This is a genomic window from Vibrio sp. MEBiC08052, assembly GCF_001506075.1.
Taxonomy (GTDB): Bacteria; Pseudomonadota; Gammaproteobacteria; order Enterobacterales; family Vibrionaceae; genus Vibrio.
Map to the genome: position 1 here is coordinate 2,907,645 of NZ_KQ947475.1, position 461,373 is coordinate 3,369,017.

Below are 461,373 nucleotides of genomic sequence, written 5' to 3' on the forward strand. Positions count from 1 at the left end.
TTTTACCGGGGCAGGTAACAGAAGTTTGCTGAGACTGGCGGATAAACGTGTGTCGATTAACTTTGTGTTACCGTCAGATGCATTTTATACAGAGAAATCTCATTTGAATCATGACTTGAATAGTCTGATTGCAGCCATTCAAGCGAATAGCTCGGATGCGTTTCAACAAAATAAGGTTTCATTTGATTATCATCACATGGTGTTGAACTTTGGTTCATATGGCTATTTTAAAGTCGGAGAGTATGCGGTTTCACCTCGGTTTGAAACCGCGATCACGTCAACATTGAATCCATTATTTGATGTCTTGTCGCGATATCCGGAACAGATTAAATCTCTGGAAGTGATTGGTTTATCCAGTCAGGAATGGAAGGGATCAAAAGACGATTTGGATGCGTACAAGTATAATTATGATCTGTCCGTGAAAAGAGCGTTAGCCGTGTCTAATGTCTTATTTGAGAGCGAGATGTTACAGCCATACGGGCAGTGGTTGAGTGATAAACTGGTGATTCGGGGTGAGTTATCTCAACAAGATGGGCGAGATAAAAAATCAGACCGGAGAGTTATCATCAAACTGAACCTGAAACAGTAATCCTATGTCAAGAAAAACCCCGGAGTCAGCTTCTGATTCCGGGGTTTTTGATTGAATCAACCCCGCTTATTTTTTACGGGTATATTCGGCAATAATATACATCGACTGACCGTTTGCTTTTCCTGAAATCAGCTTAGGATCGTCGCTCAGGCTGATGCCACGAACGACCGTACCTTGCTTAATGACTTGAGAAGAACCTTTGATCGGCAAGTCTTTAATAATTGTGACGTCGTCACCTTTCTTCAGCTCAACACCGTTCACGTCACGGGGTTTCTCAGCATCATCATCCATGCCGATCATTGCCCAGTTGGCAACCTCTTCTTCCAGATACATCATATCCAGCAGATCGTGAGCCCAAGTTTCAGACTCTGATAAACGCTTCAGTTGACGCCACGCCACGACTTGAACCGCTGGCGTTTGATTCCACATACTGTCGTTCAGACAACGCCAGTGGTTCGAATCGGCCGTTTCCGGATTCTCAATTTGACTCTTACAGGTTTCACAGAGCATCACTGCATGATCGACTGTAATGAGTGTATGAGGTGCAACAACAAATGGTTGAAGCTGAGCGGTAGATGAACAAAGTTCACATTTTGATTCACAACGTTCAAGCAGCGCTGATTCTGTTGCCATATGATTGGACTCCTGTAAAAAGAATAAGGGCGTATTATCCACTTCGTGGCAACAATTTAAAGTTTTTTATCCACCAAGACGACGTTTTAGCAACAATGAACGAGCAGGTTAGACTGCATAAAACGAGGATCAAGGCTTACACATATAAATCAAGATTTATAAATATGAATATAGCTTGCTGGCGTCGGCTACGCTTGTCATGATATTTTCTGAGCGGAGTCTTTCGGCTCTCTCACCTCTATTTGATTTGTTAAAGGTAGATTATGCGTATCTGGAAAAGACCGATTGATATTGATTTATTGAATCAAACTTCAGTGAACACCATGATGGAACACCTGAATATTGTCTATACGGAAGTAACCGATTCAACGATGTCGGCAACGATGCCGGTTTGTCATTTCACCCATCAGCCATTGGGGATGTTGCATGGCGGGGCTTCGGTTGTGCTTGCGGAAACATTAGGCTCCGTTGCTGCGAACTGCTGTGTTGATGAAGATGCTTATTGTGTCGGGTTGGATATTAATGCCAATCATATCCGAGCGGTTAGAAGCGGAACGGTCACGGGGGTTGCTCAACCAATGCATATCGGTGTATCGACGCAAGTATGGCAGATCAATATTCATGATGAGCGGGATCGATTAGTGTGTACCAGCCGTCTCACCATTGCCGTTAAAAAGAAAAAATAGCAATAATATGCGGACTAAGTTTGCAGAAAAGGGAAAAATAGGAAATTATAGAGCGATGAATAATCTCATCAATTTCCCCCTTTATCTTTATGAGTAGTCCAAGGTTACGTGTCCAGTTTGAAACCTTATTCGAACACTTTGAAGGTCAAAATACGGAAGTTCGTCTGGAAGATGTGACGGATATACTGTTTTGTACGCGCCGTAATGCCCGAATTGTCTTGAATAAGATGGAAGAAGAGGGCTGGATCGAATGGCATCCTGCTGCCGGCCGGGGCAAATTATCACAGCTGATTTTTAAACGCAGCCGGAGTGATGTGAGTGAAAATCTGGCCAGACGATACCTTGAAGAAGGAAAATTCGGGCAAGCGTTCTCCGTTCTGGATCAAAATGCCGATAAGCTCACCCAAGTCATCCAAAGTTATCTTGGCGTGCAGCACCAGCAGGGACGTCAAGTTGTTCGCCTGCCTTACTATCGTCCGTTATCGATGCTGAATCCTCGCAAGCCGATGCGGCGCTCCGAACAACATATTGCCCGGCAAGTTTTTAGTGGTCTCACAACCTTAGATGAAAATGAAACGCTTCAGCCCGATTTGGCGCATAGCTGGCAGAGTCTGTCTGCAGAGCATTGGCGGTTTTATCTACGTCCCGGTGTCCGGTTCCACAATGGCCAGTTGTTGACGTCAGAATTGGTGGTTGACAGCCTTCGTGAACTACAGCATTTCAGATTGTTCCATCATATTGAGGATGTCATATCACCCGGAGATTGGGTGATTGATATTCATCTGAATAAACCTGATTTGCATCTGCCGGTTTTACTGGCTGAAACGTGTGCAAGAATTGTGAGTCCCAGTGTTCAGCAAGAGCATGAGTTTGATGTCATGCCGATTGGTACAGGGCCATTCAAAGTTGTAATTAATGATGATAAGAGGCTGATTTTACAAGCATTTGATAGTTATTTCGGTTATCGTCCGTTGTTAGACCAAATTGAAGTCTGTGTCATTGATGAGGCAGACTCTTCTTTGGTTTTTCCAACCTTGAATACCCCCCTTAAAGTGAGACGCGGTGCATCCCGGGAAGATGTTGATTTGGATCCGGGATGTATTTATCTACAATTGAACCGCAGAGACGGAATTGCCTGTGATAATGAATGGGCTGAATATCTGAGTAGTAAATTGAGTGCACTGAATCTGTTTAGTCTCTTTCCTGAAGAAACGGTTGTGGCGTGGGGCATGTTACCGGCTCACGGGTTGAAACCGGGGTGGTATCATCATCGTCCCAATCGTCAAATGATTATCCCCGCGATAACGCGTCCGGTCCGGATTGCTTATCATGCGAAACATCCGATGTTTCCTCATTTGATAGAGGCAATTCAGACTTTATTGACGCAAGATGGTATTCAGGTTGAATTAATTACTTATGAACATGCTGTCGATGTGACACAAGAGATTGATATCTGGATAAAAGCTATGGGTATATCAAACCATCGTGACGATGCATTGGCGGGGTGGCTTTTGGATTACTCCGATGTCAATGAAACAAGTCAGCCGGAAGATTTTGCCGGTTGGCAACAGTTGATTGATCACTGGCGGACTGAACCCGATCAACCGTTCCCGGCAAGAGAAATCGGGAAGTCTTTGATTGAGAAACATCAAATTGTGCCGCTATTTCACAGTTGGCTTGGTGTCAGTCATGACCAGTGTGGTGCGTTGCAGAACGCTAAATGTAATGCGTTGGGATGGTTTGACTTTTGTCGGGTCTGGGTTAAGCCGGAACTGGATTGAGAGTCATCCTTCATTTTGTGGATGAGTTTTTTACTGTTGCTTGGTGCATCAGCGCAGAAATGATATGCAATCAGTTAATATGTTGCCATTCATCGCGCTGTTTTTTGTATACTACTTGAGTGGCGGGATCATTCGACATGGATCAATGTGAACCTGAGTCGCGGTTCATTATGGTTAGCAAACATAGCTTCCAGCGAACCGAACATAGTTTTGAACAAACATAATTTTGAACGAGCATGATTTTGAATGAATATGGTGTTTAAGAAAATAGCTTAAGGATACTGATTTTGCATAGTCCTATTACATTAGAAGCGCTTTACATTCTCGATGCGATCGAACGACGTGGCAGTTTTGCTGCGGCTGCACATGAGATGAACCGCGCACCAAGTTCCCTGAGTTATCAGATTCAAAAACTGGAGCAGGATCTCGATATCATCATTTTTGACCGCTCCGGTCATAAGGCCAGTTTTACGGATGCCGGACGGCTACTTCTGGATCATGGGCGATTAATCCTCTCTGAAACCGACAAGCTGGTCAATGATGCGACAGTTTTGGCCAACGGCTGGGAGCTGGATGTGACGCTGGCTTATGATGGAATCATTCCGGTGGATAATTTCTTTCCACTGGTGGAAGCGCTCGGAAATGTGAGTAAAACCAGAGTCCGGCTTCAGGAGGAAATTTTGGCGGGATGTTGGGAGTCGCTGGCAACGGATCGAGCCGATCTCTTGATTTGTCCTCGCCTTGAAACGATGCCTCATGATGTCAAAGTTGAATCATTGGGATCAATGTCTATGGTGTGGGTTGCCGCGACCGGACATTATGTTCATAAACGTAGCGGTGCTTTTGACGAAAGTGCGCGACAGAAGTATCGGATTGTTGCGATTGCCGATACCGCGAGAGAGCAACCGCCACTCAGCGTAAATATTCTTCAAAAACAGCCGCGGCTGACCGTGACAAACTTTGCTGCTAAGTGTCAGGCGCTTACATCCGGACTTGGGATAGGAACACTACCACAACAGGTGGCACAACCTCTGATTGATGCAGGCAAACTGCAAATCATTCATGGTACGGAAAAGAAAGATGCTGAGTTAGTGCTGGCTTGGCGCCGGAATAAAATGGGTGAAGCCAAATCTTGGTGTATTCAGTATTTGAAAAAGCACTGGAATTTATACTCAATTGAATGAGTCATTTGAACATCGAGAAAGTGAAAAGAGACAGAGTCGCGGATAACCGTGACTCTGTTTTCGTTTGATGGTTATCATTCAGGCTCTTGTGATAATAGCAGCTGCATTTCGGCCGTCCCATCTTCGAAATGTACTTCTACCTGAAATCCGAGTTTCTGAGCCAGTGATAACATCCCTTGGTTACTTGGCATCGTGATGCCTGATATTTGTTGCGTTCCCTTGTGGGTACAATAGTCGATAATCTTCCTCATCAGAATTCGCCCTAATCCCAGACCTTTTAAGTCGGAGCGGATTAAAATCGCAAATTCTGCATTACTGTTGTCCGGTGTGATTAATGCACGGGAGACACCGATAATCTCGTGGTGAGGGGACGAACGAACTGCAACAAAAGCCATTTCCCGGTCATAATCGATCTGAGTCATGTTCGCTAAAGCTTCATGATTAAATTCGCCGACTTCTGTAAAAAAGCGTTTATACAGATCTTCTTTGGAGACTTTATGGATGAAGTCCGCGTGATCGGGTTCATCTTCCGGCAAAATGGGACGAACCAAAATTGACTCCTGATTTTTCATGACCACCTGTTGTTCCAACTCCGACGGATAGGGACGGATGGCTAATCGCTGTTGCGCATCACCGTGATAAGGTTTGAGATGTAAATCGGCATCCAGAATCGTAAATTGATGACCATTGACCAGCAGGGGATGAATATCTAATTCATGCACTTCAGGACACGCCACTATTAATTGTGAAAGCCTCACTAAAAACTGAGAAAGCCCTGCAATATCAATGGGTACAGGCAGTTTTTGCAGACGGATTTTATTGTTTTTGATCGCTTGGAGAATTAAATCTCTCGCTAATGTCATGTTCAACGGTGGCAGGGCGGCTTCGGCATCCGTTGCTTCTTGCCATTCGGATCCGCCTTGGCCCAGCAGAATCACCGGGCCGAAGGTGTCATCATGCTTGACTTTAATCCGCAATTCTTCACCGCCGGCGAGTTTCGCCATCGCTTGAACGACTAAACCATGAATCAACGCTGCCGGATAAGACAGACTCACTCGATCAAGGATCGCCTGTGAGGCACTTTCGACTTCGTGACGATTTCTGAGATTGAGCATGACGCCTTGTACATCAGATTTATGAGCGATATCCGGGGAGCGTAATTTTACCGCCACCGGGTAACCGATGGTTTCGGCAATATGGACGGCTTCACTACTATCTTGGGCCATCCAAGTGGGTAACACATCAAACTCAAAACAGGTCAACAAGTCACCGATTTGATGGGTATCGAGTAATATGGCTTGCTGGTTTGCAAGATGAAGATGCTCTTGAATCCACTGTTGAGCTTTGTGAATTTTTTCCGGTGGAAGAAAATCTGCTGTGGTTGGTGTTTCCATCAATTGCTTTTGATTACGCTTATATTCAACCATGTGCATAAATGCAATCACTGCGCTTTCCGGGGTACGGTAAGTGGGAATTCCGGCCTGATAGAAGCGTTGCCGGGCTGCTTTGGCGGTGAGTTCACCCGACCAGTTGGTCAAAATGTTAAACTGGCGACTGCGTGGGTGTTGATTTAAGGCATCAATCACTGCCTGAGCCGTCTGTTCTGACTCAGCAACGGCTGAAGGACAATGCATCACTAAAATGGCATCGGCAACATCTGAATCCAACACGGCATTGAGTGCGGATACATAGCGTTGATGCCCTGCATCCCCCACAAGATCGATAGGGTTGGCGTGTGACCAACTTGGCGGCAGGCTTTGATCGAGTTTGTGCATGATGTCATCATTCAGTCGCGCTAACTTGCCACCACGTTCGAGTAAAGTATCAATGGCCATAATCGCCGGACCGCCGCCATTGGTGATAATTGCCAGCCGTTCACCACGGAGTGGGAGTGGGTGGGTTAAGGTTTCCACTGCGGCAAACAGTTCATGTGTGTTATGAACACGCAACATACCGCTTCGACGAATGGCAGAATCATAAATAATATCGAGGGTATCGATACCACCGGTATGTGCTTTGGCCGCCTTTCTTCCTTCCTGTGTTCTTCCGCCTTTTAAGACCAGAATTCTTCGGTTCCGTGAAGCGGCCCGGGCCGCAGAGATAAACCGTCTGGCATTCCGAATTGTATCGATATAGAGCAAAATGGCATCGGTGTGACGATCGGTACTGAGATGATCGAGCAGATCATTGAAATCGATATCTGATGCATTGCCCAGAGAAATAAAGGCAGAAAAGCCAATCTGTTTTTCATTGGCCCAGTCCAGAATGGTTGTACATACTGCTGCTGACTGAGAAATAAAGGCAATATTCCCTTTTAAGGCGGGCACTGGGGAAAAAGAGGCATTAAATGATATCCAAGGGAGAATGATCCCCAAGCTATTTGGACCAACAATACGCATGTTCGCTGCTTTTGCGATAGCGTGACACTGTTGTTGAATCTGATGATCTTCTGGATCATTGGTATACATATCCGAAGATAAGACCACCACGTAAGCGACTTTTTTCTCGGCAAGCTGGTGGAAAAGCGAAATATTTCTTGAAGCGTGCGTACATAAAACTGCGATATCCGGTATGATAGGCAGTGAGTCGATTGTTTTGTAAGCCAGCACGCCACACACAGAGGTATAACGAGGGGTGACCGGCATGACCGTACCATCAAAGTTACCACTGAGCAGGTTCTTCATCACCACATGACCTGCGCGTAGTGGCCGATTGGAGGCACCAATGACGGCAACCGATCTGGGCTTTAAAAAATGAGACAGGTTGTTCATTTTTATTTCTCACATCAGCAAGGATATCCGTCTGATTATACAATTGGATTGATGAAAGCAGGGATATGGAAAGCAAAACTTGGATATTCGCTTAAAATTGTTTAATACTTTGTGTTTTATATCACATGTTATTCATTTGAATTTATTACCTAAACTTGATTCTAGACTCGGCTATGGGCATGATTGATACACTCTTTATGAAAGGCACGAAAACTATGGAAAAAAAAGTCATTCTCGGTTTGTCTACGTTACTGTTGGCGGCATGCTCTTCTGGTACTTATGTAACGGACGTAACAACTGAAAGCTACCAGGAAGAATATCCCACGGCCAAAATACAACAGCCGGTGGTTTCTCAGCAGGGAACAACTGCTGAAGGTGTGACAGAAATGAATGTCGTTCGGACGACAGAGCAGCCGGCAACATCTCAAAAGATGTCTCAACCGAGTCAGACTGCTGTGACGATTACTCCGCCGACGGCAAAACAAGTGGCAATGAATCCACGTTTTGGTTACACCATTCAGGTGGTTGCGGTTGGTAGTCAAAGCAAAGTGGATCGATTTTCTAGCAAGCTCCCTAAAGATGGGCAGCCTATCTGGGAAAACTACAAAGTTGTGAATGGGACGAAGTGGTATACCATCTTATACGGTGATTTTGCAACGCGAGCTAAAGCGCGTCAGGCCATTCAGATGCTACCGGCTGAGTTTCGTCAACTCAAACCTTTCGTAAAAAGTATTGACGCAATTAAAAACTCAGAATATCCGACTTTAAACAAGCTGAATTAAGTAAAAAAAGGGCCTCGGGCCCTTTTTTGTGTAGATAGTGAACGGTTAGCAGCCGAGAGAAAAATAAGGCTACAACTTTATCGGGAATTATCTATGATAGGGGCGGTTTAAACTGAAAGGAAGTGTGGAAGAATAATGGACCGTATCAATATATTATTACTTTGTGGTGGTGGTTCATCAGAGCATGAAGTGTCATTGGTTTCTGCGAATTATGTTCAGGAACAGCTCCAAACCAATCCTCACTTTCACGTTGAACGTATTGAAATGAAACGTGACGGCTGGTTTTCCGAAGACGGCCATCTGGCATATTTGGATACTAATACAGCAACGCTGAATACTGATGTCAGTTGTCAGAACATTGATTTTGTGGTGCCATGCATCCATGGCTACCCCGGAGAGACCGGCGATATTCAGTCAATGCTTGAATTAGCAGCCATTCCATATTTGGGATGTGGTCCTGAGGCGAGTTCAAATAGCTTTAACAAAATAACATCAAAGCTTTGGTACGATGCGTTAGGTGTTCCGAATACCCCTTATTTATTCTTGTCTGAATTCACAGAGCAGACGATGGCACAATGCGAAGAAGCATTCCACCGTTGGGGGGCTTTATTTGTGAAAGCTGCTCGTCAAGGTTCTTCTGTTGGATGTTACAAGATCACTGATTTGTCACAATTGCGTCAATCAATTACCTCAGCATTTCAGTTTTCTGAACAGGTTCTCGTTGAAAAAGCGGTGAAACCGCGAGAGTTAGAAGTTGCGGCTTATGAAATCGGGGGAGATCTGCATATTTCGGCACCAGGTGAGGTCATTGCACCGGCTGATGCTTTCTACACCTATGAAGAGAAATATAGCCAAACCAGCCACTCTTATACCAAGGTAGAGGCTGAAGGTCTCACCGCAGAACAGCTTACCTCAATTCGTGAATACAGTGAAAAAGTGTTTCGTCATATGAAACTTCGACATCTGGCCCGCGTTGATTTTTTCTTAACGCCGGACGGAGAGGTTTATTTGAACGAAGTGAATACATTCCCGGGAATGACGCCAATCTCGATGTTCCCTAAAATGTTAGAAAACAATGGCCATACCATGGCAGATTTTTTAACGGATTGTATTGAACGGTCATTGGAAAAAGTCACGACTTCCAAGGCTTAAACGATTTAAATCGTTGTATTTCAATTTCAGCCTGATGATGCTTTCCAACATACTGAGAAGGCATCACGGGGCTTTGCCAGCGACCAAAAGACTGAATCTCCTTGATTTTCATTCCTTGTTGATAGAGCTCTTGTGTGGCTCCGATGCGAGTCGATTGACCTGAAAATTTAAGATGGGCAATCCCAAGTCGTTCTCCGGCACCTCTTAAAATTCGATGGATCGATGAGTCATTCAGTTTTTCAATTCCGATATTTTGGTGACGATCGATCGAACGGAAGACATAAGGTGAAGATTGGATATCAATCAGATGATACCACCGATGAATCGCTTCCGAAGCCGGTGGAGATAGTTGATAATCATTACCTCTGAGTTCAACCCGTACCTCGGATTCTGAGTGAAAGGTGAGTTGTTCAACTTGGAGTTCTCTGAGCTCCGCTCGTTTCAAAATGCACTCAAACATCAGATGATAAATAGCGAGATCTCGAATATCTTTGGCATCTTTAGAGGTCGAAAGTCGTGTATCGAGTTGCTCAAGATGTTCTCGACCTAACGCATCTGCCTGACTATTATCGCCTTTTTTCTCTGTTCTTAAAAACATCAGAAGTAAACGGACCTGATGATTCGTGATTGGATCCGGATAACCAAGCAATTTATGCAGCACTGTCATAGTGACGCTGTAACGACGTAGGGTTGAAAACTTCCTAATCCGTGATTCCTTTTCGAGAAAAAGACGAATCATATCCGGAGATGCCGGATAAGGAACAACATGCTGATTCTGACAAAATTCTACAAACAGATTCCAGTCTTTCGTCATAGCTAGTAGGGAACTGCTTGAATATTGATATTGCGTCAGTTCATCAAGTTGTTCTTTATGAATGAAAGCACAAAGTTGCTTTGTATAATCTTCAATTATTGTCTTTTTTGTGATTAGTATTGGTTTTTTTAACATTCTAATGCACTATAACTAGGTTATTAGCCCTAAATATACTTGATCATGTGCCGATTACAATTAATATTAAATGAAAATACATAAAAGAGCTGAGTAGACATATGGCTGTTGCAACATACCGAGGATTTACCCTCAAATCTGCCGGTCAATCCAGTGATGTCTGGCAAGTAAAAATCAAGAATCATGTTCTTTCCGGTAATAAAGCAGCTGTAAAGAAAAGTATTGATTGGTGGTGTGATACCGCCTCGATTATCGATCCCAAAGAATTTTCAAATATCGAAGTCAAAAGAGAGCATCCGACCGCGACACAAGAGCAGTTTGCCGGTTTTACTCTGAAAAATGATACAGGTGAATCGAATGATTGGTACTGTATATTCAATGGACGACTCATCAAAGGTTCTAAGCTCGCGATTGAAAAACATATTGAAAAGACAATTCTAGAACTCCGTCAGGCGAAAGCAGCAGCAAAGAAGTAGTTAAAATATGACATTAGTATATTCCACAGAAGTTGGACGAATTAAATCTGAAGAATCACAACCTCAGCGACCGAAAGGCGATGGTATTGTAAGAATACAAAGACAAACCAAAGGACGAAAAGGGAAAGGGGTCTGTGTTATCACCGGTCTTGACCTTGAAGATGCTGCGCTAAAACTCTTGGCAGCAGAGTTAAAGAAACATTGTGGCTGTGGTGGTGCAGTAAAAGACGGCCATGTTGAGATCCAAGGTGATGACCGCGAGAAAATCAAGACCTTTCTGGAAAAGAAAGGTCATACCGTTAAACTTGCCGGTGGTTAATTTCAGATAAATTCAATAAAAAGGCCCTAGTGACAATGTCACAATGGGGCCTTTTTATCCTTCTACAACAAAAATATTTATATTTCCTTTGCTTAGTTAAGGCCTCCTTATTTCTCTTGTTGTACAAAAAATATCTAGCTATTTCATATCCATAGAATTTATTCGCGATTAATGATTCAAATCAGTGTTTCACTGCCTATGTAAGCATATTGTATGTCTAATCACATTTTTATATGCAAACTATAGGAGATAAGTATGAGTGTCATGAGATTTTCTGTACCCAGAGACATTATCTATGGAGAAGGGGCACTGGCTGAATTGGCAACGTTAAAAGGTCAAAAAGCTGCAATTGTGACTGGGGGAAGCTCGATGAAAAAATTTGGCTTTTTGGAACAATGCCAAGATTATCTGTCACAAGCTGGGATTCAGAGTATTATCATTGATGGTGTTGAACCGAACCCATCAGTTAAAACAGTCTGGCGTGGTGCTGAAGCAATGATTAACTTTGAACCGGACTGGATCGTGGCAATCGGAGGCGGTTCGGCCCTTGATGCAGCCAAAGTCATGTGGTGCTTCTATGAACATCCACACTTAAAATTCGAAGATATTATTGAGGTCGGCTCTATGCCGGCATTACGCCAAAAAGCGAAATTCATCGCGATTCCGTCAACCAGCGGTACGGCTTCTGAAATCACCGCGTTTTCTGTTATTACTGACACTGATAACCATATCAAGTATCCCATCGTTGCAGCTGACATGGTGCCGGATATTGCGATTCTTGATCCTAAATTACCGGAAACAATGCCAGCGCATATTACGGCTAATACCGGGATGGATGTCTTGACGCATGCCGCAGAGGCGCTTGTTTCAATTGCTGCGACATCATTTACGGATCCATATTCAATTGAAGCAATCAAACTGGTGATTGATAACATTGAAACCGCATACAAAGAGCCTGGCAATAAAGAGGCCCGTTATAACATGCATAATGCATCAGCACTTGCTGGTATGGCATTTACCAATGCTTCATTAGGACTGGTTCATTCACTCGCTCACAAAATTGGTGGTGAGTTTGGGGTGACACATGGTCTGTCGAACGCCATTCTGCTGCCATATATTATTGATTTCAACAGACAGTACACCACCAAATATCAGTTGGCTGAAGGTATTCTCGGTATTGACAATCTGGCACAAACAGTCAGAGAACTGAACAAAGCATTGAATATTCCATCCTGTTTTAAAGATTGTGATGAGGTAGATTTCAGCGAAGAGAAATTCATCCGTGTACTGGAAAGAATGAGTGAACGGGCCTACGGTGACCCATGCACATTGACCAACCCAGGCAAACCAACCGTTGAAGATGTGAAAAATCTATACTGTAAGAGCTATTACGGAGAGTAATTTCCATAAACGAGCGCGGTAACTAACCGCGCTCAATTAGGGGATGGGAAGCATTAACGCATTGAATCGACTCGATTATTGTATTTAACATAACGTATATAATGCGTACTTACATGATTGTTTGATTTATCTGACAATGGTAAGCTCAAACTCGAAGCCAACACTTACAGACTCATCGACTATGCCAAAACATGATCAGTTTGTACAAAAGGACTTAAATTTAAAATGATACCTAAAATCCAAACTACAAATCTTATATTACTTCCACCAACAGCTAACTGCTTTGATTTATATGAGCAGTTTTATACCAATGAAGATGCTTCGAAGATGTATGGAGGCCCCATCAGCAAAACCCAAGCTTGGTCGAGGCTTCAATTAGATCTTGGCTCATGGCATCTGCAAGGATTTGGTGTTTGGGTTATTCAGTTACGTTCAAATGATCAGTTAGTCGGTACATGTGGATTTTGGCAAGGATTCGGATGGCCAATGGAGCTCACTTGGTGGATACTTCCCGAATATAGAGGACAAGGGATTGCATCAGAAGCCTCTAAAGCAGCAATAAAATATGCATATACTCATTTTAAGTGGGATCATGTTGAAACCTATATGCATGATGACAATGCAGCGGCTCGTGCTCTGACAGAGAAAATCGGCGGGCAGAAAGACAGACGAATCGACTTCCCTGATGGGCTGACTCGGGATATTTATCGTTTCCCTAAATAAACCGTGGATTCCCCTACCTTTGTTGTAATGCTGATCAATTAGCACTGAAATCTAAAAACAAATTGCAGATCTGCAATTTGACCTAATTCGATATGCTGAAATTCTTTTGGTGCTCAAAAACTTTTATATACATATGTTGAAAATCAGCTGACCTGCAGAGCTGAATGTCTCCAACATAATGAAACTCAGGACAATTAGGTTTACCAACTTAGAACCTCCTTCTGTCCTCTGCTTTCTGTTCAGAACACTTTCCAAAACCTGCCGTCCTCACAAGACATGAAAAATATTTTTTACAGATAAATTGTCTCGTTTGTTGTTATCACATCTGTGGCGTTGTTTATCTGTTATTAAATAATTTAGTTATAGTGCATCAGGATATATTCCTTGAGTGATACTGTCACTCAGCAGAAGCATTCACTAACAAGAGATCCCAAAAGATCTTTTCTCTTTGGGAAGATACACTTTGAGTCAAGCAATATTCTGTGTCAGCATAGAATGCTGTAGTAACTTAATGAATAATATACATTTTGATTAGGAATCATCACAAGTGCTACAGAGAATGAAAAAACGATCAACTTATTTTTCATCAAAAAATAATTAAGTGGTGTGAGTAATTACTACGCGCTATGATGTTGGTATATAAGATTTGATTTAGATTTCAGAAAAGAAAAAGCCCCCTCTTTCAGAGAGAGCTTAGATATGTGTACTTAAGAGGGAAAATCGGCGCGTTAGTATGTGGATAAGAAGTTCACATAGGCACCTTTTGCATGTGCATTGGTATAGCTTACTGCGGCATCAAGTTCAAATAATCCAAGTAGAGAAAGTCCTATCCCCGCAGTGTATATCCCATCGGAATTACTATAAGCCAGATTCTTTTTATAACCGGCTCGCAATTTTAGCTGACGCAGAATATCAATCTCTCCACCAACACGAAGCATCTGGGTATTATCATTGAAGTTGGTATAGCGCTCTTCCTCATTCAAATCATAATCGACGCTAATCGAGGCATAATCACCTATAAGCCCGACACCGACTGTATACAGTGGTCTGAGTTGGTAACTATATTGCAAATCAGCCTTGCCAGAAATACTGGAAGCAACTCGTTGAGTTGTGATATCACGAGAAACCAGATTGGTAGCCGCGAATCCGACTCTTACTGGCCCATAGAACCACAGAAAACCGGCATCTAGGTTAAATACCGTTTCTCCGGTACTGTTTGCATCAATATCGCTGAGATCGTAATTCTTCAAACTGGCTTCATATACATAGGTATACACTCGTTGAAGTTTGGGAGACACACCGACTGAGATATGTTGCCCTAGAAATGTTTGATATTTTGCCAGAGAAAGTCCGACTTCTGTGACCGCAACAGAAACCGCATCGATCGTACTATTCTGTGCATTATCAAGCGTTGAGGAACCGGTTGTCGCGATTGATGGCGTCACATAAGTCTCGGCATAGGCTTTACCAAACAAATTCATCGAAAGATATTGATTGGGAATCCCTATTGCAATCGCACCACCAATATCAGCTTTGAGTTCGCCGCCATTGAGCGCATCTAGCTGACTCTGAAGCTCAGCTTCTCGTGATGAATCACCACCTTCCACATCCTTGATTAAATCACCGATATTATCAATGGTATTGGAAATATCATCAGGATCATTGTAGGTTAGTCCAAAGCTAGGAAGTAGCATTCCCGCATCATCATTTTTGCGATAAATGGCGACAATAGCAGGGTTATAGAAAGGTGCGGTGAGATAATTAGCTGAAACAACCCCTGTACCTCCCATCGCATCCCCTCGAGCCTCAACAGCGTAGGAGGCTGCCATACTCCCGGGTGAAACCACAAGAAGTGAAGGAATCAAGTATTTTAGTTTTATATCCATATGCGCTATAAACCGAATAAAATTTAATGTTTATAACGACAGATTGTTATATATCTTTAGCTATTCCTCTAGTGAAACATCATATGTTTTACTAATAACTTGAGATTGCTCAATAGTAATTGGTCCTTGCCACCGCTGATGATTCATCGATACCGCCAGAACATATCGTCCCGGTTCTAATGTGTTGGGGGGTAACTCGCTCGGATAATTAGATTCATAGGTCTGTTTCCAAACTTCTGAATATTTCCCACTATGATAGCTATACGCTGAAACTCTCATTTTGGGTAATGGACAGTAACGATTCGGAATCGCTGTTTTTTCGACACGCCATTGCTCTTTTGAGCGCCAATGAATCGTGTGATAAGTCTTCGGATTATCAAGAATGACCCAGGAACTCCATGACTCACCATTTTTTCGAGAGACAATCAATCGATACAGCCCCATAGGCAGACGATTATTCAGGTTATAACGTTTTACGTAAGTTAGCTCATTGGTGACATTGTCACTTCCTACCTGAGAAAAAGAACTATCGAGTGAAATTGAATGATCAATCCAGCGAGTGAACGAAATCTCTTCTATTTGTGACGTTGTCACTATGTCAACCAATAATTGAAATGCATCCCGCCCCGGGCTCTGAATCTCAACTCTTCGTACTGCAAGAGACTTAATCCAATCAGGAAAAGGGGCACGCTCGAGACTCTTTCCACAATCTGCGCTTAAAGATTGGAGTAGCAAATCATTCAAATGACTGCTGAGGTGATTGCTTTCAGCGCTCTGCCATACCTCAACTAAAGAGCTAAACATTTTAGGCAGATCGTCTTCCAGCAGATGTTCATGGGCTTGAGTTAATGGTGTATTGCGTTCAAACCAATTCGCGGAAACAGAATAGCTGGGAGTACATATCAGCACTCCCAGTAAGAAACAACTCTTTTTTCTCATCTTCAGGCTTTCATTTTATAGCCAACACCCCGTAACGTTTCAATTTCTAGTCCGGGAAGTTTTTGTCTTAATTGCAGAACATGTGTATCAACTGTTCTTGTTGTTGGGAAGTGATTGTAGCCCCATACATGATCCAATAATTCATCTCTGGTAAATACTCTTCCTAAGTTACTTGCCAGAAATAGCAGTAAATCAAACTCTGTACGGGTCAACGTAATTAATTCACCTTTGTAATGCACTTCCCGTGTGGCTTTATCAATAGTTAGTTCTGGTGTGACTACTTTTGTGTCATCCTGCTGCCCATCAGGCGCTCGAAGTTGCGCTCTCACCCTGGCGAATAACTCAGCTTCAGCAAATGGTTTAGTTAGATAATCATTCGCACCAGAATCAAGTCCTGCGACTTTATCTTTCACCGTAACCAGTGCCGTCAACAAAATGACCGGAACATCTTTCAGATTTTTCCAATCAACGAGGTGTTCAACTGAGTCACCATCAGGAAGTTGCCGATCTAAAATGACTAAATCTGCCTGCTCCCAATATTGTCTTACTTCTGAAATTTTCTCCGCATGTAAACAGTTATATCCGGCTTGTTCTAGACTAACTAATAATCCATCAGCCAAGTTTTTATCATCTTCAACAAGAAGCAATGTCTGTTTCACAAGGTATCTCCAAAATAAATGTTGTTGGTGGCCCGACTAGAGACATCTTGCCTCCCATTCTTCCAACCATTGATTCTACTATTGTTAAACCTAGGCCTAAGCCACTTTTACTGACAAAGGGCTTACGTAGCTGACGCCAGTCTTTCTGTATCAGCATACCCTGATCGATTACCTTGAACGTAACCATATGACTTGACGTCGTTACATCCAACTGCACGGGGGCAATACCATATTTAATGGCATTTCTTAGCAAATTATCAATACAAGTTCCCAACCAGTAGACATTTAATTTCGCTGCAATATCCTGATTGATTGAGAAATGAATAGATGATTCGAATTCTTCCTCTAATTTATACTCTAACCACTCAGCAACAGATGGAACCCAATCCACAGCTAAAGGTTTAGTATCGGACTGTAAATAATCTTTACTGGCCTCTGCCAACTGCCTCAGACGACGGGAATCTTCACATAATCGTCGAAATTCATCATAGACACTTTCAGGAAGATGCTCAAACTCTCGTCTGAACCCTTCAACAGTCAATGAAAGACTGGCGATCGGTGTCCGTAACTCATGTGTCAATATCTGTAAAATAAGCATACGGCTTCTCATCTCAAGCCGCTTCGTATTCCAACGATAGACAAACCAACTAATCACTAATAAAACGTTAAAAGCAACAAGGCCGACGAGGATATAACGCAAAATATCCGATTGGTCTTCCTCCTCCCAACACAAGTTACCGCGTCGAACGAAACAAGTTGAATCCTCAGTATTGACATAACTGAAGACTAATCCCGCCTGTTCGGCATTATTCTTCCAAACATGATCAGCAAAAACATAATACTGATCACCTTTTCTCAACCAAAGCTCATTTTGCTCACTGAACATTGAGTCACCTGATATTAATGAGGTGACCGACTCACTATCCATCCGCTGCAAACGCCCTAATAAAGTATCTTTTGGGGCTTTAGGACGTTCCTGAATATGCATGTAAACTTTGAGTTCATCATAGAGCTCAGGGTGTTTTTTCACATATCGTGCAGCATACGTTCCCCCACCCGGATGAATCAAAGCGCTCCTGGCAAACCAACGCAACGGGAGATTCGTCCCTTTACACATCGCTCGAGTAAAAACCAGCGGTTCCGTCGTTAAGGGGCTCAAAGGTAAGTTTCCGGTACACTGTTTCGCTAAAGCGTAAAGCTGCTGGATATCTTTCAAAGGATATTGAAATGTCTGAGGCAGCATGGATTCGGGTGTAATTAGTCTTGTGGCATACTCAGCTTCTATTTTTCTCAAATCATATGAAACAAGTGCTTCATCATATCTAAACAAAGAAATAAAATGATCGATTCTTGCCGGCAAAGAGTCTGCGTATGCATATGGAATGATAGACATGAACAACAACATGAATCGTTTTAATATCATCTTTTTATGTGACTCTATATTCTCAGGCAAGTTTCATAATCCGGCCAACATTATGACAAAAATAGTTATCTACGTGTTATGTTGATGTCAATAATGTGTCCCTTAAATAAATAAAGCCAGCATTATTGCTGGCTTATACTACAAAGTTTTCTCTTATTTTTTAAGCAGGGATCAGTCCAGATGTTCCAGAATGTGCAGACATGACGCTTTTGCATCCCCAAATAACATCTGAGTATTCTCTTTAAAGAAAAGTGGATTCTGAACACCAGCGTATCCGGTATTCATTGAACGCTTAAAGACGATGACATCTTTGGCATTCCAAACTTCCAAAACGGGCATACCCGCAATTGGACTATTCGGATCCTCGAGTGCAGCCGGGTTGACCGTATCATTCGCACCAATGACCAGCACCGTATCCGTGTCACTGAAATCATCGTTGATTTCGTCCATTTCCAATACAATTTCATATGGAACTTTAGCTTCAGCCAACAGCACATTCATATGACCGGGTAAACGCCCCGCGACTGGATGGATACCGAAACGAACTTCGATCCCTTTGGCTCTAAGTTTTTCGGTAATTTCAGAAACCGGATACTGAGCCTGCGCAACTGCCATACCATATCCCGGTGTAATCACCACAGACTTCGAGTTTTTAAGCATGTCTGCGACATCTTCAGCCATGATCTCACGATGTTCGCCTTGCTCGCCGTCGTCACTAATCACAACTTCTTGACCGAATCCGCCGGCAATCACGCTGACAAAAGAGCGATTCATCGCTTTACACATGATATAGGACAGAATCGCTCCCGAAGAACCGACAAGTGCACCAGTCACAATCAATAGGTCATTCGCCAGCATGAATCCTGCAGCTGCAGCTGCCCATCCTGAATATGAGTTCAGCATGGAAACAACAACCGGCATATCTGCGCCACCGATAGACGCGACCAAATGATAGCCAAAAACAAAAGCAATCAGAGTCATCAAAATCAGTGCGAAATAGCTCCCGTCAACATTGACAAAGTAGATCAGCAATAGTGTAGAAACAATGACTGCCGCCAAATTCCACTTATGTTTGTGTGGAATATTCAACGGTGAAGATTTAAACACACCATGTAGTTTGCCAAACGCAACGATCGAACCGGTAAATGTAACCCCCCCAATAAAAACCCCCACAAAAACTTCAACCAAATGGATGACATGTTCAGCATGTGTTACGGTTTCCGGAGCTTCGATAAAGCTATTATAGCCAACCAATACAGCGGCCATACCGACAAAACTATGGAGGATCGCAACCAACTGGGGCATCTGTGTCATTTCGACTTTCTTCGCAAAATGGATACCGATCGTACCTCCAATCGCCATTGCAATAATAATCCAGGCAATCCCCGATGTATCAGGCGCAAAAATGGTCGCCAATAAGGCAATCGCCATCCCGGTCATACCGTAGTAGTTACCAGCCCTCGCCGATTCCTGTTTCGACAAACCAGCCAGACTCATCACAAAAAATAAAGCAGCAACGATGTACGCCGCTTGTACTAATCCTGCAGACATTCGCTACTCCTTGTTATTTTTTACGGAACATTTCAAGCATACGCTTCGTGACGGTAAAACCACCGAAGATATTGATACTTGCGATCAACACAGCAATAAACGATAAAAACGTAACAAAACCATTGCCCTGACCAATTTGCAATAAACAGCCGATAACAATAATCCCTGAAATTGCATTAGTAACAGACATTAAAGGCGTATGTAGTGCATGCGTCACATTCCAAACGACGTAATAACCAACCACACAGGCAAGAACAAAAACCGTAAAATGGCTGAGAAAGGCCGCAGGTGCAACAGAGGCAACCCAAGCGAATGCACCAACACCGACAACGAGTCCCAATGCCTTTTTCATCGGGGATACAGCTTTTTCTTCTGCTTTCTGGAGCGATTTCACCGGCTGAGGTTTAGCTTGTGGTTGTGCTGAAACCTGAATAGGCGGTGCCGGCCAAGTCACTTCACCTTCCTTAATTACGGTCACACCACGCTGAACAACATCCTCAAAATCGATGTAAATTTCACCATCTTTTTCTTTGCACAATAACTTCAACAAGTTAACCAGATTGGTGGCATACAGCTGAGAAGACTGCGTCGGTAAACGTCCGACCATGTCAGTGTATCCGATGATCTTCACACCATTCTTAGTAGTAACCACTTGATCAGCCACTGTATATTCACAGTTTCCGCCATTTGCAGCCGCGAGATCAACAATCACACTGCCCGCTTTCATACTGTCAACCATTGCTTTGGTAATCAGTTTTGGCGCAGGCTTTCCGGGAATCAATGCGGTCGTAATAATGATATCGACATCTTTTGCCTGATCTGCGTAAAGTTCAGCCGCTTTACGATTAAAATCATCAGACATCTCTTTGGCATAACCGTCACCAGCACCAGAATTTTCCTGAAAGTCAACGGAAAGAAATTCCGCTCCCATCGACTGAACCTGCTCTTTTACTTCAGGACGCACATCAAAAGCCCGGACAATAGCCCCCAAACTGCCAGCAGCACCAATCGCGGCTAATCCAGCTACACCGGCCCCGGCAACAAAAACTTTAGCCGGTGGTACCTTACCGGCTGCCGTGATTTGTCCAGTAAAAAAGCGTCCGAATTCATGTGCCGCTTCAACGACAGCCCGATATCCGGCAATATTTGCCATCGATGACAAAGCATCAAGAGCCTGCGCCCGAGAAATACGCGGCACGGAATCCATGGCAAGCACATTGATTTTTTTACCGGACAAGGTTTCAAGTAACTCTGGATTTTGTGCTGGCCAGATAAAACTGATCAGTGTTGCCCCTTCTTTGATCAACTCTATTTCTTCGACAGTCGGCGCATTGACTTTCAAAATAATATCCGCACGCCATACATCTTCATTGGATACAACCCGAGCTCCAGCAGCTTCGAAACTCTGGTTGTCAAAACTCGCTTTTTCTCCGGCATCGGTTTCAATAAGAATATCAAAACCTAACTTTAGCAGCTGCCCTACCGAAGTCGGTGAAGCTGCAACTCGCGTTTCACCCGCAAGTCGTTCTTTAGGCACACCAATTTGCATAGTTATTCCCTTATAATTGGCACAGTAAATATGTTTAATCTAACAGCTTACTTATCGATTCAAGCAGCTGGCAACTAAGTACAACTACTTGCGTTTCTTTATAACACGTTGTTTCAACGGTATTGGTCCAACATCTGCCATGACCATCAACCATACTAACGACAATGTCCAGTGAATTGAATATCATGGTAAAAATTAATCATCACAAAAAAAGAAACCACAAGCTTATCGACTTGTGGTTTCTTTCATCATGACTTTAATCAATTTGAGCTACACTCAACTAAAGATCTTTTCTCCCATCTGATCAATAAACATCTTTGCCTTATTGACCATGAGCTCATCAGCACTACTGCGACTGGACAAAACATCCGATCGAATAAAGCGATGTTCTTTGATTTCACCATTTATTTCTCGGGTAATCCGTCCGGCAACCCGATACTGACCATGTTCAGCAATCGCTTCAGGCAAAATAGCAAAATTTTTGTAATAAACAGGCTCAATAGGTGTTGATTCTTGCTGACGTTGGCCAAACAGCCGAGATAAAAATCCCACTTACTTCTCCTTTTGATATTCTGTTTGATGACTAATAATCGGGTTTTCATACCATTCCAACTCAAGGTCATCATCATAACGAGCCGTTGCAACAACAACGGGAACTTCCCGAAATTCAGGATTCTGACGACGGTCATTCTGGATCATTGTCTCTCCGGCTTCAACGGCATCTTTTGCAAATTGTTTCAACTTCACTAAACGAGTTTCCGGAAGCGTGGATAAAAAATCAATATCATGGCGAATATATACAGGACGCAGTTGACTCAATGCTAAACAAGCCAGATCAGCCAGTTGTTCATGATCATAGCGAGCTTTAAAATCATCTGAACTCAAAATTTGACCGACTAAAGTTTCCATATAATTATGGACATCAACACTGATATGCATATTTATTCTCCAGTAACTGTCAGTATCCAAATGGATATAATCTTCACGATATCAGGATTCAATATCATAAACATAGTATCAGATAATCAACCTGACATATTTTTATACATGCCGATGATAACTATGTAAGCCAAATGACGTAAATATTCCGTATTTTTAGTTTCTTGGTATTCTTATCTCTGTCTCATTTAATGCATCCGGTCACACATACATTACCTAAAGTTCAAGAAAAGAGTAATAAAAACGACAAAATGGTGTATTTTTTACTAAAAATCACGTAGAGTGCGATCAATCGTTTGACGAATCAACCATCTATGTTTTCAATGTCGGTCAGTTCTCTCTGGTTCCGCTCTTTACTTCCTATTCTGTTCATTGTGACTATCCATATCGGGATGGGCCATGAAATATTCACGCAACTATCCAATTCTAATGTACTACTTAACTTGCCTTATGTTTTACTTTTCACGGCATTAGCAGTTGCGCAAATATTCAAACAAAGTCGTATGGGGATGCTAGCTGTCGCTCAAATACTGGCTTATGTTGTTATTCAACTCTGTTTGCAAACGCCTTTAATCAGTGGTTCAACTCTCTTAGAGTTATCTTTACTGGCTTTGCTCTTTCCAATTAGTTGCGTCATATGTTACGCATTCCATGATTCAGATCTTTTCACCAAAGAATTCCTATACTATCTGTTGATTCAAGGTCTATTCTTTGCATGGTCACTGTTGATTCTGGATTATTTTAACCAAGGTGACTTCCCGGAGCTCTTTACACAACTGTTGTTATCAGTGCCCCAGGTATCACGATTACCGTTTATTCTGATCTTGTACCTGATTGTGTTAAGTGGCATAACCATGTTGCTGCTATTGAGAAAGAATCGTAAACTTGACGCAGTTGTTTATACATCGGTTCTCTTAATTTCAGATGTTTTTGTTTCTTTTCATCTTCCTCACATCTCCAGCATACTATTTTCTATCTCTGGTATTTTCTTAGTGCTATATGTCATTGCAGCCGGACATGAGCTGGCGTTTAACGACCGCCTCACCCACCTTCCCGGCCGTGCAGCGCTCGACCATACTATGAAGTCTCTGGGACGACATTTCACCATCGCCATGATTGATGTTGATCACTTCAAACAGTTCAACGATAACTACGGGCATGATACGGGTGATGAGGTATTAAAACTGGTAGCAAGCAAATTACGCCAAGTCAAAGGTAAAGCGAAAGCTTATCGCTATGGCGGTGAGGAATTTACCATTATCTTTAAAGGCAAAAGCTCAGAAGAAGCATTTGATTATCTTGAATCTTTACGCCAAGACATCCAAGAGTACGATATGTATCTTCGGAATACAGACAAGCGTCCTAAAAATGATAAAGTAGGACGCCTGAAACGCCAAAAAGATCAATCCAACGGTGTCGTGAATATCACGGTTAGCATCGGTGTCAGCGACAGTCGGTCAAGCCGAAATCCTCAAGAAGTCATTAAATCCGCAGACCAAGCTCTCTATAAAGCGAAAAAGTCCGGACGAAACCGAGTGACAGTTTAAACATGCTCCCCAATATATAACAGCTATCAACAACTCGTATCTAAGAGAAGATGAAAAACATAGATATAAGATTGTTTAAATCATTCATATCAGCACTTTCTCATAATTTATTTATGACCGGAAATACACTTATCTATTTTGTCATTCACGACTGGTTTTAGAGCGATGCTACCATTTTCATTTAAGTGGTCACCATTCCAGAACATTTTAGTTGGCAATGTGTAATCGTATAAATTGATATAACAATCTGCACCTAACTGTTTCATATCATTAGTAAACATTTTCAAGTCAGGCACATCGTATTTTGATAGGTAATTATCGAGATAATTGAGATAAAGAGCATGCAATGGCATAATGATCAGAATTACCACATGATTTTTCTGTTGCTTTAATAAGCGAATCATTTCCTTCAATTGATTTTTGCTGTCTTTATAGTAACTTGAATCTGGTTCCTTCCCCTGAAAATGAGACATTCTGAACCAATCCCCGCCTCTACGACTATGTATTCCAGAAGATACTTTTCGCCCATTCGGTAAAAAATAATCACGATTAGAGGTGTTCTTGAATATGGATAATGGTGTCTTTACTAATTTATCCTCAAAAAAATTGATTATGTCTAGTGGCTTACTAATATATAAAAATTCATTGTCATCAGCTATAATATTCAGTGATTTATATAATTCTACTGGAGTTATGTTAATAATAAAATATTTAGTATTTTTAAATTTATTTAATCCTACATTGATTTGTTTCATTCGTCGTTTAAGATCGGCCCCGTCTTCATTAAGATAATATACGTTATCTTTATTCATCTGGATTTTATAAGCATGAGAATTACCAATAATGAGCCACTCAATATCTTTAGGATCCGTAATTCTTTTAAATGAATCATCAGACGTTATGACATAAACAAGATATATAATAATCAAACTAAACATAAACGCTGACATGATTTTCATATTTCTAAAATTGCGCATAATAGAACTGTCCATCTACTTTTCTGAAAAACAACGTAAATGCCACAAAAATCAGACATAATATTATAACAAATGAAGGATAACGGTTTATCGTCCCCCGAATCAATGAAAAAGACTTATAATCAAAAAATAGCATAATTGAAACAGATAATATCCATAAGACAATATATAACCAGTTAAAAGATGTGGGAATCAAATTATTTGGTAGAAATCCATTAAATAAAAAACCTATAAATGCATAATAAAAAATTTGACTTCCCCATAGGAAATTATTATGTCTTTTAATTTTATTTTGAAAGAAAAAATAAATAAAATTGAACGCACCGAATAGAATAAAATTAAACCCCAACCCATGCCATAAAGCCAAAGATGCAGTTGCAACACCTATATTAGTATAAGCCCAAAATTTATTATATATTTTTATTTTAATGAAATCCATACACCATTGATAAATAGTTATATTCCATCTTCTAAAAAACTGAGATATATTTTTACTAAAAAAAGGTGATTTAAAACTAATTGGCATTTTAAATCCTGAAAGTCCGGCAACACCAATCCCCATTAATGACCATGAGAGGAAATCAGAATACATGTATGCCCACCAATATATAGAATTAAACACACTATCATCGTTAGAGTATATGTAATGTGTTACATGGGTAATATATGTTTTGTAAAATAACCCGACTGAAAATATTATATGATATAAAGCTAAAGATTTGATGTTCATATTTTTATTTCTTACAAACCCTGAAGGTTTGACGACAGGGCCACAATACATCTGAGGAAAAAAGCTCAATCTACTCACGATTGTATATAGTGACATATCTTCTTTAAGATAATAACAAACCTGAAACAGTACAAAACTCAACCCAAGAAAGTTCTCTCTAATATCTATCGATAAAAAAGTATTCTTAAATGAAATTAAAAACAAAAAAGTCAGAGCTAATATAAACTCTCGATTCTGAAAAAAACGATTACATTGGTTGATAAAAATAGCTAAAAATACAATAAGCATAAAGGTCGCGGGATAAAATATACATGACATTAAAACACCGCTAAGAATGACAACATCTTTAGAGTTAGTTATGGCAGAAATAAAATACATCAAAATTAATATAGTAACCAAACCAGCTCCTTACCCATTATCATTACCGATTAAACACTCAATTATATGTACCCGACTCACACATAACTCATAAAAATCCCAAGTCGATTCACCTTGTTTTGAGAATAAACGCAGGCTACACCTAAGTCATCATCGAAGGCAAAATATTATTCATCTATAACGAGATGAACGTGAGCAGTCTATGGTGATAAATATCATCACAGGCACACAATGAAAGTTACCTCTTCATCACTCTTTCAGTTTTTATAGACACTTATGTTAAGTTTATTATAAATAGCATATGATAACTTGCTGTTTTTTACATAATTTCCTATATTAAAAAGTAAAGATGCTGTACACAACTCTTAAGCACTATCCATTTTAACGATGTCACTACGTAATAATTTTTTAGACAGGGGCGTCACTTGAGAAAAAATAAACACAAAATAATTAATAATGACAGAAATAACCTGAAATTGACGTCTAATCAAGACTTTGGCTTTGTGCTCTCTATCATAATTCTGGTTTTATCCGGCTATCTCAACGCTTATGAAATAGGTCATTTTAGTACACTACTGGCATTTTTAGGAGGCAGTATTGCATTTGTAGCGACGATCCAACCTGAGCGCTTGAACTGGCTCAATTCCTTATGGACTTTCATCGGACTCCTACTAGGAAAAGTCACTCAGACCATAACGCTCGGACTTATTTTCTATCTATTATTTTTACCTATTGGGCTGGTCATGCGTCTATGTGGCAAGGATGAATTAAAATTAAAACAGACTGAATCCCACACTTTCTGGCGGCACCGACAGCAACAGAACCTTCCCCTTGAAGACACATTTAAAAATCAATTCTAATCACTGGATTTCATATGGATCATCTGAAAGAACTTTTAATTTTTCTAAAAGTGCGTAAAAAACTGTGGCTTGCCCCGGTGATCATTGTCATGTTTCTCCTGTGCGGACTATTCTTTTTAGTTCAGGGGACAGTCGTTGCACCATTGATTTATACCTTATTCTAGGAGAAATAATGTACATCTTGGGGATCTCTGCATTCTATCATGATAGTGCCGCCTGTCTGATTCTCAACGGTGAAATCATTGCAGCTGCGCAAGAGGAAAGATTCACCCGGAAAAAACATGACGACAGTTTTCCTGTCAATGCGGTTCAATATTGTGTTACAGAAGCAAACATTACAGCTTCTGAGATTGATTATGTTGTTTTTTATGAAAAACCGTTGATTAAATTTGAGAGACTCCTAGAGACATATCTGGCATTTGTTCCTCATGGTTTCAGCAGCTTCCGTTTAGCGATGTCATTGTGGATGGAGGGAAAACTATTCCAAAAGTCACTTCTCATTGATGGACTATGCCACGCATTTGAATCTCGTATTAATTGGAAAGAAAAACTCCGATTCTCAGAGCATCACCTATCTCATGCTGCAAGTGCTTTTTTTCCTTCACCATTTGAACGGGCAGCAGTATTAACACTCGATGGTGTTGGTGAGTGGACGACAACATCTTTGGCTATCGGTCATGGGAATCAATTAAACATCATAAAAGAGATGCACTTCCCTCACTCTCTTGGGCTGCTTTATTCATCGTTTACTTATTATCTCGGTTTTAAAGTCAATTCCGGTGAATACAAAATGATGGGATTAGCCCCCTATGGAATGCCTAAATATACTCGCCTTATCAAAGAAAAATTGATCACGATTGGCGAGGATGGCAGCTTTCATCTGGATATGCGCTATTTTAACTATTGCTCTGGGTTGACCATGACAAATAAGCGCTTTCATGACCTTTTCGGAGGACTTCCACGAAGACCGGAATCGACAATTACCCAGCGAGAAATGGATATTGCTGCATCGATTCAAAAAGTCACAGAAGAAGTCATTACCAAATTAGCCCGCTCTATTGCCCAGGAAACAGGTGAGCGAAACTTATGCCTCGCTGGAGGTGTAGCACTAAATAGTGTCGCTAATGGCTTGATTTTGAGAGAAAAAATATTTGATAATATATGGATCCAACCCGCTTCAGGAGATGCAGGGGGCGCTTTGGGCGCGGCACTTGCGTATTGGCATATTCATCATCAAGGGGAACGCCGTTGCACCTCGGCACTGCATGACCATATGCAAGGTAGCTATTTAGGACCGGCTTATTCAGATCATGTGATAGAACAAACGTTGAATAAACATGGGGCGAGATACGATAAACTGACGACAGACGAATTGATCAATAAAGTCGCGCTCCTGTTAAGGGAAGGAAAAGTCATCGGATGGATGCAAGGGCGAATGGAATTCGGTCCCAGAGCACTTGGTGCAAGAAGTATCCTTGCCGACCCGAGAGCCCCAGCTATGCAGAAAAAACTGAATCTTAAAATTAAATTCAGAGAAAGTTTCAGACCATTCGCCCCCAGTGTTTTAAGGGAACATATGGCAGACTGGTTCATGCATGATATTGATAGCCCATATATGTTATTGGTCGATCATATAAATACTGACAAACAGTATAAGGCTAACGATAGTGAAGCGACGGGGATAAAAAAACTACATTTTTCCAGATCTGTCATTCCTGCAGTAACACATGTGGATTATTCAGCTCGTATACAGACCGTCCATCACAACACCAACCCTAAGTATTACGCATTAATTAAGCGTTTCTACGAATTAACAGATTGTCCGGTTATCGTAAATACTTCATTCAATATTCGTGGCGAGCCAATTGTATGTACACCAGAAGATGCTTTCCGATGTTTCATGGGGACAGAGATGGATATTTTGGCCATCGGAAATTATCTGCTGATAAAAGATGAGCAAGATATATCACTGAGAAACGACTATGTGGGCCAGTATGAGCTGGATTAAGCTGATATCAATCAACCTCTTCGTCCTTATTGTTCTGCTCTTACTTTTGGAAGGAGGCGCTCGACTTGCATGGACATTGAAAACCTGTATGGCAGGAATGTGTGATTATAGTCGGTTAAATCACCTAGCAGTACGAGAACTGCCTGAAGATGTGAAAATTGATTTTCTCGAAACAAATCAACAGCTAGGTTATATACCGACACCGGGATTCAATCGAATCATCAACTTCCGTCATTGGCCTCAAGTCAAAGTTTCAATTAATGAAGATGGTTATAGAAATAATGACAATAACGGTATTAACACTCATTCCATTCTCGCAGTCGGAGATTCTTTTACATTTGGCGATCAAGTATCGAACCATAATACTTGGCCATCATATCTTGAACGAAGTTTAAACAAAGGCATAACAAACGCAGGCGTATCGGGCTATGGTGCTGCTCAAGCCGTCAAACGTGCAGAAATAATATTAAAATCAAATCACTATGATACTGTGATTTTATCTGTTTTATTGAGTGATGACTTCCACAGAGATCAACTGGATTACTTTTCCGGTTTCCCCCGCCCAGCAGTTATCATCAACCACGGTATTGTTGAGTGGGCACCGTTATCATCACTGGATGCACAAGGAAGTAAATGGAATCCGGTCCCATTGTCTCCCTCTCTCACGTTCCTCAAATACGCTTGGCGCTACTCGATCATTGCCGCAACCCTTATAGACAGAATATCTGCCATAAAAAATATATCCATTGACTGGACCGGCCGCCGTTTAACGCGAAAACATCCCGACTCAGCAACAATTGATGCAATCATCAATTTCACATTCGAAAAGCTATCACTTTTACCTGTTGCTGAAAAATATGTTCTATTTCAATATTCACAAGGTGATCTCTTCAATCCTAAAATTGAAAAAATTCGTCATATGGCGACAAACGCAGCACGACGTCGGCATATAAACATTTTAGACAGTTTTGATTATTTGAAAGCGGCTACCGAAGTATCTTCAAGCCCCATATGGGATAGGCATCATACGGTCTACGGTAATCAACTTGTCTGTCAGTTTGTAGCATCCAACATAAAGTCGAAATAACTCACCTAGCGAGCAAGAAGCAAGAAGCAAGAAGCAAGAAGCAAGAAGCAAGAAGCAAGAAGCAAGAAGCAAGAAGCAAGAAGCAAGAAGCAAGAAGCAAGAAGCAAGAAGCAAGAAGCAAGAAGCAAGAAGTTGGAGCGGGCAGCGGGAATCGAACCCGCATCATCAGCTTGGAAGGCTGAGGTAATAGCCATTATACGATGCCCGCGCATCGAGATGACGGTGTTAATATGCCACAATCGACGAAAAAGAAAAGGGCTATTTACAAAAAATCAGTTTGATTGCACACTTCATAATCAAATTAATTTCAATTGGTTATCATACAACCAACCATTCGTGATCCAACTTATATCCCACATCAATAATCAATCCATCACATATTGGTATACATTGGACCACCACCACCTTCCGGAGGTGTCCAGGTTATATTTTGAGCCGGGTCTTTGATGTCACATGCCTTACAATGGAGGCAGTTCTGTGCATCAATGACAAACCGTTTTTCCTCATTTTCTTCCACAATGTTATAAACACCGGCAGGACAATACCTTTGTGCCGGCTCACCATACACCGCAAAATTTTCTGCCAAGGGAATTTGTGGATCCCGTAATCGAAGATGACAGGGCTGGTCATGCTCATGAGAGACTTTGGCGATATAGACAGAAGAAGACCGATCAAAACTCAACTTTTGATCCGGTTTGGCGTAGTTGATCGGCTGGCATTGACTCACCGGTAGTAATTGAGCGTGATCGGCTTGATTATCTCGAATGTGCCACGGCAGACGACCACGGAATATATTCTGATCGATAGAATTAAATAATCCGCCGCCTAAAGGACCAAATTGATGCATCGCTGCACTGCTATTTCTCGCCGCATACAGCTCTTCATGTAACCAAGAATGTTGCAGATTATCGGTAAATGACGTTAAATCAGCGCCTTGAATCTCCTGCAAAAGTGCGGGATAAACCGTTTCCGCTGCCAACATCCCAGATTTCATAGCGGTATGAATCCCTTTCAGTTTCGCACCATTCAACACACCCGCTTCACAGCCAATCAATAGACCTCCGGGAAAAGTCATCTTAGGCAATGCATGATATCCCCCTTTGGTTAAGGTTCTGGCACCGTATGATAACCGTTGCCCACCGCGGAGATACCGGGCAATCTCAGGATGATGTTTCATCCGCTGAAATTCATCAAACGGGCTCAAGTAAGCGTTCTTGTAATTCAAGTCAACCACCAGACCGACAGCAACCTGACAATCATCAATAAAATAGAGAAAGCCACCGCCATTCGCCTGACGATCCAAAGGCCAGCCAAAGTGATGGATCACCTGCCCCAATTGATGACGTTCAGGTTCAATCTGCCAAACTTCTTTTAATCCTAAGCTAAAATGCTGTGTATCAGCATCCCGATCCAGTGTATAACGCTCAAGCAGTTGTTTACCAAGATGTCCCCGACTTCCTTCCGCGAATAACGTATATTTACCGCGTAACTCGATCCCGGGCATGTGTTGAGATTTGGGCTCTCCCCGGGCATTTAATCCCACATCCCCCGTGATTACCCCACAAACTTCATTCCGTTCGTTGACGAGCAACTCAGATGCGGTAAACCCGGTGAAAATTTCCACACCAAGTTGTTCAGCCTGACTGGCTAACCACTGACAGAATTTTCCTTGCCGAATCAGATAACTCCCCTGATGATGCATATTCCGGGGCACAAAAAGGTTGGGAATGTGCCAAGACTTATGTTCATCTCTGAGATAAAGTAGTGCTTCCTGCTTTACTTGGGTGATAAGTGGCACATCTTGCTGTTGCCAGTCGGGAAAAAGCTCATCCAAGGCGCGGCTTTCCATAATTGCCCCTGATAAAGCATGAGCCCCGATGTCAGCCCCTTTTTCAATCAGACAAACGTTCAGTTCGTGATTTTCCGCTTGTGCCAGTTGCATCAGACGACAGGCTGCAGATAAACCGGCGGGCCCGCCACCAACAATCACAACATCAAATTCCAGAACTTCTCTCATTGATTTCCCTTACTTCTCATATGATGAATTATTGTGGCCGGCCCAAGTCCCTTACTCCATTTTTTCAATCAGTTCAGGCAGCACATCCATACAGTCTGCAACAAGCACATAATCCGAGGACTGAAATATCGGCGCATCTGCATCATTGTTGATTGCCACAATCGTTTTGGCATCTTTAACACCAGAGGTATGCTGAATCGCACCGGATATACCGACAGCAATATACAAATCCGGCGCGATCACTTTCCCGGTCTGCCCAATTTGTAGATCATTGGCGGTGAACCCGGCATCTACTGCTGCACGTGTTCCTCCGATCGCAGCACCAAGCTTATCGCCCAGAGTCTCCAACAACGCGAAATTGTGTTCATTGCCCAACCCGCGACCCCCACCAATCACAATACGTGCCGATGACAATTCCGGACGAGACGATTCAATCTGCTGATGGCTGATTACTTGTGAAAGTTGAACGTCCTCTGTGACCGGAACTTGAACAACGGTAGCAGCACCGCCCATATCAGCACTTGCAGGGAAAGCGGTTGTTCTTATGGTCATCATTTTGATCGGATCAACCGATTGGATCGTGGCGATCGCACTCCCCGAATAAATCGGTTTGCGAAAAATGTCGTCACTCTCGATATCAATCACTTCCGAGATGAAAGAAACATCCAGCAATGCAGCAGCTCTGGGTAAAAAGTTTTTGGAAAATGACGTCGCAGCAGCGACGATATGGGTATAGTCTCTCCCGATACCTGCAATGAGATTGGCAATATTTTCAGCAGATGCCCCAGCATCAGCAACGAGAACCGTCGCTACATTCCCCAACTGAGCCGCTTGCTCAACCACCGACTCACAATGACGACCAACAATGAGTAAATGGATGTCATCACCGATTTGTTTGCCAGCCCCGACCGCATGGAAGGTCGCATCACCTAATTTGAGATGATCGTGCTCTGCAATAATCAAAATAGTCATCAGATTACCCTCGCCTCATGTTTCAATTTACTCACCAGCTCATCCACATTTTCGACGCGAATACCCGCTCGTTGACCGCTCAGCGATGCAACATTAATCAGACGGGTTCGCCGATGCATCGCAACATTCAAGCTCTCTGCGGCAATCGATTCTATGGGTTTTCTGCGGGCTTTCATGACATTAGGAAGCGAAGCGTGACGGGGTTTATTTAACGGTAAGTCAGCAGTCAACACTGCTGGAAGCGTGAGCCGGATAACCTGTTGGCCATGATCGACCTCTCGCGTGACAAGGGCTGAATCGGGTTTAAACTCAATCTTTGAAGCAAATGTGCCCTGAGCAATGCCGAGCAGACCAGCCAACATCTGACCGGTTTGATTATTGTCACTATCCACCGACTGTTTACCGGTAAATACCACTTGCGGCTGCTCTTTCTCGACTATTTTGGCTAATAGCTTCGCAATAATCAGCGGCTCCAAATGATCTTCCGACTCGATATGAATCGCGCGATCTGCCCCCAGAGCGAGAGCCGTTCTCAGTTGTTCCTGACATGGCAGCGTTCCGACAGAAACAGCAACGATTTCTGATATCACCCCAGCTTCTTTATGCTGTATTGCTTCTTCTAATGCAATTTCGCAATAGGGATTCAACACCATTTTGGCATCTGATAAATCAACGTCACGTTGATCACTTAGCACACGAACCGCCAACGACGGATCCGCGACTCGTTTGATTGCTACTAATGCTTTCATATACCTAGCCTTATTCGTGAACTGACTTGCTCAGAGTCCTAATTTTCTGGCGATAATGCCTCTCTGAATATCATTCGATCCGGAGAAAATTCTTGAAGGAACGGCATCCAGTAATAACTGCATGATTCCCATTTCTTTTTCGATTGCGGAACCGCCAAACGTCTGAATGGCATCCAACCCACACTGCACAGCGGATTCAGAGATAACCAATTTGCTCATTGCAATTTCTAACTCGCTATCTTTACCTTGGTCATAAAGCCAGCCTGCGCGGTACAGCAGTAAACGCGATGTGTCCAGATTGATCTTCATATCAACGATCCGGTTGGATACCGATTGGTTTTGAGCAATCGCCCGACCAAATTGTTTGCGTTCCTGCGCATGAAGAATCACTCTTTCAAGCATTCGCTCCATCGCACCTACGTAATACGCGAACAAGCATCCTTTTTCCCAAATCATCGAATCATAGAACATCGCGCCTCCGGCACCTTCACCGCCGACACGATGAGATTCAGGGACGAAAACATTCTGTAAGTAAACTTCTGACCACAAGCAAGTTCCTAAGCCATCTTTGGCATGGTGACTCCCGACAATCAGTCCTTCAGCATCTTTCGGTACCAAAAAGGCACTCACGCCTAAGAATCCCATTGCCGGATTAGTTTTTGCGTATACCAAGAAGTAGTCCGCGACAGGTGCATTCGAGATAAAGCATTTTTTTCCATTTAAACAATAACCATCCGGTACACGTTCCGCGGTCGATTTCATCCCATAAATATCAGAGCCGGCTTCAGGTTCGGTCGCGGCGTTTGCCATAATGCAAGAGCCGTCAATCAGTCTCGGCAGATAGGTTTGTTTGAGGGTTTCACTGGCAAAACTACTGAAAGGAACCACACAGGCAAATAAGTGAGCAGAAAGCGAGAACGCCAGCCCTAAATCACTACAGCCTTTACCCAAAGCTTCGACCATGAGCATGGTTTCCAGTGTTGATAAACCACTCCCCCCATCCGCTTCCGCAATAGGGAGGCTTGCATAGCCAAACTGTGCGGCTTCCTCCCATAACTGACGATCAAAAGCGTGATTAGCCATACGTTCAGCTGCACCAGGTTCTAAAACATCCGATGCAAAACGGAGTGCTGTATCATAAAGCTCTATTTGTTGCTTTGTTAACTCAAAGTTCATGCTTATATCCTTATTCGGAATGAATTACCAAAACGGTGAGGACAACATCCATTAAAATAAGTGCAGCACGATAAAATTACATTTATACTGTCTAAATGTAATTTCAGCTTATGAGATTATTTCTTATTTTCATCAGAGATTGATAGGTAATATTCATCAATCATTTAATTATAAAAACCTAACCTGTCCGTCGATATGTCGGTTTAAACCTGCACTTTATTATTAAATATCAGGAAGTGTCTGAATTTAAATTATTAATATGGTAATCATCATAAACACACATTTTTCGATATAGCTAGTCATACCTGTCATATGTTCAGCGTGGCGCACATATTTAGTTATATTTTTAATATATAAATATCAATAGCAATCGTACAATTTATAAATCTTAGTATTTAAATTAGTGTTTTTATTCTATATCAGGTGCAGATAACAATTAATGAACAATTCCGTTTCAAATAATTTAAATCTATAGACTGTATAATATTTTCATGAAGAAACAATGACACTTATCGAAAAATATATGAGCGTGTTAAAATAAGAGCCGCCCTTAAAAATACATCGGCGACTCATTTTTAGAATTGTATAATTCGTTACCTTATTGCTCCGCAACTATCCGCTAAGTGAGCCGTTCCAACTTGACTAATATCGCTGTTTCAGGGTCCAGAATCGGCAATGTAATCCCGACTTCCCGGCACCAAGAACCAGAGACCTCACACCCCGAAAACGTCCATTGCGGCTGAGTATGAACAATATTTTCATAAAATGATGGTTTATCCAGAATAGAGAGCCGGTATGTCGCCTGCTCATCTAAACCGGGAATTCTTAAATTGCCGCTCAAGGCATGGGTCGGCATTGCCAATTGTGCAATCAGCACAACCGCCTCAGACTGATCTGCAGCAACCACCGCTTGAGCCTGATGCGCTTCATCATCCGTCGGAATTCGCCAGTTGGTTCCGGAATGGAGCAAAGGTCGTAAAGATTGATGAAGTGCCACATAACGTGCAAAATTTTCTTTCTCAGTCACCTCTTCTTTCACAGGGTCAAGCTCGATACCCATATGACCGAACAGCGCAGTCAACCCACGAAATTCAATACTGTGACGCCGACGCGTACTGTGACAATGACCGGTCCCGATATGGCTACCCATCACTTCAGGTGGGAAAAAGTAGCTCATACCACGCTGAATTCGTTGCCGCTCCAATGCATCATTATTATCGGACGGCCAGAATCGATCCATACGTTTGAGGATTTCATAATCAATGCGTCCCCCACCGGAAGCACAAGATTCGATGCTCACATGAGGAAATTGCGCCCGTAACTGATCCACCAACGCATAAAATCGCTCAGTCTGCCGAACGCCCGATGCCCTTCCCTGATGTCCGGGTTGAACAATTTCGCGATTCATATCCCATTTAATATAAGCAATATTATATTGACTCAAAAAATAACACAGCCTTTGATATAAATAATTAAATGCATCGCTATTTTGTAAATCAATCGCGTACTGATTCCTTCCCGTCGGCTGCTCATACCCCTCTACCGCCAATAACCAATCGGGATGAGTTCGGTAAAGCTCAGAATTTTTATTGATCATCTCCGGTTCAAACCAAAGGCCAAATTCCATTCCCAACTGATTGACATGCTCGATAATCGGTTCAAGACCATCGGGATATTTATTTTCATCTAAAAACCAGTCTCCCAATGCAGCTGTATCATCATTGCGTGCCCTGAACCAACCATCATCAATAATAAAACGCTCGACGCCTAATTTTGCGGCCTGAGTTGCCATTGACATAATATATTCAGGCTCATGATTAAAATAGATGCCTTCCCATGTATTGAGATGAACAGGCCGAGGTTTTGCAATAAAATCAGGTGAATATATTGAATGACGGACATAGGCGTGGAACTGTTGACTCATCCCATTTAATCCTTGATCACTGTAACTCGCATACAACCATGGCGTCGTCAGACTTTCTCCCTCTTCCAGCGTCACTTCACCCGGTAAATAGATCACTTCAGCCTGCATATAGCGCCGGCCATCCGCTTTCACATCGACACGGAGCCGATGATTACCGCTCCATGCAAAGTGAAATCCCCAGACATCGCCATGCAATTCATCAAAATGCGGTGAACCGGCAACCAGTGCCGGATAGTGCTCATGAGAGGTTCGCCCGCGCCGATTTTCTTGCTGGTAACCGCCTTGAAGCAATGGCTGGCGCTCCGTCTGAAACTCTTTCACCCAACGTCCGTAGAATGTCATCAGCTCTTTCGCTCTCGCGGGTAATGGCAATGTATTGGCAAAACGATTGACCTGATACGTGCCAGACTTGATATTCGTTAGTTGATGGCGAGTTTTCACCACATCATGTTCATCGAGATGGATTTCCGTGCTCAGACGCAAGCCTGCCAACGGGTCCTCACTTTCAAGATGCAGTGTCTGTCCTTTTAATGCTTTCTCTCCTCCCTGCGACGTCTGTCCCTGTAAAAAATTCTCTTTTAACGTCTGTCCTTTCTGCACTTTTTTCAGGGTAAAAACCGGAGACCAGTCTTGACCATTGCGATGTCCTTCGAGACCAGGACTACTGAACACCCCTCGCCCCAATTCAGGTGACAGGGTCATCGCAACATCCGTATCCAGACGGCCATAAGGGATAGGACGATACAAAGACGAGCGGCAACGCTCGATATCACCGCTCACCTTATTTCCCCAATACAGTATTTCTGCAAACTCTCCCAACTCAATCATTAACTGAGTCTGCTTGCCGGTTAATTCAATCAGTTCTCGCTCTTTCATCACTAATCACTCTTTCGTTTTGTTAGCGCGGTGTGTTGTCACATCAGGCAAATCATCGTTGTGAACAAATTAATGAACTCTGGCATGGTCAGCAAATCATGTTCAGCGCATATATCACAAAATCTTACTTTTCCGGATAATATGACAAAATTATCAAACCATATGATGGACTTTAATCACTCGGAAATCATAATATATCTTGATGATATTACTTACAGTACAAACGCATCTGGTGTGTTGAATCCACGATGTCATCACCCCTTACTTTTAAGCACTCGGGGATGGCCTGTTTATGCAGATAAAGATGTTCATACAGATAGAAATGTTCTTACAGATACGGAGATAACAACATGGATGAACCATTCATCCACTTACCGGACAATCACAATACTCCGGCAGATCCTGATCATCATGGCCCATTGCTTGACGGTGAAGCAGAATTAAGTTTTGAGCTGCGTCAGCCCTTTTATATGAAGGAATATCACTGGCACCAGCAAATCGAAGTGAATATTGTTTATCAGGGGGCATTGGCGTATACGTTCAATCATACCAATGTATTGATAGAAAGCGGTCAAATGGCTGTGTTCTGGGCTGTCACTCCGCACCGGGTTAAGCAAACCAGTGATAATGCACTCATGGGAATTATCAATATTCCTCTCAACATGTTTTTAAGCTGGCCACTACCTCAGGAATTTGTGCAACAGGTCATGAATGGCGGTGTAATTTCTGCTTGTCATACTGACGTCGTCAGTTTTGCAGAGAACCAACGCTGGATGGGGGCGTATCGGGAAGGGCATGCGGTTCGTAATCAAATTGTTCAAGAAGAGATCTTCTTAATGCTGCGCCGGCTTTGCTCCTATGACTATCATGTTGAAATGTTTAATTTCATGCGGGAGACCCCATTCCGTCATGCCAATTACACCGGCTATAAAAATGTTCAGTTAATGCTTGATTATATTGCAAATAACCACAACAAGGATATTAAGGTTGAAGATATCGCGTCTCATGTAAAACTCCATCCCAAATATGCCATGAGTCTATTTAAAAATATGCTCAGTGTTTCCATCAAACAATACTTAATTATTATGCGTATCAATCATGCCAAAGTGTTACTCGGCAATACCCGTCACCCGATTAAAAATATTGCGACCCATAGTGGTTTTAAACATCCTAGCTCATTTTTTGCAGCATTCAGAAACCATACCGGAATGACTCCACAAGCATTTCGAGAGCAAAGTCAGCAACAAACTGTATTGTAATTGATTCAGGTAAATACTCGGGCTTTGAAGCGTAACAGGCCAAAAAATGCCCATCACATAGGAATAGATCAATCAGGGAAAATGAGAAAAACTGGAGCGGGCAGCGGGAATCGAACCCGCATCATCAGCTTGGAAGGCTGAGGTAATAGCCATTATACGATGCCCGCATATCGGCTTGAGGTCGATAAGATGCCATAACTGAAAAAAAAGAAAAGCGCTTTTTATCTAAAACCCGTTTGTTTGTACACTTCATCAGCAAATCAATATCAATCGGTTAGCGAATAACCATAATAATAGTAATTTTAATATCGACCACTGGTCGGACTGCAAAAGTTTCCGCACCGCGATCATTTGACTACAATAACACTGAGTACCATAGTGATATACACCATCATCGATAGGAGGAGGTGCAATATGAACATTCGCGATCGTATTGAATCACTTGAGCAGCAGATCTATGTTGCTTGCTCCGAAGGTGATTACCAAACCGTTAATCATCTGGAACAACAATTAGAACATTTGCAGGGCATCGTAGAACATTCAATGAATGATGAAGGCCCATATACACTGGAAGGCAAAGACTTCTTAGATGATGACTGGCGGTAATCACAGAAGGATCGACTTTGGCACGATATGCCCGAATAGCTCATGCTGTTTGGGCATATTTATATGCACGCCACTCGGGTTATGACAATGCCACAGACTTGATCTGTGCCCACACAGACATACCGGACGATAACCCCAACTCAGATGCTGATCTCATCGTAATCTTTGCCAGCAAACGATGATGACTGGACAACGCCAGTACCACAACCACCTGCCCTTGCTGCGCTTTGCGATGGTCAATATCGACAATCACAGCCGGCAGGCGATTGAGCATTGTGGTTTGTTCCGGCTCATACAGCGCAATACTGACATCAGAAGCCAACACCCGACAACGGTATAACTGGTCTTGCTCTCCAATATGTCCGGGCGCCCAAATAGTGACACCGTCACTATCAAGTTGTGTCACCCGATCCGGATGATGGGCAACAACCCGGGTATCAAAAATACTGCCCAACTCCTCACCAAACATGTCCTGATGGCAAGGATCGGACATCACAACTTCAGCTTGAGCACTGACGACAACCCGTCCGTTTTGGAACAACACGACATGATCGGCTAAACGAGCCAGTTCCCTAACCGAATGTGTCACATAAATCACCGGAATGGACAGCTCCTGATGAATTTTTTCCAAATACGGTAGGATCTCAGATTTCAGTTTGACATCCAGCGCAGATAACGGCTCATCCATCAATAACAATTTAGGACAGGTCAGCAACGCCCGCGCAATCGCAATACGCTGTTTTTCTCCCCCTGAGAGTTGATGAACCGAGCGATCCAACAAATGACTCACACCGATAAAGCGACAGATACTGTCAACGGAGATCCGCCGTTTACTGGCCGGAATCCGCCGGTAACCGTATTCCAGATTCTGCTGAACGGATAAATGCGGAAATAATCCGGCTTCCTGAAACACATAACCAATGTCACGCCGATATGTCGGGAGAAAGACCCCTTGCTCAGAACACTGCCACACCTCATCACCGACCTGCAATTTGCCGCGTTCAGGATTTTCCAATCCGGCAATCGCTCGCAGACATGTGGTTTTTCCAGAACCGGAAGGCCCAAATAACACTGTAATACCAGAAGCGGGTAACGTTAAATCAACCGCTAAAGAGAAGTCAGGATAAGTAATGGCGAATGTCGCATGAATAGTGCTCAAAAACTTACCTCTCCGAATAACGATAGCGATGATTCAACCAATACATCACTAACAAGGCAATAAAAGAAAAGGCAACCAGACTGCCGGCAAGTAAATGCGCTTTACCGAATTCAAGCGCTTCAACGTAGTTGTATATCTCAACCGACATGACCCGAGTTTTGCCGGGAATATTACCACCAATCATCAAGACAACCCCGAACTCGCCCAGTGAGTGACAAAAACCCATAATGGCTGCCGAAAAAATGCCCGGCCAAGCCAACGGCAGAATCACAGAGCAGAAACGATCCCACGGAGAGGCTCTGAGCGTTGCCGCAACTTCAATTGGTAATTTACCAATCGCGAGAAAAGCATTTTTCAAAGGTTGTAAGACGAATGGAAAAGAATGGATCGTACAAGCAACCGCAATCCCGGTAAAAGAAAAGGGTAATTGCCCAAGATGGAGCTGCTGCAATAACTGACCAATCATGCCTTGAGGCGAAAAGACAAGTAACAGATAAAAACCCAGCACCGTCGGTGGTAACACCATTGGCAGGGAACAAATTGCCTCAATAACGCCTTTATAGCGACATTTAGAAACACACAGCCACCACGCCACCGGAATCCCAAGCACCAACAAACTGAAAGTAACGACCCCGGCTAGTTTTAAGGTGGTCAGCACAACAACGCTGTCAATTTCCATCCATCTACCTTTATGCTCACTTACCGATATCCATAACTCTGGATGATGCGCTGTGCGCTGTCCGTCTTCAGATAATTCAGAAATGCCTGCGCGGCCTCATTGGTCTGTCCGGCTGGTAACACCACCGCATCTTGCCGGATTGGAGCATAGTCTTCACGCGGGACTTCCCAGTAAGAGCCGGATTGATACTGATGGTTCTGATAAACCTGAGATTTCGCCACAAACCCCAGCTCTGCATTTCCGGTGACAACAAACTGGAATGTGGGATTTAATCCTTTACCCTGCACGATTTTGTCCTGAATTTTCGTATACAGACCCATTTTTTCAAGCACCTGTTGCGCAGCAAGTCCATATGGTGCCAATTGAGGATTTGCCATCGCGAGATGCGTATATTCCCCGCGCAGTAAACGCTCTTTCACCGCAATGTTCGGCTGTGCCGACCATAAAACTAACGTGCCGCGCGCATATGTAAATTGATCACGTGCCTGCCGATCTTGGACCAGTTTGGTCGGGCGGGCAGTATCGGCTGCAAAAAACAGATCAAACGGTGCCCCCTGTGTGATCTGAACATATAACTGCCCGGTCGCACCGGTTGAAATTTCGATATGATGTGGAAACTGTGATTCAAAATCCTGACTCAGTGCTATCATTGGCCGGTAAAAATTATTCGCAACCGCAAATAAGGCGTCTGCTGACCAACAAGACGTACTTAATAACAATCCACTCATCAACATGATAAAACGAACGTTCATACTTATATCCCTAGTCGATAGATGACGATGACTCAACCTATTGAATATTCATCAATCGCATCAGAATATACCCAAGTCACCCTAAGATGAAGTTCCAACAGAAATTATTCAGACAATCATTCCCCAGGCGGTATCAGCAATGTACCGCAACAGCCAAGAGATGAGCAAAAATAATGGATTGAAAAATCTAGGAAATATAGAGGGAAAATAAGAGAAGAGCCCTGATACTCAAACCACGTCTGATATATCCAAGCTTCCGATACGCTTATCATATTTGATCTCATACATTGATTTGTCAGCATGAGATAGGAGCCCTTGTTTATTTGACGCATCATCCGGAAAACAACTCATCCCGATACTGACACCAACAGAAATTTGTATGTCGTTCACCGCAATCGGTTGAGAAATCTCTTCTGACAACCGCTGGATTCTGGCCTCGATACAACCGACATTTTCCAGTAAATCCAAACAAATCACAAACTCATCGCCACCAATGCGCCCGGCAAAATCAGGGGCTTGGATGTGATGATGAATACGTTCGCCAATGCTGCGGATCAATTCATCGCCAATTTCGTGCCCGTAATTATCATTCACCTGTTTAAATTTATCCAAATCTAAAAACAAGACCACCACTTTCATTCCAGAACGACTCGCTTTGAGTAAAGCTCGTTCCAAATGCTCCTCAAAAGCCCGCCGATTCAACAATCCGGTCAGATAGTCATGTTCAGACAAGAAAAGCAACCGCTCTTTTTGCGCTTTTAACTCCTCGGTTTGTCGATGAACTTCCGTTTGCAAATCATCCCGGGACACCATTGTTTTTCTCAGTGCACTTTTCATCTGGTGGAACAATTCCGCCAGCGCAACAAATTCAGAGTCTAAATGGTTTGTCTCGATCTGACTGCTCAATTTGCCTTGCGAGAGTTCATGAAAACCATGTTTCAGAGCCTTAAAGCCAGACTGGAAATGTCGATAAATTTGCAAAGCGAACCCCCAGACAAACGCAGAAAAAATCAACAAATTCGAGGCAGCCAGTATCAGCGTAATCTGTTGATTCTCACGACTTTGATTCAGTTTTTTCCGTTGCAAATCGAGCAGATCTTCCGTCATATTCTGTACCAGCATATTATACCGGGCATGAAGTAAATCCCGGCCTGACATCTTCCCTTCCATTTTCATGACAGACTGACCAAATTTTGTTTCCTGGGCGATTAAGATCGATAAATTTTCATTCATTCGGATCATATTTCTCGTATGACGGTCTGAATAAGCAAACTGATCTAACTTCTCCGATAGCCGTTGCTGTGCGACAGAAACCTGTTTCAACATATCGGTGTCTTCATATTGTAAGAATCCCCACAACTGACTACGCAAAGAATCAATACTCAACTGAATCTGCATAATGGACTCTAAATTATTCCGGGTCTGGGCTTGTTCTTTGGCTAAACTCCAGAGCGAAAATATAATTAGTCCAAACAGGAGTAAAGTCGTAATTAATAGCAGCAGTAGTTTTCGAGAAATTGAACGGATCATGGTAAGACACTCGGTTGGTCCCGTAACCGTTCCAACATATCTGACGCAAACATCTTACGGTAATCCGGCAATGAACCATTCACGATACCGGTATCAATAGCCCAACGAGCCTGCAACTGTAGATTAGACAACAATGCATTACCTAACGAAAGCCGGAAGACATAGTCTTTCCAAGTGCTTTCCAGCTGAGTTTCCTTGATGGAAAGTGCTTTGCCGACAAGGCTCCGGGACGATTCAGGATGTTGATGCATCCAATCGATAGTATCTGCCAGAGCTTGCAACAAACGTTGGTGGGTCTCTTGTTTTTGAATATAAGACGAGCGCATCATCAAAAGATTAAATGAGAGTTGATACACACCACTCAGACTTAAATCAACCAGAGGCTCGGTTGATTGTAACGCTGCCTGATAACCATATGGTTCCCATACAGATATCGCGTCAACCTGCTCCTCAAATAGCGCAATGGTAAGCAATTGCGGCTTTAAATAAATTTTTTTAATCTGATCATTGGTAAGGTTATGAACCAGTAATAATGCATCCAGATAAAATTCTGAAGCACTCGCTTCAACCACACCCACAGTTTTACCAATCAAGTCATTCACTTGACGAACACCGGTACGTTGTAATGACAACAGTTTCAAGTCATTATCAGACTGCACAAAACTGCTCAGAACCATAAAGTCTTTGCGTCTGAAACTCTCAAACATCACCACAGACTCTGAAGCCGTGGCGTAGTCCACCGTGCCTGAAAATAGTTCACGAATACAAGCGACACCGCCATAACAAGGAACAAACACCACATCTAACCCATATTTGGCAAATATACCTAATTGTTTTGCAACCAGAAATGGTGAAGACAACGGTGTCTGAGAAACAGCAATACGAATATGCTCTTTAGAATTTTGCATCAACATTGCTTGTTCTTTATGTACCCAAAATAAAAACATAGAAAAACCGACGACCAGTATGATCAGTAATTCGACCCACCTGAGAAAAGTAAAACGAGTGATCATCTATCCATTATCCATATTCCTCCACACCTATATTAATGTTCAGGAACAGCACATGATGCTTGCAATTTATCCCGACTTAACCTGAAACTGAGACATCAAATGACGTAAATCAGATGCCTGTATCGATAGATCTTCACTAGCTCGTTTTGTTTCATCCGTGCTCATCAGCACAGCTTGCCCAGAGTCTCTAATATGCACCATACTCCGGCTGATCTGCTCTGCCGCAACCGATTGTTGTTCACTAGCAGTCGCAATCTGAACATTAGCTTCATTCAATTCGATGAGCGACTGATCAATAAGATTCATTTGTTGCCTGATATCCTGAATCAATATTGAAGACTGCCCAATTTGCTCACTGCTGACCTGAATGGCATTGACTGCCGAATCAGTGTTATCCACCAATGATTCAATTAACGAGTCGATTTCTTGAGTCGCTTCCTGACTGCGTGCTGCCAGAACTCGGACTTCATCGGCAACGACAGCGAAACCCCGCCCTTGCTCACCCGCTCTTGCGGCTTCAATCGACGCATTCAAAGCCAGTAAGTTTGTCTGTTCTGCAATGGCATTCACGACAGACACAAAATTCTGAATTTTCGTCGTACCTGATTGTAAGTTGGTGATCAGTGCCTGTGAGTTCTCAGCGCTTTTCACTAAATTCTCCGCAAGGTTGTTGGTATCTTCAATCATCCGGCAGCCATCTTTCACACAGATTTCAGCTCGCTGACTGGATGTGGAAGCTTCTTCGGCATTGGCTGCAACTTGCGTGATTGTCGCGGCCATTTCAGTCATGGCACTCGCAACCTGCTCTGTATTCTGCTGCTGTTCTTCAACCGATTGTCGATTACTACTGGCAACTGTTGCCAACTCAACTACCGAGGTCGCAATTGAATAGCTACTATTCATCACTGATGACACAATATTGCCCAATGAGTTCGACATCGTCTGCATCGCACCTAATAATCGCCCGACTTCGTCATGACGATCCACTTGAACATCAAGATCAAAATTCCCTTGAGCCATCTGCTCAGCAATCGTACAGGCATAAGACAAAGAATGAACTAATTGACGACTGATAAACAACCCAATCAGCAAACCGACCGATAACGCGATAATCACCAATAAAATCATCCCCCATATTGCCTGTTGTTCTTCGAGCTCCGTTTGCATAAGCGATGATTCGGTGAGTTTTTCAACTTCGGCTAAAAGTGCGCCAAGTTCCTGATTCTGAGCTGTTTGCTGCACTTCCAATTGCTGCGCTTTTTCAGATAATGTCTGACTGTTTTGGTGTTCGACAACGGCCTGAAGGATCTCTGTGGCGGAGTCTTCATAGCGCTGGTGATGGGCAATTACAGCGTCTAAATGCTGCAATAATCGTCGCTCTTTCTCAAATATTTCATTCTCATGATCTTGCAACATTCCTTTAAGATTGGACTGTGCTTGCTGAACTTCCTGCTCAAACGTCTGTGAAACAAGGCTAAACTTTTGTTGTAGGCGTTTTAACTCTTCCGCATTAATATCCACAGTAAAATCCGCAGCCTGCAATGCTTTCTCAACAATCAACGCACTCTGTAGCTGTTTCACAGTGGCATCACTGACGAGTTGAATCAAAGGTATGTGTTCATGAGCAATCCCTTTGACCTCTTCAGCAACTCGGCTCATCTTAAATAGGCTGAAAGAAGAAAGAATAATGGTCAGTATTAGCATCGTACCAACAAGAAAGACCATTTTGACAGTGATAGACTGATTCTTTATCCATTGCATAATAAAACCCGGCCAACTGTAAATGTTTATAATATTCATCAGTCAGACGCATTCATACACATGCTGCACAATCACGTCCCAACTAACTCATTTAATTTAAGTGTATAGGGCTACTGCGTAATTGCTCAGATTTTTTTGGCAATACACGACAAAACAGACCTGCATATATGCTTAATGCCTGAAAAAACAATAGTTAATCTCACTAAAAATATAAAAACGATCTTATAAGAACGATGCCGACTCAGCCAAGGGTTCACTCCGAATTCCAAGCCCCCGTAAAACCATATCGACGACGAATTGCGTGGCATCATCAAACTCTTGATCATTGAGGGCGCGCTTTTTAATCAAAAGAATTTCCGTATCACAATCAGCATAAAATTGAGTCGTTCCCCAAATCATAAATAACAGATACAGCGGTTCAATGGGTCGAATTAAACCACGCTCAATCCAAATTTGGATAATTGTGGCTGTTTTCTCCGTCCACTTCACCATCGGTAATTGCATGGCGTTCTGGATATGTTGTGCGCCATTGATCAACTCCAACGCAAAAATTTTTGACTCTTTCGGATGGGTGCGGCTATAACGCATTTTCCCGCGGATATAGCGTTCAATCACTTGATCTGGCGGTTGCTCTAAGGCAGCTTCGGAGAACCCTTGATTCCAGAGGTTAAGGATATCTTCCAACACGGCCAAATACAGCCCTTTTTTAGAACGGAAGTAGTAAAGAATATTCGCCTTCGGCAAATTAACCCGATCAGCAATAGCCTGAACGGATGTGCCCTTATAACCATGTTTGACAAATTCATCCGCAGCAGCCTGAAGAATCAGTGCTTCATTGCGCTGACGAATCGCACCTGTCTGAGCTTTACGCGAAGAAATTTGTTTCATATGAAGCAGAGTCCCTTATCGAGGTATTGATTGAGTTCATTCCTTATTCCCTATCCCCTCCATTGCTGTCAAGTTTTTCTCTAATTTTTGTAATTACAGGGACAGACACTTTTTGTGCTTTTTGTGACTAGCTGTAGTTGCGGGGACAGGCGTCGGTAGTTCTTTTGAATTACAGGGACAGACGCTTTAGTTGCGAGGACAGACAGCACATTAATATCACAACTCCCTTTTCAATCCTCTCCCAAGTTCGATGCGGATCAATTAAAATCACCCCAATATTTCATCTGGATATGATCCACACATTGATAATACAATCAGCTTCAGTTGAACAGTTGGTCAGATTTTTGCATTACGCCAGCTGATATGTTGCAGGGAATGAATTGAATATGACAAAAATACCGCTCTTGGAACTCTGGAATGTCAGTAAGTTTTTTCCGGGGGTTGTGGCAAATGATCAGGTGAATTTGAAACTTCATGCAGGCGAAATTCTAGCCTTGTTGGGTGAAAATGGTGCTGGAAAATCTACCCTTGTCAAAATGATATATGGTGTCACACGCCCCAGCCAAGGATCGATCTTATGGGATAATCATGAAGTTGAAATCCATTCCCCTAATCAAGCCAGAGCAATGGGAATTGGCATGGTTTTCCAACATTTTTCAGTGTTTGAAACACTGACTGTGTTGGAAAATATCGAACTGGGTCTCGATCGAGAATTCCTCCAAAAAATTGACAACCTGAAACAGAAAGTACTGGAAATCAGCCAGCGTTACGATCTGCAAGTTGATCCGGATCGCTATGTGCATCATCTCAGTATCGGAGAGCGTCAACGATTGGAGATATTACGCTGCCTCATTCAGGATATTCGCTTATTGATTCTTGATGAGCCAACATCAGTTCTGACGCCTCAGGAAGTTGCCGGATTATTTCGTGTGCTGCGCAAGCTGACCAGTGAAGGTTGTAGTATTTTATTTATCAGCCACAAACTCAAAGAAGTCACGGCACTGTGTGATCGGGCTGTGATCCTGCGTGGTGGAAAAGTCACTGGAGAGTGTATTCCTGCGCAAGAAACCCCGAATTCAATTGCTCGCATGATGGTTGGCAGTGATGCCGAACTCTCAGAAAGCTATCCAAAATCGTTGGGGGGACAGACGCTTTTACAGACGAATGCGCTGACTTTATCACCAACCCACCCGTTTGGTTGTGGCCTGACGAATGTCAACCTGTCGATGCAAAGTGGCGAGATTCTCGGCATTGCGGGTGTGGCTGGGAATGGTCAGGAAGATCTGTTGGAGGCGTTAAGCGGAGAAGATCACCGTACGCCGAAAGAGAGTATTTTCTTTCATGGTCAACCTGTCGGACATTTAGATGCAGGCGCCAGACGCGCCCTTGGTATGGCGTATGTACCGACCAACCGTTTAGGCCAGGGAGCCGTACCGGATATGACACTGGAAGAAAATACCTTACTCACACATACTGCGGAACTCACCCGTTTCGGCTTTATTCAACAAAAGATGATGCAAACCCTCGCCCGCAAACTCATCCGGGATAATCAGGTTAAATGTCGCAATGAACGAGCTCAGGCCAAGAGCCTTTCCGGCGGTAATCTACAGAAATTTATTATTGGCCGTGAAGTGAATCAACAACCAACTATTTTGATTTGCGCCCACCCGACTTGGGGTGTTGATATCGGTGCAGCCAGTGCTATTCATCGTCAACTGATCGCTTTAAGAGATGCAGGGACTGCTATTATCGTCATCTCGGAAGATATCGATGAGCTGTTCGTCATTAGTGATCGTCTTGCTGCCATTTATGAGGGGCAAGTGTCTCCCATCGTCAAAACCAGTGAAACCAATATCGAACAAATCGGGCAGTGGATTGCCGGTGGCTTTTTAAAGGATGAGGAGCTCTCTCATGCTTAAAGTTCAACCGCGCATCGAAAGTTCACGCATGATGGCATGGTTTTCTCCGCTCATTGCCATTTCACTGACATTACTGATTTCCAGCCTGATGTTATTCTGGCTGCATGTCAGCCCCGTCAAAGCTTTCAACGTGTTCTTACTGCAACCTTTCAGCGACAGTTACAATCTCGGTGAGCTGATGGTGAAAGCGACGCCTTTACTGCTTTGTGCCGTCGGTCTGGCAATCTGCTATCGGGCCAATATCTGGAATATTGGTGCAGAGGGACAACTGTTAATCGGTGCCGTCGCCAGCAGTGCTGTAGCCGTTCATGCCAGTGAAGATGCCGGTGCGACAATGTTAGTGCTCGTTTTATTGACTGGTATTATCGCGGGCATGTGCTGGGCTGCAATCCCCACATTACTTAACCGTTTGTTTCATACTAATATTATTCTGACCACTATCATGCTCAACTATATTGGCCTGTATGTTCTGCTTTGGGCCGTTCATGGACCACTGAGCGATCCGGATGGTTTTGGCTTCCCTGAATCGATTATGTTCCCTGATGGTGTGACGTTACCCCTCTTGTTTGAAAGTGGACGCGCATCGGTCAGTATTATTGCTGCAATGCTGATTGCTTTCATCACCGCAATCGTTCTGTTCAAAACATTGCCTGGATTTAAAATCCGCGTCTTCGGTGAAGATACTTCCGCGGCACAGTATGCCGGATTTAACCGGCATAAAATTGTCTGGGGCGTCATGCTATTTGCCGGTGCATTAGCCGGATTCGCCGGCGCGGCTGAAGTAACGGGGCCGATTGGGCAGTTGATCCCTTCGGTCTCTCCCGGATATGGCTATGCCGCGATTATTGTCGCTTATCTGGGCAGACTGCATCCGGTCGGTATTATTGTGTCATCTTTCTTCATGGGCGCCTTATACATGGGTAGCGATCTCGCTCAAATCGAGTTAGGTCTGCCGACCGCAGTAACCGGTCTCTTTCAGGGCATTCTGTTGTTCTCTCTGCTCGCGTGCGATTTCCTGATTCATTATCAAATTAAAGTTCGCAGAAAAAGACCAACGACTACAGTGCCTGTCCCTGCAATGGCATCGGCTTTAGCGCTCAATGAGATAGATGCCTCTCACATCAGCCACCAGAAAAATGACAACGGAGCGGCGTAATGGACATACTTTTCATCCAGCAAATATTGATTGCTGCCTTAAAAACAGGAACCCCATTACTGCTCATTGCATTGGGAGAGCTGGTCTGTGAAAAATCAGGCGTCCTGAATCTCGGTCAGGAAGGGATGATGCTCATGGGGGCCATGGCGGGGTTTGCCGGTGCCTATTTCAGTGGGAGTCTCGCCTTGGGACTACTCATTGCAATGTTTGCCGGCACCATAATGGCCCTGTTGTTTGCCATACTGACTCAAACCCTGAATACCAATCAGGTCGCTACTGGTTTAGCCTTGACGATTTTCGGTACCGGGCTGAGCGCATTTCTCGGTAGTCAATTGGTGGGGAATACGATTGAAGGATTTCAGGAGCTAGCCATTCCCGGACTCAGCCAGATCCCCTTTATCGGCCCGATCCTATTTCAACACGATTTATTGGTCTACCTCAGTTTTCTCATTGTCGGTCTGACTTGGTGGGTCATGCACCGGACGCGCTTAGGCCTGACAATTCGTGCCGTGGGAGAAAATCCACATGCTGCGAATGCACTGGGGATTCATGTCATTCGTCTTCGCTATGGTGTCATCGCATTTGGAGGTGCAATGGCCGGACTTGCCGGTGCTTACATGTCATTGGCTTACACCCCGATGTGGATGGAAAATATGACCGCAGGCCGAGGGTGGATCGCGCTCGCACTGGTCGTTTTTGCGTCTTGGCGAATCGGCTACCTAATGCTCGGAGCCTACTTGTTTGGGTGCAGTTCAATCATGCATTTAGTGATGCAGGGATTGGGCATTGATATTTCGCCCAATTTATTAGCGATGATTCCCTATCTGGCGACAGTGATTGTCATGGTTCTGATTAGTTCTGATGCGTTACGCCAAAAATTGGCGACCCCAATGAGTCTGGGAAAACCATTTGATCCAAAACTACATTCATAGCAGATGGTCCCGCTATCCAAACATCCCATCATGGTGCATTAACCGCACCATAATGGTGATTATCAGCACAAATTTTCCACCATGAGTCCGCATGTGAATTCATTGTTGAGCAATTTTAAACAGTTCCATCGATAGTCGAACTAAATTAAACCATACTGGGATTTGATTTTGTCAAAATACAACCATGTGGTCAGTTTTTTGCAAGTCTGTCTTTTATCAACGGCTTGGCAACATCGTGTTTAATAAAAACAGCGCCTCACCGTTAAAGTCTATACCCAATTAATAATCACAAAAATCAATGAAATGGAGTATTTCATGAAAATAAATCAGTGGTTGTCCGTCACGGCCTTGTCGCTGTCAGCGTTGTTTTCCACTTCTACACTTGCCAAAGAACCACTTAAAGTCGGTTTTGTTTATGTTGGCCCGGTTGGTGACCATGGTTGGAGTTATGAACACGATCAGGCTCGCCAAGAAATGGAAGCCCACTTCGGCGGTCAGGTCAAAACAACATTTGTTGAAAATGTTTCCGAAGGCGCTGATGCGGAGCGCGTCATTACTCAATTGGCAAAAGCGGGCAATGACATTATTTTCACCACCTCTTTTGGATTTATGAATCCAACGCTCAAAGTTGCCAAACGTTTTCCTAAAGTTGTGTTTGAACATGCCACCGGCTATAAGCGCAGCAAAAATGTGGGCACTTATGCTCTGCGCACTTATGAAAGCCGTTATGTCTCTGGTGTCGCTGCGGGGATGACGACCAAATCGAATGTGATCGGCTATATTGCAACCTTCCCGATTCCAGAAGTGATTCGAGATATCAACGCTGTTTATCTCGGAGCAAAAAGCGTCAATCCGGACGTGAAAATTAAAATTGTCTGGGTCAACACTTGGTACGATCCCGGCAAAGAATCGGATGCAGCAAATGCACTGATCGATCAAGGTGTTGACGTTCTGTTGCAACATACGGATAGTCCCGCACCATTGATTGCCGCAGAGAAACGGGGTGTAATGGGGATTGGACAGTCATCAGACATGCAGCACTTTGCACCCAAGTCACACATGTTCTCAGTGAGAGATTATTGGGCACCTTATTACATTAAAACCGTTCAAGAAGTGATGGACGGAACGTGGAAGTCTACGGATTACTGGGGAGGACTTAAAGATGATGTCATTCATATTACCTCCATCAATCAGTCCTTACCGGCTGACGTCAAGACAGCAATCCAAAACACTCAGGACAAAATCAAATCCGGTGCGATTGTCCCGTTTGCCGGTCCGTTAAAAGACAATCAGGGTCATCTGAAAGTTGCAGTAGGAAGCGCAGCGTCAGATAAAGAGCTGGTCGGTATGCATTGGTATGTTGAAGGAATTGACGCCAGCATTCCAAAATAATGTCTTCACTCACTTCGTTCTCTACACGGGTACGAAGTGAGTTTTTTTTCGACATAATTTGACCAGATGGACAGCTTTTTTCAGGGAAGAAAAACTATGCTCGAAGTGATGATCAACAACCAAATCGTCAGTATTCCTTCGATATCAGCCGATATGATGCTACTGACTTATCTCAGAGAACACCGTGCATTAAAAGGGACGAAAGAAGGCTGTGCCAGTGGTGACTGTGGTGCATGTACCGTGGTGATGGTTGACCAAGATGAGCACTATGCACTGCGTTACCGTCAGATCAATGCATGTATTACCCCGTTACATGCTGTACACGGAAAACAGATCATAACGGTGGAGTCCCTTAAACAGGGGGAACAACTTCACCCGGTTCAGCAAGCTGTCATCAACCGGCATGGCAGTCAGTGCGGGTTCTGTACCCCCGGCTTTGTGATGTCGCTCTACGCGCTCTCGAAACAGAAAAACCGACCAGAGAATCCCGCAGATTTTCTAGCCGGCAACCTATGCCGCTGCACCGGATATGGGCCGCTCATTGAAGCCGCCCATGATATCGTTCAAACCGACATCACCGATCCCCTTGATGCTCATCGACAAACAGTTCAACACTGGTTCGCTCAGGTACCACCGCTCCAGTCCGAGCACTATTTTATGCCGGAGACTCGTCAGGAATTAGCCAAGCTACGTCAAACTCATCCAACAGCAAAATTAATCGCCGGCGGGACCGATCTCTCTTTGGAAGTGACGCAACGTTATCACTCTCTCCCCTTGTTGATCGATGTATCCAAAGTCGATGATCTGCTCACCATCACGGAAACCGGCGATAGTTGGCGGTTGGGGGCTGCGGTCCCGATGTATCGTGTCCATCAATTTATGCAACAACACTTCCCATCAACCGATGAAATTATTGAACGCTTAGGGAGTATTACCATCCGCCATCGTGCTACGTTGGGCGGTAGTCTGGGTCATGCTTCGCCTATCGGCGATATTGCTCCTTTACTGATCAGCTTAAATGGTCAGATTGAAGTAGATAATGGCAAACAGCGCATCCGATATGCTCCCGAAGATTATATTACCGGTTATCGTCAAACCCGGTTGCAAAATGATGAATGGATCAGTGCAATCTATCTCCCCAAAATAAAGGAACAGCAGCGACATGCAATCTATAAAGTCAGCAAGCGTTATGAAGACGATATTGCCACCGTTGTCCTCGCCTTAAATTTCACGTTTGATGATCAGCGACATATCAGCCACTGCATTATCGCGGCCGGGGGCGTTGCGGAAAAATCTGTTCGCCTGACAGCTCTGGAAACTCCATTTATCGGTCAACCCTTGACCCAGTCGCTGATCCGCCATGTTCAGGCACTGGTTCCTCAGGTGATCCATCCACTGAGTGATATTCGAGGTTCAGCCCAATACCGGATTCATCTGGTACAAAACCTGCTTCAACGTTATTTCTTTGACAATCAGAGTATTGTAGTCCGGCAGGAACAAACCGGACATCAATATCCACCGATTAAAACGAGGTTGACTTATCATGCGTAAACTTATCAGTCAGCCCTATACGGCACAACCGACTCACTCTCAGCATCGATCAAATGTAGTCGGTCACTCCTTACCGCATGAAAGCGCTAAAAAGCAGGTCTCCGGAGAGGCTCTGTTTGTTGATGATTATCCGGAACCGCACGGATGCTTACATGGGGCATTAATCACCAGTACCATTGCCAAAGGCACCATCAAGCACCTCGATCTCTCTGAAGTACAGCGGTCTCCGGGAGTTATTCGCGTCATTACCCATCACGATATTCCGGGACATAATGAAATTGGCACCATCCATAAAGGCGATCCGCTCCTGTGTCAGAATGACATCCGTTATTTTTGCCAACCCATTGCCTTTGTTGTCGCGGAAAGCCACCAACTCGCCTGTCAGGCTGCACAGAAAGCATTGATTGAATATGAAGAAACCAAAGAGCCAGTGATCTCGTATCAACAAGCATCGCAACAGGCGCATTTACTCCCGTCCCACCAGATGGGAGCCTACCAAGGACAGACGTTTTTAGCGGAAGGGACTGACCGGGACTTACCAAGGACAGACGTTTCAGCTTACCAAGGACAGACACTTTTAGTGGCTAATCCTGTGAACATCCGTGGTACGCTGGCCGTGGGCGGACAGGAGCATTTTTATCTGGAGGGCCAAATCAGTCTTGCCGAAGTGACGGAAGATGGTGGTATTTTTATCCGGGCATCAACTCAACATCCGACCGAGGTACAAAATCTGATTGCAGAAGTGCTGAACATTCCTTTCAATCACGTCACGGTTGATATGCGCCGCATGGGGGGTGGGTTCGGTGGTAAAGAAACGCAAGCCGCAGCATGGGCTTGCCTTGCCAGTCTGGGCGCAAAACTCACCCAGAAAGCCGTTAAATTCAGGCTCCCGCGTGCAATCGACATGTCAACGACTGGTAAGCGCCATCCCTTTTTTAATCGTTATGAACTAACGACCACTGACGATGGAGAAATTCTGGCTGCGACTATCGAAGTCAATGGATTATGCGGTCATTCAGCCGACTTGTCTGACGCAATTGTTGACCGCGCCATGTTCCATGCCGACAACGCTTATTTTCTTGGTCAGGCCTGCATCATCGGCAATCGTCTCAAAACAGATACTGTTTCACATACCGCATTTCGAGGGTTTGGTGGACCACAAGGGATGATCATAATTGAAAAAGCTATTCAGGACTTGGCAATCACATTGCAGCAGGATCCGTTCGATCTTCGCCTAAAAAATCTTTATCGCCCGGGCAAATCCGTCACACCTTATGGGATGGAAGTCGAGCAAACCGCTGAACTTCATGATGTACTCACTCGCCTGGAAATCTCCTGTGATTATCGCCAGCGACGTCAGGACATCCACGCATGGAACCGGCATCATCCGGTACTCAAAAAAGGGTTAGCCCTGACTCCAGTTAAATTTGGGATTTCTTTCACAGCAACGCACCTCAATCAAGCTGGCGCACTCATCCATATTTATACCGATGGAACGGTACAGGTTTCACATGGTGGTACCGAAATGGGCCAAGGACTACATACCAAAATTCAACAAATCGTGGCCCAGACATTCGGCATCCCAGCCGACTGGATCTTAGTGACATCGACGAGAACCGATAAAGTACCGAATACCTCACCAACCGCAGCTTCTTCTGGTGCTGACCTCAATGGTATGGCTGCGCATAACGCAGCTATGACCCTGAAAGAGCGGCTGCTTGACTTTGCGGTAAACCACAACGAGTGTCTGTCCTCGCAACAACAAATGGCTCACGAGCGTCTGTCCTCACAATCCCATCCACCTGAAGTTAAAGATGGCATCCTCTATCTTGATGGTACAGAAGTCGAATGGGTGACCTTAATTCAGCAGGCTTATTTAAATCGTGTGTCCCTTTCTGCAACAGGCTATTACAGTACACCTAAAATTGGTTATGACCGTTCGCAAGCCTGCGGACGTCCTTTTTTCTATTTTGCCATCGGTGCTTCCTGCTCGGAGGTGATGATCGATATGCTCACCGGAGAGATGACGGTTGAGCGAGTGGATATTCTGCATGATGTTGGCAGTAGCTTGAATCCAGCCATTGATATCGGACAGATTGAGGGAGGATACATTCAGGGATTAGGCTGGCTGACGACGGAAGAACTGGTCTGGAATGATCGTGGACATCTTCTTAGCCATAGTCCGATGAATTATAAAATTCCAAGTATCTGTGACTATCCGAAACAGATGAATATTGAACTTTACGACGTCCCCAATCCAGAACATAGTATTTACCGTTCGAAAGCTGTCGGTGAACCCCCTTTTATGCACGCAATCAGCACTTGGTGTGCGATTTATGATGCCATTGCTGCAATTTCTGAACATCAGTGCATTCCCGATCTTGATACCCCTGCCACAGGGGAAAGAATACTCACGGCTTGCCAGCAACAATATCAATGGCTGGCACACCAAACGCAGACAACCGCGGTTTACAGTGAAGCAGATAGCGAGGGATAAAGGATGGCTGTTCAATCATCTGTTCATACATTGATCAGCACTTCGATGCATTGGTTGGACGCTTGTCACATGTTACAGCAGCAAGGCTACGACTACTGTCTGGCGACCATTGTTGCAGCCGTCGGATCAGTGCCACGCGCTTGTGGGGCTAAAATGGTGATCACGACACAAGGACAGTATGACTCTCTCGGGGGAGGTAACCTGGAACGGCAAGTGATAGAGACGGCCAGAACCGAGCTGCAACGTCGTTGTCAGCATCCCAATCAAGACCCCACAGTGTCGATCGAGCGATATAGTCTAACCGCTGATCTGCAACAGTGTTGTGGTGGAGCAGTTCAGGTTTTGTTTGAATATTTCAACACGCAACAACCTCATGTCGCTATTTTTGGTGCGGGCCACATTGGTCAAGCGCTCGCTCCCATTATTAATAAGTTACAATGTCACGCAACAGTTTTCGATTCTCGCCCGGACTGGTTGGCGCCACTGAATGAACAAGGAATGTCAACGCAATGTTTTGACTCCACTGAAACAGTAATCTCATCGTTACTCCCTCACACGCATCTGGTGATCATGACACACGACCATCGTTTAGATTATGACTTAACCCGACTGGCACTGGAAAGACAGTGTTTTCCATACATTGGCCTCATCGGGTCTGAAGGTAAAAAACAACGTTTCATCTATCGGCTCAAAGAACAGTTAAGCCAGCCTGAGCTGATCTCTCAGTTAACTTGCCCAATCGGGCATCCCGACATCAAAGGTAAACGACCAATGCAGGTGGCGCTCTCCATTGCGGCGCAGCTGAATATGCTGTTTGAACAACAAGACGTGCCAGTTCAGCGCCCAATAGACATTGCAACAACGGTGACCGATTCAGTCCCCAAAAAGCAACAACATCTCTGGCAACAAGCCAATACGTTACTTAAAGAGGTATCCAAACCACCCTATGAATAAACATAAGGAAAGAGATGAACGCTGCAACTCGAACGATTCAGTTAACTCAGCCCCAATTGGCTCAAATCTGTACCAGTACCTCGTGGCAGCAGCTCATGCTCGCTCATATTATGCCGAGCCCTGACTACGCAACATTGTGTCAAAGAGCCGATGCAGCATTTGCGCAACTTTCAGAATCCGACTGGCTGGAAGCGTTTGCCGGTCATCCGATGATTGGCGACCTTGACACATTACAAAAGAAATATAGTCAGGGAAAACATCTCAGTGAACAAGAACAGGGTAAAGTCAAACTGGCATCGAAAGCTGTACTGCACGATCTTTTGTATTACAATCAGGCCTATCTGAAAAAGTTCGGCTTTATTTTTATCATTTGTGCAAGCCAACAATCGGCAGAACAGGTCTTGGAACAGATAAAGGCAAGAATCAAAAATAATCGCAGCGATGAATTGATGAATGCGGCCATAGAGCAACAAAAAATTAGTCGCCTGCGCATGGAGTCTTATCAATGAGTACATTAAGTTGTCATATTCTCGATACCAGCTCCGGTACGCCTGCAGCCAATGTACCCGTCACACTTTATCGTTATCAGACTGGTGAACCGCTTGCATCGGCAACAACCGATGCCGACGGTCGTATCCGTTTTGCAGATATCACTTTATCATCCAATCACTATATGCTCTCATTTGATGTGGCATCTTATTGTGAAAATGCCTTCGGTCAGGCATTTTTCCCCAGAATCGATGTGCATTTTCATGTGACGGAACAAAAGCATTACCATATGCCATTACTTCTCTCGCCCTACGCCTATTCAACCTATCGTGGAAGTTAAGAGTAAAGTATGCAGAAAACATTTCACCGGGGAGAGATTTTACATTTCCCTACAAGGACACACAGTCCTGAACACGATTACCAGTATCTGAACGATGGTATTCTCGTTATCGAACAAGGAAAAATCATTGATTTACTCGATGCCGATGTTTTTTTTCAGCACCACTCTATTGCCCCGGAGCAGATAGAAACACATTCGGGATTACTGATTCCGGGCATGATTGACAGTCATGTTCACTATCCTCAAATGGAAATGATCGCCAGCTACGGCCGGCAACTGTTGGAATGGCTCAATGACTATACATTTCCAGTCGAAACAAAGTATGCAGACTCATCCTATGCAGCCCTGCAAGCAGATGCTTTTATAAAGCAACTGTTTGCTCACGGCACAACAACCGCCAGTGTTTTTGCCACCGTTCATCCGCAATCCGTCGATGCTTTCTTTACCGCAGCGGCAACTTATCAGGCCAGAATGATCTGTGGCAAAGTCTTGATGGATCGGCATAGTCCCGAAAATCTACGTGATACTGCTGATTCAGGCTATCGTGAGAGTAAAGATTTGCTGGAAAGATGGCATCATCAGGAACGGGCATTGTACGCGATTACGCCCCGATTTGCGCCGACAAGCACACCAGAACAACTGGCGTTAGCAGGACAGTTGGCCCAAGAGTACCCAGATGCTTTCATTCAGACACACTTAAGCGAAAACACAGATGAAATTAACTGGGTCAAAAGTCTGTTCCCGGATTCACAAGATTACTTAGATGTTTATGAACGGTATGGATTAGTGCGCGACAGGGCATTGTTCGGTCACGGGATTCACCTTGAGCCAAGAGAGTACCAAGCATTGGCCAGCAACCATAGCAGCGTGATTTTCTGCCCGACATCAAACCTCTTCATCGGCAGTGGGTTATTCCCCTATTTTACCGTGAAAGAGCATGGGATACCGGTTGCCATTGCCAGTGATGTCGGGGGCGGTACCAGTCTCAATCTACTGGTGAATCAGGCCGAGGCTTACAAGATTCTGCAATTACAGCATCAAAACCTCAATCCTTTTGAATCGTTATATCTATGTACACAAGGGGCTGCTGTTGCAATGCAGTTAGATCACCAAATTGGTAATTTAAATCCCGGCACAGAAGCTGACTTCATTGAACTCGATGTCAATGGCACACCGATGCTCAAACAACGCATGACACAAGCAAAAACATTGGAAGAAAAATTATTTGCTTTAATTATGCTGGCAGATGAACGAGTTATCCGTCAGACCTATGTGAACGGACAACGGGTTTATTGTCGCTCATGAACGACGCAAGATTTTGGGACACATATTGATGTCCCGAGATCTTTCAAAGATAACCGACAAATCAATAAGTTACCCTCGATGACATTGAATGTTATCTGGTAAATTTCTGGCTTTTAACGATAAATGTTGTTGATCCAAGCGGACAATATCCAGAGTCCCGCCGGCATGTTTAGGAATATACTGTTTAAGATTGAGCATTGCTTCCCACTCAGGATGTGTGAGGTTCTCAACCTTCAGCTCATTCGCCTCAAGGATAAGCTTATCTCCTGCCACTTTCCAACTTCCATTTCCAGCAACAGAATATGACACTTCAATCGGCTGCCCCGGTAAACGGGCAATCAGTGTTCCTTTGGTTACATATTTATGGGACGCAAGATAATGTTCCTGAGTGGTTAGATTTAACTGATACAAAGGCTGACGAAGAGAAGCAGTGCAATCCCACTTTCCCCGCAATAAAGACACATTTTCAACGGCTTGAGCTGCTACCGAAAATCCACTGAATAAACAGCAGCATAGCAAATAAAAATAACGCATCACAATTTTCACTTCATCTGAACAAGTTACCGAATCATAACTAATTTTCAGCTGAAAGTGTCAGAGTCAGGTTGAAACTGTTACAAGGACAGACGCTGTTGTGGTTAGAACTGTTACAAGGACAGACACTTTTGTGTTTCAGAAACAATCAAATGATTAACAGGAGACGATAGCAGAGGAAATTCTTCAATTTGTCACTTGTAATTCAGTCAAGAACCATGCATCTTTAGTCAAATTAAATATTTGATAAAAAAGGATAATATAAGTGAATATATCCAAGGCACTATCATTCACCAGCATGATTTTATTAAGTGGTTCTGCAATGGCATCGGTTACGATTGATCTCCCTGAATCAGTTGATGTTCTGGTTGCCAATGGTGGTAAAGCAGATATATCAAGTGGTGGTTTTTTTAGTTCACAAAGAAAACTACAACTGGAAGATGGACTACAACAGATTGTCTTTCGTTATGAGCCTTTTTTTCAAGAAGGTAAAGACAATATCGGTGTAGAAAGTGATGTAACTGTTGCTGTATTTAATGCGGCAGATGCAGAACTGACACTTCGAGTTCCCCAATATAGAAGTTCGCGCGAAGCTCGGGAAAATATCAGTAGTATGCAATGGTCACTCACTAATCGAGACGGACAAAAAATCCCAGTTACGCAGGATAAACTACTCAAAGACGGCATCCAATTCGGACGCAACTATTATACCGAGATGTCCGTTTACAATCAGTCTGACAAAGTGGCATCCGTTCCTGAATATGCCCCACAATCTGGTCTATCGAGCAAAACGATTCCAGCTCGTTCGCTCAAATCTTCTCAAACCAAAGCTTCAGCATCGACAGCGGAGACAATGTTGCATTATTGGTATGAACAAGCTGATGAGCAAGCTCGGGCTCGCTTTAAACAATTTATCAACCAGCAATAATCTTCTCACAACTCATAGTTGATCGTTCAGTTCGGTATCGAATACATTTACCTATCAGTGAAGTGCCACCGTCTCTGTATCAGAATGGTGGCACTTCACCAATGTTTAGATAACTACCAAACAAATCTTTTAATCCATCAATTCGCTTACCATTGTCCGATATCACGATGTTAGCAAACAATTTTATTTGCTATGCAACACTCATTTGTTTTCCGCGACTCAACAACTCAAATGTGAAGTCACTTCAAGTCTCACAGTCGCTATTCTCCGATGATGATCACTAAACTGGTATAAAAGATAACGTTATGGCAAGGTACTTATCATAAAAACAAGCCATGCTATAAAAACAAACCATAAAAATTGCTAAGTAGATAGATTGATTATAAGGATAAGCAACATGAAACCGATAGCATCCGCAGTCGCTTTATGCCTACTGATTGGCATAGCGGGTTGTCAGAGTACACCACATCAAACATCATCGGATAATCCAACCGACGAACAAACCCAGTCTTATGCACTATTTACTCATATCCAAGCCACTTATCAGCAATGGGATAAAACGCTCACGGATGTTGAACCTTTCAAAATCTACTCCGAATCTCATTACAGAAAACTACAAGATGCATGGAAAGATGCTCAAACGTTATATCAGGAGATTCAAGCAGATCCATCAAGATCCACCAAAAGTGTGTCGATTTTTTCTAGCCAAACTTATGCAGACAAATTCAACCAGTATATTGATACCATCGAGCAGCAGTTAAACCAACTTCAAGTCTTCAAAGAAAAAGCTGATCATTTTCTTGCCGATGCAATTGCTGAAATGGATTATTTAACCAAGATCGATGCACAACACTATGATACCAGAGAATATCAACACGTGAATGGGATGTATCATGATCTATTTGAATATGTTGCTGAAGATAAACTAGAAAAAGCGCAGACAAAACAGGTGGTGTTTCTGAATACCTCTCGGAGCCTTGAAGTCAAGATCATGCGCCTCAAATATGTCCAGCCATTACAGAAAAAACTCACGCTATTAAAACAGGAAGATTTTAACGAGGTGGCTCCCATCACCTTTGCTAAAGCTAGTCATCAAATCCAATTGGTCGAGGCAACCGTTCAGTCCAATCCTAGAGATATTGAAACCATAGAAAAAGCAGCACAACTTGGCCAGTTTGAAATCGCTCATTTAGAACAAGTCACACACATGGTGAAACAATTACGCAGTATTGAAAATGGCCAATTCGAACCAATTGTTCTTGAGATCGAAAACAAATTACTGGCTATTTCACAAGCGATCAATAATTCAGACTACCGAGATCAAGTGCTAAGAGAACAAACGAATCGTATTTTGGAGAGTGTCGCAGCTCTTCAACAGTTGGCGCAAACACAACAAGAAAGTTGGCAGGAAAAAAATACAGCACAACAGCAAAATAACCAGAAGCTACAAACAGCACTCACAGAAGCCTATCAGCAGCAACAAACCCTACAAGAACAATTGCTTCAAGAACAGACGCATGTGAAAAATCTAGAAACGCTGGTTTCTCTGTTAAAATCACAGCAATCGTCATCCACAATTACCCCTCTGCCAGAAGAGCAAAACAAATTGAGAGAAGCGGATAAAATGCCGCCAACCCTACAGCAAAAAGATCCAAAAAATTCAGAGACGCAGTGAACCCAAGCACAACTCATTCATATTGAATGATTTTTGAGTACAGGGATGACAGATTTGTCATCCCTGTTTTTTCTAAGGACAGACATTTTAATACCTTTTCTAGGGACAGACATATTAGACCCTGTAAGTATGTCATACTTTATTGACATCAAATTACATCGAAAAAACGGATATAACTCGTATCATGAGAATCATCGTCTTTCTCCTTTCTTTTCAATTCGCCATACTTTCCGCACAATTGATCAACACGGTTTATTCCTATGACCATCGCCAGAACAAAGTTGGTTTCTCCTGATATCACAGCCTACTACCACTGCGTGTCACGTTGTGTCCGACGTGCCTTCTTGTGCGGTGAAGACCAACTGACTGGACAGTCCTACGAACACCGACGTTACTGGGTTGAGCAACGTATTCTGGCTTTAGCCCAAGTATTCTGTATTGACATCTGCGCCTATGCGGTGATGAGTAATCATTATCATCTGGTGGTTCATATTAATCGGAACAAAGCAGAACAGTTATCGAACAAAGAAGTTATCGAGCGTTGGGGAAAGGAGCATCAATTACCACAACTGATTCTGAAATATCTAAAAAATCAGACCTCCGCTTCTGAAATGCAGGCCTGTCGAAAAATCATCCATCTCTGGCGAGAACGGCTCTATTCTCTAAGCTGGCTGATGAAAGAACTCAACTTCAGTATTGCTAAACAAGCGAATCAGGAAGATCAGTGTCGCGGACATTTCTGGGAGGGTCGATTTAAATCTCAGGCTTTACTGGATGAGAAAGCGCTGCTGGCAGCAATGGCCTATACTGATTTAAATCCGGTTCGAGCTGGTATAGCTAAAACACCAGAGACTTCAGAGTTTACATCGATCAAGAGACGACTCGATTCGCTAAATGCTATTCAAGCCCCACGATCAAGGCTCTTTCCATTTGTAGGTGAATCTTCTCAGAAAAAATCGGATGGCATTCCATTTCGTCTGATTGATTATATTGAGTGGGTTGATTGGATTGGACGACAGGTTCGGGAAGGAAAGCCAGGCTATATTGACAACAAACAACCGACCATTCTCATCCGATTATCTGTCAGTCACACCGATAGCTTCGACTTATGTACTCGGCTAGAACGCAAACGGTGTTTATGGGTTGGTTCATCGAAACAACTTCAAGTCGTGAAACACCGATTGAATAGACAGCGTTTACATGGATTATCCGTCTAAATAACGATCCAAATATCCTTCAAAATTGCACCTAATAACTCCTGAAAACTGCACCAAGCTAAGTTACAAAGACCTATACACCATTTAGCATTCTCCTATCATCTAGCACCCCAATCCATATCAGAAGATGGCTCAACTCATCACTCATTGAGAAACGATGCTGTAGGCTTGGAATGTGTGTCCTCGTAACAAAAGTGTGTGTCCTCATAATCTTGCCACTTGTGACTTACCAACGCTTGTGGCAGATTAACCATTCAAATATGTCTGAGATACACGTTGTTTATCCACTTTACTTATCATGGTCTCCCATCCTTTATGAAAAAGCTTTCAAAACAATGGTTGTTATTCGGTATTATTTTACTCTTGGTTCTTTCAGGTGGTCTCACTTACTGTGGCTACAGCCGGAGCCACAGCCGGTTTACGCAACACAAACCGTGAAAAGAGGCCACATTGAAAATAATGTCCTTGCGAATGGGATGTTACAAGCTTCCAAATTAGTCAGTGTCGGTGCACAGGCCTCCGGTCAGATTGTGAATTTACCTGTCAAGCTCGGTGAGCAGGTCAAAAAAGGGCAGCTCATTGCACAAATCGATAGCTTGACACAACAAAATAGTCTCAAAGAATCCCTCGCCTCTCTTGCTAGTTTGAAAGCACAGTATCGTGCGAAACAAGCGCAAATCCGCCAAGCGCGACTGGCCTATGACCGTCAAAAAGCGATGCTGGCAGACAATGCCAGTTCCAAAGCCGATTATGAATTAGCCGAGTCGAATCTTGCTGTCTATCAAGCAGAACTGGATCAACTGAGCGCCGGTATTGAGCAAGCTGAAATCAATGTTGATTCAGCCAAAGTTGATCTCGGTTATACGACAATTTCAGCACCAATGGACGGCACGGTTGTTTATAGCGCAGTAGAAGTTGGCCAAACCGTGAATGCCAACCAGACAACCCCTACTATCGTTGAATTGGCAAACCTAAACCAGATGACAGTGAAAGCAGAAATATCCGAAGCAGATGTCATACATGTTCATTCAGGCCAACCGGTCTACTTTACCATTCTGGGTCAGCCAAACCATCGTTATCACGCGACTTTACGTGCTATTGAACCCGGTCCAACAGTGATGGACGGGGACGATAGCGATATGACATCAAATGACTCAGAAGCGATTTATTATAATGGTTTGTTTGATATCGATAATCCGGATGGTGTGTTACGTATCGGTATGACGGCCCAAGTGACGATCATCCTCACTCAATCTGACGACGCATTAATTATTCCCTCTCAGATCTTACGCCCCAATGACCATGATCTAAACGGTTATCAAGTTCCGGTGTTGGTGAAAGGTCAAGTCGAATTTCGTGATGTCACGATTGGCATTAACAATAAAGTCCGGGCTGAAGTTCTCAGTGGACTGAACGAAGGCGATCAAGTGATTCTCAGTTTACCCAGTGGTGACTCGTATACACCTCGTCGTTTCCGTCGTTCGATGGGGATGTAATACATGAAGGATGCATTACTTCATTTGTCTGGTGTATCACGCACTTTTCCTGCCGGAGAACAGACGCTGACCGTTTTGAAAGACATCAATCTCACGATTGAACACGGAGAAATGGTCGCAATTGTCGGTGCCTCCGGTTCGGGAAAATCGACACTGATGAATATTCTTGGTTGTCTTGATAAACCCTCACAAGGCAATTATCTCATCAATGGACAAGATACCTCGACAATGCGTGGTGACGATCTGGCTCAACTCCGTCGGGAATATTTTGGGTTTATCTTCCAACGCTATCATTTGTTGGGTGATTTAACCGCAGTCGATAATGTTGAAGTCCCTTCCGTTTACGCAGGAAAAGCACGCAAGAGTCGTCGAGAACGAGCGAGTCAACTGCTGACACGTCTTGGATTAGGCGAGCGTTTAGATCACAAACCCAGTCAGCTCAGTGGTGGACAGCAACAACGGGTCAGTGTCGCCCGGGCACTGATAAATGGTGGTGATGTCATCTTAGCGGACGAGCCCACCGGGGCTTTGGATAGTCACAGTGGTGAAGAGATGCTCAAGCTGCTGCAAGAACTGCATCAGGATGGCCACACGATCATCATCGTGACACATGATATGCACGTTGCCCAATTCGCAGATCGCATCATTGAAATTAAAGACGGTGAAATCATCCGTGATCAACAGCATCACAAGCAACGGCACTATGTGCACCGAGAAAATCAAGCCCCGCAACCACAGCGTTGGTTCAACGGGGATCGTTATATCGAAGCCTTTAAAATGGCTCTACTGGCCATGTCGAGCCATCGTCTCCGCACCTTTTTAACCATGCTGGGAATTATTATCGGCATTGCATCTGTGGTGTCAGTCGTTGCTTTAGGTACCGGATCACGACAAGCCATTTTGAAAAACATCAGTTCAATGGGAACCAATACCATTGATATACGACCGGGAAGCGGATTTGGTGATCGGCGGGCAGATCGAATCCGGACACTGAGTGCCGGTGATGGCGATGCACTGAAAATGCTGCCTTTTGTCGATAGCGTGACGCCATCGATCAGCAGTAGTGTCACCATTCGTTATACCAACAAAGCCGTAACAGCAAGTATTGAAGGGGTCGGGCCGGAGTATTTCCGTGTCAGAGGTTATGAGATTGAGACAGGGCAATACTGGGATAGCCACAGTGTTGAATCATTAGCGCAGGAAGCCGTAATTGATCACAATACCAAACAGGAACTGTTTCCGCAGAGCAATCCAATCGGCCAAGTCATTTTTCTCAATACATTGCCCGTCCGAATTATTGGTGTCACCCAACCGAGAGAAAGTGCATTCGGCAATAATGATTCACTGAAAGTCTGGGTTCCCTATACCACCGTCTCCGGTCGAATGCTCGGTCGTCCCCACTTGGATCGGCTCACGGTTAGAATCAACGATTCCGCGCCCAGTCAGGCTGCCGAGCAAGCGATCATTGCTCTCCTGAAAATGCGCCACGGTACGCAGGACTTCTTTACGATTAACACGGATACTATCCGCCAAAGTATTGAAAGAACAACTGCAACCATGACTCTGCTTATTTCGGCAATTGCCGTTATCTCACTTATTGTCGGCGGTATCGGTGTCATGAATATTATGTTGGTTTCCGTCACGGAAAGAACCCGGGAAATCGGTGTACGCATGGCGGTCGGGGCAAGACAAAGTGATATCTTACGCCAGTTTCTGATTGAAGCCGTGTTAGTTTGCCTCTGTGGTGGTGTGTTAGGAATTTTACTCGCCTTCCTGATTGGTGTCATATTTTCGTATAGTGGCAGCAATTTTCAGATGATTTATTCCACAACATCCATTATCACCGCATTTCTCTGCTCGACACTCATCGGGGTGCTGTTCGGATTTCTGCCTGCACGTAATGCAGCCCGTCTGGACCCCATCGAGGCACTGGCAAGGGATTAATAACCAATGAATGCAATCATGCTCAAACCAGTGTTTAACATTGCTATATCTACCCTACTGCTGTCGGGTTGTAGCATGCTAACCCACACCAAATTCACACCGCCACAGATAGACATTCCGGCAGCATGGCAGACACAACCGGTGAACGAACAGGTCAGCCTTAACCCATGGTGGGAACGATTTAACGATCCGATGCTCAACCAACTCATTCAACAGATGCTACGCATCAATAATGATCTGGCATTGGCAACCCTCACACTGCAAAAAGCACGTCTGGAAGCAGGCCTGAGTGAAACCGACCAATATCCTGAATTGTCATCCACACTGGCAACATCACATTCAAAACGGTTGGATTCCGGCAGCAATAGTAAAAGTTACTCAGCCAACCTCTCTGTCAGTTATGAATTGGATCTATGGGGACGTGTCGCTTCATCCGTCAATGCAGCCCAATGGACTGCGATTGCCAGTGCCGCAGACAGGGAAAGTACCGCACAAAGCCTCGCCTCAACGACGGCTTCGCTCTATTGGCAAATTGGTTACCTAAAAGAGCGTGTCGCATTGAGTCACAAAAGTATTGCTTACGCTAAACAAATTCTGGCGCTGGCACAACACCAATACCAAAGTGGTGCGGTTTCTGAATTGGATGTTCTGGAAGCCAAACGCAGTTTAGCCGGACAACAAGCCGCTCATAGTGATTTGCTGCAATCCTTGACCGAAGCAGAAAACGCGCTGGCCATCCTCTTCAATCAACCCCCAAGGGAAAGTCAGTTACAGATTCAGTCGCTCCCCCAAGGGCCGATTCCTGAAGTCGCCGCTGGTGTACCGGCGGATCTGTTGGTCAGACGGCCAGATGTCAAAGCCGCACTTTATGAACTGAAATCAGCGCTGGCAACCCAAGATGCCACCGTAGCAGGATATTTACCAACCCTGACGCTGACCGGCTCTGTTGGTGACTCTTCCTCGCAATTGCGCGATCTGCTGACCGATCCGCTCGGAACACTGGGTGCAGAATTTATCCTGCCTTTTTTACAATGGGATAAAATGTCACTGAACCGAAAAATCGCTCAGACCAATTATCAAACGGCGCTGGTGAACTATCGTCAGACTCTCTATACCGCAATGAAAGATGTTGATAATGCACTCTCAGCCAAACAGCACTATCAATATCAGAAGCTCAGACTCAAAGAACAGTATGATGCAGCAACAGCAGCAGAACAGATTTATGCCAGTCAATACCATCATGGTGCCGTGAGTATCCGAGACTGGCTGGACGCACAAGAAACCCAGCGTAGTGCGCAGGAGGCATTACTGGAAAATCGCTACAACCAGTATCAAATTCAGGCCACGGTATATCAGGCTCTGGGAGGAAGTGATATTGCACCGCCACTTACGGCACGCAATCCTTAAGTTCGCCTGTACAAGATCACAAAAGGCCGGGATAAACCGGCCATTTTATAGACACATAACTGATTCAGCCCCGAACTCAAAAATCAGATGGCTGATATTTCAGATACCGCCCACTCACCCAAGCAACTTCATTGCGGAACTGAATCATCGCCCAACCTTGTGAAAACCGATAAACATAAATGTTCTCACCATACGCCAACTGGCCGACCGGGCGGCCATCCAGTAAATTAGCGCCACGCACATTCAACCGTTTTGCAGTCACCACATAGTGGCCGGCCCCCCGGTGAAGTGTTTCCCGGCTCGGTTTTTGCGCGGATAACTTAGATTTAGCCTGAAGCTGCTGATGAGCACTTTTCTGAACATGATGACATGCCTGTCCCTTCAGACAGCTATTGGCTTGAGCAGTGAATGTGAAAGACAACCCCAAGCAGAACAGTGTTATTATTTTCATACGTTTTTTCATCATTTTTTCATACGTTTTATATACGACCTTGCGGTATTGTCCAACTGAAACATATCGCATTGACGCATATTCTATACACAACTGATTTCAAGATACAGTTATCGCATAACAATGGCTCATTCCAATTCAGCATATGAATGATTTAACTGACAATCAACCATGCGTTTTGCCTGAACGGCAAAATCGCCAGAGAGGCGTGATTGAGCTCAGGAACGATGAAAACCGCTATGATGTTGTGTTTCAGGCGCTACACTTTAAAACGATGAATGATCTGGTTGGCCCCCCCCCGCCATAACAGTGCCGGGTCATATTGCGCCTGTTCAAACTTGCCATCGATCAATACATCGATCATCTCGACGATAGCACGCTGTTGCTCTGATAAGTCATCCAATGTATATCCGGTCCACATCCAGATATCCTTACCGGGACACTCATCTTTAACCCTTTTCACGAGTTGATAAATAGCAGTTAAATTGGCGGGGTGAAGCGGGTCTCCCCCCGACAGCGACAGGCCACGCCGATAAATCCGAGTATCCTGTAAATCGGCAATAATCTGATCTTCCAACGCTTGCGTAAATGGGTGACCAGAATCAGGAGACCATGTGCATTGGTTATAACAGCCTCGGCATTGATGCTCGCACCCTGAAACAAACAGGGTGCAACGCGTGCCTTCGCCATTGACCACATCAATCTGATGGTATTGATGATAATTCATAGTAATTACAGATGTTTCACTCGTCGTTTGACTTCTTCTTGCTTACCGAAATTAAACGGACGCGCATCAGGGCTGCCTAAATAACCGCATACCCGACGAATCACAGACACTTTAGCCGGATCGTGGTTACCACATTTCGGACAAACAAAGCCTTTACTGGTACAGGAAAATTCTCCGGTATAGCCGCACTCATAACATTCATCGATCGGAGTATTGGTACCGTAGTAAGGCACCCGGCTATAGCTGTAATCCCAGACGTTCTCCAGCGCTTCAACGTTACGCTGCATATTCGGGAACTCGCCGTAACAGATAAAACCACCACTCGAAATCGCCGGATACGGCATCTCAAAGTCAATCTTGTCGTATGGATTCACTTTTTTCTCAACGTCGAGGTGGAAACTGTTAGTGTAGTAGCCCTTATCCGTCACACCGTCGATCACACCAAACTCTTTGGCATCAATCCGGCAGAAACGATTACACAAGTTTTCACTCGGTGTACCGTACAGGCTGAACCCATAACCAGTCTCTTCCGCCCAGCGGTTGGTAGCCGCTTTGAGATAACCGATAATTTTTATCGCTTCATCCCGGAGTCTTTGATGATCATAAACATGCTGTTGATCACCAAAAAGTGCGTTGATCGTTTCATGTACCCCGATATAGCCCAGTGAAATCGATGCCCGACCGTTTTTAAAGATATGGGCAATCGGCTCATCCGCTTTGAGCCTGACGCCACAAGCCCCTTCCATATACAGAATCGGTGCAACCCGCGCGCGGACTTTCTCTAAACGACTAATGCGGGTCTCCAGTGCCCGACGCGCCAGTAACAGACGTTCATCGAGCAGTTGGTAGAAATGGGTTAAATCCCCTTTGGCCTGTAATGCAATTCGCGGCAGGTTCAGACTCACAACCCCGAGGTTATTCCGGCCGTCATGAATCAATTCGCCATGCTCTTCATAGGTACTGAGGAAACTCCGGCAACCCATCGGGGTTTTAAAGGAACCGGTCACTTCAACCACGCGATCATAGTTAAGAATATCCGGATACATCCGCTTGGTCGCACAATCGAGCGCCAGTTGCTTGATATCATAATTGGGATCACCGGCTTGATGGTTTAAGCCGTCTTTAATTGCAAAAACAAGTTTCGGAAACACTGCGGTTTTATGATTTTTACCTAAACCGGCAATCCGGTTTTTCAAAATAGAGATTTGAATCAGCCGCGACGCCCAACTGGTACCCAGACCAAAACCGAATGTCACAAAAGGTGTCTGTCCGTTGGCAGTGTGTAGCGTATTGACCTCATATTCCAGTGACTGGAATGCGTCGTAACACTCTTTTTCAGTCCGCGCCATTGCAAATGATTCGGGATCGTGAATGTCCCATTCGTGGGCAATATCGAGATGTTTGTGATAGCTCGCCAGCACGTAAGGTTCCAAGATTTCATCGATGCGGTTAATAGTTGTACCGCCATAAATATGGCTGGCAACCTGAGCAATAATCTGAGCGGTTACGGCTGTTGCTGTCGAGATCGATTTCGGGGTATCAATTTCTGCATTGCCCATTTTAAAGCCATGCGTCAACATCCCTTTCAAATCAATCAACATACAGTTGAACATCGGGAAGAAAGGCGCGTAGTCCAAGTCATGATAGTGAATATCACCAGTTTCGTGTGCCTGCACGATATCACGGGGCAGAATGCGAGTCTTGGCGTAGTGTTTCGCGACAATCCCGGCCAGCAAGTCACGCTGAGTCGGAATCACTTTGCCATCTTTATTGGCATTTTCATTCAGTAAGTCAGCATTGCTTTCATTGATCAAACCTTCGATTTCTCGTGTCAGCGCACTCTGTCTCTCTCGGGCAATATCACGATCATGACGATATTCGATATAAGAACGAGCCAGTGATTTGTAGGGCCCCTGCATCAATTCGTTCTCGACCAGCGTTTGAATTTCTGCAATATGAACTTCTTTGTAATCCTTGAGCTTCAACTCAACAGCCAGCGCAACATTTAAAGCATAGATGGCCAGTTCTTGATCAGCATGTTCGGCTGCGGCTTCAACCGCAGCCTGAATTCTGTCGCGATGAAACGCGGCCCTTGAGCCATCGCGTTTGATTACAATCGGTTTCACTTTTTCTCCTTACCCCTCATCGTTCACTTTAGATGAAACACATGATATAGGGTTTCATATCGATACATCAACACTACATATTGTAGTGCATTTAACGAAAAGCCCCCTACGCATGTATTGATCAAGATCAACAAAGCACAGCGAATGGATAAGATAAACACGATTATTATCAGCAGATCTCATTTATGAAAGAACATCACTGAAAAGCGAAATTTTTTCACCACCAGGGTGGATTTTTCACGCCAAACGGTTTTTCATCACCGCAAAATACAACACCGGAATCACGATCAATGTCAGTAGCGTGGACACAAAAACCCCGAAAATCAAACTAATCGCAAGCCCGTTAAAGATTGGATCATCCAAGATAAACAGAGAGCCAATCATCGCTGCCAGCGCTGTCAACAAAATCGGTTTTGTCCGGACTCTGACAGAATTAATCACGGCTTCGGAAAATGCCATCCCCTGAGCATGCTCCTGACGGATAAAATCCACCAGTAAGATAGAATTACGCACAATGATCCCGGCTAACGCAATCATGCCAATCATTGAGGTCGCGGTGAATTGTGCATGCAGGAGTGCATGCCCCGGCATCACACCAATCATCGTCAGTGGAATCGGAGACATGATAATCAGCGGTGTCAGATAAGATTTAAAATGCGCCACAACCAACAGATAGATCAAGATCATACCGACAGCATAGGCAATCCCCATATCTCGAAAAGTTTCGTAGGTAATTTTCCACTCACCATCCCACAATACCGCAACCTGACTGAGGCCCGAGGGTTGATGGATATAGTTCTGCTCAACCGGAAACGGCAGTGTTTTCATCCTGCCGGCAATCTCAAACATGCCATAGAGCGGGCTGTCAGTGCGACCGGACATATCGCCGACCACCATCACCATCGGGACCAAATTCTTATGCATGATATAATCATCTGCCGCGATCTGACGTACCCGAACCAAATCAGACAGCGGATATGCAATCCCGTCCTGACTGGTGACTCGCATCTCAAGCAGTTGTGACAGATGCGCTTTATCCCCTTCAGTTGCCTGAAGCTGAATCGGAACCGGGTACTTACTATAATCGGTATGCAAATAACTGACAGGTTTACCACCAATTGCGGTCGCCAGCGTCTGTACAATCGAGGCATAAGACACTTGAACCAGAGCCGCTTTACGACGATCAATCATCACCTGCCACTGTTGATGCGGTTCCGGCAGATAAATATCCACATCGACAATATCGGCACTGGTTTGGAATAAGTGACGAATCTGTCTCGCGGCTTCCGAGCGTACCGCAGCCGTCGGCCCATAGACTTCAGCTAAAATCGGAGACCAGACCGGCGGGCCCGGAGGCACTTCGACCACTTTCACTTTCCCGCCAAAAGCGCTGGCAACAGCCACCAGCTTGGGCCGGAGTTCACCGGCAATCTGATGGCTGTCTTTATCCCGCGCGCCCTTGGGCAATAAATTGACCTGAATATCCCCCTGATAAGAGCCAGAGCGGGTAAAATAATGCCGGACCAGACCATTAAAGTTCATCGGTGCCGCAGTCCCGGCATAAATTTGATAGTCATGAACTTCAGGTGACTGATCGAGCACGGCCGCCATGTCGAATAACACCCGCTGCGTGCGTTCCAACGATGTGTCATCCGGCATATCCAGTATCACCTGAAATTCAGATTTATTATCAAACGGCAACATTTTCAGAATCACGGCCTGATAAACAGGGAGCAATAGTGAACCGATAATCAGCATCACGATCCCGCCACCGAGTAACCAACGATTCCGCCGCTGACGGGGCGATAACACAAAAGGAGCCATGATTCGCTGCACAAGTACCTGATTCGGTTCTTTTGTCTGGTCATGAGACCGATTGCGCAATAATTTTACCGCTAACCAAGGAGTTAAAACAAAAGCGACAGCCAGCGAGATAAACATCCCCATCGATGCATTGATCGGAATCGGGCTCATGTACGGCCCCATTAATCCGGTGACAAATGCCATCGGTAATAGTGCCGCGATCACGGTAAAGGTCGCCAGAATCGTCGGCCCCCCGACCTCATCGACGGCATGAGGCAGCGAAAACTGCTGACCCTTTAATGCCATATGTCGATGAATGTTTTCCACCACCACAATGGCATCATCGACCAAAATACCGATGGAAAATATCAATGCAAACAGAGAGACGCGGTTGATGGTAAACCCCCATGCCCATGATGCAAACAGAGTCATCATCAGGGTGATCATCACCGCGATGCCAACCACAATGGCTTCTCGCCATCCCATGGTGATCAGCACAAGGATGACCACCGCACCGGTGGCAAACATCAGTTTGCCGATCAAAGTATGACTCTTCTCTGCAGCCGTGTTGCCGTAGTTGCGCGTCACATCGACTTTCACATCCGCGGGGATCAACTGATTCCCAAGTACCTGCAATCGCGCTTCAACATCCCGGGCAACCGCCACCGCATTTTCTCCGGATTTTTTAGCGATTGCGATTGTAACGGCGGGTAGCAAAGTGGATTTATCACTGGTCCAAACATGCTGAGTCGGGGTATTGGCACCTAAGTTCACAGTTGCAATATCACTGAGGTAGACAGGAGCCTGATTATGCATACCAACCAAAAGTTGTCTGACATCCGCCACGCGATGGAGAAATTGCCCGACTCGGACCGGAATCGCTTGATTATGATCCGTGACGATCAACTGCGAAGAATGGACGTTTGCGGACTGAAATACCTGATTCAGTTGATCAATGGTGATACCAAAACTATTCATCCGCACCGGATCAAGCCGGACATCAACAATCATGTCATGTCCCCCGACGGTATAAATATCCCGGGTTCCGTCAATGGTTTTCAGCGCTGTTTCGAGACCATGTGCCACTTCCGTCAGTTGTTGTTGCGTCATCTGACCGTCGGGATTACTGAGGGTAAGGCTGACAATCGGCACGTCTTCAATGCCTCGCGGTTTGATCACCGGCTCACCGACCCCGACACCGCTCGGCATCCAGTCTTTATTCGAATACAGTTTATTATAGGTTCGCACCACTGCATCATTGCGCGAAACACCCACTTTAAAAATCGCAACAATCAGGGCACCGTCCGGCTGTGAAAAAGAATAGATATTATCAATGCCCTGAATCTCGGAGATAATTTGCTCTGCCGGGTTGGTGACCAAATGTTCGACTTCTGCCGGAGAAGCACCGGGAAAAGGGATATAGATGTCGGCAAAAGTCACATCAATTTGTGGTTCTTCCTCTTTCGGAGTCACCAGCACGGCAAACACGCCCATGAGTAAACCGACCAATGCTAACAGGGGGGTTATGGCCGAGTGTTGAAACAGTGCGGCAACACGCCCGGAAATGCCCAGTTTTTTTTCCATTATGCGCTCCTCTTACTGTGCATCGATTGGAAAAGCATGGGTCACAATCTGATCCCCGATTTCCAGTCCGGATAAAATTTCAACCGAGTCACCATAGTCCTGCCCGAGCCGGACCGGATTCAGTCGCTGTGCGTTTCCCTCATCCTTCACACGAAACACGGCACTAAGCTCTCCTCGTCTGATCACCGCAGTTTTCGGCACCAGCACAACCTGCCTGTCCCCGGTATGGAATGACGCTTTCACCCACATCCCGGGCGCAAGTTCAGCGTCGCTCGTCTCCGGTAATCTTAAGCGAATCGTAAACGTATGAGATTGCGGATCAGCATAACGAAATAACGTATATTGGCTTGGTTGCAGTACACGTCCATCCGGCAATTCAATCGAAAACTGTTGCGCCTGTGTCACCAAAGCACGATATCGCTGCGGCATTTGAAATTCGACCCGCAACGGTGACATCCCATAACCACTCAATAATGGCATTCCGGGCGTGACCGTTTCTCCCAACTCAACATGACGCTGGGTAACAATCCCGGCATAAGGCGCTTTAATACTGGTATAGCCTAATGCATCTTTTGCCTGCACCACCGCAGCCTTGGCAGCTTGAACAGCAGCAAATGTGGTTCGGGCACGCGCTTCCGCACTATCGAGTTGCCCTTGAGAAACTGCCCCTCGTGAAATTAACTGTCGAAAACGTTTCACCTGTGTCTGAGCTTCGTTATTCTGAGCAACGGCCTGATTCAGTTGCGCCATCGCAGCATCGTAAGATGCGGTTTGTTGGGTTGCACTGATTTCAAGTAACACATCACCTTGTTGTACGACATCATTCACATCCACGGCCATACCGACGACGCGTCCGGAAGTTTGAGCCGCTACCGTACCTTGATTGACAGGCTGCACAATCCCATCGAATGTGACTTGCTCCGGTATCGTTTCACGCGTGACTGTTAGTGTCTGTCCCGCTAGTCGTTCCTTTGTCTGTCCCGCTAACAACTCTCCTGCCTGCGCCTCTAAAACCGTCTGTCCCGCTAAGACCATCACCAGACCCAAGGCCAGTTGCCGTATGTGCTGCTTCATCAGATTCCCCTCCTTTGGCGAACCTCTTGTTGTTTTCATTGATGATATGCCTGATTGAAGTTCACCGTATCAATCACTCACTGCATAAATACAAAACGCATTGCTTTCCACAACAAAATTGTTTTTCACAAAATTGCTTTTCACCCAACCAATCACGACTTCCCACTTTGTGATTCTGGTTCTTCACAAAACAACATCTGCAAATTGACGATGATCTGTGCGGCCCGACTATCAGTCAGTGAATAAAACACCTGCTGTGAGGACTTGCGGCACTCGACCAAATGATGTTTACGTAGCACCGTCAAATGCTGAGAGAGTGCAGACTGACTCAAGGTTGAGTTTTGTTGGAGTTGTCCGACCCCGACCTCTCCCTGTATCAATTGGCACAAAACCATCAGTCGCTCAGGGTGTGCCATCATTTTCAAAAAATCAGCCGCCTCCTGAGCATGGGCTTTGATACGCTCAACCTCAGTGACTTGGTTAAGATCATGGTTGACTTGCATGAACACTCCACGAAAAAAGATTTCTATGATTTATTATATTAGATAAAACTTATTTAGAAATACAAATATTAGACCATATTAAATTAGACTTCACTAATTTTTAGTTCTATAGTCTCTTCTATAGATCGATAGTCTCTTTTAGGTTGATAGTCACTTTTAGAGCGACCATCACAATAAATCCCCACAAGGAGTATGTCATGACCATTGAAAATGGCGTTCGAATCATCGCGGGCAGCATGGTACTGCTTTCCGTTATTTTGACTTATTTTGTCCATCCCTATTTTGTCTGGTTGACTGTTTTTGTCGGGCTCAACCTCATTCAAAGCGCATTGACCGGTATCTGTCCGGCAGTGTTCATTCTCAAAAAGCTCGGATTGAAAGCGTAGTCTCAGTCTCAAACGTGAAAAGGCTTACTTATGACAAAAATTGTAATTATCGGTGGTGTTGCCGGCGGTGCTTCGGCAGCCGCCCGGGCACGCCGTCTCAGTGAAACAGCACAAATCGTCATATTCGAACGCGGTCCGTTTATCTCTTTTGCCAATTGTGGATTGCCCTATCATATCGGTGGTGACATCAAAGAGCGCGGTAATCTTCTGTTGCAAACGCCAGAGAGCTTTCTGGCTCGCTTTAATGTTGATGTTCGTGTCATGAATGAAGTGCTCCGCATTAACCGCGCAGAGAAAACTATTACGGTGCGTCATCTGCCAGACCAAAGTGAATACACCGAAAGCTATGACTTCTTACTTCTAAGCCCGGGAGCGAGTCCGATTGTTCCGCCCATTCCGGGGTTAGATAACCCATTGACGCATTCACTACGCAATATTCCAGATATGGATAAAATTATCCAAACCATTAATACCAACCAAGTTGATCACGCTACTGTTGTGGGTGGTGGCTTTATCGGGTTGGAAATGATGGAAGCCTTTCACCAGCTTGGGATTAAAACCACGCTGTTAGAAATGGCTGACCAAGTGATGACGCCTGTAGACCGTGAAATGGCTGGTTTCGCTCACGCAGAGATTCGCGCTAAAGGCATCGACTTACGTTTAGGTACGGCATTGAAATCGGTTGAATTCAAACCAACGACCTCACTGGCGAGCATGGATTCTGGTCAGGCAGAGCACCAACATGTAAATGGTGAACTCGAACTGACACTGAGCAATGGTGACACGCTCACCACCGATATCCTCATCATGGCGATTGGTGTTCGCCCTGAGATTAAACTGGCTTCAGAAGCCGGTCTGCAAATTGGTGAATTTGGTGGTATTTATACCAATGAGTACATGCAAACCAGCGATCCATCTATTTACGCGGTGGGTGATGCCATCGAAGAAAAAGACTTCGTTACCGGCAAACAGACATTGGTTCCTTTAGCTGGCCCGGCAAACCGTCAAGGCCGTATGGCTGCTGATAACATGCTGGGTCGCAGCGAAACTTACCAAGGTACGCAAGGTACTGCAATTTGTAAGATCTTCGACTTGGCAGTGGCTTCAACCGGTAAGAACGAGAAGCAGCTGAAACGTGAAGGCGTTGAGTACCAAAAAGTGTATGTCCACACGGCAAGTCACGCCAGCTACTACCCGGGAGCTGAAGTGGTTTCGTTCAAAATGCTGTTCGATCCTAAATCAGGCAAGATTTTCGGTGCGCAAGCGGTGGGTAAAGATGGCATCGATAAACGTATTGATGTGATGGCGGTGGCTCAGCGTGCCGGAATGACAGTTGAACAACTACAACACCTTGAGCTGACTTACGCGCCGCCATACGGAAGTGCGAAGGATGTGATTAACCAAGCGGCATTTGTGGCAACCAACCTCATCAAAGGCGATTCAACCGCGATTCACTTTGACGAGATTGATAGCCTGACAGAAGACCAACTGCTGCTAGATGTTCGTAACCCGGGTGAACTACAAAACGGTTACCTACCCGGTGCAGTCAACATCCCGGTTGACCAGCTTCGTCAACGTATGGATGAACTACCAAAAGACAAAGAGATTGTGATCTACTGTCAGGTAGGCCTACGCGGAAACGTGGCGTACCGTCAGCTAGTGAATAACGGTTATAAAGCACGTAACCTACTTGGAGGTTACCGTACTTACCTGTTTGCTAAAGCGTAACCTATAACTGAGTTTGGAAAACTAGATATAGACCAACACATATGTGTTGGTCTTTTTATATAGAGAAGATGGATAAATGACGCAAACGCTGCACCATGTATTTTTTTGCACAGATGACAATGTATTACGTGCTCGATTTCACCGTTGATCTTTCTCCAGCTTGAGCAATGCCAGCGTTTTCACGCTGGCTTTTTCACATTTTTACATTGGCTTTGGATTAGTGTTGTTCAAGACCGTTGCCACACCCCTATTTCACAGATAGCTTGCAACAAGACCAGCGCCCTCTTTCGCTTTACAAACGTAAATCGATTCCTTGAGGCCGGTTTCTTGTTCATATCGGGCTTCAACCGTCGCTTTGACGCTTTCAACCAATGTCGATGGTATCAGTGTAACGATACAGCCACCAAAACCACCGCCGGTCATACGCACACCGCCCTCGTCGCCAATAACCTCTTTTACCATCTCGACTAAGGTGTCGATCTCTTTCACGGTGATTTCGAAATCATCACGCATTGAAGCATGTGATTCAGCCATTAACTGCCCCATGCGTCGCATATCATTGGCGCGCAGCGCTTTTGCGGCTTCCAGCGTCCGTTCATTTTCAGTGATGACGTGACGGGCACGTTTCGCGACCACTTCATCAAGTTCTGAGCGTCGGTCATTCAGCTGCTCAATATTCACATCGCGCAGGGCTTTGACACCCAAGATACGTGCTGCGGTTTCACATTGCTCGCGACGTGTGTTGTATTCACTGTCCACTAAGCCGCGTTTTTTGTTGGAGTTAATGATCAGCACGGCCATGTCTTCCGGCATCGATACCGCCTCTGTTTCCAGACTACGGCAGTCCAATAACATGGCGTGGTTTTCATGCCCTTGCGCGGAAATCATTTGATCCATAATGCCGCAGTTGCAACCGACAAATTCGTTCTCCGCTTGCTGACCATTTAATGCAATTTCAGCTTGACTGATGTCCAGATTGAATAGCGCTTTAAACGTTTGTCCGATGACCACTTCAAGCGCCGCAGACGAGCTTAAACCCGCACCTTGCGGCACATTACCGCTGACAGCCATATCCACACCACCGAGCGGATAACCGCGGGCAAGCAAGCACTTCACCACGCCCCGAATATAGTTCGCCCACATTTTGTCTGGTTGGAAAGTGATTTCCCGACTGATATCGAACTCATCCACTGCATTGTCATAATCAACGGAGACGACACGAACCCGGTTATCATTGCGCTTTGCCGCAGCAACCACGGTTTGGTAGTTAATCGCACACGGCAAGACAAAACCGTCATTGTAGTCAGTGTGTTCACCAATCAAATTCACACGACCGGGGGCTTGGATAATATGGCTTGGTGCATAGCCCAACACGTGTTCAAAATACTTTTTCACATTTTGGATACAATCAGACATAGGGATGCTCTCTTAAAAATAAAAATCAGTGTCGGGATAACGCGTTGCGGCTCACTTTTTAGCAGTACAGTCGCACTATCCCGTTCTTGTTGATCAAGCGAATGTGTTATCAACTGAATATGTTATCGACCGAATACGTGTTCTCAGCCGAATATGAAGGCTCACTGCTCTTCTTTGTAGTGCACATCGCTCAGATTACGCAGACGCTGCGCCGCTTGTTCTGCGGTGAGATCGCGTTGTGTCTCTGCCAGCATTTCGTAACCCACCATGAATTTACGAACCGTCGCACTGCGTAGCAGCGGCGGATAGAACACCGCATGTAATTGCCAGTGTTCGATACTCTCTTCCTCTGCATCCGCTTCGGTAAAGAACGGCGCATAGTGCCACCCCATACTGTATGGGAAAGAGCATTGAAATAGGTTGTCGTAACGGCTGGTCAGTTTTTTAATTGCGACGGCGAGATCATCCCGTTGTGCCTCACTCAGTTCACTCATACGGCGAATATGTGTTTTCGGCAGCAGCATGGTTTCAAACGGCCATGCCGCCCAATAAGGCACCAAAGCAAGCCAGTGTTCTGTTTCAACGACAATGCGCGAGCCGTCTTTGAGCTCAGCTTGCACATAATCCACCAACAACTGCCTGCCATGCGCTTGGTAATACGCTTTTTGGTGATGATCTTTGCGTTCGATTTCGTTCGGTAAGAAGCTGTTCGCCCATATTTGCCCATGCGGATGCGGTTGAGAGCAGCCCATACTTTCGCCTTTGTTCTCAAACACTTGCACCCAAACGTAATCTTTACCCAGCGCTTCGATCTGCTCATTCCATGTGTCAATCACACTGCGGATTTGCTCCACCGCCAGCTCCGGCAAGGTTTTGCTGTGGTCTGGTGAAAAGCAGATCACGCGACTCAAACCGCGTACCCTTTGGGTTTTAAACAGTGGATGGTCTGACGCCGGCGCATCGGGTGAATCGACCATGAGTGCGGCAAAATCATTATTGAACACGTATGTGCCTTGGTAATCCGGGTTGACATCGCCAGAGACACGCTTGTTTGTCGGGCAAAGGAAACACGTCTCATCGTAGCTTGATAATTGCTTAATCGCAGGTTGCTCATCTGCGCCACTCCAGGGACGTTTGGCGCGATGGGGTGAAACTAAAATCCATTGACCCGTGAGTGGGTTGTAACGACGGTGTGGGTGATCCACAGGGTTAAATTCGACGTTCGGCATCTTATTTACTCAACTGTTAAAATTTTTTCTTTGCATTCCCCAATCCAATTGGGGGGCAGCCGGACAACAAGGTCATAAGGCAACACGCTTTCCCGTTGCCATCCCTATCAATAATTGATGTCGTTGGCATGAGAAAACGCTGCGGCTTCAATTACACCGTGGAATAGCCTTGTGGGTTATTGATTTGCCAGTTCCAGGTATCGGCCGCCATCTCTTCCACGCTGCGTGTTGCTTTCCAGCCAAGGTCACGTTCCGCTTTTTCGGTGCTTGCCCAGCATTCGGCGATATCGCCCGGACGACGCGGACATAGCTCGTAAAGCACCGGATGACCGCAAGCCTTACTGAAGGCTTCCACCATTTCAAGCACACTCGATCCTTTGCCTGTCCCGAGGTTATAAATGTGTAATCCTGACTGTTCACCCAAGGCTTTGAGCGCTGCAATATGGCCGTCGGCTAAATCCATGACATGAATATAGTCGCGGACACCCGTTCCGTCCGGGGTTGGATAATCGTGACCGAATACCGACAGTTTCTCTCGGCGACCAACCGCAACTTGAGCAATAAATGGCATCAGGTTATTGGGGACGCCTTGTGGATCTTCTCCCATCGTGCCGGACGGATGCGCCCCGACCGGATTAAAGTAGCGTAGCAAAGTCATACTCCAATCTCCTTCAGCGAGGAATAAGTCGCTCAGACACTGTTCCACCATGTATTTACTGCGCCCGTAAGGATTCGTGGTTGCACCGGTTGGCGATTCTTCAGTCATCGGCACCATGTCAGGATCGCCATACACAGTTGCAGAAGAACTGAACACCAGACTTTTCACACCCGCTTTACGCATACAACGCGCCAGCACCAATGAACCATTGACATTGTTGTCATAATATTCCAACGGTTTAGCAACGGACTCGCCGACCGCCTTGAGGCCGGCAAAGTGAATCACAGCCTGGATATCATGGTTGGCGAAGACCGAATCTAAAAAGGCGTCATCGCGAACGTCACCTTGATAAAACAATGGTTGTTTGCCCGTGAGCGCTTCAATTCTGCTTAACACTTCGATTTTAGCGTTACACAAATTATCGATAATAACGGGGGTCATACCCGCTTCAATGAGTCGGACACATGTATGGCTACCGATATATCCCATTCCGCCTGTAACCAGAACGTTCATTGTTGATTCTCCATAACTAATTTCAGATTATTTCGTTTTGTATTTAAACTTTGAAAATCGCCACGTCTTTCGTTAATGCTGAGGAAACTCGGCTAATATCACCATGAACACTCACGATAGCATTTGCACTATGGGTAATTTCATCGCTCAGAGCGTTGGACCGTTCAATCTCCGAGTTCAGCTTCTTCATCATTGCGCACTGAGTATCTGACGCTTTAGAGACACATGAATTAATGGTATTTATTTCACTAACAGCCTTTTCAACCAATTGAATTTGTTCAATAACTTCCAATGTACTAGTTCGGCTTAACTCGCTGCTCTTCCGAACCTGGGACATTTGTCCGACAATTTGATCCGACGAGTTGGAAAACTGAATAAGAAACTGGTCAATTTCAATGGTGCTGCTTCGAGTTTTCGACGCGAGTGCCCGAACTTCTTCAGCAACAACAGCAAACCCCTTGCCTGACTCACCGGCTCGCGCAGCCTCAATAGAAGCATTTAGCGCTAACAAATCCGTTTGATCGGCAATTTTCTGAATTGAACTAAGAATGCTACTGATCCCCTGCGAGACTGTCCCCATAACACCGATTGATGAAGATATTTTCGCTGTATTCTCATCTAGAGTGATCACGGTATTTTCAGCAACAACGCCTTTATCTGCCGCTTTGCTGACCTGATGACTGACCTCTTCAGCAAGCGCCATTGCCTGATGGGTTTGCTGTTGGATATCCAGTGATGACTGTCGAATATCATTGATAGCTTGCGACAAACTTTCACTCTGCTTGTTATAACTAGCGACAGTGGAAACATTTCGTCCAATTTGCACATCAAGCTCTTCTCTGGCTTCATTCAACGCTCGGTTCGAACCAGAAATGTTTTTAAACAAAGCCTGTAAATTATCTATAAAGCTATTCACTGACTTAGAGATATCACCTATTTCATCTTGGCGATTAAGATTAATTCTTTGGGTTAAGTCAGCATCACTACCAGACAAACTTTCCACTAATCTCTTTAACTTTGATAACGGATTTAATTGAACATTAAGGATAATCAAACTAATCACCAACATGATAAATGCACAGAGTGACATATACTTGGTAATATCCTGATTTATATTATCTATAATTTTATTGATATAACCATGATCAATATACGAGCGCAAATACCAGTTGGAACCAACGACAGTAATCGTATCCACTTGCTTTAACGCTAAATTCAACTTTCCGGTTGAATAAATATAATTTCCCTGCTCATCCAATAGTTCAAAATAAACACCGGGTACACTATACCGCTCAATTAATTCACCAATTAACCCTAGATTGATAGTAAAAAAGTCCACTACGCCATTCTTCTTTTTCGAAATAATCACTTTTGCCTGACCACTTTCCGAAAAAATTTGCGTTATTTTGATACCATCGACATGGTCACGAGCCAAGTTAATATAGTATTGAGACTGCGCTTTATCCAAGCTGCCTTTATCACTTAATGCGGTCTTATTAATGAGCTTAACAACTTGTTCATAACCGAGTTTTTGCTTAGTATCACGAATACCAATCACACCGAAATCAAGGCTTTCTATCACTGATATATCGCGTTCAAGCGACTGCCTAATTTCACTGCTAATTAAATTTACATTACTCGCCATACGACCATCGTAAGTTTTATTAATATAGTCGCCAATAACAAATTTAACGCTAAAATAAGCTGTAATGATGGTGATTATTAATGACATCCCAAACAATATAATAATCTTATTTTTTAACGACAGAGATTTCATGCATAAGTCCAGATAAAAAGCTCTTGAAAGAAAAATATAGACATATTCACCATCCCTTCCGGCTAATATGATTCACCTCAAAAGCAAATGGCAAAAGATTCCCATGTATAGGCCAGAATGGAATCACACTGGCCTAACAAGGATTAACTCACAATATCAATCAATTACCACCAAGCTTCGATTTGCACACCATAGTTGAATGTGTTGTTACGCTTGTGGTTGTCAAAAGAATTGCTTTCATTGTCTTTCAAATAAGTCACGAAGAAGCGAATTTCCGGACGAGCGAAGAAAGACTCACCGGCTGAGATAGCATGGGCGAGCGTGAGTTTTGTACCGCCGGACTTCTCTTCAGCGCCTGAATCCTTGGTTTTGTCTTGGTCAAAGTAGCCGACTTCTAACATGGTTTTGTTGTATGGTGACCAAATGTAGGTCGGGCGCGCGACAAATGAGACCATGGTTTCCTTATCCAGCCCGTCGCCATGATCTTTGGCATTGCCGTAAGTGAAAACATGATTGATCACGACGTTGTCGCTTAAGTTCAAATCACCGGTACTGATCAAACGGAAGCCTTTGGCATCACTGACATCACCACTCCAGATGTCATACCATCCCCCGCCTTGCGAGATTGCATTTTGTGCCAGCCCTTTGTCCATATACTGAAAAACAAACTTGTTATATCCCAATGAAAATTTTTGACTCAGTTCAGCGGTTAACATCAAACCGTTATCGAAGTTTTTAGCCAAGTCGTCTTGTTTATCGGTTGGATTGACAATAGCATAGTCAACACCGAACTCAGTCCACGAACCTTCCCACGGGCTGAATCCCGCGTAACGTAAATCTAAGAAATAAGTGTTGAGATCACCGTGGCTGGTCTTCTTACCGCTTCCGTCCCACGTCGCCAACTCATTGTCGGCCCGGATAACTGCGGCTGACATCGCACCGGTATTAAACTTGATATTTTCAACCCCCGCACCGTAACCGGAAACATTCCAGTATTTGGTATCGATAATATGAATATCATGGCGTTGATAAAAACGTTTACCGGCCCAAATCACCGCATCAGGTAAAGATGGAATATAGCCCTTCGCCTGAATATTTAACTGTTTAATTCCAAAGTTGGCACTGTCATCTTTACTATTTTCAGACTCAAGATTCCCGTTGGATGACATTTCAATCATACTTTGAAAATACATTGATCGGCCGTCTGCATTAAATAACTCTTGACCTAAGCCAATTTCTGAATAAGTGTCAAACTCATTCCCTAAACGGCCTAATTTCGTTTTGTTAAACTCATCACCGCTTTTCGTGCCGCCGCCGTCAGCACTTGCTCCCAAACCGGCACGGACATAACCATTAAAATCGACCGCAAAAGCTTGAGTGGCAGATAAAGCGCCTAAAATAGCGACTGTCAATATTGCTTTTTTCATCTTCATTTCCTTTTGTATTATTTTTGAGTTATTGGCCGGGTAAATATCGCCATTGCATTAGTTCAGGCAATACTTACCCGTGAGATGAATTTCATCTCATGTTTAAATGTTGTGATTCATTACCGCCTAAATTATTAGGCGGAATAGTTATTTATTATTTTTTATCACAATGACTTGATATGGTTGAACAGTAATATTTTCCTGAACGTCATCTCCTGTATTGACATTGATCCATTTCCCGTGCGGGACTTTCACATCTCGCTGCTCATTCATAAAATTCATCATAAATAAGTAGCGAGACTGTTCATCTTCACGAGTTGTCACTGACACACCGTAAGGGACATTTTCAATGGGTTTGCGAATACCGTGTAAATAAGCCAGCGCGGTATAGAATAATGCGTTGAATTCTGTCTCTGTGCGTGCCGCGATGTAGTAAGCACACCCTTTACCGATTTGGTTCTTGGTGATGACCGGGCAACCGGCAAAGAGATCCTCTCGGTAATAAGCCAGCGCTTGTGCCGTTTCCAAATGAATATGTTCCATTAAGTGCTTGGCTTTAAATTCACCACTGAAACCAAGACCGGAATGAGTTTCCACGGCAAACCAGACGTGTTCATGGTCATAGAGTGAGTCAATCTCTTCAGCCCAAATCCCCAGTGTGCGGCGCAGCGGGCTCCCTTCTCCACCGGGGAAACCGCCGAGGAAGCACAGATCATGCTCATCAACAATGCCACTCCAATACGTTGCGACCAGTGTACCGCCCTGCTCAACGAACGCTTCCAACCGCTGTGCGACACCCGGTTTAATCAGGTACAGCATCGGCGCGACAACGACCTTGTAAGGTGAAAAGTCACAGAGCTGCTCGATAATGTCGCAGCTAATCCCCTGCTGCCAAAAACCGCGGTAATGATCACACACAGTTTGTTCATAGTGCATGCCTTCATTGCGAGGACCTGAAGCATCATCGATTGCCCAACGGTTTTCCCAGTCAAAAATAATCGCGACTTCGGCCTGCGTACCCGTTCCCGCCACAGCATTAATCTGTTGCAGATACTCGCCGACGGCGGTCACTTCCCGGCTGGTTCGCGTATTCGCATGACCAACATGGTCAATCACCGCGCCATGAAACTTCTCCACCGAACCGCGGCTTTTGCGCCACTGGAAGTACTGCACAGAATCAGAGCCATGTGCCACTGCTTGTAAGGAAGAAAGCAGGTGAACACCATCTTTTTTGAGTTTCGTGATGGGCTGCCAGTTGGTTTGGCTTGGGGTCGATTCCATCAGTAAAAACGGCTGGTTTTTCAGGGTACGCATCAAGTCATGGTACATCCCGGTATAACACGCGAGCGCCACTTCATCGCTGTCACGGTGCCACAGCGGATAGCTGTCCCAAGACACAACATCAATTGACTTCGCCAACTCCCAATAGTTGTAGTCGTAAAAGTACTCCATCAAGTTTGCTGTCGTCGGCAGATCGGGATTGATCGATTTCAGCGGTGCAATTTCATGCGCACAGAAGTTCGCGACGCGATCGGTACAGAAACGTTTCCAATCCAGCTTCAGCGCGTGGATGGAGTTCTCCCCAATCGGAGATGGCGATTCAATTTGTTCCCAACTGGTATAAGTGTGGCTCCAGAATGTGCTCCACCACAGCTTATTCAGATTATCCAGAGAACCGTATTTGTTCTTCAGCCACTCACGAAACTCTGCCTGACAGTAATGACAGTGACAATCGCCACCATATTCATTGGAGACATGCCAGCCAATTACCGCCGGGTGTTGGCTGTAACGTTCAGCCAGTTTGGTGTTGATGATTGTCACCTTCTCGCGGTAATTCGGCGAGCTGTAACAATGGTTATGCCGTTCTCCGTGCAGCTGTTTCACCCGTGCGCTGTTGACTCGCAGTACATCCGGGTATCGTGCAGACAGCCACGCCGGGCGAGCTCCACTTGGCGTCGCCAGAAACACCGAAATCCCATTGTCTGCCAGGTTATTAAGAACGTTATCCAGCCATTCAAACTGAAACTGACCTTCCACCGGCTCAAGGGTAGACCAGCTAAATATCCCGACAGACATCACGTTACATTGCATCTGCTTCATCAGTTCAATATCTTTGGCAAGAACATCCGGCCGATCTAACCATTGTTCAGGGTTGTAATCTGCGCCGTGAAGTAAGCCTTTTATCTTGGGAATGATGTGTTTTTTATGATTCATTATTGACCTTTAAATACTTTCAATGACGGTAAGGCATTGCCTTTAAAATCAAACAGCGCCTGGTTTTCCCATGAGCTACCCATGTCCCCTTTGTCGCCACTATAGTTCATGCCGGCTTTCGTTGACCAAGTGGCACCATCGATCGGTAACCATGCCGGCTCCCAGTAATAGATTCCCAAGCCTTGTTGATCGGGTAGTTCATTCAGCAGTGTCATGATGTCCGCCAGATATTGCGCCTGACCAGCGACTGAAACGCTGTACCCCTCAATAGGGCCTGCCTCGGAATAGCTGTTACTGAGTGAGTCACCATTTTTCGTGGTAAACGGGAAAGCAGTTTCCACCAAGACGATTGGCTTGTGATAACGACGGATCACATCGTTCATATTGGCTTTGACTTTATCGATCGGGCCATGCCACCACGGGTAGTAAGACATGCCAATCACATCAAAATCGACACCGCGCTTGGTGATTTCATCAAACCACCAGCGGAACAGACCGTTGTCACCCGCTTCAGCAAGGTGCAACATGATTTTGATATCTTTACCGCTGTCATTGTCATGCACCGCCCGAATGCCAGCTTTTAAGAGACGTGACAGACGATCGAACTCCTTGCCATCTTGCCCCCAACTCTTACCATCCGGCCAGAGCATCCCACTGTTCAGTTCGTTCCCGACCTGAACCATATCCGGAACGACACCGGCAGATTTGAGAGCTTTCATCACGTGTGCGGTGTAGTTGTAGACTTTCTGGGTGAGGTTCTCAAATGTCAGTTGCTGCCACGCTTTTGGCTTTTGTTGTTTCTTCGGATCCGCCCAAAAATCGCTGTAATGGATATCAAGCAGGAATGACATGCCATTCTGTTGTGCGCGCTGACCAAGCTCAATGGCCCGCGCTAATGTACTATTACCGCCACCAAACACTTCACCACTGGCCGACATCGGATCGACCCACAAACGGGCACGGATAGAATTGACCCCATTCTCTTTTAATATTTTGACCAGATCTTTTTCATGACCATTTTGGTAATATTTCCCGCCTAACTTTTCTATTTCCGGCAACATGGAAATATCCATCCCACGGATAAAATCGGTTCTGAGCTGTGGCGAGGTTATAACAACATTACCTGAGTCAGTATTTATCTCTGCACCACGATGATTCGATGAATGGACGGACTGACAGCCAGACAAAGCCACTGCCGCACTCATCAGTGCAACCTTAAATTTTCGATTCATATCTTTCTCTCTCGTATTAGCCCTTGGTACTTTAGCCCTTGGTACTGCCGGCGGTTAAGCCAGATACAAAGTATTTTTGTAGGGACAGATAAAGCAGTGCGACAGGTATTGAAATCAGCACAGCACCTGCTGCATATGTGGTATAACTTGCACCCATTTTTTCCACGACCAAATTATATAAGCCGATAGGCAAGGTATAATTTTCAGGCGTTCTTAAAATCGTTGTCGCGAGAATAAAATCCCCTAATGGTCCCGTGAAAGAAAATAATGCGACGACGGCAATAATTGGTTTTGAAATGGGTAATATAATTTCCAGAAAAATACGAATATGACTGGCACCATCCATTTTGGCCGATTCATCCAAATCCCTCGGTATCGCGTCCAGATAGCCTTTCATTAAATAAGTGTTCATCGGGATCATCCCTCCGACATAAACCAGTACTAATGCAAGGTGGCTATTAATCAGGCCCAACATCTGTGCCAGTACAAAGATCGCAATTAAAGCCGAGAATTGCGGGATCATCTGCAACAGCAGAAACAACATCAGACCATTTTTTCTGCCCTTAAAGCGAAATCGCGAGAAAGCATAGGAGGTGCATGACACACAGATCAGCGTCAGTACCATGGTCAAAAAGCTGATTTTCAAACTATTCCAGAACCAAGTCAGATAGGCGACTTTGTCATTGGCAAACAAAATTGCATAGTGACTTAGAGTCGGATTATCCGGGAAAATAGATTCCCCCATGATACTGTTGCCCGGATAGAATGATGCGCCAACCGTCCAGACTAATGGGTAAATAATGATCACCGCTACCAACAGGATCAGACCGTAACTCAATGTCAGTCGAATGCGATTGCTACGTTTAATACTCATGGTTTCATACTCATCATCTGGTTATCTCGCCTCTTCTTTGAATGACTTGGTCATCCGGAATTGCCAAAGGGCAATGCCCACCACGAAAATCGACAGCAATAAGGTAATTGCAGATGCAATGCCGTATTGCGATGAAGACATCGTCAGTTTGTAGATCCATGACACTAAAATGTCCGTGCCGCCCGCGTTACTGCCAATGACAGCGGGACCACCATTGTTAAACAGATAAATAATATTGAAGTTGTTGAAGTTAAATGTGTATTGAGTAATCAAAATTGGCGCGATTGAGTAAAGTACCAACGGTAGCGTGATGGTTCTTAACTGTTGAAACTTGCTTGCACCGTCCATCGTCGCCGCTTCATACAGATCATTTGGAATCGCTTGTAGAACTCCGGTTGTCATGGCAAATACAAACGGGAAACCGAGCCAGGTTTGAATCATGATCAGCGCAACCTTGGTCCAGAACGGGTCTGTCAGCCAAGCTTTCGGTTCAATACCAAAGCAGTCGAGAATCACGTTGTTAATCACACCAAAACTGTCGTTAAACATCCCGGTAAAAATAAGGATGGTGACAAAACCGGGTACCGCCCAAGGCAGAATAAAGATAGTCCGGATCAATGGCTTAAATTTCAGGTCTTTCTGGTTGACCAAAATCGCCAACAGCACGCCGACAGTACATTGCAATGTGGATGCAACTAACGTCCAGACGACCGTCCACTGCAATACATCGATAAAGGTGTTGCGCCACAAGTTAATTTGGAAAATGTTAAAGAAGTTCTTTAACCCAACCCAGTCAACCAGTTTTGCCGGTGGTGAGTTGTATAAGTTGTAGTTGGTAAAGCCAATGGCGAAACCAAAGATAATCGGAAACACCACCACAAACACCAAGAGGATAAAACCGGGACTTATCATCAGATAAGGAAAGCCGGCATTGATTACATTGCGGTACTGAACGCGTAATGAGTTCAGCGGGCGACCTTCATCAAACAATTGACCGTTTTTGTATGCATCATGAATACTCAGTGCATAAACCACTAAACCAAATACAACCACAAGCGAGGCGATAATCCCTTCTGCAAGCAGGAAAACCGAGTTGTCTTCAGGCAGGTTTTCGCCCAGTGTGACAAGCCCCCACATTCCGTGAGAAATAAAATCACTGGTTACGGCATAAAAACTCGTGAGCAAGATAAAAAACATCATGCCTTTTACAAACTGTCGGTTATAGAACTGGCCAAAGCCAGGTATGAACGCCAGTAAGGAGGCCGTCAATCGGTGGGATCGATAGCGTCCCGAGTCATGCTTAAAATGTTCACTCATGTCAGGTATCACTTACAAACTCCGTTTCGAAAAACATCTGGAGAAAATTTCTGGCATCTGTCAGCTCAAATCAAAAACAGGTATTAGAGTCAACAACTGCTTTTGCCAGAAAATATCTTTAAATTATTGGCCCATCATGGCGTGGTTCGCTTCGATTTGCATATGGATGCTTTCTACCGCAGAGTCGAGTGCACTTTTCGCATCTTGTTTATTGGTCGCAATCAATTGCAGTGCGCTGTTCGCCGGCCCCCATACTTCATTCATTTCCGGAATGGAAGGCATAGACGTAGCGTGCATGGATTGCATCGCAACTGCACTGGCACCCGGATCATTTTTGATCACCGGATCGTTCACCAGTTTTTTCACCGCCGGTACTTCACCCGTCAGCTCAAAGCGGTGCTTGGCATTATCATAGTTATTGACGAACGTAATAAACTCTTGCGCTAATGGTTTGTTTTTCGAGAAAGTGGAAATGCTATAACTCTTCACCCCCATAAATGAACCCATTTGCTTACCGGATGGCAATTTTGGCAGAGGTGCGACACCGTAATTGATTCCCGCTTCTTTATACGGCTGCAGCGCCCAAGGACCGGTTTGAACAATCGCTGCTTTGCCCGACGTAAATAGTGAATCAATCGCATTCAGGCCGTTATTACCAATAATACCGGTTGGAAATACTTTAGAGGTGTAGAACTTTTGAATAAATTTCGCGCCTTCTATCGCCCCGGGAGTGTTGAGTAATATTTTATCAGGGTCGTAAGAGCCGTCGGCTTTTTTACCGAAAACGTCACCACCCATACCATTTAAAATGCCATAGGTGTAATAAAGCTCATCCCATTTTGCCAGCAAACCGTATTTATTTTCCTCACGAAACTTCTTCGATAATTCAAATATTTCATCCAACGTTTCAGGAAGTTCAGAAATAAGATCTTTGTTGTAAACCATAAATACGGTTTCAACCGATTTTGGTAAGCCATAGAGGACACCGTTGTAAGTCAATGCATCAATCGAAGATTGACTAAATGTGTCGATAACCGATTTATCGACCTGAACCGGAGCAAGTAAACCTTGGATAACCGCCCCACCAATCTGATCATGAGGAATTAAGACCACGTCGGGACCGGTGCCCGCCGGGCCGTCCATACGCAGAGATTCAATCTGACCGCCGTATGGCATTTCAAGCACTTTCACTTTTACATCGTGCTGTTTTTCAAATGCTGCAACCGCGTCTTCATTACCAAAAGACTTTTGAATATCTTCCCAGACTAATAAGGATTGCTGCGCCAACACCATTGGTGAACAAAGTAGAGCAGTCACTGCAAGCGCAGCTATTTTTTTACTAAATTTATTATTATCCATAAAATTTCACGCCTTCGTTTTTGGTAAAAAATAAAATTTATGGTGCAAATATGCTCTCTTGTGTTATTTTTTCCATACAAGCAATTCATTCGCGTGATATAAGTCACTTTAGCAAGTGGTTATTGTGATAAAACAAGCAATTAAAAATAAAATTTACTAAATAAAAGACGAATTAGATCACACACTTTTTATTTATTATCATTAATGAGGAACTTAAAATGTCTTCGATTCAATTATCCAATGTCGTAAAACGTTTTGACGATACCCAAACCATTCACAACGTAAACTTGTCGATAGAAGAAGGTGAATTTGTCGTGTTTGTCGGTCCTTCAGGCTGTGGAAAATCGACGCTGTTGCGCATGATTGCCGGTCTGGAAGAGATCAGTGACGGGGCTATCTCGATTGCAGGAAATGTCGTCAACGACACGCCGCCATCAGAACGAGGCGTCGCAATGGTATTCCAATCATATGCGCTCTACCCGCATATGACGGTTGCTGAAAATATGGGGTACTCGTTAAAAGTCAACAAAGTGCCAAAAGAACAGCTTGATAAAAAAGTGCGCTTGGTCAGCAAAGCATTGCAGTTGGAACAGTTGCTCGATCGTAAGCCCGCCCAACTTTCAGGGGGGCAGCGTCAGCGCGTTGCCATCGGCCGGGCAATCGTCAGAGATCCGCAAGTCTTTTTGTTTGATGAGCCGCTATCAAACCTTGATGCAGAACTACGGGTAGACATGCGTCTGCATATTGCAAAGTTACACCAAGAGCTCAAGTCAACCATGGTTTACGTCACGCACGATCAAGTCGAAGCCATGACACTTGCTGATAAAATCGTCGTGCTTCGTGATGGAAAAGTTGAGCAAGTGGGGTCACCAATGGATCTGTACCATCACCCGATTAACAGATTTGTTGCCGGATTTATCGGCTCGCCTAAAATGAACTTTCTTCCTTGTACCGTTGAAAGCTGGGATGAAAGCAGCTTAACCGTGAGTCTCAATGTTGGCCGTTCAATCACCCTACCGATAAAAACAGCGCAAATTGAAACCGGTAAAGAGCTCACATTAGGGATCAGGCCTGAACATCTCACGACAAATCCGGATATCATCACGCTGGCATTCCAGTGTGAAGTAGTCGAGAGACTGGGTGGCATGACGTACATCTTTGGCCAATGTGGCGGTGTGGATGACTTCAAGTACCTTCACCATGGGGATACACAAATACAGCCGGGTGAGTCAATTTCGTTATTTACATCACCTTCCCATTTACACATTTTTGAACCCGATGGAAACGTCATTCAATTTGATTCTGTACAATCAACGCATTAACGCCTTCGTGCCAAAGTGCATTCAGAATACGCTTTGGCATGATAGGATCGTTCGATAAAAATAATATAGGGTAATCTTTTGGCTACACTTAAAGACATTGCACAAAGAGCTAACATTTCTACTTCCACTATTTCGCGCTTTCTTAACGAAGACCCGACTTTATCTGTCAGTGAAGATAAAAAGCGGGCTATTTTAGAGGCCGTAGAGTCACTGGGTTATCAATCCCCTAAACGGAGTAAAAAACAGTTTGTTCATCATGAAGTCACCAAAACGAATGAGCCGGTTGGCGCACGTAATGTTGTGATGTTGAACTTTTTAACCCCCACACAAGAAATCGACGATCCGTATTTCACATCTATTCGTGCCGGTATTCAAAATCGTTGCTTAGAAAAAGGCATTGATTTAAAAACACTCCATTTAGATCAAGTCGATACCAATCTAAAGCTGATCGAAAATGCCCCGACCCTCATTGCGGTCGGACATTTCTCCAAACAGGTTGTCGATACTTTGTATCAAGCGAACAAAAATATTATTTTTGTTGATTCTAACCCCTTGGGTAGCAAAACAGATGCCGTCTTAATAGACAGGTTAGCGTTATCCAATGAAGTCATGCAGAATATATTAAACAACCGCTGCAAACGTCCTGCTTTTATCGGCAACAATGAGGAACGCTTGCATGTTTTCCGTAAAGTGACCAAAGAAAACGGCTTGTATCACGAGGCATTATGTAAAGTCAGTAAAGAATATTGCATCGAATCCGGATACCAAGCGATGAAAGAAATGCTACAACTCGATGAACTTCCCGATGTGGTTTACGCTGCGACAGATATGGTCGCCGTCGGTGTTTATCGCGCGATTTATGAGTGTGGGTTAACCATTCCGGGAGACATACAAGTCATCGGAACCAATGATATTTCGTCAGCCCGACACATGAGTCCAAGCCTGACCACCATGAGACTGTTTCCATTTGAAATGGGAGAAGTAGCAATCGATATGTTCATTGAAAAAATAGCAGGCAGAAAGTATAAAAAAACAGTTTTATTCGGTCACGAATTTATATGGCGGGACAGTTTTAAAATTAAATAGATTCGAGTTGGTGTCGATTTTAAATAACACGATAGAGAACGAATGGATGCCGTTAATTTTACAAGGATCATCTTCACAATTATCTCAGTAAATTTACTGAGATAATTTACCCACAATCACAACCCCATAAATATTTGATTAAAATAGCTCATGATAGATTTATAAATCACATTAATATTAAGATTCGTTGCTATTCTATTCCTGACGTCATAAATGTGACGATAACGTGAATAAATAACAATGGTGAAATGATGAACAATACCTTGAAAATACTCGCTATCTTCGGCTCACTTGCCACATCGAGCTATTCTCATGCCTTGATTAAAGGTGCAGATATTAGTTGGATAACGCAAATGGAAGATAGTGGCTACGAGTTCTATAACGATTGGGGCTATCGACAAGATGTTCTTTCAATATTACGCGACCATGGCATGAACGCTATCCGTTTACGGGTTTGGGTTAACCCCAGCGATGGGTATTACAATTCACTTGAAGACGTGATCACTAAAGCCAAATGGGCGAAGGCCGCCAATATGGACGTGATGATTGATTTCCACTATAGCGATACGTGGGCAGATCCGGGCAATCAATGGAAACCTGCTGCATGGGCACAACTCAGCTTTGATGATTTAATGGCGAAAGTCTGGTCTTACACCCACGACTCACTCAATACGCTAAAAGCGGCCGGTATTACGCCGAAATGGATTCAAGTCGGAAATGAAACCAATAACGGCATGCTATGGAATGACGGCATGGCATCAAGCAACATGCGTAATTATGCATGGTTGTTTAATAGCGGACGCAACGCTGCGAAAGAAGTCTTCCCCAATGCAAAAGTCATTGTTCACTTAGCGAATTGCCATGACAACGCCAATTTTCGCTGGATACTGGATGGCTTACAGGCTAATAGTGCTTGGTGGGATGTGATTGGCGCATCGTCTTACCCTAAAAATGCAACGGGCATGAGTTGGCAAGAAGCAAACCGCCGCTGTCTCAATAATCTTAATGATATGGTCAAGCGCTACGGGACTGAAGTGATGATCACGGAAATCGGTGTGCCTTGGGATGATCCTGAATCGAAAACGATTGTTGCAGACATGATCCACAAAGTCCGGCAAGTCAATCAAAATAAAGGGATTGGGATTTTCTACTGGGAGCCACAGGCATATAGTTGGCAAGGCTATACCTTGGGTGCGTGGAATCCAGATACGCGCCGTCCTACTCAGGCTCTGGATGCTTTCCTTGAATAACTCACAGCGGATTATTTTCCAAGCCTCGCTATGATTAGAGGGCATCATCAAAAGAACCAACATAGTCAGGGTTTGAATTAATAATTGTTTCTATAAAGTAATAAATACTGACTGCGCAGTGACCCGGCCTAAGATAGGTTGACAGTTTTTAGGCCAGCTCCGGTAGCTGGCCTTTTCTATTATGCACCTGATTCGGTGCACAAAAGTGCCTGTCCCTGTAAAGACAAACAGGAACGTCTGTCCCCGTAATCAATCACGTAATCAAAGCATCTTCGTAAACAACCCTGTCCCCGCAAGAATAGATTCTTCCTATTGAATGAATAGCTACAAGTGATTTTATTTTGTGTCGCGGTAGTGCGAATATATTTTCCGAAGGCAAGATATTGCAAAGCTAACCAACTGAAAGGAAAGTAAAAGATTATGATCAATACAAAAATCAAACCATTTAGTGCAACCGCTTATAAAAACGGTGAATTTGTTGAAGTCACAGAAAAAAGTGTCGAAGGCAAATGGGCAGTATTTTTCTTCTATCCAGCAGATTTTACATTTGTTTGCCCGACGGAATTAGGTGATCTTGCCGATCATTATGCTGAACTTCAAGAGCGTGGCGTTGAAGTATTCTCCGTTTCAACTGACACACACTTCACTCACAAAGCATGGCACGACAGCTCTGACACCATCGGCAAAATCCAATATTACATGGTTGGCGACCAGACCGGTAACATCACTAACAACTTCGGTGTGATGCGTGAAGGTCAGGGTCTTGCAGACCGCGCAACATTCCTTATCGATCCTGAAGGTGTCATTCAGGCAATGGAAATCACTGCTGAAGGCATTGGCCGTGATGCTGAAGATCTAATGAGAAAAGTAAAAGCAGCTCAATATGTTGCAGCTCACCCAGGTGAAGTTTGCCCGGCAAAATGGAAAGAAGGTGAAGAAACACTGGCACCTTCACTAGATCTTGTCGGCAAAATCTAAGGATTTTCTGATTTGAGAGCGGGCTGGATGTACCAAACGACCAACGCATCCGGCTTGCTCTCCCCATCTTCCAATTATCTAGAGTGGTCACTCTCTTTATCTAAAGACGTTTTTATCTAAAGACAAGGTGTAATCAAACATGCTAGACCAAGCGATCAAACAACAATTAAAACAGTATCTCACAAACTTAAAAGAAGATGTCCGCTTAGTGGTCAGTCTAGATGAAAGTAAAGCATCTCAAGAAATTCTTTCTCTGGCTGAAGAAATCGCAACATTAAGCGACCATGTCTCGGTGGTTCATGATAATGCAGCCAGTGAGCGTAAACCGGTTATGGCAGTGACCAATCCGGAAAAAGGCACACAATTGCGTTTTGCCGGGGTGCCGATGGGACACGAGTTCACCTCATTAGTTTTAGCGCTGCTCCACTCAGGCGGCCATCCGATGAAACTCGAAGACGAAACCATCGCGCAGATTGCCAACCTACATAAAAAACTGGATGTGGAGATCTTTATTTCGCTCTCGTGCCAGAACTGCCCTGATGTCGTTCAGGCTTTCAACATGATGGCAGCGATCAATCCGGACATCCGAGTCACCATGATTGATGGTGCCCTGTTCCAAGATGAAGTCAAACAACGTGATATTCTGGCGGTGCCAAGTGTGTTCGTAAATGGCGAATTATTCGGGCAAGGTCGGATGTCACTGGCAGAAATTTTGACCAAACTTGATGATGGTGCCGCCGAAAGAGCAGCCGCCAGTCTGAATGAAAAAGATCCATACGATGTTTTGGTCGTTGGTGGCGGACCGGCCGGTGGTGCAGCAGCAGTTTATGCAGCCCGTAAAGGCATCCGGACCGGAATCGTTGCCAAACGCCTCGGTGGTCAAGTCATGGATACGATGGCGATAGAAAACTTCATCTCGGTCAAAAGAACCGAAGGGCCTAAACTGGCAGCCGATCTGGGTGAACATCTGAAAGAATATGATGTAGATGTCATTACCGATCAGCAAGCAGACCGACTGATGGGCGCTGCCTATACCGAAGATGGTTATATTCACGTCAATCTTGAAAGCGGTGCAACACTCAAGAGTAAAAGTGTCATTCTCAGCCCGGGTGCACGCTGGAGAGAAATGAATGTCCCCGGAGAACATGAATACCGTAATAGAGGTGTTGCTTACTGCCCACACTGTGACGGCCCCCTGTTTAAAGGCAAGAAAACAGCGGTTATCGGCGGCGGCAACTCCGGTATTGAAGCTGCCATTGATTTGGCCGGGATCGTCGAACACGTTACGGTCCTTGAATTTGCCGATGTGCTGCGTGCAGACCAGGTGCTGATTGATAAAGCAAACTCTCTGCCGAATATTAATATCATCACCATGGCACAGACGACCGAAGTCATCGGGGATGGTAAACGGGTCACCGGTATTAAATATAAAGATCGCCATACCGATGAGGTTCATACCCTACTGTTGTCCGGCATTTTTGTGCAGATTGGCTTAGTTCCCAATACCGAGTGGTTGAAAGATTCAGATGTGACACTTTCACCAAGAGGCGAAATCGAAATCGGTAGTCGGGGCGATACCAGTATGTCGGGTGTATTTGCTGCCGGAGATGCGACGACTGTCCCTTATAAACAGATCATTATCGCCATGGGCGAAGGAGCGAAAGCTAGTTTAGGTGCATTCGATTACCTGATTCGTCATCAGGGCTGATATCCGTCAGCGAGTGTCGCGTTCATAACCGACAGTCACTCACAACCGTTATTCCTCATAACATAACGCAAAACGGGCGCTGAAAATCAGTGCCCGTTTTTCATGGTTACCTCAAACAGCTCCTTCTGTTGTCTGTCCCCTCAACTCCCTCACTAGTGTCTGTCCCTTTAATTTTTCCCTTCAATTGTCTGTCCTTCCAATGATTCCAATACAGACCGAAAAATATGCCAGTTATGCCTTTTGTGCCTGAATTGTCTATAGTTGCGTATAAATAAGTCATATACTGCATAAGGAAAGTTCAACCATGCTTAGATATCTCTTGATAGTATTTGTGATGATTGGTGCTATCAGTTGCAGTGGTGGAGACTGGCGTACTGCAAGCCGAGAGCCCGCAGGCATCGCGCCAAAACCGGAGCAAGAAAAAGATGCAGTGATTGAAGTATATGCCGCAGATGCATTCGGCTGGCGCGGCTGGTTTGCCGTGCACACCTGGATTGCCCTGAAACCGAAAAATGCTCCTGAATATACGGTTTACGAGGTGATCGGCTGGCGACTCAAGCAAGGACGCCCGGTTCTGACTCAGTATCAGACCAAGCACCCGGATCGCTACTGGTATGGTTCCAAACCAGAAAAAGTGTTGTCACTCCAAGGCGCGAAAGCGAGTCAATTGATTCCTGAAATTACGGCAGCTATTAAATATTATCCGTGGGCAGATGAATACAACCTCTTCCCGGGGCCAAACAGTAATACATTTCCGGCATGGGTTGGCTTACAGGTACCGGCACTGGGATTGAAAATGCCTTTCCGAGCCATCGGTAGCGGCTACGCAAATTAGCCGGATTCCGGTCACCTGCAGATTTTTGCCCGGTATTCTCGTTGATGTGTTCGACGCTTGATGAACACAGTTGACAGAGCATCCATATGCTCATCGGTCCTATTCACACTTGTGCACACTGTTGAAATGAAATAGCATACGTAAAAACAGAATAATAGTGTGATTATTGTCTATTTCATGAATAATTTCAGATAGATATTATCACGTTGGTGAATTATCCAGTGAATTGATAGATTTGGTTTCGTTCATTTCAATTAAAAATCATCACCGATACTCATCTCAAAATACAACCAAAATACAAGCATACCTTGATTGATTCCGTCATACTGAATCATTGAAAGTAATGAGAAGTGCATCAGGACGATCACACTGTTTATGAGCTGGATATCAAAAGCTCTGATGATCAGAAATCGGTTATCAGAAACAATGGAGAGTCATCATGGTGAATATTATGATCGATGGATCAACTTACACAGTCGATCCGAATCAAACACTGCTTAGTGCGGCAAGAACCTGTGGGATTCCCCTGCCTTCACTCTGTGATACCGATAATGCCGGCGGTATTCATCAACATTGTGAACTTTGTGAAGTTGACATTCGCGGTACAGGTATCGTCCCCGCTTGTCAGGAAATGCCCGTCGAAGGTATGGTGATCACCACAACATCCAGTCACCTCTCGGAACGCAGAAAAAAACATCTTCAGGACATCCTTTCTCAACCGAATATCATCTGTAGTGAACCACCCTGTCAAACTGCCTGCCCTGCCCATGTCGATATTCAGCAATATTTGGCACTCATAGCACAGGGGCACTATCAGCAAGCGATTGCCGTTATCAAGAAAACGCTACCAATGCCGCTGTCGATTGGTCGGGTATGCCCTGCTTTCTGTGAATCCGGATGTCAGCGCAAACAATTGGATGAACCACTGGCAATCCGTCAGTTAAAACGCCATGCAGCCGATCATGATCTGGCTGCGTTTCAGTCTTATCTGCCGGAAAAAAAAGCAGAAAAACATAAAAAAGTGGCGATTGTCGGGGCCGGACCGGGAGGACTCAGTTGTGGCTATTTCCTCACCAATGAAGGTTATGATGTCACCATACTGGAGGCCATGCCCCAAGCGGGTGGATGGCTTCGCTATGGCATTCCCGAATACCGGCTGCCCAAAGCAATTCTTGACCAGGAAATTGAATTGATGTGTCGTCATGGCATGACCATTAAGACCAATCAGCGACTCGGCAAGGATTTCCGGCTCTCGGCACTGAGCGACAGTTATGATGCAGTTTGTCTGGCAATCGGTGCATCGCAAGCCAGCGGTATGGCATACCCCGGCAGTGATCTCGACGGCTGCTATCTCGGTGTCGATTTCCTGAAAGATCACATGCTTGATCAACAATGCACCGTCGGTCAGAACGTGGCGGTTATCGGTGGCGGCAATACCGCCATTGACTGTGCCCGAACCGCGCTACGTCTCGGGGCACAGGCCACGATCATTTACCGTCGCTCTCGAGAAGAGATGCCGGCAGAAGATTATGAAATCGAAGAAGCAGAACATGAAGGGGTCCAATTTTATTTTCTGACCAACCCCGTCGAGAATATCGCTGATCAAAATAGCCGGGTCTGTCAGATCAAACTAGAAAAGATGGCCTTAGGCGAACCAGACGCCTCCGGGCGCAGACGCCCTCAACCGACGGGTGAGTTCATCACGGAATCCTTTGATACCGTGATTTCAGCGATTTCACAGCAAACGGATGTCAGTTTCCTCGCTGATGACAATATCACGCTCCCGCTCAACCGGTATCAGACCATTGATGTGAATGAAGACAATATGTTCTCCGGCTCACGCAATATTTTTGCCATCGGCGATTTTCGCCGGGGTCCGGCAACGGCTGTCGAAGCTGTTGCCGATGGCCGTAAAGCGGCATACGGCATTGACAGTTTTCTTGGTGGCGATATGGAAAAACTGTATACCGAATCCTTCCGGGAAAGAAATGTCACCAGAAGTCATCTGATCCGGCCGGAACATCTTGAAAAACTCAAAGGCGAACTCCGCTCAATCGTTCATGGTGAAACACAAGAACAACTTGATCAGGCACTGACACAGGCAATGCAGCACATCCTGAGAGCTAAAATGCCGGAACTGACATTAGCAGAACGCCGGCATAACTTTAAAGAAGTCGAAACAGGCTTCACGGATCAGGTTGCGATGAACGAAGCCCGTCGCTGTTTAAGCTGTGGTTGTCCGGATGGGAATGACTGTAAACTCCGCCACTATGCGACGGATTATCATGTCGATAAGTCTGTACTGCCACATTCAGATTGTGCTTAAGTTATAAAAGTTCTTCGGTGAACCAATAGCACTTCAGTGAACAAAATAGCACAGGGGCAGATATATCTGCCCCTGTTTGGTTTTAATGAATGAACATCGCTCGGGGTCATTTAATGACGATCATTGATGAATAAAGGTTCACTTTGCGTCGGAATCAACACCACAGCGACAGCTTTTGACGTCGGTGTATCGCTCCAGTCCCCTTTACTTTCCAGAGGGATCAACGCATTAGCTTCGGGGAAGTAGGCGGCAACATTCCCCTGAGGGATTTGATAAGGCACGACCTTAAAATGATAAATTTTCCGCTGGACATCATCGGTCCAGATCGTTTCGACATCAACTCGCTCTTCCGGCTTTAAACCCAGTAACTCAATGTCTTTCGGATTCATGAAAATAACCTGACGCTCTCCCCGAATCCCCCGGTAACGATCATCATACCCATAAACCGTGGTATTGTACTGATCGTGTGAACGCATCGTCTGAAGCATAAAAACCGGCTTATCCGTCATACTCTGCGGATCAAACGATAATATATGTTCCGGTAGCTCATTTGCAGCCATCACCGCTTTCCCCGACGCAGTTTTCCAGTTCAGCTCTCTGGCACTATTCCCCAAGTAAAACCCACCCGGTATATCGAGGCGTTGATTGAAGTTTTCAAAACCGGGAATGGTTTGCTCAATCAAATCACGGATACGATCATAGTTATCCGCCAGAGATTGCCAGTCGATCGGGTTATCCGCCCCAAGTGTCGCTTTAGCGATACCAACCACAATCGCCACTTCAGAATGAATCGACTCCTCACTCATATCGACCCGTCCCGATGAAGCATGAACCATTGAGAATGAATCCTCGACCGTGACCCGCTGTTCACCACTGGCCTGCATATCAATATCGGTACGCCCCAGACATGGCAAAATCAACGACGCTTTACCCGGATTGACATGACTCCGGTTCAGCTTCGTCGCAATATGGACAGTCAGTTCACATTGACGCATCGCTTCTGCTACCCGGGCCGTATCCGGTGCTGCCGCAACCAGATTTCCTCCCAAACCGATAAAGACTTTACTGTCACCACGCGCCATTGCTTGTAATGCATGATGGACATTATGACCGTGCGCTTGCGGCGGACGGAATCCGAATACTTTTTCGATATTATTGAGCAACGCTTGTGACGGGTGGTCATTGATACCCACCGTTCGATCGCCCTGCACATTCGAATGACCACGGATGGGACACAATCCCGCTCCCGGTTTGCCAATTTGGCCGAACAACAATTGTAAATTGACAAGCTCTTCGATGATTGCAACCGAGTGTTTGTGCTGTGTAATACCCATCGCCCAAGTCACAATCCGTCTTTCCGCATGAAGATAAATATCGGCCACCTGCACGATTTCATCCTGAGTCAGGCCTGATTGCTGAGTAATAGCCGACCAAGAGGTTGCTTCAACCTGTTCGAGGTATACGGATAGTCCCTCTGTATGCTGTTCTATAAACGCTAAATCAAACACCGACTCGCCCCGTTGTACCGCTGCCTGATGATATCCCAGCAGCACTTTAACGATGCCGCGGACGGCAGCCATATCGCCCCCCAGTTTCGGCATGAAATAGTGGCTGGTTGTCGGTGTCGAACTGTTACTGATCATTTCAAATGAGTGTTGCGGATTGGTAAAGCGCTCCAACCCTCGCTCTTTCAGATTGTTGAAAGCAACAACTTTGGCGCCGCGCCGATAGGCATCACTCAATGTTTCGAGCATCCGGGGATGGTTGGTGCCCGGGTTTTGTCCGAATAAGAAAATCGCATCCGCATGTTCAAAGTCATCGATGGTGATCGTGCCTTTGCCGATACCAATACTTTTTCCCAGCGCATAACTGGTTGCTTCATGACACATATTGGAACAATCAGGGAAATTATTGGTGCCGAAGCGACGGACAAATAACTGATAAACAAAAGCGGCCTCATTGCTGGCCCGTCCAGAAGTATAAAATTCAGCCTGATTGGGGTCATCAAGCAAATTCAGGTAACTGGCAATCATCTCGTAGGCATCTTCCCAACGGATCGGCTCGTAGTGATCCGTTTCCGGGTTATAACTCATCGGCTCATTGAGACGCCCCTGATATTCGAGAAAATAATCCGTCTGCTTATTCAACCAGTCTACAGAATATTGCGCAAAAAATTCCCTCCCGACCCGGCGAGAAGTCGCTTCCCAGTTCACGGCTTTCGCGCCGTTTTCACAAAAACGAAAACGTCCCGGAACACCTTTCTCTCCCCAGGCACACCCCGGACAGTCAAAACCGTGATTTTGATTTGTACGCAATAAGTTGGATATATTTTTCGCTACATTCTCACTTTTAAACAAATGCTGAGTCGTCGCCTTTAAAGCTCCCCACCCACCGGCAGAACCTGAATATTTTTTATAACTCATTTGCTTCTCTTCTTATTCTTGATGTTCAGAAAACATCCGCCAATGCAATGCCCATCATACGAATAATGTATTCGTATCGGGTCACTCAATCAGGCATCTTTCTCCTCACGCCAGCCCCTAACACCAGCAGTTAAACTAGATAGAAACATGCATATACATTTTCTTATAACGGCCCAACGAATACGCACAAAAAACGTCCAAATGATACCCCGCTCAAAAGCTTCCAAATGACTAAAAATGCCAGATGTCATCTTAGTTTCACCGAAAACGATGCGGGTATTTGTTAGGAAGCTGAACTGATGTGAAAAGAAAGAAACCTGATTTGAATGCATCAAAAATACTCCCTAGCAATGACTAGGGTCAATAAACAGCGGTTCATCACCACAGTCACCCGAATACTCGTTTTGCTATATTCAATGCTATTTATTGAATATTGACTGATATTTTATGTGATTTAACAGCAAGGTTACTGATAAAGCCAAAATTAAAATCATATTTTTCATTAATGAAACATTTTGCTTAACATTGGAATGTATGGTTGTTTTTAATTCATAAATAATATACATATATATGCATATTATTTTATTGGCGGGTGTAAAATTCGGATGACCGAACCTTATATTCGTGTCATTTTAACTTACATGCGTGACGCAAACATTGTCGGTATTTGGTTGTGTTCAATTGATAATTCGTATGGCCATGAAATTATTGGTCAATCTACATAATTTTATGGTTCTACCCCACAACTGAGTGATTTTTTGATATATTAGTCGTTTAAATTTTACGAAATGAATGATGAAAAAACTTATATCTGAATGCCTGTATTTTTTGAGTTCATATTTTGGGCCAATCTTTAAAATTTTCGGGCCATTTGTACTGATAACCACCTTCCTTGGTCCTTGGCTTAAGGCATCATTCAGTTCATCCAATGATATCTGGGTCTACTTTTTATATCTTGCTCTGTTTAGTTTCTTACAAACTTATCTTATGGCACGATTTATCAAATTCATGGCTTTTATAGCCTCAGGGAAGCAAACCGAACGATCAGTTTCGTGGAAAACTTGGTTCAGGTTATTCGTTGTATATCTCATTTACGGTATAGCAATAATGTTAGGCTTTATCGCTCTAATCATTCCCGGGATATACATTGCTGCCCGATATGCATTTGCAGACTTTGAAACTGTCTTAAATAATAGGTCTCCGATTTCTGCTTTAAATGAAAGTTGGCAGGATACCAAAGATATTGTCGGAAAGTTGATGATTGTTACCGCCTTGATGAGTGGAATTCAAGTGTTGCTTGGATACGGATTCGGTTATATCGGAACACTTTCCCCGACACTGAAAATACTGACAACGCTCTTAAATGATCTACTTTCTCCATGCACAATTATATTTATGTCTATCGTATATTTCAGGCTTTACGTTACAAACTCCGACTCGAATAATGAAACAAAACCCAGTTGATGAAACCATGGTTTTATAACGAAGATCTATTCTCAATGCTTTGTCAGTCCCCGACTAAATCAGCAATGACTCAAAACGGTCTATAGAACACTTTCGCCTATCATAGATGCATATGACTATTTCAGAACATATGTAATAACCGACCGCAAGTGCATGACATTCTCCGCATTTTTGTCGCTTACTAATAATATTTAGTTGATAAGTCAGACGACTATCGCCATTTTATTCCGTACATCTGGCGAGAAGTCTCGCGAACATTGTCCATAAATAAATATAATTAGGCCATGGATGTTTTATCAAGATCACTTACAAACTGTCTCCCTTCCAAACAATGATTCTGTCGAACCATCGGCAATCGTTGACTCACTGGTCGCTGAGCACGAATATACGCACGAAAGAGGAAGCCGAAATCAAAACAGCTCAGGTGACACTCGCATACCAAGAAAAGTCAATACAATTTGTTGGCATATTGAACGAAATACTATACAAAGCATTTTAGAAGATGTAGCACGTACAACACATTTAATTGGCGTTGGGGTGAACAACGCTTAACGTTTTTGTACTGCAGTCGGCACCTTTAACATGTTAAGCTGTAAGGGAAGTTATGTATAAAAAATTAAGCATTATTTTATTGTCCGCACTGATTACTGCATGTTCCGGCGGAACAATTGGTGGCTTGTTACCTGCACCCAAAATCGTGCATGGAAAACTGGAGGGCTTAACCTATACCTCACCGCAAGGCGACTTAACCATCACAGCCCCCGTCACAGAAGATCATGGAGAATGGACCTACACGCAAGTGAAAGAACATTCTGAAAATACCCCTGATCGAAAAGATACTTTCGTTGGATTTAAAACGCCTTACGATAGCCATTTTTACTCTGCTGAAGTGGTAAGCTATAAACATGACCAAGCGCTCACTGACAAGCAGTTTTTGCAAGTCAAAGAGCACAACTTAAATCGCATCATAAGCGCGACAGAAGAGCGTTGGGGAAGCAAAGTTGAGCAACTCAATGAAACCAGTATTCATTGTGCAAACAATCAATCCTTCACCTATACAATATTGAAACAGAAAGTCACATCCTACGAGCTTAATTTCGTAAAATACTATTTAGTTTCTCAATCGTATCGAGGGAATAGCACTGCGATTGTGACAAGCGAACTGAATTTCGATTTAAGAAACACACGTCTCCCCGAAGACGATATAAAAAACGCAAAGTATGCAAAGCATCGAGAATTTACATGTTCTTTAGAATACGGTGCCTCTGCTATCTAAAACGTCACAAAAGGATGCCGCTTGCACTGATTCATAAAGCGGCAACTTTCTTTCTCTCCGAATAGATAAAGCTCTCATCAAAACCGAGTTCGTGCTAGAATCGCGCGTTTTGTTCATTCAGCCGCATCAAAATCACCGGAGGTCACTATGTCATTCGCGAAACTCGGACTCAGCACACCCCTGCTTCAAGCGGTTAGTGAGCTTGGTTATCATCAACCGACGACGATTCAGAGTCAGGCCATACCTGTGATTCTACAGGAACATGATCTCATTGCTGCGGCACAAACCGGCACCGGTAAAACAGCTGGATTTGTCCTCCCGATATTGAACAAACTCGCTCAAGGACAAACTCAGCGTAAAAAACGTATTCGGGCTTTAATCTTAGTCCCCACTCGTGAGCTGGCAATGCAGGTCGCGGAGAAAATCACCCAATATGGCCGATATCTCCCCCTGACATCTCTCGCAATTTATGGCGGCGTTGATGAAAAACCACAGAAACAACACCTGATTGAAGGCGTTGATGTGCTGGTGGCAACCCCGGGAAGACTACTTGATCTGTACCATCAACGGGCGGTTTACTTCGAAGAAGTCGAAGTTTTAGTCCTTGATGAAGCAGACCGAATGCTGGATATGGGATTTATCGATGATCTGAATAAAATTCTTGATCGACTGCCAGAAGATATCCAACACCTATTATTTTCAGCGACGTTATCACACAAGGTTCGTGATCTCGCAAAGACAGCGGTCCATAATCCGCACGAAATTACCATTGCCGCAAATCAGGCTTCCAAACCCAATATCGAACAGTGGCTGATCACCGTTGATAAAGACAGAAAATCAGCCCTGCTCGCTCATCTGATTCAAGAGAATCAATGGGATCAAACACTCATCTTTATTGAAACCAAACATGGTGCCGCCAAACTGGTGGCTCAGCTGGAGAAACGAGGCATTCAGGCCGAAGCCTTTCATAGCGGTCGTAGTCAGGCCATCCGGGCCAAATTGCTGGAAGATTTTAAAAACGGCCAAATCAAATATATGGTGGCAACGGGCGTGGCTGCCCGAGGCATCGATATTGATTCACTACCACGTGTCATCAATTACGATCTGCCTTTCCCTGCGGATGAATATGTTCACCGCATCGGCCGGACCGGAAGAGCCAATGCATCCGGCGAAGCGATTTCTTTCGTTTCTAAAGACAATTTTAAAAATTTGTGCATGATTGAAAGCCGTCTCGGTCACTTAATCGAGCGTAGAGACGTTGCCGGATTCGAACCGAAAAAACCGGTTCCGATCTCTATTCTGAACTATGTGCCCAAACATAAACGCACGCATCCTTAAACAGTTCAATTGATATGCGGTTTGAAGTATCAACAGACCGTACCATTAACCATCAGTTACCCAGTTTCAACTTATATGAGGAATGCCCTTGTGAGCCAGTTACCTTTTTCTTCTCTGCCTTTATCTCCGGAACTGTTGCAGAGCCTTGATGCTCTTGGCTATACACACATGACTCCGATTCAAGCGCAAAGTCTGCCTTTTCTGCTTCAGGGAAAAGATATTATCGGACAGGGGAAAACCGGCTCGGGTAAAACCGCAGCATTTGGCCTCGGTTTGTTACATAATCTGAATGTGAAACGCTTTCGGGTACAATCACTGGTCCTGTGTCCAACCCGCGAGCTGGCAGATCAAGTTGCTAATGAGATCCGTTCACTGGCAAAAACCGTGCACAACATTAAAGTGTTAACTCTCTGCGGTGGTATGCCGATGGGACCACAAATCGGTTCTCTCGTTCACGGCGCGCATATTTTGGTTGGTACACCGGGGCGCATTCTTGATCATTTGCAGAAAGGTCGAATCGACTTATCAGAATTAAATACGTTGGTCTTGGATGAAGCGGACCGCATGCTGGAGATGGGCTTTCAAGACGCGCTGGATGCCATTATTGACCACGTTCCGTCTCAACGACAAACACTGCTGTTCAGTGCAACGTTTCCGGCACAGATTCAGTCGATTGCACAGCGGATTATGCAGGCCCCGGAGTGGATCAAAGTCGAATCTACCCATGATAATACCTCCATTCACCAGGCATTTTATCAAGTCGGTGGTGATGAATCTCGCTTACTGGCACTGAAAAAACTGCTCCTTGCTCATCAACCGGAATCAACAGTTATTTTCTGTAATACCAAACGTGAGGTTCAAGAGGTAGCCGATGCCCTCTACCATGATGGCTTCAGTGTTATTGATTTACATGGCGATCTGGAACAGCGGGAACGAAATCAATCGTTAGTCCAATTTGCCAATAAAAGTGTGTCGATTCTCATCGCAACCGATGTCGCGGCCCGAGGTCTGGATGTTGAACAACTCGATATGGTGATTAACTACCGCCTGTCACGCGATCCAGAAGTCCATGTTCACCGCATCGGCCGGACTGGCAGAGCGGGCAGCAAAGGCATGGCATGTAGTTTATTCAGCGCCAATGAAGGTATTCGGGTTGCTCAAATCGACGAATACATGAACACACCGATTGATCCGGTTGCGCTACCGGCTGACGACGTACTCAACCGCTCACCATTTCAGCCCCAGATGGTCACCATTGAAATCTCCGGAGGCAAGAAACAAAAAGTCCGTGCCGGCGATATTCTCGGAGCCCTCACCGGTCAGCAAGGCATCGAAGGAAAACAAGTCGGAAAAATTAATCTATTCGATATGCGAGCTTATGTGGCAATACACAAAAATGTCGGTAAAAAAGCAGTGAAAAAGCTAGAAAGTGGCAAAATTAAAGGACGGTCTTTCAGAGCACGAATCATCAAGTAATATTTATCTGATAGATTCATATTAATCAATTTATTATTCTTCTGAAATAATGTTAATGCAGATATCCCGGTATTGGATTGATACCGGGATATTAAGTAACTCATGATCTAATTAACATTTGTACAAAAAGGTTTGCAACTCAGATCATTCGGAAATTTGAAATTCAATGATGTGGCACATATGTCCAGCCGGTGTATCGACCCCTACAGTAACAACTTTGACGGTTTTCTTCGCCACATATGCTGCCATTAATGCGGACATCATACCTTTACTACCGGGATCATTTTCATTGATATATGACCAAGACGGATTTTTGGGACCATTGTGGCAATGCCACGCACCGGGGTTATTTGATATAACCCGAAAGTGAAAATTTGTCGGACCTGACATAAAAATAGAACTAATTTTAAATGCTGCCGGATATTCCGCTGCCTGAAGTGAACCACTCAGAGCAATTCCCATCACAATTAAACTTCGAAAAAAGTTTTTCATTGATATTCCTACACAGTGTCAAAAATAATGATCACTCCTGAACGATTAAATAAATTTTCTGGAGTTATCGTGAAGTCTGAAATTGTATCAGTCTAGTCAAATGTTTCAATAATTCTGATATTTATATTGAGCAATTAAACGTATTCTTATCACTTCGATAAAGTGTCTGTCCTTATAACGATAACTTTGTTGGACATAGCAAACGCTTTATGAGTAAAGTAATTGAACAAAAGCCTAACCAATGCCCGACCAATTTACTAAGTTATTTATGGTATACTACAAAACTTCCCACCGTAAAATTACGTTAGGCAAGCCCAGCAGATAATCAAATAAAAAAATTCAGAGGTATTTATGAAAACGTCCAACCCACGACTAACACTGCGTGTGATTGAAAAGAGTGATTACGATGAGCTCGCTGAGCTCATGGATCTCGTCTTTCCTGATGTAGGTGGGGCATGGCCAAAAATGACTATCATGGATCTGATTCGTCAGTTTCCAGATGGGCAGATTTGTATTGAAGACAACGGAAAAATTGTTGCCGCAGCGCTAACGATCAAAGTTGATTACAACCGTTACTCACTGCCCCATGTTTACACAGACATTGTTGACGAAAACGACATCATTCAACATAACCCACATGGCGATGCGATGTATGGTCTCGATGTTTTCGTTCATCCTGACTATCGTGGTATGCGTTTAGGTCGCCGTTTATATCATGCGCGCAAAGAGCTTTGTCAAAGTGAAAACCTTAAAGCAATTCTGGCAGGTGGCAGGATTACGGGATATCACAAACTCTCCGATGAACTAAAAGTCGCAGAATATATTGAGCAGGTTAAACGTAAAACCATTCACGATCCGATCCTCTCCTTCCAGCTCGCCAATGACTTTGATGTCAAGCGGATTATGCGCCACTATCTGCCGGAAGATGATAAGTCTCAGGGATACGCGACACTCCTTGAGTGGGATAACTTTTTCTATGAAGCAGATCAATCATCAATCCATGAGCTTGATAAAACCCTCGTCCGTATTGGCATCGTACAGTGGCAAATGCGTCAGGTTACAAGTCTGGAAGACTTACTTGAACAGTCTGAGTTTTTTATTCGCTCTCTATCAAACTATAAGGCCGACTTTGCGCTCTTCCCTGAGTTTTTCAATGCACCGCTCATGGGTCTTCAGCAAGACCAAACATCCGTCGAAGCGATTCGCTACCTTGCATCCTTTAGTGGAGCGATTAAACAGCGCTTTTCTGAGCTTGCCATCACATACAACATCAATATTATCGCTGGTAGTATGCCCGAAGATCGGGATGGTAAGCTGTATAATGTCTCTTATCTGCTTCATCGTGATGGTATGATTGATGAACAATTGAAGATTCACATCACACCACATGAACAACGCGACTGGGTCATTGACGGTGGTAACGAAATCGGGGTATTCGAAACCGATGCGGGACGTGTTGGTATCTTGATTTGTTACGATAGCGAGTTCCCGGAACTTGGACGAATGATGGCAGAAAAGGATGTGCAAATCATGTTTGTTCCGTTCTGGACTGACACAAAAAATGGCTATCAACGCGTCCGTCTCTGTTCACAAGCCAGAGCAATTGAAAATGAATGTTATGTCGCGATTGGTGGCAGCGTCGGTAACTTGCCACGTGTGGATAATGTGGATATTCAATACGCACAATCTGCGGTATTTTCACCATCCGATATTTTCTTCCCGCACGATGCCACGATTGCGGAAGCGAGCCCGAACACAGAGATGATCATTTTTGCCGATGTTGATTTAGATAAATTGAAGCAGTTAAATACCGAAGGCTCTGTGACTAACTTACGTCACCGCCGTCTCGATGTTTACGGTGGTTTTACACAACCGAAATCAAGCAAATAGTCAAAGGAAAGGAGGATAACCCTCCTTTTTTCTTATCGGCTTAAAGACTAATTATCCCCGTGCATACGGGGAACACCCAACTCCAAAAATTACGAACCGGGTAAGGAGCGGTTCATCCCCGTGCATACGGGGAACACTTACGAATATAATTTTTGAATATCTCCGATTGCGGTTCATCCCCGTGCATACGGGGAACACCCAACGACGCCGCGGGCGCGTTGTCTGTAGCGCGGTTCATCCCCGTGCATACGGGGAACACCTAGTTAAGCCCCGCGCGAACCGTTGCGGAGACGGTTCATCCCCGTGCATACGGGGAACACTCTCGGGGGGTGTTTAGGCTTAGGCTTGTCACCGGTTCATCCCCGTGCATACGGGGAACACTTCTACCAATCTCGATAGAATCTCTAATCGCGCGGTTCATCCCCGTGCATACGGGGAACACATACGACATAGAAGGCGATGCAATCCGAATGCCGGTTCATCCCCGTGCATACGGGGAACACGATCTATATAAATCATTGCGCCTGATTTCGGCCGGTTCATCCCCGTGCATACGGGGAACACGCTTATTCGTAATTATATGTATTGTTGGGTTGCGGTTCATCCCCGTGCATACGGGGAACACTGGTATTGAGAAACGTTCAGAGTCTTTATTTTCGGTTCATCCCCGTGCATACGGGGAACACTGCCGCGTCACTAAGTGCAAGAGCAAGTTTCTCGGTTCATCCCCGTGCATACGGGGAACACGATTGCGAACCAAGTCATCTGAGCGAGCGTTGCGGTTCATCCCCGTGCATACGGGGAACACGCTCTAAAGCTGGCGTCCATCCAATGAATGTCCGGTTCATCCCCGTGCATACGGGGAACACATACAAAAACGCTGGTACGGTAATTCCGATCATGGTTCATCCCCGTGCATACGGGGAACACGCGACAAGGCGGAAAAAGAAGGTAACAAAGCACGGTTCATCCCCGTGCATACGGGGAACACAGAATATACCCCCGACCGTTCTATGCTCCGACCGGTTCATCCCCGTGCATACGGGGAACACCTTTAATGCGGTACCAGAAACCGAATCCGACACGGTTCATCCCCGTGCATACGGGGAACACTGGAATATGTTTACCAAGGCCAACAACCATCACGGTTCATCCCCGTGCATACGGGGAACACGAATTCTTCATCCCATTGTGTAACCGCTTGAATGGTTCATCCCCGTGCATACGGGGAACACGCGTTCTTTATGGCCTACCAGAAAACGCCACTCGGTTCATCCCCGTGCATACGGGGAACACCGAATAATAACGGCGAAAACTGCCTTAACTATCGGTTCATCCCCGTGCATACGGGGAACACACCATCCTCATCACCTCCCCGGCTATCGTTCCCGGTTCATCCCCGTGCATACGGGGAACACCCATAAATTCCAAACCGAATGCGTGCCTCCCGCGGTTCATCCCCGTGCATACGGGGAACACCGAGACAGACCCGTTTAAAAAGGGGCGAATCCCGGTTCATCCCCGTGCATACGGGGAACACGTTTTTGCTACAGATAAAAAAGGTTTGCGTACCGGTTCATCCCCGTGCATACGGGGAACACCTCGCGAAGCGTTAGCTAAAACCCTCTGAACCCGGTTCATCCCCGTGCATACGGGGAACACTCTAATTGTAGACATCTGATTTATATAAATAAATTTACATGTTAACAATCTACCAACATTTTTACCTATTTTTGACGCTTAGCGATCTGACCGAAAATCATCAAACAATCTGGTGTCCGGTGAGCTGCCAAAGTGCCTGTCCTTGTCTTTATAGCGACTTACATATCACTCTCGATAGGCTTAAATTTCACCAGCCTCAACCCCTCAAAATCAATCGGCTCCCGGCGGTTTTCGCCATACGTCTGAAAATCAAAACCAGATTCAGTATTGGTGGCCCACGCCATGACCACATTGCCGGTTTCCGCCAGTTGCGTCACTTGCTCCCAAATCATCTCTCGAACTCGTCGCGAGACCTCTCCGACATACACCCCAGCGCGTACTTCTAATAACCAGACGGCTAACCGGCCACGTAAACGGGGTGGTACGGCCTCTGTGACAACGACCAACATACTCACAATTATTTGCTCCTGTGTCCGACATCACCGTAAGATTCAGGCTCAGGAATCGCGGGGGGTTGTGCATCTTCCGGCGGCAGCGGTGGCTCGATTTCTCCGGCAGCTAATACCTCTTCAATCAGAGGAATCAATTTTTTAAGGGTCTGATTTTTTCGAAAGGCTTCCCGACACTCCTGACGTACTTTTCTGTCGGGTTCAAGCGGCCGATACGACGCAACCCTGAACGCGACAGGAACCACGGTATCAAATTTGATAATGTCAGCGATATCATACACAAACGATAACGGTTTACCGGTATGTAAGAAACCAATCGCCGGGGCATACCCGGCCGCCAAAATTGCAGCTTCAGTCACCCCATACAAACAAGCCGTTGCCGCACTAATACATTGATTGGTGATATCCCCTTTTTGCCAGTCTTTGGGGTCGTACCGCCGCCCCTGCCAGTCAACCCCGTACTGTTTGGCAAGTATTTCGTAGGTTTTACGTACCCGCGCCCCTTCAATCCCCCGCAACTGATCGACACTCCGGCGCTCTGGCGCAGGCTCTTTAAAGCGAAGCTCGAACATCTTGCGCACAACTTTTAAACGGAGCGTTTCATCCAGCGCTAACTTGGCCTGATAAAGCAGACGATCCGATCGCGCCCCACCCGGCTGCCCCACAGAATAAAGACGAACACCCGCTTCACCGACCCAAATCAGTAATGTGCCTGTGGTTGAGGCCAGCTTCACCGCGGCATGACTAATCCGCGTACCGGGTTCGAGCAGAATGCAAGCCAGCGACCCGACCGGAATGTGCATCCGTTCGCCATTGACTTCATCAATGACGACAAACGCCCCGTCACGCACATCGATTCGCCCCATCGCGACAAAAATCATTGAATTCCGTTCTTTCATCGGGATCGGTTTTAGGGGAATGAATGACATTAGATCCTCCTGATCAACATCAGGCCACATCCCATCGCTTTGGCTCTGCCAAAACCCTCTGCATATTGACTTAAGAAGCGCTCAGGATCGGTGACAGTCAAAATCCCCTGCACATCAACGCTCGAAAACCGAACATGATGTTTATGCTGTTCCCGACGATTTTTCTTATAGCTGCCATGCTGGGTATAACTCTGGATATCAGGCTGAGTATCCAGTTTGATTCCCCATCGGCTTAAGCGAGACTCATGACCGAGCCACTGATGCACGGCGTCATCCATATGTTGTTGCAACACATGCGGCTGTAATTGTTCATCCCGAAGCTGATGTTTGGTATGCATCACCACATCATGACGCTGCTGGCGGCCATCTTTGGTGATACAAACCGTCGGGTTGACCCGTAATTGGTAAGCCAGTTTCTGCCCGGCATGAAGCTGTGGTGCAAAGACTTTGCTCTCGGCCCGACAGTGACGGCTATATGGATCGGGCTGGGTTTTCGAAAGCGTATAAAAGAGCGGTAATTGATGCGCATCGACCTCTTGGCGATAGATAAACTGACGTTTCTCATCGCGATGAAAAAGTTCACGCCACAACAGTTGATGAGAGGCGTATGCGTCATTTTGGTCAAGCTCAAGCAGAACCTTGGCTAAATTAGCCGAGGGGCTCAGCGTGACTTTTGATAAATACAATTGCATGTTTTATACCCTCTCATTTGCCGGATCTGATGATCCGCTGTCTTTCTTCGCACTAGATTGCGCGACAGAGAGTTGATACATCGTGCGTGACTGAAACTGCCAACGGTTCCTATTTTCCGGTTCATCCCAAGGGAAAGTCGTGACAACCGACTCTGAATCTTCGGGTTCAATCGCTTGAGGATCGTTCTCCCAAAAGTAGGTCACCCACCCATTGTGGCGTAGCAAAAAGTCATCAGCCTTTTGACTCCGGGTAAACATGTGAAATTCAGTGTCTAAAGCAGATCGAAGAGAACTGTCAGCCACAATTTGTGGTGATAACGGCGCAGCAGGCGGGCAAGATTTACGGCCTAAATAGAGCGGAAACACGGGTGTTTTCAGGGCGGAATGAAGCTCTGCTAATGTATAACCCGGCTCAGGCGTCAAAGTCACCGCAATCGTCCACATCCCGTCACATCGATAATCCCGGCTGGAAAGTATCGTATTGAGGTGTGATTCAGCCAGTTCGCTCTTGCGTGTCCGGTGCGTAAACTTCCGATCCGCCGACGGCACTTGAGTGGTGTGATAATCACGAATCAGCGTACCGGGAACAAGTTGCTTCACAGCGATTTCAACACTCTGCTGTAACGCTTGCAGTTGCGTTTCATTATCCCGCCGAATTCCTAATGCAGCCCCCAACAAACCTAAAATCGCGGAACGGGACGGGGCAACGGCTGTTTGTCGATCCCCGCCGACGGCTGGTAATCCCCAGCTCGCCATTGGGCCATAAAGACGAAATACGAGATAAGATCTCATTCTCCCTCCTTATTCAGCGACAAATTGCTGCAATTGTGTCAGAGAACCTTCCCCGGTAAATGCATTGATCCGATAACGACTGTCGGCACAGTCACCGTAAATGGCGTCGAAATTCTCCGCTTGTTTTTCCAGCGCTTTGACGGCAGCTTCCCCCATATCGATATCCACAACCGGCTTGAGGAAAGCGACAGAAAGCGAACGCGGTTGCTGAGCACCTTTCTCTGCCAGCACAAAACTCGCATAAGCGCGTGAGCCGAAACTGTTCTGCTTCCCGCTGGGTGATACCTTGACAACCGCTTCAGTCAGCGCCTGAATCGCCTGATTCGCCAGCGCTTCATCGCCCTGTAAACTGTCGATCAGTTGTGTTTTGTTAATACAGATGTAGCTATAGAACAGCGCAGCCGCAAAACCGGCCTCTCCGATATGTGCTGAACCAGCATCGGTTTTGCCATCGTTGAGATCGTCAACGGCTGTAAAATAGTCATCTTCGACTGTCACCGAATGGACACTAATCGCGTGGGCGACCTGACAGGCGGCTTCGACGTTAAATTCAGGAGAAGACGCTAACATCCGGCCAAATAGTGCAATATCCACGCTCGTCTGTTTGTTCTTGAGCGCCTTAAGTTCTTCAGCGCTGGGGCCACGATCTTCTGCCGCCAGTACCGCAACCAACGAAAGTGCAGCATCTTGTTCTGCCGGACTGATATGGGCCAACTGTTCAATTTCAAGTGAGTCTTTTTTTAATTTGCCGTATTGACCGGCCATTTCTGCCGCCCATTTTTGTGCCGATTTTTCTTTGACGCCAGCCTGTGTGAGTGCCTCAAATAAGCTCAGACCAAATCGTTTGGTCCGAATGCCTAAATGCCCGGCCATCGCTGCTTCAAACAGATCAGAGGTTCGCCAATGGCGTTTTAAACTTTGAGAGCTCACCCGAAGGCGCTCTGTCCCACCCATGACAGCTGTTTTAGGTCGGCCTAAATCGTCACGGTTCAGGTTTGAGGGGGCATAAGATGTAAGTAGGTGAAGCTGAATAAACTGACTCATTGTTAGGTATCCTTCATTCATCAATAGGTTCGCAGCACGGTGTCGTGCACAGCATTAAATGTCGTACGAAGCATTAAAAAGTGATATGGCCGTCGGTTCACATCTGTTTTTAGTGTCCGGCAGCCCGGTAGTAGTCCATGGCCCATTGCACAGCAATACGTTTATCTGCTTTGTGAGGACGCATGCTGTCATGTTCCTGAAACCATTGTTCAATGTCTTGAGCCAGCGCTAATGGCGAGACTTTACCTTTGACCTGTTGCAGGATGCGACGTAACCGACGCAGAAACTCATCTGGCGTTTTGGCCGCTTGCAGTTGCGCAAAACGCATTTCACTGACCGCTGATTTATCATTGTCCCCTTTTTTCCCCGCTGCACGGGCAAATGAGGTTTCAGATTCAGCCGTAATGTAAACCAATGCCGCGGCAATGGTGGCCCAGCATTCGATATCTTGTGGCTTGGCTTGCCCGGTGAACGCTTCGGGGAGCGCCATCCATAACAGCCGGAACCCTTCCGTCATCATGGCACTATCAACCGAATCACACCGTTTTAAACGAGCTTTCGCGCCACTAGGGGCCGGATAAATATCTGTTTTTTTCAGTTCATCTTTCGATAACACCATGCTTTGCCACCAGCGCTGTAAGGTATACCTGACCGCACTATGATGACGGATGGAGAAAGATGTAGGCTTACTCTGTTCCATTACACCGCATCCTGTATTGTTGTCATTCGATAATCATTGATAAACTGCCGGACTGGATTTTTATCTTTGCTGCTATAGAGCCAGCCTTGTAATGCCCGACGTGCTTTAATTCGTTTTGCCATATCGCGCTGGTTGACAAGTTCAGCCGACAGGGCATATTCATCGAACAGTGCCAGACAAAGGCGCTGGAGCTGTTCAAGCCACCGCTGTGCTTGTTCGGGGGCGAGTTGATCACCGTGTTGAGCCTGAGCAACCATCTGTTCAACCGCAATAAAAAAGCTCGTTTCGCTCCGTTGCCAGAAGGCCAGATCAATAAAAGAGGTATCCCCTTTGATGTCTCCGGGCCGCTCGAACCACGCCTGTTTGATTTGCGTCCGGGTATGCCATAACGCCTCGTTGGCAAGCTTTTGTAAGCGTTGCACCTCACTGACAATCTCGTCTTGTATGGTGTGTTCCACCTCGAATAAAGGCAGAGCGACTGAATACCAGCCCCGGGCTTTCATGTTATCCATGTCATAACCGAACACCCACAAACGGGGCAGCTCGTTCAGTTTTGCTTTTAATGCGATTGACTGATAATGCTTCACAACCGAAGCACATCTGACGCCCAGATTCGGGCTATCGAACGTCAGCACATCCCAGATTTTATAGTTGATCCCGCCGGGCTGCCCTTTTATAGACAGGTGTTCTTCATCCGGTTTTTTCGGATCCCATTTATAAGGTGTGAGCGGATGTTCCCAGTTGCCGCTGTAATTACCGCCATAGTTTTTAGTCCGGTACTGGCTGACTGATAATGTGGTTTCTCTGCCACTAATCTGGCATTGGCACACCGTCTGATCGACCAGTAAGCGGATGCGACGCGGCATAGCCCAAAACATATGTAAGGGATGCACATCTTTCTGATAAATTTCGCTATTCTTTTTCTGGCTTTCCCGTGTGGGAGCAAGCCAAGGGAAAAGACGACCATCATGAAAATCAGGATCATCGTAGCGCCACATCTCCCGATTGATCACATTCAGCCATAACTTCTGCCATAAAGAATAGTCACTGTTTGCGGGTAAAACTAACGTTGTCAGCGGCCCGCCACCACGAAGACCGACACGATGCCCGACACCACCGGCAGGGGCATTAATCTGCATGGTAAAGAGGGCCAGAGCGGCCATTTCCAATGACATTACGTCACCAATCCCGCGTTTAATAAAATGGTCGGTGTTATGCCGGATACCATTCGCCCCCGGCGCTTCAATCAACAGCGCGGAAACGGGCGTCGGCTTCTGGTCATCCAACGGGTCAAGGTCTTGCATAAATAACGGCCCGTCACCAAGCAGATCAAAGGCATGAGCCATCGGTTCAAACACTGCCTGTAACTGAGTAACGGACGGTGATTGCCGAAAGCGCTCACGCCATTCAGCGGCATCTTGGGGGGCAAAAGCCGTTTGGAGCACCCCAATCGTAAATTGGTAAGCAGCGCCCTGAAAATCAGCGCGCGGGAGGGCAAAGTCCACAACATCCGGATCACCAATGCTGGTCAGCGCTAATACTTTCTCGGTACCATCCCGCATGCGGAATGGCAACCAAGGTTGTTGTAACAAGTTCATCACATCTCCTGTTTTTGCTGCATACAAAAACCTGCTGTTTCATCATAAGCAAATCGAGAGTCCATCTCTGGCATCCAGAGTTGCAAGTATTTGGCTGCCGGGTACGCCCGGTGTACGGATTGGATCTGCTCTTCACTAAGCATTGCTAAATGGTCAGCAAATTTTTTCTTGCCGACTTTGACCGTACTCAAAGCCACAGCAAATTGCATATCATCAACCCAAGGAACCAACTGATCATCTTCGGTTCGTTTGAGTAAAAGCACACTTACCGTTTCAACATCACTGTAACGGGTACCGATTTCCTGATGATCTTCTGTCCAGTATTTTGAGCTATTCGTATGGTAACCATACCGGAAGTCAATCAACTGAGACCAAGCTTGATTTGCTTTGGCACACTCATCCCCCATCAGTGCTTCTTCTTGACTTTGCAGGCTGATGGGAATGCAGTCTGTTGCGGTATCACCATAGACCGCTTCAATTAACTGCCGCGCCTGTTCCGGCATTCGAATCGCTTCAAGCTGGCGTAAAATACGTTGAGCAAGCCATAAACGCCCCGGTGAACGGTAAACAAATTCCGTGTTGCGGAAATTTTGACTCAACCAATCCTTCGCCGGCTCCTCTTCCCACACCGGTGCATGAACATATAAAACCGGTGCCGGGCGTTGATCACTCACCTTGGGTGTATGGCATCCGGTCGCATCACGGGTGTGACGGTGTAACCGACCGGCACGTTGGATCAGATCATCAATCGGACATAAATCAGAAATCATCACATCGGCATCGGCGTCTAGACTTTCCTGAAAGACTTGAGTCGCAATCAAGACCTTACCTTGCCGGTCTGTTCCGGTGCTTTTCTTACCAAACCACTGTAAAACTTGCGTCTCTATTCGCCGCCGATCATCGAGAATAAAACGACTATGGAATAACAAACAGTCTTCTGGTTTTGCCAGTTGAGCGCTGAGCAGCCGATAGGCCGCCAATGCGTCATCCACTGAATTTCTCACCCAGACGACACATTGCCCCTGTGCCACAGCCGCAACAATTCGTTCCACACATGCTTGCTCATGATGAATAAAATCAACCTGAACCGCCCGGCTGACATCCGCACGACTGGCTAAAGCCTGCTCTCGGATCGGTGTCGAGCTGCCATAGCTCAGTTGGGTGGCTAACGGGAAGTGGGTTTGTGTGAGAAGTAAGCGTGGCTCTGACTCAGTGTTCAGCCAAATATCAGTCAAACGCTGACGCTGTTTCAGCGAGAGTGTTGCTGTGAGTAAAATAGCTGACCCGCCTTGATGTAAATGGAGTCTGAGTAACGCTTCAAGCAACTCAAACATGTAGTCATCTGCCGTATGTATTTCATCAAAAATAAGCACTTTTCGATGCAACCCTAATAAACGTAACGACTGGTGACGACGTGGTAATACCGCTAATAATGCCTGATCGATGGTTCCTACACCGACGGGCGCTAATAATGCTTTTTTACGCGAATCGGCTAACCACTGATTACATTGTGCTGTCGCACTGCGATCCGTCTGCGCATAATTCATATCCCTCGGCCCGGATTCCATTGTCGCTTGTTGAAACCGTTCATTCATCTCCCGGGCGGCATGAGCCAGAACGATACTGGGTATATTCTCTTGCTCAGCAACAAACATCTGCTGGTAGTGGTCTGCAATTCGGTCAAACATCGCATTTGAGGTTGCCATCGTCGGCAGACCGAAATAAAAACCGTCAGCGACATTTGCGGCCATCAGACGGTGTGTCAGTGTTAAAGCCGCTTCTGTTTTCCCCGAACCGGTCACATCTTCTAACACAAACAACTGCGGGGCATCATCGAGCGGAACCTCTTCAGCCCATTGTTGCAGTGGTGTCGGTTGAAAATGAAAGTGAGCCTCTACAGACTGAAATGGTGCCGGACGACTCGATTGTGCTAAACCGAACGCTTGGATTGCTCTGACGGCAACATTCTGCGCCCTACGCCAATAATCACAAAGTGCTTCGGGTTGACTTCGATAGTGAAAATACGCCTGATTTGAACCAACCCAGTCAGCCAGCACAGCAATACCGGCCAATTGCCAACTCACCTGCGCCAGACGGCTGGCCCATACTTTGTCAGTGAGCTTTTCTAACGGTATATCCGGCTGGATTAAGTGATAAACATCATGAACAAACTGCCCGGCAGCATCGAGATTATGTGGTTCGGTAAACTTTCTCATGGTTACCATCGCTGCACTTTCAACCGGCTGACCATGATGACCGAAGACACAGTCGAGCATTATCATCAAGGTTTGATCAATACGATCTTGTTCATTTTCAGAATATGATGCGAATGCAGGAAGCTCTGCATAGAAAGGATCTTTCAATGTTTCCCAAAAGAATAACCCCAATCGGTCATGTCGGTATTCGCTGCCATCGTATGTGCGGCGACAATGTGGTAACCATGAACTGTCGGGTGGCCGATGTAACGCCTGAAAAGCGGAGGCAAATTTGCCTAAATCATGTAGTGTCAGTGCAAAAATAAACCAACGATTGAGCTGACTTGGTGAAATGTCCAGAAATGCGGCTAACTCACAGGTGAGTGGTTTTTCAGGATGTAATAGTTGTTGCCCGACAGCCGCCACATCAAGACTATGATAAGGCAAAAGATGGTAGCCATCCCCATGATATGTCAGTGCTTGATTCGCCTTGCCCCAGTACAAGAAGTAAGCAGGTTCTTCCATGAGAGGTTGATTCCAGTCATCAATTGAATGTCATCAAAAATAGCACACCTCCTGTTCTAAATACGGGAAAAATTACAGACCAAGAAGAAGTTCAAGCTTATTCACACAATTAATAACAATACAATCAATAATCATATTTATCAGCGCTCAATCACCCGTGAATTATCCCCGTATAAACGGGGAACGTATAGTGTAACTGGCAACACCCCAGATTTTGATTCGGTTCATCCCCGTGTGTACGGGGAACAGGGTACGCTCAAGATTTAGCTTTGCCAATGTTTCATTTCATTCAGACAAGACGCTGATACTTCTGAATTCGAGAAACGTATTGTGAGAACTAAAGTGTCTGTCCTTATAACTGATAAATCCCAATGAATATAAAACTTTTCTCATATAGTATTCATGTTTCAATGACTCACTAAAAAGGATCACCATGAGAAAAATAATACAGGCGTCGATGTCACTACTACTTGGCTTGGGAATATTGTCGAATACATATGCTGCACAAGTCGAAGTACATGACCCGGTAATGGCTCGCGAAAACGGTATTTACTATGTATTCAGTACCGGACCGGGTATCACCATGTACTCATCCACAGACAAAGTTCACTGGAAATATGCCGACCGTGTATTCAGCGGTGAACCTGTGTGGGCAAGGTCGGTCGCCCCGGAATTTAATGGTCATCTCTGGGCACCAGAAATCTACAAGAAAAATGGCAAGTTCTATCTTTACTACTCGGTATCAGCATTCGGCAAAAACACATCAGCCATCGGTGTCACCGTGAACAACACACTCAACCCAGATTCACCCGATTATCACTGGCAAGATCAGGGAATCGTGCTCCAATCGGTTCCGGATCGCGATAACTGGAATGCAATTGACCCTGCCATTGTCGAAGATGACAACGGCAATACTTGGATGAGTTTTGGCTCATTCTGGAGTGGCCTGAAACTGATCAAACTCAATTCAGATCTGAAAACCCTCGCGCAACCACAAACGTGGTTCGATATCGCTTCCCGTCCCGGCGTCACCGATAATCCGGTCGAAGCACCCTTTATCTTTAAAAAGGATGGCTACTACTATTTGTTCACCTCATTTGATTTTTGCTGCCGCGGGGTGAACAGCACTTATAAAGTGATGGTCGGACGAAGTCAGAATGTACAAGGGCCTTATTACGATAAGCATGGTGTCTCCATGTTAAACGGGGGCGGCTCTCCGGTTCTTGAAGGCAATCAGGACTGGGCAGCACTTGGCCATAATTCGATCTATACCTTTGATCATCAGGATTACATGGTATTCCACGCCTATGAAACTGCAGATAACGGCGTACAAAAGCTGCGTATTCTAAAAGTTAACTGGAAAAACGGCTGGCCAATGGTCAATCCTGACGATCTCAATACCAATACAACCGAACTGGTTGAATAATCCCGCTCCGGCATGGGACAGGCAGGTTCAGGTCAGGCGATGTCTGTTCTGAACCTACTGTTTTTCTGACTATTTATAATGGAATGCTCAAGTTTCAACGCTCGAACGCTTGAAGTGTCTGTCCTCGTAAGACTTTAAGATTTATTGCCAATACAGATCCTGTATTTTAAACCAACCGCCTTCACATCCATTAATTGTCACTGTAAGTTTTTGCCCTGCGGTCTTTGCTGCCAGAATAACCGACTTAAATGCGCCATCTGCATTAGACACACCAGCCCAACCATTACTACTGGCACATTGACCGGAACGCACTGCATTGGGATAACCTTCATGTAATAGCAAGGCAATCGACCCTGAAGGACTAACATAAACTTTACTCACAGTCCCCGTATCTTGAGAATAATTTGCGGCATTCACAGAAATGCTCAAAAACAGAGAGCCAATCATTAGAATTTTCTTATACATGTAACATGCGTCCTTATCATTAAATATAAAACTGTATGGATAATGAGATCGTTATCCATAATATCACTCTTGCTAAAAACTAACTGTACTGAAGTGTCTGTCCTTACAAAAATATCTGCCCAAAAATAAGACGCTAATCGCCCCAATTTGCTCAGAATACTGACAACTGTCTCATTCTGCATACAGAATGAATTGACAAGAAAAAACTTCCTTTTAGCATGGAGGTTTTAACCCGATGAGTGCCTTTTATGTCTGATACGACACAACCTCAAGAACCTCAGGTTCAGCTTGACGAACTTTCTCCTGAATTGCGTCAGGTCATTTTATTTGATGATGTTCCTCAGGAAATGTTTACGATGATTGCTTCGATCCATGAAGTATCGGAAGAAACCGTTAGAGAGGCATGGAATAGTCTGCCGGCTAGTGCGCAGAATATTTTAGATAATTTTGAACAGTTTCATGCGCTGATATCTGTGAGTCAGGCTTTTGCCGGCATTGAAACGATGGAAGGGATTGCAGGGATAGACTTGCCGGCTTCAATGGATGACCAAGCCAAAGAAGATTATCGGGCACAGATGCTGGATCAAGTGTTGTTCCAATGTGTGAAAGATATGGTTAAACAACTGAAAAAAGCGCGTCGGGATCCAATTCTGAAACGTGAATTTATCGAAGTATTCAAATCAAATTAAATCGTCGATTTAACGACTTTGGCAAAACGGCAGGTCATCGCATAATGTTGCCCTGCCGTCGCTGATCGAGCTTTTATTCACAAACAAAAACCTGAGAATCAACTAACGGTAGCCGGTTGATTTCTGGTTCTGCAAAATAAAAACCTTGCATAAATCGGATTCCTGCACGCTTTAACCAGAGCATTTCTTCTTTCGATTCAATCCCTTCCGCTATCACATCAATGCTCAGTTCATTCATCATATTCAACGAGTGCTTCAAAATACACTGACGAACCGGATCTTGATGGATGCACCGAATCAGAGACATATCTAGCTTGACGATGTCAGTTTGCAGATCAGCAAGTAACCCCAGTCCCGAGTATCCGGAGCCAAAATCATCAATCGCCGTTTTAAAGCCTAAATTCTGATAGGTTCGGATAATTTCAAGCATCCCGGTAATATCTTCAATTGCCTCAACTTCAGTAAATTCAAAAATGATATTTTCGGTCGGAAATTTAAATCGCTCCGCAACTTCCAGCGTTGCTTGTAAACACCGCTCAGGATGCAAGATTGCATTCGGTAGAAAATTAATACTCAAAAGTAGATCCAAACCAAGACGTGACGCATTTTCGATCGCCCTAACCCGACACATTTGGTCAAATGCGTAGCGGCTGTCTTTTTTTACCGAAGCAATGACTGTATCGGCATCTTCATCATTCTGGCCTCGTACCAGCGCTTCATAGCCAACTATTACATTTTCCTGACAATCTACTATCGGTTGAAATGCCGTTAAAAAGTGTCCCATACGTTCTTCACGATGAGATGAACAGTAGTGCAGCAGATGTTCTGAGGACTTTGTTTTCATCAATTATCGCCCGCGTCAAAAAATATTCTCACTTTAACCCTAACCTGCTCTTATCGCTTACACAAGTCCCTTTATTCATACGGAAGAATTAACTATCTGATAAGTATGATATATGCATGTATTTTATGATCAATCTGATTACCTGTTTCATAAGAATGTGATTTGAATGTTACCAAATCGTCAGTATATTGACGAGGTAGCATATCAATTGGCGATAAAATCAAAAATAAATCCCTAATGCCTAAACATAAAGGATGATTAAATCGGATGCTAATAACTAATTTATATTTTTGATATTATTCAAAAAGTAACGATTCCAAGCATCTTTCTATGCTGTTATCCTATCGCCCATCTAATTCTTTTCAACGGTTTTGCGTTTGGGTGATACATGACTTTAAAATGCAATGAGATGAAGTGATAATCATTTTATATTGAATATATAATTTTTTATTTATAACCATACTTCCACTCATAAGCTTCTATAATTATTTATATCAGTGACAATAGTGAGTAACTGATCTATTTGCAACATTTTTTAATCCATGATTATTAAGGATTTTTCTCATGTTCATGAGCCGACAGTTAAAATCTGATTTACAAAAAACACAACAACAATTACATACATTGCAAGGTACGACAACATCGATTGAAAAACATGTTGCCGTAGTTGAATTCGATATTGATGGCAAATTGATAAATATCAATGACATTTTTTTGAACACGTTAGGCTACAAACGAGAAGAAGTTATTGGCAAACATCATTCCATGCTCTGTTTCGATAATTACAGTCGCAGCCAAGAATATACTCAGTTCTGGAAAAATCTAACTGCCGGCCAGTCACAACAAGGTACATTCAGACGAAAGAGTAAAAGTGGGCAGAATATCTGGCTAGAGGCAACCTACTTTCCGATCGTCATTGACAATAAAGTGGTCCGGATTATGAAAATTGCCAATGATGTCACGGATAAATATGAGCTGAATCAGTCTAGAGAAAGTATTCTGGACGCATTGAACCGCTCGCTGGCAATTATTGAGTTTGAGCCTGACGGACATATTATCAGCGCGAATAAGAATTTTATGCAGACAATGGGGTATTCCCAAGAGCAACTGAAAGGCAAACATCACCGAATTTTCTGTGATGAGGCTTTTATCTGCAATAATCCGAATTTCTGGCAAGAACTGGGACGAGGCCAGTTTAAATCCGGTAAGTTTCTCCGGATTTCAAGTCATGGAGAACATATCTGGCTGGAGGCGACTTACAACCCGATTATTAATGCCGATGGTAAAGTGACGAAAGTCATTAAGTTTGCATCTGATATTACTCAGCAAGAAAAACGTAATATTGCGATTGCCGAATCCACCGATTTAGCCTTCAGTACAGCCGTGGAGACATCTCAAATCGCAAGACAAGGTGCAGATCAACTTGAAGAAGCCGTCGAAGTCTCTAAGAAAATCACCAGTCAGGTGCAGGAAACCTCAGAAAAGATTCAATCACTGAATGATAAATCCAAAAGTATTGAAGAGATTGTCGATACAATTCGGGGCATTGCCGAACAGACCAACCTTTTAGCACTGAACGCTGCAATTGAAGCGGCTCGTGCCGGTGAACAGGGACGTGGATTTGCTGTGGTTGCCGATGAAGTCCGCAAACTCGCGTCTCGGACGGCTCAGTCCACGGAAGAAATCGCCAAAGTCGTCAGTGAGACCCATCAACTGATGCTTTCGGCAACGACCGCCATGTCTGAAGTCAATCATATTGCCGGTGAAGGTATGGATAAAATATCTCAGGTGGCAACCGTAATTGATGAAATTTATCTGGGTGCAGAGAATATTTCCCGCTCTGTCAGTGAGTTAAACGAAAAGCTTTAAACCAGCAACACCGCCAAACACTCCAACAATGTTCACTGTCACCTCGTACAACGAGGTGACTCACTTCCGGACAGCAATGCATCGCTTCGACATATCTCGCTCATCAATTCAATATTTTCGAATAGGTTAAGCGAATATTCCTACTTCTTTATTTTGGTCTGCATCACTAGAATATTTTTCTGTTTACAGTTCACATGTTTCCAACTAAACAAGGAATTTATTATGTCTCATGTTCTTGCTCTGAAATCCAGTATTCTTGGTGAATATTCTCAATCCAGTAAACTGCTTGATGCGTATCTGGAAAAATTCAGCGGCGCACAAGTGACGCTCCGTGATCTAGCGGCTAGCCCACTCCCTGTACTCGATTTCTCGGTTGCCACAGCACTGCGTGCCGCTGAAGACCTGAGTGATGAACAACAAGCCGTTGTCAATCTCTCTGACCAACTGATTGCTGAAATTAAAGCGGCTGATACTATTGTGATTGCCGCACCGATGTATAACTTCACTATCCCGACTCAGTTGAAAAACTGGTTCGATTTGATTGCACGTGCCGGTGTCACTTTCCAATATACAGAAACCGGTGTTCAAGGCTTGCTTGAAAACAAAAAAGTTGTGGTAATCACCACACGTGGCGGTATTCACCAAGGTAGTGCGACTGACAACGTCACACCATACCTCAAAACAATTCTGGGCTTCCTCGGCCTGACTGATGTTGAGTTTGCTTATGCTGAAGCACTGAACATGGGTGAAGAGTCTGCAGCGCAAGGCATTGCAACTGCAAAAGACCAATTGAGTGCGATTGCGGTTTAATGTTCCGAGCCGTCAATTGTTGAGCAAAAAACAGCGCTAACGGCGCTGTTTTTTTCATTCATGTCCGAGATGAAATAACGTCCCCACTCCGACTGACTGGGCTAGTTTGATCAATATTTTGCTAAAAAATCCGTAACTACAGCATGTCAATAATACCATCAGGATAAAATGGCAGACTACCGTTCAAAATATCATCCTCATCAAACCAACGAACAATAAATTGCTCTCCGTTTACCTCAATTCCGGGAATTTGTTCCCGCTGATAAAACGATTTATCTTTTAATTCCGCCTCGTAGACAAACACAATTTCATGTCCGGCTGTACCACTGAATGTAAAAATATTTTCGCTGATCCCCAATAACCTGAGATTATCGATTTCTGCACCGATCTCTTCGAAGGTTTCTCTGCGAGCTGCATCTGTAGACTTCTCACCAAATTCAATCCCACCACCGACTGGAATTACATATTTTTCATCTTTAATCGGGTCATACCCTTCAGCTAACAGAATACGACGCTGATGACGAAATAGGCAGACCGCTTTAGCTCGGATATGTGGCATAAAAGACTCTCATTTCAAATCACGGCAAATATCTGTCAAATCCTATTCAATCCATCAAATATAATCAATGTTTGAACAACAGACTCAACTTCTGATACAGAGACACCTTAAGCATACAGACAGTATATTTCTCATGAACCGTTTTGGTTCATTTGCTCATTTCGCTTATGGGCTAACTTGTCCTGATACATGTTTTTATCAGCCTCTGACAATATATCATTGACAACAAGGTCTTCTGATTGACCTTGAAAACAATAATATCCGATACTTAAAGAAATCGGTATTTCATGGTTACGCCAGTGTAAAGGATTAGACGCGAAGAAAAGGTGTATTTTGCGGATCATCTGTTCAATATCTTCTGGTTTAGTGGTGCGCTGTAGCATCACAACGAATTCATCACCACCAATTCGAGAAATGAAATCAGATGATCTTAAACATTGGGTTAATGACGATGCGGTATGCTTCAAGACTTCATCACCGGCCTCATGCCCTAATGAATCGTTAATTTTTTTGAACCGATTTAAATCAATATTCAACACCGCTAATTCAATTGTGACTCCGTTTCTTAATTTGATTCTTTCAAACTCATTGAATAGATAACGTCGGTTGGGAAGTTTAGTCAGCTCATCATGCAATGAAAGCTGATGCACACGTAAATAGTTGTTAATCAAAGATAAAATAAGAAAATAACCCACCAATGATGTGATAGCACCAAGCGTATAAAATAGCACCTCAAAGCGATAAATATGTTCGATATCATGGACGTTTTTATATTTGGCAAATAAGGTCCAATTACTATTGGGCAGAGATATTGGATAACTGATGTCAAATGTACTTAAAACCCTTTCATCTCCTTCAATTAACTTGTTCGTTGCACCATTATAGTTATGTGAAACCAGCGCGATGTCTACATCCTTAAGCTGGTGAAGATTAGACAAGTCAATCAGCTTATCATAATTGATCACGACGCTGAGACCGCCCCAATATTTTGTGTTATATGGTACATCCGTAAATATCGGATACCTCGCAATCAGTGCAATACCACCCTGCACCAGTTCGAGTGGACCAGCAATAAAAACCTTTTGAGTCTCTCTGGCAATTTGAACTGTTTTATACTGTTGAGGGATGGTACGAAAATTCAACCCAATCGCTTTTTCATTCCCTTTTAAAGGATAAACATGGGATATAATGTCATTAGGAGCCAGTCCGATGTTTTTCACCAGATCGGCTTTCGATAAAAATTGCTCGGATACATACTTCCAATTGTCCATTGCAAATTGAGGATCTAAAGCAACAACGGAAGCGAAGCTATCTGCAAGATATGTATCACGAAAGATATTCGCTTCGATACTATACCGAACTAACGCGAGTTCGTGCTGTATTACCTCTTTGACTTGTTGACTTTGTTTGTCAACAAACCGATCCGTTATCATCTTCACAGTCATAAAAGAGAATAAAACATATCCGATCGTCAATAGACAAAACATCCATGGATTGAATTGATACGTTTTGATAATTTCATACTCCCAATACCAGACATAAACTAAAAACCACCTTTATAATCATATACTAAATATATAAGATCTGTCGGTATTTTAGCCAAGATATAGCTTGGTCTTTCCAATTTCGGAATTGATGTTCTAAAAATGACAACCACCAACTGCCTAATGAAGTCGGTGGTTTAAGACAGGAAATAAAAAATCACTGAAAAAGTTGGCGATTAAGCCGGCAAATACAAGCTATGTCGTGATCTTAAATTTTCCTACTTGAGCAGTCAGATTCTCTGACATCTCATTTAAGTGCTGCGCTTGTATAGCACCTTCCTCGGAGTCCTCACTTAGACGGTCAGAAATAACCTTGATGGACTCAGTGTTGGCGTTGATCTCTTTACTAACGACCGCTTGTTCTTCTGCTGCGGTGGCGATCTGTGCCGCCATATTATTGATAGCCTCTGTAGATTCTTTGATTTCTTTGAAGCTCGCTGCGGCATTACTGGTATCCTCAACGCTTTGGATAGCCAAATTGTGACACTGATTCATTACCTCAACAGCCTCCGAGGTCGTTCCTTGAAGCTTACTGATCATTTGGCTTATTTCTTCTGTTGACGTTCGAGTCCTTTCTGAGAGTGAACGAACTTCATCAGCAACGACGGCAAAACCGCGGCCCTGTTCCCCGGCACGGGCGGCTTCTATGGCTGCGTTAAGCGCCAGCAGGTTAGTCTGTTCGGCGATATCTTTAATTGACGAGACTATCGTCGTAATCTGTTCCCCTTGCTGGCTAAGGTCTTCAATTACCTCACTTGCACTTTTAACCTCTTCAGAAAGCTTATTAATGGACTCCTCACTCTTTTGTGAAAGCTGGTTGCCTCTGTTGCTGACTTCGACCATATCTGTAGCGCTTTGAGAGGTCTCTTCGGCGATGTTAGCGATCTCACTTGTCGTGGTCGCCATTTCCGTCATAGCGGTTGCAACCATTGTGATTTCATTCTGTTGGTTAGCAATACTTGACTGTCTTTCACTTGAAGATCGAGCGCTGACTTCTGACTGATTGAGTACTTCATGTGATATCTGATTCACTGTTGAGATAATACCGTGCAGCTTTTCGACAAACAGATTAAAACTTCTTGCCAGATCGCCTACTTCGTCGTTGGTCTTAGCATCAATACGTACAGTTAAGTCACCTTCATCCTTAGCGATGTCGTTTAGCGCTGCAGATACCGAAAGCAGGTCTGAAAGCATATAACGTAGAGCCCCCCCCAGAATGATGATTGACAATGCAAACATAATAACAGCGGTTATGATTTGGTACGTCAGTTGCTCTTGCACCGGCTCAAGTAGCACTTTCTTTTGACTCATTAGTACCAGATACCAGTCAGTACCCTTCACGCTAGATACAGTCGATAGGTACTGAACACCGTTTACTTTAACATCTAGCAAGCTAATTTTATCGGCATGGCGAATCAGCTCATTCACCGTGATATCACGTGTAAGCTCAGTAAAGGGCTTATTCCCCAGCTCCGGGTTTGGGTGCGCGATTATAGTTCCAGTTGAAGAGAGCAAGAAGGCTTTTCCGTCACCCGGGACCTTAATTGAGAGAATATCATCCTTGATCTTATCAAGAGGCAGAGTCGCCATCGCTACACCAGTGTTCTTCCCATCAACTACAACTTTCTTTGAAACGGTGGTGATAAGCATACCGCTTGATGCACCAACGTAAGGTTCACTGAGGTACACTTCTGAGCTATTGATGGCATTTTTATACCAAGGCCGAATTTTAGGATCGTAACCGGCCTTGGTGTTTAACCCCTTTGCCCGGTAGGTATCACCCGCAACAGTGCCATACAGAACCGAGCCAAAGCCACCCGCCATATTGATTGTCTTAATCTCGCTGGTGATTTTCTCTGTGGTATCCGTTCGGTTTAAAGCATCAGCAAATGCAGAGACCATGTTCTTCTTCTCATTAATCCATTCGCTTATTGTTCGAGAACTGCTTTCGCCATATAGCATATTCGAAGACGTGATGCTATTGAGTATTTGCGTCCGAATAGAATAGGCAGAGAGGCTTGCCTGTACAAACGCAAGGGCAGCAACAATTAAGCCGCCAATAATGAGCAGTTTTTTGGTGAGAGTCATGATGAGTAAACTCCTTCTATTAACATCTTTGACACCTAAGTATAGTCGTTTAATGATCTTGAACACTATTTAAGGATGGTAAGGTCACCGCTAAAGAAAGTGATGTTCCATAACAAAACAACACTGCTCATCGGGACGGGTCATCGGGTATTACATTGGTCGATTCAGACTTGTTATGGTATACGGGCTTTAAAAGCTTTCAAGTATCCTCAATTGATATGTAAGTGCCTCTCGCTTGAATGTAATGCGCAAATAGATAGGATCAAAAATAAATCTATTTTATGTTATGGAAATGTAATTAAGATCACTAACGGGGATGGGACAATGGAGACTATTTCCGATTTCATGATTTTCATAGCATCCAACCAAAAGCGCCCCAACCGGAGCGCTTCAAAATCAATATTTGATTATTCCCAATCAAGGATCACTTTCCCGGAAGCCCCGCTACGCATGACGTCAAAGCCTTGCTGGAAGTCATCAATCTTGTAATGATGCGTGATAATCGGGGTCAGATCGAGGCCGGATTGAATCAGGCTCGCCATCTTGTACCAGGTTTCGAACATTTCCCGGCCGTAAATACCCTTGATCACCAAGCCTTTAAAAATCACCTGATTCCAATCGATAGCCATATCCGATGGTGGGATGCCCAATAGTGCAATTCGTCCACCGTGGTTCATTGTTTTCAACATAGTCTGAAATGCCGCCGGAACACCGGACATTTCTAAACCGACATCAAATCCTTCTGTCATGCCCAGTTCTGCCATGACATCACTCAGACGTTCTTCGGCAACGTTGACGGCACGTGTCACACCCATTTTCTCAGCCAATTGCAAACGATATGGATTCACATCAGTAATCACCACATGACGCGCACCGACATGCTTCGCAACCGCCGCGGCCATAATACCAATCGGCCCGGCACCGGTAATCAGCACATCTTCGCCGACCATATCAAACGAAAGCGCAGTATGGACAGCGTTACCGAATGGATCAAAAATCGCAGCCAAATCATCGGAGATACCGTCCGGTATCTTAAATGCGTTGTAAGCCGGAATGACCAGATACTCGGCAAATGCACCAGTCCGGTTAACACCGACGCCAATGGTATTGCGACATAGATGTGTTCTGCCACCACGACAGTTACGGCAATGGCCACAGGTAATGTGCCCTTCACCGGAAACCCGATCACCAATAGAGAAACCACGGACTTCCTGCCCGATGCCTACAACTTCACCAACATATTCATGGCCGACCACCATCGGAACCGGTATCGTTTTTTGCGACCATTCATCCCAGTTATAAATATGGACATCCGTGCCACAAATTGCAGTCTTCTTAATCTTGATCAGCAGATCATTATGTCCCATCACTGGCATCTCGACCGAGGTCATCCAGATACCCTGCTCTGGTTCTAGCTTTGATAATGCTTTAATTTTCATATGACTATCTCTGTCACAATTACCGACTGTCACAACTGTCTCTACGACCATCATGATTACACTTGTGCGAACAGAAGAACATCACCATGTACTGTTCACATCTCTTGATCATTCAACAATTAATCTGCGATGATACCCATCTCTCGGCCAACCTGAATAAATACATCAATAGCCCTGTCCAACTGCGCTTTTGAATGCGCCGCAGACATTTGAGTGCGGATCCGCGCCTGCCCCTTCGGCACGACAGGGTAAGAGAATCCAACCACATAGATACCCTGTGCTAAAGCTCGCTCAGCAAACTCAGCCGCTACTTTGGCATCTCCCAACATGATGGGAATAATGGCATGATCTGCACCAGCCAGCGTAAAGCCGGCGTCACTCATGCGCTGACGGAAATGGACTGCGTTCTCCCACAAATGTGTTCTCAGCTCGCTGCTTTCAGCCAGTAAATCCAGCACCCGGATCGATGCAGCAACAATGGCAGGGGCAACGGAGTTAGAGAACAGATAAGGGCGAGAACGCTGACGCAGCCAATCAATGACTTCTTTTTTACCGGCAGTGTAACCACCGGAGGCCCCGCCCATCGCTTTACCTAATGTGCCGGTAATCAGATCCACCCGATCAATCACCTGATGATATTCATGAGTTCCGCGGCCATTTTCACCCATGAAACCAACCGCATGAGAGTCATCCACCATCACCAAAGCATCATATTTATCTGCCAGATCACAGATAGCCGGAAGATTAGCCACCACCCCATCCATAGAAAAAACGCCATCCGTGACAATCATTTTATGTCGTGCACCCGCTTGATCAGCGGCAATCAACTGCTGCTCCAGCTCCGCCATATTGTTATTGCTATAACGAAAACGCATGGCCTTACACAGCCGGACACCATCTATAATCGATGCATGATTGAGCGCGTCGGAAATGATTGCATCTTCTTTATCCAACAATGTTTCAAACAATCCGGCATTGGCATCGAAACATGAGGTATACAGAATGGTATCTTCCTTTCCCAGAAAGGCAGAAAGCTTCTGCTCCAGCGTTTTATGGATATCTTGCGTGCCGCAAATAAACCGAACCGAAGCCATCCCGAACCCATGGCTATCCATCCCGTCCTTTGCAGCTTTAATCAGCTCCGGATGGTCAGCCAGCCCCAGATAGTTATTGGCACAAAAATTCAGGACTTCATCACCGGTATTGATATGAACAGCGGCTTGCTGTGCAGAGGTTATGATACGCTCCGACTTATACAGACCTTCTTCTTTGATGGACTCAATCTGATATTGAATGTGTGCGTAGAATGCAGAAGACATAATGATTCCCTTGATATTTTTAGTTCACTATCGTTGATGATGCTGCAATATTTACAGTGTAAAGACACGTTATTGATCAGTGTAATCGATGTGGTGAAAAGCGATTATCCCTTATGTGGGAAAATCATTGTTGAATTTAATTCACAAATAGAGCGTATTCTTATTCGTTCGACTCGCCCATGTTTTTTATGCCATTCAACAACTCTATTTTTGCAATCAATATCACAGAATGAGATGAACGGCACAGTTTCACCGAGATCTCATTGATCTTAATTTCCTTCAGAATCTATCATTGGAACCGGTTTCAAAATTACAATTTTATCAAATTCTGGAGGCGTTAAATGAATCCGAAATTTCCGGAGAATTTTCTATGGGGAGGCGCTGTTGCCGCTCACCAACTTGAAGGTGGCTGGGACAAAGATGGTAAAGGGATGAGCATTATCGATGTGGTGACCGCTGGTGCCTATGGCAAGCAACGCAAGATCACCGACGGTATTCAGCCTGATGAGTTTTACCCGAACCATGAAGCAATCGATTTTCACAGCCGTTATAAAGAAGACATCAAACTCTTTGCCGAGATGGGATTCAAATGTTTCAGAACCAGTATCGCCTGGACGCGTATTTTCCCGACCGGCGAAGAAACGACACCGTGTGAAGCCGGATTGCAGTTCTACGATGATATGTTCGATGAACTACTGAAATACAATATTGAACCGGTCATCACCCTCAGCCATTTCGAAATGCCCTATCATCTTGCCCGGAAGTATGATGGCTGGATGAGCCGGGAACTCATTGATCTGTTTGTCAAATATGCGATGACAGTGATTGAGCGTTATCAGCACAAAGTGAAATATTGGATGACATTCAATGAAATCAATAACCAGAAGAATGTTGCTCTTGATATCTTTGGCTGGACCTGTTCAGGCGTCAAGTTCACGCAGAAAGAAAAACCTGAAGAAGCAATGTATCAAGCGGCTCACCACCAATTTGTTGCCAGTGCCAAAGTGGTTGCTCAGGCCCATGCTCTGAATCCGGCACTGAAAATCGGTTGTATGGTGGCGATGGTGCCATTCTATCCATATTCCTCCCATCCGGACGATGTGATGCTGGCGCAAGTCGCCATGCGGGATCGCTTTATTTTCGCGGATGTGATGGCCAAAGGCCACTATCCGACTTACGCACGGAAAGAGTGGGAAGAGAAAGGTTATACCATTGAAATGGCTGAAGGCGATGAGGCGATTCTGAAAGCCGGGGCGGTCGACTATATCGGTTTTAGCTACTACATGTCCAATACGGTCAACTCCCAGGCAACAGAAAGTAATCAGGAAGAGTTGGTTGATGGAAGTCGTAAACACGCGGTCCGTAATCCGTTCTTAAAAGCCAGTGACTGGGGATGGCAAATTGATCCTGTCGGGCTACGGTATAGTCTGACAGCACTCTATGAGCGTTACGAAAAACCGCTGTTTATTGTTGAAAATGGTCTGGGTGCCGTCGATAAAGTCGAAGCAAACGGTGAAATCCACGATGATTATCGGATCGACTATCTGCGCGCCCATATTCAGGAAATGGCGAAAGCCATCCATATTGATGGTGTCGAACTGATGGGTTATACCCCTTGGGGATGTATTGATCTGGTCTCCTTCACCACCGGAGAAATGAAAAAACGCTACGGCTTCATTTATGTTGATAAGCATGACGACAATACCGGTACGCTGCAACGTTCACCGAAAAAGTCATTTTATTGGTATAAAAATGTGATTACATCTCACGGTTCAGAACTTTAATCGAACAGAAGAAATTTTATGTCAATATTCTGATCAACGATCATCGCGTCTTTGATATTCAAGGACGCGATACATTTTCAACCTGAGTTCTCCTCTTATCATCGATATCCGTTCATCCCTTCAAATGACCGGGGCTGTCCGCATAATGATCAGAAACCACTGCTCAGCTCAGTTGTGCCCGTTCGTTTGTCCGCTCCATCCCAGTTGAGAGATTGGTTGAACGTCACCCTCCTATCGGCAACGACAAGACCAGTACAAAAAATATATGAGATTCCTTCAATAAAACATCATTGCATTGAATCATTAGACCACTCTATTGAACGTTATTGATTAGCATGTGCAGACGTGCCGATTCAGCGTCTCGTTATCATCATTAATATAAAACGAGCCTTTTTCTGAGCTCTTGAGATATGTTGATTTTTGATTGGCAATCAAAATAAAGCACTGACATTTCCTGAATGATAAAAACAAGTTGCCTCAACAAGGAATATCACCATGAATCAATCTACACACCACGGAAGTGAGGTTACTTTCGGACCTTACGAACTCTTAGTTTCAGCCACCGATTTGGATAGTTACATTACTTATGTCAACGATGAGTTTTGTAAAGTGTCTGGCTTTAGTGCGGCAGAGTTGATTGGTAAACCGCATAATATGGTGCGTCACCCCGACATGCCTAAAGCCGCGTTTAAAGATATGTGGACCCAGTTGCAACAAGGACGGAGCTGGCACGGGATGGTCAAGAATCGTTGTAAAGACGGCCGCTTTTATTGGGTCGATGCATTTGTGACGCCACTGTATGAAGGCGATAAAATTATCGGTTATCAGTCTGTCAGACGCTGCCCCCGACGTGAACATATTCAAGCGGCTGAGACTCTCTACACCCAGATCAAACACGGAAAACGCTCTTTTTCACTCCGAGAGAACCACACCGTTAAGCGATTGTTCTCCATAATCTCCGCTTTGGGACTAATCATAAGTGCATTTGCTGTCTCAGGCATGTTTGCAGCGATGATGCTATTACTTTTCATCCTGACATTTCTCTATCTGTATTATGATGAGCTGGTCAAACTCCCCAAATATCTTAAACAGCGACAGTCAGTGATGGACAGTCCGTCACGCATGATTTTCGGTGGGTCGGGACTCATTGGTAAACTCAGTTATGACATCCAATTTCAAGATGCCAAAATAAAAACAATTCTCGGCAGAAGTGCTGATAACGGTGCTTATTTGATCGCCTTATCACAACAAATGAAAAATATCAGCCGGCACTCTCTCAATAGTATTGAAGCCGAGACAAATGAACTGACTCATCTGGCAACAGCAGCCACTCAGGTCACGAATACCATCCATGACGTGAACACAAATCTCAATTCGACCCATGATTATGTTCAGCAAGTGAAAAACGAATGTAGTCAGGCTGTGCAAACGCTTCACGCCAACGGGCTTTCTTTAGACAACCTGCATCAAGGCATTGGAGAAGCCGCAGAAACACTGCGTAAGCTCACCGAAGATACCAATAATATTTCAAAAGTGATGGAAGAAATTCAGGGGGTTGCAGATCAAACCAACCTATTGGCACTTAACGCAGCGATTGAAGCGGCAAGAGCCGGCGAACAAGGCAGAGGATTTGCCGTCGTCGCCGGTGAAGTTCGTAATCTTGCCGGCAGAACGCAAAATGCGACGTTGAGTATTCAGCAATCCGTCGCTGATTTACAAACATCGATGCATAGCTGGCAGAAAACGATGTTAATAAATCAGGAAACGGCGGATCATTGCCATCAAGAATCACAAACCGTGCAGCAAATGATGAATGCCGTACAAGAACAGATATCCATACTCGAAGAAAAATCAGCTCAGATTGCGGTTGCGATGGAAGAGCAAGGTACTGTGATTGCCGATATGACGTTGAATATGAATGATGCACAACAGCACGCAGTCGAGAACTATAAACTAGTTACACAAGTCAGTGAATATGCAACACAAACCGATGAACAAGCGATTGCTATCGCCCAACTGAGCAGTACCTTTCGCTAAATGAGTCAACCTGTTGCTAAAAAAGCGGTCTGCTAAGAGATTAGACCTTATTTCAGCAGTAAAAGTATTTCAGCGGTAAACAACGGGCTTACGGGACAAGTCTCAAAAAAAAGAGGGAAGCGCAAGCGCCTCCCTCTTTTCATTCAGCATGACAGATTTATACTTCGGTTGGACGTCGGCTGTGACCGCGTTCACCACGATGAGCACCGCGATGATCTCCACCACGGTTGCGATCAAAACGGCGTTCACCTTCACGGCGACCATTTTCACGGAAACCACGTCCTTCGCCACGGCTGTCACGGTTCGGACGACCACCCTCACGACGGGCACGAGACTCACGGAAGTCATCAAAGTCACACACCACGGCACCGACATCTTTCTGACGAATCCGTAGTTTACGCAACTTACGAGTCACATCAGAAGACATACTTTTCGGCAATTGAACAAAGGTGTGTCCTTGTGCCAGTTTAATTGCACCAATTGAGTTTTTACCTAAGCCGAGTTCGTTTGCCAATGCACCGACGATATCTTTAACCTGCACACCTTGTTCACGACCAACTTGTAATTGGTAAGTATCCCAATCCTGAGTTCCCTGACCATAGCTCCGACGACCATCACTACCACCATTACCACCGTCACGACGATCACGACGACGTGATTTTTCACGCTCAATCTCAGCAACCATCGGGTCTTCACCGACGTAGAATAATGGACGTTTACCTTGTTGACGCTTCAGTAACATCGCCGCCAGTGTCGTGGTATCGATGTCCAAAGAATCTCTGAGGCTTTCAATCAGCGCGGAAAATTTTTCCAATGCTTTATGTTCTTTTTCAGTTTCAAGTTCTTGGCTAAGTTGAACCAAGCGTGCCTGAGCAACTTTATCACGATGCGGTAACTGAATTTCTTCCATAGAAGAACGCGTTACTCGTTCAATCGTACGCAACATGCGGATTTGATTAGTACGAACCAACAGGATCGCTTTTCCTTTCCGCCCGGCACGACCAGTACGACCGATACGGTGAATGTAAGATTCTACGTCAAATGGAATATCGTAGTTGAATACATGCGTAATGCGAGGCACATCCAGTCCACGCGCAACAACATCAGTTGCAACCAAAATATCAGTCACACCATTTTTGATATGCTCAACCGTTCTTTCACGTAAAGACTGGGGTATATCGCCATGCAGCGCTGTTGCTTTGAAGCCGCGAGAAGAAAGCCAGTCTGCCAAACGCTCGGTATCTTGACGAGTGCGTACGAAAACAATCGATGCATCCGTTTCTTCCGTCTCAAGCAGGCGAACCATTGCTTCATCTTTTTCGACACCTTTCACAACCCAGAATTGCTGTTCTACTTTTGCAACGGTCTGGTTTGCACCTGCTACATCAACCCGAGCCGGATTGCGCAGGAAACGGTCCACGATGTCTTTAACCATTGGTGGCATTGTTGCTGAGAACAAGACGCGCTGAGCACTTTCAGGGGACTGTTCCATAATCCAAGTCACATCATCAACAAAACCCATTTTCAGCATTTCATCAGCTTCGTCGAGAATAAAGGTGTGACACTCATCCAAATGGAGACGATCACGGGTAATCAGATCTTTTACCCGGCCCGGTGTGCCGACAATGATATGAGCACCGGCTCTCAGGGCGCGCATCTGATCAACAATCGATGCACCACCATAAATTTCTAACACTTTCAGGCCGGCAATATTTTGACCTAAAGTTTTGATTTCTGCTGCAACCTGAATAGCCAGTTCACGCGTCGGTGCCATCACAATGGCCTGAGGCTTATGCTGATTCATAATCAGTTTATTGAGCAGAGGTAGAGAGAATGCTGCAGTTTTTCCGGTACCGGTTTGTGCTTTACCTAAAGCATCACGACCTTCCAACAAAAATGGAATTGCAGCAGCCTGAATGGGTGTAGGAGAAACGAAGCCCATATTGTCCAGAGCGGAGAGGATTTCGTTTTTGAGCGCTAATTCGTTGAATTGAATCACATTATCTTGCATGGGGTTCCCACTAATTTAGATGAATAACAAGGCCCCATGCGCTTTACCATTTCTAATCCAGTCAAGGATAGATTCCTTTCCGTGCGGTATTAACTAAAGTCCGCTTTAAAGCGACGAGGGACATAACAAAGGAGGCGGATTATTCCTTAAATGCATAAAAAAATCTAGAAAAAATTGAAATTCATCACATATTTTTCTCAATGCGAACAAAAACCTCCTTTTAATTCCGCTACATAACATATTGTTATTGTTTTTTACACCCCTGACCTCAGGTTCAATGTTGCATAATATCTGTCGTGTCACGTTACCAAATGATGCCTGAATGCTTGCAAGACACAATAATGTCTACTGATACGCATTCTCTCCAAAACCGATGACAGCGCGCTACAATCAGCAGGTATGCTCATAATGGAGTCGTATACTTTCCCCCAATTACCGAGTACCATGTGGGGGTATTATAATATTTACGGATATTTCGCAGATATTCGATGCCATCTACTGGAGAATACTTCGCGAAATTGGGGAGAGTGCCCTCTCCTGAGCCAAAAGATGAAAGGTTAAAATAATATCTGATGTTTCAAGACAACCCATTACTTGCCCAGTTAAAACAACAGATTCAGGAGAATCTGCCGAAAAAAGAAGGGACCATTAAAGCAACTGATAAAGGTTTCGGCTTTTTAGAAATCGACAGTAACAACAGTGTCTTTATCCCACCTCCCTACATGAAAAAATCAATGCATGGCGATAAAGTGATTGCAATTATCCGCACTGAAAACGAACGTGAAGTTGCCGAACCACAAGAATTACTCGAACCCGCCCTTTCTCGCTTTATCGGTCGTGTCAAACTGCACAAAGGCAAGCTCAATGTTGCACCGGACCATCCGCAACTGAAAAAACAACCGCTGAAAGCCAAAGTCAGAAAAGGACTGGATCCAAATACGATTGCGGAAAATGATTGGGTGGTTGCACAACTCACGCGTCACCCACTCAAAGGTGACAACGGGTTCTTCGTTGAAATTACCCATAAAATTACCGATGCTGACGACAAGATCGCACCTTGGTGGGTCACACTGGCTCAAAACGATTTGCCGAATCAGGAACCGGAAGGGATCGATAACTGGGAACAGAAAGATGACCCGGCATTGACCCGCATTGATTTAACCGATGTTCCATTTGTCACGATTGATGGCGCATCGACCCAAGACATGGACGACGCATTGTATGCTAAGCGCACTGAGTCCGGTGATTTTGAGTTAACCATTGCTATTGCAGATCCAACCGCTTACATCACGCCTGATGATCGGATGGACAAAGTAGCCCGTGAACGTGGCTTTACGATTTACCTGCCGGGACGCAATATTCCAATGCTCCCGCGAGAGCTCGCTGACAACTTATGTTCACTGCGGGAAGGTGAAATACGCCCTGCCCTGTGTTGTACAGTCACTGTGGCTCAGGACGGTACCCTGCAAGATGATATCCGTTTTTTCTCAGCTCAGATTCAGTCTCATGCACGTCTGGTTTACGATCATGTCTCAGACTGGCTGGAATTCGGTGAGTCGAACAATTGGACACCTTCAGATGAAATTGCCCAGGTCGTCCGAGATCTATATGCCTTTTCTCAAGCTCGTATCTCATGGCGGGAAACACACGCAGTGGTGTTCCCCGACAGACCGGACTATCGCTTTGAACTCAGTGAAGATAACGATGTGATTGCCATTCATGCCGATACGCGCCGCAGTGCCAATCGTCTGGTTGAAGAAGCAATGGTAACGGCGAACGTCTGTGCCGGTAAAGTACTCCAACAGCAGTTCGGGACGGGTGTATTTAATGTCCACGACGGTTTTAAAACGGAACGGATTGCTGATGTTATTGCGCTGATTACCGAACATGGCATGAGTGATCACAACGATGAAACAGTTAAAACGCTGGCAGGTTTTTCCGCATTACGTCGTTGGCTCGCCACTCAAGACACTAGTTATTTGGATAACCGTATTCGTAAATTCCAAAGCTATAGTGAAATCAGCAATCAGCCGGCACCACATTTTGCCATGGGGCTGGATGTCTATGCGACGTGGACATCCCCGATCCGTAAATATGGCGATATGATCAATCACCGCTTACTGAAGTCTTATATTATGGGTAAACCACCAGTGCAATTACCGGATGAACTGGTTGGTGAAGAGCTGGCGATTCACCGGAAACATCATAAGATTGCTGAAAGAAGTGTCGGTGACTGGCTTTATGCCCGCACCTTGGCTGAAGAACCGCAGAAGCAAACCCGCTATCATGCGGAAATCTTTGATATAAACCGTGCCGGGATGCGAATCAGGTTACTTGAAAATGGTGCCACGGCATTTGTTCCTGCCCCGCTGATCATGGATAACAAAGAACGTATCGAATGCCATGCAGAGCAAGGTTATATCTACATCGATAAAGCATTGGTGTATAAACTGGGAGATACGCTTGAAGTCACACTCAATGAAGTGAATCAAGAAAACCGGAACATCATTGCCAAACCGACTGCGGTTTTTGCTGAGCCACCTCAAAACGACGTGTCAGAATCAGCTTGATCCTGAGTTGCGTGCTTACGGCTGCGATTGAAGTAGTCGTAAGCAGCGTCAAGTGACACATGGCTCAACATCTGTTTTGCATAAAAAAGGTATTCATCTGAATACCTTTTTTATTTGCGTCAATCGAAATATGGTAGCGATTTTTCATCTTGGCAGCCGATTCATCTGGCTCTGTTTCAAAAACCGCCGATGTACAAACAAATTAAGACCAAAATAAGGATTTTGGGTCTTTCTCAACTTCACGGATTAATGCGGTTAAATCTTCACTTCGGCCCAAGAAAGGGTATGGCATCCAAGCGTTTTCATCATCCGGCACATAGAGTGCCCACACTCGTGCTTGCTGATCCCACTGAATCTTTGCCACTGGCGTAGAATAATCATAGTGACTGGAATCAAGCTTATAATGGTGTTTGAGAAATTTAACACCATCCACAATCGGCTCAAAGCATGATTTACCAATACCAACCGGCAATCCCTGATTGCGATTTTGGCATAATAGTTCAGCTCGGTGTTCGACCTGACGTTGTAATAGGTTAACGACCGTCATCTATATCTCAATAAGCCTCTGAATCAACTAAGATAAGCAACCATGACATACTTTTTATTCCGGTTGCATTGATCTCACGATGTACTGAGTATAAACCATTCCCCCCTTCAGGACGATACACAAAGCTGAATTCTGCCCCCTGCCACGTCAAGAAACCGTTTCAGCCCGTATCACTTGTCAAAATACCTGACCAACCTTTTTCACTGCCGCTGCTTTCTCGATGCCCAAGCTGGATCAACGCACTCAAGGGCGTGTTAAACCTCGTATTTGCCTCCGATTCAGCAACAGACAGTCACAAAAGTGTCATCAAAATCTCATAGTATCGTGGCTTTATTAGATAACGTGGAGTGGATTATGTTGCGGGTTGTTATCGGCCTATTTCTCAGTGTATGGGTCATGTCATCGCAGGTTGTTGCCAAAGAAATCAATGTGTCAGGGTCAACCTCAGTCGCGCGAATTATGGATGTTCTTGCTGAAGACTACAATAAAGCGCATCCGGAAAACTTTGTTGCTGTGCAGGGAGTAGGCTCAACCGCAGGAATTACCTTATTGAAAAAAGGTGTTGCCGATATTGCAATGAGCTCCCGCTATCTGACCGAAGGTGAGCTGGAAGAAAACCTAGAAATACAGCTTATTGCATATGATGGGTTGGCAGTTGTCGTGAATCTCGCCAATCCGATCAAGAATCTGACCCGAGACCAACTCTACAAAATTTATAAAGGTCAGATTACTAACTGGAAAGCGTTGGGTGGAAGTGATCAAAGAATTGCGGTTGTAACACGAGAAGCATCATCGGGATCCAGATTTAGTTTTGAAAGTCTGTTGGGATTAACCCGGGTCGTCAACAATCGTCTGGTTTCCGATATCAATCCAAGTAACCTGGTTGTCAATAGTAACAGTATGGTCAAAACATTAGTCAATCATAATCCGCGGGCCATTGGCTTCATTTCGACCGGCTCTGTTGATCAGTCAATTAAGGCCGTTCCATTTGAAGGTGTGATCGCTTCGACGAAAACAATTTCTGATGGTTCATATCAGCTTTCGAGACCATTTTTAGTCGTTGATTATTCAGATAAAGCTAGTCAGGAAACCCGAGATTTTATCAAATATCTCCAATCGGATCGGGCTCGGGAACTAATTCACAGCTATGGATATATTCCATCGATTAAATAGGTCTTTTGGCATCTCATCAAAAAGGACTGGCTCCGCCAGTCCTTTTCTTATTCCAAAGCACAGCATCATCATTAAACGATAGGTTGCTCCTGCGGAGGTAAATCCTGCTGACGCAGTTTTTCGTTTTTCAGAGTACGATGAAGTAACTGACTGTATAGCGGTTCTCCGCCGAACAACTGAGCAAAGATAACCGCACCCAATACGGTAATGATGAGCGGTAGAATCAAATAATAGTTATTGGTCATCTCAATCACCAATAAAATACCGGTAATCGGGGCCCGAACCGTTGCAGCAAACAATGCGCCCATCCCCGCAATCGCAAACATCCCCGGTTCGAATGCCAGTTCAGGCAGGAAACTATGTGAAATCAGACCAAATGCATAACCAAACAACGTCCCTAAAGCCAGCATGGGTGCAAAAATACCACCGGGTGCACCAGAACCAAAACAGAGCATTGTAGTTAAGATACGTCCCAAAAATAATAGCATCAACAAACTCGCAGTGTATCCGCCATTGGTAATCACAGGAATAAGCGCGATACCGCCACCGGTTAGATCAGGAAGATACAGCAACAGGATGCCAAAACACCCACCAAGAAACGACCCAATTAATAAATAACGCTTGCGATCATTGCGGTGGATTTTGACAAAGATATCCTGAAAAAACGTCACCAGACGATTGAAGAACACCCCGAAGATCCCAAATAGAATACCCAGTAGTAAAAAAAGCCATAATGACCGGATTTCTGGCGCCTGATACTGAGGCATGGAAATCACCGCTGCCTGACCGTTAATCATCCGAAATACAATGTTGGCGAAAACAGAGGAAATGATCACTGCTTTAATCGAAATCAGCGTGTAACGAAACTGGGGGCGCATTTCTTCAACCACAAACATGATCCCGGCCAGTGGTGCGTTAAATGCCGCCGATAACCCACCGGCAGCACCGGCAGCCAACAACGAATGTCGGGCATCATCATTTTTAACCCGGAACAGACTTGAGATCATGCGTCCGATCGCTCCTCCCATTTGAACCGTCGGGCCTTCACGTCCTAACACCATTCCGGAACCCAGCGCACCGAGCCCACCAAAGAATTTGACCGGTAGCACCCGCCACCAACGGACTTGTCGCATTCCATCCATTGCCCCTTCAATTTCAGGAATCCCGGAACCTGCGGCTTCCGGCGCAAAACGGTGAACCAGAAAGTAACCGATGAAAGCCAGACTCGCACTGATCAGAAAGGCCGCAAGCCAAAGCGGTAATAGATTACCGATTTCACTGATTAGCCAGCTAGTCCGTGTTTCTGAAACGAAGTGAATGCCCAACTCAAAATAGGTCCCGACCAAGCCGGATAAGAGCCCGACAAGAATAGAAAGCAGCAAAACAGAGACCGGAGTCTTATCTTTTGAGAGAAACTGATTAATGGCGTCTTTAGGAACTTTAGCTAACAGGGAAGGTTTGAATCTCTCTTTAGATCTCATTGAGTTAAGGCCTCACAAATGAAAGTATCAGTATCAACGAGCGTGAATTATACGCATCCTTATCATCTTCTATAGTTGCAATAATGCAATGTTGTATTTCATATTTATACTCAGATCACTTTCCAAATGCGATTTTATGAGCAAATTGAAAGAATTCCGATATCTGATGATAACCACAGTTGCAGGTGAAAAACAAATCTGTGAACCACATAAAAAAACGGTACAACAAATGATCATCACACTTGAAATACCAACATATCGAGCCATAATCAAAGTGTAAGGCAATTGAAATAATCTTAACCGGAGGAACGATTCAGTCTTACGTACAATTTGGAGCAAGGAATAAAAATCCTAAGACCATTCCCGCCATTAGCTGGTTCACACAACCAGATCGCAAGCTCACGATATGAGTCGCGGGAAATAAAGGCGCGCTTTTATAAGTGCGCCTTTTACATTTTATCCACTCGTAGAATCTTTGTATACTAACACACTGCATCCTGAACGTTCTTCAATTTGGAGTTGAAGTTATGACTCAACGAATTCCTGCCAATATCATCACCGGATTTCTGGGAACTGGCAAAACCACGGCTATTCTGAATCTACTTAAACATAAACCTGCCGATCAAAACTGGGCGGTTTTAGTCAATGAATTTGGTGAAATTGGCATTGATGGCACCCTCTTATCTCAACAAAGTGCCTTGGTGAAAGAAGTCCCCGGCGGTTGTATGTGTTGTACTGCCGGTGTGCCGATGTCTGTTGGGATTACGGCACTGCTTCGGCAAAAGCCGGATCGGCTGCTGATTGAGCCCACAGGGCTGGGACACCCCCGGGAAATTGTCTCAACGCTCACCTCAGCCCAATATCAGCCCTATCTGGATTTAAAAACCACAATTGCGCTGGTCGATCCGCGTAATCTCAGCAATCGCAAATATACGACTCACCAAAACTTCAACGACCAGTTAGCCAGTGCTGATGTCATCATCGGCAATAAAGTCGATCAGTGTCATAGCAGTGATATCGACACATTCAATGACTGGCTCACCAACCAACAACCGGCCAAAATTTTTCACAAACTGACCCGATTCGGCGATATACCATTGGAAGTTTTGGATCTCCCGCGTCGGGAAGAACCACAACAGGTATCGCTTCAATCCTCTCATGAGCATCAGCATGGCCACGCTGAGCCAATCTTTCAGTTAGCACCGGGTGAGCAGTACCTGAGAAAAGAAAATCAGGGTGAGGGCTACTACAGCTGTGGCTGGGTGTTCGGGGCTGAGTTCCATTTTCCTTTTGATGCATTGTTTTCACTATTCAGTGAGCTAACAGCGGAACGGATCAAAGCTGTTATCAATACAGACCGTGGCTGCTATGCATTCAATGTTAACCATCGCGTTGTCTCTGTACATGAGATATCACTGGATGGATTTGAGTCAAAAATAGAGGTGATCGATTCCCAGTTGATGCCTTGGGATGAGCTGGAACAGATTCTACTTGAACTGGGACAACTGACTGAAAAATGATGTGTAACATGAGGGAATAATCGCTATTTTTCGCCCATCAACACAGATAAAACCATAATGACAGCGAAACGCTGTCATTACTTTGGGCTGAATTGCTGTTACAGGTGGATTGATTAACGTTTATTCCGTAAATAGCGTTTACGCCGTTCCTCTTTATGCTTTGTCTTCTCCGCCGCTTTTCTTGTGGCTTCCAGTTCAGCATCAATCAGTTCCTGATGAATCATCTCCGGCCGCTCCAGCGTAATTGCCCCAATCGTACCGGCTCGCAGTTCATGCAACAGAATCTCTGACGCTTTGTGCAAATCAATCCGCCCTCCAGCCCGTAACGCACCACGTTTACGGCCAATCGCTTCCATCCATTCGAGATCCGATTGTGGATCTTCATCAATCTGATAACGCGCTTTCAATAAATCCGGATATACCTGAGCCAGATATTCAACGGTGTAAAACGCGACTTCATCATATTCCATCGCAGTGTCTTTCACTGCTCCGGTCGCAGCAAGGCGGAAGCCAGAATGGGGATTCTCAACTTTGGGCCAGAGAATTCCCGGGGTATCTGATAAAACAATCCCATTTTGCAGATTAATCCGTTGCTGGCGACGTGTGACAGCAGGCTGATTTCCTGTCTGAGCAATCGTCCGTCCGGCCAAGGTATTAATAATCGTTGATTTGCCAACATTGGGAATCCCCATGATCATCGTGCGAATATTCTTGCCGATCTCTTCCCGATGGGGTGCCAGTTTACGACACAGTTCCATAATCTGATTGACTTCCTGAGTATTCTGGGTCGTAATCGCCAATGCTTTTACGCCTTTCTCTTGCTCAAGGTGTTCAATCCAGAGTGCCGTTGTAACAGGATCCGCCAGATCGCGTTTATTCAACACTTTCACACAAGGTTTATCACCCCGAAGTTCGGCTATCATGGGATTTTCGCTACTAAATGGAATACGGGCATCCAGCACTTCAATAATGACATCAATCTGGGGAATGACTTCTTCGATTTCCTTACGTGCTTTGTGCATGTGTCCCGGAAACCATTGGATTGTATTGTTAACCATTTGAAACGAACCTTTCACCGATATCCGTTTGTTCTGTTGCCCCTGAACTGATGCTTTTTGATACATTCAGGGCGTGACAAACGGACGGATTTGATAAAATGATAGTATTCTAACATGCTCAGTGTGAAATGGGGGATTGTTATTGCATCTGACCATGGCGGACAATACTGACTCAGCCTGCTCCGGAGAAAATCGCAACACTGTGGCTCACGAATAACGACCATTTAGGATCAAAACAGTACAGATAAAAAAGTGCCGCCTAAAGGTAAGGACGGCACAAGAGGTATAGCTATCATTGAGATAGGCTATTTTTTTGCAGATTGGAGATCTTCTGCCACATTTACAGATGAATCATGCTCTGCTGGCGGAACAGGCAAAACCTGACGAACATACTCTCCCGGAGCATCATTGAGGACAGGATAACTATCACTGCCGACAGCAAACGGTTCAATTTTTTCCTTCGCACAGAAGCCACACAGCCATTCATTCCAGTGAGTCCACCATGAGCCTTCTTGACGTTGCGCATTTGCCAGCCACTCATCGGCATTTTCTTCCAGCGCGTCATTCAGCCAGAAACCATATTTCTTTTTATCCGGATGATTGATAATACCGGCAATATGCCCGGATTCGCCTAAAACGAACGTTTTATTACCACCGGTTTTCATCGCACCGTCATAGGTACCTTGCCACAGCGCAATATGATCTTCTTTGGTTGAAATGAAATAGCTCGGAATCTTAATCTTATCCAGATCGATCCAAACACCACCGACTTTCACGCCTTTATCCTGAATCAGTTTGTTCTCCAGATAGAGATCTCTGAGCAAGAAGTTGTGGCACGTGGCTGTCACATTAGTGCTGTCACTATTCCAGTACAACAGGTCAAAATCGACCGGACTTGAACCTTTCAGATAGTTATCGACATAGTAGTTCCAATAGAGATTATTCTCCCGCAATAGGCTGAATGTCACACTCAGTGAACGGCCATCCATATAACCACGAGATAAATTTTGCATCTCAATCGCACTAATCACAGGATCATTGATATACGCACCCACTTCACCCGGCTGTGAGAAGTCCAGCAAAGTGGTAAAGAAAGATGCAGATTTAATCCGTTTTTTCATGCGTTTCGCAGCATAATAAGCAATCGTAGTTGCCAGCAAAGTACCGCCAATACAATAACCTGCTGCATTGATCTGTTCCTGCCCGGTAATCTCTTCCACGACAGAAACAGCTTTCACAACGCCATCGATAACATAGCTTTCATACCCCAATTCGGCCTGTTCTCTGCCCGGATTTCGCCAAGACATCATAAAGACACTATGGCCTTGTTCCAGCAGCCAACGAACCATGGAGTTTTTTTCGCGGAGATCGAGAATGTAGTATTTATTAATAAATGGCGGCACAATCAGCAACGGTGTGCTGTAGACTTGTTCAGTCATCGGTGTGTACTGAATCAGTTCAAACAACTCGTTTCTGAAGACGACTTTACCCGGTGTTGTTGCAACATTTTGACCGACCCGGAATGCATTGTTATTGGTCATCCGAATTTTCAAAATATCGGCACTGGAGGCAACATCCTCTTTCAGTGCTTCCATACCATCAACCAAATTCTGTCCGTTAGACTCAAGTGTCAACTTCAATAATTCTGGGTTTGTCGCGATAAAGTTGCTGGGTGACATCGCATTGATTGTCTGACGTGAAAAGAAGCGTAAGCGTTCTTTCGCTTTGTCATCCAAGCCTTCAATAGCATCAATTGTGTCAAGGTATGTTTTGCCAAACAATAAATAGGATTGCATGATAAAGTTGTACATGGTGTCATCTCTCCATGACTCATCCGCAAAGCGCTTATCACCATGCTCAACTTCAATCAGCAACTCTTTATTACCGGCAAGGGCAACATTTTGCCAAATTTCCAACTGCTTTTGCCACCACGCCATCTGAAGATCGAGTAGTGCAGCCGGTTGGTTGGCAGCCCTTTCAAAAAGTTTTGCAGTATCCTCAAAATTCACTTCCTGCATCGCTTTATTCAAGGGCGAACGAAAGACTTCCTGTTGTGTTTCAAAATCAGTCCACCATTTTTGATTGGTTTCCTGAATTTTCATCAGGTAGTCTGAGAAGAAGTGTTGAATCATAACCTACTCCCTAGTTCAGAAAAAAGCCGCCCGCAAAGGCGGCCAAAAGACACGGAGTTACGCAGGAGTGACTGTTGAAATGTTTTCTGAAGTTAATTTCTCAACATCATCTTTAAACTCTTTGGCAATCGCCTGAAGCTTATTACTGTCATCAACCATTTGTTGTGACAGTTTAGATAGCGCACCCATTTGCTGAGTGTTGAAAGCAGTTAAAGAAGCGACGTCTTTCACATCGCTCGCTGCTTTCATCTGAGCAAGACCAATATCACTGTAGGTTTTCATTGAGTTCAACTGAAGCTGAGTTAATACTTCAACGTTTTTAGTCAGTAATTTGTTGAATTTAAAATAAGGTTCTAATGTTTTTTCTGTTTGATCAGTAAATGATTTAAAGAAGTCCGTATACATATTTTCATCTCCAATTGTGGGTCAAATCTTCATTTTTATTTAGCCAACGGCCTTCACTATGACAGCGGTTCCCATTCCTCCGCCGATACATAATGATGCCACCCCATACTGGTCACCTCTCCGCTTCAATTCGTGGATGAGCGTCACCAATATACGGTTTCCAGATGCACCAAGTGGATGACCAAGCGCGATCGCTCCACCGTTTACATTCGCTTTTTGAAGAATTGCTTCTTCAGAAACTGCGTGTTCTCTTGACAAGCCTTTGACAACGCCCAATGCCTGAGCCGCAAATGCTTCATTCAATTCCAGCAGATCCATTTCATCTAGTGTTTTACCCGCTCGTTTGAGCGCTTTCGCTACCGCAGGAACCGGCCCGAGTCCCATCACTTTCGGATCGACCCCAGCCTGTGCATAGCCGATGATCTCAACCAGCGGTGTTAAGCCATATTGCTTGACTGCGCTTTCAGAAGCGACAATCACTGCACTGGCACCATCATTCAAACCGGACGCATTCCCAGCGGTCACCGTGCCATCTTTGATAAAGGCTGGACGCAGGCGAGCTAAACGTTCGATTGATGTGTCCGCTTTAGGATACTCATCGGTGTCGAACATGACGCTATCTCGCTTAATTTTCACTTCAACAGGTACAATTTCATCAACAAATTTTCCGGCTTTGATCGCTGCAACGGCTTTCTGTTGACTACTCAATGCCAACTGATCTTGTGCTTCCCGGGAGATATTATATTCTCCGGCAATATTTTCTGCGGTACGCCCCATGTGGTATTGGTTGAATATATCGGTCAATCCGTCACGAATTAACAAATCAACCAAAGTCATGTCTCCCATTTTATGACCATCACGGATACTGCCTGATAAGGCATAAGGAATTTGAGACATCACCTCAACACCGGCAGCAACCACGACTTGAGCATCACCACTACGAATGTGACTGACACCTTCCATCACCGCTTTCATCCCACTCCCACAAACCATATTGATGTTATAAGCGGGTGTAGTTTCAGGAATACCGGCAAATAGTGATGCCTGACGGCCGACACTCATCCCCTGCCCGGCACCAATAACATTCCCCATGATCACTTCATCAATCGCTTCGGGAGAGAGTGATGCAGCACTTAATACGCCTTGAATAACAATGGCACCCAGGTGTCCGGCATCCACATCTTTCAGACTGCCACCAAACGAACCGACAGGCGTGCGCTTTGCCGCAACAATAAATACTTTTTCCATGATTTTGCTCCCCGATTAGCTCATGTATAGTCCGCCGTTGACAGACAATGTGGCACCAGTGATATAGGCAGCGCCATCACTCACTAAAAAGCTGACTGTCTGGGCGATTTCTTCGGGTTTGGCAAGACGTTTCATTGGAACTTGTCCAACGATAGATTCGAGGACTTCAGGCTTCATTTCTTCCACCATGGGCGTAGCTGTATATCCGGGTGCGACGACATTGACTGTCACACCAAAGCGAGCACCTTCGGCCGCTAAAGCTTTGCTAAAACCAATCATGCCAGCTTTCGCGGCAGAATAGTTTGTTTGACCAAACTGGCCTTTCAGGCCATTAACTGACGAAATATTAATCACGCGACCATAGCCTTTATCGCACATCGCACCGAATAAAGGTTGAGTCACATTGAACACACTGTTTAAATTTGTATCAATGACATCCTTCCAGTTTTGGGCGGTCATTTTTTTAAATACACCATCTCGTGTGATACCTGCATTGTTAATGACCACATCGACACTTCCTTCCTCCTCAAGGAGCAACGACAGTCGTTCTGCACACTGCGCTGTATCGGTTACATCTAACTCAAGCAGACGAACCTGATCTTCAGTAAATCCTTTTTCATTAAACCAATCGATAGCACACTGATATGCCCCAGTATAATATGTTGCGACAACACGGAATCCTTCCGCGACGAGTTGACTAGAAATAGCAGAACCAATACCGCCCTTTGAGCCGGTAATCAAAGCGATTCTTTTCATTCAAGACTCCATCCTAAAATAATCAATTCAATATGTTTTATAATGAAAGGTGTCAAAAGAGGAATGGACACCAACCGACGAATGTTAAAATAATGTAACAACCTCAAAGACTTTGAAATCAAATAAAATTATTTTCTTCACTATTTAAGCTAATATAAGCTTCCGAGTTTTCAAATAAATGGGAGAATAAATTTACCAACAATGATGAATATCACAAAAATAGTTATTTTTATTTTATATGTTTAATAATAAAATTTAAGTGATTGATTTATTGAGGAATTTTTAAAGTGGGTTTTGTGAGCTCGATGGGGTTTTACTGTGCAATCAACAGGTTAAACATAAAAAAAGTAATAATTAACAAAATTAAATCATCATGAATATAAATTATTTTTCGTTTTTTATTTCAAAAATAATTATTCATATCGCTATAAATAAAATCTAATTTATTTTCATTTAATATTCTATTTACTAATAAAATATTTCACCACTATCAGCATCGAAATAAATTTTATCGATTGATTTTAGACCGCCACAATAAATAAAATAGACGTGGCGTTCTTGGTAACGAACAGAACGAACCCAACCTTTTAGCTCATCAAAATCTTCCGGCGCACACATTTTTTCATCAATTAACTGGCCAGTGATTTGAATAAATTTTTCTTTATAAATCAGTAAATCATCTGATTTGTTAATATAACTCATCAGAATCTCTTCTTTTTCCTCTTTGGAAATGATGGGAGCCTGTTCACTCAATTGATCCATCGCGACCCATTCTGCGATTTCCGGCCCCCCTTGCTGATAAACAAAATATCTGGAAATTCTTCCCCAACCTTGCTTTTGCTCCAGAACTGTAACTGGATCCCCTTTGTACAAATATCGGACAGGAAAGGACTCCGGATCGGGTGCATTTCTGATCGCCAATTTGTGTTCATTCACATAGAAATGTGTATTAACTTTTACCGCAGTCATTTCATCAGGCTGCGCTGTTGAAGCGTTCGCCAATACCGGTTTCTTTTTCTTTTTGGCCGAGCCTTGCTCTGTAGCATCTTGGCCCGGCTTCATATAAAACAGATAGTACCCCGCCCCGGCACCACCGACGCCCAGCAGTAAGATCAAAATCATCAATACTTTTTTCATATAATCAGAGCCTCTTTGTATATACTTTGTTATCGGCAACAGCGTGATTCACTTAAATAATCAGTACCGATTGTAGCGTATAAAAACGGGTGTAAAAACCACATGCCTTCACGTTGTGAGTTGCACCAAAATTGCTCATTCAGACCCATTCTATGCACCAACTCATATCATCTGAAATCATCGATGTGTCTGAATCACTGAACATAGAAGCACTTACTTGTTGGCTTAAAACTTGTACTGCTCACTACAATTGAAGTGAATTGCACATATATAGGGAGATAATAAAGATGCAAGAAACACTGACAGTTGTGCTTGCTGGTGGAATCGGCTCACGTCTTTCCCCGTTAACGGATCACCGGGCAAAACCGGCGGTTCCTTTTGGCGGTAAATATCGAATTATTGATTTTACCCTCACCAACTGCCTGCATTCCGGTTTAAGACGGATTCTGGTATTAACTCAATATAAATCTCACTCTCTGCAGAAACATCTCCGGGATGGATGGTCCATATTCAATCCAGAACTGGGAGAGTACATTACTGCAGTACCGCCTCAGATGAGAAAAGGTGGCAAATGGTATGAAGGGACTGCTGATGCCATTTTTCATAATCTGTGGCTGCTTTCGAGAAGCGATGCGAAGTATGTCGTGGTTCTATCCGGTGACCATATTTACAAGATGGACTATGCGGCAATGTTAGAAGAACATATTGCCAATCAGGCAAAACTCACTATTGCTTGTATGGATGTACCCCGGAATGAGGCGAGTTTATTTGGGGTTATCTGTACCGATGACAACGCTAAAATTACGGGATTTATTGAAAAGCCGCTCGATCCGCCGGCAATGCTCACGCAACCTGAGCGTAGTCTCGTGTCGATGGGCGTCTATATTTTCAATATGGATGTCCTGCAAGAAGCATTAGTTGATGATTCTGAGCGAGAACACTCGAGTCATGATTTCGGTAAAGATGTTATTCCCGAACTGATTAAAACCAATGCTGTATTCGCTTATAACTTCTATGGTGACAAAGGGCGGGTTGCCAAGGACTGCTACTGGCGAGACGTCGGTACGATCGACTCCTATTACCAAGCCAACATGGATCTGCTGGAGCCAATCCCACCAATGAATATTTACCAGAAAGATTGGGCTATCCGCACTTATGAACCTCAGTATCCACCCGCCCGGACCGTTTCATCGGCAACCGGAAATGAAGGTATCTTTATCAATTCCATGATCGCCAACGGTGTCGTCAATTCAGGTGGGTCCGTACAACACTCTATTATCTCTTCCAATGTTCGGATCGATGACAGTACCACCATTGTAGATAGTATTATTTTCGATGATGTCGAAGTCGGAGAAGGATGCCAGTTGGTCAATTGCATCATCGATAAGCATGTCCGTATCCCCCCTTACACTCAAATCGGGGTTAATACCGTTCAGGACAAAAAACGCTTTCATGTGTCAGAAAAGGGCATCGTTGTGGTTCCGGAAAGCTATCACTTCACCAACTGACCCACTCTCAAAACTCTAAGCATAAAAAAACCGTATTTCGAAAGAAATACGGTCAAACGTTCAACCATATACTCTCTCAAAGGGAACATCATTAGGGGGTAATCTTTAAGAGAACACTGATTAATGTGGATGATTATGGAATATTTTTACTCGGGGAAAAACAGTAAAAATCTTGCCCGTTCAATTCCCCTTTTACAATGTACTGGTTTTATTCCGTTTTCTTAAAAGAGCAGAAATCACACCTCAATTATCAATAAAAATAATTGATTTATATAGAATATTTCGTATATAAGATGATCTAACGTTATGATTTCAAGACTGACCTTCGACGAAAGTCATCCATGAGCATGGAGCAAAATCAATGCAAACGATTCAACGCAGATTATCGGAAAAGAAACATATTGCCCTTGTGGCGCACGATCACCGCAAGGCTGACCTACTCGCATGGACCAAGCAAAACCAAGCACAGCTTGCCAATCATACACTTTACGCGACGGGTACAACGGGTCACCTTCTGCATCAAGAGACAGGCCTTGACATCATTCAAATGATTAGTGGCCCGATGGGCGGAGATCAGCAGATTGGTGCTTTAATTTCTGAATGTAAGATCGACGTTCTTGTGTTTTTTTGGGATCCGCTCAACGCCGTTCCGCATGATCCAGACGTCAAAGCACTTTTGCGCATTGCCAGTGTCTGGAATATTCCGATGGCACTCAATCGTGCCACGGCCGATTTCATTTTTTCATCCGAGTTGATAGCACAGAGTACAGATATCGAGATCCCTGACTATCAGTCCTATATCAATGCCCGGAAAATGCCATAAGAAGCTGAATTTATAATTTAGAAACCGCGTATGGCCCGTCAATCAGCTCTTTGACAAAGGTGGAACCGCCTGCATTGTAGGCGATCCAGACTTTTTCTCTTGCCCGGGTCATCGCAACATAAAATAAACGACGTTCTTCTGCATTCGGGAAAGTCTCATCTGATAGAGTCAATACATCATCCAAATGCAAAGTTTTCGTTTTGGTCGGAAACTGCCCTTCATCCACATTCACAATGATGACAAAATCGGCTTCTTTACCCTTACTGGCATGACATGTCATGAACTGAATATCGAGCTGACGATATTGCTTCTGCCATGCTGTCAGCAATTCGGGTTTGTGATAGTGATTTCTGCCGAGAATTAATAGTGATTTGACTTCATTTTTAGCTGCACTCTTGCGATTCAGTTGCTCGATAACCTTCTCGATCCGTGATTGAGGAAGTAATGCCACTGCATTGTTTTTCTGTATTTTCAGACTATTGAGCGTTTTCGGTATCTGCTGCGGATTAGCCTGCACAAAAGCATTTGCGACCTCTGCCAGTCGGTTGTTAAACCGATATGTGGTATCCAGATGTGTCACTGTCGAGGCAGGAAAACGCTGCTTGAAGCCCGTGGTTAGATCGACATCGGAACCGGCAAACTGATAAATCGATTGCCAATCATCGCCGACGGCAAAGAGGTTGCCACTTGATGAATTTTGTTGGCAAAGTGCTTCTAATAACGCAAGACGTGGTGGCGAAATATCTTGATATTCATCGACCATAATAAACGCCCAACGGGATTGATACTTTTTCTTTCTGACATAAGCCGTCGCCCGGCTGATCATCAGATTAAAGTCCAGTTGCCCCTGCGTCTTCAGCATATCATTCCAAGCCTGATAGCATGGCCAACAGAGGGCAAGTTCACTGTTCAGGCGCGGGTAATCTTCACGCTCGACAATTCTTTGCTGAATCTCTTTTTTACTAAAGCCCAACAGCGACAGTTGTTCAACCTGCTGTGTCAACCAAGAAATCAATTTAGGATTTTCGACATGACTCCCCAGCTCTTCATCCCCTTTGATATAAGCAATCGGCCATTGATTTAAATGTTTCTGCCAGCGTTTAAAATTGGTCGGAGTCATCCAGTGTTTTTTGAGCCAGTCGGTCATCCAAGCTTCTTTAAGCTTGGCTTCGCCGACAATCGGAGACAGTTGCACATTCTGCCCTTCAACTTCCTGAATAATCCGTAACCCAAGCTGATGAAACGTATTGACTGTCACATGCGTCGCTGCCGGCCCGACTCGGTCTTTTAAGCGCTGTTCCATCTCCGATGCAGCGTCTTTACCGAATGACAGCAACAGGATCTGGTCGCCCGTAGCCAACCCACTTTCAATCAAATAGGCAACCCGGGCAGACAGCACGCTGGTTTTGCCCGAACCGGCACCGGCTAATACCAGATTATAATCATCGTTTAAAAGCACAGCGGACTGCTGTGACAGATTTAGCGGGGATGATTCAAGCGTCTTAAATAACGTATCCCAACGCTCGCGCTCTGCCTCAACCCATGCTTCATTACGCTGTGACAGCATCACTGATGGTTGATGGTACCATGTACCAATTTCTGAAATCAGCCCCGGTACTCGCTGCTCAATTTCATCAAGAGACATCCCCAATGTTGTCAAACCACGGCTCACCTGACGGTGCCACTCTCTGATCTTGGAATGAGCAAGAAACACAGGTTCATTCAGGTATTGATTTAGCGCCTGCTGCCAAGCCGGTAAATAAATAGAAAGCTGAGCACACTGTAATTGATGCCATTGGCGATAAGCAGCGACTGCTTGGTCAGCGAATTTCCGGCACTGGGGCCAAGGTAACCCCCGGATTAACCAACTATAACGTTGACCATCATGCACATGGGCAAAAAACTCAAGTTCTCCCCACACAATCCCGCGCCGGACACGGACTGAACCATCCCAGACTGCAAATGGAATTCTTTCTTCTGCGACACTAGAGCGGACAATGAGTTTCTCGCCATCAATTGCGACTTGGTAAAACTCATCATTCATAAAATATTTTGCAGTATTACTAGCTTTCAGCTGCATCAGTTATGCTCATTGACTTGGGGTTCAACGTATAAATTCAGTTACACGCGTAAGAATATCTGAAGTATGTCCTCCGTGCAGTCTAAATCCTGTCCAAAGGTAACGAGGGTCTATTTATATATAAAATAGTCATTTATCTCAACGCTTCTGGGGCATCATAGCAACATCATTGTTTAACTGACATTCCCAGCGATAACAAATATCACAACTAGGCAGGTACTTCCGTCAACAGCTTGTCATTTCCCGCTTGGAAATTACGCCATATTTTGATGTCGGTTACTGAAAAGACAGACAAAAGTTCAATACGTTACAGTCCAATTCTGATATCATTCACGATAGTGACGCAACATGAATGAAATGGTTGAAATCCTGTGAAATTCCTCAGTCAGATTCGTGGTTATTGGGCGAATAAAACGTTCCATTATTCTGTCTTAATTTTAATTGCACTGTTAGGTGTAGTAGTGCCGACTTGGCACTATCAACTATCAACTTGGATCACCCCGCTGATTCTGGGGATTATTGCGGCAGCACTGACAGAACAAGATGACAGCATTACCGGCAGACTTAAGACGATCGGTCTGGCTCTGATCTGTTTTGCCATTGCAACATTTTCGATTGAAATTCTGTTTCATCATCCCGTTTTATTCGCTATCGGTCTGTCTATCTCCACATTTGGTTTCATTATGCTTGGTGCGATCAGCTCTCGTTATGCCAGCATTGCATTCGGCTCACTGTTGATAGCCGTATATACCATGATTGGTGAACACCAAAGTCCCGGATTCTGGTTTCAACCGACGTTACTGCTGGCCGGTGCGTTATGGTATTTCCTCATCTCAATCGTATGGCTGGTTCTATTTCCGAACCGTCCGGTACAACATAATCTCGCGGTCGTCTTTCTCAATCTGGCGGATTATTTTGCGCTGAAAAGCGAACTGTTTCACCCTGTCTCTCAGGTACAGATCCAGTCCTATCGGATCCGTGAAGCCAACTTCAACGCACTGATTGTCACAGCACTGAATCAATGTAAGGCGACCTTACTTTCCTATAGCAAGAAAGGCCAGATTCATACGACCAGTCATCATTTTTTGAACACTTACTTTCTCGCGCAGGATATTCATGAGCGTATCAGTTCAACACATTCGCGATATCAGGAGCTTGCGGAACATTTCGGGCGCAGTGATATTCTTTTTCGTTTCCGACATCTGTTAGAAACTCAGGCTCAAGCGTGTCGGGAAGTCGCAACAAGCATCAAAGAAAACCGTGAATATCAACACCCGAACGCATCCGCTCTGGCACTGGATGAACTGCACCTCTCGATGCAGTATTTGCACACACATTCCCGACCTGAGTGGAAATCGTTATTTGCCCAGCTCAATTATCTGTTTAACAACCTGTCAACCATCGAAAAGCAGCTATGTAATATCAGTCATCCAGAAAGCCACCAGTATGATGAAATCCAACTTTCAGATACCAACCCTTATGGTTTGAAAAGTATGTGGCAGCGAGTCTGGAATAACATGAACCGGGACTCACTATTGTTTCGTCATGCCATCCGTATGTCCGTGACATTCACGACCGGCTATGCCATTTTGCAAACGCTCGATCTGGAACTGGGATACTGGATACTCCTCACGACACTGTTTGTCTGTCAGCCCAATTTCTCCTCGACCCGGCAAAGAATTAAGCTCCGCGTTATCGGAACGATTTCCGGGTTATTTATCGGTGTTTTACTGCTCACTTTGTTCCCCTCACAAGCAAGCCAAGTCACCATGATCGTTATTTCTGGGGTGATGTTTTTTGCATTCCGGAACAATAATTACGGCTACGCAACCGGATTTATCACTGTCTTGGTACTATTTTGCTTTAATCAGATGGGTGCCGGATATGCAGTGGTTCTGCCTCGTTTACTCGATACACTCATTGGTTGTGGTCTTGCAGTGCTTGCGGTGTCTTTCATTCTACCGGACTGGCACGCGAAAAGGCTTCACCGAGTCATGGCTGAAGCAATTCGGAGTAACAAAAATTATCTGGATCAGATGATGGTTCAATACCGTATCGGCAAGAAAGATAGCTTGAGTTACCGCGTCGCCAGAAGAGAAGCGCATGATCAGGATGCTGCTCTCGCCACAGCAATCAATAATATGTTGTCTGAACCGGACAAATACAGAAAAGCAGAAGAAGACTGCTTCCGTTTTTTGACCTTAAATCATGCATTGCTCAGTTATATTTCAACCATCGGAGCACACCGGACACAACTGGGGGACGAATCAGTTCTTCATTTGGTGCTTAACGGGCACCGTGTCATTCACCAACATCTACAGCAAATCCACGAACAACTGGAGCATCATCAAAACAGCGACGATATCAATCTGATCGAAGATACCGGATTAGAAAAGCAACTGGCAGAATGGCATGAGGAAGATAAAGGCTCAGTCCGTTTGGTACTGCAACAACTGCACCTGATTCACCGGATTCTTCCCGAATTCCACTCACTGACCAACAAACTGCTTGCCAGAGTCGAACAGAAGTAACGCCGAGACAACAGCCCGATGCCTTGTCCTCGGTCTAAACAAGGCCTAAAGATTGCTGATTGAGAGACCTCAGCCAAATTCGGTTTGCATAACCGTTTATATCAAGCACGCCAAAACTGACGCCTCGTTGCAAAAATAAACTATTCTGTGCAGCATTCTTGCTTTTATCTGACATTACACGGACAAAAGTATCCGTCGAAAAACTTAGACTCTAAAACTGATCCGTACAATAAACATACAAAATCAGAACATCGTGGCCTTACTTAATAAAGTGATGGAGAAATGGAGCATAACGATGCAAGCACAAATCAGTCATAGTCATCATTATTTCCCGGTATCCGAACCGAATTTGTCAAGCTGCCAGTTTGAATCATTGAAAGCGCAGCTCAAGCGGTTAACGCCAGCACAGTTACGTAGCCTTCAGAGCGAAATCGATGCAAACTTAACTCCGGAAAGTTCTTCGCTTCTGACTCACGAAGAGTTGGATGTGCTCGCCAGCCTGTTTTAAGGGGCTGTCTGACATGCGCCAGTTTACTTACACTTATCGCGCTCAAGAAAAACACGCTCAAGAAAAAAATGTACCTGAGTCATATTTTGGCTATAATATAACCACGACCAAGGGAGTTTTTATGTCTGTATCTGCACTTCAGTCCGGTTACCAAATGATCGATCATGCGACTCAAATGACCAATGAGGCAAGTCGTGATCTTAACCGTGTGGCGCAACATCGCTCCGATGAACAAATACAGCAAGAACCACGTATGGTCGATTCTTCACCCGCTCCCCAGCAAAATACCATTCGTCAACAAAAAGAAATTGCCGACAAAAATCCGGATCAAACCCAAGTTGACGCCTTAATGAAACTCAATCAAGCAACACAATATAACCGTGTTGGCGCCAACGTGATTCAGCGTGAACAGGACATGATCGGCTCTTTACTCAATATTCAAGTCTGATTGCCACACTGATAGTCATATAAATAAAATAACGATAGAGCAAAATACCTGTTTATTCCGATAGTTCCGGCCACAGCAATGCCAGATCAAGATGCGTTTCAATTGCATCAGCAACCCGATTAAGAGCATCTTCTTTCCGCTGTACGTGATCAAGCGTTTGGAGCTCTCCGCTACCGGCCCATTGACACAAACATTGCATCACTTCTGTCTGATCAAAAATACCATGCAGATAAGTTCCAAACACCTGATTCGCCTGATCCACCAAACCATCTTCCCGACCATCCTGTAACTGAATCACTGACCGGTCATGATTGCCGTTCCGCCGATGTGAATGTCCGGCGTGAATTTCATAACCTTGTACCCGGACATCGTCTCCATCAAGGCAGAGTGAACCTTGCACATTCGTTAGCTGTTTTTGCGCCATCAGTTCAGTATCAATATCAAGTAGTCCGAGCCCCTGACTCACTCCCGGCTCCCCTTCAATCCCTAGCGGATCACGCACTGTCTGACCGAGCATTTGGTATCCGCCACAAATACCGATGACTTTACCGCCATAGCGCAGATGCTGCATGATATCTTGATCCCACCCTTGCGCGTTCAAAAACGCAAGATCAGCACGGGTTGATTTACTACCGGGCAAGATAATCAGATCAGCATGGCGGAGTCTTTCTCCTTTTCTGACATAACGAAACGAGATTTCCGGATGATGGCGCAAGGCATCAAAATCGGTATGGTTACTGATACGAGAAAATACCGGTACCACCACTTTCAGCTTCTCATCCCCTTCACGGACTTCGGTCGCAACAATTGCATCTTCAGCTTCAATATCCAATCCATGTAAATAAGGCAATACACCAATAACCGGCTTCTGAGTTTTCTGTTCCAGCCAGTCAAGACCTGACTGAAGTAAACGAATATCCCCGCGAAACCGATTGATCACAAAACCAATAACTCGTGCCTGTTCAGACTCGGAAAGTAACGCCAGCGTGCCATACAAATGCGCAAAAACACCGCCACGATCAATATCTGCCACAATAATCACCGGCACATCCGCCGCTTCAGCGAACCCCATATTGGCAATATCATTTTCACGCAAATTAATTTCGGCCGGGCTGCCCGCCCCCTCAATCATGATACTGTCGTATGTTTCACTGAGATTCTGGAAGGAATCCATCACCACATGCAGCGCTGTTTTCTTATAATCATGGTAACAGTCCGCTTCCATATTGGTAATCGCTTTGCCCTGCAGAATAATCTGAGCCCCAGTATCGGAATTTGGTTTGAGCAGCACCGGGTTCATGTGCACTGAGGGTTCAATTCCTGCTGCAAAAGCCTGAACCGCCTGAGCACGACCAATTTCACCCCCATCAGATGTCACGGCACTATTCAATGCCATATTCTGAGGCTTAAAAGGCGCAACCCGAATTCCCCGACGATAAAGAACCCGACACAGCCCGGCGACAAGGACACTTTTCCCGGCATCAGACGTAGTTCCCTGAACCATCAGTGCATTTAACGAAGATTTCATAATCGAGCGGCTCCATCGGAAAAAATAAGCAACTGCCACCATCAGAATTTTGGAATTCACTCAAAGAATCATCACCGACTGATAGGTAACACTTGAATATCTGTCCTAATCGTTTAAATTAAAAATCAATATATTATACTTCTCTATATACAAAGGGAATCAAACCGATAGGACGTTTTATGCTAAGACAGGCTTTCAGTTTAACCATTACAGGCCTTGCTTTTATCTTTGCACCGCTGGCAGCCCATGCTGCAAATTTTAATTACAACTATCTTGAAGTCCGAGTCGGCGGTGGGCCGGAATCTATCGGCTCTGAATTCAGTATGAGTGTCGTGGACAACTTTCATGTGCTCGCTCATGCCGACACCCAGATGGATAACGATTGGGATCTTGCGGGGGGCATTGGTTTTAACGGGCCAGTGACACAGTTTGCTGATGCATTTGGTGCCATCCTGTTACATCAAATCAAACGCCCTCGGGACGAAGGTGGCAAGTCCGATACCTTGGGAGAAATCAACATCGGTGCCCGGTTGTGGATTGGTGATAAACTAGAAGTTTATAGCAAATTGGGTAAGCTTGATAAACGTTCTGTCGTCAGCTTCGGTGCCCGCTTCCACTCAACCGATCAACTCTCTTTAAATATGGGATTTGATAATAACGGGCTTTGGGGACCGCGAACTGTGCTTGGGGTTCGCTACGAGTATTAATCACTGTTTACCGGTTTCTTTCTCCGGAAACCGGTCATCAATACACACCATCAAGTCACTGCTCCCTCTCAGATGATGAACCACTAATGAGACTGAAGCACGCCCGACGTCAGTGGTGTCCAATAATTATCTCTGAAATGAACCAGTGCCTGATATAAATTCTCTTCTCGAATCGGTTTGACCAGTATATATTCTGCTCCTGCATGTAAGAAATCATTCTTGGTTTTTTCAGTATCGTCAGCAGTACATGCATAAATTGGTGTGTCCAGTCTTAGTTGATGTTTCACAAAATCGGTGACTTCAACCCCATCCATACCCGGTAACTGGTTATCCATCAAAATTAAATCAAAGCCAATTTTTTTCAGTGTTTCAACAGCAACCGTTCCATCATCAACCCATGTCACCCGCAAACCAAAACGATCACAAAATGCCTTCGCAATATAAGCATTAGTTTTATTGTCTTCAACTAATAGTACGTGAGGAGGTTGCTCAAATAGTTGACCAGAGACCCCCTGTTCAACCGTTTCTTGCGTTTGTTTAACATGGTATTGCTCAACCTCAATCGGAATCGTGAACTCAAAGCAGCTTCCCTTGCCGACCTGAGACGAGACCGACACGGTCCCCCCCATGAGTTCCACCAAATTCTTCACAATCGATAGCCCTAAACCACTCCCGCCAAATTCGCGGCTCGATGTCGTTCCGCCTTGAATAAAGGGTTCAAAGATCAACGAAAGATCATCATGTCCAATGCCAATACCGGTATCGGAGATAGAGACATGAAACATCGCGCCATCTTCTGAATGGTTTAAATTGATCAGGACACAAATCTCACCCTCACGGGTAAATTTAATCGCGTTGTTCAGCAAATTAAAGATGATTTGATTCAAACGAATTTGATCAATGATAACGATGGTCTCTTCCTGAATATTGGTCATAACATCCAGCTCAAGTTCCTTTTCCTGACATAACGGCTGATAAATCCGTTCAATGACTCGAACCGTCTCAATCAAGTGGAAATGAACCGGATTCAATTTGAACTTATTCTGTTCAATTTTGGAAAAGTCAAGAATATCATTCAAAACGGCAAGCAGATGCTCGCTACATAAACTGAGTACACCGACCTGTTCACGCTGCTTTTCATCCGTCACACTCTCTTTCAACAGCTGTGATACCCCCAGAATCCCATTTAAAGGTGTTCTGACCTCATGACTCATCCGAGCCAGAAAATCAGCTCTGGCACCGGCAGCTCTTTCGGCTTCACTCCGCGCCAAATGGCTTTGTTTCTCAGCTTCAGCGATGGTAGTGACATCCTGCCCTTGAGTCAGAACAGACTCGACACGCCCTTCGGTCACAATCGGGGAAATCGTCCAACGGAATATTTGACCTTCAAACTCAGTCGCGACTTCTTTCAGCGTTTCGCCACTAGACGCCTTTTTGATGCTAGGAATTAACCTTTCTTTCAATTCATAGAAGGTAGAAATCTGACTCTCTTTGGAAAACTGTTTCACCGCGGCTGGATTCATCCGTAGTAAACGGCCATCAGCCCCCCATAAAATGGTTGGTGCAATAGAAAAGTTGAACAAATTCTCAAATTGCTTTTCTTGTTCAGATAAGCGCTTAAAAGTATGTTCAAGAGCTCGTCCGAATAGGTCGAATTCTTCGATCTTGGAACCATGGAAAACCGGTTCGCCCCCACGATCAACAATTGAGCGACTAAACTGCACCAGTTTTTCAATCTCAGCCCGAATTCGCTTATGTAACCACCGCCACAAAATGAAAGAGAACAACGCTGTCGCAACAAGAATAAATACGACACCGTAATAAAAGTTACGCTTCAGTTTGACAACATTCTGATTATCCTGAACGGCATACATCATCAGTTGTGTCGGATTGTCATCAACATTCAGTTCGGTGGTGTTGACCGTATAAGACTCAAGTCGATCAGAATGTTGGGGGTAAACAAGAACATCTTGTTCTGAGTAGGACTCTTCTCCATTGAGGGTCGTTGAAAGCACATTGGATCCGATCGCCAGAATCAAATTCTGCGAATTACTGCGAGAGCGAATCTGTTCGATAAGATTGTAATTATTATTAATCACAAACATGACGTACAAGTAACCGATCAGTTCACCAGAATTACTCACAAGTGGTGTTCTTCTTGCAAAAGCATAAACTGTCTCCAGCAAAGACGGTATTTTCACCAACATCCATGTATTGTTCACGGTCATCCGGTGTGACACCGATTCTAATTCATTCGGCACAATGCCATAGAACTGAGCATTCCCATCATCCCACAGCATATGATTCAACCCGGCAATAAAACGGACATCCGGTGTATTATCCGAGTCAAGCTGGTCGACGAAACGAAAATATTGATCGATATACTGCGACTTCCCAGAGCTTACCGCATGTAATAAATCAGCATTTGTCGCGCTTCCATCCTGATGAATTTTGAGCAAAGAGAGGCGGAAGTTGACCATGCCCTGAACTAATCCTGAGGTTTGATTTGCCGTTCGCTGTACTTCCTGAGCGATCAACTGACTACTGATCTGATAGTTCTGAAACAGGACACTAAAGGTCAGAATGACAATGATAATTGTAATCGCCCGAGTAAAGTAGGTTGCTATCTTCTGTTTCTGGCTTATGGGGCTCGGTCTGACGTTCATAAAACATGGTCTCTTTCTTTATCTATCACTTTCGGCCGGATCAATGTCGATCAGAATACCGGAATGCACGTTGTTTCAACGATTCAACTCTCTCGGGTTTATCCGCACTGGAAACCACCTCAAAGTCCCCGGAATAAACCGTTGGTACCTTTTTACCTTCAAGATCCCACTTGATTGCTTCAGCCATTGCGATCCCAGTGTCATCATTCATCCGCATAACCGTGACATTCAAATCATGATGATGCAAAGCCTCCAGTTCAGCAGAACCGCCACCCCAACCATTGATAAGAACATCCTCTCTGCCTAGTTCTTTCAAGGCTTTGACTGCGCCGAGAGCGACATCGGTTGAACAGGCATATAATAATTTAATCTCCGGATGCGCCCTCATATTCTCAAGCGTGATTTTATAAGCACTTTCCTGATTGGCCTGAGTATAAAATGATGACACGAGTGGATATTCAGTCATCGCTTGAATAAACGTATCGCCTCGTGCTTCGCTCACATAACCTTGTGAAAAATACAGCACGGAATAAAGTGAATGAGGTTTCAATGTCTTCTTAAAATAGTCCACCAACAAACTGGTTCCTATTTCATGGTCAAAACCGATATACATCCACGGTTGTCGATGTGCCCAGTCTTTCACAGGTGTGGTCACATTCTGTAGAATCAATTTGGTTTCCCTGCCTCTTAACACATGCTCAATAAATTTTTTGTGTCTGGTGGTATCGAGCGTAAAAATCAAATAGTCGGATTTATTCTTTAATGCTTCCATCAAAGAAAGACTTTGCTGGCGGATATCCAAATTTGGTCGAGTAAACACCTGATGTATTTCATACTTGACACCCAACTCATTCAAGCGCAACTCAAAGGCCCGGATGTTACGACTCCAATAATCCGACACTTGCTGCCCGGGATAAATCACTGATATCTTTACCGGATGTTCCTGAGCCGTCTGTAATGGCTTCGGTTCAAGCCGAACCGCATTCGCCAAAGAGAGTGTCAGCTGTTTTTGTTCGGGGTTTAAATCAAGAAATTCGTTGTAATGCCAATAGCCACTCAACGCATATGCCGCTGAATGATAAATAAGAAAGCAAGCACTTAAAATAACTCCAAAAAATCTCATTATCGTCTTCTCATTGATTGAATATGTTCAACATAAACAAAAGAAAGAGCGCTCGTATGATGCGCTCTGTGATGAATCAAAAAGTAAAGGCAAGATTTGCCGAACCACCCAATTGATGCTCTCCGGCATAACTCCCGGCAATATCAAGGCTAACGGCGTCTCCGGGGCTGATTCCCAAACCCAAGGTAATTGCATTATCCACTGTATTTTCTATGTCGATTTCATATCCAGCCCTGAGCTGCCCCCAACCCCAGGCATTCCCTTCAATACCAAACCGGATAAACTGTGTATCATCATTTTTACCGGTAAAACGTTCTTGCTTTGTCATATCGACATCAACGGCTGCACTCAAGACCTCTCCGACATAGCCAGCCGATACAGTGACTTGAGTGTCCAATTGATAATGATTCTGACCATCAAAGGTCTCAATTGAATGATTGAACAAGTCTTTGACACTGACACCGAGTCGATAAGCATCTTTAAGCCAAACTGCGCCTATATCCAGATTCAATGTGTTTTTTTTGACTTCACTCTTATCGTAATCATCCCAGTCAAAGTTCTTCACTGATGCAATTTGTTTATAGGTTCTCATCCACTGATATTTAGGCGTAATGCCGAAAGAGAATTTCTGTTGTAATATTTCATATTTCTTAGCAAAAGCGACCCCGAGTTCGGTATAGCCAAAAGCGAGCAAATCAACACTGGATGCTTCATAACGGCTCTGAACAGCAGCGGCCGAACTACCTGTATTCGCTGCAATCTTCGGCTCAGCAAACAATTCAACATACCCTCGGGCATAAACATTCAAAGCAAGCGTTTGATGAGGGATTGCCATAGCAACACCGATACCGCCCGATGCATTTAATGGGGCATTATCAGAGAGGTCATCCAAATAACCGTTCATTTTTGCCACGGTTTCAGCATCAGCACTCCCACCCGTGGATTCAAACCGACGAATATCGTCTTGCAGATCATCGACAATTGAAATGGTGTCATCTTCGTCCCGAACATTAAGGTTGACTGACGGGAGCAATAATCCGAAATCATCATGATCACGGTACACTGCAGTTAGCGCAGGGTTATAGAAAGGTGCTAACAGAAAATCGGCAGTCGTCACACCGGTATTTCCCATGCCGTTACCTCGGGCATCGGCAACCCATGATGCTGCCTCAACAGGAGCCGCAAAAGAACATATCACTACAATCAATCGATAATTCTTCATTTAATACCCACCTTATCTCATAAGTGATCAATCTAAGATTAGTACAAAATGAACGTTCTACAGATAGTTATGCACCTGAGTGATCAAAAATTTGCGACGGTAATAAATTTTTGAGCACTATTTTTTCTTTGCGGATTTTGGAAAAACGTTTGACCTTCGCTTCCATACGCAATGCTTCACGATGTGTGCCGACCGGATGGCTCCAGACCAGTACCAGAGGGGATTTGCCCCGTAATGCCTTCGCTCCCTGACCACACTGGTGCTGCTGAAAGCGTCGTGCAATATCGGTTGTAATACCGCAGTAAAGCGCATTTTGGGGCGTTCTGATCAAATAGATCCACCATTGAGAGGTTTGTTGCTCGGTCATCGGATATTATTCACGGGAAGAAAGCAGCTCATCCACTTGTGCGCGTAACCACTGAACTTCCTGCTTTAATGCCTCCACTTCTTGTTCGAGTGCGTCAAGTCGCTCTGGCTGTACTGACGCTTCCGCTGCCGACTCTGCAATATCTTCACTTGCATCATAAGGTGTAAACGTTTGGCGATAACGAATTTCTCTTTTTCCCGGCTCCCGCGGCAATCTGGCCACTAATTCTCTTTCAATCAACGTTTCCAAAACCTGTTCCGTGGTCTTCATGTCCGGCAAAACACATAAACGATTGGTTCGGGTCCGCAATTCTCCCGGGGTTTGCGGACCACGTAGCAACAAACAACATACGATTCCCAGCTCTTGTTCTGTCAGTTGCAAATCGCCGAACTCCGTATTGCAAAAGCGATGTTGATATTTGCTGGTCCTGCTGTTAAAACCGCTTTCATCACTGACGAACCGACGAGAGATTAAACCTTCGACAGTTTCAAGCACTTGAGATTCAGATAAATTCATCACTGGCTCTCGGTTGCTTTTCTGATTGCAGGCAGTGACCAGACTATTGAGGCTCAGCGGATAGTAATCCGGTGTGGTAATCGATTTTTCAATTAAACTGCCGATAATCCGCGCCTCATGCGCACTAAGCTCATACTTCATCATGATTTCCTTCATGCTCCATTCAATTGAATCCGGTATACACAATATTCAACATCATTAATGTTCGACAACAAAAGTACATTTCACAATATGACCATACTCATCCAGAACAAAAATTCGTGAACGATTCAATTCGATGTCCGTGAAACTACACGATTTTCTTGCTGTGATATAGCCAGTTCTGAGTTTATCCTGACGTGGGTTTTCGAGCGGTTCCTCAAAAATAGGAACAATAATCTCTGATGATAATGACATGACTTTTGATGAGTGATAATAGGAATGTCATTATCATATAGTGACTGACTGAGAAAATAAATCATGTTCAAACGATGAATCGCGTTTCCAGCACCACCATTCGCTGATCGCCAGAAAATTCAGCTGACAAAGCCACTTTTGATTGATCTCAGGGCTGTTCCCAAGGCGATGGATATGATTTAATTCTGGTAGACCCATTTAATAAGACAATAGGAAAGGAACCGATGAGCAGCGTATTTGAAATTGTCTCGCTAGCACGCCGTAAAAATAAACTAAAACGGGAGTTGATCGATAACGAGAAAAAAGTTCGGGATAACCGTAAACGTGTTGACCTGCTTGAGAACCTGCTAGATTACATCAAACCTGAAATGACACACGATGAGTTTATTGCCATCGTTAAAAACATGAAAGCAGACTATGAAGATCGGGTTGATGACCATATCATCAAGAGTGCTGAAATCTCAAAAGAGCGCCGGGAAATGAGCCGTCGCATTAAAGAGTTAACTGAACAAGATAAACTTCAGACTCAGGGTAAAAAATAATCCCCACAGTACCGTGATTGATACAGATAAACCCACAGCGATGTGGGTTTTTTACGTTTCCATATTGTTCTCAGCGACATAACAGCACATTCTACCCCATCAGAAGAACGCCTTTCTCTCGTCATAATTCCCTAATATTTTTATGTTTTTATTGATCTGATTTCAAGCTAGACTCAATGGAAGCCCTCATATCAATAAAAGGAAAATATCATGATCGAACAAGGTCAGAAACTCCCTGCAGCAACGTTAGGTCAACTGACAACAGATGGCATGGTCAATCATCAGGTTCAAGAACTCTTTGCCGGTAAGAAAGCGGTTTTATTTGCTGTTCCCGGTGCATTTACCCCAACCTGCTCCGAAGCTCACCTACCCGGCTATGTTGTGCTGGCCGACCAGTTAAAAGCCAAAGGCATTGATATTATTGCGTGTGTTGCCGTGAATGATGCATTTGTGATGAAAGCATGGGGTGAAGCGCAGAATGCTTCAGAAATTATGATGCTGGCTGATGGCGATGCCAGTTTCACCAAAGCACTCGGTCTGGAAATGGATACCGAACAATTCGGTGGTATTCGCTCTCAACGTTATGCCATGATCATTGAAGATGGTGTGGTCAAACAGTTAAATGTTGAACCTCCGAAATCATTTGAAGTCAGCAACGCTGAAACCATTCTTGCCAGTTTATAAATCACATTGGCAGAGATCAGAAAACGGAAACCTCAGGTTTCCGTTTTTTGGTTCATTAAGATAAACACGTTGCACAGCAAACATAAGCATCATGCCTTCAGTGTCGGTAATACCGGACTACCTTTTAAACGATGATACTCAGACAAAGCCACTTTGTCTGCCAACGTGTCAACGTGTGCTTCAGACAAGTCACACCAAAAAACTTCCTCGGCTTCGAAAGAGGAAATACTGCCATCCCAACAACTGACCACATAATAATGCAGCAGTTGTAATTCTGTTGTCGGGTGATAGAGCGAACAAAGATAATGATAACTTTTCGGGATAACACCGAGCTCTTCCTGAATTTCACGAAACAGGGTTTCTTTTTGCGACTCACCCAATTCAATATGACCACCGGGAATAGCAACAATATCAGGATCACACGTTTTATCTTTCGCACGCTTTTCAAGCAGAACCTGAGCATCATCAACCAATAAAAAAGACACACATTCATGCACTTTCATCATTTTATTCCTCCTCCGGAGCCATATTTACAAACACCGGCGTAACATCATGATTGACCGATTCCTATCATCCAGCATACACCGATGTAAACCAACAGTGCTAACATCGATACCAGATACATCAGCCGAATCGTGCGCTGGATATCATCTCGTTCAATCAGACGGTTATTATCGCCAATCCAAGGCTTTTCTACCCGCTGGCCGAAATAATCATTTGCTCCACCGAGCCGTATCCCCAACGCACCGGCAACAGCAGCTTCCGACCACGCACAATTCGGGCTTTTATGCTGATAACGATCCCTCCAACCGATCAGGAATGCACCACACGCATCGTAACGCAGTAACAAAGCCGCCAAAGCAAACAGTAGCCAGCTCATACGCGCGGGTAACCAGTTTGCCAGATCGTCCATTTTGGCCGAGACATAGCCTAACGCCCGGTATTTTTCGTTGCGATACCCCACCATCGAATCCAACGTATTGACCGCTTTATACGCCATCGCCAACGGTACACCACCGAGAAACAGATAGAACATCGGTGCAATCACACCGTCAACCGTATTTTCCGCCACGGTTTCGACCACGGCTCGGGAAATCTGAGTATCATCGAGGTTGCGGGTATCCCGTCCGACAATGTAAGACAATTGTCGGCGGCTCTCTTCAATATCGCCTTGCTCCTGTGCCCGATAAACCAAATTGGCACAATCCGCCAGACACCGTCCCGCCAATGTGGTGTAAGCCAGCCACACGGTAACAACCACGCCCAGCCAAGGATGAATCGTCCCGGCAGCTTGTAACACCAGCCAAGTGACACCCCAGCTCAACGCCACAATGACGATCCATAATACGCCGCCTCCTACATAAAGCCCCCATTCATGATGACTCATACGACGGATCATCTGTTCCATTCGGGAAATTGCAGTGCCAATCCAGCGGATCGGATGCGGCCAATGAGGCGGGTCACCGAGGATTAAGTCAAGAATAAAAGCACAGCTATAGATTAACAGACTCATTGGCGCATTCTTCCCCGGCGAAACCAATGCAACAATAAATCAGGATTCTGACCGAAGTGGACATGGAAATAACTCGCGAGGGTATTATTAACTTGATAGCCGCCTTGCCAGCGCTGCAACACCTGACCATCCCGCTCTTTGGTGCAGGTGAAGACCGGGGCAAGGTCTGTCGTAAACTCGGAATAGTGAAACTCATGCCCCCGAATCACCTCATCTTGTGAGGCAATCAGCACATCTTGGTTCGCAGAAACCTGACAATAACCGAAACGCTTCAGGGAAGTCGTCATCGTACTATACCCCGGGAAAATGCCGCACATCGGATACTGCTCTCCGGCTTGATCAATCAAACTTTCGCCCAAATACATCAGCCCGCCACACTCGGCATAAATCGCAATCCCTTGCTCATGAGCACGTTTTAGTGCTTGCAGCATCGGTTGGTTAACTGACAACCGTTCGGCATACAATTCCGGAAAACCGCCACCGATATAAATCAGATCGGCGTCTGGCAACGCCTGATCCTGCAAAGGGCTGAAACGGACAATCCGTACACCGCTTGCCGCCAATAGATCAAGGTTATCCTGATAATAGAAATTAAAGGCTTCGTCATAAGCCATGGCTAAGGTCAGCCCGTCACCTTGCCCCTTTAATGTCAAAGCCAGTGTGTCATCGGTCACCGGTGCCGGGGGCAACGCCGAAACCTGAAGCAGTAAATCCAGATCAAGATGCTGTTCAATCTGATCCGCCAGTTGATCCCAGGCATCATCATAAGCAGCCTGTTCATGCGCGGTGACCAATCCAAGATGACGAGACGGCAATTCAATCGCTTTGAGGTTGGGTAAACGCCCGAGCACAGGGATGCCGGTATAACGTTCAATTGCGGTTTTCAGTAAGTCGAAGTGACCGTCCGAATTAACCTGATTGACGATCACGCCGGCAATATTCAGGGTCGGGTCAAACTGCTGAAATCCCAGCACCGTTGCCGCTGCCGACGTCGAGACCGCTTTGCCGTCAATCACCAGAATGACCGGACAAGCCAGTTGTTTTGCCATCCCGGCACTACTGCAATAGTATGGGTCAGTGCCATAACCGTCGAATAACCCCATCACACCTTCAATGATGGCAACATCAACCTGAGCCACGCGTTGGTAAAACGTATTCAATAACACCGCCTGCGGTAACATAAACTCGTCCAGATTTCTGGATAGCGTGCCAGAAACTCGCGAATGCCAGGCAGTATCAATGTAGTCGGGACCAACTTTGAACGGCTGAACCGACAGACCTCTGCGCCGAAATGCGCGTAGTAAACCTAAGGTGAGGGTCGTCTTGCCACTGCCACTACTTGTGCCACCAATTAAGAATGCATTCATGTCGGTTTAACTCTCATGTCTATTTAAATCTGATTTTTAATCAAAAACGGCACGATAGCAGAAGTGACCTGACCTGATCACCACAAAGTTATTGATCTGTCCCACTTTATCTGCAAAAAGCATCATCATCTGCAAAAAGTACCATCGCCGATAAACCTGAGCGAATCACCCAAACCAATCAGGATAAAAATATAACCTGAATCAAATGGCCGCTATGTGGTCAGGATGATATTAATAGCTTCATCAAATTTTCATATTAATGACAGACAATGGAAAGATCAGACGACAGGACATCCGCCACCGGCTTGAAACCACTCAAACGATATCAGTACGAACATTATGCCGTACTCTGTAAACTCGCCTATCCTCGAATATTCAGGCATACCCGTTATGGCTTTGATCCCAACGGGCAACGTATCATCGGTGATCGATACGGTAAAACCATGATTCGGGTGCTATGGAGCAGCAAAAAGGACGAAGTCGTAGTCGTGTTTAAAGGCTCCCATTCCGTGAGTGACTGGGTGTTGAATCTTGCATTATGGATGAAAGACTGTCGGCCGCTCGGATTGCCCTATCATATTCATGCCGGCTTGTACTATCTGTTGCTTCAGGAGAGCCAGCCGGTTCGTAATGAAGATAAACTCGGCATCAGCGTACTGGAAAGGCTGGAAACCATTCTGTTACCGCTGATTGAGCAGGGGAAACGCATCGTCCTGACCGGACACTCGTCCGGGGGAGCAATGGCATGTGTTGTCGCTGACTATCTGGAACGCAGAGCACCGAAAAGCATTAAACGCGTGGTTACCTTTGGTCAACCAGCCGTCGGCAACTGGCGCTTCTACAGGCAGTATACGTTGAAGCATAAAACCTACCGTATCTGTTGCGACATCGATATTGTGACCTTTTTACCGCCACTCCCGTTTATCTACTGGCATGTCGGTAAACTGCTCTGGCTTTATAACGGGCGTATTTATGAAAATACACCGACCTTGATCCGACTTGGCCGCTCACTGCTCAGTTGGGTGATTCGTCCGTTTTCTTATCATTTGATGAGTAAGTACATCCGCAATAAAGATTTCTTTGACGAACGCTGAAAATAATGGGGTCACGCAAAAGACTGACCGATAAGTCGGTAGTTGAGATGGAAAAGTGGAGACGTAAAAAAAGACGCTTTAAACGTCTTTTTTATCGGGATATGGAGGCGCGTCCCGGAGTCGAACCGAGGTCCACGGATTTGCAATCCGCTGCATAGCCACTCTGCCAACGCGCCAAATTATTTCGTTCTCAATTTTTGTAGATGGTGCCCCGGGCCGGACTTGAACCGGCACAGCGCGAACGCCGAGGGATTTTAAATCCCTTGTGTCTACCAATTCCACCACCAGGGCAACGCTAAAAGCGATGGTAACACCACCTCTCATCGGTATGAACCGCGAGAACGAGGCATACTTTATCGGATTAAAATTCGAGGTCAACAAAAATTTCTCTATTATCAATCAAATGGCTAATAAACATGCGCCCCGGTATAGACAACATACAATCAGGATAAAAACCAGCCACAAATCTGTCGCCCCCTCATAGTTTTTCTGTACCCGGTTCTACGCTGGCGATGGCGCCCATCAACTTTCAAGTGTCCGGGCAACTTTTTCTTCATATTTTTCTGTCATGTCACATGATGTTTGAGTCTATCGGATTGTTCACAAACTGATTCCCCTTCGATATTCAACGGATTATCATGACTGATAGACAGTCAGTGAATGATATTTTGTATCGTTAACGTTCAGCCACTCGGCTTGCAAAAAAAAGCTAAAGGAGAAGGGGAAAATTAGATGAGCGAAAATCAATATGTACCGCCGAAGATCTGGAAGAATGAACCAAGTTCGGGTAGTCAATGGGCGAATATTAACCGCCCGGAAGCTGGCGCAAGATTTGAGAAAGATCTGCCGATTGGCGAGCATCCATTCCAACTTTACTCATTAGGTACACCGAACGGGCAAAAAGTTACTATCCTGTTTGAAGAGCTTTTAGCACTAGGAATTAAAGAAGCTGAATATGACGCACATCTCATTAATATCGGGGATTCTGAGCAATTTTCATCGGGATTTGTTGCGATAAACCCCAATTCAAAAATTCCTGCGTTGGTTGATCAATCAGGGGATGAACCGGTCAACGTATTTGAATCCGCTTCGATACTGGTTCATCTTGCTGAAAAATTTAGTCAGTTTTTACCGGCCAGTGGCCCGGCAAGAACGCAAACATTGAACTGGTTATTCTGGGCACAAGGTTCAGCCCCCTTCTTAGGCGGTGGTTTTGGCCATTTCTATGCTTATGCCGATGAGAAACAAGAGTATCCGATTAATCGTTTCGCGATGGAAGTAAAACGTCAGTTAGATGTGTTAGATAAACAACTCGCCAAAAACACTTACGTGTCTGGTGAAGAATATACCATCGCTGATATGGCCATCTGGCCTTGGTATGGCAGCCTTGTGTTGGGTCGGGCATACGACGCTGCAGAGTTTTTACAAGTTCAGACATACGAGAATGTTGTCCGTTGGGCGAAACAGATTGAAGCTCGTGAAGCCGTACAACGTGGTCGTATTGTCAACCGTACGATGGGCGAAGCATGGGAACAAGTGGCTGAAAGGCATAGTGCTGAAGATATTGATAATGCTTTAAAACTAAAGCCATAGAACGATTCAATAATGCGCACTTGTAATAGTGCGCATTATTAATGACAAACTTATCTGCTCATATGGATGAGTCAGCACTAACCTACCTTCCGTTCAAATCATTCCCCGTATCGATTGATGACTCGACAAATATATTGCTTTTCTCCAATGAGGTATTAGAATCCGCGTCGTTTTGATGCTGTCAGACAACCAACACGACAGCTTATTCCTCACCGATTTGTAAAGGTAAGTATTCATGTCAATAAAATTAGCCAACCCGGCCCCTCTTGGCTTAATGGGTTTTGGTATGACCACTGTATTGTTCAATATTCACAATGCAGGGTTCTTCCCGCTCGATTCAATGATTCTAGCTATGGGAATATTCTATGGCGGTCTCAGTCAAGTCATTGTGGGCATCATGTGTTTTAAACGCGGTGACACATTCGGTACAACCGCTTTTACATCTTACGGCCTATTCTGGTTAACCTTGGTCGGCCTGATTGTGATGCCTAAAATGGGTCTGCCAGCCAGCCCTGCTCATTTTATGGGTTGCTACCTTGTATTGTGGGGGATTTTTACCGGATTTATGTTTATTGGTTCTTTGTGTTATCCAATCGCCAAGCAAGTGGTATTCGGCTCCCTGACCATCCTGTTTGCGTTGCTGGCAATCCGTGATTTCACCGGTAATGAAACCATTGGTATGATTGCGGGTTTTGAAGGTATTTTCTGTGGTGCAAGTGCCATCTATTTCGCAATGGCGCAAGTGCTGAACCATGAATATGGTCGCGTTATTTTACCCGTGGGTGAAAAACGCAAGGTCAGCATTCAACCTGCCGTTGCTTAATATGATGTAGACCCTCTTCTCACCGAACAACAGTGAGAGCATCATCGTCAAAATCAGCCTGTTGAGACAGGCTGATTTTGTTTATGTGATCCAGCCATAATTATCATTCGGTAAATATTCCAAGAATAAATTCAAAAGAATCGGTAATCAGTCCAACAAATAATTCAGTTCTTATGGGCAAGCAACGATTCAACTGAAAGTGGAATGTCACAAATTTCTGATATAAATGCCCGCCAAGCACATCTTTTTGAACCGTCATACAGACTGTGATATTCTCGACAAGCGTGCTTTTGTAAATGTGAATCTCTTTACTCAACTTGTCTGTAAAGCAAGGCATTACACTTTATATACATAGGGTAAATAATAAAAACAACTTTGTTAGGTGATCAGGAGCTTTAATGTCAAACTTATATTTAAAACAGGTTTTATGCCTTATTCCGGTGTCATGTCTAATCGCTTTTCCGGGATATGCTGCAGAAAATGGACTTTCACTCGGTCTCGGTGTCTCATATTCAAAATCAGTTTATAAGGATTATGATGAAAACGTCCTTCCGCTACCGCTAGTCAATTACGACAATAATGTTTTCTTTATTCATGGCCTCTCAGCCGGTGCCTATTTGTATCAAGATGAATACAATGTGTTACAAGCCTCCGTCTCTTACTATGCTCAGAAGTTCGATCCAGATGATGCCAACAATAGTCAGATGAAATTGTTGGATAAAAGAGACAGCACAGCGATGGGCGCAATTTCTTATACATTTCGCTCACCGCTTGGAAATATCACTTCCTCGCTCGCTATCGATGTTCTTGATGAAACCGATGGTGGGATGATAGCTTCCGCACAATATAACTATCCGATACCTTTTACTCAGCAGTTAATGATCATTCCTGAAGCGGGTATCAAATATACCAACAGTGATTTGAATCAGCATTATTATGGTGTCAGTTCAGGCGAATCGGCTCGTAGTGGATTAACAGCCTACAATCCCGGCAGTGCAATCACACCTTATTTTGGAGTAACATTCAGATATAGTGTCTCCGATACTTTAGGGGCATTCGTTTCCAGTCGTTATCAAGTATTACCAGATGAAATCCAAGATAGTCCAATGGTTGATTCTAGCCACACCATTCAAACCACCGCTGGCATTTCTTATCAATTTTAATCGCATCAAAACTAAAACGGAGAGCCAATCGGCTCTCTGTTCATTTTTAAATAAAGTCATCTGACAGAAGAACGACTTTTGATCAAACGACCCATAATACCGGGATAATAACGCCAGGTGTAATCAAATATTTCCATTAATTGTGGATTCCCATATCGAGAAAGGCTAATGGCATGAAAACGATTATGTTTTGCCTTTAGTGTGTTGATCGCTTCATTCAATTTTTGAGAAGGTTTCGGTGCCATAAAATCAGAAATCACCACCAAATCAGCATTCTTATATCGATCACTATGCATTGTATTAATTGCATCCGATAATGCCAGTTCCAGATCGGTTCCGCCTCTAAAGGTATAACTCAGAAAGTCACAAACTTCTCTCAGCCCATCTTGCTTGGTTAATTGATAGGTAATGATTTGTGTGGAGAAAATAACGACATAGCAGTCCCTGTTATCCGCCAGAGCAATCTGCATCAAAGCATAGGCGACCGCCTTGGCACACTGTTCCGGAAATCCGTTCATCGAACCGGACGCATCGATACACACCACAAAAGGGCCTTTTTCAATATTCACTTGAGCATTGGCTGGTTTTGACGTTGTCACTTTCGATAATGTTCGTGATTTCCCCTGCATACGATAGTTCAACAGCCGTTTATCAATCAAATGCTTATAAAAAATCACTTCCAGCTCAGGATGCGCTAAAAACAACATCTCATTGGGGAGAATTTTATTTAAATCATCACTCTGATGAACACCGACAATATCGTCAGTTGCCAGATCAGATTGTTCTTCAACCAACTGTAGTGTTTCGACACTTGCCTGTTGAAGATCAGGATCATCCACCTCGCTGGCCATACGACCAAGACTTTCAGCAATTTGTTGAATTTCCTTATGCTTTTTAAGAAATTCGGCATGTTTTTTCATCACCGCCAAATCAACTTTTCCTAGCTTGGCACTCGCCATATTCCACAAACGGTGAATACTTTGTACATCGTCGGTATCCGTCACTTGATCCATTGAACGCAGTGTCTCAATCCGCTGGTATAAGTCGTCCAATACCTTATCTTTATTCGCTTCGAGCTCCATCACCTGCGCCTGTTTGAGCGCATTGGATAAACTGTTATACCATTGATCGCAAAAGTAACGCGGGAACATCGGATTACTAAAGTTTTTCTTTTGCTCACATAACTGACGGGCGGTTGTATAAAATGCAGAATGCCACTCTAGTTGTTGCAACACTTGTGGGATTTTCTGAAAAAAAGTCTTTTCATCCCAATGAATGACTTCCTGATATAACGCTAATTCCTGTTGAAATCGCTCAGTTTCACAAACATTGGTCATTTTTTTCTTCACCTGACCACGCCACTTGAGCAAATGATTTTGTACCGAAGTATTCATCCCTCGGTTTTCAACTGCGATCAACAGTTGAATGTTGTCCATCAGTTCATTCACCGCTGTATCAATTAACCCCGAATCGGCAATCATCATCGCGAGATTTAGTCCGTCAACACCTAACATAACAATCTCTCCTACGTGAAATACTGACTGAAATGATTCATCTGCTGAGCGGCTTCTTCGCACGCAGTAATTGATTTCTCCAATTGTTGTTGTAATTGCTGTAATGAACTTTCCATCACCACAGGAAGCTCAGGATCGATAAAATGATGTGGCAACGCATCATGAAATTGTCGGGACGACTGACGTAAGTGAGAACCGGCTTGCTCCAATTGATGATGAACCTGTTCAATACGTGTTTGCCATACCTGAAATAGCTGATGCTGGTTTTGATGTTGTGTCGTCACGACAGAAACCAGTACCGAACGATTGGCAATATCTTTGATAATTAACAAATCTTCTGAGTCAACACCAAACTGAAAAGAACAAAGGGTGGTATTTTGGTTCACATAACCAAATAGCTCACCGCCCCCTTCGCGGACAACCTTCTCAAACTCGGCTTTAGGTACATAAACCCAATGGCAATATTTATCAGTATTTTCTGCATCGGTGACGGTAGTATGACTTTGGAGCAACACGATTTTTAGGAGGTCTTTCCGATTACCGGATTGATAGGTCTTCACATGTGTCAGATCATAGCTATAGACCTGTTTCTTAATCAGTCCCGCAGTTTTTTCGACCGCCAGCGGCATCGTATATTTTTCCTCCAGTTCTCGTTCAACATCGGTTAGCGCTTCTTGACAGATCTCAATTTGATGCTCGACATCCTGCTGATCAAAAGCATACTTCAGCGCAAACTCACGAATGACCTCTTTCACAATGGCAAGGGAATCCGGGCTGTTCCACAAACAATCCTGTAACAGAAACAGATCCAATGGATTAATGCTGTCACGGCCATTAAAGAAAGCACTGGCTTTAAGCAGTTTGACAGCTTTTTTCCAGCGCCGGTCAGAAACATACATCTCATCAGATGTTGTCAATGTGCTGTTTTCCGCTGCTGTATCAAGCATGGACTTGAGCTGATAAAGTTTTTCAAAAACATCATTGCTCAACATTAATTGATCTAATGCCTGCTGCCACTCATGATACTCCTGATCGGTAATCGCTAATCCTTCCGGAATATGGGCTTCTTGCGGTGTACCAACCGTCAGCATCGATTTAAAATTTTGTTTATTCTGGATGCGATTGACAAAAATCCGGACTAAAATTCGATCAAATAACGCTTCCAAACCACTATCTTTGTCCGGTAACTCATTCGATGCAGACACCAGTAGACGCATGGGAACACGCTCAACTTCACTACCGTTGTTGAACGTTTTTTCATTCACGACCGTCAGCAATGTATTCAAGATAGCGGGACCGGCTTTCCAGATTTCATCTAAGAAAACGACCTGAGCCGTCGGCAGATAACCTTGAGTTAACCGCAGATAACGCCCATTATCCTTTAATTCTTGAATACTCAACGGCCCGAACACTTCTTCAGGCGTTGAAAAACGCGTCATGAGATATTCGAAATAGGAACTATTTTCGAAGGCTTGAATCAGGCGTTTCGCAATCAAACTCTTTGCAATACCGGGAGGACCCAACAGAAACACACTCTCACCGGCAAGGGCAGAAAGCAGACAAATTTTAATCACGTGTTCCCGTTCATAAACACCATCAGCCAGCGCACTGGCTAATTTATTGATCCTTTCTGACAGCAACGCCTTCTGCGAATGACTTGCAGGAATTGAACTTACCATGGAAATGACTCACTAGATTCACAAGATACTGAGCTATTGTTGTAATATTTTTATACAACTTCAGTTTATTATAAGTTTATCGTTTTGTTAATTTAATGTTGCACAAGATTTAATTTGTGCTTCTGTTTTTATATCAGATCCACAATTCGTGCGATTGGTTGAAACCTATGTTTCCAAATATGAGTTTTGTATCATTAACTACACTAAAATTTATTCAAACTAAAAACCTTTATTTTTGAGTGTCATAGAGGTATCGTTTGCCAAGAACACCCTATCACAATTCCGAGCAATAACAGGCCGGATAAGTCAAAGGACTGTATGCGTAAAACGATACATCAGTGGAAACAGATTTCTTTGGTTGAGGAAGAAATCATGCTACCGACCCACCGCCCAATCCTTCATACGACGATCATTCATCCGGGAGCTGCGGTGATCCTGCCTGTCAATCAACAGGGAGAGATTGTCATGTTGCGACAATTTCGTCCGTCAATTCGAAAATGGCTACTCGAATTACCAGCCGGAACCCGCGAAGATTCGGAGACACCACTGGCATGTGCACAACGAGAACTCGCTGAAGAAACTGGTTATCTTGCCAGCGAATGGGTTGCTTTAGGGCAGTTGACCCCGCTTGCCGGTTTCTGTGATGAGATTCAGCATCTGTTTGTCGCCAAAGCTCTCTCTGTCACACAAGATTATCAACGCGATGATGATGAAGTGATTGATACCTTCTGCCTGTCCATTCAAGCACTGGAAAAAAAGATTATTGACGGTGAAATTACCGATACCAAAACGATCGCTTGTCTGAGTAAAGCCAAGCTTTGTGGGTATATATGATAGCAACTTATCAGTTGTCCCGTTGATAAATCGGAATACCATCAAAACAGCGCGCTCAAAACATGGATACAATAGGGGAACGCTCAACACTGGAATCTCACAATACCAAAACATCAAATGACCATAAAAAGACAAGGGCGTCGCAGCGCTCACGATGCCGAACAAACGCGTCAGCAAATTTTACGCATTGCAACTGAGCTGTTTTGTGAGTTTGGTTATACGCAGGTCTCGCTGCGCACCATCAGCGAAAAAGTTGGAATCTCACATAGCCTGATTCGCCACCATTTTGGCAGTAAAGAACAAATCTGGTATAGCATTAACGACAATATGCACCAATACATTACTCACTATTGTCAAACCATACTGATGCATTTACCGAAAGAGATGCCGGTCAACGAACTTCTGTATCAATTTATTGTTCGTATGCTGGCCTTCACACTCATTAACAAACAACCGATCCAGTTGATGGCAGATGTTGTGCGCCAGAAAGGCAGCCGATTCGATTATTTTATTGATCAATCCGGAGAAATTGAGAAACTGATTTTCCATCTGGCTGAAGATTACAACCAACTTTTTCCGGAACACGCCATTAAAATTTGGGAAATCAAATGGCAAATGATTATGTTTGCTCACGGTGCAGCCTCGCTCGAACCTTTCCTGCATGAAACTTGGTCACAAGAATGTGATACCGAAAGCGAGTGTCTGTTGAAACATTGGCAAATGTGCGATGAAATCATGGCGAGAAAATTGATGATACCGGCATCATCCCGTTTACAACCACAACAACTTGACGAGCTGGTCATTCAACTGGACGAGTTATATCACACGACCTAAATGAATTTAATTTAACGGCAATCAGTCATCCATTTTTCAAACCGTTTTTTCAAACCTTATTCTCAAAAATATGGATGACTGATTTTTCCAAAGCCGAGTAATCCTACATATCCGGATAACCGTTCGGATTATTTGACTGCCAGCGCCAGCTATCCTGAACCATATCATCTAATGTGCGGGTAGCTCGCCATCCTAATTCTTGCGTTGCTTTGGCAGGGTCAGCCCAGCACTCTGCAATATCCCCCGGACGACGTTCAACCAATTGATAGGGAATCGTTTGACCACACGCTTTTTCAAATGCATGCACCATATCCAGCACGCTGTAGCCAATCCCAGTGCCGAGGTTGTACACATGTAATCCGCTTTTCGTCCCAACGTTTTGCAAGGCTGCAATATGTCCGTCCGCGAGATCCATCACATGAATGTAGTCCCGAACCCCCGTACCATCTTTGGTCGGATAATCATCACCAAAAATAGAGAGACACTCACGGCGTCCGACAGCAACTTGAGCGACAAACGGCATCAGGTTGTTTGGAATCCCCTGCGGGTCTTCACCAAGTTCACCCGAAGGATGAGATCCGACCGGATTAAAATAACGCAGCAAAGAGATACTCCAGTCCGGATTCGCATGTTGGAAATCAGTGAGACACTCCTCAACGATTAGTTTACTTCTGCCGTATGGATTCGTTGCCTGTGTCGGAAAATCTTCAAGGATAGGCACGGAAGCCGGATCACCGTAAACCGTGGCGGATGAGCTGAAAATTAATGTTTTGACATTCGCAATCCGCATCGCATCGACCAGCACCAAAGTGCCACTGACATTATTTTCATAATATTCCAGCGGCTTCTGAACCGATTCGCCCACCGCTTTCAAACCAGCAAAATGAATCACGGCATCAATCTGATGCTCATTCATCACTTCAATCAATAAACTACGGTCACGAACATCACCGCGGATAAATACAGGCCGATAACCAGCAATCTTTTCAATCCGTTCCAAAACGGCTGGTTTGCTATTGTAGAGATTGTCTAAAATCACAGGCGTCATACCTGCTTCAATCATCTGAATACAAGTATGGCTACCAATATAGCCCATACCGCCGGTAATCAATACATTCATTGCCTAGCCTCTCCCATATAACACTTACATTGATGCATATTACCACACCAATGTAATCGTAAAGTTATTCTAGCTTGAAATTCCTGCGACATCTGTCCGGATTATAAGAAACATTTCATAAATTCAGACAGATGTAGCACGAAGATGGGATTAACAACCAATAATTTTCGCCAGTTCAATGGGATAACCACGCGCCTGAGCCAAATCAATCGCAAACTGTTCAATTATCTCCGCTTCGAACGAAAGGCTAATCGGATGCTGCTGTTCGATCGACGCTAAAGTCGAATGATCGGCCAACTGCCAGTGTGCTATCAGCTTTCTTGCCGCTTCTAAAGCCGATGATCCCTTTACAATTTCGATCCGGGCATAATTGTGACCACTGAACGACACATCGGCAGCGCGCAACGTCTCATCTTCACCCGGGATCTGCTGGGCACCAAACAGTGGCTTGCCATCAGGATAAGCGCGACAATAGTCAGGCATAAACTTACCGATATGCGCAATCGCATGACGCGTTCTGGCCTCAACGACTGCATCCGGCCAACCGTTGGTCAGTTTCATCTGCAACACATCAGGCAGAATCGGCTGTGATGAATAAATTGAACTTCGCGTTAACCCATCATCGAACAAGGTGATGGTTTTCGTCATACCATGCAACTGAAAAACACCGTCAGCATATGGTGTAAGCTGGGCCATTCCCTGTGGTGTGCCTCGCTGACCATGAAATATTACTTCGGGCCAGAGACTATGTTCATCAGGCCACTTGGCAATATATGCGGCTTTAAATTCAGCCATCCGGTATTGAGGGTTCTTGGTGAGATCATCCAGTTTACCCGTCTCATATCCACACGCATTGACCAAATAATCCACAACCAGTGTATGGGCTTGTGAATCTTTATCATGATAGGTCAAATGCCATTGGTCATCATACATTTGCGCATCGACCAACGTACTGTTGGTTAACAGTTGACAATGAGGCAGTTGCTGAAGGGTCAACATCGCAGTTGCAGCAAGACGGAAAACACTCCACCCATATTCTTGCACAACAATAACGGGATACTGAATCAACGCCAAATCCACATGTTTTGCAAAAGGAATCAGCCAGTCATCCATACTGACAGGCTCACTTGGCTGCGAACACAACCGAAGCCGTTCTAAATCAGCCCGCTCGTAGAGTCGATAGTATTCGTCAGGATCACCCAGTACCTCATTGTGGGCATCCTGGTGAACCATCGCTTGATAAGCCTGTTTTATCGCTTCTAATCGGGGTAATAGTGCTTGTGGATGTTCAGGATCAGTGGTCGGTGTCGCGATCACGGTCGGACGCTTGTTGATGGTATGTCGATATAGCCGAATCGTCTCAACGGACTGCCGCAATAATTCCAGACACTGTTGTTGAGAGATCTCTCGGTATAGGTTTCCCCCGGCATGCAGATGACAGATTGGCGGACCATTAACCAAACTCGGGCCACGTTCCATCAGAACGACGTCTACGCCCTGTTCACCTAAATGAACCGCAGCCGTCGCTCCCGCAACGCCACCACCAATAATCGCAATCCGAGGTTTTTGGCGATTCGATGAATTATTCTGCATCACTACTCTATCTTGTCTGACGTGTCCACATTGTATATGCACGAAAACTTAATTTAAATCACATTTTTGATAGGGTTTTCCTTGAATCATCCATTCACCTGTAAGAATAATTTTTTCAAAAAAAACACTTGACGAGGACTCTATCTATCTCGAATTCAGTGTTTTGAACACATCAAAACTAACGGTAACATATTGAATGTACACATGAGATGTTTCAAACCATCGGTCATGCTTGTCCACTTATCCCAAACTTTATCCACTGTTTTTGTGGATAACTGATCCGACAACTGAACATGCAACCCCTCATTCAGGATAAAACGGGAAGGTGTCCGTTTATAAATCACCCGCTGCCATATCCAACCTGCTGATAGCTTCATATTTCGCCCTGATTAACGAAAGATATACCACAAAGCTTACAACCTGATTGTTTATCATTGCCGATTTTGCTCATGCTCATTTTTCTATTGCGACTCATGACCAATTTTACCTTGGCTTACTTCTCTATAACTGAGACACTTATGCCGCAACTTACATTAGGCAAAAAAATATGAAACTTTTAGTCCGCAATCTAGCGCGCACAACGACTGAACATGACATTCGTGTTCTTTTTTCGACTCATGGCACAGTCACTGAATGCAACTTGGTTCTAGACCAGGAAACAGGATTATCAAAAGGCTTCGCGTTTGTTGAAATGCCCAACGACGATGAAGCAAAAGCTGCAATCCAAAATCTAAACCTTTCAAACGTCGCGAAAAGCACCATTAGGGTTAAACGCGCACAAAACTGACACTCTCGAAGCCAGCCGTGTATTGCACGACTGGCTTTTCTGATCGGTCTTCCCTTCATCCATTGAAAAACTGGTTAAGTTGCGAGAACCATCATCAATGCCCCGTGACATAGCACCAGCCTCATTTCACCCGATTGAAGCAACTAAATGCGCAAAGCCGTTTTCAATCAAACTCGTTTCCATGATTGAAATAACTTTCCGGCTTGTATCAGCGGATATCACATCCGATTGAATTTGCTGCTTGAGAATTAGCGAAGAGATGTGCTCGATCTCGTATTCAAATCCACCCCCTCTCGCAGGTGAGGTTATTTTATGGTTTTTGCCTTGATAGAAAAGGTCAATGTTTTGGGGGTTCCACCACTTATCATGAATCACGATTTCCACCTCAGGCCCTTTTATGATTGCTTCGCGCTTTAGATCACGCGTAATCGAAGCCCCGATTCTACCCTTGACCTCACCATCAAACATAAATTCAACCGTTTCATCGACCTCAGAATGAGTATTATCTGTGATATATTTTACTGACGGTTTACACACCGGGCGTTGCATGAGATGGCATAAATCGACATATAACCATAAAGCATACACTCCGACATCCAGTGTTGCGCCACCGCATAAATCAGGATCAAATATTCTCAATTGACTATCAAAGTCGTGCCAATTACCAAAAGCCGCTTCAACTGAATTGATTTTGATCTGGTTATCCAGAATAAACTGCCGCAGTGACTGATAAGCCGGGAAAGCAACTGATTTCATTGCTTCAACTAACAGTAAGTCTTTTTCGTTGGCCAGCGAGGACATTGCATCCCAGTCATCAACATTGGTAAATGCTGGCTTTTCAACCAAAACGTGTTTGCCGTGTTTGAGAAACAGTTCAACCATGCTTTTATGAAAAGGATGAATGGTTGCAATATAGACAGCATCAACGGTTGGGTCTTGTGCCAACGCCAGATATGAGCCGTAACTTCTTTGACACCTGAATTCATCGGCAAACGTATCTGCTCGCAACTGATCTTGTGCTGCGACAGCATACAACTCACCATTCGGGACATGTTGTGTCAGATCTTTCACAAAACGATGTGCAATTTTGCCTAATCCGGCAATTCCCCAACGAACCTTGTTATTAATCACAGACGTACCTAAATCAAATAACTCATTGAACAACAATACTAGCGCGACGCCCCAAAGTATCAAGTCTTGCCATTTGAATTGAAGTGAAGATTTAACTCAGAGCTTTGAGGATAGATGAACAATAGGGCCATTTTGTATCCGACCCTAAATGTCGGCACGATATCGTGGATGGCAATCAGAATAGATCCCGAAACACTTAACCGGCATCCAATTGAGACCGGGCCACAGACAAACATTCCTCAGCTTTGCGTTTACGCCGGTCGCGATGACTTAAATACGCCAGCGGCACAATAATGAACAAAGCACCTATCACTAAAAAGAAATCAATTGACTCATGAAAGACCACCCAGCCCAGAATGACCGCAAACAATAAACCGGAATATTCGGCACTACTCACTTGGCTGGACGCGACATAGCGATAACCTTGCAGACACGCCAAGCTATATATCATTGCGCATACCGCAGACGCCCCCGCGTAAATTAAGCCACTAAAATGCCAGGGTCCATTTTCCCAGAGTGCCAGACCAGCCGTCAATGGCAAGGCAGAGACATGAGTAATCAACAGCCCGAAGAACAAATTTTGATTTTTCGGCAGCTTGCGAATCAATAAACTGTTTGTCGCCAGCAGCACAGAAAATGACACCGCACTGATCATCCCCCAGCTCACTTCCGAAGGTCGTAAAATAATCAACACCCCGACAAAACCAGAGCAGGCCGCAATCACGATGCCTGTGGTAATTTTCTCCTTAAAGAAAATCCCGGCAAATAAAACAATCAGAATCGGGGCGATATAAAACACCGCATTGGCCGTCGCAAGGGGTAACTGGGACAAAGAAATAATCAACAAAATGCTTGCCAGCACCCAAAGATTGCCTCTTAACACGTGCAATTTCAGGCCGACCTCCCCCTTAAAATTGATATGCTTATAGGCCAATGGCAACAAAATCAGACAAATCATCACCAGACGCATCAACGTAAACTGATATGCCGACATACTACTGCCCACCATCTTGATAAACACATCACACAAAGTCGCGAAGAAGTTTCCGATCACCAGAATCAAAATAGCGCTACTCACCGTTTTCCCAGACATTTCCCCTGCCCATATCGATAAAAACATCAAGAATTACAGTCTAATCTCGACTTCAGCGACGATAAAATGATATATCCTGACTTAGTATTCATTTTTTGGATAATAAAAATGCTGCCACCACTAAAAGCCTTACCCGTATTTGAAGCGGTTGCCCGATTAAACAGTTTTTCGCTCGCTGCGCAGGAGCTTAATCTCAGCCAAAGTGCGGTGTCTCATCAGATCCGCGTCTTGGAAAATCACTTGGGCGAAAGTCTCTTCCACCGTCAAGGCCGTTATCTCAGCCTGACACCAGAGGGAAAACATTATCTGGATGCGATCAGCAGCTCTTTGTCACAAATTGCTCACGCAAGCAGCCTGATACGCGGGGAAAGTGAAACCAAAGTCAGAATTGCCGTCTACAGTTCTTTCGCCGTTTGCTGGTTAATGCCACGCCTGCCCGATCTGATGAGGCTGCATCCGAATTTGGATATCAGCATCACAATGTCACACAGCTTGCTCGAACTTTCTGACAAAACAGCGGATTGTTTCATCACTACGGACAACGAAAAACGCGGGTTTGACTTTAAGCACATCTACAGAGAGCGGCTCTTCCCCGTTTGCAGCCCCGCATTTTATGAGTCGATGAAAAGTGCCCTCAACATCCGCTCAGACAAAGACATGGCCGACTTGCTGAAAAAACATCCCGAGACATTGGGCGAATTTCCTCTCGCGACCTCTTTTGGTATCTACAACGAATATACCGAAGACTGGCGCAGATGGTTTGCCGAAGCAGGCCACCCGCTCCCCGACGAACTGCAACTGCATAAATTCAGTCATTTACTGCTCGCTTATGAAGCAGCCAAATATTCGCTTGGTATCGGTTTAATCAATGACTATATGTTTAATGAGGATAGAACCAGAGACGATCTGATCCGCCTGCCGGCCCACCATATTGAAACCGGCGACGAATTTTACTTTGCTTATAAGTATTCAAGGCGAAATGAACCGGGCATTGCGGAAGTCAAACGATGGTTAATCCATGAAGCCGCAGGGCTGCAGTCAGATGACTGAGGGAGGAGGAACGCATCACCATCACTCCCTCGATGACTCGACCCGGATGAGCAATGGATACCATCGTTATTGGTCTACGAATAATACTTATTATTCGTCAATTATCTTAAATTGCCACCCGTTCTCCTTGCGTTCAATTAACTCTATTTTTTCATGCAGAAGAATCGTTCGTAAAACCTCGGAGAGACGTTGGTTGATCTCTTCATTAGATGTATATGTCTTATCGTCTTTAATTTTTTCAATATTCATAACATGTATTCTCCTATGGAGTCATGATTAGACTATTGTTTACATAATGGATCATTTCTATCACTGACTTATGGTTTGAAAGTTTTTCTCTACCACTTGCCAATCTTGGGGAATAATCAATTATTGCCGTTAAGACGTCTTCTTTTTTTTCATCTTTATATATCACGTCTTCTGATAAAACAGCTTCACGACAAACACCAATCGATTTTTCCAACCTACTTAAATATGTTGTAATATTAGTGAATGATTTTTTTTCGTTAAATTTTTCAGGTTTAGAGGTTAACTTATTTTCATCATCAATAGTGTAATACTTAAATTCTTTCCTGTATTCTCCACGATCAAGTGCATCGACTTTATCTTTAATTCTCACAGCGTCATGATCACCTGATTCAGCTGCCTTTTTTAAAATACTGTAAATATCAACCAAATAGGCATATCGTGATAAATCATGATCATGGAGACCCAAGTCGATACCTGACCCGACAGGATATCCGGATAGCGCACTCGTCACACCCGGTAATTTTGCGAGAGATTCTGCAGCAAGGCCAGTGGCAAACCATTGAGATGCAGAAGCTCCGGTCCCGCCACCAGTGGCGCCAAAATTCATCTTGGCCAATACAGAATGAGGAATAGTCTCTTTCGGTACTGCAACCCCCACAGGTGTTAATACGATATGTGTATTGCCATTTTCGGGCTTCAATAGCGTATTGCCATTTTCGGGCTTCGATAGCGTATTCGGAACGTCGGCCTCCGAAGCACAGGGAAGTTTCGAAGTACAGGGAAGGAATTCATAATTGGGTATTAAGGGATCGATGACTCCCTCCTGACGTTTATAACCCAGTACAAATTTTGCAGGTGTTCCAGAGGAAGGTTCCGAGCCAACCTCTAACCCGATGGTTGTATTGGTAAAAAAAACCAAATGCTGATTTGAAGCACAGGCAGTTAATATTCCAGAAAGAAGTAACACACAGAGTTCACCTTTCATAATAACCCCCTAACGATATGATTTATTTAAAGGTGACACTTTCTTCTGATAATTTTTTATCGACTACAAAAACTTCACCTATTTTACTTTCACAATGACTTGACAAATTTTTATCGATTTCCATTTTTTTGTTACTAAAATAACCCAAACCAAATGTTGCTGTACCAAGTTTTATGCCACTTCCTTCAATCGATGAATAAATACAACCAGGTGCCTCTTTTTTTTCATGATTGAATGCCCCCAAATAGACATCGCCATCATATACAACCAAATATTTATAGGAGCACCCGCTCAGTAGCACGAATAATGCGATCAACAAAGATTTCCCCACAAATACCATTTGCTCGTACCTAGACTAAGAAGCATAAAAATGCGAATGCATAATATAAAATTAGTTGCAATAAGTGGGTGTGAGCATTTTTTTTTACAAACTGACTTTATTATCACAAAGCTGACTCAGAATATAACAACCCCTTTCAATCAAAACATTGTCTGTCTAACAAAAATATCAAAGCGATCGTTAAATAATATGGAGCCGGTATACAGCGCTTGATATAAAACCAAGGACACATTTCGTTATTCGAATATATCGGGCAATACATCGAACCGATAATATGCCCTTAAGCTTGATGACAGACAAAGGCTTTGGCCTCATTCACTGGCCAAAGCCTTTTGTGGCGACATTACAAAGAAATATCTCGCTGTACGCCCGCTTCACGAGCAAAATCATGATCATGACTAATCAGAATGAAACCGCCACGATAGTTGCACAAAGCTTGTGCCAAGATGACTCTTGATTCGAGATCGAGGTGATTATCGGGCTCATCGAGTAGTAACAAAGGTTGTTCAGGTTGATGACTGACGATCAACATCGCTAACTTCATTTTCTCGCCGCCACTCAGCGTATAACCCAGACGAAAAACACTGTCACGACGAAACCCAATCCCGGCCAGCAATGTTCTGGCATCGCTTTCTTTGATACCACAACACTGTTGCATCAAATTATCCAACACCGATAGCGTGGGTTGAACCGTCCCAAAATGCTGATCAAGATAATGCAATGGTGTATTCAATCGCAGTTCCCCTTGTTGAAGAGAGCACTCGCCTGATAGCGTTTTCAACAGCGTTGATTTACCACTGCCATTGTTGCCTGTCAGATGAACCTTTTCATTGGCATACACCTGTATTGAGATGGGCTGAGTTCTACCAAACGGCAATACACCGTCAAGCATCGAAACCGCCTTACCTGCGTGGCTTTGGCTATCTTCAAGATAGAGCTTTTGCCCTTTCAGTTGCTCTTTTCTGGCCTTTAATAACTGCGTTTTATTTTGGAGGTAAGCTTGACGAAGTTGCTCGTTTTTACTGCGACTTGAACCACTTGCTGTGGCTTTATCTTGTTTCGCATCGAGCAAGATTTTTCCGTGGCTACCAGCTTGACGTAACTTGTTCCCTTGCGCCGCTCTTTGCTCTGCTTTTTCTCGATTGCGCTGAGCTTGTTCTGCCAGATTTTTTCTCTGTTTATCAACGCTTGCGAGCTGCCGCTCTACTGCTTGTAACTCGGTACGTTTCTGTTCAGCGTAAACATCGTAGTTACCACCAAATACTTGTAATCCAAGCCCGGATAGTTCCCAAATTTCTTCCATGTCACGCAGCAGTACCCGGTCATGGCTAATGAGTAAAATCGCACCGTTAAACGCTCGCATCGATGCCAACAACCATTGTTTTGCCTGAACATCAAGGTGGTTGGAAGGTTCATCGAGAATCAGCAGCTCAACGTCACTTGCAAACATCTGCCAAAGCTGTAATCGAGCTAATTGTCCCCCACTCAATCGGGCGCAAGGAAAATCTGCTTCTGGTGGTAATCCCAGCACTTCAAGTTGCTGAATGAGTTGTATGGGTAAATCCCACTGATCCCCAATCACATCAAACCAATGTTCTGAACAATCGCCGGATTCAACCTGCTTTAACGCTTCAAGTACATGGTGTTTACCCAAGAACTGCGCAATAGAAAGCTCACCGGATAGCAAGTCCGACGGTTGCTGACGATACACTGAGAATGACTTCGGTAACGTCACCGTTCCACTCGATGGCTTTTGTTCACCACTTAAGATTGAAGCGAGTATCGATTTACCCACCCCATTGCGACCAACCAACCCGACACGATTCTTAATCATGGAACATGATAATTGTTGAAACAGCTTTTCACCGTTATCAAATTGATGACTTATGTTGTAAGCCTGTAATACTGGCATAATTGCCTCCTGTATGACAGGGACATCAGCCGTAGCTAGACAGTGACAGAGATGACATCAATACAAATACCCAGTAAATACGCGTTCTTATCCGAGCAATCAGAGATTCAAAATGTATTTGTAAAGAAATATCGGAAAGTGAGCTACGCCGACTAACCCTGTAGATCCAAAAATAAAATGAGCAATGGATGACAGGTTTAGTTGTTCATATTGGCGTAATCTCCTCAAGAAATGATGGGGAAAAAATACTGGATTCATACTCGTTTCGTCAAGGAACAGTGACCTAAAAAGGCAAATCTTGGTTGAAATTGCGAGCTGTCTTTAACTTTACCAAACGTAAAATAATCGATTCGAACCGATAAAAGGCTACCCGCAGGTAGCCTTTTGTTTAACTGTTCCTTTGCTACCAAGATGCATGTTCATCCAAGAAACTAGTCACCCAGAACAAAGGCGCGTTCCAGTTGACTGTCACTTCATTCATTGTCCAGGCACCGATATCATCAATCCAGCAGGTTTGCCCGGTACAATTGCCTTTCAGCGTGGCCGCAACCGGATCACTGAAATCCATAGAGTTCGGACCGCCTGAGATCACGCCGGGTGGAACAATCGGGAGATCAGGGTTTTCAGAATGCGCCCAGAACCGATGATGAGGATTTTGCAACGGATAAGTGCCATAGCCTGAAATATAAGAATGATCCATCGGGTTACGTCCTAACATATAATCCATTGCATCAGACATCGCCTGTAAATACTTCTGGGTTTTCGTCCAGTCAAAGGCAAGCCCGAGGAAGATACTGCGGTTCATCAGATTCGAGTTTGAACCCCATGGATATTGATCGCTCTGATAAGGAATCAGATACCCTTGTGTCTTGACACTGGCTTCATAGATATCCGCTGTTTTGAGAAGATTTGCACGAGCCTTCTCAATCGTACTTGTATCGAGACTATTCGGGACGAGAGCTAACGAAACCGTACCGGCGCTGCCCATATTTGCCCATGACAGATCATCGCTGGTTGTCGGTGTAGTCAAGTAATAAGGGGACTGCTCAAGCGCGGTTTTGTATTCACCCTTACCTGTCGTGACAAACAATTCAGCAGCAGCCCAGTAGAATTCATCCGCCAGATGGGTATCGCCATAAGGGCCGGAGCCGTTAAAGTTATCATAGGCATACACATTGTTGTGAACATTGGCCGCCTGCCATGCTCTTTCAGCAGCGGATAAACATTTGTCTGCATACGTTGCATCCAGAGGACGCCAGATCCGGGCACATTGTGCAGCTGTCGCGGCCAGATTCAATGTTGCCGCAGTGCTTGGGTAGCTCAGGAAGCGTGGTTGAGGATCTTCATAAGGCGGCAGAGGCACACCCGTCCATTCTGCATCGGCAATTTTATGGAAAACCATGCCACCGGCATCGATTTCTGTCAGTTTTAACGCAGACAGATGATTTGATTGGTCACCAACCGGCACCGAGACTTTTTTATGTTCCGGAACTTGCATGGCCAGCATGAAATCCATCATCCATTTGGCTTCATCCAGTAAATCATTGTACTGGTTAGACTGCTCAGGAATCTGAACCATGCCATCCGCAAATGCACTGGTATGATCGGTTTTATAGAGGTTCTCACGCTCGTAATAATTCATCAGAGTCCAGACCGAGATCCCACCATTCACCACATATTTGCCGTGGTCGCCGGCATCGTACCATCCCCCTGTGACATCCAGAGAGAAATCACATCCGGGCCACTGATTCCCTTTGGCATCGATTTGATTAAAGCAGGTCACGATTTCCTGTGGATGACCGGCCGGCCGGGCTAAATCAGCACGCTGAACGTAGGCATTTTCAATCGCAATCCCGCTGCGTTGTTGGTAGAAGAAAGACAGCGCGTCATATTTCATCGTCTTGTAAACATCATGGCTGATATCAAACGGATGACTTTTCTGGCCGTTCACATCAAGCGTGACCTGCGCTTCCGGTGTCTGTACCTGACTGAAATCAGCAATCTGCACCTGTTCTCCTGAAGCACTGTTAAGACCAAATGGAATGGTCTGACCTTCAGCAATCACCTCTCCCTGAGCGTCCAGCAACTGCCACGGCAACGGTGTCTGAGTATCGGTCTGAATAGTGGCCCGTTTTTTTGCATTTAACAGATAGCCCACCTGATTGACACGGACAGCGGAGCGCCGATCTTCTTCTTGGTATCTCGGACCATACAAGGAGATATCACTCAGACACACGGTATTCCCCGGCTGTGCCCCGACCTGAAAAGCCAACTGTGCTTTTTTATCTCTGGCAGACGGTTTAATCTCAAATTCAAATGATTGCACCGTGTTATTTAAAGAGAGCAACTTATTCATATAGTTGGTGTAAGGTTCACCATCGTGCTGCAGCACCGCGGTTAAATTGGCGGTATTTTGAGCCATCGCATTAAATCGGAGGGTATACACTTCATCTTTGAGTAATTTCAGATTCGACTGACCTAAAACTACATCCCACGGATTCTCACCACCATCAGTGAATGTAATACATCCCTGTTGATCCTGCGTGTTAAAGGTTCCACCCGATGCCCACCAGCCGGTATCTCCCTGAAAACTACCATTGACCAGAATATCGACTGTTGAATTTTGTTGATTTTGTATCTTGTTCAGATTTTGTGAACTTTGCGCTGCATAGCTGCCATTCACACCAATCAGGCTGCAAACAATCGCAGCAAATACTGTTGATTGAATCTTTTTCATCTAAGCCTCTTATGTACCAATCCTACTGTAAAAATAAATTCGTCAGTTTGTTGTTAGTGTTTGAAACAATGTTAAATCATAGTCAATGGATACGCTTTGCTCTGCACATTCAGGATGCATCTTTAATCTTTATGAACAAGGTTCAATATATTCACGGATTAGTTATCTCTAATAACAATAAGAATTTAGGAGTGGGAGGGTAAAAACGATAGGCTGCTGGTTTGGTGCGCTCAGGATTCATCGATTTCAGTCACATAATCACCAGCGCACCTAATCAGGGTCGGACTGATTTGCATCCTGCTCAGGCAATCCTGCAATTCGATTCATCCCCGTATGTACGGGGAACACACCATAGACACGCCGCCGTAGCGGTATGTTGGCGGTTCATCCCCGTATGTACGGGGAACACATCCAGAAAATAACCAACTCCATATTATTGATCGGTTCATCCCCGTATGTACGGGGAACACTCAGTAGTGAAACCTAATAACTCATACGCATTCGGTTCATCCCCGTATGTACGGGGAACACGTCAACTAGTTTGTTAATGTCTCGATAGATACCGGTTCATCCCCGTATGTACGGGGAACACGTGCGGGCATGTATGAGGACAGGCTAGATGATCGGTTCATCCCCGTATGTACGGGGAACACGCGCTCGCTCGTTGAACGTTGAATTGATTACCCGGTTCATCCCCGTATGTACGGGGAACACATCGACCATTTCGATCAACGTTCTTTTAAGAACGGTTCATCCCCGTATGTACGGGGAACACCGGTTACACAAAGATGATCCAGTTGGATTTTGCGGTTCATCCCCGTATGTACGGGGAACACGATGGTTGGCAGCATGTAGTAATAGACGCCAACGGTTCATCCCCGTATGTACGGGGAACACGTGATCAGGTAGTCTGCGATGTCTTTCGCGCGCGGTTCATCCCCGTATGTACGGGGAACACCGCATAACATCGTCTTTTGGGTATATCAAACCCGGTTCATCCCCGTATGTACGGGGAACACCTGATAATTTCGTAGTCGGGTGATTCTTCGTACGGTTCATCCCCGTATGTACGGGGAACACTCTAATTGTAGTTAATTGATTTATAAATACAAATTTCGGCTTTCACAATCTACCAACATTTGAAGTCTGTTTTAAAGGTCATCAATTTAAGCAGGTTACGAAGCTATTGTGGGTTTAGTACGCAATTAATTTTTCCTCTTCCTGCTCAGCTATTCTCATCGTTCAAATTGGGGAGCTAAAGGCTAGGAAGATAAAATTGTGCCAAGTCGCGTTAACTACCCCCCATAAATCCCGGAAGAATCTTTACATAAACTTTCTGATTTGGCATACACCCGCCAGCTACTTTTAGCAGAGGTACGGGACTCATTCATACACTTAACATATCCGGCCTGATCGACTTTATAGCCGAGGTAGAAACGGGAGGGAATAGCAACGATGACAGCGGCTAGCGTAATCCACATTATCTTTATCCAAGCACCGCGATATGCGGTTGCATATTCACTAATATCTTTTTTAGGATTAAATAGCTGATGAATGGCTACTAATGTAAATCCTCCTAAGAGCGGGATCGCGGCAACAACAGCTATATAATTTATGTATGATATCAATCGAACACGATCATCTAGTGGTTGAAAAGGTAAAAGTAAAGATGAAAATATTCCTAATGCAGCGATTCCACCTAAGAACAGTACCATGAATAAAACAAATGAAATTCTCAAAAGCATTAGTCAATTTCCTTCAGTTTCTCTACCAATGAATCAGATATACCCCACTCATTATCTATCCAGTCCAACCCGAGACTAGCTAAGAACCCTACCACAGCAAAAGCTCCTCCTGCTGCAATTAACGGAAATCCCATTGCACTAACTCCAACAGCAACAAGAGTACCAAGTCCTGTCGCAATAACGCCCTTAGCAATATCAGCCCCGGAGCGACCAACCAGATCTTCCATCGTCTTCTCATCATGGACAAACACATCCACTGCGTTAATCGCAACTGAAAAGATAATATCGACTACTAAACCGACCTTCAGTGTCTCTCTGGCGATTTTGCCGACCATATTTTTGGTGCCCAGCCCGAGTTGAACCACCTGCGGATTATTGGCGCGCCAGCGATTGCCTTTCATCAGGATTTTTAGATGCTTTTTGTACCCTTTGATAATCACGTAATCCCGTCCGTTGAAGGGTTTGGTATACACGACCACCCCCATGCCTCCCAACCCTTTTGCCAGTCGATAGGCATCATGGGCGTTGGCAGCACCATCCCAAACTTTCTTGCCATTGTCCAGCGTATCTTTGCCGTTGTATTCCCGCCACAAATTATTGGCAAACTCTTCCGCCTCTTCGAGCGACAGCACCGCTAGGTCTACCGCCTTCTGGGTATATTCCACCTTAATTTCCCGATGGTGAATAAAGTCATAGTTAGGCCAGTACATATTCTCCGGGTCAACCTTTACGGGTTTTCCCGAGCCTACTGAAGCAGTCGTAGGAACATCCGTGCTGTCTCCGGTGATGTTCATGCCGCTGTTTTCTTTCACTCTATCTGGCATTTGAGTTTTCACCACTGCATCAGCCGTAGTCAATGTGGCTTGTTTCGAAGAATAAGCAGCCTTTTCGCCGGCAGTCACCTTGGCTGACAGGTGCGGCAGAATTACGTTCTCGCTGCTAAACCCACTGCCACTCCCGGCACTACCGCCGGAGTTCAGGTTCACCCCGGCACCGCTGAGGGAGACACCTGACGGGTCAACTTTAACGAAGCTGCCACCGGCTTTGAGGGTGATTTCATTCCCGGCTTCGATGATGACTTGCTCACCGGCTTTGATGTGGATTTCTGTACCCGCTTCATTGACCCACACTTTGCCTGCTTTGACATGCAACTCGCCTTCAATCATCAGCGTCTGGCTTTTGGCGATTTTGGTGCGCGCTTCACCACTGACCGTGTGATGGTCATTGACCTTGATATGGCTGTAGCGGTCATTATCGATGGTGGTACTTTGATTATGTTTGATATGCGTGGTTGCATCGTTTTCAACCAGCATGTCGGTATCTTTTTGCGCGTGCAGATAGATTTTCTCACTGCCCGACTGGTCTTCAAAACTCAGCTCGTTGTAACCGTCCCCTTGGTGAGTCTCGGTGCGGATCACCGTCTTGGTTTTGTGCTCCGGCAGCGGATACGGGGTGACGTTATTGGCGTTGTATGTTCGCCCGGTGATAATCGGTTGATCCGGGTCACCATTAAGGAAATGCACCACCACTTCATGCCCGATGCGCGGAATAGCCATCATCCCGTACTGCGCACCGGCCCAACCTTGTGTCACACGCAACCAGCAAGAGCTTTGCTCATTTGAGCTGCCATAGCGATCCCAAGGGAACTGCACTTTCACCCGGCCATGCTCATCACAGTAGATCTCTTCCCCTTCGGGGCCGACCACTGTCCCCATGGTCGGAAACTTGAGGATCGGTTTACTGCGCGGTGTCATCTGCCACACTTGATCACCGAGAATGGCAGCAAACTGGTTGGCATATGTGGTTGCACCGCTGCCACCGGACTCTTCCAGTGCCTGCGGCTGGCTGCCCTGATGGGCAACTTGAATCAGCAGATAATTGCGATTCATCTCACTGTCGAAGTGCTCCATCAAATCAAACCGCTGACCGGCCTGAAGCTGTGCGTCGTTACTTTTACCGCTGAAGGTATGTGCTTGTCGGCGCAGCGCTTCAAGGCGGATCTGCGTAAATGCCTGACCCGTGGTGTCGTCTTTAAACCGCCCCGGGTGGTCAAAATGTTCATAGTCACCGCGCTGGTAACTCATATCCGAAGCGGTGGCCGAGTGCGTAATATTGTAAGACGGCTTTTTAAAACTGTAATCGCTCAGCTGCACATCACTGACTTGTGTCTGTTTGTGCTCGGTCAAAGTTGAGACGTAGGGTTGCTCAAACACCCCACCGGACAAGGCGTTATACGGCACCGGCATGGCAAGACGGCCGAACCCTTCGGGATTGTCGGTGATGACTAAAACATGCTTGTCTTGCTGATGCTCAAAGCGGTACATCAACCCTTCTTCAGCCGCCAGACGGTGGAAGAATTCTAAATCGGTCTCACGGTACTGAACGCAATATTCCCGTTTGGCGCACTCACGCCGCACCGAAAATGCGTAATCATTGATATTCATTTCCTGAAACAGCACCGAAAGAATTTCCGGCACGTCCAGTTGCTGGAAGATCCGGCTGTTATGGCGCAGCGACAGTCTTTCCAGTGACGGCACCAAGGTGAGTGAATAAAAGGTATGATGGTGACCGGTATCGCCCCGGCTGAAGTTGCGGATAATGCCGTGAACTTTTTGCACGACCTCATGATCGCGCAGCACTTCAAGCAGTGCGGTGCTATCGACCATTTGCTCGAAACTCAGGTCGCTGTTGCGACTGGCAATATCGATGGTATAGCGATAGCCATAAACCGGCTGGCCTTGATCATCGACTGAATCTGAGATGGACTCGATCCCCTGATAGTCACGGACCACCAATGTCTCATCATTAACGCCATCGATGGTGAATTTAAATTTAAGTCGAGTCATAAAAGCCTGAGTGTGTTGTTTACCGATTCTTGGTTATCAATACATACTTATTGATAACATTATTTTCATATGAACCAATAATTATACTCAAAAGAGCTCATGAAGCATGCGCAAATTTGGGTTTCTGTCGGTGAATGGTGATTTTTGGAATGGGGGTAACATGAAGACTCGGTTTTTAAAAATGTTTCACCCAATCAAGAAAACCATTCATGGAAGAATGGTTAGGCTTTTCCGGGCAGGACGCCCGTAAAAGCTGGTTCTGGACAACGTGCGATTCAGCCAAACAAAAAAAGATCTTCTGGTGACTCTTGCATCTCTGCAAGAGTTACTGGCGCACTGAGTACCGATGCTTTTGAAATCGAAAAACGCAATTGTGCGTCAAATTTCGGTGCCGGAGGCTGGGCTAATCAAAGTTAAGAATGCACTCAAACCTCTTCTATTCTCTCCCGACAAACCCGCTCTACCAACCCCAGTAACCGCTGCACCTCTGCCACCAAATAATTCAACTCTTCTTCGGTGATTTCGTAGTGGGCTGAATAACGCGCATCAATATACGCCCGTTGCAAACGGCGGAAACTACGACGGTGAAATTTATTGTCCATCGGGAAAATCTCAGCAAAGGCCGGATCAATCTGCACACACAGATTACCAAGTTTCTCGATATTGTGGGATTTCGGTAAGTAGTTAGTACAAGTCAGCAGTGTACAGGCAAAAAGACGCTCCGTTGCCTGATGCAGGTTGAAGGCTGCTTCATTAAGCATCAAGTCATTAAAAGCATGGTGAAACATTCTAATGCTTTCGGTAGCACTTTTTATCCACTGCTCATAATGCTTACGGGCAATCTCCCGTTTTTCTTCCTCAGTCAGATCACCCGGCTCCGCCAGTGGCTTTGGCGTCGCGGCAAATAGCTCAATCCCTTCTTCGCGAATATCTTTAAAGAAATAATGACCCTGTTGTAGTCGATTATTCACTTCGTTTAAATCATGCACAATCAAACCCAATGGTGCCGATTTCACTTTGCGATCAATCTGCTCTTCGGCACGCTGCCAGACCACATAATCTTCAACCAACGCTGCTTTATTGACGATCACCAGAATATCATAATCACTGATATAGCCATTGACCGGATCACTGACCCAATTCCCCTTGGCATGGCTGCCAAACAGGATGATTTTCAGAATACGGAATTCACTTTTACTGCCCGCTTTGCCTTGCAGATAATCGTCTAACGTGTCACGCAAAACCGTTGAGATTATCGCCAGTTCACGCTGTTTATATTCGGGAAGATGGTCGAGGGTTGTTTTCATAATCGTGGCATGAGACTGGTTGTGGATAATGAGGTTAGCATAAAAGAAGGGGCTGACAAAGAACACCACCAACCCTCACTTTGCGCACATTACTGAGAAAAATGCGATTCAATTCAAAGCAATAGTTCTGATTACCCATGTATACGGCAGTGAACATATTTTTCGGTTTAGGGTTCAAATCCCTTGGTTTCTAAGCTGCCTACGCGGCAGTGAACACGATAAAGGACTATCTGTTTGCTGTGCCGAATTTTCTAAGCTGCCTACGCGGCAGTGAACAATAAACAGGGCGAGCCGACATTAAGCTCAAAATTTCTAAGCTGCCTACGCGGCAGTGAACATGATCAAAGGCACGGCGGTTTTTCCTACTACTTTTCTAAGCTGCCTACGCGGCAGTGAACGATTTGTCAAGTAAAAGAGTTTACCTACAATATTTCTAAGCTGCCTACGCGGCAGTGAACCAAATCCGCTATGACAACGGAGAACCGGTTTTTTTCTAAGCTGCCTACGCGGCAGTGAACACGGTGAAGTTAAAACATGGGCGGGGTTCACTTTTTCTAAGCTGCCTACGCGGCAGTGAACAATAAACTTATCACGAAAAACCCTGTCACAGCAAAAGGTTAGTCGAAAAATCCCTTTTTTACCTTGTTAAAAATGCTTGTTTTTAACTTATTGATTTTATGCGTATTTTTTAAGGGTGAAAAATAAAGGGTCTGATGGCGTCAAATTTGGGTGCCGGAGGCTGGGAATATAAAATTGTGACTCTGCGGTTTGGGACGCAATCACTTTCCTCGATTTCATCAACATCTCCGACTGCGCCCCAGGTACTTTTTCATGGCCGAAAAAGTACCCCAAAAGGCCTAGGGGTTGAGTTCAGTGCACCGAATCAGGGACGCTTTTATTCGCTCCTGCTCACGAAAAGCTTAAAATTCTTCCATGAATTTTACCCTGAGATCATCGATCAATTGAGTTTCGTTGATTCAGTGTTTCTCCCCACTCAAATCAGCCACCCGACCAAGAAAACCATTCAAGGAAGAATGGTTAGGCTTTTCCGGGCAGGACGCCCGTAAAAGCTGGTTCTGGATAACGCGTGACTAAGCCAAAACAAAAAGATCTTCTGGTGACTCTTGCATCTTGGCAAGAGTGACTGGCGCACAGAGCACCGATGCCTCTGAAACCGAGGAACAACATGTGCGTCAAATTTAGGAGCCGGAGGCTGAGAAAAATAAACTGTGAGGCAGTGGTCTGGTACGACCACTCGCCAGCAACCCTGATGACACTTACGCTGCACTGACACCGAAAAAACGGTGTCGGGATTATGGTGAGCTGGGCATAGGCAGCGATGCTGGCCGTTTTTGAGGTTCTCTTAGTTAGACAACATCCTCATTTGTTATAATTCGGATTTGTCACCACTTGGACGCAACTGACGCTGAAGACCGAGCAAGAAGTTGCGAAGAACTTGGTCTTTGCATTCTCTGTAATGCTTGTTCTCTGGCTTACGGAAAAATGCGCTAAGTTCATGTTTACTTAAACGAAAGTCTGCCAGTTGCAGAATTTCTAGGATATCCTCAGCTTTCAAGTTCAAAGCGATACGTAACTTTTGGAATATAATATTATGATTTAACTTCTCTTCTCGCTTAGGCTGCTCACCTTCGCGTTTACCGCGCTTAAAATTGATAAAACCGTTTAGAAATACAGCCAACTCTGTGTCGTGAAGCTCAACAAAAGATTCATCGTCTTCTTTTTTCAGCCAACTCGTAACTTGTTCATCTATCACATTCAAATCTGCTAAAGAGAAGATTTCAGTCATTACACTGTCTTTTAGATCAAATGTATAACGCACACGGCGTAAAATATCATTATTGGTCAAAATAGTTCCTAATCTTAGGTAAATCCAGTGCTATCAACGTGATTACTGGAAGACTTGGATTTTATCAGATTTGCGGTCTACACCCTACCAATTGTGCAAATCTGCGAGAGAATCATAACGCAAAGTCAAGATGACTCCACGAAAATGATTCTAATTCTCTTAGTTTTATATAAGTCAGACAACTCTGGGTTATTTGAAAATAATCATATACTTCACCTATAGATTTAAAAAACTTTTCTTCTTCTGCCTCATGGACGGAGTTTTTCAAATTCAAAGCTTTACTAACAAACCGCTGATCACAGAATGACGCGAATACGTCAATTGCCGAATTAAACGCCCGACGACAACCATTACCATCATCAACGCAAAGATAGGCTGAATGACCCATAACAACGGATGGATGCGCGGCGTCAGTTCAAAAGCGTAATGGATGATCGCGGCAACCAGCGCATCAGCGCCAAAGCCTGATACGCTGCCGGCCACAACCGCGATCAGGCCGAATTCAGCCAATACTGTCCACATCAACCGCCGCCGACTCATCCCCAAGGTGCGGTATAGTTGCATTTCTTCATGCCGCTGCATGAGGCTCAGTCTCAGTAACGTATAAATCAGCAGTAAACCGGCAATTACCCCCACCACAGCCAGAATTGAAATGGCATTGATAATCTGGGATAACAAGCCTTGAATTTTTTGGGTCATCTCTCGCAAATCAAGCAGACTCACAGTTGGGTAAGCATGGCCCAATTGCGATAGCTGATGTGATGCATCGGCTCCGAGACGAAAACTCACCATCCAAGTCGCGGGAAGCTGAGCCAGTCGATCTGGCGTGAATATAAAGTAAAAATTAGGCTTCATTTCACGCCATTCCACCTGCCGAATTGAGTTCACCTGAGCCGTAACGGGCTGGCTGTTAATCATGAAGGTTAATTGATCACCAACTTTCACCCCCAGTTCACGCGCGACACTTTCTTCCACCGAAACCCCATTGCTTGACTGCCAGCGCCCCGCAACGATCTGATTATAGGTCGGTAACTGTTCGGCCCAGGTGAAATTAACTTCCCGGCGCAGCACATTACTGGCTTCCCGGCCACCAGCATATTCGATCGCATCGGTACCATTAATCAGCGACAGGCGTCCGCGAATAATCGGAAAGACTGGTGAATGAGTAATATCCAGTTGCTGTAACTGCTGCAGATAATCATCTTTCTCGTGGGTCGCAATATTCAACGCAAAAACATCGGGGGCATTCTCAGGAAACACACTTGACCAGTCCGAGAGTAAATCCGTTCTGACCAACCATAAAGCAGCAAACAACATCAGCGACAAAGACAACGCACCCAACTGAATTCCCGAGGCAAATGGCGTACGATTGACACGTTTCAGTGCCAGTTTGAACGCTGCGTTTAACGGTAACGCCTGTACCCCGCGAAACAGGAGTAGCCCAATCCCTGCGAGCAGTGCAGAAGACAATAAGATCCCTCCCAAGACCAACCAGACCATAAACTGATTGCCCCAGTACAACGCCGCACCCGCCACAGGAAAAAGCCATAATCCCCACAGATAAATATGTTTGCGCTTCACTTGTGTATGATTTTGCAGGCTGGCAACGGCTTCAATATCAACCAACCGATAAAGTGGGATCCCGAGCCCCGGAATCGCAACCAGCAGACAACTGAGCAGTGCCATCACAAATGGAGTTACACCAAGTTCAGGCAATGGTGATGGCAACAACCCAATTAACGGTAACCTTAATAATCGTTCCAACCCGTATCCCAACGGTAATCCCAGCAACAGTGCGATGCCTATGAGCATCGATACTTGAACCATCAGCCAATGCCAAACCCAGCGTTTCGATGCACCGAGACTTTTCAGCATCGCCACCGTCTGGCGACGAGAAGCTACATAATGTTGGCATGTCAGTAACAGCGTCATCGCCGCCATCAATACCACGATGATCACAACCAACGATAAATACTGCTCTGATTTATTGAAAATATCCTGTGTTCCGGAACGCTCTCCGACATCGCGCCATTCATCACTGGGCGTCAATTTCACTTGTTGTTTTAACTGTTGAATGATGTCATCGCGGGCGTTGATAAACAGTTGATATTCAACCCGGCTGCCGACTTGTAGTGCGCCCGTTTCCGGAATCAGAGACTGGTGGATGAATACGTTCGGCATCTGACGGAATGGATTAAAGCTAAATCCCGGTTCTTCGGTAATAGAGCCTGAAACCACATGTTCCATATCACCGATACTGACCCGGTCTCCTATCTTGATCCCGAGATCGGACAATAACTGCGGATCCAGCCAGACTTCATCTGGCGCAACATGAGATTGAATGGAGTGACCGTCAGATAAGCGCAGTGTGCCACGTAGCGGAAACGCTTCATCCACCGCCTTGACAAAGACCAGCTTCATCCCATCTCCGCCAAACAGCATGGTGGAAAACTGGGTCATCTGTGATGTCGTGCCTCCCAACTCCCGGGCTTTGGTTATCAATGCTTCAGGAATCGGATTGGCGCTGGCAAAAACCGTATCCGCCATTAACGCATCTTTACCTTGCTTGGCAATCACCTGATCCATACGTTGGGCAATCGCAGATAGCGCAAAAACACTGGCAATAATCAGCACAAACGCCATGACAACCAGCCACAGCTGTCCCTGTCGAAGCTCCTGCCGACACCATCGCACCAGTGAGCGATTGACCAAATACGATGAATTCATGATTCAATCTCCTCGATCCGCCCTTCACTCATTTGCAACCGACGCTGGCACCGCTGCGCCAGATGATGATCATGGGTTACCAATACCAGTGTGGTACCGAATTCCTCATTGAGCCGAAACAGGAGTTCGATTATCACTGCGGCGGTCTTTTGATCGAGGTTTCCGGTCGGTTCATCCGCGAACAGAATTTTAGGTTGAATCATAAATGCCCGCGCAATGGCGACCCGCTGTTGCTCCCCACCGGAAAGCTGAGCCGGTGTATGATGGAGCCGCTCCCCCAGCCCGACTGCGTTTAACAGCGATGTTGCCCGCACCCGATCTTCGGGTTCTCCGCGAAGCAGGCACGGCAAAGTAACATTATCTAACGCTGACAAACTGGGAATCAGTAAAAAATTCTGAAAAATAAAGCCAACGGATTCACTGCGTATCGCTGCCCGTTGCTCATCGTCGAGTGTATTCAATGACTGCCCAAACAGCGCAACATCACCTGAAGAGGCAATATCCAGCCCGGATAACAGTGCCATCAGGGTCGATTTACCCGCACCGGAAGTCCCGACAATGGCCACGCTTTCTGTTGGATAAATATCAAAATGAGCCTCTTTAACAATTGTCAAATCCTGTTGATTCGTAGACACTGTTTTACTCAGATATTTTGCAGAAATCACAGGTGTGTTCGTCATGCGATGGTTATCCTTTCTTCTGGTTCTGACTTTTTCATTACAGGCTCATAGTGCCCGATTACTGATCGTCGGTGATAGTTTGAGTGCCGGTTATCAAATGTCTGTCGATCAGGCATGGCCGAGTTTACTCCCTCAAGCCTTACAAAAGTACAATCGCTCGGTCACCGTCGTCAACGCCAGTATCTCCGGAGATACAACTGGTAACAGTTTGTCTCGTTTACCACAACTGTTACAGCGACATATGCCAGATTATGTACTGCTCGAACTGGGAGCCAACGACGGGCTCCGCGGCTTCTCACCGCAGATTCCTGAGCAAAATCTGGCCAAAATGATTGATCTCATCACGCAATCCGGCGCACGGGCAATTCTGATGCAGATTCGCATCCCTCCGAACTATGGGCAGCGCTATAGCAAAGCTTTCGCCTCTATCTATCCAAAACTGGCGACGGAAAAACAGGTTCCGCTATTGCCGTTTTTTCTGGAACAGGTCATTCTTCGCCCAGAATGGATGAAATCCGATGGACTCCATCCCAATGAAGATGCACAACCTTGGATTGCCGGATGGATGGCGCAACATCTGCACCCTTTACTTGATCAACCCGCGGCCCCGGACATGCAGTCATGATTCCTAGTTCGGCTTTTACTGCCCTAGCTCAATAAACATCAGACAATTTTGCGTTAATGTAGCTGATGTGTTAACTGAAAAAATCAACACGTTTAAACTGTTCATCATCATGATATGTTTCATCATCATAGGGTAACCGACATGCACATAACCCCAAAGATCAATGGCGTTGTTGCACATAGCGCACATCCTTACGGTTGCGAGCAATCGATTATACAACAAATTCAATATGCTAAGGCCGCAACTCCGATTCAACACGGCCCAAAACGGGTGCTCATCTTAGGTGCATCTTCCGGACTGGGGCTTGCTGCGCGGATCGCACTCACGTTTGGCGGTGCTAAAGCGGACACCATCGGTGTCTCTCTCGATACACCACCGCAAACGAATCACTCCGGTAGTGCTGGTTTCTACAACAACTACTACTTCAAACAGTATGCGCAACGTGAAGGCCGCACTGCGATTAATATTCAGGGGGATGTGTTTTCCCGCCGCACGAAAGAAGCCGTGATCGAAGCAATTGAGACTTACTTTGAAGGTGAAGTTGATCTCATTATTTACAGTGTTGCCTCCGGCAAACGTCGAAAAGCGGAAGGCAGTGATAGCTTCTGGTACTCCGCCATTAAACCGATTGGTCAGTCAATACAGAGTGTCTTACTCGATTTGGGCCATGACCAATGGCACGATGTCATACTTGAACCCGCTTTAGAAGAAGAGATCGACTCGACACTCAAAGTGATGGGCGGAGAAGACTGGGAAGCATGGATCGATGCATTGATTAATTCAGAATCGATTGCTGATGGTTGTCAATCCATTGCGTTCTCTTATATCGGCTCAGCGTTGACCCATCCCATTTATCTGGACGGCACTCTGGGGCGGGCGAAAGTCGATTTACATCAAACCAGTCATTCCCTCAACATGAAGCTCGCTAACTATGGTGGTCATGCTTATGCGGTGGTCTGTCAGGCTTTGCTCACCCGAGCCAGTATATTTATTCCCGGTCTGAGCCCTTATTTGATTGCTTTGAATCAGGCTATGCACGCTTTAGGCGTGAATGAAAACTGCAACAGCCAGATGCAACGCCTGTTCACCACCAAACTGTATGGTCCTGAGACCGTTCCCGTCGATGGCGAGCGACTGATTCGCTTGGATGAGCACGAGCTTTCTCCGGAAGTACAAACCAAAACGCAGCAGTTGTTGGCAGGAATCAATGCCGATAATTTGTCTCAGCTCGATGCTTATCAAACATTCAAAAAAGCATTCATGCGACTGAACGGTTTTCAATGGCCAGCCATTGATGATCACGCACCGATCGATCTCCGGCCTTTTATCAAATTCGCGACAAAAGAATAACGATGATATCGTGCTCACTCTTGATGTTTTTATAGCTTCGAGTATGTGCTCGGAGCTTTTTTTTGCTAGATTATAAGAAGAGTGCTGACTTTCATGAAACAGCTGAGCTCAGGAATATCACAACATGCCAAATAATCACCCGAACCATTTGATCATTCCGGAACACATTCTGGATAACTGGCAAAATATTGTGAATCTCGCTGCTGGGATTCTCTCTTCTCCGACGGTGATGCTGATGCGCTGTCGTGAAGGTATAAACGAGCGAATATGTCATAGTCATCACTCGGGCGCACTCAACCTTGATGAGCTCTGTGCATGTCAACTCCATCAGATTGTTCTCGAATCAGGTCAGCCACTGTGGGTTTCTGATATTGAAGAAGAACCGACCCTATCGACTTATTTACCGGATCCGGTCATGTCCTATGCGGGGTTACCACTGTATTTCCCCAATCAAATACCATTCGGTATGTTGGTGATTATCGATAGCCAGATACACCATTTTCATGAACTTGAATTTCAGTTATTGGAGAACCTTCAGTCCGCGATCGAGTCTCATTTGAAAATATTGACACAGCAATCTGAGATCAACCGACTCAATCACTACATTGAAAACACGCTTTCTCACGATACGGTCGATTATGTCAATCTGACTCAGACACTACATCAAGAAATCGATCGCCGCAAAATCGTCGAACGCCAGTTGCAATATAATAAACGCCACGATCCCAGCACGGGGTTTCTCAACCGCTTCGCACTTGAAGACGAGCTCAAACATCGCTTGGCAAACTGTGCCGCCCGCGGCGAAAAATTTGCAGTGATTCACATCGGTTTCAGCAATGCCCGTCATCTGCAAACCCGCTTTGGTTATCAAGAGTGGGAAAACGTCCTGAAACACTATCATGCACAACTCGAATCGCTGGATCTTGAAGAAATTGAACTGTTAACTGCTCGCCCCAACTCCACCGATCTGGCTCTGATTGTACAATCCTGTCATCTGAAACGGGATGTGGATATGCTATGTGAGAAGTTGGTATTGATGAGCAAAGCCGTCTTTCATATTCATCATCAATCAATTCACTTACATGCTTATATTGGTATTGCCATTTCCGGTGAAGACACCACAGTTACCGAGCTTCTGGAACAAGCTTCCGCAGCGATGATTTCGTGCAAAGACTCCGGTCATTTGTATTACTACCATTCAGAAGCGCTCGCTCAATCTCAACTCCGCCTTCACCAGTTGGAAAACTACCTGCTTCATGCGGTGAGAAATGGCGATCTGATGCTCTATTTTCAGCCTAAAGTCTGTCCGACAACCCGACTGTGGATCGGTGCAGAAGCATTACTACGCTGGCGTCATCCTGTTCTGGGAGAAATCTCCAGTGAAACACTGATTCATCTGGCAGAAAAAAATGGTCTGATATTTGAAGTGGGAAACTTTGTGCTGAAAACAGCAATTGAAAAAGCCAGTCAATGGACTCGCTATCTGAGCGATTTTAAAATTGCGGTCAATGTTTCAGCCAAGCAGTTGCGGGACATTCGCTTTGTCGAGCAAGTCACACAGTTTTTGCAAGCCTACCAACTTCCGGCCCATCATCTGGAAATAGAAGTCACTGAAAGCGGTTTAATCACCGATGAAAAAGTGGCTGGCGATATTCTTCAGATTCTTCATGAACTCGGAGTCACCCTATCACTTGATGACTTCGGTACCGGATATGCGTCATTCAGTTATCTGAAAAAGTTTCCTTTCGATTGTATTAAGATCGATAAAAGCTTTGTGCATTCACTGGAAGAGAGTGAAGAGGACAAAGAAATTGTGCGCTCTATCATTCAAGTCGCCAAAAAACTCAAATTGCAAATCATCATTGAAGGGGTTGAAACAGAAGCACAAGAGCAGTTTATCATCGCGGAAGGTTGTGACTACGGGCAAGGTTTTTTATACGGACGCCCTGTCCCTGCTGATGTGTTTGAAGACAGTTTGGTGCAACAAATGCAGTCTCAGTTACAGCAGATTAATTAACACTATCAGTCAATGCTCAAAAGACATGTGATCACAAACACTCCCCAAAAACAGCCTCACGGCAGTTTGGAATAACGATTGACTGGTGACTTGCAGATTATGTTGAATATCAAAAAGGTGACACCGTCACCTCATATCATTTTGTCCGTAGCCGTCTGACGCAAAATATGCCATGCTTCACACAAGGTCCGGAACCTTTCCGTATCACCATTATCTCGATCCGGATGCCAGCGCAGCGCCAGTTTACGCCATGTTTTCCGGATTTCCGTATCACTGGCATCAACGGGTAATTCGAATAACCGTAACGCTCTGGCTCGATCCATATCAGTCACGTTGTCATCCTGACCAATATATTGCCGATAACGGGTCCAGAATTCATTCAGCAGACGTTTGACTTCACCTTCACTCGCTTCATAATTACTCCAGTCGGTATAATACATACGTAGCGGGTCAGCCTGATCAATGAAATACGCGACATGACTGCTCACCAAACGTAACTCAATATCCATCGCCTCGACCTGAAGCCAGCGCTCGGGATAAAGCATCTCTTGCAGTTGATAGAGTGCATTCATAATCAAAAAGTTGCGTTTGAAGATATCCTTTCCCGGTGATGAATCTAACTCAGGAACATACCCCAATTCATTCAACCGGGCTGAAAGCGTGTGGACTTTCCAGCCCGAGCATTCTCGTTTCAGCACTTCCAAAATAGGCCAAATCAGTGGATTTTCCATCTGTGTATGGAATACCGTTTGTAAGCTCTGATTTCCTGACATTACTGCACTCCTTGAGAGCATTCTCACTGTCGTCTATCGATTGAAGGATACTCGATACAGACTATCCTGTTCTTCCCTACTTTCCTATACCCGCATCGGTATCCGGTCTTCTTTCTGTGACGTGATTGCCAATGCCACGCAACAACCATGGCTTTTACAAATTGCCTTTACAGTGATTACGCTCACCTGCCTCCCAAATACGTCATTCAAACGTCAAGCGGGGACAAGTTGATTTATCCCCGCTCTTCCGGATGCAGTGTCACTGTCTCAATCCAATGAAGGTAAGCCTGAAATCCATCCATCACCGGGATTTGAATAATTTGTGGTATTTCGTACGAATGAACTTCCCGAATCGCCAACTCAACCGCCTGATAGTGACGACTCTGAGTTTTCATCAACAGTAGTATCTCCTGATCAGTACAGATTTCCCCCTCCCAGCGATAATGACTATTGATCGGTAATGTCTGAATACAAGCAACCAGTTGTGCAGACAATAGGCGTGAGACTATCGCCTGACAACCTTCCTGACTGTTGATCGTGGTCAGCACCATACAGAACGGTGTTTCAGTCATCTGACTTATTCCTTTGTCCTCTCATCATGTCCTGATTATAGCCTAGCAACCAAAAACATGACCGAACATCCAACACGATGAGACATCGACCCCATAAAATCATAGTGTATATAAGGTAAATCGCCATTTGTCAGGCAGAAGAAGATAGCCAGAACCTAAAGGGGGAATAGTCATCGGGAAAGAGAAAAGAATAACAAGATAGGACAATCAGTTGAGCAATGTGAGACTAAAGATGCAAAATATCAACCTTACTGAACTATCAATAAGGTTGATATTGATTACTGTTTAGAATGCTGACGCATTACCACCAAGCTTCAAACATGGCACCGAACGTCAATGTATCTAAATTACTTGACTTCATATTGCCCGTTTTAGAATCAAAGCCAATATACTCATTGTCGGCTTTACCGACTGTAGTATAAAAACGTAGCATTGGGTGGGCTGGCACTTGAGAGCCAATCTCAATATTTTGTGAGAGTGTCAGCTTCCACGAACTGTTTCTTGCATTAATATCTTTATAATCAACGACGCTATAACCCGCTTCTATCCATGTTGAATTAATGCTGTCCCAATTATACGTGGGGCGCACAACCACATTATAGTTTGCCCGGTCTTCGTTCCCTGCCACATCCAAGAACTGATATGCTGCCAGATACTCAACGGCGGCTTGATCAGAAATCTTGCTCGCACCGTTAAAACTGACTAACCATGCGCGTTGATCCTTCGTCAACTCAAATACGCTATCTTTGGCATTGTCAGCATAACGGAAAAGGAGATGATGTCCGGCCATCGATAGGTCTGCCGCTAACTGATATGCCTTAGTATTATAATAATCAGGTTTATCTTGTAATTTTTTCGATGCGAAGCCATAGTTGGCATAAAACTCAACCGATGCATCGTCAAAAAGGTTAATACCGTGTAGTTTCGACGTCACCGCATATTTACCGTTATCACCAACCAAATCACTCTGGACCTGACCGACGGCACCGAAATCGAGTTTGACGCCGCCCAGATTCAGATTATAAAAGCCGGCACCTTGTCCATCGTGAGTCATCCAAAAATAGTCATTCAAATTTGTCTGTGGACGTTGATGGAAATTTCGCCCGGCCCATACTTTTAATTCGGGTTGAGAATCGACAAAGTTGGTGACACTCGCATATGCTTTTTTGACTTTGACACCACCGGTTCCGTTTTTCGCCCAAGGTTCGTCAGAATAGTGGTCCAATAACACCACAATATCCCACTGGTCGCCGAGAGCACTGGTGTATCCTTTTGATAAACCAAATTCCCCACCATTATTCTCGTTACCTAATCGACCAGTGGCATTCCCATTCAATGCGCCCGCAGTCTTAACTAACTTTTCGTCCTTATCCTGAAACGCCGCACCATAACGTGCATATCCGGAAAATCTAAAATTATCATCAGCAAAAGCTGAATTCGATATCATGGGTAAACCCACTGCGATACATACAGAAATTAATTTCAATGCTCTCATGTTTATGTCCCTATTTATTGGAATTTAAAACAACATAAATTATTTTTTATAGATGTTTTTCTAATATCACCACTGAATAAAAATACGAATGAAGTAATTTAAAAATCCTCCTTAATTAAAATATCTACAGAGCAATACATGGTTCACTTGCTTTATAATCTTTTCTCGGTTTTGTCACGGCCACATTAGCGAATGAAAATTCAAGGTTATTCATTTGGTCCCAGACACCACTAACATGAAATGCTTTCTTAACCGAACTCAGGTTGGCCGTCGGAATCATCGAGGAGACAAGCATCTGGCATCGATACCATTTGTCGTCTGCCGGCAACAAACTACTATTCAGTGAGAAAAATGTATTGTTGTCTTCCGTCTGACCGTCCATCCGGGCCTGAATGCTTCCCGAATCCCCATAACTTTTCACTTTCATATCGACGGTAATGACATCCGTATTGTGGGCAGAGAAATCACTCTTAGAATCATCAGCGCCTAAGAACACCCCACCATTCTGACTAAACGATACGGTGATGATATTGTTGGCCTGATTAACATTACTAGAGAAACTATTCAGTGGATAAGCCTTGCTCAAATCTTGTGCCTGAGTAACATCACCTGAATAAAATAATGCGGTGTCCCCTGTAACTAAATCAGGAGCATTATTGACAATACTGGTTGATGCGTTGTCACTACATGTATCCGGATCTAAAACTGGGGTTTTATCGGTTGATGACCGATAGAAAATGTCGGTAATCTCATAATTAAATGCTTCTTTTATATCAAGATGGAATGGATTTTTCACCTGACTCAAATCAACAGCTTTCGCCCCATCAAAGGGTTTCAGGCACTGAACCGGAACGGCCAGCGTTTGCCAGTTACGGTTATCCGCCAACTTACCGGACAGCACAAGGCTGCTTCTGACCGGCCACTCATTATCAATCGATAACGTAATTGCAGATGGTGGGGTGCTTTGCGGCCGAATATTAAACTCAATGTAACCCGATTTATATTGGCTCAAATCTATTGCAGATGCCGCCTGCATCATAAATATACTACTGCCAGACCCTGACACCTGAACATCAACTGTATTGTCGACTAATACAGCCTCAATACTGGCCAGACTCGCTTTGCTGGTCGTCACGGCCGCAACGTTCCAGCTATCTTTTTCAGATTGAATCCAAGGTGATATATCACTACCAGAACTGGTACTTAATAGTGCTAAACCATTACTATCACCACTCTTCTTGCTCACATCGATATGATCAATATTTTTTTCAAAATTACACCCAGCAATAATCATCGGGGTGATCGATATAATTAGGGATTTAAATTTTATTTTTTTCATCATTTTCAAACGCTCTTAAATAAATATGAATTAGATTTATATTAAACCTACTTCCTTGAGTTAATATTAAATCAGTTTCCTATAGCGTTGACGTTGTATATTCTGATATTGCTTTTCTATTAAACTTATTTCTTATTATTAATAATAATTAATTTATTATTGTTTATTATTTGTTCTTCATTGTTTTGACTAATAAATTATATTTCGTATTGACGGACCGAATATGAGGTATTGATAAAGGTCCGCGGCGCGGGGGAATGCGCTGCGGAAACCTGATAAAAAATTAATATATGTTAATATTTGACCACTTATTCAATAGCAGTAATGATATGTGCGATTGAAATAAAACAGTGATCAATCATAACGGTTTACTCTGACATATCCATATTTAGCATAGGCTGGACGGCCATCATAACGACTCGGTGGGAAATTAGGGTTCGCACTAATCCAGTTATTCATAAATAGTTGCATATAACTTGAAACACGTTGATTAACACGTCTAACCGTTACCCAAGAATTGTTATAGCGACTAAATACTTCCCATGTTACACCATTCGCATCAACGGTAAATGCATATTTTTCCATACTCCAAATAGACATTCCATACTGGCCTAGATCAATATCTAATGGGAATTGTTGGCCTCCGATCCATACATTGGTATGGAGTAAATTAGTTCCACCCATTAACTCAATATCAACTTCATAGTGACTGGATGTTCCTGCCTGACCGGTGTAAGTGAAAAAGGAGCTGATTGTACCGGGTACAGATCCGGCTTGCATTTCAACTTCGTATCGACCGCGGCGGTAATACTGCGTTGTTCTCACTTCTCCACAACTCTTGTAACTCCCTTCATTCTTCGCATGCAAGATTAAAGCACCTGACTCTTGCCATACGTTTTTAGCAGCCCATGTACAGTCAAACTCACTGCCGCCATTTTTCCAGCCGTCTGATACAGACCAATTCAAACCGCTCCAACCGAGCGCAAAACTGGAAGATACAAATAAGATATTTAAAAAAACTACCTGAAAAACCAATCGGATCGTTGTCATCACGTTAAACCTCATATTTTTTGTTGTGGCAGATGTATTTTGATGCTTACACATAAAAATGCATAGGCACCAAACCTCTTTGCTTCTCGGAACCGTGAATTGACTTTAATGACATTTATAAAAATTTGTCTATAACTAGATTTGAAAACTGGATTTCAAATATCCACAAAAAATAAAAATGAAGGTGTTAGTCACAATTTATTCATCATCCATGAAATGTTTCTTTTCATTAATTATGATGGATTAACCAATATGAAAAAACAAAAAAAACAATAAGCTTCACAATTTAAAAACTAACACTTGCATTATTATTTTAACTGTCGTTTTATCAATAAAATCGAATGTCTCGATTCTGAATACTATCTAACCCAAATTATCAAGGGAAGGCAACCATACAGAAAAAATTTATTTATTTAACAATAAATATCTACCTGTATTATTTAAAAATAAAGAGGTTAAAATGAATCAAAAGCGGTTAACTATCGTGACTATTATTAGTTGCGGTGTTATTGGATTGAGTGGTTGTTCGGTGAAGCAAGCTTCATCTGATAATCATCCCAGTGTCCATTCAGAAAACTTACTCACCAATGGCCATTTTTCTCAAGGAACAGAGGGATGGTGGGCCGCAGGCGCAACGCTGAAATCAAGTGATCAGATGGGATGTATTACCTTCGATAAAAAAGGTGCCAATCCTTGGGATGTCATTTTAGGCCAGTCCGGCCTCGCGCTGAAAAAGGGAGAAGTTTACCAAATTCAATTTCAGGCGAAGGCATATCAACCGATCAAGGTAAAAACGTTGGTTCAGCATGATGGCGCACCCTACACCAGCTACTTCCTCAAAGACACAGCATTAAATCAGGAGCTGAAGTCATTCCATTATTCATTCAAACCCTCAGCCAATGATGATAAGGTGCAGCTTCAGTTTCAAATGGGGACTGCAAATCCGACCACCGTTTGTGTCAAAGATATTTCACTATCCGGTCCGAAATATACCAAGAAAGCCAATCTCTCGAAAGTTCAAGTCAACCAAGTCGGCTACTTCGTCAATGGCCCGAAACGTGCTGTAATTGCCACGCCAAAAACATCACCTTTAACGTGGCAACTGTTTGACGCCAACAATCATGAGATTGCTCAAGGGAAAACCACACCGTTTGGCCTCAATAAAGCGTCCGGTGAAAATGTTCAAATTATCGATTTTAGTGATGTTCACCAATCTGTCAGCCAAGCAGTACTTGAAGTTGACGGGCAGCGTAGCCATCCCTTTGCGATTGATAACTCGATTTACCGGAAAATGAAATATGATGCACTGTCTTTCTTCTACCAACAGCGCAGCGGCATTGATATTTTACCCGAGTACGTCCAGCGCAAAGATCTGGCTCGCCCGGCCGGACATCTCCCGGAGATTGTCACCTGTTTCAATCAAACCGATGCCAAAGGAAATCAGTGGCCGGGATGTGATTTTTCTTTAGATGTCACCGGCGGATGGTATGACGCAGGGGATCAAGGCAAATACGTGGTCAACGGGGGAATCTCAGTCTGGACATTAATGAACTACTACGAACGAGAAAAACTCGCCCATCCGAAACAAGCCAGTGCGTTTGCTGACGGCCAAGTGAAAATCCCAGAAAATCACAACAAATACAATGATTTGCTAGATGAATCCAGATGGATGATGAGTTTTATGATGGCGATGCAAGCCCCTGAACATTCAAAAGTCTGGGTGCCGATTGGTGACCAATCTAAGCAACAGAATCATCTGAAACTGACACAAATTGATGCCGGCGGCATGGTGTTCCACAAAGTTGCGGATGATGCATGGACCGGTATGCCACTGCCACCGCACAAAGATCCGAGAAAACGTTTCTTAAGCTACCCGACGACGGCCGCAACCCTTAACCTAGCGGCAACCGCTGCCCAATGTGCACGTGTCTGGAAAGACTCAGATCCAACTTTTGCCAAACAGTGCCTTGTTTCAGCAGAAAAAGCCTGGAAAGCAGCCAACTTGCATAAAAATGTTTTTGCTTATGACAACTTTGTCGGCTCCGGCCCATATGATGACACTCAATTAGGTGATGAATTCTACTGGGCAGCTGCTGAATTATTTACCACCACAGGTAAAAAAGAGTATCGAGATGCCCTCCAGTCTTCACCTTACTATCTGACCACACCAAAAGGTGATGCCAATGCGACCGGCGATCTCTATTGGCAAGGTGTGAGCACAGCGGGAACATTAACGCTGGCACTCGTACCGAATCAGTTACCTCAGGCAGACAAAGCAAAAGCACGGGCGAATGTGATTCACACCGCAGATATGTACCTGCGTGCCATCGCGAAAGAAGGTTATCACATTCCCGACAGTGCGACCGAGTACACATGGGGGTCGAATTCTAATTTCATGAATCGGAGTATCTTCTTAGGCATCGCTTATGATTTTACCCATGATCCGAAATACGCTGAAGCAGTCATTGATGCAATGGACTATATTTTAGGTCGCAATCCGCTTGATCAGTCTTATGTGTCTGGTTATGGCAGCCGTCCTCTGATGAATCCTCACCATCGTTTCTGGGCGCATTCAATCGACAGTAATTCACCACTCGTCCCACCCGGTGTGATGTCAGGTGGTCCAAACTCGATCAATTTCAGTGATCCGGTTGCATCATCAATGAAAGGGAAATGTATCGGACAAACGTGTTGGAAAGATGACATCGGTGCATGGACGCTGAATGAAGTGACCGTTAACTGGAATGCACCATTCTTCTGGACGGCTAGCTTTCTTGATGATGTTCAAGCACATTAACGATTAGTTTTCACAGAACTGCTCATTTACAAGGCCGGAAATAAATTCTATTTTCGGCCTTTTTCATGAATCACCCATTGTCATTGATAACGAGATTTGGTGGACTCTCGGGTAATTAAACTGATGGGTGGCACTCTTACAACTTCTGTTTCGTCACTTAACAGTTTTAAAACACTGCGCGCACTAATCGCACCCAATTCATCTAAGGGCTGCCGTAAGGTCGTCAATGAAGGAGTAAAGTAAGGTGATATGGGGAGATCATCAAAACCGATCACAGAAACATCATCCGGCACTTTAAACCCATTCTCATTCAGTGCCCGAATAACACCATAGGCCGTTAAATCATTGGCGGCAAAAACGGCTGAAAAATATGCTTTGGACTCAATTAGTTCCACCATTTTCTCATATCCGGTCTTGATGCTAAAATCACCCTCTAATACGAGTTTCTCTTTGAATCCGATACCGGCCTCATCCAGTGCCTTTTTATATCCTTCAAACCGTGAAATCGCATCATCGTGATCCGCTAATCCTTTGATATGAGCAATATTTACATGACCTAACTGGATTAAATGCAGCGTCGCTAAATATCCGCCCATCGTATTATCCAGAGAAATCGACTTAATTTTTTCACCTTCAATATTGTATCCTACCGCAACCACAGGGATTTTTTCTGAGCACTTCTGGATCAATTTTTTATCAACATTGCCGGAGATGATGATAATCGCATCAACATTACTTTTAAGCAGATAATCTAAAGAATGTGAGATCAACGTTGCCTGCCAGCTATTGACGGAAATCAGAATTGAATACCCATGTTCCGCCAGTACCTTTTCCATATCAATGAGCAGACTACTGGTATATGGGCTATCGGGGTTTTGCACCAACACGCCAATCGTCATCGAACGTGTTTTTTCGAGTCGATCGACATGAATATGAGGTTTATACCCTAATGCCCGAATCGCTTCTTCTATTTTGGCAGTCTTGTCATTGGAAACATAAGACGTTCGGTTAAAGTACCGGGAAACGGTACTGGGGGATACATTCGCAAGCTTCGCTACTTCGTAAGCGGTAGGTGCCATGTTCTTATTAGTCTTATCCATAATCAACCTATTTAATAATATTTATCTACTCACACTAAACACTTTTAGCATAAGTCATACACTCAAGTCACCTTAAGGTGTGCAGGATTCAACATATATTCAACTTACTGCATTTAAGGGATATTCCGGGTGGAATATCCCTTAAAGTCACTTGAGGATGTAAATAAGTGAAGAATAAATAAGGGTTGTGTTTCATCAACCCTTATTATATGACGGCAGGATTAACGATAAATATAAGAAAAAATCATCCCCGGTCTAAAATAACGACCTGCGGTATATTTCATACTTTGTCTGATGAGCCACGTATAAAGTGTTTCAACCTGTGTCTCATTTAACCCCTGCTCGGCACACCCACGCATGAATTCCGCTTTCTCAGCACGGAGGGTCGGATTAACACGCCCGTCTTCAAGCATCGCATTAACCGATTTTAAAGACTGTAGACATTGAGTTGCCTCGGCCTCATTCAGCGCCAGTAAAGTTTGTAAATCACCGACGGTCACTCGGGCAGACCCATTGAACCCTTCCGGTGCTGCGAACGGAATTTTGGCTGAGTGATACAGCGTATTGTAAACGGTCTTCAGTAACGTTTCGGCTTGTTCGTATTTCCCGGCTAATTTTAGCGCACTCGCAACACTAAACTGGACACCACCCCAGACATCCTGAGCCTGGAAAGCATCATGCGGTGCACCGTCAGCAAGGGTCATATTGGCAACGCCCAAGTGAGGACTGTTTTTCAGGTAATTTGTTTTGTATATAAAATCGAGTGTCCGGTTGACTCGCTCTGAACGAAACAGCCCATCCATCCCAATCAGTTTCAAATAGGTATCGGCAACCAACGCATCACCGAAACTATTATCCGAATCCATCGCCATAACTTGATATTCTTGGCTAAATGCCAGCGGAGCAACCGTTAAAAGCTGCTGTTTCTTATGCAATCGCTGTTCAAACCGAGACTGTTCACTGTGTTGATCGACGTGATTGAGATAGTTATTCAAGATCCGGGCATCGGCCATACGGTCGCCCGACAGCGTCAGTCCTAACTGTTTAAGTGGCTGGTAGTCGTGACCAGTCAAGTGTTTCACTTGAATCGGGGTTGCAGAGAAGTGGTAATAGCCTTTCTGCTCATCCCACAAACTCTGTTCTAACGTTGCAAATGCAGCATCCGCGCGTTGTTGATATTCACTTGAGAGTTTTTGTTCTCCCATCATTTGGGCTAATTGACTCGCAACCCGAAGCCCTGCGACCCATAAACTCGCACAATAAATAGCGACACCATGTGAAGAAAGATTATCAAATGTATCATCGGTTCCGTGCACCAACGGCAGTGTGTCACCGGCTTCGATCAAAGAAGACAAATAATTGATACTTTCTTGCACCGCAGGCCAGCAAGCCTCAAGGACCGCGTGATTACCGGTCTCCTGATAATGACGGTAGACCATTAAAATAAATTTAGGTGCAAGGTCTTTCCATTCTTTCACATTATGCCAGCTATAAGCATCCGGCCGGATATCAAAAGGGCTGCCTAAATCATGAATCACAGCACCGTAAACAGCACGGACACCCAAATATTTATCGTCGCTCACATCAGCAAAAGGTCGCTCGGCATATTCCCAATAACGCCGAGGTGTCTCATCTTCAGACAAGATAGCCTGCGCAAATGCTTCCATGACTTTGCCATCTAAGCGTGGCAACAAATAAAGAATCGCAAAAGAACCATAGAAGTAGACGTCCAACGAATTGAAGAACGGATAATCCACGCATTCTTTGACTAAAAACCTGTCATGACAATCCCAAACCGTTGACTCTGCGAGAAATGACAAGGTATTCATCGCCATGGTGGAAAAACTGACCGCGGTTTCCCGCGCTTTCATCTGTTGAGCAACCGTGTCATAGAGTGCAATTTGCTGGCGGATGATGCGCTCTTCAATTGACTCAAGTTGAGAGAGCATTTCTGTTGCCATCCGTATGGCTCTGTCACGCGCCGGAAAAAAACGGCTGTAAGCCTTTTCGGAATGCCAGTCATCCAGCCAAATTTTACTGTGATCCATCACTTGTAAAAATCTTAAATCCAGCGATTCACCGGGCTGTAATTCGACTTGCACAACTACTAAGGCCGACAGCGACTCCCGCCCCGTGTAGGTACCACAGTCAAAATAGCGATTGGTGCGCCCGATATTCAATGCAGCCACTAACGCCTCATCCAACTGCGAATCATACAGGGTCGGTTTGACGGTAATCGTCACTTTACCCGAATCGAGATCCGCATGATTCACCACGACTCCGTATAAAACTTCACCTTCAATATCAGAATGGTATGGCGAATCACTGGTTAAACTCACGCCGATAAACTGTTGCTGTTCATCGCTGATTGTTGCGATGTGGTGCTGCTGTTGAATCGCATTGCGCACCAGTGAACATGATGAGTCCTGAACGCCTTGCCGGCTTTTCTGGTAGGTTGAACCAATCAGGTTGTCAAAAGGCTGCACTAACGTGATTAGCTTGGTTACTCCACAACGGTTTTCTAGATGATAGTGATTCCAGTGCAGTGGGAGTGAACACAGTTTTTCATCCCCTTTGACGATCGGGGATACTACTTTGCGACGAACTTTCACATCATCAAAACACGTGTATTCATACTGCGCCATCGGGTATAACGCTTGATAATGGATGTCTTCTGATTTCACCACGTCAATATCAGCGGTTCGATGAGATGCCAGCGATGATACCTCGGCTGATGCATTGACTAGCAACCCATTAAAAAACTCCATCGCCACCCAGAGTTGGGTTTCCAGCGCCTGAGGCGCTTGATGAATTAAATGCTGTGTTTTCTCGGTAAATTCAATCTGCCAACGTTCAAATCGCTCCTGATTCTCTAGGTAGAAATTTAAACCGCACAGACCCTGTTTAATTCTTGCCAACGTGTTCTGTTCATCATCAATTTCAAGCTCAACACCGGCAAAAGTCACGGGATAGAATGTCAGAAATCGTCCTAAATCTTCGAGATGACGAATTCGGATATTATCAACATCCAGATCATCCATGACCGAAATATAAAAATCATTAAAATTAATCTGTTCTTGTGAACAATCAATATAAATTCCGGGAATAAAACTGAAATTAGGTGTCTCGCCTTTTGGGGTCAGCGTAAATGTCGAACCAATGCCACCGACAGCCATGCCGGTATTTTCTGGCATGGTAGAGACTGGTGTATACCACGGCTGAAGAAATTCAACCGCGTCGCCTTGACTACAGAGTTCACTCGCAAGCCCACAATAACTTGTATAGGGTATTTTGTTATTCATCATTCATATCCATCGTAATTTAATATTCCACACGATTGAAAAATAGTGATTATGTGTTTTGAGATGGAAGGGCACTCCGATGTGCCCTTTATTTATCATTCGCCTAATATCATTGACCTAAAGTAATCTCGATATGATGCACACCGTCGGTAAATATCGGTGCCTTGTTTCCTTGAATCACCACACCATCGACCCGCATCTCTGACACGCCCCGGCTAACTTGGTGCGGATTGGCAACATGAATCTGGTAAACCGCTCCGCGGAATTTACGCTGTACGGAAAATTCAGGCCAATCACTGGGAATACAAGGATCCACGATCAAACCATCAATTTCAGGCCGGACACCCAAGATCCACTGCGTACCGGCGACGTATGTCCATGATGAAGTACCGGATAGCCATGCATTACGACCTAAACCAAATTGTGGATGCTCGTCTCCCAATATATTTTGCGGATAACAGTAAGGCTCAGACTCAAAAATCTCGACCTGATCATTCTTAGAAGCCGGATTAATTTGTCGGTAATATTGGTAGGCACGATCACCGTTGCCGACTTTCGTTTCGGCAATCATCATCCATGGGTTCGCGTGCAAGAAGATACCGCCATTCTCTTTCGCTCCGGGCGGATACGTAGAAACCCCACCCAGTTCGGGCGAAAATCCGTTATATCCGGGGGTCGAGAGCTTAATGCCATTCGCGGTGTTTAATTTGGTATAGACGGCATCCAAAGCTTGTGTAGCCCGCTCAGACGTTGCAAACCCTGAAATCACCGGCCAGCTTTGTCCATTGGTATAGATCTGTCCCTGGGCATTGGTATGCGATCCAATCGGTGCGCCTTTTTCATCAAAGTAACGAACGAACCATTCCCCGTCCCAGCCGTGTTGATTGACGATGTGCTGCATCTGTTCATATTGGCTTTGATAGTGCTGTGCGAGCGAAACCTCACCACGCAGTTGACACAAATCGAGCATATCCAATAACGCTTTACCGTACATATTGGCGACCATCAACGACTCGGCCCCCGTCGGCAAATTCACCGTGTCATTCCAGTCGGCAAATCCCAGTAGCGGTAAACCATGTTGACCGGTATGCGTTTCCGTAAATCGGACGGCCCGGCATAAATGATCCCAGACAGTCCCTGATTCAATCGGCTTACCCTGTTTATCTTTTTGATAATAAGGAATCTCTTGGTTGAGAAAATCCGCATTGCCCGTTTCTTTGATGTATTGAGTCACTGCATAGATAATCCACAGGTGATCATCGCCGTAGTAATTCGGGCGGTCTTCTTCTTCACGCGAGTCACCGGCATTGGCTTCCATTGTCGAAGGGAAGAACTGGTGCATAGCGGAACCATTGGTATTTTGCACCGAGAGTAACCGTTCGATAAATTCGCGAGCTTCTTCAGGCATGTGGGTCATCACACCGAGAATATCTTGCGATGAATCGCGGAATCCGATCCCTCGCGCACCATAACCGAGTTGATACAGTGATAAATAGCGCGACCAGTTTTTGGTGGTATGACACTGACGCGGGTTGTGCACATTCAGCATTGAGTTCATGGCTGCATCAGGTGTGGTGACTTGAATCGCCGATAAGTAGTCATCCCAGAACTCACTCAGCGCGGCAAAAGCCTGATCAACCACCTGATGATCGCGATATTTATCTAACATTGGCTGTGCAGCATCAAGGCTCGCCATTTGGGTCAACTGCACCACAGTACGCTCGGTTTGCTGAGGTGTCAGCCAGCCTAAACGTAAATTCAGCGCGCCAATATTATCTCCACGTAAGCATTCGCTGTTGGTCAGTTCAGCACCATTGAGTGCTTCTGGAGCTGCCCAGCTCCCATACCCGCGATTACCCAGAAACTTCTGGCGATCACCGTCAAATGACGTCGCTGGCCGATCAGCAGTCAATAAGTTCACCGCGTAGTCTCGTTTCATGAACGCATACTGTTCCAAAACGGTATGGCCCTGCGCTTGCTGATGCGCTTTCAGGATCATGGTCTGAGGCACCCAATCGGCATTGACCAGTTGCTTTAATGCATCAAAGTGGGTGAATTCAACTACGGGAATGACATCCACATGCAAATCAGCACCGGAAATATTAGTCACTTTAATATTTTGTAGTAAGACCGGGTCTTGTTTCGGTACAAAAAAGGTGCACTCACAGCGCACACCATAAGCTTCGGCAATAATGGTGGTGTAAGACAGCCCGGTATGATTTTCAAATTTATCCAACGGCTTCAACGTCGGTGTATAAAATGGTGAGAAAATCGTGACGTCCCCGTCTTGATTGCGAACTTTTAAATATAACGTCGAGCCTTTAAAGTCGGCATTTGGCATCTGGGCAATATATTTGGTAATTCGATTGAGTGCGGGATCGCCTTTACACAGCAAAATACCGCCGTTACTATCCACTAAACCACCAAAATTTAACGTTCCCACATAATTACACCATTTGATTGGTGTACATGGTGTTGTGGCAACATATTCTTTATTGTTATCGTCAAAATATCCGAATTTCATTATGACTATCCCTAGCTTCCTTTATTGATAAAGGAAGCAATCGATTTAAATATATTGTGAGTTTAACGCTAATTTATATTGAAAATAGCGGCACTAACTGGCTAAAGAGTTTTCACTCAATGCATCAAATAAATGAATTGAATCCAGATCTAAATATAGTTTTAACTCATCGGTACTTACTTCAGCAGCCTGTGTTTCCACAGTCAGTGGTTGACCGGCAATTTCAGTTTTCAATAAAATACTGGCACCGAGTAATTCTTTGTCTTTAATTTTTACCGAGAATGGAAAAACACGATCATGATCGATATGTTGCGCCCGTAAATGAATATCTGTCGGGCGAACGCCCAAATGTAATGCTAAGTTTTTCGAAGCTAATGTTTTAAATCGTTCAGGCAACGGAATCAGATTTTCACCCAATTGAATATAAAATTCTTGATCCTGACTGATGAGTTTTGCATCCAGCATATTCATCGACGGGCTGCCGATAAACTGGGCAACAAACTTATTCGCCGGCCGTTGGAAAACATCCGTTGGCGTCCCCACTTGTGCGACATACCCATCTTTGAGGATCACAATCCGATCTGCGAGCGTCATGGCTTCAATTTGGTCGTGGGTGACATAAATCGTAGTCGTTTTCAGCTCGCGGTGTAGTTGTTTAATCTCTTCACGCATCACACCCCGTAGTTTTGCATCGAGGTTCGAGAGCGGTTCATCGAACAGGAAGACTTTGGGTGTCCGAACCATCGCGCGTCCCATTGCGACCCGCTGACGCTGGCCTCCCGACAACTCTTTCGGTTTGCGATCCAGTAATGGTTCCAGTTCAAGCATTTTGGCCGCTTTACGCACTTCTGTATCGATGTCGGTTTTAGCCATACCTTTGAGTTTCAGTGCGAATGCGATATTTTCATAAACTGTCATGTGGGGATAAAGCGCATAACTTTGAAACACCATGGCTAAATCCCGATCTTTGGCATCCACTTTATTGATCAGCTTATCGCCGACATAAATATCACCGGAGGTAATACTTTCAAGCCCGGCCAACATCCGTAATGTCGTTGATTTACCACAGCCCGACGGCCCGAGGAACACCACGAACTCACCATCATTCACCGTGAAATCAAAGTGCTTCACGACATCAACATCACCGAAAGATTTTTTGATGTTTCTGAATTCAACTTTAGCCATTACTTGTTCTCCTCAGCTCGCTCTAACAACATATTTTTATAAGCAATAGCGCTTTGTTTCAGTGTTCTTTCTTGGGTTTGATAATCAACATAAACCAAGCCGAACCGCTGACGATAACCAAATGCCCACTCAAAATTATCCATTAAACTCCAGGCAAAATAGCCGTCAATCCGCACTCCGGACTTAATTGCCTGATCGATAGCTTCAAGATGAGTTTGAAAATAACGCACACGTTGTTCATCATTGACTTGACCATCAATGCAAGTGTCGTTGGTTGCTGCTCCATTTTCAGTGACATAAATGGGTGGAATATTGTCATACCGCTCATGTAAACGAACGAGCAAATCCGTCAGACCCTGAGGATAAATTTCCCAGCCGATAAAGGTATGTTCATTCTCGGGTTGCGGCACTGTTTTGATCTCGCCATTCTCACCATAACGCACCACATTGCGGGTATAATAATTAATCCCGATGTAATCGACCGGCGCGGAAATAATCTCGAGATCCCCTTCCAGAATCATCGGCATATTCATCGCTTGACGTTCGGTTATTAAGGCCGGGTATTCACCCTTGAGAACCGGATCAATAAACCATTGATAGTTTTCAGCATCAGAATAATTGGCAGCACCGATATCTTCGTCTGTCAGGGGGTAAGCCGGCGATGCACTAAATACCACCCCATGTTTTGCATTCGGAGCATTCTTGCGGAGCACCGGCATGGCTAAACCATGGCCCAGCATCAGGTGGTGGGACGCTAATAAACCTTCCCGCTCGCCCACAACACCCGGCGCATGAATCCCCCAGCGATAGCCTAAGAAAGCAGCCACAAACGGTTCATTTAATGTGGTATACACATCGATCTTATCGCCAAAATGACGACTGACGATATCCGCATATTCAGCAAACTTGTACGCAGTTTCACGATTGAGCCAACCGCCTTTGTCTTCAAGATATTGGGGCAGATCCCAGTGATACAGAGTGACGTATACCGCCATTCCCCGGGCATGACATGCATCGATGATCTGCTCATAAAACGCCAAACCTTGCGGATTAACCACGCCGTCTTCAGGCAGAATACGCGGCCAGGCAATCGATAAGCGATAGGCATCAACGCCTAAATCACTGATCATTTCAATATCTTGTTGCCAAAGATGGTAGTGATCACAAGCCACGTCGCCATTGTCACCATTGTCCACTTTGCCCGGTTTCTGACAGAACGTATCCCATATCGAAGGCGTCCGTCCGCCTTCGGTCGCTCCCCCTTCAATCTGATAGGAAGAAGTTGCCACACCAAACACAAAGTCTTTATGACGTAATTGAGAATCTTGAGGAAATTCGTATTTATTCATGTTCATAACCTTTAAAATTTTAACCTTTCACTGCACCGGATGTGAGCCCGCTGATCATCTGTTTAGATGCAAATAAATAAGTCACTACGAGGGGCAGAATCGAAATTGTTGTGCCGAGCATTACCGCGCCCCAAGGGGTATTCGGGATCCCCTGAACACTTCGCAAGGCTTGGGTGATGACGTAGTTATCAGGTGTTGTCAGTACGACCAACGGCTGCATAAACATATTCCAGAAGAAGACAAACTGGACGATGGCTAATGTCGCCAAAGCCGGTTTCATCAAAGGCAAGACAACACTCCAGTAAGTGCGCAGCTGACCGGCACCATCAAGTTTCGCGGCTTCTAACAGCTCTTTCGGCACAGATGCAACGATGTGCTGACGCATCAGAAAAATCCCAAATGGGGTGGTCGTAAACGGCAGCCACACCGCAATGTGGTTATCTAACAAACCAAGAAACTTAATAATCATAAAATAAGGAATCAGGCTGAGCACCGGCGGAATCATCATGGAGCCGACTAACATCCCGAACATAAATTTCTTGCCTTTAAATTGAAACACGCCGAATGCGTAGCCACCCATGCTACAAAACAGCAGCGAGATTGCAGTCCCAAGAAAGGCAACATAAATCGAATTAAACATCGCCTGCCAAAATGGCATGATTTCTTGGAGCTTGGCATAGTTGATTGCCAAACTATCGCCAATTGCGAAACTAATGCCTGAACCAAAAATTTCAGTCCGGTCACGGGTTGATAACAGCGCCGACCAAACAAACGGAAAAACCGTCACAATTGCAGAGATAATTAAAACAAACGCCAATACAATCATGACTACCTTTGTCATCACCGCGATCGTTCCATCACTCGGTTTTAAAGCATTCAGGCCCGAAGGTTTTGTCTCTAATGAGTTCGTCAACATTTTATTGTTCCCCCAGTCCTTTCTTGCCGAAGAAGAAAAATTGAATCAAAGTACACATTGCAATCAGGGCAAACAGCAGCCATGAAATTGCAGAAGCGGTGCCCATTTCTAACCATTCCCAACCCACTTTGTAGAGGTACATTGAAATTGTTAAACCTGACTGGCCGGTACCACCGGTACCACGGGTCAAAACAAACGGTTCTTCAAAAAGCTGTAAGTTGCCGATAATCGTCATGGTGACGGCAAAGAAAATAAAAGGACGAATCATAGGTAGTGAGATACTCCAGAAACGACGTATGGCATTGGCACCATCCATCCGTGCGGCTTCTAAAATATCTTTCGGGATCGTCATCAGACCCGTGGTATATAAAACAATATTGAAACCGGTATATTTCCAGAACACCATAATCGCGATGGACGGTTTCACCATCGTTGCATCATCAAGCCAACGAATCGGCTGGAATTGATTCACCCACGCAAAAGCCCAGCCGAATAAAGAGCTATCAGCGAGCGAAGTCAGTGTCTGATTAATAATGCCTGAATTGGGCGAATACATATTAAAAAAGATCAGTGACGCTGCAACGGTGGAAGTAATATAAGGCAGAAAATAAGCAGACGTTAACCAATGACGTAATCGATCTGCCATTGAGACTAAAATATAAGCGACAGGAATGGCGACTAAATGTTGTGCGACACCGGAAGTAATCGCGAGCCAAAATGTATTTTCGAGTGAACGCCAAAGCCACGGATCGGTTAAAGCGATTGAATAATTTTCAAACCCGACAAATTTCATCGCCTCTAAACCTTCAACCGGGTTCCATGCGTGAAATGAAAGATAAACTGAAAAAACTAATGGAAAGACGCCAAACACTGAAAAAATACATAAGAATGGGAATAAAAAACCATAGGGTGTAAGCGCTTTCAAATATTTATTTAAAAAACGCTCATCCGATGGGCTTCTATTTTCATCTCTTGACGAATGCTTCATAATTACAACCTCTTTACAAGGAAGTCATCATGACTTCCTTGTATACATACAGATACATGAATTAAAGATTACGAGTACGACGCTTAATTAAACGTTCAGCCTCTTTTAGTGCAGTTTTAATGTCTTTATTTTCATCAAGGACTTCCATCAGCGCATTTTCGAAAATAATCGAGCGAGCAATGTGATCCCCTTTTGACGGTTGAACCGGTTTGATATTGCGTGCCACTTCAGCAAATAACAACCGAGCCTGTTGACCACCGAGAAAATCAATTTTCTCTTTAAACATGTCGTCATCATAAGTGGTGATATTGGCAGGGAATGCAGCAATTGTTGCAAAATGCTTCAACTGTATGTCACGATTTGTCGTCATGTATTTAATCAGTTCCCATGCTTCATCTTGATGTTTAGATTGCTTAGGAATCGATAAGAACGACCCACCCCAACTGCCGTAAATCCCATCTGGTAAATGTGAGACAGCCCATTTTCCTGACGTTTCCGGTGCGATCCAGTTCTGTAAATGTCCGAGCAGCCAAGCCCCTGACAATTGCGTCGCAAAAGTCCCTTTACGGAATCCTTCATACCATTCATTTGACCAAGCCAGAATTCGACCATCCAAACCTTTATCACGAATTTCTTTGGCGATTTGAAACGCATGAACAAATCGTTCAGACGTGACAACCGGTTTACCATTCTTATCGAAATAGATGCCTTCACCTTCAGGGACGGTGGTGAAAATAATAGTTTGGGCAACATCAGCAGCGGATGGAATTAACTGGACACCCATTTTTTTGAGTTTTTCACCCGCAGCAATGTATGAGTCCCAGCTTTTGATCACATCATCAACTTTCAGCCCGGCTTTTTTAAAGATATCAGTGCGGTAATACATCACACCCGGCCCTAAATCCACCGGCATGCCATAAATATCACCGTCACTCCCTTTTCCCTGAGACCAAGCATAAGGCGCGAAACGATCTGCGTACTGATCGGCACCATATTTTTTAGACAGATCGACCAAGCCACCTGAAGCGACAAATGGGCCAATTTTCTCAACATCAACAACAATAACATCACCGGCACCCGAGCCTGTCGCCAAGTTGGTGGTGAGCTTGGTATGATGGTCACCGTGGTTATTCATCAGGTAATCAACATGAATCCCTGTCTTTTTTTCGAAATCAGGCAGTATCACTTTCAGGCTGCTGTCAAAATCAGGAAATCCATCAAAGCGAATATTCTTATCCGCATCAGCAGAAAAAGAAGGCGCAGACACGATTCCCATCAGAACAGCCGAGGTGAGTGTTAAGGCTTTTATTTTCATCATTTATCCTTAAATAACTTATAGGGTATTTATTACGTTCTTGACCGAATCTCTAATCACTAGAGAAGGTACAAGTTTAAGATTCACATCAGATTTATTTTTATTGAGTTTATGAATCGCGAGTTTTACTGCTTCTTTGCTCATTTTTTCAATCGGAAAGTCAATGGTTGTTAACCCCGGAGTCAGATAACGAGCAAAAAGAATATTATCAAATCCGACTAACGAAATATCATCCGGAACAGAAAGCCCTACCGATTTCAGCACTTCACGCGCACCGAATGCCATATGATCATTCGCTGCAAATACAGCAGAAAACTGACATCCGCGATTGAGTAATTTTTTCATAGCGCTCATCCCGGTTTCTTCGGTAAATCCGGCTTCAGAAACCAGCATTTCGTTATATTCCAACCCGGCATTTTCCAGCGCCTTTCTATAACCTTGCAGGCGTCCCCTTGCATCAGATTTATTCAGTGGTCCTGTAATGCAAGCAATATGTTTGTGCCCCATTTTGATCAAATATTGCGTTGCAAGTAAACCACCGGCTTCATTATCGATATCAATGCAACTGGTCACCATTTCAGGTACGACGCGATTAATCAAAATAATAGGAAGTCCTCGTTCTTCCAACATGATTAAATAATCATCATCGAGTTGCTGGGTGTGAAGAATAAGTGCATCAACCCGACGTCCCAAAAGAAATTCAACTGCTTCTTTTTGACTTTGCTCGGTATTTGAACCGGCAGTAATCACTGCATGATAACCGAGTTGACGTAGCTGCCCTTCAATACTCTGTAATATCCCTGAATAAAACGGACCACCCAGTTCAGGAACAACAATACCAACACTATCTGTGCGGCTGGAAGCCAGTGCTTGGGCAATAGAATTGGGACGATAACCCAATTCTTTAATAGCACTTTCAACCTTTAACTGCTTTTCCCGACTTACTCGGGTCGAACCATTAATGACTCTGGAAACGGTTGCTTGTGATACACCAGCACGCTCTGATACATGTTTGATAGTGACCAAATGAACCTCTGCCTGAAATCGCTTACAACTTGAGTATTCAAGATTATTGGCCGCTAAATCGTGACGTTAATCACGCTAAACCTGATATTTATTTAGCGATTAGAAAAAAATTGAAAGGCTTTGCAGTTTTCCAAGAAGTCATGAAATCATTTCACATCAGAACCATTATTATCATTCATGACATAAAAAGCCCCTACTTATTCAATGCTTTTATTTTATTCACACTCCAATATTAATTGAATTGCTTATCATAATTTAAATGAGGATGTGAGTTTAGATTGATGCTCCGCCATTTGTTCTAATGTTTTACTTTGTTCCGCTAAGTTTTCGGAGCGAACCATATTTTGATGGGACAATGTCTGAATCTTATTAATATTGTCCTTGACTTGAATTGCAGCAAACTGATGTTGCTCAGTCGAAGCTGATATTTTATGACTTCTTTCTTCAATTTTATTCAGATTGATATGAACCTGAGTTAAAGACGAATTCACATCTTGCGTTTGAATAATACAATTTTCCATGTCATCAACACATTCTGATATTTGTTTCACCGCTAAAATAGAGCTTTGTTGCAACTGTTCAATTTTCGATTGTATTTCTTGGGTACTTGCTGTGGTTTTTTCCGCTAAACCTCGCACTTCATCCGCCACCACGGAAAAGCCACGACCTTGCTCTCCGGCCCTTGCAGCCTCAATCGCAGCATTCAACGCAAGAAGATTGGTTTGTGAAGAAATATTAGAAATAATATCCAGAATCGACTCGATACCGGCACAATAGCTTTCTAGCTGATATATCGTTTGGGTCGAATCTCTCAGGCGCTGAGACAGATGATTCAATAACTCAACATTTTTCTTCATCAATACCTGTCCGGAATTCGAATCGTTCACCGCAACGGTTGCGATGGATAACGTCTCACTGACCGACTCGGAGATATCTCTCACTGTGTATTCGATTTCTTCCATTGCTGTGGCTGTCAATGCGGTCTGTGAGGTTTGCTCTGCAATGGCGAGACTGAGCGCTTCACTGGTGTGTTGGTTATCGAGAGAAGCATGATTCAGTTGCTTCGCCGTCGAGCGAATTTGATGAATGATATGGGATAAATCATCGATGACCATATTCACGGTCTTAGACAGCATCCCAAACTCATTGTTGGTTTGATAGTTAACTCGTGAGCTCAGGTCTTTTTCTGCAACCTGACCAAGCACACGTTGCAAGCGTCGGCTCGGTCTGCGAATCATGGTCGCGATCACAATACCGATCGAGAGTGCAATCACGACTGAGACCAGCGACAATATCACCAGAGTAATGACTGATTCTTTAGCCTGAGTCGTTGATTCAGCATAGCGCTGCTCTGCAATTTGAGTGGCATAGGCAGAAAAGTCATCAATATTTTTCAACTGGGTATCAATATCGATTTTCACCGTCTCTTGTTGTGCGGTCAGTTGCTCATAAAGTTCAACCATCGCCGTATGCTTTGAGACAGCCCCGTCAGCAGAGAAAGCTTGCTGCCCAAGTAGCTGCAGCGGTGTTTCGCTTTGACGAAAAAATGCTGGTGATGCGGATTGGAACGTTGCAATAGCATCATCTAAACGAGTTTTCCGAATTTTAAATCGCCGCTCTAATGCGCGCGTTTCAATTACATCTTGTAAAGAAAACGCTTCATTCACTTCGCCAACCAGCAATCCGATTTGGGTGAGTAGTGCTTCAATTGACTGACGTGCATCGGACTGATTTTCTGCGGCAAGATTTTCTAACAAATTATTATTAATTTGCATAATGAGTGATTGAAGTAATGCCCGTTGCTTGACATTTTCATCTTTCATTTCCAAATATGTTTTATACCCATCCAATATCATATTAATATCTTTAAATGTCTTAATTGCTGTCGATTCTATTTTCTCGACAAACTCAGCAATATGATGCTCAGGATCAGGTAGTTCTTTAAACCATGCCAGTTTTGTCTGGAAATCTTGCATCGATTGATGAATTGACTGGCTTAAAGGATCCAAATCTTCTGGGTATAGTGTTGATAAATATGACATCATGCTACGATCAATATCCAAATAGTTGATCGTCAGTTCACCCGAACGTAATATGAATGGCGCTGATTGTTTCAACATGAATTCCATATTGGCAGAAACTTTATGATTACTATTTAATAATGCACCCGCTGAAATTAACATTGTTAAAATAATAGTAAAAAAACCCAGATAAACTCTAGATACAATTAAATTAAGGTTCATATTACAGCTCTTCAATATCACATGAGTAAAAAAAAGGCACAAGCGTGCCTTAAAAATTGATTAGAATAAAACAGTTGTGAAAAAAACTCGTTGCGTTGATTTATGACAAATCATCAGAACATTCAAAATATTAACTAATGAAACAACTGAAAACATCGCTAGAATTCACATTAATCTATAAAATTCAACATCACACAGATAAACCAATACAATTCAATCAGTTATAAAAATACGATCAATAACATTACGTGAATAAAATTGAGAGTAATCACAAAATATGATATTTATTTTGGTGTCAATTATCTAATGCTTGAAAAATTTTTCATATTTTTGAAAATATTTCATAAAAATGATATCCGTTATTCAGGTATCTTCAGACTGGAATCGGAGAAAGACAGATATAAAAAAGGCCAACCCCATCAAAGGTTGGCCTTCAATCGTGAAATATCAATTAATCTAGCAATGCAACTGACTGCTGTACAATGACCAACTCTTCATTGGTTGGAATCACCATTGCAACCGCATTGTGCATTTCAGAATGCGCAATCACGCCAGAATTACCAAATCGTGCGGCTTCATTAGCGGCTTCATCTTCCACAAATCCGAACACGCGCAAATAATTCAGAATTTCGCGACGAATCGGCAGTGAATTTTCGCCGATACCGCCAGTAAATATAATTGCATCGACACGCTGAAGCGGAATCATGTACGAAGCAATATATTTTGCGACTCGATAGGTAAACACTTCAAATGCGAGTTTGGCATCTTCATGGCCTTGTTCCATGGCTTCTAACACGCCACGAGCATCGGAAGTCAAACCGGATAAGCCCAGAAAACCTGACTTTTTATACAAAGTGTCGAACACTTGTTCTTGCGTCCAGCCTTTCTTTAATAAAAACTCAATAATGCCCGGGTCAATATCACCGGAGCGCGTTCCCATCATCAATCCGGCTTGAGGGGTGAATCCCATCGACGTATCAACGCTCTGACCATCCCGAATCGCACAGACCGATGCGCCATTGCCCAAATGAACAGAAATTACATTGGTGTCATTGACATCTTTATCCAGCATTTTTGCCGCTTCACGGCTGACATAATAGTGGCTGGTGCCATGAAAACCATAACGGCGAATCGCATATTTGTCGTAAAGTTCAGTCGGAATTGCATCTCTGTAGGCTTTTTTCGGCATGGTTTGGTGAAATGCGGTATCGAACACAACAAACTGAGGTAGCGAAGGAAATGCTTTGACTGCTGCGCGAATCCCTTTGACATGAGCTAGATTGTGTAAAGGTGCAAGTTCTGCCAGTTGCTCAATCTCGGTAATGACCTGTTCATTGATTCGAACAGTCGAAGTGAATTTCTCTCCCCCGTGGACAACTCGGTGCCCGATAGCAATGATGTTGTCATTCAGTCCGAGGGACTCAATCAGTTTGACAATCCGATCAACCGCATGTTGGTGATGATTATCAGGATAATCGATCGTTTCCTCTGTTTTCTCACCCTGATATTTCCAACTGATAACAGCCTCGGATAATCCGAAACATTCACCTAATCCACTGACAATAGCATCACCGCTTTGAGAGTCGATCACCGCGAATTTAAGGGATGAGCTACCTGAATTAACGACCAACACATACGAGTTCGACATAAGGCTTTATCCTGTATTCAAATGAATATTGAAGCAAATGCTTCTCCTAACAATCAACGCATCCATTATTCAATATTTTTTGAATGTTTCAACTTTATTTTAATATGTGTTGATTCTTAAGCCATTTTTTTATGATCGAGAACAAGGAATAATTTATTTTCAAACAAAAAATATATGAATTTACTCAATAAGCACGTCTATGTCTTTAACTCAACGCGACAACTGCGGTCTGCATCAATTTGGCTGTGCTTTAAGATCTGATATGCAAAATCGAGCGGTGTATCATAAGCTGAACTGGTCTTGGCAATGACTAAATCAGACACCAAAATCCCCGCTTCCGTCTGCGTTAAAATCCCGGCAGCAACTGGCTCACCCTGCTCAAAACCAAGATACAACTCACAGGGCGGAGAATAGATAATTTGGGTAAAGAACTCGATAATGGCTTCTTTTTCTGTCGAGGTCTGGTATTGCCCGGCCTGAAGCTGGGCAAACATCACCGTTAAGCGATGAAAATCAACGCGATAGACATCCTGTTGTATCAACTCAGCAACGGCCTGTAATGCGACATCCTGATATGTGCATTGCTGAACCGATGCCAGATATAGATCACGCCCAATCAAACTTTGGGGCGTGGGATACGCAACATCTACTTGAGCCGATAACCACTGGTTTTTCATTTGTGCGATATTCATAAAACCCTATCATTTCAATATCAGGGGGAATTACGCCATCTTACTCGAATCTATCCCGAAAAGGGGATAAAAGTGGTGCCTGTGTTCATGACACTGCCGAGATACCTCAATCGGCAATAATCATTTAGCCGAGGTGTTCGTATACAATGCCACAGTAATTCCTTCATCCGGCTCACTTTATTTGGGAATCCTCGAATATCTTGATATGATGGACAGACTCATCTGACGGCTGGAAACCAAACATGAGACTCAAGAATATATTCATCGCATCACTGTTTTCTCTGGGGCTCACAGCCTGTGATAACAACGAAGTCGGAGATGTCAGTTTAGGCCTATTTACAACTCAAGATATCAAAATCAATCAGCTCATTGATCCTATCGTTACCGGTGTTACTTGCCATATTGCCAGTATTGAAGCTGATCTCAGTTTATCCGATCCATCAGACTCATCGATTGCCTGCCGACAAACGGGGGAAATTACTCCTGAAATGATCGCAAAAATTGACAAGTCCGATTCGGGTGAAGTGATTTTTAAAAAATCCAAAAGTGTTTTCTTTAAGTCAATGAAAATGCGCAGAATATATGACCCGAAGACGCAAACGCTGATCTATGTTTCTTACTCAACCAAAGAGACTTCGGGCAGCTTCAAACACAGTATATCAACAGTCCCGCTGTGGGGTACAAAAGCATATCAAATGGCACCAGAACCGAATCATTGAGGCAATACACGAATACGACCAATTTGGGCAAATAATATTGATGAGCATATAGACTAGCGTCAAGGAGCCTTCAATTTCATGCAAAAAGACTTGGGGGAAGCGGTGTCACAAGTTCAGCCGCCCAACAATGAATATAAAACACGCCTCATCCATATTTTTGATGTGTTCAATGAGGGAATATTTCATATGGATGCAGAAGGCCATTTGACATTCTACAATCCTAATTTCTATGTCCAGTTTGGTATTCAATCACCCACGATTCATGTTTCCGCATGGTATGCGCTTGTTCATCCAGACGATCAAGAATCACTGATCAACCGAGTCAACCACCATATCGATACTTTTGAGCAACGGATGCTCATTCAATATCGGGTAAAAAAAACAGACGGTGATTATTTATGGATCGAAGGAAGTGCAGTCTGTTTGGCCGAAAATGGTCAAATTTACATCGTCGGAAGTCACCGGGATATCTCTGATAAAAAAATGATGGAAACCTATCTCAAAGAAGCAGCTTTCTATGATGATAGTTCCTCCCTGTTCAATCTGAGAAAACTACTTTTAGATCTGGACTTACTCGTTCAATCAACAAATAACGACTTTTCGGTCATTTATATTCAAATTCATGAATTACAATCCTATCTGATCGAATATGGTTCCGACCTACTTAAAAATGTGATTACCAATGTCAAACTAGCAGCCAAAATTTTCCCGCAGGAGAATGCAACGCTTTACCGAGTTAGTTTAGATACATACGCGGTACTGTTTAAAAATTCGGTTTCACATACTTCTCTCAGAATGATGTGTACCCAATTTGTTCTCCGTTATCAGTCTTGTATGGCACAACAAAATACCCTCTTTGCCAATGGTATGAGTCTCGGAATTTATCCGGATTGTGACCATCAGCTTGAAAGTGAAGAAATTCTGAGTATCGCCTTTAGAACATGCGCATTCGCCAATGAACAAAGTCAGTCTCAGATCGAAGTGTATGAGGGGAATACGCAAAAGAAAGTGGATCGCTATTTTTATATCGAAAGTGGTTTAAAAGATGCGTTAAGAAACAGAAGTCTCTCGGTAAAATATCAACCCATTATTGACACCACGACAGGAAAAGTTTCCAGTTTCGAAGCTTTAGTCAGATGGCATTCCAATGATTATGGTCATATTTATCCCGATGAATTTATCCCCGTGGCTGAAAATAAAGGTCTCATCGTTGAGCTGGGTTATCAAGTGTTTGAAAAAGCGTGCCAATTCATCAATCACTATAATGTCACAAATCAAGCCTCCGTCCGAGTGAACGTCAATGTATCGGTATTACAGTTGTTGAACAGTAACTTTCCCGATGAAATGTTACGCATTACATTAGAATCAGGGCTAACCCCTGATTCGATCATTCTTGAATTGACTGAAACCGTGATTCTGGATGAGCATAAATATGCACTTCAACAGATTAACCGACTCAATGAGCTTGGTTTTTTATTGTCTCTGGATGATTTTGGTGCAGGTTTCAGCTCTATCCACAGCTTTTTTGATCTGCCATTTGCTCAAATCAAAATAGACCGATATTTCTCAATGAAGACCATGCAAAATCATAACTCTTGCCAGTTTTTGGAATTCTTAATCGAATTGTGCAGGAAAGAACATATCAGTGTCGTCATTGAAGGCATTGAAAACAGTGATATGTTACGTCAATTCCATGCCATGGGCGCTTCTCACCTGCAAGGTTACTGGTTTGCAAAACCATTATCGATTGCAGCAGCCATCAACTACAACCCATCGAACATGATGGGTATACCAGCCTCATCGAATGGCGGCAGACGCCAACCCCTTCCATCGATATCCTAAAATACCGAATAATACCCCCAATAAGTACCATCCTATCGAGCCACCACCGGAGCTACTACGCAATATATTCGTCTGATAATACGTCAGACGTTTTGCATCCGTTGCAATATAGTTTGGGGCAAGGGTGCCATCCAGCACTTGATCAATCCACGTATCATAGTTAGTTAACTCAGTAAACACACCCGTAATTGAGCCAGAGCCACACACCGTCGGCCCGAAACTGGTAATGCCAACTTGACGCAGCGTACCACTATCATTCCAGTAGATCGGCCCGCCTGAGTCGCCGGCACAAATCCCATTATTCATCGTGGCCGCTGAACCACCGGAAAAACAGATTTGAGAATCATGCAGCCCGGGGGTTACTGAAGCACAGGTTGACTGGTCAACATAATCCATTGACGTTTTCAACAATTTATAGGTGATAGTATTGGTGGTGGTATTGCCATGACCAATAGCGGTAAAACTCTCGCTATTACTCCGATAGGACTCATTCGTTGGACGATTGATCGTGCCGCCAGTATTTAACGGTGATGTCAGTTTAATAATCGCAATATCGTCTTTCCATAGGTCAATTTTCGAATCACTAAATGAACTGAAATAATAAAATTCAGCCGGCCTGACCGGGGTAATATTGTAAATCCAGTCCGTTTCATCACTAGTCTGCCCGACCGTCATAAACAACATGGACTCTTCATTAATACTGTCTCCGCTGAAAATACAGTGTGCGGCCGTCAATACATACTGATTGGTCAGCATGGTGCCACCACAGAAACTATGCCCGCCATACATCCCATCATACGCAGTCCGGTCATAAAACAGACTGACAAAGTCAGGATAGGAGACCACCGATGTTTCCGTTCCGTTGACAATATAAGGGGAAACGTCACTCGAAAAAACAGGTGAAGACAATAAACAGCAACAGCATAGTACTGTGCGCATCCACTTTGAAAACATTAGAATATTTCACCATTAATAAAAGTATGATTTATCATAACGATATCAAAAAAAAAGGAAAATACTTTCTGTATTTTCCTTTCCAATCTGATGCAATAATATCATTTGCCGCGATAATAACGCTGAGGGACAAACGGCATTTTAGTCACCGTCATCGGCAGCATCTTACCACGCACATCAGCGAAAACCTCAGTGCCGAGAGCCGCATACTCACTGGCAATATATCCCATCGACACAGGTTGCCCTGCGGTTGGCCCTGATGTGCCGCTGGTCACAATACCAATTTGTCGCTCGTGCTGATCAAATAACACGGAGCCTTCTCGGACCGGTGCTTTGGTCTGTCCGACAAGCCCGACGCGCTTGCGCTGCGCTGATTGCTGTTCAATCTGCTCCAGAATCACCGCAGCCCCTGGAAAGCCACCTGCTCTGGCACCACCGGCCCGACGCACCGGACTAATTGCCCACAGCAAACTGGCTTCTACCGGTGTTGTGGTTTCATCCAAATCATGACCATACAGGCACAAACCACATTCCAATCGCAGCGAATCCCGCGCACCGAGGCCAATCAGAGCAACCTCATCGAATGTTAAAAAATGATGCGCCAGTCGCTCCGCCTGATCGGCCGGAACAGAAATTTCATAGCCATCTTCCCCCGTATAACCACTGCGGCTGACAATACATTCGACGTCCAACAACGGCACGCGACGGATATCCATAAAATGCATCTCGGCGACTTCAGGGGCCAGTTGCGATAATACGCTGGCGGCCTTCGGACCTTGTAAGGCCAGCAGTGCCCGATCCGCCATCTCTTCCAAAACCAGATGGGAGGGCAGATGCCGCTGCAAATGTGCAATATCTTGCTGTTTACAGGCAGCATTGATGACCACAAACAGACAATCGCCGAGATTGGCGATCATTAAATCATCAAGGATCCCACCATTTTCATTGGTCAAAAAACCATAACGCTGTTTACCAACCGGCAGATCAACCACATCGACAGGCACCAGTGATTCCAGCGCCAATGCCGCGCCCTCTCCTGTCAAACAGATCTGTCCCATATGAGACACGTCAAATAAGCCGGCAGCTTCACGAGTATGTAAATGTTCTTTCTTGACTCCTAAAGGATACTGAACCGGCATTTCATATCCGGCAAACGGTACCATTTTTGCGCCAAATTCTTGATGTAAAGCATACAGCGGCGTTCTTAACAGCGACTGGTTTTCTTGTTCAGATGACATGTGGTTCTCCCTTTTCATACGTCCGATCGTCCGGCAAAGCAGACCTTATTTCTGATTTTATAAATGTGTTTCCTATAATAAACACCTTGAAACACACATCAATTGATTATTTCGCCGTCACCCATAAAATCAGTGCATCATCATCACTGACGGAAATGAGTGCATGTCCCATGCTGGCATCATAATAGACACTGTCACCGACACTCAGCGTGATCGGCTCATAAAACTCGGTATACAGCATCACTGAACCTTCAAGTACCAACAGAAACTCTTCACCATCATGCCGGACCCAATCGCCGAATTCCTCAAACTGTCTGGCACGAACCCGGGTCTTAAACGGCGTCATTTTTTTACCGGACAACTGCGTCGCCAATAGTTCATGTTCGTAGGTTGACGTCGGATGCGGCTTGCCTCGTCCGGCGAACGTAATATCTCTGCGCCCTGTCGCAAGTACTCTTTTCGGCGGCTCAAATATCTGTGGCATCCCGATTTCCAGGCCATACGCCAGTTTTTGCATTGCCTGAAATGTCGGAGAGATCTGCTCATTCTCAATTTTACTCAGCGTCGATCTCGCCAATCCGGTCTTCTGACTTGCTTCTTCTAATGTCAGACCGAGCTCAAGACGAATGTCCTTAATACGCTGTCCTAATCGAAGTGGATCGATATTACTTTCCTGAGATTCCTGCGTGATAACCGAAGCAGGATTATCATCCAGCGTACTTTTTTCCATGGTGTTTCCCCTCAAGTAAAACGCAATGACAATCCCATCAATATTTTGTCATTGTTATAAATATTATAGCCTTCCGATGCGACCATCATTTTTCTCACAGTGGTTCACAACATCATCATTGTTACCTGAAAATTGACTGAAACCGCTTCGAATGGGCAATGACTGACATACTAGCAAGAAAATAAGTTTCCTATAAGAAATTTTTATTGCCTACCGCTGCTTCAGCGGGTAATGTTAGACACATAATCATTCAGATTTTGCTAAAGATAACTTAGTAACATCATCTAAATTGGCTACGCTATGGAAAGAGTCGGACAACCCATGATTCAGGGTGAATGACACAACAAAACAGATTTTATTTTTTTGATGATGTTTTGCTGCCATTCACTGATTTTTTACGATACCTCAGGAATAAAATCATGAATCTGGTGACGCTCTGAGCACGAGTTATAATCGATTTTTTGGAGATAAATGCATGGATAACACGCTGAAGTTTACCGACAGTCACGAATGGGTTCTCAATCACGGCGACGGGACTGTTACCGTTGGCATTTCAGAACACGCACAACAAATGTTAGGTGATGTCGTATATGTGGAACTCCCTGATGTTGACAGTGACGTGGATGCTGGTGATAGCTTTTCATTGGTCGAATCCGTAAAAGCAGCATCTGATATCTATTCCCCGGTTAGCGGCATTATTATTGAAGTGAATGAAGATCTCGGTGATCGTCCTGAGCTGATTAACGAAGAGCCGTATGAAGGAGGGTGGATTGCCAAAATCCGCATGACGGATCCAACTGAATTGGATGATCTGAAAGACGAAGCAGAATATCTCAATACACTGGAAGACTGATCAACGAAAGCTGCTTACATCTCTTGTGTGCAGCTTTTTTTATGCCCTGAATTCAGCTTATATCAACGGATACCTTTTGTGGTCACGGTAAGGAAATTATGACTCAACTACTGCGCAACCTCTCTTCTCAAACAGAATTCGCAACACGTCACAACGGTCCGCATCAGCGGGAACAAGCCATGATGCTCGAGACCATTGGTGCTGAAAGTCTGGCAGCTCTGATCAACGAAACCGTGCCGGCCGGCATTCGTCTGGAACATCCGCTGTCGTTACCGGCACCGATGAGCGAATCTGAGATGCTCGCGGCATTGAAACGCATCGCAGGCAAAAACCAAATTGCCCGCAGTTTTATTGGTCAGGGTTACTATGACACGCTGACGCCCAGTGTCATTCAACGCAATGTTTTGGAAAACCCCGGCTGGTATACCGCATACACCCCTTACCAACCTGAGATTTCGCAAGGTCGTTTAGAGTCACTGCTGAATTTCCAGCAGATGGTGATTGACTTAACCGGTATGGATATCGCCAATGCATCATTATTAGATGAAGCAACCGCCGCTGCTGAAGCGATGGCCTTATGTAAAAGAGCCGGCAAAAGTAAAAGCCAGCGCTTTTTTATCGCGGATCATGTTCATCCGCAAACCATCGCAGTGGTCAAAAATCGCGCTGAATTCATGAATTTTGAAGTGGTGGTACTGCCGGTCAGCGAGCTGCCTCAGCAAGATGTCTTCGGCGCTTTACTGCAATATCCGACAACCACCGGTGAAGTTACAGATTTAACCCCGGTGATCGAGGCTGCCCATCAAAATAAAACTTTGGTTGCGGTCGCTACCGATTTGCTTGCCAGCACGCTACTCAAACCGGCCGGAGAAATGGGTGCCGATATTGTGATTGGTTCTTCCCAACGCTTTGGCGTACCGATGGGTTATGGCGGCCCTCATGCTGCCTTTATGGCAACCCGCGATCAATACAAACGCACTATGCCCGGCAGAATTATCGGGGTCTCGGTGGATGCCAAAGGTCAGCCCGCATTACGTATGGCGATGCAAACCCGGGAACAACATATTCGGCGCGAGAAGGCGACTTCGAATATCTGTACCGCGCAGGCCCTGCTGGCGAACATGGCTGTATTTTATGCCATCTATCATGGTCCCGATGGGCTTAAAACTATCGCTCGGCGAACCCATCATCTGACCGCAATCATGGCAGCCGGACTCACGTTACAGGGTTACAAACTGCGTCATCAGACGTTCTTTGACACCCTGACAATTGAGACCGGTGACCAGACCGATGCGCTGTATCAAAAAGCACAGCAAGCCGGACTCAATCTGCGCCGCTATGAGCAAGCCCTTGGCATCAGTTTCGATGAAACCAAGACGCCGGATGATCTTCAGACCCTGTTTACGGTATTCGACATCCAAGCCGATCCGGAAAAGATTGCCGCTGAGATTGAGCATGATGAATACGCGGCGATTCCTGAATCCTGCCGCAGAGCATCCGCTTATCTCACTCACCCGGTCTTCCATCGTTATCACAGTGAAACGCTGATGATGCGTTATCTGAAAACGCTGGAGAATAAAGACTTCTCGCTGACCCACGGCATGATTCCGCTGGGCAGTTGCACCATGAAACTCAATGCTGCCTCTGAGATGATTCCGGTGACATGGCCTGAATTCGGCCAAATCCATCCGTTTGCCCCAAAAAGTCAGGTTGCCGGATATACTGAGCTAGCCGAAGATTTAAAAACCAAACTATGCACTATTACCGGTTATGATGCGTTCTCACTGCAACCGAACTCCGGCGCATCCGGTGAATATGCCGGGCTGATTGCGATTCAGCGCTATCATCAGAGCCGCGGTGAAAATAACCGCCATATTTGTTTGATTCCAAGCTCAGCGCACGGCACCAACCCTGCGTCAGCCGCAATGGTGTCACTGGATGTCGTCGTCGTCGCCTGTGACTCAAACGGGAATATTGATCTTGCCGACCTCAAAGCCAAGATCGAAAAATATCAGCAAGAAATCTCCTGCATCATGATTACTTACCCGTCCACCCACGGTGTGTACGAAACGCATGTCCGGCAGGTATGTGAACTGATCCACGCGATTGGCGCACAGGTTTATCTGGACGGCGCGAATATGAACGCACAGGTCGGACTGACCAGCCCCGGCTTTATCGGCTCGGATGTCTCCCACCTGAACCTGCATAAAACGTTCTGTATCCCGCACGGTGGCGGTGGCCCGGGCGTCGGCCCTATCGGGGTGAAATCTCATCTGGCACCATTTTTACCCGGCCACATTGAGTCCGGTGTAGAAGGCAATGACCATGCAGTCGCGGCCGCGGATTTAGGCAGTGCTTCGATTCTGCCGATATCCTGGGCTTATATTACAATGATGGGCACCGCCGGATTAACCGCAGCGACCCAACTGGCGATTCTGAATGCCAACTACGTGATGGAGCGGCTCCGCGCCCATTATCCGATTCTCTACCGAGGCGATAACGGCCGCGTTGCGCACGAATGTATTATCGATATTCGGCCCATCAAAGAGGCGTCCGGCATTTCCGAAGAAGATATCGCCAAGCGGCTGATGGACTATGGCTTCCATGCCCCGACGATGTCCTTCCCGGTGGCCGGTACATTGATGATCGAACCGACCGAATCCGAAGATCTGGCCGAGTTAGATCGCTTCTGCGACGCGATGATCGCCATTCGTGAAGAGATCGACCAAGTCGTTGCCGGTGTGTGGCCGCTTACGGATAATCCGCTGGTGAACGCACCGCACACACAAGCCGATCTGGCCGCCGACGACTGGCAACATCCATACAGCCGCGCACTCGCCTGCTTCCCGACCCCACATACTCAGTCAGCAAAATACTGGCCGACCGTCAATCGGGTCGATAATGTTTATGGCGACAGAAACCTGATCTGTAGCTGCCCGCCGGTCAGTGATTATGAGGGTTAGAGTTGGGTTTGATGACGATAATAAAGTTTGTGACCGTAATTAAGATTGTGACTGACTGAGTTATCAATAGCAAAGGCGAACCGAGTGGTTCGCCTTTTTGTTATGCTATAAAACGTTTTTGGACATAAATGAGTCAGCCCAGATCTGGCTGACTCGAAGATGGACATTTCCGAGTTATGACTGGAATCAATAAGAGACTCATTCGAATTATACTATGACTTGGTATTACACATAAATTATGTCTACACAACATCTCTTTGAATAAAATATTTTTTTAAATTTTCACCTTGCTTCAGCTAATCATCGAAAGCACCGAGTAATAGAAGTTAGACTAATTTACATTTAATTGTTGAAGAGTCTAAATTACTTATATTAATCAACTCGACTAACTAGAAGGAGAGTTTGTGATGAATGAAAAAGAAATTGAATTAATTATTAAAAGTTTTTTAGAGGGTGCAAAGACAATGTCATCAATGATGCTCAATAAAGCATCGACTCAGGATGGTGTTGGTTTGGCTGTTTATAATTCTGACTCAATTAGAAAGCTATTTTTAGGAGTTATAGAGTCAGAACAAACAAAAATCATATTAAAGGAGAATAACATATATATTAGTAATGAGGACAGAGAGAAAATCAAGAAATTAATAATGTTGAAGAATGGCCTTCCTATTTTAACACAGGGTATTGTTAGCTATGGAATAACAAAAAAAATAGCCGAAAGAGTTCCGTACAGTATCGCAGGTTACGTGTTATCAGTCGCATCTAGCGGAATTAGCGACCATATGTTAAAAAGAATACTTAATAGAGCCAACAATCCCAATGGAAACCAATTACCAATTGCTCAGAGTAATGTTGATGTTGCTGAATTGGTTGAACAGGGAATCCAGCCTTTTGAGGCAGCACTTAGAATCATAGAATGGGCAGTAAATGTTGCAATTAATTACTTTGGATCTTGGTGGGATACCGAGGTAAGTGAGGAAGACAGTATTTTTCAAACACTTTTACTCACATTTTTTATCATATATCAATTAAGCGTTAACAAGTGGCAAGGTGCTAGTGATGTTCTTACAGATCTAGGATTTTATTTGATGTATCTTTCTGGATTAAAAGGGATAGACGATAAGAAAGAAATAATTAACTCTTTCACCGAAAAATCTTTGCTGTTTACTGTAGGAGCTATACTTTCTTTAATTGGCATGATGACAAAATCCGATACAAGCAATTTAATTCGGCGTTAGTTAGATTTCCATACAAACATACACCCTAATTTGTACTAATTCAGACCTGATCTGACAGTTACCCACTTTTCGACTTGGTGCCTGTCAGATTATATCTGAGCTAGATTCTTTTCGGCCCAGATGAGACTGTTCATTATTCTGTGTCACGCCCATTTTTATAAATCCAGGTATGGAGTGAGTCGGCCTTCAAAGTGGATACTGAGCTGAGACAGCGTCAGGTTCCAGTTTTGCAACCCTAGCGCTCCGAATCAGTCTTAGGTAACCGACATCACGTATATTAAAACACATGGGGGCAGGTCAACAATTCTAAACGACATTTCGAGGTAAGTGCGTAATTAATCACAAATAATTTCAATACTGACCAAATCCTATAAATCTAATCTCTATGAATTTTAAGTATATCTATAAATGCTCTCATCGATGATGTTATGTTTCGACCTTGTGGGTAATAAAGACATAAAGTTGGCCAATCAGGAGTCCATTCATCTAATAGTGAAATCAGTTGACCAGAGTTTATATAAGATCTAGCAAAATGATAACTGGTATAACCGACACCTACCCCTGCTAAGCAAGCATCCAACACTAAACTATATGAATTTACCGTCAATCGTCCTGGAACATCTATTACGATATTTTCTTGATCACAGATAAATTCCCATTTAAACCTCCTACCACTAGGGTAACGTTCTCTAATACATTGATGATGATGCAAATCATCTGGGGTAGAAGGAACCCCACTCTTTTTTAAGTATTGTGGAGAAGCAACGACTACCATTTTCCTATTAGTTTCTATAGGAATAGCAATCATATCCTTAGGTATATTATTTATACTTCTGATGCCAGCATCGTATCCTTCTGAGACAATATCAATCATTCTTCCTTCACATATTAATTCAACTTCCATTTTGGGGTATTGTTTTAAATAGACAGCAATAAGTGGATCAACAATTTGCCTTGCGACCGCTTCATCAGTATTAATACGTATTGTTCCCATATGTTGAGATCTGATATCTCTGACTTCCGAAATAGCTAGATTAATTTCACTTAATGCTGGCTCTATTTTTAAAAGGAAATGTTTTCCAGCATCAGTTAAAGAAACACTCCTAGTTGTTCGGTTGAACAATCTAGCTCCTATTTCATTCTCGACATTCGCTATTGTCCTGCTTAGTGAAGAAGTTGACACGCCTAAAGTCTGCGACGCAGACCGAAAGTTACATTCTCTTGCGAGTATCGTCACTGCTGTTAAATCACCAATTGACACCATGATTATCCCGTTTTTTAGAACAGTACATAAACAATAATCCCACTTATAACATTAAACATTAACGATTACACTCTAATAAAACTGATAGCCATTAATAAGGAACGAAAAATGAGTACGCCATCTTTAAATCTAACAGCATACAACGCGATAGATATTTATTTTAACGCTGAAGCATCTCCTGATGATTTTCAATCCGCATTCGATGTCAACGCAGTAGTGGTAGATGAAATGCAACAATATGTGGGTATAAAAAGTATACTTGAGTGGCGCGACGCGTCTCGTCAGAAATATCAATACACTTCGAGACCAATTGAAATCACTCAAGTAGCTAACAAAACCATCGTTAAATCTATCGTAGAAGGCAATTTCCCGGGAAGCCCTGTTTCATTGAGTTACGAGTTTTATATCGCTAATGACAAAATTGAAAAATTGGAGATATTGGGATGAGCTTTGATTTATCACTTAGTGGGAAAACTGCTCTGGTAACGGCAGGAACTAAAGGTACGGGGTTGGCTGTAGTGAATGCACTTTTGGCACAGGGGGTTCAGGTTATCACGGCTGCAAGAGAATTACCTTCAACTCAAACTGAAAACTTAACCTTTGTAAAGGCAGATCTTTCAACGAAACAAGGCTGCAAACACCTCATTGACGCAATTATGGAGCAATTTGACTCTCTTGATATTATCGTACATGTCCTAGGTGGTTCAAAAAGTCCCGGCGGAGGTTACCAAAAACTCGATGATGATATTTGGTTAGACGAACTTTCTTTGAATCTTTTTCCTGCTGTAAGACTAGACAGATCATTACTACCTTCGATGGTTAAAAACAGAAAAGGAGTAGTAGTTCATGTTACATCGATACAAAGTTCATTGCCTTTACCTGAAGCCACAACAGCCTATGCTGCTTCTAAAGCTGCTCTTTCAGCTTATAGTAAATCAATATCCAAAGAGATATCTCAATTCGGCGTACGAGTAATACGTGTTTCACCTGGATGGATAGAAAACGAAGCAGCAAATAAGCTCGTTGAACGTATTTCAAAAGAAGCAAATACTGATTTGACAGGAGGAAAAGAAATTATCATGAGTTCATTGGGAGGGATTCCACTTGGTCGCCCCAATACTCCAGAAGAGGTCGCTGATCTAATAACATTCTTAGTTTCAGAACGAGCCAGTTCAATAACAGGTAGCGAATACGTAATAGATGGAGGAACGATTCCTACGGTATAGTCCCCAATCATTCAGTAAGAATTAGACGGAAAAAGCTACGCTCATAGCTCATTACGCAATCTGTTTCTTCTGCATACTTGAATGCAGCTTTACAGTTTTCGTCTAATGCTGATTTATGACGGTATTTTTCATATTCAGATAAGGATGGAAATGAAAACAACGCCATTGCAATATTATTCGCTCCTTCCGACGGTAAAAAATATCCATGATGTATACCACCAAACTGTTCAACGAGCGGAATCCACATACGGGCATATTGTTCAAATTCGGGGATTTTCTTTGGGTCAATAACGTATCTAACGTAGCAGCAATTTGTAAGAAATGAGCGCGGTTTTTGTACTCCGGGTGTACCTTGACCAAATCATCGATATTTTTCAGGTAAAGGGGCTGGTGCGAGTGAGGCGTCAGAATAGCAAAGGCCGCAGACGAATATCTGCGGCCTTGAATATGGCGAGAAGTATCAGATTGAAATTCCTCCTCGCGAATGTGTTGCTTCATTGTGGGCAAAAAATATTTCGCCCACGCTGATGATGGCCTATGGCGCGACGGCTTTACCGCTGTATGGGTCGATCCGGCCGGGGCATAACCCTTTCGCTTTCAAATTACGGGCAATTTGCGCAACGGCGTTGTTGGTGTTGCTGTAACCATCGTGCATTAAAATCACCTGTCCGTTTTGTAGTCGGTTGGCGGCATTGACAATGGCGCTGGTGCTGGCGTTGTTCCAGTCTTGAGAATCCACATCCCAAGTAATCACGCGCATTCCAAGATTTTGTGCTGCCTGCTGGATGGTTGAGTTTACCTCACCATATGGCGGACGGTACAAAGTCGGTGCCGGTGCGCCGGCATTTTGGATGGCCTGATTGGTCCGGCTTAGCTCGTTGATAACTTGCTGATAGCTGAAACCAGTCATGTGGGGATGGGTATAGCTGTGGTTTTGCGGCTCACCCACCTCTTTCATGCGAGAGATCAGCGACGGATTATTACTGGCGCGCTGCCCCCAGACAAACCATGTGACCGGTTTAAGATTATTTTGCTTCAGCAGGTTGACGAGTGTCGCTGTATTGCTGGTCGGGCCGTCATCAAAAGTGATGCCGACATAACCATTGCACACAGCGTTATTATTGCCACCGCTTCCATTCCCACCGTTGGCAGAGCAGTTGCCGCTAAAGCAAGCATCGGTATTCCCAAAACCAATCACACCATTACAGTCCATATTTCCAGAATATGAACCACCACCACACTTACCATTGTCATAAGTAGAGGTGTTGTATTCCATATCTGTAGCCTTGCGGGTTTCACCGTTGGCATAAACCCAGTCTAATACGACATCACGGCCAGTGGCATCGTTGTCATATTGAACTTGGATATCGCCAGCCGCTCTACCGCGGTAGGTATACTCCTGAAAACTGTTGCTGAGGTTCCAGTCGGCGACCGCAGTCCCGTTAATCAGTAGGTTGATGTGCTCTTGGCCGCTGATACCCATTGCGCGGACCACAATGTCAGTACTGCTCGGGCCGACACTGCCACCGCCATTATCACCGCCACTGCTACCCAGCGTGATATTCGAGCTACCACTGCTTTGATAGCCTTCGGTAGCCATCACCATGTAATTGAAGGTTCCGAGGTTTAAACCCTTGCTGGCCCAGGCGTCAAAGTGATTGCCGGTGGTAATCGTACCGCCAGTGCGTTTTTGCTGACGCACACTCCAGTATTGATAGAATGTGGATTTGTCCCCTTCAATCGAAGGTTTGTCTACCCGCAGGGTGCGATAGATATCGTAGGTGCCGCCGTCGGTATTCACGGTGCCGTAATAGGTTCCGCCGGTACCGGGTCGATAGCTGCCCCAGTTATCGACGATGTAATACTCAACCAGCGGATTGGTTGTCCAGCCGTACAGCGCCAGATAGCCGTTACCGGAAGGGTTAAAGGTACCAGAATAATTTACGGTGCGGCGTCCGCCCGGGTTCCAGCCTTTACCGCCAACCCAGTTGCCGGTGTTGCGCCATTGCGAGCTGTAATTACCGCCATCTCCCAAAGTCATCGAGACGGTGCCCGGGGCATCGGTCCAGAACGAATAGTAGTAACCATTGTGGGTGCCTGTTTCGTTCGAGGTAAGGGTTTTTGCTTCACTGACAGTTGCTGACAAAGCGGCCGCAGTGACGGTCAGAATCGTCAAAAATTTTTTTGCACGACTGGCAGAGGTTTTCGTTATGCCCATTATAATTCTCCAGTTTGGCCTCTCAACCAATACCACTTACAGAGGTTGGGCCGTTAAGTACAATTTACTTTTAAGTACAGTTTGCTTTTTAAGCACGATTTGCTTTCTTGCAAGCAAACTTTTGTTTGACTTAACACACGACTTTTATGGTTAAAAGAGTTAAGTGATAAATATTGTAGAAGCCATATCCAGAATGGACAATGCAAATATTTCCGAAGATGAATGCACTTAAAATAAAAAGTAATTTGACAATACAATTATCAAAAAAAACAATAGATTTATCCACTTCAAATGATGATTGTGATGATGGTTCAGTATTTAACATTATTTATTGTCACATTTAAAATAAAATGATATTTCATACACTTAAAAATAAGCCCATACTATAATTCATATTATACGGTTGAATTTATCAGAGTTAAATATACAATTCACGAACGAAAAGTTGCTATTTAAATTTTTGTGATTTCATTTATGGTGATATAAAACATCTTAACGTTCCGTAGCCATAATTACATTATCCATCCTGTTTATTTTCGATTAAATATTCCTTTTATTCAAACTTAACCAAATTTCAAAATGATATATTCAATTCGCTTTCTTTGCGACAGTATGACTGCCACCAGAAGTGAGCCGGATAACCGCTAAAGACGCCCGGTGAACCACAACATGACCGATATCAAAATTGTCACAGTGACTCCTACGGTAAACGGGGAACTGACCTGAAAGAGGCCGTCAAGAACATCGGGCCGGGCAGATAAATAAACAGACATAAAAAAAGCCAATCACAAGGTCGTGATTGGCTATCAATATGAACAAATTTGGTTCACTAACAACGTCAGTTGGCTAGGTGATCCTTCGGCTTAAAAAGGATCACTTCTATTAATGCACTATACATGCCAACTTTTTACATAAATATAATATATTGTTTTTATTGGATATTTTTTATTAAGAAATCAATTTATAGCATATTGACTCATAATCAATTCTCAAAATGGAAATATTTTAGCAATTTGCGAAAAATCCACTCCTGAAAGCATAATCAAGACAATCACTGGCTCTATTTGTGTGGTTATCCGGTCTACTCGTATGTCCGTCTGGGTGCCAACATCTCGTACACCGCGAACATCAGGAGCAGGCAGCCAAAGACCATGAATACCGCGGTCATACCTTCTGAACCAAATGTATCGAGCATCGCGCCAATCAGCAGTAAACCGATAATGCCACCAAAAGAATCCATTAGGGTGTAACTCATATTGGCAGACATTTGATCCTGTTGGCAAAAGCGTTCTCCCATCACCGTCAGACCAATCCCGTAGATTCCGCCCATACAACCGCCCCAGACAAACAGTAATACCAACGCAACCCAATATTTCGCATAGACGGCCATTGACAGAAAAACAGCACAAACCACAGATCCAAAAATACAGCACAACACCACCGTTCGTCGGTTCAGAATCGAGGCAAAAGCACTCATGAGAATACCAAGGCTGACGCTACCGATCATAAACATGGTCAGTAGCAGCTGCGCTTGTGGTTCAGACAAACCATTATGTAACCCGTACAAGGTCAAAAATCCCGGCAAACCAAAAAAGCTAATCCCGCCGACAAACGCAGCCACCAGAATAATTTTGGCGTGCCGGAAAGCAAAACTGAACCGGACAACCCCCAAGCGATGCATCGCTTGTCCCCTTGCTTTCAAACCGAGACAGAGCAGTAACGGCAACAACGTAATCAATGCGCCGGTCTCAAACCGCCAGTCTATCGTGAGATGAATCAGTTGGACAATGATCGGCCCTAGAGCAATACCGCAAGAGAGCGCTGAAGAGTACAATCCCATGGTTAAACCCTTCGCTTTGCCTTGCACGCTGATATTCAGCCAAGTCTGGAGTAACACCAGCAGCATCCCCGTTGACAAACCATAGCTAAAAATACCGATCAGCCATAAACCATAGTGCACTGCATGAGCCATCAGGAGTAAGCTCAGAGCTCTGAATAACGTTAATATCAGTAACGAAATCAGGATACCGAAGTGGCTCAGATACCGACTCAACGGGCGGTAAAACAGCAGAACACCGATAATTTCAAACGCCATCGCGATCCCGATAGCCGTATTACCAATCCCCTGCTCATCCATAACCACAGGTATCGTGACATAGTTAATGCCGGAGGAGAGCTGAACCAGTAGGGTAGCTATGATAAGTATCATCGGTGCATAGGTTTTCATTCGCTTTGCTCCTTGCTGACTTGCCAAGTGATCCGCAACACACCGTCTTCCGTCAGCGTCAGTTCACTTCCTAGCTGTTGCAGCAGATAAATGGCTTTTAAAAGATGTAGCTCCGTTGTCGATAAAGCCGCCAACCGATGGGTCATATCCCGTGCAGCTGCAATTTTGAATAGCCGCCGGCATCGGGTCCATTGCATCTCATCCTGAATTGAAATCTCCGTCACTAATTGCCAATGTGCGAGACTTTCTTGCGCGATCTGAGTCTGTGCACTCACCGATTGCTGCAAAAGCTGACTGAGGCGATGGTAAAACTCACAAAAAGTATCCAGTAGGACTTGGCAATCTCCCTCTACGGGATGCTGCATCTCATCACTCAGCCATTGATGCGAGGCATACCCACCCTGTTGGATGTTCGCATTCAGCTTGTCGAACCAATCCGCCAGATAAAATGACTCAATCACCGTCGTCATGTCACCAAAACTCAACGCATAGCCATAAACCGCCTGATGGTGGCGTTCTGCAGTATTAACCGGCTCCGAAGCCTCGGTCAGATTTGAAGGATTAGTCGGCTCAGGAAGATAGTCGCTTATGCCGCTACTATGTCGATCACGGTCCGTCGGTTGATCGGGATATCGTTCCGCGAACAGATGAAAGTAATAGCGCACCACTTCCAGCAGTACATCGCGACGATAACGCATGTGCGCCAAGGTCTGTGCGGCTTGCATCTTCGTTGTTTCCAGTGCATGAAGATTGTTCACATGAGCACGACGGATCCACCAAACTACCAGACCGGCAATCAGCCCGATAAACAAAATGATGATCTTCGCTTTGCCGAATACGCGTTGAATCTGACTCAATCGCTTATAAAAACCGCTCAACTCCAAATCCATCGCCAACACGCCGACAAACTCCCCTTGCGCGTCATAAAAAGGGGCATAAGCACTGATAAAGGTGCCCCACTGATCCTGATAAGGCACACTTGAAACACTGATTTCCTGATGCGTCAGTGCTGCCACCAATTCCTGAGGTGCGTCATCATAAAGTGTCATTAACGCTGGTGGCGGATCCGGCACCCCATCTCCATCACCGTCATTCTGCGGGCTGGGATTGACCACGAAATAGACCCCCTGAGGTTTGAGAATACAGGTGTAGATATACCGAACATCAGTCGCGGCCTGCCGTATGCGCTCCATGTGCATCGCCATGGTGTGATATTCAGGATCATCCGTTGATGTGTCTGCCTGAAAATGGCGATGGATGTCACCATTTAAAGTGGTTGCCGACGCACTGACGGTTGATATCAGTCCGGCTTTAATCTGATCTTCGAGTGCGCTGACAGATTTGGCATATAACAGATAAGTGGTGATGCCTAATAACCCAATGAAGACAGCAGCTGCAAGGGTGGCATCAAACAATGTTCGCGTCGATTGAGAGAGTTTCATAAGTCGCTGTTCACCCCGATTAATACACTCATGGCAATGAGAAATAAGGTAGGAAAAATGACCCGGCAACGCGGGATCACATATTCGACCGGCCGCCCTTTCTCGGCCCGGATTTTGACAAAGACAATCACCATAATTGCGGCAAAAATACTGACATATCCCATGATCACCATCCGCTCGATCAAGGTGGTGTATGGCAGCCTCGGCAACAGACTACTGGTATAAAAGGTGTAGGCGACCACCGTGAGCATCATGGTGAAAGAGGTCATCAGACGTTCAGAAAAGCCTTCAATCCAAAAAACAGCCCACGACGCCACTAAGATCAAAGACAGCGGCAGAATGAAACGCCAGAGATAATAATCGGGTTTACGTAATGCCTGAATGCTGATGGTTAAACGCGCAAAGTGACTCAAAATGTCTTTTTGTAAATGCTCATAATCCGAGCTGCTCAACCGTGCCTGAGGCTCTCCTTGTATCTGCCATTCACTGAGTGCTTGGTTTTCCAGCGCTTTAACAGTCACCCGAGCCGAACCAAATTTGAGTTGCTTCTGTTCATAAGAAAAGGGTTCCATCATCAGCACAAAGGTCTGATGATCAAACGGAAATTGCCGAAAATCCATCGCGGTCGTAAACAGTCCCTGAAAGCGCTCGTTGTACGTCACACGCCCATCGGCGGAGATCACCACCCGTCGGTTGGCAGTCTGGCGCTGGCCGATGATATTGATAAACTCAAATGCCGGGACCCATAACCCCTCACCCATCAGTTGCTCGGCATGACGATTCTCATAAACCTGCTCACCGCTGGCGGGCCGATAAGTCGGATCGGGTTCATCCCAAGACGTCACCAGATAACCGTCAACTTTATAAGTCTGATCGACTGTATTCACACCATAGATTTTGTTAATCGAGACTGACGTATCAACCACATATTGGGCATAGAGTGCCGGAGAACAAAACCACACCAAGCCTGCCATTACCGCGAGTATCTCTGTTTTGATCATAGAAAACGCTCCGCTTGTAATACGGGCGTCTCGTCACGCCCTCCAGACTTTGAAGCCACACCATTGTCAAAAACCTCATCATCTGGACAAAAACCATAGCGATGACGCATGGACCGCAGGTCAGTCAGTGGATTTTGAGGTCGGGATGTTTGAAGTCGGGACGGAAGTGAGAAAGCATTGGGGTGGGCAAGCGCATCCAGTAATCGTTCAATCGCCGCTTGGGTCACATGGCTCAAGATGACTACATGACACATCCGCTGTAACCGCTCACCGATCAACACATCATTCTGAGCCAAAGAAAATTGTTCGATCACCGCAGGATTGGGTGCAGTAAAGCGGACAATATTACTGTGCCGTGGTCGCGGCATTACATGCAGCTGTTTACCGCCCGGATCCAACTGCTGAAACAACCGGACAATTCGGTGTTGGGTATCATTCGCCAGATGTTCATTGGCATCGGCCAATCGTTGCAAGCCAGCTTTGCCCAACGTGACGAGCAGATCCCACAGGTAAAGGGAAAATATGCCTTGCCGGGATCCGGACACGGTCGAATCCCGGCTTCCGATATAAACCGGCCGGGCCGATGAACCTACTTTGTAACGTTCTTGCATGAGATAAATACCGCAAGCCCACGGCATTCCCAGCCATTTATACGGGCTGGTACACAAAGACATCACTTCCGGATGACGAAATTCATTAGGCTCGTTCGTGATAGAAAAAGGGGCTGACCCGACATGCAAATAAGGTGAAAAGTTGGCAGCCAGCGCCCCGTCAACATGGATCCAGTAACGCCGCTGTTGTGGGGTATTTGGGCCCAGTAGTGGCTTCAAACGCGTCAGAATCGTATAAATCGCATCACTGCCGCCGCTGAATGTTGCGCCATGATTCAACACTAAAATAATCGGATGCTGTGCAGTGGTGAAGAATTCGACCAATGCGTATAAATCTTCAATGATCACGGCGTCGTTTTCATCAACAGCCAATGGTTGCTGCCAGTCGCCCTGATTAATCGGACACGCTCCCAAGCCCGGCCCGATATCATGGAATAAGCTGACGCCAACCATTTGACTGGCTTTATGAATCGAATAGTGGGTCGCTGCCGAACAGATCAAAACGGGCGGATAATCAGTCGGGACGGCATCGGCATAGCCTTCCACCGGATATCCCCGTAAGAAATCCCGCGCATTCCAGAGGGCATAAAGATTCCCCTCCGTCGAGCCCATCGCAGTCAGATACCCCCAATACCGGCGCTGCGTATGCGATCCGGCAAAACCGCATAGCTGTGCATAATAGTCCAGCACTGCCCGTTCAAACTGCTTGGCATTGATCCGGTAACTGCCCTCTTCGAATCCGTCACCGAGATTAAGCAAGTTCAAGGAAAGAAAAGGCCAAAGCCTTGAAGGGAATTCGACCTGTTGGTTGGTCTGATATCCTAAAAAAGATGCCTTTTGCTGATTCAGTGTCATGAAATAGTCTGACAAGATCGCCTCTTTATCAGACCCACTCAAACAGCTTTCCCCGATTACTAATTTCTGCTGCATTGCTCTCATTACCTCTCTGATTACGACTCACACATCAATCTCTGTCGATGTAAATAGCGACAGATTAAAGAGATAGCCGCACAATTTCGCGGTGAAACAGAGAGGTTAAACGGGGAGACAAATGTAAATGATTCTGATTGTGTGTCCTTGAAAGGTTCGGTCTATACTGATTGATAATGGTCAATATTTGACCATTTTATGCAACAGTAAAAGTCATTCTGACAATAGGAAATAAGGGGCTAGCGATGAGTAATCATGTATGGGGATTATTACACCACCCGGAACGCGAATGGCGTGAAATTAATGCTGAACACAAAACGATCAGTCACCTCTATCTACACCATGTACTATGGATGGCAGCGATTCCGGTGATCTGTTCATTCATCGGGACAACGCAAGTTGGGTGGACATTTGGTGGTGAAGAGACCTACAAAGTTTCTCTGATGAATGGACTGGCACTCGGTGTGGCATTTTATGCCTTAATTTTGCTCGCTGTCGGTCTTGTCGGTAGCCTGATCTACTGGCTCGCCCGCAAGATTCCTAACCGTCCGACACAACGTGAATGTACTATTTTTGCCGGATACACTGCCACACCGATGTTCCTGAGTGGTATTTTTGCCATTTATCCGGTGTTTTGGCTGTGCCTGCTCGCCATGATCGGTGGCGTGATCTATACCGCTTATCTGCTGTATAAAGGAACGCCCAGCTTTTTGGGTATCAGCAATAAACAAGGTTTTATTCTCTCGGGAACAACGCTCGGTGTCGGTGTGTTGATTCTGGAAACATTACTGGCAGTGGTGGTACTCCTGTGGAGTATGGGGTCTGAACACAGTGTTGTTTGGCAGTTCTTTTAATCACATACCTCAGGCACCACTCAACAGACCACACGAACCCCATGGCAGAAAAGTCGTTGCTGCTTATCGGATCGTGTGGTGATGTCTCCGGCTCTCGATTCAGCTCCTGTTTAAGAGACGCCAATGGCTGAAAGTGAGCGGTTTGCCAGTTTCTTGCGATATTGGATCGGTGACATATTGGCGTGCAGCCGAAAAAACCGTGAAAACACAGCCTGCGAAGAGAAGTAAACTAACTCGCTAATTTCTTTAATGCTTTTCTGGGTTTCAACCAGCAACTCACAGGCTTTTTTCAGCCGCACCCGGTTCAGTACATCGGTAAAAGACTGATTATCTTGCCGTAGCTTATTGTTCAGTGTCCAACGACTCATTTTTAAATGGCTGCACACACACTGGAGCACGGAATGTTCGTTGTAGATATGCTGCTGCAACAGCAGTGACTCAATCAGTTCTTCCACCACCACAGCAAATGTTTGCTGTTCATCGATCTGACGGCATAACCCCTCTAAGTACACTTTTTGTAACTGCTGGAGCTGTGGGTTGAAATTGCGATTGGTCTCTTGCAGAGCAGGACTTTCGATAATCAAACAGTTCTCCCGCTGATGCAATAAACACTGGGTTTCCAGACAATCATTGACGATATGCCGGGAGAGCGACCCCACATGCGTCAGGCTGGCCTGTACCGACATCTCCGGTAAATAAACTTTGAGCAGTTCCCGGCAGATGATGAAATTCCCTAATGCACTAGTCGATAGTTCTTCGGGGCCGTCATCGATATACGTCAATTTGATCCGATTGCCTTCGACTTTCAGCTCACAGCGATCACAATTACCGATCAGCATACGATAGCGAATAAAACTCTCCACAGCCTGAACCGCTGAAGATTGGTTCATGCATAAACCTATCAGCTCGGGAAATTTGCTAAATAACGACTGAATCGACGACGATTCATAGATATAACGGTTATATTTCATCGTTTCGAGCATAAACTGGTAATGGGTGCGTTCGGTAAGCCTGCCATTGGGTCGATTCAGTTCATACTCACTGATACCACAGCGTCTTAAAATCGTATGAATATCAATATCGTGTAGCGACAACTGTTGAATCATATTGCGAGCTAATACATTCGAGACACTTTTCTCATATCTGCCGTTCATCGTTGCTCTTTCTCTGAAACTTTAAAAACAAAATCATTTGTCCGAATCAGTTTGACCACCCGATTCACCCACATATCAAAGGCATAACACCTGACGAATCCCGTCTCACTGGCAACATGTCCTTCCGCTCAACCCACCACAGAAGCACCCATGTCCGCACGAGTCTGTGCCAATTTAACAAAGATTCTGACTCAGAAAAGATATCGATGGGTGATAAAGTGATATGGCACAACAGCAAAATATAAATGTGCAATATAAATCATAATGTACATCACCATTAATAACTCTATTGTTATTATCAATGGCTTTCTTACTCATATGACATGGCTTCTTCCATCCGTGATTCAGACGGTTCAACACCATATTCAACGCATAAAAAAGGCGGGCTGAGCCCGCCAAAGGATGAATGAAGCGTTTTATTCCGCCACAGTTACAAATGAAGCTGCCGTCACACCTTCCTCTAAAGCCAGTGCGCCCGGAGTGGTGTTCTCAACCACAATTTCTTTGCGCACGACAAACTGAACCGGTGTGGTCGAACTAATATCGGATGACTGACTGACATAGACCTGATAAGTGCCCGGCTCAACAATCCATTGGTTTTTCTCAGGATCGAAGCTTGCCAACGTTTCAGGTGAGATTTCCAGAACCATCCGTTGTGATCTTCCGGGTGCCAGTTCTCTTGTTTTCGCAAATGCTTTCAGTTCAATGTTGGGTTTTTTCAGTTTCACTTCCGGTGCCGCAACATAGACCTGAACGACCTCTTTACCGGCCACATCACCGGTATTCGCTACCACTGTTTTAAGCATTACCCCTTTTCTCGGATGGCGATGGTTCAACCCATTCATAAGCACTTTTGTCCGTGATAGATCAAATGATGTGTATGACAATCCGTAACCGAATGGGTAAGCGACTCCTTTGTTAAATGTCTGGTAATAACGATATCCGACATAGATATCTTCATTGTAATACTGGTGATCCAATGCACCGTCGTGATTTTCATCGACACCGGGGAAGGTTGTCGAAGACGGGACATCCGCATAAGACAGTGGAATGGTTTGCGCTAATTTACCGCTCGGGTTGGCCTTACCGGAGATAATATCGGCAATCGCGTCACCGGACTCTTGCCCCGGCATATAAGCCAGCACAATCCCATCGACTTGATCCTGCCATTCACTCATATCAATCACACCGGCAATATTCAGAACCACCACAACCTTTTTATCCTGCGCATGGAAAGCCTTGGATACTGAGGAAATCAGCCCCAGTTCGGTGTCAGACAGTAAGTAGTCTCCCCGTTCGGCTTTACGATCTGCCGCTTCACCGGCCACACGTCCAAGGGTGATGACGGCGACATCGCTATTTTGTGCGGCTCCGTTGATTTGTGCGCCCAAATCCGTCACTGAAGGCTCAGTACAACTGACGATTTTTGATACGCCCAGACCACCGGTCGTGATCACTTTATTGGCTTCAAAATAATCGCTGTAGAAAGACGCCAGCGACTCATTCACCGGAAACTGTTTCGCAAGCCCGTCGATGATGGTCGTCACATGATCGGGATGGACATCACCGCTGCCGGTTCCGCCTTTCAAAGTATTAATCTGGGTGATACCAAAAGAAGCAATGGATTGTGAAGTCGCAAGCGGTAGCGCCGAATTCTGATTCTTCAGCAAAATGATCCCTTCATCCGCCACCTGTTTTGCCAAAGTTGCATGGGCTTTCAGATCAGGGTTATTCGAGATAGGGTAATGTTTTGCAGATGGTGTTTTTAAAGCCTGCGCGACGATATGTTGTACGTTTCGATCAAGGGTTGCTTTGGTTAAGTCGCCATTTTTATAGCCTTCAACCACATACTTACCCCAATCACCTAAACCGGGAACGACCGGATTTTCACCACCGGGCTGAATCACATCAACACCGGCGTTGAGGAGATCGATCGGGTTGTAGCCAGCGAACCAGTCACTCATCGCTAAGCCATTAAATCCCCATTCATGGCGTAGAATATCCGTCATCAGATCAGCACGTTCACCACTATTGGTGCCGTTGACCTGATTATATGATGACATAATGCCCCATGGGTGAGATTCTTTGACCGCATATTCGAAACCACGCAGGTAGATTTCCCGCAGCGCACGTGGCGTAACCACCGCATTAATAAAGAAGCGATTCGTTTCTGAGTTATTGGCGACAAAATGCTTAATCGTCGTTGCCAGACCTTTACTTTGCGCGCCCTGAACCATCGCGGAAGCAATCATACCGCTCACCAACGGGTCTTCTGAATAATATTCGAAATTACGGCCATTGAGCGGGTTGCGCTGAATATTCATCCCGGGAGCTAACCAGAAATCGACGCCGTATTCTTTTCCTTCATTGGCGACGGCTTCACCGACTTCATGAATTAAATCGGGATTCCACGTTGATGCCATCAATGCACCATTGGGAAATGCGGTAGCATAATAGGTTTGATTATCACCATCACGCGTTGGATCAATCCGGATGCCAGCCGGCCCATCAGCGAGTTTCAGTGCCGGAACATCTAAGCGACGTTTTTGATCATAAACCCCGTGGATATACCCGGCCACACCATTGACGGACGCTTTTAAATTAATCACAGTGTCTTTATCAGGGTTCATCCCTGCACCGACTAACATTTTCAGCTTTTCTTCATCCGTCATTCTGGCGACGATATCCTTCGCCAAAATATCATACATATTAATATCATTATGCCAATCTGTCTGAACCTGTTCTGATTTGAGTTGTTCGCTATTTGCTGATGTTTGAACAGAGTCGGTTTTTGCCAAAGCACTGACCGAATATAATCCATAGCTGACGAACAGTGTTGATGAAATAATTGTCGCAAGTATTTTTTTCTTCATTTTAAATTCCATACTAAAAGTTATTCCTTTCAGATACCTGTATGCCCCAATCACCTTAAGGGCAGGGTTCACGGTGCCTTCAATCCTTTTCGCATAAGGAAACATCAGAATAAAGGCCGAATTTCCCATAGGTCACATGACGTTCAACAGTATATTAATGGATTTTAACAAATGATGTTTTTGCCTGTCGGTGATTTTTTTTGCATATGAGAGAATTAGTGAAAAGTGTGATTATTATCAGAGTCGCAAAGCGTGAAATTAACGCATAACAATGAATCATAATTATCTAATTGATTTTATCGTTCATCATTGATGTTTATTAAAAACATTTATCATTAAAAATAATAAAAATATCATTATTTTGAATTTAATATAAATATAAAAATTGCAATAACACGAATATACCGAATCAACAACAACCGAGCCTTACCCTATTCATTATCTTTGTTTGTTCGATTCAAGCCTGAGATCATCCTGACTAACTGGCCCCCCTATTTATGAAAATTCAATTATGAATAAGATGTCATATCAATCACATAGTTCAATTCTCTGCTATACAACCCATATGATTCTCGTGGTGAAATAAGCCACATATTTACCCGGTTCTATTTGAATAACACTCTTTAATATTGCTGTTTTTTGTGATCAAACACACTATTTAATCCAGCTTGATTCATATTTTGCACACAATGATTGACATAGTACAGATGCCTTGTGTTTTATAGTATGTTTCAGCAATGTTGCACATTGCATTGCAGATGAAATCTGCTCACGCCAGATTTCACTTAACCCACACAACCATAAAATACAAAAGGAATTTGTATGTCACGATTGATATTACGCCCGCTGGCCGCTGCGCTTGCGGTTTCTCTTATTTATATCGGAATGCCGGTATTTGCAGAGACCACCTCAGCAGCAACCAAAGTGTTGCGCTTTTCTGAAGACGGAACCCCGACAAACTTTGATTCGGTCCAATCCGGGACGACCTACAGCAATACCATTGTCACCGCGGTATACGACACCTTATACGAATATAAATATTTGAAGAGCCCGTATGAATTAAAACCGAATCTCGCGGCCGCAATGCCCGAGGTCTCCGATGATGGTCTGACCTATACCATCCATATCAAGCAGGGCGTTCATTTTGTCGATGATCCGGCATTCCCGGATGGCAAAGGCAGAGAAGTCACGGCTGACGATTTTATCTATTCAATGAAGCGTCACTTTGATCCGGCCAACCGCTCACAAGGCGCTTGGCTGTGGACGAATAAAATTGCGGGTATAGAAGCATGGAAAGAAGCCGGCGCGGATTATAGTAAACCCCTTGAAGGTCTGAGTGCCCCGGATAAGTACACGATTCAAATCAAGCTGGAGCAGCCCTATCCGCAACTGGTTTATACTTTAGCAATGGGTTATTCCGCGCTCGTCCCGCATGAAGCCGTCGAAAAGTATGGCCGTGAATTTGCCACCCATCCGGTGGGCAGTGGCCCATTCAAATTGATCTCCCATGATTCAACCAAAACCGTACTGGTGAGAAACCCAACCTATCGTCATGAAGTCTTCCATCTTGCCGAAGCAGGCTACGATCCGAAAGTTCACGGCGAAACGGGCGTTGCGGCGCTGGACGGGAAAACACTCCCACGAGTCGATCGCGTCGAAGTCAACTGGGTCAAACAACAGTCTGCGCGGTGGAATTCATTCAGCAAAGGCAATGAAATCGTCAATACCACTTTGCAAAATGAACAGCTCGATACCGTGTTGGCATCTAAGCATCCGGTCACACTCAAACCGGAATATGCCGCAAAATATAACTTCCGTACTCAACGTGAAGCCGGCATGGTGTATAACGTCTTCAACTTTGATGATGAATATTTGGGTCACTCGGATGATCCGAAAACCAATACACAAAATAAAGCGCTGCGGTGTGCCATCATCAAGTCGTTTGACTGGCCGCAGCGTATCTCACGCTTTTATTTAGGGCTCGGTGAAGCGTATCCGGGTTTCATTGTTCCCGGAACCGATGCTTTCGATCCGAATCTGGACAAAAGCTCTATTACCCAAGATATTGCCGGGGCAAAGAAACTGCTGAAAGAAAACGGCTGGAACGCGCGCAATTTACCGGTTCTTTACTATCCGGCAACCTCCACCGTTCGCTATAAACAGTTCTTCGAACAGTTCCGCGGTAATTTGATGAAAATCGGCTATCCGAAGAATAAGATCAAATTTAAACCCTATGCTACCTTCGGTGACTTCAACCGGGATATCAAGAACAGCCGTACTCAGATGATTCCGATGGGTTGGGGGCTGGACTATCCCGATGCAGAAAACACCCTGCAACTCTTCTACGGACCAAACCGCTCTCCCGGTTCGAACAGCGCAAACTACAATAACCCGCAATACAACGCGTTATTTGAGAAAGCGGCGGTCATGCAACCGGGGCCAGAACGGACGGCTATCTACCATCAGCTCAACCAAATCTTAATCGATGACTGTGTGGGCATCGGCAGCTTCTCCCGTACCCGGGTTCGTCTATGGCACAAAGATGTCACGATGTGGCCACAACGAGAGATACTCGGCAACTACCTCAAATATGTTGATGTTCAGTAGAGGTGTAAAACATGGATACGCTCCGTTATTGTCTGCGGAAACTGATTTATAGTCTGCCGCTGCTCTTTGGCGTCACCTTGATTAGTTTTGTGCTGATGGTCTATTTCGGCCCCGATAAAACCTATGATCTCTTGGGACGCAATCCGACGGTTGAAGAGATTAACGCGATTCGTCATGAGCTTGGCTATGATCAACCGTTTTGGATTCGTTATCTGCACTATCTCCATCAAGTCATCACGTTTGACTTTGGTTATTCCGACTCCAGTGGTGAGTCGGTAACCACGGTGCTTGAGCGGACGATTCCGATCTCGTTACTGCTGGCATTGCCGGGATTTATTTTAGGCCATTTGATCAGTATTGCGCTGGGTCTGTTCGCAGCGCATCACCGCGGACGTTGGGCAGATAAATTAGTAATGTCTTCTTCGGTGATCGGGATGAGCATTTCTTACCTCATCATCATCATCATGCTGCAATTAATTTTCTGCTCCAGTTACGGGCTTAACCTGTTTCCGGTGTATGGATGGGAAGTCAATTCCCTGAGTAGTTATTTGTACTATGTAACGGTGCCGACACTGTGCTCGATTTTTGTTTCGGTCGGATACAGCACTCGGTTCTACCGCGCCCTGTTTGTCGAAGAGATGACCCGGGATCATATTCGTACCGTCAGAGCATTCGGCCATTCTCATCTGCAAGTGTTATTCAAACATGTGCTGAAGAATGCCCTGATTCCGATCCTGACACGGATTGTGTTTTCCATTCCGTTCGTCATGATCGGCGGGTCTTTATTACTGGAAAGTTACTTTGGCATTCCCGGTGTCGGTCTGATTACCTACAACGCCATCACTACCGGTGATCTGCCTGTGCTCAAAGCCGTTATCGTCCTTCTCACGCTGGTGTTTATCGTCATCGTAAGTACGGTTGATATTCTTTACAAACTCGTTGATCCACGGATCTCACTCAGATAAGGGACATCCGATGACTGAAACGATTCATACACTGGCTCAAGACGCATCGCTGAAGCGAGAGTCGCTCTGGTCCAAAGGCATTCAGAAATTCCGCAAAGATCGCATCGGGATGATCAGCTTATCGATTGTACTGGTTTACTTTATCATTGCGATTCTGGTCTGGTTCGGCCTGATTGCCCAGCAATGGGATGTGCTGCAAACATCCGGACAAAGCGGCCCAAGTGCTGAACACTGGTTCGGCACCACCATCAATGGGCAAGATATTTTTCAACGCGCGATTTACAGCACTAAAACGGCGTTTGAGGTCGGGTTGGTGGTCGCGGTATTAGCCACAACGATTGGCGCTCTGACCGGCTCTCTGATGGGCTACTATGCCGGCTCTATCCTCGATGAGTTCATTCTGTGGGTGATGAACTGTATCGACTGTATTCCTTATTTTTTACTGGTGGCTGCCATTGCCGTCGCGATGGCGGGCAATCCTTATGCGATGCATACTGCGATGACGCTGGCATTTTGGACCGGCACCGCCCGCGTAATTCGGGGGGAAGTAATCAAACTGAAAAATATGGAATTCACCGAAGCCGCCCACGCGCTCGGTGTGCCGACTTACCGCATCATCTTCCGCCATTTAATGCCCAATACCAGCCATATTCTCTTGGTTGAAATGACCTTACTGTTTATCACTGCGATCAAGAGTGAAGTGATTCTGAGCTTCCTCGGACTCGGCGTGAAAGAAAGTATCAGTTGGGGGCTGATGATTGCAGAAGCCAGTACCGAAGTGACTTCAGGGCACTTCTGCAACTTTTTTGCCGCCTCCGGTATGTTGTTCGTGCTGGTACTGGCATTCAATTTATTTTCAGATTCGCTACAAGATGCGTTAGATCCAAGGAAGGTGTCATGAACGCGATAGACAATCCAGTTCCGACGGAACCATTACTCAAAGTGGACGGTCTGACAGTCGATTTTCAGACCGATAAAGGTACTGCCCGCGCAATCAACGGGATTAGTTTCGAGGTGATGCCCGGTGAAAGCGTCGCCATTGTCGGTGAATCCGGCTGCGGAAAATCGGTCAGTTCATTAGCAATTATGGGGCTTATCCCAAGCCCGCCGGGTGAAATTGTCTCCGGCAGTATCCGTTTTCAGGGACAAGAGCTGGTTGGCATGGATGAAAAATCCTATCGGCGCTTGCGCGGCAATGATATCTCGATGATTTTTCAGGAGCCGATGACCGCCCTGAACCCCGTGCTGAGAATCGAAACCCAAATGGTAGATGTGATTCGCAACCACCAGCAGCTCTCTCGTAAACAGGCCGCAGTCCGGGCAACGGAAATGCTCCGTATGGTTGGCATCCCCTCTCCGGAAAAGCGCATTCGCGAGTATCCGCATCAGCTTTCCGGTGGGATGCGGCAACGTGTAATGATTGCCATGGCGCTCTCCTGCCGTCCTGCCTTGCTTTTGGCCGATGAACCCACCACCGCACTCGATGTGACTATCCAGGCGCAGGTGATGTATGAGATCAAACAGCTAAAACAATCATTGAATATGGCCGTCGTGTTAGTGACGCACGATTTAGGTGTTGTGGCTGAATCCTGTCAGCGTGTGGTGGTGATGTACTGTGGCGAAGTGGTAGAACAAGGCTCGGTTGATGACATTTTTAGTCACCCGAAACACCCATATACCCAAGGGTTACTTCAATCGATCCCGGTCGTTCGACAGCAAAAAATTGCTCGTCTGCCAACCATTGAAGGTATGGTGCCCGATTTATTTCATCTGCCGACAGGGTGCCGTTTTGCCGACCGCTGTCACCGTGTCACTCAAACATGTCGCCAAAACGCACCAATCCTGACCGGACCGCCAGAACATCAAGCGGCATGTTTTCACATATCAGAGGCATCCCGATGAGTGATATATTGTTAGAAGTCAAAGGATTAGAAAAACATTTCCACACCGGAAAGTCGTTATTTAAACGGACCCGGTCAGTTTGTAAAGCCGTCGATAATGTGAGTTTTAAGATCCATCAGGGAAAAACCCTCGGGTTGGTCGGAGAATCCGGATGTGGGAAATCAACCTTGGGTCGCTGTATCTTGCGCCTGATTGAACCCTCAGCCGGAGACATCTCCATCTCGGGACAAGATATTACCCGAATGAATGCCCGAGAACTCAAAGCAATGCGTAGAGAAATGCAGATGATTTTTCAGGATCCATTTGCCTCTCTGAGCCCTCGGATGACTATCCATGATATTCTTCGCGAACCGCTGGATATTCATAAGATTGGGACAGTTGCACAACGCGAAGCAAAAATTGCCGAGGTGATGCATACCGTCGGGCTCCGTCCTCAGGCACTCAATCGTTATCCGCATGAATTTTCCGGCGGACAACGCCAGCGAGTCGGTATTGCCCGGGCTCTCGTTTTAGAACCTAAACTGATTATTGCCGATGAGCCAGTTTCTGCGCTGGATGTTTCCGTACAAGCACAAGTCCTCAACTTGATTGCCGAGCTTCAAGAAAGTAGAGGGATCTCATTTCTGTTCATTGCCCATGATCTGGCTGTCGTGCAACACACCTGCGATGAAGTCGGGGTCATGTATTTGGGTAAAATTGTTGAAAGAGCACCTGCGGAAGTGCTCTATCGCCAGCCGAAGCATCCCTACACACAAGCGCTGTTGTCCGCGATCCCGGTACCGGATCCGACCCACAATACCGAACATGTCCCGCTCATCGGTGATATTCCCTCACCTCTGAATCCTCCCGGCGGCTGCACATTCCACCCTCGTTGCAAGTATGCAACAGAGCGATGCTCTCGCGAGGCTCCGACACTCACACAAACGCAAGATGAACACTGGATTGCGTGTCATCTTTATCCGGCAAGTTGATAACACGAAAGCCGGTAGCCACCCGACGCGATACCATGCCCATCAAGTTCTTGCCACTCAACCATACTCACATCTATCCGACTGTGAGTATGGTTCCTCGTCTCACACTCACAAATCACATGTCTATCCGATCCAGATACTCGGTCATATTCATAACAAAACAATACCGACACATTTAACACAAAAAATACACAACCAATCACATATAACAACATTTCCTAATCATTACAAATAGTTAAGCGGAATTTTCTTTCATTGATGGGAAATACGTCTATAGTATATTTCACAGGGTGATAAATATTGATTCGCCAAGAAATATTTATGATAGAAATATAAATAATACATCTGTAATTAAAAGAATAAATAAAAGAACAATTCCTCGCTATTGATATATTTGTGTTCTTATAAGTTGTCACAAAACTATTAATTAATCCCAATGCTATACACAGCCTAACTTCAAGAAAAATCTGAATTTTATTCACTCAATTACTCAATCGATTACATCTGATAATATGTAAATTTTTATAGACATAGATAAAATTTTTTTGCTTTTTTTTTGCCTTAAACACTAGACGAACTTAAAAATTATCAGCATTGTTATTATGCGTTTTATCGCACTAGCGATCGCAATAGGGTTAATTGCTGACATTTCAGAAATTAATTAATTAAGAACAAATCTCTAGGATTGAGAAATGCATAAAATACAACGTCACATACATTGGGTACTCGCTGCGGGTCTGACCGCCGCCTTGCCAGTCTCCGCCGCAGAAATGGTCACAATGAACGATAGTTCACAGCTTGATCAAGTTCTGAACACTCAAGCTCACAGTGTTGCACCTCTGGAAACTGGCTTCAAAGAAGTCAAACAAGTCACATTGCCAAATGGTAAAGTGAAAGTCCGTTATCAGCAGACTTACATGGGTATCCCGGTCTTTGATACTTCAGTCGCTGCAACCGTAACGAAAGGTGCCGTCTCAGGTACAACCGATGTTTATGGTGTAATCGCTCAAGGGATTGAGAACGATCTCTCCAACGCATCACCAGCAATTGAACTCAAAGAAGCGATTTCACTAGCAAAAGCTTATTATCAACAACAAACTGTCGTTGCCAGTGACGCTGAATTTGAAAATGAAAAAGCAGAACTGTTGGTACGACTTGACGAAAACAATCACGCACAGCTCGTTTACCAAGTTGACTTCTTCATCGCCGATGAACACCCGGCACGCCCATTCTTCTTTATCGATGCCATCACCGGTGATGTGATTAAAACTTGGGATGGTCTGAACCATGCTGAAGCACGCGGCACCGGCCCTGGCGGAAACACCAAAACAGGTAAGTATAACTACGGGTCAGATTTTCCGGGCTTCATCGTCAATAAGTCAGGCTCAACCTGTACCATGAATAACAGCAAAGTGAAGACGGTCAACCTCAATGGGAGCAAGTCAGGTAGCACTGCTTATAGCTACCGCTGTGCCACTTCATCGAACTACAACGATTACAAAGCGATTAACGGTGCCTATTCACCCCTGAACGATGCGCACTATTTCGGTAAAGTTGTGTTCGATATGTATCAAAGCTGGCTGAACACCGCCCCGCTATCCTTCCAGCTCACCATGCGCGTTCACTATGGTTCGAACTATGAAAATGCATTCTGGAACGGCTCAAGTATGACTTATGGTGACGGTGCCACAAAATTCTATCCGCTGGTTGACCTGAACGTCAGTGCCCACGAAGTCAGTCACGGCTTTACTGAGCAGAACTCCGGTCTGGTTTATGAAGGCATGTCTGGTGGTATTAACGAAGCATACTCCGATATTGCAGGCGAAGCGGCTGAATACTTTATGAAAGGCAGTGTTGACTGGAAAATCGGTGCTGACATTACCAAAGGTTCTGGTGCACTGCGTTATTTTGACAGACCATCTCGCGATGGCAAATCAATTGACAACGCTTCTGAGTACTACAATGGTCTGAACGTCCACTACTCTAGTGGTGTCTTCAACCGGGCTTTCTACCTGCTGTCAAACAAATCCGGCTGGAACGTCCGTAAAGGTTTCGAAGTCTTTGCTGTTGCAAACCAATTGTATTGGACACCGACTGCAACATTTAACCAAGCCGCTTGTGGTGTCTCTAAAGCAGCCAAAGATCTCGGCTACAGTACTTCGGATGTCACCAGTGCATTCGACACGGTTGGTGTCAGTGCCTCATGTAGCTCTGCCCCAACAACAGGAAGTGTTCTGAAGAAAGGTCAGTCAGTCTCACTTTCTGGTAACAGTGGCTCACAAAAATTCTATACCTTTGCTGGTGACGGCTCAAACATGACGGTCCAAATCTCCGGTGGTACTGGTGATGCTGACCTGTATGTGAGAGCAGGCAGCCGCCCACAAACAAATGCATACGACTGTCGTCCATACAAAACGGGCAACAACGAGTCATGCACAATCAACTCTCGTAGTGGCACAACCTACCATGTCATGCTGAATGCTTACAAAGCATACTCTGGTGTGACACTGAGTTTGAGATAATATCTGATTAGATATTGATTCGACATCACTGTGAATCATGAAAGCGCATGGAGAATTCATCCATGCGCTTTTTTATACCCGGACGCATCCGCTCATCCGTCATCTGCCGATATTTGTGACGAAGTTTTAAGTTTTGTTATAAGTTAAGTGTGAAACGACTGAGATCAGCGTTAAATTTTCGAATCCCCCCGGTTTAATAGACATTAACTAAATGAGATCCAAAGGCTCATTGAGAGGTGATTTATGGCGTTTTCTGAACCAGAAAGAAAAGTTCTTTTGTCCGTGAAAGGTGTTGGTCCGACGGTCTTAAAACGGTTCGAAGAAATTGGAATCGATACCCTCTCCGATTTGGCAACCTATCAGGTAGATGAGATCGCAGAGAGAGTTGCCGCAATGCTTCACACAACTTGTTGGAAAAACAGCCCACAGGCAAAGGCAGCGATTCACGCGGCTATCCAACGGGCAAAAGCAGGGTTGTGATTCAGGCTTCACAGCCATCACAAACTACTGTATATTTAAACAGTTCATTCGTAAATCACAAGGAGATGACATGGGCTGTCAACAGGGTTATATCGAAACAAATGGCACTTCTCTCTATTACGAATTTTCAGGGAACCCGAATGGTGAGCCATTAGTGATGTTACATGGAGGTCTTGGCTCCCAACACGATCTGTTACCCCTCCACCCATATCTTGCGCCGGATTATCACTTGATCAGCATTGATTTCCGGGGACATGGTAAATCTCTGCTCGGTGATCGCCCCCTCAGTTACATACAGTACCAACAAGATATTCAAAGCATTCTCAGCTATCTCGGTATTGAACGTTATTCAATTTTTGGTTTTAGTGACGGTGGAATTGTCGGTTATCGCATCGCAGCACAAGTGCCGGACAACGTCTCGTGTCTGATAACTCTGGGGGCTCATTGGCGGTTAGAAGCAGACGACCCATCGATTAGTCTCTTTAACGGCCTGACAGCAGATTTTTGGGCAGAACGGTTCGCTGACGATGTGGTGGCTTACCATGCATCAAATCCGGAGCCAGATTTCCCGAAACTCGTTGATGCCGTAAAAAACGTATGGCTTGATACCACAACATCCGGTTATCCGTTTGAACTGGTGAAACAAATTCGTTGCCCGACATTGATCATGCGTGGTGACAATGATTTCTTATTTTCACTTGATGAAGCCGTTTCATTAAAGTCGCAAATAGCAGAAGCAGCATTTGCCAATATTCCCATGACGGCTCATGCCGCCCATCAAGAATCCCCCGAGTTGGTTGGAAACATGTTACACCGCTTTTTATCGCAACATAAATCCGATCCTGCTCATCATCGGTGATAGTATGTGACCACGCTCTCCAAACGGGTCCGACGTACTCTTCAGCTTGAAAGGAATCAAAATATGAATCATCCAAACGTTGCAATCATTACCGGCGGTGGCCGGGGCATTGGTGCTGCAACTGCAAAACTTTTCGCTCACCATGGCTACGCCGTCTGTATCAACTATAAATCCAATACAAAGGCTGCCAATCATGTGGCACAAGAGATTACGGCTCAGGGAGGACAGTGTATCGCCGTACAAGCTGATGTTTCTCTCGAAGCGGATGTGCTGCGTTTGTTTGAAACGGTTGATCAACAATTAGGGGCCGTATCGGCACTCGTCAATAATGCCGGTATATTACAACCCCAGATGCGTTTGGAAGACATGAGCGCTGACAGAATCAATACCATCCTGACGAATAATGTCACTAGTTACTTTTTGTGCTGCCGGGAGGCGGTGAAACGCATGTCAACTCGTCGTGGCGGACAAGGTGGCGTGATCGTCAATGTGTCGTCAGGTGCCGCACGTTCAGGATCACCGCATGAGTATATTGATTATGCAGCCTCAAAAGGCGCCATTGACACCTTGACCAAAGGGTTGTCATTAGAGGTTGCAGCCGAAGGGATCCGGGTCAATTGTGTTCGTCCCGGTTTTATTTACACAGATATGCACGCTGACGGTGGTGAGCCTGAGCGCATTGAAAGACTAAAAAGTGTTATTCCGCTACAAAGAGGTGGTCTGCCTGAAGAAGTGGCCGAAGCCATTTATTGGTTAGCCTCTGAAAAATCATCATTTTCTACAGGCAACTATTTGGATTTAACCGGGGGTTTATAACGCATCCCCCATTTACCACTGACAGTATTCGCCATGTAATCTGCGCATTTTGTTCATCATATCAGGCTTATGCTACAAACGAGAATAAAGGAACATCGGATGAAATCTTCACATATTGGTGAGTTAGTTTTAAGTGAGCAGCAAATTCGGGCGGGAGTAAAGACTGTTGCTGAACAATTGAATCATCAATTCAAAGATGCGGTTGTCATAACCATTGTTCCCGGGGGTATTTTGTTTACCGCAGACCTAGTGCGCGAGCTAAATTTCGACATCAAAATGGATTATATTTCTTGCCCTCACTCTCCGGGGGATAGCCATAATAACTCACCGATCGTGTTCCATGAAAACATTCCGATTCAGGGCAAGGATGTCATTATGATTGACGATGCAATCGAATCCGGCGGTACAATGAAAAGATTAATCAGTTACGTGCTTGAGCACTATGACGTCAAATCCCTTTCAATTGCAACGTTATTTGTCAAACCAAGTCGGGTAGATATTCCTGTACCTCAATACTATGCGTACGAAATGGAAAATGATGATCTTCTCGTCGGATATGGCTTACCTTGGCAGGATAAACTGAGAAATGTTCCTTACGTCTCCAAATTGGTCAAGTAGCCGATTTCAACGTATAAAGGTATATAAATGATTATTTTAGCTGTTTTGGGTAAAAAGGATAAAGCAAAATGATGTGGAAGTGGGGGATACCGACACATCATTATGACAAAAGTCAGTTCAGTAGATGCTTATCGGATTATTGATGCTGTTTAAAGAATCGCTCAGCGCTGGCAAAGAGAGATTCACAGTGTTTTTTCTGCTTAGCGTAGTCAGCGGAATCCTCGGCCATGCCATTTAGGATCTCTTGGGCACTATGGTATTCTTTAACCATCACTTCAAACTTCGCTTCATAGCCACTTTTTTTATGCTTTTTAGGAGATTTATCGCGTTTTTTTCTCATTCTTGTTCCTTTCTAAACAAATTTCGTAAAGGTAGTGGGTAAACATTAAATTTAGAGTCACTTTATTTTTATCAAAATCATCAACACATAGATAAATTGAATACACAATTTATACATTCCAGTACTGATATTCATTATTATTTAAAACGCTAAACTCACAATATTACCGCTTATTTTTGTGGCTATCACACCCCAAATGCTTATATTTTCAGGGTTCATCACTCACCTAAACCGATAAAAATGAGACTATTTAATGGAAGATAAAGAATAAGTTGCTACAGGCGTCGTATAACGAAATGACTCGAAAGAAAACTAAGAAGATACTCGAACTATATGTTTCATTAATAGCTCACGTTTAGGAGCTGGGGGGCACTATACACTCATTACAGCAAATAGATAGTGATTTTGTATTTTTTCCAACCGCACTCAACGTTTCTCTTGGTGCTAGCGAATAGCATAAACCACAAACTACAGTTAAAAGTCAAACATATCAGTGCTTTGTTTTTATAAGGTGTGATTAACCCGATAACATTTAAGGACCATAAAAAATAAAACAAGAAAAAGATAGCCTTTATCAAATTTATCGGTATACTACTCATCAGCTCTTAAGAAAAGAGCTATTTATTTACTTTAAGATCAAATTTCTCTCGGTTCTACATCGATTTTTTCGTTTGCGTACCTACGATAAAATATATATCTCTAAAATAGATAATAGCGCTTATTAGCTAACAACACTTAAATTAAAATTATCAAATATAGAGGTATCTATGTCTAATAAAACAACTGGTTCAGTCAAATGGTTCAACGAAACGAAAGGCTTTGGTTTTATTTCTCCGGATAACGGTGGTGATGACGTATTCGTTCATTTCCAATCAATCGTTTCGACTGGTTTCAAAACACTGAACGAAGGCCAAAAAGTATCGTTCGTTGTTGAACAAGGTCAAAAAGGATTACAAGCAGCACAAGTTACTGTTATGTAATACTTTTATGTGGCATCAACATCTGTTGGTGCCATTCAAAATGATAAGATTCAGTTTATTGAATTTTATATCTCAATCTAGTTTCTTCCTCACTTCCCGACCCAATTGTTTCCTTCAGTAAAATTTCTTAAAATTTCTATCACTCGCCTCACAGATAAAGTATCCCGTAAGTAAAAAGTCATATAAACACTTCAGCTTCAGCGCATTTTCACAATGATTTGTCTTGTCTTGTCTTTCCATAAAGATATGCAACAATTATTATAAGCAATGAAGTATTTAAAGAACAAGGAGATAGGTGTGTTCATCAATGAAGCATCAAAACGATCTGGAGCAACTCCCTGAGCAAGAAGACTTAGATTGGGCATTAGTGATTGACTTTCTGGCCCAGCAACTAAAACTCGTTGAAGAAAAAATAAAAACGTTAGAAATACAAAAGCAGCGTTTAACAGCACAGTGCCATGATTGCGTATCAAGTCTTCATGGCGCGGTGGTTATTTTATACTCATACCGTCGAACAGACCCACATCATCTCCCCGACCATTCCCTGTCTAGGTTGCTCAGAACCCTCACTGTTTCTCCCTAAAAATCAATATGATTGTGACACCTTTCGTCTCGCAGCAATGCGGTAACCGAATCATACCAATACGAATCCAAGTGAATATCATTCGCCGTTATGTATAAATTCTGCGTGACACGTCACATTTTTAGTTATACCGTTATGCAACTTTTCATCTGGAATCGACTCATAGGTAACTGAACCCGTACCAATGAGTGCTGCAGAAATTTCTCAGTGACATCCTGACTAACAAGCCATAACAAAATGAAAATAATAAATACTATCAAACAATTAAAATTATCTTATCATGCCATCACAATCATCATCGCTATTTATTTTGCTGTCATCTTAAATTTACCGATATATAAATCACTGCACGAAATATTTAATCAATTAGATGCAGTCGATACTGGATTCATAATTTCCATCCCATTCTTTTTTACCTTTGCTTTAACCATTATTTTCAGTTTATTTTCATGGCCGAAGATAACGAAAATATTCTTTTCCATCCTGATATTAACATCGAGTCTTGTCAGTTATGCCACCTATAATTATGGCACAATATTCAGTGCTGAAATGATAGAGAACTTTCTTGAGACTAATGTCGGTGAGGCCTCATCTTATCTCAGTCTCCGCTCGGCTCTCTGGTTTCTCGGTCTGGGGCTCTTGCCAACCATTTTGTTAATTTTAATCCCCATTAGACATGAAAAATTAATGCCATTGATTGCGAAAAAACTGGGGGTCATTTTCATTTCCGGGGCAGGGATTATGCTGATTGCTTCTGTATATTATCAAGATTATGCATCGGTCGGCCGCAATAATGGTTATATCAAGCGGATGATTATTCCGACGTACTATATCAATAGTATTGCTGAATATATTCATCAAACCTATTTTGATACACCGTTACCTTATGTTCATATTGGATTGGATGCCAAACAAACGGCAGCTCCCGGCCAAAAACCGTCCTTGGTTGTTTTCATTCTGGGTGAAACCGCCAGAACATACAATTACCATGCAAACGGCTACCCAAGACCCACTACCCCATTCACCGATACGCTGCAGGTTACCTCCTATCAACATGTCGCTTCTTGTGGCACCGCAACCGCAGTCTCTGTTCCCTGCATGTTTTCTCGCCTCGACAGGCAAAATTATAACGAGCAACGTGCCTATCATCAGGACAACCTGCTCGACGTGTTAAAAAGGGCGGGCATCGATATCTTCTGGAAAGAGAATGATGGTGCCAGCAAAGGGATTCCAAAGCATGTCAAATATCAGGAACTGAAACGCAATTCTCACAATCCGTTATGTAGTCTCGCCGGGTGTAAAGATATGGCCTTGCTCAATAATTTCGAGCAGGATGTGAATGCGCTTCAGGGGAATCGTTTAGTGGTTCTTCACTTAATGGGCAGCCATGGGCCGGCCTATTTTCAGCGTTATCCGCAACAATTTGCTTACTTTCAGCCGGATTGTCAGCGGGACGATATAGAAAACTGTACCCATGAGCAGCTGGTCAATAGTTACGATAACACCATTCGCTATACCGATTACGTAGTTGCTCAAACGATCACCCGGTTAAAACAACTCTCCGAGCGATATAATACTGCGCTGATCTATCTCTCTGACCATGGGGAATCACTAGGGGAAAATGGTATCTACCTACATGGCTTACCCTACTCGATCGCACCGCAGGAACAGAAACATGTCCCGTTGATGGTGTGGTTATCCGATGGATACCGGGCCGCGCAGCATATTGACCAATCGTGCCTGAAACAGCAGGCTCAGACCGCTCAGGTGTCACAAGATAATCTGTTTGATTCACTGCTTGGCGCACTCAATGTGTCAACACAACTCTATCGGCCGACACAAGATATCTTTTCCGCGTGCCGGAAATAATACCGACCGTTCAACACGCGCCGAACCAGCGCAGAGTGGGCACCGCCCCACTCTGCTCAATCTCTGTTACTCGGCCTGATCGCCGTGCTCATTTTGTCTTTGGTTGTTATTTGGTGAGTGCTGCATGACTGTGCATCTCTTGCTCGTTACGAAATAGCGGGAGACCCAGCGCCTGATGCATTTGAACCAGCCACGGCTGTGCCAAACCGATACTTTCCATCGCAGTCCGGTCGAGAAAAATCGTATCTGGTCTTCCTTCGCTGACCACTTCCCCGTCGGCCATCACATACACGTAATCGCACAACTCATAAATCAGATTAATATCATGGCTGGACATCACCACATGTTTGCCGAGTGAAGCAAGTGTCTCAATCAGAGATTTCATCTGACGCGTTCCGGTAGGATCCAGTCCGGCAGTCGGTTCATCCAGTAACAGATACTGACTGTCTAATACCAGTGCACCGGCAATCGCGACCCGCTTCTTTTGCCCGTAACTAAGATACTGCACCGGCTTATCGATTAAGCTTTGACCATCCACCAAGGATAATGCATCGCTGACACGCCGCTGGATCTCAGTTTCATTCACCCCCAGATTTCTTAAACTAAAAGCAATATCATCAAAGACATCGGTATAAAAAATTTGCTGATCCGGTTCCTGAAACACCAGAGTGACACGCTGACGGTGCTCAAACAGCGCTTTTTTAGCATACGTCAGCGGTTGGCCTTGCCATAAGATGTTACCGTAATGTGGCCGATATAAGCCAAGCAATAACTTAAACAGCGTCGATTTGCCACAACCGTTAGCCCCGACAACCCCGACAACAGGATGCGCCGCGAAATTCATCGCCACCCGCTTGAGCACCGGTGAGCCATCCTCATAGGCAAAGTCAACCGCTTGAACCGATAACGTCATCAGAGAAACTCTCCTTGGTATAACTTGACAAAAAGGGACGCTTTCATGTGCTGATGGCGTATCAAAACTCGCTGCAATAACATCCCGGCTAACTGAGCCAGCGATTTCAGCCAGTGGCGGCGACGGATATAACCGAAGCGCAGCGTTTGGGCGGTAAAAATGGCGTGCGCTTCTTCAATCAAGATAAAAATGAACCGATAGGTCAGTAACACCTGTTCAATCAATACCAGTGGTAAACGGGTGGCTTTCAGCAGCCGGATACACTGATTGAACGGTGTCGATACCACAAAACAGAAAGTGGCCGCAATCGAGCATAAACAGCGCATCAATGTGTGCTCAGCCATCCCCCAAAGTTCACCACTGACCCCGACAAATCCATCAGCAACCGGCATACTGATGATCAACTCGTCCGGCCGTTGATGATAAGTCAGCACCATCGCCATGATGCTGAACAGCAAAAATCCACCGGGTAAGCGCAGCCAACGCAGATATTGCCTGAGCGAGATCCGGCCACCGATACAGGTCAGCATCATTAACACCAGAAATAATCCCCCCTGATAGATAACCGGCAGCGTGAGTGCCAGTAACAACGAGACGAGATAAAACCAGCCTTTATAGACCGGTGAGACACCGACCCACCGGCTCCGATAAGCATATTTATCGATCAATAGCATGACGACGCCGACGCCCTTGATAGAAGCCGAGGATATAAAAAATTACCGCCGAACCAAGTGAGCCCTGTAATGTAAATAGCAAACTTTCAATCTCACCGCTGGCCGGTTCAAATATCGGTTCAATCCACGGCTGATAATCCGGTGCCATTTCGGCGATGACCGATTCCGCTTCACCATCTGAACCGCCGAATTCACCGGAAACACCTAATACGAACGGCATGACAATCACCAAGCCGACCAACAACAGAATCAATATGTTCTTTTTCATCTCAGTACACCTTGTGTTGTTCCGAGCAGTGCCCGTTTATTGAGTTGTTCATAAATCAACACGGTCAGTAGCCCTTCTGCAATGGCAATTGGTACCTGTGTCAGCAGAAAAACCCCCATAAACTTACTCACCGAAGCAACCATACCGAGCTGCGGATCAGGAAAGGCCAATCCCAGTTGAACTGAGGTAACCAAATACGTCGCAAGATCCGCCCCGGCAGCACACAGAAACACGGCAATATCCTTTCTGACATGAAGTCGGTTTGCCATGACCCACAAGACATAACCGACCAAAGGCCCGATGACGGCCATCGACATCCCATTCGCGCCTAAAGTTGATAAACCACCGTGCGCCAGTAACAGCGCCTGAAACAGCAAAACAATCCCACCAAGCAGCGGTACCACCATAAAGCCAAACAGAATCACCGCCAGACCAACCCCCGTGGGGTGAGAGCAACTGCCGGTCACCGAAGGCAGCTTTAACGCCGACAGAACGAAAATGAATGCTCCGCACAGCGCCAACAACACCTTTCTGTCGCTGTCATTGGCGACCAGATGCTTTACTTTTCTGATACTCAAAATCAAACAGGGTAAAAAGAATACCCACCAGCTCAGCGCCCATACCGGTGGCAAAAAACCTTCCATGATATGCATGGCATTGGCACTGGCGGGGAACATCAAAAACATCATCATCCCGAGGAATACCCCGGAAGGAATGCGGGAGAATCGAGCAAACATCAGTCTGTTCCTTATTTGTCGGTTGATACGGGTGCGAACGGTTGTGGTTGCTCGCAATCATTGGCCTTTTCTGCCCTCTGATGACCTAAACAGTGATGACCGAAACGGTGATGGGCAAAACGGCGATTGACTAAAATAGTCGAAAAATAGGGCAGCGACTCCCCCGTACCATCTCCCGGGTGAATGGCGCTCAGATCGGGATAATAGATTTCATTATCCATCGACGCATTGGCCATCAAAATCGCGCATGACAGCAGGCCCAGTTCATCCAGCAGGGTACGGATTGTTTCAAACCGGCCATATACTTTCATCAACACCACGCATTCATGCTCAGCCAGAGCACGGCGCAACACATCTTCACTTGCCGTACAGGACATCACCGCCATCGATTGTTGTTCCATACACAACGGGAATTGTGCCCGGGCAGCAATCGCAGCAAATGACGTAATCCCCGGCACCACTTCAATCTCAACTTGCGGGGCAAGGCGTTCCAGTAAAAACACCCAAGTGCTGAACAGCATACTGTCACCTAAAGTGATGAAACCAACCTGTTTCCCGGCGGCTACATCTTGAGTTATCTCTGCGGCAATTTGCTCCCAGGCCTGACGTTTTTCTCCGGCATCGTTGGTCATCGGAAAGTGGCGCGCTTTGATCACTACCTGCTCCCCCAGATACTCGCGTACAATCGACAAGGCTAGGCTGTCCCCCTCCCGACGACCAGCCGGTGCGTACAGCACATCGAGGTGGCCCAAAATCCGGGCAGCACGGACGGTGATTAAGTCACTGGCACCCGGCCCGGTGCCCATTGCAAATAACTTTCCACCATTTTTTAACATTTCACCATTCATTAACTTTCCATCACTCATGCGACTGGCTCCTTAACATGCATTGACGTCATGACGGATGGTTGAATAGTCTGCTGCGTCTGGCTTGCAGCTCCCGCTTCCTGTGATGCCATGTCTGAGGATGAAACCGCGGTTAAATGATCAATAAACAACTGACGAATCAGCGGATTTTCACCCAATCCCTGCACAATCGGCTCGGCGGCAATCCCAGCCTGTTCGATCAGGACTTTCCATGAATCGGGGTCATCGGATGCCATATCATGAATCGCATGATCACCGGCCACCAGCATCAGTGGCATCAGATAAACTTTACGCACCTGCGCCTGTTGCAACCGACTGATAACGGTCTCGATCCCCGGATAACTTTCCACCGCACCGACAATAAAAGGTCGCTGATGCGCTTGCATCATATGATCGAGACAGGCATAGGCTGAAAACGCATGATGGGTCGTTCCGTGCCCCATCAGCACCAAGCGTTCATCCGCCGCAAGCGGCGGTGACTGGTATTCAATCGCGTCAATCAAGCGCTGATAGTCATCACAGTCACTCAGCAAAGGGACACCGACTTCGATGCGCTCAAACTGATGTCGGCAATGTGCCACTTCCCGGACAATTTTTTCATATTCGTCCCCGTTGATAATATGGAGTGACTGGATCAACACATCCCGATATCCGGCACGCTTGAGTGCTGCCAGAGCCTCACGCGGATGAGCAATGTCCATCCCGTCCCGCTGTGATAACTTCTTGATAATCATCGATGAAGTAAAAGCCCGGAAAAAATCCCGGTCGGGAAATGCATTGGCTAAAGCTTGTTCACACGCCGCAATATTTTTTTGCAACGCTTGCGGATAACTGGTTCCGAAACTAATCACTAACAGTGCTTTTTTCATCAAATGATTCCTTCTGTTGCCATGCGCAGAACAATGCTTCGCACGCGTCAAGATCGTGTAACGTTTCAACATAGTGGGTAACAAAACGCAGCGGAGGTCGTTGAATCACAATGCAGGGAATCCCGAGCGCAAGACACGGTTGCACTTTTTCAATAAATCCGCCTGCCTGACCGGACTCTTTGGTGATCACCACATCCGGCTGGATCATGTCGTACAGCGCGTGATTCATCGCTGCAGAAAAAGGGCCTTTCATCGCAATAATTTGCGCATAACTCAACCCGAGGGACTCACATTCAGCGACGACCTCAGCGGTCGGTAAAACGCGAACATACACCGTTTTGTCGTTAAGTCGCTGACAAAACTGAGCGAGATCTTTACTGCCGGTGGTCAACAAAATTTTCTGCTGTGCCGACGTGATCTGATCACAAGCATCCGCAATACTACTGGCCTTGGTGAGCAACGGATGGGCCGCCACGTCAACCGGCATTGGTCGCTCATAACGAATCACCGGACACCCGGTTTTCAGGCTGGCAGCGACGATGGTTTCCCGTAATTGCTGCGCATAAGGATGGGCGGCATCAATCACACAATCGACCTGATGATCCAGTATCCATGTCTGCATTGTTTCAGCATCTAAGCGGCCTTGAATCACCGGTGCTGTCAGTGACTGTACCGTGGCCAGTCCGGCCGGAGTCGCCACCGACAAGGTATAGCGGATCTGGTACTGCTCCAGCATCCGGCACAGTGTGACAGCATCGGACGTGCCGCCGAAAACCAGCACATGCGCGGGGCTCCTCATAGTGTGTAGCCTCGCGGCGTAATCATCAGCCCCTGTTCAACATAAGTAGACTGATTGCCGACAATCACCATGGTGCGCATATCAACCCGTTCAAAATCCATGTCGGCAAAGGTAGTCAGCCATTTGGTTTCTTTGCGACGTCCCGCTTCTTTAACGACCCCGACCGGGGTGTCCGCTGCTTTATAAGGGGACATTAATTCAAACGCGTGACGCAGGTGTCCTTCCCGTCCCCGACTGCGCGGGTTGTAAAAACAGGTCACGAAGTCCGCTTCAGCGGCAGCGCGGATGCGCTTCTCAATCACGGACCATGGCGTCAGCAGATCACTCAGACTGATATGACAGAAATCATGCATCAGCGGCGCGCCCAGCGCCGCACCGGCAGCAATACTCGCGGTCATGCCCGGGACAATCTTCACTTCAACATGCCATTTCTGTTTGGTCACCATCTCCAGAATCAAGCCAGCCATGCCATAAATCCCGGCATCACCACTGCTGATCAAGGCGACGGTTTTACCCGATTGGGCGATATCGAGGGCGACCTGACACCGTTCGATCTCTTTGCACATACCGGTTTTAATCACCGGTTTATCGCCCACCAAGGCTTTGACAAGGTGGGTATAGGTTTTATATCCGACAATCACTTCAGCCGCTTCAATGGCAGCACGTGCCTCTGTGGTCATCATCTCCGGACCGCCGGGGCCAATTCCTACGACATATAACATGATTTCATGACTCCATAGGTCAGGGTAATACCTTGTTGTCTCAGGGTTTCCCCCAACAGACAACCATCACTGAGCAGCCAGGCTGCCGGTTGAGACACACAGCCGACGCCTACCGTCTGTCGGACGAATTCCGATTGAGGAAACGGTGCGGAACACGCACTTAATTCGGCTGCACTGAATAATTTGAATGGCACCTGATATTGCTGCGCCAGATGCAGAATTGCCGGCTCATCATATTTGCGGTCAATACTGCCAATCGCAGCCAGCGCGAGCGGGTGAATATTGATGTGTTGCAGTTGTTGCTGAAAAAGTGTCAATAGCTGTACGGGGGAGACGTTTTTCCGGCAACCGATCCCGGCCACAAGCCGTTTCGGGATCAACTGAAAACTGGGGATCGGCCAGTCAGGCCGCGTATATTGCATCGACACATCGATCAGCGCGGACAGCTCATAACGGCCAACATCGTGTTCAGTCACAATGGTTAAGCCGCGAATATCAAACTGACGAATATCAAAACCAAGTGTTGCTGCAAGCCATGGATCAATATAAATCCCGACAGCATGTCCGCTGACCAAAAGTTGATTCACGGTTTTAGTCGCCACCCGAAACTGCTCACTGGCCGCATTGATCTGTTGCGCCAGCACATCAAAAGCACAGGTTTGATTGACATCGGTTGCCGTCGAGATCACCGGCTGCGCACCAATGCGCGCTGCGACCTCCCGGGCCAGTTCATTCGCGCCGCCAACATGCCCCGATAAGACACTGATGACATGCTGCCCTTGTTCATCAATCACCAACACCGCCGGATCGGTGAATTTATCTTGCAGCAACGGAGCAATCATTCTGACGGCAATCCCACAGGCACCGATAAAAATCAGGGCGCTATCGCAGCCAAACCGTTGCGCCACCGTCTGCTTTAGGCTGCCGTCAAATGGCAGAAAATTGGCCTGTAGATACTTTTCAGCGCAGTAGCAATGCATCGACAATCCCGGAAACCCCTGACGGATCTGCCGGGCAATCTGCTGGCCGCCCGGGGTCAGGCTGAACAGTGAGACGGAAAAACCGTTAACGGTATTCATGACTGAACGCCGCATCATAAAGTTTGGAGTAGTGGTATTCTTCTCCCAGAAAGCGACCGACCAAGATCAACGCTGTTTTTTGAATGCCTGCATCCGTCACAGTCTGAGCAATATCGGCCAGCGTGCCTTTGAGTATCTGGCAGTCCGGCCAAGTGGCTTTATACACCACAGAGGCCGGGGTCTCTGTCGGATATCCGCCCTGCACCAGCTGCTCGACCACCGCCCCAATCCCTTGGACAGACAAGAAAATTGCCATTGAAGTCTGATGACCGGCAAAGCGTATCAGCGATTCCAGTTCCGGAGTCGGCGTCCGCCCCGCCATCCGGGTAATGATGAGGCTTTGCGACACTTCCGGCACGGTGTATTCAACACCGAGTTCCGCCGCAGCGCCAAGAAAAGAAGACACCCCGGCAATACAGCGAAAGCCAATCTGCTGTTTTGCAAGTTCTTCGCCCTGTTCGCGAACCGAGCCATACAGTGATAAGTCTCCGGTTTGCAGTCTCACCACCAGCTTATTATGGTGAATACCATCCACCATCAGTTGAATAATCTGCTGTAAATGTAAGTAAGCACTGTCATGGCATTCCGCTTCCGGTTTGCAGTAATCCAGTAAGGCCGGATTAATCAGTGAACCGGCATAAATCACCACATCCGCCTGTTGCAGCAAGCGATAACCTTTCAGAGTAATCAGCTCCGGGTCACCGGGTCCGGCTCCCACAAAATAGACTTTGCTTTTGTCCAGCGTTTCCGTCATTGTGCGCTCCCTTTCGTACACCGAGTACATGAAATCACAAACGTGGGGTTATTGGGTTTGAAGTAGTAGCTGCTCCCCAGCGGGGTCATCGGGGAGACCATGATCTGTGTGCAGTCCAGATCTCGGATCGGACAGTTTTTCAGGTGCTCTAACGCCTGATGCAGATTGTCTTGCAGAATAAATGTCATCACTAACCGGCCTTGTTCCGTCAAATGAGCCAGAGCCCAGTCAATGATCGCTGTGAGGTTGCCACCACTGCCGCCGATAAATATGGCATCCGCCGCTACCGACAGCTCACAAGGCGCAATTGCTTGTACCAATTCAATCTGCGCAACAGCGTGGTGGCTGAGGTTTTGCTGCATAATCGCAACCGCATGGTCATTCTTTTCAATCGCGGTGACGGCCAGTTCAGGAAAACGCAGTGCTGCTTCAATGGCGACACTTCCGGTTCCGGCACCCACATCGACAAATCGCTGTGCCTGACCGAGCGCTAAACGATCCAACACCACAGCGCGGACTTCCTGCTTGGTCATCGGCACTTTATCGGCTCTGAGAAATTCGCTATCTTTCATCTTTCCCTCTTTCGTTCAGTACATTCGTTCAGAGCATTCATTTAGGACAATGACCACATTCATGTCATATGAACGCTGCACCTGCTCTGCCTGTAGCATCGAAATCCGTTGGTCGGCATAGCCCAGATTTTCACCGATAATAAATGTCCGTTTCAGTTGACGAACCAGCGCTTGCTGTGCGATTCGATACGGCCCGAGATATTGGTCGGTCACTAACGCAACCTTGTCGTGTGCAAACAGAAAATCGAAATCCGGTGACTGGCCATGACTGCTGGTGATATACAGATCGTTCATATCCATGCCGATTTCAGTAAACAGCATCTGAATCGAACTGATCCCGGGTATGACTTGCCGCTCATCGGGCGGAAAATGCTGGCAGATACGTTTACCGATCCCAAATAACATCGGATCACCCGATGCAAGCACTACCACTTGACGCGATGCCAGCTGAGCCAGAGATTGCATGATGACGTCGATACAGCCCGACATCGCAATCCGTTCCCCCTGAAAATCAGGAAACAGACGCAATAATCTCGGCCAGCCGACCAACACCTCGGCACGATCAATCAACTGACGTGCGGCGACCGTCATCATGTCATCCCGGCCGGGTCCGGTGCCGACTACATAAATCATTGGTAATCCTCCACAATCTCGTCAATCGGACGATGAGCACCTAAGACCTGATTGTCATAAGAAAACAGCACCACATCACACCTGAACGGGCGAGTGGCATAGCGCAGCATGTCTGCGACCCGCGTGCAGATCCGCTGCGCCAGCGCGGTATAAACCGCCTGATAGCCATGCTGTTCAATCAATGCCAAGGCTTCTTCGGTAGTCAGGCAGGCATAAACCTGTTGCAACAAGGCATTCGGTGCCCCCAGCAAGGCTAAATGAGTGACCAGTGTTTCCAGCCGTGCATCGGCAATATGCGAATGGGTATGAAAAACCCCGGCGGCAATCTTAATCAGTTTGCCGATATGCCCGACCAGTAAAACTTGTTCAAATTCAAGACGATTCGCCTCTTGCAACATGTAGCCGACAAAATTACTCATAGTCACGACCATCTCGTGATTCAGATGCAGCTGTTGACGCACGAACCGTTCACCATGATTGCCCGGTACCAAAATAACCCGACGGTGGCCTTGGGCTTTTTTCTGTTCCAACTCAATGGCTAACGAACGTTTCCAGCTCTCTTCAGACATTGGGGTCACAATACCGGAGGTGCCAATAATCGAAATGCCGTTTTCAATCCCGAGCCTGGCATTGTAGGTTTGCCTGGCCCGCTCAATGCCTTCCGGTGCGAAAATCTCGACCGTCACGCCTTGATTGGGCCCGATGACCTCACGGACAGCCTGCTCAATGGTATGCCGCGGGGTTTTATTGATTGCCGCAGCGCCGACCGGCAAGCCAACCCCTTGCCGTGTCACGGTGCCGACACCTTCCCCGCCGATAATCTCAATCGATGTTCCGGGATTGCGGGTCACCCGGGCAAAAATCAACATTCCGTGGGTAGCATCGACATCATCCCCGCCATCTTTGCGAATGGCAGCCACCGCCTCAAACTCAGCCACAGATGCTTCTTCAACACTCAAATGCAAGGGAACCCCGGAAGGCGTCACGATCGAGATTTGATGGATAAGTTGTTGACGCAGCAGCATCAAGGCAGCCACTTTCGCTGCCGCGGTCGCACACGAGCCGGTGGTATAGCCTTTGCGATAAGCTTTCCCCCGGTGCCAGATAAGATCCTGAAGCGCAGGTTCAGTCATCGCGCCTCCTGCATGTCATACAACACCGCATTGACAATCGCGGCAGCGACATTACTGCCCCCTTTGCGCCCGAGAGCGGTAATAAAAGGAAAATCGCTGTCATACAGGGCTTGTTTCGATTCAGCCGCACCGACAAAACCAACCGGAACGCCGATAGTGACAGGCCGGGTTGCTCCGGCACTTTGCAGCAACTGAAACAGTGCCGTCGGGGCATTGCCGAAGACAAACACCGCATTTTCGCTTTCAGCCAACGCCTTCTCAACCGCTACCATCGAACGGGTTTTGCCTTGTGCCTTGGCCGTCGCTGCCACATCCGGGTCGGCAATATAACAACGCACCTCGCAGCCAAACTGACGTAACAGAGATTTATTCATACCGGCCAGCACCATGGTGGTGTCGGTATAAAACACACATCCGCCCGCAATCCGAGCCGGTAACTCAGCCAGAATCGTGGGTGAGAATTTTAAAATTTCCAGCCAGTCAAAGTCGGCGGTGGTGTGAATCGCCCGGGTAATGATTTTTTTCTCAAGCGGATGATGGAAACGATAGGTCGGAAAATCGGTCTCAATGATCTGATCAATGATCTCGAAACTGGTCGATTCAATTTGCTGCGGCTGTTGAATAAAGGATTGCGGTTGCTGACTTGTTGTCTGGCATCGGTTTGGGTTCGCTTTCATAGACCACCAATCACTGTTTAACTGAGAAAGGTTCAACCAAGACCGGTTTAACCAAGTTCTGTTCTACTGGTGAATTGCGGGTATAAAGCAACCGCCCCCAAATCGACGATTTGAAGGCTGTACCCTACTCGCTTCCCACCGAAGGAGTTACGGAATTGCTTTGACTCGTCTTCTGACTTAGCTTCAACCTTCCTGATCCCTTCCCGTTTGCACAGTGGTTTAATCAGGTCGTCAGCATTACAGCAACGGGGGCTGTGGAGGAATTGCACCTCACTTCCGATCCGTATCCAAATTGCCTCAATGTGTTGCGAGTCGTTCTTGCCGAACATTGACAGGCCGTCACTTTGGGAGGTTGAATATCGGATTATCATCAAAGCAATGATGTTTATTCGTCTGAGTACACTGACATAATGTTCTCAGATTGCATTGATAATCATCAATTTATCGTCACATAGTCCAGCGATGTGGATTGTTCAACGATACATCACCTGCCCGAAAAATATTCGCCTATGCATATAAACCCCCGTCTGGATCAACGATCTTTTCTGACGGGCAGTGTTCAATAAACGAAAAGTTCAATAAACGAAAAGTTTAATAAGCCTAACGGTCACTCCGACCAATAAATCAACATGAGGTAAAACGATGAAAGGCAAAGTATGGTTGGTAGGCGCCGGGCCGGGCGATCCGACGTTACTGACAGTGAAAGCACTTTACTGCATTCGTCAGGCCGAAGTGATCGTCTATGACCGTCTGGTCAGTGATGAGATTTTGCAGGAAGCACCATCCCACTGCAAAATGGTCAATGTCGGCAAATTACCTAATTATCATCCCATTCCTCAGGATGATATCAATGACTGCCTGATCCAGTTTGCGTTGCAGGGGCACAATGTGGTGCGTTTGAAAGGTGGCGATCCTTATGTGTTCGGCCGCGGTGGCGAAGAAGCCGAGGCGCTGGCAGAGTTGGATATTCCGTTTGAAGTGATTCCCGGTATCAGTTCAGCGATTGGCGGACTCGCCTATGCAGGAATTCCGGTCACACATCGTGATTGTGCGTCTTCTTTTCATGTGGTGACCGGCCATTTGAAACAGGGTAAAGACCCGCTCGACTGGACACAGTTTTCCAGACTGGACGGGACGCTGGTGATTCTTATGGGCATGAGCCAAATCAAACATATCTGCCAACAACTGGTGGACGGTGGCAAACCGGTCAGTACCCCGGCGGCGGTGGTTCGTTATGCCAGCCGCGACAATCAGCAAGTTGTCACCGGAACTGTTGCCAATATTGCCCAGCGTGTAGAAGAAGCTCAGATCAAATCTCCGGCATTGATTGTGATTGGCGGTGTTGCGGCAAAACATACCACACTTTCGTTTCAGACCACTTGTCGCCATATCAGTGAGTTAGCGGAGTTCGTAGAATAGTCGTGATAAGAACATCCTGACCGTCAAACCGTTAGCGGACATGCAATACTGTTAACGGTCAGATAAGACTGCCCCTGATAGCGGTTGAGGGTGAGATGCGTGACACTCTGGTTCGGAATCGCCAGTCCGGTATACCACTGCGGGTTACGCCAATCTAACCCGAGTACATGCGCCAGTATGTAGCGAATCGGCCCGCCATGGGCGATGATCAGGGTATCATGCTGACACTGTTCAATCAGGGCTTCCCACGCTTGGGTCACTCGTGCTACACCGTGAGCCAATGGCTCAGCATCCGGCAAAGGCGCATGCGCCGGGTTCGCCCAGAAATGTTCTAAGGTTTCCCATTCGTCTTGCAACGCATCAAACGGCACCCCGTCAAACCGACCGAAATTCTGCTCTTTGAACCGTTCATCTACCGTTAAATTCAGGGCAGGATTCAATGCAGTTAATTGTTCCGCCAGGTAGCGGCAACGGGTTAAAGGCGAGGTATAGATGGTCTGAAACTGATAATGGGTCAGTAAAGCACGCGCCATAGTTTGTTGGGTCACTTCATCGACACGGACATCCGTATGCCCGTTCAGTGCCGGTTTGCCTTCGGTTTTCCCGTGTCGCAGCAAATATAAGTGAATCATCTGGTTTCCTTTGATATACAGGCAACTAAGCATAGCAATTTCTGCAAAAAGTACACTCGATTTTCAGAACTGAACAGCGCAGCCATTTTTGCAACAACCAACCTTCCTGAAATGAATTTGTGAGCAGTTCAATAGTTCGGATGAATATTTCATCCGGTTGCATAATTCTCATCCCTAATTCGGTGACTGTTCTCACAAAAAAGTTGGCGCATACAATTCTACGCCTGCCGTATTCCTCCCGGTCATTTGAACCAGTGGATGAGCACTCCGCCATGATTTGTTTCTATGATAATGGGTGTTGATATGTTGCAAGCATCAGTTTGCCAATGATTGAGTGACATATTGACGGAACACATGGTAACGGAACAATCAAGACAAATTGAAATGGTTAGGATGAGAATATGAACAACAAACTATCGACCGGGATCATGCTATGCAGCTGCCTGTTGGGGATCTCTCCGGCATATGCACAGGATGCGCCCAAAACCGCCTTTGTTCATCTATTTGAATGGAGCTGGTCTGACATTGCGACCGAGTGTGAAGACTTTCTGGGGCCAAAAGGGTTTGCGGCTGTCCAGATTTCGCCACCGCAGAAGAGTATTGATAACCCAGCCTGGTGGTCTCGTTATCAGCCGATGAGTTACCAGTTTGATAACCGCAGTGGTAACCGCGAGCAGTTCAAAGATATGGTCAGTCGCTGTAAAGCGTCCGGCGTTGATATTTATCTCGATGCTGTCATCAATCATATGGCCGCGTTAAATCGCAACTTCCCCGATGTGCCTTATGGCCCCAACGATTTTCACAACTGTACCGGCAATATTAATTACGGGAATCGCTGGCAAGTGCAAAACTGCGATTTGGTTGGGCTGAATGACTTAAAAACCGAATCAGACTATGTGCGGCAAAAAATTGCGGACTATATGAATGATGCCATCAGTATGGGGGTTGCCGGTTTCCGAATTGACGCAGCCAAACATATTCCGGCAGGCGATATTGCTGCGATAAAAAGTAAACTCAACGGCAATCCATACATCTTTCAGGAAGTGATTGGGGCAGGCGGCGAGCCGATCCAGCCTTCAGAATATATTGGCAATGGGGATGTCACGGAGTTTAACTTTGCCCGTACCCTTGGCAGTAAATTTAAAAACGGCCACATCAATGAGCTGAAAGAGTTGAATCATTGGAGCGGCTGGCTCCCCAGCAATGATGCCGTCGTATTCGTCACCAACCATGATGATGAACGCACCAATGCCAGCAACGAGTTAACCTATAAAGACCAAGGCAATTTATACATGCTCGGCAATGTGTTTATGTTGGCCTACCCTTACGGTTATCCGAAAATTATGTCCGGCTATCAATTTAATCACAGTGATGATGCACCACCGGCGACTGGCGTCCACTCAGGGAATGCCTGCCGCTTTAATGGCGGAGACTGGATCTGTACCCATCAATGGCGCGGTGTTGCCAATATGGTTGCCTTTCGCAACGTCACCGCCACGCAGCAACAAGTCACTCACTGGTGGGATAACGGTAGCAATCAGATCGCGTTCGGCCGTGGCGGACTTGGGTTTGTCGTCATTAACCGCAGTGATACCGCGGCACTGGACAAAACACTGAATACCGGCATGCCTGAAGGGGACTACTGCGATATTATCTCCGGTAATTTTGACCCGAATAATGGTGCGTGCAGCGGCAATATCATTCACGTGGATAGTCAGGGTAACGCCACATTTAATGTCCCTTTGCAAAATGCGGCTGCGATTCACATGGGGGCAAAAATCGATGGCGGAACAACACCACCGCAACCGAATGAACCCGTTCCTGCAACAGCAGTGAGTGCACAGGCGATCTGCTACTACGACAAAAATACCGCGTTTAATACACCTGCGATCTATTACTGGAATGTTGCCCCGGCAGGCGCATTAAAAGCAACCACTTGGCCCGGGGTCGCGATGACGAAAAATGGTGATTTTGCTTGCTTTGAACCCGGAGCCCAGCTCACGACAGTTAACGTAATTTTCTCGGATCAGGGAGCCTCTAAAACCGTTGATCTCACCACTCAATCCGGTACTTGTTACATGAACGGCAACTGGAAATCGCTGAGTGGGTGTGGCTTTACCATTAAACCCGGAGATAACGATCATCCTACGGTGCAAAATAACAAAGTGTGTTATGACAACCGGCAGGACTTTAACCAACCTTATCTTTACTTCTGGAATGTCAAAGCAGCCTCTCCTGTCAATGCGGTATCGTGGCCGGGTGTTGCCATGACGAAGGAAAACAACAGCTATTGCTACGATTTCAATCAGGAACTCGCTTCCCTGAATGTGATTTTTAGTGACAATGGCAGCCGCCAGAGCAACGATTTATCGGCAGCACCACCAAAGCTCTGTTATCAAGACAGTCAGTGGCAGGAAATGACTGCATGTAGTATGAACTAAGTTATACGCACCGTCCGTTATATCATGCGTTATATATTGTGGGGCCGGGAGAAGATGAAGCAGCTACGGCTGGCCCTTGGAGCACTGAAGCTTCATCCATGTCAGTCATATCTTTACCCGTGCCCCCGAATATGTTTCACGGCAGTAAACGCTCGTCCATATGGGCAGAAAAGCCGCTCAATTGTGGGTTAATATCTGATTTCAACGTTAAGGACGGAATATCATAAGCCCCGCCATTCTGAGTAAGGTAAGGAATCGGATCAGTTGTTGCTATGCTATCCAAACGTGCAAACAAATCAGCACAGGTCTGTTCAAAGCGAACCTCATCCATTTTCCCGACCCGATACATCACATAAGGAGGTAAGACTTGAAAACCGGGATAAAATAATATGCCGTGATGAATCGGAAACAGAATGTCATCAATCGGTCCGTTGACTCCCCGTGCGCTGTAGTGGGATTCCCAACCTCCGGCTGTCACAACTAACATCGCGCGCTTGCCAGATAAGCGCCCTTCTCCGTAGCGATCGCCCCAATGAGTATCAGAATGCTCGCCATATCCATAAGCAAAGCCATACGCATAGACACGTTCAAACCAGCCTTTCATGATCGCCGGCATGGAAAACCACCATAACGGAAACTGAAATATGACATGGTCAGCCCATAATAATTTTTCTTGTTCCTTGGCAATATCAAGCGATTGAGTACCACTTTCATAGGCATGTTTCGAATCGAGTGACGGGTGAAATGGTTCAGATGGGTCTTTGGATATCACATCGTGTCGATCCAGAACGGCTTTCCAGTTCATCTCATATAAGTCTGATACTTGTACCGAATGGCCGGTGGCTCGTAAGTGATCAACCATTTGAACTTTTAGAGCATGATTTAGTGACTGGGGCTCGGGGTGTGCATAAACAATCAATATATTCATCGAATAACTTCCTCAGATAAGTTGGTGATTCATCTTAGGAAGACATCTGTTATAGTTGAAATTAATTTCTACAATAGCTGTTATTAGTATGGTTAATTTTAATAATCTCGATCTGAATTTACTCCGAACATTAGATGTGCTTTTAGCAGAGCATAATGTGACTCGTGCAGCTGAACGACTCAATTTATCACAGCCTTCTGTCAGCGTTCATTTAAGTAAATTGAGAATGCTATTTAACGATCAATTGCTCATTCCAAGTTCGAGAGGCATGCGGCCAACCGTCTTTGCAGAAGAGATACGACTCCCGCTTCGGCAGGCATTATCTGCTGTAGAAACTGCGCTGAATCACTCGTTAACCTTTCATCCTGAGCAATTCGACAAAACGTGGAAATTAGCGGCCGCCGATTACGCAGAGCAGGTCGCCATTCAGCCGGTGATGAATCGCATTTTAGGGATGTCATCGCATTGCCGTTTATCGATCAGCCATATGATCCCCGAACGACTACCGCAACAGTTAGAGCGTGGTGAAGTCGATCTTGCCTTTCACTTGCGGGAAGATTCATTGGGCGCCCTGAAAAGTCGGACCGTATTGAAAGAAACGTATGTTTTAACCGGAAGACGCAATCACCCGGTGTTGCAAGAAGCAATTGATTTGCCTCGTTTCTGCCAACTCTCTCACGCGATTGTTTCACCGAATGGCGGGGGGTTTATGGGAGTGACCGATGAGATTCTCAAGCAACAGGGACAGAGCAGAAATGTGGTCCTTTCGGTGCCTCATTTTCAGTCGCTCATCACTGCATTAAAGCAATCAGATTTAGTCGCCTTGGTTCCTTCAAGGCTCGTCACAAATGATCCTGAACTGAGAGTCATTGCTGCACCGATTGATTTACCGACATTTGAACTCGTTATGCTTTGGCATGAGCGCTCGCACCACGACCCGGCACATCAATGGTTAAGAAACCAATTTTCATCCAGTCATATATCTCCTGATTGATGCCCGAGTGCTGACATCATAGCAAGGGGGTTTCCTGATACGCCAAAACAAACGAATGGGAGGATGAACACTAATCATTCCATCAGAAAAGTGAACTGACTCGAAAAACCTCATACTTTTTCAATAGTCGTGGCTATTGTTCTAACCGGGGATGTTCATTAACCTAATCCAGTACCGGAAACATTCCGGGATGGGATTGGTCCCTTTCCGTGGTGAAACAACATCATCGATTTTACTTGGCGTTCATATGTTCGCAACCACTCACTATTGCCGGTATCATGAAGAAGGTGATGAAAGCCTTTTATAAAAACCAATCGCACAAATACCCATCATATAAAAAACATGATGGGTATTTGTGATCAACGGATAGCTTTGAGTGATGCTGATTAATAAAAAGATATCATTTACTATTTTTGGAATAATCAGCACTTTTAATAAAAAAGAGTAAACAGATAATAAAAAATAGTAAACAAACGACCATCCATAATATCACCCAAAAAACCAATTCCAGATACTCTATATGGTATATTGTGCAAGTTCCAACAACAGACTAGAATCAATCAAAAAATTCATTTAATCCGTCTGTCATACGGCTATTAATCATCAGTTGCAGCAAACATATATAGAGACTCTCTCATTACGGACTTACCGGAGCCTGTTTCATTCAACTAATTGAAATAAAATAAAAAATATTTCATAGATTAACCCTAACTTAAGGAATGGTTACAGCACGACTCGAGCTTAGGTACTGCATGTACACTTAGCCTAAAGTTTATTTAAGGTGTAAAAGATTTTGTTAATTGTATTAATAGTGTATCTAGAAGTAGTGGCAAGGATCAAAAAATAATAAGGAACACGATCGATACAAAAATTATAAACTTTGCACTTTCAAAGTTAAAGACTATGTTTTAAATGAGCGTAGATAGCTAATTTATATTTGACAAAACAGTCAAAACAACCACTCTAAAATTATTCCAATTACGTGACATATTTAACTGACGATCATTATTTTTTCAATAATGATAACGAAGTGAGTGACCTTATTTTAATTAGGTCTCTGAATTGAGCATCATCACAACATCTAATCAGACATTATTAATTTGTAAAAGGAATACACAATGAATATAAAATGTCTCTCTAAGAGCATGTATGCCAAGGCATCGGCAGTCATGGTTCTTGGAGTACTGGCAAGCAGTGTGACTTTACCTGAAGCTGCGCTTGCTGCGAACCCTATCGTATCACACGTTTATACAGCTGATCCTGCTGCCCGTGTTTTTAATGGGCGGGTCTATGTAGTGACCACGCACGATCAGGATACCCAAACCGATTATAGCCAATTGAAAGATTACTATTTGTTTTCTTCCGACGACATGGTGAATTGGCAAGATCATGGCATTATTTGGAATTCTAAAACGAATACTAGCTGGGCCAATTTGGCTTACGCACCTGATTTTATAGAGCGGAATGGAAAATACTATTTATATTTTCCTGATGGTGGCGGTTCAATTGGTGTGGCCGTTGCTGATAACCCAGAAGGTCCTTATGTCGATCCACTAGGTCACCCACTGGTGGATAGCAGTACACCAAATGGCAGTGTGCAGTGGATTTTTGACCCCAGCGTGTTTATTGATGATGATGGTCAAGCCTATTTGTATTTTGGTGGTGGTGGTGAGGGGAATGCCCGTGTAATCAAATTAAATGATGACATGATTAGCACCAGTGGCAGTGCAATATCCATCGATGTCCCAAACTTCTTTGAAGCGCTTTACATGCATAAGCATAACGGCACTTATTACTTATCATATTCTTCCGATACCAGTTCGGGCCTGAAAATTAATTATATGACCAGTAATAATCCGACCACAGGATTTACCTACCGAGGTACGATTTTACCCAATCCATGGGAAAATAACTCCAATAACAATCATGCTTCAATTGTTGACTATAAAGGTAAAAGTTACATTTTTTATCATAATCGGGTTGTGGCTAACGAACGTGGCGCAAGCACTTTTCAACGTTCTGTCAATGTTGACCTCTTAGAGTACAACAGTGACGGTAGCATAAAACAAGTGAATGCCGGGCGCGCTGGCGCACCACAACTTAAAACTGTCAATGCATTTAATATCAATCAGGCTGAGATGTTTGATGAAGAAAATGGCATAGAAACTGAGAACACGGCTGATGGTACCTTAAATATAATGATGGGTACCGGTGATTGGATAAAAGTATCTGGTGTTAATTTTGGCAATGGTGCTCAAGAGCTAAAACTGCGTGCAGCAACAGATACTGGCTCAAGTTTAGACGTTATTTTGGATAATTTGAATAACTCGCCAGTGGCGACGATTAATATTGATGACACGGGTGGCTGGCAAACGTGGCAAACCCAATTAACAGCATTAAACACTACGATAAGCGGTGTACATGATGTGTATTTGCGCGCCAATGGATGGCATAACTTGAACTGGTATCAGTTTATCGGCAGTGGCGGAGATGCCGGAAGTAGTACATTGTCCGTGGAATTAGAGTCTTTATCCGGACAAAATAATTTTAGTCCACTGAGTGTTAAATCAGATGGTGGCGCTTCTAACGGGCAATATATTGAATGGCCAAACAACGGCAGTCATCAAGTATTAAGTAGCCCTTCCAATTCTGCCAGCGGACAGGTAGCAATAAAATTCCGTGTCTCTCAAACAACGAATGTCGGTTTGGACATTCGAGCATCATTGGCTGGCGGCAACGATGATTCATTTTATTATCAGTTAGATTCGGGTGGTTGGATCACTCAAAATAACACCGCCACAAATGGCTGGGGTAACGTGACGCTTCAGACTTTCAATAACGTTGCTGTCGGCGATCACACGCTGAGGATTTTACGACGCGAAGATGGCGCTAAATTAGATAAAGTTACACTCAATACTGCAAACGGTAATATTCGTTTACTTGCTGATGGTGAGAGTGGCAATGGCGGCAATGATTATCAACTATCTAATAATAACTTTGCTGACAACGGTGGAGCAGAAGGCAGCTTAATGAATTGGTCTACAACGGCCGGCTCTATCCGTTTAAGCAATACACAAAGTCACAGTGGTTCATCAAGTGTATTCATTACTGGGCGCACTGCAAAATGGCACGGTATTACCTTTAATGCGGGCTCCTTAGTGAATGGTAATCAATATGACGTAGCAGTATGGGTTAAATTAGCCGCAGGCTCAGCTGATGTACCAATTACGTTAACGGCTAAACGCCAAGAAGACGGTGATAGCTCAACGTACAATGAGTATGAACAGGTTGCGACTGCCGTTGCATCGGCTAATCACTGGACGCTATTACATGGCTTTTATACACAAAGCGGTACACCTTTTGAGCATTTCATTATTGAATCTGATAGTGAAACCGTGAGTTTTTATGCGGATGATTTTTCAATCGGGGGTGACGCCGGAGGCGGCAGTCAAACTTGTGGGCTGAAATCGAACTACAGCTGGACATCAACCGGTCCGTTAATTGCTCCTCAAAGATCGAATTGGGCGTCAATTAAAGATCCAACCATTGTTAAGTACAACAATAAATATCACGTATTTGCGACGGTATTTGATACGGCTAGAAACAGTTGGGGTGGCGTTTACTTAAACTTTAGTGACTGGAGACAAGCCGGTTCTGCAAATCAAGTAGATATGAGCACCACACGAGCAGGCAATACAGTTGCACCGCAAGTATTCTATTTTGAACCAGAAAAAAGATGGTACATGATTTACCAATGGGGCGCTAAATATTCGACTAACACCGATATTAGTAATCCAGCAGGTTGGACATCGCCTAAACCGTTATTAAGAAATGGGTTAAGCAATGGTATCGATTATTGGGTGATCTGTGACGATAACTATTGTCATTTATTCTTCTCTGGCGACGACGGTAAGTTGTATCGTTCAAAAGTCTCGATTGGTAACTTCCCGAACTTTTCCGGTTATGAAGTTGTGATGCAAGATAGCGTTGCGAGACTGTTTGAAGCTTCTAACGTTTATAAAGTGGAAGGCACTAATAAATATTTATTATTAGTAGAAGCATATGGCCCGCGTTATTTCCGCTCTTGGACATCGACGAGTTTAGATGGTCCTTGGACACCTTTAGCGGATACCCAATCAAATCCTTTTGCAGGGGCGGCAAATGTTTCTTTCCCAAGCGGAAAATGGACGGATGATATTAGTCACGGTGAGATGATACGTTCAGGATATGATCAAACCCTTACGATTAATGCATGTAATATGCAGTATTTGTATCAAGGGCAAAATCCAAATTCAGGTGTATCAGATTACAATCGCTTACCTTATCGACTTGGTTTAATCAGCGAAAAATAATCATGCAGTCAGTTATCGCCACCCGATAATGGGTGGCGATATGAATAAAATCATAATGTGGTAGTGCATGTTTGACTGCCACATTAAACCTTACAACACCAAATTAAGGTGATGATCATGAAATATATAATAACGGCACTGGTTGCTTTGATGTCGATGTCAGCGATGGCAGAACCTGATCCAAACTTTCATATTTACTTGATGGTCGGGCAATCAAATATGGAAGGCGCTTCACCGGTTGAACCGCAAGACCGTATCACGAATCCCAGAGTCATGGTTTTACAAGACGAATCATGTGGGGGCATCGGATATTACGGTCAATGGCGTGTAGCATCACCGCCTTTAGTTCGTTGTTCCGGTGCTTTAGGCCCCGGCGATAATTTTGGCAAAGTCATGGCAAACAATTCTGATCCGAAGGTAACGATTGGTTTAGTCGGTGCTGCACATGGTGGTCAAAAAATAGAATATTTCCTCAAAAATTGTCGTGATTTTAACGCATGTACACCAACCTTTGGTTCAACACCCAATAATTTTAAGGGTGGCTATCAATGGCTGATCGATCTTGCCCGCAGAGCGCAGCAGAGAGGTGTCATAAAAGGTATTATTTTCCATCAAGGTGAAAGTAATACGGGTGATCCGGCTTGGCCAGGACGTGTAAAACAATTAGTGACCGATATGCGTAACGACTTGGGTCTTGGTAATATTCCTTTCATTGCAGGAGAACTGCCTTATCCGGCCTGTTGTTCTAGCCATAATCGTTTAATCGCACAATTGCCGTCACTAATTACCAACGCACATGTTGTCAGTGCAGCGGGTTTGAATATTCACGATCAATATCATTTTGATTCTGCAGGTGCGCGTGAAATGGGTAAGCGCTATGCAACCAAAATGTTGCAATTAGTAGATACCGGTGCTGATGATGGCACGGGGAGTAACACGATCGTTGTTCGGTTAAGTGGCGTTGTTGGTGATGAAAGCGTTAACCTGCAAATAGGAGGAACCACAATCAAGCAGTGGACTGCGACAAATTATATGGCTGACTATACTGTAAAGACGAATGCGACCGGTGCAATTCGTGTTGGCTTTACAAATGATGGCGGGAATCGTGATGTTCAAGTGGATTACATCATCGTCAATGGTGTTGTTCGCCAAGCTGAAGATCAAGACGATAATACAGGCGTATGGGGCAATGGTACTTGTGGGGGTGGTACATTCTCAGAGTGGCTGCATTGCAATGGCTCGATAGGATTTGGGGCATTAAAATAAGCCCCAGACTAACGAAAGCTCGCAATGTTCGGGCTGTCGCTACATCACCGGCATGGCAAGACAGCCAACCCTTCGGGGTTGCCGGTGATGATTAACACATGCTTTTCTTGCTGATGCACGAAGCGGGTACATCAGCCCTTCTGCGGCTCGGCTTGAGTGCTGATGAGTCACAGGAAGATATCATTTACTATTTTGGGAGTAACCGGTATGTTTAATAAAAAATATTAAACAACTGACGATAAATAATATCACCCAAAAAACCAATTCCAGATATTCTATATAGTATATTGTGTAAGTTTCACCAACATACTTCTGCCCATCCAGAACAAACCGTTCGTACAACGGATATAATTCTTTAGCAATTATCACCATATATAACAGGAATAATATTGATGATATGGCCATTGACAGTAATAATTTTTTTATAAAATCCATTTTAATTTTCATATAGTAACATTAAAAAATCAGGTAATATCTCATTGTAAAAAATCAATAAAAATTATTCACATTTTATATTGCAATATTCTAAATATTCATTATTTTTAAGGTAGATATATTCACCATCAAAGCCTATTATATCTGGTAAATGTAATTCATCCATCTTATTCCCTTTATATAAAAAATCGCCACTAGTCAATACTATTTTTTCTCTATTAAATATCACTATCTCATACATAGGATGTTCAGATGATAATATTTTGAAACCATTGCTATCATCTGGCACATGAATCCACAGAATGCCACTCACAATTTCTTTTTCAAAAGAATTAGTATTATCAACTTTCACAACCGATAAGAAAAGCAATGAAAGACAGCCTATGAATGCTAATGAGTATAATATTATATTCTTTAATAACCTCATTTAATTACCTCAAAACACCTAACTCCCCCTTACATATCGATTATTTTTATCAGCTATATAAATAAATAAGGATGCGACAGTTATACAAAAAATAATAAGCAGCGTTCTATATGGATTGCTACTTCCCCAACTATAAATAAAATAAAATGATATAAAAGAATAAACAATCCATCGGTATGAATTTTTAATAAAAGGAAACAATAGGAGATATGGGATAACTATATATATGTAAGAAAATGTAATAAAAGACAATCCAACACCTCTAGACACAGGACTAAAGTAATACATATATACTTGAGAAATCATTTCATGAAACATGAAATAAATAACACAAGCCACTATCGATATAAATATTTTTGCAATTATTTTCATAGAAATTTTTCTTTCTGAACATATATACAAAGATTATCTTATACGAAGATTAATTCGAAGCAAACAAAACACCAGTCAATTACCCCTGTTATTATTTTTTATCATTGACATAAGTATTCAAAGAGAGAATTTCCGGCACGTCCAGTTGCAGAAGACCGGCTGTTATGGCTCATTCCAGTGATGACGCCAAGGTGAGTGAGTAAAAGGTATGATGGTGAGCCTGAACCCTAACGTTGCCATAATAAATTGAGTTGTATTGTACGCTGAATAACCTTCATCCAATTCTCATCTGGCTGATTGTATACCCGTTTTAATCATCAATAGTGCTTCTCTTTTAGATTCCATCAGAAAAGTGAACTGGCTCGAAGAACCTCATACTTTTTCCATACTTGCGTCTATTGTACCAGTGCCCGACGTTCATTAATCTAACCCTGTACCGGAAACATTCCGGGACGGGATTGGTCCCCCGTTTTGAATACTTAGGTGCATAAACAACGGTTCTCAGCGAACTGTTTTTATGCGACTATCAGTGCCGCCTGAAAATTATGGTGGACTGATTGGGCAGCCTCCGGGCTGGCCGTAGCCTAGGTAACGGTAGGACCAAACCCGATACAGTCCACCACCCAAAGATTGGTCCCTTTCCGTGGTGGAACAAAGTCTAACTTTACCTGGGAATTTACTATGTTCGAAACCATCCACTATGATCCACAACTATCACAAAAAGCCCGTGAATATTTACGCCAACTGGAAGAGATTTTTCTGGCGGAACAATGGGAAAAACGACAAGAAATGTGTGAGGTATTACTCTATCTCAATAACTTAATCACCACCCACTATTGTCAGTATCATGAAGACGGGGATGAAAGTTTTGTATAAAACATGATTGGTGTTTGTGATCAGCGAGCCGCATTTGCGGCTCGATTTGATTTAGGCGTCAATTGAATAGCTTATCTGAATTTATACAATGAGACTCACAATATCATTAGGGTTCTACCTTATTGACTCACCCAAAAGATACTGTTGCTATTCTCATCTTCCACCGGTCCCGGTGCTCGATCACCATGATTTAATGTAATTTGGTCATTCGTCAGGTTACAGAGAAAAGTACCGTCTATCGCACTTTCATCTCCGGGTAAAAGAATATAGTGCTTCTGCTTTTCCATTTGCTCTGCTGCAAACAGTTGGTCATAACCTTTCGCTCTGGCGTAATCGACCAAATCTTTCGGATAATAAAGCATATGCCGATAACTACTATCATCCAGACCATAGAGTAATGTCACCATCCCCGCTTCAAATGCCCAGTAACCGAAGAAAGTAGGGAATTTACCTTTATGGCGATTATGCCAATAGCAGTCTTTCATTCCCTTATACCACCCTCTCAGGTACTGCTTAATACTTTCCTGCCGCTCTGCTTTCGTCGGAGAAACACCATCTCCTTTGATTGCATCGTAAAGATGTTGGTAGGATTTGGGGAAGGCAAGACTCTCATCTCGTTGTCGAGGAAAACCGATGATCCCTAATCTAGCCAGCAAAATACTTAAAACTGGATCATCTTTTCTATCACCAATTACAGTTAACCACCTAGAGAATGGGAATGAATACTCTTTTCTTCCTAATAAAACTGATAAACTATAAATCCACAGAATATATTGAAACGAATCTGGTTCCCAAGATTGAAGAACATCACTACTATAATTTTTTTTGTGTATCAGGTAATATTCAAATATTTTATCAAAATTATCCTGAACATTATCTATTGGTAGCCCTACAGAATACCCTAATATTGTATCTTCAAAACATGTAGTAAAAAAAAGCCAGCTAACACTACATTTATAATCAATAATATCGTTAGGATTAGATAAGATTTCCTCTAAATGTTCATTATTTGATTTTCTTTGGATAATATTCTTCTTATCTAAATATTTTTCTTCGTCCAAAAAAGGGTCTCTTCGAGAATAGAGTAAATTTTCACTCATAATTCCTTCCTCGCAATATTATTAATACATAAAATATTTTAACAAAAACCCAAAATATCATTATGCTTTTTTTATGCTTCTAATGTTTGTTACACATTCATACTCTTCATCAGTAAAGAAACCATGAGCCTCTATACCACTTAATGCCTTTAATACTTTATCTAACAATTCATTAAACTCATCAGTACTTTTTACTTTTCTTAGTTTATCTAAAGCACCTTCATAAACTTTTACACCTTGTTTCGAATTTCTTGATGCTGCTAACTCATTTAATTTATCAAGATTATATTCTAATTCTTTAATTTTCAGCATGGAAAAAACCTTCTGGTAATGGTGTTGTTTTTACTATTGTATCCTCAGTTAAATCAGTTACATCAATTAAGCCTTGATACCCTAATCCCTTTCTCACTTCATCTGAAAAATCAGCCTTCTGAGGCGCGGCTAAACCTTCGTATATCCAAGTTCCTTTATTAGGACGAAATTCAGTGACATGAGTAATAGTCACTCCCCACTCTTCTAGTATTGCCAATTCATTTCTCAAGCTTTCTTCACTAGAATACATTTTTTTTGTCACATAATTATGAGTTTTACTCATCAAATTATCCGAACCATGAAATTTATAAAATATTTCAGTTCCATCTACTTGACGTGTTGTATACGTTTTATCCAGAAAATTGTTAACATGAAAGTCAGGTAGTACAGGAGCACCAGACTTAATTATTCTAGGATTAATTGATGAAACATTTTCATCTAACTGATGAACAACAGAACTATCTGGAGGCACTAAATGACTGTTATTCAACTCATCAATCTGTAATTTCAGATGCTTTTCTAAATCATCCAGCAGTTTTTGTACCGGCTCAAGTACAACACCAATCATTTCATCAGCTTTACCACGAATTTCGACAACCGTCTCAACAAAATCATCCAACATTCGACAAACATTTGCAGGCGCAACTGCTTTTACTTTATTGACAACACCTTTTAAAGCATCAGCAGCTTCATCGAACAAACCAAGTAGCTTGGATTTTGTCACCATCGAAGAGAGCTCTTTCAACTGGTCAGCAACTTTGGTCAAGACTTCCCCGGCCTGCTTCTGACCCAGTATTTTCTGTACTTTGGGATCCGCCAGAAAAGATAGGACTGGTTTCATCGCCGGGCGAATCACTCTTGCTACATCGCCTCCGGCTTTACGTAGGAACAAGAAGAAAATTTTCAAAACCCCTTTTGCTGCTGAACCCAATGTCGGAAATAAACCAATCAACGTCAGGCACAGCGCAATCCACGCCCCTTTATTACTTTTATCCTCTTTAATATTTTTACAGTTCGCAATTAAGTCCCGACAGTCCAGTATCTGGTCAACAACAGGGATGAGTCCTAATACAGTATTCGCAGCAATCTGCCCGACACTCATATCTGCATTAAAATCTCCTTGAAGCGTTTCCCAAATCCACTGAACCGGCCCCATAACAGCATCTTTTGCTTCCTGAGCTTTCTGCTTGATATAGTCTTCGCCTGCGGTATAAGCATCTTCAAGATTGTCATAAAGCCATTCATATACATCATTGCCCCACATGAATTACTCTCCCAGCAAACTATCAAGGCGATTCACAACCTTAGAAATTGATTCTCTGGGAGTATCAACAAAGGCTTCATCGGAAATATAGTGAATACGGGCAACACCGTTAGGTACATTCTCAAGTTTGGCGTATCCATCCTCATCCAATGTGCCTGTTAACTCAGTACCGTCACTCAGAACCGCTTTATATTTTGTACCTGCATATGGCTGTAACTCAGGATCCATATAGAAGAACTCCATGATATGTTTTTTTTCTTCCTGAATGAGAGCCTTGGCATTGAATGGCATCTCACCCGCAAACCCACTGCCACTCCCGGCACTACCGCCAGAGTTCAGATTCACCCCGGCACCGCTGAGGGAGACACCTGACGGGTCAACTTTAACGAAGCTGCCACCGGCTTTGAGGGTGATTTCATTCCCGGCTTCGATGATGACTTGCTCACCGGCTTTAATGTGGATTTCTGTACCCGCTTCATTGACCCACACTTTGCCTGCTTTGACATGCAACTCGCCTTCAATCATCAGCGTCTGGCTTTTGGCGATTTTGGTGCGCGCTTCACCGCTGACCGTATGATGGTCATTGACCTTGATATGGCTGTAGCGGTCATTGTCGATGGTGGTACTTTGATTATGTTTGATATGCGTGGTTGCATCGTTTTCAACCAGCGTGTCGGTATCTTTTTGCGCGTGCAGATAGATTTTCTCACTGCCCGACTGGTCTTCAAAACTCAGCTCGTTGTAACCGTCACCTTGGTGAGTCTCGGTGCGGATCACCGTCTTGGTTTTGTGCTCCGGCAGCGGATACGGGGTGACGTTATTGGCATTGTATGTTCGCCCGGTGATGATCGGTTGATCCGGGTCGCCATTAAGGAAATGCACCACCACTTCATGACCGACACGCGGAATAGCCATCATGCCGTACTGCGCACCGGCCCAACCTTGTGTGACACGCAACCAGCAAGAGCTTTGCTCATTTGAGCTGCCGTAACGTCCCAAGGGAACTGCACTTTCACCCGGCCATGCTCATCACAGTAGATCTCTTCCCCTTCGGGGCCGACCACTGTTCCCATCGTCGGGAACTTGAGGATCGGTTTACTGCGCGGTGTCATCTGCCACACCTGATCACCGGGAATGGCAGCAAACTGGTTGGCATATGTAGTGGCACCGCTGCCACCGGACTCTTCCAGCGCCTGCGGCTGGCTGCCCTGATGGGCGACCTGAATCAGCAGATAATTGCGATTCATCTCACTGTCGAAGTGCTCCATCAAATCAAACCGCTGACCGGCCTGAAGCTGTGCGTCGTTACTTTTACCGCTGAAGGTATGTGCTTGTCGGCGCAGCGCTTCAAGGCGGATCTGCGTAAATGCCTGACCCGTGGTGTCGTCTTTAAACCGCCCCGGGTGGTCAAAATGTTCATAGTCACCGCGCTGGTAACTCATATCCGAAGCGGTGGCCGAGTGCGTAATATTGTAAGACGGCTTTTTAAAACTGTAATCGCTCAGCTGCACATCACTGACTTGTGTCTGTTTGTGCTCGGTCAAAGTTGAGACGTAGGGTTGCTCAAACACCCCACCGGACAAGGCGTTATACGGCACCGGCATGGCAAGACGGCCGAACCCTTCGGGATTGTCGGTGATGACTAAAACATGCTTGTCTTGCTGATGCTCAAAGCGGTACATCAGCCCTTCTTCAGCCGCCAGACGGTGGAAGAATTCTAAATCGGTCTCACGGTACTGAACGCAGTATTCCCGTTTGGCGCACTCACGCCGCACCGAAAATGCGTAATCATTGATATTCATTTCCTGAAACAGCACCGAGAGAATTTCCGGCACGTCCAGTTGCTGGAAAATCCGGCTGTTATGGCGCAGCGACAGTCTTTCCAGTGACGGCACCAAGGTGAGTGAATAAAAGGTATGATGGTGACCGGTATCGCCCCGGCTGAAATTGCGGATAATGCCGTGAACTTTTTGCACGACCTCATGATCGCGCAGCACTTCAAGCAGTGCGGTGCTATCGACCATCTGCTCGAAACTCAGGTCGCTGTTGCGACTGGCAATATCGATGGTATAGCGATAGCCATAAACCGGCTGGCCTTGATCATCGACTGAATCTGAGATGGACTCGATCCCCTGATAGTCACGGACCACCAATGTCTCATCATTGACACCATCGATGGTGAGCCTGAACCCTAACGTTGCCATGTAAACACCCTTCGTGTTGCTTTCTTTATGATTGTTGGAACATGGTGACTGGTATTTTTTCAACCAAGCCTTTCCTGATTCACCACGCTACCGCAGCCAGATGATTTATATGAAATAAAAATTGATCTGCAAGTCGGACCATTATATGCAACATGCAGGTCAGGATTCACGCATTATCAAGTCAGTTTGATTTTGGGAAGGCTGTTTTTTGAATGAAGATAACATTTTTGCGTTCAGCCTGATGGCATACAACTCAATCAGCTCATCAGGCAGCAGCAAAACATGGCCGATAGAAAATCCACATTTTGCTGCGGACTTGCATCGACTGGTGAATCTTTTATGTGTGGGGTCAGACAATTTCACCCCTTATTTCAGGCCGAGGCGCTTCATCAGGCGGTGCAAATTCCCCGGATTCATTTTCAACTGTTTCGCGGTAGCACTGAGATTATTATTATTTTCCAGATAGGCACGCTGGACGAACTGAGCCTGAAACAGATCAATGGCTTCTTTGAGCCCGTGATGTTGCAGTTCGACCAGCCGGTTTTCAGACATACTTTGATCTGACGGCTCTTCCGCCCCGGAGAGATCAGCAACCTCGACGGCAAAGTTAAAATGGTGTGGCAACAACGTAATCGGCTCTGAGGGAGAGTCAGACTTGGCAATTACGGAGGCTCGGTTGATGGCATGTTCAAGCTCACGGACATTACCCGGCCAAGTGTAACGTTGAATCATACTGAGAGTTGCCGCATCCAGACTGATATTCGCTACCCCTAATTTATGTGCACATCGTTCAGCAAAAAAACCGGCAAGCAGGACGATATCTTTATCGCGCTCACGTAAAGGCGGCACAAAGATTGGAAAAACACTCAAGCGATGGTACAGATCCGCTCTGAAACGACCGGCTTTGACCTCATCATGCATCACTCGGTTCGTGGCTGCGATAATCCGGACATTGACTTTGATGTTGCGGTCATCCCCGACCCGCTGAATATCACCATACTGAAGCGCGCGCAGCAATTTGGCCTGAAGCGGGAGTGACAGTTCACCGATTTCATCCAAAAACAGTGTGCCGTTATCCGCCAGTTCAAATTTACCTTTTCGGTGACTGATCGCACCGGTAAAAGCACCTTTGACATGGCCGAACAACTCACTCTCAGCAACAGATTCCGGCAGTGCGGCACAGTTCAGATACACCAAAGCATTTTCAGCCCGACCGGACTGGCGGTGCAGTGCATTCGCGACCAACTCTTTACCGACACCGGTTTCCCCCATGATCAGTACGGAAAGGTCGGTATCGGCAACCGCATCAATCTGTGATTTGAGTGCCAGCATTGACGGGGACTGCCCAATCATGTCTCCTTGCTGATTCAATGTACGGGAACGTCTTGACGCGCTGGCTTCAACCCCCGCCGTCCGTTCTAATTGCTCCATGAGTAAGGCGGTATTGAGACTGCTGGCAGCCAAAGCACTGATGATGCGCAGATCATCATCTTTGAAGCGCTCAAACTGAGTCGGGTCAAACGCATCTATCGTCACCGCACCAATCAGACGATCATCCAACATCAGGGGCAGCCCGATACAAGAATGTACCTTGAGTTCTTCTTCATGATTGGGGATCAAACCATCATAGGGATCGGGAATATCACTGTCGGAAGGAAAGCGAACAATATCACCGGCTCTGGCAATTGCCTCAAGACGAGGGTGCTGTTGGACTTCAAACCGACGCCCCAGCACATCTTCACTGAGCCCGTTAATTGCCAGAGGAACGAACTGCTGATCCCGAAACAGTAGTAAGGCAGACGCATCACATTTCAATGTTTGCCGGATTGTTGCCAGTAACCTGTCGAATCTGTCTTGATCAGAAATACCGGATGTAATATCCAATGCAACCTGTACCCACGCTTTGCCGACCTGCTGCGTTACCATGGCTTTTACCTTCATCTTGTCGATATGACAAAAACTTTATCATAAAGACAATTTTATTTCTTTGTCAAAAAGATAAAAACCGCATTCAATAAATACTAACCAATTGATATTTATTGGATTAATTTTATGGCACACAACCTGCTCTTATCCAAACAACTGTGATAACCGTTTTAAGGTAAGAGAACAATGACGATTCATGTAAAAAATAATATTCACTGGGTTGGACAACGTGACTGGGAAGTACAGGACTTTCACGGTACAGAATATAAAATCACCAAAGGAACCAGCTACAACAGCTATCTGATTCGCGAAGAAAAAACCGTTCTGATCGATACGGTTGATCACCGTTTCAGCACTCAATTCCTGCAAAATCTGGAGATGGAAATCGATTTGAACACAATCGACTTTATCGTGGTCAATCATGCTGAAGAAGATCACTCAGGCGCGCTGTCTGCACTGATGGATAAAATCCCCGGAACTCCTATTTATTGTACTGAAGCGGCCATCGACTCAATTGTCGGCCACCATCATCATCCTGAGTGGAATTTCAGAACGGTTAAAACCGGCGATACCCTTGATATCGGTAATGGCAAGCAACTGATTTTTGTTGAAGCCCCGATGTTGCACTGGCCAGACAGTATGATGACCTATCTCACCGGCGATGCGGTGCTGTTCAGTAACGATGCCTTTGGTCAGCACTACTGCGATGAACATCTGTTTAACGATGAAGTCGATCAGAACGAATTGATGGAGCAGTGCCTGCGTTACTACTCCAATATCCTGACCCCGTTCAGCAGCCTGGTCACGGCAAAAATTAAAGAGGTGCTCAGCTTTAATCTGCCGGTAGATATGATCGCCACGTCTCACGGTATTGTGTGGCGCGATAATCCGACTCAGATTGTGCACCAGTATTTAGCGTGGGCGGATCACTACCAAGAAGATCGGATCACGATTCTGTACGATTCGATGTCGAACAATACCCGGATGATGGCCGATGCGATTGCTCAGGGATTCTACGATGTTGACCCGAAAGTGGCGGTAAAAGTATTTAACGTTGCCAAACATGATAAAAATGAAATTCTGGCCAATGTGTTTCGTTCGAAAGGTATCTTTGTCGGCTCATCGACCATGAATAACGTGATGATGCCCAAAATTGCCGGTATGCTGGAAGAGATCACCGGGCTGCGGTTCAAAAACAAAAAAGCTGCCGCATTTGGTAGTTATGGCTGGAATGGCGGTGCCGTTGACCGTATCCATGCGCGTTTAACCGATGCCGGATTTGAAACCACGTTAAGCCTGAAAACCAAGTGGCGTCCCGACGGTCAAGCCATGCGTACCTGCCGTGAGCATGGCCGTCAGGTTGCGAAGTTGTGGGCACTGAGCAATGAAGGACTGGTCACACAATCTCCCGGCCAGACAGCTCCCAAGCCAACTGAAAGCGCGACACCGCCGGTAGCCGATTCACACCCGGCGGATTGCCAGTGCATGATCTGTACGGTTTGTAACTGGGTTTACGACCCGGCTCTCGGTGAACCCAATCAGGGAGTCGCTCCGGGCACACCATGGGACGACGTACCGGACTATTTTCTTTGCCCTGAATGCCATTTAGGCAAAGAGGTGTTTGTTGAACACGGGAACAATGGTCAGGAGGCTGCTTAATGAATGCTCCGCTGATTATTATTGGTAGCGGCTTTGCCGCTTACCAACTGGTCAAAACATTACGGCGTAAAAATAGCGATCTGCCGATCCAGTTGTTTACCGCCGATAGTGGCGACGAGTACAACAAACCGGATCTGAGCCATGTGTTTACCCGCCAGCAGACCGCCGATGACCTGATATCGGCCAAGGGACAAGCATTTGCAATGCAGCATCAAATTGAGCTCTTCGCAAATACCAGAGTTGATGAAATTGATCCGAACACTCACACAATCACGGCCAACGGGAGCCGTTATCATTTTTCTAAGCTGGTACTGGCAACCGGCGGCAGCTCATTTATTCCGAAATTGCACGGAGATGCGGTGAATCAAGTGATGACTCTGAACAGTCTGGCAGAATACCGGACATCACAGCACCGGATCGCCCGTGCCCAACGTATTGTGATTATGGGCGGTGGCCTGATCGGTACAGAGCTGGCAATGGATCTGTGTGCCAGCGGTAAGCAAGTACAGATTGTCGAACCCAGTGCTCACCTGATGGAAAACCTGATGCCTGCTTTTGTTGCAACAGCACTTGAAAAACAGTTACGTCATGATGGGGTAAACATTGCCTGTCTCGACTATGTTGTCTCAGTCGAACACGATGAAAGTGACCTCATCGCAGTAACCAGCCAAGGTTCACGATATCAGGCAGACTGCATCATCTCTGCCGCCGGAATCATCCCCAATACGGCGCTGGCACAGCAAGCCGGTGTAGCAGTCAATCGTGGGATTGTGGTCGATAAGCAGATGAAAACATCAGTTGATGATATTTATGCGCTTGGTGACTGCGCGGAGATTAATGGTCAGGTCATGGCATTTTTACAACCGATTGTGCTCAGTGCCAATGTACTGGCGAGTCAGTTACTGACTAACACTGGTGAACTGACACTTCCCCCCATGATTACGAAAGTGAAAACACCTCGCTATCCGATTCAGCTCGGGGGAAACAGTCACACGGCCGCCAGCTGGCAAATCAGTATGACCGAACAAGGCATTGTCGCGAAAGCTTATGATCAGAGTCAGCGCTTTTGTGGCTTCGTTGTGACGCAAGAAAATGTCAGTCAAACATTCCCGCTACTGCGTGAACTTCAGGCAAGTAATTAGTTCAGGTAACCGATGAGTTCAGATAACCAATGAGTTAGCACGAGCAATGCGCTGGCCCAAAAAAGAACAGATAAATCAATACAATAAATTATGAGTCGATAAATATCATGAATATTAGTTTTGCAGAACCAGAACGGTTAAAAGAAATCTTTGACGGCGAAAATCGCGAAGAGTGGCAAAGAACCAGCCATATCATTGGCAGCCTTGCATTGAAAGAACATGAAGTCATCGCTGACATCGGTGCCGGCACCGGTTACTTCTCTAATCTATTCTCACAGATCATCCGTCAGGGAAAAATCTACGCGATTGATTGCGAGCCTAATATGGTAGCTTATATGCAAGCGCGGTTTTCTGATCAGACGTTTGCCAATGTCCGGGTTATTTTATCGCAACGCGACGATCCGTGTATTCCTGCTGATGTCGAGACCGTATTCATGGCCAACACATACCGTTTTATTCAGGAGCGTGATGCGTTTTTGCTCAAAATGCGCGAGCAGACAACCCGTGATACGAAATTTGTTTTCGTCGATTACAAAGGCAGCAATGCCCGGGTCTCACCCCAACAGGCGATGAATGAAGTCCGGCAAGCCGGGTTTGAAGTGATCGATTTTGATATCGACGGTTGCCCCGATCACTATATTCTGACGTTTAAGGCCGGTTAAAAACCTATTCCTGATTGTGCTTCCCCTCGCATTTCAGGCTGATTGAGTGACGAATCATCATAAAAATTGCTTTGCCCTTCATACGGTGTAAGCAGTGTTTACAATGATGCCATTTATTTTGCGCAATGTTCGTTTGCAAGGTGTTGATTCCGTGAGCTGTCCACGTAACAGACGGATTGCTGCCTAGGGAAAAATTGCTGAATTATTACCGGCGAGTTATTTTGAGCAAGCTTGCACTGAAATTATGTTAAATGAAGTCCCTCAATATGCTGAGGATATCACCAATGGCCAGACAACTGGCCATGTCGTGATCAAGCTTTAAAATTCTATAAAATAAGTCCCATTCAGGGCCTTACGTCATCCAACCCCATATCTTCGACCCGCTTGGCAATTAACTTGCCACATTCTTCTTTTATGATATTTCGCAACCACTCCTGTGTGGATGAATGTTCGCAGCGAGGATGCCAAATGCGATGGACACTCAGGTAGTGTTCAAAAATCATTCTGTGTTCGGATTTATTATATATGCGGCCTGTGCTCTCATCACCTGAAGCCGCTTTTACCACCATATCAGTTAGCATTAGTTTTGGCATGGTGTTGTTAATTTATTTCTTGGAAAAACAAATTATAACCCTTTACCATACCACTCAAAAAGTCATCATGAAAAATCAACATCCCCTTGTCCATTAAATATGATTTTCATTAATAACCTCACCCATTAAATTTAGTATTTCATCTTCATGTTCAAATATATAAAAATGAGAACCACTATATATTTTATAGTTAAATTTATTTAATGTGTGTTTTTCCCAAGCTAGCAATTCTGATTGACTAGCTAGCAAGTCTTTATCTGCACCTAATATTATCAATGGGATATCTAGGGATTCTGAATCATTATATATATATGATTCATCTAATAAAAAATCATTCCGCATAATAGGTAACAGTATATTTAGTAGATCATCATCATCTAAAATAAATGAAGGTGTACCATCAAATGCCTTCAGTGTACGAACAAGATCTAATTTTGACTGACTGGAGATCTTATCATATTGGCGAGGTAAATGAGGAGCACGTTTCGCAGAAAGTATCATGTGCTCAGCCATTCTAAGACTTTTATTTCTTATCTCCTTCATTAATTCAAAGCAAACCAAACATCCCAGACTATGTCCAAAACATATATATGGTTTGTCCAAGAAATGTTGGATTGATTCTAAAAGTCCATTGACCAAACTAGGCATATGCACTACGTGATCTTCATGCATCCGTTCAGCACGTCCGGGAAGCTGAACGATACAAACTTCAACATTATTTCTCTCAAATAATACTTCTGCCCATTTTTTATATCCTTGAGCCGTACCACCAGCATGTGGAAAAATAAATATCCTTTTTTCTGCATCTTTATTTTTTTTGGGGCAATACAACCATCTATCATCTATATTTAAATCCATATCCTAAACCTAACCAAATTATAACCTAACAGATTGCCAAATCTCTTAGGTTATAATAGAAAATAATATTTATATAGCTACTAATTGCTCATCCAAAGCAACTAATGGGGAACGGTGTTTCAATTTAATATCATCAGAGACAATACTAATTAATTTTGAAATATCTATTCTTCCTAAGTCTTCGCCGGTATTGATCCGTAAAGATACCTGATTACTTTCAACTTCGGCATCACCAATAACAACTAAGTAAGGAATTTTTTTCAGCGTGTTTTCACGAATTTTATACCCGATTTTTTCATTTCGAATATCTAATTTAGCTTTAATTCCTTGTTTCTTAAGTGTTTCATATAATGCCTGACAATAATCTGATTGCTTCTCAGAGATATTCATAATCACAAGCTGGTGTGGAGCCAGCCATGTTGGAAGCGCTCCTGCATAATGTTCAATCAGAATAGCAATAAAACGCTCGACCGATCCTAACATTGCCCGATGTAACATTACTGGCACTTCTTTATTGCCTTCTTCATTAATAAAACCAGCCCCCAGACGCTCAGGAACCATATAATCTAACTGAACCGTTCCACATTGCCATTCCCGTCCCATACGATCTTTCAAATGGAACTCAACTTTAGGTCCATAAAATGCCCCTTCTCCCGGAAGTATCTCGTAATCGAAACCAGCTTTTGTAACAGCATCCTGCAACATTGCTTCAGCTCGATCCCAAACTTCATCTAAACCAATTCTTTTTTCCGGACGAGTTGCAATTTTTATCGATACATTTTTATCTTCAAAACCGAAGTCCTGATATACCTGAAACACCTGAGAAGTGAATAAAGCGACTTCAGAAAGAATTTGTTTCTCTTGGCAGAAAATATGTCCGTCATCCTGAACCATTGATCTGACACGCATCAAACCTCGTAAACTACCAGACGGTTCATAGCGATGGCAGCATCCAAACTCAGCATATCGGATCGGTAAATCTTTATAGCTTTTCAGACCATCATTAAACACCTGAATATGGCAAGGGCAATTCATCGGTTTTACTGCATATTCTCGCCCATCAATATGAGTTACAAACATATTTTCAGAATACTTATCCGAATGCCCAGATTTCTTCCATAAATTCTTGTCAACTAACTGTGGTGTATGAATCTCATCATAGTTAAATGTTTCTAACCGTTCACTTACATAATTGACAATTGTCTTATTAATACGCCATCCTCTCGGATGCCAAAAAACCATCCCCGGTGCTTCTTCCTGCATATGAAAAAGGTCAAGTCGCCGACCAATATTCCGGTGATCATTCTTCTCCGATTCTTTTAATGCATGTAAATACCCTTCCAGTTCATCCTGAGTATTCCAGGCTGTACCATAAATGCGCTGCAATGACTGTTTGCTTGAATCACCTCTCCAGTATGCACTGGATACTCTCAGCAATTTGAAGTGGCGCAAGAAGCGAGTGTTCGGTACATGAGGCCCCCGGCACATATCTATATATTCTTCATGAATATATAGATTTACATGTGTAATGCTTTTATCCAGTTCTTGAATAATTTCCACTTTATAAGGTTCATTCCGTTCAGTGAATACTTGAATCGCTTCATCTACAGTGACTCTTTTCCGAATCACATCGTAATTTTTCTTCACTAAATTTCGGATAAGCGCTTCAATCGTTTCTATATCATCTGTCGTAAAGGGGTCATGCTCAATATCATAGTAAAAACCATCCTGAATCACCGGACCGATTGCCATTTTAGCCTCTGGGTATAGTTGCTTAACAGCTTGACCTATCATGTGGGCAAATGAATGACGAATTATTTCAATTCCTTCAGGATCTTTATCTTTGATCAAACGCACCGTTGAATCACCGGTAATCAGTTCACAGAGATCGACCAACTGATCATTCACCTGGCCGGCAACTGCAGATTTAGCTAAACTTGGGCTGATACTTCTAGCAATATCCAAAACCGAAACTGGCTCCGGGAATGCTCTTTTTTCTCCATTGGGAAATGTGATAACAGGCATGATTTAAAATTTCCTTCAATAAAAACTATGACAAAGACAGAACAAATATCTAATTTAGATGCTAACACAGAGTTTTATATTAGATATTCTTAGTAAGATCATTCTCAATAAAATAGGAAGTCACTACCATTGAACGGCAACAGTGATAGTTGTACAACAGTGAAGCCAGATTCTTACGGTTTACAAAATCAATTATAAGCCCAACAAATAATATGAGTTTTATCATTTATATTTCAGAGACCTCTTATGTCCAGATAAATAGGATACCACTCAAGCTACCGTTGTTGGCAAAACCACCATTAATGTCCTATAAAAATTATAAATTTTTCTATTTCATCCGAAGAGCTTACAAGCCTAGCATCAAATGAGAGGACTTCCAATTTATGATGAAACAAACAGTTTATACCAAATTGAAGTCAATTGGGATATTCTTTATCTTCATAATGGTCCATGCTTTACCAATGAGCAATTAGATTATTTAATATACGTCTTGTAAATTGTAACGACCAATTCGGCTGTTCAACATCATCTAAAGAGAGATGAGGCAATCTCTTTAATATTGTATTAATAGCAATCGCTGATTCAACACGGGAAAGTTGCGCCCCTAAACAGAGGTGGGCACCGCCACCAAATGAGATTGGACGAATATTTTCCCGGTAAATGTCAAAAATATCTGGGTTGGAATAAACCTCTTCATCTCTGTTTGCTGAGGAAAGAACAAGGATCACTGTTTCTCCTTTTGTTATCATTTGACCATCAATAGATGTATCTTCTAAAGCAGTTCTCGCAGCAATCTGTACCGGAGGCTCATATCGTAATGCTTCTTCGATTGCATTCGCAGTTAACGAAGGGTCAGCTTTAATTTGTTCAAGGCCCTCCTTGTGACGGAACAACAACAGCAACGCATTTGAGATCAGCGATGTTGTGGTCTCGTAACCAGCTCCCAGTGTTAACATAATATTTGCAACAAGTTCATCATCAGATAAGATATCACCATCTTCACGGGCATGAACCATATGGGTAATTAAGTCGTCTTTAGGAGACACCCGACGTTCATCACACAGCTTTTTAATATAGGCACTTAACTCAATAACATCCTGATTTATCTCATCAAGTTCCTCACGAGAAACTGGTTTTAAATCCAACAATCGGCTGGGAATCCGACTGACAAAAAAATCCATATCAGCTTCTGCATCAATCCCTAACATTTTGCAAATGACCATCAATGGAAGCCGTTCGGCATAATTTTTCATAATATCCATACTGCCTTCAGCCTCAACCCGATCAATTAGCATATTGGCTGTTTCTTCAATCATGGGTTGTAGCTTCTTGATTGAACTGGAAACAAAAGCTTTCATGATGAGCTTTCGCAGCCTGGTGTGTGCCGGGGGATTGGACATTAAAACCTGTAAATTAATCATCTTCAATGCAGGTTCATCTGCTATTTTTGTATTTAGTTGTTTTTCGAGTACTGCACCGAAGTTTTTACCAAAAAATTTATTCCTCAGTACATCTTCGATATCTTTGTGGCGAGTCACCAACCAAAATCCCAAAGGAGAATAATGTATTGGATCTTCACGTCTTAAGCATTGATAAAATGGATATGGGTTATATAAAAAATCTTTATCTGTCGGATTAAAAATCAATTCATTTAGAGTTATGGTATTCATAGCGTTCCTCTTATTATCATCAACAAACTTAATATCATTCATTATTTGAATGATTACTGAATATCTATCACCCATCCTTTTGGTTCAGATGAATAATAGATATATCAACTTTCTGGATTATCTATCTTTATCAATCAAATATTTTGGTATCAGATAAATACTTAATTTTCTCTAATGACAAAATTGATATTATATCTTTATATTTTTCCATTATTTTATTAAGCACTTCTGGGTTATAACTATTTCTGTCATAACGTATATAAGCTTTTATGCTTTCATCTTGAGGGATTAAAGAAATATGCAGCGCTGATGCTCCTGGCTGCCGATGGAGCCAATGTGATGAATTTAAGCTATCTGCTTCACCGGTTTCTTCAGAGAATTTCTGGAATACAAGAATCGACTGACTGGCATAATGAGTGTCTTCCGGTAGTTGGCTACACTCCTGAATAACAATTGGCCCAACATATTTATATTCTTCCATAGAAATCTGGTTGAGATGTAATGCTTTTAGCCACACCGATTTTTCATAGTGTGGAGATACTTGAATCCGAACAGGTAAAGCTTGGAAAAAAGAACCCACCATCTGATCACAGCCATCCAGTTCTGACGGACGCCCAGCAACAACAGTAGCAAAAAGTACATCATTCTCATGCGAGTAGAACCTGAGTAACAATGCCCAAGCCGCCTGAAAAATGACATTCAATGTAACTTGCTGAGTCCGTGCGAATACTTCCAACTGGTTCAGGCAATACGAATCCAATAACTCAATCGTATGATATGCGGGGAGAAAATTATGAGAGTTCTGGTCATCTGTGGACTGCTTCATCAATGCAGGATAAGGCGTATATTGTTTTTTCCCTGCTAAATAGTCTTGCCAGTACTTACGGCTGCCCCTCTGATCTACAACTTTATCTTGTAGCCATTGGATATAACGGTAATAAGGATATCCCGGTGCCACATCCAGCTGTCGTTGACTTGCAAACTGGTCATAAAACGATACTAGCTCACGCTTAATGATATCAACAGACCAACCATCCAATAGCGCATGATGAAAACTCCATATCATTTTAAACGAGGAAGTAGAAAACCGAATCAACTGAACGCGTAATAAAGGCGCTTTTTCAAAAAAGAAGCCTGAGCGCCGATCTTCATCGAGCCAGTGCTCAAAGCTTTGTTCTTGTTCAGATTGCTCAAGATCAGACCAATCAAGCTCCTGAAACGGCAGAACGATTTCTTGATGAACCAATTGCAACTTCTCACCGGAATCCGACATCAGAAAACTGGTTCTTAAGATATCATGCCTTCGAACAACACTATCCCAAGCCTGTTTCAATGCCTGAACATTAATCTTATCCAGCTCAGCAATGTATTGAACGATCAAACGCTCAACAGTAGAGCATTCCACCACTCCCAACTCTTGCAGAAAAGCGTCCTGTAAAGAAGCTAATGGGTAAACAGATTCAATTGAATCCGCTTTCCCGGTATCAACATAATCTTCAACCCGATATCCGGAATCCGGGATCTCCATTGTTTTTACCTGAAAGTCCGAGGTCATGGATACCGTCGTATACTCAGAAATGAAGTAAGCCAGTTCAGCAATATTCTGATATTCAAAAAGATCTTTCATGGCAATGCTATAACCTGATTGCCTCATCCGGGAAACGACTTTCAATGCAATAATCGAGTCTCCGCCCGAAGCAAAAAAGTTGTCATAGATCCCCACTTCTGATTTACCAAGTACCTGCTGCCATATTTCTGCCAGTTCCTGCTCTAATGCCGAACTTGGAGCAGTATAAACTGTTTCCGAAGGCCCACTTTCCGGAACCATAGCGATTAATTTCTGACGATCAACTTTCCCAGTTTGCGCCAAAGGAAATTCATCAATCGCAAAGAACTGAGAAGGAACCATATACTTAGGAAGCAACTCATACAGATGATGCCGAATCCCTTCCTGCCAAGAGTCCTGCTGTACAGAAAGAATAACGTAAGCAATCAGACGACTATTCTCTTGTCCATCGGTTTGTGCAACAACGACTGCATCCTGAATATGATCTAGACGACGCATGACACTCTCAATTTCGCCCAACTCAATGCGATAACCACGAATTTTGACCTGAAAATCACTTCTGCCCAGATACTCAATACGACCATCAGGGAGGTAGCGGACTAAATCCCCAGTTTTATATAGTTTTTTTCCCTTTTGATGATTCCATCGATCCGAAATAAATCGTTCATCAGTTAGATCAGGGCGATGCAAGTAACCCAGAGAAACACCGCTCCCTCCTAGGTAAAGCTCCCCCGAAACACCAATAGGAACAGGATTCAAATCAGCATTCAGAATATAAGCTGACGTATTATTGATAGGACGCCCAATTGTCGGTTCCCGAGTTTCATCTTTAGGAACCCATTCATAAGTTGAATAGGTAGTATCTTCACTCGGGCCATACAGGTTATAAACTCTCTCAATGTGAGGTAAGGCATAAAGTTGCTCAACCAAATGGCGAACGAGTGGCTCACCGGCCAAGTTTACGATTTTGACCGATTCAGGAATAGCATGATGTTGTAATAGTGCTGTCACCGCAGAAGGAACTGAATTGATCAAGGTCACCGACTCACGCCACGGAGACTCAGGTAATTGCAATGCATCTTCTACTAAAATAATCGTTCCACCAGAAATTAAAGTGAAGAAAATTTCGTAGACTGACAGATCAAAACAAATCGAGGTTGCGGCAAGCACTCCGGATAAATCAGTCTGCTGGTACTCTCGTTGTGCCCAGTCTAGTAAAGCAATCACATTTTGGTGTTGGATCATCACGCCTTTCGGGCGACCGGTAGAACCAGAAGTGAAAATAATATGTGATAATGCATCAGCACTTAAAGATAGATTCAAATTTGTTGTCATAAACTGGCTGACAGTCTTCATTACCAAAGAATCATCTATCGCAATGACTAAATTGACCGATGATAGTAAGTCAAACTCAAGCTTCTCTTTTAAATGCAACTGAGATAAGACAATCACAGGAGATGAGTCGTCAAGAATCGCTGCTAAACGATTCTCCGGATAAGCAGGATCCAGTGGAACATAAGCAGCACCAGCTTTTAAAATAGCTAACATACCGACAAGCATGTCAAATGAACGTTCCAAAAACACACCAACATAGGTATGTTCATCAGCGCCCTGTTCCCTCAAATACCGCGCCAGTTGATTAGCCTGCTGATTGAGAGTCCGATAACTGTAAGACTTCCCATCACTATCTTTGACAGCAATAGACTCTGGCTGAATATCAACTTGCTTTTCAACCCACTCATGGATAGTTGTAACTGAAGGCAACGCTGACACATTTTGATTCCAGAGTTGCAGTATCTTCTCCCGCTCGTCACCGGGCATAATTTCATAATCACATAATGAGTTTTCCGGTCGGGCAATCACTTCATCGACAAGTTCAAGAAAAGATGCTGCCATCCTCTCTATTGTTGATACTTCAAATAAATCAGAGTTATACAACCATGAACACTGGAACTGTTCCCCTTCATCCGTCACGGTAAGAACTAAATCATGAGTTGTCCCACTTCCACCGGAACTGGAGGTATATAAAATCTTTTCAATAAGATGCTGATAATCAGACGTCAGCCCCCGTTTATCGATACTATCGTGTGTCTGATTCCAGTTGTACATAATCTGGAATATCGGTGAACGACTGGAATCGCGTTCAGGATTCAGCTGCTCAACCAGTTTTGGAAACGGATAGCCTTGATTTTCCATCAAGTTCAGAATCCGCACATGAAATGCTTCAACCAGATTCCCAAAGCGTTCTTGCAAATTCAGCTCAGATTTAAACACTACGGTATTGACAAAATGGCCAACGACATTATTCATATGCTCATCAATACGGCCGGCAGTCGGTATGCCAATAACCAACTGATTCTGATTAGTAAACCGTTGTAATAGAACCTGAAAAACAGTTAACAGGCAAACAAATGGCGTCGCATGATAAGATTTTGATAATGACCGAATTTGTTTTACTCTCGCGCTGTCTATTGTTAACTGACAGATATTTCCGTGACGGGTCATTCTGGCTGGTCGGGGTTTATCTGTAGGTAAATGAACAACTGGGAGCCCACCCGACATTTCATGAAGCCAGAAAGCTTCGCTCATGTGACCTTCACTCGACGCCAACCAACGTTGTTCTTTTTCAACCCATTCATGGTATTGATACGGTAAAGCAGGTAATGAAGCCGTTCCTTCATTTCTCACTGCCTGATAAAGAGTCATCAACTCTCTCATCATAATTTCCAACGACCAGAAATCGGCAGCAATATGGTGTACAGTCATGACCAATGTCCAGCTATCCGACGCATCCTGACGAATATCAAATCGCAACGGTGTTTTGGACAAATCGAATGGCTTATCGCTTTTTTCAGCAATCCAGTGTTCTAATATTTGGTTTGTTTGGGCTTCAGCGGACTCAATATTCCATTCAAATGCTCCCTGACGCTGAACGACCTGAACCGGATTCCCCTCACTTTCGACGTAAATAGTCCGTAATGATGCGTGACGCTGAACCAGTAGACGGACAGACCGGTGTAAATCATCCAGATCACAATCCTGCACTAAGCTGATTGCTAAAGTTACGTTATAAGCAGGGCTTTCCGGATCCTGCTGATAGATGATCCAAAGAGATTTTTGACTATAGCTGAGGGGGTAGCGAATCAGCCCCTTCTCCGGATACTTTTTCAGACAAGAAATTAACTCAGGTTTATTTTCTCTGAGTACATGAAGTAATTCTTGAGTAATTGCTGAATCCGGGCCCTGATAACGAAGCCGATCACCTTCAAGCCAAAGCTCAACTTCCTGAGCTATCAATTGATCAAACAGTTCCTGGATCATATTTCTCCCTCAACCAATAAATTCAACACATCTTCCTGTGTATCTATAACAACATCCTGTATCAGGCTTTCCGCTTCCCCGTCGAACGAGAAATGTCTCTCTTTTAGTGTCTGCAATGCATCAACAGCCAGATCATTTAATGTCCCCCGACCCAGCAAAGCTTCTAATGAAAATATCACCCCCAGCGTTCTTTTGGCTTTGGTTCGGATATCAATCGCCATTAATGAGTCAATCCCAAGGCGGGTGACTGGTTCATATAATGGAATATCCTGTTCATTCATTTGTAAAACCGGAGCAATCAGCGCACATAAATATAATTGGAGCGATTTAAGTTGATCTTCTTCGGATAACTGTGACAACTCGGTGAGAAAAATCCGAGTGTCCCCGGCAGTTGGCTGTGCACTATCCAGCATTCGGATCGCGTCTTCGTTAACCAGAGCAGCCTCAACCGACTGTAAAACCAAACAAATGGCTTTATCATCGCGAATCAAGATGATATCTGCACAGAGAGACTCCGGAATCCCGGATGCAGCCGATGGTAATGTTGTCAATTTCACCCAAGTCTTATACTGGCCTGATGGTTTAATATTCTCGTAACATGATATTTGGCTGATCCGGCTTAATGCATAAGGCACCCCCGGATATATTCGGTTAATCAAAACCATCATGGATTGGTAGCAAGATTCGAATAATCCGGGATACACAGAGACTTCTGTATCGAGGGCCACTGTCTCCGGCATTTGTACATAAGCGACACATTGATCCTGAGTCGTCCAGCCTTTCTTCAGCCAACGATATGTATCTCCCAACATATATCCTGTCGTTGACAGATATTGGTAAAAATCTTTCCCCTGAAATACTTGCCCTGTTTCCTGAACTTCTTTTATTTTCTGTTCAGGGACAGCTTGAAGAGATTGCGTCTCGACAGAATGCATCTCTGCAGAAAAATGAATTGTCCATGGTTCAATGGAATCGGTATGTTCAACCACTGACTGACTGTATACCTGAACCTGCCTCGACATATCTTGAGTATTCGTGATTAATGAATGTAACCGCTTTACTTCCCCGTCTGCGACAATACAGGGAGAGTGCCATGTCAGATCCTGAAGACGCCAGCAAGAGCTTTGATCAAATTGACGCCCCAGAAGCCACAACATTTCAGCATAGTAGGATGTTGAAATGACACAATGTCCCAGCAAAAAGTGATCGCGTAGTATCGCCGACATGTCAGACTGGACATATTTTTCAAAACGAATATCACCATCTGCTGGCAAAGAAAGCTGCTTTCCAAGCAATGAGTTTCCTTCAGAAAACATATATGAAGCGGTCATATCAGACTTCCGAAGTGTTTTCTGAGAGTCTGAAAACCAGTAACGCCGCCGTTGAAACGGATACCTCGGTAATTCTATGCGGGTTGAAAAGCCCTTAGGATAAACACCTGACCAGCAGATATTTGCATGGCGGACATATAAATATCCCAGTGTTTTCATCAGTTGCCATTCATCCTGCTTACCCCGATCCAAAGAAGGTAGCCATACCACAGGACGAGATACCGAATGCCTCTCAGAAACCTGACGCCCCATTGACAACAAAGTATTCCCGGTACCGATTTCAATGTAAGTATCAACATGAAACTGTTGTAAAGTCTGAATGCTTTTCCGGAACTGAACACAAGCCAGTACATGGTCAATCCAATACTGAGGCTGACAGATTTTATCAGCATCGGCCAACTCACCAGTTATATTGGAAACAATCGGTAATTTCGGTGCAGAAAAACTGATCTTGTCCAACTCGTCACGAAATGCGTCTAACATCGGCGTCATCAATGGAGAGTGGAAACCGTGAGAAACATTGAGCATCGTTGCCGTAATATCCATCGTATGCAATGTTTGCTGAATACGTTCTAAGGTCTGAATATCTCCGGCAAGCACAACCTGTCGTGGTCCATTATCGGCTGCAACCGCAACATTATCTTTGTCTGCGAGGATCAATGGCTTAATTTGTTCGACAGAAGCGAGAACAGACAACATTCCACCCGGCTGAGCTAATTCGGCCATCAAACGTCCACGGGCACAAATGAGAGAGAATCCATCTTGCCAAGAAAATACACCGGCCGTACATGCTGCAACATATTCACCAACACTATGCCCCATAACAAAATCAGGCTGAATCCCCCACAGCTCCCACAATGCTGTCAATGCATATGCAACAGAAAACAAAGCGGGCTGAGTGTACTGAGTCTGATCAAGAAGATGGTGATTTTCTCCCCACAATACAGATAATAAAGAAACATCCATATACTGTAGAAATTGTTCATCCATTTGATCCAATACATGTCTGAAATGAGGCTCCGACTGATATAAATTCTTCCCCATCCCGACATATTGGCTTCCCTGACCGGTGAACAAAAATGCAATTTTCGGCTCCTGCTCCCCTTGCTCTGAAGTGAGCAAACCTGACGACTGGCGCTGATCGATAAACGCTTGTAGCTGTTCCGCCATCGACTGTGAAGTCTCAGCTATAGCAGCCAACCGATACGCAAAATCGGATCGTCTAACAGCACTTGCAGCACATAATTTATCCAAGCCAGATAGATTTTCACCTTGTAGCTTCGCCAGATAATCAGCTGCGATATCCCGTAATGCCGAGAGACTTTTAGCCGACAGTTTCAGCATGAATGCCTTTCGTTGTTCCGCTATCGGTTCATCCGGAAGCTGCTTTTGAATAGGTGCCTGCTCAACCAAAATATGGGCATTGGTTCCCATAAAGCTAAACGCACTAATCCCGGCAACCCGAGTTTCCTCACGTGGTTCCCATGCCTGAGTCTGTGTCGGAATCCGGACAGGAAGTGTCTCCCAAGAAATTTTCGAACTAGGTGTTTGAAAATGCAGATGCGGTGGTATGGCGCGCTTTTGTAACGCCATCACAACCTTACACAGACTCGCCATTCCTGCTGCTGCTTCCAGATGACCAACATTTGTTTTCACCGAGCCAACCCAAAGCGGTTGCTCCCGACTAAACCCCTGACGAAACACCTGCCCCAGAGCACCTAATTCAATCGGATCCCCTAAAGCCGTTCCGGTCCCATGACTTTCGATATATCCAACTGCTGTTGGAGTCAATCCGGCGTCATCTAATGCGGCTCGAATCACAGCCTGCTGGGCATGGCCATTGGGGACTGTCAGTCCTGCTGTTGCACCATCTTGATTGACTGCACTCCCTCTAATCACTGCCAGAATATTGTCACCATCCGCCTGAGCATCGGACAATCGTTTGAGGACAACGACTCCGCATCCTTCTCCCCGGACGAAACCATTTGCTGACTCATCAAATGTTTTACAATACCCATCGGGAGACAACATCTGTGCTTTAGAAAAGACCGAGCTTGTCTCTGGCAGCAAAATCAAATTGGTTGCCCCGGCCAATGCGCTGTCACACTCTCTACGTCTCAGGCTTTCAACCGCATGGTGGAGTGCGACAAGTGATGAAGAACATGCCGTATCATAAGTGATGCTGGGCCCGGTCAAACCAAACGTATAAGAAACTCTCCCGGCAGCAACACTAGGCGTTGAACCACTGCCCATGTAACCATTTAAATCATCCGGATTTGACTGAATATGAGCAGATAAATACTCGGCGCCACTGATGCCGATGAATACCCCGGTGTTTTTCCCATAGAGTTGTGCCTGAGTCATTCCCGCCTGTTCAAATGCTTCCCAACTCACCTCCAGCAACATGCGTTGCTGGGGATCCATATTCATCGCCTCTCGGGGAGAAATTTCAAAAAAGCCCGCATCGAACAGATCAATATCAGAAAGGAAACCTGCCTTTTTTGTCCTGATCTTCCAAGGAGCACGGATATCCGGATCGTAGTATTTCTCATTATCCCAGCGATCCGCAGGAACATCTGAGATACCATCATATCCTTCACAAAGTCTCTCCCAGTAGACTTCCGGAGTTGTGACGCCCCCCGGGAAACGACATCCCATTCCCACAATGGCAATCGCCTCATGTTGTCGTTTCTGTGCCACAGTCAATTCACGTTTCATCTGAGCTGCCAACAACATCAGTTGTTTCGGAGACATTCCCTTAAGTTCATCAATAAACGACTTCATCACAATACGTTTTCCTCAATTAAATCATCAAGTAACTTGTCAATGTCACTGTCATCTAGTAATTTGATGTCATCAACATTCCCCGAAACTGCCTGTTTCGGAGCAGACTCATCATCATGACTTTGTTCAAAGATCAGTTCTCCGAGATAGCAGCTCAGAGCCTGAAGGTTGGGATAGTCAAACAATAAAGTCGGAGAAAGAGTCAGGCTTAAACCAGACTGAAGTCGATTTTTCAATTCAACCGCCATCATGGAATCAAAGCCAATATCAAAAAACTTGTCTCTTGGCCGGACATGTCGGTCCGTCCCATGACCAAGCAACGATGTCACCTGTCGGCGAACATAAATCTCCAGTTGTTGCTGTTGTTCTGTCGGTGGCAAATGGTGCCACTGTGTTATCTCTGGACTAACTGCATGATTACTCTGAATAGAAGTACTTTGAGTAGAAATAGTCTGACGAACTGAATCCAGAATAGAAAGGTGCAGACCTTCAGGCAGATACTCAAAGAATCGTACCCAATCGATATTGAACGCTCCAATCTGGCTCTCATTTGTACCCAGTAACCAGAAAAGTGCCTGTACCCCCTGTTCAGCAGAGATAGGCAGTAATCCCACTTTCTCCAAGTGTCCGGAGACCTGCTTTGCCATTCCGGTATCATCCCAGCGTCCCCAGTTGATGCTGATGCCGGGTAAACCACGTTGGCAACGGTACTGCATTAACCCATCCATAAAGGCATTAGCTGATGCGTAAGCAGCTTGTCCGGCAGAACCAAATAATGAAGCAACCGATGAAAAACAGACAAAAAAGTCGAGATCAATAGCACGTTCTTCAGTGAACTGATGTAAATGCCAGCTTCCCCATACCTTGGGAGCGAGCACCCGGGAAAAATCATCCCACGTCTGTTTCATCAGAACAGTATCATGTGCTTCTCCGGCTAAATGTAATATTCCAGCCAGAGGGAATATCTGTTCTGATACCTGAGAAAGAGCAAAATTCAGTGACTCAGCCTTTGACACATCACATGTCAAAACGGTCACTGGCACGCCTAGTCGTTCTTCCAGAACATCCGGTGCTTCCTGAGGCTCGCTCCGGCTCAGCAATATCAGATGCCCGGCACCTTGTTCAGCAAGCCATGTTGTAACCTGCTGACCAATACCACCAAAAGCACCGGTAACCAGATAACTACGATCACGACGAATATTGGTATGACTTTGTTGCGAAGGTGCCACTGATCGAAGTTCTGCTTTCCACAAGCTTCCCCGACGAATGGCAACCTGATCCACTTTGCCATGCCGGTGGATCAGCCGACATAATTGCCGGGCCTGTTCTATATATCCAGACGGTTCATCACACTGAAGATCCACAGAAAGACAACCAAATTCAGGGTGCTCTATTCGTATCACATCAGCTATTCCCCATAACATAGCGCTTGCCGGATTCATGACCGGGTCTTCTGTTCCATTAAAAACAGAGTGAACTTGTTCCGTCACGAATGTCAGTTGAGGGATATCGGAACCTAACGTTTTGGGTACCGCTTGGATCAAATTTAGGATGCCTGCACCATTCAGACGACTACTCTGTACCACATCATCATAAGTATCCAGACTCCAGCAATGAACAATATGCAAGTTATCAGTCGATTCTATCTGTACGCCCCAAACAGATAACAACTGTTCAAATCCGCACTTATCGTTTGGATCTAATACCAGTTGATTGTGTGCATGACCAACCGATTCAGACGGTATTGAATCTGCATAGGCTAAAGTTACCTGATGTCCTTCATCGGCCAAAATATCAGCCAGCTTTTGCGCAAATCCCGACTGATCGGCTAATATGAGCCATGTTTGCTGAACCAGAGGGAAATCTTCATTCTCATCGGGCTTCCACTCAATCCACTGACGCTGATAAAAGGTCATCGGTGTAGCGTGCTGACCAGAAAAAGGAACCAGTTGTAACCCTTCGATCATAGCGACAAGCTGACCATCATCAGTGATAAGCTCAAAATCGGCCTGTAGCCGTTCCGGTGAATACGAGATTAGTCGGGCGGTCGCCCATACCTGTGCAGAATCTGGTTTAGAAAAAAGTCGGATCTGATTGACAGCACGAGGAAGATAAAGAGCCTCATCATCTTCGGGAATTAATGTGGACAGTATTTGAAAACAAGCATCCATCAGCAGCGGGTGCAAACAATAACCCTTTTGCTCGCTTTCCTCCAAAAGTCCAATCCGAGCCAAAGCCACTTGCTCACCATTCCAGATTTGCTTTAGTGTCTGAAACTGACGCCCAAGTTCCAGTCCGCCCTGAGCCATATGTGTATAATATTCCGACATCGGAATCTCTTGGCGGCATTGCTGCTGAATTTGCTGCAAAGAGTGCTGGGGGGTGTTCCTGACCTGTATCGTAGACTCAATGATTCCACTGCAGTGCTGCTCCCAGCGGAACTGGTGGCTGTGGATCGAAAAACGATAGGTACCATCTTGAAGCAGTTTGATCTTAACCTGAACGTCAATCTTTTCACCATCAGGAATAACCAGCATCCGTAATATATCAATCGAACTTAAAGACAAAGGTCCATCTTTCAGAACGACTCTTCCAGCTTCAAGTGCCAGTTCAATAAACATGGCAGCAGGTACAACAACAGTCCCCTGAACACGGTGATCCTGTAAAAAATCAGGGTGATGCTGATCCAGTGTCAGACAACATAGCCATTCATCTTCAGCCATTGGAATAATCTGAGGCAATAATACCGAGTCTATATCATCAATATTATTAATAGAGTGAGCTGTTACATGATGAGATAAAGACGATTTCTCTTGCTTCTGGCACCAGAATGATCGGCCAGTAACCTCAAACGGATAAGTTGGTAACGTGACTCGCTGACGATGAAATCCCTGCTCAAGTGACTGCCAGTCTAATGACTGTCCATAAACATAAAGCTGAGAAGCTGCAGTCAATATTTGCAGCCATTCGTCATGTCCCCGCCGAAGCGAAGGTAACCAGAGCACTGGTTTTATTGAGGATGGAAAACATTGACGAGCCATACTCAATAAAGTTGCCGACGGACCGACTTCCAGATAGGTATCCACACCATCAGCATCAAGCCGTTGCACTCCCTGATAAAATTTTACTGGCTCACACAAATGATTAAGCCAGTACTCTGGGGTACACAATTGTTCACCGGCAAGCTCGCCGGTCAGATTAGATATCACGGGAAGCTGAGGCCGAGCCCATTTAATTTGGGATAACACTTCCGTAAAGGCTTCACACATCGGCTCGACCAGCGGTGAATGGAACGCATGAGAAACAACCAGCATCTGATACGTCAACGACTGTGCCTGTAGATAGGCTTCCAATGCCAGTATACAATCGGTATCTCCGGCAACAACTGTACTTGCCGGACCATTTTCAGCGGCAATAACGACCCCGGGGAATGAAAGAATCATAGTCGCAACGACATCAGTTGGTGCCGCAATACTCATCATACTGCCGGGCTGACACCGTACTGTTAGCAAACGTCCTCTTGTTGCTACAAGTTTCAGACCATCTTCCAGACTAAAAACACCTGCAATGCAAGCTGCAACATATTCCCCCAAACTGTGCCCGATTAATATATCCGGCTGAATCCCCCATGATTGCCACAATGTTGCCAGTGCATATTCAAACGCAAACAAAACTGGTTGTGTATATTCAGTCTGGCGCATAAGATGAGTATGTTCACCCCATAATAACGAAGTAAGTGCATAATCAAGTTCTGACGCCAGAATTGTTTCACAACGGTCGATCACCTGTCTGAAAACCGGAGAAGAGCGGTACAAATCATATCCCATGCCTGCATACTGAGAACCCTGTCCGGAAAAAAGAAATGCGATTTTTTTCTCGTTTTCACTGTATGCATGGTTAATCTGCAAAGATGGAGTTCCCTGAATATATTGTGTTATCAGAGCTTTAAGCTGTGTTGTATTTTCGGCAACAATAGCTAACCGATGGGATGCAGCATACCTTCCGGAATTAGCGCTGAAACCGACATCACCAACAAAATATTCCTTATCGGATAACATTTCATTGTAACGTTTTGCCAGCGTCGCCAATGCCTCGGAGGTTTCTGCAGATAATGTCAATATATGATGGGAACGCTCTGCCTGGCTCACTTTCTGCAAGGTTTTCTCTGGTGCTTGTGTCAATACAATATGAGCATTCGTCCCACTAAATCCGAACGCGCTAATCCCTGCTGTCCGGGGATGTTCTGTATCGCTCCACAACATACATTGTGTCGGAAATTCTACTGGTAATTTCTCCCATAAAATATGAGGACTGGGATGATGAAAATGTTTATTTGGCGGAATAACACCATGTTCGATCGATAATATAGTTTTCAAAAGTCCAGCCATACCAGAAGCCGCTTCTGCATGGCCCATATTGGTTTTCACAGCTCCCATAATTAGATTTCCCCGGCGCGCCTGATCATCACCAAATACAGTCGCAAGGGCAGAAAATTCTATCGGATCACCTAAAGCCGTTCCCGTACCATGGCACTCGATATAATCAATATCAGAAGTACTCATACCGGCATTTTTCAGTGCTGCACGTAATAATTTGACCTGAGATAGTTCATTTGGAGCCGTTAGCCCCTGACTACGCCCATCCTGATTAACAGCACTTCCTGAAATAACAGCCCGAATATTATCCCCGTCTCTTTGAGCATCACTCAGACGTTTCAAAACAACCATGCCACAGCCTTCGGCTCTGGCAAACCCATCTGCTGAAGCATCGAATGTTTTACAATGACCGTCAGATGCCAACATGCCAGCATCGTAAAAACTTGCTGTATTGTAGGGATCGAGAATCAGATTCACACCACCTACAAGTGCCATATTGCTTTCTCCCATTTTTAAACTCTGGCACGCTAAATGAAGGCTAACCAGAGATGAAGAACAGGCAGTATCAATGGATACTGTCGGCCCCTGGAGTCCCAGCATGTAGGCAATACGTCCGGCAGCAACACTACCGGCATTTCCTGTCAGACTATAAAGAGAGGGCTTATCTCCCCCGGTCGAAAAACGCCCGTAATCGTTTGAACTAATACCGATAAAAACCCCTGTCAGTGATTCTTTCTGCCCTCTAGGGTTATAGCCTGCACATTCCAAAGCTTCCCAGCTAACTTCCAACAGCAGACGCTGTTGCGGATCCATTTGCTCAACTTCCCGTTCAGACAACCCGAAAAATGCCGCATCAAATAAGTCAATATCACGGAGTAATCCCATACAAAGATCTTCCGGATGCCGCGAGTCAAATTGTCGTCCTATCGCTTCAGGCTGGCACATGAGATCGCGACCATTTTCCAGAGCCTCCCAGAAAGACTGAGGATCACGGACATCTCCAGGGAATCGGCAAGCCATACCAACAATGGCTATCGGTTCCTGAACGTCCGGTCGTTTCTCTATCGAACGTTGCTCTGCTGACTGCTGCTGATGTTCCAAAGATTGCTGCTGGCGGGCAGCCAGCAGCAATAACTGGTTCCGGGATAAATGTCCGATCTGCTGTAAATATTTTTCCATAAGGCTCATACTTCCTCTTGGGGCTGATAGAATCCCCCCAGCATTTGTTCGAGTTCCTGTTCTGAAATCTGCGTAATTGAATCAATGTCCGATAAAGAAGCCGGAGTATCTGAGTATGATTCGGGAACTGAAATCGCTTCCTCTGATTCCACCGGAAATAACTCTGACAGAAGATAATGGCTGAGCTGTTCAATCGTTGGATAAGTAAACAACAGGGTTGACGCTAATCTCAGCCCTGTACCGGTACCGATGACATTGCGTAGCTCTACCGCCATCAAAGAATCCATTCCCAGTTCCTGTAAAGGACGATCGCTCGTTACAGAATCATGTTGATCCAACTGCAAAATCGTTTTAACCACTCCTTCGAGATAACGGGACATCTGAGCAAAGTGTGATTGCTGCGCGCTTTGAGTAAGCTGCTCACGGATATTGTGTTTTGGACCCGAGTGCTCCTGCATCATCGGAACAGTACTGTTATCGGTCACATCAAAAGCTTCCAGGAAATCTGACCATCTTCCTTTACTTTTTAATTCCTGACGAAGCACATCCCAATGGGCAGGCATGACTCCAACCTGATGAGCTACCTGAGGCAAACATAAGAATTCAAATGCACGCAGTCCTTGTTGTGGAGTAATGACACCCAGTCCTTTCATTTGAATACGTTCAAGGAGTGAATGTGACGCGGCTGACCCCACATCAGACCAAGCTCCCCAGTTTATACTTAATCCCGGGAGCCCAAGCGAGTGACGATAGCCTGCCAGTGCATCAAGAAAACTGTTCGCAGCGGCATGATTACTCTGTCCGGCATTACCAATCAATGCAGTTGCTGATGAGAACAGCGTAAACATATCGAGATCCATATGTTGTGTGAAATGATGTAGAAGCCAGGCTCCATCCACTTTTGGTGACAATACCTTAGAAAATTGTGCCCAACTCTGCTTGGATAACACACCATCTTGCAAAACGCCGGCTGCATGTATGACACCGGCAAGCGGTGGCATTGCGTGATCAATTTGCTGAAAGAGTGTTGCCATTTCATCATACGATGTCACATCAACTTGATAAATTTGAACGTCAGCCCCGCTGTCGCGAAGTGCACGAATTGTTGATAAAGCAGAATCGTCAGGAGCTGAGCGGCCAATTAAAGCAATATGCCGGACACCACATTCAACCAACCACTGAGCAATCAAGAGACCGAGCCCTTTTAAACCGCCGGTGATCAGATAGCTCCGCTCCACAGAGAGAAAAGCTTGCCCGGATTTACGTTCCTGTATGGCAGACGACATCTGCATATCCAACACAATTTTTCCAGTATGTCTCGCTTGCTGCATAAAACGAAAAGCCTGTACAGCTTTGTCTGCCGGAAAGATCTTTGAAGGTAGTGGCTGATAATCGCCGTGCTCTAACCCTTCAGATAACATCTGAGCCAAAGGAGCAAATATTTGTGGCTGTGAGCCTGTAGTCGCCATCAAATCAATCAGGCTGAAATGTGCATCCGGACGTATTTGATGAATCTGCTCTTCTCCCCACAGTTCACGATCCCGTTTACCGATTTCAACAAACACACCGTCATGAGCCAGAATGTTCAAGCTTTTAGGGATGAAATCACCGGTCAGGCTATTAAGAACAACGTCCACACCGAGACCTTGTGTTTCTTGCATAATTTGCTCGGCGAAATCCAGAGTCCGGGAGTTCATCACATGCCGAACACCTAGTGATTCCAACACTGGCCATTTTTCCGGGCTCGCTGTGGCAAACACTTCACCACCACAGGCCTGAACAACCTGAATTGCAGCCATTCCTACCCCACCGGCAGCAGCATGGATCAAAACCCGTTGACCCGGTTGAATTTGTGCGACATGGCGTAACGCGTAAATGGCCGTTAAAAAAGCAACCGGAACTGTTGCCGCAGCTTCAAAGGTCATCGCAGCGGGGATCGGCATCACTAGATGGGCATTTGTATAAACAAAACGCCCGAAAGCTCCCGGAGCCATAGCCATCACCTTATCGCCGACCTGAATGCCTTCAACATTTTCTCCGACTGAAACGACGACACCGGCGCACTCTCCTCCTAATCCTCCGGGTCGGGGATCCGGATACAGACCCAATGCATCTAAAACATCCATAAAGTTCAGTCCGGAAGCCTTCACCTCAATTTCAACTTCTCCGGCAGTTGGTTTTCTTCGGTGAGAGACAGCGTACTGCATTGTAGACAAATTACCGGGCTCAGAAATCGTTAACTGGCAGTTGTCCCCGTCAGCAACTAATTTCTTCTCATGATAGTAATGCGCCATCCGAGCGACATAACGATTTCCGTCTCTCAATGCGACCTGCTCATCACCACAATCATTGAGCAACTCATCAATCAGGTACAGAAGATTAGAATGATGATCACCCTGAGGATCTAAATCAATCCGGCGGCAATGAAGTTCAGGATGTTCCATGGCAATAACTTTCGCCATACCCCATAAGCTTGACTGTGCAACATTCGGACAATCGAAACCTGCAACAGGCTGTGCTCCTTGAGTCGCAAACGTCAGAGAAGCAGGCAGTTGGACTGATGTTATTGCCTGAGTCAGGTACAACAGACTCCGACAGTTTTGCTGACTGACGGCAGCAAGAGGATGGTTTTCAGCAAGATCCTGAGAAATACCAGATTCCCATGCATATAGAATCTGTGTCTGCGTGCCCTGTTCATGGTCGATGTCCTGCAACAGACGGATGTAATCTGTTGCTTCATCTTCCCGAATCATGTAGTTGTACGCATCGATTTTGCAATATGCATCGCCTCGGACAACTACCGTACAATTCAGTCCGTAATGATTCATCACTTCATGACAACTCGGGGCGCAATAGTCTTCGGCTAAAAACAGGTAGTGATCACTATATTCACTGACAGCTGGGGATTGAGCCAAGATAACTGCCTGTGACGTTTTAGCTTTTGGCTGAACAAGAGTAAACGATTCCAGAGATACCGCTTCTGACAGCAATTGCCACTGAGAGGCAGACATTAACGGATAATCAGGACGAAGTGCATCATCCTGAAAACGCCACCACCCGGTTGTCATACCAAATGTCAGATCTAACCACCGCTGCCGAATCGTACCTTCCAGAATCAGGCAAACACCACCGGGAGCCAGAAGTGATTTCACATGGGTCATCGTTCGGGTCATGTTCTGTGTTGCATGCAGAACGTTAGCTGCAATAATGATGTCATAATCACCAAGCTGAAAACCCTGACTTTGTGGAAAAGATTCGATATCCAGAACCTGATATTTCACAAAATCATAATCACTAAAACGAACTTTCGCCTTTGCAGTAAATGATGGAGATATATCAGTAAATGTATATTCACAGGCAACATCAGCCAACATTCCCAATAGTGAAGAAGTCGTTCCTCCTGTTCCACCACCGATTTCCAGAATACGAAGCCCCCGGTATGCCGGCCGACTTTTAATCAACGACTGCAAACATGATTGCATCTGCCGGTTCATCAACTGTGCTTCCGGCATATTTTCATAAACCGCGGTCGTATCTGACAGATCCCCCCCGGGGAACAACAATTGGATAGGATCGGTTCGATCCGTAATGACATCAGCCAGTTTCTCTCCGCAACGTTTTAACAAACGTAGTGCACTGACTGTTTCCGGAAAGTGTGCCAATAGCATATCTGTCGTATCTGCAATGTCACTTTCAAGATCCAACGGCTCGAAAGGCTGGCAAACCCGCCACTTTTCCCCATCTAATTCAATTAGTTCTGCTTCAGATAGAATCTCAAGCATCCGATTCAACAGACGGATATGATTCGGATGAACAGCAAAATCAGTAGCAAGTTGCCCCGTAGAAAAGACATCGCCAACTTTCCATGACCACCCGAGTACTTCAAATGCCTGTTTGACATAGACAAGACTTAGCTGGTCAAAAACTTGACTGATGAGTCCCAAATCATGACTCGACTCACTCAATATGCATCGTTGAAAATCGACATCCTTTAACGCTACAGATAATCCAATTTGGCCTTGCTGTGTATACAGGTGTTTCTGCTGCCAAAAAATCGAATACAGCCAGTCATCCGAAAAATCACCGGAGGCAGATATTTCCGACTGTTCTTGCAAATGCAGTGTCTCAAACCGGTGTAACTGGAGACTTTCAAGATAACCTACCTGCCGTTTTTCCGCGTCATAAAAGACTAAATCAGCAACTTTAATCTCTCTGTTGTCGGTTACCTGCTCAACGACACACCAGACACTGTCTCCCACCGGCTGATGCATATAAAACCGCCCAATTTTGACCGGAATGTATAGGCCATCAAGCATGTTCTGCTGTTTCATCAGCGCACCGACAGTCTGAAAGCATCCATCTAGAAGTGTTGGGTGAAATATCCATGCACTTGTATCTATCGCATCAGCAACCTCCAGCCAGGCAGCAGCACTCCCTGTACGACTAAAATAAAGTGATGACACACTTTGAAATGCCGGGCCATAAAATACGCCAGAGTCCTGAACATGGTACAACGTCTTTCCATCAACCACGGATGCATTCTCAATCCATTCAGGGAATTCGGATGACTCTACCGATGGTTCAGTTACTTGGAAGAAACCGCTCGCATGTTCTGTCCAAGCACATTCCGATGCGTCCTGTTGACGACTGTATATACTAAATCGCGTCCTTTTCTGCTCTGGCTGAAGCACAGTTTGCAAATGCAGAGGGTCTGCATCCTGTGCAGAAAAGCTTAGCATTGCTCGGATGTTCATATCTTCCAGAACGAACACTTTGTCCGGAAATTGCGCTTGCGCAACAGCAAATCCTGTCTCTAGAAATGCAGCCCCTGGAATGACAACCTGATCATAAACACGGTGGTCATCCCAGAATGCATCTTTCATGCGAGACAACTCCAGAGCAAAAATAGGCACAGGAGACTGAAGCAGTTTGCCCGATAGCGGATGAGCTCCGGAATGAGTCGCGACAGAAGAATATGTGTATTCTTTGTGGGGGCGCTCTGACTGAGTAAAGCTATCAAACCAAAAACGTTGACGTTGAAATGCATAAGTCGGTAACGAGCAAAACTGCAATGCAAAATTCTGATAAAAATTTTGCCACAGCACGCTTGCACCATCGGTATAGAGTTGCCCCAGAGTTGCCATCATTGACTCGGTATCAGGTATCTCTGGCTGAATGCTCGCTAACACATAGAGCTGTTGCTGTTTAAAACACTGCTGCACCATCTTTAGTAATACTGGCTTAGGTCCGACTTCCAGATAACGAATCTCACCACGTAACTGAGTCTGAAGATTGGTGATGCTCTCCATAAAACGAACCGGGGCAGTCACATGCTCAACCCAGTATTCGGGTGACATCAATCGCTCATCTGCCAAATGTCCCGTGACATTAGAAATAATCTTGATCGTTGGTCGGTGGTAAGTCACACGTTCGGCAACGATCCGGAATTCATCCAGCATTGGTTGCATTAGAGGGGAGTGAAAAGCATGCGATACTTCCAATGAATAAGCCGAGATATCTTGTTGCTTTAATATATCAAGCACTTGCTGCATCGCATCTTCGCTGCCGGACAGCACTGTCTGAGTCGGAGTATTACAGGCAGCAATCGACAATGATTCGGCAAAAGGATGGATAATGTCCACCAGATCAGATGCCGGAGCCATCACTGCAACCATAGCACCTTCACCCGGGAGTTCGGACATCAGTTTTCCACGCATTGCAATAAGCAATAATGCATCATTCAAACTAAATACACCGGCAATACAAGCCGCAGCATATTCACCAACACTATGCCCGACAACTGCCGATGGCTGGATTCCCCACGACTGCCACAATTTAGTCAATGCATATTCAAGTACAAATAATGCTGGCTGTGTGTATTGCGTCTGATGGATACGTGCTGACTGAGATTCATCCCATAGCATCGGCAAAATTGAACATCCCAGAATTGGCTGTAGAATTGCATCACACTGGTCAACGACTTGACGAAAATATGGAATGGTGTCATACAGTTCTTTCCCCATTCCAATATATTGAGAGCCCTGTCCGGTGAATAGCAATACAATATCCTTGTTCCCGGAAAATGGAGCAGTTTTCTGCGCCAGAGACGCTTTCTGAAAATCCTGTAACTGACGATACAGACTGTCATGAGTATGGCCATGTAGTGCCAGTCGGTGTCGGAAATGTGTCCGTCCGACATTCGCAGAATAGCAAATATGCTCTAGTGGATATTCCCGGCCAGAATTTGAGGGTTTTAAAAAGTCAATATAACGCTGAACTAAATCACTCAGTGCCTGACCACTTTTTGCGGACAGCGTCAGAATCTGTTCTCTTGGCGGCTTTTCCTTCACACTCAGGGGAGATTCATAATCCGGAGCACTTGAAATCACCATATGAACATTAGTACCACTAAAACCGAAAGCACTGACACCCGCACATGGCAGGCTTGTACCGGATTCAGGCCAGGCCATTTCTTCTCGTACCACCTGAACCGATGTATCTTCCCAATCAATATGCGTATTGGGGCGATGGAAATGCAAGTGAGCTGGTATCCGGCGATTTTTCAGCGCCAGAACAACTTTGATCAGACTCGCCATCCCAGCACAGACTTCCAAATGACCGATATTACTCTTGACCGAACCTATCCATAACGGACGATTTCGGACTTCAGGCTGATGAAAAACCGAGGTCAGTGCTCCAACCTCAATGGGATCACCGAGTGGTGTTCCGGTCCCATGCGCTTCAATATAATCAATATCATCCGGAGTCATACCGGCATTTTTCAAAGCCTGACGAATGACTTCCTCCTGAGCATGGACATTCGGCACAGTCAGACCAGAACTTGTACCGTCATGATTCACTGCCGATCCTTTAATTACAGCAAGAATCTCATTCCCATCAGCAATAGCTTTTGACAGCCTTTTTAATATAATGACTGCGCAACCTTCGCCTCGGACATAACCATTAGCGCTGTCATCAAATGGTTTACACCGACTATCTTCAGAGAGCATCCCCGAACGTGCAAACATAATACTGGTCTGTGGCGATACAATCAGATTAGCCGCTCCGACAATCGCCTGTTGGCACTCATCTCGGCGTAAACTTTCACATGCCATGTGAACTGCAACCAGTGAGGAAGAACAGGCTGTATCAACAACACTACTCGGTCCTTTTAAACCTAAAATATAAGAAATCCGCCCTGCGGCAACACTTGGTGCCGAGCCTGTTCCCATATAACCGTTCACTCGTTCAGGGGCAATACGATTTTGTTCATTAATATATTCAGCACCGCTGTAACCGATAAAGACACCCGTATTTGACCCCATGAGCCGTTCCGGTGACAGATTTCCCCGTTCCAAAGCTGACCAGGTCGTCTCAAGTAGTAATCGCTGACGCGGATCCATATCGATCGCTTCACGGGGGCTAATCCCAAAAAATGCGGCATCAAATTGCTCTATCTGTTCGATAAATCCCCCCTGACGAATCATGGAAACATCCTGAGACAATGATTCTAATATTTCTGCCGACCAACGCCCTTCGGGAATATCGTCAATAGCATCTTCTCCGCTAAGCAACATTTGCCAGTAAGCATCGGGATCATTGACCGAACCGGGAAAACAGCAATCCACAGCAACAATTGCGATCGGTTCATTTTGCGCTGTCGTCAACGATTTTAATTTACCTTCCATTTTTTCAAGCGCAGTCAGAGCCTTGAGTAACCGCTGACGATCATTCTGACTATTATCTCTCATTACATCATTCCATCTTGTTCTTGTTCTAGATTGAGTCGCTATTCGTTAAACCATCGACAAAAGTCAACTTATCATTGAGCCATTCATCCAATTGATCTTCTGCAAAATTTCCTAACTTATCTGCTATCTCCAATTCTGCAGATACAGACTCGGTAACGAGGGCTAGTGATGTTTCATAAACATGTTCATCCTCCACCGTCTCCGGATGAGGTAACAACATTTCTGACAGATGCTGTGCGATCGCCCGGGGAGTTGGATAGTCGAAAATCAACGTACTGCCTAAACGACAGGAAAAACGTTTTTGTAATTGATTTTTAAGCTCGACAGCCATTAATGAATCAACACCGGTATCGGTCAGACGAGCGTCCGCATCCATTGTCTGATGATGGGCAAAGCCAAGAGTTTTCTTGATTTCATGAAGTACTGACTCCAACATCAGTACAGGCTGATCACTGAAGTGAGCATCTCGAATTTCTGCCAGCAGATCATGCTCAGCTTCACAGCGCTCCTGATAGCGTTCATAGAAATGGCGATAAAATGTGTGTTTCATCCGTTCAGATACAGAAGACAGCCATGTCGGCCAATCTATCTGTGCCACACAAAGCCGGGCCGGAAGTGATGGTGACTGCAGAATTAATTGCAACATCTGTAAACCATCAGTGGATGACAAGGGGGTTAATCCGGCCCTTACAAGCCTCTGCTGCTCCTGAGACGAAAGTCTGGCTCCCATCCCCATATCTTGCCATAAAGGCCAGTTGATACTGTATCCGGCAATGCCCAGTTGTCTTTGATAATGTGCCAGTCCATCAAGAAATGCGTTAGCGGCTGCATAATTCGATTGACCTTTTGCTCCCACAACCGATGCCAGAGAAGAATAACTGATAAAAAAATCCAGAGTGATATCGGCATGTCGGCACCATTGATGTAATAACCATGCACCAACTGCTTTAGGCCTTATGACTTCCTCAATCGTATTACGTGTCTGTTGCTCTATCACACCATCATGTAATACACCTGCAGTGTGAATGACTCCTTTTATTAATGGCATCGTATCCCGAATACTGTTCAATGCAGAGGCAAGTTCTGTTTCTTCAGCAATATCAACTTGCCATGAAGAAACATTCACACCTCGGGAACACCAACTTTCAAGAACCTGACAAACCATCTCACTAGGTGCAGAGCGCCCAAGAAGAGCTAAATGTTTAGCTCCCATGTCAACAAGCAGAGCTGCACTGGCAAGTCCAAGATCACCTAAACCACCTGTGATTATATATGTAGCCTGGGGATCAATCGATTCAGGTCTGCTCTCCATTTCTCTGGGTGGCATACACAGAGCAACTTTGCCAATATTTTTACCCTGAGATAAAAGCCGGAATGCCTGTTTAACCGATTCCACAGGGAAAGACTGAACCGGGAGTGGTTGATACAAATTCTGCTGGTAGCCATCAACCATTTCTGATAACAGTTGAGTCTGCAGCCCCGGTGTGACTGCCATTGCCTGTCCTAAATCAAAAGAAAAATACTGAGCGTCGGGCCGATACTGATAAGCCTGCGCCTCACTCCACACACCTATCTTACCAATATCGACAAATCGGCCTTTCGATGCCAGCACATCAAATGAATTCTGAATAAAATCCCCATTGAGGCAGTTCAAAACAACATCTACACCTTGCCCGTCCGTTAGTGTCAGAATCTGCTGACGGAACTCATGGCTGCGAGAATCCATCACATGACAGATACCCTGACTTTCTAAGTGAGCCCATTTCGGCTGACTTGCTGTTGCAAAGACCTCCGCACCTCGTGACAAAGCAATCTGTACCGCAGCCTGACCAACCCCACCGGCAGCCGCATGAATTAAAATACGTTCTCCCGGCTGCAGACAAACCAGATGATTCAGTGCATAACATGCGGTCATAAAAACAGTTGGCAACACTGACGCCTGAACAAAATCCAGTGTCTTCGGCATAGGGACAACACAGTCCTGACTAACCGTGACTGTGCTGGCAAAAGTTCCGGCGGCAAATACAATAACAGACGTCCCTACCCGAATCTGATCAACACCTTCACCAACAGCGGTTACAACCCCAGCACACTCATATCCGAGAGGTAGTTGCTCTGCCGAATGAATGCCAAGCTCTACAGCATGTTCTTCAAGCATCCCCAACGTATATAAAACATCTTTAAAATTGAGGCCACTGGCCCTAACCTGAACCTGAACTTCTCCCTGCCGGGGTTCTCTTTTCTGAATAGTTACCGGATGCAGATTGTCAAACACACCATATTCTGACAACTGAATTTTGAAATCCTGAGTCTTGGTTTTAACATCATGCACAAAGGGTTGAAAACGACTGACAAATCGCTGTTTCCCACGATAAGCAACCTGTATTTCAGCATCGTTGGCAGTTATCTCAGAAACGATGGGCAGGAAATCATTGTCTTCTGATGGCATAACCCTGTCTAAATCAAGATGCAAACATGCCAATTCAGGATGCTCAGCATCGATAGCCTGAATCAAACCATTCAATGTGCTTTGTCTGACCGAATATGTGTGATGATCATTCGGTACAGCACAGGCACCATGTGTAACCAACATGAGCTGTGGCGGTTTATCCTGCAATCGTCGGGACAGAACTTCCACCAGAGACAATATCTGTGTCGGCATTTCGCTCAAAGATTCAATCAACCCATCATCCACTACCTCAGACGAATATACCGTGACAGGAAATTCACTCAGAACAATCACACCATGACAGAAAGGAACCTGAAGAGAAGTAAGCATTGACTCCACTCCGGTCACATCGCAGACAGCACAGTCACATCCCTGCATCCGCAGCAATCTGGCAACCTGTTCGGCAGGTTGAGATTCATTACCGACAATGATCCAAGACTGGCCCGCAACAGAGCGAGTTTCACCCACGTCTGCCTGTTGCCACTGCACTTGGTAAAGTAACTGTTCTGCTTGCTGCCAGGTCATGCTTCGTTTCGACGAACCGGAAACCTGCCGAAGCACCAGTCCTTTGAATTGAGCGACCCACTGACCTTCAGCATTCACAAGGTCTAAATCGGCATAAAGCGATGTTCCGTCAGTCTGAACAGGTGACTGAATGCAGACGTGACACCACAACTCTCGCTCACTGGAGTGGTAAAATGAAACTTGCTCAATGCCTGTCGGTAAGTAGATGGCGTCCTGATGCTGTAACAGCCCACCTAAAGACTGAAAACAGGCATCAAGCAACACCGGATGAAAATCCAGATCATTTTCCAGCAGTTCCGGAAGTTTTATATGGCTAAGTGCTGACTTATCACCAACCCAAAGTTCATCGATTGCCTGAAATGCAGGGCCATATTCCACACCCTGACGGGCCGCACGCTGATAAAAATGATCAGAGAAAATCCTCTGTTGGCAGGATTGCTGCCAACGGTGCAACTGTGCGAGACCATCATTCCGAACCGTATCATGTACTGACGTTATCTGGCATTCTACATGCTGTAACCATTGCGACTGAGCTCCGGAATCATCGGTGCTGAACAGACGACCGATATAGACATCATCTTGCTTTTTCAGGGATGTCTGAACAGAGATAGTGCCTGTTTTCGGAAGCACTAGCGGCTGTTCTATTTTGAAGTTGATGATGGTGTCTTCAGCCCCCCCCGGCAATTGCTTCATCGCCGCCGATATCATTGCCAAATATCCTGCAGCAGGAAAAATAATCTGATCATGGACATTATGGTCAGCAAGATACCCCAACGATGCAGATGAAAGTGTTTTCTCATAACACCATTCATCATAAAGGGTTGCTATCGAAACCGGAGAACCTAGCAAAGAAATCTCTGAATGAGCAACAGGGTTACGCAATGCTGTCTTTCCGGATGCAGATTCAGAATACCAATGCCGCTGACGTTCAAACGGATAAACCGGTAACAACATTTTCTCCCAACGAGAACCCTGATAATACGAAGCCCAAGAAATATGGCTTCCGCACCGGTATATGTGGACTAAAGATTCAGCCAGATATTCAGGTTCTTGGCGGCCTGGCTGAAGACTACCCAGCCATAAGACTGATTCATCCTCAATACATTGCTTTCCTAATGAAACCAAGGTCGGACGCGGACCGATTTCCAGAAATATATTGCCTCCGGATTGCTCTGCCACCCGGATACTTTGAAGAAAATTCACCGGAGCCTGAATATGCCGAACCCAATAATCCGCAGTGCTAATATCATTCTGGGCTATTTGACCAGAAACATTAGATATCAAAGTCCGCTTGGGGATCTCGTAATGAATACTTGCAGCCACTACTGCAAATTCTGCCAGCATTGGCTGCATTAATGGAGAATGGAAAGCATGGGAAACATCTAACTGAGAATATCTGATTTGTTGCTTATCCAGTTGATCAATGATCGATTGTAACGCAGTTTGATCCCCTGAAATGACCGTTTGCTTCGGTCCATTGTATGCAGCGACAGATACTTGGCCAGCGAATGGCACAAGTAATGTCTCCACAATATTTGCATCAGCCATCACTGCATACATTTCGCCTTTTGCTGATAACTGCTGCATCAGACGTCCCCGAGCTGCGATCAGTTTTAATCCATCTTCAAAACTGAACACACCGGCGTGACAAGCTGCTGCATATTCACCAACACTGTGGCCCATCATGGCTATCGGTTCGAGACCCCATGCAAACCATAATCGACCAAGTACATATTCCAGAGCAAAAAGAGCAGGTTGCGTATACTGAGTCTGACTCAATTTGGATGAAAACTCTCCCCAGAGCAAACTAAATAAGGAAACACCCACCTGTTCTATAAATAAATCTTCAATTTCATCCAGATACTGTTTGAATTGTTTATTTCTCCGGTACAGTGTCTGCCCCATTCCGACATATTGAGAACCCTGTCCGGTAAATAAGAACACAATATTGCTTTCGGTAGCAGTTACCTTCTCACTATCAGAATGAACCATTTCCTGTAACTGAGACTGCAACTCAACTTTTGAAGTCGCAGTAATCCCCTGACGGTATTTGAAATGTTTCTTTCCAATATTCGCGCTATAACACAGAGATGATAGTTGCTCTTCCTGAGTATGACTCAGACATGCAGACAATTGTGATGCAACATCCCTAAGCCCTTCTTTCGTTTTGGCAGACCATGTCAAAACATAAGGTGACATTGGCTCCTGATTTGGCTCAGTTGCAGGCACTGGTGCTTCTTCAAGAATCACATGAGCATTTGTTCCGGTGAAACCGAAAGAGCTGATCCCGGCCATTCGGCTTTTCTGCACAGCCTCCCATTCACTCAGCCGGACAGGAATACGAATATTCAATTTATCCCAGGGAATGTGCGGGGAAGGATGATCCAAATGCAAATGAGGTGGTAATTGCCGATGTTGCATTGCTAGTATCGTCTTGATTAATCCGGCAATCCCCGAAGCAGACTCAGTATGACCGATGTTCGTTTTTACAGAACCCACCCATAGCGGAACCGTGCGATCCTGATTAAAAACAGCTGCCAATGCCCGGATCTCAATTGGGTCTCCTAATGATGTGCCTGTTCCATGGGCCTCAACATAGTCGATCATCTTCGGAGAACACCCCGCTTGTTTCAAAGCATTCCGGATGACTTGCTCCTGTGCGTAGGCACTGGGTACTGTCAGCCCGCCGCTGGTCCCGTTCTGATTCACCGCACTGCCTTTGATAAGGGCAAGAATCGTATCTCCATCACTCTGTGCTTGTGACAATCGTTTCAAGACAACCATGCCACAGCCTTCACTTCTGACATAACCATTTGCCGAGGCATCAAATGCTTTACAGCGACCATCTTTTGAAAGCATTTTGGCTTTAGAAGTCACAACATTCATATGTGGATCGAGCAGTAAACAAACTCCCCCAGCCAAAGCCACATGGCTTTCACCAGCGTGCAGGCTCTGGCAGGCTAAATGCACCGCAGTCAATGAAGATGCACATGCAGTATCGACTGCAACAGCAGGACCGTTCAGATTCAACAAATAAGATATCCGACTTGCCGTTGAACTCAGAGATGTACCAACCCCCATGTAAGCATTGGCTTCTCCACCGTGAATCTTGACATAATCGGAACCACTAACACCGATGAACACACCCGTTGAAGTTTGTACTAACTGATCAGGACTAATACAAGCGCGCTCTAATGCTTCCCAGCCGACTTCCAACATTAGACGCTGCTGAGGGTCCATATTTGCAGCCTCACGAGGTGTGATTCCGAAAAAATCCGCATCGAATTGATCGATGTCGGCTAAAAAACCGCCATGGCGACAATACATTTTCCCGGATGCTTCGGGATCTGCATGGTAATATTGTTCAATATCCCATCGACTTGCTGGAATCTCTTCAATAGCATCAATCCCATGACACAATAGTTGCCAGTATGATTCCGGACTGTTGACACCCCCGGGAAATCGGCAACTCATACCTACAACGGCAATCGGCTCACTTGTCTGCTTTTTCAGTGAAGCGATCTCCTTGCGCATTTTTTCCATTTCAAGAAAAGCACGCTTAATTGGAGATAATTGCTGGGAACTTTGCTCTTCTAAGGCTGTATTAGTCATTTTTCTCTTATGCATCCATTAACTTTCAAACTGACTCATCATTAATTCGGCAACTTCTTCATCCGTCATGGATTCAAGCATGCCAAGGGTACTAACTGACTCTGTATCGATCTGACTTTCTTCTTCGGTAACCTCATCTATGTCAGTAACATCTGACAGGTCAAATGACAGGCATTCATCCACTATGTACCCGGCAAGTCGCTTAATTGTCGGAAAATCAAAAATCAACGTGGAATGAAATGAGTACGCAAGTTGATTTTGAAGCATATTTTTAAATTCAACTGCCATCAGCGAATCCATACCGATATCAAACAGTTGCTTATCAATATCGATCATCTCAACCTGCTCAATTCCCATGACTTGAGCAACCATATCAACCAGATGTGTTGCCAGTACGCGGTGTCGATTATCTGCAGGGGTCTGCTCTAATACAGATAACAAGGGAGACGTTGTAGTTCTGGTTTGGAACTTTGACAAAGTCGAGCTATTTTTTAGCGGATGAGATTGTTCTTCTTTTTCTAGTCGTTGAACCCTCATGGCAGGTAATGCTTTTAGTAATGCAGGAAATTTGCAGTGCGATGCGTAATGCGGCCAGTGGATATCAAGTGCCATAACCTGTGACGGCACACCTTTTAACTGACCATGAATTAATGCCTGCATAATTTCACAACCCTGTCTGACGGAAATAAATTTCATTCCGATTGATTTCAGGCGTTCCTGTTCAGCGGTATTCAAAGCAGAGGCCATACCTACGTCCTGCCATGGTCCCCAGTTAATACTCTGTGCAGGTAAATGATGCATACGACGATACGATGCCAATGTGTCTAAAAAGCCATTGGCAGCGGCATATGCGCCTTGACCATTTCCAGGTAAATAACTGGATGCTGAAGAAAATAAAACAAATAAATCAAGAGGTAATGATTGCGTTAAACGATGTAGATTCCAGGCACCGGCAACTTTCGGTGCTAAAACACCAGACAATCGCTCAGGCAGATAATTTTTGATCATACCATCGTCCAAAACCCCGGCAGTATGGATAACACCTTTGATCGGGTATCTGGAACCATGCTCGGAAAAAATTCTATCCATATCCTGATAGTGGCTGACATCGGCGCACTCTACCTGAATATCAATTCCCTGATGACTCAGCTCGGAGATACGTTTTTCTTTTTCAGTACCGGCTCTGTTCCTACCGAGTAACAGCAAATGTTTTGCACCTTGGCTGACAAGCCACTCGGTGACAGCAAACCCTAATCCACCCAAGCCACCGGTTACTACATACAAACCTTCAGGATCAATAGAGGCGGAAGTATGTCCATCTCCCCATTCTGGCTGATATGGCGCAATCCTTCGGGCATAAGTTTGCTCTCCCCTGAGCATCAAATGAGCTTCTTCATCCTGGGCCAGCAGCGTATGGAGAAACGGAGACTCCCGGCCTGACATCACTGACACCGAATCGATATCAACAAACCGAAAACGCCATTGAGAAAATTCACAAGCCATAACCTGTCCCAGATTCCACAAAGGAGCCTGAGCCAAATTCTGACAAGTCAAAGAAGCTGATTCTTCATGACAAAGCTCCTGAACCTGCCGGGTAATCAGCCATATCCGAGGCGGAAGAACAAAGTCAAAACGACTCAACGCCTGTACTGTTTCCATCCATAATCGACAAGTGTGGAAGACTTTGTCAGCAACATCTTCCTCGTTCGCTGATATATCAAGCCCCCATAAGTAACCCACCTGTTTTGGAACACCGCCTAAGTATTCCTGACATAAGGCTTCAAGAGCGTCGGCATCTGTATATACCACTGCTGGAGTATTGTTATCACCCCGCTTTTCCGGAAGCCGTTCTTTATAGACCAGCAACACACGTTGCTGCAAATCTTCCAGATCCACAGCCATGGCTGCCCCTTGTCCATCCTGATCTGCAAAAATCAGCCATGTGTTCCCCGGTTCAGGAAGGTTTGGCGAGACATCAGTAGATAATTCGATATGCTGCCAGTCTTCACGATAAAGAAGATGCTGAATCTGAGCAGCCGTATGAGATGGATTGCGTGATACAACCTGAAAACCATCAATACAGGCAACTATCTCTCCAGATTCGGAAAACAGGCACAAATCTAACTCAATTGAATTCTGCCGAGCACGAATCAGACGGGCATGTCCCCACAAAGTTGCTGTCGGGTGAGACAACACACGAAAACGTTTTACGCCAACAGGTAAATATACTGATTTATCTCTTTCATTCTTGTCCAAAAAAGCAGCCAGTAGTTGAAAAGCACCATCTAAAAGAACAGGATGCAGAACATCTCCTCTGGACATTTCAACCGATACTGGCAACTCGATTCTTGCAAGAACCTGCTCCAAACCGCCCCAGAGCTGTCGCTGACATTGGAAACTCTCACCTAAACAGACACCAGAAGTAATATTGTAAACATCGACATCCAGCACCTGCTGACAAGCATCCTGTAGTGAACTTAAAACGTGATTGGACGGTGTGTCTTTCTCGCTAACGAGAACAACTTTCCCCTGAACATGGCAAAGCCACGATTGTTCATCTGCCGCATCATTTCGACTGTAGATGCCAAATGTATAGCAACAATCATCTTCGGATTCAGACAAGGTTGTCTGCACAAGGCAACCACCATCAGCAAGATACAGCGGCTGCTGAAATTCAATATTCTCTAATTCAATAGAATCTTGGTTAAGCCCTGCCTTTCCTGCAATCATTCCCATTTCAAGCAGAGCAGCAGCAGGAACAATGACCCGGCCATCCAGCGAATGATCAGCTAGATAAGTAACTGACTGAACCGAAAGCCAGTTTTCAAACAAGCAAATGAACGATGAAACTGGCGGCAACAAGACTTTTCGTCCCAGAAGAGGATGTACTTCACCATCACCTCGTACTGGTAATTTCGGCAGATTTTTCCAATAGGTCTGCCGCTGAAAAGCATAGGTAGGCAGCCAATGGAGGCGATGATAACCTTCCGACGGATAGATGTCGTTCCAGCGCAGCATGACACCAGCCTGATACAACGAGGAAAGCAATACGCATCTGGCGTGGTCATCCTGCATATCGGGAAAAGCAGAAACACATGTCATTGCTGATGAAAAAGAGAAAGGCGGAGTTGAGACTATCAGACAGGCATCATAACCAGAGGACTCCAGCCGAATCTGTAGTGATCGCTGATCCATATCACTAGCCATATCAAACTGTTCCAGCCAACCGGTTGCCGACGCCATATGCTGAGCAATGTTTTCTCCACTTGCCAGAGAAAGATAGTCACGACTCGGCATATGGTAAACCGCTTGTTCTACAGCCTGAGTGAAGGCCTTTCGGCCCTTATCCTGAGCAATGATCAAAGCAATGATATCTTCTGGCATCAAAATACCGGCTACACAGGCAGCAGCATAAGCTCCACTACCAACACCAGTGACTGTATGGATCGGTATTCCCCAGCTCTCCCATAATGTTGCTGTTGCATAACCAAGGACAAAGCCTATAACCTGCCCGTGTAAAAGAGTACCGACAAAATCACCTGTAGCCGTCTCGGACCAGAGAATGTCGTATAAAGGGTAGTTCAGATGTGGGATAAGCAATTTGGAGCAGTAATCAATACATTGCCGAAAAACAGCATAATCATGGTACATACGCTTCACAACATCTGGCCGATAATGACCTGTCTCAGGAAAAAACATCACCAGTTCAGGCACATTAGCCGTGCGAAATTTATCCGGCGAAAAGTTTTCAACAATATGTTGTAACTGCGAAACTATTTCGTTCACCGAATGGCCAACTACGGATAATCTGTTTTCAAAATGTAACCGACCTGTATTTAACGAATAACAGATGTCGGCAAGAGACATCTCCGGCTGGTCACGTAAGTAACTGATATATCGCCGTATCTGATGATGTAATGAATCTGAAGTTTTAGCAGACAGGCAAAGCACATGATTTTGACCGCCATCCGGTTTGATATCATGTGTCGGTTTAATACAAAGTGATGACAATGGCGCTTCTTCAAGAATCACATGTGCATTCACACCACTAAAACCAAAGGAGCTAACCCCAGCCAAACGCTTTCGGCTCCCCCGTTGCCAGACTGTCTGCTTCACTGCAACATCAATAACTCTGGAATCCCAAGCAATTTCAGGATTTGGTTGGTGAAAATGTAAATGCGCCGGAATATTCTCATGGTGCATCGACAACAAAACTTTAATGATGCCAGCAACACCAGCCGCAGCCTCTGTATGGGCAATATTCGTTTTTACAGAACCCACTTTTAACGGCTGTACATTTTGTCTTGTCTGACCGAATACAGCCTGAATTGCACTAATCTCTATCGGATCTCCCAATGGTGTTCCTGTCCCGTGAGCCTCGATATAATCGATCTCATCAGGCTCAACTTGTGCCTTTTCTAATGCTGTCTGAAGTAATGATTGTTGAGATCGCCCGTTAGGTACGGTAAAACCACTTGTTGGCCCATCCTGATTAATCGCTGATCCCCGGATAATCCCCCAGATAGGATTGCCATCTTGCAACGCACTGCTTAACCGCTTTAACACAATCAGGCCACATCCTTCTCCTCTGGCCATGCCATCGGCTGAAGCATCAAACGTTTTACACCGTCCGTCAGGGGACAACACTTTATTCTGGGACAACGCAATTGTATTAGCAGGGGAAATAATCAGATTAATTCCTCCGGCAATCGCCTGCTCACATTCTCCGGATCGAAGACTCTGACAGGCTTGGTGAATAGCAACCAGTGATGAAGAACATGCGGTATCTACTGCAATATTCGGCCCGATAAAACCAAAAACATAAGAGAGACGACCAACAGTAGCATTTGCAGCATTCCCGGTGAGCGAGTAAGCATCAATCTGCTTGTAATCATTAAGCATTAACGACGGTGAAGCATAGTCACCTGTACTGACACCGACAAAAACACCAGTTGCAGACGGGAGATTTCTCTCATGCAACAGTCCTGTATTCTCCAGAGCTTCCCAACAGACTTCCAGCAACAATCTCTGCTGTGGGTCCATCGATTGTGCTTCCCTTGGGGATATACCAAAAAAATACGGATCAAACTGATCAATCGCAGAGAAAAAACTTCCCCGGCAAACTGACATTTTTCCTTTAACATCCGGATCCGGATGATAATCGCGGGATAAATCAAACCGAGTTTCCGGCATATCTGTCGTCATATCTACGCCAGAGCGGAGCAAATCCCAGAATTGAGTAATATCATCAGCACCAGGGAAACGACATCCTAAGCCGACAACAGCAATCGGTTCTTTCAATGCTTCCACTTCTGCTGATAGTGTCTTTATTTGACGCAAAGCCCTAGCCATAACTGTTTTTTGTTTCTCTGCATCATTGATGTTGCCCATGATATCAATCCTTTTTTATATAATTATTTTCAGTCAGTCAGACTATCTTCCAATAGAGCCATCAGTTCATCTGACGATAAATCTTCGTAGTTATCCGATTCATTCTGTATCGCATTGATAGACTGTTGCCCTGAGACTGTCGGTGCCTGACTTTCCAGTTGAAGCAATGATGACAAAATAAACTCAGCCAGCCGGGAAACAGATGGATAATCAAACATCACTTGTGCTGCAATGCTGCCTTCCAGTTGACGAGACAATCGCTTCCGTAAATCGATAATGAGCAGGGAATCCATCCCCATATCAAAGAACCCTTGCTCTGGGTTTACAATATCTTCTGGTGGCAAGCCGAGAACATCCAGTATTTCCTTGCAAATGAATGTCGTCAGTCGAGGTAAACGTTCCTGAGGAGGAAGTTCAGCAAGGATCTGTTGCAAATTATCATCAGGCACTAATGCATTCGACGGTGAAGCGACTGACGTATCAGTGACAATATTGGTAAAAAGTGGGCGGGCTTTTCGTGACTGATACACCGCTTTAAATTTTTCCCAGTCAATATCAACAATGATCCCATGACTTATATCTTGTTCGATCAGAGAGAACATTTTATTTAACGACGCATCAGAGCGAAGTAAACGTGCTCCGGATTTCTCTGCCATTTCCTGTTCATGGTGACCCAGCGTGTCTTTCCATGGCCCCCAATAGACTGTTAACGCCGCAAGGTTCTGCTGTCGGCGGAATGCTCCGAATGCTCCCAAGAAAGCGTTTGCAGCCGAATAATGAGCCTGTCCGGATGCTCCCCATACAGAGACCATCGATGAATACAAAATGAAGAAATCCAAAGGCATCTCTTTCGTGAGTTCATGAAGATACCAGGCACCAGCTACTTTAGGCTGTAAGACTTCATCCAAGCCATTGATATCAAATCGTTGTGTTACTCCTCCGGAAATTCCGGCTGCATGGATAACGCCTTTAATTTCCGGCATTGTCTGTTTCAGAGATGTAAATAACCACGTCATCGATTCTCTGTCTGTAACATCCGTCTGACTAAGGTATATGTTGCATCCTTTTACCCGAAGTTCTTCCAGAGCCGCTTCTGCCTGCTGTGACGGAGAATTTCGACCAACTAAAATCAGGTGTTTTGCACCTTGTTCAATCATCCAAGTCGCTGCACTCAAACCGAGCTTACCAAGACCTCCGGTTATCAGATAACTAGCTTCTGAGTCAAAAGAGAATTTCTGCGCTTGTTTTTCGGTATCAGATGTTAAAGAAGTGAGCCGGGCAACCATGCGTGAACGGCCACGAAAAGCCAATTGTTCTTCGCCATCGTTTGCCGTGATCTCTCGCCATAAGCATGATGCTTCAGCATCATTATTAATACCTTCTTCCCGGTGAGAATCTAAATCAATTAATCCACCCCAATAATCCGGGTACTCAACTGAAAGCGTTTTTCCTATCCCCCAAGCAAGTGATTGAGTAAATCCATCAGCGCCCTCATAACTAACTTGCTGAGCACCGCGGGTAACCACCCAAGCTTTACCGGAGGAGGTACTTTCTGCCATTGCGGAAAGTAATGTTTCAAGAGCATGAACACTCGCACAAGTTGTAGAGACTTGCTTCGTGAAAGTTCCCAGCGAATCATGATTTGTCAATAAATCCAGATTCCACAGATGGACGACATAAGTAATCCGGGAAACAGGAACATGCTGGCTCAACATGTCGTAATGCTGCGCTACCGATGGATTGAGTATGAAGTGACCGTCATCGGTCTTCACAAAGTCATCCCCTTGCGTAACACGGGTCACCTGATCACCACGAGCTGTCAACAATCTCATCATAGATTCACCTACACCCTGATGATCAGCAAAAATCAGCCAATGAGCCGACGGAACAACTTCAATATCCGGCTCCCGGGAAGTAACAATCAAAGCTTCGGCACTGGCTTCGTCAAGCTGGTAAACGTGTGTATTCGTCAGGTGATTATCTTGCAACAGACATTGCCATTGTTTACCCGATAAAAGAGGATAATCCGGGCGTAAATCTATATCAGTGAAATGCCACCATCCGTCGGTCAGGCCAAAACTAAGATCGCCCCAGCGCTGAGGCTTAATCACCTCACGCATTACGAGAATTCCCCCTGGCTTCAAAAGCCGGTGGACCTGAGCCATAGTCAAATGCATCTCCCGCGTAGCATGTAACACGTTAGAAGCAATGATCATGTCATACTGGTGTTCGGAAAAACCCTGCTCGGCCAGATCACTTTCAATATTTAGTGTCTGATAACTGACAAAATCATAGGCACTGAAACGCTCTTTAGCATTTTCGACAAACAACGGCGAGATATCAGTAAAATCATAATGTACTGAATGTTTCTGTAAAGAAGGCAGAAGAGCTGCCGTTGTACCACCGGTTCCGGCACCAATTTCCAGAATACTGGCTTCCTGATCAAGAGGAAATGTATCTAAAACATGAATGACTGTTTGAGTCACCAATTGGTTCATTCTCTGAGCTAACGGTGTATGCTCATAAACTTGGTTGACATCGGTAACATCCCCATCGGGAAATAACACATCCAAAGGCTCAGCAGCGCCTATCAGCACTTGATCCAATACCGGACCGCAACGGTGCAGGATGTTCAGCTCAGCAGTCACCGAATCCAACACCCGATTCGTAATCACTTCTTCATCGTCTTCCGGCAAAGACACCACATGCCAAAGATGCGACTCACTCTGAACCAGAAAACCCACTTCAGTTAACATTGCAAGAATACGGGCCATAAGCCGTTGGTATTTAGGAATAACACCCAATTTTTGGACACATTGCTCTGTTGTAAACGATTCTCCTGCCTGCCACACCCATCCCAGTTTCAGCAGTGCTTTCAGAACATATACGATACTCATAGATTCAACAGACTTAAGCTGCTCAAAATAACTTTCGATACTTGTTTTATTCTGAGACTTATCCTGATGTATGACCTCTGCCATCAGTTCTTCAATACTGGGTAAATATTCCAACCGGGCCCGTACAAAACTGCGGGGCTTGTATTGCCACTGAACATTATAAAGAGGCAATTGATCCTCTATAACGGTATTGTTTTGCAGCAAATGTTTCGGAACAATCCGAATTTTAACCCCCAGAACAGAAGCAACGGCCTGTTGCTCTGAATCCATGATCAGAATATCGGCCACACGTAAACCCGGAGAAGTACTTACCCCGGTTCTTATACGGACTGCACAATTTAATTTACTCACTTTCCCCGAATGGTAATGCATCGATTCAAATCCCTGAAAGAGGAAAGTTTCATCAGCATTCCCCCCCAAATCCAATGCACTCAGTGTCTGAAAACAAGCATCAATGAGTGCGGGGTGGAGAGAATACTGTTCTATTTGCGATTGCATATGTTCAGGTAGTTCAACTGTCGCGAACGCTTCATCTGCAGACCGTCGCACTGTTTGTAATAACCGGAAGGAGTGACCAAATTCAATACCTTGCTGTTTTAGAATATCATACAGCTCACTAACACTAACCTCTTCCGTACATCGTTGAGATAATCCGGTAAATCCGGCATCAGCTATACGATTGTTTTCATCAGCAATAACCTGACATTCCGCATGTAGCAGAGCACTGGCTCCGATACGGCGACTTCCCAGCTCGAAAGAAAATACTTTTGCCGTATATCCTTCATTTGTTTTAACCAAGGAAACCTGCAGGGTTACAGCCCCGTCTCTTGGTAATTGAAGTGGTTGATAAATACTTAGCTGAAGAAGACTCAAAGATGTGCTGCCAGTCACCTGAACCGATGCCTCTAAGATCATCTCTATCATTGCACTGGCCGGCATAAAGACCTGACCATGAAGGACATGATCGGATAGAAAATCCGGCATATCCGCTGAAACCTGAGATTCAAACAAGAAAGTGTCTTTCTCAAGCAACGGAGAAGAGAATGGACGCCCCAACAGTGGATGTAAAGGTGAAGAATGCGAAGATGAATCTATCGGTTCCGGAAGAACGGATTTTGCTTTGATGTCAGCGTCAACCCAATACCTTTGTCTCTGGAAAGCATAAGTCGGCAAATGAACACGTTGCAATTGGTTTTCAGCATATACAGAACACCAGTGGATATTTATTCCCAATGTATACAGACGAGTCAGTACTTCAAGCAGATGATGTTCCTGATATCGAAATGCAATTGAGGTCAGCCACTGAACACCATCAGGAACACATCGCTGTGCAAGTTTATTTAAAATATCCACAGGCCCGATTTCAAGACAAAGCTGTGTTCCTTCTCGATGGAGTGTATGTACCGCCATTTCAAACTGTACACATTGTTCGATCTGATTAACCCAATACTGTTTATCGCAAAAGAGCTCTCTTTCACTTTGCCCGGTAACAGTAGATATCATCTTTAATTGGGGGGAGTGAAATGTCACCGTACTAATGACTCGCTCAAATTCGCTCAACATCGGCTGCATTAGGGTGGAGTGGAAAGCTCTGGAAACGTCTAAAGGACGGTAGTCAACGGCATGTTCATGCAAAATATTTATAAAATCATCAATACATTCAGCTGTACCTGAAATCGTAACATGTTCCGGACCATTGATTGTGGCGATGGACAATGTTTGCTCAAACTGAGCCAATAGTTTCTGTACTAATGCCTCCGATGTAAAAACCGCCAGCATTTTGCCAGATAGGGTCAGTTCTTCCATCAGTTGCCCTCGGGCAACAAGCATCTTAATTGCATCATCAAGCGAGAAAATGCCGGCAATACAGGCCGCAGCATATTCTCCGATACTGTGTCCAAGGACACAGGCAGGTAAACCGGTCCATGTTCGCCAAAGTTGTGCCAACGCATATTCAAAGGCAAATATAGCAGGCTGAGTATACTGAGTCTGGGAAAGAAGCGTACTCTGTTCTCCCCACAAAACAGAGGTAAGTGGGACACTCCAGTATGCTTCCAGTAGAGAAGCGCATTGATCAATGGCTTTTCTGAAAACGGAATATTGCCGGTAAAGTTGTTCCCCCATCCCCGGGTACTGTGCCCCCTGTCCGGTAAAAGACCAAGCCATCACTCCAGAGGGTGCCCATATCGGCTGACTTTTTTTCTTCAGAAAGTCACACAATCCGATTTCCAGTTCACAATGATTTCTGGCAGTAAAACCAGCCCGATATTGATAGTGATTTCTACCTACAGAAGCCGTATAACAAAGATCAGCCAAACAAACTTCCGGAGAATTCTGCAAAAAATTGTGATAAGACCGAACAAGATCACGCAATGCATCGGGAGTTTTTGCAGACAAACACAGAGGATAGATGTCCTCTTTAGTCTCTACGTGCATTTCATTTCTCAGAGGAAGCTTAGCCTGCTCCAGAATTAAATGAGCGTTCGTTCCACCGAAGCCGAAAGCACTCACAGCTGCACGTCTGACATTATTGCTAATCCACGGCTGACACTGGGTGTTGACATAAAAAGGAGAATTATCAAAGTCAATTTGAGGATTTGGCCGCTCAAAATTCAGGCTGGGAAATAATTGCTGACGATAAAGTGAGCCTACAGCTTTAATGAAACCTGCCACACCGGCAGCAACATCTAAATGCCCCAGATTAGTTTTCACCGAACTAATAGCACAATAGTTTTTTTTCGTAGAATCCTGAGTATAAACATCACTTAGTGCTGAAATCTCAATGGGATCACCCAAAGCAGTACCCGTGCCATGCGCTTCGACATAACCTATTGTCTCCGCCGATACATTAGCAATGGCTAATGCTTCAGCAATTACTGCTGATTGCCCAGCCTGACTCGGTGCCGTAAAAGACATTTTGTCTCCACCATCATTATTGACGGCAGAACCACGAATAACTGCATAGATAGGATCTTTATCAGCAAGTGCATCTTCCAGTCGTTTCAGCAAAACGACCCCAACCCCATTTCCAGGAGCAGGTCCCTGAGCATCAGCATCAAATGCCCGAATCTGTCCGTCTGGAGAAAATATGCCGCCTTCTACATATCGATAACCAACACCATGGGGAACAATAATCTTCGCCCCACCAGCCAGAGCCATATCACACTCATAGGATAATAGTGCCCGACATGCCATATGTATCGCAACAAGAGAACTAGAACAAGCCGTATTGACACTAACACTCGGTCCCGTCAGATTAAGCTGGTGAGAAATCATCGTTGCTGCATAATCTTTATCATTCCCGACCAGTAATTTTAAATATTCGATCGAATCCGACCGGACAAAATCACTGTGTAGATTATTGATGAAATACGTATTCAGTCCAACACTGGCATAAACAGCTACCGGGCAACCCTCCGGTTCAGAGGCATAACCGGCATCTTCCATTGCCTCATATGCACACTCCAATAATAGTCTTTGCTGCGGATCAGTTACCCGAACATCAGAAGGCGGCATTTTGAAAAACTGAGCATCAAAAAACTCGACACCATTAAGAATCCCTGATGTTCTTACATAGTTTTCATCAGATATTTCGGCTTTTGTAACACCTTTATTTTGTAAATAGTCCTCAGATAACGCTCCCATTCCACTCAAACCGGCAGCCATGTTATCCCAAAACTGCTGAGGACTATCTGCACCGGGGAAACGACAACCAATTCCAATAACAGCAATACTTTGTAACTCTTCCGGTGTTAATTCTTTCATAGTTCGTAATTCTCCAACCGACTTTTTCTGCGGGAACGGGCATTGGTGGATGACTGTCGAGCTTTACTGGCACGAGATTTCGCAACTGATAAATCAAGATTCTTAGAATCTTTCGATACAATAAAGTCAGCAAGTTTACGGATAGATGTGTATTTAAAGAGATCTGAAGTAGACAGTTCACATGACAGCGACTGTTTCAGTTTGCGGTAAAATGCTACAACATCCACAGAAGTCGCACCAAGCGAGAAAAAGCTACTTTCTAAATCAACAGAAGGAACCGATAAAATATCTTGCAGTCCACTTGCCAAGGTTGCTTCTAAATCTGACACAGGCACTGAAGATTGTGAGTTCTGTCTTTGTTCATAAGCTTCACAGGCCAATTTTTCCAAAGCATTCCGGTCAACTTTACCGTTAGATGTCAACGGCATTTTCGAAACCACAACAATGGCTGAAGGCACCATATATTCCGGTAATTTTTTCTCTAATACTTCAGATATTATCTGACTTGTGAGCTCTTTTCCCCCTTCTTTCTGGACAATCGCAGCGAGTTGGCGACTCCCCTTCCGAGGTTCAATCACAATAACCACAGCATCCTGAGCAGATTCACATTCTTTTAGAACACTCTCGATTTCTCCCAGCTCGATTCGGTATCCCTGAATTTTGACCTGATAATCTTCTCGTCCCTGAAAAAGAATATTTCCGTCAGGCAAATAACAACCTCGGTCACCGGTCCGATACAGGCGTTCTTTCGTGTCTGGGTGAAGAATAAAACTTTCCCGACTCTTTTCCTGATTTTTCCAGTATCCCCGGGCAAGACCAATACCACCGATATACAAGTCCCCGGTTACAAAATCCGGCTTTTCAGCCAGATGATGATCCAAGACATGATAGGTCTGATTAAGCAAGGGCTGTCCATATGGAATACTTTTCCACTGAGGATCCACATTCCGTATAGGATAGTGTATTGACCAGATTGAGGCTTCTGTCGCCCCACCCAGACTATTAACCTCAATTTTCTGCCCCAACGTCCAGATGCGTTCCGGCAAACTTACAGGAATCCAATCCCCACTCATCAGAACAATACGAAGTGATTCAGGAAGACGTCCATGACATTCTTCAGCATAATCAACAAGCATTTGCATCAATGCCGGAACCGTGTTCCATACACTGACCCGCTCCCGCTCGATTAGATCAAACCAATGTTCCGGATCACGTAGTTTATCCGCATCAGGTACGATAACTGTGCCACCAGCAGCCAGTACACCAAAGACATCATAGACAGATAAATCAAAACTAAGCGAGGAGATTGCAAGCGTACGATCATTGTTTGTTACACGATAGCGCTGATTAATATCTAACACCGTATTCGTAACCCCGAGATGATCGATCATGACTCCTTTAGGCTGACCTGTAGATCCCGATGTAAAGATGACATATGCCAGATCATTCCATGACTGTACAACAGGCAATTTATCACTTCCTGAAGCGTCAGATTTCATATCATCGTTAATACGAACAACTCGAACAGATTCAGGCCACCGTAATGAATATTCAAATTCTTCCTGTGTGAGCACGATACTTACATCTGCATTTTCCAGCAAGTAATGTTGCCTTTCCTCTGGTAATGAAGCATCTATGGGCAAATATGCACCACCTGACTTTAAGATCCCCAGAATTGCAACTATCTGCTCCCAGCCTTTTTTCATAACGACTGCAACCAGCTGGTTTGGCTGGATACCATGCAATCTCAATAGATGACCGATATGGTTACTAAGATGAAATACCTCCTGATAACTGAATCGTTTTCCACCACCTATCAGAGCGATACTTTCCGGCTGACTTTCCGCCTGACCATCAAACAACTCATGCAGCATATGAGTAGGAAATGACGTTGCGGTGTTGTTACTCTGCTGACGAACAGCCATTTGTTTTTCGGGTAAACGACAGCTTGACTGAGGCAACCAATGCCATGCTTCACTCATCGTGCCCAACTGACACAAAAGTTGATAATGAGCATCAAACATATCCTCAATCATACCTTCAGGGAAAAGACCGTCCGTAACAACCCAGCTAACATGAACGCAGTCTTCTTCCTGGGTCACTAAATAATCCAGCCAGACCTGAGGCGTTTGATTGGCAACATAGACCGGCTCCCCTAATACGGATTTCATACGCTTGCTAAGCGTCTTATCCCATGAGCTCAGCCCCGTGGGGAAACATGTAAAAACAACCGGCATCAGATTATCTGAGATATGAGACTGCTGCTGAAAAATTTCCCTTAATATCTCAACACCGGAAACATCAGTATGTGCCATCGCTTCAGCAAGTCGGTACTGAATATCTTTTACCTTTTCAACAAAAGTCATTTCAGTTGAGTAATCAACTTCCACAGGAACAAATGTCGAAAACAACCCGGCAACATCATGTATCTGATCATGTACAGATGGGCGATTCAAAACGGGCACATTGATGGTAAAGCGAGGAGAATGACTCCATCGTTCCAATATTGTCGTATAAGCAGTCAACCAGACAGCTGCGGAGGTTAAACCATATTCCTGTGATTGAGACTCAATACTATTCAACAGATCAACCGCAAGATTCCGGTGAAGAATTCGGGTCTGATGTTGTGTCAATTGATTCGGCTGTTTTGCCAATGGTAAATCAGGGGCCGGCGCTAACGTCTTTATCTTTTCTCGCCAATAGTTCAATGACTGTTGTTGTCCCTGAACCTGACGTCGGTTTTCTTGCCATTGGACATAATCACGAAATGAAAACGCAAACGGCTCCAATACATCGTTATCCGCTGGTTGCTGATATTGAACCAGTAAATCATGCAAGATAATCTGAAAGCTTCTCGTGTCTAAAAATTGTCCATCGATACTAATATGTAGTCTTTGTTTTTCCGGAGAAAGTACCGAGAGTCTAACATCAAACATTGGCCATTTTTTTAGATCAATAATCTGATGAGACATTTCTTCCCGAATTTCAGATAAGCATTTATCAACTTGAACATCTTGTAGATGTGAATAATCCACTATCGGTATTTCCCATGTCGGTACATGTTCAAGAACACACTGCTGATCATCTTCAACAATCACTGTTCGTAGTGCTTCATGACGACGGATAACCGAATTACATGCTTGATTAAAGCGGGAAACATCTAATGAGCTGCATTCAATTTCAACATACCAGTGTAATGACACTCCTCCCAGAGAAAATACATTTTGCCGTCCGACAAAATATGCTTGCTGCATATCTGTTAATGGAAATGCCTTGTAGCGATCTTGTTCAGCGCCTGAAAGTAACATGCTCTCATAAAGGTTTTCCTGAATTTCAAGCGTCGCAATCCACTCTGAAAATTCTCTGATTGTCGGATAATCAAATAATTGATTCAACATCAAGGGATGTCCGGTAAAAGCACTCAACCGCTCAATGAGCTTCATTGCTAAAAGTGAGTTTCCACCTAACTCAAAAAATGTACTACATACACTAACATCTTCTATTTGTAATATTTTTTGCCAAATCTCTGCAATTTTGAATTCAAGGTCATTCGCAGGTTTAACATATTCTTTTTGTTCTTCCCGGTAGAGTGCTAATGCACGATAATCAATTTCCTTCGAGTCAGTCAGTGGAAATTCATCTAATTCAATAAAGCCAGCAATACCATAGTCGGTTTTATATTGTTTTATCAGTTTGTCAGGCAATGGAACGTCCTGATCACGTAAAACATAATACCCATACCAACTCTCAGAAGAAACCGGATACTGATCCAGACGAGCAGAAATATTTCTATTCTCTTTATCAAGGCCAATGACAATCCGGCCCGGACCAGTTTGCAATGCTGCTTCCATAGCAAATAAAGCCTGACGTGGGGGGATCAAGAAATAACCTTTCGCAAGAAATAAATCCTTAAACTTATAGCCAGTATTCATACCAACATTGTTCCACATGCTCCAGTCAAAGCAGTAGGCCCTCACAGATGTACAACTATTTTGGTACTGAGTGAAACTTCCCAGAAAAGCGTTAGCCGCTGCATATGTTCCAACGTCTACTCCTCCAAACAGACCAATGACTGAAGACATATACAAGCAGAATGTATTTTCCCGAGCACTTAATATTTGGTGTAAAACCCAAGCCCCCTGAACTTTTGGAGCCATGTTCAATAGCGCCGATTCAATCTTTTCATTGGCAATTTTTCTTTCTGAATAATGGCCAGCAAGATGAATAGCACCATTCAATGATTGTCCCCATCTAGACTCTGTTTTTTCTACTGCCGCTCTGATTGCTTCAAGATTACAAACATCTGCACTTTCGTACAGTACATCACCCTGTAAACTTTGTAGCATTTTCAATTTCTCTGACTTATCTGACGTTAAGTCACGACCAATCAAAAGCAAGTGAGCTTGGTAATGTTGCAACAAATGTCTGGCAACCAAGAAACCGATTCCTCCCAAACCTCCGGTAAGCACATAACATCCATGCTGCTGAAAAGGAGAGGAAAATAGTTCGGTTTCTTGTTGTGGGAAAAGAACTTTTGACAACTGTGGAACCCATCGCTTTCCATGTCTATAAGCCACTTCAGTCGCTGATGAAATTATTCTTAATTCTTGAGCTAAGACGGTAGCGTCAATCCGTTCCAATGATGAACGAGGTTCAAGGTCAACATAACGACATGATATACAAGGATTTTCCTGAGGTAGTGTTCTAAGATATCCCGGTAACGCCCCTAACCGCCAGTCAACAGTATCACCGGAGAGAACAGAATACATCTGACTGCCAACAACCATAAGATGGATCTGCTCATCTTCTCCTGTCACTTTGCCCAGAATATTAGCCAGAGATAAAAGATGAAAAATAGTCTGAAGATTACCTGAAAAATTCAAATGCTCATCAACAATATTATTCAGCCTATAATTCCACAGACAAATAACAGAAGATGGAAATTGATTCTTTTGCCTGAGTGTGTGAAATAAAGATTCTATCTGACAGGGATCCTGGGGATCTAATGTATAATGCTCCTCAGAGACCATATTATATTGATCCCCGGGCTCAACGATTATTGATACAATACCTGATTTTCTTAGCTGATAAGATAATTCATCACCTAAACCATAAGTGTCAGCAAAAACAACGACTGGCTGAGTATCACTATCTGATATCACCGAGCAATCATTTCGAACACTCCATGTCTGACTGAAAAAATAATCTGGAATAGTATTGGCATTATTGCTATATAAATCAATTTCTTTAAGCAAGAGATCAAATTTCCCTTGGATGAATTGATTACAAATCATCGTCCGTTGAATTTTACCACTAGTTGTTCTAGGAAAATGATCTTTAGCCATTGGGATAATAAATTCAGGGCTTAATCCAATCTGACGAGCCAAACAGCTACGAATTTCATCAATAATAGGGCATAGTATAGAAAAATCGTCCAAAACAGATTCATCAGATAGGACAAAACAAATAATTAACGAATGTGTTTCTGTCTGGGCATTTCTTGCTCCAAAAGATGCAACATAACCAGATAAGACACCAGAAACAGAAGACACAATATCTTCAATATCATAGCAATAATAATTTGCACCATTAACGATTACTTGTTCTTTCTTACGGCCAGTTAATACTAAGTTTTTATCTTTAATAAAACCTAAGTCTCCTGAATTAAACCAACCATCACCGACAAGTGCCTCTGTATTAGCCACATCATTTCGAATATAACCGCTAGTTACGACTGCCCCTCGAATATGTAAATTTCCGATAACCCCTTCTGGAAGCGTCTCATTATTTTCATCTGCAATACGTATCTCAACTCCGGGAACCGGCTTCCCTAAAGATACAAAGGAAAAATGTTCTTCTCCAGATCCTGAGTATGAATGCAGTATATGTGGGAACAGCTTATCCGGTTGAACCTGATATATTCCTGTATCAACATCAAAATTATTTTGATAGGTAATACAAGTTGATGATTCTGCCATACCAAAAGCTGGTTGCATCGAGTGGGGTTTAACCCCAAATGGTGTAACAGCGTCAATAAATGCTTTAATAACAGAGAGCGTAGCCTGCTCCCCTGCATTCATAAAATACTGAATAGAAGAAAGATCCCAATGTTTCGATGTTCCTTCGGATAATTGCTCACTCACTAAACGAAAACCGAAATTGGGAGCCCAAGTATGTGTCACTCGATATGTATCAATCAAATCAAGCCATCTTAAAGGATCAGATAAAATATATCCGGTATCAACATGCAGTTGCTCACAACCTAGATATACATCTTTTAAATGGCAGGTTAGCAAAGGAACTACATGGTCCATAGGTAACCAATTCAACGTGATATTTTTATCACAGACTCCATTATAGATCTGCTCACCCTGAGCATGGCTAATAATTGATCGACTTGTCTCTGGAATACACTTAGATATACCAGTACTTCCCGAACTAAGCTGCAAAAAAACAATATCTCTTGGTGTTCTTTCAGCATATACATCAGAACTGCCATTTTTAATCAGATTGTCACTTGAAAAAACACGCAGCCCTTCCATTGCCATCACTAATGATAGCTCTGCTACCTCTGTATAATAGTCAGGAGTAGTTATAACAACAGGTTTATCTAACAGGCTCCAAATATTAAATAGCTTCTTTACAATATTTTGATCTGGATGATAGACCGGAGGAACAGCAACAGTAATAGGGTGAACACCAGCTAAAATACATCCCCATAATACCGGGAAGTAAGTATCAAGTTTCTTTATCTGAAGAATGACTATATCACCGGATTTGATCCCAGATGATGAAAGACCTGCTAAAACTTTTTGAGCCTCAGCTAACAACATTTGATAAGTTAATCTTACTACCTGACCAGATTCATCAATACATGTGATAGCACGATTTGGATACATTTTTGCTGTAGTGAGTAAAGCTTCACTCATTGTACGAGCTGAGTGGTTAAATTCCGGCAAATCCCCGCCACAACTAATTGCTTTAGGTCTTTCCCGAACAATATTCTTATAGTATTCACTCGAATCAGAATCAGTATATTCTGCAGAATCTATCTGAATATTATCATAATCATTAGATAGGTACTGGTGTAAAAAAATATCAGACAAGTGTACTCGACGACTTGGATTGACATGCTCTTTTAATACGAATCGTATATCAGCAATTTCAGAAGATGGTAGTATATTGCTACTTTCTATATCTGGAATTTCATTCGCTAATATAGATTGGGAAAGCAATTTATCAAAATCAACAATTCCATCAACAACAGGAATATTTGAGACAAAGTATATATCCCACATTGTATTTTTAAAACCATCAATACAATAAAGATCTGATAATATTTTTTCTCGACAAACAAGTGTAGAATGGCCGTTATCTAGAACAACATATATTCTTATTATATTATCCGATGACAATTCATTTTCGTAGAAAATAGCTTCATCTAGAACAAATCGATGCTTTCGAATAGATAGCATCATCCTCTCTTGAAAAGAAGAATTCATTACACTTTATCCTTTGATGGTGATGAATCACCTAGTCTGACTTTACAATTTATTATTATGTCAATTATCTTTAGGTGATTAAAATACACAAAAGATAATCGTTCAATTTTTATTAAAAGTTATGCTAATACACGTAAACATAAATAGTCAACAGGAAAAATAGTCATTGCGTTTAATAATATTTTAGTCAATTTATTAATAACTATTTTGTTACTAACAGTTAGAAATTTTCCATTTACACTGAAATAAACAGAGAATGTCTCGTGATGATCCGTGTATTCCTGCCGATGTCGAGACCGTATTCATGGCCAACACATACCGTTTTATTCAGGAGCAGACAACCCGCGATACGAAATTTGTTTTCGTCGATTACAAAGGCAGCAATGCCCGGGTCTCACCCCAACAGGCGATGAATGAAGTCCGGCAAGCCGGGTTTGAAGTGATCGATTTTGATATCGACGGTTGCCCCGATCACTATATTCTGACGTTTAAGGCCGGTTAAAAACCTGTTCCTGATCGTGCTTCCCCTCGCATTTCAGGCTGATTGAGTGACGAATCATCATAAAAATTGCCTTGCCCTTCATACGGTGTAAGCAGTGTTTACAATAGTTGAGGACCGGCAGTCATCAGTGATGAAAGTCGTTATCTGGTTATATATAAAAGTGGGCTAGCTGGCCAATACCGACAAATGTTATGACGATTATACATAGTACAATGCTAAAGTTTCATTTAAGTCATACAGGTATAAGCGCTAGACTGTCGCTAGTTTGTCATTACCCTACTTGTGGAGAACTTTATGTTTAATGCTTTAATCCTTAATCAGGAAGATAAAAAAACATTCGCAACGATAGAACAGATTGATGAATCACAACTTCCCGAAGGTGAAGTATTAGTCGCTGTCGATTACTCGTCATTGAACTATAAAGATGGTCTGGCTATCACAGGCAAAGGAAAAATCATCCGTAATTTTCCGATGGTGCCCGGAATAGATTTAGCAGGGCAAGTTCTCCATTCAGATGATTCTCGCTATCAAGCGGGTGATTCTGTTGTATTAACCGGTTGGGGTGTCGGAGAAAACCATTGGGGCGGCATGGCACAAAAGGCGAGTCTCAAAGCGGATTGGCTTGTCCCTCTTCCACAAGGTTTGAGTCCGAAACAGGCCATGATGGTCGGCACAGCCGGCTTTACGGCTATGCTGTGTGTTCAGGCATTGCTCGACGCAGGCATTAAACCAGAAGACGGCAGTATTTTGGTTACCGGTGCAAGTGGTGGTGTGGGTTCTGTCGCAGTGACACTGTTGTCGCAACTGGGCTACAAAGTGGCAGCGGTGACTGGCCGGGTTGAACAAAATGGCCCCTTACTCGAAAAGTTGGGAGCAAGCCAAATTATTGATCGTCATGAATTTGAAGAACCGGCTCGCCCGTTAGAAAAGCAAATCTGGGCCGGTGCTGTCGATACTGTCGGCAGCAAAGTGCTCGCCAAAGTTCTCTCGCAAATGGATTACAATAGCGCTGTCGCTGTCTGCGGCCTTGCGGGAGGATTTGACCTGCCAACGACGGTGATGCCATTTATTTTGCGCAATGTCCGTTTGCAAGGTGTTGATTCCGTGAGCTGTCCACGTGACAGACGGATTGCCGCCTGGGGAAAAATTGCTGAATTATTACCGGCGAGTTATTTTGAGCAAGCTTGTACTGAAATTACGTTAAATGAAACCCCTCAATATGCTGAGAAAATCACCAATGGTCAGACAACCGGCCGTGTCGTGATCAAGCTTTAAATTTCTATAAAATAAGGCCCATTCAGGGCCTTCAATTCTATTGCATGTTTCTCAACATAAACAATGCCATATCCCATACTGGATATGGCATTGTGTCAGCCGTCAATTCATCACGCCAAAAGTACTTGCATGATACGTGACATATAAATGCGTAATTATATCAGTGTCAAAACCACCAGATTTCAGCCTGAGCACCGAAGCTCAATTGATCGTCATCTTTACCGTCAAAAGCGAAGCCAGTGATCTCATTATCTAATGCTTTCATGTATGTCGCGTAGAAACGAATTTCCGGACGGGATCTCAGGATACTGGTAGCAACCTTAAGAGAATGATACATGGTTAGCTTGTAGCCACTCTCGTCATAACTTTTACCTTCAACACGGTTAGTCTGGTTAAAGTAACCCAGTTCTACCCCGGTTTGATTGAACTGATCCCAGATATAACCCGGTCGCACAACAGCCCGCACACCCTTAAAATCAGTATGTGCTTTCCCTAAATCGTAGTTGTAGATATCCTTACCGTAGGATGCAACAAACGCGTGTGCAATGATTACATTGTTATCAAACAGGTATTTCTCTCCTTGAGAAACAAAGCGCACGGCGTAACCATTAGTATGGTTACCTACATAATTATTCATTCCAGTGGAGAAATCCGGGTTACCACCACTAATAGATGCCAGACTACTGGCAATTGAATTCGTGGTGTATTGCAGGGTATATTCGTTAAAACCATTGTTGCCTACATTCTGATTTAGAATAGTTGAAAAACTCAACCCATCTTTAACATCAGAATATTGATTGGAGTTTTCTGCATTTTTTGCATCTGAACTTAAGTTCGGCAATTGGTATTTTGCTGCTAAACCGAGTTGTAAATCATCGCTAAGTTGATAGCCCTGATAGCGAACATCTAATATATTACTGTTAATATCGATGCCATTGTCATTACCGCTGCTATCGAGATAATTAAAATCTTCTCTCATTAGGGTTAAATTTAAGCTACCTTGCGGTAGGACAATATTTTCCAAACCGACACCAGCACCTGAATTAGTACGGGTTGTTTTCCAATCCAGCATCTGGAGCTCAGAACCAGGAATTGCGTGACGACCAACCCATAATTCGGCTTCAGGCAGTGCTGGAATAAAGCCTTTCGTACGGACGTATAGATATTCTGTTCCTTACCTTCCATTTCGAACCCTTTGTTAAGTCCTGAGTTTCCATCTAAGGTAATGACAGCCTCAACTTTCTTACCTTGCTGCTCATACACACGTTGTTTGAACGTCAGATCGTACCAACCTGACATTTCATTACCAAAGCGCCCCAGCGAGCCGATAGCATATTCTTTTGGCGCACCATGCTGCCCGGTAAACCAACCGGCACGAAAATAGCCGTTAAATTGAAAACCATCTATGACCGGAATTTGATCAGTAAACGTTGGTAAAACAGAATCCGATTTGCTCACCGTATCATTCGAATTCACATCAGAGGTGACTGATTCCGATTGTGTAGATTTAAGTTGTTGAAGTGTTTGTTGAGCCGTAGCGATTTGAGTTTGCAAAGCTTTTATCTGTTGATTTACCGAATCATCAGCCATAGAGCTCGTGGCGTATCCACAACTAAGCAGCGCAAGACTAATTGGAGTAAGCCTTTTCTTAAAACTTTTATACATCGAATATTTTTGAGTAGTCATATATTTGTCTCAAAGTTATTGTATTGCGAAAAATAGTCACCGGATCAGGAGTACCCGTCGACTAGGGGGTCTTACCATTGTCATTGCGCCTAACAGTTAAATGTGTTGCATAATGTATTGCGCTAGCCACACTACCAGTGCCACCGACGGTCTCGATGATATCGTTCGCAAGTTGTTCATATGCCATAACAATGTCCTATATGATTAGTTGGGTGTTCAGTGAATTTTGGGCATAAAAAAACTCAGAGCCCCTAGATACAACAACGCATCCAGATTCCCCGAGTTATGCCCTATCAGTGGTAACAATCCCGAAAAATAACGAAAAAAAACTCAAACTTTAGGTATAAAAAAACCTGACACTTGCCAAACCAAAAAACTTGGGCAAGTAGCCAGGTTATGCTCGCTTTCGCGATAACAATCCACTTACAGTAACTGTACTTTCATTTTTGAAATACAGCGTACTGACGGAGAGAACCATAATTTCATAACATATTCTCAGTCAACGCGATCAAATATCGATTGTGATTGAGATCTACATTTAATCTTTGAATTGCCCCCAAATAGCGATGTAAATCGCATTTATACCGTATTATAAAAACAGAAATAATCTGTTTTATTACCTCGATGATTGTGATGAATCGCATCATTAGGATGCTATAGGAGCTGTAAATCTCCCTTGATTAATGGCACTCATAATTAGAGTTTTCAGCCTGTTCGTGTTTGGTTAAATATTTCCATGGTGTCAAATTACTCAGTCATCATTTATATTCAATAATCTAAGAATGCGACGTAAACTTGCGAATCAAGACAGCAAGTTTACGTTTTGACTAAACTGTCTGTGAAAACGAGGTAGAACCCAGTTGTGAATGATTCCCTTCACGACTCCTTGCCAAACACGTTATTCTCTTGTTCCCGAACCCGGATAAATGTGGTGCGCTTGGTGAGTTCTTTCAGGTTGGCGGCTCCGACGTAGGTACAAGTTGAACGGACGCCACCGAGAATATCCTGAATGGTATCTTCAACACTGCCCCGGTAAGGGAGTAACACGGTTTTGCCTTCTGCGGCGCGATACTGCGCAACGCCTCCGGCATATTTGTCCATCGCACTTTTCGAGGACATCCCGTAAAATTTTACATAACTTTCCCCGTCTTTGACGACAATATCGCCACCGGATTCTTTGTGTCCGGCCAGCATTCCGCCGAGCATCACGAAATCGGCACCACCACCGAATGCTTTTGACACATCTCCCGGGCAGGTACAACCACCGTCACCGATAATCTGACCGCCTAAACCGTGAGCAGCATCAGCACATTCAATAATGGCCGACAATTGCGGATAACCGACACCGGTCTTGACCCGGGTGGTGCAGACTGAACCGGGGCCGATCCCAACTTTGACGATATCTGCACCGGCAAGAATCAGTTCTTCAGTCATATCACCGGTCACAACATTGCCGGCCACAATGACTTTGTCCGGTAAGGCGCTGCGGACTCGTGCCACAAACGCCACCAAATGCTCCGAATAGCCGTTGGCAATATCGATGCAAACAAACATCAAGTCGTCACTTAAGGCGAGTGTGTCCTGCATTTTGGTAAAATCAGCATCGGATGTCCCGGTAGAGACCATCACATGTTTGAGCGTCTCAGCATCCGCAGCCTGCACAAATGCTTGCCACTCTTGTAACGAGTAGTGCTTGTGAATCGCCGTGATGACATCATATTTCGCCAAAGCCTCAGCCATGCCGAAACTACCGACGGAGTCCATATTGGCAGCAATGACAGGCACACCGGACCATTGACGCCCACTATGCTTGAAGGTAAACTCGCGGGTTAAATTAACTTGGGAACGACTTTTCAGAGTAGAACGTTTCGGCCGAAACAATACATCTTTAAAGCCCAATTTTAATTCTTGTTCGATACGCATTTATCTTTTCCTTAATTGATTCACCTTGTGCCTCAATTTCGCAGTGCAATGATTCTGACGTTGGTAGACATCAGCCTCTTTCATTATCGGACACAAAAAAACCGGAGCGTTGGCAGACGCTCCGGTTTTCAACATTATAGGCATCACTTTATTTCCTGCAAGACTGATATTGTGCTTTTTTTTATGCTACCATCCGGTAGATTACATATCTGTAAAACTGCAAAAGGAATTACTGTTTTACTTTTATAATCAATTAATTACCCTCGAATTCACTGACGTCTTTCATGTGTCATTCTTATCGCTATCAAACCATTACATCATTCACATTCACTTTTGTGCGCTCTGTGTAAAAAACATGCAAAACCTCATCATCAACGCAGCATATGGCATCCGAATTTGCTACAGTTAGAAAACGCTGGCAGGTTTTCTCCCTCTTTGGCTTTCTCACAACCGCCTCCCAAAAAATAAATACCGATAAAATCACCTCAGAGATCGCATGGAGTGCAGGATGGAATCGACCATTTCTCTGATCATCGCAGTGTTACTCAGTATGATACCTGTTCAGGCGGTTGCCGGATCGGATACAAACTATTTTTATCAAAGCGCCGGAATCACGAAATCTAGAACCACAAGCTCGGAAGATGCTTGGGTAACACAGTACGGTTATAACTATAATCTGACATCAACTATTGGCTTTGATTTAGGTTATGCCAAAAATACTGATCATCCGGACCAAATGGCGTCACTCTCTTCACAGTTTCCTCATCAACCCACGTTGTATTATCAAGAAGTATTTGGTGGTGCCGTCATTCAGCACACCGTATTCGATGTTGCTTGGATATACGCAAAAGGCGGGTTGAGTTTCACAAGAGCTGGCAATAATCCGGGGATTACGACATCACTACCAAACATCGAATCGAAAAATATTGCGCCTTATTTCACACTCGGAGCCACAATTCCATCGGGGCTCACCTCCGGATTAGAACTGAATTTTGAGATTTCTTATCAGGAGCAGGAACCAGACGCGGTCACGAGCCCGGTATTCCTGCTGGGAACCCATTATCGCTTTTGACCGTGATCGTCATCGTGGCTAACAGATAACAGGTATAGCTTGATGACGGCGATTTTGATTGGATGAGACTGGTATTTTAGTGAGCGACATAGGATTCAGTGGTTCACTAACTGACGTAAATGAGACAGTAAATCACTGGCAAGCAGCCCTCGCTCACCATACGATTGTGAGTTCTGATCCGCAGCCATACTGTGAATGAGAACCCCGAGTTGGGTGGCTTCTACTAAAGGTAGCCCCTGTGCGATGAGTGAAGTGATCACCCCTGTCAGCACATCTCCCATACCGGCACTTGCCATACCTGGATTTCCCGCCATACAGACCGAGATCTGCTTGCCGTCATACACCAACGTTCCCGCACCTTTCAGTACCACGACGCCACCATACTGACGATGAAGCGCCTGCACACTGGCATACCGATCCGCTTCAATCTCTTCGACCGAGACTTGTAACAGTTGAGCGGCTTCTGCCGGATGTGGCGTAATCACCCGCAATGGATCTTGATTCGGTTGCTGCATCAAAAAATACAGACCATCGGCATCAACGACTTTCGGTTTTTCAACGCTCCGAACCGCCTGATAGATAGCAAAAGCGGTCTCATCTCGTCCCAGCCCCGGCCCGGCGGCCAAGACATCACACCATTGTAGCCGTCGTTCAAGTGCCTGCGCTTTATCCCAGCAAGCACTCATCACTTCCGGGGCACTCACCAATAGCGGTGTGACATTATGTGGATGACATAAAACCGCAGTCATCCCCGTTCCGCATCTGGCTGCCGCCATCGCTGCCAAGATAATTGCACCACCCATACCGTCATTACCACCAATGAGTAATGCTTTGCCATGCGTGCCTTTATGTGACGTGGCAAAACGTTTGGGTAACATCTGACCCGGCATTTTGGTGTGAATGGCCATGACCGTCGGATGATTCTGTTGATCAAAAGCATCTTCCACACCCAGACCGGCAAAATGAAGCTCTCCGACATACTCCCGCGCTTTCCCGGTCACTAACCCCTGTTTCAGACCAATAAAACTGACGGTATGTTTTGCCACGATCGCTCCGCCAAGGACACTACCGGTATCCCCACATAAACCGGAGGGAATATCAACGGCAATCACTGGCTTCATGCTTTGATTGAGCGTCTCAATCAATGAGAGCATTCCCGGCCGAACCATACCACTGAGCCCCGTGCCGAGTAAGGCATCAATCACCACATCAACACTATCAGGAACCCGATTTTGAGGCTCTGAGACATTTCCCCCATGGTTTTGCCAATGTTTGTAGGCCATCCGGGCATCACCGGTCAGCGTCTCGGGATCACCGACTTGCCAGACCGTCACATACAATCCGATCGATTTCGCCAAACTCGCAACAATATAGCCGTCACCACCATTGTTGCCACCACCACAACAGATTAACCAGTGCTCAGAACTGGGATATTGGGCCATCCCAATCGCAAAAACCGCCTGTCCGGCACGTTCCATCAGACTGTACATTTCCAGTCCTTTGGCACTCGCCGCTTTCTGTTCACCAATACGGACCTGTTGGGTCGAATAAAAAACATTCGTCATCGTCATGGGAGAATTCTTTATCGTTTGAATTGAGAATCTAACACTCACACCGCTGGGCTATCAGTGCCTCTGCGGTTGCATCCTGAATCGACAGAAAAACCGAATTCACGGCACCGGTCGGTGTTCTCATCGGATTAAGGGTCACATTCTGATACATAAATTCGCACTGTTGCGTCACGGGACGAACATTACGGCATTTAAATAAATAGGGCCGTTGTTGCCAAGTGATAAAACTACGACATCCGAGATGGTAAACAGGTTTCGTTTTTAGTTTGAACCAATCGGGTGGAATTTCAGGAAAAACCTCAAACAACGTCCGACCAATCACTTCGTGTGGTTGTTTACCGCTGTGGTGGGTCATAAAACCGTTCCAGACCTGAATTTTATAGTTTTTATCAATCACGATCAGTCCGAGATCAACGTTTTGAACCATATCCACCATCCAGTGGAACTGTTCAAATTCAGCAGGCAGACTCATGACTAAAAATCCTCCATCAGGTAGGCCAGTTTATTGTCCAAGAGCGGTAGAGACTCATCGACAAACATAAAGAGCAGATCACAACGAATGGCGGTGCTTTCAATGTTGTAACTGACCTCAAAAGTCATCGTTTTCTGGAACGAACCCGCTGTCGATCGGATCACGGATTCAATCGGAATATGTTGCCCGAGTAATACGGGAGAACTTTGGAAAAAACGAATCTCGGCCTGTTCACCAAGCCCATTCAAAAAAGAGCCTACCAAGATGTTGGACACATCCATCAAGAGTTCGATCTCTTCAAGATCATCACTTTCCGCCGGGATATTCATCAGTCGCTTCAGTTCAGAGACACTGGAATCACTTAAAAGCACCAATGCTTCGCCGGCGATCCCTTCCCCACTGAATCCCTGACAAACCCCTGAGACCTGATCATTATCGACTAAATCTCGCAGTGCCATGTGGAGTTCACTGACTTCAAAGATATTGACATTGGGCAGCGGCAATTCGACAAAAACATCAAAATAACGCGCGAGGGCATCGGCAGCCCGCCCAATGGACACATTGGCGACTTCCATGTAAATATCGCGCCGTTTCAGGATCGGATATTCGATCCGACTGGGGGTCACAACCGTCGGCTGGGTGGGAGGCTCAATTAACTCACTGAGCACTTTTTTCAGTGCATCCGCTGCAATCGGTTTCTGGATAAACGCTTTGGCTCCCAGACCAAGCACACGTTCTTGCGCTTTGGGCTGAATATCACCGGAAACAACGATGACCGGCGTCTGGTAACCCGCTTCCTGCATCGCTTCCAAGGTGTCGAAACCATCCAGCTCTGGCATCGTTAAATCTAAAAACATCAACTGAAACGACTGTTGTTTAAGCTGCTCCAACGCATCTAAGCCGTGAACCGCAAAATGCACCTCGGCATTCAGGAAGGCTGGTAATGATCTCGCAATCTGCTTTCTTGCCAATGCTGAGTCATCACATATTAATACTGAAAACGCCATAATCGGCCTTACCTTTTTCTTTCATCATTCAAAGTGTATACGGGAATTCAACATCTACAGACACAAAGCGATAAAGAACGAACAAATCTTTATGCGTTTTGTGACCTTACGACGCGACTTGCACTGTCGGCCATAATGTCAGAGTGACAATCCGCAGTAGTACCGCTAACACAACCAATGCCACGCCAAAACGATAATGACGATACTCTTCAATCGTCATTGGAATACGTTTAAAGAACATTGTAGCAACGCCACGCCAATCCTGACTTCTTTTACCGTAACGAATCATACTCATCACAATCAGAATGATTCCCAGGGTCAGCAGTGATTTTTCCAGCCAAAAGAGTGTAACGACCATGTTGGATCCCTTGTCGGATGTGAAAGGTAGCGAAAACGAAATACGACAGAAATAGGGGCAATGTTTTGTATCCTTCACACTGCCTTTTTTTCAACTATAGCCTATTGAAATATAGTCTATTGAAAGAATTCACCATGCAGCTGTGTACCAACAGCGATGAAGAAGCCCTATTCAAAAGCAACATTATGCAGCTTTTGAATAAGGCTCCCGTACCTGATGTTTTGCTTTACGCTGGAAGCTTCCCTTCCCTTTTTTCGGTTTTTCGACCCGCATTTTAAACACCGGACTGGTGACCAGTGCTTTCAGGGCATTATCCGTAATCGTGCCACGTTGAATCTCGACATCGTCCGACGGATTGGCATTCTTATATCTCTTTTCTCTTTTCATTTGAAACACTTCTCTTATTAGTGGTGAATAAAAAAGCACCGTATTGTGCGCCATTGTATTGACATGTCAATTCGTTAAAAGTAAAAAAATGCATTTTATGACTTCATTAAAAATAATGATGTAACAATGAAAATAAAATCTCAGTAAAATCTAGAATGATCAAAAATATCAGGCACATTTACGTTTAGTCGTAATATTTGATTGACAACCCCTAAGATTACACTACACTCACATAAGGCTAGGAAGCAGTTCTTTGTTTACCATAACGTCTTGTTGGATTTTGTAACTCCCCGGTCGTTCTGTACGCAATAGCAATCTACTTTTCCACGCTAGAATGGCCGTTATCGGCTTAGTTTTACTTTGATTTACCAGGAATATATTATGTCTAACACAGTGACTGGCACTGTAAAGTGGTTCAACGAAACTAAAGGTTTTGGTTTCATCCAACAAGAAAATGGTCCCGATGTTTTTGCTCACTTCAGCGCGATTCAAGGCGACGGTTTCCGTACCCTAGCTGAAGGTCAAACTGTTGAGTTTGTGATTTCGCAAGGACAGAAAGGCCCTCAAGCTGAAAACATCAAAGTCCTATAATTAAACATATAGGCAAGAATCTTTAAAAATAGCCAGCGTTGTATGCTGGCTAATTTTTTGTCTCAAGCATTTTAGTTTCAACAATAGTCCAGTGTACATCTCGCGATGAGATTGTCATTCAGTTCCGCCTCAGTCAACATCTTAACTTAACACAACCCATACTTTTACAGTTCACGGGGCTTGTACTTCTCATCCTCTCATTTAGCGATTAGAATGGATAAAAAACTGCCTTCATCTTATGCAAAATTTTTCGATCACAACTCTGTCAACGCTCGCAGAAATGACCATAGATCTTGCCAGTGGTCTCAATGATGAAAATCGATTTAACCGTCTGCTGGAAACCATCCGCAAAATCATTCCCTGTGATTGTGTCGCCCTGATGTCCCGCCAAGGGGATACACTCATTCCTTTGGCGATGCAAGGCTTGACCAAAGACACCCTCGGACGGCGCTTTATTATTGAAGAACATCCTCGTTTTCAGAAAATTTGCAGTGCCCGTCAGGCAGTCCGATTTGATGCTGACTGTACACTGCCCGACCCATTTGATGGATTGCTGCTGCACCACGACGGTGATGTCCCGATTCATTCCTGTATGGGGTTACCGCTGATTTTTGATGAAAAATTACTTGGTGTACTCACTTTAGACAGTTTGGAAACTGGTGTGTTTACCCATATCCCGGCACGCCATCTGAAAGTGCTTTCAGCGATTGCCGCATCAACGCTGAAAATGGCGCTGACCTTTTCTCAGTTAGAAACACAAGCCCGTCAGACCCAACAACGACTGCAAGAGCTCAATGAAGAAGGTTGGGAAAGAGACCGCAGTGATATCATCGGCACCAGTCGTGTGATGCAATCGATGCATGATGAGATAGACGTCGTCGCTTCATCCGATTTTAATATCCTGATTTTCGGTGAAACCGGTGTCGGCAAAGAACTGGTTGCCAGACGAATACACCATCTCTCCGCCAGAAAGCGGCAACCACTAGTGTATGTCAACTGTGCGGCAATCCCGGAAAATCTCATTGAAAGCGAATTGTTCGGCCACATTAAAGGCGCATTTACCGGTGCAGACAGAAACCGACTCGGTAAATTTGCACTGGCCCATGAAGGTACTCTTTTTCTGGATGAAATTGGAGAACTTCCGCTTGCCGCTCAAAGCAAACTACTTAGAGCACTACAAAATAATGAGATTCAGCCCGTCGGTCAGGATCGTGTTCAACATATTGATGTCCGGGTACTTGCTGCGACGAACCGCGATTTAAAACAAGAAGTTGAAGCGGGTCGATTTCGGGCAGATTTATATCACCGTCTCAGCGTTTATCCGATTCATGTCCCACCGCTGCGGGAACGCAAGGGTGATGTCAGTCTGCTGGCAGGTTACTTTCTTGAACAAGCCAGAAGAAAGCTCGGCATGACTCATCTAAAACTGGCACAAGATGTCCTCGATTACCTGATTCAATACAACTGGCCGGGAAATGTCCGAGAAATGGAGCACGTTATCAATCGGGCGGCGCTAAAAGCCAAAGCCAGTCAGCCTCAGCAAGCACTGACTACGATTACATTAACTGATGTGGGCGTTTTAGAAAGCTTGCCCATCAGCACGCCAGAGACGCTGGACAGTCCTGAAGCGACAACATCATCACATATCTCTATAAGTGATGGTCTGCGGCAGGCAACCGATGATTTTCAGCGACAACTGGTAAAAGAGGCATTAATTCAGTCAGATTATAACTGGGCTCAAGCCGGAAGATTACTCCAAACAGACCGGGCCAATCTGACGCGGTTAGCGAAGCGGTTAGGGATTCAGGTCAAAAAAACGCACAAACTGGAGATGTGATATCAGGTGATATCAGTCACATCATGTGGCTGTTTTCGTTCACCGCTATTGGAGAAGTGTTCATCGTAGACGGCCATAAAGTCAGCCCGAATCAACTGCTCCAGTTCGTGAGCCCGCTCTGTCGGGCAGAAAATCATTACATGAACTTTCTGTTCACCAGTTCCGGTACTACTAATGTGAATCACCGGATCGGCACCCGGCAAATCCACCCCGGCATGTTTCTCAATCATCAGGTTATAACGACGTGCGACTTCAATAAAATGCTCAAAATGGACTTCGATTCGCTTCCGGAATTGAGGAAGTAAGGTATATAGGTTCACAAAGTCACGCACTACGATTTCAAAATTATGAAAGACATAGCGCTTCATAAAGTTCAGGTTTTTCACCGGATAGGTAAAAAACATACTATTGGGGAGTGTTGCAGTTTTGCCGGTGTAGTGGTAAAGCCCCCCACCCAAGTCGATCTCTTGAATGACGGTTGCCATCATATTGTGCTCGATGACTTCACCACATAACGAACCGACTTCAATCCAGTCGCCAATACGAAAAGAGCGAGAACTCGCCCGTTGTATCGAACCGGTAAAACATAAAATAATCTCTTTTGATGCCACAACAATCGCAACCGCAATAGCAGTCACCGACAAGGCAAACTCATTGATCTCTTCTTTCCACAAGAAAAAACCGATAATCAACAGCGTAGCAAACGTACCGTTTTTGGTTTGAGACATCCACTTGCGCTGTTTTTCGGTAATAAATGCACCATCGCCCCGAATCAGCGCAAGTGCACTGCGGCGAATCAGTAAAATAAAACCGACAATAATGACGCTAAACAGTAGCTTATGGGACAACAGATAATCCAGCACGTTGTTTACATAGTCCATGCATCTCTCTCACAACCAAATATCACAAAAACAGAATTGATCTTTTTGAAGACTCTGTATGCGTATCTCCAATTATCGATAAGAAACAAGGCTTTAGTTTGGAGCAATCCATACAACCGATGCGGATTGCTCAATCTTATCGATAACTTGGGTATATATAATGACTGCAAGTTTATCTGAGTTTTTTCATAATGTAGAGTAATAAACCTGAAACAACTGACACACTTCAAAAGACGAAGACATCTCAAAGGGTCAATAAATCATAATGATACTGTACGTTGATGCCCACTTATCCGCGATAAGCCATCGCGGTTTTCTCCGCTATTTTGACAATGACTTTTACCGCCTGTTCCATCCCTTCAATGGTGACAAATTCATGAATTCCGTGAAAATTATAACCACCGGTAAATAAATTCGGACAAGGTAAACCTTTGAAAGAAAGCTGCGCACCATCCGTACCACCACGAATCGGTTTGATTTGCGGCTCAATACCCAAATCGATCATTGCGTCTTTGGCGATTTCAATAATATGGGGATTGGACGCAATAACTTGCTTCATATTGGCATAACTATCCGTAATCTCGAGTTCGACTCGGCCCCGATGTAATTGATGGTTGAGTGTCTCCACCCGATCTTTCATCTGCACTTTTCTGCGTGCGAGCCCTTGTTGGTCAAAATCTCGTAGCAGATAGGTCAATTCACTACGGGCTATTCCCATATTCGCTGAGGATAAATGGTAAAAACCTTCATACCCTTCGGTATTCTCCGGTGTCTCATCGGTGGGCATCATCATCTGAAATTGAGCCGCAATATTCATAGCATTGACCAGCTTACCTTTTGCGGTTCCGGTATGAACCGACACGCCATAACAGGTGACATGCGCCATTGCCGCATTAAAGTTCTCATATTCGAGATCACCAACCGGCCCACCATCAACCGTATAAGCCCACTGAGCCCCGAATTTTTCGACATCAAACAGGTCGGCTCCCCGGCCAATTTCTTCATCGGGAGTAAAGGCAATACAAATTTCACCATGAGGAATATCCGGATGCTCCAGCAACACTTTCATGGCGGTAACGATCTCGGCAACGCCGGCCTTATCATCAGCGCCTAAGAGCGTATTCCCATCAGTGGTGATTAAATTGTACCCATGCAATTGGTGTAATTCTTGATATTGAATCGGAGACAGCACTTCATCGCCCCGCCCCAATGCGATGTCACCCCCCTGATAGTTTTCAACAATCTGAGGCACGACCTTTTTACCTGAAGCATCCGGAGACGTATCTAAATGCGCAATAAATCCGATCGATGGTATCTCACCGTCAACATTTGCCGGCAATTTAGCCATGACATAACCATGAGCATCCAGTGTGACATCACTGAGCCCAAGTGTTTGCAATTCCTCATATATTGCCTGTGCCAATTTTTTCTGTCCGGACGTGCTTGGACAGCAGTTCCGGTATGGGTTGGATTGTGTATCAAATGACACATAATGCAGAAAGCGATCTATCAGACTTTCCATAACATAACTCTCACTGGTTAAAGAATGAACACCCCACAGTGTTGCCATCAAATATGGCGACTTTCATACTAGGGCGCTCCGTCCGGCAAGATGTTGTTGTAAATCAGTTTTTACGCATTCAATCTCGTCAATATCGTGAATACCCAGCCTGACTCAAACTATCTATTCAATTTGGCATCATTATCTCAGCCAAACCATGATTAAAAATCATTGATGAATAACAGTAAGTTAGATGAAAAAATACAAATATCCGACAAATAAATTTGCCGGATTAGCAATCGTCAACTAGATTTAAAGGAACTCAAAGTTCCCTTCGCTTAACACATATAAACGCGCCATTTATGCCTCTCGTTGCTTATCGCCCGAGAGGTATTTTTCTTTAGCCTTCTCGTTCACATTTTCTGACAACGAAACACCATTACCTGTGCTGAAACACTTGAGAATTACATTGTGATCACTTTTTTGCATCATTTTCATATCATCTTGTTAAGTCGATGACTCGATTTGAATACAGAACCATCGGTATACTAAAGATTATTCCGGCAAGAAAAGCCATCGATAGGATTCTGGGGAGTCTCAATGAAGAAGCTACGTATCGATATTTTATCGGATCTTGTCTGTCCTTGGTGCTTCATTGGTTATACACGACTGGAGAAAGTTCTCGAACAACTCAGTGTGGATAAACATCTTCAGCCTGAGATCCACTGGCACCCTTTCGAACTCAACCCGACCCTGCCTGAGGGCGGTGAAATACTCAATCAGCATCTACAAACAAAATATCAAATGACCGCAAAACAGCGGCAACTGAGCCAACAAAAGATCACCGAGCTTGGCAATGAGGTAGGCATTGATTTTCAGTTTACGACAGATATGCGCATTTATAATACACGCAAAGCCCATCAGTTAATGATGTGGGCGGCTCGTAGTCACCAGCAAACTTCATTTCAGAAAGCCCTCTTTCTGGCCTATTTTCAGGAAGGGAAAGTGATGGATGATACCGACATCCTACTCGATATCGCAGTCGCTCAGGGATTAGATCGCAGGGATTGTCGGCGGGTACTCACTGATCCGGGATGGTCGTCTGCGGTTGTGCAAACAGAAAAACAGTGGCTGGAAGCCGGTATACAGGCTGTCCCGGCCATGATTATTGAACAGCATATCTTGCTGTGTGGCGCTCAGCCGATCACTGAGCTCCACGAAACACTCGACGGATTGGTGGATACGCTCCCGTCACTCCATTAAACGCTGACCGCGCTGATGGTGAGGCTATCTTAGTTTCCGTTGTTCGCCGCTACAGCAGCAAATGCCTGTGCGACTTGCTCAAGGTTATGTTCGTTCAATCCAGCCAGACACATCCGCCCGCTATCAATCAGGTAGATACCATGCTGTTGCCGTAATGTGTGCACACTCTCGACAGAGAAACCGGTATAACTGAACATCCCTTTTTGCTGAATCAGAAAATCAAAATCCCGCTCCGGACACAATGTCAGTAAACGCTGGTGTAGCTGCTGGCGCATTGCGGCAATCCGTTCACGCATGGTGCTTACTTCTGCGTGCCACCGGGCATTTAACTCAGGATCGTTGAGCACCCGAGAGACCAGTACCGCACCATGTTTCGCCGGGCTGGAATAGTTACGTCGAACCGTTGCTTTCAATTGTCCCAGTACATTTACTGTTTCTTGCGCGTCATGACAAACAACAGACAGGCCACCGACTCGCTCACCGTACAGCGAAAAGATCTTTGAAAACGAGTTACTGACAAAAAATGAAACTGATGTCCGCTCAGCCAAAGCTCTCATGACATAAGCATCCTGATCGCTATCTTCGCCATACCCCTGATAAGCCATATCGAAAAACGGAATCAACTGACGAGATTCAAGAATATCGATCACTTGATCCCACTGTTGTGGTGTTAAATCAACGCCCGTCGGGTTATGACAACAGGGATGTAGCAGCACGATATCTTTCGCCGGCAATTGCGATAGTGCCTGAATCATACCGCTGAAATCCAGCATCCGCGTTTCAGGATCAAAATACGGGTAACTACCAACAGTAAAACCTGCCCCTTCAAAAATTGCATTATGATTTTCCCATGTCGGATTACTCACCCACACTTTTGACTCAGGAAAATAACGATGTAAGAAGTCAGCGCCAATCATCAGTGCTCCGGAGCCACCTAATGTCTGAATGGTGGCCACTCTCTTTTCATTGATGACTGGGTGTTCCGCACCAAAAACCAAGGTTTGGACAGCCTGACGATAATCGGCAAGCCCTTCCATCGGTAAATAGATACAAGGTTCTTTGTCGGCGGAGAACCACGCTTGTTCTGCCAGACGAACACTCGGTAACGTAGGAATCAGACCTGCTTCATCATAATAAAGGCCAATACTTAAGTTCACTTTGTCAGGACGGCTATCCGCCATGAACGCTTCCATAAGGGACAAAATCGGGTCCCCGGCATAAGGGGTAATATGATGAAACACGTAACTTCTCCTGTATTGGCAATAAAACTGACAGTCAGACTTTATTGATTATCTGTTCTGTCAGTGATTTTTAATTATGTTTGTTGACTTCATCATTGAACAGATTGAGCAACCTGTTCAATCAAAGGGCAGCCCATCTAATGAACCGGAACACCGGCATCTGCGGCATACTGACCGAAATACGCTTCTAACACTTCCGGCGTCAGCTCCCCTTTTGCTTCTAACTCTTTCAGCTTGGCCACAATCGCTTTCTGTTCATCCAAAGAAGGAAGTTTGGCTTCTTCCTGACCGCCATCCTGTTCCGCCAATGCAGCGAGCTCTTGTTCAAAATCGTTCATACATCACCTCTGTTTATTGTCTGTAACAGGCTAACTTTTGCGAGTGTACACTGCTCTCGATAAATGCTCCAGCCGCGGACCGATATGATTCACACCACGCGATGTGACGCTTTCAGTAACACACTGACTGTACGATCTCAGCAGTGACACTGTTCTCACGGTTGCTCCGGTTTCACTGACCTATCCATTTTCATGCACAACCGAAACCGGTCTGTCCCTTCAATGATCAAAGTCTGAAACCGCCGACCAAATGATCCAAGCGTTCAGAAAGGGTTTTCAGTTCGCGGCTGGCTTCTGCCAGTTCCTCTGCGGTCGTTGTCGTCAGTTCATTAATCGCATTAATTTCTTCAATGTTCTCATTGATACTCTGTACCGCGACAGATTGTTCTTCAGTGGCTGTCGCCACTTGCGTATTTCTATCGGTGATTTCGTAGATTCGCTCCGAAATCTGGTGTAATTGTTCCACCGTACTTTCAGCCGCGGCAACCCCTTCTTGCGTTCTCTCTTGTCCGACATTCATCGCCTGCACCGCATTACTCGAATCATTTTTCAACTGGGTCATCATCACTTGAATCTGCTCCGTTGAAGCGGCCGTCCGGCCCGCAAGATTACGCACCTCTTCAGCAACGACCGCAAAACCTCGTCCCTGTTCTCCTGCACGTGCAGCCTCAATCGCAGCATTCAGCGCCAATAAGTTGGTCTGATCAGAAATTTCATGAATTACCGCCAGAATCGACCCAATGTCCTGCGTTGTTGCTGCCAGTTTTTCAACCACTTGAGTCGATTTCTGCATATCTTCAGCCAGTCGGTGAATCGCCTCTTTGGCCTGATTGACGACAACCTGACCCGCATCACTACTCACCGATGCATCATTGGCGGTTGAAGCGGCAACAGCGGCATTCGATGCAATTTCACTGATGGTCGCCCCCATCTCATTCATCGCGGTCACCACCTGGATGGTCTGATCACGCTGGCTCTGACTGTTATCATGTGTCAGATGAGCTTTCTCTGCGACCACTTGCGACTCATGTGACAAACTCCGGCTCGTCGATGCCACTTCCTGCATCGATTGATGAATTTTCTCGATAAAATCATTAAAGCCCAGAGAGAGCTGAGTAATCTCATCATTGCCGACAATCTCAATTCGCTGAGAGAGATCACCATCGCCTTTACCAAGCGCAGAAAAACGTGCCGCAATCTGCCGAATCGGTTTGGTGATACTGTTTGCCAGTAACACACTCATAAAAATAAACAGCGCAGCAATCACCGCTGTGCCCAACATCATATTTTGCGCGGCACGATTCATTTCCGCATAAATCTCTCGCTTCGGTACAGAAGCGACAACGTACCAATGCATCGATGGAATGTATTCGCTCGCCACAAAGACGTCTTCATCTTGGTACCGTGCTTCAATCAGATGAAAACCATGATTACCGAGTAATGCCGCAGCCTTGGTACCATAAAGATCTGATAATGTTTTAGCCGACTGAGCCTTGTCCGGATGAATTTTTACGTTCCCTTGCGCATCCGTCAGAAACACAAAACCAGAGTCTTCAATTCGAAACCCGTTAAGCAGGCGCACCATGTCATCCATCGACTTTGACATCCCGGATAAAGTGCCGCTCTCGGCCGATTGATAATTGGCAAACATTTTCACATCACCGTTCGGCTCTTGAAAAATACTCACCATCGTCGGTTTTCCGGACGCGACAAACTGATAAAACCATTGATCTTGTTGATGATTGAGCTGGCGTAAGAACCCCTTTTGGTTCCAATAATGTGCCGTTTTGCGGTTCGCAACGGAGGCATCATTAAGATGATATTGCTGTTTGAGGTTGTTCAATTGCTGAATCAATACTTTTTCTGACTTTGGGTCAATGTTGGTTGTATCAATCGTTGCTTTGACAAATTCATTATTCGCCAGCTGCTCAGCAGCCAGCAATAACTCCGACACGTCCCGGTCAATTTGATGGCGGATGCCATCCAAAAACGATGGCAATTCAATATTCACCAAACGATGTTCCAGCACTTCTCTGGACTGATACTGAGCAATCCCGCCCACAATTACAGTTGATGCGAGCACGGCAAATGCCATACTCCATATCACTTTCTTCTTAATACTCACTGCATTGAAAAACATAGCTACTGCCTTAATTATTGTCACGGCTGCCCGCTGTCACTTAGGATGCATGTGTCAAACACCCTCCACAAGGTGATGCAATGATTGCAAAACATTGCCGAGCACATTGCAAATCGGACTGCGGGGCTGTTCATCATTCAGACTTTGAGGTTGAAATTATCAGCAACATACGGTGCAATACGACCTCAAAACACATAGATTCTGGCTGAAATTTTGTGGTGCGGGGTTCGCCCCGACAAATATCAGCCGTGTAGTATACTTCATCGCCTGAGCAATAGTGAATGGCATACGTAATACTTTTATCATTTGCTTTCAGCAGGCATTTAAGAACAACGGAACTGAAGCTATCAATCGGTAAAAATGAACTTTTCTGACTTTTGTTAAACTAATCGAGAAGTCGTTGAACCATCACAACAAATTTTTTATCAATCCCAAAAATTGGAGCAATACGGGTCATGCAATCAGCAACCGCTTTTCAACAACTACAACACTACTTAAACAGTCAGGTTATTGGTCAGGAAGCACTGGTGAGACAGGTGTTGGTCGCTTTGCTGGCCGATGGACATATTTTGGTTGAAGGCCCGCCGGGGCTGGCGAAAACAAGGGCGATCAAATCACTGGCCGATTCTATCGAAGGCTCTTTTCACCGGGTTCAGTTCACACCGGATCTGCTCCCTGCCGATTTAACCGGTACGGACATCTTCCGCCCGGAAACGGGAGAGTTCCAGTTTCAGCCCGGTCCCGTGTTTCATTCACTGCTGTTAGCCGATGAAATTAACCGTGCTCCGGCCAAGGTACAAGCCGCCATGCTCGAAGCCATGGCTGAACGTCAGGTGACTGCCGGGCGAAAAACCTACACACTCCCCAAACTTTTTTTGGTCATGGCGACCCAAAACCCGATTGAACAGGAGGGGACCTATCCGCTGCCTGAAGCGCAACTGGACCGTTTTTTACTCCACCTCCACGTCGATTATCCCGATGCAGAAAGTGAATTGGCGATTCTGCGACTCAACCGCGGTGAAGCACAAGGCGTTAAACCACAACAGCCGGAAAAACTCTCTCAGGAAGATATTTTCAGTGCCCGCCAAGCGGTGCTGGACATCCATATGGCGGAAAGTATCGAGCAATATATCGTGCGTCTGATCATGGCAACCCGCCAGCCGGAGAAATATGACGACAAGCTCAAACAATGGCTTGAAATGGGCGTCAGCCCCCGGGCAACGATCGCACTGGATCGCTGCGCGCGCGCGAGTGCATGGCTTGCCGGACGCGACTTCGTCAGCCCTGAAGATGTCCAAAGTATGGCTTTCCCTGTGTTGCGTCACCGTCTGCTGCTGAGCTATCAGGCGCAAGCCGAAGGCATTCATCCGAATCAGATTATCAATCATATTCTGTCTCTGGTCGGCAGTGCCTGATGACACCAAAACATCATGATTCAGCAGAAACGATGAGGGATGCGGATGGAACTGCCTGCTTATAGTAATGGCGTCACTTTATGCCTGGAAGAGTTGCTGGTTTATAAACAGCACTGTGCCGCTTGGCTGCCACCGGCTAAAAGTCTGTGGTCAACCATGTCGGGACAATATCAGAGTCGCCAGTTGGGCCGTGGGATGGATTTTTCTGAAGTGCGCCGCTACCAGCCCGGTGACGATATCCGCACCATTGACTGGCGGGTGACTGCCCGTACCGGTAAGACGCACACCAAGCTTTTCAGTGAAGAGCGGGAGAAACCGGTAATTCTCTATATTGATTTAAGCGCGACCATGCATATGGGGTCACGTTTACTCCTGAAATCGGTTCAAGCTGCACATATGGCAGCTTTACTGGCATGGATGTCTCTCGCTCAAAAAGATCGTTGTGGTGCCTTGATTGATTTGGGACATCGATTGATCGACATTAAGCCCAAAAGTCACCAACCCAGTGTACTGGCGCTCCTGCAGAAAATTATCGACAGTCACAGAGAACAATTACAGTTCAGCCAAACTCAGCCCCCACTCAACGATTCCGGTTCAGCGGTTTCTTCGATGTCAGAGAGTCTGACAGCCTTAAATCGCTTATCACCTAAAGGCAGTGAAGTGATTATGATCAGCGATTACACCCGTTATGACGATAATCTCAAACCGCAATTTAATCAGCTGCGCCGGCATAATCAGGTGCGGCTGGTCCATATTTATGATCCACTCGAACGGGGCGATACTGATTTTCGTGGCATTGAATTCGTCGCGGATCAACAACAAAGCCGGTGGCTTAATTTTTCAGCAAAACATACCCGGGCAGGAATCAGAAAAGCCTTTGAATCTCAGAAAGATAGGCTAGAATTACTCAGTCGGTCTTTAGGGATTCCCTATACCCGGCTCTCAAGTGATTCACCTTTGCTGAAACAACTATCCGGAAGTTATTAAATGGCACAATCGATCTCAGATTTACTTGACCTTCAACCCCTGCACCTGCCGGACGCCCCTTCATGGTGGCCGCTGGCCTGGGGTTGGCTGAGCCTCATCGGATGCGTGATCGTGATAATACTGCTGATCACTTGGCTCATTCTTTGGAAACGCAAACGGATTGCTCCGAAAAAAGTTGCGTTACGATTACTGCAACCCTCGCACGGTTCTGTGACGCCATCCGATGCAATGGAGTTAGTCAGACAAGCGTGTCTGAGCTACTTCCCGCGTCAGGAAATTGCCCATTTAACCGGACATGACTGGTATGCATTTTTAGACGAGCAAATCAATAAACCTCTGTTTATTCCCAATGAATCCCTGTGGCAAAAGGTGCTGTATCAAAAATTAAAATCAGAACCATCCCAACAACATCTGATTGATGACTGCCTGACTTGGGTACAGGAAGCCTTGCCGCCAAAGAGAAGAAGAAGGAGATAATCTTTGGCACATATTGAATTCATTTGGTGGTGGATGTTATTCCTTTTACCACTACCATTGTTGGTAACCAAATTACTGCCACCGCATCGACAGCCGGCTGCGATTCAGCTCACTTATCTCCCGACAGAAGGCAGCCTGACCAAACCCAGTCATTGGTTGAGCCAATTAATGGCCGGGGCGATTTGGGTGGCGCTGGTCGTTGCCTGTGCCCGCCCGGCTTGGTTTGGTGACCCGATTACCGTTCAACCGAAGCATCGGGACCTGATGCTGGTGGTCGATTTATCCTATTCGATGAGCCAGAAAGATATGCAAAACGGAGACGACTTTATTGATCGTCTCACCGCGGTGAAACAAGTTCTCGACCAATTTATTGAAAAGCGACAGGGAGATCGGCTGGGGCTGGTGCTGTTTGCTGATCACGCCTATCTGCAAACCCCGCTGACCTTTGACCGGGAAACTGTCCGCAGACAGTTAAATCAGACGGTTTTAAAACTCATCGGTACGGAAACTGCGATTGGAGAAGGTATCGGACTGGCGACAAAAACGTTTGTTGACGGACAGGCACCACAAAGAGTGATGATTTTGCTCAGTGACGGCACCAATACCGCAGGAGTACTGGACCCGATTCAGGCGGCTGAAATTGCGAAAAAGTATCACGCGGTTATTTATACCGTCGGGATTGGCGCCGGAGAAATGGTGGTGAAAGATTTTGTGTTCACACGTAAAGTCAATACGGCCCGTGATTTGGACGAGAAGACCCTCAAACAGATTGCCCACATCACCGGAGGCAAATATTTCCGTGCCCGCAACAGTCAGGATCTGGAAAATATCTATGCAACCATTAATCAATTAGAGCCGGTTCAACAAGCCAGTCAGACTTGGCGTCCACAAAGTGAATGGTTCATTTATCCGCTGGCACTGGCCTTAGTCCTTTCATTTATTTTGGTGATCGTCAGGAGAAATCATGTCTGATTTTGTATTTCTCAATCCGGTCTGGTTGATCGGGCTCCTTCCTGTCGCCTTGCTGCTGGCATGGCTGGCCTTGCGTAAAAAACAGCAATCGTTGATTGCACCACACATTGCTCAGGCGCTCGGTCTGTATCATGAAGCGACGTCGACATATAAACTTATCCTGCTGGCGCTGTGTTGGACCATAGCCATCGTGGCACTTTCCGGCCCGAGTTTCGAAAGTCAGCTTCGCCCGACTTATAGCAATACCGCAGCCCGGGTACTGGTGATGGACATGTCCCGCTCGATGTATGCCACCGATAATCAGCCCAGCCGACTCATCCAAGCGCGCTATAAAGCCGTTGATTTACTGAAACGCTGGAAAGAAGGGGTCACCGGTCTGGTGGCTTATGCGGCAGATGCCTACACCATCAGCCCAATGACAACCGATACTGCGACCATTCGTAACCTGCTCCCCAATCTGACCCCTGATATTATGCCGTATCAAGGCGCTGATGCCGCCCGAGGTGTCAAACAAGCAATTCAAATGATGGAGGATGCCGGGCTCCATCAGGGCGCAATTATTTTAATCACCGATGAACTCGACGCCAATGAGCGCCAAGAGATTAGCGATTTGCTTTCCGGTACACGCTGGCAATTAGCAATATTAGGCATGGGTTCACGTTCCGGAGCACCGATCCCAACGGAAAATGGCGCACTACTCAAAACAGCGCAGGGTCAGACCGTGATTGCCAAAGCTAATTTCAGTGACATGAAATCTCTGGCTCAGTCACTACACGGCACGTTTATTTCAGTTCAGCTCAACAATCAGGATGTAGACACACTGGTTGATGCGACGCAAATCAATACCGCGGAACATCAAATCTCCGGCAAGCAGCAAGTGACAGACCGGATAAATCAAGGTTACTGGCTTATTCCGCTGTTGCTGATTCCGGCTTTGATGATGTTCCGTAAAGGATTGATTTTTGGTTGGATCGCCTTGGTGATTTCAACGGGAATCGTGCCCCGGGTACAAGCATCACCGTGGCTCAATCACGATCAGGAAGCGAAACGTCTCTTCGATGCCAAGGACTATCAACAATCAGCGCAGCAGTTTTCCGACCCGGACTGGAAAGCAGCGGCCTATTATCGTTCCGGAGATTATCAGCGAGCGATTGAAGCACTCTCATCCATCAAGTCTCCGACACCACGTCAGCAGTATAATCTGGCAAATGCGTACGCTAAGCACGGTGATTTGCAACAGGCTATCGATCTGTATCAGCAGGTGCTGGCGCAGGAACCTGATAATCAGGATGCCCGGCATAACCTTGATGTGGTGAAAAAAGCACAACAGCAACAGCAACAGCAACAGCAACAGCAACAGCAACAGCAACAGCAACAGCAACAAAAAAATAGCAACACCGCTGCGCAAAACCAATCTTCATCCTCACGCCAACAACAGAGCAAATCTCAGCAGGGGCAGTCGTTAAAAGAGCCGTCAAAAGGACAGTCACAGACAGCCAAATCGCAGCAAGCTCAAGATCATCAGTCACAGCAGAAGAGCCAAAGCCAAAGCCAAAGCCAAAGCCAAAGCCAAAGCCAAAGCCAAAGCCAAAGCCAAAGCCAGCAATCAGAGCAAAATCGCTCCCAGCGTCAAGACAAAGATACGCAGCCCAAGGATGAACAAACGCAAAAAAATGCGTCAGCCAGGCAATTTCAGCAGCAACAGGCATCAACCCATCAAGCGGATCAGGCGTCACCATCGCCAACACAGAACCAACCCTCTGATCCTGAGTTCCGTAAATTGGAACAGGTTGAAAATGCCAGAGATCCCAGCCGTCTGCTGCGGGCAGAACTGATGCTTCAGGCTGAACAGAAAGAACCACCAGAGGACAATCACAAATCATGGTAAACAGACCCCGGCACTCGCTTAAAAGTATATTCTGGATCCTGTTCATCGGTCTGATGGTCAGCCTGAACACTCAGGCCGCTACCTATGCGACTGTCAGCAAGAATAAGGTGACCCGGAATGAATTGTTTCAACTTCAGATCATCACCGATCAAAAAGCGTCCGGCGACGATGTGAACTTTGAAAAACTCACCCCCGATTTTTTCGTCAACCGGCCGAGTTTTGGCACATCCACCAACATTATCAACGGTGAACGCAGTGTCCGGAGTGAGTGGGATGTCTCGATTGCTGCAACCCGTACCGGGGTCGTCACAATTCCCAGTTTTGAAGTTAACGGTGAAAAGACCCAACCGATTGCTATTCAGGTCGTCCAAGACTCGACGTTACCGAATGATAATGATCTGATCGAAATTCATTCAACCCTTGATAAAAAGACGCTCTACCCGGATGAAAGCACGTTATTGCATGTCAAAATGATGGTGAAGGTCAATCCTCGACGCCTTCAGGATACCAAGATCACGCCTCCGTCTGTGAAAGGCATGAATTTAGAAGCTGCCAGTGACTCAGAACAACACCGCGAGATTATCAATGGCTTGTCGGTCACCGTCGTGCAGCAGACATTCAGGGTCACCGCCCAAAAGCCGGGGCGCTTTACCATCACAGAACCTCAGTTTCGCAGTACCTTGCTCTATAGTGGCATGAATGGTGAAACCAAGGTGTTGACACTCAGTACCACCGCCAAGCAATTCCCGATTCAGGTCATGGCAAAGCCGAAAGATTATCAAGGTGTCTGGCTCCCGACCGCCAGCCTATCCCTCACGCAACGCTGGACGGATAGCCAAGGGAAGCCAATCTCCGGTAGCAGTGCCGCGCTCAAAGTGGGGGATTCAATCACCCGGACGCTGGAACTGAAGATCAAAGGCGTGAGTCAGGATAAAATCCCCGACCTGCAAATCAACTACCCGGGCAGTGTGCGTGTCTATCAGGAAAAACCGCAATATAAAACGCTGGATAACGATGAAGTGGTGATGACGCTGAAGCAAGTGTTGATCCCCAATCAATCCGGCCAAATCAAGTTACCGGGCGTGTCGCTCAACTGGTGGAATACGCAAAAACACCGCCAACGTCGGGCGATACTCACTGGCTTAACACTCAATGTCGCCAAAGGTGCGCCGGTCGATACGGTGATGTCTCTGCCACAATCCCCCGAAAAAGCATCTGCCGCCCCTCAGGAGATTCAGGTTAAAGATCCCGGCATCTGGCCATACCTGACTGCGCTTTTTGCTTTCCTCTGGATTGTAACGACAGGTTGCTGGCTTTATCGTATTTGGCATACCAAACGCTCGGAGCCGCCCGTTGAAACACCGGACAGCCCCACAGAAGCCAATCCGCTGTCTTTACAAGAAGCATTAAAGCAGCAAGATGGAATTCGAATTCAGCATCTGGTGCAGGTACAAATCGCTGAGCTGGGATTGTCTACGCAAGAAAGAGAGCCAATCGAAAATGAAGTGGGCAAACTACAGGCTGCGATCTACTCATCCCGGCAAGAAGGCTACGATCCGAACCCCCTGCTGCGTTTGTTAGCCGAAGCGGAAAAACAGCACAAGAAAAACAGTAAAAAGCAGAAGAGAACCTTACCGGACCTTTAAACCCGTCGGTTCAATCCGTTCAGAGGCATCTCCGTGCTCAGCATAACGCGGAGATGCCCTGTCAATCGCACCCAATCGGTACCCATCCGCAATCAACCTGTACGTGCCCAATCAACCTATGACCAACCACGATCAATAATATGGTGTGACTTCCGCCAGATCGCTTTCCGGTGTATAACTTGTTTCTGTATCACTTGCGTATGTCACTGGTTTTAGCGGTGACTTTCCATCTCACGATCAATCAGGGACTCAGACCATCCATGCGGACAAAATTCTCTCTTCTTGTACTGATGATGTTCATCGTCTCTCTGAGTTTTTCCGTTGCTGCGCAAGTTGACCTCGTGACCATCGATAAGTCCAAACGGCGTATCTATCTGCTTGAGCAGGGACAGACGATCAGAACGTATCGCATTGCCCTCGGCAAGTTTCCGCAAGGCCCGAAACATCAGGAAGGTGATCAGCGGACACCGGAAGGTGACTATGTGCTCGATGCGATTAATCTCAATTCCAATTTCTATAAAGCATTTCACATCAGCTATCCGTCTGCCAAAGACATAGCCTATGCGCAACAACACGGCTTGAACCCCGGAGGCGACATCCATATTCATGGTTTGAAGAACGGCTATCAACGTCATCCGGAATTTATTCAAAGTTTTGACTGGACCAATGGCTGTATTGCCTTAACCAATGAAGAGATGGATGAGTTTATCCGTTTGGTGCCGGTTGGCACCCCGATTCATATTGCGTGGTAATGAGCGGAATCATGATCAATCTGACTGGATAACGTCCGACATACTTTTCCCGCAGAACAATCCCCCGACCGCTGTGGTTTCATCGGCTTTCTGAACGCCGTAACGCCAATCAGAAAGCCGATACACGAACCAGTATTATTAACGCGCTGATGTCAACACAACATGGTAATGGTAGTGCGCTGCATCCAACAGGAATTCCGGATGAACGCTCGGCGTCCAGGAATCATCGCCACCGATCCCCATATGGAAGCCATCCACATGCAGGTAAACCATGTCATCAGCGACCAGCTCATGGGTATGCTTGGCAGCTTCAAGCATTGCCTGTGAGTAGCGGCTGACACTGAAATGGAACGTCCCCTGCACCGTAATTCCTCCCAGCGCTAGGTTTCGGGTGTCACAACGCAATCCGTTATCCGTCGGGAAAATATAAGGGGTATGCATCTCGCTCACCGTCGCATCGTAACATCCGAACCGCGCGGACAAACAACGATCCGGGTAGTTTTCGTGCGGCCCGCGGCCAAACCATGTCACACGCTCCGTTAATGGCAATGCACAAGAGAATCCGACTCGTGGCAGAGACGGTAATGTCACACATCGATGTACATCGACATCAATCCGCATTTCGCCTTGCTGATTGACTGTGTAACACCATTGCGTCCGCAATACCTGTTCGGTCGGCGAGGTATAATCAAATTGCGTTTTAATCATCACACAATGCTGTCCTGACTCAACCGTCATACTGACGCACCGTCCTGCCAGACGATCAAGGCCGGCCTGTTTCCAGCGCGCCATCCAACTGTTCGGGTCAGGCCGATCCACTTCACTGGTCCCGATATCATTATCGAGCGGTGCACGATAGAAGTTATCTTTCAGCGGTGCCGCTAATAACTGCTCTCCCTGTTGCTCCCAATGCGTGAGATAACCGCTGCCTCGGTGGAACGTCCACTGTTGGTCTGCGACCGTGACGATCACCTGCTCATCTGATTCAGAGACACGAATGTCAGCCAATGTGGTGGCGCTGTTTACGTGTAACCGGGGAGATGCCGCCTTCAGTTCAAACTGCGCCTGTGCCACCGAATGACGAGCCGGAGCCCAGAACGTCTGTTCAGCCAACAGCAAGTCAATATTTAGATGATAAGTTTTCTCCGGCTGATAAAGACGCTGCTCAAGAGGTAATTCGATGCAGTGCTCCGCTTCAGGTGCCATCACAACCGTTTGCTCCCCTGCCGAGATTGCGACGCCGTCTTCCAGTACCGTCCAGCAACACATCAGGGCTTCTGCGGCAAACAAATGTTCACTGGTTAACGTCAACTGATGTTGGCCATCAAATTCAATCCTGTAGAACTGCTGAGCCCGCTTCGCTTCCAATAATGTCGGATGAACCGTACGATCCGGCCAGATTAAGCCATTAATACAAAACTGACGATCATTGATTTCATCGCCGAAATCCCCGCCATACGCCCAGTAATGCTGCCCGTGCTCATCCCACTTTGAAAGCCCCTGATCAACCCAGTCCCAGATAAAGCCGCCCTGAAGCCGTGGATACTGGCGAAACGCCTGCCAGTATTTATCAAAACTTCCGAGACTGTTCCCCATCGCATGGGCATATTCACACAGAATTAGCGGACGCTGTTCACCGGGCCGGCCAATCCAGTCTTTAATTGCATACTTTGGATTCGTACCGCCCTGATGCTGATCAACCCGGGCATACATCGGACAGATAATATCCGTGGCAGCCGTATCGGCACCGCCCCCTTCATACTGGATCGGGCGTGACGGATCGCGCTGCTTGGTCCACTGATACATAGCATGATGGTTCAGACCGATACCGGATTCATTCCCCAACGACCAGATAATTACCGACGGATGGTTTTTATCCCGTTCAACCAAACCAATCATGCGCTGCATGTAAGCATGATTCCATTGCGGATCCTCAGATAAACGGCACATCGGAAACTGACCATGCGTCTCGATATTGGCTTCATCCACCACATACAAGCCATACTGATCACAAAGTTCATACCAGCGCGGATGATTCGGATAATGCGAGGTGCGCACCGCATTAAAGTTGTGCTGCTTCATCAACAGAATATCTTTGACCATCGTCGCTTCATCGACATGATGTCCCGTTTCCGGATGATGTTCATGACGATTCACGCCGCGGATCAACAGGGCTTTGCCATTCACTTTGAGCAAACCATCTTCAATGGCAACCGTGCGGAATCCGACCGAGAAGGCTTCACACTCAATCACCTGTGACTGCTCATCCAACAGCGCGACGACACAACGGTACAAATAAGGGGTTTGCTCATTCCAGTGACGGGGACGAGAGATAGTCAGATGGTGTTCAACCTGATCCGCCCAGCCGCCTTTCTCATCAACCGCATGCTGATTGGTGGCGCAACACGTCTCTCCCTGCATGACGACCGGCTGGCCTGCGGCATCAAACAGCATCACCTCAACCCGGTGGTTGGCTGTCTGCTGACTGAGTTTCGTCGTCACGCGCAGTGCCCCGTCTTGATAGAGTGCATCCAGTTCCGGACGGATAAAAACGTCGTTGATTGCGATAGCAGGCTTGTGATAGATGTATACATCGCGAAAAATACCACTCAGCCACCACATATCCTGATCTTCCAGATAAGAACCGTCAGACCAGCGTATCACCATGACGACAAGGCGATTATGACCGGGATGGATATGACCCGTTAAGTCAAATTCTGCCGGTAGTCGGCTGTCCTGCGCATAACCAACCCATTGACCATTACACCACAAATGAAACGCTGAATTTACCCCTTCAAACAGGATGCGAGTCTGTTCTCCGGTGGCAGGTTCCACAACAAAATCACGAGCATAACACCCGGTCGGATTCTGTGCGGGTACCGTAGGTGCGCAGTCAGGAAACGGATACTTCACATTGGTGTAGATCGGATGATCAAACCCTTGCAGCTGCCAGTTACCGGGAACCTCAATTTGTTCCCATGCCGATAAGTCATCTCCCGGTTCAATGAGTGATGCTTCGACCATTTCAGGAGCAGAGTAAAACTTGAATGCCCATTGCCCGTTCAGGTAGTAACGACCACTTGCGATTCCCTGACGGGCATCTTCGATATAACGATAGCTGTGTAGCGGGACGTGAGCTGACAGGGTATGCATCCGGACAGCGCCCGGATTCTGCCAGTCTCGACTGGCAATAATATCTTGAAAAGTTCGCATGAATACCTCGTTATCAGGCAGGAGGGAAATATCCATCCTGCCTGTTTTTTTCTCATCAATGCAGCTGTTTTTTGATCCGGCGGAGCTGATTATGCGGTTGTTTCTTTAGTCATATTTAAAGAATAGGTCTCAAATTCCTCCGGCTGAAATCCTTCATGCAGACGGTAGTAACGTCGATAAATCAGTGCACTCACAACCATCAGTAAAACAGGAATACCAATCATTAATGCCTGTAATCCGAGAATCGTCCCTTCAGATTGTTGGACATTCGGGACATATCCGACTACCGACAGCCCAACCCCGACAATAAACGCACCAGCGGCACTGGCAAATTTAACCAGCATGGTTTGGACAGAAAAAATCACGCTTTCGCTGCGTCGGCCGGTGATATGTTCACCATAATCGACCACGTCGGCCAGCATCACCGTTTGCAAGCCGTTGGTGATCCCGACACCGAATTTGATTGCCGCACCGGAAAGACCAATTAAATAGACATTGCCCGGATCAACCACACCCATGACCACCAATAACAGACATGACAAAATCGGGAACATGCAGGCGATCACCCACAGATGTTTACGTGGCAATAAGGCCGCCAACCGCGGAAAGAGGAAAATCCCAGCGACTTCAGCTGCACCGGCCACCATCATGTAAACCGGGAACAGTTCTTTATTGCCGACGGCATAGGTAAAGTAGTAAATGGCGAAACCACCAACCAGCATATTGCCAATCTGGAACGCCAACACGGTCGCAATTAATACTTTCAACTGATCATTGCCACCAATAATGCTGATGGCATCTTTCAGACCGAACTTCTCGACCATCTGTCCGGTGGCGACCACTTTTTCTTTAACATTCTTAAACGTAATCAATGCACTGAGGATAAATAAAACCGCAATCATGATCGACAGTTTAAAGAACCCTTGCCCCTGATCGTCACCACCCAACTTTGTCACCATCCACAGCCCATAACTACCGACAACAAACCAGGCAAAACTGGCAAACAGCCGCGGCCAGACAACTAACTTTTCCCGTTCTCGGCGCGATCCGGAAATAGCAGGAATCATTGACCAGAACGGGATATCCATGATGGTGTAGGTTAAACCCCATAAAATGTAAATCACCGCAGCATAGATATAAGCAGCGGTGCCTTCAAACATGTGTGAACAAAATAATGCAATCAGCACAAACGCATTGATAGCAGACCCAATCAGAATCCACGGACGAAATTTGCCATAACGAGAGCGAGTGTTGTCTACCACAATCCCCATCATCGGATCGGTGATCGCATCAATCACTCGCGCCGCGAGAAAAACCATCCCGACATACGCGGCAGAGAGCTCAACAACGTCGGTAAAATAGAACATCAGAAATATATAGATAGGCGCACAGGCAAAATCTTTACCTAATGCGCCCAGACCGTAGGATAATTTGGTTTTCAGCTCAATATGAGTCTCGTTATATTTTTTATTCATAGGGACGCTTTATCGTTATTTTGTTAAACATGTTGCGTACTATATTGAGCGTATTGTAATAAAACTGTGATCATCACACCGTTTGGTGAGAACGTTTCCACCGATATGAAACTATCAGAAAGAGATCACATTATCCCTCTGAAATACCCAAGGAAAATTGATAAAACAGTCTCAATGGCAGACTGTAGAAAGCTCATCAAGTCAGGTATATCGTATGATTTAATCAGGAGGAAGAGATAAAAAAGCGGGCGCTTACTTACTCCCATTTGATAGTTTCGTTATGGACAATTATTGAAGTAAAATGATGAACATCACACCTTGAATGTAAACGATATCATCACAGTCAGGGATTGGATTTGCTACGCACCGGATGCCGTGCCGACGGGCAGAGATACAAAAGGTTTGATTTCCTTTAACACAAACATACTCTGCATTTCTTTAATCCCCGGTAAACGCCGAATCACTGACATCGCAAATTCCGCATAAGAATCGAGATCATGAGAGACGACTTGAATCAAGAAGTCAGCATCGCCCCCGATACTGTAGCAGGCAACAACATTCTCAAGCGCAGTCACTTCTTGCTCAAACTTACGCGCTTCGGCTTCACTGTGGCTATCAATCGTCACCCGAACGAAAACCATCACACCCAAGCCTATTTTTTTCCGATCCAGAACCGCACGGTATCCTTGAATAATTTCATCGTCTTCCAACTTGCGGACTTTACGCCAGCAGGGTGAAGATGACATGCCGATTTGATCTGCCAGCTCCTGATTGGTCATCCGTGCATCTTGTTGCAATAAGGTCAAAATTTGAGTATCTGTCTTTGTCAGCGCCACTAGGGTTAAATCCTTTCATTTTTTTGCCATTTATCGGGTAATTTTGCCCTACAAGCATTTTTCCTAACGTGATATAGGTAACAAATTTCTATCATTCTGATGCATAATGAACAGCAACAACAACGTCAAAACATAGTTGGTAAAACAGTTGGTAAAACAATAGTTACAGTTCATTACAACTCACCAAGGACAATGATTCACCAAGGATGGAATTCAATGATTCTACATGTCGTGCTATTTACCTTTAAAAAGAACTGGAGTTGGTCTTCCACAAATGCAATCGAAGCAGAACAAGCAACACGTAATCACCCTCGTCATATTGAGGAAATAAAAGGATGGATATGTGGCCGAAATATATCCCGCCGAGAAATTGCTGCTGACTTTATCGCGATTGGAATATTTAATAACACTGATGATTTGGAAAAATATATTGTCCATCCAAATCATAGAGAAGGTGTTGAAAAATGGAAAGCGATTGCTGAATGGAATATTGTCGATATCGATTTATCCACCGATTTTTCTCAAGCAACCGGATATCTGAATTTATTATCCACCCTGTAAATACGATTTTAAAATGAGTGAGGAATTCATGGAGTTTGATGCAAGCAAGCACAAATGTACCATTATTGTTGATCAGGATTTACATCCGGGTTTAGCAATTAATGCTGCAAGTGTGATTGGAATCAGTTTTGGAAAAACAGTCAATAATCTCGTCGGCCCTGATATGCACAGCCTGGATAACGTCAATTATCCGGGTGTTATCTACTCGCCACTTCCGGTTTTGCTCTCGACGGGAGAACATATCCACAACCTGCTCGCCACCGCTGAACAAGATGATCAGATTTATACCATGCCTTTTAGTGCGTTGGCTCAGTCATGTAAAACGTATGATGAATATGGTGAAAGAATATCATCGGTGGCCAGTCAACATATTGAACTCGTCGCCATTGGTATGATTGGTCCGAAAAAAACCATCAATAAACTAACGGGTAACCTGCCGTTATTTAAATAAACAACCAGACATTCAATTACCTCCAATCAAACATATAGAGAATTTATTAAGGATGATCTCATGTATGCGATTTTTAAAGATGAATTGGTAAAACAAGCCAAAGATATTTTCCAACAACATAAAAAATTTGAAAATGGCGAATATTCTCACCAGCAACTGATTCATCATCAAGAAAAAAATCTTAAAGAAGTTCTAAAATATATCATCGATGGTTCTGGTTTTTATAAAGAACACTTATCAGGAATAACAGCGTCAGATATCGATAAATTTTCTCTTTCTGCGTTAAGCACATTACCATTTACCACCAAGAACGATCTTCGTGAAAATAGAAATTGCCTTGCTTCGGCACCACTCGATAAAAGTTGGATATACTACGAAACAACCGGCACGACAGGAGCTCCCACACCATGCCCCCGGAGTGAAACTGATTCGATTTATAATAATACGCCACTGATTCTCCGCTACGGACAAATTTTTCAACAGCATGGTGACAAACATATTGTTGGCGTCATGGGGCCGACCGAATTACATTCGACAGGGGATACCTTTGAAGATGTATTCCGCAGTTTAGGCCATAGTGTGGTCAAAATGTGGCCCCGCTCTCCGGTTGTCGGCATGAACCGCGCAATGGCACTTATCAATGAGTTACAAATTACGGCGCTCGTGTGTACACCTGCGGTGGCGATCAATCTCGCCCGATACCTCAAGAAACACCATGTGTCCCCGGCAGAAAGCAGCGTGCGAGTCATTCTGACATTAGGAGAATTAACCACACCGGCTTTGCTGCGCAATATCGGCGAAACATGGGGAGCACAAGTATACAATTGTATGTACGCCTCTCAGGAATCTTCTATTTTGGCGGTCTGTGACAGTGACCAATCACTCTACACCGTCCCAATGAATAACTACTATGAGTTAGTTGATCCGAACAGTGGTGAAGTGATCCCGGCTTCTGCAACGGAAACCAGTGGTGAGTTGGTGATTACTCATTTGTATCAGGGACAGAAGCCACTGATTCGCTACCGCACCGGTGATATGGTCAGAGCAACACGTATGTCTGACGGCCGACTGAAGATTGTGCCGATTGGTCGGGTCCGGGATACATTGACTTTAGGTGGCTGCAACTACTGTGCATGGGATATCGAGGCCGCCCTGCTGGAAAAACTGACCGGCTGCTTAGATTATGCCATTCAGATTGATGAAAAAAATGGTATCGATCACTTAAATATTATCGTTGAGTTAATCGACGACATCCCGCAGCAAGCCGTGATGCTCGCGCAGACCAAGGCTTATATGGCAGACAAAATCCGCCACGTTGAAATCGATATTCAGGTTGGTGAAACCACCAATATTACCAGTACATCTGCAATGGTCAGCTGGAAAGCCGCCAGACTGCATGATTTAAGAGCACAAGGCGATAACGCTGATCGCGACGCAGCCATTGCACTATTAGGTCGGGGGTTTCAATAATGACCGACACCATGACTCAAGCAAAACCACAGCAAGCGCATTCAGGTATCCACCACCCTTTTATCTATCTGGACGATGAATATCAGCCAGCGATGGAAGCTTCAATTCCGATTACAACACAAGCATTTAATTATGGGACAGGGGTTTTTGAAGGGATCCGGGCTTATCTTGCAGAAGACCAGCGCACTTTGAACATTTTTCAGTTAGATGCGCATATTGAACGGTTCATCAATTCTTCGAAACTTCTCCTGATTGATCACTTACCATCTCATCAAGAGATGAAAGCAATTATTCTTGAGCTGCTGAGAAAAAATCAGGCCAGCACAGATTGTTATATCCGGCCGATTGCTTTTAAAAAGAGCCTGCTTCCCGGGCAAGGATTTGGGGTCAAACTCTCTGGCGTCAGTTCAGGACTTGCGATTAATAGTTTAAACATGCCTTCGGTATCAGCACAAAAGAGCCTGCGCTGTACCATTTCAAACTGGAGAAGGGTTGCCGATAATTCGATTCCGGCACGCGCAAAAATCACCGGCAGCTATGTCAACTCAGCACTCGCAATGGAGTCGGCGCATCGCGCTGGATATGACGATGCCATCATGCTCAATGTTCATGGCAATATTGCCGAAGCCACCACGTCGAATGTCTTCTTAGTCAAGAAGAATAAACTCATTACACCGGCGATTAATTCTCACATTCTCGAAGGGATCACCAGAAGCACGGTGATTACTTTGGCGACAGAAGAGTTAGGGCTTGAAGTTGAAGAGAGAGATATCTCCCCCTCCGAACTCTTTGCTGCAAATGAGTGTTTTCTGACCGGAACAGGAATGGAAGTTTCCCCCGTACAGCAGATTGATCATTGTGACTTCAATAGTGCTGAACCACACAGTGTTACCTCAGAAATTCAACGTTTGTATATCAAGTCGGTTCGAGGACAACTGAGTCATTTTAAACACTGGTTAACGAGTGTGAATTGATGATTTTCATGGAGAGATAGACCAATGAACACGCATTTTATGGATATGGGACTTGTTCATGCGACATGTCACCCTGTTTATACATTAGGCCCACCGGGGACAAGCAGTGAATCCGCTTCAAAGTATTTTTGTACGCGGATGAAAGAATTCTATTCTAACAGTTTGAATACTATCAATCTGAACGAAACCTATGAGCAGGCACGCGATAATACCAAACAAGATAATGGGTTATTGATTGTTGCCAATGCCTATCAAAAAATTAATGATTTCTATATGGACTCTCATTTAAATCTGTTAGTAACATTTGTTTTTGATACCCCTTTATACGGGATTGCGACCAATCGTTCATTACCGCGCCGGCCACTGAGAATTGCATCTCATCCTGCGCCGATACCATTAATTCATGAATTGCTCCCTCAAGGCTTGCAGATAGAAACAATTATTGAAAAGAATTCTACCAGTGAAGCAGCCAATGCCGTCACTCAACATGAAGCCGATGTTGCTTTAACGACAGAAATTGCAGCAGATCTGCACAATCTATCGTTTATATCCAATGTCCGCCCCATCCATATGTTGTGGTCTGTATTTGGGTGCAATACTTCGAAATAACGTGCTGTTCATTCACATGTTTCGCCATCAACAGATTCATAAAAAAGAACCAAGAAAGGAAGAGAGAAATGATAGAGATGAAATTACACACGATTGACAGTGCACCGGATGGCAGTCGCAAACTTTTGCAAAGTTCGATTGATAATTTCGGTTGGATCCCCAACCAAAGTGCATACATGGCTGAATCTCCCGATCTGCTGGCTTCTTATCAGTTTGCGCATGACCGATTTTCACAATGTTCCCTGAATGAAGCAGAGAAAGCGGTTGTCTGGCTCACAACCGGTGTGATTAACCAATGCCCTTATACGATTAAAGCCCATCGCTGGATTGCAATTCACAAAGGGGTCGCCAGTGAGATTGTTGATAAAATAATTCATCATCCGGAGCAACTCCCGACACGATTAGCCGCGCTTCAGCAATTTACACAAGCAGTGATTCTTTCGCAGGGCACCATTCAAAAAGACAAAGCAAGTCATTTTCTAGCAGCGGGCTTCACACAACAAAATATGCTTGATGTGATTTTAGGCATCTCCCAGAAAACCATGTCTACCTTACTCAATAGCTTGGCAGACACACCGGTTGAGACGCAGTTTATGGATACGGTCGAGGCATAAGGTGGTTGTATGCATTACTTTAATCGAGAACATGTTGAGCAAACCCTCTCCATCCCCCTTGCCATTGAGTTGAGTCAGATTGCGTTTGCTTTGCAAAGTCAGGGCAAAGTGGTGCAATCGGTCCGAAGTATTATTCCGGCGCCAGATGGACGATTGATGGGGACAATGCCGGCTTATATTTCCGAAGGCAAATATTCGGGATTCGGCCTGAAATCTGTCTTGGTCGATTTTAATCCACACCAAGGTTCGGCTTCTCATGAAGGATGTATTCTGCTATTTGATGAACAGGCAAACGGACATATGGTGGCAGTTGACGCAGGAGCCATCACCGCACTAAGAACCGCGGCCGCCTCCGCTTGGGCAACGCACTTACTTGCACCGCAACACGCAACCAAACTTGCCATTCTGGGCACGGGCCTGCAAGCACGTCAACACTTACTCACCATGCTTGCCGTCCGCCCGATTCAGGATGTTACCGTCTGGGGCAGAAATCGGGCAAACGTAGATCAGTTTGCAACATGGTGTGCCGAGCATACCGCACTTAACATAACTGGCGCAGAAACACCGGCCGAAGCAGTCTCTGACGCAGATATTATCTGTACGGTAACGGCAGCCCGGAGCCCATTACTGCAACTTTGTGATTTACCACAAAGCTGCCATATCAATGCGATCGGTGCATCAGCAATTGGATTTCAGGAGCTGGATCCGGCAATCTATGGTGCGGTTGAGCATTATGTCGATTCACGAGAGTCATGCTGGAATGCCTCCCAGTGTCTCCAGCAAGCCAAAGAGAAAGGATACTTATCAACCGATCATTGCAGTCAAGAAATTGGTGAATTAGGAGAGCATAGCCTAGAAAAGCGTCCCGAACGCACGTTGTTTAAATCTGTGGGACTGGCGGTTCAAGATCTTGTTTTTGCCAGAGAAGTGCTTTATCAGAATCAATAGCAGCCAACCACAAGGAGTCTGTTGCACCGTGACTATTTTCAAACACGGCTCAGATAAAATCCGTTCAATATAAGTAGGATAAATAACCATGCTAGAATCAACACAAATATTAGCCTATGTTGCAGCCCTAGGCATCGCAGCTGCAATTCCGGGCCCCGGAATGACCGCATTAGTGGCCCGGAGCGTGAGTGGCGGCGCAATCACCGGGTTTACAATGCTGGCCGGGTTGATTCTGGGAGACTTGGTCTACCTGTCATTTGCGGTATTCGGTCTCGCGGTGATCGCACATCACTTCAGCACCTTATTCACATTGATCAGTTGGGCATCGTCTCTTTATCTGGCTTGGCTGGCGTGGCAATTTATTACCTGTAAGCCGGAAAGTATCCAGATCGATCAAAAGGCTTCCAGACGGGAGCTGACTTCAGCATGGTTTTCCGGTTTTACTATTACTTTGGGCAACCCCAAAACAATCGCATTCTATCTGGCGATCTTACCGCTGGTCATTACCTTGGACACCGTGTCGATACAAACATGGGGATTACTGCTGGTGCCGCTCACCATTGCAGTATTAATCGCAGTCGGTTCTATCTTTATTTTGGGAGCACTAAAAGTCAGACGCTTCCTGGCCAGCCAAAATGCTCAGATGCTACTCTTTCGCAGTGCGGGCATTATGATGCTCGCCGCTGCCGGAAGTATGATTGCCAAAACATTGTAGCCAGATTTTGGGTAATAACGAGATGCCACACGAAACAACGTCAGCCATGACATCTATTTCGCGTGTAACATTTTCGAGCGTTCCTCGCGAGGTGTCATGTGATAATAAGCTTTATAAGCACTGGAAAAATGCGGACCGCTGGAAAAGCCACACAATAGCCCAATTTGGACAATCGAGGTATGGGTCGTCAGCAACAGCTGACGCGCCCGTTTCAAACGAAGCTGAAGGTAGTAGCGAGCAGGCATGGTGTCGAGGTAACGCTTGAACAGCCGTTCGAGCTGGCGACGAGAGATATGGACTAATTCGGCAATTTCATCCGTTGACAACGGCTCTTCCAGATTGTTTTCCATCAGTTCAACAGCCATCGTTAAACGCGGTTGGATATCCCCGCCAAACTGCTTAAATGGTAATCGCTGGCGCTCTTGTGCCGGCCGAATACGATCCATACAAAGCTGATCAGAAACAGCATAGGCCAGCTCTTTACCTTCGGTCTCTTCCAGAAAATCCACCAAACAGTCGAGCGTTGCAGCTAACCCAGCCGTCGTAATAAGCCGCTCACATCGTTCATACAGATGGTCAGACAGCTCAATCGAATCATAACGCTCGCTAAAACTATCCATGAAAGACCAATGGACAGCGGCACGTTGATGATGCAGCAACCCACTGTCAGCAAGCCAGAACACACCGGCATAGCTGGCAAGGATGGTTTTCCCCTGTTGATAAAAATGTTGCAGTTTTTTCTTTTCCAGCGGTGATACCGCCTCATCCGGTAGCGACTCACAGACAACAGCCAGCAAGTCACAATCAAAGGCATCAGACCATACAATCGAATTGGGGAGGCAAGCGGATTGGGAGGACTCTACTACCGGAGTGACATACACACATCGAAATTTCTCTGCACCGAGAATATCATTGGCAACGCGAAAAGGGGCTTCTAACGATCCAATTGCATACCAAGAGTAACGACCGGGCAGATAGATCGCGACTTGGTAAATCGATGAGGCAGCATTTATCATTCAGAGCACTTATGGTGTCAATACAAATATAAAAATGCAGCATCATGATGCTGCATTTTCGCGTTATTTTAAAGCACCGGAAAGAAACTGCTGCAAACGTTCACTTTTCGGCTGACCGAAAACGGTTTCCGGATGCCCTTCTTCTTCAATTTTTCCCTGATGAAGAAAAATGACATGGTTTGAGACATGTCGGGCGAATCCCATCTCGTGTGTCACCACGATCATGGTTTTTCCTTCTTCAGCGAGTTGCTGCATAATCTTCAGCACTTCACCGACCAGCTCAGGATCCAGTGCAGATGTCGGCTCATCGAACAGCAACACTTCCGGTTCCATTGCCAAAGCCCGGGCAATCGACACACGCTGTTGCTGCCCCCCGGATAGATGGGTCGGATAGCTTTGTTGTGCCCGTTCGTCGATGCCAACTTTATTGAGATAAGCAATTGCTCTTTCACGCGCTTCCTGCTTACTGATGCCCAGTACCTGAATCGGTGCCACCATCACATTTTCCAGCACCGTCATATGACTCCACAAGTTAAAATGCTGGAATACCATCGTCAGCTTGGTGCGCAGGAGCTGCAACTGTTTATGGTCACTCACTTTGAGTTGTCCGTCTGAATCACGCTTCATCTGGATTTCCTGACCATTAATATAGATTGCGCCTGTCGAAGGTTTCTCAAGAAAATTCAAACAGCGTAAGAGTGTACTTTTCCCCGACCCGGACGATCCGATAATACTAATGACATCACCGGCATTCGCCTGTAAAGACACGCCTTTAATGACCTCATGCTGACCGTACTTTTTATGGAGATCACTGACGGCCAGTTTTGTGTTTTGCATAATGCTTGTTCCTTAACAATCGGTTTCCTGAAAAAATCAGTTTCCTGAATCCTCAAGCCCGTCAAATGCGAGCCGCCACCGGAAACCTAAAAATCGATGTTCTAATGTTTGACTGGTATCGGATGCAAGTGACGCAACCATTTCTTTTCTGCTCGCCGGAACAGCGCCACCAGCAAAAATGAAATCACTAAATAAAGTATGGCAGCAATCCCAAAGGCATGAAATGATTTATATGTCGCCGCATTCACATCTCGGGCGATTTTAAGAATATCAGGCACCGTGGCCGTAAATGCTAAAGAGGTCGAATGAAGCATGATAATTACTTCATTACTATAGGCAGGAATCGCGCGGCGCAATGCTGAAGGAAGCACAATACACCGGTAGCGCTTCCAGCGAGAGAAACCGTATGCTTTCGCTGCTTCAATTTCTCCCTGATTGGTTTCGCGGATTGCACCGGCAAAAATCTCAAGGGTATAGGCACAGGTATTGAGAAACAGCGCAAAAATCGTGCAGTTATAGCCGCTACGAAAAAACCAGTTGAGAAACTCCGTCGAGCGGACAAATCCCAGCGTGTATACACCTGTATAGAAAATCAGCAACTGAACATACAACGGTGTGCCACGGAAAAGATATGAAAATAGCCAGACGGGTAACGACAGCCAACGGTTTTTAGACACCCGAGCCAGTGACAATGGGATGGAGACAATAAATCCCAGCGATACGGAAATGACCAGTAACCAAAGCGTCACGGCAACACCGGTAAAGTGGTAACCATCCGACCATAAAAACGCTTTTCCGTAGCGTTCAAGTATTTCAATCATGACAAACGACCTCTATGGCTGTATGCGTAGCGACGCTCCAGCCAATAAAATGCCAGATTTGATAATGTGGTAAAAATCAGATAAACCGCAGCAGCAACAATCGTAAAGTAGAAAAACTGATAGGTTCCTTTGCCGGCCATTTGTGTTGCCTTGACGACATCGGCAAGGCCGATAATGGAAACCAGTGCGGTTGATTTGAGGATCACCAGCCAGTTATTGGACAAGCCCGGCAGGGCATGACGCATCATCTGAGGAAAAAGAATCACCCGAAACACTTGCCATGGTGTAAAACCATAGGAAGTCCCGGCTTCAATCTGCCCTTTGGGAACCGCCAGAAAAGCCCCGCGAAAAGTTTCCGTCAAATAGGCACCATAGATAAAACCAATGGTCAAAACACCGGCTGTGAATGGATCAATGTTAATTTGTTGCCACCCCAGAAATTCGGTGAACTGATTGAGGCCCAACTGCAAGCCGTAAAAAATCAGCATCATCAGCACCAAATCAGGAATGCCACGAATCAGTGTGGTATAAACATGGGCGAGCGCGATCATCGGACGGCTGCCAAATAGTTTGGCACAAGCCCCGAGCAATCCCAGAATAATTGAGAAAATTACCGAAAGAACTGCCAGTTCAATCGTCATGATTGCACCATCAAAGATAATGCCACCATATCCATAAAGCATAATGCCTTCCTAAATAAATACCGCTCCCTCAAACGAAGGAGCGGAAAGGAGTGACGGCTTATTTACCGTAAATATCAAAATCAAAGTATTGCTTAGCAATCGCATCATAGGTGCCATCTTTCAGCATGTCGCTCAGAGCAGCATTGATTTTATTTTTGAGTGCCTGATCAGTTTTACGCACCCCGATCCCGGCACCGACACCAAAGTATTTTTCATCATTGACTTCCGGACCGCTGAAGGCAAACCCTTTGCCAACCGGACGATTCAAGAAGCCATCGCTCGCAGCAACGGCATCCTGAAATGCAGTATCAAGACGGCCGTTCACTAAGTCAGCATAGACCTGATCCTGATTCTGATAAGTCACGACATCCACACCTTTAGGGGCCCATTGCTCTTTTGCATAAGTTTCAGCCGTGGTTCCCTGAAAAACACCAACACGTTTACCACCCAATGACGCAGCTGTCGGTTGCAGAGTCACCCCTTTTGGAGCGACTAAACGAGCAGGCGTGCCATACAGCTTATCTGTAAAGTCAATTTCCTGCTGACGCTGTGGCGTGATCGACATAGAAGAGAGAATTGCATCAATTTTTTTCGCTTTCAGCGAAGGAATCAAGCCATCGAAGTCACTTTCAACCCAGACACAGTGCGCATCAATTCGCTTACAAATTTCTTTGCCTAAATCGATATCAAATCCGGTCAGAGTGCCGTCTGGTTTCTTCATCTCAAAAGGTGCATATCCAGGCTCAACACCCAGCCGAACCAGCGGCTGATCCGCGGCCTGGACAAAAGGAGCAGCGAGAGTCAGCAGAAGCAGACTCAAATTCGTTATTCTTTTCATAGTGATATCTCATTCATATATGATAAACGTTGAAAACAGCACAATTCATGCCATAGGTGACTATTCTTTCCAACCGCTGGGAGAAGAGAATATATTTAAACACCTAAAATGCATGAATACTTAAATAGATGCCTCAAAACGGGGATTCTACTGCATATAAATATAAAGTGCTTCTGATATTTTCAATTTTATCGATATTTTATATATGCACAATTGAGACACATTTATTGCACTATACCAATGCATAACAACAACTTTTTCACGGTTAACATACAATTTAGCAACAAATGTAAAGTGAAAATAAAAAATGCCACACCAGTTTCATTCATGCAAGATACGATGAATACAAACAAATATGCGGCATATTGCACCGATTAGTAGTTGAATCTGTTGTTCGCTTTCAATTGGCATCACAGCCCGTTAAAAGGTATGTCGATTTAGCATCGGTGCTGACTCAAAATCGACGTCAGTGAGGCGAAACAGATGCATCAAGACTTCAAATAGTTCAGTCATAATGCTCTTATGGCTCACTTATTGACCGGCTCTCCGGCTTCATCTGCTGCAACAATTTCAGTTTCCTCAAGCGCCGCATCAATCCATTGCTGCAACGCCGGACACGACAAGACATGATTCACATATTTCTGCGCCGTTTCCCCAAGGCTCAACTGATACGTTTTTAAACGCATCACAACAGGCGCAAACATCGCATCAGCAATAGAGTACCGACCAAACAGCCATCCCCCCTGATCGGCAAAGCGCACCATCTGCCCGGCAAAAATTGCTTCAATCCGTTTGAGATCCTGCTGCGCAGCTTCAGACAAATTCAGTGAACGAGTTGCGCGGATATTCATCGGTGCTTCACTACGCAGGGCCGGAAAGCCCGAATGCATTTCTGCCGCCAACGAACGCGCGTTAGCCTTATCTTTGGGATCGGCTGGCCATGCTTTTCCCGCAAGATAGGTATCATTGATATATTCACAGATCGCGAGTGAATCCCATACGGTGACGTCACCATCGATCAGGCAAGGGACTTTCAGCGTTGGTGTCACCGATGACAAAGCAGCATAAAACTGTGGCGTATCAAGCGGTAACTGAACTTCATCGAATGCAATATTTGATTTTGCCAATAAAATCCATGGCCTGAGTGACCACGTTGAATAATTTTTATTCCCGATATATAGCTTCATTGGTGGACTCCAAGATTGACGAGATGAGAAATGGAATGCGGGAGAGAAAATCACCAGCCTGAGCGCGATGCTCAGGCTGAGTGGTTGTCATGAAACAAATTATTCAATTTTAAACTTATTTACAATCGCTAATAATTGCTGATTGATGGTAATCAAGCGGCGTGTTGTCTCTGCGGTATTGTCACCATTGTCGTTGATGGTATGCATCACTTCACGAATTGCGACCATACTCCGGTTAATATCTTCGGTCACACTACTTTGCTCTTCGGCTGACGTTGCAATCTGAATCGACAAGTCGTTAATTTCATTGACCGCCGACGTCACTTTATCCAATGAAGACACCACCACAGTTGTCGATTCTTCGGTTATCCGACAACTGTTACGAGTCGATTCCATACTGGAAACCACGGTTGCTGTTCCGGCTTTCAAGCGATCTAACATCTGGACAATGTCCTCGGTACTCCGATGGGTTCGTGACGCTAACGCCCGCACCTCATCAGCAACGACCGCAAAACCACGCCCTTGGTCTCCGGCTCTCGCTGCCTCAATCGCAGCATTCAAAGCCAGTAGGTTAGTCTGTTCGGCAATACCACCGATTTCACCCAGTAATTTACCGATTTCTTCTGTATGCATGTTCATATCAGCAATGAATCGAGCCGTTTCTTCCACTTCTTCTGCCAATGCACCGACTTGTGAAACGGCCCGTTGTACCACTTCTTTAGAATGCTCAGCTTCACTATTTGTCGCTTCTGTCTGGCTTGCGGTGTTGGCCGCATTCTCTGCAACAACAGATGCTGTCGAGCTCATTTCATTCACTGCTGTCACTGTCAATTCAATTTCCTGACTATGTGACTGGAGCAATTTACTATTCGAATCGGTTTGCTGTTCAAGTTGGGCGATTTCCTGACTAATCGTATCCGTCGATTCCCTCACCTGTCGCATCATGTTCTGTAAATTCTCGATAAACTGATTAATACCACTCGCGATCATGCCCAGTTCATCTTTTGAATCCACCTTCAGACGATGAGTCAGGTCACCATTTCCATCTGCCAGATCAGCAATCAGATTTTTCAACAAAAGAATCGGCTTAAACACCCAGTTAATCAGGAGAATGGCTATCGGAATCAAAATAATCGCGGCAATGATCAACGCAATGGTAATGCTGCCATTCAGTGCATCGGTATCATGCTGAATATAGTCGTTATCGATATATCCGGTGAGTATCCACTCTTTTCCGGCAACATTGATCTTCGCTGTCAGTGGCGTCAGATTATGCCCTTCAGCTTTATTGGAAAAGATCTGAGTTTGCTTGTCATCCACCAGCTCAAGATAACTGCCATTCGTAGACATTGAACTTAGCAGATCACCGAGAGAAGAGAGGTCAATGTAGAAAATATTTCCAGAATCTTTGTTCTCAGGCACGGTAATCGTGATCGTTGGTTTTCCATTATCAATAAAGACATTACTCACGGTCAGCTTACCATCTGCCTGTTTAAAGATATCCATGTATGGCTGAGCTTCCTGCGGATCTTTAATTGCGCCATCTCGATTGATAGTCATCCCGAACGCAACTTTAATCGCATCTCTGAAGCCAGTTTTTTCTATCGCCTGTTTGACCTCGTAAAAACTGAACTTAGTTGACTGAGCCAGAACTATATTGTCTTTAAGCTTCCCTTCCACCACAGAACGGATCGTATCAATCTGTGTCCGGATCACTTGGCTATCACTTTGATGTATATAGCGACTGATATAAAAATTAGCACTAACGTAGGCAGTGAATATCGTTACACAGATAATTGCAACAACGATAGCAAGCAATTTAGTCTTAAATGATACCTTTTTCATACTATATCCATGACCCTTTCTCAATTTGTAGCCAGCGATGACCGCTACATTCCATAATGTGGTATACAAACAAAAAGTGTTCCATTTAAATTATAACAAAAACAGATATATCAAAAAAATGTCATATCCGACACTTTTAGACATCATACGACGTATATCGACAGTTGGAACATATTCTGTAATTTTATGGTGCCTATTCGCAAAAACTAAAAAAATCGTACCGTTGGAGAAGCTGACAATTATTTGCTAGGTTTTAGCTCAAAACACTATTTTAAAAATTTTGATCACATTTTTGGCAATTTGCAGCTAAAAGTGAATATAAATCAATTTAAAGTCCCTGTATTTGGGATCTTCCTCATTCTTTTCAGATCGCTGTTGCTGTACAGAAAGCTGTTGATATGCAATCAAATACAATAAATTAGGGAGAATCCACGACTCTCCCCTAAACAAAATACCTCATATTCCATGGGTCGTATTACGGTCAATACTCCCCTGAATATTACACTTTAAACTGACTCACCAAGTCAGAAAGCCGCTGCGAAATATCGGCAACCACATTACCGGTATCGGCCACGCGCTGATGAACACCGGTGGCTTTATCAGACAGTTCTTTCAGCTCTCGAATGCCTTGATTCACATCGACAATTACCGAACTCTGTTCTTCCGTCGCCGCAGCAATCTGAATATTCATTTCTTGAACCGTGGAAATCAATTCGCGGATATCCTGAAATGCATGTCTCATCTCATCAGCCATTCCCACGGATTCAGTAACAGCATCTTCTCCGCCTTGAATGGCCGCCTGAGTTTCATTCACACCTTTAATCAGGCCGGATATCATGTCCTGAATATCTTCTGTTGAAGACTGTGTCCGTTGTGCCAACGTTCTCACTTCATCAGCCACAACCGCAAAGCCGCGCCCTTGCTCACCGGCTCGTGCCGCTTCAATTGCCGCGTTCAATGCCAGTAGATTGGTTTGGTCAGCGATACCACGGATCACATCCAAAACTGAAGTAATATTGTCAGAATCTGCGGCAAGTGATGACATCTTCTGGCTGGCTTCTTGAAAACTCACCGATAATTTATCGTTCAGCGCGACATTTTTATCCACCAACGTCATACCACTACTCGCAGCACGATTCGCTTCATCACTTTTAGAAGAAGTATGCTGTGCATTGGTCGTAATTTCTTGAATCGCCAGATTGATTTGTTCAAACGCTTGAAATAGCAGTTCCAGACGCTGCTGCTGATTGTGACCAATCACTTCCGTTTTACTCACGACATCCTGAAGATGGCTTGTATCCGCCCCCAGTTTCTCAACCCCATCAATCACACTTTTTACCAGTTGTTGGAGCTGTTCCAGCAAGTGATTCACACTGCATGACAAGTCACCTAATTCGGTTTTTTTCTTCACGGTCAAACGGCTCACTAAATCACCATCTCCCTGAGTCAAATCATCGATCTTATCTTTCACGGAATAGATCGCAGACGTAATTGCTCTCGGAATGAAAAACACCAATATCATCCCAATCACCACCGAGATAAGGGAAATCATCATATTCCAGAAAATTCGCTGTCCGACAACGTCACTCGACTGTCCGTAGAGTGCATTCCCGAGTTTATCAACCAGTTCGCCGGCTTTATCATACTCACTACGTAACATCTCAAAATGTTTCTCAGACTCAGTGAATTGTGTGTTGGCTTGTATCTTGTCACCTTTTTCTATCAGCGCAAACACCCGATCCGCCTGATCCTTCCAGTCTTTAAAAATACTATCGAAATTATTGAATTGTGCGATGATCTGAGGATAATCAGCCATATAATTCAAATAGTTTTGCATTCGATCATAGGCTTGCTGGACATTTTCCTGATAATCATCTTTTGAAACTTTTAGTACTTTCTCGTCATTGGTCAGAAGCGCATCTTGTTGCCCCTTGAGCGCCTGATATAAATCTCGATCAGCATTGAGCACATCTCGCTGAGCCTTTCTCAGAGGCTCTGCGAATAGTTGGATGTTGCGTTCCAGCAGGTTAAGCGAATTCCGGTTTTGTAATCCGGAGAAAACAATAATGGCAGTTAAAAAGGCCAAAGACAGGCCAAGCTGCATACGGATGGTAAAATTACTAAACATCATGACATCCTAAAATGATATGCATTAGCTTCTGCGAGACTTCTTATTATTATTCGAATGATAAAACAGACCTAATGCAATGAAATGAATATGACCAACATGACGTTTAATATTGCATTTGATGATGGATATACACCTAAAGTATATTGACAGAATACTCAAATAAAGAATGCAGCGTGCAATAATATAATAAAAAAACCATTTAATGTAAAAGCGATGTTAAAGCAATCAATAAAGTTCATGTAACATGAACATGGGTCAAAACATAACTCTGACCCATATCACAGTAATCGTTGTTGAGCGCCTTACCTTTGCAGCTAATCCTGCAACCATCGAATCGCTTCATCATAATTCTCGAAATAGCGGATATCTCCCGAGATAAACCAATTCCCGACTTTTGCAGTGAGAGCTTGCCATTCCTGATGACCATAGAGCGCCACTTTATTAAAGTCTGCACCATGTTGTAGACCCAGTTTAAAGTCATCCCATGCTGCTCGAAGCTCCCACCCTTTCAACTCAGAGACATCAAACAATACATCAACTTTCGGGGTGTTAACCTTCACCAATGCAGCATCCAGAAGTGGTGTGATCATCTCGTAATCCTGATGAGTTAATGTACCGACGGCTTTAATCGACACAAAAAATTCGTGATCGACCCGTTCCAGTCCAATGGTGAGGCCATGTTTTTTATACGCCATTCTAACCTCCATCAAGTATCTTGAGACCTACATATCTTGAGACATAGCTACAGAGCAACCATATTATCATTTAAGGATATGCTATCCGGTAAATAAGCATTTGGATCCATCCCACAAATTCAGCATAAGCGAACAGGCTCGAGAGAAAGACCGATAGGAGGACAGACACTATAAACGAGCAGAAGCATCAACGAACTCTCCAACTCTCCCGGACAGATAACATCCTTCCACACGAACAGGAATCGGTCCGCTTTTCTACGCTTGATTCATGGTTGTTATCTGCTTTTATTTGATGATAATTTATGGTTTCCCATTCACCGAGTTATAAAGTCAACGCCCTATGACCAGTATGAAAACCCGCTGCCCGTCATGCCATGCTATGAATCGCGTTCCCACCGAGCGTGTTTCTGAGTCGTCGGTATGCGGCAAGTGTAAACAGTTCCTCCTTGACGGCTTACCCGTTGAAGGGACAGTCGATAATTTTCAGTTCATTTTGAAGAGTGATATCCCCGTGGTGGTCGATTTTTGGGCCCCGTGGTGTAACCCGTGTGTCGGATTTGCGCCAGTTTTTGAGCAAACGGCACAAGAGCGCATGCAGCGGGTTCGTTTTATTAAGGTCGATACTGAAGCTCAACAGGCATTGGCCGCGCAATTTCAGATTCGCAGTATTCCAACAGTGATGGTTTTTCATCAAGGACAACGGCTCAACATGATCAACGGTGCACTGCCTTATTCGCAGTTTAATGCATGGCTGGATGAGTCGCTGAAAGGCATGTGAAAGGCGGTAGGTGTTTTTCGAACAGAATCAAGACAGGCACGCTTCGCGTGCCTGTCCTCGTTAAACATCATTCAAGACGTTATACAAGCACTAACTCGACTCGAATATTGCCGCGAGTTGCATTTGAGTATGGACAAACTTGATGCGCTTTTTCGATCAACGTCTGTGCGACACTGCGATCAAGTTCCGGTAGAGAAATATGTAACTCGACATCAATCGCAAAACCAACACCGGCCGTATTTTGACCAATGCCGACTTTTGCCGTCACACTGAGATCTTGAGATAATTTGATCTTATCCTGCATGGCGACAAACTTCAGCGCACCGATAAAACATGCTGAATAACCTGCAGCGAAAAGTTGTTCTGGGTTTGTCCCTTCACCACCTGAACCGCCTAATTCTTTGGGGGTACTCAGATTCACTTGTAATTTGTTATCGTCAGAAGCGGATTTTCCGTCACGCCCGCCAGTCGTTGTTACTTGTGCTGTATATAAAAGATCCATGAACAACCTCCAATTAGTTATTGCAATAATTATTTTAGTTAAAAAAAGCCCACAGCTTTTTCTCTCTAGTGACATTATATTATCGCAATAATAGTTATCGCACAAGGTATTTTTGGCAGACAGCTTACTCAGGCTGATTCTTGAGTAAGCTTTTTCTCAATGTCATGATTTTATCTTTCATCTCCATCAGCTCTCGACTGGGTATACCACAGGCCTCAATCAAGCACTGATTAATTTTCACCGCTTCAGCTTTGAGCTGCTGTCCCTTTGGTGTCAAGCGGACACTCAATGAACGCTCATCATGTAGCTGTCGCGTACGATTCACCAGCCCCTCTTGTTCCATCCGTTTAATCACAGGCGTGAGAGCACCGGATTTCTGTCCTAATCGCTCACCAATATCTTTAAGACCGATGCCATCTTGCTCCCAGAGAATCAGTAACACGAGATATTGCGGATACGTTAGCCCCAAAGGTTCAAGTAGCGGTTTATACATCTGCGTCATCGCCAGAGAGGTTGAATAAAGGGCAAAACATAGCTGGTTATCCAGCAATAAAGCGTTATTATCAGACATTCTTTCTACTTCTTTTTTCTCAGGTCTACTTCTATCAGCCGTTGACGGCATGATAACCCGTTTAAACGACTGAGGTTCAATGTTCAGTGGGTTCCACATTATAAGGAACGCTGTTGTTGAGGATCTTCATTCATCAATATTGAATACCTTCAAAATGACAACAACGTCCGACACACACGGCTCAATCAAAATCCAATGATAGCGAGAACCAATTACTCTTCCGCGGTTGCCTCATGGATTGCTTCTTTCGTTGAATGATAAACTTCACTCGATTTCTCTTTGGTTGTGTCCCATATTTCAGAAGAGTCTTCTTTCACACCGTTCCAAGTCGAGGAACAAGCACTCAAAAACAAAGCCAATATAGCAATCAGTCCATATTTCATTGATACTCTCCTATTTACTGAACGACTCAAGCAAAAGCATAGCACGACCTCATCCTCGTCCTCGTCTTCTGCCCATTTTCCTGTCTGTGACCAAGGAACCTTCTGTTAGCAAAAGACATCGTGACAGGAAAAACTATGATGTAATAACATAATGTCGTTTGTGTAATGCAAATGTCAAAATCATCATCAACTGCGGAAGGAATCTCTCATAATTGAGTATAGCGATCACATCATCCGATGATTTCAGGGCTCACATCCACAGTCTCGGTGAAAAAAGACAGCGAATAAAATGAGGGCCTCCGGTCAATGGAAGCCCTGAATGGTACTAATTTTCGGCTGGATTTTCGATGAGCGGGATGTTTTGTAAACCATCCGCTTCATCTTCAAATGCTTTGAGACGTTTATAAATAGACAACAGCTCGACAATCGTCGTCCATGAGTTGACCAGATATTGAAAAGAGCTTTCAACCTGACCGAATGCATTGATAATTCGCTGCATTACACCCAGCGTGAAAGCACCTGCAACAATTGAAGGCGCCAATGCAATGATCGGAATAAAGGTGCCAACCTGTAAGTAACCGTAACGGACGATATTAAAGTACACATAATGCTTATAAAGACGAAAGTAGTTATGCCGGACATCACTGAATAACTCTTTTAAGGTTTGTGGTGCAGCACGGTGTTCATGATCCTCTCCATAAACTAATTCTTTTCTGTAAGCGGCTTCGACGCGTTGATTCTTAAATTCTAATCCCGGTAATTTAACCCCGGCAGCAGCCAGTAATACAGTGCCGATGATCGACCAAATAATGGCAACAAAGACCAACCCCTGAGACACTTCACCAATCAATGGTAATGTTTTCACATAACCGGAGAGTCCCCATAAAATCGGCAGAAAAGCAATCAGTGTCATTACCGCATTCAATAGGTTGACGCCTAAACTTTCCATAATCGACGCGAAACGCATCGTATCTTCCTGAATCCGCTGTGATGCCCCCTCGATATGGCGAACCTGTTGCCAACGGGCGGTATAATAATCCGTCATTGCGGTGCGCCACCGAAACACATAATGACTGACGAAAAAATGGTTACAAACCGCGACCATAATGGCAATGAGCAAAATCACGGCAACCGTTGTCAGTTCACCATAAAACTCACCAAGGGTAATGCTGTTGGGATTCGTTAATGCCTTCTGGATCAGGTTATAAAAATTGCCATACCATTCATTGATCATGACACTGACTTCGACCTGAAACCAAGTAATGAACACAATCAAACCGGAACCAACGACCGACCAGCGAGCCCATTTTTGGTCACCGAATTTTAACCAGACGCCAATAAACAAGGCATAACAAACAAACATATACTGATATAACCAAGCATTAGTCGCACTCTCTAGTGCTTGTTGAAAAGCGGCCTGCACCGCAGGTGCAGCATCCACCAACAACGGCTGTGGGAACCCGATCCCGACCAGATAGCCGAGGCTAAGATCAGCACCTAACTCACGAACACCGGTGTACCAGCAAATCACACAAAACAGTGCCCAAATAACAAAACTGAGAAAAAATAATTTTGGTCTCGGAAAGAAAGAATCAAACACTATATCAATCTCTTATTAATTTTACTGACAGTTATCGTGCCGATGTACCACATCGTGAAGCACGGTATAAATGAATCACAGCGTTAATATTCACGATTCCGCGGTGACATGCAATCCTTCAGTTCAACTCTAAGCTCCAATGAAGCTAGTTGAGGAACAGTTAGTTATGACCAACGGAACCGATGAAAATTCCCCTCGTGTGACGATTGAATGAGGAGGTTCCTATCAAAAACGATGTTGCTGCTTTTTGAAAACTCTGAAAATAGTTCATTGCTTATGAATAAATTATCGACATATTCATATGCTCTTAATATTCGAATTCAACTTTAACTTACTCATGACAAAGTAATAACATGACATTTTTTATTGGGGTTAAATTAAAAGTATGTTTTAGCAGAGGTCAGCCAGAATATAATAATCATGAACATGATAATTTTGATAAATTTATTATATTGACATGATTGTTGTTATTTAAAATAAGTGACTTCCGCTAAACAATTAGCGTACATCAACGATGACTTATTCAAAATCACTAGGAGTAAAAAGATGAAAAAGATCCTTCCAATTCTAGCGAGCACTATGGCTTTAACAATGTTCAGCACAATTTCATACGCAGCAGTTTTGGACGATGAAAGCGGGATTTACGTTGGCGGTAACTACGGTTACGTGAAGATTGATGGCCAAGACGATTTTGATGATGACAATGATGTGATGCAAGGATTAATTGGTTTTAAATTAAACCGTTACATCGGTGTTGAAGGGAGTTATATCGACTTCGGCTCGTATGGTGGTAACGCTGCAAGAGCTGAGACAGACGGTTATACGGCTGCTCTAAAATTGACCGCGCCGATTGGTGATCGCGTAGAAATTTACGCTAAAGGCGGCCAGCTTTGGTACACCACAGACTATAACATCTTAGGTGTAAGTGGCGACGAAGATGACGAAGCTGTATTTGTGGGTGCCGGTGTTGGATTTAAAATTACGGACAACTTCTTAGTCAATGCAGAATATACTTGGTATGACGTTGACTTAAACGCCAATGATATTAATAATGGTGCAGATACCAATACCGACTTAAAACAAGCAACTATTGGTGCTGAATATCGCTTTTAAATGATCTATTAGAATAGCCAGAAATAAAAATCAATTCAAAAGTAACCTATAAAAAGCACTCATGATGAGTACTTTTCAATGCTTCATTATATTGCGTGATTGATACAGCGATTTTTATTTTGGTTTCCATCCGCTCACCGAGCATAACATCAATACTCTTCTCATATTCAAATACACATTCAAGTACGAATGTTCAAATACGGACGGAAGGTAACATTCATTCGGTGGGAGCATCCGACATCATCGGAACAACACCACCGAATTCAAAAAACAAGAGCAGCGATTGAAATGGATTCTATCGTAATGATCAGAAATTAACCCAAGTTAAAGCAAGCATAAACGTAATCACAGCTGTCACGCCAAACATTGCGAAGACACCTGCAAGTTCTTTAACAGTATTGACGACAGACGTGCTCATTTTTGTTTTAGGTACAGTGATAGTAATTTGTGAGGAAAGCGTTGAACTCATGACTCGGCTCCTAGCGTTATTTTATTTCACAACCAAGTGTTGTTTAGTTCAAATTATCAGCAATATTGTGATTCAAGTCAACATTTATGGTAATTTAATTACGAAAAAAATGTAATTATCAGTACATATTCATAAAAATTTGATGAATTTCAAATAAATAAAGCATACCTGTCGCAGAGTGACGGTACAGCTATCGGCAAAAAGAGATGATAAGCCACAGACGCATAGGCCGTGGCTTTTTCGATATGATGTTGTAGAACAAACAGAATCAAGTGGTTAAGATGACCTTAACCGATAAGGCGTTCCCGACTCACTGCCTGTTCATTAAACGCATCTTCATTCAAGACGATAGTTTGAGCTCGCTTGAAGAAATTAAAATCCGTCGCAGTGGCACTGGTATAAGCCCCCATCATACAACCGACAATAAGGTCACCATTCTCCAACCGAGGCAACATAATATCTTCAGCAATCACATCAATACTGTCACAAGTCGGACCGGCCAAAACACTCGGCAACAATTCACCACCTTGTTTCAAAGTCACCAACGGATACTGTGCATCGTCGAACATTAGCCCACTGAAAGAGCCGTAGATGCCATCGTCAAGGTAGTACCACATTTGGCCTTCCCTTTCCGCCTGCCCCATAATGGAAGCGACACTCATCACGGCCTGTGCCACGATAAAGCGTCCGGGTTCAGCCAAAACTTGTACAGTTTCCGGTAACTCGTTCAACGCTTCGTTAATAGGCTCACAAAATTGCTCAATCGGCATCACCTGTTTTGTATAACTGACAGGGAAACCTCCGCCAATATCCAGTGCACTCAGTGCAGGTAATCCGCGCGCGACAACTTCTTCCATCACGGTCTTGCAAGTCCGGATCGCATCAACATACTTCTGTGGATGAATCGTCTGAGAACCAACATGAAAAGAGAGCCCCTTAATATGAATATTCCATTCCTGAGCCATTTCAATGATTGTCAGTGCCTGTTCAGGGGAACAACCGAATTTCTTCGATAAATCCGCAAATGCTTCCGCATTGCGAAAACTCAAACGTACCAGTAACTCCACCTCATCTTTATAAGGTTTGAATTTTGCCAGTTCGTTCAAGTTATCCACTACAAAAACAGAACAGCCGTATGCTAACGCATCGCGAATATCTGCATCACGTTTGATCGGGTGAGTATGGATTGTACGTTCAGCCGGCACGCCTTCTTGGGCAGCCAGTTCAACTTCACCACTGGTCGCCAGATCAAAGCTTGCACCTTCGCCGAGCAGAGTTCTGACCACGACCGGATGCGGCAGCGGTTTCAGCGCAAAATGAAGCGTAACATTCGGTAAAGCGTTATTCAGTGCGCGATATTGCTGACGAATTGTCTCGCAATCGAGCATCAGTAGTGGTGCACCGAACTGTGACACGGATGATTCAACTAAACGAACGTCATCAGCAGAAAGAGTTCGAGCAGCAAAAGATTGAAAATTTAATACTGAATGGACATGAGCCATCGCAAACCTCCGGGGACAAACACTTTTCATCGGACTGTTTTTATGAAAAGTGGAGCGTCAATAAAAGCGTCAATACGCTGTCAAAGTCACTCTTGGATAGTTGCTCTATCGCCTTGCCACATAGGTGTGATGTACTCGGATTGGCTATCATCAAGAAGCAGGCTGATAGTAAGTTCATGTAGGGACAGACGCAATAAAAAATAGCCCTGCAAAAGTCAAAAATTTTTTATGGTCAAGATAGCATTTATTAATAGTTGAGCCTTCATTATTGCGCTGACATGCATCCGGATTGAATATCTGTTTGAGTCACGGAACAGGGAGACATTATTATTCTGACAATATCTGTCCGGCACATGGTTGCCCGGTGTGAATAGCCTGAGAGCACATATAATCAGGTCAAATAACGCAATTTCATATTTTTAAAATATTTAATATTTACCCTCAATGAAATAGACAATTTTGTCAATTTCATCCTGTTATCAAATTACTAACATTAAATTTATAGATAGAAAATACTTGTTGTAAACCATCCATAAATGACATATTTAAAAGACGACCAAACTAATCAGCTGAATCATTAAAAAATTAAAATAAAATTATAATATTCAATTAGTTAAAATATTAAAACTAAACATAAAAATCTCAAAATTATTAATAATTAAATAAGTATTGATTTATAAATTTATCATTAAAAATCAATTCAATTACTCTATTTTTATTTCCGGCTTTACACGTTTACATAAATAAAACATAATTCAAAAAATAATAACAAAAGCATTTTAAAATAATGTTTGAAGCAGAAAACAGCATAACTTCAAACATTCTACGGTGAATGATTGATATCCACTTAGTCGTAACAATATCGATGATTCATAAACGATGAAAAAATGGAGTTTATCAAATGAATAAGGCAACAAATTTATTATTGAGTGCCATCGTAGGAAGTATGTCATCTCTGGCTTATGCTCACTCTCTGGATGTCACCGTTACCCCTTTAAACCAGTCTTATGGTGAAGGCAGTGATGTCAAAGTCGAACTGAGCATTACGAATAATGGTCAGGAGGCTGTCGATGTGCTCGATTGGTATCTCATCAATCACAACAAACTGCAGAAGAATGCTTTCACCGTGACAGTGGATGGAGAAACCGTCGCATATACGGGTCCGATTATCAAACGGCCAGCGCCAACGGCTAAAGATTATATGACTCTGCCTGCCGGCCAGACCATTACTCAAACAATCGACCTGTCTGCCTTCTATGACATGACTCGAGAAGGGACATACAACGTTCAGTTTAATGTCACCGCAATGGATTTAATTAAATCTGAAGAAAAATCAACAATTCAAGCCGAAGATGAAGTCCAGACACTCAGCTCAAATGGTGTGAGTTTCTGGGTTGAGGGCGTGCACCCAAAGGTCGCAACCATCAATGAATCGGTACTCGATGTTGCTGAAATGGCAGGTGGAATCAGCTATGTCGGTAACTGCTCAAATAGCCAGAAAAGTCAAATCAGTTCAGCCGTTAGCGCGGCACGGAGCATGTCCGGTTCAGCTTACAACTACTACAGAGCAGGTTCAGTAACCTCTCGCTATACCACTTGGTTCGGCTCATACTCAAGCGGTCGTTACAGCACCGTCAAAGGACATTTCCAGAAAATATCCGATGCACTGCAAAACAAGACCGTCACCGCAGATTGTTACTGTGAGGGCAGCCTTTCCAATGCATATGCTTACGTTTATCCGAATCAACCCTATCGTATCCACTTATGCAACGCCTTCTGGTCTGCTCCCACCACAGGAACGGACTCAAAAGCCGGAACACTGATTCATGAAATGAGTCATTTCACAGTTAATGGCGGTACGGATGATATTGCTTACGGACAGTATAATGCACGTCGTCTGGCACAATCATCACCGAATCAGGCAGTCAACAACGCAGATTCTCATGAATACTTCGCAGAGAATAATCCTTCTTTATAAGGCATAAGGCGTTTCTGTACGAACCGAAAGCACCACGAGCCGGTGCTTTCGGTTAATTCCCCAGGCCCTGAATACGAATGGCTCAACCACCATATCAATCCCTGTTTCTCCTCTTTACCGCTTGAATGAGTTTTAGGATGACCTCTTCAATGGCTTCACGAGACGATCCAATCCTTCAACTTTCAACGTCAGACAGAGTTGCATTAATTCCCCGAGTTCTCCCTGAGGAAATTCACCCTTATTCTGAAACCACAATAAGTACTCTTCCGGTAAATCAATTAACACGCGTCCGGCATAACGGCCAAACGGCATTTTTATCGTTGCCAGTTTTAGCAAACTCTCTTTTTGTAGCATAGCGGGGGCTTTCTTGTTCTGTTGAAGTTATGTGTATTCTAATCGATTCGACGTCTCCTTTGCTCTTCATTATTCACATGAGCGATTGAGAGCCGAATCCTGTTCAAACATCCAACGAAACTGAGGCATATAATCTAAGTTCTCTTTCACTGTTTCTTGCAGGGCTTCGTCTAAGATTGTGCCGGTATTCACGATAGGATTTAATATTAATCCTCGTTTCGCTGCGACTAAATCACCTTTCACCGCAGCTTCGACCGTGAGTGTTTCAAACGCTTTCATCAGTTGAATCAGACGTAATGTGTCATCCGGGAATGGTTCGACGTTAAGTGGTAGCGGACCACTTTTGGTAATGAGTGAGCTCACTTCTACAGCACAATCATCCGGTAAGCCACTAATTGCACCATTATTGCGTGTATTAACATGCATCACGGTACGCTTGTCGTTATAAATTGAAGCCATCAACTCACATGCTGCTTCTGAATAGTATTGACCGCCACGTTTTTCCAATTCTTTGGGCTTTTCGGCTAGATCCGGATTTTTATAAATATCAAATAAACGTTTTTCCATTGCTTTTACAACTTCACCACGAGTCCCCTCACCATCAGCCTCTTTTTGTTCTTGTTTCATGATATCGTCACTGATGTAGTAATAACGCAAATAAGCACAGGGGATCATCCCCATATCTTTTAATAGATCTTTCGGCCAAGCAAACGGTGGGAGGTTTGACGGCACCAATGGATCATGACCATTTAATATTTCATCCATCACTAAATTTAATTTGTCCGTCCCTTGATGTAATATTTTGCGCGCCCAAATCATATGGTTGAGACCCGCAACTTGCACAATAAACTCACCTTCATCGGCACCGATCATTTGTGCGATACCTTTTTCCATAATGACAGGGACGTTACATAAACCAACGGCTTTAATCTTGGTATGTTTCAATATGGCCTCTGTTACCATGCCCGAAGGATTCGTAAAATTCAGCAACCATGCATCCGGACAAAGTTCTTCCATGTCTTTACAGATTTCTAAAGTAATTGGAATTGTCCGACATGCATTTGCAAAGCCACCAAGACCATTTGTCTCTTGCCCAATCATGCCATATTTTAAAGAAATGCGTTCGTCACGAATTCGCCCCTCAAGACAACCGGCTCTAAATTGTGAACAAACAAAATCTGCATTTTCTAATGCAAGACGACGATCAAGTGTGACTTTAACGTCGATGTTGAATCCTTGCTTTTTGATCATGCGTTGAGCCAGTTCAGAAATAATTGCAACTTTTTCTTTTCCTGCTTCGATATCAACTAGCCAGAGTTCAGCAACCGGCAGTTCATGATAGCGGTTAATCAGACCTTCAATTAACTCCGGTGTATAACTTGAGCCGCCACCGATCACGACAACTTTTAATTTCTTACTCATTTTGCAATACTCTCTCGTGTGTCCTTCTTGTGTTCATTGCACCTGACAAACCCAACAGCGACAAACGAAATCGTGATATTCATGAATTAATATCTCTAATGCATAGGATGTTTCATACACATGGCAGATAAGCAAAATATCTTAGCAAACCTTTATACTTTCAGCATTGTAGCAAAATTTTTAAGTTTCACATTAGCGGCTGAAGAATTGTGCCTGACTCAGGGAGCGGTCAGCCAAAGGATTAAAAAGCTTGAAGCAGATCTCGGTTTCACACTTTTTGTTCGTCTGACAAGAAAACTTGAACTGACAAAAGACGGTCACAGGATGCTCAGAACGCTAACCCAATCCCTGTCAAATATCTTCACTGAAGTTGACGATATTCGCTTCAATGAATTAAGAGGAGAATTATATATCGGGATCGCACCAACATTTGCCCATTTGTGGCTAGTCCCTAAAATGGCTGAGTTTCAACGTTTGTATCCTCACCTAGACGTAAAAATGCGAGTCAAGGCAAGTAAACTGGACTTTCATAATCAACCGGTTGATATCGCGATTTACTATGGTAATGAAACACATCCCGATTTTTATCACATCCGGCTATTTGATGAATACTTGGTTCCTGTGTGTACGCCAGAATATGCACAACGCTTCAATTTATATGAAAGTGAATTGCGTCTAAAAGAAGCCACTTTTCTGCATTGTACCGAGTCATTAGAATTTTTATCGCCATTGAGTGAATGGCAGCATTGGTTAAATACTACGGGTAGAAGCACTACTCTTTTAAAACATAAATATGTGTTTAATCATGAAGAACTAACGATGGTTGCAGCTCAAAACTCAATGGGAATCGCCTTAGGTCGCTACCACACGATTCAATCGTATCTCGAAAGTGGTGCATTAGTTTCACTCTTTGAACGGGTCCCCTCTGGATACGGCTATGATTTAATTTGCCCTAAAGGCCATGAAACGCGACCAAAATTACAGGCATTTTTAAATTGGATAGGAAAATATATTGAGTGTTATAGTACCGATAACAATGAATATATTATTCCTCAACAAAAATAATATAGCGCAACTAGTTTAACATCGACCATATATCGATCCATCATCCCACAATCCAATAATAAACATCAGTGAACACTCTATTCTTTGATGAATGATTTTTATTAATCAAGTTTTACATTTACTTTTTCCCGAATATCTTAATGAAATGAATCGTACTACTCACCATTACATTGCCATCAAGATAAATAATCGCTGGCACATAATAGTGAGAACTATCATTCAACGGATCTTTGAAGCTGATTCGCTGAGTGTCAAATGGCTTTACCTGAAGTATATAGTCAAAGTAAAACTGCATCGAATTCAAGATCTGTTTCCATAATTGATACCGAATTCACTTGATCTTCTTGACTTTCATATTTTTGAGAATAAGTTTCTTTAACATTGCCCATGTTAAATATTTGTTATGATGAATTTGCAAAAGCATGGTGCGTTTTCGAACCATTTCAAGGTATGGTTGTATTCACAATTGATGAGGACGTCGATATGACAAATAAAAAAAGAGAGCTCACACTGCGTTTTCTGGCTGAGCCCAGCGATGTAAATTTCGGCGGTAAAGTTCACGGTGGTGCCGTGATGAAATGGATCGACTTAGCCGCCTATGCCTGCTCTGCGGCTTGGAGTGGAAAATACTGCATTACAGCCTATGCCGGCGGTATTCGGTTTGTCGCCCCAATTTTGGTCGGTCATCTCGTCGAAGTGACCGCCAAAATCGTCTATACAGGGCGAACCTCAATGCATGTCGCGATCGACGTTCAGGCGAGTGACCCTAAATTGCAAGAAAATCGGCTGACCACACACTGTATTGTGATCATGGTTGCTGTCGATGAACATGGCAAACCAAGCGCTGTACCGGAGTGGGTACCATCCACACCTGAAGATATTGCGCTCAGACAATCAGCTATTCGTTTGATGAATATGCGCCAAGAAATCGGTGAAGAAATGGAAGCCCATGTTCAGTACCTGAAATAACGCGAAATCATCACAGGCCAAAGATATATTGGCCTGTCTCCTGCCTGTCATCGCCAAAGCCCATTCCCTTCACTCATCTCCATCGCCTTTTCGCATGTTATCTTTCTGGTGTCTGGTGTCTGTCCTCTCAACATACTCAAGTGTCTGTCCTTACAACGCTCTTTTCCACCGGTTACAAGCTATCTGGTGCCTGTCCTTGCAACGTGCTATGTTATGCGAGACATCTGATTTACATCGGCAGATGGTGCCATGAAAAACCTTAACGTAAGATTAACTTCGGATCATCCCATGAAAAGTGAACTTTACCTGCGGGCATTAGAACGTCAGGATCTACGTTTTATTCACAATCTTAATAATAATAGAAATATCATGTCGTACTGGTTTGAAGAACCATATGAATCTTTTGATGAGCTTGAGGAGTTATATAACAAACATATTCACGACAATGCAGAAAGACGCTTTGTTGTAGAAAATGAAAATAAACAGCTGATTGGTCTCGTTGAGTTAATTGAGATCAACTACATTCACAGAAGTGCCGAGTTTCAGATTATTATCACCCCTGAATATCAGGGAAGAGGCTATGCCTTAGATCTCATCAACAAAGCATTAGATTATTCATTTACGATTCTCAATCTGCACAAGATTTATCTGCACGTTGCTATCGACAATGAAGTAGCGCTCTATTTGTATCGTAAAGCCGGTTTTGTTGAAGAAGGGCATCTGATTGAGGAGTTCTTTATTAATGGGCGCTATCAGGATGTCAAACGCATGTATATTTTGCAACATGACTATTTAAAAAAGACCAAAGCACTCTCAGATGAATCAAAATAAGAAATAAACCGACCAATGCGGTGAAAACGCCATATGTTTAGAATTGTGTCCGAGTAGCATATGCCAAGCGAAAAAATGGACGAATTTCAAGATGTATGGCGTTTAGTGACCGAGGATTAAGAGAACGAAAACGCCTACTCACGTCCGATACAACACTTTGATCACATGCCAACCAAATTTGGTTTTGACAATCTGAGGTTTGAGTACCTCCCCACGGAAACAAGCTTTGTCAAACGCAGGCACCATTTGCCCCTGACGAAACTCCCCCAGATCACCGCCTTTCTTGCCGGAAGGACACAAAGAATATTTTCGGGCAAGTGTTTGAAATTTAGCACCCTTCTTAATCTGCTGTAGAATATCCTCAGCCTGATTCTGATGTTTTACCAAAATATGCAACGCTGCTGCTGTTCTTGCCATTGAAAATCGCCTCCCCATTTAAAGGACGCGAAGTTTAGCGAACTTCATCAATGAAGTCATCATCAATCCTTAGCACGACTGTCCCTATAATTTCTGATGGAACTCTTCTATCGCACTCACGACTTTTTTCGCGCCATCCTGAATATCAGCCATCACAACACCGGCATCATTTGAAAGGTTCAAACCATCGTTCGCTCTCTGCTGCCCATTCTCAATCAGCCCGACAGCACGTTCCGTCAGTTTTTGGTTCTTTGACACCACATCCACGATTTCAGCGGTGGTTTTACTGGTCCGTAAGGCAAGTTCTCTGACTTCATCCGCGACGACGGCAAAACCTCTCCCCTGATCACCTGCGCGGGCCGCCTCTATGGCTGCATTCAAAGCAAGCAAGTTCGTTTGATCGGCTATCCCACTAATGTTACCTACCAGATCACTGACCTTCCTGGAAAGCTCATCCAAATCCTTAATCCCTTGACAGGCATGAATCATTTGCTGTTCAAGCTCTTCCATGGTCCGAATCGTATCCTGAATAACACCTTGTGCTTTCGCAGCCTGTGTATCGGTTAACCGTGACGTTTCGTAGGCAATATTGGCGGCTTCAGAGATGGCTTGTTCCCGATTCATCTGCTCTGTGATTACAGAAGCAAATTTCACCACTTTATATAAATCACCATGGTTGTTGTGAATCGGGTTATAAGATGCTTCCAACCATACGATATTCCCATATTTATCCACACGCTTAAATCGATCCGAGATAAAATTACCTCTCCTCAACTCACGCCAAAAAACCTCATATTCAGGAGAATTATAGAGTTCAGGTTCGCAGAAGGAACGGTGATGTTTACCGATGATTTGTTCTTTTTTATAACCCATCGTGCGAAGAAAGTTATCATTTGCCGTCAGAACATGCCCGTCAAGATCAAACTCAATCACAGCCGTCGAACGCAGCAATGCTGCAATCATATCTTCATGCTCCCTTGAAGCACGAATAGTTTGTGTCAGCTCAGAAGCATAAAGTAAAAAATATTGCAGTTGCTTATCAATACCGTAGATCGGCTGCAAAATGGCCCGCAACCACGATTCTTCACCGTTCCCTTTCAGCAGTTGCAGCGCACCATTCCAATGTCTACCTTCCTTCAGTGCACTATTCAAACGTTGGTAATGTCCGGTCGAACGCTCTTTCGGTGGCACCATGTCGGTAAGTTTATACCCTTCAATATTTTGTGACTCGTATTTCATCTCTTTACAAAAAAGCGAATTTACCGAACTCACCAATCCGGATGAATTCAGTTTTATCGTTAACATTTCTTTGCCAAGACTGTCATGCATCTGTTTGATCAAATGAAGCTCTTTTTTTAAAGCTTCATTTTCTTTGACAAGGGAACGGTTAAAAAACATGAAGGACACCTCTTTCTTAGCACCAATAGACAAGACTCCTTCTATCATAGTAGACATTTTTCATATCAACACAGTAATGCAGATGTTACAGAGTGTTAAAGTAAAAAAGCAGAAGGTAATTACAAATTGCGATAGATTGATCACGGTCTCCTCTCACAAAGAAATCGGGGATAAAAAGGCCGGAACAATCGATAAACTGGCGTTTTGCAGTATGCTTATGAGTAAGCGTATGATATTCACAATTACGTCTGGATGTGATGTGAGTTCCGAGATCAAGTCCGAAAGACAACTCAACGTACCAGTCGATTGGAACTCGCATCTTCGCGCAATTTAAGTATATTATTGGCGTAAGTATTTTTTAAGGTAACTCGTCATGGCGAAAACCGTTAGTAAAGCCAATCAATCGCAAGGGATGTTGATGTTTACACTCAATCTTAAACGTCAATTGTTTGCTATTGGCACCTTAAAGATTCGAGAAATTGTGTCTTATCAGCCAATGACACAGATCCCGTATTCTCACCGCAATGTTGTCGGTACTGTCACGATTCGTAATATGACAATTCCTGTGATTGATATGGCCGCTGCCATTGGTTTTCGGCCAATTCCGCCGGAGGAATATCAGAACTGTTATTTGATCGTCACAGACTGTCTGCGTACCGTCGTTGCATTCATGGTCCGGTCGATTGAAAAAATCATTGAATGTGACTGGCGCTCGATTGAGTCAGCACCGTCAACTGCCGGACATCATATCTTTGTTACCGGCATCACCCGTTATCAAGACCATATCGTCCAAATGCTGGATGTCGAACTGCTCCTGTCAAAGATATATCCACAATACGAAGCGACCAAGATTCCGATTCTGACGGATGTAGAACGAGAAAAACTCAAATCCTTTAATATTTTACTCGTTGATGATTCCAGTCTGGCCCGAAAACAGTTGGCCGATGCTCTGGACGGTATCAACATTCCCTATGAAATTTGCAAAAATGGGGCAGAGGGTTTGCAATTGATGCGCAAACGGGCAGAACAAGGAGCCCCGATCGATATTCTGGTCAGCGATATCGAAATGCCGGGCCTTGACGGCTATGAATTGGCATTCGAAATCCAGAATGATGACGCGCTGAATCACGCCTACATTATCCTCCATACCTCACTTTCCAGTGAAATCTGTGTTGATCGCGCCCGTCAAGTCGGAGCCCATCAAGCACTGGAAAAATTCCACGCGACAGAGTTAGTCGAAGCCATGCTGCGTGGGGCGACGAAATTGCAGGAGCGGGCTTTTAGCAGTTAACGGTTATACCATTCATTCGTTGATAAAAAAGCTGTCGGTAAATACACCAACCGCGTATGGATTGCGTGACAACCAATACGCGGTTAGTGATGTGAATGAACGAATGTGAAATAGCGGAGCGAAATCGCATCAAGCACTGAATGAGTCAAGATTGAAACTGATACCCAGCTGATAATCTGCTTCATCTTTAGACTGATATTCTTTATTTTCGCTGCAAACCTGAGGATGTCCCAGTCCATCGGCTTTCACCAGGCTGACCCAATGACGAAGGCCTAACGTTGCATGACTCTCTGAAGCGACGGAATTCAGGTGGGTATAAGTTTCCAACTGAATGTCGTCAACCAAAACCAATTCTGGCATTCCCGTTCCTTTGCCATTCCCCACCGTCACTTCCACATGGCATCCATCGCCGTTACGAAACAAAATGGCTTCAGGGCCATGACGATCCCCGAGATAAGCCACGAAATGTTGCGGATAACGAAGTCCGGTATGGCGCCCATCCTGAAAATAAGCCATCAAGTGATGGTAATCGATCACATATCCAGTGACATCACTATGTGAACCTTCATGCAATGGGAAAAGCTGGTCAAGTAACTGCTTCGCCTGAAGCTGTTTTTCTTGGGTTTGTCCTGCCCCCAAAGACTCTACGGACATCACCATCTCGGTAATAAACTGACCTGACTGTTGCTCATATGACGAATCATTTGATTTTAACGAACGATCAGTCTCTAACGAACTCTGTAACATTGGCATATTCATTCATGTATCCTCTTTGCAGCAAACTTTCTCCGTTTCACACTCTCTGTTTCACAAAATCACGCCATACAATATTCTTTTTTGGCTGTATCGTGATTTTGCTTACTTTTTAGACTAATCTATTTTTATACACAATTTCACAACAAAAATTTTACAGTGTGAATTTTACAAATGACCGCATCTAAAAGCTTAATTCGACAGTCTCACTTTCTTGGCACCAAAGTCAGAAATTTGAGGAAACGAAATCATCTGACCATGGAAGATTTATCATCTCGTTGTATTCGCCTGAATCCTGAATATGCCCCTTCTGTTTCTTATCTCTCGATGATTGAAAGGGGAAAACGGGTTCCTAGCCTCGAAATGCTAGCCGTGATCGCTGAAGTCTTTCAAAAAAGTCCGCAATGGTTTCTCGACGATCAACCGGAACAGATCGATATTACCCCGGATAAAGGCAGTCGAGGGGGGATCAGCGGGATGGCATTAGAACCCAGCTTCCTGTTTTCACAAGATATTCTCCAGATTGCGATTCCGGAGATGTTGTCTCAAACAGGCATTACCGGCCGTCAGTTCGCCCAACTCCTCATTCGGGCGCATCAAGAAAGCCTGCAAAATCATTTCCCGGATCTGGAGCGTGCCGCAGAAAACATCGGGCTCAAGAAGCTGAATCTGACTGTTGAGGATCTGACGGATATTGCCAGACATTTAGGGCTCGGGATTCACTGGTTTTCACAAACCTCTCAAGAAGTTCAAGACGAGTTGGGTCTATCCGCCAAACAATTAATCACATCTTATTTCGAACCACCGAACAGGATTTACCTCAATGAGGTGATGAAACATCATCCGACTCGCCTAAAGTATGATCTCGCGGTATACATCGGTCACAATATTCTGCACAGCAAAGATGGCTGTAAAACCGTTCTTTCCATCGGCCATACCAGCAGTTGGGAAGATGTGGCAAATCCACAGACCAGCTATGAACTCAACTCAAAAGATATTTTACAAGCCTGGCGAGATTTCGAATCCAGCTTTTTTGCCGGTGCGCTGCTCTGCCCGAAAGTACCATTCCGGCAACTGCTGGATCGCAATGGCTATGAAATCAGCGTCCATCAAAAAGTCGGTGTGTCTCCATCCGTCGCCATGCGCAGAATGACAGTGGTTTCTCCTTATCCATACTGGCATTACTTTGATGCCTATGGAGAAGGCAAACTTAAAGCCGTCTACCGTGGCAACGGTATTCCACTCCCTTGGGGTAATATGAGGACAGTCAATGACCCTTGCCAACACTGGGCCGTATTTCGGCAACTGAAGCATCCGCAGTCATCCAGCTCCGCTCAAATTTCACTGCTCAATGTCGGGGATGAACCCAGAATCTACTGTTGTGAATCGCTGAATCTCGTCGATCCTGCGGGTAATAACCGGGTGTTATGTGCCGGAATTGATCTGAATCCAGCGATCAATGCTCAAGGGGGAGATGCACTGCAAATGGCGATGGAACTGAAAGAATCCTGTGTCAGAAACGGTGGGATGTCAGCCATACCGTCAGCGATTCAGAATGAACTGACGACACTTGCCAGAATACTCAATATCAAGTGGATAGAACGCGGTATCGTCAACGATGCACGGTTAATCTGCCCCAGAGGGAGTGTCTGTCCCCGTAAGCCAAGCTGTTACAACACATCACCCGACAATATTATCGTGACTGACCGATAATATTGTCGGGTGTCGGCAGATTGTTCTGGTACTCAAAGGGGCTCAGGACGCGTATTTTTCATCATACATTTCATTATCAGCATGATGAATCATTTCGTTAACACTCTGCATTTCCGGTCGATAGCGGGTATAACCGACACTGATGCCAACCGGGATTGCGAGCTCACCACAGATCACAGGGGTCACTCCTACCGCATGACGCACCCGATCCATAATTTTCCGCAAGTCTTCCCCTTTTTCTCCGCCTTTTAACAAGACTAAGAATTCGTCACCGCCAATACGTGCAGCACAATCGTTGTCCCGAATCGCATTTTCAATCCGTCGGGCACACTCCACCAGCACCTGATCTCCGACATTATGGCCATAGGTATCATTGATTGTTTTGAATTTATTTACATCAATACACAATAGGGCAAAGCCGATCGGTTGCCTGGCTCGCTTTTCTCGCTCGAAATACCGATTCAATTCATTCATAAAATAACGGCGATTCGGTAGATGAGTTAGTTCATCATAAAGAGAAAGACGATTCGATTTATCGTAAAGACGATAAATCACCAGAAAAGAAGCAATAAGGAATACCAGTAACAGATAGCCAATTACGCGCACAATATTGGTCTGAAACCAAGGGACTTGATCAAGAATATTCACGTTGTCCTGTTCTGCAATTGCAATACTCCAGGAGCCATGCGGAAAATAAATCATCTCCTTGGCAAAGGCATGTTTAAAAACATCAGGTTGTCCCCAGAACACAGTGCCCTGTTCTCCCGAGCTGTCTTTCCCTCGAATTGCAATATCATAGCCGGGCAGAACTTCATCAACCTCAAGGGACTGAAGCAAACTATCGATATCAATATCGACACTGATCACCCCCCAGTAAAACTGATTGTATGGCGGGTCAAGAAATACCGGACAACGCGCAATGATGACGTGATCACCCTCGCCTCGCTCAACCGGACCTGCAATAAAAATTTCTTTCAACTCATGTGCTTGTTTAACGGTTGCCCACTGCTCAGGCAACGTCCGAAAGTCTAACCCGACCACATTGTGGTTTTCTTCCTGCGGATAGACGTACTCAATAATGTCATTGGGGGCAAGACTCAGTGAGCGGATATATTTCCCTTGTTCCATAATGCGCTGAGAGACTTTTTCCCAACTCTCGGCAACAGTACTGGCATTCACAGTCGTCAACGTTGACAAACTTTTCGCCACATAGATATCGGCCAGAATCGTCGCTTCCAGCTTAAACCGAATAATGGAAAGTTCCTCAGTTGTCCGGCTTTGAATTTCTTGACGCATCACCTCTTGATGACGCTGGAAAATGAACTCAACCAACACAATCAAAATACAGGCAAGTAAAACCAGAAAACCAATCACTGTCCATTTTTTGAACAGAATATCGCGCATAATGCTCCTCTCCCGTGAGGGACTGGTGTGAATATGTCGTATTCCTCCAGCCATGAAATGGTCATTGACTTGATCAATAGACAAAAAGAGCACTCTGACATTAAAAATTTATTAAAATCAAACAGTTCATATCAGAATAGCCACTTTCAGCCAATAAGAACGCCCCACTAGTGATTTAGCTGTCAATAAATACAATATAAAACAAGCGCAAACCTGATCTATTTTTTCACTTAAAGTATCAAGAATCACGCTGTAGAAGTACCGTAACAATCAGTCAATGCGACAATTTCACAGACTAATTGCACTGCGCTAACATAACTGATTCTACGATTGCATATGTTTTATAAATCATCCTCTGTAGACTGGGTCAGCGTATGTTAAATAAATGTGGCATAGCTTCAATTTTATTCATCATATTTACCTGCCAGTGCATTGCGGCACCCAATACGCAACTAGGGACACCCGCTGCAAACGGAGCAGCGACATTTCCTCCCAGTTATCAGGATTCCGCGGATCACATCGCTGAATATTATGAACAGCGCCTCTACACCTTACCGGCCTTCAAAGCAGGACATTACGCATTACGGATGTACCGACAAACTTTAGATAACAAATATGCTGCCGGGATTTGGCAGGACATGGCCAGAATTGCCAGTACACTGAACCATTTCGCTAGTGATATCATCACACCTGAAGCTATTTATCTCTACTCTCAACAGCGTCTGTCCTCGTATGAAGGGAGTCAAGGAGAGCGCTCTCGGCTACGGTACTCGGTAACCAAACATCATCCGGAATATCTTTATTTAGGCGTTGATTTGCTCAGTGCAATGGCTCGGGCAGATGAATATGGTCTGAAACACAAATATGACAGACGCCTGCGTCAGGTGTTACGGAAATATGACTTCAGTCTGTACGCCACCGATCCGCAGATGATCAAGGCATGGGCGGCCCAATTAGCCAATCAAGTTTTCTGGCTCAAACAATTGGGCGAGCAGGACGTTGTGCAAGCGTTTATACAAACATTTCGGAAAACGTATCCAGATGATCAGGACAAAGCTCTGTCTAAGCAGCAGTATGAAAATAAGATTTATGGCATGACGCACATTATCATTGCAGCTTCAGGCTATTATCAGCATTCCGTCTCAGCCGCAGATTATCAATGGATTTACCACTATTTTCGAACCAATATAGAAACCATTATTGCACGGACAAAACCGGATGTGATTGCAGAAGTCGGACTGAGCTTTTTACTTGCCGGACTCGATAAAGATCCGGTTGTAGCTCAGACCAGACAGGCGATTCAGGAAGCAATTCCGCCATTAAAGCAGATGATCCCGTCAGGAAAAGATGATTTCAATCTGGCACAGGGTGAACATCGCAACCTACTCGCGATCATGCTATTGGGGTGGCAGAAACCTCACGCAGCGCCGAAATATGACCAAAACCAGGCAATATTCAGCGATCTCCCATATGGGCTCGAGCCCAAACAGATCACGCAAAATCAATCATTCAAAACAACCGATGAAGGCTAACGACTGACTTAACCTCTCAGACAAGTTTGGAAATAGCTGACTTCATTGTTTGCCAGCCGATAGACTGTTGCAGGTTTTCCGCCACGCCCACGACCTTTATTCGGGGCAGCAATTTTATTGGTACTCACGATCACTTCTGAGTTAATCAACCGCCGTTTAATTGTCATTCGATTCACTTCAACCCCGAACTTCGCATAAGCATCAATGATTTCTGCGACCAGGAACTCTTTCTCCAGAAAAAAGAGTACGACTGACGTATATTCGACGGCAGCACGTAATTTGGTCCATGCGTGTTGAATCTGAGCCGCATGGTCAAAAGCCAGCGTCATCTGCCCCTTTAAAACGAGGTTTAAATCAAACCAATCGAGACGATTACGATCCATGCCGGCAGCTTCAATTTGCCTGATATTCGACGCATTCAGCAAAGCATAATGGGAAATACTGACACTCCAACCTTCCGGATTGCGTTTTGGATTACCGTCAACCAACGGATCACTGATAAAATTAGGATACGTATGTACTTTTTGCCGACAAATTCGGCGGCGCGCTGCTTCAAAATCTTCATCGGCCGGCTCACCGCCTCGAGCGGTAAAATCTTCGTCATACACCCAGCCTCCGGGAATCGCCCACATCCCAAAATCCGGACGCTCAGGATTATTCCGTTTCACCAGTAAAACTTGAATGCCATCATCAGATAAACGAAGGCAGATCATATCGATAGTTACAATCATAAAGCAGTTTTCCCATACAACTCTCCGCTCATTCTATGAAATGACATCATCATAGGTCAAACTTAATCACAGAATGTTACGAACCTAATCGGTGATTTTAATGACAAAACAATCTGAGAATAAATAAATTTTTATATCCAAGAGGTACAATTCATAAGCTATTCCTATCAATGATACCATAGATTAATCATTGACAAACGCCTGCGTCTCATTTAATGTCCGCCTTAGTTAGGCACATAATGTTACTAACATAGATAGTGAGGATGGCCCCATGAACAATCATCTTTTTTCTAAACATATCATCCAAAGTCTGTTGGATTTAGATGCATATAAAATCAATATGATGCAGGCCATTCATACTTTCTACCCTAATATCGAGGTTCGTTACGAACTGACCGTCCGCTCAGAAGAAGATATCAGCGGATTACTCCCAGAAATTCGTGGAGAAGTGGAACAACTGTCGAAGTTACGCTTTTCTCAAGCAGAAATCGACTATCTGAAAAAGAGTTCTCCTCATCTAAAACCAGCTTTCCTGCATGCATTGCGTTATTTTCAATTTCAACCCGCACAGCAGGTTGAGTTTGGCATCATCCAGCAAGGTTCACAACGTCAGCTGCGAATCGGGATTCGCGGAACATGGCGTGACACAATTCTGTATGAGACCATGATTATGGCGATCATTTCAGAAGTCAGAAGCCGATATAACTGGCAAGATGTTCCCGCTGACTTGCCTCGTCAGGTTCTGCACAATAAACTCGTGGCGCTGAAGCGTGAGCTGGCCGAGCGCGGTATTGATAACTTTAGACTCACAGAAATGGGCACGCGTCGCCGCTTCTCAGCACAAATACAAGAACAAGTCATGGCCGAGTTGAAGCAAGAGATCCCTGAGCTGTTACTCGGTACGAGCAACTATCATTTCGCCCGAAAATTTGACCTGAAACCAATTGGCACAATTGCGCACGAATGGTTTATGGGTCATCAGGCACTGGTAAATCCGGGAGATTCACAACGCGTCGCGCTGGAACAGTGGCTGACAGCATTTGATGGTCAACTATCTATCGCGCCTACCGATACTCTCAATATCGATGCTTTTCTCAATGATTTTAATATGCATTTAGCGAAAGCTTACGATGGTGTCCGGCATGATTCCGGTTGTCCCTTTACTTGGGGCGAGAAGATGATTGCACACTACAAAAAACTAGGGATAGACCCTCGGACGAAACTCTTTATTTTCTCTGATAGCCTCGACTTCAGTCAGGCACTGGAACTGTGTGAGTATTTTGCCGGACGTGCTCAGATTTCTTTCGGGATTGGGACATTCTTAACCAACGATCTCGGTGGCTGGAAAAACCAATATGGTCAAACCTATGCACCGCTATCGATTGTGATCAAACTCGCTGAATGTCATGGCCGCCCCGTTGCGAAGATCAGCGACGAGCCAGAAAAAGCCATGTGTGAAGATGCTGTTTTTCTTGCCAATTTGAAGCAACAATTCAATATCGATTTCAATATTGATCAGCTTATCGCTACTCTCAAAGACATGAAACATAACCAACGCAAATATATTGCAGCTGCCTGAATCACTGCATGTGATTCAGGTTACTCTATCCAACAAATAACCTGATGGATAAACAACCTGTCCCATTAATCATCGATTTAAAAAAAAACCGCTTAATCAGCTCATTTTAACAAATAAGCGTTTCAAAAAAGGGGCGGTATACGGGGATCAGTTTAACGATCGGAGTCAGTGCAGCAGCGTCTTCTTCACGACGGCACACTTTGATAAACTTGTGCCATTCCGACGGGTTCACCTTCGCTCTCAGCGCTCTGATAAGTAAGGCATAAGAGCGATTTAAAATCGCTTTCTTTTCCCCTGTCGCTTTGACCATCAACATTGCCAGCTCACCAATCACTTTCTTTTTCAGTTCTGCCGGTAATGCCCCGACGGCCATATAACTCGGTTCATAAACCGGATTAAAAAATAAGCCATCTGCCAAACCTGTTTCAATATATTGTTCATAAATTTCGTCATAGAGTCTGACGACTTCAACAACATTATATAAAGAGACAGTCATGCAAATTTCAACACTAAAATTTGCTTGTTCACTCGCAAGTCGAATCAGTTTATCCATATTCTTAAAGTTGATGCCCTTACGAGTACGCAGCCCAATCTCTCCCAAGCCATCCAGTGATACCGTGAAATGAACCTGCTCGAATTTAGATAATGCATCGATTAATCCATCACCATTGCGCAGCTTGGTAAACTGACCATTTGACGAGTAGCGCACCGTCGCATCCGCTGGTGTGTTGGCGATGATATCGATAGTGCTCAGCGACATCGTGGGATCCCCCCCATAAATCGAGACTAACCTGGCATGTTTCAAGTTATCATAAATACGAGTAACCTCTTCAACCGGCATGTTTTTATGCTCTGCGGTCTTGTCAGTGATGCCGATTTCATCTCGAATCCCCCAGTCTGAAAGCTCATCGAGACGCTTGTCAGACACAAGACACATTCCACAGGACATCCCACAAGTGATATCAGGTGCAAGATAAAAATAGATGAAGTCTCTTCCGCCACGATCCCAATACTGACTGAGTTCCCCGTTTTTCTCATAGCCCAATTCGGAGAAAAAGGTTGTCACTGATTTCGCCATGCACGTTGTACAACGGGTATGCATACGCGCCTTATCATTTTTCAGATGTGCTTCCCTGAGCTGATTCAACCAATCGCTCGTCAAATAATCATCAAGTGATTCATGTCCGACAGGAGAAATATAACAGCAGGGAGAGTATCCGACTGGATTGCTGTAGATAGAAAGAAATGGCGCTAAACACACGGGTTTATTATTGCTCATTCGCCCCGATACTCATCCGAATTTTTTGAATACACAACTTTAATTAGGTTTATGTTTTTATTCAACATATATCAGTAAAGCTTTAAATCGGAATTGATCTGACGATAGTCTGAAAATACATAATAACCATTCAATTCATCGGTAACTTTAATCCGACGAGCTGCACCTGCCAATCGCGAACGCGGGCAACGACCCAAGTCAATCCCTGCCAGTAGAAGGAATCCCCTTGTTCAGGGTTTTCTCCAAGCTGCTGATAAACCAACATTTCTAATGTCATATCTTTGGGGTAATCACTGAGATCCAGTCCGTAATACAAACCGATATCAGCGACCGCCACTTTCGCTTCCAGAAAAAAATCGCCCAAAAGCCGACCAACGATATCAACACGCATCTTTCCTCCTTGATTCATATTTTGGTATGTGGACTTGATCCGATTATCCGGTTCGAATCACATCACTTTGTCAGGAAGTTTTCATCACTAACAAAATTTAATACTATGCAATCAATTTCATTTCAGCAAATTCAAACAGATCATCTACTCGGTCAATGACAAAAATTGCCACAGCGATACAAGAATGGGGCCTTCATATCAATAAACAAGGTAATATATACCCTGAGCAGACGAGGATCTGCTCGGGCAATTTGCTGGGGTAACTAGGATCAACCTCGTTTTAGACGCACTTCGAGTGGCTCTGCTCCCACACTTTCAGGCTCTAGTTTGAGGGTTTGGGTTGGATAAGCAATATCAGCACCGTGATGATGGATGATTTCCATGACTTTTAACAGCACATCCTGTTTCACTTCATGATAACGCATCCAGTTGACAGTTTTCGTGAAAGTGTAGATGAAGAAGTCTAGCGATGATGCGCCAAAAGAATCAAAATTAACAATCAGCGTCTGGTTCGCATCAATATCAGGATGTTCCTCTAACATCTGTCTCACATCAGTAACAATCGTAGCAACCTTCTCTGAATCGCCATATCGTAAGCCAATGACCTCATAGATACGTCGATTGAGCATCCGAGACGGGTTTTCAACCACAATGCTACTGAACACCGAATTCGGCACATAAAGCGGACGTTTATCAAACGTGCGAATCACTGTCATCCGCCAACCAATCCGTTCCACAGTCCCTTCAATGGCACGATCCGGTGAGCGAATCCAGTCTCCCACTTTAAAAGGACGGTCAAAATAGATCATCATGCCCCCGAAAAAATTCGACAGCAGATCTTTCGCAGCAAAACCGACCACTAAGCCACCAACGCCTCCAAACGTCAGTAATCCGGACAGACTGAGACCAAATGTTTGCATGATCGACAATAGACCGACCACAAACACAAGCAACTTGATGACCTTGGAAATGGCCTGAACGGTTGTTTTATCTTTGTCTTTCGTCTGCAATACGTAATGTTCTATATTGTTGACCAACCGTATCAACGTCCAGACAACGCAACAGACCAACAGGACTAATTTAAGCGTTTCCAGCCAGTCTAATCGGCTATCGCTCAGATCTTCGAGCAACAAACCGAGGGAAATACTCGCCGGCCAGAGCCAGAGTAATACACTGATCGGTGAACGCAAGGCATGGAGTAACAGGTCATCCCAACGGACTTTGGTTCTTTCAGTGATTTGATTTAAATGACGATAGAGAAAGCGCCATAATATCCAGGCGACAAAACTGGCAAGCGTAATCAAAAGCACACTTGCGTCTTCTCGTTGCCAGATAGGGGATGAAAGAATATCGGTAATCCATGAATTCATAGGTTGTGGTAAGTTCTCAATATCAGTGAGTTGAACGCTAGCAAAAAATATCGCATATCACCAGCCCCAGTCCACGTCATTGATACGATTCTGACCAAACATGATCACATCGCTTAAAAACAGACTAATCGCTGCTGGTAAACCCTTCGGCGAAAGAGCTTCTGGTGTTCACCCGACGCCAAGCGTTGTCGGGCTTCTCCAGTGTGTGTTCGTAACCTTTTTTGATCAAAACCTGAACCGGTTGACTCGGTTCAACTCGCTTTAACTGAGGAGAGGTAGCTGTACCACTCATCTGATAGATATTTTCCTGACCACCACTTTTAAACTGAACCTGCTTCCCATTAAAATCAAATTTCGTGGTAATCAGGTGATTATTTCGGTAAACCCCACGCTCACTGAATGTAATCACTTCTCGTCGATCATTCATAACTTGCGTTTCCAACCAAGCACCGTAGATTTTTTTTGGGCTGGTATACTCTTGATAACTCATATAAATCAACACTGCGCTACAGCCAATCAGCAATAGTCCCAACACTGCCAATAACGATTTCAATGGTGTGCTCCTTCTAGCAACTTCAGGGACGACTGATCATTAAGGAGAATCATCGTCAGGCTCACGTCCATTGGAACAAATTCTGAGCATGGACACAATCCAGAACGATGACATATCCTTCAAAAATTGACATCTACCAAACGAATAACGCAGTCTTCATTCAACAATCAGACAGATAATGGCGCTTCTCAATTCGACAAAGCCCCGGAATCATTGCCGTTTAGCCTAAATTAATAGGTCTCAAATTGACCACTGTTGTAATCGTTGATCGCTTGTTCAATTTCAGCATACGAGTTCATCACAAACGGACCATAGTGTACCACAGGTTCGTGAATTGGTTCACCGGCAAGAATCAACATACCGCTGTCAGGCGTGTTGGACTGCGCCATTAAGCAATCTCCCTGAGTCAGCAAAGCAAACTCTCCGGCTTTGACAACACGGGAGCTCAGTTGAACTTCACCCCGATAAACGTAGATCATGGCCTGATGCTGTTGCGGTATATTGAGATGAAGCGACTGTCCTAAGTTCGCCCGCCAGTCTGCGACAAGCAACGGCACACCCGTTTGCAGTAACGGACCACGCAACATCTGACCTGCAACTTCAGCCTGACCGGCAAGCACTCTCAACAGCCCAGTCTCATCATGCGTATATTCAGTGATGACTTCAGGCTGAAAATCATGGTATTGAGCCGGCTGCATCTTATTTTTTGCCGGCTGGTTAATCCAAATCTGAAATCCATGTAAGGAACCATCTTCCATCATTGGCATTTCACTATGGATAACACCACGACCTGCAGCCATCCATTGTGCCCCACCGGAACGAAGTTCTCCGACATTACCCATATGATCCCGATGTTGAAAATGGCCTTGCATCATATAAGTCAGCGTCTCGATACCACGATGCGGATGTGGTGGAAAACCACCGACATAATCAGCCCGTTCATCAGACTTAAGCTCATCGAGCATCAAAAACGGTGAAAACTGTTTGTGGTTGAAACCGGCGACACGACGAATTTTGACACCATCTCCGTCAGAAGTCGGCTGAGCCGAGATAATTTGGTGAATCTGCCGTACGTTTGACATAGCTACTCTCCGGTTATTATTCAAATGACAAACAGATTCTAAAAAACTCAACCGCCAATGATGAGAAGGTGCATTCGAGCCTCTTAATCAAAAAATTTGAAGCTGATCGAATTTTATACGGTAAACTTCCCGAGCACTTGAAACAGATGCCGATGAAGCTCATCTAGCTTACGACAGGCCTGATCAACTTCAGAGGACTCTTCAACACTCTCCTGAGACTGTGCTTCAATGACACTAATTTCTTCCTGAATATGTTTTGCCATCTTACTCTGTTCCACTATCACAGCAGCGATTTGGGTTGTTCTTTCCGTGACATGATCCATCGACACCATCATATCATCAATCGCCCGCTGGGTTTCCTCACTGGACTGTTTCGTCACGGATGCTCTCTCTGTTGCCTGATTCATAATCTGGACAGCATCTCGGACACTCTTTTCCAGATTGGTGATCATTTCATTGACATCTTCAGTACAGTTTTGAGTTTTATTCGCCAATCCTCTAACTTCATCGGCAACGACAGCAAATCCACGCCCGGATTCTCCGGCCCTTGCAGCTTCAATCGCAGCGTTAAGCGCTAACAAATTTGTCTGCTCAGCAATCCCACTGATAATTGTTAAGATTGAACTGATCTTGTTGGTGAATTCATCAATGCGAGAAATGGCCGTCACAGCCTGCTCCACACTCTCATCCAGTAACCCGATACTCTGTTGCGTTGCACCGACCTGATGGCGCCCCTCACTGGCAGACTGACCGGCCTTTTCTGTGGAACCTGCCACCTCGGAAGTACGCTGGGAAACATCCTGAATAGCGACACTCATCTCTTGGCTGGAAGCCGATACATCTCGCATGGACGCCACCTGTTTTTCAGCGGTCTGACAAGCTTTGCGCGACATTTCCCCTAACGACGACACATGAATATTGTTCTGTTCGGCATTGCTGATAATCTGTTTCACCAGTTCATGGAGTTCACTCATGAATTTATCAAGATAAGAAGCGAGCTCTCCCAGTTCATCACGACGATCTAATTTCAGCCGCTGTGTTAAATCCCCACCGCCTTTTGCCAAGGCTTGGATTTGCCGGGTGATATTTTTCAAATCACCAGTAATCAATAATGGGAAAAACCAAATAATCCCCAGACAAATCAGCAGAGAAAAACCGACTAACCATAACTGACCTGTCCGGTAATTCTGATGCATGGCTTCCAGTTGCTCGGTCCGCTCATCAGCGTTGAAAACAACAATATCAGTAATCAATTCAAGATAGTGCTGAGTCTCTTGAAACAAATCAAACCCCTCTTTGAACGATAAGCCAATCGCTGTACTACGACCGACCCGGGTGTTTGAACTTCTTTCTTGCTCAATTCTCCTCGTCACTTTCAGCCATTCAGGATAAGTTACCCAAAATTGTTCAATCAGTTGCTTCATCTCTGCATTCAACTGAAATGATTTGAGTTTTTCCATACTCTGACTGGCACTTACGATACTATCTTCATGCATTTTTTGCATGAGCTGATACTGCTCACTTTTAACCGGTAAGGTCAACATACTCCGCTCAGCGACCCAAGCCTGATAGAGATCCCGATTCGCTAACTGCACCAAACTCAGTGCTGGTATTTCGTGGCGAGTCACGATGGTGATCGCTTCAGCCTGTAGTCCTTCTGAATACAAACTCCTGCCCGATAATGTTAATACCAATAACATGACAAAAATCAATGGGATACATAACTTCCAGCGAATGCCTAAATTCTTAAAATAATTCATCAATCCCTCCCAAACGCACACCTCACCTGTCATTTGATAATGAAACAGGAGAGGTGCCACTGACCGTTTCTTGTCTGATGATTATGATTATTCTTGGTAAGAGCAGATGGTCTGCTTAATGACGAAATATAAGATGATCATTTACTGATCTTCATACTCATCAAGATTAATCCCGATGGTTAGCGCTCCTATCGTTTTCCCCTGATCATCCATCACTGGGACGGAAACCTGAACGAGATAACTCAGAACACTGTCATCGTATTCCACTTCACCGATATAAGCTTTACCTTGACCACCATTGAACGACTGAATGAACTTAGCTTCATCTCCCTGCCAATAGTCGGATGTCTTGTTGGTCATCGCAACGTTAGCGCCCTGATTGTCCATGAGAAACAGCTCCACAAGAAACGGCATACTATTTTCAAGTTCCAACAACCTTTTTGCTGCTTTATTGCTCATGAGAGAGGACATGAAATCATCGACATCCGATGTGTTTCTCCATGTCTCATCCATTTTTTTTATCTCATCCAGAGAGACGGCCTGAGCATTCTGCGCTTTGACAGCTTCAATCAGAACAGGATCTTTACCCCAACTTTCCAACTGAGGAACCAGCTCTTTCAGACTGTCAGGCGTGCCTTCAGCGTGGACAGACGTCAGTGGTAATAGTGAACTAAATGATAGCAGTACGGTAAAAATCATCGATGGCAGATGACGAATCATAGTCGGAGTCCTTATCACATTTATTACTTAGATACAGGACAATATAGCCAACGATAAAGAAATCAGACAAATTACCTGTAGAAAAAAAACCAATTCGTGAGATCCATTACTGAATGGTTAAGATGACTGTCCTGTCAAGGTGGTTTAGGTGGGTGGTTAAAGTGACTGTCCTGCTAAGTTAATGACGTTAGTGCTAAAGTGACCGTCCCGTTAAGAAAACAGCAAGCGGGCATAAAATAAAAAAGGGTCCGCAGACCCTTTGGAAGATATGTATCAGTGGAGATTAGTTTTCGAAGTAATTTCTGATTGTCTCAAGGTTGTCACCGTGAGCCAGTGCCAGAGACAGAAGCACTTTCGCTTTCTGAGGATTATAAACTCCGGAACCGATCCCTTCCTGTTTTGGCGTTACGAATCCGTTACCGGTGCGGGTTGAACGAACAACAGGAATCCCTTTACCCATTGTTTCTTGTACTGCTTCCAGCATAACATCGGATAAAGAGCCGTTGCCGGTTCCTGCAATCACGATCCCTTTCGCACCATCTTTGATTGCTGCATGGAGCAACGCAGGATCTTGATCTTGATAGCTATACAGGATTTTCACTTTTGGTAATTGTTTGACATGACTGATATCGAAATAAGGCTTATCAACCGGTTTTGTTGGCTCATAGTAAAAATGCGGTTCACCACTTAAGAATGCGCCCAGATACCCCTGCTCCGTTGCTTTAAATGTATCCAGCATCGTTGAATTGGTTTTGGTGGTATAAAATGCAGAGCCGATCCGGTCATTCAGCACAACCATTGCGCCACGGTGTTTCGCATCATCATCAGACGCCAGTCTGACAGCTTCCAGCAAGTTCATGCCACCATCGGCACTAATCGCAGTTGCCGGACGCATTGCGCCAACAATAACCACAGGTTTGTCACTTTTCACTGTCAAATCAAGGAAAAACGCGGTTTCCTCAAGTGTGTCAGTACCATGAGTCACCACAACACCACTGGTTTTGGCATCAGCCAGTTGCAGATTGATCGCTTTGCTAAGCTTTAACAAAATATTCTGATTAATATTATTACTGTCTGTGTTTGCGATTTGCTCACCAATCACATGGGCAAAATCTTTTAACTCAGGTACAGCAGAGATCAGCAGATCAACACCGATTTTTCCGGCTTTATAATCTGTTGTATCCATATTTGATTCAGAACTTCCCGCAATGGTTCCTCCAGTTGCGTAAATTTTGACAGTAGGTTTATCCGCGTTTGCAAAAGAAGCAAAAGAGGTACAGAGCATCAACGCAGCCATCGTTTTGGATAGATATTTTTTATTCATTTCATTTACCTTTTAATTCATTTCTATAATCTTTATCGCAATTAGTTTCGTACTTAAACGAAAAGTATGTAGAATATAGATAAAGGTAATGTCCTTATTTTCATCATTGTCCGTAAATATATGCCAAACATATGCATCAGCCGATATAATCAAATACATCGGACTCTATCATGATGTCCCAAGACCAATTGCACTCAAATTGTGCAACATTTTCTGCAAAAAAAACCTGACAAACATCAAAATTAAAATATTTTTATTAAATTTATAAACTGACCCATCAATTTTAATTTTTATCTTGAAAATTTACTATTTTGTTAAAAATATTCCATTTCCATTCCGAGACTTTGATTAATGTTATTTGATGAAAACCATTAAATATAGAATGAATACTATCGCGACTATAAAAATAAATTTCACTTATCATGACCATTTCATAAAATCAATTTAAATAATTCTTACCAGATAATCGATCATCAAATTTCCTAATAAATTCATATGAAACATCAGGGGAAATGTATATTTTTCAACTTGCATTCACATTCTATAAAATAATGATTAATGTTTAATTCACATTTATTTTATTGTTTCTCTACAAAATATCAGAACAAACGCGTTATAAAAAACCGGATGACAGTATCTGTCATCCGGTTTTGGTGTTCTTATGCACATGTTTAATTTATATTAGGCGGCATAACTACTTGCATTTCTTTTAGGACAATTCTCTTCAATCAACATTTCATGGAGCAAACAAATCGCCTGATGATAATGTTTATCCTCTACACAAAACTGCACATTGACATTTCTGAGTGACGAATGTACGGCCATCGGCTGAATATTGCCCAGGCCCAATGCAACCATCCCATTTGCCAACACTTCACATGTATCCATAGAAGCACCGATCGCCGAGATCAACGCAACCATTTTGCCCGAAACAGATGCCGCCGGATAACGTTGTTCTACACTCGCCAGCAAACGGTTCAAACTATCACTCTGCCCATGTAAATAGTAAGTCATCGAGTTGGCATTCATCTCTTTTCCAATCAGATCAACTTTCGCTTCTGCGATCATCTCTGCCATCTCATAACTCACAGTATCGACCAATCCAACCATTGATTGATCAAATAAATGCAGCGCAAAAACTTTATCGCGGCCGGCAATGATTTCCACACGACGATTATCCGGATCATGTTCACCTGAAATCCGTGTCCCGGTGTGTTCCGGTTCAAAGGTGTTTTTCACAATCAATGGAATATTTTTCTGACGCAGTCCCGTCGCTGCATTCGGGTGAATCGCTTCCATACCAAGGTTAGCAAGCTGGTCAGCAACATCAAAGTTCGTCTCTCCCATCGGACGTACAGCATCTGCGCCCACAATACCCGGATCAGCCGTACTCAGGTGATACTCTTTATGGATAATGGCCTGATCAGCCCCCGTAATAGCTGCAATTCGACTGAACGTCATCTCACTGTAGCCTCGGTCATACGTTTTCATCAGGCCTTCATCGCAATATGCATAACCAGTAACAATTGGCAATTCACATGTCACATCAACGTCTTTAAATGCCTGACGAATGACATCATCCAAACCACCGTGGTGATCTTCATTCCATCCCGACAGATCAATAAAACGAGAGTTAATCCCGGAATGCTTCAGTTTCAAAACTGTATTATAAGCACTGTGTGCTTCTCCCAAAGAGGACAGAAACTCTCGAATCTGCGGCAGATAACGATTCAGTGAAAACTGTCCATGCTGGCAGGTATCCATAATATTACGGATACAATTCTTCGCTTCAGACAAACGAGAGCGGATAAACTTATCGGCTCGCAGACGAGACATCGGGTCAGCAAAAATATTCTGGTTGATAAGCATCATCCGTTGCTCTAACTCTTCCATTTTTTCCTGCCACTTCTCACTTCGTTGGGCAATTAACTGATAAATACCGGGCTGACCGGTTTTTTTACATTCCAATAACGCATCGGTGATTCCTGAATAAGCAGAAACCACAAAAATACGTTGATAGGGGGTTTCCGGCCGTAGCAGGATATTTTCCATAACTGCATCAAATGCAGTCATTGATGTACCGCCGATTTTCTCTACGGTGAATGACATGTTTTCTCCTTGTTATGACCGGACAGTCTTCAGACTGCCCGGATAGATACATTCCTCCAACATCACAATAAACGTTGACGATGACTTAACTCAGCGGATAAACACCGGATGCATCATGGACTTCTTGCCCATTCAAAGGCGGGTTGAAGACACAAGCCATCACCATATTCTGTCCGGGATAAGCCCGTAGGTAGTGTTCATCATGCTGATCCAAGATGTATAGCGTTCCCGGTTCAATCGGGAAAGTCTCCCCACCGACAACTTCAATTTCGCCACTACCGGAGACGCAGTACACGGATTCAAGATGATTCTTATAATGAATATGTGTTTCGGTATCCTGATAAATCGTCGTAATATGAAATGAGAATCCCATATTGTCATCTTTCAATAACATACGGACACTTTCCCAGTTTTCCGATACCACACGTCGCTCACTCTGAATACATTCCTTTAATGTTCTGACAATCATAACAATCCCTTAAGATGCTTTTTTGATGTATTGCGGGGCTACGGTCTCTGTCGCACGCTGGAAGATATCCAGTCCTTCTTTCAGCTCGTCGGAGCTGATCGTCAATGGACAGAAGAACTTCAGAACTTCACCGTCAGGACCGGCTGTTTCGATGATCATGCTTTGCTTGAAACATTCCCGGGCAATTTTTTCTGCGACCTCACCGGAAATACATTCCACCCCCTGCATCAACCCACGACCTTTACGTCGTGAAAGCAACTCAGGATATCGATGGATCATGTTTTCGATAACGTCAGCAACCTCTTGGGCACACTCACCGATGTGATGCTCAAGATCATGGTTGGTCCAATAGGTTTCAATGGCTTTGGTTGCGGTTACAAATGCATGGTTGTTACCACGAAATGTTCCGTTATGCTCACCGGACTCCCAAACGTCCAGTTCGGGTTTCATCAGTACCAGTGACATCGGCAGACCATAACCACTGATCGATTTCGATAACGTCACAATGTCCGGTGTGATGCCGGCAGGTTCAAAACTAAAGAAGGTCCCTGTACGGCCACACCCGGCCTGAATGTCATCGACAATCAACAAGATTTTGTGGCGCTTACAAAGCGTATTCAAACGTTGCAACCAGCTCTCGGAAGCCACATTGAGTCCACCTTCACCCTGTACGGTCTCAACCAGTACGGCCGCTGGTTGATCCATTCCTGAAGACCCATCGGTTAACATGGTTTCAAACAGTTTCAAGCCATCTTGTCCCGCATATCCATCATACGGCAGACGCTGAATGCCATGTAAATGTAGTCCGGCTGCTCCCCGATGATGCTGATTACCGGTCGCGGCAAGCGCACCATACGAGCAACCATGGAAACCATTAGTAAAGGCGATAACATTACTGCGCCCAGTCACTTTTCGGGCCAGCTTTAATGCAGCTTCAACCGCATTGGTACCGGTTGGCCCGGTAAACTGAACTTTATAATCCAGCATACGTGGTCGAAGAATGTGATGTTCAAGTGCCTGTAAAAATTCAGCCTTAGCCTGTGAATACATATCCAGACCATGCGTGACACCATCCCGGTCAATATAATCCAGCAATACCTGCTTCAAAATGGCATTGTTATGGCCGTAATTTAATGCACCGGCACCGGATAAAAAATCAAGATAGCGGTCACCACGTTCGGAATACAGACAGCTCCCTTTTGCCGTCGCAAACACGACAGGGAAGTGATTGGCATACGATTGTACGTTTGACTCTTTCTCGTTGAAAATATTCATAATTGAATACATTTCCTTTGTTTGAATTTTCTATGTATGGATTGGGTAAATTGGGCAAACAGACGACAGCAGTCGCTGGAGTGTACTTGTCACTTCAGGGATTACTTACGTTCAGTCGTCACTACGTCTGTGGTATTGACTCAAGCGGAATGCGATACAGATATTCCGTCTCATGCTGTCCATCGAAATGTCGCGTCTCATCGAGGAATGTCGAAACCTGCCCTTGTAGACCGTTAGCACGGTCGAATTTCTTAAATAGGTTCCAAGAGCCCTGATTATCTCTGGTAATCGTGGTCTCAATCGCTTCGATATCCTGCAAATGCTCTTGAGAAATCAGCTGCTTTAACATATCAAATGCTAAACCTTTCCCTCGAGCAGACGGATGAACGGCAACCTGCCAGATAAACAGCTCTGAAGGCTTGTCCGGTTTACGATAAGCAGAAATGAATCCCAAAATATCATCTTGCTGTTCAACAAGAATGCAAGTTTTTTGGAAATGAATTGACTGTAAAAAATTACAATATGCAGAATTTTCATCCAATGGTGGACACAAACTCACCAATTCGTGAATCCGTTGACCATCTGAACGAACGGGGGTTCTAAAAATCCACTGCGAATGATTTCGCTCTAGTGTAGCTCTAGCCATTTCTGACCATGGTATGTTGGTGATCATGACAATGCCTAATTCTTTTGAACTCTAATTAATTTCCTAAAACACTAACACATGAATTATGCTTATTTCAAGATCAAGTTTAGACAAAAACAGCCAAATCAAATTTAATATATTGATTTAAAACAATAAAAATTATAAATTCACAATATAACTTAAGACATCGAATATTTAGATGTATAACAAAATGTTTTTTAATTTATATGAATTTTCTCTAACAATAATATGACAATGGTATCACTAGCATTTTGTTTGCATTTTGCATTTTGCATTTTTAATATGCAAAGATAAGGGCTCATATGACTTATTTTGCCTACAAAACGCACAAAATCGTGGTATTTTGTAGTTGGCACGCTTCATGCATTATTTAAACTGACCCTTCTTAAGCCGAGGGTCACCTAGCCAACTGACGTTGTTAGTGAATGAATATTTGTTCACAATAAATTACGGCCGGTCACCAATATTGTGGCTGGCTATTTTTTTATCTAAATTTTGTCAGACACCTCACTTTATTCGCTATTCAGCCCATTCAATAACACTTTCTTATTTGACGTTTTCACCAAATCTTACAAGACTTTAAAGATGTATCTTCAGATGATATCTCTGAGTATGATTGTGCTCATCAGAAAGATTCCGTAGATCCAGCAATGGGAATGGTAAGTGCCGCCGATTAACTTATCTGTATACGACAACTCTGTATACGACAACGAGATATAACTATGGCAAACGATGCTCAATTATGGATACCGAGTCCAGAATCTATTCGTTCATCAAACCTTTACCAATTTATTCAACACATCAACATGCAAGGTGAAGCGCTTGAAGGTTTTGAACAACTTCATCAGTGGTCGGTGACCAACAGTAAACAATTCTGGCTGGAAATATGGCAATACTGTGACGTCATCGGATTCAGGGGAGATTGTGTCTTCGGTGAAGCAATTGCCAAATGGGATAAATTCATCGCGGCTCGAGATACGCTCTGGTTTCCTCAGGCACAGCTCAATTATGCTGAAAATTTACTTTCCTATGCATTTCAGGAGCCAGATGCCATTGCTCTCTGGTTTAAAAATGAAAACGGCCAGACAAAAACGCTGACCTGGCAACAACTGTGTGATCAGGTGTCACTCGTCCAGCAATGGCTGACTCAAAACGGTGTCGAGCGAGGTGATGTTGTTGTTGCTTATCTCCCTCATATACCCGAAACCATTATCGCTCTGCTGGCAGTCACCAGTCTGGGGGCGATCTGGTCTTCCCTCGCCCCGGAGGATACTGATATTCAAACCGCTATGGCATGTTTTCAGCCACTGCAACCCAAAATATTATTCTGTAGCAATGGATATAACAGAGCCGGGGCGACAATCAATACCGAAGAAAATAATCGAAAACTGGTTGATCACCTGACAAGTTTGATCAATACATGTCAGATCGAATACTTGCAAACCCCGCAGTTTTCATCCAACTATGTCGATACATTTTCAGACTGGCAGGCGATTCTGGCCAGTTATCTACCCAGAGGAATCGAGTATGAACGGATCGGCTTTAATGACCCGCTCTTCATTTATCACCACCAGCGACCTTCAGGTAAGAACGAACGAATCATCCATCGTATCGGGGGGACAATTCTCAATCATTTAAAAGAGCATCAACTCCATTGCAATGTTCAGCCAGGCACTCGCTTACTCAGTCATTGCTCATGCAGTAGCACGACTTTGCTCTGGCATACGTCAGCACTTGCCAGCGGTGCAACCCTCGTATTTTACGATGGTGCCCCTTTCTTCCCCAATATGAATGCACTATGGTCTCTGGCAGAAGAATCCAAAAGTAATATCATACATATTTCCTCCGCCTATCTGGAGCATCTACGGGAAGAGGCGTTTTCTCCGGGACATTTCTATACCATAAAGTCTTTACAGGCACTAATCGTCAGCGGCGCTATCAACTATCCGCACCTGTTCGAATACATTTATTCCTATATTCAAACCGATATATG

346 protein-coding genes, 4 tRNA genes, 4 pseudogenes, 3 CRISPR repeat arrays and 1 riboswitch (2 of these 358 running past the window's edge) are annotated in these 461,373 nt (G+C 44.7%); of the genes and pseudogenes, 140 read left to right on the forward strand and 214 right to left on the reverse strand.

Annotation, left to right across the window (positions count from 1 at the left end):
- A protein-coding gene (locus VRK_RS12715) for an OmpA family protein (protein ID WP_059121709.1) crosses the window boundary here: on the forward strand, nt 1-589 show its final stretch. 674 nt of this gene lie to the left of the window's left edge; only the last 589 of its 1,263 coding nucleotides appear in the window; its start codon lies off the left edge, out of view; its stop codon occupies nt 587-589.
- A 66-nt stretch (nt 590-655) separates the two neighbouring features.
- Here the strand turns inward: VRK_RS12715 and VRK_RS12720 are convergent, their stop codons facing one another.
- Entirely contained in the window at nt 656-1,222 is a 567-nt protein-coding gene (locus VRK_RS12720; protein WP_059121710.1) for a PhnA domain-containing protein, read from the reverse strand.
- A 263-nt stretch (nt 1,223-1,485) separates the two neighbouring features.
- On the opposite strand from VRK_RS12720, the gene VRK_RS12725 reads away from it, so the two are divergent.
- From VRK_RS12725 to VRK_RS12735, 3 genes are all read left to right on the forward strand, one after another.
- Nucleotides 1,486-1,908, forward strand: coding sequence for a hotdog fold thioesterase (locus tag VRK_RS12725; protein ID WP_059121711.1), 423 nt, complete (start codon nt 1,486-1,488; stop codon nt 1,906-1,908).
- 89 nt (nt 1,909-1,997) lie between these two features.
- Nucleotides 1,998-3,689, forward strand: coding sequence for an SgrR family transcriptional regulator (locus VRK_RS12730; RefSeq protein WP_059121712.1), 1,692 nt, complete (start codon nt 1,998-2,000; stop codon nt 3,687-3,689).
- Nucleotides 3,690-3,976: 287 nt separating this feature from the next.
- Nucleotides 3,977-4,873, forward strand: coding sequence for a LysR substrate-binding domain-containing protein (locus VRK_RS12735; RefSeq protein ID WP_059121713.1), 897 nt, complete (start codon nt 3,977-3,979; stop codon nt 4,871-4,873).
- 74 nt (nt 4,874-4,947) lie between these two features.
- Here VRK_RS12735 and VRK_RS12740 read toward each other — a convergent pair whose 3' ends face one another.
- A complete protein-coding gene (locus VRK_RS12740) occupies nt 4,948-7,644 on the reverse strand; it encodes a bifunctional acetate--CoA ligase family protein/GNAT family N-acetyltransferase (protein ID WP_059121714.1) in 2,697 nt (898 codons plus the stop codon).
- Nucleotides 7,645-7,859: 215 nt separating this feature from the next.
- Here VRK_RS12740 and VRK_RS12745 point away from each other — a divergent pair, with 215 nt between their 5' ends.
- Both VRK_RS12745 and VRK_RS12750 read left to right on the forward strand, forming a co-directional pair.
- A complete protein-coding gene (locus VRK_RS12745) occupies nt 7,860-8,426 on the forward strand; it encodes an SPOR domain-containing protein (protein ID WP_059122762.1) in 567 nt (188 codons plus the stop codon).
- Nucleotides 8,427-8,561: 135 nt separating this feature from the next.
- Nucleotides 8,562-9,578, forward strand: a complete 1,017-nt coding sequence (locus VRK_RS12750; protein ID WP_059121715.1) for a D-alanine--D-alanine ligase — start codon at nt 8,562-8,564, stop codon at nt 9,576-9,578.
- Here VRK_RS12750 and VRK_RS12755 read toward each other — a convergent pair.
- A complete protein-coding gene (locus tag VRK_RS12755) occupies nt 9,559-10,392 on the reverse strand; it encodes a tyrosine-type recombinase/integrase (protein ID WP_231735771.1) in 834 nt (277 codons plus the stop codon). The two genes, VRK_RS12750 and VRK_RS12755, sit on opposite strands and share 20 nt — an antisense overlap.
- Before the next feature lie 236 nt (nt 10,393-10,628).
- On the opposite strand from VRK_RS12755, the gene VRK_RS12760 reads away from it, so the two are divergent.
- From VRK_RS12760 to VRK_RS12775, 4 genes are all read left to right on the forward strand, one after another.
- Complete coding sequence (locus VRK_RS12760; RefSeq protein ID WP_059121717.1) at nt 10,629-11,003, forward strand: DUF3319 domain-containing protein; 375 nt, start codon at nt 10,629-10,631, stop codon at nt 11,001-11,003.
- A 7-nt stretch (nt 11,004-11,010) separates the two neighbouring features.
- Entirely contained in the window at nt 11,011-11,322 is a 312-nt protein-coding gene (yciH, locus tag VRK_RS12765) for a stress response translation initiation inhibitor YciH (RefSeq protein ID WP_059121718.1), read from the forward strand.
- 255 nt (nt 11,323-11,577) lie between these two features.
- Nucleotides 11,578-12,723, forward strand: coding sequence for an iron-containing alcohol dehydrogenase (locus VRK_RS12770; protein ID WP_059121719.1), 1,146 nt, complete (start codon nt 11,578-11,580; stop codon nt 12,721-12,723).
- A gap of 225 nt (nt 12,724-12,948) precedes the next feature.
- A complete protein-coding gene (locus tag VRK_RS12775; RefSeq protein ID WP_059121720.1) occupies nt 12,949-13,446 on the forward strand; it encodes a GNAT family N-acetyltransferase in 498 nt (165 codons plus the stop codon).
- A gap of 728 nt (nt 13,447-14,174) precedes the next feature.
- On the opposite strand, the gene VRK_RS12780 is transcribed toward VRK_RS12775, so the two are convergent.
- From VRK_RS12780 to VRK_RS12815, 8 genes are all read right to left on the reverse strand, one after another.
- Entirely contained in the window at nt 14,175-15,332 is a 1,158-nt protein-coding gene (locus VRK_RS12780) for a conjugal transfer protein TraF (protein ID WP_059121721.1), read from the reverse strand.
- A 60-nt stretch (nt 15,333-15,392) separates the two neighbouring features.
- The gene (locus VRK_RS12785) at nt 15,393-16,271 is read right to left on the reverse strand and encodes a DUF2861 family protein (RefSeq protein ID WP_059121722.1); all 879 of its coding nucleotides are present in this window, start codon (nt 16,269-16,271) and stop codon (nt 15,393-15,395) included.
- Nucleotides 16,272-16,273: 2 nt separating this feature from the next.
- Nucleotides 16,274-16,930 (reverse strand): response regulator transcription factor VxrB, encoded by a 657-nt coding sequence (vxrB, locus tag VRK_RS12790; protein WP_059121723.1) that lies wholly within the window; start codon nt 16,928-16,930, stop codon nt 16,274-16,276.
- Complete coding sequence (gene vxrA, locus VRK_RS12795; protein ID WP_059121724.1) at nt 16,905-18,353, reverse strand: sensor histidine kinase VxrA; 1,449 nt, start codon at nt 18,351-18,353, stop codon at nt 16,905-16,907. The genes vxrB and vxrA overlap by 26 nt, the downstream gene beginning before the upstream one ends.
- A gap of 171 nt (nt 18,354-18,524) precedes the next feature.
- Nucleotides 18,525-19,904 carry a Re/Si-specific NAD(P)(+) transhydrogenase subunit beta gene (gene pntB / locus VRK_RS12800; RefSeq protein ID WP_059121725.1) on the reverse strand — a complete coding sequence of 460 codons (1,380 nt, stop codon included), beginning with the start codon at nt 19,902-19,904 and terminating at the stop codon, nt 18,525-18,527.
- A gap of 13 nt (nt 19,905-19,917) precedes the next feature.
- Nucleotides 19,918-21,453, reverse strand: a complete 1,536-nt coding sequence (locus tag VRK_RS12805) for a Re/Si-specific NAD(P)(+) transhydrogenase subunit alpha (protein ID WP_059121726.1) — start codon at nt 21,451-21,453, stop codon at nt 19,918-19,920.
- A 276-nt stretch (nt 21,454-21,729) separates the two neighbouring features.
- A complete protein-coding gene (locus VRK_RS12810; RefSeq protein WP_059121727.1) occupies nt 21,730-22,005 on the reverse strand; it encodes an HlyU family transcriptional regulator in 276 nt (91 codons plus the stop codon).
- Entirely contained in the window at nt 22,006-22,392 is a 387-nt protein-coding gene (locus VRK_RS12815) for a late competence development ComFB family protein (protein ID WP_059121728.1), read from the reverse strand.
- A gap of 314 nt (nt 22,393-22,706) precedes the next feature.
- Between VRK_RS12815 and VRK_RS12820 the strand changes: the two genes are divergently transcribed.
- Nucleotides 22,707-23,939, forward strand: a complete 1,233-nt coding sequence (locus tag VRK_RS12820; RefSeq protein WP_059121729.1) for a GGDEF domain-containing protein — start codon at nt 22,707-22,709, stop codon at nt 23,937-23,939.
- A gap of 107 nt (nt 23,940-24,046) precedes the next feature.
- Here the strand turns inward: VRK_RS12820 and VRK_RS12825 are convergent, their stop codons facing one another.
- Entirely contained in the window at nt 24,047-24,931 is an 885-nt protein-coding gene (locus tag VRK_RS12825; RefSeq protein WP_059121730.1) for a hypothetical protein, read from the reverse strand.
- On the reverse strand, nt 24,903-26,045 hold the full coding sequence (locus VRK_RS12830; RefSeq protein WP_157371910.1) for an MBOAT family O-acyltransferase: 1,143 nt from the start codon (nt 26,043-26,045) through the stop codon (nt 24,903-24,905). Before VRK_RS12830 ends, VRK_RS12825 begins: the two co-directional genes overlap by 29 nt.
- Nucleotides 26,046-26,449: 404 nt before the next feature.
- Here VRK_RS12830 and VRK_RS12835 point away from each other — a divergent pair, with 404 nt between their 5' ends.
- The 4 genes from VRK_RS12835 to VRK_RS12845 are packed head-to-tail and all read left to right on the forward strand — an operon-like array spanning nt 26,450 to nt 29,979.
- The gene (locus VRK_RS12835; protein ID WP_059121732.1) at nt 26,450-26,884 is read left to right on the forward strand and encodes an SxtJ family membrane protein; all 435 of its coding nucleotides are present in this window, start codon (nt 26,450-26,452) and stop codon (nt 26,882-26,884) included.
- 14 nt (nt 26,885-26,898) lie between these two features.
- Complete coding sequence (locus VRK_RS21305; RefSeq protein ID WP_197413102.1) at nt 26,899-27,048, forward strand: DUF5989 family protein; 150 nt, start codon at nt 26,899-26,901, stop codon at nt 27,046-27,048.
- 8 nt (nt 27,049-27,056) lie between these two features.
- Complete coding sequence (locus tag VRK_RS12840; protein ID WP_059121733.1) at nt 27,057-28,892, forward strand: carbamoyltransferase family protein; 1,836 nt, start codon at nt 27,057-27,059, stop codon at nt 28,890-28,892.
- The gene (locus VRK_RS12845; RefSeq protein WP_157371911.1) at nt 28,879-29,979 is read left to right on the forward strand and encodes an SGNH/GDSL hydrolase family protein; all 1,101 of its coding nucleotides are present in this window, start codon (nt 28,879-28,881) and stop codon (nt 29,977-29,979) included. Before VRK_RS12840 ends, VRK_RS12845 begins: the two co-directional genes overlap by 14 nt.
- 133 nt (nt 29,980-30,112) lie before the next feature.
- On the opposite strand, the gene VRK_RS12850 is transcribed toward VRK_RS12845, so the two are convergent.
- The 6 genes from VRK_RS12850 to VRK_RS12875 all read right to left on the reverse strand — a co-directional run bounded on the left by VRK_RS12850 (nt 30,113) and on the right by VRK_RS12875 (nt 37,693).
- Nucleotides 30,113-30,187 (reverse strand) — tRNA-Gly (locus tag VRK_RS12850).
- Between the two features lie 165 nt (nt 30,188-30,352).
- Nucleotides 30,353-31,996, reverse strand: coding sequence for an electron transfer flavoprotein-ubiquinone oxidoreductase (locus VRK_RS12855; protein ID WP_059121735.1), 1,644 nt, complete (start codon nt 31,994-31,996; stop codon nt 30,353-30,355).
- Nucleotides 31,997-32,047: 51 nt separating this feature from the next.
- Nucleotides 32,048-32,968, reverse strand: a complete 921-nt coding sequence (locus VRK_RS12860) for an electron transfer flavoprotein subunit alpha/FixB family protein (RefSeq protein ID WP_059121736.1) — start codon at nt 32,966-32,968, stop codon at nt 32,048-32,050.
- The gene (locus VRK_RS12865; RefSeq protein ID WP_059121737.1) at nt 32,968-33,717 is read right to left on the reverse strand and encodes an electron transfer flavoprotein subunit beta/FixA family protein; all 750 of its coding nucleotides are present in this window, start codon (nt 33,715-33,717) and stop codon (nt 32,968-32,970) included. The genes VRK_RS12860 and VRK_RS12865 overlap by 1 nt, the downstream gene beginning before the upstream one ends.
- Before the next feature lie 30 nt (nt 33,718-33,747).
- On the reverse strand, nt 33,748-34,893 hold the full coding sequence (locus tag VRK_RS12870; protein ID WP_059121738.1) for a prodigiosin MBC biosynthesis dehydrogenase PigA: 1,146 nt from the start codon (nt 34,891-34,893) through the stop codon (nt 33,748-33,750).
- Between the two features lie 619 nt (nt 34,894-35,512).
- Nucleotides 35,513-37,693, reverse strand: a complete 2,181-nt coding sequence (locus VRK_RS12875) for an alpha-galactosidase (protein ID WP_197413103.1) — start codon at nt 37,691-37,693, stop codon at nt 35,513-35,515.
- 350 nt (nt 37,694-38,043) lie between these two features.
- Here VRK_RS12875 and melR point away from each other — a divergent pair, with 350 nt between their 5' ends.
- A complete protein-coding gene (gene melR / locus VRK_RS12880) occupies nt 38,044-38,952 on the forward strand; it encodes a transcriptional regulator MelR (protein ID WP_059121740.1) in 909 nt (302 codons plus the stop codon).
- A 92-nt stretch (nt 38,953-39,044) separates the two neighbouring features.
- On the opposite strand, the gene VRK_RS12885 is transcribed toward melR, so the two are convergent.
- Nucleotides 39,045-39,119, reverse strand: a tRNA-Gly gene (locus tag VRK_RS12885).
- 247 nt (nt 39,120-39,366) lie between these two features.
- On the opposite strand from VRK_RS12885, the gene VRK_RS12890 reads away from it, so the two are divergent.
- Nucleotides 39,367-39,558, forward strand: a complete 192-nt coding sequence (locus VRK_RS12890) for a hypothetical protein (protein ID WP_059121741.1) — start codon at nt 39,367-39,369, stop codon at nt 39,556-39,558.
- Nucleotides 39,559-39,637: 79 nt separating this feature from the next.
- On the opposite strand, the gene modC is transcribed toward VRK_RS12890, so the two are convergent.
- The 7 genes from modC to VRK_RS12925 form a co-directional block, all read right to left on the reverse strand.
- A complete protein-coding gene (modC, locus tag VRK_RS12895) occupies nt 39,638-40,717 on the reverse strand; it encodes a molybdenum ABC transporter ATP-binding protein (RefSeq protein ID WP_059121742.1) in 1,080 nt (359 codons plus the stop codon).
- Between the two features lie 4 nt (nt 40,718-40,721).
- Nucleotides 40,722-41,396: a molybdate ABC transporter permease subunit gene (modB, locus tag VRK_RS12900; protein WP_059121743.1), complete on the reverse strand. Its 675-nt coding sequence runs from the start codon at nt 41,394-41,396 to the stop codon at nt 40,722-40,724.
- Between the two features lie 20 nt (nt 41,397-41,416).
- Nucleotides 41,417-42,148, reverse strand: coding sequence for a molybdate ABC transporter substrate-binding protein (gene modA, locus VRK_RS12905; protein ID WP_059121744.1), 732 nt, complete (start codon nt 42,146-42,148; stop codon nt 41,417-41,419).
- A 228-nt stretch (nt 42,149-42,376) separates the two neighbouring features.
- Nucleotides 42,377-43,678: a GGDEF domain-containing protein gene (locus VRK_RS12910; RefSeq protein ID WP_059121745.1), complete on the reverse strand. Its 1,302-nt coding sequence runs from the start codon at nt 43,676-43,678 to the stop codon at nt 42,377-42,379.
- Nucleotides 43,675-44,691, reverse strand: coding sequence for an ABC transporter substrate-binding protein (locus VRK_RS12915; RefSeq protein ID WP_059121746.1), 1,017 nt, complete (start codon nt 44,689-44,691; stop codon nt 43,675-43,677). The genes VRK_RS12910 and VRK_RS12915 overlap by 4 nt, the downstream gene beginning before the upstream one ends.
- Before the next feature lie 66 nt (nt 44,692-44,757).
- Nucleotides 44,758-46,452, reverse strand: coding sequence for a methyl-accepting chemotaxis protein (locus VRK_RS12920; protein WP_197413104.1), 1,695 nt, complete (start codon nt 46,450-46,452; stop codon nt 44,758-44,760).
- Between the two features lie 222 nt (nt 46,453-46,674).
- On the reverse strand, nt 46,675-47,340 hold the full coding sequence (locus VRK_RS12925; RefSeq protein ID WP_059121748.1) for a TetR/AcrR family transcriptional regulator: 666 nt from the start codon (nt 47,338-47,340) through the stop codon (nt 46,675-46,677).
- 386 nt (nt 47,341-47,726) lie between these two features.
- Here VRK_RS12925 and VRK_RS12930 point away from each other — a divergent pair, with 386 nt between their 5' ends.
- The 10 genes from VRK_RS12930 (at nt 47,727) to guaD (ending at nt 59,875) form a co-directional block, all read left to right on the forward strand.
- Nucleotides 47,727-49,259, forward strand: coding sequence for an ABC transporter ATP-binding protein (locus VRK_RS12930; protein ID WP_059121749.1), 1,533 nt, complete (start codon nt 47,727-47,729; stop codon nt 49,257-49,259).
- A complete protein-coding gene (locus tag VRK_RS12935; protein ID WP_059121750.1) occupies nt 49,252-50,415 on the forward strand; it encodes an ABC transporter permease in 1,164 nt (387 codons plus the stop codon). The genes VRK_RS12930 and VRK_RS12935 overlap by 8 nt, the downstream gene beginning before the upstream one ends.
- Complete coding sequence (locus VRK_RS12940) at nt 50,415-51,347, forward strand: ABC transporter permease (protein WP_059121751.1); 933 nt, start codon at nt 50,415-50,417, stop codon at nt 51,345-51,347. Before VRK_RS12935 ends, VRK_RS12940 begins: the two co-directional genes overlap by 1 nt.
- A 315-nt stretch (nt 51,348-51,662) precedes the next feature.
- A complete protein-coding gene (locus tag VRK_RS12945) occupies nt 51,663-52,739 on the forward strand; it encodes a BMP family ABC transporter substrate-binding protein (protein WP_059121752.1) in 1,077 nt (358 codons plus the stop codon).
- A gap of 96 nt (nt 52,740-52,835) precedes the next feature.
- Nucleotides 52,836-54,290, forward strand: a complete 1,455-nt coding sequence (gene xdhA, locus VRK_RS12950; RefSeq protein WP_082671380.1) for a xanthine dehydrogenase small subunit — start codon at nt 52,836-52,838, stop codon at nt 54,288-54,290.
- Nucleotides 54,283-56,787 carry a xanthine dehydrogenase molybdopterin binding subunit gene (gene xdhB, locus VRK_RS12955; protein WP_059121753.1) on the forward strand — a complete coding sequence of 835 codons (2,505 nt, stop codon included), beginning with the start codon at nt 54,283-54,285 and terminating at the stop codon, nt 56,785-56,787. The genes xdhA and xdhB overlap by 8 nt, the downstream gene beginning before the upstream one ends.
- 3 nt (nt 56,788-56,790) lie before the next feature.
- Nucleotides 56,791-57,741 carry a xanthine dehydrogenase accessory protein XdhC gene (xdhC, locus tag VRK_RS12960; protein WP_059121754.1) on the forward strand — a complete coding sequence of 317 codons (951 nt, stop codon included), beginning with the start codon at nt 56,791-56,793 and terminating at the stop codon, nt 57,739-57,741.
- Between the two features lie 14 nt (nt 57,742-57,755).
- Nucleotides 57,756-58,250 carry a 2-oxo-4-hydroxy-4-carboxy-5-ureidoimidazoline decarboxylase gene (locus VRK_RS12965; RefSeq protein ID WP_059121755.1) on the forward strand — a complete coding sequence of 165 codons (495 nt, stop codon included), beginning with the start codon at nt 57,756-57,758 and terminating at the stop codon, nt 58,248-58,250.
- A complete protein-coding gene (uraH, locus tag VRK_RS12970; protein ID WP_059121756.1) occupies nt 58,247-58,570 on the forward strand; it encodes a hydroxyisourate hydrolase in 324 nt (107 codons plus the stop codon). The genes VRK_RS12965 and uraH overlap by 4 nt, the downstream gene beginning before the upstream one ends.
- Nucleotides 58,571-58,579: 9 nt before the next feature.
- Nucleotides 58,580-59,875 carry a guanine deaminase gene (gene guaD / locus VRK_RS12975; RefSeq protein WP_059121757.1) on the forward strand — a complete coding sequence of 432 codons (1,296 nt, stop codon included), beginning with the start codon at nt 58,580-58,582 and terminating at the stop codon, nt 59,873-59,875.
- Nucleotides 59,876-59,944: 69 nt separating this feature from the next.
- Here guaD and VRK_RS12980 read toward each other — a convergent pair whose 3' ends face one another.
- On the reverse strand, nt 59,945-60,409 hold the full coding sequence (locus VRK_RS12980) for a hypothetical protein (protein ID WP_059121758.1): 465 nt from the start codon (nt 60,407-60,409) through the stop codon (nt 59,945-59,947).
- Between the two features lie 265 nt (nt 60,410-60,674).
- Here VRK_RS12980 and VRK_RS12985 point away from each other — a divergent pair, with 265 nt between their 5' ends.
- The 6 genes from VRK_RS12985 (at nt 60,675) to VRK_RS13010 (ending at nt 69,076) form a co-directional block, all read left to right on the forward strand.
- Nucleotides 60,675-61,337 carry a DUF2057 family protein gene (locus VRK_RS12985; protein ID WP_059121759.1) on the forward strand — a complete coding sequence of 221 codons (663 nt, stop codon included), beginning with the start codon at nt 60,675-60,677 and terminating at the stop codon, nt 61,335-61,337.
- Nucleotides 61,338-61,734: 397 nt separating this feature from the next.
- Entirely contained in the window at nt 61,735-63,012 is a 1,278-nt protein-coding gene (locus VRK_RS12990; protein ID WP_059121760.1) for a hypothetical protein, read from the forward strand.
- Between the two features lie 260 nt (nt 63,013-63,272).
- Nucleotides 63,273-64,229, forward strand: a complete 957-nt coding sequence (locus VRK_RS12995; RefSeq protein WP_059121761.1) for a transposase — start codon at nt 63,273-63,275, stop codon at nt 64,227-64,229.
- Nucleotides 64,230-64,564: 335 nt separating this feature from the next.
- Nucleotides 64,565-65,725, forward strand: coding sequence for an efflux RND transporter periplasmic adaptor subunit (locus tag VRK_RS13000; RefSeq protein ID WP_197413105.1), 1,161 nt, complete (start codon nt 64,565-64,567; stop codon nt 65,723-65,725).
- Between the two features lie 3 nt (nt 65,726-65,728).
- A complete protein-coding gene (locus VRK_RS13005; RefSeq protein ID WP_059121762.1) occupies nt 65,729-67,669 on the forward strand; it encodes a MacB family efflux pump subunit in 1,941 nt (646 codons plus the stop codon).
- Nucleotides 67,670-67,687: 18 nt separating this feature from the next.
- Complete coding sequence (locus VRK_RS13010) at nt 67,688-69,076, forward strand: efflux transporter outer membrane subunit (protein WP_197413157.1); 1,389 nt, start codon at nt 67,688-67,690, stop codon at nt 69,074-69,076.
- A 76-nt stretch (nt 69,077-69,152) separates the two neighbouring features.
- Here the strand turns inward: VRK_RS13010 and VRK_RS13015 are convergent, their stop codons facing one another.
- The 6 genes from VRK_RS13015 to VRK_RS13040 form a co-directional block, all read right to left on the reverse strand.
- A complete protein-coding gene (locus tag VRK_RS13015) occupies nt 69,153-69,527 on the reverse strand; it encodes an SH3 domain-containing protein (protein ID WP_157371912.1) in 375 nt (124 codons plus the stop codon).
- A 259-nt stretch (nt 69,528-69,786) separates the two neighbouring features.
- Complete coding sequence (gene nrdG, locus VRK_RS13020; protein WP_059121765.1) at nt 69,787-70,254, reverse strand: anaerobic ribonucleoside-triphosphate reductase-activating protein; 468 nt, start codon at nt 70,252-70,254, stop codon at nt 69,787-69,789.
- 5 nt (nt 70,255-70,259) lie between these two features.
- A complete protein-coding gene (gene nrdD / locus VRK_RS13025) occupies nt 70,260-72,380 on the reverse strand; it encodes an anaerobic ribonucleoside-triphosphate reductase (protein ID WP_059121766.1) in 2,121 nt (706 codons plus the stop codon).
- Nucleotides 72,381-72,617: 237 nt separating this feature from the next.
- Nucleotides 72,618-75,767: an efflux RND transporter permease subunit gene (locus VRK_RS13030; protein WP_059121767.1), complete on the reverse strand. Its 3,150-nt coding sequence runs from the start codon at nt 75,765-75,767 to the stop codon at nt 72,618-72,620.
- Nucleotides 75,768-75,779: 12 nt separating this feature from the next.
- Nucleotides 75,780-76,829, reverse strand: coding sequence for an efflux RND transporter periplasmic adaptor subunit (locus VRK_RS13035; protein ID WP_443083476.1), 1,050 nt, complete (start codon nt 76,827-76,829; stop codon nt 75,780-75,782).
- A 164-nt stretch (nt 76,830-76,993) separates the two neighbouring features.
- Nucleotides 76,994-77,344, reverse strand: coding sequence for an ArsR/SmtB family transcription factor (locus VRK_RS13040; RefSeq protein WP_059121768.1), 351 nt, complete (start codon nt 77,342-77,344; stop codon nt 76,994-76,996).
- A gap of 197 nt (nt 77,345-77,541) precedes the next feature.
- Between VRK_RS13040 and VRK_RS13045 the strand changes: the two genes are divergently transcribed.
- Both VRK_RS13045 and VRK_RS13050 read left to right on the forward strand, forming a co-directional pair.
- Nucleotides 77,542-77,730 (forward strand): YgaP family membrane protein, encoded by a 189-nt coding sequence (locus VRK_RS13045; RefSeq protein WP_059121769.1) that lies wholly within the window; start codon nt 77,542-77,544, stop codon nt 77,728-77,730.
- 30 nt (nt 77,731-77,760) lie between these two features.
- On the forward strand, nt 77,761-79,458 hold the full coding sequence (locus VRK_RS13050; protein ID WP_059121770.1) for an FAD-dependent oxidoreductase: 1,698 nt from the start codon (nt 77,761-77,763) through the stop codon (nt 79,456-79,458).
- A gap of 252 nt (nt 79,459-79,710) precedes the next feature.
- Here the strand turns inward: VRK_RS13050 and galK are convergent, their stop codons facing one another.
- The 10 genes from galK to VRK_RS13100 all read right to left on the reverse strand — a co-directional run bounded on the left by galK (nt 79,711) and on the right by VRK_RS13100 (nt 93,474).
- Nucleotides 79,711-80,874, reverse strand: coding sequence for a galactokinase (gene galK / locus VRK_RS13055; RefSeq protein WP_059121771.1), 1,164 nt, complete (start codon nt 80,872-80,874; stop codon nt 79,711-79,713).
- Nucleotides 80,875-81,035: 161 nt separating this feature from the next.
- Nucleotides 81,036-82,103, reverse strand: coding sequence for a UDP-glucose--hexose-1-phosphate uridylyltransferase (locus tag VRK_RS13060; RefSeq protein ID WP_059121772.1), 1,068 nt, complete (start codon nt 82,101-82,103; stop codon nt 81,036-81,038).
- Between the two features lie 151 nt (nt 82,104-82,254).
- The gene (gene galE / locus VRK_RS13065; RefSeq protein WP_059121773.1) at nt 82,255-83,274 is read right to left on the reverse strand and encodes a UDP-glucose 4-epimerase GalE; all 1,020 of its coding nucleotides are present in this window, start codon (nt 83,272-83,274) and stop codon (nt 82,255-82,257) included.
- Nucleotides 83,275-83,317: 43 nt separating this feature from the next.
- Nucleotides 83,318-85,051 carry a methyl-accepting chemotaxis protein gene (locus tag VRK_RS13070; RefSeq protein ID WP_059121774.1) on the reverse strand — a complete coding sequence of 578 codons (1,734 nt, stop codon included), beginning with the start codon at nt 85,049-85,051 and terminating at the stop codon, nt 83,318-83,320.
- Nucleotides 85,052-85,215: 164 nt separating this feature from the next.
- Nucleotides 85,216-86,478 carry a maltoporin gene (locus VRK_RS13075; RefSeq protein WP_059121775.1) on the reverse strand — a complete coding sequence of 421 codons (1,263 nt, stop codon included), beginning with the start codon at nt 86,476-86,478 and terminating at the stop codon, nt 85,216-85,218.
- A 147-nt stretch (nt 86,479-86,625) separates the two neighbouring features.
- Nucleotides 86,626-88,692, reverse strand: a complete 2,067-nt coding sequence (locus VRK_RS13080; protein WP_059121776.1) for a beta-galactosidase — start codon at nt 88,690-88,692, stop codon at nt 86,626-86,628.
- On the reverse strand, nt 88,692-89,924 hold the full coding sequence (locus VRK_RS13085) for a glycoside hydrolase family 53 protein (RefSeq protein WP_059121777.1): 1,233 nt from the start codon (nt 89,922-89,924) through the stop codon (nt 88,692-88,694). Before VRK_RS13085 ends, VRK_RS13080 begins: the two co-directional genes overlap by 1 nt.
- A 31-nt stretch (nt 89,925-89,955) precedes the next feature.
- Nucleotides 89,956-90,798 (reverse strand): sugar ABC transporter permease, encoded by an 843-nt coding sequence (locus VRK_RS13090; RefSeq protein WP_059121778.1) that lies wholly within the window; start codon nt 90,796-90,798, stop codon nt 89,956-89,958.
- 21 nt (nt 90,799-90,819) lie between these two features.
- On the reverse strand, nt 90,820-92,115 hold the full coding sequence (locus VRK_RS13095) for a carbohydrate ABC transporter permease (RefSeq protein ID WP_059121779.1): 1,296 nt from the start codon (nt 92,113-92,115) through the stop codon (nt 90,820-90,822).
- 123 nt (nt 92,116-92,238) lie between these two features.
- Nucleotides 92,239-93,474, reverse strand: a complete 1,236-nt coding sequence (locus VRK_RS13100; RefSeq protein ID WP_059121780.1) for an extracellular solute-binding protein — start codon at nt 93,472-93,474, stop codon at nt 92,239-92,241.
- A 218-nt stretch (nt 93,475-93,692) separates the two neighbouring features.
- On the opposite strand from VRK_RS13100, the gene VRK_RS13105 reads away from it, so the two are divergent.
- From VRK_RS13105 to VRK_RS13140, 7 genes are all read left to right on the forward strand, one after another.
- Nucleotides 93,693-94,796 carry an ABC transporter ATP-binding protein gene (locus tag VRK_RS13105; RefSeq protein ID WP_059121781.1) on the forward strand — a complete coding sequence of 368 codons (1,104 nt, stop codon included), beginning with the start codon at nt 93,693-93,695 and terminating at the stop codon, nt 94,794-94,796.
- A gap of 78 nt (nt 94,797-94,874) precedes the next feature.
- On the forward strand, nt 94,875-95,882 hold the full coding sequence (locus VRK_RS13110; RefSeq protein ID WP_059121782.1) for a LacI family DNA-binding transcriptional regulator: 1,008 nt from the start codon (nt 94,875-94,877) through the stop codon (nt 95,880-95,882).
- 248 nt (nt 95,883-96,130) lie between these two features.
- Nucleotides 96,131-97,132, forward strand: coding sequence for a glycoside hydrolase family 53 protein (locus tag VRK_RS13115; RefSeq protein ID WP_059121783.1), 1,002 nt, complete (start codon nt 96,131-96,133; stop codon nt 97,130-97,132).
- A 420-nt stretch (nt 97,133-97,552) separates the two neighbouring features.
- Nucleotides 97,553-98,110 (forward strand): alkyl hydroperoxide reductase subunit C, encoded by a 558-nt coding sequence (ahpC, locus tag VRK_RS13120; protein ID WP_059121784.1) that lies wholly within the window; start codon nt 97,553-97,555, stop codon nt 98,108-98,110.
- Nucleotides 98,111-98,249: 139 nt separating this feature from the next.
- Entirely contained in the window at nt 98,250-99,818 is a 1,569-nt protein-coding gene (gene ahpF / locus VRK_RS13125; RefSeq protein ID WP_059121785.1) for an alkyl hydroperoxide reductase subunit F, read from the forward strand.
- A 304-nt stretch (nt 99,819-100,122) separates the two neighbouring features.
- The gene (locus VRK_RS13135) at nt 100,123-100,653 is read left to right on the forward strand and encodes a DUF3750 domain-containing protein (protein ID WP_059121787.1); all 531 of its coding nucleotides are present in this window, start codon (nt 100,123-100,125) and stop codon (nt 100,651-100,653) included.
- A gap of 439 nt (nt 100,654-101,092) precedes the next feature.
- On the forward strand, nt 101,093-102,979 hold the full coding sequence (locus VRK_RS13140; RefSeq protein ID WP_059121788.1) for an FAD-dependent oxidoreductase: 1,887 nt from the start codon (nt 101,093-101,095) through the stop codon (nt 102,977-102,979).
- 110 nt (nt 102,980-103,089) lie between these two features.
- Here the strand turns inward: VRK_RS13140 and VRK_RS13145 are convergent, their stop codons facing one another.
- Together VRK_RS13145 and VRK_RS13150 are read right to left on the reverse strand one after the other, a co-directional pair.
- Entirely contained in the window at nt 103,090-105,402 is a 2,313-nt protein-coding gene (locus VRK_RS13145) for an FdhF/YdeP family oxidoreductase (RefSeq protein WP_059121789.1), read from the reverse strand.
- Nucleotides 105,403-105,491: 89 nt separating this feature from the next.
- Nucleotides 105,492-105,734: a hypothetical protein gene (locus VRK_RS13150; protein ID WP_059121790.1), complete on the reverse strand. Its 243-nt coding sequence runs from the start codon at nt 105,732-105,734 to the stop codon at nt 105,492-105,494.
- A gap of 775 nt (nt 105,735-106,509) precedes the next feature.
- Here VRK_RS13150 and VRK_RS21445 point away from each other — a divergent pair.
- From VRK_RS21445 to dbpA, 4 genes are all read left to right on the forward strand, one after another.
- Nucleotides 106,510-106,866, forward strand: a complete 357-nt coding sequence (locus VRK_RS21445) for a hypothetical protein (protein WP_231735774.1) — start codon at nt 106,510-106,512, stop codon at nt 106,864-106,866.
- A 604-nt stretch (nt 106,867-107,470) separates the two neighbouring features.
- Complete coding sequence (locus VRK_RS13160) at nt 107,471-108,142, forward strand: hypothetical protein (RefSeq protein WP_059121792.1); 672 nt, start codon at nt 107,471-107,473, stop codon at nt 108,140-108,142.
- 147 nt (nt 108,143-108,289) lie between these two features.
- Entirely contained in the window at nt 108,290-109,480 is a 1,191-nt protein-coding gene (locus VRK_RS13165) for a DEAD/DEAH box helicase (RefSeq protein ID WP_059121793.1), read from the forward strand.
- A 90-nt stretch (nt 109,481-109,570) separates the two neighbouring features.
- On the forward strand, nt 109,571-110,956 hold the full coding sequence (gene dbpA, locus VRK_RS13170; protein WP_059121794.1) for an ATP-dependent RNA helicase DbpA: 1,386 nt from the start codon (nt 109,571-109,573) through the stop codon (nt 110,954-110,956).
- A 144-nt stretch (nt 110,957-111,100) separates the two neighbouring features.
- Here dbpA and VRK_RS13175 read toward each other — a convergent pair whose 3' ends face one another.
- Nucleotides 111,101-111,448, reverse strand: a complete 348-nt coding sequence (locus VRK_RS13175) for a hypothetical protein (protein WP_231735775.1) — start codon at nt 111,446-111,448, stop codon at nt 111,101-111,103.
- A 351-nt stretch (nt 111,449-111,799) separates the two neighbouring features.
- On the opposite strand from VRK_RS13175, the gene VRK_RS13180 reads away from it, so the two are divergent.
- Complete coding sequence (locus tag VRK_RS13180) at nt 111,800-113,338, forward strand: bifunctional GNAT family N-acetyltransferase/carbon-nitrogen hydrolase family protein (RefSeq protein ID WP_059121795.1); 1,539 nt, start codon at nt 111,800-111,802, stop codon at nt 113,336-113,338.
- Between the two features lie 47 nt (nt 113,339-113,385).
- Nucleotides 113,386-115,000: a CRISPR direct-repeat array (repeat unit 29 nt; unit sequence CGGTTCATCCCCGTGCATACGGGGAACAC).
- A gap of 158 nt (nt 115,001-115,158) precedes the next feature.
- On the opposite strand, the gene cas2e is transcribed toward VRK_RS13180, so the two are convergent.
- From cas2e to VRK_RS13220, 8 genes are all read right to left on the reverse strand, one after another.
- The gene (gene cas2e, locus VRK_RS13185; RefSeq protein ID WP_443083477.1) at nt 115,159-115,449 is read right to left on the reverse strand and encodes a type I-E CRISPR-associated endoribonuclease Cas2e; all 291 of its coding nucleotides are present in this window, start codon (nt 115,447-115,449) and stop codon (nt 115,159-115,161) included.
- An 8-nt stretch (nt 115,450-115,457) separates the two neighbouring features.
- Nucleotides 115,458-116,378, reverse strand: coding sequence for a type I-E CRISPR-associated endonuclease Cas1e (gene cas1e, locus VRK_RS13190; RefSeq protein WP_059121797.1), 921 nt, complete (start codon nt 116,376-116,378; stop codon nt 115,458-115,460).
- Nucleotides 116,378-117,070: a type I-E CRISPR-associated protein Cas6/Cse3/CasE gene (gene cas6e / locus VRK_RS13195; RefSeq protein ID WP_231735776.1), complete on the reverse strand. Its 693-nt coding sequence runs from the start codon at nt 117,068-117,070 to the stop codon at nt 116,378-116,380. The genes cas1e and cas6e overlap by 1 nt, the downstream gene beginning before the upstream one ends.
- Nucleotides 117,071-117,073: 3 nt before the next feature.
- Nucleotides 117,074-117,862 (reverse strand): type I-E CRISPR-associated protein Cas5/CasD, encoded by a 789-nt coding sequence (cas5e, locus tag VRK_RS13200; RefSeq protein ID WP_059121798.1) that lies wholly within the window; start codon nt 117,860-117,862, stop codon nt 117,074-117,076.
- A gap of 9 nt (nt 117,863-117,871) precedes the next feature.
- Nucleotides 117,872-118,906 carry a type I-E CRISPR-associated protein Cas7/Cse4/CasC gene (gene cas7e, locus VRK_RS13205; RefSeq protein ID WP_059121799.1) on the reverse strand — a complete coding sequence of 345 codons (1,035 nt, stop codon included), beginning with the start codon at nt 118,904-118,906 and terminating at the stop codon, nt 117,872-117,874.
- A gap of 109 nt (nt 118,907-119,015) precedes the next feature.
- Nucleotides 119,016-119,606, reverse strand: coding sequence for a type I-E CRISPR-associated protein Cse2/CasB (casB, locus tag VRK_RS13210; RefSeq protein WP_082671381.1), 591 nt, complete (start codon nt 119,604-119,606; stop codon nt 119,016-119,018).
- Nucleotides 119,606-121,204, reverse strand: a complete 1,599-nt coding sequence (gene casA, locus VRK_RS13215) for a type I-E CRISPR-associated protein Cse1/CasA (RefSeq protein ID WP_059121800.1) — start codon at nt 121,202-121,204, stop codon at nt 119,606-119,608. Before casA ends, casB begins: the two co-directional genes overlap by 1 nt.
- On the reverse strand, nt 121,204-123,924 hold the full coding sequence (locus VRK_RS13220; RefSeq protein WP_059121801.1) for a CRISPR-associated helicase/endonuclease Cas3: 2,721 nt from the start codon (nt 123,922-123,924) through the stop codon (nt 121,204-121,206). The genes casA and VRK_RS13220 overlap by 1 nt, the downstream gene beginning before the upstream one ends.
- A gap of 433 nt (nt 123,925-124,357) precedes the next feature.
- On the opposite strand from VRK_RS13220, the gene VRK_RS13225 reads away from it, so the two are divergent.
- The gene (locus tag VRK_RS13225; RefSeq protein ID WP_059121802.1) at nt 124,358-125,350 is read left to right on the forward strand and encodes an arabinan endo-1,5-alpha-L-arabinosidase; all 993 of its coding nucleotides are present in this window, start codon (nt 124,358-124,360) and stop codon (nt 125,348-125,350) included.
- Between the two features lie 141 nt (nt 125,351-125,491).
- Here the strand turns inward: VRK_RS13225 and VRK_RS13230 are convergent, their stop codons facing one another.
- Complete coding sequence (locus tag VRK_RS13230; protein ID WP_059121803.1) at nt 125,492-125,815, reverse strand: hypothetical protein; 324 nt, start codon at nt 125,813-125,815, stop codon at nt 125,492-125,494.
- Between the two features lie 248 nt (nt 125,816-126,063).
- On the opposite strand from VRK_RS13230, the gene VRK_RS13240 reads away from it, so the two are divergent.
- Entirely contained in the window at nt 126,064-126,504 is a 441-nt protein-coding gene (locus tag VRK_RS13240) for a DUF3069 domain-containing protein (RefSeq protein ID WP_059121805.1), read from the forward strand.
- A 73-nt stretch (nt 126,505-126,577) separates the two neighbouring features.
- Here the strand turns inward: VRK_RS13240 and VRK_RS13245 are convergent, their stop codons facing one another.
- A complete protein-coding gene (locus VRK_RS13245) occupies nt 126,578-127,348 on the reverse strand; it encodes an EAL domain-containing protein (protein WP_082671383.1) in 771 nt (256 codons plus the stop codon).
- A gap of 564 nt (nt 127,349-127,912) precedes the next feature.
- On the opposite strand from VRK_RS13245, the gene VRK_RS21580 reads away from it, so the two are divergent.
- Together VRK_RS21580 and VRK_RS13255 are read left to right on the forward strand one after the other, a co-directional pair.
- Complete coding sequence (locus VRK_RS21580) at nt 127,913-129,217, forward strand: methyl-accepting chemotaxis protein (RefSeq protein WP_059121806.1); 1,305 nt, start codon at nt 127,913-127,915, stop codon at nt 129,215-129,217.
- Nucleotides 129,218-129,439: 222 nt separating this feature from the next.
- Nucleotides 129,440-130,027, forward strand: coding sequence for an FMN-dependent NADH-azoreductase (locus VRK_RS13255; RefSeq protein WP_059121807.1), 588 nt, complete (start codon nt 129,440-129,442; stop codon nt 130,025-130,027).
- Nucleotides 130,028-130,163: 136 nt separating this feature from the next.
- Here VRK_RS13255 and VRK_RS13260 read toward each other — a convergent pair whose 3' ends face one another.
- The 5 genes from VRK_RS13260 to VRK_RS13280 form a co-directional block, all read right to left on the reverse strand.
- Entirely contained in the window at nt 130,164-130,586 is a 423-nt protein-coding gene (locus tag VRK_RS13260) for an NUDIX hydrolase (RefSeq protein WP_059121808.1), read from the reverse strand.
- 131 nt (nt 130,587-130,717) lie between these two features.
- Nucleotides 130,718-132,019, reverse strand: coding sequence for a diguanylate cyclase domain-containing protein (locus tag VRK_RS13265; protein ID WP_231735777.1), 1,302 nt, complete (start codon nt 132,017-132,019; stop codon nt 130,718-130,720).
- 306 nt (nt 132,020-132,325) lie between these two features.
- Nucleotides 132,326-134,218, reverse strand: coding sequence for a methyl-accepting chemotaxis protein (locus VRK_RS13270; RefSeq protein ID WP_059121810.1), 1,893 nt, complete (start codon nt 134,216-134,218; stop codon nt 132,326-132,328).
- 407 nt (nt 134,219-134,625) lie between these two features.
- Nucleotides 134,626-135,657: an L-threonine 3-dehydrogenase gene (gene tdh / locus VRK_RS13275; RefSeq protein ID WP_059121811.1), complete on the reverse strand. Its 1,032-nt coding sequence runs from the start codon at nt 135,655-135,657 to the stop codon at nt 134,626-134,628.
- Nucleotides 135,658-135,776: 119 nt separating this feature from the next.
- Nucleotides 135,777-136,976, reverse strand: coding sequence for a glycine C-acetyltransferase (locus VRK_RS13280; protein ID WP_059121812.1), 1,200 nt, complete (start codon nt 136,974-136,976; stop codon nt 135,777-135,779).
- 341 nt (nt 136,977-137,317) lie between these two features.
- Here VRK_RS13280 and VRK_RS13285 point away from each other — a divergent pair, with 341 nt between their 5' ends.
- Both VRK_RS13285 and VRK_RS13290 read left to right on the forward strand, forming a co-directional pair.
- Entirely contained in the window at nt 137,318-138,760 is a 1,443-nt protein-coding gene (locus VRK_RS13285; protein WP_059121813.1) for a 6-phospho-beta-glucosidase, read from the forward strand.
- A gap of 495 nt (nt 138,761-139,255) precedes the next feature.
- On the forward strand, nt 139,256-140,797 hold the full coding sequence (locus tag VRK_RS13290) for a methyl-accepting chemotaxis protein (protein ID WP_059121814.1): 1,542 nt from the start codon (nt 139,256-139,258) through the stop codon (nt 140,795-140,797).
- 157 nt (nt 140,798-140,954) lie between these two features.
- On the opposite strand, the gene VRK_RS13295 is transcribed toward VRK_RS13290, so the two are convergent.
- Nucleotides 140,955-142,808 (reverse strand): DEAD/DEAH box helicase, encoded by a 1,854-nt coding sequence (locus VRK_RS13295; protein WP_059121815.1) that lies wholly within the window; start codon nt 142,806-142,808, stop codon nt 140,955-140,957.
- A 572-nt stretch (nt 142,809-143,380) separates the two neighbouring features.
- Between VRK_RS13295 and rnb the strand changes: the two genes are divergently transcribed.
- On the forward strand, nt 143,381-145,378 hold the full coding sequence (gene rnb / locus VRK_RS13300) for an exoribonuclease II (RefSeq protein ID WP_059121816.1): 1,998 nt from the start codon (nt 143,381-143,383) through the stop codon (nt 145,376-145,378).
- Nucleotides 145,379-145,580: 202 nt separating this feature from the next.
- On the opposite strand, the gene VRK_RS13305 is transcribed toward rnb, so the two are convergent.
- On the reverse strand, nt 145,581-145,925 hold the full coding sequence (locus tag VRK_RS13305) for a DUF3024 domain-containing protein (protein ID WP_059121817.1): 345 nt from the start codon (nt 145,923-145,925) through the stop codon (nt 145,581-145,583).
- A 354-nt stretch (nt 145,926-146,279) separates the two neighbouring features.
- Here VRK_RS13305 and VRK_RS13310 point away from each other — a divergent pair, with 354 nt between their 5' ends.
- Complete coding sequence (locus tag VRK_RS13310; RefSeq protein WP_059121818.1) at nt 146,280-147,098, forward strand: phosphate ABC transporter substrate-binding protein; 819 nt, start codon at nt 146,280-146,282, stop codon at nt 147,096-147,098.
- Nucleotides 147,099-147,169: 71 nt separating this feature from the next.
- Here the strand turns inward: VRK_RS13310 and clcA are convergent, their stop codons facing one another.
- A complete protein-coding gene (gene clcA, locus VRK_RS13315) occupies nt 147,170-148,579 on the reverse strand; it encodes a H(+)/Cl(-) exchange transporter ClcA (RefSeq protein ID WP_059121819.1) in 1,410 nt (469 codons plus the stop codon).
- Between the two features lie 527 nt (nt 148,580-149,106).
- Between clcA and VRK_RS13320 the strand changes: the two genes are divergently transcribed.
- Nucleotides 149,107-150,099, forward strand: coding sequence for a CobW family GTP-binding protein (locus VRK_RS13320; protein ID WP_059121820.1), 993 nt, complete (start codon nt 149,107-149,109; stop codon nt 150,097-150,099).
- 113 nt (nt 150,100-150,212) lie between these two features.
- On the opposite strand, the gene ylqF is transcribed toward VRK_RS13320, so the two are convergent.
- The 6 genes from ylqF to VRK_RS13350 all read right to left on the reverse strand — a co-directional run bounded on the left by ylqF (nt 150,213) and on the right by VRK_RS13350 (nt 156,835).
- Nucleotides 150,213-151,157: a ribosome biogenesis GTPase YlqF gene (gene ylqF, locus VRK_RS13325; RefSeq protein WP_059122769.1), complete on the reverse strand. Its 945-nt coding sequence runs from the start codon at nt 151,155-151,157 to the stop codon at nt 150,213-150,215.
- Between the two features lie 305 nt (nt 151,158-151,462).
- The gene (gene phaC / locus VRK_RS13330; RefSeq protein WP_059121821.1) at nt 151,463-153,289 is read right to left on the reverse strand and encodes a class I poly(R)-hydroxyalkanoic acid synthase; all 1,827 of its coding nucleotides are present in this window, start codon (nt 153,287-153,289) and stop codon (nt 151,463-151,465) included.
- A 57-nt stretch (nt 153,290-153,346) separates the two neighbouring features.
- Complete coding sequence (locus VRK_RS13335; RefSeq protein WP_021018717.1) at nt 153,347-153,694, reverse strand: phasin family protein; 348 nt, start codon at nt 153,692-153,694, stop codon at nt 153,347-153,349.
- Nucleotides 153,695-153,733: 39 nt separating this feature from the next.
- Complete coding sequence (locus VRK_RS13340) at nt 153,734-154,942, reverse strand: acetyl-CoA C-acetyltransferase (RefSeq protein WP_059121822.1); 1,209 nt, start codon at nt 154,940-154,942, stop codon at nt 153,734-153,736.
- A 15-nt stretch (nt 154,943-154,957) separates the two neighbouring features.
- On the reverse strand, nt 154,958-155,698 hold the full coding sequence (locus VRK_RS13345) for an SDR family oxidoreductase (RefSeq protein ID WP_059121823.1): 741 nt from the start codon (nt 155,696-155,698) through the stop codon (nt 154,958-154,960).
- A 468-nt stretch (nt 155,699-156,166) separates the two neighbouring features.
- Complete coding sequence (locus tag VRK_RS13350; RefSeq protein WP_059121824.1) at nt 156,167-156,835, reverse strand: SH3 domain-containing protein; 669 nt, start codon at nt 156,833-156,835, stop codon at nt 156,167-156,169.
- Between the two features lie 287 nt (nt 156,836-157,122).
- Here VRK_RS13350 and glgC point away from each other — a divergent pair, with 287 nt between their 5' ends.
- Nucleotides 157,123-158,343, forward strand: coding sequence for a glucose-1-phosphate adenylyltransferase (gene glgC, locus VRK_RS13355; RefSeq protein ID WP_059121825.1), 1,221 nt, complete (start codon nt 157,123-157,125; stop codon nt 158,341-158,343).
- A gap of 361 nt (nt 158,344-158,704) precedes the next feature.
- Nucleotides 158,705-159,166 (forward strand): methylglyoxal synthase, encoded by a 462-nt coding sequence (locus tag VRK_RS13360; RefSeq protein ID WP_059121826.1) that lies wholly within the window; start codon nt 158,705-158,707, stop codon nt 159,164-159,166.
- 10 nt (nt 159,167-159,176) lie between these two features.
- Here the strand turns inward: VRK_RS13360 and helD are convergent, their stop codons facing one another.
- Entirely contained in the window at nt 159,177-161,246 is a 2,070-nt protein-coding gene (gene helD, locus VRK_RS13365; protein WP_059121827.1) for a DNA helicase IV, read from the reverse strand.
- A 371-nt stretch (nt 161,247-161,617) separates the two neighbouring features.
- On the opposite strand from helD, the gene yccS reads away from it, so the two are divergent.
- From yccS to VRK_RS13380, 3 genes are all read left to right on the forward strand, one after another.
- On the forward strand, nt 161,618-163,777 hold the full coding sequence (yccS, locus tag VRK_RS13370) for a YccS family putative transporter (RefSeq protein WP_059121828.1): 2,160 nt from the start codon (nt 161,618-161,620) through the stop codon (nt 163,775-163,777).
- Between the two features lie 295 nt (nt 163,778-164,072).
- Nucleotides 164,073-164,285: a hypothetical protein gene (locus VRK_RS13375; protein ID WP_059121829.1), complete on the forward strand. Its 213-nt coding sequence runs from the start codon at nt 164,073-164,075 to the stop codon at nt 164,283-164,285.
- 121 nt (nt 164,286-164,406) lie between these two features.
- On the forward strand, nt 164,407-164,733 hold the full coding sequence (locus VRK_RS13380; protein ID WP_157371915.1) for a hypothetical protein: 327 nt from the start codon (nt 164,407-164,409) through the stop codon (nt 164,731-164,733).
- Between the two features lie 52 nt (nt 164,734-164,785).
- Here the strand turns inward: VRK_RS13380 and VRK_RS13385 are convergent, their stop codons facing one another.
- Entirely contained in the window at nt 164,786-166,261 is a 1,476-nt protein-coding gene (locus VRK_RS13385; protein ID WP_059122770.1) for a cobyric acid synthase, read from the reverse strand.
- 179 nt (nt 166,262-166,440) lie between these two features.
- On the opposite strand from VRK_RS13385, the gene VRK_RS13390 reads away from it, so the two are divergent.
- Complete coding sequence (locus tag VRK_RS13390) at nt 166,441-166,968, forward strand: hypothetical protein (protein WP_059121831.1); 528 nt, start codon at nt 166,441-166,443, stop codon at nt 166,966-166,968.
- An 83-nt stretch (nt 166,969-167,051) separates the two neighbouring features.
- On the opposite strand, the gene VRK_RS13395 is transcribed toward VRK_RS13390, so the two are convergent.
- The 5 genes from VRK_RS13395 to VRK_RS13415 all read right to left on the reverse strand — a co-directional run bounded on the left by VRK_RS13395 (nt 167,052) and on the right by VRK_RS13415 (nt 173,003).
- Nucleotides 167,052-169,634, reverse strand: a complete 2,583-nt coding sequence (locus VRK_RS13395) for a LuxQ periplasmic sensor domain-containing protein (protein ID WP_059121832.1) — start codon at nt 169,632-169,634, stop codon at nt 167,052-167,054.
- Nucleotides 169,635-169,674: 40 nt separating this feature from the next.
- Nucleotides 169,675-170,757, reverse strand: a complete 1,083-nt coding sequence (locus tag VRK_RS13400) for a substrate-binding domain-containing protein (protein WP_059121833.1) — start codon at nt 170,755-170,757, stop codon at nt 169,675-169,677.
- Between the two features lie 76 nt (nt 170,758-170,833).
- Nucleotides 170,834-171,979, reverse strand: a complete 1,146-nt coding sequence (traF, locus tag VRK_RS13405) for a conjugal transfer protein TraF (protein WP_059121834.1) — start codon at nt 171,977-171,979, stop codon at nt 170,834-170,836.
- 67 nt (nt 171,980-172,046) lie between these two features.
- Nucleotides 172,047-172,346 carry a GIY-YIG nuclease family protein gene (locus tag VRK_RS13410; protein ID WP_059121835.1) on the reverse strand — a complete coding sequence of 100 codons (300 nt, stop codon included), beginning with the start codon at nt 172,344-172,346 and terminating at the stop codon, nt 172,047-172,049.
- Nucleotides 172,347-172,352: 6 nt separating this feature from the next.
- The gene (locus VRK_RS13415; protein ID WP_059121836.1) at nt 172,353-173,003 is read right to left on the reverse strand and encodes a YceH family protein; all 651 of its coding nucleotides are present in this window, start codon (nt 173,001-173,003) and stop codon (nt 172,353-172,355) included.
- Between the two features lie 479 nt (nt 173,004-173,482).
- On the opposite strand from VRK_RS13415, the gene VRK_RS13425 reads away from it, so the two are divergent.
- Together VRK_RS13425 and VRK_RS13430 are read left to right on the forward strand one after the other, a co-directional pair.
- The gene (locus VRK_RS13425; RefSeq protein ID WP_021018699.1) at nt 173,483-173,800 is read left to right on the forward strand and encodes a DUF496 family protein; all 318 of its coding nucleotides are present in this window, start codon (nt 173,483-173,485) and stop codon (nt 173,798-173,800) included.
- Between the two features lie 210 nt (nt 173,801-174,010).
- Nucleotides 174,011-174,484 carry a peroxiredoxin gene (locus VRK_RS13430; RefSeq protein WP_059121838.1) on the forward strand — a complete coding sequence of 158 codons (474 nt, stop codon included), beginning with the start codon at nt 174,011-174,013 and terminating at the stop codon, nt 174,482-174,484.
- 89 nt (nt 174,485-174,573) lie between these two features.
- On the opposite strand, the gene VRK_RS13435 is transcribed toward VRK_RS13430, so the two are convergent.
- Genes VRK_RS13435 through VRK_RS13445 form a run of 3 tightly spaced genes read right to left on the reverse strand, consistent with a single transcriptional unit; the run spans nt 174,574 to nt 177,364 of the window.
- A complete protein-coding gene (locus VRK_RS13435; protein ID WP_197413159.1) occupies nt 174,574-174,987 on the reverse strand; it encodes an NUDIX hydrolase in 414 nt (137 codons plus the stop codon).
- A gap of 47 nt (nt 174,988-175,034) precedes the next feature.
- Entirely contained in the window at nt 175,035-175,997 is a 963-nt protein-coding gene (gene cbiB / locus VRK_RS13440) for an adenosylcobinamide-phosphate synthase CbiB (protein WP_059121840.1), read from the reverse strand.
- Entirely contained in the window at nt 175,994-177,364 is a 1,371-nt protein-coding gene (locus VRK_RS13445) for a cobyrinate a,c-diamide synthase (protein ID WP_059121841.1), read from the reverse strand. The genes cbiB and VRK_RS13445 overlap by 4 nt, the downstream gene beginning before the upstream one ends.
- Before the next feature lie 305 nt (nt 177,365-177,669).
- Between VRK_RS13445 and VRK_RS13450 the strand changes: the two genes are divergently transcribed.
- Nucleotides 177,670-178,458: a lipase family protein gene (locus tag VRK_RS13450; protein ID WP_059122771.1), complete on the forward strand. Its 789-nt coding sequence runs from the start codon at nt 177,670-177,672 to the stop codon at nt 178,456-178,458.
- A 102-nt stretch (nt 178,459-178,560) separates the two neighbouring features.
- On the opposite strand, the gene VRK_RS13455 is transcribed toward VRK_RS13450, so the two are convergent.
- Together VRK_RS13455 and VRK_RS13460 are read right to left on the reverse strand one after the other, a co-directional pair.
- Nucleotides 178,561-178,634: transfer RNA gene (locus VRK_RS13455), tRNA-Cys, on the reverse strand.
- A gap of 28 nt (nt 178,635-178,662) precedes the next feature.
- Nucleotides 178,663-178,749 (reverse strand) — tRNA-Leu (locus tag VRK_RS13460).
- 441 nt (nt 178,750-179,190) lie between these two features.
- Between VRK_RS13460 and yghU the strand changes: the two genes are divergently transcribed.
- The 3 genes from yghU to VRK_RS13480 all read left to right on the forward strand — a co-directional run bounded on the left by yghU (nt 179,191) and on the right by VRK_RS13480 (nt 182,037).
- A complete protein-coding gene (gene yghU / locus VRK_RS13465; RefSeq protein ID WP_059121842.1) occupies nt 179,191-180,051 on the forward strand; it encodes a glutathione-dependent disulfide-bond oxidoreductase in 861 nt (286 codons plus the stop codon).
- A 235-nt stretch (nt 180,052-180,286) separates the two neighbouring features.
- Nucleotides 180,287-180,874, forward strand: a complete 588-nt coding sequence (locus VRK_RS13470) for an acetate uptake transporter (protein ID WP_059121843.1) — start codon at nt 180,287-180,289, stop codon at nt 180,872-180,874.
- 398 nt (nt 180,875-181,272) lie between these two features.
- Complete coding sequence (locus VRK_RS13480) at nt 181,273-182,037, forward strand: MipA/OmpV family protein (protein WP_059121845.1); 765 nt, start codon at nt 181,273-181,275, stop codon at nt 182,035-182,037.
- Nucleotides 182,038-182,093: 56 nt separating this feature from the next.
- Here VRK_RS13480 and viaA read toward each other — a convergent pair whose 3' ends face one another.
- Both viaA and VRK_RS13490 read right to left on the reverse strand, forming a co-directional pair.
- On the reverse strand, nt 182,094-183,551 hold the full coding sequence (gene viaA, locus VRK_RS13485) for an ATPase RavA stimulator ViaA (protein WP_059121846.1): 1,458 nt from the start codon (nt 183,549-183,551) through the stop codon (nt 182,094-182,096).
- An 11-nt stretch (nt 183,552-183,562) separates the two neighbouring features.
- Complete coding sequence (locus tag VRK_RS13490; RefSeq protein ID WP_059121847.1) at nt 183,563-185,230, reverse strand: ATPase RavA domain-containing protein; 1,668 nt, start codon at nt 185,228-185,230, stop codon at nt 183,563-183,565.
- A 318-nt stretch (nt 185,231-185,548) separates the two neighbouring features.
- Here VRK_RS13490 and VRK_RS13495 point away from each other — a divergent pair, with 318 nt between their 5' ends.
- Nucleotides 185,549-186,064, forward strand: a complete 516-nt coding sequence (locus tag VRK_RS13495; protein WP_059121848.1) for an NUDIX hydrolase — start codon at nt 185,549-185,551, stop codon at nt 186,062-186,064.
- A gap of 117 nt (nt 186,065-186,181) precedes the next feature.
- On the forward strand, nt 186,182-186,898 hold the full coding sequence (locus tag VRK_RS13500) for a TetR/AcrR family transcriptional regulator (protein ID WP_059121849.1): 717 nt from the start codon (nt 186,182-186,184) through the stop codon (nt 186,896-186,898).
- Nucleotides 186,899-187,001: 103 nt separating this feature from the next.
- On the opposite strand, the gene galE (VRK_RS13505) is transcribed toward VRK_RS13500, so the two are convergent.
- Nucleotides 187,002-188,018 carry a UDP-glucose 4-epimerase GalE gene (galE, locus tag VRK_RS13505; RefSeq protein ID WP_059121850.1) on the reverse strand — a complete coding sequence of 339 codons (1,017 nt, stop codon included), beginning with the start codon at nt 188,016-188,018 and terminating at the stop codon, nt 187,002-187,004.
- A gap of 150 nt (nt 188,019-188,168) precedes the next feature.
- Nucleotides 188,169-189,611, reverse strand: coding sequence for an FAD-dependent oxidoreductase (locus VRK_RS13510; RefSeq protein WP_059121851.1), 1,443 nt, complete (start codon nt 189,609-189,611; stop codon nt 188,169-188,171).
- Nucleotides 189,612-190,158: 547 nt separating this feature from the next.
- Between VRK_RS13510 and VRK_RS13520 the strand changes: the two genes are divergently transcribed.
- A complete protein-coding gene (locus VRK_RS13520) occupies nt 190,159-190,398 on the forward strand; it encodes an RNA recognition motif domain-containing protein (RefSeq protein WP_059121853.1) in 240 nt (79 codons plus the stop codon).
- Between the two features lie 126 nt (nt 190,399-190,524).
- Here the strand turns inward: VRK_RS13520 and VRK_RS13525 are convergent, their stop codons facing one another.
- Nucleotides 190,525-191,529, reverse strand: coding sequence for a Gfo/Idh/MocA family protein (locus tag VRK_RS13525; RefSeq protein WP_059121854.1), 1,005 nt, complete (start codon nt 191,527-191,529; stop codon nt 190,525-190,527).
- A 196-nt stretch (nt 191,530-191,725) separates the two neighbouring features.
- Nucleotides 191,726-192,622 carry a DMT family transporter gene (locus VRK_RS13530; RefSeq protein ID WP_059122772.1) on the reverse strand — a complete coding sequence of 299 codons (897 nt, stop codon included), beginning with the start codon at nt 192,620-192,622 and terminating at the stop codon, nt 191,726-191,728.
- A gap of 108 nt (nt 192,623-192,730) precedes the next feature.
- On the opposite strand from VRK_RS13530, the gene VRK_RS13535 reads away from it, so the two are divergent.
- Nucleotides 192,731-193,672 (forward strand): LysR family transcriptional regulator, encoded by a 942-nt coding sequence (locus VRK_RS13535; protein ID WP_059121855.1) that lies wholly within the window; start codon nt 192,731-192,733, stop codon nt 193,670-193,672.
- Between the two features lie 90 nt (nt 193,673-193,762).
- Here the strand turns inward: VRK_RS13535 and VRK_RS21015 are convergent, their stop codons facing one another.
- The 8 genes from VRK_RS21015 to VRK_RS13570 form a co-directional block, all read right to left on the reverse strand.
- Nucleotides 193,763-193,921 carry a hypothetical protein gene (locus tag VRK_RS21015; RefSeq protein ID WP_157371916.1) on the reverse strand — a complete coding sequence of 53 codons (159 nt, stop codon included), beginning with the start codon at nt 193,919-193,921 and terminating at the stop codon, nt 193,763-193,765.
- Nucleotides 193,922-193,934: 13 nt separating this feature from the next.
- A complete protein-coding gene (locus VRK_RS13540; protein ID WP_059121856.1) occupies nt 193,935-194,906 on the reverse strand; it encodes a hypothetical protein in 972 nt (323 codons plus the stop codon).
- Nucleotides 194,907-194,928: 22 nt separating this feature from the next.
- Complete coding sequence (locus VRK_RS13545) at nt 194,929-195,222, reverse strand: hypothetical protein (protein WP_157371917.1); 294 nt, start codon at nt 195,220-195,222, stop codon at nt 194,929-194,931.
- A 367-nt stretch (nt 195,223-195,589) separates the two neighbouring features.
- Entirely contained in the window at nt 195,590-197,158 is a 1,569-nt protein-coding gene (locus VRK_RS13550; RefSeq protein WP_059121858.1) for an ATP-binding cassette domain-containing protein, read from the reverse strand.
- Between the two features lie 403 nt (nt 197,159-197,561).
- Nucleotides 197,562-199,895, reverse strand: coding sequence for a glycoside hydrolase family 9 protein (locus tag VRK_RS13555; RefSeq protein WP_197413106.1), 2,334 nt, complete (start codon nt 199,893-199,895; stop codon nt 197,562-197,564).
- Between the two features lie 319 nt (nt 199,896-200,214).
- Nucleotides 200,215-200,975: a CRISPR direct-repeat array (repeat unit 29 nt; unit sequence CGGTTCATCCCCGTATGTACGGGGAACAC).
- Between the two features lie 215 nt (nt 200,976-201,190).
- The gene (locus tag VRK_RS13560; RefSeq protein WP_059121859.1) at nt 201,191-201,640 is read right to left on the reverse strand and encodes a DUF1240 domain-containing protein; all 450 of its coding nucleotides are present in this window, start codon (nt 201,638-201,640) and stop codon (nt 201,191-201,193) included.
- On the reverse strand, nt 201,640-204,486 hold the full coding sequence (locus tag VRK_RS13565) for a type VI secretion system Vgr family protein (RefSeq protein ID WP_059121860.1): 2,847 nt from the start codon (nt 204,484-204,486) through the stop codon (nt 201,640-201,642). The genes VRK_RS13560 and VRK_RS13565 overlap by 1 nt, the downstream gene beginning before the upstream one ends.
- A gap of 425 nt (nt 204,487-204,911) precedes the next feature.
- Nucleotides 204,912-205,793 (reverse strand): HEPN domain-containing protein, encoded by an 882-nt coding sequence (locus VRK_RS13570; protein WP_157371918.1) that lies wholly within the window; start codon nt 205,791-205,793, stop codon nt 204,912-204,914.
- Between the two features lie 187 nt (nt 205,794-205,980).
- Nucleotides 205,981-206,372: direct repeats of the CRISPR family, unit length 28 nt; unit sequence TTTCTAAGCTGCCTACGCGGCAGTGAAC.
- A 134-nt stretch (nt 206,373-206,506) separates the two neighbouring features.
- Between VRK_RS13570 and VRK_RS13575 the strand changes: the two genes are divergently transcribed.
- Nucleotides 206,507-206,860, forward strand: a complete 354-nt coding sequence (locus tag VRK_RS13575; protein WP_059121862.1) for a hypothetical protein — start codon at nt 206,507-206,509, stop codon at nt 206,858-206,860.
- 320 nt (nt 206,861-207,180) lie between these two features.
- Here the strand turns inward: VRK_RS13575 and VRK_RS13580 are convergent, their stop codons facing one another.
- From VRK_RS13580 to VRK_RS13590, 3 genes are all read right to left on the reverse strand, one after another.
- Complete coding sequence (locus VRK_RS13580; RefSeq protein WP_059121863.1) at nt 207,181-207,660, reverse strand: YehS family protein; 480 nt, start codon at nt 207,658-207,660, stop codon at nt 207,181-207,183.
- Nucleotides 207,661-207,930: 270 nt separating this feature from the next.
- Nucleotides 207,931-210,387, reverse strand: coding sequence for an ABC transporter permease (locus tag VRK_RS13585; protein WP_059121864.1), 2,457 nt, complete (start codon nt 210,385-210,387; stop codon nt 207,931-207,933).
- Nucleotides 210,384-211,067, reverse strand: a complete 684-nt coding sequence (locus tag VRK_RS13590) for an ABC transporter ATP-binding protein (RefSeq protein ID WP_059121865.1) — start codon at nt 211,065-211,067, stop codon at nt 210,384-210,386. Before VRK_RS13590 ends, VRK_RS13585 begins: the two co-directional genes overlap by 4 nt.
- Between VRK_RS13590 and tesA the strand changes: the two genes are divergently transcribed.
- The 3 genes from tesA (at nt 211,066) to VRK_RS13605 (ending at nt 215,059) form a co-directional block, all read left to right on the forward strand.
- Nucleotides 211,066-211,692, forward strand: a complete 627-nt coding sequence (gene tesA, locus VRK_RS13595) for a multifunctional acyl-CoA thioesterase I/protease I/lysophospholipase L1 (protein ID WP_059121866.1) — start codon at nt 211,066-211,068, stop codon at nt 211,690-211,692. The genes VRK_RS13590 and tesA overlap by 2 nt on opposite strands.
- A gap of 141 nt (nt 211,693-211,833) precedes the next feature.
- Nucleotides 211,834-213,042, forward strand: coding sequence for a trans-2-enoyl-CoA reductase family protein (locus VRK_RS13600; protein ID WP_059121867.1), 1,209 nt, complete (start codon nt 211,834-211,836; stop codon nt 213,040-213,042).
- A 124-nt stretch (nt 213,043-213,166) separates the two neighbouring features.
- Nucleotides 213,167-215,059 carry a sensor domain-containing phosphodiesterase gene (locus tag VRK_RS13605; protein WP_059121868.1) on the forward strand — a complete coding sequence of 631 codons (1,893 nt, stop codon included), beginning with the start codon at nt 213,167-213,169 and terminating at the stop codon, nt 215,057-215,059.
- A 131-nt stretch (nt 215,060-215,190) separates the two neighbouring features.
- Here VRK_RS13605 and VRK_RS13610 read toward each other — a convergent pair whose 3' ends face one another.
- The 5 genes from VRK_RS13610 to VRK_RS13630 form a co-directional block, all read right to left on the reverse strand.
- On the reverse strand, nt 215,191-215,832 hold the full coding sequence (locus tag VRK_RS13610) for a DNA-J related domain-containing protein (protein WP_059121869.1): 642 nt from the start codon (nt 215,830-215,832) through the stop codon (nt 215,191-215,193).
- Between the two features lie 233 nt (nt 215,833-216,065).
- Nucleotides 216,066-216,404 (reverse strand): divalent-cation tolerance protein CutA, encoded by a 339-nt coding sequence (gene cutA / locus VRK_RS13615; protein WP_059121870.1) that lies wholly within the window; start codon nt 216,402-216,404, stop codon nt 216,066-216,068.
- A 301-nt stretch (nt 216,405-216,705) separates the two neighbouring features.
- On the reverse strand, nt 216,706-217,899 hold the full coding sequence (locus VRK_RS13620; RefSeq protein WP_059121871.1) for a carbohydrate porin: 1,194 nt from the start codon (nt 217,897-217,899) through the stop codon (nt 216,706-216,708).
- 124 nt (nt 217,900-218,023) lie between these two features.
- Complete coding sequence (locus VRK_RS13625) at nt 218,024-219,241, reverse strand: putative glycoside hydrolase (protein WP_059121872.1); 1,218 nt, start codon at nt 219,239-219,241, stop codon at nt 218,024-218,026.
- 351 nt (nt 219,242-219,592) lie between these two features.
- Nucleotides 219,593-220,288 (reverse strand): family 16 glycosylhydrolase, encoded by a 696-nt coding sequence (locus VRK_RS13630; RefSeq protein ID WP_059121873.1) that lies wholly within the window; start codon nt 220,286-220,288, stop codon nt 219,593-219,595.
- Nucleotides 220,289-220,748: 460 nt separating this feature from the next.
- Here VRK_RS13630 and VRK_RS13635 point away from each other — a divergent pair, with 460 nt between their 5' ends.
- Nucleotides 220,749-223,085, forward strand: a complete 2,337-nt coding sequence (locus VRK_RS13635) for a glycoside hydrolase family 9 protein (protein ID WP_082671385.1) — start codon at nt 220,749-220,751, stop codon at nt 223,083-223,085.
- Nucleotides 223,086-223,165: 80 nt separating this feature from the next.
- On the opposite strand, the gene VRK_RS13640 is transcribed toward VRK_RS13635, so the two are convergent.
- The 12 genes from VRK_RS13640 to VRK_RS13700 form a co-directional block, all read right to left on the reverse strand.
- The gene (locus VRK_RS13640; protein WP_059121874.1) at nt 223,166-224,185 is read right to left on the reverse strand and encodes a LacI family DNA-binding transcriptional regulator; all 1,020 of its coding nucleotides are present in this window, start codon (nt 224,183-224,185) and stop codon (nt 223,166-223,168) included.
- Between the two features lie 221 nt (nt 224,186-224,406).
- Complete coding sequence (locus VRK_RS13645) at nt 224,407-227,490, reverse strand: GH116 family glycosyl hydrolase (RefSeq protein ID WP_231735778.1); 3,084 nt, start codon at nt 227,488-227,490, stop codon at nt 224,407-224,409.
- A 106-nt stretch (nt 227,491-227,596) separates the two neighbouring features.
- On the reverse strand, nt 227,597-230,011 hold the full coding sequence (locus tag VRK_RS13650) for a glycoside hydrolase family 94 protein (protein ID WP_059121876.1): 2,415 nt from the start codon (nt 230,009-230,011) through the stop codon (nt 227,597-227,599).
- Between the two features lie 93 nt (nt 230,012-230,104).
- Complete coding sequence (locus VRK_RS13655) at nt 230,105-231,196, reverse strand: ABC transporter ATP-binding protein (protein WP_059121877.1); 1,092 nt, start codon at nt 231,194-231,196, stop codon at nt 230,105-230,107.
- Complete coding sequence (locus tag VRK_RS13660) at nt 231,196-232,545, reverse strand: GH1 family beta-glucosidase (RefSeq protein WP_059121878.1); 1,350 nt, start codon at nt 232,543-232,545, stop codon at nt 231,196-231,198. Before VRK_RS13660 ends, VRK_RS13655 begins: the two co-directional genes overlap by 1 nt.
- A gap of 19 nt (nt 232,546-232,564) precedes the next feature.
- Nucleotides 232,565-233,461: a carbohydrate ABC transporter permease gene (locus VRK_RS13665; protein WP_059121879.1), complete on the reverse strand. Its 897-nt coding sequence runs from the start codon at nt 233,459-233,461 to the stop codon at nt 232,565-232,567.
- A gap of 1 nt (nt 233,462) precedes the next feature.
- On the reverse strand, nt 233,463-234,449 hold the full coding sequence (locus VRK_RS13670; protein WP_059121880.1) for a carbohydrate ABC transporter permease: 987 nt from the start codon (nt 234,447-234,449) through the stop codon (nt 233,463-233,465).
- Between the two features lie 61 nt (nt 234,450-234,510).
- Nucleotides 234,511-235,764, reverse strand: coding sequence for an ABC transporter substrate-binding protein (locus tag VRK_RS13675; RefSeq protein ID WP_059121881.1), 1,254 nt, complete (start codon nt 235,762-235,764; stop codon nt 234,511-234,513).
- Between the two features lie 18 nt (nt 235,765-235,782).
- A complete protein-coding gene (locus tag VRK_RS13680) occupies nt 235,783-236,790 on the reverse strand; it encodes a LacI family DNA-binding transcriptional regulator (protein WP_059121882.1) in 1,008 nt (335 codons plus the stop codon).
- Between the two features lie 248 nt (nt 236,791-237,038).
- Complete coding sequence (locus VRK_RS13690; RefSeq protein WP_197413107.1) at nt 237,039-238,910, reverse strand: methyl-accepting chemotaxis protein; 1,872 nt, start codon at nt 238,908-238,910, stop codon at nt 237,039-237,041.
- A gap of 574 nt (nt 238,911-239,484) precedes the next feature.
- Nucleotides 239,485-240,681 (reverse strand): acetate/propionate family kinase, encoded by a 1,197-nt coding sequence (locus VRK_RS13695; protein WP_059121885.1) that lies wholly within the window; start codon nt 240,679-240,681, stop codon nt 239,485-239,487.
- 197 nt (nt 240,682-240,878) lie between these two features.
- Nucleotides 240,879-241,373, reverse strand: a complete 495-nt coding sequence (locus VRK_RS13700; RefSeq protein WP_059121886.1) for a hypothetical protein — start codon at nt 241,371-241,373, stop codon at nt 240,879-240,881.
- 242 nt (nt 241,374-241,615) lie between these two features.
- Here VRK_RS13700 and VRK_RS13705 point away from each other — a divergent pair, with 242 nt between their 5' ends.
- Together VRK_RS13705 and VRK_RS13710 are read left to right on the forward strand one after the other, a co-directional pair.
- Nucleotides 241,616-242,092, forward strand: a complete 477-nt coding sequence (locus VRK_RS13705; RefSeq protein WP_059121887.1) for a CreA family protein — start codon at nt 241,616-241,618, stop codon at nt 242,090-242,092.
- Between the two features lie 78 nt (nt 242,093-242,170).
- A complete protein-coding gene (locus tag VRK_RS13710) occupies nt 242,171-243,934 on the forward strand; it encodes an EAL domain-containing protein (RefSeq protein WP_059121888.1) in 1,764 nt (587 codons plus the stop codon).
- On the opposite strand, the gene VRK_RS13715 is transcribed toward VRK_RS13710, so the two are convergent.
- The 3 genes from VRK_RS13715 to VRK_RS13725 form a co-directional block, all read right to left on the reverse strand.
- Nucleotides 243,890-244,873 carry a S1 family peptidase gene (locus tag VRK_RS13715; protein WP_197413108.1) on the reverse strand — a complete coding sequence of 328 codons (984 nt, stop codon included), beginning with the start codon at nt 244,871-244,873 and terminating at the stop codon, nt 243,890-243,892. The two genes, VRK_RS13710 and VRK_RS13715, sit on opposite strands and share 45 nt — an antisense overlap.
- Nucleotides 244,874-244,989: 116 nt before the next feature.
- Nucleotides 244,990-246,126 (reverse strand): glycine cleavage system aminomethyltransferase GcvT, encoded by a 1,137-nt coding sequence (gene gcvT / locus VRK_RS13720; protein WP_059121890.1) that lies wholly within the window; start codon nt 246,124-246,126, stop codon nt 244,990-244,992.
- A 106-nt stretch (nt 246,127-246,232) separates the two neighbouring features.
- Nucleotides 246,233-246,856: a helix-turn-helix domain-containing protein gene (locus VRK_RS13725; protein WP_059121891.1), complete on the reverse strand. Its 624-nt coding sequence runs from the start codon at nt 246,854-246,856 to the stop codon at nt 246,233-246,235.
- A gap of 475 nt (nt 246,857-247,331) precedes the next feature.
- Between VRK_RS13725 and gcvH the strand changes: the two genes are divergently transcribed.
- The 3 genes from gcvH to VRK_RS13740 all read left to right on the forward strand — a co-directional run bounded on the left by gcvH (nt 247,332) and on the right by VRK_RS13740 (nt 251,910).
- A complete protein-coding gene (gene gcvH / locus VRK_RS13730; protein ID WP_059121892.1) occupies nt 247,332-247,709 on the forward strand; it encodes a glycine cleavage system protein GcvH in 378 nt (125 codons plus the stop codon).
- 98 nt (nt 247,710-247,807) lie between these two features.
- Nucleotides 247,808-250,672, forward strand: coding sequence for an aminomethyl-transferring glycine dehydrogenase (gcvP, locus tag VRK_RS13735; protein ID WP_059121893.1), 2,865 nt, complete (start codon nt 247,808-247,810; stop codon nt 250,670-250,672).
- Nucleotides 250,673-251,079: 407 nt separating this feature from the next.
- Nucleotides 251,080-251,910: a hypothetical protein gene (locus tag VRK_RS13740; protein ID WP_059121894.1), complete on the forward strand. Its 831-nt coding sequence runs from the start codon at nt 251,080-251,082 to the stop codon at nt 251,908-251,910.
- 376 nt (nt 251,911-252,286) lie between these two features.
- Here VRK_RS13740 and VRK_RS13745 read toward each other — a convergent pair whose 3' ends face one another.
- Nucleotides 252,287-253,174 carry a LysR family transcriptional regulator gene (locus VRK_RS13745; RefSeq protein WP_059121895.1) on the reverse strand — a complete coding sequence of 296 codons (888 nt, stop codon included), beginning with the start codon at nt 253,172-253,174 and terminating at the stop codon, nt 252,287-252,289.
- Nucleotides 253,175-253,282: 108 nt separating this feature from the next.
- Between VRK_RS13745 and VRK_RS13750 the strand changes: the two genes are divergently transcribed.
- The gene (locus tag VRK_RS13750) at nt 253,283-253,621 is read left to right on the forward strand and encodes a hypothetical protein (RefSeq protein WP_059121896.1); all 339 of its coding nucleotides are present in this window, start codon (nt 253,283-253,285) and stop codon (nt 253,619-253,621) included.
- Nucleotides 253,618-254,400 (forward strand): SDR family oxidoreductase, encoded by a 783-nt coding sequence (locus VRK_RS13755; RefSeq protein WP_059121897.1) that lies wholly within the window; start codon nt 253,618-253,620, stop codon nt 254,398-254,400. The genes VRK_RS13750 and VRK_RS13755 overlap by 4 nt, the downstream gene beginning before the upstream one ends.
- Nucleotides 254,401-254,407: 7 nt before the next feature.
- Here VRK_RS13755 and VRK_RS13760 read toward each other — a convergent pair whose 3' ends face one another.
- From VRK_RS13760 to VRK_RS13790, 6 genes are all read right to left on the reverse strand, one after another.
- Nucleotides 254,408-254,689 carry an NIPSNAP family protein gene (locus VRK_RS13760; RefSeq protein ID WP_059121898.1) on the reverse strand — a complete coding sequence of 94 codons (282 nt, stop codon included), beginning with the start codon at nt 254,687-254,689 and terminating at the stop codon, nt 254,408-254,410.
- Nucleotides 254,690-254,935: 246 nt separating this feature from the next.
- Nucleotides 254,936-256,618: a glycoside hydrolase family 11 protein gene (locus VRK_RS21585; protein WP_082671387.1), complete on the reverse strand. Its 1,683-nt coding sequence runs from the start codon at nt 256,616-256,618 to the stop codon at nt 254,936-254,938.
- A 1,081-nt stretch (nt 256,619-257,699) separates the two neighbouring features.
- Nucleotides 257,700-258,845 carry an MFS transporter gene (locus tag VRK_RS13775; RefSeq protein WP_059121900.1) on the reverse strand — a complete coding sequence of 382 codons (1,146 nt, stop codon included), beginning with the start codon at nt 258,843-258,845 and terminating at the stop codon, nt 257,700-257,702.
- The gene (locus VRK_RS13780; protein ID WP_059121901.1) at nt 258,842-260,287 is read right to left on the reverse strand and encodes a PDC sensor domain-containing protein; all 1,446 of its coding nucleotides are present in this window, start codon (nt 260,285-260,287) and stop codon (nt 258,842-258,844) included. The genes VRK_RS13775 and VRK_RS13780 overlap by 4 nt, the downstream gene beginning before the upstream one ends.
- Complete coding sequence (locus tag VRK_RS13785; RefSeq protein WP_082671388.1) at nt 260,284-261,288, reverse strand: ligand-gated ion channel; 1,005 nt, start codon at nt 261,286-261,288, stop codon at nt 260,284-260,286. Before VRK_RS13785 ends, VRK_RS13780 begins: the two co-directional genes overlap by 4 nt.
- A complete protein-coding gene (locus tag VRK_RS13790) occupies nt 261,285-262,829 on the reverse strand; it encodes a pyridoxal-dependent decarboxylase (RefSeq protein WP_059121902.1) in 1,545 nt (514 codons plus the stop codon). Before VRK_RS13790 ends, VRK_RS13785 begins: the two co-directional genes overlap by 4 nt.
- Nucleotides 262,830-263,074: 245 nt before the next feature.
- Between VRK_RS13790 and VRK_RS13795 the strand changes: the two genes are divergently transcribed.
- Nucleotides 263,075-263,683, forward strand: a complete 609-nt coding sequence (locus VRK_RS13795; protein ID WP_059121903.1) for a Yip1 family protein — start codon at nt 263,075-263,077, stop codon at nt 263,681-263,683.
- Nucleotides 263,684-263,793: 110 nt separating this feature from the next.
- On the opposite strand, the gene VRK_RS13800 is transcribed toward VRK_RS13795, so the two are convergent.
- The gene (locus VRK_RS13800; RefSeq protein ID WP_059121904.1) at nt 263,794-264,837 is read right to left on the reverse strand and encodes a helix-turn-helix domain-containing protein; all 1,044 of its coding nucleotides are present in this window, start codon (nt 264,835-264,837) and stop codon (nt 263,794-263,796) included.
- A 416-nt stretch (nt 264,838-265,253) separates the two neighbouring features.
- Nucleotides 265,254-267,710 (reverse strand): beta-glucosidase, encoded by a 2,457-nt coding sequence (locus VRK_RS13805; protein ID WP_197413109.1) that lies wholly within the window; start codon nt 267,708-267,710, stop codon nt 265,254-265,256.
- An 822-nt stretch (nt 267,711-268,532) separates the two neighbouring features.
- On the opposite strand from VRK_RS13805, the gene VRK_RS13810 reads away from it, so the two are divergent.
- The 10 genes from VRK_RS13810 (at nt 268,533) to VRK_RS13855 (ending at nt 279,450) form a co-directional block, all read left to right on the forward strand.
- Nucleotides 268,533-270,317 carry an ABC transporter substrate-binding protein gene (locus tag VRK_RS13810; protein ID WP_059121906.1) on the forward strand — a complete coding sequence of 595 codons (1,785 nt, stop codon included), beginning with the start codon at nt 268,533-268,535 and terminating at the stop codon, nt 270,315-270,317.
- An 11-nt stretch (nt 270,318-270,328) separates the two neighbouring features.
- The gene (locus tag VRK_RS13815; RefSeq protein WP_059121907.1) at nt 270,329-271,282 is read left to right on the forward strand and encodes an ABC transporter permease; all 954 of its coding nucleotides are present in this window, start codon (nt 270,329-270,331) and stop codon (nt 271,280-271,282) included.
- 10 nt (nt 271,283-271,292) lie between these two features.
- The gene (locus tag VRK_RS13820; protein WP_059121908.1) at nt 271,293-272,183 is read left to right on the forward strand and encodes an ABC transporter permease; all 891 of its coding nucleotides are present in this window, start codon (nt 271,293-271,295) and stop codon (nt 272,181-272,183) included.
- A complete protein-coding gene (locus VRK_RS13825) occupies nt 272,180-273,184 on the forward strand; it encodes an ABC transporter ATP-binding protein (RefSeq protein ID WP_059121909.1) in 1,005 nt (334 codons plus the stop codon). The genes VRK_RS13820 and VRK_RS13825 overlap by 4 nt, the downstream gene beginning before the upstream one ends.
- Nucleotides 273,181-274,155, forward strand: a complete 975-nt coding sequence (locus tag VRK_RS13830) for an ABC transporter ATP-binding protein (protein WP_059121910.1) — start codon at nt 273,181-273,183, stop codon at nt 274,153-274,155. Before VRK_RS13825 ends, VRK_RS13830 begins: the two co-directional genes overlap by 4 nt.
- Nucleotides 274,156-274,847: 692 nt before the next feature.
- Nucleotides 274,848-276,677, forward strand: coding sequence for a M4 family metallopeptidase (locus VRK_RS13835; RefSeq protein ID WP_059121911.1), 1,830 nt, complete (start codon nt 274,848-274,850; stop codon nt 276,675-276,677).
- A gap of 243 nt (nt 276,678-276,920) precedes the next feature.
- A complete protein-coding gene (locus VRK_RS13840; RefSeq protein ID WP_059121912.1) occupies nt 276,921-277,157 on the forward strand; it encodes a helix-hairpin-helix domain-containing protein in 237 nt (78 codons plus the stop codon).
- Nucleotides 277,158-277,227: 70 nt separating this feature from the next.
- Entirely contained in the window at nt 277,228-278,016 is a 789-nt protein-coding gene (locus VRK_RS13845) for an alpha/beta fold hydrolase (protein ID WP_059121913.1), read from the forward strand.
- Between the two features lie 63 nt (nt 278,017-278,079).
- The gene (locus VRK_RS13850) at nt 278,080-278,832 is read left to right on the forward strand and encodes an SDR family oxidoreductase (protein WP_059121914.1); all 753 of its coding nucleotides are present in this window, start codon (nt 278,080-278,082) and stop codon (nt 278,830-278,832) included.
- Between the two features lie 99 nt (nt 278,833-278,931).
- Nucleotides 278,932-279,450, forward strand: coding sequence for a phosphoribosyltransferase (locus tag VRK_RS13855; protein ID WP_059121915.1), 519 nt, complete (start codon nt 278,932-278,934; stop codon nt 279,448-279,450).
- Between the two features lie 136 nt (nt 279,451-279,586).
- Here the strand turns inward: VRK_RS13855 and VRK_RS13860 are convergent, their stop codons facing one another.
- A complete protein-coding gene (locus tag VRK_RS13860) occupies nt 279,587-279,790 on the reverse strand; it encodes a hypothetical protein (protein ID WP_059121916.1) in 204 nt (67 codons plus the stop codon).
- Between the two features lie 767 nt (nt 279,791-280,557).
- Here VRK_RS13860 and VRK_RS13865 point away from each other — a divergent pair.
- The 3 genes from VRK_RS13865 (at nt 280,558) to VRK_RS13875 (ending at nt 283,222) form a co-directional block, all read left to right on the forward strand.
- Nucleotides 280,558-280,770 (forward strand): cold-shock protein, encoded by a 213-nt coding sequence (locus VRK_RS13865; protein WP_038177868.1) that lies wholly within the window; start codon nt 280,558-280,560, stop codon nt 280,768-280,770.
- Nucleotides 280,771-281,077: 307 nt separating this feature from the next.
- On the forward strand, nt 281,078-281,353 hold the full coding sequence (locus VRK_RS13870; protein ID WP_059121917.1) for a hypothetical protein: 276 nt from the start codon (nt 281,078-281,080) through the stop codon (nt 281,351-281,353).
- 237 nt (nt 281,354-281,590) lie between these two features.
- Nucleotides 281,591-283,222, forward strand: a complete 1,632-nt coding sequence (locus VRK_RS13875; RefSeq protein WP_059121918.1) for a phosphoethanolamine transferase — start codon at nt 281,591-281,593, stop codon at nt 283,220-283,222.
- 106 nt (nt 283,223-283,328) lie between these two features.
- Here the strand turns inward: VRK_RS13875 and VRK_RS13880 are convergent, their stop codons facing one another.
- From VRK_RS13880 to VRK_RS13945, 14 genes are read right to left on the reverse strand one after another with little or no spacing between them, the layout of a single operon-like run.
- Nucleotides 283,329-284,135: an ATP-binding cassette domain-containing protein gene (locus VRK_RS13880; RefSeq protein WP_059121919.1), complete on the reverse strand. Its 807-nt coding sequence runs from the start codon at nt 284,133-284,135 to the stop codon at nt 283,329-283,331.
- A complete protein-coding gene (gene cbiQ / locus VRK_RS13885; protein ID WP_059121920.1) occupies nt 284,135-284,809 on the reverse strand; it encodes a cobalt ECF transporter T component CbiQ in 675 nt (224 codons plus the stop codon). The genes VRK_RS13880 and cbiQ overlap by 1 nt, the downstream gene beginning before the upstream one ends.
- A complete protein-coding gene (locus tag VRK_RS13890; protein ID WP_059121921.1) occupies nt 284,793-285,077 on the reverse strand; it encodes an energy-coupling factor ABC transporter substrate-binding protein in 285 nt (94 codons plus the stop codon). Before VRK_RS13890 ends, cbiQ begins: the two co-directional genes overlap by 17 nt.
- Complete coding sequence (locus tag VRK_RS13895; RefSeq protein WP_059121922.1) at nt 285,074-285,814, reverse strand: energy-coupling factor ABC transporter permease; 741 nt, start codon at nt 285,812-285,814, stop codon at nt 285,074-285,076. The genes VRK_RS13890 and VRK_RS13895 overlap by 4 nt, the downstream gene beginning before the upstream one ends.
- A gap of 11 nt (nt 285,815-285,825) precedes the next feature.
- Entirely contained in the window at nt 285,826-286,680 is an 855-nt protein-coding gene (locus VRK_RS13900; RefSeq protein ID WP_197413110.1) for a cobalt-factor II C(20)-methyltransferase, read from the reverse strand.
- Nucleotides 286,677-287,549 carry a sirohydrochlorin cobaltochelatase gene (cbiK, locus tag VRK_RS13905; protein ID WP_082671390.1) on the reverse strand — a complete coding sequence of 291 codons (873 nt, stop codon included), beginning with the start codon at nt 287,547-287,549 and terminating at the stop codon, nt 286,677-286,679. Before cbiK ends, VRK_RS13900 begins: the two co-directional genes overlap by 4 nt.
- A complete protein-coding gene (cobK, locus tag VRK_RS13910; RefSeq protein ID WP_082671391.1) occupies nt 287,524-288,348 on the reverse strand; it encodes a precorrin-6A reductase in 825 nt (274 codons plus the stop codon). The genes cbiK and cobK overlap by 26 nt, the downstream gene beginning before the upstream one ends.
- On the reverse strand, nt 288,345-289,070 hold the full coding sequence (locus VRK_RS13915; protein ID WP_059121923.1) for a precorrin-3B C(17)-methyltransferase: 726 nt from the start codon (nt 289,068-289,070) through the stop codon (nt 288,345-288,347). The genes cobK and VRK_RS13915 overlap by 4 nt, the downstream gene beginning before the upstream one ends.
- Complete coding sequence (locus tag VRK_RS13920; RefSeq protein ID WP_059121924.1) at nt 289,055-290,149, reverse strand: cobalt-precorrin 5A hydrolase; 1,095 nt, start codon at nt 290,147-290,149, stop codon at nt 289,055-289,057. Before VRK_RS13920 ends, VRK_RS13915 begins: the two co-directional genes overlap by 16 nt.
- Complete coding sequence (locus VRK_RS13925; protein WP_059121925.1) at nt 290,136-290,903, reverse strand: cobalt-precorrin-4 methyltransferase; 768 nt, start codon at nt 290,901-290,903, stop codon at nt 290,136-290,138. Before VRK_RS13925 ends, VRK_RS13920 begins: the two co-directional genes overlap by 14 nt.
- The gene (locus tag VRK_RS13930; RefSeq protein ID WP_059121926.1) at nt 290,900-291,475 is read right to left on the reverse strand and encodes a decarboxylating cobalt-precorrin-6B (C(15))-methyltransferase; all 576 of its coding nucleotides are present in this window, start codon (nt 291,473-291,475) and stop codon (nt 290,900-290,902) included. Before VRK_RS13930 ends, VRK_RS13925 begins: the two co-directional genes overlap by 4 nt.
- 15 nt (nt 291,476-291,490) lie before the next feature.
- Nucleotides 291,491-292,108, reverse strand: coding sequence for a cobalt-precorrin-7 (C(5))-methyltransferase (locus VRK_RS13935; RefSeq protein WP_059121927.1), 618 nt, complete (start codon nt 292,106-292,108; stop codon nt 291,491-291,493).
- Complete coding sequence (cbiD, locus tag VRK_RS13940; RefSeq protein ID WP_059121928.1) at nt 292,105-293,241, reverse strand: cobalt-precorrin-5B (C(1))-methyltransferase CbiD; 1,137 nt, start codon at nt 293,239-293,241, stop codon at nt 292,105-292,107. Before cbiD ends, VRK_RS13935 begins: the two co-directional genes overlap by 4 nt.
- Nucleotides 293,238-293,918 (reverse strand): cobalt-precorrin-8 methylmutase, encoded by a 681-nt coding sequence (locus VRK_RS13945; RefSeq protein ID WP_059121929.1) that lies wholly within the window; start codon nt 293,916-293,918, stop codon nt 293,238-293,240. The genes cbiD and VRK_RS13945 overlap by 4 nt, the downstream gene beginning before the upstream one ends.
- Before the next feature lie 145 nt (nt 293,919-294,063).
- Nucleotides 294,064-294,224: riboswitch (cobalamin riboswitch) on the reverse strand.
- Nucleotides 294,225-294,560: 336 nt separating this feature from the next.
- Here VRK_RS13945 and cobA point away from each other — a divergent pair.
- Nucleotides 294,561-295,337: a uroporphyrinogen-III C-methyltransferase gene (gene cobA / locus VRK_RS13950; protein ID WP_059121930.1), complete on the forward strand. Its 777-nt coding sequence runs from the start codon at nt 294,561-294,563 to the stop codon at nt 295,335-295,337.
- Nucleotides 295,338-295,360: 23 nt separating this feature from the next.
- Here the strand turns inward: cobA and VRK_RS13955 are convergent, their stop codons facing one another.
- A complete protein-coding gene (locus tag VRK_RS13955; protein ID WP_059121931.1) occupies nt 295,361-295,969 on the reverse strand; it encodes a histidine phosphatase family protein in 609 nt (202 codons plus the stop codon).
- A gap of 401 nt (nt 295,970-296,370) precedes the next feature.
- Between VRK_RS13955 and VRK_RS13960 the strand changes: the two genes are divergently transcribed.
- Entirely contained in the window at nt 296,371-298,410 is a 2,040-nt protein-coding gene (locus tag VRK_RS13960; protein ID WP_082671392.1) for a starch-binding protein, read from the forward strand.
- A gap of 136 nt (nt 298,411-298,546) precedes the next feature.
- Here the strand turns inward: VRK_RS13960 and VRK_RS13965 are convergent, their stop codons facing one another.
- Nucleotides 298,547-299,338 (reverse strand): NAD(P)H-dependent oxidoreductase, encoded by a 792-nt coding sequence (locus VRK_RS13965; RefSeq protein ID WP_059121932.1) that lies wholly within the window; start codon nt 299,336-299,338, stop codon nt 298,547-298,549.
- Between the two features lie 88 nt (nt 299,339-299,426).
- Between VRK_RS13965 and VRK_RS13970 the strand changes: the two genes are divergently transcribed.
- The 3 genes from VRK_RS13970 (at nt 299,427) to VRK_RS13980 (ending at nt 305,950) form a co-directional block, all read left to right on the forward strand.
- Entirely contained in the window at nt 299,427-300,332 is a 906-nt protein-coding gene (locus VRK_RS13970) for a LysR family transcriptional regulator (RefSeq protein ID WP_059121933.1), read from the forward strand.
- 1,118 nt (nt 300,333-301,450) lie between these two features.
- On the forward strand, nt 301,451-304,684 hold the full coding sequence (locus VRK_RS20675) for a non-reducing end alpha-L-arabinofuranosidase family hydrolase (RefSeq protein ID WP_082671393.1): 3,234 nt from the start codon (nt 301,451-301,453) through the stop codon (nt 304,682-304,684).
- A 117-nt stretch (nt 304,685-304,801) separates the two neighbouring features.
- Nucleotides 304,802-305,950, forward strand: a complete 1,149-nt coding sequence (locus VRK_RS13980; protein ID WP_059121934.1) for a sialate O-acetylesterase — start codon at nt 304,802-304,804, stop codon at nt 305,948-305,950.
- Nucleotides 305,951-306,449: 499 nt separating this feature from the next.
- On the opposite strand, the gene VRK_RS13990 is transcribed toward VRK_RS13980, so the two are convergent.
- Nucleotides 306,450-306,812, reverse strand: coding sequence for a hypothetical protein (locus VRK_RS13990; RefSeq protein ID WP_059121936.1), 363 nt, complete (start codon nt 306,810-306,812; stop codon nt 306,450-306,452).
- A 1,053-nt stretch (nt 306,813-307,865) separates the two neighbouring features.
- Here VRK_RS13990 and VRK_RS13995 point away from each other — a divergent pair.
- Nucleotides 307,866-308,060, forward strand: coding sequence for a hypothetical protein (locus tag VRK_RS13995; protein WP_059121937.1), 195 nt, complete (start codon nt 307,866-307,868; stop codon nt 308,058-308,060).
- Nucleotides 308,061-308,179: 119 nt separating this feature from the next.
- Here VRK_RS13995 and VRK_RS14000 read toward each other — a convergent pair whose 3' ends face one another.
- The 5 genes and pseudogenes from VRK_RS14000 to norR (VRK_RS14025) all read right to left on the reverse strand — a co-directional run bounded on the left by VRK_RS14000 (nt 308,180) and on the right by norR (VRK_RS14025) (nt 314,866).
- On the reverse strand, nt 308,180-309,160 hold the full coding sequence (locus VRK_RS14000; protein WP_082671395.1) for a PoNi-like cognate immunity protein: 981 nt from the start codon (nt 309,158-309,160) through the stop codon (nt 308,180-308,182).
- A 60-nt stretch (nt 309,161-309,220) separates the two neighbouring features.
- A complete protein-coding gene (locus VRK_RS14005; protein ID WP_059121938.1) occupies nt 309,221-309,472 on the reverse strand; it encodes a hypothetical protein in 252 nt (83 codons plus the stop codon).
- A complete protein-coding gene (locus VRK_RS21310) occupies nt 309,459-310,736 on the reverse strand; it encodes a hypothetical protein (protein WP_059121939.1) in 1,278 nt (425 codons plus the stop codon). The genes VRK_RS14005 and VRK_RS21310 overlap by 14 nt, the downstream gene beginning before the upstream one ends.
- Nucleotides 310,737-311,021: 285 nt before the next feature.
- Nucleotides 311,022-312,940: pseudogene (locus VRK_RS14015) on the reverse strand (type VI secretion system Vgr family protein); the annotation flags it as partial.
- Nucleotides 312,941-313,306: 366 nt separating this feature from the next.
- Nucleotides 313,307-314,866 (reverse strand): nitric oxide reductase transcriptional regulator NorR, encoded by a 1,560-nt coding sequence (gene norR, locus VRK_RS14025; protein WP_059121941.1) that lies wholly within the window; start codon nt 314,864-314,866, stop codon nt 313,307-313,309.
- A 186-nt stretch (nt 314,867-315,052) separates the two neighbouring features.
- On the opposite strand from norR (VRK_RS14025), the gene norV reads away from it, so the two are divergent.
- The 4 genes and pseudogenes from norV to VRK_RS20685 form a co-directional block, all read left to right on the forward strand.
- On the forward strand, nt 315,053-316,525 hold the full coding sequence (gene norV, locus VRK_RS14030; RefSeq protein ID WP_059121942.1) for an anaerobic nitric oxide reductase flavorubredoxin: 1,473 nt from the start codon (nt 315,053-315,055) through the stop codon (nt 316,523-316,525).
- Nucleotides 316,525-317,667 (forward strand): NADH:flavorubredoxin reductase NorW, encoded by a 1,143-nt coding sequence (gene norW, locus VRK_RS14035; protein WP_059121943.1) that lies wholly within the window; start codon nt 316,525-316,527, stop codon nt 317,665-317,667. The genes norV and norW overlap by 1 nt, the downstream gene beginning before the upstream one ends.
- 107 nt (nt 317,668-317,774) lie before the next feature.
- A complete protein-coding gene (locus VRK_RS14040) occupies nt 317,775-318,329 on the forward strand; it encodes a class I SAM-dependent methyltransferase (protein WP_059121944.1) in 555 nt (184 codons plus the stop codon).
- Between the two features lie 100 nt (nt 318,330-318,429).
- Nucleotides 318,430-318,651 (forward strand): annotated as a pseudogene (locus VRK_RS20685) (oxidoreductase); the annotation flags it as partial.
- A gap of 22 nt (nt 318,652-318,673) precedes the next feature.
- Here the strand turns inward: VRK_RS20685 and VRK_RS21470 are convergent.
- From VRK_RS21470 to VRK_RS14100, 12 genes and pseudogenes are all read right to left on the reverse strand, one after another.
- Nucleotides 318,674-318,799 (reverse strand): annotated as a pseudogene (locus VRK_RS21470) (LysR family transcriptional regulator); the annotation flags it as partial.
- 216 nt (nt 318,800-319,015) lie between these two features.
- A complete protein-coding gene (locus VRK_RS14050) occupies nt 319,016-319,780 on the reverse strand; it encodes a thioesterase II family protein (RefSeq protein WP_059121946.1) in 765 nt (254 codons plus the stop codon).
- A gap of 69 nt (nt 319,781-319,849) precedes the next feature.
- The gene (gene thrS, locus VRK_RS14055; RefSeq protein ID WP_059121947.1) at nt 319,850-321,805 is read right to left on the reverse strand and encodes a threonine--tRNA ligase; all 1,956 of its coding nucleotides are present in this window, start codon (nt 321,803-321,805) and stop codon (nt 319,850-319,852) included.
- A gap of 455 nt (nt 321,806-322,260) precedes the next feature.
- A complete protein-coding gene (locus VRK_RS14060; protein WP_197413111.1) occupies nt 322,261-323,475 on the reverse strand; it encodes a cytochrome P450 in 1,215 nt (404 codons plus the stop codon).
- A gap of 130 nt (nt 323,476-323,605) precedes the next feature.
- Nucleotides 323,606-328,363, reverse strand: coding sequence for a non-ribosomal peptide synthetase (locus VRK_RS14065; RefSeq protein ID WP_059121949.1), 4,758 nt, complete (start codon nt 328,361-328,363; stop codon nt 323,606-323,608).
- Nucleotides 328,360-332,478 (reverse strand): type I polyketide synthase, encoded by a 4,119-nt coding sequence (locus VRK_RS14070; protein ID WP_059121950.1) that lies wholly within the window; start codon nt 332,476-332,478, stop codon nt 328,360-328,362. The genes VRK_RS14065 and VRK_RS14070 overlap by 4 nt, the downstream gene beginning before the upstream one ends.
- Entirely contained in the window at nt 332,478-338,033 is a 5,556-nt protein-coding gene (locus VRK_RS14075) for a type I polyketide synthase (RefSeq protein ID WP_197413112.1), read from the reverse strand. Before VRK_RS14075 ends, VRK_RS14070 begins: the two co-directional genes overlap by 1 nt.
- 5 nt (nt 338,034-338,038) lie before the next feature.
- Nucleotides 338,039-345,784, reverse strand: coding sequence for a type I polyketide synthase (locus VRK_RS14080; protein WP_059121952.1), 7,746 nt, complete (start codon nt 345,782-345,784; stop codon nt 338,039-338,041).
- 25 nt (nt 345,785-345,809) lie between these two features.
- The gene (locus tag VRK_RS14085) at nt 345,810-352,370 is read right to left on the reverse strand and encodes a type I polyketide synthase (RefSeq protein ID WP_059121953.1); all 6,561 of its coding nucleotides are present in this window, start codon (nt 352,368-352,370) and stop codon (nt 345,810-345,812) included.
- 18 nt (nt 352,371-352,388) lie between these two features.
- Nucleotides 352,389-357,761, reverse strand: coding sequence for a type I polyketide synthase (locus tag VRK_RS14090; protein ID WP_059121954.1), 5,373 nt, complete (start codon nt 357,759-357,761; stop codon nt 352,389-352,391).
- A 29-nt stretch (nt 357,762-357,790) separates the two neighbouring features.
- Nucleotides 357,791-364,423: a type I polyketide synthase gene (locus tag VRK_RS14095; RefSeq protein ID WP_059121955.1), complete on the reverse strand. Its 6,633-nt coding sequence runs from the start codon at nt 364,421-364,423 to the stop codon at nt 357,791-357,793.
- Nucleotides 364,420-371,925 (reverse strand): non-ribosomal peptide synthetase, encoded by a 7,506-nt coding sequence (locus tag VRK_RS14100; protein WP_082671398.1) that lies wholly within the window; start codon nt 371,923-371,925, stop codon nt 364,420-364,422. The genes VRK_RS14095 and VRK_RS14100 overlap by 4 nt, the downstream gene beginning before the upstream one ends.
- Before the next feature lie 256 nt (nt 371,926-372,181).
- On the opposite strand from VRK_RS14100, the gene VRK_RS14105 reads away from it, so the two are divergent.
- Together VRK_RS14105 and acuI are read left to right on the forward strand one after the other, a co-directional pair.
- Nucleotides 372,182-372,427 carry a hypothetical protein gene (locus VRK_RS14105; protein ID WP_059121957.1) on the forward strand — a complete coding sequence of 82 codons (246 nt, stop codon included), beginning with the start codon at nt 372,182-372,184 and terminating at the stop codon, nt 372,425-372,427.
- A gap of 294 nt (nt 372,428-372,721) precedes the next feature.
- Nucleotides 372,722-373,702 carry an acrylyl-CoA reductase (NADPH) gene (acuI, locus tag VRK_RS14110; RefSeq protein ID WP_059121958.1) on the forward strand — a complete coding sequence of 327 codons (981 nt, stop codon included), beginning with the start codon at nt 372,722-372,724 and terminating at the stop codon, nt 373,700-373,702.
- A 166-nt stretch (nt 373,703-373,868) separates the two neighbouring features.
- On the opposite strand, the gene VRK_RS21475 is transcribed toward acuI, so the two are convergent.
- From VRK_RS21475 to VRK_RS14125, 3 genes and pseudogenes are all read right to left on the reverse strand, one after another.
- The gene (locus VRK_RS21475; protein WP_331456293.1) at nt 373,869-374,840 is read right to left on the reverse strand and encodes a carbohydrate porin; all 972 of its coding nucleotides are present in this window, start codon (nt 374,838-374,840) and stop codon (nt 373,869-373,871) included.
- Between the two features lie 44 nt (nt 374,841-374,884).
- Nucleotides 374,885-375,388, reverse strand: a pseudogene (locus VRK_RS21590) (carbohydrate porin); the annotation flags it as partial.
- An 876-nt stretch (nt 375,389-376,264) separates the two neighbouring features.
- The gene (locus VRK_RS14125) at nt 376,265-377,311 is read right to left on the reverse strand and encodes a GMP reductase (protein ID WP_059121961.1); all 1,047 of its coding nucleotides are present in this window, start codon (nt 377,309-377,311) and stop codon (nt 376,265-376,267) included.
- A 508-nt stretch (nt 377,312-377,819) separates the two neighbouring features.
- Between VRK_RS14125 and VRK_RS14130 the strand changes: the two genes are divergently transcribed.
- The gene (locus VRK_RS14130) at nt 377,820-378,383 is read left to right on the forward strand and encodes an outer membrane beta-barrel protein (protein WP_059121962.1); all 564 of its coding nucleotides are present in this window, start codon (nt 377,820-377,822) and stop codon (nt 378,381-378,383) included.
- Between the two features lie 95 nt (nt 378,384-378,478).
- Here the strand turns inward: VRK_RS14130 and VRK_RS14135 are convergent, their stop codons facing one another.
- The 5 genes from VRK_RS14135 to VRK_RS14155 form a co-directional block, all read right to left on the reverse strand.
- Nucleotides 378,479-379,954, reverse strand: coding sequence for a bifunctional ADP-dependent NAD(P)H-hydrate dehydratase/NAD(P)H-hydrate epimerase (locus tag VRK_RS14135; protein WP_059121963.1), 1,476 nt, complete (start codon nt 379,952-379,954; stop codon nt 378,479-378,481).
- Between the two features lie 31 nt (nt 379,955-379,985).
- On the reverse strand, nt 379,986-380,426 hold the full coding sequence (locus VRK_RS14140; RefSeq protein ID WP_059121964.1) for a PAS domain-containing protein: 441 nt from the start codon (nt 380,424-380,426) through the stop codon (nt 379,986-379,988).
- 2 nt (nt 380,427-380,428) lie between these two features.
- Nucleotides 380,429-381,433, reverse strand: coding sequence for a response regulator (locus VRK_RS14145; protein ID WP_059121965.1), 1,005 nt, complete (start codon nt 381,431-381,433; stop codon nt 380,429-380,431).
- A gap of 106 nt (nt 381,434-381,539) precedes the next feature.
- Nucleotides 381,540-381,791 (reverse strand): hypothetical protein, encoded by a 252-nt coding sequence (locus VRK_RS14150; RefSeq protein WP_059121966.1) that lies wholly within the window; start codon nt 381,789-381,791, stop codon nt 381,540-381,542.
- Nucleotides 381,792-381,974: 183 nt separating this feature from the next.
- The gene (locus VRK_RS14155; RefSeq protein WP_059121967.1) at nt 381,975-382,178 is read right to left on the reverse strand and encodes an alternative ribosome-rescue factor A; all 204 of its coding nucleotides are present in this window, start codon (nt 382,176-382,178) and stop codon (nt 381,975-381,977) included.
- A 381-nt stretch (nt 382,179-382,559) separates the two neighbouring features.
- Between VRK_RS14155 and VRK_RS14160 the strand changes: the two genes are divergently transcribed.
- Both VRK_RS14160 and norR (VRK_RS14165) read left to right on the forward strand, forming a co-directional pair.
- Nucleotides 382,560-382,769 carry a cold-shock protein gene (locus VRK_RS14160; RefSeq protein WP_027694422.1) on the forward strand — a complete coding sequence of 70 codons (210 nt, stop codon included), beginning with the start codon at nt 382,560-382,562 and terminating at the stop codon, nt 382,767-382,769.
- 238 nt (nt 382,770-383,007) lie between these two features.
- Entirely contained in the window at nt 383,008-384,606 is a 1,599-nt protein-coding gene (norR, locus tag VRK_RS14165; protein WP_059121968.1) for a nitric oxide reductase transcriptional regulator NorR, read from the forward strand.
- A 2-nt stretch (nt 384,607-384,608) separates the two neighbouring features.
- Here norR (VRK_RS14165) and VRK_RS14170 read toward each other — a convergent pair whose 3' ends face one another.
- Both VRK_RS14170 and pepT read right to left on the reverse strand, forming a co-directional pair.
- On the reverse strand, nt 384,609-385,487 hold the full coding sequence (locus VRK_RS14170) for a mechanosensitive ion channel family protein (protein ID WP_059121969.1): 879 nt from the start codon (nt 385,485-385,487) through the stop codon (nt 384,609-384,611).
- A gap of 289 nt (nt 385,488-385,776) precedes the next feature.
- Nucleotides 385,777-387,009, reverse strand: a complete 1,233-nt coding sequence (gene pepT, locus VRK_RS14175; RefSeq protein ID WP_059122778.1) for a peptidase T — start codon at nt 387,007-387,009, stop codon at nt 385,777-385,779.
- A 579-nt stretch (nt 387,010-387,588) separates the two neighbouring features.
- Between pepT and VRK_RS14180 the strand changes: the two genes are divergently transcribed.
- Nucleotides 387,589-388,251, forward strand: coding sequence for a DsbA family oxidoreductase (locus tag VRK_RS14180; RefSeq protein ID WP_059121970.1), 663 nt, complete (start codon nt 387,589-387,591; stop codon nt 388,249-388,251).
- A 29-nt stretch (nt 388,252-388,280) separates the two neighbouring features.
- Here the strand turns inward: VRK_RS14180 and VRK_RS14185 are convergent, their stop codons facing one another.
- From VRK_RS14185 to VRK_RS14195, 3 genes are all read right to left on the reverse strand, one after another.
- Nucleotides 388,281-389,492 (reverse strand): amino acid aminotransferase, encoded by a 1,212-nt coding sequence (locus VRK_RS14185; RefSeq protein ID WP_059121971.1) that lies wholly within the window; start codon nt 389,490-389,492, stop codon nt 388,281-388,283.
- 137 nt (nt 389,493-389,629) lie between these two features.
- A complete protein-coding gene (locus tag VRK_RS14190) occupies nt 389,630-389,830 on the reverse strand; it encodes a hypothetical protein (RefSeq protein WP_059121972.1) in 201 nt (66 codons plus the stop codon).
- A 226-nt stretch (nt 389,831-390,056) separates the two neighbouring features.
- A complete protein-coding gene (locus VRK_RS14195) occupies nt 390,057-391,970 on the reverse strand; it encodes a methyl-accepting chemotaxis protein (protein WP_059121973.1) in 1,914 nt (637 codons plus the stop codon).
- A 455-nt stretch (nt 391,971-392,425) separates the two neighbouring features.
- Between VRK_RS14195 and VRK_RS14200 the strand changes: the two genes are divergently transcribed.
- The 7 genes from VRK_RS14200 to VRK_RS14230 all read left to right on the forward strand — a co-directional run bounded on the left by VRK_RS14200 (nt 392,426) and on the right by VRK_RS14230 (nt 400,107).
- Entirely contained in the window at nt 392,426-393,385 is a 960-nt protein-coding gene (locus VRK_RS14200; protein WP_059121974.1) for an AAA family ATPase, read from the forward strand.
- A 39-nt stretch (nt 393,386-393,424) separates the two neighbouring features.
- Nucleotides 393,425-394,372, forward strand: a complete 948-nt coding sequence (locus VRK_RS14205; RefSeq protein ID WP_059121975.1) for a DUF58 domain-containing protein — start codon at nt 393,425-393,427, stop codon at nt 394,370-394,372.
- Nucleotides 394,373-394,849, forward strand: a complete 477-nt coding sequence (locus tag VRK_RS14210) for a DUF4381 domain-containing protein (protein ID WP_059121976.1) — start codon at nt 394,373-394,375, stop codon at nt 394,847-394,849. It begins immediately after the preceding gene.
- 3 nt (nt 394,850-394,852) lie between these two features.
- Nucleotides 394,853-395,821: a vWA domain-containing protein gene (locus VRK_RS14215; protein WP_059121977.1), complete on the forward strand. Its 969-nt coding sequence runs from the start codon at nt 394,853-394,855 to the stop codon at nt 395,819-395,821.
- Nucleotides 395,814-397,709: a vWA domain-containing protein gene (locus VRK_RS14220; protein WP_059121978.1), complete on the forward strand. Its 1,896-nt coding sequence runs from the start codon at nt 395,814-395,816 to the stop codon at nt 397,707-397,709. Before VRK_RS14215 ends, VRK_RS14220 begins: the two co-directional genes overlap by 8 nt.
- The gene (locus VRK_RS14225; protein ID WP_059121979.1) at nt 397,703-399,355 is read left to right on the forward strand and encodes a BatD family protein; all 1,653 of its coding nucleotides are present in this window, start codon (nt 397,703-397,705) and stop codon (nt 399,353-399,355) included. The genes VRK_RS14220 and VRK_RS14225 overlap by 7 nt, the downstream gene beginning before the upstream one ends.
- A gap of 260 nt (nt 399,356-399,615) precedes the next feature.
- Nucleotides 399,616-400,107 (forward strand): L,D-transpeptidase family protein, encoded by a 492-nt coding sequence (locus tag VRK_RS14230; RefSeq protein ID WP_059122779.1) that lies wholly within the window; start codon nt 399,616-399,618, stop codon nt 400,105-400,107.
- 138 nt (nt 400,108-400,245) lie between these two features.
- Here VRK_RS14230 and VRK_RS14235 read toward each other — a convergent pair whose 3' ends face one another.
- From VRK_RS14235 to VRK_RS14245, 3 genes are all read right to left on the reverse strand, one after another.
- Nucleotides 400,246-403,320 carry a beta-galactosidase gene (locus VRK_RS14235; RefSeq protein ID WP_059122780.1) on the reverse strand — a complete coding sequence of 1,025 codons (3,075 nt, stop codon included), beginning with the start codon at nt 403,318-403,320 and terminating at the stop codon, nt 400,246-400,248.
- An 89-nt stretch (nt 403,321-403,409) separates the two neighbouring features.
- Entirely contained in the window at nt 403,410-404,795 is a 1,386-nt protein-coding gene (gene melB, locus VRK_RS14240; RefSeq protein WP_059121980.1) for a melibiose:sodium transporter MelB, read from the reverse strand.
- A 359-nt stretch (nt 404,796-405,154) separates the two neighbouring features.
- The gene (locus tag VRK_RS14245) at nt 405,155-405,631 is read right to left on the reverse strand and encodes an Lrp/AsnC family transcriptional regulator (RefSeq protein WP_059121981.1); all 477 of its coding nucleotides are present in this window, start codon (nt 405,629-405,631) and stop codon (nt 405,155-405,157) included.
- 99 nt (nt 405,632-405,730) lie between these two features.
- Between VRK_RS14245 and VRK_RS14250 the strand changes: the two genes are divergently transcribed.
- The 8 genes from VRK_RS14250 (at nt 405,731) to VRK_RS14285 (ending at nt 411,973) form a co-directional block, all read left to right on the forward strand.
- Complete coding sequence (locus tag VRK_RS14250; protein ID WP_197413113.1) at nt 405,731-406,192, forward strand: Dabb family protein; 462 nt, start codon at nt 405,731-405,733, stop codon at nt 406,190-406,192.
- A 28-nt stretch (nt 406,193-406,220) separates the two neighbouring features.
- Nucleotides 406,221-406,643 carry a DUF2000 domain-containing protein gene (locus VRK_RS14255; RefSeq protein WP_059121983.1) on the forward strand — a complete coding sequence of 141 codons (423 nt, stop codon included), beginning with the start codon at nt 406,221-406,223 and terminating at the stop codon, nt 406,641-406,643.
- A gap of 60 nt (nt 406,644-406,703) precedes the next feature.
- The gene (locus VRK_RS14260) at nt 406,704-408,113 is read left to right on the forward strand and encodes a phenylacetate--CoA ligase family protein (protein WP_059121984.1); all 1,410 of its coding nucleotides are present in this window, start codon (nt 406,704-406,706) and stop codon (nt 408,111-408,113) included.
- Nucleotides 408,113-409,087, forward strand: coding sequence for a branched-chain amino acid transaminase (locus tag VRK_RS14265; RefSeq protein ID WP_082671400.1), 975 nt, complete (start codon nt 408,113-408,115; stop codon nt 409,085-409,087). The genes VRK_RS14260 and VRK_RS14265 overlap by 1 nt, the downstream gene beginning before the upstream one ends.
- 24 nt (nt 409,088-409,111) lie before the next feature.
- Nucleotides 409,112-409,696, forward strand: coding sequence for a type 2 periplasmic-binding domain-containing protein (locus tag VRK_RS14270; RefSeq protein WP_059121985.1), 585 nt, complete (start codon nt 409,112-409,114; stop codon nt 409,694-409,696).
- Between the two features lie 68 nt (nt 409,697-409,764).
- Entirely contained in the window at nt 409,765-410,310 is a 546-nt protein-coding gene (locus VRK_RS14275) for a carboxymuconolactone decarboxylase family protein (RefSeq protein WP_059121986.1), read from the forward strand.
- 9 nt (nt 410,311-410,319) lie between these two features.
- Complete coding sequence (locus VRK_RS14280) at nt 410,320-411,258, forward strand: ornithine cyclodeaminase family protein (RefSeq protein WP_059121987.1); 939 nt, start codon at nt 410,320-410,322, stop codon at nt 411,256-411,258.
- An 88-nt stretch (nt 411,259-411,346) separates the two neighbouring features.
- Entirely contained in the window at nt 411,347-411,973 is a 627-nt protein-coding gene (locus VRK_RS14285; protein ID WP_059121988.1) for a LysE family translocator, read from the forward strand.
- Nucleotides 411,974-412,026: 53 nt separating this feature from the next.
- Here VRK_RS14285 and VRK_RS14290 read toward each other — a convergent pair whose 3' ends face one another.
- The 9 genes from VRK_RS14290 to VRK_RS14330 all read right to left on the reverse strand — a co-directional run bounded on the left by VRK_RS14290 (nt 412,027) and on the right by VRK_RS14330 (nt 422,026).
- Nucleotides 412,027-412,989 (reverse strand): GlxA family transcriptional regulator, encoded by a 963-nt coding sequence (locus tag VRK_RS14290; protein WP_059121989.1) that lies wholly within the window; start codon nt 412,987-412,989, stop codon nt 412,027-412,029.
- Nucleotides 412,990-413,052: 63 nt separating this feature from the next.
- Nucleotides 413,053-413,826: a histidine ABC transporter ATP-binding protein HisP gene (hisP, locus tag VRK_RS14295; protein WP_059121990.1), complete on the reverse strand. Its 774-nt coding sequence runs from the start codon at nt 413,824-413,826 to the stop codon at nt 413,053-413,055.
- Nucleotides 413,827-413,927: 101 nt separating this feature from the next.
- The gene (locus VRK_RS14300) at nt 413,928-414,647 is read right to left on the reverse strand and encodes an ABC transporter permease (RefSeq protein ID WP_059121991.1); all 720 of its coding nucleotides are present in this window, start codon (nt 414,645-414,647) and stop codon (nt 413,928-413,930) included.
- Complete coding sequence (locus VRK_RS14305; protein ID WP_059121992.1) at nt 414,644-415,330, reverse strand: ABC transporter permease; 687 nt, start codon at nt 415,328-415,330, stop codon at nt 414,644-414,646. The genes VRK_RS14300 and VRK_RS14305 overlap by 4 nt, the downstream gene beginning before the upstream one ends.
- 58 nt (nt 415,331-415,388) lie before the next feature.
- Nucleotides 415,389-416,168 (reverse strand): ABC transporter substrate-binding protein, encoded by a 780-nt coding sequence (locus VRK_RS14310; RefSeq protein ID WP_059121993.1) that lies wholly within the window; start codon nt 416,166-416,168, stop codon nt 415,389-415,391.
- Between the two features lie 527 nt (nt 416,169-416,695).
- On the reverse strand, nt 416,696-417,355 hold the full coding sequence (locus VRK_RS14315; protein WP_059121994.1) for a glutathione S-transferase family protein: 660 nt from the start codon (nt 417,353-417,355) through the stop codon (nt 416,696-416,698).
- Nucleotides 417,356-417,454: 99 nt separating this feature from the next.
- Nucleotides 417,455-419,200: a methyl-accepting chemotaxis protein gene (locus VRK_RS14320; RefSeq protein ID WP_059121995.1), complete on the reverse strand. Its 1,746-nt coding sequence runs from the start codon at nt 419,198-419,200 to the stop codon at nt 417,455-417,457.
- A gap of 499 nt (nt 419,201-419,699) precedes the next feature.
- Nucleotides 419,700-421,331 carry a methyl-accepting chemotaxis protein gene (locus VRK_RS14325; protein ID WP_082671401.1) on the reverse strand — a complete coding sequence of 544 codons (1,632 nt, stop codon included), beginning with the start codon at nt 421,329-421,331 and terminating at the stop codon, nt 419,700-419,702.
- Between the two features lie 314 nt (nt 421,332-421,645).
- A complete protein-coding gene (locus tag VRK_RS14330; protein WP_059121997.1) occupies nt 421,646-422,026 on the reverse strand; it encodes a SpoIIAA family protein in 381 nt (126 codons plus the stop codon).
- A 340-nt stretch (nt 422,027-422,366) separates the two neighbouring features.
- Between VRK_RS14330 and trxC the strand changes: the two genes are divergently transcribed.
- The gene (gene trxC, locus VRK_RS14335) at nt 422,367-422,804 is read left to right on the forward strand and encodes a thioredoxin TrxC (protein WP_059121998.1); all 438 of its coding nucleotides are present in this window, start codon (nt 422,367-422,369) and stop codon (nt 422,802-422,804) included.
- A 79-nt stretch (nt 422,805-422,883) separates the two neighbouring features.
- On the opposite strand, the gene VRK_RS14340 is transcribed toward trxC, so the two are convergent.
- The 4 genes from VRK_RS14340 to sbmA all read right to left on the reverse strand — a co-directional run bounded on the left by VRK_RS14340 (nt 422,884) and on the right by sbmA (nt 425,860).
- Nucleotides 422,884-423,306 (reverse strand): organic hydroperoxide resistance protein, encoded by a 423-nt coding sequence (locus VRK_RS14340; protein WP_059121999.1) that lies wholly within the window; start codon nt 423,304-423,306, stop codon nt 422,884-422,886.
- 124 nt (nt 423,307-423,430) lie between these two features.
- Nucleotides 423,431-423,877 (reverse strand): MarR family winged helix-turn-helix transcriptional regulator, encoded by a 447-nt coding sequence (locus VRK_RS14345; RefSeq protein ID WP_059122782.1) that lies wholly within the window; start codon nt 423,875-423,877, stop codon nt 423,431-423,433.
- A 212-nt stretch (nt 423,878-424,089) separates the two neighbouring features.
- Complete coding sequence (locus VRK_RS21315; RefSeq protein WP_197413114.1) at nt 424,090-424,260, reverse strand: entericidin EcnAB; 171 nt, start codon at nt 424,258-424,260, stop codon at nt 424,090-424,092.
- 325 nt (nt 424,261-424,585) lie between these two features.
- Nucleotides 424,586-425,860, reverse strand: a complete 1,275-nt coding sequence (gene sbmA, locus VRK_RS14350) for a peptide antibiotic transporter SbmA (RefSeq protein ID WP_059122000.1) — start codon at nt 425,858-425,860, stop codon at nt 424,586-424,588.
- 546 nt (nt 425,861-426,406) lie between these two features.
- Between sbmA and VRK_RS14355 the strand changes: the two genes are divergently transcribed.
- Nucleotides 426,407-426,973: a porin family protein gene (locus tag VRK_RS14355; RefSeq protein ID WP_059122001.1), complete on the forward strand. Its 567-nt coding sequence runs from the start codon at nt 426,407-426,409 to the stop codon at nt 426,971-426,973.
- Nucleotides 426,974-427,280: 307 nt separating this feature from the next.
- Here the strand turns inward: VRK_RS14355 and VRK_RS21035 are convergent, their stop codons facing one another.
- Nucleotides 427,281-427,442: a hypothetical protein gene (locus tag VRK_RS21035; protein WP_157371923.1), complete on the reverse strand. Its 162-nt coding sequence runs from the start codon at nt 427,440-427,442 to the stop codon at nt 427,281-427,283.
- 287 nt (nt 427,443-427,729) lie between these two features.
- Nucleotides 427,730-428,944, reverse strand: coding sequence for a type III PLP-dependent enzyme (locus VRK_RS14360; protein ID WP_059122002.1), 1,215 nt, complete (start codon nt 428,942-428,944; stop codon nt 427,730-427,732).
- A gap of 901 nt (nt 428,945-429,845) precedes the next feature.
- Here VRK_RS14360 and VRK_RS14365 point away from each other — a divergent pair.
- Nucleotides 429,846-430,922: a M35 family metalloendopeptidase gene (locus VRK_RS14365; RefSeq protein WP_059122003.1), complete on the forward strand. Its 1,077-nt coding sequence runs from the start codon at nt 429,846-429,848 to the stop codon at nt 430,920-430,922.
- Nucleotides 430,923-431,054: 132 nt separating this feature from the next.
- On the opposite strand, the gene VRK_RS14370 is transcribed toward VRK_RS14365, so the two are convergent.
- Nucleotides 431,055-431,276, reverse strand: coding sequence for a DUF3820 family protein (locus VRK_RS14370; protein ID WP_059122004.1), 222 nt, complete (start codon nt 431,274-431,276; stop codon nt 431,055-431,057).
- A 69-nt stretch (nt 431,277-431,345) separates the two neighbouring features.
- Entirely contained in the window at nt 431,346-432,698 is a 1,353-nt protein-coding gene (locus VRK_RS14375; RefSeq protein ID WP_059122005.1) for a 6-phospho-beta-glucosidase, read from the reverse strand.
- Nucleotides 432,699-432,818: 120 nt separating this feature from the next.
- On the opposite strand from VRK_RS14375, the gene VRK_RS14380 reads away from it, so the two are divergent.
- From VRK_RS14380 to speG, 3 genes are all read left to right on the forward strand, one after another.
- Complete coding sequence (locus tag VRK_RS14380) at nt 432,819-433,763, forward strand: LysR substrate-binding domain-containing protein (protein WP_059122006.1); 945 nt, start codon at nt 432,819-432,821, stop codon at nt 433,761-433,763.
- A gap of 483 nt (nt 433,764-434,246) precedes the next feature.
- Nucleotides 434,247-434,732, forward strand: a complete 486-nt coding sequence (locus VRK_RS14385) for an acyl-CoA thioesterase (RefSeq protein WP_059122783.1) — start codon at nt 434,247-434,249, stop codon at nt 434,730-434,732.
- A 288-nt stretch (nt 434,733-435,020) separates the two neighbouring features.
- A complete protein-coding gene (speG, locus tag VRK_RS14390; RefSeq protein WP_059122007.1) occupies nt 435,021-435,563 on the forward strand; it encodes a spermidine N1-acetyltransferase in 543 nt (180 codons plus the stop codon).
- Nucleotides 435,564-435,701: 138 nt separating this feature from the next.
- Here the strand turns inward: speG and ppiC are convergent, their stop codons facing one another.
- Nucleotides 435,702-435,980: a peptidylprolyl isomerase PpiC gene (gene ppiC, locus VRK_RS14395; RefSeq protein ID WP_059122008.1), complete on the reverse strand. Its 279-nt coding sequence runs from the start codon at nt 435,978-435,980 to the stop codon at nt 435,702-435,704.
- 84 nt (nt 435,981-436,064) lie between these two features.
- Complete coding sequence (locus VRK_RS14400; RefSeq protein ID WP_059122009.1) at nt 436,065-437,378, reverse strand: methyl-accepting chemotaxis protein; 1,314 nt, start codon at nt 437,376-437,378, stop codon at nt 436,065-436,067.
- Between the two features lie 373 nt (nt 437,379-437,751).
- On the opposite strand from VRK_RS14400, the gene VRK_RS14410 reads away from it, so the two are divergent.
- Nucleotides 437,752-438,669: a chemotaxis protein gene (locus VRK_RS14410; protein WP_059122011.1), complete on the forward strand. Its 918-nt coding sequence runs from the start codon at nt 437,752-437,754 to the stop codon at nt 438,667-438,669.
- Nucleotides 438,670-438,798: 129 nt separating this feature from the next.
- Here VRK_RS14410 and VRK_RS14415 read toward each other — a convergent pair whose 3' ends face one another.
- Entirely contained in the window at nt 438,799-439,428 is a 630-nt protein-coding gene (locus tag VRK_RS14415) for an aldolase/citrate lyase/malate synthase family protein (protein WP_443083432.1), read from the reverse strand.
- A 168-nt stretch (nt 439,429-439,596) separates the two neighbouring features.
- Here VRK_RS14415 and VRK_RS14420 point away from each other — a divergent pair, with 168 nt between their 5' ends.
- Nucleotides 439,597-441,135, forward strand: coding sequence for a DUF3612 domain-containing protein (locus VRK_RS14420; RefSeq protein ID WP_082671402.1), 1,539 nt, complete (start codon nt 439,597-439,599; stop codon nt 441,133-441,135).
- A gap of 42 nt (nt 441,136-441,177) precedes the next feature.
- On the opposite strand, the gene VRK_RS14425 is transcribed toward VRK_RS14420, so the two are convergent.
- Complete coding sequence (locus tag VRK_RS14425; protein WP_059122014.1) at nt 441,178-442,539, reverse strand: diguanylate cyclase; 1,362 nt, start codon at nt 442,537-442,539, stop codon at nt 441,178-441,180.
- A 374-nt stretch (nt 442,540-442,913) separates the two neighbouring features.
- Here VRK_RS14425 and VRK_RS14430 point away from each other — a divergent pair, with 374 nt between their 5' ends.
- Nucleotides 442,914-444,071: a DUF3541 domain-containing protein gene (locus VRK_RS14430; RefSeq protein ID WP_082671404.1), complete on the forward strand. Its 1,158-nt coding sequence runs from the start codon at nt 442,914-442,916 to the stop codon at nt 444,069-444,071.
- 8 nt (nt 444,072-444,079) lie between these two features.
- Here VRK_RS14430 and VRK_RS14435 read toward each other — a convergent pair whose 3' ends face one another.
- Entirely contained in the window at nt 444,080-444,802 is a 723-nt protein-coding gene (locus VRK_RS14435; protein ID WP_059122015.1) for an NUDIX hydrolase, read from the reverse strand.
- Between the two features lie 271 nt (nt 444,803-445,073).
- Between VRK_RS14435 and pncB the strand changes: the two genes are divergently transcribed.
- Complete coding sequence (gene pncB, locus VRK_RS14440; RefSeq protein WP_059122016.1) at nt 445,074-446,381, forward strand: nicotinate phosphoribosyltransferase; 1,308 nt, start codon at nt 445,074-445,076, stop codon at nt 446,379-446,381.
- A 106-nt stretch (nt 446,382-446,487) separates the two neighbouring features.
- On the opposite strand, the gene VRK_RS14445 is transcribed toward pncB, so the two are convergent.
- From VRK_RS14445 to ectA, 12 genes are all read right to left on the reverse strand, one after another.
- The gene (locus VRK_RS14445; RefSeq protein ID WP_059122017.1) at nt 446,488-447,660 is read right to left on the reverse strand and encodes a radical SAM protein; all 1,173 of its coding nucleotides are present in this window, start codon (nt 447,658-447,660) and stop codon (nt 446,488-446,490) included.
- A gap of 130 nt (nt 447,661-447,790) precedes the next feature.
- On the reverse strand, nt 447,791-448,051 hold the full coding sequence (locus tag VRK_RS14450) for a transporter associated domain-containing protein (protein WP_059122018.1): 261 nt from the start codon (nt 448,049-448,051) through the stop codon (nt 447,791-447,793).
- 269 nt (nt 448,052-448,320) lie between these two features.
- A complete protein-coding gene (locus VRK_RS14455; protein ID WP_059122019.1) occupies nt 448,321-449,421 on the reverse strand; it encodes a mechanosensitive ion channel family protein in 1,101 nt (366 codons plus the stop codon).
- Nucleotides 449,422-449,545: 124 nt separating this feature from the next.
- Nucleotides 449,546-449,974 carry a DUF2850 domain-containing protein gene (locus VRK_RS14460; RefSeq protein WP_059122020.1) on the reverse strand — a complete coding sequence of 143 codons (429 nt, stop codon included), beginning with the start codon at nt 449,972-449,974 and terminating at the stop codon, nt 449,546-449,548.
- A 230-nt stretch (nt 449,975-450,204) separates the two neighbouring features.
- Entirely contained in the window at nt 450,205-451,056 is an 852-nt protein-coding gene (locus VRK_RS14465) for a pirin family protein (RefSeq protein ID WP_059122021.1), read from the reverse strand.
- 113 nt (nt 451,057-451,169) lie between these two features.
- Nucleotides 451,170-452,816 (reverse strand): methyl-accepting chemotaxis protein, encoded by a 1,647-nt coding sequence (locus tag VRK_RS14470; RefSeq protein ID WP_059122022.1) that lies wholly within the window; start codon nt 452,814-452,816, stop codon nt 451,170-451,172.
- A gap of 141 nt (nt 452,817-452,957) precedes the next feature.
- The gene (locus VRK_RS14475) at nt 452,958-453,536 is read right to left on the reverse strand and encodes a PDC sensor domain-containing protein (protein WP_197413115.1); all 579 of its coding nucleotides are present in this window, start codon (nt 453,534-453,536) and stop codon (nt 452,958-452,960) included.
- A gap of 283 nt (nt 453,537-453,819) precedes the next feature.
- The gene (locus tag VRK_RS14480) at nt 453,820-454,860 is read right to left on the reverse strand and encodes a type II asparaginase (protein ID WP_059122023.1); all 1,041 of its coding nucleotides are present in this window, start codon (nt 454,858-454,860) and stop codon (nt 453,820-453,822) included.
- Nucleotides 454,861-455,541: 681 nt separating this feature from the next.
- Entirely contained in the window at nt 455,542-456,969 is a 1,428-nt protein-coding gene (locus tag VRK_RS14485; protein ID WP_059122024.1) for an aspartate kinase, read from the reverse strand.
- An 85-nt stretch (nt 456,970-457,054) separates the two neighbouring features.
- Nucleotides 457,055-457,438 (reverse strand): ectoine synthase, encoded by a 384-nt coding sequence (locus VRK_RS14490; RefSeq protein WP_059122025.1) that lies wholly within the window; start codon nt 457,436-457,438, stop codon nt 457,055-457,057.
- Between the two features lie 9 nt (nt 457,439-457,447).
- Complete coding sequence (gene ectB / locus VRK_RS14495; RefSeq protein ID WP_059122026.1) at nt 457,448-458,713, reverse strand: diaminobutyrate--2-oxoglutarate transaminase; 1,266 nt, start codon at nt 458,711-458,713, stop codon at nt 457,448-457,450.
- A 121-nt stretch (nt 458,714-458,834) separates the two neighbouring features.
- Nucleotides 458,835-459,386: a diaminobutyrate acetyltransferase gene (gene ectA / locus VRK_RS14500; RefSeq protein ID WP_059122027.1), complete on the reverse strand. Its 552-nt coding sequence runs from the start codon at nt 459,384-459,386 to the stop codon at nt 458,835-458,837.
- 716 nt (nt 459,387-460,102) lie between these two features.
- Here ectA and VRK_RS14505 point away from each other — a divergent pair.
- Nucleotides 460,103-461,373 carry the 5' portion of an AMP-binding protein gene (locus tag VRK_RS14505; protein WP_059122028.1) on the forward strand. Its footprint extends 256 nt past the window's final position, so the window shows 1,271 of its 1,527 coding nt (coding positions 1-1,271); its start codon is at nt 460,103-460,105; its stop codon lies beyond the right edge, outside the window.

What these genes read in the sequence shown, in the direction of transcription:
- VRK_RS12720 (WP_059121710.1), bottom strand. Translation starts at nt 1,222, where the DNA reads ATGGCAACAGAATCAGCGCTGCTTGAACGTTGTGAATCAAAATGTGAA.
- VRK_RS12725 (WP_059121711.1), top strand. Translation starts at nt 1,486, where the DNA reads ATGCGTATCTGGAAAAGACCGATTGATATTGATTTATTGAATCAAACT.
- VRK_RS12730 (WP_059121712.1), top strand. Translation starts at nt 1,998, where the DNA reads ATGAGTAGTCCAAGGTTACGTGTCCAGTTTGAAACCTTATTCGAACAC.
- VRK_RS12740 (WP_059121714.1), bottom strand. Translation starts at nt 7,644, where the DNA reads ATGAACAACCTGTCTCATTTTTTAAAGCCCAGATCGGTTGCCGTCATT.
- VRK_RS12745 (WP_059122762.1), top strand. Translation starts at nt 7,860, where the DNA reads ATGGAAAAAAAAGTCATTCTCGGTTTGTCTACGTTACTGTTGGCGGCA.
- VRK_RS12750 (WP_059121715.1), top strand. Translation starts at nt 8,562, where the DNA reads ATGGACCGTATCAATATATTATTACTTTGTGGTGGTGGTTCATCAGAG.
- VRK_RS12755 (WP_231735771.1), bottom strand. Translation starts at nt 10,392, where the DNA reads ATGACGAAAGACTGGAATCTGTTTGTAGAATTTTGTCAGAATCAGCAT.
- VRK_RS12760 (WP_059121717.1), top strand. Translation starts at nt 10,629, where the DNA reads ATGGCTGTTGCAACATACCGAGGATTTACCCTCAAATCTGCCGGTCAA.
- yciH (WP_059121718.1), top strand. Translation starts at nt 11,011, where the DNA reads ATGACATTAGTATATTCCACAGAAGTTGGACGAATTAAATCTGAAGAA.
- VRK_RS12770 (WP_059121719.1), top strand. Translation starts at nt 11,578, where the DNA reads ATGAGTGTCATGAGATTTTCTGTACCCAGAGACATTATCTATGGAGAA.
- VRK_RS12775 (WP_059121720.1), top strand. Translation starts at nt 12,949, where the DNA reads ATGATACCTAAAATCCAAACTACAAATCTTATATTACTTCCACCAACA.
- VRK_RS12780 (WP_059121721.1), bottom strand. Translation starts at nt 15,332, where the DNA reads ATGGATATAAAACTAAAATACTTGATTCCTTCACTTCTTGTGGTTTCA.
- VRK_RS12785 (WP_059121722.1), bottom strand. Translation starts at nt 16,271, where the DNA reads ATGAGAAAAAAGAGTTGTTTCTTACTGGGAGTGCTGATATGTACTCCC.
- vxrA (WP_059121724.1), bottom strand. Translation starts at nt 18,353, where the DNA reads ATGATATTAAAACGATTCATGTTGTTGTTCATGTCTATCATTCCATAT.
- pntB (WP_059121725.1), bottom strand. Translation starts at nt 19,904, where the DNA reads ATGTCTGCAGGATTAGTACAAGCGGCGTACATCGTTGCTGCTTTATTT.
- VRK_RS12805 (WP_059121726.1), bottom strand. Translation starts at nt 21,453, where the DNA reads ATGCAAATTGGTGTGCCTAAAGAACGACTTGCGGGTGAAACGCGAGTT.
- VRK_RS12815 (WP_059121728.1), bottom strand. Translation starts at nt 22,392, where the DNA reads ATGCATATCAGTGTTGATGTCCATAATTATATGGAAACTTTAGTCGGT.
- VRK_RS12820 (WP_059121729.1), top strand. Translation starts at nt 22,707, where the DNA reads ATGTTTTCAATGTCGGTCAGTTCTCTCTGGTTCCGCTCTTTACTTCCT.
- VRK_RS12825 (WP_059121730.1), bottom strand. Translation starts at nt 24,931, where the DNA reads ATGGACAGTTCTATTATGCGCAATTTTAGAAATATGAAAATCATGTCA.
- VRK_RS21305 (WP_197413102.1), top strand. Translation starts at nt 26,899, where the DNA reads ATGGATCATCTGAAAGAACTTTTAATTTTTCTAAAAGTGCGTAAAAAA.
- VRK_RS12840 (WP_059121733.1), top strand. Translation starts at nt 27,057, where the DNA reads ATGTACATCTTGGGGATCTCTGCATTCTATCATGATAGTGCCGCCTGT.
- VRK_RS12845 (WP_157371911.1), top strand. Translation starts at nt 28,879, where the DNA reads ATGAGCTGGATTAAGCTGATATCAATCAACCTCTTCGTCCTTATTGTT.
- VRK_RS12855 (WP_059121735.1), bottom strand. Translation starts at nt 31,996, where the DNA reads ATGAGAGAAGTTCTGGAATTTGATGTTGTGATTGTTGGTGGCGGGCCC.
- VRK_RS12860 (WP_059121736.1), bottom strand. Translation starts at nt 32,968, where the DNA reads ATGACTATTTTGATTATTGCAGAGCACGATCATCTCAAATTAGGTGAT.
- VRK_RS12865 (WP_059121737.1), bottom strand. Translation starts at nt 33,717, where the DNA reads ATGAAAGCATTAGTAGCAATCAAACGAGTCGCGGATCCGTCGTTGGCG.
- VRK_RS12870 (WP_059121738.1), bottom strand. Translation starts at nt 34,893, where the DNA reads ATGAACTTTGAGTTAACAAAGCAACAAATAGAGCTTTATGATACAGCA.
- VRK_RS12875 (WP_197413103.1), bottom strand. Translation starts at nt 37,693, where the DNA reads ATGAAAGAGCGAGAACTGATTGAATTAACCGGCAAGCAGACTCAGTTA.
- melR (WP_059121740.1), top strand. Translation starts at nt 38,044, where the DNA reads ATGGATGAACCATTCATCCACTTACCGGACAATCACAATACTCCGGCA.
- VRK_RS12890 (WP_059121741.1), top strand. Translation starts at nt 39,367, where the DNA reads ATGAACATTCGCGATCGTATTGAATCACTTGAGCAGCAGATCTATGTT.
- modB (WP_059121743.1), bottom strand. Translation starts at nt 41,396, where the DNA reads ATGGAAATTGACAGCGTTGTTGTGCTGACCACCTTAAAACTAGCCGGG.
- modA (WP_059121744.1), bottom strand. Translation starts at nt 42,148, where the DNA reads ATGAACGTTCGTTTTATCATGTTGATGAGTGGATTGTTATTAAGTACG.
- VRK_RS12910 (WP_059121745.1), bottom strand. Translation starts at nt 43,678, where the DNA reads ATGATCCGTTCAATTTCTCGAAAACTACTGCTGCTATTAATTACGACT.
- VRK_RS12915 (WP_059121746.1), bottom strand. Translation starts at nt 44,691, where the DNA reads ATGATCACTCGTTTTACTTTTCTCAGGTGGGTCGAATTACTGATCATA.
- VRK_RS12920 (WP_197413104.1), bottom strand. Translation starts at nt 46,452, where the DNA reads ATGCAATGGATAAAGAATCAGTCTATCACTGTCAAAATGGTCTTTCTT.
- VRK_RS12925 (WP_059121748.1), bottom strand. Translation starts at nt 47,340, where the DNA reads ATGAAACAAATTTCTTCGCGTAAAGCTCAGACAGGTGCGATTCGTCAG.
- VRK_RS12930 (WP_059121749.1), top strand. Translation starts at nt 47,727, where the DNA reads ATGACAAAAATACCGCTCTTGGAACTCTGGAATGTCAGTAAGTTTTTT.
- VRK_RS12935 (WP_059121750.1), top strand. Translation starts at nt 49,252, where the DNA reads ATGCTTAAAGTTCAACCGCGCATCGAAAGTTCACGCATGATGGCATGG.
- VRK_RS12940 (WP_059121751.1), top strand. Translation starts at nt 50,415, where the DNA reads ATGGACATACTTTTCATCCAGCAAATATTGATTGCTGCCTTAAAAACA.
- VRK_RS12945 (WP_059121752.1), top strand. Translation starts at nt 51,663, where the DNA reads ATGAAAATAAATCAGTGGTTGTCCGTCACGGCCTTGTCGCTGTCAGCG.
- xdhA (WP_082671380.1), top strand. Translation starts at nt 52,836, where the DNA reads ATGCTCGAAGTGATGATCAACAACCAAATCGTCAGTATTCCTTCGATA.
- xdhB (WP_059121753.1), top strand. Translation starts at nt 54,283, where the DNA reads ATGCGTAAACTTATCAGTCAGCCCTATACGGCACAACCGACTCACTCT.
- xdhC (WP_059121754.1), top strand. Translation starts at nt 56,791, where the DNA reads ATGGCTGTTCAATCATCTGTTCATACATTGATCAGCACTTCGATGCAT.
- VRK_RS12965 (WP_059121755.1), top strand. Translation starts at nt 57,756, where the DNA reads ATGAACGCTGCAACTCGAACGATTCAGTTAACTCAGCCCCAATTGGCT.
- uraH (WP_059121756.1), top strand. Translation starts at nt 58,247, where the DNA reads ATGAGTACATTAAGTTGTCATATTCTCGATACCAGCTCCGGTACGCCT.
- guaD (WP_059121757.1), top strand. Translation starts at nt 58,580, where the DNA reads ATGCAGAAAACATTTCACCGGGGAGAGATTTTACATTTCCCTACAAGG.
- VRK_RS12980 (WP_059121758.1), bottom strand. Translation starts at nt 60,409, where the DNA reads ATGCGTTATTTTTATTTGCTATGCTGCTGTTTATTCAGTGGATTTTCG.
- VRK_RS12990 (WP_059121760.1), top strand. Translation starts at nt 61,735, where the DNA reads ATGAAACCGATAGCATCCGCAGTCGCTTTATGCCTACTGATTGGCATA.
- VRK_RS12995 (WP_059121761.1), top strand. Translation starts at nt 63,273, where the DNA reads ATGACCATCGCCAGAACAAAGTTGGTTTCTCCTGATATCACAGCCTAC.
- VRK_RS13000 (WP_197413105.1), top strand. Translation starts at nt 64,565, where the DNA reads ATGGTTGTTATTCGGTATTATTTTACTCTTGGTTCTTTCAGGTGGTCT.
- VRK_RS13005 (WP_059121762.1), top strand. Translation starts at nt 65,729, where the DNA reads ATGAAGGATGCATTACTTCATTTGTCTGGTGTATCACGCACTTTTCCT.
- VRK_RS13010 (WP_197413157.1), top strand. Translation starts at nt 67,688, where the DNA reads ATGCTCAAACCAGTGTTTAACATTGCTATATCTACCCTACTGCTGTCG.
- VRK_RS13015 (WP_157371912.1), bottom strand. Translation starts at nt 69,527, where the DNA reads ATGAAAATAATAACACTGTTCTGCTTGGGGTTGTCTTTCACATTCACT.
- nrdG (WP_059121765.1), bottom strand. Translation starts at nt 70,254, where the DNA reads ATGAATTATCATCAATACCATCAGATTGATGTGGTCAATGGCGAAGGC.
- VRK_RS13030 (WP_059121767.1), bottom strand. Translation starts at nt 75,767, where the DNA reads ATGGAAAAAAAACTGGGCATTTCCGGGCGTGTTGCCGCACTGTTTCAA.
- VRK_RS13040 (WP_059121768.1), bottom strand. Translation starts at nt 77,344, where the DNA reads ATGCAAGTCAACCATGATCTTAACCAAGTCACTGAGGTTGAGCGTATC.
- VRK_RS13045 (WP_059121769.1), top strand. Translation starts at nt 77,542, where the DNA reads ATGACCATTGAAAATGGCGTTCGAATCATCGCGGGCAGCATGGTACTG.
- VRK_RS13050 (WP_059121770.1), top strand. Translation starts at nt 77,761, where the DNA reads ATGACAAAAATTGTAATTATCGGTGGTGTTGCCGGCGGTGCTTCGGCA.
- galK (WP_059121771.1), bottom strand. Translation starts at nt 80,874, where the DNA reads ATGTCTGATTGTATCCAAAATGTGAAAAAGTATTTTGAACACGTGTTG.
- VRK_RS13060 (WP_059121772.1), bottom strand. Translation starts at nt 82,103, where the DNA reads ATGCCGAACGTCGAATTTAACCCTGTGGATCACCCACACCGTCGTTAC.
- galE (WP_059121773.1), bottom strand. Translation starts at nt 83,274, where the DNA reads ATGAACGTTCTGGTTACAGGCGGAATGGGATATATCGGTAGCCATACA.
- VRK_RS13070 (WP_059121774.1), bottom strand. Translation starts at nt 85,051, where the DNA reads ATGAAATCTCTGTCGTTAAAAAATAAGATTATTATATTGTTTGGGATG.
- VRK_RS13075 (WP_059121775.1), bottom strand. Translation starts at nt 86,478, where the DNA reads ATGAAAAAAGCAATATTGACAGTCGCTATTTTAGGCGCTTTATCTGCC.
- VRK_RS13080 (WP_059121776.1), bottom strand. Translation starts at nt 88,692, where the DNA reads ATGAATCATAAAAAACACATCATTCCCAAGATAAAAGGCTTACTTCAC.
- VRK_RS13085 (WP_059121777.1), bottom strand. Translation starts at nt 89,924, where the DNA reads ATGAATCGAAAATTTAAGGTTGCACTGATGAGTGCGGCAGTGGCTTTG.
- VRK_RS13090 (WP_059121778.1), bottom strand. Translation starts at nt 90,798, where the DNA reads ATGAGTATTAAACGTAGCAATCGCATTCGACTGACATTGAGTTACGGT.
- VRK_RS13095 (WP_059121779.1), bottom strand. Translation starts at nt 92,115, where the DNA reads ATGAGTGAACATTTTAAGCATGACTCGGGACGCTATCGATCCCACCGA.
- VRK_RS13100 (WP_059121780.1), bottom strand. Translation starts at nt 93,474, where the DNA reads ATGGATAATAATAAATTTAGTAAAAAAATAGCTGCGCTTGCAGTGACT.
- VRK_RS13105 (WP_059121781.1), top strand. Translation starts at nt 93,693, where the DNA reads ATGTCTTCGATTCAATTATCCAATGTCGTAAAACGTTTTGACGATACC.
- VRK_RS13115 (WP_059121783.1), top strand. Translation starts at nt 96,131, where the DNA reads ATGATGAACAATACCTTGAAAATACTCGCTATCTTCGGCTCACTTGCC.
- ahpC (WP_059121784.1), top strand. Translation starts at nt 97,553, where the DNA reads ATGATCAATACAAAAATCAAACCATTTAGTGCAACCGCTTATAAAAAC.
- ahpF (WP_059121785.1), top strand. Translation starts at nt 98,250, where the DNA reads ATGCTAGACCAAGCGATCAAACAACAATTAAAACAGTATCTCACAAAC.
- VRK_RS13135 (WP_059121787.1), top strand. Translation starts at nt 100,123, where the DNA reads ATGCTTAGATATCTCTTGATAGTATTTGTGATGATTGGTGCTATCAGT.
- VRK_RS13140 (WP_059121788.1), top strand. Translation starts at nt 101,093, where the DNA reads ATGGTGAATATTATGATCGATGGATCAACTTACACAGTCGATCCGAAT.
- VRK_RS13145 (WP_059121789.1), bottom strand. Translation starts at nt 105,402, where the DNA reads ATGAGTTATAAAAAATATTCAGGTTCTGCCGGTGGGTGGGGAGCTTTA.
- VRK_RS13150 (WP_059121790.1), bottom strand. Translation starts at nt 105,734, where the DNA reads ATGCATTCAAATCAGGTTTCTTTCTTTTCACATCAGTTCAGCTTCCTA.
- VRK_RS21445 (WP_231735774.1), top strand. Translation starts at nt 106,510, where the DNA reads ATGTTAGGCTTTATCGCTCTAATCATTCCCGGGATATACATTGCTGCC.
- VRK_RS13160 (WP_059121792.1), top strand. Translation starts at nt 107,471, where the DNA reads ATGTATAAAAAATTAAGCATTATTTTATTGTCCGCACTGATTACTGCA.
- VRK_RS13165 (WP_059121793.1), top strand. Translation starts at nt 108,290, where the DNA reads ATGTCATTCGCGAAACTCGGACTCAGCACACCCCTGCTTCAAGCGGTT.
- VRK_RS13175 (WP_231735775.1), bottom strand. Translation starts at nt 111,448, where the DNA reads ATGAAAAACTTTTTTCGAAGTTTAATTGTGATGGGAATTGCTCTGAGT.
- VRK_RS13180 (WP_059121795.1), top strand. Translation starts at nt 111,800, where the DNA reads ATGAAAACGTCCAACCCACGACTAACACTGCGTGTGATTGAAAAGAGT.
- cas2e (WP_443083477.1), bottom strand. Translation starts at nt 115,449, where the DNA reads ATGTTGGTCGTTGTCACAGAGGCCGTACCACCCCGTTTACGTGGCCGG.
- cas1e (WP_059121797.1), bottom strand. Translation starts at nt 116,378, where the DNA reads ATGTCATTCATTCCCCTAAAACCGATCCCGATGAAAGAACGGAATTCA.
- cas6e (WP_231735776.1), bottom strand. Translation starts at nt 117,070, where the DNA reads ATGCAATTGTATTTATCAAAAGTCACGCTGAGCCCCTCGGCTAATTTA.
- cas5e (WP_059121798.1), bottom strand. Translation starts at nt 117,862, where the DNA reads ATGAGATCTTATCTCGTATTTCGTCTTTATGGCCCAATGGCGAGCTGG.
- cas7e (WP_059121799.1), bottom strand. Translation starts at nt 118,906, where the DNA reads ATGAGTCAGTTTATTCAGCTTCACCTACTTACATCTTATGCCCCCTCA.
- casB (WP_082671381.1), bottom strand. Translation starts at nt 119,606, where the DNA reads ATGGAACAGAGTAAGCCTACATCTTTCTCCATCCGTCATCATAGTGCG.
- casA (WP_059121800.1), bottom strand. Translation starts at nt 121,204, where the DNA reads ATGAACTTGTTACAACAACCTTGGTTGCCATTCCGCATGCGGGATGGT.
- VRK_RS13220 (WP_059121801.1), bottom strand. Translation starts at nt 123,924, where the DNA reads ATGGAAGAACCTGCTTACTTCTTGTACTGGGGCAAGGCGAATCAAGCA.
- VRK_RS13225 (WP_059121802.1), top strand. Translation starts at nt 124,358, where the DNA reads ATGAGAAAAATAATACAGGCGTCGATGTCACTACTACTTGGCTTGGGA.
- VRK_RS13230 (WP_059121803.1), bottom strand. Translation starts at nt 125,815, where the DNA reads ATGTATAAGAAAATTCTAATGATTGGCTCTCTGTTTTTGAGCATTTCT.
- VRK_RS13240 (WP_059121805.1), top strand. Translation starts at nt 126,064, where the DNA reads ATGTCTGATACGACACAACCTCAAGAACCTCAGGTTCAGCTTGACGAA.
- VRK_RS13245 (WP_082671383.1), bottom strand. Translation starts at nt 127,348, where the DNA reads ATGAAAACAAAGTCCTCAGAACATCTGCTGCACTACTGTTCATCTCAT.
- VRK_RS21580 (WP_059121806.1), top strand. Translation starts at nt 127,913, where the DNA reads ATGTTCATGAGCCGACAGTTAAAATCTGATTTACAAAAAACACAACAA.
- VRK_RS13255 (WP_059121807.1), top strand. Translation starts at nt 129,440, where the DNA reads ATGTCTCATGTTCTTGCTCTGAAATCCAGTATTCTTGGTGAATATTCT.
- VRK_RS13260 (WP_059121808.1), bottom strand. Translation starts at nt 130,586, where the DNA reads ATGCCACATATCCGAGCTAAAGCGGTCTGCCTATTTCGTCATCAGCGT.
- VRK_RS13265 (WP_231735777.1), bottom strand. Translation starts at nt 132,019, where the DNA reads ATGATAACGGATCGGTTTGTTGACAAACAAAGTCAACAAGTCAAAGAG.
- VRK_RS13270 (WP_059121810.1), bottom strand. Translation starts at nt 134,218, where the DNA reads ATGACTCTCACCAAAAAACTGCTCATTATTGGCGGCTTAATTGTTGCT.
- tdh (WP_059121811.1), bottom strand. Translation starts at nt 135,657, where the DNA reads ATGAAAATTAAAGCATTATCAAAGCTAGAACCAGAGCAGGGTATCTGG.
- VRK_RS13280 (WP_059121812.1), bottom strand. Translation starts at nt 136,976, where the DNA reads ATGTCTTCTGCATTCTACGCACACATTCAATATCAGATTGAGTCCATC.
- VRK_RS13285 (WP_059121813.1), top strand. Translation starts at nt 137,318, where the DNA reads ATGAATCCGAAATTTCCGGAGAATTTTCTATGGGGAGGCGCTGTTGCC.
- VRK_RS13290 (WP_059121814.1), top strand. Translation starts at nt 139,256, where the DNA reads ATGAATCAATCTACACACCACGGAAGTGAGGTTACTTTCGGACCTTAC.
- VRK_RS13295 (WP_059121815.1), bottom strand. Translation starts at nt 142,808, where the DNA reads ATGCAAGATAATGTGATTCAATTCAACGAATTAGCGCTCAAAAACGAA.
- rnb (WP_059121816.1), top strand. Translation starts at nt 143,381, where the DNA reads ATGTTTCAAGACAACCCATTACTTGCCCAGTTAAAACAACAGATTCAG.
- VRK_RS13305 (WP_059121817.1), bottom strand. Translation starts at nt 145,925, where the DNA reads ATGACGGTCGTTAACCTATTACAACGTCAGGTCGAACACCGAGCTGAA.
- VRK_RS13310 (WP_059121818.1), top strand. Translation starts at nt 146,280, where the DNA reads ATGTTGCGGGTTGTTATCGGCCTATTTCTCAGTGTATGGGTCATGTCA.
- clcA (WP_059121819.1), bottom strand. Translation starts at nt 148,579, where the DNA reads ATGAGATCTAAAGAGAGATTCAAACCTTCCCTGTTAGCTAAAGTTCCT.
- VRK_RS13320 (WP_059121820.1), top strand. Translation starts at nt 149,107, where the DNA reads ATGACTCAACGAATTCCTGCCAATATCATCACCGGATTTCTGGGAACT.
- ylqF (WP_059122769.1), bottom strand. Translation starts at nt 151,157, where the DNA reads ATGGTTAACAATACAATCCAATGGTTTCCGGGACACATGCACAAAGCA.
- phaC (WP_059121821.1), bottom strand. Translation starts at nt 153,289, where the DNA reads ATGATTCAACACTTCTTCTCAGACTACCTGATGAAAATTCAGGAAACC.
- VRK_RS13335 (WP_021018717.1), bottom strand. Translation starts at nt 153,694, where the DNA reads ATGTATACGGACTTCTTTAAATCATTTACTGATCAAACAGAAAAAACA.
- VRK_RS13340 (WP_059121822.1), bottom strand. Translation starts at nt 154,942, where the DNA reads ATGGAAAAAGTATTTATTGTTGCGGCAAAGCGCACGCCTGTCGGTTCG.
- VRK_RS13345 (WP_059121823.1), bottom strand. Translation starts at nt 155,698, where the DNA reads ATGAAAAGAATCGCTTTGATTACCGGCTCAAAGGGCGGTATTGGTTCT.
- VRK_RS13350 (WP_059121824.1), bottom strand. Translation starts at nt 156,835, where the DNA reads ATGAAAAAAGTATTGATGATTTTGATCTTACTGCTGGGCGTCGGTGGT.
- glgC (WP_059121825.1), top strand. Translation starts at nt 157,123, where the DNA reads ATGCAAGAAACACTGACAGTTGTGCTTGCTGGTGGAATCGGCTCACGT.
- VRK_RS13360 (WP_059121826.1), top strand. Translation starts at nt 158,705, where the DNA reads ATGCAAACGATTCAACGCAGATTATCGGAAAAGAAACATATTGCCCTT.
- helD (WP_059121827.1), bottom strand. Translation starts at nt 161,246, where the DNA reads ATGCAGCTGAAAGCTAGTAATACTGCAAAATATTTTATGAATGATGAG.
- VRK_RS13375 (WP_059121829.1), top strand. Translation starts at nt 164,073, where the DNA reads ATGCAAGCACAAATCAGTCATAGTCATCATTATTTCCCGGTATCCGAA.
- VRK_RS13380 (WP_157371915.1), top strand. Translation starts at nt 164,407, where the DNA reads ATGTCTGTATCTGCACTTCAGTCCGGTTACCAAATGATCGATCATGCG.
- VRK_RS13385 (WP_059122770.1), bottom strand. Translation starts at nt 166,261, where the DNA reads ATGAAATCTTCGTTAAATGCACTGATGGTTCAGGGAACTACGTCTGAT.
- VRK_RS13390 (WP_059121831.1), top strand. Translation starts at nt 166,441, where the DNA reads ATGCTAAGACAGGCTTTCAGTTTAACCATTACAGGCCTTGCTTTTATC.
- VRK_RS13395 (WP_059121832.1), bottom strand. Translation starts at nt 169,634, where the DNA reads ATGAACGTCAGACCGAGCCCCATAAGCCAGAAACAGAAGATAGCAACC.
- VRK_RS13400 (WP_059121833.1), bottom strand. Translation starts at nt 170,757, where the DNA reads ATGAGATTTTTTGGAGTTATTTTAAGTGCTTGCTTTCTTATTTATCAT.
- traF (WP_059121834.1), bottom strand. Translation starts at nt 171,979, where the DNA reads ATGAAGAATTATCGATTGATTGTAGTGATATGTTCTTTTGCGGCTCCT.
- VRK_RS13410 (WP_059121835.1), bottom strand. Translation starts at nt 172,346, where the DNA reads ATGACCGAGCAACAAACCTCTCAATGGTGGATCTATTTGATCAGAACG.
- VRK_RS13415 (WP_059121836.1), bottom strand. Translation starts at nt 173,003, where the DNA reads ATGAAGTATGAGCTTAGTGCGCATGAGGCGCGGATTATCGGCAGTTTA.
- VRK_RS13425 (WP_021018699.1), top strand. Translation starts at nt 173,483, where the DNA reads ATGAGCAGCGTATTTGAAATTGTCTCGCTAGCACGCCGTAAAAATAAA.
- VRK_RS13430 (WP_059121838.1), top strand. Translation starts at nt 174,011, where the DNA reads ATGATCGAACAAGGTCAGAAACTCCCTGCAGCAACGTTAGGTCAACTG.
- VRK_RS13435 (WP_197413159.1), bottom strand. Translation starts at nt 174,987, where the DNA reads ATGAAAGTGCATGAATGTGTGTCTTTTTTATTGGTTGATGATGCTCAG.
- cbiB (WP_059121840.1), bottom strand. Translation starts at nt 175,997, where the DNA reads ATGAGTCTGTTAATCTATAGCTGTGCTTTTATTCTTGACTTAATCCTC.
- VRK_RS13445 (WP_059121841.1), bottom strand. Translation starts at nt 177,364, where the DNA reads ATGAATGCATTCTTAATTGGTGGCACAAGTAGTGGCAGTGGCAAGACG.
- yghU (WP_059121842.1), top strand. Translation starts at nt 179,191, where the DNA reads ATGAGCGAAAATCAATATGTACCGCCGAAGATCTGGAAGAATGAACCA.
- VRK_RS13470 (WP_059121843.1), top strand. Translation starts at nt 180,287, where the DNA reads ATGTCAATAAAATTAGCCAACCCGGCCCCTCTTGGCTTAATGGGTTTT.
- VRK_RS13480 (WP_059121845.1), top strand. Translation starts at nt 181,273, where the DNA reads ATGTCAAACTTATATTTAAAACAGGTTTTATGCCTTATTCCGGTGTCA.
- viaA (WP_059121846.1), bottom strand. Translation starts at nt 183,551, where the DNA reads ATGTTAGGTGTTGACGGACTAAATCTCGCGATGATGATTGCCGATTCG.
- VRK_RS13490 (WP_059121847.1), bottom strand. Translation starts at nt 185,230, where the DNA reads ATGGTAAGTTCAATTCCTGCAAGTCATTCGCAGAAGGCGTTGCTGTCA.
- VRK_RS13495 (WP_059121848.1), top strand. Translation starts at nt 185,549, where the DNA reads ATGCGTAAAACGATACATCAGTGGAAACAGATTTCTTTGGTTGAGGAA.
- VRK_RS13500 (WP_059121849.1), top strand. Translation starts at nt 186,182, where the DNA reads ATGACCATAAAAAGACAAGGGCGTCGCAGCGCTCACGATGCCGAACAA.
- galE (WP_059121850.1), bottom strand. Translation starts at nt 188,018, where the DNA reads ATGAATGTATTGATTACCGGCGGTATGGGCTATATTGGTAGCCATACT.
- VRK_RS13510 (WP_059121851.1), bottom strand. Translation starts at nt 189,611, where the DNA reads ATGCAGAATAATTCATCGAATCGCCAAAAACCTCGGATTGCGATTATT.
- VRK_RS13520 (WP_059121853.1), top strand. Translation starts at nt 190,159, where the DNA reads ATGAAACTTTTAGTCCGCAATCTAGCGCGCACAACGACTGAACATGAC.
- VRK_RS13530 (WP_059122772.1), bottom strand. Translation starts at nt 192,622, where the DNA reads ATGTCTGGGAAAACGGTGAGTAGCGCTATTTTGATTCTGGTGATCGGA.
- VRK_RS13535 (WP_059121855.1), top strand. Translation starts at nt 192,731, where the DNA reads ATGCTGCCACCACTAAAAGCCTTACCCGTATTTGAAGCGGTTGCCCGA.
- VRK_RS21015 (WP_157371916.1), bottom strand. Translation starts at nt 193,921, where the DNA reads ATGAATATTGAAAAAATTAAAGACGATAAGACATATACATCTAATGAA.
- VRK_RS13540 (WP_059121856.1), bottom strand. Translation starts at nt 194,906, where the DNA reads ATGAAAGGTGAACTCTGTGTGTTACTTCTTTCTGGAATATTAACTGCC.
- VRK_RS13550 (WP_059121858.1), bottom strand. Translation starts at nt 197,158, where the DNA reads ATGCCAGTATTACAGGCTTACAACATAAGTCATCAATTTGATAACGGT.
- VRK_RS13555 (WP_197413106.1), bottom strand. Translation starts at nt 199,895, where the DNA reads ATGAAAAAGATTCAATCAACAGTATTTGCTGCGATTGTTTGCAGCCTG.
- VRK_RS13560 (WP_059121859.1), bottom strand. Translation starts at nt 201,640, where the DNA reads ATGCTTTTGAGAATTTCATTTGTTTTATTCATGGTACTGTTCTTAGGT.
- VRK_RS13565 (WP_059121860.1), bottom strand. Translation starts at nt 204,486, where the DNA reads ATGACTCGACTTAAATTTAAATTCACCATCGATGGCGTTAATGATGAG.
- VRK_RS13570 (WP_157371918.1), bottom strand. Translation starts at nt 205,793, where the DNA reads ATGAAAACAACCCTCGACCATCTTCCCGAATATAAACAGCGTGAACTG.
- VRK_RS13575 (WP_059121862.1), top strand. Translation starts at nt 206,507, where the DNA reads ATGGCGTCAAATTTGGGTGCCGGAGGCTGGGAATATAAAATTGTGACT.
- VRK_RS13585 (WP_059121864.1), bottom strand. Translation starts at nt 210,387, where the DNA reads ATGAATTCATCGTATTTGGTCAATCGCTCACTGGTGCGATGGTGTCGG.
- tesA (WP_059121866.1), top strand. Translation starts at nt 211,066, where the DNA reads ATGCGATGGTTATCCTTTCTTCTGGTTCTGACTTTTTCATTACAGGCT.
- VRK_RS13590 (WP_059121865.1), bottom strand. Translation starts at nt 211,067, where the DNA reads ATGACGAACACACCTGTGATTTCTGCAAAATATCTGAGTAAAACAGTG.
- VRK_RS13600 (WP_059121867.1), top strand. Translation starts at nt 211,834, where the DNA reads ATGCACATAACCCCAAAGATCAATGGCGTTGTTGCACATAGCGCACAT.
- VRK_RS13605 (WP_059121868.1), top strand. Translation starts at nt 213,167, where the DNA reads ATGCCAAATAATCACCCGAACCATTTGATCATTCCGGAACACATTCTG.
- VRK_RS13610 (WP_059121869.1), bottom strand. Translation starts at nt 215,832, where the DNA reads ATGTCAGGAAATCAGAGCTTACAAACGGTATTCCATACACAGATGGAA.
- cutA (WP_059121870.1), bottom strand. Translation starts at nt 216,404, where the DNA reads ATGACTGAAACACCGTTCTGTATGGTGCTGACCACGATCAACAGTCAG.
- VRK_RS13620 (WP_059121871.1), bottom strand. Translation starts at nt 217,899, where the DNA reads ATGAGAGCATTGAAATTAATTTCTGTATGTATCGCAGTGGGTTTACCC.
- VRK_RS13625 (WP_059121872.1), bottom strand. Translation starts at nt 219,241, where the DNA reads ATGATGAAAAAAATAAAATTTAAATCCCTAATTATATCGATCACCCCG.
- VRK_RS13630 (WP_059121873.1), bottom strand. Translation starts at nt 220,288, where the DNA reads ATGACAACGATCCGATTGGTTTTTCAGGTAGTTTTTTTAAATATCTTA.
- VRK_RS13635 (WP_082671385.1), top strand. Translation starts at nt 220,749, where the DNA reads ATGAATCAAAAGCGGTTAACTATCGTGACTATTATTAGTTGCGGTGTT.
- VRK_RS13640 (WP_059121874.1), bottom strand. Translation starts at nt 224,185, where the DNA reads ATGGATAAGACTAATAAGAACATGGCACCTACCGCTTACGAAGTAGCG.
- VRK_RS13645 (WP_231735778.1), bottom strand. Translation starts at nt 227,490, where the DNA reads ATGATGAATAACAAAATACCCTATACAAGTTATTGTGGGCTTGCGAGT.
- VRK_RS13650 (WP_059121876.1), bottom strand. Translation starts at nt 230,011, where the DNA reads ATGAAATTCGGATATTTTGACGATAACAATAAAGAATATGTTGCCACA.
- VRK_RS13655 (WP_059121877.1), bottom strand. Translation starts at nt 231,196, where the DNA reads ATGGCTAAAGTTGAATTCAGAAACATCAAAAAATCTTTCGGTGATGTT.
- VRK_RS13660 (WP_059121878.1), bottom strand. Translation starts at nt 232,545, where the DNA reads ATGAATAAATACGAATTTCCTCAAGATTCTCAATTACGTCATAAAGAC.
- VRK_RS13665 (WP_059121879.1), bottom strand. Translation starts at nt 233,461, where the DNA reads ATGTTGACGAACTCATTAGAGACAAAACCTTCGGGCCTGAATGCTTTA.
- VRK_RS13670 (WP_059121880.1), bottom strand. Translation starts at nt 234,449, where the DNA reads ATGAAGCATTCGTCAAGAGATGAAAATAGAAGCCCATCGGATGAGCGT.
- VRK_RS13675 (WP_059121881.1), bottom strand. Translation starts at nt 235,764, where the DNA reads ATGAAAATAAAAGCCTTAACACTCACCTCGGCTGTTCTGATGGGAATC.
- VRK_RS13690 (WP_197413107.1), bottom strand. Translation starts at nt 238,910, where the DNA reads ATGTTGAAACAATCAGCGCCATTCATATTACGTTCGGGTGAACTGACG.
- VRK_RS13695 (WP_059121885.1), bottom strand. Translation starts at nt 240,681, where the DNA reads ATGTCGAACTCGTATGTGTTGGTCGTTAATTCAGGTAGCTCATCCCTT.
- VRK_RS13700 (WP_059121886.1), bottom strand. Translation starts at nt 241,373, where the DNA reads ATGAATATCGCACAAATGAAAAACCAGTGGTTATCGGCTCAAGTAGAT.
- VRK_RS13705 (WP_059121887.1), top strand. Translation starts at nt 241,616, where the DNA reads ATGAGACTCAAGAATATATTCATCGCATCACTGTTTTCTCTGGGGCTC.
- VRK_RS13710 (WP_059121888.1), top strand. Translation starts at nt 242,171, where the DNA reads ATGCAAAAAGACTTGGGGGAAGCGGTGTCACAAGTTCAGCCGCCCAAC.
- VRK_RS13715 (WP_197413108.1), bottom strand. Translation starts at nt 244,873, where the DNA reads ATGCGCACAGTACTATGCTGTTGCTGTTTATTGTCTTCACCTGTTTTT.
- gcvT (WP_059121890.1), bottom strand. Translation starts at nt 246,126, where the DNA reads ATGTCATCTGAACAAGAAAACCAGTCGCTGTTAAGAACGCCGCTGTAT.
- VRK_RS13725 (WP_059121891.1), bottom strand. Translation starts at nt 246,856, where the DNA reads ATGGAAAAAAGTACGCTGGATGATAATCCTGCTTCGGTTATCACGCAG.
- gcvH (WP_059121892.1), top strand. Translation starts at nt 247,332, where the DNA reads ATGGATAACACGCTGAAGTTTACCGACAGTCACGAATGGGTTCTCAAT.
- gcvP (WP_059121893.1), top strand. Translation starts at nt 247,808, where the DNA reads ATGACTCAACTACTGCGCAACCTCTCTTCTCAAACAGAATTCGCAACA.
- VRK_RS13740 (WP_059121894.1), top strand. Translation starts at nt 251,080, where the DNA reads ATGAATGAAAAAGAAATTGAATTAATTATTAAAAGTTTTTTAGAGGGT.
- VRK_RS13745 (WP_059121895.1), bottom strand. Translation starts at nt 253,174, where the DNA reads ATGGTGTCAATTGGTGATTTAACAGCAGTGACGATACTCGCAAGAGAA.
- VRK_RS13750 (WP_059121896.1), top strand. Translation starts at nt 253,283, where the DNA reads ATGAGTACGCCATCTTTAAATCTAACAGCATACAACGCGATAGATATT.
- VRK_RS13755 (WP_059121897.1), top strand. Translation starts at nt 253,618, where the DNA reads ATGAGCTTTGATTTATCACTTAGTGGGAAAACTGCTCTGGTAACGGCA.
- VRK_RS21585 (WP_082671387.1), bottom strand. Translation starts at nt 256,618, where the DNA reads ATGGGCATAACGAAAACCTCTGCCAGTCGTGCAAAAAAATTTTTGACG.
- VRK_RS13775 (WP_059121900.1), bottom strand. Translation starts at nt 258,845, where the DNA reads ATGAAAACCTATGCACCGATGATACTTATCATAGCTACCCTACTGGTT.
- VRK_RS13780 (WP_059121901.1), bottom strand. Translation starts at nt 260,287, where the DNA reads ATGAAACTCTCTCAATCGACGCGAACATTGTTTGATGCCACCCTTGCA.
- VRK_RS13785 (WP_082671388.1), bottom strand. Translation starts at nt 261,288, where the DNA reads ATGATCAAAACAGAGATACTCGCGGTAATGGCAGGCTTGGTGTGGTTT.
- VRK_RS13790 (WP_059121902.1), bottom strand. Translation starts at nt 262,829, where the DNA reads ATGCAGCAGAAATTAGTAATCGGGGAAAGCTGTTTGAGTGGGTCTGAT.
- VRK_RS13795 (WP_059121903.1), top strand. Translation starts at nt 263,075, where the DNA reads ATGAGTAATCATGTATGGGGATTATTACACCACCCGGAACGCGAATGG.
- VRK_RS13800 (WP_059121904.1), bottom strand. Translation starts at nt 264,837, where the DNA reads ATGAACGGCAGATATGAGAAAAGTGTCTCGAATGTATTAGCTCGCAAT.
- VRK_RS13805 (WP_197413109.1), bottom strand. Translation starts at nt 267,710, where the DNA reads ATGAAGAAAAAAATACTTGCGACAATTATTTCATCAACACTGTTCGTC.
- VRK_RS13810 (WP_059121906.1), top strand. Translation starts at nt 268,533, where the DNA reads ATGTCACGATTGATATTACGCCCGCTGGCCGCTGCGCTTGCGGTTTCT.
- VRK_RS13815 (WP_059121907.1), top strand. Translation starts at nt 270,329, where the DNA reads ATGGATACGCTCCGTTATTGTCTGCGGAAACTGATTTATAGTCTGCCG.
- VRK_RS13820 (WP_059121908.1), top strand. Translation starts at nt 271,293, where the DNA reads ATGACTGAAACGATTCATACACTGGCTCAAGACGCATCGCTGAAGCGA.
- VRK_RS13825 (WP_059121909.1), top strand. Translation starts at nt 272,180, where the DNA reads ATGAACGCGATAGACAATCCAGTTCCGACGGAACCATTACTCAAAGTG.
- VRK_RS13830 (WP_059121910.1), top strand. Translation starts at nt 273,181, where the DNA reads ATGAGTGATATATTGTTAGAAGTCAAAGGATTAGAAAAACATTTCCAC.
- VRK_RS13835 (WP_059121911.1), top strand. Translation starts at nt 274,848, where the DNA reads ATGCATAAAATACAACGTCACATACATTGGGTACTCGCTGCGGGTCTG.
- VRK_RS13840 (WP_059121912.1), top strand. Translation starts at nt 276,921, where the DNA reads ATGGCGTTTTCTGAACCAGAAAGAAAAGTTCTTTTGTCCGTGAAAGGT.
- VRK_RS13845 (WP_059121913.1), top strand. Translation starts at nt 277,228, where the DNA reads ATGGGCTGTCAACAGGGTTATATCGAAACAAATGGCACTTCTCTCTAT.
- VRK_RS13850 (WP_059121914.1), top strand. Translation starts at nt 278,080, where the DNA reads ATGAATCATCCAAACGTTGCAATCATTACCGGCGGTGGCCGGGGCATT.
- VRK_RS13855 (WP_059121915.1), top strand. Translation starts at nt 278,932, where the DNA reads ATGAAATCTTCACATATTGGTGAGTTAGTTTTAAGTGAGCAGCAAATT.
- VRK_RS13860 (WP_059121916.1), bottom strand. Translation starts at nt 279,790, where the DNA reads ATGAGAAAAAAACGCGATAAATCTCCTAAAAAGCATAAAAAAAGTGGC.
- VRK_RS13865 (WP_038177868.1), top strand. Translation starts at nt 280,558, where the DNA reads ATGTCTAATAAAACAACTGGTTCAGTCAAATGGTTCAACGAAACGAAA.
- VRK_RS13870 (WP_059121917.1), top strand. Translation starts at nt 281,078, where the DNA reads ATGAAGCATCAAAACGATCTGGAGCAACTCCCTGAGCAAGAAGACTTA.
- VRK_RS13875 (WP_059121918.1), top strand. Translation starts at nt 281,591, where the DNA reads ATGAAAATAATAAATACTATCAAACAATTAAAATTATCTTATCATGCC.
- VRK_RS13880 (WP_059121919.1), bottom strand. Translation starts at nt 284,135, where the DNA reads ATGACGTTATCGGTTCAAGCGGTTGACTTTGCCTATGAGGATGGCTCA.
- cbiQ (WP_059121920.1), bottom strand. Translation starts at nt 284,809, where the DNA reads ATGCTATTGATCGATAAATATGCTTATCGGAGCCGGTGGGTCGGTGTC.
- VRK_RS13890 (WP_059121921.1), bottom strand. Translation starts at nt 285,077, where the DNA reads ATGAAAAAGAACATATTGATTCTGTTGTTGGTCGGCTTGGTGATTGTC.
- VRK_RS13895 (WP_059121922.1), bottom strand. Translation starts at nt 285,814, where the DNA reads ATGTTTGCTCGATTCTCCCGCATTCCTTCCGGGGTATTCCTCGGGATG.
- VRK_RS13900 (WP_197413110.1), bottom strand. Translation starts at nt 286,680, where the DNA reads ATGAGTGATGGAAAGTTAATGAATGGTGAAATGTTAAAAAATGGTGGA.
- cbiK (WP_082671390.1), bottom strand. Translation starts at nt 287,549, where the DNA reads ATGAAAAAAGCACTGTTAGTGATTAGTTTCGGAACCAGTTATCCGCAA.
- cobK (WP_082671391.1), bottom strand. Translation starts at nt 288,348, where the DNA reads ATGAGGAGCCCCGCGCATGTGCTGGTTTTCGGCGGCACGTCCGATGCT.
- VRK_RS13915 (WP_059121923.1), bottom strand. Translation starts at nt 289,070, where the DNA reads ATGTTATATGTCGTAGGAATTGGCCCCGGCGGTCCGGAGATGATGACC.
- VRK_RS13920 (WP_059121924.1), bottom strand. Translation starts at nt 290,149, where the DNA reads ATGAATACCGTTAACGGTTTTTCCGTCTCACTGTTCAGCCTGACCCCG.
- VRK_RS13925 (WP_059121925.1), bottom strand. Translation starts at nt 290,903, where the DNA reads ATGACGGAAACGCTGGACAAAAGCAAAGTCTATTTTGTGGGAGCCGGA.
- VRK_RS13930 (WP_059121926.1), bottom strand. Translation starts at nt 291,475, where the DNA reads ATGAAAGATAGCGAATTTCTCAGAGCCGATAAAGTGCCGATGACCAAG.
- VRK_RS13935 (WP_059121927.1), bottom strand. Translation starts at nt 292,108, where the DNA reads ATGATTTATGTAGTCGGCACCGGACCCGGCCGGGATGACATGATGACG.
- cbiD (WP_059121928.1), bottom strand. Translation starts at nt 293,241, where the DNA reads ATGACTGAACCTGCGCTTCAGGATCTTATCTGGCACCGGGGGAAAGCT.
- VRK_RS13945 (WP_059121929.1), bottom strand. Translation starts at nt 293,918, where the DNA reads ATGAAAGCGAACCCAAACCGATGCCAGACAACAAGTCAGCAACCGCAA.
- cobA (WP_059121930.1), top strand. Translation starts at nt 294,561, where the DNA reads ATGAAAGGCAAAGTATGGTTGGTAGGCGCCGGGCCGGGCGATCCGACG.
- VRK_RS13955 (WP_059121931.1), bottom strand. Translation starts at nt 295,969, where the DNA reads ATGATTCACTTATATTTGCTGCGACACGGGAAAACCGAAGGCAAACCG.
- VRK_RS13960 (WP_082671392.1), top strand. Translation starts at nt 296,371, where the DNA reads ATGAACAACAAACTATCGACCGGGATCATGCTATGCAGCTGCCTGTTG.
- VRK_RS13965 (WP_059121932.1), bottom strand. Translation starts at nt 299,338, where the DNA reads ATGAATATATTGATTGTTTATGCACACCCCGAGCCCCAGTCACTAAAT.
- VRK_RS13970 (WP_059121933.1), top strand. Translation starts at nt 299,427, where the DNA reads ATGGTTAATTTTAATAATCTCGATCTGAATTTACTCCGAACATTAGAT.
- VRK_RS20675 (WP_082671393.1), top strand. Translation starts at nt 301,451, where the DNA reads ATGAATATAAAATGTCTCTCTAAGAGCATGTATGCCAAGGCATCGGCA.
- VRK_RS13980 (WP_059121934.1), top strand. Translation starts at nt 304,802, where the DNA reads ATGAAATATATAATAACGGCACTGGTTGCTTTGATGTCGATGTCAGCG.
- VRK_RS13990 (WP_059121936.1), bottom strand. Translation starts at nt 306,812, where the DNA reads ATGAGGTTATTAAAGAATATAATATTATACTCATTAGCATTCATAGGC.
- VRK_RS13995 (WP_059121937.1), top strand. Translation starts at nt 307,866, where the DNA reads ATGTTCGAAACCATCCACTATGATCCACAACTATCACAAAAAGCCCGT.
- VRK_RS14000 (WP_082671395.1), bottom strand. Translation starts at nt 309,160, where the DNA reads ATGAGTGAAAATTTACTCTATTCTCGAAGAGACCCTTTTTTGGACGAA.
- VRK_RS14005 (WP_059121938.1), bottom strand. Translation starts at nt 309,472, where the DNA reads ATGCTGAAAATTAAAGAATTAGAATATAATCTTGATAAATTAAATGAG.
- VRK_RS21310 (WP_059121939.1), bottom strand. Translation starts at nt 310,736, where the DNA reads ATGTGGGGCAATGATGTATATGAATGGCTTTATGACAATCTTGAAGAT.
- norR (WP_059121941.1), bottom strand. Translation starts at nt 314,866, where the DNA reads ATGGTAACGCAGCAGGTCGGCAAAGCGTGGGTACAGGTTGCATTGGAT.
- norV (WP_059121942.1), top strand. Translation starts at nt 315,053, where the DNA reads ATGACGATTCATGTAAAAAATAATATTCACTGGGTTGGACAACGTGAC.
- norW (WP_059121943.1), top strand. Translation starts at nt 316,525, where the DNA reads ATGAATGCTCCGCTGATTATTATTGGTAGCGGCTTTGCCGCTTACCAA.
- VRK_RS14040 (WP_059121944.1), top strand. Translation starts at nt 317,775, where the DNA reads ATGAATATTAGTTTTGCAGAACCAGAACGGTTAAAAGAAATCTTTGAC.
- VRK_RS14050 (WP_059121946.1), bottom strand. Translation starts at nt 319,780, where the DNA reads ATGGATTTAAATATAGATGATAGATGGTTGTATTGCCCCAAAAAAAAT.
- thrS (WP_059121947.1), bottom strand. Translation starts at nt 321,805, where the DNA reads ATGCCTGTTATCACATTTCCCAATGGAGAAAAAAGAGCATTCCCGGAG.
- VRK_RS14060 (WP_197413111.1), bottom strand. Translation starts at nt 323,475, where the DNA reads ATGAATACCATAACTCTAAATGAATTGATTTTTAATCCGACAGATAAA.
- VRK_RS14065 (WP_059121949.1), bottom strand. Translation starts at nt 328,363, where the DNA reads ATGATCCAGGAACTGTTTGATCAATTGATAGCTCAGGAAGTTGAGCTT.
- VRK_RS14070 (WP_059121950.1), bottom strand. Translation starts at nt 332,478, where the DNA reads ATGAAGTCGTTTATTGATGAACTTAAGGGAATGTCTCCGAAACAACTG.
- VRK_RS14075 (WP_197413112.1), bottom strand. Translation starts at nt 338,033, where the DNA reads ATGGAAAAATATTTACAGCAGATCGGACATTTATCCCGGAACCAGTTA.
- VRK_RS14080 (WP_059121952.1), bottom strand. Translation starts at nt 345,784, where the DNA reads ATGAGAGATAATAGTCAGAATGATCGTCAGCGGTTACTCAAGGCTCTG.
- VRK_RS14085 (WP_059121953.1), bottom strand. Translation starts at nt 352,370, where the DNA reads ATGACTAATACAGCCTTAGAAGAGCAAAGTTCCCAGCAATTATCTCCA.
- VRK_RS14090 (WP_059121954.1), bottom strand. Translation starts at nt 357,761, where the DNA reads ATGGGCAACATCAATGATGCAGAGAAACAAAAAACAGTTATGGCTAGG.
- VRK_RS14095 (WP_059121955.1), bottom strand. Translation starts at nt 364,423, where the DNA reads ATGAAAGAATTAACACCGGAAGAGTTACAAAGTATTGCTGTTATTGGA.
- VRK_RS14100 (WP_082671398.1), bottom strand. Translation starts at nt 371,925, where the DNA reads ATGAATTCTTCTTTTCAAGAGAGGATGATGCTATCTATTCGAAAGCAT.
- VRK_RS14105 (WP_059121957.1), top strand. Translation starts at nt 372,182, where the DNA reads ATGTCTCGTGATGATCCGTGTATTCCTGCCGATGTCGAGACCGTATTC.
- acuI (WP_059121958.1), top strand. Translation starts at nt 372,722, where the DNA reads ATGTTTAATGCTTTAATCCTTAATCAGGAAGATAAAAAAACATTCGCA.
- VRK_RS14125 (WP_059121961.1), bottom strand. Translation starts at nt 377,311, where the DNA reads ATGCGTATCGAACAAGAATTAAAATTGGGCTTTAAAGATGTATTGTTT.
- VRK_RS14130 (WP_059121962.1), top strand. Translation starts at nt 377,820, where the DNA reads ATGGAATCGACCATTTCTCTGATCATCGCAGTGTTACTCAGTATGATA.
- VRK_RS14135 (WP_059121963.1), bottom strand. Translation starts at nt 379,954, where the DNA reads ATGACGATGACGAATGTTTTTTATTCGACCCAACAGGTCCGTATTGGT.
- VRK_RS14140 (WP_059121964.1), bottom strand. Translation starts at nt 380,426, where the DNA reads ATGAGTCTGCCTGCTGAATTTGAACAGTTCCACTGGATGGTGGATATG.
- VRK_RS14145 (WP_059121965.1), bottom strand. Translation starts at nt 381,433, where the DNA reads ATGGCGTTTTCAGTATTAATATGTGATGACTCAGCATTGGCAAGAAAG.
- VRK_RS14150 (WP_059121966.1), bottom strand. Translation starts at nt 381,791, where the DNA reads ATGGTCGTTACACTCTTTTGGCTGGAAAAATCACTGCTGACCCTGGGA.
- VRK_RS14155 (WP_059121967.1), bottom strand. Translation starts at nt 382,178, where the DNA reads ATGAAAAGAGAAAAGAGATATAAGAATGCCAATCCGTCGGACGATGTC.
- VRK_RS14160 (WP_027694422.1), top strand. Translation starts at nt 382,560, where the DNA reads ATGTCTAACACAGTGACTGGCACTGTAAAGTGGTTCAACGAAACTAAA.
- norR (WP_059121968.1), top strand. Translation starts at nt 383,008, where the DNA reads ATGCAAAATTTTTCGATCACAACTCTGTCAACGCTCGCAGAAATGACC.
- VRK_RS14170 (WP_059121969.1), bottom strand. Translation starts at nt 385,487, where the DNA reads ATGGACTATGTAAACAACGTGCTGGATTATCTGTTGTCCCATAAGCTA.
- pepT (WP_059122778.1), bottom strand. Translation starts at nt 387,009, where the DNA reads ATGGAAAGTCTGATAGATCGCTTTCTGCATTATGTGTCATTTGATACA.
- VRK_RS14180 (WP_059121970.1), top strand. Translation starts at nt 387,589, where the DNA reads ATGAAGAAGCTACGTATCGATATTTTATCGGATCTTGTCTGTCCTTGG.
- VRK_RS14190 (WP_059121972.1), bottom strand. Translation starts at nt 389,830, where the DNA reads ATGAACGATTTTGAACAAGAGCTCGCTGCATTGGCGGAACAGGATGGC.
- VRK_RS14195 (WP_059121973.1), bottom strand. Translation starts at nt 391,970, where the DNA reads ATGTTTTTCAATGCAGTGAGTATTAAGAAGAAAGTGATATGGAGTATG.
- VRK_RS14200 (WP_059121974.1), top strand. Translation starts at nt 392,426, where the DNA reads ATGCAATCAGCAACCGCTTTTCAACAACTACAACACTACTTAAACAGT.
- VRK_RS14205 (WP_059121975.1), top strand. Translation starts at nt 393,425, where the DNA reads ATGCGGATGGAACTGCCTGCTTATAGTAATGGCGTCACTTTATGCCTG.
- VRK_RS14210 (WP_059121976.1), top strand. Translation starts at nt 394,373, where the DNA reads ATGGCACAATCGATCTCAGATTTACTTGACCTTCAACCCCTGCACCTG.
- VRK_RS14220 (WP_059121978.1), top strand. Translation starts at nt 395,814, where the DNA reads ATGTCTGATTTTGTATTTCTCAATCCGGTCTGGTTGATCGGGCTCCTT.
- VRK_RS14225 (WP_059121979.1), top strand. Translation starts at nt 397,703, where the DNA reads ATGGTAAACAGACCCCGGCACTCGCTTAAAAGTATATTCTGGATCCTG.
- VRK_RS14230 (WP_059122779.1), top strand. Translation starts at nt 399,616, where the DNA reads ATGCGGACAAAATTCTCTCTTCTTGTACTGATGATGTTCATCGTCTCT.
- VRK_RS14235 (WP_059122780.1), bottom strand. Translation starts at nt 403,320, where the DNA reads ATGCGAACTTTTCAAGATATTATTGCCAGTCGAGACTGGCAGAATCCG.
- melB (WP_059121980.1), bottom strand. Translation starts at nt 404,795, where the DNA reads ATGAATAAAAAATATAACGAGACTCATATTGAGCTGAAAACCAAATTA.
- VRK_RS14250 (WP_197413113.1), top strand. Translation starts at nt 405,731, where the DNA reads ATGCATAATGAACAGCAACAACAACGTCAAAACATAGTTGGTAAAACA.
- VRK_RS14255 (WP_059121983.1), top strand. Translation starts at nt 406,221, where the DNA reads ATGGAGTTTGATGCAAGCAAGCACAAATGTACCATTATTGTTGATCAG.
- VRK_RS14260 (WP_059121984.1), top strand. Translation starts at nt 406,704, where the DNA reads ATGTATGCGATTTTTAAAGATGAATTGGTAAAACAAGCCAAAGATATT.
- VRK_RS14265 (WP_082671400.1), top strand. Translation starts at nt 408,113, where the DNA reads ATGACCGACACCATGACTCAAGCAAAACCACAGCAAGCGCATTCAGGT.
- VRK_RS14270 (WP_059121985.1), top strand. Translation starts at nt 409,112, where the DNA reads ATGAACACGCATTTTATGGATATGGGACTTGTTCATGCGACATGTCAC.
- VRK_RS14275 (WP_059121986.1), top strand. Translation starts at nt 409,765, where the DNA reads ATGATAGAGATGAAATTACACACGATTGACAGTGCACCGGATGGCAGT.
- VRK_RS14280 (WP_059121987.1), top strand. Translation starts at nt 410,320, where the DNA reads ATGCATTACTTTAATCGAGAACATGTTGAGCAAACCCTCTCCATCCCC.
- VRK_RS14285 (WP_059121988.1), top strand. Translation starts at nt 411,347, where the DNA reads ATGCTAGAATCAACACAAATATTAGCCTATGTTGCAGCCCTAGGCATC.
- VRK_RS14290 (WP_059121989.1), bottom strand. Translation starts at nt 412,989, where the DNA reads ATGATAAATGCTGCCTCATCGATTTACCAAGTCGCGATCTATCTGCCC.
- hisP (WP_059121990.1), bottom strand. Translation starts at nt 413,826, where the DNA reads ATGCAAAACACAAAACTGGCCGTCAGTGATCTCCATAAAAAGTACGGT.
- VRK_RS14300 (WP_059121991.1), bottom strand. Translation starts at nt 414,647, where the DNA reads ATGATTGAAATACTTGAACGCTACGGAAAAGCGTTTTTATGGTCGGAT.
- VRK_RS14305 (WP_059121992.1), bottom strand. Translation starts at nt 415,330, where the DNA reads ATGCTTTATGGATATGGTGGCATTATCTTTGATGGTGCAATCATGACG.
- VRK_RS14310 (WP_059121993.1), bottom strand. Translation starts at nt 416,168, where the DNA reads ATGAAAAGAATAACGAATTTGAGTCTGCTTCTGCTGACTCTCGCTGCT.
- VRK_RS14315 (WP_059121994.1), bottom strand. Translation starts at nt 417,355, where the DNA reads ATGAAGCTATATATCGGGAATAAAAATTATTCAACGTGGTCACTCAGG.
- VRK_RS14320 (WP_059121995.1), bottom strand. Translation starts at nt 419,200, where the DNA reads ATGAAAAAGGTATCATTTAAGACTAAATTGCTTGCTATCGTTGTTGCA.
- VRK_RS14325 (WP_082671401.1), bottom strand. Translation starts at nt 421,331, where the DNA reads ATGATGTTTAGTAATTTTACCATCCGTATGCAGCTTGGCCTGTCTTTG.
- VRK_RS14330 (WP_059121997.1), bottom strand. Translation starts at nt 422,026, where the DNA reads ATGGCGTATAAAAAACATGGCCTCACCATTGGACTGGAACGGGTCGAT.
- trxC (WP_059121998.1), top strand. Translation starts at nt 422,367, where the DNA reads ATGACCAGTATGAAAACCCGCTGCCCGTCATGCCATGCTATGAATCGC.
- VRK_RS14340 (WP_059121999.1), bottom strand. Translation starts at nt 423,306, where the DNA reads ATGGATCTTTTATATACAGCACAAGTAACAACGACTGGCGGGCGTGAC.
- VRK_RS14345 (WP_059122782.1), bottom strand. Translation starts at nt 423,877, where the DNA reads ATGTCTGATAATAACGCTTTATTGCTGGATAACCAGCTATGTTTTGCC.
- VRK_RS21315 (WP_197413114.1), bottom strand. Translation starts at nt 424,260, where the DNA reads ATGAAATATGGACTGATTGCTATATTGGCTTTGTTTTTGAGTGCTTGT.
- VRK_RS14355 (WP_059122001.1), top strand. Translation starts at nt 426,407, where the DNA reads ATGAAAAAGATCCTTCCAATTCTAGCGAGCACTATGGCTTTAACAATG.
- VRK_RS21035 (WP_157371923.1), bottom strand. Translation starts at nt 427,442, where the DNA reads ATGAGTTCAACGCTTTCCTCACAAATTACTATCACTGTACCTAAAACA.
- VRK_RS14360 (WP_059122002.1), bottom strand. Translation starts at nt 428,944, where the DNA reads ATGGCTCATGTCCATTCAGTATTAAATTTTCAATCTTTTGCTGCTCGA.
- VRK_RS14365 (WP_059122003.1), top strand. Translation starts at nt 429,846, where the DNA reads ATGAATAAGGCAACAAATTTATTATTGAGTGCCATCGTAGGAAGTATG.
- VRK_RS14370 (WP_059122004.1), bottom strand. Translation starts at nt 431,276, where the DNA reads ATGCTACAAAAAGAGAGTTTGCTAAAACTGGCAACGATAAAAATGCCG.
- VRK_RS14375 (WP_059122005.1), bottom strand. Translation starts at nt 432,698, where the DNA reads ATGAGTAAGAAATTAAAAGTTGTCGTGATCGGTGGCGGCTCAAGTTAT.
- VRK_RS14380 (WP_059122006.1), top strand. Translation starts at nt 432,819, where the DNA reads ATGGCAGATAAGCAAAATATCTTAGCAAACCTTTATACTTTCAGCATT.
- VRK_RS14385 (WP_059122783.1), top strand. Translation starts at nt 434,247, where the DNA reads ATGACAAATAAAAAAAGAGAGCTCACACTGCGTTTTCTGGCTGAGCCC.
- speG (WP_059122007.1), top strand. Translation starts at nt 435,021, where the DNA reads ATGAAAAGTGAACTTTACCTGCGGGCATTAGAACGTCAGGATCTACGT.
- ppiC (WP_059122008.1), bottom strand. Translation starts at nt 435,980, where the DNA reads ATGGCAAGAACAGCAGCAGCGTTGCATATTTTGGTAAAACATCAGAAT.
- VRK_RS14400 (WP_059122009.1), bottom strand. Translation starts at nt 437,378, where the DNA reads ATGTTTTTTAACCGTTCCCTTGTCAAAGAAAATGAAGCTTTAAAAAAA.
- VRK_RS14410 (WP_059122011.1), top strand. Translation starts at nt 437,752, where the DNA reads ATGGCGAAAACCGTTAGTAAAGCCAATCAATCGCAAGGGATGTTGATG.
- VRK_RS14415 (WP_443083432.1), bottom strand. Translation starts at nt 439,428, where the DNA reads ATGAATATGCCAATGTTACAGAGTTCGTTAGAGACTGATCGTTCGTTA.
- VRK_RS14420 (WP_082671402.1), top strand. Translation starts at nt 439,597, where the DNA reads ATGACCGCATCTAAAAGCTTAATTCGACAGTCTCACTTTCTTGGCACC.
- VRK_RS14425 (WP_059122014.1), bottom strand. Translation starts at nt 442,539, where the DNA reads ATGCGCGATATTCTGTTCAAAAAATGGACAGTGATTGGTTTTCTGGTT.
- VRK_RS14430 (WP_082671404.1), top strand. Translation starts at nt 442,914, where the DNA reads ATGTTAAATAAATGTGGCATAGCTTCAATTTTATTCATCATATTTACC.
- VRK_RS14435 (WP_059122015.1), bottom strand. Translation starts at nt 444,802, where the DNA reads ATGATTGTAACTATCGATATGATCTGCCTTCGTTTATCTGATGATGGC.
- pncB (WP_059122016.1), top strand. Translation starts at nt 445,074, where the DNA reads ATGAACAATCATCTTTTTTCTAAACATATCATCCAAAGTCTGTTGGAT.
- VRK_RS14445 (WP_059122017.1), bottom strand. Translation starts at nt 447,660, where the DNA reads ATGAGCAATAATAAACCCGTGTGTTTAGCGCCATTTCTTTCTATCTAC.
- VRK_RS14450 (WP_059122018.1), bottom strand. Translation starts at nt 448,051, where the DNA reads ATGCGTGTTGATATCGTTGGTCGGCTTTTGGGCGATTTTTTTCTGGAA.
- VRK_RS14455 (WP_059122019.1), bottom strand. Translation starts at nt 449,421, where the DNA reads ATGAATTCATGGATTACCGATATTCTTTCATCCCCTATCTGGCAACGA.
- VRK_RS14465 (WP_059122021.1), bottom strand. Translation starts at nt 451,056, where the DNA reads ATGTCAAACGTACGGCAGATTCACCAAATTATCTCGGCTCAGCCGACT.
- VRK_RS14470 (WP_059122022.1), bottom strand. Translation starts at nt 452,816, where the DNA reads ATGAATTATTTTAAGAATTTAGGCATTCGCTGGAAGTTATGTATCCCA.
- VRK_RS14475 (WP_197413115.1), bottom strand. Translation starts at nt 453,536, where the DNA reads ATGATTCGTCATCTGCCATCGATGATTTTTACCGTACTGCTATCATTT.
- VRK_RS14480 (WP_059122023.1), bottom strand. Translation starts at nt 454,860, where the DNA reads ATGAATAAAAAATATCTATCCAAAACGATGGCTGCGTTGATGCTCTGT.
- VRK_RS14485 (WP_059122024.1), bottom strand. Translation starts at nt 456,969, where the DNA reads ATGTCATTCACCGTAGAGAAAATCGGCGGTACATCAATGACTGCATTT.
- VRK_RS14490 (WP_059122025.1), bottom strand. Translation starts at nt 457,438, where the DNA reads ATGATTGTCAGAACATTAAAGGAATGTATTCAGAGTGAGCGACGTGTG.
- ectB (WP_059122026.1), bottom strand. Translation starts at nt 458,713, where the DNA reads ATGAATATTTTCAACGAGAAAGAGTCAAACGTACAATCGTATGCCAAT.
- ectA (WP_059122027.1), bottom strand. Translation starts at nt 459,386, where the DNA reads ATGATCACCAACATACCATGGTCAGAAATGGCTAGAGCTACACTAGAG.